General features: G+C 59.3%; 408 protein-coding genes, 9 tRNA genes, 1 other RNA gene and 38 pseudogenes (2 of these 456 cut by a window edge). 257 read left to right on the forward strand and 199 right to left on the reverse strand.

Features of this window, described 5'->3' with window-relative positions; genetic code table 11:
• The 3 genes from ligA to ffs form a co-directional block, all read left to right on the forward strand.
• Positions 1–275, forward strand: partial view of an NAD-dependent DNA ligase LigA gene (gene ligA / locus ACYZT3_RS10590; RefSeq protein ID WP_462032063.1) — the 3' end only. Its footprint begins 2,083 nt before the window's first position; 275 of the gene's 2,358 nt are visible here — the last part of the coding sequence; its start codon lies off the left edge, out of view; its stop codon occupies positions 273–275.
• 78 nt (positions 276–353) lie between these two features.
• Positions 354–1,520 carry a zinc-binding metallopeptidase family protein gene (locus tag ACYZT3_RS10595; RefSeq protein WP_462032064.1) on the forward strand — a complete coding sequence of 389 codons (1,167 nt, stop codon included), beginning with the start codon at positions 354–356 and terminating at the stop codon, positions 1,518–1,520.
• A 285-nt stretch (positions 1,521–1,805) separates the two neighbouring features.
• Positions 1,806–1,902: signal recognition particle sRNA small type (gene ffs / locus ACYZT3_RS10600), an RNA gene on the forward strand.
• 180 nt (positions 1,903–2,082) lie between these two features.
• Here ffs and ACYZT3_RS10605 read toward each other — a convergent pair.
• On the reverse strand, positions 2,083–2,397 hold the full coding sequence (locus ACYZT3_RS10605; RefSeq protein WP_282380459.1) for a helix-turn-helix domain-containing protein: 315 nt from the start codon (positions 2,395–2,397) through the stop codon (positions 2,083–2,085).
• A gap of 283 nt (positions 2,398–2,680) precedes the next feature.
• Between ACYZT3_RS10605 and ACYZT3_RS10610 the strand changes: the two genes are divergently transcribed.
• Complete coding sequence (locus tag ACYZT3_RS10610; RefSeq protein ID WP_282380457.1) at positions 2,681–4,381, forward strand: putative bifunctional diguanylate cyclase/phosphodiesterase; 1,701 nt, start codon at positions 2,681–2,683, stop codon at positions 4,379–4,381.
• Here the strand turns inward: ACYZT3_RS10610 and ACYZT3_RS10615 are convergent.
• A pseudogene (locus ACYZT3_RS10615) lies at positions 4,378–4,548 on the reverse strand (amino acid ABC transporter substrate-binding protein); the annotation flags it as partial. The gene ACYZT3_RS10610 and the pseudogene ACYZT3_RS10615 overlap by 4 nt on opposite strands.
• Before the next feature lie 95 nt (positions 4,549–4,643).
• Between ACYZT3_RS10615 and dnaX the strand changes: the two are divergent.
• The 5 genes from dnaX (at position 4,644) to ACYZT3_RS10640 (ending at position 10,271) form a co-directional block, all read left to right on the forward strand.
• Complete coding sequence (gene dnaX / locus ACYZT3_RS10620; protein WP_282380455.1) at positions 4,644–6,734, forward strand: DNA polymerase III subunit gamma/tau; 2,091 nt, start codon at positions 4,644–4,646, stop codon at positions 6,732–6,734.
• Positions 6,735–6,800: 66 nt separating this feature from the next.
• The gene (locus tag ACYZT3_RS10625) at positions 6,801–7,139 is read left to right on the forward strand and encodes a YbaB/EbfC family nucleoid-associated protein (protein WP_008028561.1); all 339 of its coding nucleotides are present in this window, start codon (positions 6,801–6,803) and stop codon (positions 7,137–7,139) included.
• A 205-nt stretch (positions 7,140–7,344) separates the two neighbouring features.
• Positions 7,345–8,379 (forward strand): NADP-dependent oxidoreductase, encoded by a 1,035-nt coding sequence (locus ACYZT3_RS10630; RefSeq protein WP_462032065.1) that lies wholly within the window; start codon positions 7,345–7,347, stop codon positions 8,377–8,379.
• A gap of 65 nt (positions 8,380–8,444) precedes the next feature.
• Positions 8,445–9,047, forward strand: a complete 603-nt coding sequence (gene recR / locus ACYZT3_RS10635) for a recombination mediator RecR (RefSeq protein ID WP_282380446.1) — start codon at positions 8,445–8,447, stop codon at positions 9,045–9,047.
• A gap of 75 nt (positions 9,048–9,122) precedes the next feature.
• Positions 9,123–10,271, forward strand: a complete 1,149-nt coding sequence (locus ACYZT3_RS10640) for an acyl-CoA dehydrogenase family protein (RefSeq protein ID WP_282380444.1) — start codon at positions 9,123–9,125, stop codon at positions 10,269–10,271.
• Between the two features lie 63 nt (positions 10,272–10,334).
• Here the strand turns inward: ACYZT3_RS10640 and ACYZT3_RS10645 are convergent, their stop codons facing one another.
• From ACYZT3_RS10645 to ccoG, 8 genes are all read right to left on the reverse strand, one after another.
• Complete coding sequence (locus ACYZT3_RS10645) at positions 10,335–10,883, reverse strand: adenine phosphoribosyltransferase (RefSeq protein WP_154852465.1); 549 nt, start codon at positions 10,881–10,883, stop codon at positions 10,335–10,337.
• 79 nt (positions 10,884–10,962) lie between these two features.
• Positions 10,963–11,697 (reverse strand): fumarate/nitrate reduction transcriptional regulator Fnr, encoded by a 735-nt coding sequence (gene fnr, locus ACYZT3_RS10650; protein WP_282380436.1) that lies wholly within the window; start codon positions 11,695–11,697, stop codon positions 10,963–10,965.
• A gap of 127 nt (positions 11,698–11,824) precedes the next feature.
• Entirely contained in the window at positions 11,825–13,207 is a 1,383-nt protein-coding gene (gene hemN / locus ACYZT3_RS10655) for an oxygen-independent coproporphyrinogen III oxidase (protein ID WP_282380502.1), read from the reverse strand.
• A 255-nt stretch (positions 13,208–13,462) separates the two neighbouring features.
• Entirely contained in the window at positions 13,463–14,146 is a 684-nt protein-coding gene (locus ACYZT3_RS10660; RefSeq protein WP_282380434.1) for a sulfite exporter TauE/SafE family protein, read from the reverse strand.
• A complete protein-coding gene (gene ccoS / locus ACYZT3_RS10665; RefSeq protein WP_007905420.1) occupies positions 14,139–14,357 on the reverse strand; it encodes a cbb3-type cytochrome oxidase assembly protein CcoS in 219 nt (72 codons plus the stop codon). The genes ACYZT3_RS10660 and ccoS overlap by 8 nt, the downstream gene beginning before the upstream one ends.
• Before the next feature lie 22 nt (positions 14,358–14,379).
• A complete protein-coding gene (locus ACYZT3_RS10670; RefSeq protein WP_282380431.1) occupies positions 14,380–16,830 on the reverse strand; it encodes a heavy metal translocating P-type ATPase in 2,451 nt (816 codons plus the stop codon).
• Positions 16,831–16,965: 135 nt separating this feature from the next.
• Complete coding sequence (locus ACYZT3_RS10675) at positions 16,966–17,505, reverse strand: FixH family protein (RefSeq protein WP_462032066.1); 540 nt, start codon at positions 17,503–17,505, stop codon at positions 16,966–16,968.
• Between the two features lie 11 nt (positions 17,506–17,516).
• Positions 17,517–18,923 carry a cytochrome c oxidase accessory protein CcoG gene (gene ccoG / locus ACYZT3_RS10680; protein ID WP_462032360.1) on the reverse strand — a complete coding sequence of 469 codons (1,407 nt, stop codon included), beginning with the start codon at positions 18,921–18,923 and terminating at the stop codon, positions 17,517–17,519.
• A gap of 476 nt (positions 18,924–19,399) precedes the next feature.
• Here ccoG and ACYZT3_RS10685 point away from each other — a divergent pair, with 476 nt between their 5' ends.
• Entirely contained in the window at positions 19,400–20,410 is a 1,011-nt protein-coding gene (locus tag ACYZT3_RS10685) for a metallophosphoesterase family protein (RefSeq protein ID WP_462032067.1), read from the forward strand.
• A 57-nt stretch (positions 20,411–20,467) separates the two neighbouring features.
• Here ACYZT3_RS10685 and ccoP (ACYZT3_RS10690) read toward each other — a convergent pair whose 3' ends face one another.
• The 8 genes from ccoP (ACYZT3_RS10690) to ccoN (ACYZT3_RS10725) all read right to left on the reverse strand — a co-directional run bounded on the left by ccoP (ACYZT3_RS10690) (position 20,468) and on the right by ccoN (ACYZT3_RS10725) (position 27,393).
• Positions 20,468–21,451 carry a cytochrome-c oxidase, cbb3-type subunit III gene (gene ccoP / locus ACYZT3_RS10690; protein ID WP_282380423.1) on the reverse strand — a complete coding sequence of 328 codons (984 nt, stop codon included), beginning with the start codon at positions 21,449–21,451 and terminating at the stop codon, positions 20,468–20,470.
• Positions 21,448–21,633, reverse strand: a complete 186-nt coding sequence (locus ACYZT3_RS10695) for a CcoQ/FixQ family Cbb3-type cytochrome c oxidase assembly chaperone (RefSeq protein WP_003175465.1) — start codon at positions 21,631–21,633, stop codon at positions 21,448–21,450. Before ACYZT3_RS10695 ends, ccoP (ACYZT3_RS10690) begins: the two co-directional genes overlap by 4 nt.
• A gap of 5 nt (positions 21,634–21,638) precedes the next feature.
• On the reverse strand, positions 21,639–22,247 hold the full coding sequence (ccoO, locus tag ACYZT3_RS10700) for a cytochrome-c oxidase, cbb3-type subunit II (protein WP_017337535.1): 609 nt from the start codon (positions 22,245–22,247) through the stop codon (positions 21,639–21,641).
• Positions 22,247–23,689: a cytochrome-c oxidase, cbb3-type subunit I gene (ccoN, locus tag ACYZT3_RS10705; protein ID WP_282380417.1), complete on the reverse strand. Its 1,443-nt coding sequence runs from the start codon at positions 23,687–23,689 to the stop codon at positions 22,247–22,249. The genes ccoO (ACYZT3_RS10700) and ccoN (ACYZT3_RS10705) overlap by 1 nt, the downstream gene beginning before the upstream one ends.
• 482 nt (positions 23,690–24,171) lie before the next feature.
• Positions 24,172–25,125, reverse strand: a complete 954-nt coding sequence (gene ccoP / locus ACYZT3_RS10710; protein ID WP_282380415.1) for a cytochrome-c oxidase, cbb3-type subunit III — start codon at positions 25,123–25,125, stop codon at positions 24,172–24,174.
• Entirely contained in the window at positions 25,122–25,346 is a 225-nt protein-coding gene (locus ACYZT3_RS10715) for a cbb3-type cytochrome oxidase subunit 3 (RefSeq protein ID WP_462032068.1), read from the reverse strand. The genes ccoP (ACYZT3_RS10710) and ACYZT3_RS10715 overlap by 4 nt, the downstream gene beginning before the upstream one ends.
• Positions 25,347–25,349: 3 nt before the next feature.
• A complete protein-coding gene (ccoO, locus tag ACYZT3_RS10720) occupies positions 25,350–25,958 on the reverse strand; it encodes a cytochrome-c oxidase, cbb3-type subunit II (RefSeq protein ID WP_282380411.1) in 609 nt (202 codons plus the stop codon).
• Positions 25,959–25,968: 10 nt separating this feature from the next.
• Entirely contained in the window at positions 25,969–27,393 is a 1,425-nt protein-coding gene (gene ccoN, locus ACYZT3_RS10725; protein WP_462032069.1) for a cytochrome-c oxidase, cbb3-type subunit I, read from the reverse strand.
• Positions 27,394–27,490: 97 nt separating this feature from the next.
• Between ccoN (ACYZT3_RS10725) and ACYZT3_RS10730 the strand changes: the two genes are divergently transcribed.
• Entirely contained in the window at positions 27,491–28,168 is a 678-nt protein-coding gene (locus tag ACYZT3_RS10730; protein ID WP_282380407.1) for an alpha/beta family hydrolase, read from the forward strand.
• Positions 28,169–28,208: 40 nt separating this feature from the next.
• Here the strand turns inward: ACYZT3_RS10730 and ACYZT3_RS10735 are convergent, their stop codons facing one another.
• The 3 genes and pseudogenes from ACYZT3_RS10735 to acnA form a co-directional block, all read right to left on the reverse strand.
• On the reverse strand, positions 28,209–29,774 hold the full coding sequence (locus tag ACYZT3_RS10735; protein ID WP_282380405.1) for a methyl-accepting chemotaxis protein: 1,566 nt from the start codon (positions 29,772–29,774) through the stop codon (positions 28,209–28,211).
• Between the two features lie 103 nt (positions 29,775–29,877).
• Positions 29,878–29,961, reverse strand: a pseudogene (locus ACYZT3_RS10740) (CPBP family intramembrane glutamate endopeptidase); the annotation flags it as partial.
• Positions 29,962–30,088: 127 nt separating this feature from the next.
• Positions 30,089–32,830: an aconitate hydratase AcnA gene (acnA, locus tag ACYZT3_RS10745; RefSeq protein ID WP_282380403.1), complete on the reverse strand. Its 2,742-nt coding sequence runs from the start codon at positions 32,828–32,830 to the stop codon at positions 30,089–30,091.
• 222 nt (positions 32,831–33,052) lie between these two features.
• Here acnA and rlmM point away from each other — a divergent pair, with 222 nt between their 5' ends.
• Both rlmM and tusA read left to right on the forward strand, forming a co-directional pair.
• Positions 33,053–34,126 (forward strand): 23S rRNA (cytidine(2498)-2'-O)-methyltransferase RlmM, encoded by a 1,074-nt coding sequence (gene rlmM, locus ACYZT3_RS10750; protein ID WP_282380401.1) that lies wholly within the window; start codon positions 33,053–33,055, stop codon positions 34,124–34,126.
• 102 nt (positions 34,127–34,228) lie between these two features.
• The gene (tusA, locus tag ACYZT3_RS10755) at positions 34,229–34,495 is read left to right on the forward strand and encodes a sulfurtransferase TusA (RefSeq protein WP_462032070.1); all 267 of its coding nucleotides are present in this window, start codon (positions 34,229–34,231) and stop codon (positions 34,493–34,495) included.
• Here the strand turns inward: tusA and ACYZT3_RS10760 are convergent.
• Positions 34,476–35,885, reverse strand: coding sequence for an MATE family efflux transporter (locus ACYZT3_RS10760; RefSeq protein WP_282380397.1), 1,410 nt, complete (start codon positions 35,883–35,885; stop codon positions 34,476–34,478). The genes tusA and ACYZT3_RS10760 overlap by 20 nt on opposite strands.
• Before the next feature lie 317 nt (positions 35,886–36,202).
• Here ACYZT3_RS10760 and pdxB point away from each other — a divergent pair, with 317 nt between their 5' ends.
• On the forward strand, positions 36,203–37,345 hold the full coding sequence (gene pdxB / locus ACYZT3_RS10765; RefSeq protein ID WP_462032071.1) for a 4-phosphoerythronate dehydrogenase PdxB: 1,143 nt from the start codon (positions 36,203–36,205) through the stop codon (positions 37,343–37,345).
• Positions 37,346–37,444: 99 nt separating this feature from the next.
• Here the strand turns inward: pdxB and ACYZT3_RS10770 are convergent, their stop codons facing one another.
• A complete protein-coding gene (locus ACYZT3_RS10770) occupies positions 37,445–37,624 on the reverse strand; it encodes a PA1571 family protein (RefSeq protein WP_282380393.1) in 180 nt (59 codons plus the stop codon).
• A 257-nt stretch (positions 37,625–37,881) separates the two neighbouring features.
• On the opposite strand from ACYZT3_RS10770, the gene ACYZT3_RS10775 reads away from it, so the two are divergent.
• The gene (locus ACYZT3_RS10775; RefSeq protein ID WP_462032072.1) at positions 37,882–39,675 is read left to right on the forward strand and encodes an ABC transporter transmembrane domain-containing protein; all 1,794 of its coding nucleotides are present in this window, start codon (positions 37,882–37,884) and stop codon (positions 39,673–39,675) included.
• A 79-nt stretch (positions 39,676–39,754) separates the two neighbouring features.
• Here ACYZT3_RS10775 and ACYZT3_RS10780 read toward each other — a convergent pair whose 3' ends face one another.
• Positions 39,755–41,683, reverse strand: coding sequence for a transglycosylase SLT domain-containing protein (locus ACYZT3_RS10780; RefSeq protein ID WP_462032073.1), 1,929 nt, complete (start codon positions 41,681–41,683; stop codon positions 39,755–39,757).
• A gap of 213 nt (positions 41,684–41,896) precedes the next feature.
• Here ACYZT3_RS10780 and ACYZT3_RS10785 point away from each other — a divergent pair, with 213 nt between their 5' ends.
• A complete protein-coding gene (locus tag ACYZT3_RS10785) occupies positions 41,897–43,813 on the forward strand; it encodes an ATP-binding cassette domain-containing protein (protein ID WP_282380387.1) in 1,917 nt (638 codons plus the stop codon).
• A gap of 63 nt (positions 43,814–43,876) precedes the next feature.
• Here ACYZT3_RS10785 and ACYZT3_RS10790 read toward each other — a convergent pair whose 3' ends face one another.
• Positions 43,877–44,314 carry a universal stress protein gene (locus ACYZT3_RS10790; RefSeq protein ID WP_462032074.1) on the reverse strand — a complete coding sequence of 146 codons (438 nt, stop codon included), beginning with the start codon at positions 44,312–44,314 and terminating at the stop codon, positions 43,877–43,879.
• Positions 44,315–44,418: 104 nt separating this feature from the next.
• Between ACYZT3_RS10790 and ACYZT3_RS10795 the strand changes: the two genes are divergently transcribed.
• The 7 genes from ACYZT3_RS10795 (at position 44,419) to ACYZT3_RS10825 (ending at position 52,879) form a co-directional block, all read left to right on the forward strand.
• On the forward strand, positions 44,419–44,856 hold the full coding sequence (locus ACYZT3_RS10795; protein WP_282380383.1) for a hypothetical protein: 438 nt from the start codon (positions 44,419–44,421) through the stop codon (positions 44,854–44,856).
• A 541-nt stretch (positions 44,857–45,397) separates the two neighbouring features.
• Positions 45,398–47,545 carry a fatty acid oxidation complex subunit alpha FadB gene (fadB, locus tag ACYZT3_RS10800; RefSeq protein WP_282380382.1) on the forward strand — a complete coding sequence of 716 codons (2,148 nt, stop codon included), beginning with the start codon at positions 45,398–45,400 and terminating at the stop codon, positions 47,543–47,545.
• 32 nt (positions 47,546–47,577) lie between these two features.
• A complete protein-coding gene (fadA, locus tag ACYZT3_RS10805; RefSeq protein WP_010456360.1) occupies positions 47,578–48,753 on the forward strand; it encodes an acetyl-CoA C-acyltransferase FadA in 1,176 nt (391 codons plus the stop codon).
• Between the two features lie 96 nt (positions 48,754–48,849).
• Complete coding sequence (locus ACYZT3_RS10810) at positions 48,850–49,086, forward strand: DUF1653 domain-containing protein (RefSeq protein ID WP_007953059.1); 237 nt, start codon at positions 48,850–48,852, stop codon at positions 49,084–49,086.
• Between the two features lie 114 nt (positions 49,087–49,200).
• Positions 49,201–51,828, forward strand: coding sequence for a type I DNA topoisomerase (gene topA / locus ACYZT3_RS10815; protein ID WP_282380377.1), 2,628 nt, complete (start codon positions 49,201–49,203; stop codon positions 51,826–51,828).
• A gap of 138 nt (positions 51,829–51,966) precedes the next feature.
• Complete coding sequence (locus ACYZT3_RS10820) at positions 51,967–52,491, forward strand: DUF6586 family protein (protein ID WP_462032075.1); 525 nt, start codon at positions 51,967–51,969, stop codon at positions 52,489–52,491.
• 154 nt (positions 52,492–52,645) lie between these two features.
• Positions 52,646–52,879 (forward strand): hypothetical protein, encoded by a 234-nt coding sequence (locus ACYZT3_RS10825; RefSeq protein WP_140893639.1) that lies wholly within the window; start codon positions 52,646–52,648, stop codon positions 52,877–52,879.
• Positions 52,880–52,973: 94 nt separating this feature from the next.
• Here the strand turns inward: ACYZT3_RS10825 and sulA are convergent, their stop codons facing one another.
• Both sulA and lexA read right to left on the reverse strand, forming a co-directional pair.
• Positions 52,974–53,447: an SOS-induced cell division inhibitor SulA gene (gene sulA, locus ACYZT3_RS10830; protein WP_282380369.1), complete on the reverse strand. Its 474-nt coding sequence runs from the start codon at positions 53,445–53,447 to the stop codon at positions 52,974–52,976.
• A gap of 10 nt (positions 53,448–53,457) precedes the next feature.
• Positions 53,458–54,066 carry a transcriptional repressor LexA gene (lexA, locus tag ACYZT3_RS10835; protein WP_007933171.1) on the reverse strand — a complete coding sequence of 203 codons (609 nt, stop codon included), beginning with the start codon at positions 54,064–54,066 and terminating at the stop codon, positions 53,458–53,460.
• A gap of 229 nt (positions 54,067–54,295) precedes the next feature.
• Between lexA and ACYZT3_RS10840 the strand changes: the two genes are divergently transcribed.
• The 3 genes from ACYZT3_RS10840 (at position 54,296) to ACYZT3_RS10850 (ending at position 56,922) form a co-directional block, all read left to right on the forward strand.
• Positions 54,296–55,003, forward strand: coding sequence for a TetR/AcrR family transcriptional regulator (locus tag ACYZT3_RS10840; protein WP_007933170.1), 708 nt, complete (start codon positions 54,296–54,298; stop codon positions 55,001–55,003).
• A 170-nt stretch (positions 55,004–55,173) separates the two neighbouring features.
• Positions 55,174–56,172: a beta-N-acetylhexosaminidase gene (nagZ, locus tag ACYZT3_RS10845; RefSeq protein WP_462032361.1), complete on the forward strand. Its 999-nt coding sequence runs from the start codon at positions 55,174–55,176 to the stop codon at positions 56,170–56,172.
• Positions 56,173–56,184: 12 nt separating this feature from the next.
• On the forward strand, positions 56,185–56,922 hold the full coding sequence (locus tag ACYZT3_RS10850; protein ID WP_282380364.1) for an S-methyl-5'-thioinosine phosphorylase: 738 nt from the start codon (positions 56,185–56,187) through the stop codon (positions 56,920–56,922).
• Between the two features lie 27 nt (positions 56,923–56,949).
• Here ACYZT3_RS10850 and ACYZT3_RS10855 read toward each other — a convergent pair whose 3' ends face one another.
• Entirely contained in the window at positions 56,950–57,222 is a 273-nt protein-coding gene (locus tag ACYZT3_RS10855; protein WP_462032445.1) for a hypothetical protein, read from the reverse strand.
• Between ACYZT3_RS10855 and ACYZT3_RS10860 the strand changes: the two are divergent.
• A pseudogene (locus ACYZT3_RS10860) lies at positions 57,205–59,930 on the forward strand (DEAD/DEAH box helicase). The gene ACYZT3_RS10855 and the pseudogene ACYZT3_RS10860 overlap by 18 nt on opposite strands.
• A gap of 143 nt (positions 59,931–60,073) precedes the next feature.
• Here the strand turns inward: ACYZT3_RS10860 and ACYZT3_RS10865 are convergent.
• Genes ACYZT3_RS10865 through mfd form a run of 3 tightly spaced genes read right to left on the reverse strand, consistent with a single transcriptional unit; the run spans position 60,074 to position 66,802 of the window.
• On the reverse strand, positions 60,074–62,764 hold the full coding sequence (locus tag ACYZT3_RS10865; protein WP_462032076.1) for a DEAD/DEAH box helicase: 2,691 nt from the start codon (positions 62,762–62,764) through the stop codon (positions 60,074–60,076).
• Between the two features lie 11 nt (positions 62,765–62,775).
• Positions 62,776–63,342, reverse strand: a complete 567-nt coding sequence (locus ACYZT3_RS10870; RefSeq protein WP_282380360.1) for a CsiV family protein — start codon at positions 63,340–63,342, stop codon at positions 62,776–62,778.
• A gap of 10 nt (positions 63,343–63,352) precedes the next feature.
• The gene (gene mfd, locus ACYZT3_RS10875) at positions 63,353–66,802 is read right to left on the reverse strand and encodes a transcription-repair coupling factor (RefSeq protein ID WP_282380358.1); all 3,450 of its coding nucleotides are present in this window, start codon (positions 66,800–66,802) and stop codon (positions 63,353–63,355) included.
• A gap of 362 nt (positions 66,803–67,164) precedes the next feature.
• On the opposite strand from mfd, the gene ACYZT3_RS10880 reads away from it, so the two are divergent.
• From ACYZT3_RS10880 to sthA, 3 genes are all read left to right on the forward strand, one after another.
• A complete protein-coding gene (locus ACYZT3_RS10880) occupies positions 67,165–68,628 on the forward strand; it encodes a glyceraldehyde-3-phosphate dehydrogenase (RefSeq protein ID WP_282380356.1) in 1,464 nt (487 codons plus the stop codon).
• Between the two features lie 168 nt (positions 68,629–68,796).
• Positions 68,797–69,777: an FAD:protein FMN transferase gene (locus ACYZT3_RS10885; protein WP_282377752.1), complete on the forward strand. Its 981-nt coding sequence runs from the start codon at positions 68,797–68,799 to the stop codon at positions 69,775–69,777.
• A 207-nt stretch (positions 69,778–69,984) separates the two neighbouring features.
• On the forward strand, positions 69,985–71,379 hold the full coding sequence (gene sthA / locus ACYZT3_RS10890) for a Si-specific NAD(P)(+) transhydrogenase (protein ID WP_046055269.1): 1,395 nt from the start codon (positions 69,985–69,987) through the stop codon (positions 71,377–71,379).
• A gap of 42 nt (positions 71,380–71,421) precedes the next feature.
• On the opposite strand, the gene ACYZT3_RS10895 is transcribed toward sthA, so the two are convergent.
• Both ACYZT3_RS10895 and ACYZT3_RS10900 read right to left on the reverse strand, forming a co-directional pair.
• A complete protein-coding gene (locus ACYZT3_RS10895) occupies positions 71,422–72,144 on the reverse strand; it encodes a glycerophosphodiester phosphodiesterase (protein ID WP_282377615.1) in 723 nt (240 codons plus the stop codon).
• Positions 72,145–72,158: 14 nt separating this feature from the next.
• On the reverse strand, positions 72,159–72,740 hold the full coding sequence (locus tag ACYZT3_RS10900) for a PilZ domain-containing protein (protein WP_462032077.1): 582 nt from the start codon (positions 72,738–72,740) through the stop codon (positions 72,159–72,161).
• A gap of 94 nt (positions 72,741–72,834) precedes the next feature.
• Here ACYZT3_RS10900 and ACYZT3_RS10905 point away from each other — a divergent pair, with 94 nt between their 5' ends.
• The 3 genes from ACYZT3_RS10905 to ACYZT3_RS10915 all read left to right on the forward strand — a co-directional run bounded on the left by ACYZT3_RS10905 (position 72,835) and on the right by ACYZT3_RS10915 (position 76,086).
• A complete protein-coding gene (locus ACYZT3_RS10905; protein WP_282377617.1) occupies positions 72,835–74,085 on the forward strand; it encodes a lipoprotein-releasing ABC transporter permease subunit in 1,251 nt (416 codons plus the stop codon).
• A gap of 7 nt (positions 74,086–74,092) precedes the next feature.
• Positions 74,093–74,776, forward strand: a complete 684-nt coding sequence (gene lolD, locus ACYZT3_RS10910; protein WP_282377618.1) for a lipoprotein-releasing ABC transporter ATP-binding protein LolD — start codon at positions 74,093–74,095, stop codon at positions 74,774–74,776.
• 65 nt (positions 74,777–74,841) lie between these two features.
• Entirely contained in the window at positions 74,842–76,086 is a 1,245-nt protein-coding gene (locus ACYZT3_RS10915; protein WP_282377619.1) for a lipoprotein-releasing ABC transporter permease subunit, read from the forward strand.
• 59 nt (positions 76,087–76,145) lie between these two features.
• Here the strand turns inward: ACYZT3_RS10915 and ACYZT3_RS10920 are convergent.
• Positions 76,146–76,403, reverse strand: a pseudogene (locus tag ACYZT3_RS10920) (hypothetical protein); the annotation flags it as partial.
• Here ACYZT3_RS10920 and ACYZT3_RS10925 point away from each other — a divergent pair.
• Together ACYZT3_RS10925 and queF are read left to right on the forward strand one after the other, a co-directional pair.
• Positions 76,390–76,500, forward strand: a pseudogene (locus tag ACYZT3_RS10925) (copper-binding protein); the annotation flags it as partial. The pseudogenes ACYZT3_RS10920 and ACYZT3_RS10925 sit on opposite strands and share 14 nt — an antisense overlap.
• 61 nt (positions 76,501–76,561) lie before the next feature.
• Complete coding sequence (gene queF / locus ACYZT3_RS10930) at positions 76,562–77,392, forward strand: NADPH-dependent 7-cyano-7-deazaguanine reductase QueF (protein ID WP_282377620.1); 831 nt, start codon at positions 76,562–76,564, stop codon at positions 77,390–77,392.
• Between the two features lie 51 nt (positions 77,393–77,443).
• On the opposite strand, the gene ACYZT3_RS10935 is transcribed toward queF, so the two are convergent.
• Complete coding sequence (locus ACYZT3_RS10935) at positions 77,444–77,707, reverse strand: DUF4404 family protein (protein WP_282377621.1); 264 nt, start codon at positions 77,705–77,707, stop codon at positions 77,444–77,446.
• Positions 77,708–77,817: 110 nt separating this feature from the next.
• Complete coding sequence (locus tag ACYZT3_RS10940) at positions 77,818–78,438, reverse strand: HAD family phosphatase (RefSeq protein WP_282377622.1); 621 nt, start codon at positions 78,436–78,438, stop codon at positions 77,818–77,820.
• Positions 78,439–78,637: 199 nt separating this feature from the next.
• Between ACYZT3_RS10940 and ACYZT3_RS10945 the strand changes: the two genes are divergently transcribed.
• From ACYZT3_RS10945 to rssC, 3 genes are all read left to right on the forward strand, one after another.
• Positions 78,638–79,327 (forward strand): MlaA family lipoprotein, encoded by a 690-nt coding sequence (locus ACYZT3_RS10945; protein ID WP_462032078.1) that lies wholly within the window; start codon positions 78,638–78,640, stop codon positions 79,325–79,327.
• 352 nt (positions 79,328–79,679) lie between these two features.
• A complete protein-coding gene (gene rssB, locus ACYZT3_RS10950; protein ID WP_282377624.1) occupies positions 79,680–80,861 on the forward strand; it encodes a two-component system response regulator RssB in 1,182 nt (393 codons plus the stop codon).
• Complete coding sequence (rssC, locus tag ACYZT3_RS10955; RefSeq protein ID WP_007935262.1) at positions 80,861–81,343, forward strand: anti-sigma factor antagonist RssC; 483 nt, start codon at positions 80,861–80,863, stop codon at positions 81,341–81,343. Before rssB ends, rssC begins: the two co-directional genes overlap by 1 nt.
• A 127-nt stretch (positions 81,344–81,470) precedes the next feature.
• Here the strand turns inward: rssC and tal are convergent, their stop codons facing one another.
• The 10 genes and pseudogenes from tal to ACYZT3_RS11005 all read right to left on the reverse strand — a co-directional run bounded on the left by tal (position 81,471) and on the right by ACYZT3_RS11005 (position 87,908).
• Positions 81,471–82,397: a transaldolase gene (gene tal, locus ACYZT3_RS10960; RefSeq protein ID WP_282377626.1), complete on the reverse strand. Its 927-nt coding sequence runs from the start codon at positions 82,395–82,397 to the stop codon at positions 81,471–81,473.
• Positions 82,398–82,575: 178 nt separating this feature from the next.
• A complete protein-coding gene (dusA, locus tag ACYZT3_RS10965; RefSeq protein ID WP_282377627.1) occupies positions 82,576–83,571 on the reverse strand; it encodes a tRNA dihydrouridine(20/20a) synthase DusA in 996 nt (331 codons plus the stop codon).
• A 233-nt stretch (positions 83,572–83,804) separates the two neighbouring features.
• Positions 83,805–84,053 carry a short-chain dehydrogenase gene (locus ACYZT3_RS10970; RefSeq protein WP_462032079.1) on the reverse strand — a complete coding sequence of 83 codons (249 nt, stop codon included), beginning with the start codon at positions 84,051–84,053 and terminating at the stop codon, positions 83,805–83,807.
• 331 nt (positions 84,054–84,384) lie between these two features.
• Complete coding sequence (locus ACYZT3_RS10975) at positions 84,385–85,170, reverse strand: transporter substrate-binding domain-containing protein (RefSeq protein ID WP_462032080.1); 786 nt, start codon at positions 85,168–85,170, stop codon at positions 84,385–84,387.
• A gap of 40 nt (positions 85,171–85,210) precedes the next feature.
• Positions 85,211–85,473: pseudogene (locus ACYZT3_RS10980) on the reverse strand (hypothetical protein).
• Between the two features lie 136 nt (positions 85,474–85,609).
• Entirely contained in the window at positions 85,610–85,882 is a 273-nt protein-coding gene (locus tag ACYZT3_RS10985; protein WP_462032081.1) for a heavy-metal-associated domain-containing protein, read from the reverse strand.
• Between the two features lie 99 nt (positions 85,883–85,981).
• Positions 85,982–86,392: a hypothetical protein gene (locus tag ACYZT3_RS10990; protein WP_462032082.1), complete on the reverse strand. Its 411-nt coding sequence runs from the start codon at positions 86,390–86,392 to the stop codon at positions 85,982–85,984.
• A gap of 102 nt (positions 86,393–86,494) precedes the next feature.
• Complete coding sequence (locus ACYZT3_RS10995) at positions 86,495–86,887, reverse strand: hypothetical protein (protein WP_282377632.1); 393 nt, start codon at positions 86,885–86,887, stop codon at positions 86,495–86,497.
• 89 nt (positions 86,888–86,976) lie between these two features.
• A pseudogene (locus tag ACYZT3_RS11000) lies at positions 86,977–87,093 on the reverse strand (copper homeostasis membrane protein CopD); the annotation flags it as partial.
• 110 nt (positions 87,094–87,203) lie between these two features.
• Positions 87,204–87,908 (reverse strand): murein L,D-transpeptidase catalytic domain family protein, encoded by a 705-nt coding sequence (locus ACYZT3_RS11005; protein WP_462032083.1) that lies wholly within the window; start codon positions 87,906–87,908, stop codon positions 87,204–87,206.
• An 81-nt stretch (positions 87,909–87,989) separates the two neighbouring features.
• Here ACYZT3_RS11005 and ACYZT3_RS11010 point away from each other — a divergent pair, with 81 nt between their 5' ends.
• Together ACYZT3_RS11010 and ACYZT3_RS11015 are read left to right on the forward strand one after the other, a co-directional pair.
• Complete coding sequence (locus ACYZT3_RS11010) at positions 87,990–89,741, forward strand: L,D-transpeptidase family protein (protein WP_462032084.1); 1,752 nt, start codon at positions 87,990–87,992, stop codon at positions 89,739–89,741.
• 199 nt (positions 89,742–89,940) lie between these two features.
• A complete protein-coding gene (locus ACYZT3_RS11015; protein WP_282377635.1) occupies positions 89,941–90,732 on the forward strand; it encodes a lipopolysaccharide biosynthesis protein in 792 nt (263 codons plus the stop codon).
• A 108-nt stretch (positions 90,733–90,840) separates the two neighbouring features.
• Here ACYZT3_RS11015 and ACYZT3_RS11020 read toward each other — a convergent pair whose 3' ends face one another.
• Positions 90,841–91,302 (reverse strand): LysR family transcriptional regulator, encoded by a 462-nt coding sequence (locus ACYZT3_RS11020; RefSeq protein WP_462032085.1) that lies wholly within the window; start codon positions 91,300–91,302, stop codon positions 90,841–90,843.
• A 206-nt stretch (positions 91,303–91,508) separates the two neighbouring features.
• On the opposite strand from ACYZT3_RS11020, the pseudogene ACYZT3_RS11025 reads away from it, so the two are divergent.
• From ACYZT3_RS11025 to ACYZT3_RS11050, 6 genes and pseudogenes are all read left to right on the forward strand, one after another.
• Positions 91,509–91,691: pseudogene (locus ACYZT3_RS11025) on the forward strand (aldolase); the annotation flags it as partial.
• A 61-nt stretch (positions 91,692–91,752) separates the two neighbouring features.
• On the forward strand, positions 91,753–93,324 hold the full coding sequence (locus ACYZT3_RS11030) for a sensor domain-containing diguanylate cyclase (protein WP_282377637.1): 1,572 nt from the start codon (positions 91,753–91,755) through the stop codon (positions 93,322–93,324).
• Positions 93,325–93,467: 143 nt separating this feature from the next.
• Positions 93,468–94,403, forward strand: a pseudogene (locus ACYZT3_RS11035) (DUF1254 domain-containing protein); the annotation flags it as partial.
• 191 nt (positions 94,404–94,594) lie between these two features.
• Entirely contained in the window at positions 94,595–97,165 is a 2,571-nt protein-coding gene (locus ACYZT3_RS11040; RefSeq protein ID WP_462032086.1) for a bifunctional diguanylate cyclase/phosphodiesterase, read from the forward strand.
• A gap of 98 nt (positions 97,166–97,263) precedes the next feature.
• A complete protein-coding gene (locus tag ACYZT3_RS11045; protein ID WP_462032087.1) occupies positions 97,264–98,058 on the forward strand; it encodes an exodeoxyribonuclease III in 795 nt (264 codons plus the stop codon).
• Between the two features lie 111 nt (positions 98,059–98,169).
• On the forward strand, positions 98,170–98,997 hold the full coding sequence (locus tag ACYZT3_RS11050; RefSeq protein WP_462032088.1) for an arylamine N-acetyltransferase family protein: 828 nt from the start codon (positions 98,170–98,172) through the stop codon (positions 98,995–98,997).
• Between the two features lie 65 nt (positions 98,998–99,062).
• Here the strand turns inward: ACYZT3_RS11050 and ACYZT3_RS11055 are convergent, their stop codons facing one another.
• The gene (locus ACYZT3_RS11055; protein WP_282377641.1) at positions 99,063–99,395 is read right to left on the reverse strand and encodes a BrnA antitoxin family protein; all 333 of its coding nucleotides are present in this window, start codon (positions 99,393–99,395) and stop codon (positions 99,063–99,065) included.
• A gap of 3 nt (positions 99,396–99,398) precedes the next feature.
• Entirely contained in the window at positions 99,399–99,680 is a 282-nt protein-coding gene (locus ACYZT3_RS11060; protein WP_282377643.1) for a BrnT family toxin, read from the reverse strand.
• 255 nt (positions 99,681–99,935) lie between these two features.
• Between ACYZT3_RS11060 and ACYZT3_RS11065 the strand changes: the two genes are divergently transcribed.
• Positions 99,936–101,453 carry a nucleobase:cation symporter-2 family protein gene (locus ACYZT3_RS11065; RefSeq protein ID WP_282377644.1) on the forward strand — a complete coding sequence of 506 codons (1,518 nt, stop codon included), beginning with the start codon at positions 99,936–99,938 and terminating at the stop codon, positions 101,451–101,453.
• A gap of 89 nt (positions 101,454–101,542) precedes the next feature.
• Here the strand turns inward: ACYZT3_RS11065 and ACYZT3_RS11070 are convergent.
• Positions 101,543–101,618: transfer RNA gene (locus tag ACYZT3_RS11070), tRNA-Asn, on the reverse strand.
• 227 nt (positions 101,619–101,845) lie between these two features.
• On the opposite strand from ACYZT3_RS11070, the gene ACYZT3_RS11075 reads away from it, so the two are divergent.
• Complete coding sequence (locus ACYZT3_RS11075) at positions 101,846–102,076, forward strand: hypothetical protein (protein WP_282377645.1); 231 nt, start codon at positions 101,846–101,848, stop codon at positions 102,074–102,076.
• On the opposite strand, the gene ACYZT3_RS11080 is transcribed toward ACYZT3_RS11075, so the two are convergent.
• Positions 102,073–102,273, reverse strand: coding sequence for a hypothetical protein (locus ACYZT3_RS11080; RefSeq protein WP_282377646.1), 201 nt, complete (start codon positions 102,271–102,273; stop codon positions 102,073–102,075). The two genes, ACYZT3_RS11075 and ACYZT3_RS11080, sit on opposite strands and share 4 nt — an antisense overlap.
• A 141-nt stretch (positions 102,274–102,414) precedes the next feature.
• Positions 102,415–103,611, reverse strand: a complete 1,197-nt coding sequence (locus tag ACYZT3_RS11085) for an amino acid aminotransferase (protein WP_282377647.1) — start codon at positions 103,609–103,611, stop codon at positions 102,415–102,417.
• Positions 103,612–103,964: 353 nt separating this feature from the next.
• Between ACYZT3_RS11085 and uvrB the strand changes: the two genes are divergently transcribed.
• A complete protein-coding gene (gene uvrB / locus ACYZT3_RS11090; protein WP_282377648.1) occupies positions 103,965–105,980 on the forward strand; it encodes an excinuclease ABC subunit UvrB in 2,016 nt (671 codons plus the stop codon).
• A gap of 145 nt (positions 105,981–106,125) precedes the next feature.
• On the opposite strand, the pseudogene ACYZT3_RS11095 reads toward uvrB, so the two are convergent.
• Together ACYZT3_RS11095 and ACYZT3_RS11100 are read right to left on the reverse strand one after the other, a co-directional pair.
• A pseudogene (locus ACYZT3_RS11095) lies at positions 106,126–107,676 on the reverse strand (MDR family MFS transporter).
• Positions 107,666–108,370, reverse strand: a pseudogene (locus ACYZT3_RS11100) (HlyD family secretion protein); the annotation flags it as partial. The pseudogenes ACYZT3_RS11100 and ACYZT3_RS11095, both read right to left, overlap by 11 nt.
• Before the next feature lie 140 nt (positions 108,371–108,510).
• Here ACYZT3_RS11100 and gltX point away from each other — a divergent pair.
• From gltX to ACYZT3_RS11145, 9 genes are all read left to right on the forward strand, one after another.
• Positions 108,511–109,992, forward strand: coding sequence for a glutamate--tRNA ligase (gene gltX / locus ACYZT3_RS11105; RefSeq protein WP_282377649.1), 1,482 nt, complete (start codon positions 108,511–108,513; stop codon positions 109,990–109,992).
• A 280-nt stretch (positions 109,993–110,272) separates the two neighbouring features.
• A tRNA-Ala gene (locus ACYZT3_RS11110) sits at positions 110,273–110,348 on the forward strand.
• Positions 110,349–110,427: 79 nt separating this feature from the next.
• Positions 110,428–110,503, forward strand: a tRNA-Glu gene (locus tag ACYZT3_RS11115).
• Positions 110,504–110,555: 52 nt separating this feature from the next.
• Positions 110,556–110,631 (forward strand) — tRNA-Ala (locus tag ACYZT3_RS11120).
• An 80-nt stretch (positions 110,632–110,711) separates the two neighbouring features.
• Positions 110,712–110,787: transfer RNA gene (locus tag ACYZT3_RS11125), tRNA-Glu, on the forward strand.
• Positions 110,788–110,969: 182 nt separating this feature from the next.
• Positions 110,970–111,509 (forward strand): TetR/AcrR family transcriptional regulator, encoded by a 540-nt coding sequence (locus ACYZT3_RS11130; protein WP_282377650.1) that lies wholly within the window; start codon positions 110,970–110,972, stop codon positions 111,507–111,509.
• A 31-nt stretch (positions 111,510–111,540) separates the two neighbouring features.
• Complete coding sequence (locus ACYZT3_RS11135; protein WP_282377651.1) at positions 111,541–112,374, forward strand: alpha/beta fold hydrolase; 834 nt, start codon at positions 111,541–111,543, stop codon at positions 112,372–112,374.
• Positions 112,375–112,422: 48 nt separating this feature from the next.
• A complete protein-coding gene (locus tag ACYZT3_RS11140) occupies positions 112,423–112,860 on the forward strand; it encodes an acyl-CoA thioesterase (protein WP_282377652.1) in 438 nt (145 codons plus the stop codon).
• Positions 112,861–112,910: 50 nt separating this feature from the next.
• Positions 112,911–113,870 (forward strand): tRNA dihydrouridine synthase, encoded by a 960-nt coding sequence (locus ACYZT3_RS11145; protein ID WP_462032089.1) that lies wholly within the window; start codon positions 112,911–112,913, stop codon positions 113,868–113,870.
• Between the two features lie 113 nt (positions 113,871–113,983).
• Here the strand turns inward: ACYZT3_RS11145 and ACYZT3_RS11150 are convergent, their stop codons facing one another.
• Both ACYZT3_RS11150 and ACYZT3_RS11155 read right to left on the reverse strand, forming a co-directional pair.
• The gene (locus ACYZT3_RS11150) at positions 113,984–117,262 is read right to left on the reverse strand and encodes a PAS domain S-box protein (protein ID WP_462032090.1); all 3,279 of its coding nucleotides are present in this window, start codon (positions 117,260–117,262) and stop codon (positions 113,984–113,986) included.
• A gap of 65 nt (positions 117,263–117,327) precedes the next feature.
• Positions 117,328–118,218 carry a LysR family transcriptional regulator gene (locus tag ACYZT3_RS11155; RefSeq protein ID WP_462032091.1) on the reverse strand — a complete coding sequence of 297 codons (891 nt, stop codon included), beginning with the start codon at positions 118,216–118,218 and terminating at the stop codon, positions 117,328–117,330.
• A 153-nt stretch (positions 118,219–118,371) separates the two neighbouring features.
• On the opposite strand from ACYZT3_RS11155, the gene leuC reads away from it, so the two are divergent.
• From leuC to ACYZT3_RS11330, 35 genes are all read left to right on the forward strand, one after another.
• Complete coding sequence (gene leuC, locus ACYZT3_RS11160; RefSeq protein ID WP_462032092.1) at positions 118,372–119,790, forward strand: 3-isopropylmalate dehydratase large subunit; 1,419 nt, start codon at positions 118,372–118,374, stop codon at positions 119,788–119,790.
• A 10-nt stretch (positions 119,791–119,800) separates the two neighbouring features.
• Positions 119,801–120,445, forward strand: coding sequence for a 3-isopropylmalate dehydratase small subunit (gene leuD / locus ACYZT3_RS11165; protein ID WP_462032093.1), 645 nt, complete (start codon positions 119,801–119,803; stop codon positions 120,443–120,445).
• Positions 120,446–120,574: 129 nt separating this feature from the next.
• Positions 120,575–121,339 (forward strand): class I SAM-dependent methyltransferase, encoded by a 765-nt coding sequence (locus ACYZT3_RS11170; RefSeq protein WP_282377658.1) that lies wholly within the window; start codon positions 120,575–120,577, stop codon positions 121,337–121,339.
• Between the two features lie 65 nt (positions 121,340–121,404).
• Positions 121,405–122,487: a 3-isopropylmalate dehydrogenase gene (gene leuB / locus ACYZT3_RS11175; RefSeq protein ID WP_282377659.1), complete on the forward strand. Its 1,083-nt coding sequence runs from the start codon at positions 121,405–121,407 to the stop codon at positions 122,485–122,487.
• A 69-nt stretch (positions 122,488–122,556) separates the two neighbouring features.
• A complete protein-coding gene (asd, locus tag ACYZT3_RS11180) occupies positions 122,557–123,669 on the forward strand; it encodes an aspartate-semialdehyde dehydrogenase (protein ID WP_462032094.1) in 1,113 nt (370 codons plus the stop codon).
• Positions 123,670–123,913: 244 nt separating this feature from the next.
• A complete protein-coding gene (locus tag ACYZT3_RS11185; RefSeq protein ID WP_462032095.1) occupies positions 123,914–124,924 on the forward strand; it encodes an aspartate-semialdehyde dehydrogenase in 1,011 nt (336 codons plus the stop codon).
• Positions 124,925–125,132: 208 nt separating this feature from the next.
• Complete coding sequence (locus tag ACYZT3_RS11190; RefSeq protein WP_462032096.1) at positions 125,133–127,769, forward strand: FimV/HubP family polar landmark protein; 2,637 nt, start codon at positions 125,133–125,135, stop codon at positions 127,767–127,769.
• A gap of 188 nt (positions 127,770–127,957) precedes the next feature.
• The gene (truA, locus tag ACYZT3_RS11195) at positions 127,958–128,782 is read left to right on the forward strand and encodes a tRNA pseudouridine(38-40) synthase TruA (protein WP_462032362.1); all 825 of its coding nucleotides are present in this window, start codon (positions 127,958–127,960) and stop codon (positions 128,780–128,782) included.
• A gap of 63 nt (positions 128,783–128,845) precedes the next feature.
• Entirely contained in the window at positions 128,846–129,475 is a 630-nt protein-coding gene (locus ACYZT3_RS11200; RefSeq protein ID WP_462032097.1) for a phosphoribosylanthranilate isomerase, read from the forward strand.
• A 185-nt stretch (positions 129,476–129,660) separates the two neighbouring features.
• Positions 129,661–130,581, forward strand: coding sequence for an acetyl-CoA carboxylase, carboxyltransferase subunit beta (gene accD / locus ACYZT3_RS11205; protein ID WP_123512527.1), 921 nt, complete (start codon positions 129,661–129,663; stop codon positions 130,579–130,581).
• Complete coding sequence (gene folC, locus ACYZT3_RS11210) at positions 130,578–131,885, forward strand: bifunctional tetrahydrofolate synthase/dihydrofolate synthase (RefSeq protein WP_462032098.1); 1,308 nt, start codon at positions 130,578–130,580, stop codon at positions 131,883–131,885. The genes accD and folC overlap by 4 nt, the downstream gene beginning before the upstream one ends.
• The gene (locus tag ACYZT3_RS11215) at positions 131,869–132,534 is read left to right on the forward strand and encodes an SPOR domain-containing protein (RefSeq protein WP_462032099.1); all 666 of its coding nucleotides are present in this window, start codon (positions 131,869–131,871) and stop codon (positions 132,532–132,534) included. Before folC ends, ACYZT3_RS11215 begins: the two co-directional genes overlap by 17 nt.
• Before the next feature lie 98 nt (positions 132,535–132,632).
• Complete coding sequence (locus ACYZT3_RS11220; RefSeq protein WP_074875247.1) at positions 132,633–133,193, forward strand: CvpA family protein; 561 nt, start codon at positions 132,633–132,635, stop codon at positions 133,191–133,193.
• Between the two features lie 41 nt (positions 133,194–133,234).
• The gene (purF, locus tag ACYZT3_RS11225; RefSeq protein WP_282377667.1) at positions 133,235–134,740 is read left to right on the forward strand and encodes an amidophosphoribosyltransferase; all 1,506 of its coding nucleotides are present in this window, start codon (positions 133,235–133,237) and stop codon (positions 134,738–134,740) included.
• Between the two features lie 78 nt (positions 134,741–134,818).
• Entirely contained in the window at positions 134,819–136,030 is a 1,212-nt protein-coding gene (locus ACYZT3_RS11230) for an O-succinylhomoserine sulfhydrylase (RefSeq protein WP_282377668.1), read from the forward strand.
• Complete coding sequence (locus ACYZT3_RS11235; RefSeq protein WP_462032100.1) at positions 136,027–136,803, forward strand: SDR family oxidoreductase; 777 nt, start codon at positions 136,027–136,029, stop codon at positions 136,801–136,803. Before ACYZT3_RS11230 ends, ACYZT3_RS11235 begins: the two co-directional genes overlap by 4 nt.
• A 159-nt stretch (positions 136,804–136,962) precedes the next feature.
• Positions 136,963–137,038 (forward strand) — tRNA-Val (locus ACYZT3_RS11240).
• A gap of 55 nt (positions 137,039–137,093) precedes the next feature.
• A tRNA-Asp gene (locus tag ACYZT3_RS11245) sits at positions 137,094–137,170 on the forward strand.
• 93 nt (positions 137,171–137,263) lie between these two features.
• Positions 137,264–137,340: transfer RNA gene (locus tag ACYZT3_RS11250), tRNA-Asp, on the forward strand.
• A gap of 394 nt (positions 137,341–137,734) precedes the next feature.
• Positions 137,735–138,244, forward strand: a complete 510-nt coding sequence (locus ACYZT3_RS11255; RefSeq protein WP_462032101.1) for a sigma-70 family RNA polymerase sigma factor — start codon at positions 137,735–137,737, stop codon at positions 138,242–138,244.
• On the forward strand, positions 138,241–139,191 hold the full coding sequence (locus ACYZT3_RS11260) for a FecR domain-containing protein (RefSeq protein WP_282377671.1): 951 nt from the start codon (positions 138,241–138,243) through the stop codon (positions 139,189–139,191). The genes ACYZT3_RS11255 and ACYZT3_RS11260 overlap by 4 nt, the downstream gene beginning before the upstream one ends.
• 67 nt (positions 139,192–139,258) lie before the next feature.
• Complete coding sequence (locus ACYZT3_RS11265; RefSeq protein WP_282377672.1) at positions 139,259–141,682, forward strand: TonB-dependent receptor; 2,424 nt, start codon at positions 139,259–139,261, stop codon at positions 141,680–141,682.
• A gap of 355 nt (positions 141,683–142,037) precedes the next feature.
• Complete coding sequence (locus ACYZT3_RS11270; protein ID WP_282377755.1) at positions 142,038–143,414, forward strand: diaminobutyrate--2-oxoglutarate transaminase; 1,377 nt, start codon at positions 142,038–142,040, stop codon at positions 143,412–143,414.
• A gap of 213 nt (positions 143,415–143,627) precedes the next feature.
• Positions 143,628–145,412, forward strand: coding sequence for an IucA/IucC family protein (locus ACYZT3_RS11275; RefSeq protein WP_462032102.1), 1,785 nt, complete (start codon positions 143,628–143,630; stop codon positions 145,410–145,412).
• The gene (locus ACYZT3_RS11280) at positions 145,405–146,616 is read left to right on the forward strand and encodes a type III PLP-dependent enzyme (RefSeq protein WP_462032103.1); all 1,212 of its coding nucleotides are present in this window, start codon (positions 145,405–145,407) and stop codon (positions 146,614–146,616) included. Before ACYZT3_RS11275 ends, ACYZT3_RS11280 begins: the two co-directional genes overlap by 8 nt.
• Complete coding sequence (locus ACYZT3_RS11285; protein ID WP_462032363.1) at positions 146,613–148,040, forward strand: DHA2 family efflux MFS transporter permease subunit; 1,428 nt, start codon at positions 146,613–146,615, stop codon at positions 148,038–148,040. The genes ACYZT3_RS11280 and ACYZT3_RS11285 overlap by 4 nt, the downstream gene beginning before the upstream one ends.
• Before the next feature lie 19 nt (positions 148,041–148,059).
• On the forward strand, positions 148,060–149,931 hold the full coding sequence (locus ACYZT3_RS11290) for an IucA/IucC family protein (protein WP_282377675.1): 1,872 nt from the start codon (positions 148,060–148,062) through the stop codon (positions 149,929–149,931).
• Positions 149,925–150,698, forward strand: coding sequence for an HpcH/HpaI aldolase family protein (locus ACYZT3_RS11295; RefSeq protein WP_462032104.1), 774 nt, complete (start codon positions 149,925–149,927; stop codon positions 150,696–150,698). Before ACYZT3_RS11290 ends, ACYZT3_RS11295 begins: the two co-directional genes overlap by 7 nt.
• A 4-nt stretch (positions 150,699–150,702) precedes the next feature.
• Positions 150,703–152,550, forward strand: a complete 1,848-nt coding sequence (locus ACYZT3_RS11300; RefSeq protein WP_282377677.1) for an IucA/IucC family protein — start codon at positions 150,703–150,705, stop codon at positions 152,548–152,550.
• Positions 152,540–153,463 (forward strand): ABC transporter substrate-binding protein, encoded by a 924-nt coding sequence (locus tag ACYZT3_RS11305; protein ID WP_462032105.1) that lies wholly within the window; start codon positions 152,540–152,542, stop codon positions 153,461–153,463. The genes ACYZT3_RS11300 and ACYZT3_RS11305 overlap by 11 nt, the downstream gene beginning before the upstream one ends.
• The gene (locus ACYZT3_RS11310) at positions 153,460–154,449 is read left to right on the forward strand and encodes a FecCD family ABC transporter permease (RefSeq protein ID WP_282377679.1); all 990 of its coding nucleotides are present in this window, start codon (positions 153,460–153,462) and stop codon (positions 154,447–154,449) included. Before ACYZT3_RS11305 ends, ACYZT3_RS11310 begins: the two co-directional genes overlap by 4 nt.
• On the forward strand, positions 154,442–155,473 hold the full coding sequence (locus tag ACYZT3_RS11315) for a FecCD family ABC transporter permease (RefSeq protein ID WP_462032106.1): 1,032 nt from the start codon (positions 154,442–154,444) through the stop codon (positions 155,471–155,473). Before ACYZT3_RS11310 ends, ACYZT3_RS11315 begins: the two co-directional genes overlap by 8 nt.
• 12 nt (positions 155,474–155,485) lie before the next feature.
• The gene (locus ACYZT3_RS11320; RefSeq protein WP_462032107.1) at positions 155,486–156,277 is read left to right on the forward strand and encodes an ABC transporter ATP-binding protein; all 792 of its coding nucleotides are present in this window, start codon (positions 155,486–155,488) and stop codon (positions 156,275–156,277) included.
• Positions 156,274–157,056 carry an IucA/IucC family C-terminal-domain containing protein gene (locus ACYZT3_RS11325; protein WP_462032108.1) on the forward strand — a complete coding sequence of 261 codons (783 nt, stop codon included), beginning with the start codon at positions 156,274–156,276 and terminating at the stop codon, positions 157,054–157,056. The genes ACYZT3_RS11320 and ACYZT3_RS11325 overlap by 4 nt, the downstream gene beginning before the upstream one ends.
• On the forward strand, positions 157,047–157,679 hold the full coding sequence (locus tag ACYZT3_RS11330) for an RraA family protein (protein ID WP_462032109.1): 633 nt from the start codon (positions 157,047–157,049) through the stop codon (positions 157,677–157,679). Before ACYZT3_RS11325 ends, ACYZT3_RS11330 begins: the two co-directional genes overlap by 10 nt.
• 60 nt (positions 157,680–157,739) lie before the next feature.
• On the opposite strand, the gene ACYZT3_RS11335 is transcribed toward ACYZT3_RS11330, so the two are convergent.
• The gene (locus ACYZT3_RS11335; RefSeq protein ID WP_282377684.1) at positions 157,740–159,023 is read right to left on the reverse strand and encodes an NAD(P)/FAD-dependent oxidoreductase; all 1,284 of its coding nucleotides are present in this window, start codon (positions 159,021–159,023) and stop codon (positions 157,740–157,742) included.
• A gap of 183 nt (positions 159,024–159,206) precedes the next feature.
• Between ACYZT3_RS11335 and ACYZT3_RS11340 the strand changes: the two genes are divergently transcribed.
• The 3 genes from ACYZT3_RS11340 to ACYZT3_RS11350 all read left to right on the forward strand — a co-directional run bounded on the left by ACYZT3_RS11340 (position 159,207) and on the right by ACYZT3_RS11350 (position 160,293).
• Positions 159,207–159,283 (forward strand) — tRNA-Val (locus ACYZT3_RS11340).
• Between the two features lie 244 nt (positions 159,284–159,527).
• The gene (locus ACYZT3_RS11345) at positions 159,528–159,722 is read left to right on the forward strand and encodes a hypothetical protein (RefSeq protein WP_282377685.1); all 195 of its coding nucleotides are present in this window, start codon (positions 159,528–159,530) and stop codon (positions 159,720–159,722) included.
• Positions 159,723–159,837: 115 nt separating this feature from the next.
• Positions 159,838–160,293 carry a DUF2214 family protein gene (locus ACYZT3_RS11350; RefSeq protein WP_282377686.1) on the forward strand — a complete coding sequence of 152 codons (456 nt, stop codon included), beginning with the start codon at positions 159,838–159,840 and terminating at the stop codon, positions 160,291–160,293.
• Positions 160,294–160,520: 227 nt separating this feature from the next.
• Here ACYZT3_RS11350 and csrA read toward each other — a convergent pair whose 3' ends face one another.
• On the reverse strand, positions 160,521–160,715 hold the full coding sequence (csrA, locus tag ACYZT3_RS11355) for a carbon storage regulator CsrA (protein WP_007938114.1): 195 nt from the start codon (positions 160,713–160,715) through the stop codon (positions 160,521–160,523).
• A gap of 250 nt (positions 160,716–160,965) precedes the next feature.
• On the opposite strand from csrA, the gene ACYZT3_RS11360 reads away from it, so the two are divergent.
• Complete coding sequence (locus tag ACYZT3_RS11360; protein WP_282377687.1) at positions 160,966–161,331, forward strand: SPOR domain-containing protein; 366 nt, start codon at positions 160,966–160,968, stop codon at positions 161,329–161,331.
• Between the two features lie 100 nt (positions 161,332–161,431).
• Positions 161,432–162,085: pseudogene (locus ACYZT3_RS11365) on the forward strand (siderophore-interacting protein); the annotation flags it as partial.
• A gap of 263 nt (positions 162,086–162,348) precedes the next feature.
• Here the strand turns inward: ACYZT3_RS11365 and nuoN are convergent.
• The 22 genes from nuoN to ACYZT3_RS11475 all read right to left on the reverse strand — a co-directional run bounded on the left by nuoN (position 162,349) and on the right by ACYZT3_RS11475 (position 188,523).
• The gene (gene nuoN, locus ACYZT3_RS11370; RefSeq protein ID WP_282377688.1) at positions 162,349–163,812 is read right to left on the reverse strand and encodes an NADH-quinone oxidoreductase subunit NuoN; all 1,464 of its coding nucleotides are present in this window, start codon (positions 163,810–163,812) and stop codon (positions 162,349–162,351) included.
• A 7-nt stretch (positions 163,813–163,819) separates the two neighbouring features.
• Complete coding sequence (gene nuoM, locus ACYZT3_RS11375) at positions 163,820–165,352, reverse strand: NADH-quinone oxidoreductase subunit M (protein ID WP_282377689.1); 1,533 nt, start codon at positions 165,350–165,352, stop codon at positions 163,820–163,822.
• Between the two features lie 39 nt (positions 165,353–165,391).
• A complete protein-coding gene (gene nuoL / locus ACYZT3_RS11380; protein WP_462032110.1) occupies positions 165,392–167,245 on the reverse strand; it encodes an NADH-quinone oxidoreductase subunit L in 1,854 nt (617 codons plus the stop codon).
• Positions 167,242–167,550: an NADH-quinone oxidoreductase subunit NuoK gene (gene nuoK / locus ACYZT3_RS11385; protein WP_007905077.1), complete on the reverse strand. Its 309-nt coding sequence runs from the start codon at positions 167,548–167,550 to the stop codon at positions 167,242–167,244. Before nuoK ends, nuoL begins: the two co-directional genes overlap by 4 nt.
• A 2-nt stretch (positions 167,551–167,552) precedes the next feature.
• A complete protein-coding gene (nuoJ, locus tag ACYZT3_RS11390) occupies positions 167,553–168,056 on the reverse strand; it encodes an NADH-quinone oxidoreductase subunit J (RefSeq protein WP_095631557.1) in 504 nt (167 codons plus the stop codon).
• 9 nt (positions 168,057–168,065) lie between these two features.
• On the reverse strand, positions 168,066–168,611 hold the full coding sequence (gene nuoI / locus ACYZT3_RS11395; protein ID WP_218192018.1) for an NADH-quinone oxidoreductase subunit NuoI: 546 nt from the start codon (positions 168,609–168,611) through the stop codon (positions 168,066–168,068).
• 12 nt (positions 168,612–168,623) lie between these two features.
• Positions 168,624–169,631, reverse strand: a complete 1,008-nt coding sequence (gene nuoH / locus ACYZT3_RS11400; RefSeq protein WP_008146046.1) for an NADH-quinone oxidoreductase subunit NuoH — start codon at positions 169,629–169,631, stop codon at positions 168,624–168,626.
• Positions 169,628–172,342, reverse strand: a complete 2,715-nt coding sequence (gene nuoG / locus ACYZT3_RS11405) for an NADH-quinone oxidoreductase subunit NuoG (RefSeq protein WP_462032111.1) — start codon at positions 172,340–172,342, stop codon at positions 169,628–169,630. The genes nuoH and nuoG overlap by 4 nt, the downstream gene beginning before the upstream one ends.
• A gap of 136 nt (positions 172,343–172,478) precedes the next feature.
• Positions 172,479–173,834: an NADH-quinone oxidoreductase subunit NuoF gene (gene nuoF, locus ACYZT3_RS11410; protein ID WP_282377692.1), complete on the reverse strand. Its 1,356-nt coding sequence runs from the start codon at positions 173,832–173,834 to the stop codon at positions 172,479–172,481.
• Entirely contained in the window at positions 173,831–174,328 is a 498-nt protein-coding gene (gene nuoE, locus ACYZT3_RS11415) for an NADH-quinone oxidoreductase subunit NuoE (protein ID WP_008146039.1), read from the reverse strand. Before nuoE ends, nuoF begins: the two co-directional genes overlap by 4 nt.
• A gap of 2 nt (positions 174,329–174,330) precedes the next feature.
• Entirely contained in the window at positions 174,331–176,115 is a 1,785-nt protein-coding gene (nuoC, locus tag ACYZT3_RS11420; RefSeq protein WP_462032112.1) for an NADH-quinone oxidoreductase subunit C/D, read from the reverse strand.
• Between the two features lie 72 nt (positions 176,116–176,187).
• A complete protein-coding gene (locus tag ACYZT3_RS11425; RefSeq protein ID WP_008146035.1) occupies positions 176,188–176,862 on the reverse strand; it encodes a NuoB/complex I 20 kDa subunit family protein in 675 nt (224 codons plus the stop codon).
• A 10-nt stretch (positions 176,863–176,872) separates the two neighbouring features.
• Positions 176,873–177,286 (reverse strand): NADH-quinone oxidoreductase subunit A, encoded by a 414-nt coding sequence (locus tag ACYZT3_RS11430; protein ID WP_003223812.1) that lies wholly within the window; start codon positions 177,284–177,286, stop codon positions 176,873–176,875.
• Between the two features lie 538 nt (positions 177,287–177,824).
• Entirely contained in the window at positions 177,825–179,150 is a 1,326-nt protein-coding gene (gene aceA / locus ACYZT3_RS11435) for an isocitrate lyase (RefSeq protein WP_282377694.1), read from the reverse strand.
• Positions 179,151–179,625: 475 nt separating this feature from the next.
• Entirely contained in the window at positions 179,626–180,387 is a 762-nt protein-coding gene (locus tag ACYZT3_RS11440; RefSeq protein WP_462032113.1) for a secretin N-terminal domain-containing protein, read from the reverse strand.
• A gap of 214 nt (positions 180,388–180,601) precedes the next feature.
• A complete protein-coding gene (locus ACYZT3_RS11445) occupies positions 180,602–181,027 on the reverse strand; it encodes a GNAT family N-acetyltransferase (protein WP_282377696.1) in 426 nt (141 codons plus the stop codon).
• Positions 181,020–182,189: a ribosomal protein uL16 3-hydroxylase gene (locus ACYZT3_RS11450; RefSeq protein ID WP_282377697.1), complete on the reverse strand. Its 1,170-nt coding sequence runs from the start codon at positions 182,187–182,189 to the stop codon at positions 181,020–181,022. Before ACYZT3_RS11450 ends, ACYZT3_RS11445 begins: the two co-directional genes overlap by 8 nt.
• Before the next feature lie 86 nt (positions 182,190–182,275).
• A complete protein-coding gene (purB, locus tag ACYZT3_RS11455; protein WP_282377698.1) occupies positions 182,276–183,646 on the reverse strand; it encodes an adenylosuccinate lyase in 1,371 nt (456 codons plus the stop codon).
• Between the two features lie 127 nt (positions 183,647–183,773).
• Positions 183,774–184,397 carry a high frequency lysogenization protein HflD gene (hflD, locus tag ACYZT3_RS11460; RefSeq protein WP_282377699.1) on the reverse strand — a complete coding sequence of 208 codons (624 nt, stop codon included), beginning with the start codon at positions 184,395–184,397 and terminating at the stop codon, positions 183,774–183,776.
• Positions 184,394–185,539 carry a tRNA 2-thiouridine(34) synthase MnmA gene (gene mnmA / locus ACYZT3_RS11465; RefSeq protein ID WP_462032114.1) on the reverse strand — a complete coding sequence of 382 codons (1,146 nt, stop codon included), beginning with the start codon at positions 185,537–185,539 and terminating at the stop codon, positions 184,394–184,396. The genes hflD and mnmA overlap by 4 nt, the downstream gene beginning before the upstream one ends.
• A 59-nt stretch (positions 185,540–185,598) precedes the next feature.
• The gene (locus ACYZT3_RS11470) at positions 185,599–186,045 is read right to left on the reverse strand and encodes an NUDIX hydrolase (RefSeq protein ID WP_462032115.1); all 447 of its coding nucleotides are present in this window, start codon (positions 186,043–186,045) and stop codon (positions 185,599–185,601) included.
• Between the two features lie 252 nt (positions 186,046–186,297).
• The gene (locus ACYZT3_RS11475; protein ID WP_462032116.1) at positions 186,298–188,523 is read right to left on the reverse strand and encodes an NADP-dependent isocitrate dehydrogenase; all 2,226 of its coding nucleotides are present in this window, start codon (positions 188,521–188,523) and stop codon (positions 186,298–186,300) included.
• A 494-nt stretch (positions 188,524–189,017) separates the two neighbouring features.
• Here ACYZT3_RS11475 and icd point away from each other — a divergent pair, with 494 nt between their 5' ends.
• Positions 189,018–190,274, forward strand: coding sequence for an NADP-dependent isocitrate dehydrogenase (icd, locus tag ACYZT3_RS11480; protein WP_282377704.1), 1,257 nt, complete (start codon positions 189,018–189,020; stop codon positions 190,272–190,274).
• A gap of 79 nt (positions 190,275–190,353) precedes the next feature.
• On the opposite strand, the gene cspD is transcribed toward icd, so the two are convergent.
• Positions 190,354–190,620, reverse strand: coding sequence for a cold shock domain-containing protein CspD (cspD, locus tag ACYZT3_RS11485; protein ID WP_282377705.1), 267 nt, complete (start codon positions 190,618–190,620; stop codon positions 190,354–190,356).
• Between the two features lie 225 nt (positions 190,621–190,845).
• Between cspD and clpS the strand changes: the two genes are divergently transcribed.
• Positions 190,846–191,229 carry an ATP-dependent Clp protease adapter ClpS gene (clpS, locus tag ACYZT3_RS11490; RefSeq protein WP_034146919.1) on the forward strand — a complete coding sequence of 128 codons (384 nt, stop codon included), beginning with the start codon at positions 190,846–190,848 and terminating at the stop codon, positions 191,227–191,229.
• Positions 191,230–191,259: 30 nt separating this feature from the next.
• Positions 191,260–193,530, forward strand: coding sequence for an ATP-dependent Clp protease ATP-binding subunit ClpA (clpA, locus tag ACYZT3_RS11495; protein WP_129436903.1), 2,271 nt, complete (start codon positions 191,260–191,262; stop codon positions 193,528–193,530).
• A gap of 859 nt (positions 193,531–194,389) precedes the next feature.
• Here clpA and infA read toward each other — a convergent pair.
• From infA to trxB, 4 genes are all read right to left on the reverse strand, one after another.
• Positions 194,390–194,608: a translation initiation factor IF-1 gene (gene infA, locus ACYZT3_RS11500; RefSeq protein ID WP_002553999.1), complete on the reverse strand. Its 219-nt coding sequence runs from the start codon at positions 194,606–194,608 to the stop codon at positions 194,390–194,392.
• Positions 194,609–194,719: 111 nt separating this feature from the next.
• Positions 194,720–195,427 carry an arginyltransferase gene (locus ACYZT3_RS11505; RefSeq protein WP_282377706.1) on the reverse strand — a complete coding sequence of 236 codons (708 nt, stop codon included), beginning with the start codon at positions 195,425–195,427 and terminating at the stop codon, positions 194,720–194,722.
• Positions 195,428–195,483: 56 nt separating this feature from the next.
• Complete coding sequence (gene aat, locus ACYZT3_RS11510; protein ID WP_462032117.1) at positions 195,484–196,164, reverse strand: leucyl/phenylalanyl-tRNA--protein transferase; 681 nt, start codon at positions 196,162–196,164, stop codon at positions 195,484–195,486.
• A 64-nt stretch (positions 196,165–196,228) separates the two neighbouring features.
• A complete protein-coding gene (gene trxB / locus ACYZT3_RS11515) occupies positions 196,229–197,188 on the reverse strand; it encodes a thioredoxin-disulfide reductase (protein ID WP_282377708.1) in 960 nt (319 codons plus the stop codon).
• A 307-nt stretch (positions 197,189–197,495) separates the two neighbouring features.
• Here trxB and ACYZT3_RS11520 point away from each other — a divergent pair, with 307 nt between their 5' ends.
• From ACYZT3_RS11520 to cysG, 6 genes are all read left to right on the forward strand, one after another.
• Positions 197,496–199,898 (forward strand): DNA translocase FtsK, encoded by a 2,403-nt coding sequence (locus ACYZT3_RS11520; RefSeq protein WP_282377710.1) that lies wholly within the window; start codon positions 197,496–197,498, stop codon positions 199,896–199,898.
• 77 nt (positions 199,899–199,975) lie between these two features.
• A complete protein-coding gene (lolA, locus tag ACYZT3_RS11525) occupies positions 199,976–200,599 on the forward strand; it encodes an outer membrane lipoprotein periplasmic chaperone LolA (RefSeq protein WP_282377711.1) in 624 nt (207 codons plus the stop codon).
• A gap of 33 nt (positions 200,600–200,632) precedes the next feature.
• Positions 200,633–201,955 carry a replication-associated recombination protein A gene (locus tag ACYZT3_RS11530; RefSeq protein WP_282377712.1) on the forward strand — a complete coding sequence of 441 codons (1,323 nt, stop codon included), beginning with the start codon at positions 200,633–200,635 and terminating at the stop codon, positions 201,953–201,955.
• Positions 201,955–202,329, forward strand: a complete 375-nt coding sequence (gene crcB / locus ACYZT3_RS11535; RefSeq protein WP_462032118.1) for a fluoride efflux transporter CrcB — start codon at positions 201,955–201,957, stop codon at positions 202,327–202,329. Before ACYZT3_RS11530 ends, crcB begins: the two co-directional genes overlap by 1 nt.
• Positions 202,330–202,344: 15 nt before the next feature.
• Entirely contained in the window at positions 202,345–203,625 is a 1,281-nt protein-coding gene (gene serS / locus ACYZT3_RS11540) for a serine--tRNA ligase (protein ID WP_282377714.1), read from the forward strand.
• Positions 203,626–205,020 carry a siroheme synthase CysG gene (gene cysG / locus ACYZT3_RS11545; protein WP_282377715.1) on the forward strand — a complete coding sequence of 465 codons (1,395 nt, stop codon included), beginning with the start codon at positions 203,626–203,628 and terminating at the stop codon, positions 205,018–205,020.
• A gap of 103 nt (positions 205,021–205,123) precedes the next feature.
• Here cysG and ACYZT3_RS11550 read toward each other — a convergent pair whose 3' ends face one another.
• The 9 genes from ACYZT3_RS11550 to ACYZT3_RS11590 all read right to left on the reverse strand — a co-directional run bounded on the left by ACYZT3_RS11550 (position 205,124) and on the right by ACYZT3_RS11590 (position 210,150).
• Positions 205,124–206,125 (reverse strand): glutathione S-transferase family protein, encoded by a 1,002-nt coding sequence (locus ACYZT3_RS11550; RefSeq protein WP_462032119.1) that lies wholly within the window; start codon positions 206,123–206,125, stop codon positions 205,124–205,126.
• 90 nt (positions 206,126–206,215) lie between these two features.
• A complete protein-coding gene (locus ACYZT3_RS11555) occupies positions 206,216–207,217 on the reverse strand; it encodes a glycosyl transferase family protein (protein ID WP_282377717.1) in 1,002 nt (333 codons plus the stop codon).
• Positions 207,214–207,549: a TusE/DsrC/DsvC family sulfur relay protein gene (locus ACYZT3_RS11560; protein ID WP_282377718.1), complete on the reverse strand. Its 336-nt coding sequence runs from the start codon at positions 207,547–207,549 to the stop codon at positions 207,214–207,216. Before ACYZT3_RS11560 ends, ACYZT3_RS11555 begins: the two co-directional genes overlap by 4 nt.
• Positions 207,546–207,839, reverse strand: coding sequence for a sulfurtransferase complex subunit TusB (gene tusB / locus ACYZT3_RS11565; RefSeq protein WP_282377719.1), 294 nt, complete (start codon positions 207,837–207,839; stop codon positions 207,546–207,548). Before tusB ends, ACYZT3_RS11560 begins: the two co-directional genes overlap by 4 nt.
• On the reverse strand, positions 207,839–208,201 hold the full coding sequence (gene tusC, locus ACYZT3_RS11570; RefSeq protein ID WP_282377722.1) for a sulfurtransferase complex subunit TusC: 363 nt from the start codon (positions 208,199–208,201) through the stop codon (positions 207,839–207,841). The genes tusB and tusC overlap by 1 nt, the downstream gene beginning before the upstream one ends.
• 1 nt (position 208,202) lies before the next feature.
• A complete protein-coding gene (tusD, locus tag ACYZT3_RS11575) occupies positions 208,203–208,595 on the reverse strand; it encodes a sulfurtransferase complex subunit TusD (RefSeq protein ID WP_282377723.1) in 393 nt (130 codons plus the stop codon).
• A 216-nt stretch (positions 208,596–208,811) separates the two neighbouring features.
• Positions 208,812–209,516, reverse strand: coding sequence for a YoaK family protein (locus ACYZT3_RS11580; RefSeq protein ID WP_462032120.1), 705 nt, complete (start codon positions 209,514–209,516; stop codon positions 208,812–208,814).
• 35 nt (positions 209,517–209,551) lie between these two features.
• Positions 209,552–209,881, reverse strand: a complete 330-nt coding sequence (locus ACYZT3_RS11585) for a DUF6388 family protein (protein ID WP_282377725.1) — start codon at positions 209,879–209,881, stop codon at positions 209,552–209,554.
• Positions 209,882–209,901: 20 nt separating this feature from the next.
• Entirely contained in the window at positions 209,902–210,150 is a 249-nt protein-coding gene (locus ACYZT3_RS11590) for a hypothetical protein (RefSeq protein WP_462032121.1), read from the reverse strand.
• A 161-nt stretch (positions 210,151–210,311) separates the two neighbouring features.
• Between ACYZT3_RS11590 and ACYZT3_RS11595 the strand changes: the two genes are divergently transcribed.
• From ACYZT3_RS11595 to ACYZT3_RS11605, 3 genes are all read left to right on the forward strand, one after another.
• Positions 210,312–210,662 (forward strand): hypothetical protein, encoded by a 351-nt coding sequence (locus ACYZT3_RS11595; RefSeq protein ID WP_282377726.1) that lies wholly within the window; start codon positions 210,312–210,314, stop codon positions 210,660–210,662.
• Between the two features lie 221 nt (positions 210,663–210,883).
• A complete protein-coding gene (locus tag ACYZT3_RS11600; protein ID WP_462032122.1) occupies positions 210,884–211,321 on the forward strand; it encodes a hemerythrin domain-containing protein in 438 nt (145 codons plus the stop codon).
• Positions 211,322–211,381: 60 nt separating this feature from the next.
• Positions 211,382–211,975 (forward strand): NUDIX domain-containing protein, encoded by a 594-nt coding sequence (locus ACYZT3_RS11605; protein ID WP_056743878.1) that lies wholly within the window; start codon positions 211,382–211,384, stop codon positions 211,973–211,975.
• Between the two features lie 156 nt (positions 211,976–212,131).
• Here ACYZT3_RS11605 and ACYZT3_RS11610 read toward each other — a convergent pair whose 3' ends face one another.
• Positions 212,132–212,647 carry a methylated-DNA--[protein]-cysteine S-methyltransferase gene (locus ACYZT3_RS11610; protein ID WP_282377728.1) on the reverse strand — a complete coding sequence of 172 codons (516 nt, stop codon included), beginning with the start codon at positions 212,645–212,647 and terminating at the stop codon, positions 212,132–212,134.
• 135 nt (positions 212,648–212,782) lie between these two features.
• Here ACYZT3_RS11610 and ggt point away from each other — a divergent pair, with 135 nt between their 5' ends.
• From ggt to ACYZT3_RS11630, 4 genes are all read left to right on the forward strand, one after another.
• A complete protein-coding gene (gene ggt / locus ACYZT3_RS11615; protein WP_282377729.1) occupies positions 212,783–214,510 on the forward strand; it encodes a gamma-glutamyltransferase in 1,728 nt (575 codons plus the stop codon).
• A gap of 69 nt (positions 214,511–214,579) precedes the next feature.
• Positions 214,580–215,113 (forward strand): cysteine hydrolase family protein, encoded by a 534-nt coding sequence (locus ACYZT3_RS11620; protein WP_282377730.1) that lies wholly within the window; start codon positions 214,580–214,582, stop codon positions 215,111–215,113.
• Between the two features lie 183 nt (positions 215,114–215,296).
• The gene (locus ACYZT3_RS11625; protein WP_282377731.1) at positions 215,297–215,917 is read left to right on the forward strand and encodes a YajG family lipoprotein; all 621 of its coding nucleotides are present in this window, start codon (positions 215,297–215,299) and stop codon (positions 215,915–215,917) included.
• Positions 215,918–216,118: 201 nt separating this feature from the next.
• A complete protein-coding gene (locus tag ACYZT3_RS11630) occupies positions 216,119–216,397 on the forward strand; it encodes a lysozyme inhibitor LprI family protein (RefSeq protein ID WP_282377732.1) in 279 nt (92 codons plus the stop codon).
• A gap of 246 nt (positions 216,398–216,643) precedes the next feature.
• On the opposite strand, the gene ACYZT3_RS11635 is transcribed toward ACYZT3_RS11630, so the two are convergent.
• Positions 216,644–217,051 (reverse strand): hypothetical protein, encoded by a 408-nt coding sequence (locus ACYZT3_RS11635; RefSeq protein WP_462032123.1) that lies wholly within the window; start codon positions 217,049–217,051, stop codon positions 216,644–216,646.
• 157 nt (positions 217,052–217,208) lie between these two features.
• Between ACYZT3_RS11635 and ACYZT3_RS11640 the strand changes: the two genes are divergently transcribed.
• The 4 genes from ACYZT3_RS11640 (at position 217,209) to ACYZT3_RS11655 (ending at position 222,436) form a co-directional block, all read left to right on the forward strand.
• On the forward strand, positions 217,209–218,231 hold the full coding sequence (locus tag ACYZT3_RS11640) for a helix-turn-helix transcriptional regulator (RefSeq protein ID WP_462032124.1): 1,023 nt from the start codon (positions 217,209–217,211) through the stop codon (positions 218,229–218,231).
• A 151-nt stretch (positions 218,232–218,382) separates the two neighbouring features.
• A complete protein-coding gene (locus tag ACYZT3_RS11645; protein ID WP_282377735.1) occupies positions 218,383–220,245 on the forward strand; it encodes an amidohydrolase in 1,863 nt (620 codons plus the stop codon).
• A gap of 253 nt (positions 220,246–220,498) precedes the next feature.
• Complete coding sequence (locus ACYZT3_RS11650) at positions 220,499–221,905, forward strand: purine-cytosine permease family protein (protein WP_462032125.1); 1,407 nt, start codon at positions 220,499–220,501, stop codon at positions 221,903–221,905.
• Between the two features lie 72 nt (positions 221,906–221,977).
• Positions 221,978–222,436: a GNAT family N-acetyltransferase gene (locus ACYZT3_RS11655; protein ID WP_282377737.1), complete on the forward strand. Its 459-nt coding sequence runs from the start codon at positions 221,978–221,980 to the stop codon at positions 222,434–222,436.
• Positions 222,437–222,451: 15 nt separating this feature from the next.
• Here the strand turns inward: ACYZT3_RS11655 and ACYZT3_RS11660 are convergent, their stop codons facing one another.
• Complete coding sequence (locus ACYZT3_RS11660) at positions 222,452–223,312, reverse strand: phosphotransferase (RefSeq protein WP_462032126.1); 861 nt, start codon at positions 223,310–223,312, stop codon at positions 222,452–222,454.
• A 343-nt stretch (positions 223,313–223,655) separates the two neighbouring features.
• On the opposite strand from ACYZT3_RS11660, the gene ACYZT3_RS11665 reads away from it, so the two are divergent.
• Together ACYZT3_RS11665 and ACYZT3_RS11670 are read left to right on the forward strand one after the other, a co-directional pair.
• A complete protein-coding gene (locus tag ACYZT3_RS11665; RefSeq protein WP_282377739.1) occupies positions 223,656–224,045 on the forward strand; it encodes a c-type cytochrome in 390 nt (129 codons plus the stop codon).
• 86 nt (positions 224,046–224,131) lie between these two features.
• The gene (locus tag ACYZT3_RS11670; protein WP_462032127.1) at positions 224,132–225,208 is read left to right on the forward strand and encodes a sterol desaturase family protein; all 1,077 of its coding nucleotides are present in this window, start codon (positions 224,132–224,134) and stop codon (positions 225,206–225,208) included.
• Here ACYZT3_RS11670 and phnE (ACYZT3_RS11675) read toward each other — a convergent pair.
• The 13 genes and pseudogenes from phnE (ACYZT3_RS11675) to ACYZT3_RS11735 form a co-directional block, all read right to left on the reverse strand.
• Complete coding sequence (gene phnE / locus ACYZT3_RS11675) at positions 225,198–225,965, reverse strand: phosphonate ABC transporter, permease protein PhnE (RefSeq protein WP_462032128.1); 768 nt, start codon at positions 225,963–225,965, stop codon at positions 225,198–225,200. The genes ACYZT3_RS11670 and phnE (ACYZT3_RS11675) overlap by 11 nt on opposite strands.
• Positions 225,962–226,789 carry a phosphonate ABC transporter, permease protein PhnE gene (gene phnE, locus ACYZT3_RS11680; protein WP_462032129.1) on the reverse strand — a complete coding sequence of 276 codons (828 nt, stop codon included), beginning with the start codon at positions 226,787–226,789 and terminating at the stop codon, positions 225,962–225,964. The genes phnE (ACYZT3_RS11675) and phnE (ACYZT3_RS11680) overlap by 4 nt, the downstream gene beginning before the upstream one ends.
• Positions 226,783–227,580, reverse strand: coding sequence for a phosphonate ABC transporter ATP-binding protein (locus tag ACYZT3_RS11685; protein WP_282377743.1), 798 nt, complete (start codon positions 227,578–227,580; stop codon positions 226,783–226,785). Before ACYZT3_RS11685 ends, phnE (ACYZT3_RS11680) begins: the two co-directional genes overlap by 7 nt.
• Positions 227,577–228,428 (reverse strand): putative selenate ABC transporter substrate-binding protein, encoded by an 852-nt coding sequence (locus ACYZT3_RS11690; protein ID WP_282377744.1) that lies wholly within the window; start codon positions 228,426–228,428, stop codon positions 227,577–227,579. Before ACYZT3_RS11690 ends, ACYZT3_RS11685 begins: the two co-directional genes overlap by 4 nt.
• 176 nt (positions 228,429–228,604) lie before the next feature.
• Complete coding sequence (locus ACYZT3_RS11695; RefSeq protein ID WP_462032130.1) at positions 228,605–230,320, reverse strand: amidase; 1,716 nt, start codon at positions 230,318–230,320, stop codon at positions 228,605–228,607.
• A gap of 144 nt (positions 230,321–230,464) precedes the next feature.
• Positions 230,465–230,893, reverse strand: a complete 429-nt coding sequence (locus ACYZT3_RS11700) for a nuclear transport factor 2 family protein (RefSeq protein ID WP_462032131.1) — start codon at positions 230,891–230,893, stop codon at positions 230,465–230,467.
• Between the two features lie 35 nt (positions 230,894–230,928).
• Complete coding sequence (locus ACYZT3_RS11705; RefSeq protein ID WP_462032132.1) at positions 230,929–231,501, reverse strand: chorismate mutase; 573 nt, start codon at positions 231,499–231,501, stop codon at positions 230,929–230,931.
• Between the two features lie 156 nt (positions 231,502–231,657).
• Positions 231,658–231,783 (reverse strand): annotated as a pseudogene (locus ACYZT3_RS11710) (phage infection protein); the annotation flags it as partial.
• A 176-nt stretch (positions 231,784–231,959) separates the two neighbouring features.
• Positions 231,960–232,223: pseudogene (locus tag ACYZT3_RS11715) on the reverse strand (GNAT family N-acetyltransferase); the annotation flags it as partial.
• 91 nt (positions 232,224–232,314) lie between these two features.
• Positions 232,315–233,721: a cardiolipin synthase gene (gene cls / locus ACYZT3_RS11720; protein ID WP_282377748.1), complete on the reverse strand. Its 1,407-nt coding sequence runs from the start codon at positions 233,719–233,721 to the stop codon at positions 232,315–232,317.
• A 222-nt stretch (positions 233,722–233,943) separates the two neighbouring features.
• On the reverse strand, positions 233,944–234,636 hold the full coding sequence (locus ACYZT3_RS11725; protein ID WP_462032133.1) for an RES family NAD+ phosphorylase: 693 nt from the start codon (positions 234,634–234,636) through the stop codon (positions 233,944–233,946).
• Entirely contained in the window at positions 234,630–235,034 is a 405-nt protein-coding gene (locus ACYZT3_RS11730; RefSeq protein WP_282377750.1) for an antitoxin Xre-like helix-turn-helix domain-containing protein, read from the reverse strand. The genes ACYZT3_RS11725 and ACYZT3_RS11730 overlap by 7 nt, the downstream gene beginning before the upstream one ends.
• A gap of 82 nt (positions 235,035–235,116) precedes the next feature.
• Positions 235,117–235,980 (reverse strand): LysR substrate-binding domain-containing protein, encoded by an 864-nt coding sequence (locus ACYZT3_RS11735; protein ID WP_282377751.1) that lies wholly within the window; start codon positions 235,978–235,980, stop codon positions 235,117–235,119.
• A gap of 136 nt (positions 235,981–236,116) precedes the next feature.
• On the opposite strand from ACYZT3_RS11735, the gene ACYZT3_RS11740 reads away from it, so the two are divergent.
• Positions 236,117–237,181 carry an agmatine deiminase family protein gene (locus tag ACYZT3_RS11740; RefSeq protein WP_462032134.1) on the forward strand — a complete coding sequence of 355 codons (1,065 nt, stop codon included), beginning with the start codon at positions 236,117–236,119 and terminating at the stop codon, positions 237,179–237,181.
• 55 nt (positions 237,182–237,236) lie between these two features.
• Positions 237,237–237,688: pseudogene (locus tag ACYZT3_RS11745) on the forward strand (type 2 periplasmic-binding domain-containing protein); the annotation flags it as partial.
• Positions 237,689–238,082: 394 nt separating this feature from the next.
• Here the strand turns inward: ACYZT3_RS11745 and ACYZT3_RS11750 are convergent.
• On the reverse strand, positions 238,083–238,388 hold the full coding sequence (locus ACYZT3_RS11750; protein WP_282377758.1) for a panthothenate synthetase: 306 nt from the start codon (positions 238,386–238,388) through the stop codon (positions 238,083–238,085).
• 328 nt (positions 238,389–238,716) lie between these two features.
• On the opposite strand from ACYZT3_RS11750, the gene ACYZT3_RS11755 reads away from it, so the two are divergent.
• Positions 238,717–239,187: an anti-virulence regulator CigR family protein gene (locus tag ACYZT3_RS11755; RefSeq protein WP_282377759.1), complete on the forward strand. Its 471-nt coding sequence runs from the start codon at positions 238,717–238,719 to the stop codon at positions 239,185–239,187.
• Positions 239,188–239,281: 94 nt separating this feature from the next.
• On the opposite strand, the gene ACYZT3_RS11760 is transcribed toward ACYZT3_RS11755, so the two are convergent.
• Complete coding sequence (locus tag ACYZT3_RS11760; RefSeq protein ID WP_282377760.1) at positions 239,282–239,716, reverse strand: GFA family protein; 435 nt, start codon at positions 239,714–239,716, stop codon at positions 239,282–239,284.
• A 72-nt stretch (positions 239,717–239,788) separates the two neighbouring features.
• Positions 239,789–240,730 (reverse strand): carbon-nitrogen hydrolase family protein, encoded by a 942-nt coding sequence (locus ACYZT3_RS11765; RefSeq protein ID WP_462032135.1) that lies wholly within the window; start codon positions 240,728–240,730, stop codon positions 239,789–239,791.
• Between the two features lie 104 nt (positions 240,731–240,834).
• Here ACYZT3_RS11765 and ACYZT3_RS11770 point away from each other — a divergent pair, with 104 nt between their 5' ends.
• Positions 240,835–241,518 (forward strand): winged helix-turn-helix transcriptional regulator, encoded by a 684-nt coding sequence (locus ACYZT3_RS11770; RefSeq protein WP_462032136.1) that lies wholly within the window; start codon positions 240,835–240,837, stop codon positions 241,516–241,518.
• An 89-nt stretch (positions 241,519–241,607) separates the two neighbouring features.
• Entirely contained in the window at positions 241,608–242,120 is a 513-nt protein-coding gene (locus ACYZT3_RS11775) for a hypothetical protein (RefSeq protein WP_462032364.1), read from the forward strand.
• Between the two features lie 417 nt (positions 242,121–242,537).
• Here the strand turns inward: ACYZT3_RS11775 and chrA are convergent, their stop codons facing one another.
• Entirely contained in the window at positions 242,538–243,896 is a 1,359-nt protein-coding gene (chrA, locus tag ACYZT3_RS11780; protein WP_282377762.1) for a chromate efflux transporter, read from the reverse strand.
• On the reverse strand, positions 243,889–244,833 hold the full coding sequence (locus tag ACYZT3_RS11785) for a chromate resistance protein ChrB domain-containing protein (RefSeq protein WP_282377763.1): 945 nt from the start codon (positions 244,831–244,833) through the stop codon (positions 243,889–243,891). Before ACYZT3_RS11785 ends, chrA begins: the two co-directional genes overlap by 8 nt.
• Before the next feature lie 509 nt (positions 244,834–245,342).
• Here ACYZT3_RS11785 and ACYZT3_RS11790 point away from each other — a divergent pair.
• The gene (locus ACYZT3_RS11790) at positions 245,343–245,822 is read left to right on the forward strand and encodes a cupin domain-containing protein (protein WP_462032137.1); all 480 of its coding nucleotides are present in this window, start codon (positions 245,343–245,345) and stop codon (positions 245,820–245,822) included.
• A 747-nt stretch (positions 245,823–246,569) separates the two neighbouring features.
• Here the strand turns inward: ACYZT3_RS11790 and ACYZT3_RS11795 are convergent.
• Positions 246,570–246,998, reverse strand: a complete 429-nt coding sequence (locus tag ACYZT3_RS11795; RefSeq protein ID WP_282377765.1) for a flagellar basal body L-ring protein FlgH — start codon at positions 246,996–246,998, stop codon at positions 246,570–246,572.
• Positions 246,999–247,312: 314 nt separating this feature from the next.
• Between ACYZT3_RS11795 and ACYZT3_RS11800 the strand changes: the two genes are divergently transcribed.
• Positions 247,313–247,447 carry a hypothetical protein gene (locus ACYZT3_RS11800; protein WP_462032138.1) on the forward strand — a complete coding sequence of 45 codons (135 nt, stop codon included), beginning with the start codon at positions 247,313–247,315 and terminating at the stop codon, positions 247,445–247,447.
• A gap of 7 nt (positions 247,448–247,454) precedes the next feature.
• A pseudogene (locus tag ACYZT3_RS11805) lies at positions 247,455–247,766 on the forward strand (methyl-accepting chemotaxis protein); the annotation flags it as partial.
• Positions 247,767–247,786: 20 nt separating this feature from the next.
• Here the strand turns inward: ACYZT3_RS11805 and ACYZT3_RS11810 are convergent.
• The 4 genes and pseudogenes from ACYZT3_RS11810 to tnpA (ACYZT3_RS11825) form a co-directional block, all read right to left on the reverse strand.
• Entirely contained in the window at positions 247,787–248,527 is a 741-nt protein-coding gene (locus ACYZT3_RS11810) for a Mut7-C RNAse domain-containing protein (RefSeq protein WP_462032139.1), read from the reverse strand.
• A 336-nt stretch (positions 248,528–248,863) separates the two neighbouring features.
• Positions 248,864–249,784, reverse strand: a pseudogene (gene tnpC / locus ACYZT3_RS11815) (IS66 family transposase); the annotation flags it as partial.
• An 81-nt stretch (positions 249,785–249,865) separates the two neighbouring features.
• A complete protein-coding gene (gene tnpB, locus ACYZT3_RS11820; RefSeq protein ID WP_462032140.1) occupies positions 249,866–250,201 on the reverse strand; it encodes an IS66 family insertion sequence element accessory protein TnpB in 336 nt (111 codons plus the stop codon).
• Positions 250,198–250,530 carry an IS66-like element accessory protein TnpA gene (gene tnpA / locus ACYZT3_RS11825; protein WP_282377767.1) on the reverse strand — a complete coding sequence of 111 codons (333 nt, stop codon included), beginning with the start codon at positions 250,528–250,530 and terminating at the stop codon, positions 250,198–250,200. The genes tnpB (ACYZT3_RS11820) and tnpA (ACYZT3_RS11825) overlap by 4 nt, the downstream gene beginning before the upstream one ends.
• 369 nt (positions 250,531–250,899) lie before the next feature.
• On the opposite strand from tnpA (ACYZT3_RS11825), the gene ACYZT3_RS11830 reads away from it, so the two are divergent.
• On the forward strand, positions 250,900–253,455 hold the full coding sequence (locus tag ACYZT3_RS11830; protein ID WP_462032141.1) for a nuclease-related domain-containing DEAD/DEAH box helicase: 2,556 nt from the start codon (positions 250,900–250,902) through the stop codon (positions 253,453–253,455).
• Between the two features lie 156 nt (positions 253,456–253,611).
• Here ACYZT3_RS11830 and ACYZT3_RS11835 read toward each other — a convergent pair whose 3' ends face one another.
• Positions 253,612–254,568 (reverse strand): LysR family transcriptional regulator, encoded by a 957-nt coding sequence (locus ACYZT3_RS11835; protein WP_462032142.1) that lies wholly within the window; start codon positions 254,566–254,568, stop codon positions 253,612–253,614.
• Between the two features lie 135 nt (positions 254,569–254,703).
• Here ACYZT3_RS11835 and ACYZT3_RS11840 point away from each other — a divergent pair, with 135 nt between their 5' ends.
• The gene (locus ACYZT3_RS11840; RefSeq protein ID WP_462032143.1) at positions 254,704–255,444 is read left to right on the forward strand and encodes an AzlC family ABC transporter permease; all 741 of its coding nucleotides are present in this window, start codon (positions 254,704–254,706) and stop codon (positions 255,442–255,444) included.
• Positions 255,441–255,767, forward strand: a complete 327-nt coding sequence (locus ACYZT3_RS11845; protein WP_282377771.1) for an AzlD domain-containing protein — start codon at positions 255,441–255,443, stop codon at positions 255,765–255,767. Before ACYZT3_RS11840 ends, ACYZT3_RS11845 begins: the two co-directional genes overlap by 4 nt.
• Positions 255,768–255,793: 26 nt before the next feature.
• Here ACYZT3_RS11845 and ACYZT3_RS11850 read toward each other — a convergent pair whose 3' ends face one another.
• Positions 255,794–256,450 carry an FMN-dependent NADH-azoreductase gene (locus ACYZT3_RS11850; protein ID WP_462032144.1) on the reverse strand — a complete coding sequence of 219 codons (657 nt, stop codon included), beginning with the start codon at positions 256,448–256,450 and terminating at the stop codon, positions 255,794–255,796.
• A gap of 106 nt (positions 256,451–256,556) precedes the next feature.
• Here ACYZT3_RS11850 and ACYZT3_RS11855 point away from each other — a divergent pair, with 106 nt between their 5' ends.
• A complete protein-coding gene (locus ACYZT3_RS11855; protein WP_462032145.1) occupies positions 256,557–257,411 on the forward strand; it encodes a LysR substrate-binding domain-containing protein in 855 nt (284 codons plus the stop codon).
• A gap of 142 nt (positions 257,412–257,553) precedes the next feature.
• Here the strand turns inward: ACYZT3_RS11855 and ACYZT3_RS11860 are convergent, their stop codons facing one another.
• The 3 genes from ACYZT3_RS11860 to ACYZT3_RS11870 all read right to left on the reverse strand — a co-directional run bounded on the left by ACYZT3_RS11860 (position 257,554) and on the right by ACYZT3_RS11870 (position 260,229).
• Positions 257,554–257,826, reverse strand: a complete 273-nt coding sequence (locus ACYZT3_RS11860) for a hypothetical protein (RefSeq protein ID WP_462032146.1) — start codon at positions 257,824–257,826, stop codon at positions 257,554–257,556.
• Positions 257,827–258,130: 304 nt separating this feature from the next.
• A complete protein-coding gene (locus tag ACYZT3_RS11865; protein ID WP_462032147.1) occupies positions 258,131–258,949 on the reverse strand; it encodes an EamA family transporter in 819 nt (272 codons plus the stop codon).
• On the reverse strand, positions 258,946–260,229 hold the full coding sequence (locus tag ACYZT3_RS11870) for an MFS transporter (RefSeq protein ID WP_462032148.1): 1,284 nt from the start codon (positions 260,227–260,229) through the stop codon (positions 258,946–258,948). The genes ACYZT3_RS11865 and ACYZT3_RS11870 overlap by 4 nt, the downstream gene beginning before the upstream one ends.
• 135 nt (positions 260,230–260,364) lie before the next feature.
• On the opposite strand from ACYZT3_RS11870, the gene ACYZT3_RS11875 reads away from it, so the two are divergent.
• Both ACYZT3_RS11875 and ACYZT3_RS11880 read left to right on the forward strand, forming a co-directional pair.
• Positions 260,365–260,823 carry a winged helix-turn-helix transcriptional regulator gene (locus tag ACYZT3_RS11875; protein WP_461978960.1) on the forward strand — a complete coding sequence of 153 codons (459 nt, stop codon included), beginning with the start codon at positions 260,365–260,367 and terminating at the stop codon, positions 260,821–260,823.
• Positions 260,824–261,027: 204 nt separating this feature from the next.
• Positions 261,028–262,386: an MATE family efflux transporter gene (locus ACYZT3_RS11880; protein ID WP_462032149.1), complete on the forward strand. Its 1,359-nt coding sequence runs from the start codon at positions 261,028–261,030 to the stop codon at positions 262,384–262,386.
• A 91-nt stretch (positions 262,387–262,477) separates the two neighbouring features.
• Here the strand turns inward: ACYZT3_RS11880 and ACYZT3_RS11885 are convergent, their stop codons facing one another.
• The 5 genes from ACYZT3_RS11885 to ACYZT3_RS11905 all read right to left on the reverse strand — a co-directional run bounded on the left by ACYZT3_RS11885 (position 262,478) and on the right by ACYZT3_RS11905 (position 267,296).
• A complete protein-coding gene (locus tag ACYZT3_RS11885) occupies positions 262,478–263,179 on the reverse strand; it encodes a VIT1/CCC1 transporter family protein (protein ID WP_282377778.1) in 702 nt (233 codons plus the stop codon).
• A 69-nt stretch (positions 263,180–263,248) separates the two neighbouring features.
• The gene (locus ACYZT3_RS11890; RefSeq protein WP_462032150.1) at positions 263,249–264,220 is read right to left on the reverse strand and encodes an FAD:protein FMN transferase; all 972 of its coding nucleotides are present in this window, start codon (positions 264,218–264,220) and stop codon (positions 263,249–263,251) included.
• Positions 264,204–266,384, reverse strand: a complete 2,181-nt coding sequence (locus ACYZT3_RS11895) for a PepSY domain-containing protein (protein ID WP_462032151.1) — start codon at positions 266,382–266,384, stop codon at positions 264,204–264,206. The genes ACYZT3_RS11890 and ACYZT3_RS11895 overlap by 17 nt, the downstream gene beginning before the upstream one ends.
• 25 nt (positions 266,385–266,409) lie before the next feature.
• Positions 266,410–266,880 carry a DUF2271 domain-containing protein gene (locus ACYZT3_RS11900; protein ID WP_282377781.1) on the reverse strand — a complete coding sequence of 157 codons (471 nt, stop codon included), beginning with the start codon at positions 266,878–266,880 and terminating at the stop codon, positions 266,410–266,412.
• A gap of 92 nt (positions 266,881–266,972) precedes the next feature.
• Positions 266,973–267,296 carry a PepSY domain-containing protein gene (locus ACYZT3_RS11905; protein WP_462032152.1) on the reverse strand — a complete coding sequence of 108 codons (324 nt, stop codon included), beginning with the start codon at positions 267,294–267,296 and terminating at the stop codon, positions 266,973–266,975.
• A 132-nt stretch (positions 267,297–267,428) separates the two neighbouring features.
• On the opposite strand from ACYZT3_RS11905, the gene ACYZT3_RS11910 reads away from it, so the two are divergent.
• From ACYZT3_RS11910 to ACYZT3_RS11920, 3 genes and pseudogenes are all read left to right on the forward strand, one after another.
• Positions 267,429–268,088, forward strand: a complete 660-nt coding sequence (locus ACYZT3_RS11910; RefSeq protein ID WP_282377783.1) for a response regulator transcription factor — start codon at positions 267,429–267,431, stop codon at positions 268,086–268,088.
• A complete protein-coding gene (locus tag ACYZT3_RS11915) occupies positions 268,085–269,428 on the forward strand; it encodes a sensor histidine kinase (protein ID WP_462032153.1) in 1,344 nt (447 codons plus the stop codon). Before ACYZT3_RS11910 ends, ACYZT3_RS11915 begins: the two co-directional genes overlap by 4 nt.
• A 251-nt stretch (positions 269,429–269,679) precedes the next feature.
• Positions 269,680–270,319: pseudogene (locus tag ACYZT3_RS11920) on the forward strand (hypothetical protein).
• 67 nt (positions 270,320–270,386) lie between these two features.
• Here ACYZT3_RS11920 and ACYZT3_RS11925 read toward each other — a convergent pair.
• Positions 270,387–271,313, reverse strand: a complete 927-nt coding sequence (locus ACYZT3_RS11925) for a universal stress protein (protein WP_282377785.1) — start codon at positions 271,311–271,313, stop codon at positions 270,387–270,389.
• Positions 271,314–271,620: 307 nt separating this feature from the next.
• Between ACYZT3_RS11925 and ACYZT3_RS11930 the strand changes: the two genes are divergently transcribed.
• On the forward strand, positions 271,621–272,544 hold the full coding sequence (locus ACYZT3_RS11930) for a universal stress protein (RefSeq protein WP_462032154.1): 924 nt from the start codon (positions 271,621–271,623) through the stop codon (positions 272,542–272,544).
• Between the two features lie 52 nt (positions 272,545–272,596).
• Here ACYZT3_RS11930 and ACYZT3_RS11935 read toward each other — a convergent pair whose 3' ends face one another.
• On the reverse strand, positions 272,597–273,160 hold the full coding sequence (locus ACYZT3_RS11935; protein WP_282377787.1) for a GNAT family N-acetyltransferase: 564 nt from the start codon (positions 273,158–273,160) through the stop codon (positions 272,597–272,599).
• A gap of 226 nt (positions 273,161–273,386) precedes the next feature.
• Between ACYZT3_RS11935 and ACYZT3_RS11940 the strand changes: the two are divergent.
• Positions 273,387–273,479: pseudogene (locus tag ACYZT3_RS11940) on the forward strand (universal stress protein); the annotation flags it as partial.
• A 54-nt stretch (positions 273,480–273,533) separates the two neighbouring features.
• Here the strand turns inward: ACYZT3_RS11940 and ACYZT3_RS11945 are convergent.
• Together ACYZT3_RS11945 and ACYZT3_RS11950 are read right to left on the reverse strand one after the other, a co-directional pair.
• A pseudogene (locus ACYZT3_RS11945) lies at positions 273,534–273,680 on the reverse strand (alcohol dehydrogenase); the annotation flags it as partial.
• 92 nt (positions 273,681–273,772) lie between these two features.
• Positions 273,773–274,281 (reverse strand): annotated as a pseudogene (locus tag ACYZT3_RS11950) (cyclic nucleotide-binding domain-containing protein); the annotation flags it as partial.
• Between the two features lie 236 nt (positions 274,282–274,517).
• On the opposite strand from ACYZT3_RS11950, the gene ACYZT3_RS11955 reads away from it, so the two are divergent.
• Both ACYZT3_RS11955 and ACYZT3_RS11960 read left to right on the forward strand, forming a co-directional pair.
• On the forward strand, positions 274,518–275,402 hold the full coding sequence (locus ACYZT3_RS11955) for a universal stress protein (protein WP_282377788.1): 885 nt from the start codon (positions 274,518–274,520) through the stop codon (positions 275,400–275,402).
• Positions 275,403–275,505: 103 nt separating this feature from the next.
• On the forward strand, positions 275,506–276,195 hold the full coding sequence (locus ACYZT3_RS11960) for a phosphoribosyltransferase (RefSeq protein WP_462032155.1): 690 nt from the start codon (positions 275,506–275,508) through the stop codon (positions 276,193–276,195).
• A gap of 15 nt (positions 276,196–276,210) precedes the next feature.
• Here the strand turns inward: ACYZT3_RS11960 and ACYZT3_RS11965 are convergent.
• A pseudogene (locus tag ACYZT3_RS11965) lies at positions 276,211–276,729 on the reverse strand (SDR family oxidoreductase); the annotation flags it as partial.
• A gap of 97 nt (positions 276,730–276,826) precedes the next feature.
• Here ACYZT3_RS11965 and ACYZT3_RS11970 point away from each other — a divergent pair.
• Both ACYZT3_RS11970 and ACYZT3_RS11975 read left to right on the forward strand, forming a co-directional pair.
• Positions 276,827–277,396 carry a YceI family protein gene (locus ACYZT3_RS11970; RefSeq protein ID WP_462032156.1) on the forward strand — a complete coding sequence of 190 codons (570 nt, stop codon included), beginning with the start codon at positions 276,827–276,829 and terminating at the stop codon, positions 277,394–277,396.
• Between the two features lie 149 nt (positions 277,397–277,545).
• Complete coding sequence (locus tag ACYZT3_RS11975; protein ID WP_462032157.1) at positions 277,546–278,268, forward strand: GNAT family N-acetyltransferase; 723 nt, start codon at positions 277,546–277,548, stop codon at positions 278,266–278,268.
• Between the two features lie 265 nt (positions 278,269–278,533).
• Here ACYZT3_RS11975 and ACYZT3_RS11980 read toward each other — a convergent pair whose 3' ends face one another.
• On the reverse strand, positions 278,534–279,202 hold the full coding sequence (locus ACYZT3_RS11980; protein ID WP_462032158.1) for a TetR/AcrR family transcriptional regulator: 669 nt from the start codon (positions 279,200–279,202) through the stop codon (positions 278,534–278,536).
• An 86-nt stretch (positions 279,203–279,288) separates the two neighbouring features.
• Between ACYZT3_RS11980 and ACYZT3_RS11985 the strand changes: the two genes are divergently transcribed.
• The gene (locus ACYZT3_RS11985; RefSeq protein WP_462032159.1) at positions 279,289–279,939 is read left to right on the forward strand and encodes an NAD(P)H-dependent oxidoreductase; all 651 of its coding nucleotides are present in this window, start codon (positions 279,289–279,291) and stop codon (positions 279,937–279,939) included.
• Here ACYZT3_RS11985 and ACYZT3_RS11990 read toward each other — a convergent pair.
• Both ACYZT3_RS11990 and ACYZT3_RS11995 read right to left on the reverse strand, forming a co-directional pair.
• Positions 279,896–281,017 carry a DmpA family aminopeptidase gene (locus tag ACYZT3_RS11990; protein WP_462032160.1) on the reverse strand — a complete coding sequence of 374 codons (1,122 nt, stop codon included), beginning with the start codon at positions 281,015–281,017 and terminating at the stop codon, positions 279,896–279,898. The genes ACYZT3_RS11985 and ACYZT3_RS11990 overlap by 44 nt on opposite strands.
• A 218-nt stretch (positions 281,018–281,235) precedes the next feature.
• A complete protein-coding gene (locus ACYZT3_RS11995) occupies positions 281,236–282,339 on the reverse strand; it encodes a polyamine ABC transporter substrate-binding protein (protein WP_462032161.1) in 1,104 nt (367 codons plus the stop codon).
• A 111-nt stretch (positions 282,340–282,450) separates the two neighbouring features.
• On the opposite strand from ACYZT3_RS11995, the gene ACYZT3_RS12000 reads away from it, so the two are divergent.
• Positions 282,451–283,227, forward strand: coding sequence for a helix-turn-helix transcriptional regulator (locus ACYZT3_RS12000; RefSeq protein ID WP_282377796.1), 777 nt, complete (start codon positions 282,451–282,453; stop codon positions 283,225–283,227).
• Here ACYZT3_RS12000 and ACYZT3_RS12005 read toward each other — a convergent pair.
• Positions 283,211–284,152, reverse strand: a complete 942-nt coding sequence (locus ACYZT3_RS12005; protein WP_462032162.1) for a class I SAM-dependent methyltransferase — start codon at positions 284,150–284,152, stop codon at positions 283,211–283,213. The two genes, ACYZT3_RS12000 and ACYZT3_RS12005, sit on opposite strands and share 17 nt — an antisense overlap.
• A gap of 169 nt (positions 284,153–284,321) precedes the next feature.
• Here ACYZT3_RS12005 and ACYZT3_RS12010 point away from each other — a divergent pair, with 169 nt between their 5' ends.
• The 7 genes from ACYZT3_RS12010 (at position 284,322) to ACYZT3_RS12040 (ending at position 290,779) form a co-directional block, all read left to right on the forward strand.
• Positions 284,322–284,942, forward strand: a complete 621-nt coding sequence (locus tag ACYZT3_RS12010; protein ID WP_282377798.1) for a cytochrome b/b6 domain-containing protein — start codon at positions 284,322–284,324, stop codon at positions 284,940–284,942.
• A complete protein-coding gene (locus ACYZT3_RS12015; protein WP_462032163.1) occupies positions 284,939–285,724 on the forward strand; it encodes a molybdopterin-dependent oxidoreductase in 786 nt (261 codons plus the stop codon). The genes ACYZT3_RS12010 and ACYZT3_RS12015 overlap by 4 nt, the downstream gene beginning before the upstream one ends.
• 71 nt (positions 285,725–285,795) lie before the next feature.
• Positions 285,796–286,077, forward strand: coding sequence for a pentapeptide MXKDX repeat protein (locus ACYZT3_RS12020; protein WP_282377800.1), 282 nt, complete (start codon positions 285,796–285,798; stop codon positions 286,075–286,077).
• Positions 286,078–286,325: 248 nt separating this feature from the next.
• Complete coding sequence (gene fae, locus ACYZT3_RS12025) at positions 286,326–286,838, forward strand: formaldehyde-activating enzyme (RefSeq protein WP_282377801.1); 513 nt, start codon at positions 286,326–286,328, stop codon at positions 286,836–286,838.
• Between the two features lie 10 nt (positions 286,839–286,848).
• Positions 286,849–287,883, forward strand: coding sequence for an aldo/keto reductase (locus ACYZT3_RS12030; RefSeq protein WP_282377802.1), 1,035 nt, complete (start codon positions 286,849–286,851; stop codon positions 287,881–287,883).
• Positions 287,880–289,313, forward strand: a complete 1,434-nt coding sequence (locus ACYZT3_RS12035) for an NAD-dependent succinate-semialdehyde dehydrogenase (RefSeq protein WP_462032164.1) — start codon at positions 287,880–287,882, stop codon at positions 289,311–289,313. Before ACYZT3_RS12030 ends, ACYZT3_RS12035 begins: the two co-directional genes overlap by 4 nt.
• 101 nt (positions 289,314–289,414) lie before the next feature.
• Positions 289,415–290,779, forward strand: a complete 1,365-nt coding sequence (locus ACYZT3_RS12040; RefSeq protein WP_462032165.1) for an MFS transporter — start codon at positions 289,415–289,417, stop codon at positions 290,777–290,779.
• 177 nt (positions 290,780–290,956) lie between these two features.
• Here the strand turns inward: ACYZT3_RS12040 and ACYZT3_RS12045 are convergent, their stop codons facing one another.
• Together ACYZT3_RS12045 and ACYZT3_RS12050 are read right to left on the reverse strand one after the other, a co-directional pair.
• Positions 290,957–291,832, reverse strand: coding sequence for a LysR substrate-binding domain-containing protein (locus tag ACYZT3_RS12045; RefSeq protein WP_462032166.1), 876 nt, complete (start codon positions 291,830–291,832; stop codon positions 290,957–290,959).
• A gap of 211 nt (positions 291,833–292,043) precedes the next feature.
• Positions 292,044–293,222 carry a hypothetical protein gene (locus tag ACYZT3_RS12050; protein ID WP_462032167.1) on the reverse strand — a complete coding sequence of 393 codons (1,179 nt, stop codon included), beginning with the start codon at positions 293,220–293,222 and terminating at the stop codon, positions 292,044–292,046.
• A 184-nt stretch (positions 293,223–293,406) separates the two neighbouring features.
• Here ACYZT3_RS12050 and ACYZT3_RS12055 point away from each other — a divergent pair, with 184 nt between their 5' ends.
• The 7 genes from ACYZT3_RS12055 (at position 293,407) to ACYZT3_RS12085 (ending at position 301,504) form a co-directional block, all read left to right on the forward strand.
• The gene (locus ACYZT3_RS12055; RefSeq protein ID WP_462032168.1) at positions 293,407–294,339 is read left to right on the forward strand and encodes a LysR substrate-binding domain-containing protein; all 933 of its coding nucleotides are present in this window, start codon (positions 293,407–293,409) and stop codon (positions 294,337–294,339) included.
• A 153-nt stretch (positions 294,340–294,492) separates the two neighbouring features.
• Positions 294,493–295,917 (forward strand): aldehyde dehydrogenase, encoded by a 1,425-nt coding sequence (gene aldA, locus ACYZT3_RS12060; protein WP_462032365.1) that lies wholly within the window; start codon positions 294,493–294,495, stop codon positions 295,915–295,917.
• Between the two features lie 84 nt (positions 295,918–296,001).
• On the forward strand, positions 296,002–297,321 hold the full coding sequence (locus ACYZT3_RS12065) for an MFS transporter (protein WP_282377809.1): 1,320 nt from the start codon (positions 296,002–296,004) through the stop codon (positions 297,319–297,321).
• A gap of 1 nt (position 297,322) precedes the next feature.
• Positions 297,323–298,540 carry a mandelate racemase/muconate lactonizing enzyme family protein gene (locus ACYZT3_RS12070; protein ID WP_265044876.1) on the forward strand — a complete coding sequence of 406 codons (1,218 nt, stop codon included), beginning with the start codon at positions 297,323–297,325 and terminating at the stop codon, positions 298,538–298,540.
• A gap of 89 nt (positions 298,541–298,629) precedes the next feature.
• On the forward strand, positions 298,630–300,237 hold the full coding sequence (locus ACYZT3_RS12075) for a GMC family oxidoreductase (protein WP_282377812.1): 1,608 nt from the start codon (positions 298,630–298,632) through the stop codon (positions 300,235–300,237).
• A 115-nt stretch (positions 300,238–300,352) separates the two neighbouring features.
• On the forward strand, positions 300,353–300,760 hold the full coding sequence (locus ACYZT3_RS12080; protein WP_462032169.1) for a response regulator: 408 nt from the start codon (positions 300,353–300,355) through the stop codon (positions 300,758–300,760).
• A gap of 75 nt (positions 300,761–300,835) precedes the next feature.
• Positions 300,836–301,504, forward strand: a complete 669-nt coding sequence (locus tag ACYZT3_RS12085) for an HAD-IA family hydrolase (protein WP_462032170.1) — start codon at positions 300,836–300,838, stop codon at positions 301,502–301,504.
• A 9-nt stretch (positions 301,505–301,513) separates the two neighbouring features.
• Here ACYZT3_RS12085 and ACYZT3_RS12090 read toward each other — a convergent pair.
• A pseudogene (locus tag ACYZT3_RS12090) lies at positions 301,514–301,582 on the reverse strand (isoprenylcysteine carboxylmethyltransferase family protein); the annotation flags it as partial.
• 65 nt (positions 301,583–301,647) lie between these two features.
• The gene (locus ACYZT3_RS12095; protein ID WP_462032171.1) at positions 301,648–302,586 is read right to left on the reverse strand and encodes a GlxA family transcriptional regulator; all 939 of its coding nucleotides are present in this window, start codon (positions 302,584–302,586) and stop codon (positions 301,648–301,650) included.
• Between the two features lie 122 nt (positions 302,587–302,708).
• Here ACYZT3_RS12095 and ACYZT3_RS12100 point away from each other — a divergent pair, with 122 nt between their 5' ends.
• Entirely contained in the window at positions 302,709–303,296 is a 588-nt protein-coding gene (locus ACYZT3_RS12100) for an SDR family NAD(P)-dependent oxidoreductase (protein ID WP_462032366.1), read from the forward strand.
• Positions 303,297–303,364: 68 nt separating this feature from the next.
• Positions 303,365–304,297, forward strand: coding sequence for a pyridoxal-phosphate dependent enzyme (locus ACYZT3_RS12105; protein WP_282377817.1), 933 nt, complete (start codon positions 303,365–303,367; stop codon positions 304,295–304,297).
• Positions 304,298–304,345: 48 nt separating this feature from the next.
• On the opposite strand, the gene ACYZT3_RS12110 is transcribed toward ACYZT3_RS12105, so the two are convergent.
• The gene (locus ACYZT3_RS12110; protein ID WP_282377819.1) at positions 304,346–304,663 is read right to left on the reverse strand and encodes a DUF2388 domain-containing protein; all 318 of its coding nucleotides are present in this window, start codon (positions 304,661–304,663) and stop codon (positions 304,346–304,348) included.
• Positions 304,664–304,867: 204 nt separating this feature from the next.
• Between ACYZT3_RS12110 and ACYZT3_RS12115 the strand changes: the two are divergent.
• Both ACYZT3_RS12115 and ACYZT3_RS12120 read left to right on the forward strand, forming a co-directional pair.
• Positions 304,868–304,987 (forward strand): annotated as a pseudogene (locus ACYZT3_RS12115) (FAD-dependent oxidoreductase); the annotation flags it as partial.
• Between the two features lie 180 nt (positions 304,988–305,167).
• Positions 305,168–305,587, forward strand: a pseudogene (locus tag ACYZT3_RS12120) (DinB family protein); the annotation flags it as partial.
• Here ACYZT3_RS12120 and ACYZT3_RS12125 read toward each other — a convergent pair.
• The 5 genes and pseudogenes from ACYZT3_RS12125 to ACYZT3_RS12145 all read right to left on the reverse strand — a co-directional run.
• Positions 305,508–305,777: pseudogene (locus ACYZT3_RS12125) on the reverse strand (type 2 periplasmic-binding domain-containing protein); the annotation flags it as partial. The pseudogenes ACYZT3_RS12120 and ACYZT3_RS12125 overlap by 80 nt on opposite strands.
• A gap of 27 nt (positions 305,778–305,804) precedes the next feature.
• Complete coding sequence (locus ACYZT3_RS12130; RefSeq protein WP_449643906.1) at positions 305,805–306,152, reverse strand: DUF6124 family protein; 348 nt, start codon at positions 306,150–306,152, stop codon at positions 305,805–305,807.
• Positions 306,153–306,499: 347 nt separating this feature from the next.
• On the reverse strand, positions 306,500–307,291 hold the full coding sequence (locus tag ACYZT3_RS12135; RefSeq protein WP_462032172.1) for a hypothetical protein: 792 nt from the start codon (positions 307,289–307,291) through the stop codon (positions 306,500–306,502).
• A 167-nt stretch (positions 307,292–307,458) separates the two neighbouring features.
• Positions 307,459–308,853, reverse strand: a complete 1,395-nt coding sequence (locus ACYZT3_RS12140) for a sensor histidine kinase (protein WP_462032173.1) — start codon at positions 308,851–308,853, stop codon at positions 307,459–307,461.
• Positions 308,831–309,514 carry a response regulator transcription factor gene (locus tag ACYZT3_RS12145; protein WP_462032174.1) on the reverse strand — a complete coding sequence of 228 codons (684 nt, stop codon included), beginning with the start codon at positions 309,512–309,514 and terminating at the stop codon, positions 308,831–308,833. The genes ACYZT3_RS12140 and ACYZT3_RS12145 overlap by 23 nt, the downstream gene beginning before the upstream one ends.
• Positions 309,515–309,793: 279 nt before the next feature.
• Here ACYZT3_RS12145 and ACYZT3_RS12150 point away from each other — a divergent pair, with 279 nt between their 5' ends.
• A complete protein-coding gene (locus ACYZT3_RS12150; protein WP_282377822.1) occupies positions 309,794–310,732 on the forward strand; it encodes a hypothetical protein in 939 nt (312 codons plus the stop codon).
• A gap of 202 nt (positions 310,733–310,934) precedes the next feature.
• Here the strand turns inward: ACYZT3_RS12150 and ACYZT3_RS12155 are convergent, their stop codons facing one another.
• Together ACYZT3_RS12155 and ACYZT3_RS12160 are read right to left on the reverse strand one after the other, a co-directional pair.
• A complete protein-coding gene (locus ACYZT3_RS12155) occupies positions 310,935–311,546 on the reverse strand; it encodes a glutathione S-transferase (protein ID WP_282377823.1) in 612 nt (203 codons plus the stop codon).
• 75 nt (positions 311,547–311,621) lie between these two features.
• On the reverse strand, positions 311,622–312,542 hold the full coding sequence (locus ACYZT3_RS12160; RefSeq protein WP_462032175.1) for a MurR/RpiR family transcriptional regulator: 921 nt from the start codon (positions 312,540–312,542) through the stop codon (positions 311,622–311,624).
• A 311-nt stretch (positions 312,543–312,853) separates the two neighbouring features.
• On the opposite strand from ACYZT3_RS12160, the gene ACYZT3_RS12165 reads away from it, so the two are divergent.
• The 13 genes from ACYZT3_RS12165 (at position 312,854) to ACYZT3_RS12225 (ending at position 329,014) form a co-directional block, all read left to right on the forward strand.
• A complete protein-coding gene (locus tag ACYZT3_RS12165) occupies positions 312,854–314,791 on the forward strand; it encodes a bifunctional 5-dehydro-2-deoxygluconokinase/5-dehydro-2-deoxyphosphogluconate aldolase (protein WP_462032176.1) in 1,938 nt (645 codons plus the stop codon).
• Between the two features lie 151 nt (positions 314,792–314,942).
• Entirely contained in the window at positions 314,943–315,833 is an 891-nt protein-coding gene (gene iolE / locus ACYZT3_RS12170; protein ID WP_462032177.1) for a myo-inosose-2 dehydratase, read from the forward strand.
• Positions 315,833–316,642 (forward strand): 5-deoxy-glucuronate isomerase, encoded by an 810-nt coding sequence (iolB, locus tag ACYZT3_RS12175; protein WP_282377827.1) that lies wholly within the window; start codon positions 315,833–315,835, stop codon positions 316,640–316,642. The genes iolE and iolB overlap by 1 nt, the downstream gene beginning before the upstream one ends.
• A 30-nt stretch (positions 316,643–316,672) precedes the next feature.
• Positions 316,673–317,494, forward strand: a complete 822-nt coding sequence (locus ACYZT3_RS12180) for a TIM barrel protein (RefSeq protein WP_462032178.1) — start codon at positions 316,673–316,675, stop codon at positions 317,492–317,494.
• An 11-nt stretch (positions 317,495–317,505) separates the two neighbouring features.
• Positions 317,506–319,437, forward strand: a complete 1,932-nt coding sequence (gene iolD, locus ACYZT3_RS12185) for a 3D-(3,5/4)-trihydroxycyclohexane-1,2-dione acylhydrolase (decyclizing) (RefSeq protein ID WP_282377829.1) — start codon at positions 317,506–317,508, stop codon at positions 319,435–319,437.
• Between the two features lie 44 nt (positions 319,438–319,481).
• Positions 319,482–320,507 carry a bifunctional inositol 2-dehydrogenase/D-chiro-inositol 1-dehydrogenase gene (gene iolG / locus ACYZT3_RS12190; protein ID WP_462032179.1) on the forward strand — a complete coding sequence of 342 codons (1,026 nt, stop codon included), beginning with the start codon at positions 319,482–319,484 and terminating at the stop codon, positions 320,505–320,507.
• A 144-nt stretch (positions 320,508–320,651) separates the two neighbouring features.
• Complete coding sequence (locus tag ACYZT3_RS12195; RefSeq protein ID WP_282377831.1) at positions 320,652–321,512, forward strand: sugar phosphate isomerase/epimerase family protein; 861 nt, start codon at positions 320,652–320,654, stop codon at positions 321,510–321,512.
• 148 nt (positions 321,513–321,660) lie between these two features.
• Positions 321,661–322,713 carry a Gfo/Idh/MocA family protein gene (locus tag ACYZT3_RS12200; RefSeq protein WP_462032180.1) on the forward strand — a complete coding sequence of 351 codons (1,053 nt, stop codon included), beginning with the start codon at positions 321,661–321,663 and terminating at the stop codon, positions 322,711–322,713.
• A gap of 148 nt (positions 322,714–322,861) precedes the next feature.
• On the forward strand, positions 322,862–323,788 hold the full coding sequence (locus ACYZT3_RS12205; protein WP_462032181.1) for a sugar ABC transporter substrate-binding protein: 927 nt from the start codon (positions 322,862–322,864) through the stop codon (positions 323,786–323,788).
• A gap of 71 nt (positions 323,789–323,859) precedes the next feature.
• Positions 323,860–325,425, forward strand: coding sequence for a sugar ABC transporter ATP-binding protein (locus tag ACYZT3_RS12210; RefSeq protein ID WP_282377834.1), 1,566 nt, complete (start codon positions 323,860–323,862; stop codon positions 325,423–325,425).
• Positions 325,426–325,454: 29 nt separating this feature from the next.
• Complete coding sequence (locus ACYZT3_RS12215) at positions 325,455–326,477, forward strand: ABC transporter permease (protein WP_462032182.1); 1,023 nt, start codon at positions 325,455–325,457, stop codon at positions 326,475–326,477.
• A 328-nt stretch (positions 326,478–326,805) separates the two neighbouring features.
• Positions 326,806–327,210: a TraR/DksA family transcriptional regulator gene (locus tag ACYZT3_RS12220; RefSeq protein WP_007907888.1), complete on the forward strand. Its 405-nt coding sequence runs from the start codon at positions 326,806–326,808 to the stop codon at positions 327,208–327,210.
• A 580-nt stretch (positions 327,211–327,790) separates the two neighbouring features.
• On the forward strand, positions 327,791–329,014 hold the full coding sequence (locus tag ACYZT3_RS12225) for a methyl-accepting chemotaxis protein (protein ID WP_462032367.1): 1,224 nt from the start codon (positions 327,791–327,793) through the stop codon (positions 329,012–329,014).
• Between the two features lie 102 nt (positions 329,015–329,116).
• On the opposite strand, the gene ACYZT3_RS12230 is transcribed toward ACYZT3_RS12225, so the two are convergent.
• The 3 genes from ACYZT3_RS12230 to ACYZT3_RS12240 all read right to left on the reverse strand — a co-directional run bounded on the left by ACYZT3_RS12230 (position 329,117) and on the right by ACYZT3_RS12240 (position 330,125).
• Complete coding sequence (locus ACYZT3_RS12230; RefSeq protein ID WP_282377837.1) at positions 329,117–329,356, reverse strand: DUF2789 domain-containing protein; 240 nt, start codon at positions 329,354–329,356, stop codon at positions 329,117–329,119.
• A gap of 131 nt (positions 329,357–329,487) precedes the next feature.
• A complete protein-coding gene (locus tag ACYZT3_RS12235; protein WP_282377838.1) occupies positions 329,488–329,718 on the reverse strand; it encodes a hypothetical protein in 231 nt (76 codons plus the stop codon).
• 158 nt (positions 329,719–329,876) lie between these two features.
• The gene (locus ACYZT3_RS12240) at positions 329,877–330,125 is read right to left on the reverse strand and encodes a hypothetical protein (protein ID WP_462032368.1); all 249 of its coding nucleotides are present in this window, start codon (positions 330,123–330,125) and stop codon (positions 329,877–329,879) included.
• Positions 330,126–330,539: 414 nt separating this feature from the next.
• On the opposite strand from ACYZT3_RS12240, the gene ACYZT3_RS12245 reads away from it, so the two are divergent.
• From ACYZT3_RS12245 to ACYZT3_RS12260, 4 genes are all read left to right on the forward strand, one after another.
• A complete protein-coding gene (locus tag ACYZT3_RS12245; RefSeq protein WP_282377839.1) occupies positions 330,540–331,010 on the forward strand; it encodes a hypothetical protein in 471 nt (156 codons plus the stop codon).
• A complete protein-coding gene (locus tag ACYZT3_RS12250) occupies positions 331,010–331,213 on the forward strand; it encodes a hypothetical protein (RefSeq protein WP_282377840.1) in 204 nt (67 codons plus the stop codon). Before ACYZT3_RS12245 ends, ACYZT3_RS12250 begins: the two co-directional genes overlap by 1 nt.
• 118 nt (positions 331,214–331,331) lie before the next feature.
• Positions 331,332–332,348 carry an ABC transporter substrate-binding protein gene (locus ACYZT3_RS12255; RefSeq protein ID WP_282377841.1) on the forward strand — a complete coding sequence of 339 codons (1,017 nt, stop codon included), beginning with the start codon at positions 331,332–331,334 and terminating at the stop codon, positions 332,346–332,348.
• 174 nt (positions 332,349–332,522) lie between these two features.
• Positions 332,523–332,960, forward strand: coding sequence for a DUF3995 domain-containing protein (locus ACYZT3_RS12260; RefSeq protein WP_282377842.1), 438 nt, complete (start codon positions 332,523–332,525; stop codon positions 332,958–332,960).
• Positions 332,961–333,077: 117 nt separating this feature from the next.
• On the opposite strand, the gene ACYZT3_RS12265 is transcribed toward ACYZT3_RS12260, so the two are convergent.
• The 7 genes from ACYZT3_RS12265 to ACYZT3_RS12295 form a co-directional block, all read right to left on the reverse strand.
• Entirely contained in the window at positions 333,078–333,440 is a 363-nt protein-coding gene (locus ACYZT3_RS12265) for a Na+/H+ antiporter subunit G (protein ID WP_282377843.1), read from the reverse strand.
• Positions 333,437–333,715, reverse strand: a complete 279-nt coding sequence (locus ACYZT3_RS12270; RefSeq protein WP_282377844.1) for a K+/H+ antiporter subunit F — start codon at positions 333,713–333,715, stop codon at positions 333,437–333,439. Before ACYZT3_RS12270 ends, ACYZT3_RS12265 begins: the two co-directional genes overlap by 4 nt.
• Positions 333,712–334,200, reverse strand: a complete 489-nt coding sequence (locus ACYZT3_RS12275; protein WP_282377846.1) for a Na+/H+ antiporter subunit E — start codon at positions 334,198–334,200, stop codon at positions 333,712–333,714. The genes ACYZT3_RS12270 and ACYZT3_RS12275 overlap by 4 nt, the downstream gene beginning before the upstream one ends.
• Complete coding sequence (locus ACYZT3_RS12280; RefSeq protein ID WP_282377847.1) at positions 334,197–335,882, reverse strand: monovalent cation/H+ antiporter subunit D; 1,686 nt, start codon at positions 335,880–335,882, stop codon at positions 334,197–334,199. Before ACYZT3_RS12280 ends, ACYZT3_RS12275 begins: the two co-directional genes overlap by 4 nt.
• Entirely contained in the window at positions 335,879–336,223 is a 345-nt protein-coding gene (locus ACYZT3_RS12285; RefSeq protein WP_007986256.1) for a Na+/H+ antiporter subunit C, read from the reverse strand. Before ACYZT3_RS12285 ends, ACYZT3_RS12280 begins: the two co-directional genes overlap by 4 nt.
• Positions 336,223–339,141 carry a monovalent cation/H+ antiporter subunit A gene (locus ACYZT3_RS12290; RefSeq protein WP_462032183.1) on the reverse strand — a complete coding sequence of 973 codons (2,919 nt, stop codon included), beginning with the start codon at positions 339,139–339,141 and terminating at the stop codon, positions 336,223–336,225. The genes ACYZT3_RS12285 and ACYZT3_RS12290 overlap by 1 nt, the downstream gene beginning before the upstream one ends.
• Positions 339,142–339,371: 230 nt before the next feature.
• On the reverse strand, positions 339,372–340,397 hold the full coding sequence (locus tag ACYZT3_RS12295) for a DMT family transporter (protein WP_282377849.1): 1,026 nt from the start codon (positions 340,395–340,397) through the stop codon (positions 339,372–339,374).
• On the opposite strand from ACYZT3_RS12295, the gene ACYZT3_RS12300 reads away from it, so the two are divergent.
• Positions 340,392–340,955, forward strand: a complete 564-nt coding sequence (locus ACYZT3_RS12300; RefSeq protein WP_282377850.1) for a helix-turn-helix domain-containing protein — start codon at positions 340,392–340,394, stop codon at positions 340,953–340,955. The two genes, ACYZT3_RS12295 and ACYZT3_RS12300, sit on opposite strands and share 6 nt — an antisense overlap.
• A gap of 194 nt (positions 340,956–341,149) precedes the next feature.
• On the forward strand, positions 341,150–342,589 hold the full coding sequence (locus ACYZT3_RS12305; RefSeq protein WP_462032184.1) for an FAD/NAD(P)-binding protein: 1,440 nt from the start codon (positions 341,150–341,152) through the stop codon (positions 342,587–342,589).
• A gap of 184 nt (positions 342,590–342,773) precedes the next feature.
• On the opposite strand, the pseudogene ACYZT3_RS12310 reads toward ACYZT3_RS12305, so the two are convergent.
• Positions 342,774–343,506 (reverse strand): annotated as a pseudogene (locus ACYZT3_RS12310) (response regulator).
• A gap of 9 nt (positions 343,507–343,515) precedes the next feature.
• Here ACYZT3_RS12310 and ACYZT3_RS12315 point away from each other — a divergent pair.
• Positions 343,516–343,722 (forward strand): annotated as a pseudogene (locus ACYZT3_RS12315) (alpha/beta hydrolase); the annotation flags it as partial.
• Between the two features lie 77 nt (positions 343,723–343,799).
• On the opposite strand, the gene ppnN reads toward ACYZT3_RS12315, so the two are convergent.
• Positions 343,800–345,173, reverse strand: a complete 1,374-nt coding sequence (ppnN, locus tag ACYZT3_RS12320; RefSeq protein ID WP_282377853.1) for a nucleotide 5'-monophosphate nucleosidase PpnN — start codon at positions 345,171–345,173, stop codon at positions 343,800–343,802.
• Positions 345,174–345,384: 211 nt separating this feature from the next.
• On the opposite strand from ppnN, the gene ACYZT3_RS12325 reads away from it, so the two are divergent.
• Complete coding sequence (locus ACYZT3_RS12325; RefSeq protein ID WP_282377854.1) at positions 345,385–345,912, forward strand: DUF3087 domain-containing protein; 528 nt, start codon at positions 345,385–345,387, stop codon at positions 345,910–345,912.
• Positions 345,913–346,130: 218 nt separating this feature from the next.
• On the forward strand, positions 346,131–347,708 hold the full coding sequence (locus tag ACYZT3_RS12330) for a sensor domain-containing diguanylate cyclase (protein WP_282377855.1): 1,578 nt from the start codon (positions 346,131–346,133) through the stop codon (positions 347,706–347,708).
• Positions 347,709–347,779: 71 nt separating this feature from the next.
• Here the strand turns inward: ACYZT3_RS12330 and ACYZT3_RS12335 are convergent, their stop codons facing one another.
• Positions 347,780–348,154, reverse strand: a complete 375-nt coding sequence (locus ACYZT3_RS12335; protein ID WP_282377856.1) for a DUF2784 domain-containing protein — start codon at positions 348,152–348,154, stop codon at positions 347,780–347,782.
• A 225-nt stretch (positions 348,155–348,379) separates the two neighbouring features.
• Between ACYZT3_RS12335 and ACYZT3_RS12340 the strand changes: the two genes are divergently transcribed.
• From ACYZT3_RS12340 to ACYZT3_RS12350, 3 genes are read left to right on the forward strand one after another with little or no spacing between them, the layout of a single operon-like run.
• Positions 348,380–349,078, forward strand: a complete 699-nt coding sequence (locus ACYZT3_RS12340) for an AzlC family ABC transporter permease (RefSeq protein WP_282377857.1) — start codon at positions 348,380–348,382, stop codon at positions 349,076–349,078.
• Positions 349,078–349,389 carry an AzlD domain-containing protein gene (locus ACYZT3_RS12345; RefSeq protein ID WP_282377912.1) on the forward strand — a complete coding sequence of 104 codons (312 nt, stop codon included), beginning with the start codon at positions 349,078–349,080 and terminating at the stop codon, positions 349,387–349,389. The genes ACYZT3_RS12340 and ACYZT3_RS12345 overlap by 1 nt, the downstream gene beginning before the upstream one ends.
• 60 nt (positions 349,390–349,449) lie before the next feature.
• Positions 349,450–349,608 (forward strand): hypothetical protein, encoded by a 159-nt coding sequence (locus ACYZT3_RS12350; RefSeq protein ID WP_282377858.1) that lies wholly within the window; start codon positions 349,450–349,452, stop codon positions 349,606–349,608.
• A gap of 121 nt (positions 349,609–349,729) precedes the next feature.
• On the opposite strand, the pseudogene ACYZT3_RS12355 reads toward ACYZT3_RS12350, so the two are convergent.
• A pseudogene (locus ACYZT3_RS12355) lies at positions 349,730–349,894 on the reverse strand (ABC transporter ATP-binding protein); the annotation flags it as partial.
• On the opposite strand from ACYZT3_RS12355, the pseudogene ACYZT3_RS12360 reads away from it, so the two are divergent.
• The 3 genes and pseudogenes from ACYZT3_RS12360 to ACYZT3_RS12370 form a co-directional block, all read left to right on the forward strand.
• A pseudogene (locus ACYZT3_RS12360) lies at positions 349,887–350,303 on the forward strand (hypothetical protein); the annotation flags it as partial. The pseudogenes ACYZT3_RS12355 and ACYZT3_RS12360 overlap by 8 nt on opposite strands.
• A 54-nt stretch (positions 350,304–350,357) precedes the next feature.
• The gene (locus ACYZT3_RS12365; RefSeq protein ID WP_282377859.1) at positions 350,358–351,257 is read left to right on the forward strand and encodes a polysaccharide deacetylase family protein; all 900 of its coding nucleotides are present in this window, start codon (positions 350,358–350,360) and stop codon (positions 351,255–351,257) included.
• Between the two features lie 119 nt (positions 351,258–351,376).
• Positions 351,377–351,619 (forward strand): DUF1652 domain-containing protein, encoded by a 243-nt coding sequence (locus ACYZT3_RS12370; protein WP_282377860.1) that lies wholly within the window; start codon positions 351,377–351,379, stop codon positions 351,617–351,619.
• On the opposite strand, the gene ACYZT3_RS12375 is transcribed toward ACYZT3_RS12370, so the two are convergent.
• Entirely contained in the window at positions 351,616–352,500 is an 885-nt protein-coding gene (locus tag ACYZT3_RS12375) for a LysR family transcriptional regulator (RefSeq protein WP_282377862.1), read from the reverse strand. The genes ACYZT3_RS12370 and ACYZT3_RS12375 overlap by 4 nt on opposite strands.
• 127 nt (positions 352,501–352,627) lie before the next feature.
• Here ACYZT3_RS12375 and ACYZT3_RS12380 point away from each other — a divergent pair, with 127 nt between their 5' ends.
• The 9 genes from ACYZT3_RS12380 to ACYZT3_RS12420 all read left to right on the forward strand — a co-directional run bounded on the left by ACYZT3_RS12380 (position 352,628) and on the right by ACYZT3_RS12420 (position 360,405).
• Positions 352,628–353,776, forward strand: coding sequence for a muconate cycloisomerase family protein (locus ACYZT3_RS12380; RefSeq protein WP_282377863.1), 1,149 nt, complete (start codon positions 352,628–352,630; stop codon positions 353,774–353,776).
• A gap of 10 nt (positions 353,777–353,786) precedes the next feature.
• Positions 353,787–354,077 carry a muconolactone Delta-isomerase gene (gene catC / locus ACYZT3_RS12385; RefSeq protein WP_282377864.1) on the forward strand — a complete coding sequence of 97 codons (291 nt, stop codon included), beginning with the start codon at positions 353,787–353,789 and terminating at the stop codon, positions 354,075–354,077.
• A gap of 55 nt (positions 354,078–354,132) precedes the next feature.
• Positions 354,133–355,062, forward strand: coding sequence for a catechol 1,2-dioxygenase (catA, locus tag ACYZT3_RS12390; protein WP_462032185.1), 930 nt, complete (start codon positions 354,133–354,135; stop codon positions 355,060–355,062).
• Positions 355,063–355,182: 120 nt separating this feature from the next.
• Positions 355,183–356,142: an AraC family transcriptional regulator gene (locus ACYZT3_RS12395; protein ID WP_462032186.1), complete on the forward strand. Its 960-nt coding sequence runs from the start codon at positions 355,183–355,185 to the stop codon at positions 356,140–356,142.
• Between the two features lie 273 nt (positions 356,143–356,415).
• Complete coding sequence (gene benA, locus ACYZT3_RS12400) at positions 356,416–357,780, forward strand: benzoate 1,2-dioxygenase large subunit (RefSeq protein ID WP_462032187.1); 1,365 nt, start codon at positions 356,416–356,418, stop codon at positions 357,778–357,780.
• Positions 357,777–358,265: a benzoate 1,2-dioxygenase small subunit gene (benB, locus tag ACYZT3_RS12405; protein WP_282377867.1), complete on the forward strand. Its 489-nt coding sequence runs from the start codon at positions 357,777–357,779 to the stop codon at positions 358,263–358,265. The genes benA and benB overlap by 4 nt, the downstream gene beginning before the upstream one ends.
• A gap of 10 nt (positions 358,266–358,275) precedes the next feature.
• Positions 358,276–359,289 carry a benzoate 1,2-dioxygenase electron transfer component BenC gene (benC, locus tag ACYZT3_RS12410; RefSeq protein WP_462032188.1) on the forward strand — a complete coding sequence of 338 codons (1,014 nt, stop codon included), beginning with the start codon at positions 358,276–358,278 and terminating at the stop codon, positions 359,287–359,289.
• A gap of 24 nt (positions 359,290–359,313) precedes the next feature.
• Positions 359,314–360,087: a 1,6-dihydroxycyclohexa-2,4-diene-1-carboxylate dehydrogenase gene (locus ACYZT3_RS12415; protein ID WP_462032189.1), complete on the forward strand. Its 774-nt coding sequence runs from the start codon at positions 359,314–359,316 to the stop codon at positions 360,085–360,087.
• 117 nt (positions 360,088–360,204) lie between these two features.
• Positions 360,205–360,405: an SPOR domain-containing protein gene (locus ACYZT3_RS12420; RefSeq protein WP_282377869.1), complete on the forward strand. Its 201-nt coding sequence runs from the start codon at positions 360,205–360,207 to the stop codon at positions 360,403–360,405.
• 58 nt (positions 360,406–360,463) lie between these two features.
• Here the strand turns inward: ACYZT3_RS12420 and osmE are convergent.
• Both osmE and ACYZT3_RS12430 read right to left on the reverse strand, forming a co-directional pair.
• A pseudogene (gene osmE / locus ACYZT3_RS12425) lies at positions 360,464–360,818 on the reverse strand (osmotically-inducible lipoprotein OsmE).
• A 13-nt stretch (positions 360,819–360,831) separates the two neighbouring features.
• Positions 360,832–361,071, reverse strand: a complete 240-nt coding sequence (locus ACYZT3_RS12430) for a hypothetical protein (protein WP_282377872.1) — start codon at positions 361,069–361,071, stop codon at positions 360,832–360,834.
• A 170-nt stretch (positions 361,072–361,241) separates the two neighbouring features.
• Between ACYZT3_RS12430 and ACYZT3_RS12435 the strand changes: the two genes are divergently transcribed.
• Entirely contained in the window at positions 361,242–361,460 is a 219-nt protein-coding gene (locus tag ACYZT3_RS12435) for a hypothetical protein (protein ID WP_282377873.1), read from the forward strand.
• Positions 361,461–361,530: 70 nt separating this feature from the next.
• Entirely contained in the window at positions 361,531–361,866 is a 336-nt protein-coding gene (locus ACYZT3_RS12440; protein WP_282377874.1) for a hypothetical protein, read from the forward strand.
• A gap of 3 nt (positions 361,867–361,869) precedes the next feature.
• On the opposite strand, the gene ACYZT3_RS12445 is transcribed toward ACYZT3_RS12440, so the two are convergent.
• A complete protein-coding gene (locus ACYZT3_RS12445) occupies positions 361,870–362,436 on the reverse strand; it encodes an RrF2 family transcriptional regulator (protein WP_282377875.1) in 567 nt (188 codons plus the stop codon).
• 282 nt (positions 362,437–362,718) lie between these two features.
• On the opposite strand from ACYZT3_RS12445, the gene ACYZT3_RS12450 reads away from it, so the two are divergent.
• The 22 genes and pseudogenes from ACYZT3_RS12450 to ACYZT3_RS12555 all read left to right on the forward strand — a co-directional run bounded on the left by ACYZT3_RS12450 (position 362,719) and on the right by ACYZT3_RS12555 (position 389,378).
• Positions 362,719–363,921, forward strand: a complete 1,203-nt coding sequence (locus tag ACYZT3_RS12450; protein WP_282377876.1) for an NAD(P)/FAD-dependent oxidoreductase — start codon at positions 362,719–362,721, stop codon at positions 363,919–363,921.
• Between the two features lie 159 nt (positions 363,922–364,080).
• Positions 364,081–365,370, forward strand: a complete 1,290-nt coding sequence (locus tag ACYZT3_RS12455; protein ID WP_282377877.1) for an NAD(P)/FAD-dependent oxidoreductase — start codon at positions 364,081–364,083, stop codon at positions 365,368–365,370.
• Positions 365,371–365,395: 25 nt separating this feature from the next.
• A complete protein-coding gene (locus tag ACYZT3_RS12460) occupies positions 365,396–365,950 on the forward strand; it encodes a helix-turn-helix domain-containing protein (protein WP_282377878.1) in 555 nt (184 codons plus the stop codon).
• 24 nt (positions 365,951–365,974) lie between these two features.
• Positions 365,975–367,321 (forward strand): glutamine synthetase family protein, encoded by a 1,347-nt coding sequence (locus ACYZT3_RS12465; RefSeq protein WP_282377879.1) that lies wholly within the window; start codon positions 365,975–365,977, stop codon positions 367,319–367,321.
• 508 nt (positions 367,322–367,829) lie between these two features.
• Positions 367,830–368,225, forward strand: a pseudogene (locus ACYZT3_RS12470) (tetratricopeptide repeat protein); the annotation flags it as partial.
• 598 nt (positions 368,226–368,823) lie between these two features.
• A complete protein-coding gene (locus ACYZT3_RS12475; RefSeq protein ID WP_282377881.1) occupies positions 368,824–370,134 on the forward strand; it encodes a nucleotide sugar dehydrogenase in 1,311 nt (436 codons plus the stop codon).
• Between the two features lie 73 nt (positions 370,135–370,207).
• A complete protein-coding gene (locus tag ACYZT3_RS12480; protein WP_282377882.1) occupies positions 370,208–371,689 on the forward strand; it encodes a glycosyltransferase family 2 protein in 1,482 nt (493 codons plus the stop codon).
• A gap of 117 nt (positions 371,690–371,806) precedes the next feature.
• Positions 371,807–373,021 (forward strand): alginate biosynthesis protein Alg44, encoded by a 1,215-nt coding sequence (locus ACYZT3_RS12485; RefSeq protein WP_462032190.1) that lies wholly within the window; start codon positions 371,807–371,809, stop codon positions 373,019–373,021.
• On the forward strand, positions 373,018–374,418 hold the full coding sequence (locus tag ACYZT3_RS12490; protein WP_462032191.1) for an alginate biosynthesis protein AlgK: 1,401 nt from the start codon (positions 373,018–373,020) through the stop codon (positions 374,416–374,418). The genes ACYZT3_RS12485 and ACYZT3_RS12490 overlap by 4 nt, the downstream gene beginning before the upstream one ends.
• 41 nt (positions 374,419–374,459) lie before the next feature.
• Positions 374,460–375,848, forward strand: coding sequence for an alginate export family protein (locus ACYZT3_RS12495; protein WP_282377913.1), 1,389 nt, complete (start codon positions 374,460–374,462; stop codon positions 375,846–375,848).
• Positions 375,849–375,934: 86 nt separating this feature from the next.
• Positions 375,935–377,452, forward strand: a complete 1,518-nt coding sequence (gene algG, locus ACYZT3_RS12500; RefSeq protein ID WP_282377885.1) for a mannuronan 5-epimerase AlgG — start codon at positions 375,935–375,937, stop codon at positions 377,450–377,452.
• A gap of 11 nt (positions 377,453–377,463) precedes the next feature.
• Positions 377,464–378,861 carry an alginate O-acetyltransferase AlgX-related protein gene (locus ACYZT3_RS12505; protein WP_282377886.1) on the forward strand — a complete coding sequence of 466 codons (1,398 nt, stop codon included), beginning with the start codon at positions 377,464–377,466 and terminating at the stop codon, positions 378,859–378,861.
• On the forward strand, positions 378,861–379,952 hold the full coding sequence (locus tag ACYZT3_RS12510; RefSeq protein ID WP_282377887.1) for a mannuronate-specific alginate lyase: 1,092 nt from the start codon (positions 378,861–378,863) through the stop codon (positions 379,950–379,952). The genes ACYZT3_RS12505 and ACYZT3_RS12510 overlap by 1 nt, the downstream gene beginning before the upstream one ends.
• A 134-nt stretch (positions 379,953–380,086) precedes the next feature.
• Positions 380,087–381,508, forward strand: coding sequence for a mannose-1-phosphate guanylyltransferase/mannose-6-phosphate isomerase (locus ACYZT3_RS12515; protein ID WP_462032192.1), 1,422 nt, complete (start codon positions 380,087–380,089; stop codon positions 381,506–381,508).
• A 374-nt stretch (positions 381,509–381,882) separates the two neighbouring features.
• Positions 381,883–382,295 (forward strand): annotated as a pseudogene (locus tag ACYZT3_RS12520) (arsenate reductase ArsC).
• Between the two features lie 8 nt (positions 382,296–382,303).
• Complete coding sequence (locus ACYZT3_RS12525) at positions 382,304–382,666, forward strand: metalloregulator ArsR/SmtB family transcription factor (protein WP_282377891.1); 363 nt, start codon at positions 382,304–382,306, stop codon at positions 382,664–382,666.
• A 36-nt stretch (positions 382,667–382,702) separates the two neighbouring features.
• Complete coding sequence (locus ACYZT3_RS12530) at positions 382,703–383,173, forward strand: arsenate reductase ArsC (protein ID WP_462032193.1); 471 nt, start codon at positions 382,703–382,705, stop codon at positions 383,171–383,173.
• Positions 383,174–383,190: 17 nt separating this feature from the next.
• Positions 383,191–384,264 (forward strand): ACR3 family arsenite efflux transporter, encoded by a 1,074-nt coding sequence (gene arsB / locus ACYZT3_RS12535; protein WP_282377893.1) that lies wholly within the window; start codon positions 383,191–383,193, stop codon positions 384,262–384,264.
• Entirely contained in the window at positions 384,257–384,973 is a 717-nt protein-coding gene (gene arsH, locus ACYZT3_RS12540) for an arsenical resistance protein ArsH (RefSeq protein ID WP_282377894.1), read from the forward strand. The genes arsB and arsH overlap by 8 nt, the downstream gene beginning before the upstream one ends.
• An 11-nt stretch (positions 384,974–384,984) precedes the next feature.
• Positions 384,985–385,989, forward strand: coding sequence for an ArsJ-associated glyceraldehyde-3-phosphate dehydrogenase (locus ACYZT3_RS12545; RefSeq protein ID WP_462032194.1), 1,005 nt, complete (start codon positions 384,985–384,987; stop codon positions 385,987–385,989).
• 9 nt (positions 385,990–385,998) lie between these two features.
• Entirely contained in the window at positions 385,999–387,219 is a 1,221-nt protein-coding gene (gene arsJ, locus ACYZT3_RS12550) for an organoarsenical effux MFS transporter ArsJ (RefSeq protein ID WP_282377896.1), read from the forward strand.
• A gap of 257 nt (positions 387,220–387,476) precedes the next feature.
• On the forward strand, positions 387,477–389,378 hold the full coding sequence (locus ACYZT3_RS12555; protein ID WP_282377897.1) for a potassium transporter Kup: 1,902 nt from the start codon (positions 387,477–387,479) through the stop codon (positions 389,376–389,378).
• Between the two features lie 64 nt (positions 389,379–389,442).
• On the opposite strand, the gene ACYZT3_RS12560 is transcribed toward ACYZT3_RS12555, so the two are convergent.
• The 6 genes and pseudogenes from ACYZT3_RS12560 to ACYZT3_RS12585 all read right to left on the reverse strand — a co-directional run.
• Positions 389,443–390,234, reverse strand: a complete 792-nt coding sequence (locus ACYZT3_RS12560) for an ABC transporter ATP-binding protein (RefSeq protein WP_282377898.1) — start codon at positions 390,232–390,234, stop codon at positions 389,443–389,445.
• Positions 390,231–390,719 (reverse strand): annotated as a pseudogene (locus tag ACYZT3_RS12565) (iron chelate uptake ABC transporter family permease subunit); the annotation flags it as partial. The pseudogene ACYZT3_RS12565 and the gene ACYZT3_RS12560, both read right to left, overlap by 4 nt.
• Positions 390,720–390,739: 20 nt before the next feature.
• Positions 390,740–391,753 carry an ABC transporter substrate-binding protein gene (locus ACYZT3_RS12570; RefSeq protein WP_282377899.1) on the reverse strand — a complete coding sequence of 338 codons (1,014 nt, stop codon included), beginning with the start codon at positions 391,751–391,753 and terminating at the stop codon, positions 390,740–390,742.
• Between the two features lie 145 nt (positions 391,754–391,898).
• Positions 391,899–392,459, reverse strand: a complete 561-nt coding sequence (locus ACYZT3_RS12575) for a lipid-binding SYLF domain-containing protein (protein WP_282377900.1) — start codon at positions 392,457–392,459, stop codon at positions 391,899–391,901.
• Positions 392,460–392,712: 253 nt separating this feature from the next.
• Positions 392,713–392,946: pseudogene (locus tag ACYZT3_RS12580) on the reverse strand (D-glutamate cyclase family protein); the annotation flags it as partial.
• Positions 392,947–392,959: 13 nt separating this feature from the next.
• Positions 392,960–393,973: pseudogene (locus ACYZT3_RS12585) on the reverse strand (RNA repair transcriptional activator RtcR family protein); the annotation flags it as partial.
• Here ACYZT3_RS12585 and ACYZT3_RS12590 point away from each other — a divergent pair.
• The 15 genes and pseudogenes from ACYZT3_RS12590 to ACYZT3_RS12660 all read left to right on the forward strand — a co-directional run.
• Positions 393,934–394,788, forward strand: a pseudogene (locus tag ACYZT3_RS12590) (RNA 3'-terminal phosphate cyclase); the annotation flags it as partial. The pseudogenes ACYZT3_RS12585 and ACYZT3_RS12590 sit on opposite strands and share 40 nt — an antisense overlap.
• A gap of 165 nt (positions 394,789–394,953) precedes the next feature.
• Positions 394,954–395,094, forward strand: coding sequence for a hypothetical protein (locus tag ACYZT3_RS12595; RefSeq protein ID WP_282377901.1), 141 nt, complete (start codon positions 394,954–394,956; stop codon positions 395,092–395,094).
• A 94-nt stretch (positions 395,095–395,188) separates the two neighbouring features.
• A complete protein-coding gene (gene nirB, locus ACYZT3_RS12600) occupies positions 395,189–397,750 on the forward strand; it encodes a nitrite reductase large subunit NirB (RefSeq protein ID WP_462032195.1) in 2,562 nt (853 codons plus the stop codon).
• The gene (gene nirD / locus ACYZT3_RS12605) at positions 397,750–398,127 is read left to right on the forward strand and encodes a nitrite reductase small subunit NirD (RefSeq protein ID WP_282377903.1); all 378 of its coding nucleotides are present in this window, start codon (positions 397,750–397,752) and stop codon (positions 398,125–398,127) included. Before nirB ends, nirD begins: the two co-directional genes overlap by 1 nt.
• 40 nt (positions 398,128–398,167) lie before the next feature.
• Positions 398,168–398,608, forward strand: a complete 441-nt coding sequence (locus tag ACYZT3_RS12610; RefSeq protein WP_129444742.1) for a CBS domain-containing protein — start codon at positions 398,168–398,170, stop codon at positions 398,606–398,608.
• Between the two features lie 396 nt (positions 398,609–399,004).
• On the forward strand, positions 399,005–399,448 hold the full coding sequence (locus ACYZT3_RS12615; protein ID WP_282377906.1) for a CopD family copper resistance protein: 444 nt from the start codon (positions 399,005–399,007) through the stop codon (positions 399,446–399,448).
• 116 nt (positions 399,449–399,564) lie between these two features.
• Positions 399,565–400,911 carry an oxygen-independent coproporphyrinogen III oxidase gene (locus ACYZT3_RS12620; RefSeq protein ID WP_282377907.1) on the forward strand — a complete coding sequence of 449 codons (1,347 nt, stop codon included), beginning with the start codon at positions 399,565–399,567 and terminating at the stop codon, positions 400,909–400,911.
• 22 nt (positions 400,912–400,933) lie between these two features.
• The gene (hemN, locus tag ACYZT3_RS12625) at positions 400,934–402,322 is read left to right on the forward strand and encodes an oxygen-independent coproporphyrinogen III oxidase (RefSeq protein ID WP_282377908.1); all 1,389 of its coding nucleotides are present in this window, start codon (positions 400,934–400,936) and stop codon (positions 402,320–402,322) included.
• Between the two features lie 104 nt (positions 402,323–402,426).
• Entirely contained in the window at positions 402,427–404,607 is a 2,181-nt protein-coding gene (nosR, locus tag ACYZT3_RS12630; RefSeq protein WP_282377909.1) for a transcriptional regulator NosR, read from the forward strand.
• Between the two features lie 56 nt (positions 404,608–404,663).
• On the forward strand, positions 404,664–406,583 hold the full coding sequence (nosZ, locus tag ACYZT3_RS12635; RefSeq protein ID WP_462032196.1) for a TAT-dependent nitrous-oxide reductase: 1,920 nt from the start codon (positions 404,664–404,666) through the stop codon (positions 406,581–406,583).
• A gap of 27 nt (positions 406,584–406,610) precedes the next feature.
• On the forward strand, positions 406,611–407,903 hold the full coding sequence (locus tag ACYZT3_RS12640; protein ID WP_282383397.1) for a nitrous oxide reductase family maturation protein NosD: 1,293 nt from the start codon (positions 406,611–406,613) through the stop codon (positions 407,901–407,903).
• The gene (locus tag ACYZT3_RS12645; protein ID WP_282383395.1) at positions 407,900–408,823 is read left to right on the forward strand and encodes an ABC transporter ATP-binding protein; all 924 of its coding nucleotides are present in this window, start codon (positions 407,900–407,902) and stop codon (positions 408,821–408,823) included. Before ACYZT3_RS12640 ends, ACYZT3_RS12645 begins: the two co-directional genes overlap by 4 nt.
• Positions 408,820–409,650: an ABC transporter permease gene (locus ACYZT3_RS12650; protein ID WP_282383393.1), complete on the forward strand. Its 831-nt coding sequence runs from the start codon at positions 408,820–408,822 to the stop codon at positions 409,648–409,650. Before ACYZT3_RS12645 ends, ACYZT3_RS12650 begins: the two co-directional genes overlap by 4 nt.
• Positions 409,651–409,683: 33 nt before the next feature.
• Entirely contained in the window at positions 409,684–410,190 is a 507-nt protein-coding gene (locus tag ACYZT3_RS12655) for a nitrous oxide reductase accessory protein NosL (RefSeq protein ID WP_282383391.1), read from the forward strand.
• Between the two features lie 110 nt (positions 410,191–410,300).
• Positions 410,301–411,044, forward strand: coding sequence for an SDR family NAD(P)-dependent oxidoreductase (locus ACYZT3_RS12660; protein ID WP_462032197.1), 744 nt, complete (start codon positions 410,301–410,303; stop codon positions 411,042–411,044).
• A gap of 355 nt (positions 411,045–411,399) precedes the next feature.
• Here the strand turns inward: ACYZT3_RS12660 and ACYZT3_RS12665 are convergent, their stop codons facing one another.
• The 13 genes from ACYZT3_RS12665 to ACYZT3_RS12725 all read right to left on the reverse strand — a co-directional run bounded on the left by ACYZT3_RS12665 (position 411,400) and on the right by ACYZT3_RS12725 (position 422,586).
• Positions 411,400–412,827, reverse strand: coding sequence for an IS1182 family transposase (locus tag ACYZT3_RS12665; RefSeq protein ID WP_282383490.1), 1,428 nt, complete (start codon positions 412,825–412,827; stop codon positions 411,400–411,402).
• 393 nt (positions 412,828–413,220) lie between these two features.
• Positions 413,221–414,726 carry a cytochrome D1 domain-containing protein gene (locus tag ACYZT3_RS12670; protein WP_462032198.1) on the reverse strand — a complete coding sequence of 502 codons (1,506 nt, stop codon included), beginning with the start codon at positions 414,724–414,726 and terminating at the stop codon, positions 413,221–413,223.
• A complete protein-coding gene (gene cobA, locus ACYZT3_RS12675; RefSeq protein WP_282383200.1) occupies positions 414,723–415,562 on the reverse strand; it encodes a uroporphyrinogen-III C-methyltransferase in 840 nt (279 codons plus the stop codon). The genes ACYZT3_RS12670 and cobA overlap by 4 nt, the downstream gene beginning before the upstream one ends.
• Before the next feature lie 70 nt (positions 415,563–415,632).
• Positions 415,633–416,811 carry a heme d1 biosynthesis radical SAM protein NirJ gene (gene nirJ / locus ACYZT3_RS12680; RefSeq protein ID WP_282383202.1) on the reverse strand — a complete coding sequence of 393 codons (1,179 nt, stop codon included), beginning with the start codon at positions 416,809–416,811 and terminating at the stop codon, positions 415,633–415,635.
• A 198-nt stretch (positions 416,812–417,009) separates the two neighbouring features.
• Positions 417,010–417,525: a siroheme decarboxylase subunit beta gene (ahbB, locus tag ACYZT3_RS12685; protein WP_282383204.1), complete on the reverse strand. Its 516-nt coding sequence runs from the start codon at positions 417,523–417,525 to the stop codon at positions 417,010–417,012.
• On the reverse strand, positions 417,500–417,943 hold the full coding sequence (locus ACYZT3_RS12690; RefSeq protein WP_282383207.1) for an Lrp/AsnC family transcriptional regulator: 444 nt from the start codon (positions 417,941–417,943) through the stop codon (positions 417,500–417,502). The genes ahbB (ACYZT3_RS12685) and ACYZT3_RS12690 overlap by 26 nt, the downstream gene beginning before the upstream one ends.
• Complete coding sequence (ahbB, locus tag ACYZT3_RS12695) at positions 417,936–418,451, reverse strand: siroheme decarboxylase subunit beta (RefSeq protein ID WP_282383210.1); 516 nt, start codon at positions 418,449–418,451, stop codon at positions 417,936–417,938. Before ahbB (ACYZT3_RS12695) ends, ACYZT3_RS12690 begins: the two co-directional genes overlap by 8 nt.
• Positions 418,448–418,906 (reverse strand): Lrp/AsnC family transcriptional regulator, encoded by a 459-nt coding sequence (locus tag ACYZT3_RS12700; protein ID WP_282383213.1) that lies wholly within the window; start codon positions 418,904–418,906, stop codon positions 418,448–418,450. Before ACYZT3_RS12700 ends, ahbB (ACYZT3_RS12695) begins: the two co-directional genes overlap by 4 nt.
• 1 nt (position 418,907) lies before the next feature.
• Entirely contained in the window at positions 418,908–420,086 is a 1,179-nt protein-coding gene (locus tag ACYZT3_RS12705; RefSeq protein WP_282383216.1) for a cytochrome D1 domain-containing protein, read from the reverse strand.
• Positions 420,083–420,409 (reverse strand): c-type cytochrome, encoded by a 327-nt coding sequence (locus ACYZT3_RS12710; protein ID WP_282383219.1) that lies wholly within the window; start codon positions 420,407–420,409, stop codon positions 420,083–420,085. Before ACYZT3_RS12710 ends, ACYZT3_RS12705 begins: the two co-directional genes overlap by 4 nt.
• Before the next feature lie 16 nt (positions 420,410–420,425).
• Entirely contained in the window at positions 420,426–420,740 is a 315-nt protein-coding gene (locus tag ACYZT3_RS12715; protein ID WP_282383221.1) for a c-type cytochrome, read from the reverse strand.
• 24 nt (positions 420,741–420,764) lie between these two features.
• A complete protein-coding gene (locus ACYZT3_RS12720) occupies positions 420,765–422,456 on the reverse strand; it encodes a cytochrome D1 domain-containing protein (RefSeq protein WP_462032199.1) in 1,692 nt (563 codons plus the stop codon).
• Positions 422,440–422,586: a hypothetical protein gene (locus ACYZT3_RS12725; protein ID WP_282383223.1), complete on the reverse strand. Its 147-nt coding sequence runs from the start codon at positions 422,584–422,586 to the stop codon at positions 422,440–422,442. Before ACYZT3_RS12725 ends, ACYZT3_RS12720 begins: the two co-directional genes overlap by 17 nt.
• Positions 422,587–422,654: 68 nt before the next feature.
• Between ACYZT3_RS12725 and ACYZT3_RS12730 the strand changes: the two genes are divergently transcribed.
• Genes ACYZT3_RS12730 through ACYZT3_RS12740 form a run of 3 tightly spaced genes read left to right on the forward strand, consistent with a single transcriptional unit; the run spans position 422,655 to position 424,297 of the window.
• Positions 422,655–423,458: a CbbQ/NirQ/NorQ/GpvN family protein gene (locus tag ACYZT3_RS12730; protein WP_282383225.1), complete on the forward strand. Its 804-nt coding sequence runs from the start codon at positions 422,655–422,657 to the stop codon at positions 423,456–423,458.
• A complete protein-coding gene (locus ACYZT3_RS12735) occupies positions 423,442–424,029 on the forward strand; it encodes a cytochrome c oxidase subunit 3 family protein (protein ID WP_462032200.1) in 588 nt (195 codons plus the stop codon). Before ACYZT3_RS12730 ends, ACYZT3_RS12735 begins: the two co-directional genes overlap by 17 nt.
• Before the next feature lie 10 nt (positions 424,030–424,039).
• Positions 424,040–424,297, forward strand: coding sequence for a cytochrome C oxidase subunit IV family protein (locus ACYZT3_RS12740; protein ID WP_282383231.1), 258 nt, complete (start codon positions 424,040–424,042; stop codon positions 424,295–424,297).
• A gap of 18 nt (positions 424,298–424,315) precedes the next feature.
• Here the strand turns inward: ACYZT3_RS12740 and ACYZT3_RS12745 are convergent, their stop codons facing one another.
• The 5 genes from ACYZT3_RS12745 to ACYZT3_RS12765 are packed head-to-tail and all read right to left on the reverse strand — an operon-like array spanning position 424,316 to position 433,274.
• Positions 424,316–425,446 carry a hypothetical protein gene (locus ACYZT3_RS12745; protein WP_462032201.1) on the reverse strand — a complete coding sequence of 377 codons (1,131 nt, stop codon included), beginning with the start codon at positions 425,444–425,446 and terminating at the stop codon, positions 424,316–424,318.
• Complete coding sequence (locus ACYZT3_RS12750; RefSeq protein WP_462032202.1) at positions 425,430–425,636, reverse strand: hypothetical protein; 207 nt, start codon at positions 425,634–425,636, stop codon at positions 425,430–425,432. The genes ACYZT3_RS12745 and ACYZT3_RS12750 overlap by 17 nt, the downstream gene beginning before the upstream one ends.
• A gap of 26 nt (positions 425,637–425,662) precedes the next feature.
• Positions 425,663–430,414: a toxin VasX gene (locus ACYZT3_RS12755; RefSeq protein WP_462032203.1), complete on the reverse strand. Its 4,752-nt coding sequence runs from the start codon at positions 430,412–430,414 to the stop codon at positions 425,663–425,665.
• Entirely contained in the window at positions 430,411–431,277 is an 867-nt protein-coding gene (locus tag ACYZT3_RS12760) for a DUF4123 domain-containing protein (RefSeq protein WP_462032204.1), read from the reverse strand. Before ACYZT3_RS12760 ends, ACYZT3_RS12755 begins: the two co-directional genes overlap by 4 nt.
• A complete protein-coding gene (locus tag ACYZT3_RS12765; protein ID WP_462032205.1) occupies positions 431,274–433,274 on the reverse strand; it encodes a type VI secretion system Vgr family protein in 2,001 nt (666 codons plus the stop codon). Before ACYZT3_RS12765 ends, ACYZT3_RS12760 begins: the two co-directional genes overlap by 4 nt.
• A gap of 259 nt (positions 433,275–433,533) precedes the next feature.
• Between ACYZT3_RS12765 and ACYZT3_RS12770 the strand changes: the two genes are divergently transcribed.
• The 3 genes from ACYZT3_RS12770 to ACYZT3_RS12780 all read left to right on the forward strand — a co-directional run bounded on the left by ACYZT3_RS12770 (position 433,534) and on the right by ACYZT3_RS12780 (position 437,333).
• Complete coding sequence (locus tag ACYZT3_RS12770; RefSeq protein WP_008156283.1) at positions 433,534–433,974, forward strand: c-type cytochrome; 441 nt, start codon at positions 433,534–433,536, stop codon at positions 433,972–433,974.
• A 3-nt stretch (positions 433,975–433,977) separates the two neighbouring features.
• Positions 433,978–435,408: a cbb3-type cytochrome c oxidase subunit I gene (locus ACYZT3_RS12775; protein ID WP_282381564.1), complete on the forward strand. Its 1,431-nt coding sequence runs from the start codon at positions 433,978–433,980 to the stop codon at positions 435,406–435,408.
• Positions 435,409–435,485: 77 nt separating this feature from the next.
• Entirely contained in the window at positions 435,486–437,333 is a 1,848-nt protein-coding gene (locus ACYZT3_RS12780) for a nitric oxide reductase activation protein NorD (RefSeq protein WP_282381561.1), read from the forward strand.
• A gap of 164 nt (positions 437,334–437,497) precedes the next feature.
• Here ACYZT3_RS12780 and ACYZT3_RS12785 read toward each other — a convergent pair whose 3' ends face one another.
• Together ACYZT3_RS12785 and ACYZT3_RS12790 are read right to left on the reverse strand one after the other, a co-directional pair.
• Complete coding sequence (locus tag ACYZT3_RS12785; RefSeq protein ID WP_282381559.1) at positions 437,498–437,698, reverse strand: protein DnrP; 201 nt, start codon at positions 437,696–437,698, stop codon at positions 437,498–437,500.
• On the reverse strand, positions 437,695–438,378 hold the full coding sequence (locus ACYZT3_RS12790) for a Crp/Fnr family transcriptional regulator (protein WP_282381557.1): 684 nt from the start codon (positions 438,376–438,378) through the stop codon (positions 437,695–437,697). The genes ACYZT3_RS12785 and ACYZT3_RS12790 overlap by 4 nt, the downstream gene beginning before the upstream one ends.
• Positions 438,379–438,861: 483 nt before the next feature.
• Here ACYZT3_RS12790 and ACYZT3_RS12795 point away from each other — a divergent pair, with 483 nt between their 5' ends.
• Entirely contained in the window at positions 438,862–440,052 is a 1,191-nt protein-coding gene (locus tag ACYZT3_RS12795; protein ID WP_462032206.1) for an NnrS family protein, read from the forward strand.
• A 28-nt stretch (positions 440,053–440,080) separates the two neighbouring features.
• Complete coding sequence (locus ACYZT3_RS12800) at positions 440,081–440,518, forward strand: CopD family copper resistance protein (protein WP_282381553.1); 438 nt, start codon at positions 440,081–440,083, stop codon at positions 440,516–440,518.
• 75 nt (positions 440,519–440,593) lie between these two features.
• On the opposite strand, the gene ytfE is transcribed toward ACYZT3_RS12800, so the two are convergent.
• The gene (gene ytfE / locus ACYZT3_RS12805; protein WP_462032207.1) at positions 440,594–441,268 is read right to left on the reverse strand and encodes an iron-sulfur cluster repair protein YtfE; all 675 of its coding nucleotides are present in this window, start codon (positions 441,266–441,268) and stop codon (positions 440,594–440,596) included.
• Between the two features lie 154 nt (positions 441,269–441,422).
• Here ytfE and norR point away from each other — a divergent pair, with 154 nt between their 5' ends.
• The 8 genes from norR to ACYZT3_RS12845 all read left to right on the forward strand — a co-directional run bounded on the left by norR (position 441,423) and on the right by ACYZT3_RS12845 (position 448,849).
• The gene (gene norR, locus ACYZT3_RS12810) at positions 441,423–442,952 is read left to right on the forward strand and encodes a nitric oxide reductase transcriptional regulator NorR (RefSeq protein ID WP_462032208.1); all 1,530 of its coding nucleotides are present in this window, start codon (positions 441,423–441,425) and stop codon (positions 442,950–442,952) included.
• An 87-nt stretch (positions 442,953–443,039) separates the two neighbouring features.
• Positions 443,040–443,687, forward strand: a complete 648-nt coding sequence (pdxH, locus tag ACYZT3_RS12815; protein ID WP_282381568.1) for a pyridoxamine 5'-phosphate oxidase — start codon at positions 443,040–443,042, stop codon at positions 443,685–443,687.
• Between the two features lie 100 nt (positions 443,688–443,787).
• A complete protein-coding gene (gene moaB, locus ACYZT3_RS12820; protein ID WP_282381547.1) occupies positions 443,788–444,342 on the forward strand; it encodes a molybdenum cofactor biosynthesis protein B in 555 nt (184 codons plus the stop codon).
• Positions 444,339–445,574 (forward strand): molybdopterin molybdotransferase MoeA, encoded by a 1,236-nt coding sequence (locus ACYZT3_RS12825; protein ID WP_462032209.1) that lies wholly within the window; start codon positions 444,339–444,341, stop codon positions 445,572–445,574. Before moaB ends, ACYZT3_RS12825 begins: the two co-directional genes overlap by 4 nt.
• 122 nt (positions 445,575–445,696) lie before the next feature.
• On the forward strand, positions 445,697–446,692 hold the full coding sequence (ubiU, locus tag ACYZT3_RS12830; RefSeq protein WP_462032210.1) for a ubiquinone anaerobic biosynthesis protein UbiU: 996 nt from the start codon (positions 445,697–445,699) through the stop codon (positions 446,690–446,692).
• 10 nt (positions 446,693–446,702) lie between these two features.
• Positions 446,703–447,593 carry a U32 family peptidase gene (locus ACYZT3_RS12835; RefSeq protein ID WP_282381541.1) on the forward strand — a complete coding sequence of 297 codons (891 nt, stop codon included), beginning with the start codon at positions 446,703–446,705 and terminating at the stop codon, positions 447,591–447,593.
• Entirely contained in the window at positions 447,587–448,057 is a 471-nt protein-coding gene (gene ubiT, locus ACYZT3_RS12840; RefSeq protein WP_282381539.1) for a ubiquinone anaerobic biosynthesis accessory factor UbiT, read from the forward strand. Before ACYZT3_RS12835 ends, ubiT begins: the two co-directional genes overlap by 7 nt.
• Positions 448,058–448,300: 243 nt before the next feature.
• Positions 448,301–448,849, forward strand: a complete 549-nt coding sequence (locus ACYZT3_RS12845) for a cupin domain-containing protein (RefSeq protein ID WP_282381537.1) — start codon at positions 448,301–448,303, stop codon at positions 448,847–448,849.
• A 385-nt stretch (positions 448,850–449,234) separates the two neighbouring features.
• Here ACYZT3_RS12845 and tnpC (ACYZT3_RS12850) read toward each other — a convergent pair.
• From tnpC (ACYZT3_RS12850) to tnpA (ACYZT3_RS12860), 3 genes and pseudogenes are all read right to left on the reverse strand, one after another.
• Positions 449,235–450,772: pseudogene (tnpC, locus tag ACYZT3_RS12850) on the reverse strand (IS66 family transposase).
• 63 nt (positions 450,773–450,835) lie between these two features.
• The gene (gene tnpB / locus ACYZT3_RS12855) at positions 450,836–451,174 is read right to left on the reverse strand and encodes an IS66 family insertion sequence element accessory protein TnpB (RefSeq protein WP_462030510.1); all 339 of its coding nucleotides are present in this window, start codon (positions 451,172–451,174) and stop codon (positions 450,836–450,838) included.
• Entirely contained in the window at positions 451,174–451,479 is a 306-nt protein-coding gene (gene tnpA, locus ACYZT3_RS12860) for an IS66 family insertion sequence element accessory protein TnpA (RefSeq protein WP_462030509.1), read from the reverse strand. Before tnpA (ACYZT3_RS12860) ends, tnpB (ACYZT3_RS12855) begins: the two co-directional genes overlap by 1 nt.
• 54 nt (positions 451,480–451,533) lie before the next feature.
• Between tnpA (ACYZT3_RS12860) and ACYZT3_RS12865 the strand changes: the two genes are divergently transcribed.
• A protein-coding gene (locus tag ACYZT3_RS12865; RefSeq protein WP_462032211.1) for a Mu transposase domain-containing protein crosses the window boundary here: on the forward strand, positions 451,534–451,765 show its 5' portion. 467 nt of this gene lie beyond the right edge of the window; only the first 232 of its 699 coding nucleotides appear in the window; its start codon is at positions 451,534–451,536; the stop codon falls past the right edge of the window.

A 451,765-nucleotide genomic window follows, 5' to 3' on the forward strand; every position in this document is an offset into this window, starting at 1 on the left:
GGCAGAGCGAAAAGAAAGTCGTCGAAGGCTTGCCGCTGGCCGGGCAGACCTGGGTGCTGACCGGTTCGCTCGAATTGATGAGCCGCGACATCGCCAAGGACAAGCTTGAAAGCCTCGGTGCCAAGGTGGCGGGCTCGGTATCGGCCAAGACACATTGCGTGGTCGCTGGGCCGGGTGCAGGTTCCAAGTTGACGAAGGCTAATGAGCTGGGATTGAAGGTTCTCGATGAAGAGGCTTTTGTCGGGTTTCTGAGTAAGCACGGAATTGCGGTTTAGTTGATCGTTCCCGCGCGCGTGGGAACGATCGTTGTCAGGGAATGATCTAGTCTTGGCAAGCCCCAGGGAGAGATCGCCATGTACCGTTTCTTCGAACAGCTCAGTTCACGCATCGCTGCGCCCTTCATTGGCGAAAGCTCGCGCAACAGTAAGGTCTGGCAGTGCCGTTGCGGGCAGTCGCTGTTTTTTCGCAACAGTCAGTGCCTGGCCTGTTCGGCGGCGTTGGGTTATCAGCCGGAGCAAAGTCGCTTGTCGTCGCTGCAGCCCGGCTTGCAGGCCGACACCTGGTTACTCGACACCGATCCCGAAGCGGGTGTCTTGCGCCGTTGCGCCAACCTCGATTCCCCGGCAGCGTGCAATTGGCTGCTCCCCGCCAATGACCACGATGCGTTATGCATTGCCTGTAGCCTGAACCACGCCATCCCCGACTTGTCGATTGCCGAAAATCACGAACGCTGGCGCAAGGTCGAAACGGCCAAGCGTCGTCTGGTCGCACAGTTGGTTAGCCTTGGTTTACAGGTGATTCCCAAAACCGTGGACGAAGAGACTGGCCTGGCTTTCGATTTCATGGGTGTTGACCTCGCAGGCAAGCCGCCGACCACCGGTCACGCCAACGGTCTGATCACCCTCGATATCAAAGAAGCAGACGACGCCCATCGCGAGCAGATTCGGGTGCAGATGCATGAACCTTATCGCACGCTGCTCGGGCATTTTCGTCATGAGGTCGGGCATTATTACTGGGATCGGCTGGTCGCCAACAGCCATTGGCTGGAACCGTTCCGCGGCCTGTTCGGCGACGAGCGCGCCAGCTATGCCGACGCCCTCGAACGGCATTACCAACAAGGCGCGCCGCTCGACTGGCAGCAACATTACGTCAGCGCCTACGCGACCATGCATCCATGGGAGGACTGGGCCGAAACCTGGGCTCACTACCTGCACATGATGGACGCGGTGGATACGGCGTTGGGATTCGGCATGAGCGCGCGGGAAATGGACTTCGACTACAAGCCATTCCCCGCCAGCACGCTCTTCGACTCGCAGCATCCCGGCGGCGCGGCGTTCCTGTCGTTCGTCAATGCGTGGATCGAACTGGCGGGCATGCTGAATGAACTGTCACGCAGCATGGGTCAGCCGGATTTCTATCCGTTTGTCCTGCCGGCAGCAGTGATCGCCAAGCTGCACTTCATCCACCTGGTGATCCAGCAGGAGGGCGGCCGGCCGGATGAGGTGTTGCAAGACCTGTAGCAGCTGTCGAGCTTGCGAGGCTGCGTTCGGTTCGGGCCGCGATCGGACGAAGCAGTCGTAAAATCAGTTGGCGCGGTTGTGCAGGTAAACCGCAAGTATCGGATTTACGACTGCTGCGCAGCCGGACGCAGGCTGCGCCAGCTGCCACAGGTCGCGATCTTTTCAAGAGATATGCATGTCCTTGAAGCAGCACATATTTTTTAATCCTCTCGAACGGTTGTAACTTCGTCTCAGATAGGTACAATGGCGCCGTTCGCCGTCAGGTGAGCGTCGTTATGGTGACCCCATCGGTCCCCCCGCAACGATTACCCGTGAACCTGGTCAGACCTGGAAGGGAGCAGCCACAGCGGGAACATTGTGTGCCGGGGTGTGGCTGGTGGGGTTGCCTCCATAACGCACCGCGAGTCCTCTCTCGCGTTATCTGTCTAAAAATACGTTCTTGTTGCTCTGCCATGGACTTTGTCCAGGGCGGTGTTTTTTCGTTTCCGATTTTTCAGAACGAACCTATAAAGGAGGCCGAGCTGTCGAATGCGACACTCGACCTCTTTTTTTATTTCTGGCACTAAGGCGTGGACAAGGCCTGGTCAACCGCTGCAATCAGCTTTCCCAGATCCTTCGGGGTGGCTTTATGTATGACACCGAACAGATACGCCCGCTGTTCTTCTTCATCGCCTAAGTCTGCGAAGAAGGCTTTCAGCTTCACGCCCAGTGCATCGGCAAGCAGGAACAAGGCTTCCACGCTGGGGGTGTAGGTGCCGGTTTCGAAGCGGCTGATGGTTTTGGGGTCAAAACCGGTTTTTTCGCCGAGTTCAGCCTGAGTAAGCCCTGCGACCTTGCGGTAGCGCCGAATGGCCGCACCCAAACTTGAAATTTGCATCGCTTAATTCCCATTTAGAATCAAGAACTTAACGATAGATTTTTGCATTAGACAACTGCATGATCCATCACCTTGCTTTGCAAAATGTGATGCATTTCGTAGAATCGCCGCTCAAAAAGGGTATTTGGGGTCTTTAAGGTTAGTTGATCTCTGCTGTCAGGAGGCCATCAATCGCTGTTCATGGAGTGATATCGTGTTGCTGCGCATTACCTATAAAAACATCTCTTCCGGGCATCCTGCACTGGTCGAGCGGTACCACCGCTAGCCACCGCGAGCCTGACTCATGGATGAGAAATACCGCAGGGCCGTGGATGCCGCCGCGATTTTTTCCGAGACCGATCTGAGCGGCCGGATCACCCACGTCAACGATCAATTCTGCGCCGTGTCCGGCTATAGCCGCGAAGAACTGCTCGGGCAAAACCATCGTCTCCTCAACTCGGGTCTGCACTCCGCTGATTTCTTCGCTGCTATGTGGCGCACCATCGCCTTGGGCAACGTCTGGAAAGGCGAGATTTGTAATCGCGCCAAGGATGGCAGCCTGTATTGGGTCGAGAGCACCATGGTGCCGGTGCTCGATGACGCCACTGGGCGAGTTGACCGTTATCTTTCGATTCGTTTCGACATCAGCGAGAAACGCCAATTGCTGCATTCACTGCAATGGCGGGTGGGGCATGACGTGCTGACCGGGCTGCCGAATCGCGCGTTTCTCTCGGATTTGCTGGATCAGGCGCTGGAGTTCTCCCGGAACGAAAACATCCCGCTGGCGGTGTGCATGCTCGACCTCGACGGCTTCAAAGCGGTCAACGATGGCTACGGGCATGCCAGTGGCGATCTGCTGTTGGTCGAGGTAGCCAAGCGTTTGCGCGACATTGTGCGCGGCGAAGATGTGGTGGCGCGGCTGGCCGGCGACGAGTTTGTGCTGGTGTTGCGTTACGTGCGTGATCTGCCGGAACTGCGTGCGGCGTTGAACCGGGTGCTCGGCGCCATTTCGGCGCCGTACTCGCTGCATGGCAAGGGCATCAATGTTTTTGCCAGTATCGGCGTCACCCTGTTCCCTCACGACAATGAAGATGCCGAAACCTTGTTGCGTCATGCCGATCAGGCCATGTACGTGGCGAAACAAAGGGGTCGCAATCGCTTTCATTTGTTCGACGTGTCCCGGGATCAGGAGGTCAAGGCCACTCACCAGACGGTCGAGCGAGTGCGCCAGGCGCTGGCTGCCGGTGAGTTTCGCGTGCATTTCCAGCCCAAGGTGAATATGCGTCGTGGTGAGGTTGTCGGCCTCGAGGCGTTGTTGCGTTGGGAGCATCCGCAACAGGGCATGGTACCGGCCCGGGAGTTTTTGCCGCTGGTGGAGGAGACGGACCTGATCATCGATATTGGTGAATGGGTGATGGATCAGGTCCTGTCGCAGTTGCACCATTGGCAGCAGGCCGGGCAGGGCTGGCCAGTCAGCATTAATATTGCGGCGCGACATTTTCAGCGCGCGGATTTCGTCGACCGGCTCAAACACGTGCTCGCCCGGCATGCCCAAGTGGCTCCGCAGATGCTCGATCTGGAAATTGTCGAGTCGGTGGCGATCGAGAACATTCAACATGTCAGTGAATGTTTACAGGCCTGTCAGGCGCTGGGGGTGCAGTTTTCACTGGGGGACTTTGGCACCGGTTATTCGTCCCTGAGCTACCTCAAGCGTTTGCAAACCCAAACCATCAAGATCGACAAGTCGTTCGTGCGCGATATCGTTAATGATCGTGATGATCTGGCCCTGACCATGGCGGTCATTGGCCTGGCTCGGGCCTTTGGTCGGCAAGTGATCGCCGAAGGGCTGGAAAGTATCGAGCACGGTGAGTTGCTGCTGCGTCTGGGCTGCGAAGTTGCTCAAGGCTATTTCATTGCCCGGCCGATGCCGCCCGCAGACGTGCCGGGCTGGGTCGCGGGGTTTGTCGCGCCGGCGCAATGGCAGATTCTGGAGCAGGCGGGCTAAGGCTTGCCATTGTGCTCGTTGGGCGGCTCCGCGCCAACATAGAGCCGGATAATGTCGTCGATTTCACCGGACAGTTTCATTCGCAGCAAGGTGCGCAAAATGCGCTGCACGGGCACCTCGGGATCGTTGCGTACATAGCAACCGACGCTGTGTTCCTGCAGCAAAGACCCTCTTAGCCAGATTAGACGAGCGCACCGGATGCAATTTTGGCCTTGCTCCGCTAGCATTAGCCGCTTATGTTCCTTCGTTGCGACGGTTTTCGATGAGTTATCAGGTTCTTGCACGTAAATGGCGTCCGCGCTCGTTCCGCGAAATGGTCGGCCAGACCCATGTGCTCAAGGCTCTGATCAATGCCTTGGACAGCCAGCGGCTGCACCACGCCTATCTGTTTACCGGTACACGCGGGGTCGGTAAGACCACCATCGCGCGGATCATCGCCAAATGCCTGAACTGTGAAACAGGTATCACTTCAACGCCTTGTGGCGAGTGCTCGGTGTGCCGTGAGATCGATGAGGGCCGCTTCGTCGACCTGATCGAGATCGACGCCGCGAGCCGGACCAAGGTCGAAGATACCCGCGAACTGCTCGACAACGTGCAGTACGCGCCGAGCCGCGGGCGCTTCAAGGTCTACCTGATCGACGAAGTGCACATGCTTTCCAGCCATTCCTTCAATGCGCTGTTGAAAACCCTTGAAGAGCCGCCGCCCTACGTCAAGTTCATCCTGGCGACCACCGATCCGCAGAAACTTCCTGCAACGATTCTTTCGCGGTGCCTGCAGTTCTCTCTGAAGAACATGACGCCGGAGCGGGTGGTCGAGCATTTGACCCACGTGCTGGGTGTCGAGAACGTGCCGTTCGAGGACGACGCGCTGTGGCTGTTGGGCCGTGCTGCTGACGGTTCGATGCGCGACGCCATGAGCCTGACCGACCAGGCGATCGCCTTCGGTGAAGGCAAAGTCATGGCTGCCGACGTACGGGCGATGCTCGGCACGCTCGATCACGGTCAGGTCTACGACGTTCTGCATGCGCTGATCGAAGGCGACGCCAAGGCCTTGCTCGAAGCCGTCCGTCATCTGGCCGAACAAGGCCCGGACTGGAACGGCGTGCTCTCGGAAATTCTCAACGTGCTGCACCGTGTCGCCATCGCCCAGGCCCTGCCTGAAGGCGTCGACAACGGTCACGGCGACCGTGATCGGGTGCTGGCGCTGGCTCAGGCGCTGCCGGCCGAAGACGTGCAGTTCTATTACCAGATGGGCCTGATCGGCCGCCGCGACTTGCCGCTGGCGCCGGACCCGCGCGGTGGTTTCGAAATGGTCTTGCTGCGAATGCTCGCGTTCCGACCGGCAGACACCGCGGACGCTCCGAGGCAACCGCTAAAGCCGGTGGGGATCAGCCAGGCCACAGTTGATTCCGCACGCTCAGTGGCTGCCGCGCCCGTTGTTGCGCCGGTAGTCGCTGCGGCAGTTGCCCCGCCAGTGGCAACAGTTGCGCCTGCGCCAGTTGCGGCGGTGGTTGCTCCAGTGCAAGCGCCTGAGCCAGTTGCGCCCGTCGTCGTGCCCGAGCCTGTGGTTGAGGCCGTAGCGGTCGAAGCAATCGTCGATCTGCCCTGGAACGACCCGATAGAACCCGAAGTCGTTCAGGAACCCGCCGTCGAGCCGGTGCTGGAAACTGCCGCCGAACAACCCGAATTGGCGCCGATGCCATTGCCGACCCCCGACAGCGTGGTGCTGGACGCTCCTGAGTGGGCCGCTGCGCCGATTCCAGAGCCGTCGGTGGCCGAAGTCGATGCCGCGACGCCGGGCATGGACCTGGACGACGAGCCGCCGCTGGACGAGGATTACATCGAGCCGGATGTGGAATCGGCCTACAGCTACCTCGACGAACTGGCCAGCGAACACACCGCCGAGCCAGCACCGGAACCGGAGCCAGAGCCGGCCGCCATGCCGGCCACCGGTCTGGCGCTGCAATGGCTGGAGCTGTTCCCGAAACTGCCGATCTCCGGCATGACCGGCAGTATCGCCGCCAACTGCACGCTGATCGCCGTCGAGGGTGACAACTGGCTGATGCACCTGGACCCGGCCCACAGCGCGTTGTTCAACGCGACTCAACAGCGTCGCTTGAACGATGCGTTGAATCAGTTTCATGGGCGTACGCTGAACCTGAGCATGGAGCTGATCAAGCCCGAGCAGGAAACCCCGGCCCAGGCTGGCTCCCGGCGCCGTGCGAACCGTCAGCGCGAGGCGGAAGAGTCGATCCACGGTGATCCGTTCATCCAGCAAATGATGCAGCAGTTCGGTGCGGTCGTCCGTAACGATACTATTGAACCTGTCGAGACCCTGGTCACTCAGGGCTAATACTGAAGACGTTCGGCCGAACGGGCCGGGCGCTGTTTTTATCCAAGTACTTTTGAGGTGATTCCCATGATGAAAGGTGGCATGGCCGGCCTGATGAAGCAGGCACAGCAGATGCAGGAAAAAATGGCCAAGATGCAGGAAGAGCTGGCCAACGCCGAAGTCACCGGTAAAGCCGGTGGCGATATGGTCACCGTGGTGATGACCGGTCGTCACGACGTCAAGCGCGTGACCATCGATCCAAGCCTGGTCGAAGGCTTGAGCGAAGACGACAAAGAGATGCTGGAGGCTGTGTTCGCCGCCGCCGTCAACGATGCCGTGCGCAAGATCGAAGCCAACAGCCAGGACAAAATGTCCGGCATGACCGCTGGCATGCAACTGCCACCGGGTATGAAACTGCCATTCTGATTCGCTAAAGCGCGTCGGAAGGGCTAAAAAAAAATGCCAGGCATCGCGCCTGGCATTTTTGTTTCTGGCTATTAGGGATAGGGGCCTGGGAGGCCGCCTTCGCGGGCAAGTCAACTCAGTCTGTGGACAGAAACATCGAACGCGAAACCGCCACAACGGTCTGCTCCCTATACCGCCGAATTCATCGATCAAAGGAGACGCTCACATGCCAGACGCATTGACCCTCAACCAACGTATTGTCCTGGCGTCCCGCCCGGTAGGCGCGCCGACGCCGGAGAATTTCCGCCTGGAGCGCGTTGCGCTGCCGGACCTGGCCGACGGTCAGGTGCTGCTCAAGACCCTTTTTCTGTCTCTCGATCCCTACATGCGCGGACGCATGAGTGACGCGCCGTCCTACGCCGCACCGGTTGAAATCGGCGAAGTGATGACCGGTGGCGCTGTCAGTCGGGTCGAGCGCTCGCTGAATCCGAAATTCCACGAAGGCGATCTGGTGGTTGGCGCCACTGGCTGGCAAAGCCACAGCATCAGCGACGGTCGCGACATTATGCCGGTGCCGCCCGGGCTGCCGAGCCCGTCGATGGCGCTGGGCGTGCTGGGCATGCCGGGCCTAACCGCTTACATGGGGCTGATGGACATCGGCCAGCCCAAGGCTGGCGAAACTCTGGTGGTTGCGGCGGCGTCCGGGGCGGTGGGTTCGGTGGTCGGTCAGGTGGCGAAGATCAAAGGCCTGCGCGTGGTCGGTGTGGCCGGTGGCGCGGACAAATGCCGTTATGTGGTTGAAGAGCTGGGCTTCGATGCCTGCATCGACCACAAGAGCCCAAACTTCGCCGATGAATTGGCCAAGGCATGCTCCGAGGGCATCGATATTTATTTCGAAAACGTCGGCGGCAAGGTGTTCGATGCAGTGCTGCCGCTGCTCAAGCCCAAGGCGCGAATTCCACTCTGCGGGCTGATCGCGTCCTACAACGCTCACGAAGCACCGACCGGCCCGGATCGACTGCCGCAATTGCAGCGCACGCTGCTGACCAAGCGCGTGCGAATCCAGGGCTTCATCGTGTTCGACGACTACGGCGACCGTCAGCCGGAGTTCGTCAGTGCCATGGCGCCGTGGGTGCGCGACGGCAAGGTAACGTTCCGCGAAGACGTGGTCGATGGCCTGGAGCAGGCGCCCGAAGCGTTCATCGGTCTGCTGGAAGGACGCAACTTCGGCAAACTGGTTGTGCGGCTCGCCCAGGACTGAGTAATTGACGCTAAACAGAGGCGCGGGTATAAACCGCGTCTCGTTGTTTTGTCGGACTTTTCCCCATGAGCTTCAGCCCTTTGATTCGCCAACTGATCGACGCCCTGCGAATTTTGCCAGGTGTGGGTCAAAAAACCGCCCAGCGCATGGCATTGCAGTTGCTCGAGCGTGATCGCAGCGGCGGCTCGCGGTTGGCCCTGGCACTGAGCCAGGCCATGGAAGGGGTGGGCCATTGCCGGTTGTGCCGCACGCTGACGGAAGATGACCTCTGCCCGCAATGCGCCGATACCCGTCGCGACGACACCGTGCTCTGCGTGGTGGAAGGACCGATGGACGTCTACGCGGTGGAGCAGACTGGTTTCCGTGGTCGCTACTTCGTGCTCAAGGGTCATCTGTCACCGCTCGACGGGCTCGGGCCGGAAGCCATCGGTATTCCGCAACTGCTGGCGCGGATCGAGGAGGCGGGCACGTTCACTGAAGTCATCCTTGCGACCAACCCGACCGTGGAAGGTGAAGCCACAGCGCATTACATTGCCCAATTGCTCAGCAACAAAGGCCTGATCGCCTCGCGCATCGCCCACGGCGTGCCATTGGGCGGCGAGCTGGAATTGGTGGATGGTGGGACGTTGGCGCATTCGTTTGCCGGGCGTAAGCCGATCGTTTTGTAGCTTCTACCGTGTCACCTCTTGAAAACCAAGCAAGCGCTCGGTTAACTTTCGCTGACCCTTCAGTGGAGCTTGCCGATGCCTGCCTTTCAGGAATACTTCGACCCCAGCCACCAATTGGTCCGCGACAGCGTCAGACGCTTCGTCGAGCGCGAGATCTTACCGGACATCGACCAGTGGGAAGAAGCCGAAAGCTTTCCCCGTGAGCTCTACCAAAAGGCCGGAGCGGCGGGGATTCTGGGGATCGGTTATCCCGAAGCCCTGGGTGGCAGCCACGAAGGCGATCTGTTCGCCAAGGTCGCCGCCAGCGAAGAGCTGATGCGCTGCGGCTCCGGCGGCTTGGTGGCGGGGCTCGGCTCGCTGGACATCGGCCTGCCGCCGATCCTCAAGTGGGCCAGGCCTGAAGTGCGCGATCGCGTTGTGCCGCAGGTGCTCGCCGGCGAGAAAATCAGCGCCCTGGCGGTTACCGAGCCCAGTGGTGGCTCTGACGTCGCCAACCTGCAAACCCGCGCTGTGCGTGACGGCGACGTCTACCGGGTCAGCGGCAGCAAAACCTTTATCACCAGTGGCGTCCGCGCGGATTTCTACACCGTCGCGGTGCGCACCGGTGCGCCGGGTTTCGGTGGCATCAGCCTGCTGTTGATCGAGAAGGGCACGCCCGGTTTCACGGTCGGCCGGCGCTTAAAGAAAATGGGCTGGTGGGCGTCGGACACCGCCGAGCTGTTCTTCGACGATTGCCGGGTCCCTGTAGGAAATCTGATCGGCGCCGAAAACATGGGCTTCCCCTGCATCATGGGCAACTTCCAGAGCGAACGCCTGGCGCTGGCGCTAATGGCCAACATGACCGCGCAACTTGCGCTGGAAGAGAGCCTGAAATGGGCTCGCCAACGCGAAGCATTCGGTAAACCCATCGGCAAGTTTCAGGTGCTCAAGCATCGCCTTGCCGAAATGGCCACGGCGCTGGAAGTGTCACGGGAATTCACCTACCGTCAAGCGGCGAAAATGGCGGCGGGGCAGAGTGTGATCAAGGAGATTTCCATGGCCAAGAATTTTGCTACCGACACGGCTGATCGCATGACTACCGATGCGGTGCAGATTCTTGGTGGTCTGGGTTATATGCGCGAGAGTCTGGTGGAGCGGCTGTACCGCGATAACCGTATTTTGTCGATCGGCGGCGGAACGCGGGAAGTGATGAACGAGATCATCAGTAAGCAGATGGGACTGTGAGTTTTACGGTGAGCTGATCGTTCCCACGCAGAGCGTGGGAACGATCAATCAAGCCCAGCTGCCTTACTTATCGTCCAGGGCAAACTGCGTCAGGCAAAACGTCGGAATCCCCATGTCTTCCAGACGCTGCGACCCGCCCAGTTCCGGCAAATCAATGATCGCCGCCGCTTCATGAACCCGGGCACCCATGCGTCGAATCAGGTTTGCTGCCGCAATCAGCGTACCGCCCGTGGCGATCAGGTCATCGAACATCACCACCGAATCGCCCTCGCACAGGCTGTCGGCGTGGACTTCGAGGAACGCTTCGCCGTACTCGGTCGCATAACCCTCGGCCAGCACGTCGGCGGGCAGCTTGCCTTGCTTGCGGAACAGCACCAGTGGCTTGTTCAGTTGATAGGCCAGGACCGAACCGATCAGAAAACCACGCGCGTCCATCGCACCGATATGGGTGAAGTCGGCCTCGACATAACGATGGGCAAAGCTGTCCATCACCAGACGCAGGGCCGTGGGGGACTGGAACAGCGGGGTAATGTCGCGAAAGATCACGCCCGGTTTGGGAAAGTCGATCACGGGGCGTATGAGGGATTTGATGTCGAAGGAGTCGAAGGCCATAGTCGAAGAATCCTGGCAGGCTGCAAACGACGCAGTATAACGGCGGCTGAACCGTTTCGCTCAGCCGCAATCGCCGAAATCAGCCTTCTAGCGAACCGCCGGCCAGGGCGCAGAGCTGGATCGGGTCGAGGATATGGATTTCCTTGCCTTCAGCGGCGATCAGTTCGTTTTGCTGGAAACGAGTGAATACCCGGGACACGGTTTCCACCGCCAGGCCCAGGTAATTACCGATTTCGTTGCGCGACATGCTCAGGCGGAACTGGTTGGCCGAGAACCCCCGGGCGCGGAAACGGGCCGACAGGTTGACCAGAAACGTGGCGATGCGCTCGTCGGCGGTTTTCTTCGACAGCAGCAACATCATTTGCTGGTCGTCGCGAATCTCGCGACTCATCACGCGCATCAACTGACGACGCAGTTGCGGCAGTTGCAGCGCCAGTTCGTCGAGGCGTTCGAAAGGGATTTCACACACCGATGTGGTTTCCATGGCTTGCGCCGAGACCGGGTGTTTTTCGGTGTCCATGCCCGACAGACCGACCAGTTCACTCGGCAGGTGGAAACCGGTGAGTTGTTCTTCGCCGCCATCGCTCAGGCTGAAGGTCTTCAGGGCGCCAGAGCGTACTGCATAAACGGAATCGAACGTGTCGCCCTGGCGGAACAGGAATTCGCCTTTTTTCAGCGGGCGGCCACGTTTAACGATTTCGTCCAGCGCATCCATGTCTTCCAGATTCAAAGAAAGTGGCAAGCAAAGGGGGGCCAGGCTGCAATCCTTGCAATGGGCCTGGTTATGAGCGCGCAGTTTTACTGGCTCGGACATTTCTTCAATCCTTGTGGGAAAACACACATAAGCCGTAAGGGTAACCCACGGGAGGACGTTCAGGCACGCGACGATTTTGTCGCAGGGTCGTAAATCAGCGTTTCGTAGACCGGCAGTGAGGTGATTGCTAGATCCCCCGTGAAAACCGCTGGCGATTTTGCTGCTCCAGGTACGCGTCGAACACCCTGCACACCGAACGCACCAGCAATCGTCCGGCGGGCTGTACAGTAATCCGTTCGTTATCAAGCTCTATCAGTCCATCGTCGGCCATTCCCTGCAACTGTGGCCAGAGTTCGCCGAAGTAGCCCTGAAAGTCGATGTTGAAGGCTTGTTCGATCTGGGCGAATTCCAGGCTGAAAGTGCAGATCAGTTGTTGGATGACCGCACGTCGCAGCCGGTCATCGGTGGTGCACAGCAGACCACGGCTGGTGGCCAGCTGCGCGCTGGCCAACGTGTTCTGGTACTGATTCAGGTCGCTGCTGTTCTGGCAATACAAGTCGCCGATCTGGCTGATGGCGGAGACGCCCAGGCCAATCAAGTCGCAATGGCCGTGGGTGGTGTAACCCTGGAAGTTGCGTTGCAGGGTCGATTCTTCCTGAGCAATCGCCAGTTCATCGTCGGGCAGCGCGAAGTGGTCCATGCCGATGTAGCGGTAACCGGCCTTGGTCAGCTGCTCGATCGTGCCCTGGAGTATTTCCAGTTTCTGCGCCGGTGTCGGCAGTTCGTCGCTGTTGATTCGTCGTTGCGGTATGAAGCGTTCTGGCAGGTGCGCGTAGTTGAACACCGAGAGGCGGTCCGGTTGCAGGTTGATGACTTCATCGACGGTGTGGGCGAAGTTCTCGGGCGTCTGTCTCGGCAAGCCGTAGATCAGGTCAATGTTGATCGAGCGAAACTGCAGCGTGCGGGCAGCGTCGATCACCGCGCGGGTTTCTTCCAGGCTTTGCAGGCGATTGACCGCCCGTTGCACCGCCGGGTCGAGGTCTTGCAGGCCGATACTGACCCGATTGAAGCCCAGTTCACGGAGCAGGCCCATGGTCGACCAGTCGGCTTCGCGAGGGTCGATTTCGATGCCGTAGTCGCCGGAATCGTCGTCCAGCAAGTTGAAGCTTTTGCGCAACTGGGCCATCAACTGGCGCAGTTCATCGTGATTGAGAAAGGTCGGGGTGCCGCCGCCGAAATGCAGTTGCTCGACTTCCTGCGCGGGGTCGAGGTGGCAGGCGATCAACTGGATTTCCTGCTCCAGACGCTGCAAATAGGGCAGGGCCCGGCCGCGATCCTTGGTGATGACTTTGTTGCAGGCGCAGTAGTAGCAAATGTTCGCGCAGAACGGCACATGCACGTACAGCGACAACGGACGCAGGGCCTTACGGCTTTCGCGCAGTGCATGGAAGAGGTCGAAGGTACCGACATGACCGTCGAATTGCGCGGCGGTCGGGTACGAGGTGTAACGCGGTCCCGCCAGGTCATAACGGCGGATCAGATCGGTATCCCAACGAATGGCGTCGAGCAACATGCGGGCATTCCCCCGGATAGGCTGGCAGTGTCAGCGAGTCTATGGGGAGGCGCGGTGGGGCATCTTGATTTGCATCAAAGTTGGTCGGGTGGGCAGCGTGAACCTGAAGCAGCTGCCGAAGGCTGCGTTCGAGGACGCAGTCCTCGCCAATACGGTGCACGCGGTTGATCCGGGGATCTGCGGTGGAGGGTTTACGACGGCTTCGCCGCCGAACGCAGCCTTCGGCAGCTGCTACAGGGGCGCGCCGCAAATTTAGTGGCCCATGAGCCAATGCTGATGCGGTCCCGGCAAGGTCCAGATGCCGAACAGAATCACCAGTAATCCGCCAGTCATGCGCACGCTACGCTTGCGCAACAACGCCGTGACCCGCTCAGCCGCCAGCCCTGTGGCGAGCAACACTGGCCAGGTGCCCAGCCCGAACGCGAGCATCAAAAGCGCACTGTCCAGCGCATTGCCCTGACTCGCCGACCACAGCAACGTGCTGTAAACCAACCCGCACGGCAACCAGCCCCAGAGCGCGCCCAGCAGCAACGCACGGGGTACACTCGACACCGGCAGCAGTTTATTGGCAACCGGCTGGATATGCCGCCACAGGCCGCGACCGAGGCTTTCGATGCGGGTCAGGCCGCTCCACCAACCGGCGAGGTACAAGCCCATGGCGACCAACAGCAATGCGGCGATGACGCGCATGAACATCGCCGCCGGGCTGTTGGCCACCGCCCAGCCGGCCAGGCCGATCAGCAGGCCGGCCGTTGCATAGCTGAGAATTCGCCCCAGGTTGTAGGCCAGCAGCAGCCGAAAGCGTCGGCTGCGTTGTTCTTTGGGAATCGCCAGGGTCAGCGCGCCCATCAAACCGCCGCACATGCCCAGGCAATGCCCGCCACCGAGCAGACCGAGAATCACCGCAGACACCAGCAGCGGCGCCAACTCAAGCATGGGGAGGGGCCTTGTCGTCCGGTTTGGCCGGATGGCCGCTGGCTTCGTCGACGGCCGCCTTGTGGTTAGGGTCCTGGTCGTCGAACAGAATGCTGTGGGCCGGGCCGTCGAGGTCATCGTACTGACCGCTGTCGACTGCCCAGAAGAAGATGTAAATAGCGATGGCCACGATCAGCAGCGCGGCCGGGATCATCACATAGAGAGCTGGCATCTGGACTCCATGCCCACGCGGCTCAGGCCGGCAGCGGGCGGGTTTCTGGCGTGGCGCTGACCGCAGGCGTCTTTGGCATGCGAGTCAGGCGCAGAGCGTTCAGCACCACGGTCAACGAACTGATGGACATGCCGACCGCGGCCCACACCGGAGTGATCCAGCCGAGGGCAGCGAACGGCAACATAAGGCCATTGTACAGCCCGGCCCACAGCAGGTTCTCGATGATTACCCGACGGGTGCGCCGCGCCAGGCTGAAGGCTTGTACCAGTGCGTCGAGGCGGTTCGACAGCAATACCGCGTCGGCGCTGGTTTTCGCCAGGTCGGTGGCCGAACCCATGGCCACGCTGATGTCGGCGGCGGCCAGCACTGGCACGTCGTTGACGCCGTCACCGAGCATCAACACCTTACGGCCTTCCTTGTGGAGCTGTTGCAGGACCTGCAATTTGTCGTCCGGACGTAAGCCGCCACGGGCTTCATCGATGCCGAGTTCCGCGGCGACACTGGCGACCATCGGCGAGCTGTCACCGGACAACAACAGCGTGCGCCAGCCGCGAGACTTGCAGGCGGCGAGTAGCGCGGGTGCGTCGGCACGCAAACGGTCGTCGAGAACAAACCATGCCAACGGCCCCTGGTTGTCGCCGAGCAACAGCCATTGACCGGCTTCATCCGGCATCAACGGCACGGCAGCGCCACTGAGTTCACAGACAAAACCCGGTTGGCCGATGCGCAGGCGTTGCTCACCGACCAACCCTTCGAGGCCTAGCCCTGGTGTGCTGTGGACTTCTTCGGCAGCGAGCGGCGCGCGGCCAAATGCGCGGGCGATCGGATGTTCAGAGCGGTTTTCCAGAGCAGCGGCCAGGCTCAGGCACTGATCGCTGTTGAGTGCGCCGAGCGGGCGGATTGAGCGCAACGCCAAGCGCCCTTCGGTGAGCGTGCCGGTCTTGTCGAAAATCACCGTGTCGATCTGGTTCAGGCCTTCCAGCACATGACCGCGAGTCAGCAGCAAACCGAGTTTGTGCAGTGTTCCGGTGGCGGCAGTGAGGGCGGTCGGCGTGGCGAGGGACAAGGCACACGGGCATGTCGCAACGAGCATTGCCAACACAATCCAGAAGGCCCGCGACGAATCCAGTTCCCACCAGATCAGGCCGATGACGGCAGCGGCAATCAGCGATAGCAGCAGGAACCATTGCGCGGCGCGGTCGGCTATTTCCGCCAGTCGCGGCTTCTCGGCCTGAGCACGGTCCAGCAGGCGGACGATGGCGGACAGTCGGGTGTCTTGCCCCAGCGCCAGGACTTCCACGGTCAATGCACCTTCGACATTCAGGGTGCCGGCGGTGACGGCATCGCCCGGTGTGCGCGGCTGTGGCAGGTATTCGCCGGTCAGCAGGGATTCGTCGATGTTCGACTGACCGTCGAGGATCTTACCGTCAGCCGGAAGGATTGCGCCGGGATGCACCAGCACTTGATCGCCGACGCGCAGTTCGCTGAGCAGGATCCGATCGCTCTGGCCGTCGGCATTCAGGCGCAGACACGAGGCGGGCAACAGGTTGACCAGTTGCGCGGTGGCGGCGGCGGTGCGTTCGCGGGCACGGCGTTCCAGATACCGTCCGGCCAGCAGGAACAGCGCGAACATGCCCACCGCATCGAAATACAGTTCTCCGACGCCGGTGATCGAAGTCCAGATCCCGGCGATATAAGCACTGCCAATCGCCAGCGAGACCGAGACGTCCATGGTCAGGTGGCGGGTGCGCAAATCGCGCATCGCGCCTTTGAAGAATGGCGCGCAGCTGTAGAACACGATCGGGGTGGTGAGAAATAACGCGACCCAGCGCAGGATAGTGTGCAGCTCGGGGCTGAGATCAATGTTGAATTCCGGCCAGGTGGCCATGGTCGCCATCATCGCCTGGAACCACAGCAGCCCGGCCACGCCGAGTTGGCGCAGGGCCAGGCGGTTTTCGCTGGCCAGTTGTTCGCTGGCGCGGTCGGCTTGATACGGGTGCGCGGCGTAACCGATGTGGCGCAATTCGCTGAGTACCTGGCTCAGCGGCAGTTGCGCATCGGCCCAGCGCACGTGCAGGCGATGGTTGGACAGGTTCAGGCGCGCTTCGGCCACCGCCGGCAAGCCGCGCAGGTGTTTCTCGATCAACCAGCCGCAAGCCGCGCAACTGATGCCTTCCATCAACAGAGTGGTTTCGGCAAGGTCGCCTTCGTGGCGGACGAAGGGTGCTTGTACATCGGCGCGGTCGTACAGCGCCAGTTCGTCCACCAACTGCACCGGCAGCGCTTCGGGGTTGGCCGATGACTCGCTGCGATGCTGGTAATAGCTTTCCAGGCCGCCAGCCACGATTGCTTCGGCCACGGCCTGGCAACCCGGGCAGCAGAACTCGCGGGCTTCACCGAGGACGGCAGCGGTGAAGCGGCTGCCGGCCGGGACGGGCAGGGCGCAGTGGTAGCAGGAAAGTTGGGTGGTCATGAGGCGTTGTCCGATGATCGTTCCCACGCTCTGCGTGGGAATGCCTCCCCGGACGCTCCGCGTCCGCTTCGGCTGGGACGCGGAGCGTCCCTGGCTGCGTTCCCACGCAGAGCGTGGGAACGATCAGGGTAAGGCTTACTTCTTCAGGTCTTCCGCACCCTGCAGCGGCTCATCACCCAGCAGCAAATCCTTGTCATGGCTGACCTGTTCTTCTTCGAACATGCGCCAGGTCTTGTCGTCCTGTACGCCCAGCAGTTCTACAAAGCGGCGACCGTCGACCTTGTCGCTCAACTGGCCAATGTAGCGGCCCTGTTCGGTTTCGCTGCGCGCCAGGGTGATCTTGCGATCCTTCTCGGGCTGGGTCGGCGAGATCAGGTTCAGCTCCAGGGTTTTGGGTTGGCTGTTGCCGCTCAGGCGCAAATCGACTTCGCCGGTCACGTCGTCCAGATGAACGCTGGCGCGCAGCAGCAGGGTCTGCGCCAGCAGTTCACGGTCGAGGGAGCGGTTGATGCCTTTGCCGGCCTCGTAATAGTTGTCGTTGACCAGGTTATCCGGGTTTTTCACCGCGATCGTCACCATGGACAAGGTCAGCGTCACGGAGCACGCCAGGATGGCGATGATGATCCACGGCCAAAGGTGCTTGTACCAGGGACTTGCGGCAGTTGGTGCGGGCATGATCACTTCTCTCAACGAACTTGTGGGCCGATGAATCGGCTCTTGGCTTCAATGTGGACGTTGTTGTCATCGGCATCCTTGAGGATGAATTTCACCTCGTTGGTGCTCGATGGCAGTTTTTCCGGAGCGATGGACAGTTCGACGGGCTGGCTGAAAATCTCACCGGCGGCGACCTTGATCTCGCGCTTGCCTTGCAGTTTGAGGTCCGGCAGGCCAGCGGCTTCGAGCAGGTAGGTGTGGTCGCGTTGATCCTTGTTCATGATCTTCAGGCTGTAGACGTTTTCGATCCGGCCTTCGGCGTTCTCACGGTACAGCACGCGGTCCTTGCTGACGTCGAAACCGACCAGCGAACGCATGAAGAACGCGGTCATCAGCAAAGCGATCATCGCCAGCAGCACCGTGGCATAGCCGATCAGGCGCGGGCGCAGTTTATGGGTTTTTTGCCCGGACAGGTTGTGCTCGGTGGTGTAACTGATCAGGCCGCGCGGGTAATCCATTTTGTCCATGATGCTGTCGCAGGCATCGATGCAGGCCGCACAGCCGATGCATTCGACTTGCAGGCCGTCGCGGATGTCGATACCGGTCGGGCAAACCTGGACGCACATGGTGCAGTCGATGCAGTCGCCCAGGCCCATGGCCTTGTAGTCGACGCCTTTCTTGCGCGGACCGCGGCTTTCACCACGACGCGGGTCGTAGGAAACGATCAGGGTGTCTTTGTCGAACATCACACTCTGGAAGCGCGCGTACGGGCACATGTAAATGCACACCTGCTCGCGCAACCAGCCGGCATTGCCGTAGGTGGCGAGGGTGAAGAAGCCGACCCAGAAATACGACCAGCCGTCGGCTTCACCGGTGAAGAAGTCGATGGTCAGTTCGCGAATGGGCGAGAAGTAACCCACGAAGGTCATGCCGGTCACGAAGCCAATCAACAGCCACATCGAGTGTTTGCTGAGTTTGCGCAAGAATTTGTTGGCGCTCATGGGCGCTTTGTCGAGCTTGATGCGCTGGTTGCGGTCGCCTTCGGTGACCTTCTCGCACCACATGAAAATCCAGGTCCAGACACTCTGTGGGCAGGTATAGCCGCACCAGACTCGCCCGGCGTACACGGTAATGAAGAACAGGCCGAAGGCGCTGACGATCAGGATCCCCGAGAGCAGGATGAAGTCCTGAGGCCAGAAGGTTGCGCCAAAGATGAAGAATTTGCGCTCCGGCAGGTTCCACCAGACGGCCTGATGGCCGCCCCAGCTCAGCCAGACCGTACCGAAATACAGCAGAAACAGCCCGGCACCGCCCATCATCCGCAGGTTGCGGAACAGACCGGTGAAGGCGCGGGTGTAGATTTTTTCTCGAGAGGCGTAGAGGTCGACGCTGTTGTTCTTGGCAGGTGTGACGTCGTGTACCGGAATCTGGTTGCTCATCATTGCATCCCACGGCAGTGGAAAAATGCCTCGGTCAGTACATGCCGACCGCGGTCAAAAAGAGGTGTTGCAGTGGCGCAATGATACGCCTGTCGCTCTGGCTCAAGGGTGCGACCTTTGGTCACGTTGGTGGAAATCTACTGACGGTGTAATGACTTGAATCAATTGACTTGTGAATTATGGACGGTTTTCCCGACTTGGGGATCAATCATTCAAAGGGTTGAGCAGCGCAACGCCACTCGCCTGGAATCCGACACGTTGCCCGTGACCACCATCCATGTCGGCATGTCCTGCTCCACAGAAACATTACAAACAATAATCGCCAGTTGTTAGTCTCAAGTATTGGGGGGCGGAAATATATTAATTTAATTGGCTTGGATGTGATGTTTGTGGTTTTTGTGTTCTTCGAATAAGTTGTGGCGAGTGCGCTGCAAAGTTGTGGTGCATCTATCAGTTATTAACGGAAACGGAATTCTATGAATATCAAGAAGCGCGCAGGTTTTCTTGCGTGTCTATGGGTGTTGTCGATGGCGCCTGCTGCGCATTCTATTGAAAACGCACCTCGTCATATGGTCTTTGCCTCTGACCCGCAATACCCTTGGACGGAGAAGTCCGACAGTGGTGAAGAGCAATCGGCATCGGACCGTGACAAGCGTTCCCAAGGGCTGATCGAAAGCCAGTTTGCCAATATCGCGGATTTCCGCGGACGGCACGCCGGTCAGGGGCCTGTGCCCTTGATGATCAATGGTGATATGACTGCCTTCGGGCATATTTCCGAGCGTTCGTATATTCGGACGGCACTGAATAAGTACTTCGGAAAAGATTTCTTGTATGGCTTGGGTAATCACGATTATAAAAATAACGTGGGTGATTGTTTTTCTGAAAGTTGTGCGGCTGGGAGCATTGTCGATTACAAGGAACATCACTGGGGCAAAGTAGATAACTTTGATTTGCGCGTGAGTGGTGGCGGTCTGGTTAATAAATATAACGGCAGCCTGGCGTATTCAACTACGGTCGGCGATGTTCATATGGTGCAACTCAACAATGAACCGACGTACGAGGTGGAAATCTCGCACTTTCTTAATCCGACCTCGTTCCGCATCACTCAGGCGCTGGACTGGCTGGAGACTGATTTGCGGCTCGCACGAGCACAGGGCTACATCATCATCGTCAACCTGCATGAGCCCGATCGCTGGGGCAACCCGCAGCAGGTCGAGCGTTTCAACCGGATCATTAATCAGTATGGCGTCACGGCTGTGTTTGCCGGTCATTACCATAGCGATGCGGGCAGCTTCAGGAGTTCGTGGTACTACGGCAAGGTTCCGGTCTTTCTCAGCGGTGGCGCGTCGCAGCAGACCTACCTGATCGCCAGCTTTTCCGAGGATCGCAAGGCCTTGCACGTCAATAGGGTCGAGAACAATGACTGGTCGAGTCGCAACACGATAGAGACGGTACCGGTCAAATCGGTCTGGTCAGGCATCCAGTAAAAAAAAAGCCCCGCCAGTTCCCTGGCGGGGCTTTTGGTATTGCATCAAGCGTTTGCCTTATTGGGCGTCCGCCACCGGCGCTTTCTCACCGTGAGACAGGCTATAAACGTAAGCCGCCAGCAAGTGAACCTTGTCGTTGCCTTGCAGCTGTTCTTGCGCAGGCATCTGGCCTTGACGGCCGTAACGGATGGTCTGCTGCAGTTGAGCGAAGCTCGAACCGTAGATGAACGCGGCCGGGTGGGTCAGGTCAGGTGCGCCCATCGCGGGGGTACCTTTACCTGCCGGGCCGTGGCACACCGCGCAGTTGGCGGCGAACAGCTTCTGGCCGGCAACCGGATCAGCCTTGGTGCCTTCCGGCAGCTTGCGGCCATCGAGGTTGGTCAGCACGTAGCCGGCAACGTCGGCAACGCCTTGCTCACCAATGACTTCGGCCCATGCCGGCATGACCGCATGACGGCCGCCCATGATGGTGGTCTTGATGGTTTCCGCTTCGCCGCCCCAGCGCCAGTCGGCGTCGGTCAGGTTAGGGAAGCCATAAGCGCCCTTGGCATCGGAACCGTGGCAGACCGAGCAGTTGGAGGCGAACAGACGGCCACCCATCTTCAGGGCTTGCGGGTCCTTGGCCACTTCTTCGATGGGCATGGAAGCGAATTTGGCGAAGATCGGGCCGAACTTGGCGTCCGACTTGGCCATTTCCTTTTCCCACTCGTGAACGCCGGTCCAGCCGCTCTGGCCGTTGGCGAACGCGGTCTGCTTGTCGTTATCGAGGTAGTTGTAACCCGGCAGCAGGCCTTTCCAGTTACCCAGGCCTGGGTACAGAACCAGGTAGCCCAGGGCGAAGATGATGGTGCCCACGAACAGCATGAACCACCATTTCGGCAGTGGGTTGTCGTACTCCTCGATCCCGTCGAAGGAGTGGCCAACCGTTTCTTCAGTGGCTTCGCTGCGCTGGCCCTTGCGGGTTGACAGCAGCAGCCAGGTCAGGGTGAAGATTGTGCCGAGGCTGAGGACTGTGACGTACAGACTCCAGAACGTAGTCATTCTTTGTTACTCCTAGAAGCTTGCTCGACGTGCTTGATGGCTTCGGGATCATCCGCGAAAGGCAGCAAGGTCGCGTCTTCAAACTCCGACTTGCGCTTGGGGCTGAACACCCACAACGCCAGACCGATGAAGGCCACCATCACAACAACGGTGCCCAGGCCACGAATCATCCCGATATCCATCTAAATCACCGTTTGCTTTTGATGATGGTGCCCAGGCCTTGCAGATAGGCCACCAGCGCGTCCATTTCGGTTTTGCCCTTCACAGCATCCTGGGCACCGGCGATGTCTTCGTCGGTGTAAGGGACGCCGAGCGTGCGCAAGACTTCCATTTTCTTGGCGGTGTCTTTGCCGTCGAGCTTGTTTTCCACGAGGAACGGGTAGGCCGGCATTTTCGACTCAGGCACCACGTTGCGCGGGTTGTACAAATGCGCACGCTGCCAGTCATCGGAGTAACGACCGCCGACACGGGCCAGGTCCGGACCGGTACGCTTGGAACCCCACAGGAACGGGTGGTCCCAGACGCTTTCACCGGCAACCGAATAGTGGCCGTATCGTTCGGTTTCAGCACGGAACGGGCGGATCATCTGCGAGTGGCAGCCGACACAACCGTTGGCGATGTAGATGTCGCGGCCTTCCAGTTCAAGGGCGGTGCGAGGCTTCATGCCTTCGACCGGCTTGTTGGTGACGTCCTGGAAAAACAGCGGAACGATCTGGGTCAAGCCGCCGATGCTGACGGCGATAACCATGAAGAAGGCCAGCAGGCCAATGTTCTTCTCGACTGCTTCATGCTTCATCAGTGAGCTCCAACTACAGCAATCTGAGCCGCGGCTTCGGCTTCAGCCGGGTTCGAGGCACGTACGGTACGCCATACGTTGTAGGCCATGAACAACATGCCGCTGGCAAAGAACGCACCGCCCAGGGCGCGAACGATGAAACCAGGATGGCTGGCTTGCAGCGCTTCGACGAACGAGTAGGTGAGGGTGCCGTCGTCGTTGATTGCACGCCACATCAGACCTTGGGTGATGCCGTTGACCCACATCGAAGCGATGTACAGAACGGTACCGATGGTCGCGAGCCAGAAGTGCGTGTTGATCAGGCCGATGCTGTGCATCTGCACACGACCGAACAGTTTCGGGATCATGTGGTAGATGGCGCCGATCGAGATCATCGCCACCCAGCCCAACGCACCGGCGTGCACGTGGCCGATGGTCCAGTCAGTGTAGTGAGACAGTGAGTTGACGGTCTTGATGGCCATCATCGGGCCTTCGAAGGTCGACATGCCGTAGAAGGCCAGCGATACAACGAGGAAGCGCAGGATCGGGTCGGTGCGCAGCTTATGCCAGGCGCCCGACAGGGTCATCATGCCGTTGATCATGCCGCCCCAGCTTGGCGCCAGCAGGATGATCGACATTGCCATACCCAGCGACTGAGCCCAGTCCGGCAGAGCGGTGTAGTGCAGGTGGTGCGGACCGGCCCAGATGTACAGGGTGATCAGCGCCCAGAAGTGCACGATCGACAGACGATAGGAGTAGATCGGACGCTCGGCCTGCTTCGGAACGAAGTAGTACATCATTCCCAGGAAGCCGGTGGTCAGGAAGAAACCCACCGCGTTGTGGCCGTACCACCACTGGATCATCGCGTCAGTCGCACCGGCGTAGGCCGAGTAGGACTTGAACAAGCTGACCGGCAGGGAAGCGTGGTTGACGATGTGCAGCATCGCCGTCACAACGATGAAGGCACCGTAGAACCAGTTACCCACATAGATGTGCTTGGTGTTGCGCTTGGTGATGGTGCCGAAGAACACCACGGCGTAGGTGATCCAGACAATGGCCAGCAAAATGGCGATAGGCCATTCCAGTTCAGCGTATTCCTTGGACGTGGTGTAGCCCAGCGGCAAGGAAATGCCTGCGCCGACGATCACCGCTTGCCAACCCCAAAAGGTGAAGGCCGCGAGACTGTCGGAAATCAGTCGCGTTTGGCAGGTTCGCTGCACGACGTAATAAGAAGTGGCAAACAGTGCACAACCACCGAAGGCGAAAATCACCAGGTTGGTGTGCAACGGGCGCAGGCGTCCAAAGCTCGTCCATTCCAGACCGAAGTTCAACTCCGGCCAGACCAGTTGCGAGGCAATGAAGACACCGAGCCCCATGCCAAGGATCCCCCAGACCACCGTCATGATGGCGAACTGGCGGACTACCTTATAGTTATAAGCAGTCGGGCTGATTGCTGTGCTCATTCTAAGGTTCCACGGTTTGGGTGTTTTATTAGGAGTAAAAATCGGCCGCAAGTATGGAGAAAGCGAGGGGTCATTGCAACGCGCCATGACCTGGGTCAATGCTTTCAAAAGCTGATTCTGCGGCCTTTCCATGCGCCGCGTAGGGACAAAATTGCCCAAGGGCAAAATGTCGCGGCAGACGAAATTGGTGAGGGGTTCAGGTCGGATGTAACGAGGTGTGTTCAAACCCAACGATCGGGTGACAGATGGCAATTGGCAGGACAGCCGGTATCTACCAGCCTTTGCGGCTTGTCATCGAGCAGATTCGTCAAACACATCGGGTTGGGTCGACCTGGAACCGGCTCACGCCAGTCCGCATCGGAGCAAGCTTAGCCCCGAATCTGGGGAACTGAAAGGAGGACTAACGGAGGGTGCGACAATGGGTCGCAAAGGGGCAGGGAACTGCCGCATCCGGGAGAATGCGGCAGCAGAGCGGTCGAGATTTATTCGTGTTTGCCTTCAGCCTGCAAACGCTCGGTGCTCAGACCCTGAGACAAGCTGTAAACGTAAGCGGCCAGCAGTTGCACCTTGTCGTTACCGAGTAGTTCGTTCTGCGCCGGCATATGGCCCTGGCGGCCATGACGAATCGTTTGTTCAAGCTGCGTCAGGCCTGTTCCATAGATAAAACCGGCTGGTTGCGTCAGATTCGGCGCGCCCATGGCTTCAGTGCCCTGGCCGTTTGCCCCATGACAGGCTACACACAGGGTACTGAACGCTTGCTGTCCGGCGTGCAGATCGGCACCGCTGTCGGCAGGCAACGGCAGGCCGGCCAGGTCATGCCGCACATACGCCGCGACATTCTTCACTCCGGCGTCACCGAGGATTTCACCCCAGGCCGGCATCGCGGCCATACGACCGCCCATGATCGTGGCTTTGATGGTGTCGGCATGACCGCCCCAGCGCCAGCTGTTGTCAGCCAGGTTCGGGAAGCCAAAGGCGCCCTTGGCATCAGAGCCGTGGCAGACCGCGCAATTGGAGGCAAACAGGCGACCGCCCATTGTCAGCGCTTGCGGATCCTTGGCCACTTCTTCCACGGGCATCGCCGCGAATTTGGCGAAGATCGGTCCGAACTTCGCATCCGACTTGGCCATTTCCTTTTCCCACTCGTGGACGCCGGTCCACCCGTCCTCGTAACCCGGCAGAACGCCTTTCCAGTTGCCCAGCCCTGGGTAAAGCACCAGATAGCCCACGGCAAACACCAGCGTGCCGGCGAACAGCATGAACCACCACTGCGGCAGCGGGTTGTCGTACTCCTCGATGCCGTCGAAGCTGTGGCCCATGGTCTGGTCGACGCTGCCCTTGGTTTCGCCCTTGCGGGTGCCGATCAGCAGCCAGGTCAGGCCGATCAGGCTGCCGATGGTCAGTACGCAGATCCACGTACTCCAGAAGGTGGTCATGGCCGGGTACTCCTTGTTGTTGCAGGTTCTTGGGTGATGACGCTGTCAGGCTGCGGCTCGTCGGCGAACGGCAGCAAACGCGCTTCGGCAAATTCCGGATTGCGCTTGCCATTGAACACCCAGAGCGTCAGGCCGACAAAGGCCACGAACACCACGACCGTGCCCAGGCCGCGGATCATTCCACTGCTCAATTCGCTACTTATTCCAAAGAACATGGCCATGACTCACCTCTTGCTCTTGATGGATGTGCCAAGCACTTGCAGGTAAGCGACCAGTGCATCCATTTCGGTCTTGCCCTTGAGCGAGGCGACTGAGCCTGCGATGTCGTCGTCGGTGTACGGCACGCCGAGGGTGCGCATCGCCTTGATCTTGCTTTCGGTGTGGCTGCTGTCGAGTTGATTGTCCACGAGCCACGGATAGCCGGGCATTTTCGATTCCGGCACCACGTTGCGCGGGTTGTACAAATGCGCGCGGTGCCAGTCTTCGGAGTAGCGACCGCCGACCCGAGCCAGGTCCGGACCGGTACGTTTCGAGCCCCACAGGAATGGGTGATCCCAGACACTTTCACCGGCCACCGAGTAGTGGCCGTAGCGTTCGGTCTCGGCGCGAAACGGGCGGATCATCTGCGAATGGCAGCCGACGCAGCCTTCGCGGATGTAGAGGTCGCGACCTTCCAGTTGCAGCGCGGTGTAGGGCTTCATGCCTTCCACCGGCTTATTGGTCACGTCCTGGAAGAACAGCGGGACGATCTGGGTCAGGCCGCCAATGCTCACGGCCAGCACCATCAACAACATCAGCAGGCCGACGTTTTTCTCGATTGTTTCGTGTTTCATGGCGGCCTCCTCAGGCGATCTGCGCGGCAGCGGCGACTTCGGCAGGCTGTGAGGCCCGCACGGTGCGCCAGGTGTTGTAGGCCATCAGCAACATGCCGCTGAAGAAGATCGCACCGCCCACCAGTCGCACGACGAAGCCTGGGTGGCTGGCCACCAGGGTTTCGACGAAGGAGTAGGTCAGCGTGCCGTCTTCATTGACTGCGCGCCACATGAGGCCCTGAGCGATGCCGTTGACCCACATCGAAGCGATGTACAGCACGGTGCCGATGGTGGCGAGCCAGAAGTGCGCGTTGATCAGGCCGATGCTGTGCATCTGCGTGCGGCCAAAGATTTTCGGGATCATGTGGTACAGCGCGCCGATGGAGATCATCGCTACCCAGCCTAGGGCGCCAGCGTGAACGTGGCCGATGGTCCAGTCGGTGTAGTGAGACAGCGCGTTGACCGTTTTGATGGCCATCATCGGCCCTTCGAAGGTCGACATGCCGTAGAACGCCAGCGAGACCACGAGGAAGCGCAGGATCGGGTCGCTGCGCAACTTATGCCAGGCGCCCGAGAGCGTCATCATGCCGTTGATCATCCCGCCCCAGCTTGGCGCGAGCAGGATCAGCGACATCACCATGCCCAGCGACTGCGCCCAGTCCGGCAGCGCGGTGTAGTGCAAGTGGTGCGGGCCGGCCCAGATGTACAGGGTGATCAGCGCCCAGAAGTGCACGATCGACAAGCGGTAGGAATACACCGGACGCTCGGCCTGTTTCGGCACGAAGTAGTACATCATCCCGAGGAAACCGGCGGTAAGGAAAAAGCCTACGGCGTTGTGCCCGTACCACCACTGAACCATGGCATCGGTCGCACCGGCATACACCGAGTAGGACTTGGTGAAACTCACCGGCAGCTCAAGGTTGTTGACGATGTGCAGAATCGCCACGGTGATGATGAATGCACCGAAGAACCAGTTGCCGACGTAGATGTGCTTGGTCTTGCGCGTCGCCAGCGTGCCGAAGAACACCACGGCGTAAGCGACCCAGACGATGGTGATCAAAATGTCGATCGGCCATTCCAGCTCGGCGTATTCCTTGGAGCTGGTGTAACCCAGCGGCAAGCTGATGGCCGCCAGCAGGATCACCACTTGCCAACCCCAGAAGCAAAACGCGGCAATTTTCGGCGCGAACAGCTGGGTCTGGCAAGTACGTTGCACCGAATAGAAAGAACTCGCAAACAAGGCGCAGCCGCCAAAAGCGAAGATCACTGCGTTGGTGTGCAGCGGGCGTAGACGCCCGAAGCTGGTCCACGGCAGATTGAAGTTAAGTTCAGGCCAGACCAATTGAGCCGCGAGAAAAACCCCGAGGCCCATGCCGACGATGCCCCACACCACCGTCATAATGGCGAATTGGCGGACCACCTTGTAGTTGTAGGCGGTACTGATAGAAGTGTTCATGGTTCCCCATCCACGGTTCAGCCGAAGTGAAAGGCGTTTGCGCAAGGCAGACGCTCCCTTCGCCTGGAGTTATAGGCAGACTAAAAGCGAGGCAAGCATGGACAAAGAGCACAAGGCCAGTATTGACGGGGGTCAATGGGCGCAGTGTGTGGCGGAACATGGCTGGCTGTGGGACGCCGCCTCGGCGCCGTCATCGACGACGCTGATTCTGGCTCACGGTGCCGGTGCACCGATGGACAGTGGCTGGATGAACGACGTGGCTGCGCGCCTTGCTGCTCAAGGCGTCAATGTGCTGCGCTTCGAGTTTCCCTACATGGCACAACGGCGCATCGATGGTGGAAAACGTCCACCGAACCCTGCGCCAAAGTTGCTGGAGTGCTGGCGTGAGGTGTATGCCGTGGTGCGACGCCATGTCGCTGGACGTCTGGCCATTGGCGGCAAGTCCATGGGCGGGCGGATGGCGAGTTTACTGGCCGATGAGTTAGGGGTGGATGGGTTGGTGTGTCTGGGTTATCCGTTTTATGCGGTGGGCAAACCGGAGAAACCTCGGGTCGAGCATCTGGCCGCGCTCAAGACACCGACGTTGATAGTGCAGGGTGAGCGGGATGCGCTGGGGAATCGTGAGGCCGTCGAGGCTTATACGTTGGCACCGAGTATCGAGGTGTTCTGGCTGGTGGCGGGGGATCATGACTTGAAGCCGTTGAAGGCTTCGGGGTTTACGCATGAGCAGCATTTGGAAGCTGCGGCGCAAAAGGTAGCTGATTTCCTTGGTTAAGCGATCGTTCCCACGCTCTGCGTGGGAACGATCAGGACGATCAGCGGTTAAACCGCTCCACCAACGAATACTGAGTATTCGCCGTCTTCGTCAGCTCTTCACTCAACAACGCCGAGTGTTGAGCCTGTTCCGACGTCTGATCCGCCAGTTGCGAGATGTTGCTGATGTTGCGGCTGATTTCTTCGGCGACAGCGCTTTGCTCTTCGGTTGCGGCGGCAATCTGGGTAGTCATGTCGGTGATGTTGGCCACCGCTTCGCTGATCCCCACCAGTGCCTGGTCCGCTTCCAGTACCCGCGCCACACCTTCTTCGGCCTGGCGATGCCCGGCTTCCATGGTTTGCACCGCGGTGCTGGCGGTTTGCTGGAGCTTGGCGATCAGCGCGTGGATCTGCCCGGTGGATTCGCTGGTGCGTTGCGCCAGTTGACGGACTTCGTCGGCAACCACCGCAAACCCACGCCCCATCTCGCCGGCACGGGCCGCTTCGATGGCGGCGTTCAAGGCCAGCAGGTTGGTCTGGTCGGCGATGCCTTTGATCACATCGACCACGCCACCGATTTCGTCGCTGTCCTTGGCCAGTTGGTTCACGGTCATACCGGTTTCACCGACCACCACCGACAGACGCTGGATGGCTTCGCGAGTTTCCCCGGCGATGTCGCGGCCGCGACCGGTGAGGCGATTGGCTTCCTGGGTGGCGTCGGCAGTGCGTTGCACGTGGCTGGCGACTTCTTGAGTGGTAGCCGCCATCTGGTTGACGGCGGTGGCCACTTGCTCGGTTTCGACGCGCTGGCGTTCCAGGCCGGTGGAGCTTTTGTGCGCCAGGGTGTCGGACTGTTTCGCTTGCTCGGTCAGGTGCTCGGCGGTGTCCTGCAGACGGGTCAGGCAGGTTTTCAGGCGGGCTTCCTGGCTGAGGATCGACATCTCCAGACGTGCTTGAGCGCCACGGCTGTCGGTGTACATCTGCGCGATCAGCGGGTCGGAGGTCGTCTGTCCGGCCAGTTGCAGCAGACGCTTGAGGCCGCGCTGTTGCCAGCTCAAACCCAGCAAGCCCAATGGCACAGAGAGACCGGCGGCCAACGCAAAACCCCATTGGGAGTTGAGCGACGCACCGATCATGAAGCTCAGTTGGCTGACCAGAATGAACGGCAGCCAGTCCTGCAGCACCGGCAGCCATTTGTCTGTTGAAGGAATCGCCGACTTGCCCTGGTTGATGCGTTGGTAGAGTGCTTCGGCACGCTGGATCTGTTCGGCGGTGGGTTTGATTCGCACCGACTCGTAACCGACCACCTGGTTGCCGTCGAAAACCGGTGTGACGTAGGCGTTAACCCAGTAGTGATCACCGGTTTTGCAGCGATTCTTGACGATGCCCATCCATGGCAAGCCTTGTTTCAGTGTGCCCCACATGTGCGCGAACACCGCGGCCGGAACGTCAGGGTGACGGACCAGGTTATGCGGCGCACGGATCAGCTCTTCACGAGAAAACCCGCTGATCTCGACGAACGCATCGTTGCAGTAGGTGATCACGCCTTTGGCATCGGTGGTGGAAATCAACCGTTGCTGAGCCGGGAAGGTCCGTTCGCGTTGTGTATTGGGTTGGTTGTTACGCATGGCAGTTTCAATCCGCAAGGCTTTGACTGGTTGTCGGCGCTGTCAGGAATTAGTTGAAATTTTTTTTCAGTAATCAGCATTGCGTCGCAAAACGGCCATTGCGTCAGCCGGCGAGCATCGGATAGGTGAACAGGCCGAAGTGCAGCAAGTTCGAGCCGAAATGGGTGGCGATGGCGGCCGCCAACCCAGCACGACAGTGATCCCGGCCCACCAGCCGAGTCGGCCGCAGATCAGTGGATGTTGCGAGGGGGGCGATTATAAGCAGCACACAAACAAAAACACCGCCCGAAGGCGGTGTCTGTGTCAGCAGGCTGTTACGAGGCAATCAACTGCCGCAACACGTAATGCAAAATCCCCCCTGATTTGAAGTACTCCACCTCGTTAAGGGTATCGATCCGGCACAGCACCTCGATTTTCTCGCGGCTGCCGTCTTCACGGGTGATCACCAGCGTCAGGTTCATCCGCGGTGTCAGCTCGACGCCTGTCAAACCCAGAATATCCAGCGTCTCCTTGCCGGTCAGGTTCAGGCTCTTGCGGTTTTGATCCAGCTTGAACTGCAAGGGCAACACGCCCATGCCCACCAGATTGGAACGGTGAATCCGTTCGAAACTTTCGGCAATGACCGCTTTCACACCCAGCAGATTGGTGCCCTTGGCCGCCCAGTCGCGGCTCGAACCGGTGCCGTATTCTTGCCCGGCAATCACCACCAGCGGCGTGCCTGAGGCTTGATAAAGCATGGCCGCGTCGTAGATCGGTATTTTCTCCCCGGTGGGCATGTAGATCGTATTGCCGCCTTCTTCGCCGCCGAGCATCTCGTTACGGATGCGGATGTTGGCAAAGGTGCCGCGCATCATCACTTCATGATTGCCGCGACGCGAGCCGTAGGAGTTGAAGTCCCGCGGTTCTACGCCTTTCTCGCGCAGGTAATGGCCCGCCGGGCTGTCAGCCTTGATGTTACCGGCCGGGGAGATGTGGTCGGTCGTCACCGAGTCGCCGAGCAGCGCGAGGACCTTTGCACCGACGACGTCTTTGACCACCGGCGCCGGGCCACCGATGTCATTGAAAAATGGCGGGTGCTGGATGTAAGTCGAATCGTCTTGCCAGACATAGGTCGCCGCTTGCGGCACTTCAATCGCCTGCCACTGCTCGTCGCCGGCAAACACTTCGGCGTATTCCTTGTGGAACATCGCGGTGTTGACCTGGTTCACCGCGTCGGCGATCTCTTGGGTGCTTGGCCAGATGTCCCGCAGAAAAACCAGATTGCCCTCTTTGTCGGTACCCAAAGGCTCGCTGCTGATGTCGATGCGCACCGTGCCGACCAGCGCGTAAGCAACGACCAGCGGTGGGGAGGCCAGCCAGTTGGTTTTCACCAGAGGATGCACGCGACCTTCGAAGTTGCGGTTGCCCGACAGCACCGAGGCGACGGTCAGGTCGGCTGCCTGAATGGCTTTCTCGATGGGCTCCGGCAAGGGGCCGGAGTTGCCGATACACGTGGTGCAGCCGTAGCCGACCAGTGCAAAACCCAGTTCATCAAGGTACTGGGTCAGGCCGGCAGCCTTGTAGTAGTCGGTGACCACTTTCGAGCCTGGGGCCAACGAACTCTTGACCCACGGTTTGCGCTTGAGGCCTTTCTCCACGGCTTTCTTCGCCACCAGGCCGGCGGCCATCATTACGCTCGGATTGGAAGTGTTGGTGCAGGAGGTGATCGCGGCGATCACCACCGCGCCGTTTTTCAGGCGATAAGTCTGACCGTCGTACTCGTAGTCCGCTTCGCCGACCAGATCGGCATTGCCCACCGCGACGCCACCGCCGCCTTCACTTTCGAGACGACCGACTTCCTTGCTGGTGGGTTTGAATTGCAGTTCGATGAAGTCACTGAACGCTTGCGCGACATTTGGCAGCGATACCCGGTCCTGGGGGCGTTTCGGCCCGGCAAGGCTGGCCTCAACACTGCCCATGTCCAGCGCCAGGCTGTCGGTGAACGCCGGTTCCTGGCCCGGCAGGCGCCACAGGCCCTGAGCTTTGCTGTAGGCCTCGACCAGTTTCACGGTTTCGCTGGGGCGACCGGATAGACGCAGATAGTCCAGGGTGATGTCGTCCACCGGGAAGAAGCCGCAGGTGGCGCCGTATTCCGGGGCCATGTTGGCGATGGTCGCACGGTCGGCCAGCGGCAGGTCGGCGAGGCCGTCGCCGTAGAACTCGACGAATTTGCCGACCACGCCTTTCTTGCGCAGCATCTGGGTGACGGTCAGCACCAGGTCAGTGGCGGTGATGCCTTCCTTGAGCTTGCCGGTGAGTTTGAAGCCGATCACTTCCGGGATCAGCATCGACACCGGTTGGCCCAGCATCGCCGCTTCCGCTTCGATCCCGCCGACACCCCAGCCGAGCACACCGAGGCCGTTGATCATGGTGGTGTGGGAGTCGGTGCCGACCAGAGTGTCCGGGAAGGCATACGTGCGGCCGTCCTCTTCCTTGGTCCAGACCGTGCGCCCCAGGTATTCCAGATTCACCTGGTGGCAGATCCCGGTGCCCGGGGGCACCACGCTGAAGTTGTCGAAGGCGCTTTGGCCCCAGCGTAGGAACGCATAACGTTCACCGTTGCGCTGCATTTCGATGTCGACGTTCTGTTCGAAGGCACTTGAACTGCCGAATTTGTCGACCATCACCGAGTGGTCGATCACCAAGTCTACCGGCGACAACGGATTGATCCGCTGTGGGTCGCCGCCGGCCTTGGCCATCGCGGCGCGCATGGCGGCGAGGTCGACCACGGCAGGCACGCCGGTAAAGTCCTGCATTAATACCCGCGCGGGACGGTATTGAATTTCGCGGTCGGAGCGACGCTCCTTGAGCCAGGCGGCAATCGCCCTGAGATCGGCGCCGGTGACGGTTTTTTCGTCTTCCCAGCGCAGCAGGTTTTCCAGCAGCACTTTCAACGACATGGGCAGCTTGTCGAGATCGCCCAGGCTTTTGGCGGCATCCGGCAAGCTGAAATAGTGATAGGTCTTGTCGTCGATTTGTAAGGTTTTAAGGGTTTTCAGGCTATCGAGGGACGGCATTGAAATAACTCCTTTGGGTCCGCACGGCTACGGACTGACGGGACAGACAGAGCCTTTAACCTAGCCCTGTTCATTCGTTAAAGCTAATAACTGGACTCTATGGCCGAGTCCAAGGTTGCGAACTCGGCTATCATGCGCCGGTTTTCGTGACAGGCTTTGCTTCAACGCAAGTCTGGGCATCGCGCAGTGGCTGAATTCTTCGCCAACTGCCCAGGAGTAAGAATGAACACCCTCTTTATGCATTGCCGGCCGGGCTTCGAAAGCGAAGTCTGTTCCGAGATTGCCGAACACGCCGCGCGGCTGAACGTGGCCGGTTATGCCAAGGCCAAGACTGCCAGCGCCTGCGCTGAATTTATCTGCACCGAAGAAGACGGCGCCCAGCGCCTGATGCGTGGTCAGCGTTTCGCCGATCTGATCTTCCCGCGCCAATGGGCTCGCGGGATCTTCATTGATCTGCCGGAAACCGACCGCATCAGCGTAATCCTCGCCCACATGGCAGACTTCCCGCTGTGCGGCAGCCTATGGCTGGAAATGGTCGACACCAATGATGGCAAGGAACTGTCGAACTTCTGCAAGAAGTTCGAAGGCCACCTGCGCAAGGCGCTGATGGCGGCTGGCAAACTGGTTGAAGATGCCCATAAACCGCGTCTGCTGCTGACTTTCAAAAGTGGCCGCGAAGTGTTCATGGGACTGGCCGAGTCGAATAACTCGGCGATGTGGCCGATGGGCATTCCGCGCCTGAAGTTTCCGCGTGAGGCGCCGAGCCGTTCGACGCTGAAACTGGAAGAGGCGTGGCACCACTTCATCCCGCGCGATCAGTGGGATGAGCGTCTGCACAGTGATATGACTGGCGTCGACCTTGGCGCCGCGCCCGGCGGCTGGACCTGGCAACTGGTCAATCGCGGCATGCTGGTGACCGCGATCGACAACGGTCCGATGGCCGAAAGCCTGATGGACACCGGTCTGGTGCAACACTTGATGGCTGACGGTTTCACCTTCAAGCCCAAGCAACCGGTGGACTGGATGGTCTGCGACATCGTCGAGAAACCGGCGCGCAACGCCGCGATGCTGGAAGAATGGATTGGCGAGGGGCATTGCCGCGAAGCGGTGGTCAACCTCAAGCTGCCAATGAAACAGCGTTACGCCGAAGTGAAGCGATTGCTGGAGCGCATTGCCGACGGGTTCAAGGAGCGCGGTATTCGGGTCGAGATCGGCTGCAAGCAGCTGTACCACGACCGTGAAGAAGTGACGTGCCACTTGCGCCGGCTCGATGTGAAGAAACCCAAGTCCCGCTGATTTTGTGCACTGATCGTTCCCACGCAGAGTGGGAGCGATCAGCTGTCAGTGACTAGACACCCGGCAATGCGCGACAATGCCGGCACGTTTCAGGAGTGACTCATGAGTGAAATGATAGATGCGCCGGTAGACGGCACCCTCGACGCCACCGGCCTCAACTGCCCGGAACCGGTGATGATGCTGCACCAGCATATCCGTGACCTGGCGCCCGGCGGTCTGCTGAAGGTAATCGCCACCGACCCGTCGACCCGTCGCGACATTCCAAAGTTTTGCGTGTTTCTCGACCACGAACTGGTCGCGCAGCACGAAGAGGCAGGCACCTACCTCTACTGGATCCGCAAGAAATCGCTTAACCTGCCGAATGACTGATACGAATCCGCTTGCGTGCGCTGCGCGTCAGGCGGATCGACAGCATCAGCGCCGCGCAACTCAAGCCGACGATCAAACCCTGCCACAGCCCGCTCGGGCCGCCCGGCGTACCAAACCAGTCGGTCAGGCCCAGCGCGTAACCCACCGGCAAACCAATCCCCCAGTAAGCGAACAGCGTCAGGATCATCGTCACCCGAGTGTCCTGATAGCCGCGCAACGCACCGGCTGCAGTCACCTGGATCGCATCGGAGAACTGGAACAGCGCCGAATACACAATCAGCATTGCCGCGACCTGAATCACCGTCGGATCAGCTGTGTAGATCGTTGCGATGTGTTCACGCAGCAACAGCATCATGCTCGCGGAAACGCACGCATAAGCCAGCGCCGTGCCCATGCCGACGCCGGCGGCGAAGCGTGCTTCACGAGGTTCACCACGGCCCAGTGCCTGGCCGACGCGCACGGTGACGGCCATTCCCAGCGAGTAAGGGATCATGAACACCAGGGAGCTGACGTTCAGCGCAATCTGGTGGCCCGCCACGACAGTCGCGCCGAGGCTGCCGATAAGGAGGGCAATCACCGCGAAGATACTCGATTCGGCGAACACCGCAATGCCGATCGGCAGGCCGATGCCCAGCAGGCGTTTGATCACCGACCATTGTGGCCAGTCGAAGCGGCTGAACAGCTCGCTTTTCTGGTAGGACGGCGCCCAGCGTGTATAGGCCATCATGCCGAGGGCCATGAACCACATCACAATCCCCGTCGCCCAGCCACAACCGGCACCGCCCATGGCGGCCACGCCCAAGTGGCCATAAATGAAGACGTAGTTCAGCGGGATGTTCAACGCCAAGGCGCACAAACCGAGGATCATCGCCGGGCGAGTGCGGCCCATGCCGTCACTGAAACAGCGCAACACATGGTAGAACGCGACCGCTGGTAAACCGGCGGCAATGCCGTGGAGGTATTGCATGCACGGGCCGATCAGCTCGGGGTCGACCTTCATGATGTGCAGGATGGGTTCGGCGGCGATGAGCATGCCGGTCGCCATCAACCCCACCACCAAGGCCAGCCACAGCGCCTGACGCACAATCGGGCCGATCTCGCTGTGGTTGCCGGCGCCGAAACGCTGGGCGACTTTGGGCGTGGTGGCCAACAGAGTGCCGGTCATCAACAGAAACACCGGCACCCAGATCGAGTTGCCCAGTGCCACGGCCGCCAGATCCCGTGGCCCGACCCGACCCGCCATCACCGCATCGACGAAGCCCATGGCAGTGGTCGCCAGTTGCGCGATCATGATCGGCAGGGCCAGGCCGAGCAGATTTTTCAGCTCCAGGCGAACCCGGGCCGGGCGGGTGAGGGAAGTAGCGGCGAGGCGGTCAGTCACGGAATTCAAGGGCGAAACGTCCAAAGATATTGATGCGCTAGGCGGCGCATTCTACGCCCTGACGCAGTGGTCAGGAAAAGAGCTGTGTTGCGGATTTGTAATCGACGTACGACGCAGTCCCTGTAGCAGCTGGCGAAGCCTGCGTTCGGCTGCGTAGCAGTCGCGAGACCTGAGCATGCGATTTTCCTGAATCACCGCAGAGCCTGATTTCACGACTGCTACGCAGCCGAACGCAGGCTTCGCCAGCTGCTACAGGACTGTGCAATGCTTGCTGGCTCACACTGGTCGTCTCCGCCTACACTGCCGATCCGCCAAAGGAGCCTGCCATGCTGATTGTTGCCGACGAAAATATCCCGCTGCTCGATGCCTTCTTTGAAGGTTTCGGTGAAATCCGCCAAGTGCCGGGACGCTCCATTGATCGCGCCACCGTCGAACAGGCCGATGTGCTGCTGGTGCGTTCGGTGACTAACGTTAACCGCGCGTTGCTCGAAGGCAGCAAGGTACGCTTTGTCGGCACCTGCACCATCGGCACTGATCACCTGGACCTGGATTACTTTCAGCGGGCCGGCATCACCTGGTCCAGCGCACCTGGCTGCAATGCCCGCGGCGTGGTCGACTACGTGCTCGCCAGTCTGCTGACCCTGGCCGAAATCGAAGGCGCTGACCTGACGCAGCGCACCTACGGCGTCGTCGGTGTCGGTGAAGTGGGCGGCCGTTTGGTCAAGGTTCTGCAAGGTCTGGGCTGGAAGGTGCTGGTCTGCGATCCGCCAAGACAGGCCGCTGAAGGTGGCGATTACGTCAGCCTCGAACAGATCATCGAGCAGTGCGATGTCATCAGTCTGCACACGCCGTTGAAGAAACACGGCGCTCAGGCGACCTGGCATCTGTTCGATAAAAACCGATTGAACCGGCTCAAATCCGGTACCTGGCTGATCAACGCCAGTCGCGGTCCGGTGGTGGACAACGCCGCCCTGCGCCAGGTGCTGCTGCAACGTGAAGACCTGCAAGCGGTGCTGGACGTTTGGGAGGGCGAGCCTGAGGTCGATGTGGCGTTGGCCGATCTCTGCGTGCTGGCGACCCCGCATATCGCCGGTTACAGCCTTGATGGCAAACAGCGCGGGACCGCGCAGATCTATGAGGCGTATTGCACATTTATCGGGCAACCGGCCCAGGTCGCCTTGAGCGATTTGCTGCCGTCGCCGTGGTTGTCGCAAGTGACCTTGAACGCTGAAAGCGATCCGGCCTGGGCGCTGGCCATGTTGTGCCGTGGCGTGTACGACCCGCGCCGCGACGATGCGGATTTCCGTCGCAGCCTTGTAGGCAGCGTGAACGAGCAGCGTGCGGCGTTTGATTCACTGCGCAAGCATTATCCGCAACGACGGGAGATTGATGGGTTGAAGGTGCAGGTTGACGGGGATTCTGCGGTATTGCGGCAGATCGTAGCAGCCTTAGGCGCAACAGCAATCTAAAGATCCTGACCGGGCCCCTGCAAAAGCTACAAAACAACCAACCAACCAACCATAAAAAACCCGGCCGTCAGGGGCCGGGTCAAGAAGAAGGTGGCTATATCACTTTTGTTCGGCAGGCTTGACCAATCGCTGCTCCAGTTCGCGGCAAGCGTCCTGGATCATGCCTTCAGTGATCGGTACTTCGTGCCCATCCTTATCGATCATTGAGCAACCCAGAGACTGGTCTGGCTGTGTGCGGATCACTTCAATCTTGTCATCACTGCTGTTTTGCAAGGACATGGCCTGTCTCCTCATCAGGTTGTGTGCTTACTGTAGAACCGCCAAGTGACCGGGCTGTGACAACTCCCTGCGATCTTTTCTGGACGGCGACATCAGTCCACCAGAAATACCGCGGTGTTGCCACCCGGACTTTAGACCAATACCGTCTAGGGCCTAGTCTTTGCGGTCATAATTAACCTGACTCATTATGATTTACAGCGTTCAATCTCATCGACCGGTGTACGCTTCGCGTCAAACCCTATTGGTTGCGCCATCGAATGATCTCCATCCTCTCATCCCGTCAACGGCGCGCCATGCGCCTGGCTTTGCGTTTCGTCGCGCCCTATCGATTGCCGGCCTTCGGTGCCTTGCTCGCATTGATCGTCACGGCGGGCATCACCTTGTCCATGGGGCAGGGGATTCGCCTGCTGGTGGATCAGGGTTTCATGACTCAGTCACCGCATTTGCTCAACCAGTCCATCGGCCTGTTTATGCTGCTGGTGGTCGGCCTTGCGATTGGCACCTTTGCGCGTTTTTACCTGGTCTCATGGATCGGCGAGCGCGTTGTCGCGGACATCCGCCGTCAGGTGTTCAACCATCTGATCTACCTGCACCCAGGATTTTACGAAGACAATCGCAGCTCCGAAATTCAGTCGCGCCTGACTGCCGATACCACGTTGCTGCAATCGGTGATCGGCTCTTCGCTGTCGCTGTTTCTGCGCAATCTGTTGATGGTGATCGGCGGGATCGTCCTGCTGTTTATCACTAACCCCAAGCTCACTAGCATCGTGGTGGTCGCGTTGCCGTTGGTGATCGCGCCGATCCTGATCTTTGGCCGTCGGGTGCGTAGCCTGTCGCGCCTGAGTCAGGATCGGATTGCCGATATTGGCAGCTATGTCTCCGAAACCCTGGGCCAGATCAAAACCGTGCAGGCCTACAACCATCAGGTCCAGGACGAACAGCGCTTTGCCGTAACGGTGGAGGACGCCTTCAGCACCGCTCGCAAGCGGATCTTCCAGCGGGCCTGGCTGATTACTCTGGTGATCGTGCTGGTGCTTGGCGCGGTCGGGGTGATGCTCTGGGTCGGCGGAATGGATGTCATCGCCGGGCGGATTTCCGCGGGCGAGCTGGCAGCGTTTGTGTTTTACAGCCTGATCGTCGGCAGCGCATTCGGCACGTTGAGCGAAGTGATCGGCGAACTGCAGCGTGCCGCCGGCGCCGCCGAGCGGATAGCCGAGTTGCTGCGCTCGGAGAACATTATCCAGCCACCGACCACTGGCCTGGTGACCTTGCCTGAACGGGTGAAGGGTGACCTGGTGCTGCAAGACGTGCGCTTTTCCTACCCCTCGCGTCCCGAGAGCTATGCCGTTGATGGTTTGAATCTGACCATCAATGCTGGCGAAACTGTTGCATTGGTAGGACCCTCCGGTGCCGGCAAGTCGACGGTGTATGACTTGCTGCTGCGCTTTTACGACCCGGTCGAAGGACGCATCCTGCTCGATGGCGTGCCGCTGACTCAACTCGACCCGTTGGACCTGCGCCGCTGCTTCGCCCTGGTCTCGCAAACGCCGGCACTGTTCTTTGGCAGCATCGAAGAGAACATCCGCTACGGCAATCCGACGGCAACCCTGGCCCAGGTTCAGGACGCGGCGAAAATCGCTTACGCCCACGACTTCATCGAGCAAATGCCCAACGGCTACCAGACCCATCTTGGCGACGGTGGCCTCGGTTTGTCCGGCGGCCAGCGCCAGCGCTTGGCCATTGCTCGGGCGCTGCTGGTCGATGCGCCGATCCTGCTGCTGGACGAAGCCACCAGCGCCCTCGACGCGCAGAGCGAACACCTGATCCAGCAAGCCCTGCCGAGCCTGATGAAAAATCGCACCACGCTGGTCATCGCCCACCGGCTGGCTACAGTGAAAAACGCTGACCGGATCGCGGTGATGGATCAGGGGAAACTGGTAGCGGTGGGCACACATCAGGAATTGATTGCGAGCAACGCGCTGTATGCGCGGTTGGCGGCGTTGCAGTTCAGTGATGGGCGCCATGCCCCAACCGACCCAGTAACCGACTAAGTAACCGACCCAGTAGAGCTCCCAAAAAAATGCCCGCATCAATCGACGCGGGCATTTTTGTCAGCGCTTCACAGCAGACTCATTGATCGTCAAAGTAGCGCTCATGCCAATCCACCAGTGGCTGCGGTGAGTTGAGCTTCTGGCCGTAGATCACCGAATACGACAGCACGTTCTGCACGTACTGGCGGGTTTCGTCGAACGGGATGCTTTCCACCCACACGTCGAAGCTCAGGTGGTCCGCACCGCGCAGCCACTGACGCACGCGGCCCGGGCCGGCGTTGTAGGCGGCGGAAGCGAGGACGCGGTTGCCGTTGAACTGACTGTGGACCTGGCTCAGGTAAGCGGCGCCGAGTTGGATGTTCTTGTCCGGGTCGAACACTTGCTGCGGCGAGGCCAGCGGGATGCTGAACTTGCGCGAGGTCTCCTTGGCGGTGCCGGGCATGAGTTGCATCAGGCCGCTGGCGCCGACACCAGAACGGGCGTCGACCATGAAAGCACTTTCCTGACGGGTGATGGCGAACACCCAGCTCGAATGCAGGCCACGAACCTTGGCTTCGCGCACCAGGGTTTCGCGGTGGGCCATCGGGAAACGGATGTCCAGGTCGTCCCAGTACTTCGCCTGACTGATGGTGCGGATTGCCGGAAAATACCATTTCAGGTCGTAAGCCAGTTTCGCCTGGGCAACCATTTCGTCGCGGCTGAAGTGGCGGCTGACGTGGTACCACTCGCGGCGACCATCGACGATCTGTCCGCGAGCGTGAAACTCAAGCGCCCGACGCACGCCTGGGGTATTGCGGACCTTGTTGATCAGCGCCTGACTGAGCACCAGCGGTTTGTTGTTCAGCGAGTAGGGCAACTGCGAGCGATCCGCCGCGAGGAACCCATAAAAATCACGTTCGCGGGCGAGGCCCTTATAAAGCGTCTGCGCTTCCGGGTTCTGCGGCTGCGCCAGTTCCAGGCTACGGGCCTGCCAATAGCGCCAGCGATTGGTGGTCGCCAGATCCGGCGGCAGGCGGCGAGTCAACTGATAGGCATCGTCCCAGCGGGCCAGGCGCAGCAACAGACGCAAGCGCCATTCGGACACCGTGTTGTCACGCAGTTCCGGGTCGTATTTAGTCATCATGTCCAGCGCGCGGCTGTCGAACCGTTTAGCCAGGGACAGGCCGATTTCCCGGGCGATCGCCACTTTTTCGTCACGGGAGAAGTGCATGCTGCTGGCATAACTATCGAGCATCTGCATCGCCCGGTCAGGATCCTGCCGCGCCAGACGGCGCAGGCCAAGGCTGACCACGTCGGACATCGGCTCGTCGGCCGGAATGAACCGTGAAGGAGCGTTGAGCAGTTCGGGTTTCTGCGCCACCTCCACCAGCAAACGACCGCGAGGGGCGAGGGTGGTCAGTCCGTTGACCAAGCTGTTGGCCAACGGATAGTTGCGTGCCTGGGCGGCAAGCTTGGCGCGCTCCCAGCGTTTCTGCTCGGTCAGTTGACCTTCGGCGGCCCAAATACCAAACAGCGCATCGCACGCGGCGGGTTGGGATTTGCCGGTCAACCAGAGTTTATTGGCGTTGGCGTAACCCTCGGATTTCTGGTTATGCCCGATCTGATACTGCGCGTTCAGGCAGTCCAGTTCGGTGAAATTGAGCTTGGGGTCGTAGTACTTGACGAAGGTCGCCCAGTCGCCGCGTTCGGCCAGCCAACGCAACCAGCGCAACTTCATCCAGTTGGCCTGGGGCAGGTCACCGTGCTCGGCGAGGAATTTCTCGATTTCGGCATTGCTCGCGGTTTTAAGGCGGGCGGTCAGTTCGTCATACGCCAGGTACGGCTCAAGCGGGTAATCGCGGAGGGCCTGGCTGTAACGGAAATAAGGACCGGTATCCCCCTTGGCGAGGGCACGCTTGGCTTCATCGTAATACTGGCGCTGGGTGGACAGGTCCACCGCCTGGGCGGTTTGAACGGCAGTGGCAGAAAGAAGAAAACAGGATAAAAGACTGAAAAGGCGACTGCGCATGAGACGTCCGGGCAGAGAAATCATGACAAGCGCGGGCAATGCCCGCGCTGAATTACCTGTAGCTTAGCCTTTTGCCAGCAGCGGGCGAAAGCTTTGCCGGCCTGTCAGCATCAGTTCGCAACATTTATCATGCAGAGTGCCACGAAGGTGAAATTGCCGGCCTTCTGAAGCCTCAAGTCAGGTAGAATGCGCGCCCGGTTTTTGGAGAAGCTCATGACCCTGCTCAAATTCAGCGATGTGTCCCTTGCTTTCGGCTCTATGCCGTTGTTGGACAAGGTGTCCTGGCAGATCGCCCGTGGAGAGCGGGTGTGCATCATCGGCCGCAATGGCACTGGCAAGTCCAGCATGATGAAGCTCGTCAAGGGCGACCAGAAGCCTGATGACGGTTCTGTTTGGCGTGCACCCGGCCTCAAAATTGGCGAATTGCCGCAAGAATTGCCGGTAGCCGACGAGCGGACTGTGTTCGACGTGGTGGCCGAAGGCCTGGACGGTGTCGGCGAGCTGCTCGCGCAGTATCACCACCTCAGCCAGAACATCGTCACCGACGCCGACCTGGACAAACTGATGCACGTCCAGCACGACCTCGAAGCCCGTGACGGCTGGCGTTTGCAGCAATTAGTCGACAGCACCTTGAGCCGTCTGCAGTTGCCGGCCGACAAGACCCTCGCCGAGTTGTCCGGCGGCTGGCGTCGTCGCGTCCTGTTGGCTCAGGCTCTGGTTTCCGAACCCGATCTGCTGCTGCTCGATGAACCGACTAACCACCTGGACATCGGAGCAATTGCCTGGCTCGAAGAAGCGCTGAAGGATTTCCAGGGCGCCGTGCTGTTCATCACGCACGACCGTTCATTCCTGCAGAACCTCGCCACCCGCATTCTCGAACTGGATCGCGGTGGCCTGATTGACTGGAACGGCGACTACGCCAGCTTCCTCGTTCACAAAGAAGCCTCTCTGGCGGCTGAAGATACGGCCAACGCGCTGTTCGACAAAAAACTGGCCCAGGAAGAAGTCTGGATCCGCCAGGGCATCAAGGCTCGTCGCACCCGTAACGAAGGCCGCGTGCGCGCCCTCAAAGCCCTGCGCAACGAGCGTAGCGAGCGTCGTGAGCGCAGCGGCAAGGCCAATATTCAGCTGGACACCGCTGACAAGTCCGGCAAGCAGGTAATGGTCCTCGACAACGTGAGCTTCGCTCACCCGGGCGGCCCGTTCCTGATCAAGGATTTCTCGATGGTCCTGCAGCGCGGCGACCGTATCGGTCTGCTCGGCGCCAACGGTACCGGCAAGACAACCTTGCTGAAACTGATGCTCAACGGGCTCCAGCCAACCAGCGGCACAGTGGAAGAGGGGACGCGTATCGACGTGGCCTACTTCGACCAGTTGCGTCATCAGCTGGACCTGGAAAAAACCGTAATCGACAACGTCGCAGAAGGTCGCGACTTCATCGATATCGATGGTCAGAGCCGTCACGTGCTGAGCTACCTCGGCGACTTCCTGTTCAGCCCGCAGCGTGCCCGCACGCCGGTCAAGGCGCTGTCCGGTGGTGAGCGCGCCCGTCTGTTGTTGGCCAAACTGTTCAGCAAGCCAGCGAACCTGTTGGTCCTCGATGAACCGACCAACGACCTCGACGTCGAAACCCTCGAGTTGCTTGAAGAGGTCTTGCTGACCTTCAACGGTACCGTGCTGATGGTCAGTCACGACCGGGCATTCCTCGACAACGTGGTCACCAGCACCCTGGTCTTCGAAGGTGAAGGCAAGGTTCGCGAATACGTCGGTGGTTATCAGGACTGGCTGCGTCAGGGCGGCTCGCCGCGCCTGCTGGGCGTGACCGAGAGCAAGTCTGGCAAAGCCGACCTGACCTCCGCGGTCGTGACAGCCGAAGCTGCGCCCGTTGCTGCGGTAGAAGCGCCGGTGGCGAAGAAGAAGCTCAGCTACAAGTTGCAGCGTGAGCTGGAAATGTTGCCGGCTCAGATCGAAGCCATGGAACAGCAGATCGCTACCGTTGAGGCGCAAATGGCCGATGCCGGTTTCTATCAGCGTCCTGCTGCCGAGACCGCTGCAGTGATCGCCCAGTTGGAGCAGTTGCAGGCTGAGCACGATGTAATGGTCGAGCGCTGGGCCGAGCTGGATGCCTGATTGATCCTGCTATAAAAAAGCCCGGCGTTCAGTGATGAGCGCCGGGCTTTTCGTAGGAGTCGTTTAGCTTCTGACCAGGCGCACCGCGAGCACATCGCATGGCGCACCGTGCAGCACGTCATTGGCGGTCGAACCCAGCAGCAATGCCAGGCCATGTCGGCCATGGCTGCCCACCACGATCAGGTCGCAGGTTTGTTCCTTGGCCAGGTGGTGGATCTCCTGGCGTGGCTGACCGTAGGTCAGATGGCTGTATTCCTTGGAGAGCTCCGGATACTTCACGATCAGTCGGTCCAGGCGTTCCTTGGCCTGATCAAACTGCTGTTGTTGCAGTTGTGACAGGTCCATGGGGACGTCGCCGCCAAAGGCCATGGCCATCGGCTCGACAATATGCACCAGGGACAATTTCGCGCCGTTGCTCAGCGACAGTTCGCGAGCGCGGTGGATGACAGGATCGCACTCTTCGGTTAGATCTACAGCGACCAGAATGTGGGTGTAGGGCATGAGGTGCTCCTCCTGAGGATTGCAATATTGGTAAGTATGGCTGGTTTCAAGCGCATTGGTTTCAAAGTGATTCAATGCGCTCATCAAAAATCGGGAGTACACATATGACGGTCTGGATAGTGGTGTCAATCCTGCTGGTGGTTCTGAGTCCGCTGGCATGGTTGCGGCCGTCACGCCACCAGAGCGGTCGCATGTCCCTGCGCATGGAGGCGCGACGCATCGGATTGGCGATGCAGCTGGCGCCCCAGGAGTGGCCGCACTGGCTGAGCCAGGAGCCGCCGAGCCCTTGCGCGCAGTACCATCGGCCGCGGCGTGGCAATCAGCCGGCGTGCTGGAGTTACTGGCAAAAAGCACCCGGTGTATGGGTCAATCAGTGGCAGGAGGTCTGCGAGGATCGAGCGCTGCTTAATCATTTCGAAAAATTACCAGCTAACGTTTACAAAATCGAAGCGGACAAGCAGATGATCACTTTGTATTGGGGTGAAAAGGGCGAAGCGACGGTTTTGCAGGATATTGATGCGCTGCTGAAAGCGCTGGCATAAATCGCGGAAATTTCGCGCCGCAATGGCGCGAAACGTCCGGCAGGCAGGCAATAAAAAGCCCGGCATAATCATCGGGCTGGAGTTGGCCAGGCAGGCCGGTAATTCGGTGTGGAGCTGATCTTACGCTGGGCACTCGCCAAAAGCGTTGATGTTTATTCCTCAAGGTCCCGCCGGCGTAGCTTGTTAAACAAAGGCTGCAGCGAATTAGGGCGACTTTTCTAACTATTGATCCTATGAATAGCCTCACATGCAGCGGCGTGTTGCAGGTCTTCGCGGTACGGAAATGACCGGAAAGTCGCTTTTCAACCAGTATTTTGGGCGATTGACAATTGTCGGAAATTCCGTGAAGGTGACATACCCAAATCAAACGGGCGTATGAATTGAGCGTTTGTATTACAGACCGCTCCTACAGAATCCCGACTATCGCGTTGGCGGGTGTGCCGGGTGGATTGGCGTTAGCATCGACGATAAACGTCTCTGCCGAGCCATTCGCCTGCGTCCGACGTGTACTGTTCAGCTTCCATATCGTGGAGATCAGTTGATGATTTACGAAGGTAAAGCCATCACGGTTAAGGCTCTTGAAAGTGGCATCGTCGAATTGAAATTCGACCTCAAGGGTGAGTCCGTCAACAAGTTCAACCGTCTAACCCTGAACGAACTGCGTCAGGCCGTAGACACTATCAAGGCAGATGCTTCGATCAAGGGTGTGATCGTCAGCAGTGGCAAGGACGTGTTCATCGTCGGCGCCGACATCACCGAATTTGTCGAAAACTTCAAGCTGCCTGATGCAGAGCTTGTTGCTGGCAATCTGGAAGCCAACAAGATTTTCAGCGATTTCGAAGACCTCAATGTCCCGACTGTCGCCGCGATCAACGGCATCGCCCTGGGTGGCGGTCTGGAAATGTGCCTGGCGGCGGACTACCGCGTCATGTCCACCAAGGCCAAGATCGGTCTGCCGGAAGTCAAACTGGGCATCTACCCGGGCTTTGGCGGTACCGTGCGCCTGCCGCGGATCATCGGTGCCGATAACGCCATCGAGTGGATTGCCGCCGGCAAGGAAAACCGCCCTGAAGATGCGCTGAGAGTCGGCGCAGTCGACGCCGTGGTCGCCCCAGAGAAATTGCACGAAGCGGCGCTGAACCTGGTCAAGGGCGCCATCTCCGGCGAATTTGACTACAAGGCCAAGCGTCAGCCGAAACTGGAAAAGCTCAAGCTCAACGCCATCGAACAAATGATGTCGTTCGAAACTGCCAAGGGTTTCGTGGCAGGGCAGGCTGGCCCGAACTACCCGGCGCCGGTTGAAGCGATCAAGACCATCCAGAAAGCGGCGAACTTCGGTCGCGACAAGGCGCTGGAAGTCGAAGCCGCCGGCTTCGTCAAACTGGCCAAGACCCCTGCCGCGCAGAGCTTGATCGGTCTGTTCCTGAACGATCAGGAACTGAAGAAAAAGGCCAAGGCCTACGACGAAATCGCCAAAGACGTGAAGCAGGCTGCCGTATTGGGCGCCGGCATCATGGGGGGCGGCATCGCTTATCAGTCGGCTTCCAAAGGGACGCCGATCCTGATGAAGGACATCAACGAGCACGGCATCGAGCAAGGTCTGGCGGAAGCCGCCAAACTGCTGGTAGGCCGCGTTGATAAAGGTCGCATGACCCCGGCGAAAATGGCTGAAGTGCTTAACGGCATTCGTCCGACCCTGTCCTACGGTGATTTCGGTCACGTCGACCTGGTGGTTGAAGCTGTCGTCGAGAACCCTAAGGTCAAGCAAGCCGTTCTGGCCGAAGTCGAAGACAAGGTCAAAGAGGACACCATCCTCGCGTCCAACACATCGACCATTTCCATCACCTTGCTGGCGAAAGCCCTCAAGCGTCCGGAAAACTTTGTCGGCATGCACTTCTTCAACCCGGTGCACATGATGCCGTTGGTAGAAGTGATCCGTGGCGAGAAGTCCAGCGAGCTGGCCGTTGCCACCACCGTTGCCTACGCCAAGAAAATGGGCAAGAACCCGATCGTCGTGAACGATTGCCCGGGCTTCCTGGTCAACCGCGTGCTGTTCCCGTACTTCGGCGGTTTCGCCAAACTGGTCAGCGCCGGTGTGGACTTTGTCCGTATCGACAAGGTCATGGAAAAATTCGGCTGGCCAATGGGCCCGGCCTACCTGATGGACGTGGTCGGCATCGACACCGGTCACCACGGTCGTGACGTGATGGCTGAAGGCTTCCCTGATCGCATGAAAGACGACCGTCGTTCGGCTATCGACGTGCTCTACGAAGCCAAGCGCCTGGGCCAGAAGAACGGCAAGGGCTTCTACGCCTACGAGACCGACAAGCGCGGCAAGCAGAAGAAAGTCGCCGACCCGTCGGTGCTGGAAGTGCTCAAGCCGATCGTTTACGAGCAGCGCGAAGTCACGGACGAAGACATCATCAACTGGATGATGATCCCGCTGTGCCTGGAAACCGTGCGCTGCCTGGAAGACGGCATTGTCGAAACCGCTGCCGAAGCCGACATGGGTCTGGTCTACGGTATTGGTTTCCCTCCATTCCGTGGCGGTGCGCTGCGCTACATCGATTCGATCGGTGTTGCAGAGTTCGTTGCCCTGGCTGACCAGTACTCTGATTTGGGCGCGCTGTACCACCCGACCGCGAAGCTGCGTGAAATGGCCAAAACCGGCCAACGGTTCTTCGGTTAAGCGTCCAAACACTTGAGCGAGAGTGAAATTTTATGAGCTTGAATCCAAGAGACGTCGTGATTGTCGACTTCGGTCGTACTCCGATGGGCCGCTCCAAGGGCGGCATGCACCGCAACACCCGCGCCGAAGACATGTCAGCGCACCTGATCAGCAAATTGCTGGAACGCAACGTCAAGGTTGATCCGAACGAAGTCGAAGACGTGATCTGGGGCTGTGTGAACCAGACCCTGGAGCAGGGCTGGAACATCGCTCGCATGGCGTCCCTGATGACTCAGATCCCGCACACCGCTGCCGGTCAGACTGTCAGCCGCCTGTGTGGCTCGTCGATGAGCGCATTGCACACTGCCGCGCAAGCGATCATGACTGGCAACGGTGACGTGTTCGTGGTGGGCGGCGTCGAGCATATGGGCCATGTGAGCATGATGCACGGTGTCGATCCGAACCCGCATATGTCGCTGTACGCGGCGAAAGCCTCGGGCATGATGGGCTTGACCGCTGAAATGCTGGGTAAAATGCACGGCATCACTCGCGAACAACAGGACGCTTTTGGCGTGCGCTCCCACCAGCTCGCTCATAAAGCGACGCTGGAGGGCAAGTTCAAAGACGAAATCATCCCGATGCAGGGCTACGACGAGAACGGTTTCCTGAAACTGTTCGATTACGACGAAACCATTCGTCCGGAAACTACCCTGGAAAGCCTGGCGGCTCTCAAGCCTGCTTTCAACCCTAAGGGCGGCACCGTGACAGCCGGTACTTCGTCGCAGATCACCGACGGTGCTTCGTGCATGATCGTGATGTCGGCACAGCGTGCACAGGACCTGGGCATCCAGCCTTTGGCGGTGATTCGTTCGATGGCGGTAGCAGGTGTGGACCCGGCAATCATGGGCTATGGTCCAGTACCGGCTACACAGAAAGCACTGAAGCGCGCAGGTCTTGGCATTAACGATATCGACTTCTTCGAGCTCAACGAAGCTTTCGCCGCACAGGCCCTGCCAGTGCTGAAAGATTTGAAAGTACTCGACAAGATGAACGAGAAGGTTAACCTGCACGGCGGCGCGATCGCCTTGGGTCACCCGTTCGGTTGCTCCGGTGCGCGTATCTCCGGCACCCTGCTGAACGTGATGAAGCAAAATGGCGGTACCTTCGGGGTAGCTACCATGTGCATTGGTCTCGGCCAAGGCATCTCCACCGTCTTCGAACGCGTTTAAGCGTTTCGTTGAAGGAAGCCGGGGCCAAGTGCCCCGGTTTTTGTTTTTCTGATTTTATTTTTTTTATTTTGAAAAGATTTGAGTGAGGGCCAAAGCATGCCGATACAACCTGGGCTCTACCAACATTACAAAGGTCCGCAGTACCGCGTGTTCAGCGTTGCACGGCATTCTGAAACCGAAGAAGAAGTGGTCTTCTACCAAGCCCTGTATGGCGATTACGGCTTTTGGGTGCGTCCCTTGAGCATGTTCCTGGAGTCGGTCGAGGTTGACGGTGAACAGGTGCCACGCTTTGCTTTGGTGCAAGCCGAACCGAGCCTTTTTTCGAAGCCATAAGCTGAGTGCGCGCAAAACCCTGCGCTTGACCTCACCTTGTAGCCACTATATATAGCGGTGCCGCGTCAGGCGCCAACCGCCTTTCACTTCTAGAATTCAGGAATTTTCTGATCCATGGGCAAATCGCTGGTCATTGTGGAATCCCCGGCTAAGGCCAAGACCATCAACAAGTATCTGGGTAACCAATACGTGGTGAAGTCGAGTATCGGCCATATCCGAGACCTGCCCACCAGCGGTTCGGCTAGCGCCAGCAAAGAGCCAGCCGCCAAGCGCGGCAAGGCCGCCGCGGGTGAGGGTCCGGTGCTCACGCCGAAAGAGAAGGCGCGCAAGCAGCTGGTCTCGCGCATGGGTGTCGATCCCGATCATGGCTGGAAAGCCAAGTACGAGATCCTCCCGGGCAAGGAAAAGGTCATCGAAGAGCTGCGCCGGCTCGCCAAAGATGCTGACACCATCTATCTCGCAACCGACTTGGATCGCGAGGGGGAAGCCATTGCCTGGCACCTGCGCGAAGCCATAGGTGGTGATGACAGCCGCTACAAGCGCGTGGTGTTCAACGAAATCACCAAGAAGGCGATTCAGGAAGCCTTCTCGAAGCCGGGCGAGCTGGATATCGATCGTGTAAACGCCCAGCAGGCGCGTCGTTTCCTCGACCGTGTGGTGGGTTACATGGTTTCGCCACTGCTGTGGGCCAAAGTGGCCCGTGGCTTGTCCGCTGGTCGCGTGCAATCGGTTGCCGTGAAGTTGGTGGTCGAGCGTGAGCGCGAAATCCGCGCGTTCAACCCGGAAGAATACTGGGAAGTTCACGCCGACCTCGGCACCGCCAAGGGCGCAACCGTGCGCTTTGACGTGGCTCGCGAGAAAGGCGAAGCCTTCAAGCCGCTCAACGAAGCCCAAGCGATGGCCGCGCTGGAGAAGCTCAAGGCTTCCAGCTACAGCATCGTCAAGCGCGAAGACAAACCGACCAGCAGCAAGCCGTCGGCGCCTTTCATCACGTCCACTCTGCAACAGGCTGCGAGTAACCGCCTCGGCTTCGGCGTGAAGAAAACCATGATGATGGCCCAGCGTCTGTACGAAGCCGGCTACATCACTTACATGCGTACAGACTCCACCAACCTCTCGGTTGATGCGGTGACGATGGCGCGTACTTATATTGAAGGCGAATTCGGCAAAAAGTACCTGCCGGAAAACCCGAACGTCTACAGCAGCAAAGAAGGCGCACAAGAGGCTCACGAAGCGATTCGTCCTTCCGACGCCAATACCGAGCCAAGCAAACTGTCGGGCATGGAGCGTGACGCAGAGCGGCTTTACGAGCTGATCTGGCGCCAGTTCCTCGCTTGCCAGATGCTGCCGGCCCAATACCTGTCGACCACGGTGACCGTGGGTGCCGGTGATTTCGAGCTGCGTGCCAAGGGCCGCATCCTGAAGTTCGACGGTTACACCCGCGTCATGCCGCAAATCGCCAAGCCTGGTGATGACGACGTGCTGCCGGACATGGCTCAGGGCGACGCGATGAAGCTGATCAAGCTTGATCCGACCCAGCACTTCACCAAGCCGCCGGCGCGTTACTCGGAAGCCAGCCTGGTTAAAGAAATGGAAAAACGCGGCATCGGTCGTCCTTCGACCTACGCAGCGATTATTTCGACCATCCAGGACCGTGGCTACGTGGCGCTGCACAACCGTCGTTTCTACTCGGAAAAGATGGGCGACATCGTTACCGAGCGTTTGGCCGAGAGCTTCTCCAACCTCATGGACTACGGCTTCACCGCCGGCATGGAAGAGAACCTCGATGACGTGGCCCAAGGCGAACGCGACTGGAAAAGCGTGCTCGACGAGTTCTATGGCGACTTCAAGAAGAAACTCGAAGTAGCCGAAAGCGCCGAAGGCGGCATGCGCGCCAACCAGCCGGTGATGACTGACATTCCGTGCGTGTTGTGCGGTCGTCCGATGCAGATTCGTACCGCATCGACCGGCGTGTTCCTCGGCTGCTCGGGCTACAGCCTGCCGCCAAAAGAACGCTGCAAGGCCACCGTCAACCTGGTGCCGGGCGACGAAATCGCGGCGGACGACGAGGGTGAATCGGAGTCGCTGGTGCTGCGTGGCAAGCACCGCTGCCCGATCTGCAGCACAGCGATGGACGCTTACCTGCTGGATGAGAAGCGCAAGCTGCACATCTGCGGTAACAACCCGGATTGCTCAGGTTACGAAATCGAAGAGGGCACTTATCGCATCAAAGGCTATGAAGGTCCGAGCCTGGAATGCGACAAGTGCGGCAGCGAGATGCAGCTCAAGACCGGCCGTTTCGGCAAGTTCTTCGGTTGCACCAATGCGACGTGCAAGAACACCCGCAAACTGCTGAAAAGCGGTGATGCAGCGCCGCCGAAGATGGATCCGGTGAAGATGCCTGAGCTGAAATGCGAGAAGGTCAACGACACCTACATCCTGCGCGACGGAGCTTCCGGCTTGTTCCTGGCGGCCAGCCAATTCCCGAAAAACCGCGAGACGCGTGCTCCGCTGGTCATGGAAATTGTGCCGCACAAGGATGAGATCGATCCGAAGTATCACTTCCTCTGTGATGCACCGAAGAAAGATCCGGACGGCCTCCCCGCTGTGATCCGTTACAGCCGCAAGACCAAAGAGCAGTACGTGCAGACTGAGGTCGACGGTAAGCCGACTGGCTGGAAGGCGTACTACGACGGCGGCAAGTGGAAGGTTGAAGACAAGCGTCCATCAGCCAAGGCTTAAAAGGCGCTGTACAAAAGGCCGCATGACAACCCTCGGGTTTTCATGCGGCCTTTTGTTTTGTGCTTGCGGTGTACTTGGGTGATCCATGACACTGTCTGACCTGCGTGAAGCAATTATTTCGTTGTGGAGGCTGCCGTCATGGCCCACGAACTCTATACCCGTACCAACCAGAAGATTTACTTCGCCGGCCTGTCGCTGGAAGCGCTCGCCACTGCAGAAGAGGGGCGTGCGATGAACTCGCTGGCGCTGATTCAGGCCGGACGCGAATCGGCGTTATTTCACTTGTACGGTGCGTTGCTGGGACTGTGCCATGAAATCGCCGGTTTCTATCGCTTGCCTCAGGCCAATGCACCTCGGGCCGAGTTGCTGCTGACTCGCGAAGTACTGGAAGCCATCGCGATTCCAGAATTGGCCGAGATGGTTGAGTTGGCACAAAATTCTGAAACCTGGCTGGCCAAACTGCTCGCGGCTCATGCTGCGCTGTTTCAGCCGCCACGGGCGCCGCATAAGCCTAAGGGTGACGTGACGCAACCGCTGATCCTGGCCGTTAACCTGGATGAAGAAGAGGCTTCGCAAGAGCTGAGCCGGGAAGAGCTGGAGAGTTGGCGTCAGAACCTCAAAGGCCTGGCGATTCGCTTTCGCGAAGGGTTGAACGAATGCTGAAGGATCGAGCGGAATAACGGATGGCCCTGTGGGTTGTTCGCTCAGGGATGAGAGCTGTCGGAAATTTCTCTTTGTAGTGGCATCTGGTCAAGATCCCGAGCGGAGCCTGGCCGATGCCTATATAATCCCCGCCTTTCGTGGAGAACAGACCTTTATGCCAACGTCCTTTCTAGAAATTGTCGAGTTACCAGACGGCCGTATCGAGCTGCGCAGGGCCGAGGACGAGGGTTCTCTGGTTACTTTGGATTTCTCCGAGGATGCCAAAGCGTTCCTGCAAGGCCAGCACGTTGAGGTCGCGAAGGCGATGCTGAGTGTCGGCGTTCAGATGGCCGGGCGCCTGGTTGAAGGCGAATTCAATACAGATGAGGGATCACGGGTTCTTCATTGATACCGCTCGTCGTTTTTTTGCTGGTATTGCTACAGGTCGGCTTCTCTATCCTTGGAGAAGCCCTGCGCTATTCAAAGCGCATATTGTTTGTCAGTTAGCCCAATCGAATATTCAGACTTTGTGCGTCCCCGATCCGGGCGGCGCTGATCAACTGTTGCCGTGAAGTTGTGCTCAATGGGTTGAGCCAACTGACCACCGTGTGGCTGCGGCCCAGGCGCAAGGCCTCGCAGGTCAACTGCTGTGCGCTCTGAGCGCCACGTGGTTGCAGCAGCAGGATGCGTTCGCGGTTAAGGCCGGCGTCCCGCAACCAGGTCTGGGTGAGGCTGGCGGGCGGGGCGATCAGCGTCAACCAGCGCGCGTCCAGTTCCTGGCTCAGTTCCCTGAGGATCGGCGCAAGAAGGTTCAGGCAGTTCCCGGCTGCACCACGCAGCGACAGCTCACTGAAGACTTCGGGCTCGGCGCTCCAGGGTGACTCGACCACGTCTTTCAGGATCGGCGCCAACGGCTGCACCATGAAAGCCTCGAACAGCGGCAGTTGGGCTTGCTGTGATGTGTGTGGGAACTGCATAAAGCCTCCTTTAGCGGCGAATGACGCCGACACTCAAGCCTTCGATCACCAGTTCCTGATCTTTCAGGTTCACTTCGATAGGGGCGAATTCAGGGTTTTCCGCAATCAACCAGACCTTGCTGCCATCGCGCTTGAAGCGCTTGACGGTCACTTCGTCGCCGATCCTCGCCACTACGATCTGGCCGTTGCGGGCTTCACGGGTGGTGTGCACTGCCAGCAGGTCACCGTCGAAAATGCCCACGTCCTTCATGCTCATGCCATGAACCCGCAGCAGATAATCGGCGCGAGGATGGAAGAACGACGGGTTGATGTTGCAGGACTCTTCGATGTGTTGCTGGGCTAGGATCGGAGCACCGGCAGCCACTCGGCCAATAATTGGCAGGGTGGACTCGTCGGCTTTGGCTTCGAAGCCGGGAATGCGAATGCCACGGGAAGCGCCGGGCGTCATCTCGATCGCACCCTTGCGAGCCAGCGCCTTGAGGTGTTCTTCCGCAGCGTTGGGTGACTTGAAACCCAGTTCCTGAGCGATTTCCGCACGGGTGGGCGGGTAGCCGTTGTCTTCGAGGCAACGTTTGATGAAGGCCAGAATCTCTGCTTGGCGTGGCGTCAGCTTTAGCATATTGATCGCTCTGTCTTTTTATACAGTGACTGGGATTATATACAGTGAAACAGTATTGGCAATGCCCCTTTTTTTGCCGACCGCCAGACGGTCGATCAGCCTGCTGATTCACGCTTGGAAGTTGTATGGTTAAATAGCTGACCGACCATTCCCAAAACGAACGGGCAGGCTTGACATTGCACAGGCTGAAACGTATGTTTCAAACAAGTGTTTGTCAGGCGGAGTAGCCATGGCCCAGTCGGAAACCGTTGAACGCATTCTTGATGCTGCCGAGCAATTGTTCGCGGAAAAAGGTTTCGCTGAAACCTCATTGCGTCTGATCACCAGCAAGGCCGGTGTCAATCTGGCGGCGGTGAACTATCACTTCGGCTCGAAGAAGGCGCTGATCCAGGCCGTTTTCTCGCGCTTTCTCGGGCCGTTCTGCTTAAGCCTTGATAAAGAGCTGGAGCGGCGTCAGGCCAAGCCAGAGAACAAGCCGACACTTGAAGAACTGCTGGAAATCCTCGTCGAGCAAGCCCTGGTGGTGCAACCACGCAGCGGTAACGATCTGTCGATTTTCATGCGTTTGCTGGGTCTGGCTTTCAGTCAGAGCCAAGGGCACTTGCGGCGTTATCTGGAAGACATGTACGGCAAGGTGTTCCGCCGCTACATGATGTTGGTCAACGAAGCGGCACCGCGTATTCCGCCGATTGAGCTGTTCTGGCGCGTGCACTTCATGCTCGGTGCCGCCGCGTTCAGCATGTCCGGTATCAAAGCCCTGCGCGCAATTGCCGAGACCGACTTTGGCGTCAACACCTCCATCGAGCAGGTCATGCGCCTGATGGTACCGTTCCTGGCTGCCGGCATGCGTGCCGAAACCGGCGTCACCGACACGGCCATGGCCACTGCGCAGTTGCGGCCGCGCAGCAAATCGACCCCGGTTGCCGCCAAGGTTTAACCGCGCACGGGTGGGCGCGGCAGCTGACATCCGCTAAGCTAGCCGCCCATGCCGACTCTCGTTCTGAACCTGTTCCCCATTTATGCCGCCGACCTGCCGGGTACAGCCCGTGGCGGTGAATTCGTGCGAGCCGGGTTTATCGTTATCAAGGAATCTCTATGACTGCTGGCCTGCAAGGCTCGTTGATGGTGGACGTCGCCGGTACCTGGCTGACGGCTGAAGATCGCCAATTATTGCGCCAACCTGAAGTGGGCGGCCTGATCATTTTCGCCCGCAATATCGAACACCCGCGCCAGGTGCGCGAGTTGAGTGCCGCAATCCGCGCCATTCGCCCTGATTTGCTGCTGGCCGTCGACCAGGAGGGTGGCCGGGTTCAGCGTTTGCGTCAGGGCTTTATAAGGCTGCCAGCCATGCGCGCCATCGCTGACAACCCGAATGCCGAATACCTCGCCGAACAGTGCGGCTGGATCATGGCGACTGAAGTGCTGGCCGTCGGCCTCGACCTGAGCTTCGCTCCGGTGCTGGACCTCGATTATCAGCGCAGTGCCGTGGTCGGCACCCGTTCATTCGAAGGTGACCCCGAGCGCGCTGCGTTGCTGGCCGGTGCATTTATTCGTGGCATGAACAGCGCCGGTATGGCCGCCACCGGCAAGCACTTCCCCGGTCACGGTTGGGCCGAAGCGGACTCCCACGTCGCAATCCCTAGTGACGAGCGCAGCCTTGACGAGATCCGCGCCAACGACCTGGTGCCGTTCGCCAAATTGAGCAAACAATTGGCTGCGGTCATGCCGGCCCACGTTATCTATCCGCAAGTCGATTCCCAGCCCGCCGGCTTCTCTCGCCGCTGGTTGCAGGAGATTCTGCGCGGTGAGCTGCAATTTGACGGCGTCATCTTCAGCGACGACCTGTCCATGGCTGGTGCCCACGTGGTCGGCGATGCTGCCAGCCGTATCGAAGCGGCGCTGACGGCCGGTTGCGACATGGGCCTGGTGTGCAACGATCGCGCGGCCGCCGAACTGGCCCTGAGCGCCGCCCAGCGTCTGAAGGTAAAACCGTCCGAGCGCATCGCGCGGATGCGCGGCCAGTCATACGCCAACATCGAATACCGTCAGAACCCGCGCTGGCTCGCAGCGGTCGGCGCGCTCAAAGAAGCTCAACTGATTGAATAAGGACTTTCCGTTATGACGGTTTACGCGATTATCGGCGGCACCGGCCTGACTCAACTCGAAGGCCTGAGCATTCGTCAGTCATTGGCGGTGGACACCCCTTACGGCGCGCCTTCGGCTGAAGTGCAGATCGGCGAGTACGCCGGCAAAGAAGTGCTGTTCCTTGCGCGCCACGGTCATCCTCACCGTTTTCCGCCGCATCAGGTGAACTACCGCGCCAACCTCTGGGCGCTGAAGCAGGCCGGTGCCGAAGCGATTCTCGCGGTCAACGCCGTGGGCGGGATTCATGCCGCGATGGGCACCGGACATTTCTGCGTCCCGCATCAGTTGATCGACTACACCAGCGGTCGCGAACACACTTATTTCGCCGATAATCTCGAACAGGTCACCCACATCGATTTCAGCTATCCCTACAGCGAAGCCCTGCGTCAGCAGCTGATCGCGGCATTGGCGGCTGAAGGCGTTGGTTTTAGCAGTCAAGGCGTGTACGCCTGCACCCAGGGGCCACGTCTGGAAACCGCAGCGGAAATTGCGAAACTGGAGCGCGACGGATGCGACATCGTCGGCATGACCGGAATGCCGGAAGCGGCATTGGCTCGCGAGCTGGAACTGGATTACGCCTGTCTGGCGTTGGTGGTGAACCCGGCAGCGGGCAAGTCCACGTCGGTGATCACCATGGCCGAGATCGAGCAAGCGTTGCATGACGGGATGGGCAAGGTGAAGTCGACGTTGGCGCGAGTGCTGAAAAGCTGAGTTGGGTACCGGTAAACTTCAGTCACTTTAAGAAGCGTTGATTTTATGCTGACAATTATTGAGCAGCTTCATGAACTGCCGTGGACGGAGGCGTTCAGTCGTCGCTCTCTGGATAAGGCTTGCGGATACGGGCAGGACAACAGGGTGCAGATCCGCAAAGTCGAGGACACTTTCATCTTCGCGACGTGCAAAGGCTCCCAAGGAAACGTCTACGAGCAAATCATTGAGCTTATCCAGGTTGTCGGTGAGTTTGAGCTGGCCTGCAGCTGCTCTTGTCCTGTGGTGGTCAATTGCAAGCACTGCGCAACCGTGCTTTACAGCTTGCAAGAACTCCCCGGGGACTCATTCAAAAGTGACGCTCCGGCCAAGCTGAATCTTGAGTTAGAGCGCTGGCTCGATGGTATTCCCCTTGAGACCGAAAATCGCGATGGGGTTGCTCAGAGTGTCGGCACGTGCTGGGTATACAAACTCAAAGCGGCGGCTTCCGGCCTCAATGGCGGAGCGACCACGCACCAGAAGAAACGGTTCTTGCACTGGAACCCTTGTACTACCTGGACCGCGAGCGGATGGAGATCGGACTGCTGCAAGGCGAGTTGGACGAGAAACTGGCTTGCCATTTGTCATTGGCGCCTGAGATTCCGGCGCGCCAGGCCATGCAGTTCAGTCATCGCATCAGTGCTGTGACTCGCGTTGTGCCCCCTCCGCATGCACTGATCGAGCGGATAGTCGATGACATCGAACCCCAAGCCTTTCTGACGCTTGCCAGTACCAACCGTTTCAGACACTGGAAGTATGAGCCCGAGCACCGCGCCGCGTTGGCGTTTACCTACAACGGCCATGTGGCGGCGGACAAGAAATCCGCGGAACTACTGATTCTGTCCGGCACCGAAACCCAACGCATTCAACGCAAACCCGCGGCTGAAAAAGCCTTACGCCTGGCCTTGCAAAAACAAGGTTTCAAAAAAGCTACCCGTAAAAGTGATGCGTTGCCCGATAGCGCGGGTGAAATGTTTGGTATGCCGGATGACTCGGCGTGGATTGCCTTCGTGCAATCCGGAGTGCCCGTGCTCAGAGAGGCTAATTGGCAGATCAGCATAACCGACGGCTTTCATTTCAATTTTCAGCCCGTGGATGAATGGTATGCCGACGTCGAGGAGTCTCCGGGGCGGGAGTGGTTCGATCTGCAGTTGGGCATCGTGGTCAATGGCGAGCGACACAGTTTGCTGCCGATCCTGCTGCAACTGTTGCGCAGGCAACCGCAGTTGATGGATCCGGGTAACCTGGCCTTGCGCGACGATGACGATCAGGTGCTGATCGATCTCAACAGTGGTCAACTCGGTGCCAAACCTGGCATCAAAGTCGCGCTGTCCCTCGGGCGGATCAAGCCGTTAATGGCTACGCTCAGCGAGTTGTATTTAAACGTGACCAGCGGTGATTCGCTGCGCTTGAGTGGCCCTGATGCGGCGCGCTTAAGTGCGCTTGAAGGCCTGCCATTAGTGTGGCAGGGCGGCGAGCGCTTGCGCGGTTTCGCAAAACGCTTGCGTGAATCGACTCAGCAAAACGTTGCTGCTCCGCAAGGCCTCAACGCCACACTACGGCCTTATCAGCTTGAAGGCCTGAACTGGATGCAAACCCTTCGTGAGCTGGAGGTCGGCGGTATCCTCGGCGACGACATGGGCTTGGGCAAGACCCCGCAAACCCTGGCTCATCTGCTGTTGGAAAAGCAGTCGGGTCGACTCGATCGGCCGGCGCTCGCGGTGATGCCGACCAGCCTGATTCCCAATTGGCTAGACGAAGCGGCACGCTTCACGCCGCAATTGAAAGTCCTGGCACTGCATGGCGCCACTCGGCAAAAGGACTTCATCAACCTTGCCGAATACGATCTGGTGCTGACCACCTATGCGTTGCTGCCGCGTGATCTTGAAGTTTTGCAACCACAGGTCTGGAGCGTGCTGATTCTCGATGAAGCGCAAAACATCAAAAATCCGCTCAGCTAGGCCGCTCAAGCTGCCCGGGATCTGGAAGCTCGGCAGCGTTTGTGCTTGTCCGGCACGCCGTTGGAAAATCACCTTGACGAGTTGTGGTCACTGTTTCACTTCTTGTTGCCCGGCTGGCTTGGCGACAGTAAAACCTTCAATCGTGACTACCGTACCCCGATCGAGAAGCACGGCAATATCGAACGGATGCAGCACCTGACGGCGCGGATAAAACCTTTTCTGCTGCGTCGCAAGAAAGAACAGGTCGCCACCGAGTTGCCGCCTAAATCCGAGATTGTGCATTGGGTCGAACTCAGCGATGGGCAGCGGGATGTCTATGAAACCGTGCGTGTGGCGATGGACAAGAAGGTGCGTGACGAAATTGCCCGAAGCGGCGTTGCGCGTAGCCAGATCATTATTCTCGATGCCTTGCTCAAGCTGCGTCAGGTGTGCTGCGATCTGCGGCTGATCAAAATGCCCCTGACGGCGAAAGCACTTCGTGCGGGCAGCGGCAAGTTGATCGGCCTGATGGAGATGCTTGAAGAGTTGCTCAGCGAAGGCGGCAAGATTTTGCTGTTCTCGCAGTTCACGTCGATGCTTGCATTGATTGAGGAAGAACTGCAGCGTCGAGGGATCGGTTATTCATTGTTGACGGGTGAAACGACGGATCGGCGCACGCCGGTCAAAGACTTTCAAGGCGGCAAGGTGCCGTTGTTCCTGATCAGCCTCAAGGCAGGCGGGACAGGACTGAACCTGACAGCGGCGGACACGGTGATCCACTTCGATCCTTGGTGGAATCCTGCCGTTGAAAACCAGGCGACGGACCGTGCTTATCGTATCGGTCAGGAGAAGCCGGTGTTCGTCTACAAGATGATTGCGCGCGGCACGGTGGAAGAAAAAATACAGGCGCTGCAGCAAGAGAAGGCGGCGTTGGCCGGGGCGGTGCTTGAGGGTGGGACGTCGGGTGGATGGAAGCTTGAGCAGAGTGATATTGAGGCGTTGTTTGCGCCATTGCCAGATGTGAAATCCTGATAAAGGGTTACTTCAGTCAGTCCGAGTTGAACCCTTCGCGGGCAAGCCTCGCTCCTACGCGTTTTGAGTTGATCGCGACATTTGTGGTCAATATAAAACTGTAGGAGCGAGGCTTGCCCGCGATAGCGATCTTACAGTCGCCGCTATTTTTCGAGTTTGTCCGGCAGCGGCGCAAACAACGCTTCAATATCATCACTCTGCAACTTCCAGTCCCCGGTCTTGCGCCCATCCAGCACGCCTGCCGCCAAGTCGGATTTTTCCTTCTGCAAGTGCTGAATCTTCTCTTCCACAGTGCCTCTGGCAATCATCTTGTAAACGAACACCGGCTTCTCCTGACCAATGCGATACGCCCGATCAGTCGCCTGATTTTCCGTCGCCGGATTCCACCACGGATCGTAATGAATCACCGTGTCGGCTTCGGTCAGGTTCAGGCCAACGCCACCTGCCTTCAGGCTGATCAGAAAGATCTGACGCTTGCCGCTTTGGAAGTCTTTTACCGGGGCGCGCCGGTCGCGGGTCTGCCCGGTCAGCAGCGCATAGTCGACTCCGCGCTTTTTCAACTCATCTTCAATCAACGACAGCATCGAAGTGAACTGCGAGAACAGCAGAATCCGCCGACCTTCATCGAACAGTTCCTCTAGCATTTCCATCAGGCTGTCGAGCTTGCCGGACGTGCTGCCGCGAGTGGGCAGGGCGGCGTCATTGACCAGGCGCAAATCGCAGCACACCTGACGCAGTTTGAGCAGCGCCTCAAGAATGATGATCTGGCTGCGCGCCACGCCCTTGCGGGTGATCTCGTCGCGGACTTTCTTGTCCATGGCCAAGCGCATGGTTTCGTACACGTCGCGCTGGGCTTCGTTGAGCTCGACCCAATGGATGATTTCGGTTTTCGGCGGCAGCTCGGTCGCCACCTGTTCCTTGGTTCGACGCAGCAGGAACGGTTTGATCCGGCCATTGAGGTGCTGGAGTCGTACTTCGCTGGCGCGCTTTTCAATCGGCACACGGTAATCGCGGTTGAAGCTTTTCACGTCACCCAGCCAGCCGGGCAGCAGGAAGTGAAACAGCGACCACAGCTCGCCCAAGTGGTTTTCCAGCGGTGTGCCGCTCAGGCACAGGCGCTGACGAGCATTCAACTCGCGGGCAGCCTGGGCGGCCTTGCTGTTGGGGTTCTTGATGTATTGCGCCTCATCCAGAACCAACACGTGCAATGGCTGCGCCGCCAGACGTTCGACGTCCTTGGGCAGCAATGCATAGGTGGTCAGGATCAGGTCGTAATCGGTCAGGTTGTCGAAATGCTTTTTGCGACTGGCACCGTACAGCGCCAACACTTTGAGTTGCGGTGTGAAATGCGCCGCTTCGTCGAGCCAGTTAGGAATCAAGCTAGTAGGCATCACCACCATGCACGGCCGATCGAGGCGTCCGGCGTTCTTCTCACTGAGAATGTGCGCAAGGGTCTGTAGGGTTTTGCCCAGTCCCATGTCGTCCGCGAGGATCCCGCCAACTTCCAGTTGCCGCAACGACTGCATCCAGCTCAGGCCTTCCAGCTGATACGGGCGCAAGGTCGCGTTCAAGCCTTCCGGCGCGGTCGCGGTGAAGTCCTTGATGTCCCGCAGGCGCTGGGCAAAGGTGCGAATTTGCTCGCCACCCTCCCAGAGCAACGGCAGGTCTTCCAGCGGATTCAATCGCGTGGCATCGGCCTTGCTCAGGCGCAGCGTCGTTTCGCCGGGCCCTTGCAGGTAGAACTCGCCGAGGGTCGCCAGCACCGGTTTCAATCGACCGAAGGGCAGGGCGACTTGCAGCGGGCCGTACTCAGAGTTCGGGCGATTGGGGATGTTCACCAGGATCAACTCGTCGTCGCGACGTCGTGCGAGGCGTTCCGGGTTGAGGATCTCGGAGTGGGAGCGCATCAGGTTCAACAGGATCGGCAGCAGACTCAACCGTTCGCCGTTGACGATGATTCCCAGTTCCAGATCGAACCAGTCACGCTCCGGCGCTTGTTCGACAGTGGCGTACCAATCATCCACGGCAGTCAAGTCGAAACCGAAGTCTTCGTCGATCTGCAGCTCCCAGCCCTGAGTGCGCAACTTCGGCAGTTCATTGAGGGTGAAGGTCAGCCAGGCGCTGTCGTTGACCATCTCGAAGAGCTCGCCAGCGCTTTCCGGCAAGGCCTTGCTTTGCCGGGTGGCAATTTTGAAGCCGAGGATTCGCAGCTGCTCCCTGTAGGTCTGTTCGACTTCCGGGTGGCGTTTTATCCGTAACGTTTGCGTCTCCTGACGAATCAGGATGTCGGCGTTCTTCTGCCCGGAAACGTATTCATCCAGATAGCTGAATGACAACGCCGCGCGATGCTGAATATAACGCTGCATCTTGCCATTGCGCGGTTCGAAGGCGCTGAACTCGATGCTCGCCAGCCACAAGCGCGGCACCGGTTGCACGTTATCCACCCGCACTTGCGGCGGCGCTTTCGGGCTCCGGTTTTCCAACACCGCCTGAAGTTTTTCCAGTAGCTCCGCGTCTTGCGCCGCAGCGGGGTAGGCGAGGGTTTCCTGCACTTTCAGTAGCACCGCCGCGCAGTGTTTGCAGTTGCTGTGGACCGGGCAGGTGCAAGTGGCGTCAATCATCAGCAAGGTGGCTTTGGCTGACTCGCGCAAGCGAATGGTCTGACGGTAAACGTTACCGCCAGAGCCTTCGCAGGCGGCGATGATCGTGGCATCGCCGGCCTCGACGATCCTGACACGGTTCTCCAGCGCGTAGCGGCGGCCACGCTCCAGGCTCTGTTCCTTGAATCGGCTGACCCAGGAAGGGGCCAGGGGTTTGCTCAGGGTCGCAGGCATAAGGACTTCAATCAGTCCGGAATTTCATCGGGGACTGGCCGAGGCGCAGGGGCGGTCAAGGACGTGATCTTGATCAGCAAGCCGAGGTGGCCGTTGTCGAGGAAGTTCAGCTGGCCGTTCTTGGTGTGGCTTTCCTGCTTCAGGCGTTCGCTGGCGGTGACCATGCCGTTGGCGTCGATCTGGTTGACCCAGAAGTCGGCGTCGACGTCGGTGAACCGTCCCAGTGTCAGGTTCAGCGTGCCCTCGATCGGGAATTGGCCGAACTGTTCTTTGCCCTCGCTGATCGCGACTTTGCTGGTCTCTTCACCGAGAGTCTGTTGCCAGGCCTTGTGCAGCAACACCGTGTATTCATTGCTGGCGGTGAGTTTTTCCACTTCGCCATTGAGGCTCGGCGTGCGCAGGCTGTCGGGGCTGATGGGCTGCGCTCCGGCCGCCCAGTCTTCCGGTGCGGCGCGGCTGACGATGGCGGGCACGGCGTTTTGGCGGACCAGAATCATTTCAATCTGATACAGGTCATCGGCAAATGCCGTAGGGGCGACCAAGGTTATCAACAAGGTCAGTGAGCGAAACAGGCGCATGCGGCGTCCTTCAAGCAGTTTTCGGAATGAGGTGCTCAAACAGCGCCTCTACAGTATTAAAGCGCTCTTCCGAGCGTTCCATCGGCACCTGGAATTTAAACATCGTGGCGCCTTCGAATTTGTAACGTTTGGGCTGGCTCTGGATCAGCTTGATCAGCGTCAGCGGGTCAACCGGGGTTTGCGCCGCGAACTCGATTCGACCCCCTTGCGGGCCGCCGTCGACTTTCTTGATGCCCAGTAGCTCGGCCTGCAATTTCAGTGCGGTGATGCGCATCAGGTTCTTGGTCGGCTCCGGCAACAGGCCGAAACGATCGATCATCTCCACTTGCAGGTCCTTGAGGCCTTCCTCATCGGTGGCCGAGGCGATGCGTTTGTAGAGAATCAGTCGAGCATGTACGTCTGGCAGGTAGTCCTCGGGAATCAACGCCGGTACTCGCAGATTGACTTCCGGGCCGCCACCCAGCGGTTGATCGAGATTAGGTTGTTCGCCCTTGCGGATCGACTTCACCGCGCGCTCGAGCATTTCCATGTACAGCGTGAAACCTACGGCCTGGATTTGCCCGCTCTGCCCGTCGCCGAGCAATTCGCCGGCGCCACGGATTTCCAGGTCGTTGGTGGCGAGCACGAAGCCCGCGCCAAGGTCCTGTGTATTGGCGATCGCTTCCAGACGTTTTTCCGCATCGGGAGTGATCTGCTGACGCGGCGGCGTCAGTAAATAAGCGTATGCCTGGTGGTGACTGCGACCGACTCGGCCGCGCAACTGGTGCAGCTGCGCCAGGCCGAACTTGTCCGCGCGCTCGATGATGATGGTGTTGGCGCTCGGCACGTCGATGCCGGTCTCGATGATGGTCGAGGCGATCAGCACGTTGAAGCGCTTGTGGTAGAAGTCGCTCATCACCTGTTCGAGATCGCGTTCGCGCATCTGCCCGTGGCCAATGCCGATCCGCGCCTCCGGCACCAGTTCGGCGAGGTCGGCGGCGCATTTCTCGATGGTCTTCACATCGTTGTGCAGGTAATAGACCTGACCGCCACGCAACAGCTCACGAAGCAAGGCCTCTTTGACCGTGCTCTTGTTCTGCTCCATGACGAACGTCCGTACCGACAGGCGACGGGCCGGTGGCGTGGCGATGATCGACAAGTCGCGCATGCCCGAAACCGCCATGTTCAGCGTGCGCGGAATCGGCGTGGCGGTCAGGGTGAGGATGTCGACTTCACTGCGCAGGGCCTTGAGCTGTTCCTTCTGACGGACACCGAAACGGTGCTCTTCGTCGATGATCACCAACCCCAGGTTTTTGATTTTTACGTCGTCTTGCAGCAGCTTGTGCGTGCCGATGACGATGTCGATCTTGCCTTCGGCCAGATCCGCGACCGCAGCATTTATTTCTTTGGTCGACTTGAATCGGCTCATCACTTCCACGCTCACCGGCCAATCGGCGAAGCGGTCGCGAAAGCTGTTGTAGTGCTGCTGCGCGAGCAGGGTGGTCGGCACCAGAATCGCCACCTGACGACCGCCGTGTACCGCAATAAACGCTGCACGCATCGCCACTTCGGTCTTGCCGAAACCGACGTCGCCGCAGACCAGGCGGTCCATCGGTTTCGGCGCGAGCATGTCGGTGCGCACCGCTTCGATGGTGGTTTGCTGGTCCGGAGTTTCTTCGAACGGGAAACCGGCGCTGAAGGTTGCGTAATCGGCTTTCGGGTCGGCGAACGCATAACCTTCGCGAGCGGCGCGGCGGGCATAGATGTCGAGCAGCTCGACGGCGACGTCGCGCACTTGTTCGGCGGCTTTGCGTTTGGCTTTCTGCCAGGTCTCGGAGCCGAGACGGTGCAGTGGGGCCAGGGCATCGTCGCTGCCGGTGTAACGGGCGATCAGGTGCAGGTTGGCCACCGGCACGTAAAGCTTGGCGTTTTCGGCGTATTCAAGGGTCAGGAATTCGGCGGCCTGATCGTCGATTTCCAGAATCGTCAGCCCGAGGTAACGCCCGACCCCATGATCGATGTGCACCACCGGCGCGCCTTCGCGCAGCTCGGTGAGGTTCTTGATCACGGCATCGTTGTTGGCGTCGGCGCGTTTCTCGCGGCGACGGCGCTGCATCACGCGCTGGCCGAACAACGGGCTTTCGGCGACCAGGGCCAGCGCCGGGTTGTCGAGCACCAGACCTTCGTCGAGCGGCGCGATGGTGATCGCCAAGCGCTCCTTGCTCGCGACGAAGTCCGGCCAGCTGTCGACGGTTTTCGGTCGCAGCTTCAGGCGTTCCAGCAATTCCAGTAGCACTTCACGACGGCCCGCGGACTCGGCGGTAAACAGCACGCGACCGGGGAACTCGTCGAGGAAACCCGCCAGCGCCGCCAACGGTTGAGTCGCCTTGGCTTCGATGGCCAGGTTCGGCAGCTCCCGGGCGGGGAAGCGCTCGCGGCCGACGCCGGTTTCAACGTCTTGTTGACTGGCGACCACGCGCGGCCAGTTCTTCAGTCGAGCGAAGCAATCTTCCACCGGCAGGAACAACTCGACTGGCGGTAGTAAAGGACGGGCCGGATCGACGCGGCGCTCTTCATAACGATTGCGTACGTCGTTCCAGAAGTTTTCCGCCGCCTGCTCGATGCCCGGCAAGGAAAACACTTGCGTGTCCTGCGGCAGGTAATCGAACAGCGTGGAGGTTTCATCGAAGAACAGCGGCAGGTAGTACTCGATACCGGCCGGTGTAATCCCGCTGCTCAAATCCTGAAAGATCGGGCAGCGACGGAAATCCACATCGAAACGCTCACGGAAGCGCGCCTTGAAGCGGGTGACCGCATCTTTCTGCAGTGGGAACTCGCGAGCTGGCAGGAGGCGAACCGTTTCCACTTTGTCGATGGAGCGCTGGTTTTCCGGATCGAATGTACGAAGGGTCTCGATTTCGTCGTCGAACAGGTCGATGCGGAAAGGTAATTTGCTGCCCATCGGGAACAGATCGATCAGCGAGCCGCGTACGGTAAATTCGCCGTGCTCGTAGACGGTATCGACGTAGCGATAGCCGCTGGCCTCAAGCCGGGTGCGCATTTGCTCGACATCGAGCTTCTGGCCGATGTCCAGCACCAGGCTGCTGCCGAGCAGGAATTTGGTCGGCGCCAGGCGATGCAGGGCCGTCGTGATAGGCACGACCAAAACGCCATGACTCAGCTCCGGCAATCGATACAGCGCGGAAATTCGCTGGGAAATAATGTCCTGGTGCGGCGAAAACAGATCGTAGGGCAGGGTTTCCCAGTCCGGGAAATGCAGCACTGGCAAATCCGGGGCGAAGAAGCTCAGCTCCTGTTCCAGCCGTTCGGCACTTTGGCTGTCGGCGGTCAGTAGCAGGGTAAAGCGCTTGGCCGCGCTGGCGGCCTCGGCGATGGCCAGGCTCAGGGCGGCACCGGGCAGATTGCCCCAGTGCTGTTTACCTGCCGCGGCAGGGAGAAGCGGTAGACGCAGAACGGGCACGGAAGGTTGAGCTCCAAGCGTTGCGACAAAGTCGGTAATTGTAGCGGTCTCAGGTGCCGGCTGTCAGTTGCAGATATGTCTATTACGCGGGTTGGGCGAAATGTAGTGGTAAAGACAAAATCCGGCCGTTTTTTAGTGAAAACTACCGATTATGTAGTGGCAAAACGAACAGGTGTTACGGATGGTTACGGATAAGGCAGCGCTGCCCCCAAAAAATTGACGGCGCTGGAGGCCCCGGTTTTAATGGGCTTTAGCGGTGTGTGGTTTTTTTGAAGAGGATTTTGTTACTGGCCGCGCGACAGGCGCGCATTGCTACGGGAGGCACTCGGCGGCATAATGTAGCCCCTTTTTTCTGCCCCTACATGTGGAAGGTTCCCGTGACTCAGAAGCCCGACCAGTGTCTTGGTGAATGGATCGACCGTGAAGCACTCGCAGAAGCGATGATTCCGCTTATCGGTCAGCTCTACCGCAACAACAGCGTGGTGAGCTCGATCTATGGCCGCAGCCTGATCAATCGTTCAGTCATTGCGATTCTCAAAGCCCACCGCTTTGCCCGCCATCGCCAGTCCGACGACAGCGAACTGTCCGTCCACGAAACATTCCCGCTGATCAAGGCCATGAGCGAGCTCAAGCTCGGCGCCGCTTCGGTAGACTTGGGCAAGCTTGCAGTCAAGTTCAAGGCCGAAGGCAATGGCCGCACTGCCGAGCAGTTCGTCCGTGAGGAAATGGCTGACGTCGTTGGTCAGCAAAACATTTCCGCCCGCAAAGGCACCGACGTTGTTCTGTACGGCTTCGGTCGTATCGGCCGTTTGCTGGCGCGCATCCTGATCGAGAAAACCGGTGGTGGCGACGGCCTGCGCCTGCGTGCCATCGTCGTCCGCAAGGGCGCCGAGAACGACCTGGTGAAACGTGCCAGCCTGCTGCGTCGCGACTCGGTTCATGGTCCGTTCGATGGCACCATCACCATTGATGAAGCCAACAACACCATCACCGCCAACGGCAACCTGATCCAGGTTATCTACGCGAAAAACCCGACCGAAGTCGACTACACCCAGTACGGTATCAAAGACGCGCTGCTGGTGGACAACACCGGTGTGTGGCGTGACGCCGAGGGCCTGGGCCAGCACTTGGCTTGCCCTGGTATCGATCGCGTTGTTCTGACCGCGCCGGGTAAAGGCAAGCTGAAGAACATTGTTCACGGCATCAACCATGGTGAAATCACCGCTGATGACAAGATCGTTTCTGCCGCTTCTTGCACCACCAACGCCATCGTGCCGGTGCTGAAAGCGGTTAACGACAAGTTCGGCATCATCAATGGACACGTCGAAACCGTTCACTCGTACACCAACGACCAGAACCTGATCGACAACTTCCATAAAGGCGATCGCCGTGGCCGTAGCGCCGCGTTGAACATGGTGATCACCGAGACAGGTGCTGCCACCGCTGCTGCCAAGGCACTGCCTGAACTGGCCGGCAAGCTGACCGGTAACGCGATCCGCGTTCCGACGCCAAACGTGTCGATGGCCATTCTCAACCTGAACCTTGAGAAAGCCGCCTCCCGTGAAGAGATGAACGAGTACCTGCGCTACATGGCGCTGCACTCCGATCTGCATAAGCAAATCGACTACGTCAATTCGCAGGAAGTGGTTTCCACCGACTTCGTTGGCTCGCGCCACGCAGGCGTGGTGGATGCTGAAGCAACCATCACCCAAGACAACCGCGTTGTTCTGTACGTTTGGTACGACAACGAATTCGGTTACAGCTGCCAGGTGGTTCGCGTGATGGAAGACATGGCCGGTGTAAACCCGCCAGCATTCCCGCGCTAAGCATTAGCTGCACATGAAAACGCCCCGACTTTGGTCGGGGCGTTTTAGTTTGTGCGGTGTTCGCTCCCACACTTCTACCGCATAATGGCGAGCCTTGGCGTTGTGTCATGGGGCTCTCCAGGGGATGCAGGATTGTTGAAATGGCGGCTGTGCGGTTTTGTGGTCCTGATGGGCGCCCTGACAGGCTGCGGAAACGGCGACTCCATGGAAAGCTTCGGCGGCCCGACCATGGGCAGCACCTATTCGATCAAGTACCTGCGCCATGCCGGTCTTCCCGCCCCGGCCGAGGTCCGTGTCCAGGTCGAAAAGATCCTTGCTGAAGTCGATCAACAAATGTCGACCTACCGCAGCGACTCGGACATCGAGCGCTTCAACGATCTACCCGCCAACCGCTGTCAGAAAATGCCCGCGCCAATCCTCAAACTGGTGCGCGTCGGTGAGCGTCTGTCGGAACAAAGCGAAGGTTCCTTCGATCTGACCGTGGAACCTCTGCTCAACCTCTGGGGTTTCGGCCCGCAGGCTCGCGAGGAAAAAATCCCCGCGGCCCAAGCGCTGGCCGAAGTGCGGCAGCGAGTCGGTTACCAGCACCTGCGTATCGATGGCGATCAACTGTGCAAGGACGCCGCCGTCGAGGTCGACTTCAATAGCATCGCCGCCGGTTACGCGGTCGATACGATTGCCGCAAAACTCGACGGGATGGGCATCCATAACTACCTCGCCGAAGCCACCGGCGAACTCAAGGCGGCCGGTAAAAAACTTGACGGCTCACCGTGGCGCATCGCCGTGGAAGAACCCCGCGACGACCAGCAAGTGGCCCAGCGCATCATCGCTGTCGACGGCTACGGCGTTTCTACCTCCGGCGACTATCGTAACTATTTCGAGCAGGACGGTCGGCGTTATTCCCACACCTTCGATGCCCGCACCGGGGCACCGGTCTTACACACCTTGGCGTCAGTCACGGTGATTCATCCTTCAGCATTGATGGCCGATGGCTTATCGACGCTGTTGCTGATTCTGGGTCCCGAAAGGGGTTGGGACTATGCCGAAACGCATGACATCGGTGCATTCTTTGTGATTCGTGCCGATACAGGTTTCGTCACACGAACCAATCAGGCTTTTGAACGCTTGAGTGGCGGAACAACCGAGTGATGACGGCGATTCAAGCATCGAAGACTGGCGTTGTAGTGCAGGCAAAAGTAGCCTACGACGCGACCAAGGGTTAATGTGCCCGGCGTTGACGCTTATATAGACTGTGTCCGGGTTCTGCACTGGCCCCAAATTGTTCCTTCACGCCGCAGATCGGCGTGATTTAGCCGCAGGTGCCGATGGCGCCGCGGCCTGTTCTGAGGAGTACGCATGGCTGTCTACAACTACGACGTGGTGGTGCTGGGTTCCGGCCCGGCGGGAGAAGGCGCGGCAATGAACGCCGCCAAAGCAGGGCGCAAGGTGGCGATGGTCGATAGCCGTCGCCAGGTCGGCGGCAACTGCACCCACCTGGGTACCATCCCGTCCAAGGCACTGCGTCACTCGGTCCGGCAGATCATGCAGTTCAACACCAACCCGATGTTCCGGGCCATTGGTGAGCCACGCTGGTTCTCGTTCCCGGACGTGTTGAAAAGCGCCGAAAAAGTCATCTCCAAACAAGTTGCTTCGCGCACCGGCTACTACGCCCGTAACCGCGTCGACGTGTTCTTCGGTACCGGCAGCTTCGCCGACGAGCAAACCATCGAAGTGGTCTGCGCCAACGGCGTGGTCGAAAAACTGGTGGCCAAGCACATCATCATCGCCACCGGTTCGCGCCCGTATCGCCCGGCGGACATCGATTTCCACCACCCGCGTATCTACGATAGCGACACCATCCTCAGCCTCGGTCACACCCCGCGCAAACTCATCGTTTACGGCGCCGGTGTGATCGGTTGCGAATACGCCTCTATCTTCAGCGGTCTGGGTGTACTGGTTGAGCTGGTGGACAACCGCGGTCAGTTGCTGAGCTTCCTCGACTCGGAAATTTCCCAGGCCCTGAGCTACCACTTCAGCAACAACAACATCACGGTTCGCCACAACGAAGACTACGACCGCGTCGAAGGCGTGGACAACGGTGTGATCCTGCACCTCAAATCCGGCAAGAAGATCAAGGCCGACGCCTTGCTCTGGTGCAACGGTCGTACCGGCAACACCGATCAGCTGGGTCTGGAAAACGTCGGCGTGAAGGTCAACAGCCGCGGCCAGATCGAAGTCGACGAGGCCTACCGTACCTGCAAGCCGAATATCTACGGCGCCGGTGACGTGATTGGTTGGCCGAGCCTGGCCAGTGCCGCTCACGACCAGGGTCGTTCGGCCGCTGGCAGCATCGTTGACAACAATAGCTGGCGCTTCGTCAACGACGTGCCGACCGGCATCTATACCATTCCGGAGATCAGCTCGATCGGCAAGAATGAGCAGGAGCTGACTCAGGCCAAGGTGCCGTACGAAGTGGGCAAGGCGTTCTTCAAGGGCATGGCGCGTGCACAGATCGCCGGCGAACCTCAGGGCATGCTGAAGATTCTGTTCCACCGCGAAACCCTGGAAGTGCTTGGCGTTCACTGCTTCGGTTATCAGGCGTCGGAGATCGTTCACATTGGTCAGGCGATCATGAACCAGCCGGGTGAACTGAACACGCTGAAGTACTTCGTCAACACGACGTTCAACTACCCGACCATGGCCGAAGCCTATCGGGTAGCGGCGTACGATGGCCTCAACCGGCTTTTTTGAGCGGCTCCGGCCGGTGGCCTGAGCCGGCCGGGGAGACCGATTTCAGCAATTCTCGAGCGTGGCGCTGGCCAAACCGGGAAAGTCTGTAATCAGGCTGTCAACGCCGAAGTCGGCGAGTCTGCGCATTAGCGCGGGCTCGTTGACTGTCCATACCGACACATGCAGCCCTTGACGCTGCGCCTTCTGCAGGCGTTCCGGCGTACACAGGGTCCAGTTCAGCGCCAGAATCTCACAGCCATAGCTTTGCGCGACCTTCAACGGATCGAGCCAGGCGTACTCGGCCACCAATCCGCGGGACACGTCCGGCACCAGGTCCAGTGCGGCTTTCAACACTTCGCGTGAACTCGAGGTGATCGTGACCTTGTCGAGCAGGCCGAAACGCTGAGCCATTTCGCGAATAGCCAGCACCGTCGTCGCGGCGCGGGTGCGTGAAGCGCTTTTGACTTCCAGCTGCCAGTGCTCGAAATCGCATTTCTCGAACAGTTCTTCCAGCGTTGGAATCGGGCAGGGCTTGATCCAGCCCGGGCCGCCCTTTCGCGCGTCGTAGGTCACCAGTTCGGCCGCCGTGTGCTCGACGACTTTGCCGCGTCGGTCGGTGGTGCGCTTGAGCGTAGGGTCGTGGATGACCATCAACTCGCCGTCCATGGCCAGGTGCAGGTCCAGTTCGCAGCGGCGCACGCCGTGCTTGAGGCATTGCTGAAAGCTGGTCAGCGTGTTTTCCGGTGCTTCGCCCTTGGCGCCGCGATGGCCGTAGATGTGAGTCACGGTTCTTCCTTAAATTAAATGCCTGATTCGTTTTGTTCGCGGGCCAGACGTCGTTCCTGAGCCTGCTTCTGCAAAATGTAGCGGGCCAGCAATTGGCGCTGGGCATCGGTCGGGTACTCGAACTCGGTACCGACGTCGTAGCCGTCGCCTTTGCGATCGCAATGGGTGACGCGAGCCCGCAGCAACAGTCCGAGGGCTTGCGGCATCAGCACCAGTTTGACCGACAGGTGTGCGCCCTCGGCAATCGGCGTCGGATGCTGAAAGTCGATCCCACCTTCGGAAATGATCACCGGCTGCGGCTCGCCGATTTGCCCGAGCACGGTGATTGCGATCACCTGGCTCAGCAAATCGATGCGTTTATTCTGAGATTTCAGGAACGCCGCGAGGTTCCGGTCGCGCTCACTGATTTGGCGCAACAAGTGCTGTGACTCGAATTCGCTCAGGTGCAGTTCGCTGAGCAAGTTGAACAGAGGAGAAGCATCCTGCAACACTTCCTGGCCTGCGGCTTCGGGAGCGGACAGGGGCCGAATTTCCAGTGCGATCGTGTCCTCGATACGGTAGTATTCGCGGCGATCTTCTTCATCTAATGTCGACATGGCGAACCCATGGTAGCGGCGGTGGTCTGAGTGTAAAGCTGGTTATCGACCCCCGCCACAAGGACGTTCCTTTTCCCTCCGAACAAGCCCCGACATGTTCAGACCTCTCTTCGTATTTATTGGCACGCGTTATACCCGTGCAAAGCGTCGCAATCATTTTGTGTCATTCATTTCCCTGACCTCGATGATCGGACTCGCCCTTGGCGTGGTCGTGATGATCGTTGTGCTGTCGGTCATGAACGGCTTCGATCATGAAATGCGCACCCGCGTGCTGGGCATGGTGCCCCACGCGACCATCGAGTCCGGTGAACCGATCAGCGACTGGCAAAGCCTGGCCGCCAAGGTCAAGCAAAACCCGCAGGTGACGGCCGTGGCGCCGTTTACCCAGATGCAGGGTTTGCTGACCAACAACGGCAAGGTCTCCAAAGTCCTGCTCAATGCCATCGACCCTGCGCTGGAACGCCAGGTCTCGATCATCGATAACTTCATGCAGCAGGGCAAACTCGACGACCTGGCGCCGGGCAGTTTCGGCATCGTCATCGGCGACAAGGCCGCGGCCAAGTTGGGGGCGGCGATCGGCGACAAGCTGACGTTTGTGGCACCTGAAGTCACCGTGACCCCGGCCGGGATGTTCCCGCGCATGAAACGCTTCACGGTGGTCGGCATCTTCCACGTCGGCGCCGGTGAACTGGACGGCTACCTGGGCATCACCAATCTGCAGGATCTGGCCAAGCTGCATCGCTGGAAGCCGGATCAGGTCCAGGGCATTCGCCTGAAGTTCGACGACCTGTTCCAGGCACCACGCGTGGCGTGGAGCATCGCCCAGCAACTCGGCGAAGACCATTTCTATGCCCGCGACTGGACGCGCAGCCACGGCAATCTGTATCAAGCGATCCGCATGGAAAAAGCCATGATCGGTTTGCTGTTGCTGCTGATCGTCGCCGTCGCTGCGTTCAACATTATTTCCACACTGGTGATGGTGGTGAACGACAAGAAGGGCGACATCGCGATTTTGCGCACCCTTGGTTCCACGCCGGGGCAGATCATGGCGATCTTCATGGTCCAGGGTACGGTCATTGGTGTGATCGGTACGCTGATCGGCGCCGTGGTCGGGATCTTCGCCGCGCTGAACGTCAGCGCCGCGATCTCGGCCCTCGAAGGCCTGATCGGGCACAAGTTCCTGAACGCCGACGTGTACTTCATCGATTACCTGCCGTCGCAAGTGCAGAGCCAGGATGTGTTGATGGTCTGCGCCGCCGCGTTGGTCCTGAGTTTCCTCGCCACCCTGTATCCAGCCTGGCGTGCCGCGCGCACCCAGCCTGCGGAGGCGCTACGTTATGAGTGAGTCGGGCATGAGTGATAAAGCAATCTTGAGCTGCCGCAACCTGGGCAAATCCTACGAGGAAGGCCCGGAGTCGGTTGAGGTTCTGGCGGGTCTGCAACTGGAACTGCATCCGGGTGAGCGCGTGGCGATTATCGGCACCTCGGGTTCGGGCAAAAGTACGTTGCTCAATCTGCTGGGCGGCCTCGATACGCCGACCAAGGGCAGCGTCTGGCTCGACGGCGAAGAACTCTCGGCACTGAGCGAGAAGAACCGTGGCCTGCTGCGTAACCGTTCCCTCGGCTTCGTGTACCAGTTCCATCACTTGCTGCCCGAGTTCACCGCACTGGAAAACGTCTGCATGCCGCTGCTGATCGGCAAAACCGCGATCCCCGAAGCACGTCAGCGTGCCACCGCGTTGCTGGAGCGGGTAGGGCTGGGCCATCGCCTGGAACACAAGCCTTCGGAACTGTCCGGTGGCGAACGCCAGCGTGTGGCCATCGCCCGCGCCCTGGTGAACAAGCCAGGCCTGGTGATGCTCGACGAACCGACCGGCAACCTCGACTCACACACCGCCCAGGGCATTCAGGATTTGATGCTGGAACTCAGCACCTCGATGCGCACGGCGTTCCTGGTGGTGACTCACGACATGAACCTGGCTCGCCAGATGGATCGCGTCCTGCATTTGCAGGAAGGTTGCCTGACGCCCATCTGATTGACCAAAACCCGGCGTGCTGAAAAGTGCGTCGGGTCTTTTATTTTTATACGGTGCCCCAGCGAATGTTCAGACCGTTATCGATCTTTATCGGCACGCGCTATACCCGCGCCAAGCGCCGCAATCGCTTTGTTTCCTTCATCTCGATGACCTCGATGATCGGCCTCGCCCTGGGCGTGCTGGCGATGATCGTGGTGCTGTCGGTGATGAACGGCTTCCAGCGCGAAATGAGCTCGCGGATCCTCGGCATGGTGCCTCACGCGACGATCGTCGGCGTCAATCCGATCGATAATTGGCAGCCCGTCGCCGCTGCGGCCATGAAGAATCCTGAAGTGACGGCCGCCGTGCCGTTCACCGAGATGGAAGGCATGCTGTCCTACAAGGGGACGATGCAGCCGATCCAGGTCAGCGGCGTTGATCCGGCGCTGGAAGGCAAGGTATCGATCGTCGCCCAGCACATTGTTCAGGGCCGTCTCGATGCCTTGAAACCCGGTGAGTTCGGCGTGGTGGTCGGCGAGATCACGGCACGCCGCTTCCGCTTGAACGTCGGCGACAAGATCACCCTGATCGTGCCGGAAATCAGCAACGCACCGGGCGGCATCACCCCGCGCATGCAGCGGTTGAACGTGGTCGGCGTGTTCAAGGTCGGCGCCGAACTGGACGGTTCCATGGCGCTGATCCACGTGGCCGATGCCGCGCAGATGCAGCACTGGGCGCCGAATCAGGTGCAAAGCGTGCGTCTGGCGGTGAAGGATTTGTACGCGGCGCCGAAGGTTTCCAGCGATATTGCTGGCGGGCTGGGCACCGCTTACAAGGCTGACGACTGGACCCACACTCAGGGCAGTCTGTTCAGCGCGATGAAAATGGAAAAAACCATGATCGGCCTGCTGTTGCTGATGATCGTCGCGGTGGCGGCGTTCAACATCATTGCAACCCTGATCATGGTGGTGAACGACAAGGGCGCGGACATCGCGATCCTGCGCACCATTGGTGCCACGCCGGGGCAAATCATGGCGATCTTCATGGTCCAGGGCACGGTGATCGGGATTGTCGGCACCTTGATCGGCGGTGTGCTCGGCGTGGTTGCGGCGCTGAATGTCAGTGAACTGGTCGGCTGGATGGAGCGGGTCAGTGGGCAGCACATCTTCAGTTCCGACGTGTACTTCGTCAGTAACTTGCCATCTGAACTGCAGGGCGGGGATGTGTTGTTGATCTGCTCGGCGGGTTTCATTCTGAGCTTCCTCGCCACCGTTTACCCGGCATGGCGTGCGGCGAAGATCGAGCCGGCTCACGCGTTGCGGTATTCGTAAGCCGTTACGCCGCTATATGATCATTCCCACGCTCTGCGTGGGAATGAGGCCTGCAGGCCTCAATCCCCCTTCGGCATTTCAATTACAAACCGCGTCCACCCGTTATCCGACTCGCAACGAATCTGCCCGGTAGAAGCGATCAAATAAACGCGGCAGCAACGCCCCGTCAATTCCGTCTCCACTGTTCTCAATCGTCACGCTCAATCCTTTGGCTTGCTTTTCCGCTTCTTCCGTCAGCTCCAGCGGTTCGCGCTGGGCATCAACAACCCGTGGTCGGCCTTGGCCAGGTACAACATGTCGTTGACCGCCGAGCTGACCTGGACCTTCACCAAGGCCACCAACCTGGAATTTTCCTGCAACATCTCCGGTCCTTACCAGACCGGGATGGTCGGCAAGTTGACTGTCAGTCAGTAAGCACTCAAAGGCGGGAGCAAAGGCTGGTAGAATCCGCTGATTCTTCAGTCAGGTTTCCGCCATGCATCCCGCAGCCGAACACTCGCCGCTGGGCAAATCCAGCGAATACATCGCCACCTACACACCGTCGTTGCTGTTCCCGATCCCGCGCACCGCGAAATGGGCCGAACTGGGCCTGACGGCTGAAACCCTGCCCTACAAAGGCGTGGATTTCTGGAACTGCTTCGAATTGTCGTGGCTATTGCCTTCGGGCAAGCCAGTGGTGGCCATTGGCGAATTCAGCATCCCGGCGGATTCACCGAATATCATCGAGTCGAAGTCGTTCAAGCTGTATCTCAACTCCCTGAACCAGACGCCGTTTGCCGACACTGCAAGCCTTGAATCGACGCTGGTCAAAGACCTGTCGGCCGCGGCCGGTAAACCGGTCGGCGTGCGGATTCGCAGGCTCAAGGACGTCGAGGCCGAAGGCGTTGTGGCGTTACCGGGTGTGTGCATTGATGATCTGGATATCAGCGTCAGCAACTATGAGCAACCGCGTCCGGAACTGCTGCGTTGCGATGAATCGCGCATTGTGGAGGAGAGCGTGCACAGTCATTTGCTCAAATCCAACTGCCCGGTCACCCGTCAGCCGGACTGGGGCAGCGTGGCGGTGGAATACCGTGGCGCGGCGCTGGATCACGCGAGTTTGCTGGAATACATCGTGAGCTTCCGTCAGCACTCCGACTTCCACGAGCAGTGCGTGGAGCGGATTTTCCTCGACCTGCAACGGTTGCTGAAACCGGAGAAATTGACGGTGTATGCGCGGTATGTGCGGCGCGGTGGGTTGGACATCAACCCGTATCGCAGCACTGAAGAAGTGCAGTTGCCGAACGATCGGCTGGTCCGCCAGTAAGAGCAAAAAAGCCCCGCTATCACTAGCGGGGCTTTTTTACATTTGGCGGGTTCAGATTCCCATATTGCCCAGCGCTTGCACGATGTTGCGCAAGGTGCCGGCAAGGGTCGGGTGTTCGATTTCGAAGCGATCGACGGCCAGGTTCACATTGTCGGCGAGGCTGGAGTCCTTGGTTTTGGTTTCGAGATCAAGCTCCAGTTCGATCTGTTGCATCAGCAAGTGCAGGTCTTCGCGCTCGGCCTCGGTCAGCGGTGGATTCTGTTCCAATTGCTCGCGCAGAGTATTGAGCTGTTGTTGCAGTTCGCGGGCAGGCATGGCGTTCTTCCTTTTATCGATAGGCACTGGCATAGACCGCAGCAGCACGCCAAAGGTCTATGGCTTGACCCTTAGATTAATCCACTTGCGTGCAACCTGCATGATCTCCATCAGGGCTTTTCGCCCTTGAGTCGGCGCAGGCTGATATCTGCCAGGCAAGTGTCAAGTTCACCGAGGTGATCGATCACCGAATGCACACCCAGACCGAACAGTTGCACCGTTGCCTTTCCGCGTTTGAATTCCCGTTCCTGCTGAGTCAGCGCCTGCCAGTCGTTGGGCGCCAGGCCGCAGAGCGAGCCGCAGGACGCCAGCCCAATCGTCCACAACCCGGCATTGAGCCCCGCTTGCAGCAATCGCGGTTCGCCGCTGACCAGTACGCAACCCTCCAGTCGTTCGACATTCAACGTCATCAAGGCTTGCCAGCAGGCGTGCGGCGCCGGCCATGGATTGTTTGTTTCGGGGTGTTGCGAGGGTTTGATCCATGAAGGCAATGCGACGGCCAGGGAATGGCTGAGGGCAGGGGGGAGCTCATCGAGCCAGGCACAGGGAATCTGCTGATGCTGCAAGCTGCGCAGGCTATCCAGCGCACCGGGCGTGGCTTCGGCGTGCACGGCAGAGTGGCTGCTTTGCGTGCGCGTGCGTGCGCCGAAATCCACCAGGCAACCACTGAGGCCGAACAGGACGGCGGTCAGGCTGGGCGCAATGTGGGGCAATGTTTCAGCGTGCGGCATATCAACATCCCTGAAATAGCCTCAAGGCTAGGGGGCGACGGTGACAGTTGAGTGACACTGATGTGAATCGCTCACAATCATCGCGAATGATCTGAAGGTTGCCTCGCACGGTGCTGCCTTAGGCGGCTTTTCCGTCTTATACTAGCCAGCTTCACGCTTGGGCCAAGCGCCCGCGACAGTACAATCCAAGGAGTTTTCTATGCGCTGGAGCAATCATCTAGCTCAGCTTTGTGTGTTTGCCAGCGTACTGCTGGTTCCGTTCGTTGCCCAGGCAGCCTCGGAAGACGACCCTTGGGAAAGCATCAACCGCCCGATCTACACGTTCAACGACGTTGTCGATACCTATGCACTGAAGCCTTTGGCGCAAGGCTATCAGTTCGTGACGCCACAGTTTCTTGAAGACGGTATTCACAACATGTTCCGCAACGTCGGTGATGTCACCAACCTTGCCAACAACATCTTGCAGGCCAAACCGGCCGCCGCTGGCGTCGACACCGCACGCTTGATCTTCAACACCACCTTCGGCCTGCTGGGCTTCATCGACGTGGGCACCAAAATGGGCCTGCAACGCAGTGACGAAGACTTCGGCCAGACACTCGGCTACTGGGGTGTGGGTAGCGGCCCGTATGTGATGTTGCCGTTGTTGGGGCCAAGCACGCTACGTGACGCGCCGTCCAAGTATGTCGACGGCTATACCGGCCCGTACCCGTATATCCACGACGTGCCCCTGCGTAACTCGATCTTCGGCCTGAACATTGTCGATACCCGTGCCAGCCTGTTGTCGGCCGAGAAGCTGATCAGTGGCGACAAGTACACCTTCATCCGCAATGCGTACTTGCAGAACCGCGAATTCAAAGTCAAAGACGGCCAGATTGAAGACGATTTTTGATCTCTACCGGTAAACCCAAGAAGGCGGCCAGTTGGCCGCCTTCTTTCGTTGGGCCTCCGGGACCGGTTTGACGCATGGGTTCTAACCTTCCATTAGGTTACGGTTTTGCCTGTTTTTATAACTCCCGGTGATTTGAAATGGAAAGACGTCAAGCGACCATCGGCGTGAGCTTGAAACGCCCCGCGGATGGGAGTACCGTCTGCGCCTTAGAAGGGCACCTCTGGTGTGCCTGTGTGTAGGGCAAACGCTCGAAAACAGTGCAGTAGAGAGGCTAGAAAGCGAATCCAGTAGTGTGAGCCGGGACAAAGCCCCTGCCTGCTACGCCAACCTAATTCTGGCGCCGTTTGCCCACATGCCAAAAACCAGTGCCACGCTGCTGATAATCGATGATGACGAAGTAGTGCGCGCGAGCCTCGCGGCCTACTTGGAAGACAGTGGTTTCAGTGTCCTGCAGGCCAGCAATGGCCAGCAGGGTCTTCAGGTATTCGAGAAAGACAAGCCCGACTTGGTCATCTGCGATCTGCGTATGCCGCAGATGGGCGGGCTCGAACTCATTCGCCAGGTCACCGAGCTGTCGCCACAAACCCCGGTGATCGTGGTTTCGGGTGCCGGCGTGATGAACGACGCGGTCGAGGCCTTGCGCTTGGGCGCGGCGGACTACCTGATCAAGCCTCTCGAAGATCTTGCCGTGCTCGAGCATTCTGTTCGCCGGGCCCTGGATCGTGCGCGCCTGCTGCTGGAAAACCAGCGCTACCGCGAGAAGCTGGAAGAGGCCAATCGTGAGCTCGCCGCCAGCCTGAACCTGCTCCAGGAAGACCAGAACGCCGGTCGCCAGGTGCAGATGAACATGCTGCCGGTCAGTCCCTGGACCATCGACGAGTTCCAGTTTGCGCACCAGATCATCCCATCGCTGTACCTGTCGGGTGATTTCGTTGACTACTTTCGGGTCGACGAGCGTCGGGTAGCCTTCTACCTGGCGGACGTTTCCGGTCATGGCGCCTCTTCAGCCTTCGTTACCGTGCTGTTGAAGTTCATGACCACGCGCTTGCTGTTCGAATCCAAGCGCAGCGGCACATTGCCGGAATTCAAGCCTTCAGAGGTCCTTGGTCATATCAACCGAGGCCTGATCAGTTGTAAGCTGGGTAAACACGTCACAATGGTCGGTGGTGTCATCGACGAGGAGACAGGTTTGTTGACCTATAGCATCGGCGGTCATTTGCCGTTGCCTGTGTTGTACACGCCAGACAGTGTTCGTTATCTGGACGGTCGTGGTCTGCCGGTGGGCCTCTTCAATGAAGCCACCTACGAAGACCACGTAATGGAATTGCCACCGACGTTCAGCCTGACGCTGATGTCTGATGGCATTCTGGACCTTTTGCCAGAACCTACACTCAAAGAGAAAGAAGCGGCGTTGCCCCAACGGGTCAAGGCTGCGGGCGGCACCCTGGATGGGCTGCGGCAGGTTTTTGGATTGGCCACGCTAGGGGAGATGCCGGATGATATCGCCCTGTTGGTGTTGAGCAGGAATCTTTAATGAGTACCGGTAGAATCCAGTTCGCCGAGCAGGATGGCACCTTCGTCCTGAAGTTCGTCGGTGAAGTTCGCCTGACCCTGTGTTCGGCGTTGGATGCGACTATTGAGCGGATCTTCACGGCGTTGAACTTCAATGCGATCGTGATCGACCTGACCGAAACCCGCAGCATCGACAGCACCACCCTTGGCCTTTTGGCCAAACTGTCGATCCTGTCGCGGCAAAAGGTCGGCTTGCTGCCGACCGTCGTCACCACTCACGAAGACATCACCCGTCTGCTGCAGTCCATGGGCTTCGAGCAGGTGTTCAACATCGTTGACCGCCCGATCCCGTGCCCTGAGTGCCTGACCGACCTGCCGGACCAGGATCAGTCCGAAGAAGTGGTGCGGATCAAAGTGCTCGAAGCACACAAGATCCTCATGGGCCTCAACGACTCCAATCGTGAAGCATTCCATGATCTGGTGAACGCCCTCGAGCGTCACTGATCCTGTGGCGAGGGAGCTTGTCGGAACGCCGCACCGTCCCGCTGGACTGCGAAGCAGACCCAAAAATGGTGCACAAAAAAGGGCGAGCCTGTGAGGGTTCGCCCTTTTTGCATTGCTATGAACTAGATCACAACTTGGCTTGCAACAACGCCTCAAGCTTTTCCTGGTCGCGAGCGAACTGACGAATACCCTCAGCCAGTTTCTCGGTCGCCATCGCGTCCTCGTTGGACAACCAACGGAACTGCGCTTCATTCAGGCTCAAACGTGTTTCACCGGCATGACCTGGCGCCAATTTGCGTTCCAGCTTGCCAGTATCCGTCGCCAGCTTATCAATCAAATCCGGGCTGATGGTCAGACGGTCACAACCCGCCAGCTGCTCGATCTGATTCAGGTTGCGGAAGCTCGCGCCCATGACCACAGTCTTGTAGTCATTGGCCTTGTAGTAGTTGTAGATCCGCGTCACCGACTGCACACCCGGATCATCCGCGCCGGTGTAGTCGTTGCCATTGGCCTTCTTGAACCAGTCGTAGATACGACCCACGAACGGCGAAATCAGGAACACCCCTGCATCAGCACACGCCGCAGCCTGAGCGAACGAGAACAGCAACGTCAGGTTGGTCTGGATGCCTTCCTTTTCCAGCGTCTCGGCGGCACGGATGCCTTCCCAGGTGGAAGCGATCTTGATCAGCACGCGGTCACGACCAATGCCGGCCTTGTCGTACAAGTCGACCAGACGGTGCGCACGCTTCAATACGGCGTCAGTGTCGAACGACAGGCGCGCATCCACTTCGGTGGAAATACGACCAGGGATCACTTTCAGAATTTCTAGCCCGACCGCAACGCCAAAACGGTCGCTGGCCAGGCCAACATCGCCCTTGCAGTCACTGACGCATGCGTTCAGCAACTCGGCATAACCGGAAATGGCCGCCGCTTTGAGCAGCAGGGAAGGGTTGGTGGTAGCGTCCACGGGTTTAACGCGAGCGATAGCTTCGAAGTCGCCGGTGTCGGCGACCACGGTGGTCATTTGTTTGAGTTGTTCCAGCTTGGAAGTCATGGGCGTGCTCTGTCCTATGGGTCTAATGACATTACCCGAGCGCTGTCAGCCACTCAAGGGTGCGTGTACGTATCGATGGCCCCAGCGGCAACAACCTGAAAACGGCTGTTTGAAAGGCGGGGCGCGGTATCGGTAAATACGATGCCAAATCAGACCACAGGTTCAACCCAAGCGACCGCTAACGGCCCTCAAGCAACTCTGCCGCCTGATCCAGCAACACCAAAGGCTCCTTGGCCTTATGAATATCCACCGACAACAACTGCCGAAACTTGCGCGCCCCCGGAAACCCGGTGCCCAGTCCCAGTACATGCCGAGTGATGTGGTGCATCGAGCCGCCCGCATCGATGTGCGCTGCTATATAAGGCCGCAACTGCGCCAGCGCCTCGGCCCGGCTGATCACCGGCGAAGTGCTGCCGAACAGTTGCTGATCCACCTCAGCCATCACATAAGGATTGTGATACGCCTCACGACCCAACATCACGCCGTCGAACGTCTGCAAATGCTCGTGACAGGCTTCCAGTGTCTTGATCCCGCCGTTGAGAATAATCTCCAGCTCCGGAAAATCCGTCTTCAACCGCGCCGCCACGTCATAGCGCAGGGGCGGAATGTCGCGATTCTCCTTCGGCGACAACCCCTCCAGAATCGCAATCCGCGCATGCACCGTAAAACTCGTGCACCCGGCATCCCGAACCGTGCCGACGAAATCACACAACTCCTCGTAACTGTCCCGCCCATTAATCCCGATCCGATGCTTCACCGTCACCGGAATCGACACCGCATCGCGCATCGCCTTCACACAATCAGCCACCAACTGCGGATGTCCCATCAGGCACGCACCGATCATATTGTTCTGCACCCGATCACTCGGGCAGCCGACATTCAGATTCACCTCGTCGTAACCGTGCTCCTGCGCCATGCGCGCGCACATCGCCAGGTCCAGCGGCACACTGCCGCCGAGTTGCAGGGCGAGCGGGTGTTCGGCTTCGTTGTGACGCAGGAAGCGGTCGTGGTCGCCGTTGAGGAGCGCGCCGGTGGTGACCATTTCAGTGTAGAGGAGCGCGTGCTTGGAGAGTAGGCGCAGGAAAAACCGGCAATGCCTATCAGTCCAATCCATCATCGGGGCGACGGAGAAGCGGCGGGAGAGCGGGGCGGGTGTGGCGGTGATTGGGGGCATTGGCGGTTCTGAGATGGGTGGGGCTGGGAGGTGGGGAGTTTAACAGGGTTGGGCTTGCAGGGCTTAGGCAAGCCTTGTTGCGATTGTTCAGGGCATCTGAGCAACGACGTAGAAGGAAATCGACTGGATCGCTACGAGTAAAACAATCTGTCCCCATTTTTTACGAAGCTTCTTTTTGTTGGCAGCTTCCATGAGTCCGAAGGGGCGTTCGAGGAGGGCGCCCCGTTGTGACGTCAGGACGGTTCAGCATCCAATACATCGCAGCCATCGCGCAAGGGTATGCAGCAAAGCAATGCGAAGTCGCTGAGGATCACCGAGTCCGTGGTGATGTCGCCGCGCATCGCGAGGTTTTCCAGGATCTGCGTTACCGCGCCAATTCGGTAGCGAGCGGTGCTAAGCAGTGAGTGCAGCGGTTGGGTGGTATTTACATACAGCGAGGGAAGGTCATCGACGTTGCTGGTTAAAGCCATACATACGTTCATGTGGAACTCCATTAATTTGAGAGAACTACAACTCAGACGTCGCCAAACGAATGGGTGGTAGCCGTACGCGGGTTGGCGAACCGGGCAATGGAGAAACCGGCAGATCCTAAGGTCTCCCGCGCACACAGTCCCAACAACGCCAACAAGTTGAGCTTCGGTGGGAGCGCAATCGGTAGCAGTTTCAGTGAGTACACCTCGGGGTTGTTGCACGACGATTGAGGTGTGACGCAACGGCTTGGGTGTTTCTGCCGTTGCGTTGTCTTTGAAGGGCGACTGCTGCGCAGCCGGACGCAGGCTTCGCCAGCTGCTACATGGATTGTGTACGTGGCGGCTATTTAGGCTCGGGCGTCGCCAACCATTGACCGAGGACTTTTTGGTAATTACCCGTCACCTTGGCCAGGTGCAACCACTGATCGACATACAATTTCCAAGTGATGTCGTCCCGGGGCAGCAAGTATGCCTTCTCGCCATACTGCATGAATTGCGTCGGGTTCACCGCGCACAAACCGGGTTTGAGTTTCTGCTGATACAGCGCTTCCGAGGCATCGGTGATCATCACGTCAGCCTTCTTGTCCAGCAGCTCCTGGAAGATGGTCACGTTGTCGTGAAGGCGCAACTGCGCCTTGGGCAGAAACGCGTGAACAAACGCCTCGTTGGTGCCACCGGCCGGTTCGACCAGGCGAACCAAAGGCTGGTTGATTTGCTCGACGGTCTGGTACAACGCCTGATCTTCGCAGCGCACCAGCGGGATTTTACCGTCGACGTCCAGTGTGGTGCTGAAGAAGGCCTTTTTCTGACGTTCCAGCGTGACCGAGATCCCGCCGACGCCGATGTCGCATTTACCTGCGAGCATGTCGGGCATCAGGGTTTTCCAGGTGGTCTGCACCCACTCGACCTTGACGCCCAGGCTGTCGGCCAGCGAGCGGGCCATGGCGATGTCGATGCCAGAGTATTTATCGTCCTCGGCTTTGTAGGTATAGGGTTTGTAGTCGCCTGTTGTGCACACGCGCAGTTGGCCTTGTTGGATGACGCTGTCCAAATGCGATTGCTCTGCCTGAGCGGCAAACGATAGAGCAAGCAGGCCACCGAGCATCATCGTGCTTTTTATGTTCTTCATTGTTATCCGGCTTCCATGATGGAGTGGGGGCTGAGGGTACTTATTTTTTACTGCGCCGCTCAACATCATCCTGGGTTTTCAGGTCGGTCTCGATCCCCAAATGGTATTTTCAGTAGTCGATAATCCACGCGCGTTGCTCTTCCGTAAGGCGTTCCACTTTTCGAGTGTCGCCGTCATTGTCGTGAATGTTGTAGAACTTGATTTGCAGGGTAGGGTGTTCTTTATGATGGGGATTGTTTCGATATCGGCGTCTTCAAAGGCTTCGCAGAACTCGGCATTGTGAGAAGAGCAAGCCCAGAGCAGGGCTCAGGGCCGACCGACTCTCAAACAGTTGCTGGATGTGTCCCTTCAGCAATAAGGTTGACACGTTCTGACCTGTTTTCAGGGCTGGACACACAAAATGCGCCCCGGCCTCAATGTCATCCTGACCGGGGCGGACTCAGTGACAGCGGCAACTTGAACCACCGCAGCCAGACTTTGTCTTTATGCCTTCTTCATGTTTGTCTTCTGCCAGTACGCTTGCTGGATACCCAGCCTCCTTCAGTGCCGATAACAGAACATCGCTCTCGGCATCCCCAGTCACCTTGACCCGGCCGGACGCCAGATCGACAGTCACTTCACCAACCCCCGCGAGCGGCTGCAACGCGGCGTTGATGTGTTTGACGCAGCTCCCGCAGCGCATGCCTTCGACTTGCAGTTCAGTGCTGTTCATTGCGTAAGCCTCTTTTATTGTGAGTGGCAGGTGGTGTGATGACGTGGATCGATGGTTGACCCTGCCATGATGGCAAGGTCAAGCGCTTCTTTAAGGACGTTAGTTGCTCATCGGCATCTTCATCATGCTCGATTGCTGATCCATCATTTTCATCATCATGTCCATCATCTGGTTTGAGCGGTCCTTGCCGTGGGACATGCCTTTGCCCATTCCCATGCCTTGGCAATGGTTGTGCATCATGCCCATGCTGTCCTTCATCGTGGCCATGCCTTCTTGCATGGCGGCCTGGCGTTCGGCCGGGGTTTTGGCGGCGATCATTTTTTCGTGGGCCGCCTGCATTTTTTGCATCTGTTCGCTCATGGCCTTGTCTTGCGTGGTAGCGGTAGCGGTGGCGGTGGCGGTGGCCGGTGCGGTTGGCGGTGTGTCCGGGTGATGTTCGTCGACGGCCAGAGCAACCAATGGGCTACTGATGAGCAGTGCGGCGACGAGTGTTTTGAAGTGCGTATGCATGGCAATCTCCAGTGAGTCAGGGACGTACAGGAACTATTGAGCCGCGCTAAAGAGGCGAAGCCAAAGGGGGCGGCCGGAATTCCGGGCGCTCGGAGGACGGTTTTAATCGTTGAAGCGAACGAAGCGCAGGCGTGCTGGCGGCCAGGGTGGCGCCGGGCGGTGTAAGGTGAGAAACGCGAACGGAGTCTGGGAACGGGCACTCAGGATCAGTGCAGGCAGCAGAAACAGGACGACCCAAAGGGTGTGTTTGAAGGTGGGCAGGAGCAGGGTGGGGCTCAGTGCTGTCGAGCTGTGTTCGCAGTATTGCAGGCAACCGCTGGCATGCAGTTCATGACTGTCGTCATGGCCGGCGCTGCGGGTGATTTCATGGGCGGCGGTCAGGTCATGAGGCGGCAGACTCAGGCATCCCTGGCTCGCCGCTACCGCAAAGGCCAACAGCCACAGTGCGAGCACTTGGCGGATCAGCAGCGGTAAGTGAGTGCGGAGCCAGAGCATATTGTGTACCCGATCCGAGGGATTATCTTGAGCTTAGTCCCGAGCAAGAGGCCGTCATTGATCCATATCAAGTGGTGCCCCTTGCGTGACTCCGCGCTCACTTCCATCTCTGGACTCAATGCCCCCAGCCAGGCCACCAACCCCACAATCAACACCGCCGCCACCTACTCCACTACCACACTGCACCGCAATGCATTTGCCGCTACAACAGGCAACAGAAAACCCAGCACCGCCGTCCCCGCCACCATCGGCCGGAACGGCAACACGACTCCCGACACCGCGATGCGACATTCATCGACGCTCTTTGTTGTAGTGTCTATTGGCGTGAACTGGGCGTTGAAGCCGCGGCTACAGTGCCGCCACGGCAGTTGATATACGAAGACGACTTCAACCAACGCTGATCCGGATAGTAAGAAAACAACAACTGCCCATCCTTCATCGAATCAATCAACTTATGCGCAATCGCCGGCCGCACTGCCGGACAACCCAGGCTTCTACCAATCCGCCCATTGGTTCGGGCAAGAACCGGACTGACATAGGGCGCCCCGTGAATAACGATCGCCCGCTCGAACGCTTTGTCGTTGAAACCCGGCTCCAGTCCTTCCATGCGCAAGGAGTAGCCGTTCTGCCCGACATAGCTCGACTGGGTGCGGTACAAGCCGAGGCTGGTGGCAAAGCTTTCATTCTGGTTGGAGAACTTGACCGCCATGTTCTCGCCGCTGTTGCGGCCATGGGCAACCAGTTCGTGGAACAGTAATTTACGTTTTTTCAGATCGAACACCCATAGCCGTTGTTCGGTCGAAGGCAGGGAGTAGTCGATGACGGCAAGCCTTTGGACAGGTGCTGTGCCTTGGGCCAAGCTGCATTGGGTGGCGCGTACGGCCAGTCCAATGACTTTGGCGTTAGCGCCTGGTGCTGCTTTGAGCAGCGCGGCTTCAAGCGAATCGGCGTAGGCTGCCGGTACCGAAACTGACGTCAGCAGCAGGGCCGTGAATAGAAAGCCAAAGCGGTCTAGCGCCATATGTAAATCTCACATTAATGTTTCGAGTCTAGCAGTGTGCAGGGTGCTAGCCGTTGAATACGGGGCGATTAAGGATTATCCATGGGGCAATTAACAAGGTTATTCGTCATAAGCCGCATCTTTTTTATGGGCTTGCTGATCAGTGGCGCAGCGATTGCAGAAACTTCGCCGATTGAGCCGGTATCTCCGGCAAACAGCAGAAATGGCGTAGCACCCGACGACTTCGTCGCCCAAACGATTCAGGCGACACTTGAGCCATTGAGTTCATCTTTTCCACCCTTACTCACCTCACCTGGCCACCAACGGATGGATCCGAGTCGTGTGGTCATGGATTTTTACATGCATCGGGGTTATCGCTCGGCCTGGGCGAGCGACAGCGATGTCATCCAGTTATTGAAAAGCCTGAGTGACACTCAGGCCGACGGGCTGGACCCCGCGGACTTTCATATTGATGAGTTGGCGAACGCCAGAGCGTCGATGCGGGCAGCAGAGCCGACGACGGCGCAAAGGGCGGCGTTCGATATCGCCGCCACCCGGACCTTTATCACGGCGCTACTGCAGTTGCGGCGCGGCAAGGTTGATCCTTCGCGGCTGGACATCCATTGGAACTTTGACCCCGTAGGTGCCGATCCTCGTGGAGACATGAATAACTTGTTCGCCGCGCTCGATGCTCATGATGTGGCACGCGCCTTCGCGCAAGCGCCACCACAAGAGGCGGTCTACGGCAGCCTGCGCGTGGGCCTGGCGCAACTGCGCAAGGTTCGAAACGCGGGTGGCTGGCCGAAAATTACCGAAGGCCAATCGCTCAAGCCAGGCATGGATGACGCCTCTGTCGCGCAGTTGCGAACACGTTTAGTGGTGGGTGGGTATCTGGCCCCATCAATGAAGCAACGCACTGATTACGACGGCAGCGTCGCCGCGGCGGTGAAAAAGTATCAAGCCGAGCAATACCTGGGGGCGGACGGCGTGGCGGGGGCCGCGACACTGGCTGCGTTGAATGTGCCCGTCGAGGCTCGGATAGACCAGGTTCGGGTGAACATGGAGCGCGCACGTTGGTTGCTGTACAAACTTCAGGGCACTTTTGTCATCGTTGATATAGCTGGTTACAAAGTTGCGCTCTATCGCGACGGTAAGGCGATTTGGCGTTCCCGGGTACAGGTCGGTAAGCCGTTTCGCAGTACGCCGGTGTTTCAATCCGAGATTACTTATGTAACGTTCAACCCCACCTGGACCGTGCCACCGACGATCCTCGTCAAAGATATGCTGCCAAAAATTCAAAGAGACCCCGGCTACCTTGCCGCCAACCGGGTAAGAGCCCTAGATCGAGAGGGGAATATGCTCGATCCGTCGACCGTCGACTGGGATAACCCGCGTGGTATCACGTTGCGACAGGATGCCGGGCCGGACAATTCGCTGGGGCAGGTGGTCATTCGGTTTCCCAATGACTATTCGATTTATCTCCACGACACGCCGCATCGCGAGTTGTTTGCTCAATCGCGCCGTGCCACCAGTTCAGGCTGTATACGGGTGGAGAATCCACTGCAGTTGGTTGAGCTGTTATTCAACGACCCGGTTCATTGGAATAGCGCCGGGATACAGGCCCGGTTGGCTAACGGCAAGACCGAAAATATCAGGCTTCCCGTCAAGGTGCCGGTGCTGTTGGCTTACTGGACAGTGGACCTGAGTAACGATGGTCGAGTGATGTTTAAACCCGATGTCTACGGGTACGATTCCGCGGTGCTGCGGGGATTGAATCTGCCTTCGGAGCTGCCCATTCTGGATGTGCGACAAGCAGGAACGTCCTCTGTAGCCACGGAGCAAAACTGGCAGTAGGCATGAAGACGGAGGGATTGATATCTGTAAGGTAAGGGCTGTCATCGATGCGCCAACGATGCAAGCGCTCTGCGTCAGCCTTTGCGCTCCGTCGCAGATTCCGGCGTTGGCAAAGCCAAAAAGTTGGCTCGCCTGTTGAAAACTATCACAATGCAAAATAGTCACCGATCATCGATGTGAAGGGATAGGGAAATTGAAGATGGATGTTGCGCAAAAAAACTCGTCACTCATCACCGGTATGCTTCATGCGCATGACCTCGATGAGTGCCGCAACATTCAAAAAGGAGCTGTGTTTATAATTGCCTCGGGGGCGTCCGCTAAAGATTTTCCGCTGGAAAAGTTTGCCGACGTTCCGATGATCACGATGAACGGCGCCATCTCTATGTTTACCGGGTCGGGTATCCGGCCGTTCTTTTATGCCTGTACGGATCAAGGCTTTTCCCGACAACAGCCCGAACTGTTTTCACAGGCCATGCGTATTAGTCAGCGGGTTGCACTGTGGGAAGAGCATATCTGGCATACGACGGTAGCGCCTGAGGGCGAGCTGTATTTACTCGGACGAGCCCCCAAGCTCTCCTGGACGGACCTGGTTTTCAGGGCTGATAAAGAACTCGTCAGAAGTCGCAAACTCGGAAATGGCCGCAATAGAACCCTCGGTTTCAGCAAGAATCTTAAGCGCGGTTTTTTTGATGCCCGCACTGTGGCGTATCTGGCTTTGCAGATTGCGTATCACGTGGGGTTTACCAAGGTGTTTTTGGTAGGCGTCGACTTGAATCAGTCTGTGAGCCGTTTTTACGAAGAGGCCGACACGTTAACGTCGCCATGCCTGCTCGATCAGCATTTTTATACGCGAATCCTGCCGTCGTTAGAGATCTTGTCGAAGTACGTCGTGGATGAAGATTTTCAGGTCTACAACCTGTCGAGTTCCTCAAGAATTCCGGGTGAACTCATTCCCCGGGTGACGTTGGATGAGATCGACAAGATGATCTAAAGGTTGTTCGTGGTACGCCCATTCTTTGTGATCATGCCTGGCCCAGCTCCTCGCACAAAAACCCCACCAACGCCCGTTGCAGCCCGGTCAGCGCACCCGCGCGGCTGATCAACGCCAACTCCATCGGCGGCAATTCGGGCAGGTCGGTGCATATGCTGTGCTCAGGTAATACCACACCAACACTTCCGGCCAGGCTACCCAGCACGGCCCGCTGTCCGGTTCGCGCTTGACCAATGCAATGTCGAGGGCGCCGGCGCTCAGTTTCTGCTTGAGATCGGTGCTCATGCCGCTGACGGTTTCCAGACGCGCTTGCGGTCTGGCCCGGTTGAAACCAGCGAGGATCAGCGCCATGCGCCGGGCATAGTGAATCAGCAGTTTGCCATGCTCGGTGACGCTGATGTTCTGCCCGGTTCGACCACGAAGCAGCAGCGAATGCCCGACCAGTTCTTCGAGTTTGCGAACCTGTTGGCCCACGGTGGATTGGGGTCGATGCACACGCTCGGCGGCGCGGGTGAAGCTGCCTTCGTCGACCACGCAGACGAACGTCTTGAACAATTCGAGGTCGAGCATGGCGGCTTCCCTTCGATTGCTACGGCACGCTGATACAGTGGGATGAAGGCTTGAAGGCCGTGGCCGCCGAGATTTTGCGCGACAAGGGCGACCACGCCGTTGATGTCGAGCGACTGATCGAGGTGTACGACCGGCATGAACACCGCCTGGAGCAGGTCCCGCTGCATCGCTCGTTTCGCCAATTGAGCACGCAGGGATTGCACCTCGCCCAGGTGCAGTTGATGGCGATGGCGACCCAGCGCGAACTCAAGCCGGTGCCCCATGAGATTGCCCTGCGGGCGTACAAGCAAATGCGCCTGGGGGATGCAGAAAGTGCCCAGGCACATTTGCAGAGTGCGATGCGGCGGCTGTCCAAAGGACATTTGCCCGTTACCCCCCCCGTAGACTAAGCTCACAAAAAATAAGGGTTTTGGGTCTTTGACCCATGCCTTGCCCTTGCAGGACGAGCTTTTGCCAATCCCTCTTCACGAGCCGCACAACGCCACGGGTGTCACCCTGAAACGGTTACCGCTGCGCAAAGCAGCGGTGCTGTTTATTGCGGTCGTCTGCCTGAGCCTGTGCGGTTTGCTTTACCTGCAACTGGAACAGTCGCGCCGGCATGACCTAGCATTGGCACAAGTGGCCTCTTCAAACCTGACGCGGGCCATGGCGCAGCAGGCCGAAGACACCTTCATGCAAGCCGATCTGGTGCTGACCAGCCTGGCGGACTGGATTCAGGCTGACGGTTTCGGCGCGCCCCAAAAGGCACGCTTGCAGAAAACGTTCGCCCGGCGGGTGCAGGCGCTGAATCAATTGCACGGGATATTTCTGTTCGACCAGAAGGGACAGTGGGTGGTTACCTCTTTCGACGATCTGCCACGCGGTCCGGGTGTGGCAGATCGCGATTATTTCAAGTTCCACCAGCAGAACGTCTCCTCCCTGGCGCACATCGGGCCGGCGATTCGCAGTCGGAAAAATGGCGAGTGGATCATTCCGATATCCAAGCGTGTGAACGACAAGAATGGCAATTTCCAGGGCGTCTTGTTGGCCGGCATCGAGATGGCGTACTTCGATCAGTTCTTCAAAAGCTTCAGCATTGATGACAACGGTTCAATGTTTTTGGGGTTGACCGACGGAACCCTGCTGGCGCGACGACCGTTTGTGGAATCGCTGATCGGCACGTCACTGGCCAAGAGCGAGATCTTTGAAAAATTGCTGCCCAATGCACCCTCCGGTAATGCGATGTTCAGTTCGCTGATCGATGGTGTTGTGCGGTTGCATGGCTACCGTCTGCTCGACACTTATCCGCTGGTAGTGTCCGCCGCCTCGTCCAGGGAATCGATTCTCAAGGATTGGTACGACACGGCGTTTCATTCAACGGTCATCGTTGCCCTGGTGGTGCTGGGCGTGGGGCTGTTCGGCTGGGTGTTCCTTCATCAGGTGCGCCTCGGCGAGCGGGTCGAGGCGGATTTGCGCAAGGCGAAGGAAGCGCTGAAGCTGATCGCGACCCATGACAGCCTGACCGGCCTGGCCAATCGCCGGTTGTTCGGAGGGGCGCTGGACATCGAGTTCGGCCGTGGCGCCCGGCAGTCGAGTTCGCTGAGCCTGATCATGCTCGATATCGATTACTTCAAACCCTACAACGATGCATACGGCCACGTGGCGGGGGACCATTGCCTGGCTGAAGTGGCGCGGGCGGTGAAGGGGTGCTGCCATCGAAAGGCCGATTTGGCCGTGCGTTACGGCGGTGAAGAGTTTGCGGTTTTGCTGCCCGACACCGACATTCACGGCGCGATGGTGATTGCCGAGCAGATCCGCCGCAGCGTCATGGACAAGAACATCATCCACAGCGGTTCACCCACGGGCTTCGTGACGGTCAGTCTTGGCTGTTATTCGTTTGTGCCGACGGGGCGGGACAGCATGGAAGTGTTTATCGAACGAGCGGACGCGGCGCTGTATCAAGCCAAGCATTCGGGGCGAAACCGCTCGGCGGTGCTGTCGATGGAGGGCGGTGTCGAGGCACTGCTGCGTTCGGATCGTTGAGGTGTAGCTCGAGGTTGTTTCACCCGCGCAACACCTCGGCCAGCCGGCTGTCCGCCTGTCAGCTCCTCTTGAATTGATCGTCTAGAGTTGCGGTAGCTTTGCCGATTCCGGCAGGTCTCCCCACCGCACGGACGATCGCCACAATGTTGATAACTCAAGCATTGACAGCCGTTGCTCTAACCGTTGCAGTCACCGCTATTTTTCCGCTCGCGAGCCACGCTCAATCGAAAGTCACAGCCGAAGAAGCTCGCGTCATCGGCGTGGATGCCTACCTTTATTTTTACCCGCTGTTGACCCTGGACATCACCCGCAAGCAATTTACCCCTATCGAACCGGGCAAGGAATTCGGTAAAGGTCCGATGAACAGGTTTGTCAGCGTGCCGCAGTATCCACCTGCAGATTTCAACGGGGTGGTGCGCTCGAGCGTCGACACCCTGTACTCCATTGCCTGGCTGGATTTGACCAAAGAACCGCTGGTGATCGCAGCGCCCGATACGGCCGGGCGTTTTTACGTGCTGCCGATGCTCGACATGTGGACCGATGTATTCGCCTCACCGGCTTGGCGCACCACGGGTGCAGAAGCCGGGCAGTTTCTGGTGACACCACCAGACTGGACCGGGACGGTGCCTGCCGGACTGAACCATCTGCCGGCACCTACACCCTTTGTCTGGGTCATTGGCCACACTAACACCGACGGTGCGGCGGACTACGCGGCCGTGCACAAAGTTCAGTCTGGCTACACCGTGACACCGTTGTCCCGGCTGGGTAAAAGCCCTGAACCTGCCAGCGTGAAAGTCGACACAACCGTGGACCTGAAGACCCCACCAAAGACCCAGGTCGACGTAATGTCGGTGGCCGACTATTTCGCCTACGCCGCCCAGTTGCTCAAAGTGCACCCTGCGCACATCACCGATCAACCGATCCTGGTGCAGATGAAGCGTATCGGTCTCGAACCCGGAAAATCGTTCAACATGGATGCGCTGGAGCCTGAAATCAAAGCAGCGCTTCAGACCGTGCCGGAAGACGCGCAGACGCTGATGACGTGGAAGGCTCCAACGCTCACTCGCATGGTCAACGGCCGAAGGGTCGGTTCAACCTGAGGCTTAGCGGCAGTTACAGCAAGAGCCAACTGAGTCGGCGATATGGCGTTATCCGGGCGCCAGAGCCCAGCATGGCTGCTATGGTCAGTGAACGTTCGGCGAGTGCCCTGGCAAAAAGGCATCTCGAGCGTCGCATCCCGATCAGGCAATCGATTGACAGGATCAAGTGCATGGATATAACTGCCGTTACCACCGTCGCCGCTCCCCGTCATACGCCGATAACCCGCAACCTGGTGATTGTCGTCGGCCTGCTGTCTGTTCTGGGTGTGTTGATCGCCCTGTTGGCCCTGTTCAACATTGCCGGGCGGCTGGACGCCCAAGACCTGGCCAAGACCACGTTCTACACCCAGCGTGCGCTGGAAAACCGCATCACCGCTTCGAAAAACTACGTCGCCAGTTATGCAAACTGGACGACCGCCTACGACCATTTGAACGGCAAGGTCGATGTGCAATGGGCCTACGTCGAGCAGAACCTGGGCAAAACCTTATTCAGTATCGATCACTACGATGGCGTCTTCGTGGTCGATCATCAGCAAACCAAATACGCCGTGGTGCGCGGGCTTCAGGTGCAAGAGGCGGCGACCACCTATCTTTCGGCATCGATGGCGACGCTGATACAGGCAGTCCAGAGTCAGGAAAGCCTCATTGATCCCGTCAGCCAGTTCACACTGTTCGAGGGCAAACCGGCATTGCTGACGGCTGCCGCAATCGTCCCCAATGACGAAAGGCCGGCGGCCGATCCCCAAAGCACCTCGGTGCTGGTATTTGTCGACCCATTAAGCCCTGACAAGCTCAGCGCCCTGAGCACCGATTACGGTTTGCATGATTTAAACCTGGCGCCTGATGACGCCCTCGCGCCCGGCAGGCCAGCCGTGGCACTGGCGGGCACCGGCTACAGCCTGGTTTCCCGACTTGAACAACCGGGTCATCAGTTGCTCTGGTCGTTGCTGCCGCCATTGGGCGGGGCGCTGTCGGTGCTGGCGTTGTTAACGGTTTATTTCTTCCGGTATGTCTTACGCACGTCTGGGCACGTGGATGCCAGCTACACCAGCCTCGATTTATCGAACCAGGCGCTGGAGGCCAGTGAAGAACGTTTTCGTGCAGTGGCTGAGGCCGCTTCCGACTGGATCTGGGACATCGACGACAAGCTTTGCATCTCTTATCTGTCAGGACGTTTCGCCACCGTTACCGGTTATTCCGATCAGCAATGGATAGGGCAGGACATCGGGCAACTGCTCAATTGCGATACGATTCCCTTGTCGCTGTGGCTGCATAAGCTCAATGAAGAACAGCCCGTCAGCCATTTGCGCTGCTCCTATCGCGATCAATCGGGGCAACAGCGTATTTGCCGGGTTTCGGCTCGACCGATCCATCGCAAGGGCGCGGTGCGGGGCTATCGCGGAACGGCCAGCGACATCACCGATGAAGTCGCCGCCCATGCCCAGATTCAGCATCTGTCGTTGCACGATGCCCTGACGGGTCTGCCGAATCGCAACAAACTGGCGCGATTCCTCGATGAGGCCCTGGCGCAGAAAGAGCATTCGGCGGCGCTGGCGCTGTTGATGATCGATCTGGATAACTTCAAGCCGATCAACGATTCCCTCGGCCACCCGGCCGGTGACGCAGTGCTGCTGGAAGTTGCCACCCGATTGCGCGAGTGCACGCGGGACATTGATCTGGTCGCTCGGCTCGGCGGTGATGAGTTTGTGCTGGTGCTCAACGGCATGGACAGCCACGCGGAAATCGACCGGTTCTGCGAGCGCTTGCTCGAGAGCCTGCACCAGCCGATTCATTACGAGCATCACACGCTGCACATCGGGGCGAGCATCGGTGTCGCCTTGAGTCGGCGTCAGGGTCACATCCCCAATGAGTTGATCCGGTGTGCCGACATTGCGCTGTATCAGGCTAAATCCGATGGCAAGAGGACCTGGAGCTATTTTGCGCCGCACATGAACGATCAGATCCAGCACCGCCGGCGACTGGAAAACGACCTGCGCCGGGCGATCAAGAACAACGAGTTTGTGATGCATTACCAGCCGCGCTACAACATGGGCGGCAAGCAGGTCGTCTCGGTGGAAGCGTTACTGCGCTGGCAGCATCCGGAACAGGGGCTGCTGAGCCCCGACGCGTTTATCCCATTGGCCGAGCAGACTGACTTGATCGTGCCTTTGGGGCGTTGGGTGTTGCGTGAAGCCTGTGAAACGGCCTTGACCTGGCCCGGTGCGTTGATGGTGTCGGTCAATTTGTCGCCTGTTCAATTTGCCCGCAGCGATGTGGTGGAGGACGTCAGGGAGGCGTTGATCCAGACCCGTTTACCGGCCAGTCGCCTGGAGCTGGAGATCACCGAAAACGTGATGCTCATCGACGTGGAGGGCGCGCTGGCGACCATGAATGCGCTCAAGGAGCTGGGTGTGCGGTTGAACATGGACGACTTCGGCACCGGCTATTCGTCCTTGGGTTACCTGCGCTCGTACCCGTTCGACGGGATCAAGATCGACAAACGTTTCATCTCGTCCATGAGCGGCGGCGGCAATGACCGCGCCGTGGTGCAGGCAATCATCAACCTGGGCAAGGCCATGGGCCTGACCGTGACGGCAGAGGGGGTCGAAACCCCGGAGCAGATGGACTTCCTGATCTCGGATCAGTGCCATGAGGTACAGGGATTCTATTTGAGTCGACCCATGGAAAAGCAAGCGTTGCTGCCACTGCTCAAGGCGTCGCAGGACGAGTTTCCAGTGTAGGGGCGTGCCTTTAGTCACCTGTCGCGCTCGCGATGGCAACTGCCGGGGCGCACCCCGGTCACAACTGGATATCGACCCGCCATTGCGAGCGTTGGAACATGAAGAGCCTGAGAATCGCGACGTTCAACGTCAACGGCATGCGCGCCCGGCTGCCGAACTTGTTGGCCTGGCTTGAGCGAGAGCAGCCGGACATTGCCTGTTTGCAGGAGCTCAAGTCGGTCGACAGTGCATTCCCCGCCGCCGAGCTTGAGGCCGCTGGCTACGGCGCGATCTGGCAAGGTCAGTCTTCGTGGAACGGGGTGGCGATTCTGGCGCGGGATGCACAGCCGCTGGAGAGTCGTCGAGGTCTGCCGGGCGATGACAGCGACACCCATAGCCGGTATCTGGAGGCCGCCGTGCACGGGATTCTGGTGGGCTGCTTGTACCTGCCCAATGGCAACCCGCAGCCGGGGCCGAAGTTTGATTACAAGCTGGCGTGGTTCGAACGGCTGATCCATCACGCGCAGACGCTGCAGACCAGTGAGCATCCCGTGGTGCTGGCCGGTGACTACAACGTGGTGCCCACCGACATGGACATCTACAACCCGCGATCCTGGCTGAAGGATGCGTTGCTGCAACCTGAAAGCCGCGAGTGTTATCAGCGCCTGTTGGCCCAGGGCTGGACCGATTCCTTGCGTCAACTGTATCCGGAGGATCGGCTCTATACCTTCTGGGATTATTTTCGCCAGCACTGGCAGAAAAACTCGGGCCTGCGCATCGATCATCTGCTGCTTAACCCGGCGCTGAGCCCTTATCTGCATGAGGCCGGAGTCGATGCCTGGGTTCGCAACGAGCCGCATGCCAGCGATCACGCGCCGACGTGGATTCGGTTGAGTTCGCGCAAGCGGCGTTGATCTTTATGTGTGCGGCGATTGGCTAAATCAATTGTCAGTCGAGCCGCTTTATCCCTTATACATGGCGCCCATCGACGGAGAAATCCGCGGCCCCTGCATAAGGACTGAGCAATGAGCGAGCCACACCTGAGCAATCTTGCGTTGTACCTGCAGCGTCTGGGCTTCGACGCGCCCCCGGCGCCGACTCTGGAAACCCTGCGCCAACTTCAACTGCGTCACACCGGCGCCTTCCCGTTCGAAAACCTCACCACGTTGTCGGGCCAGCCGGTGCTCATCGACCTGCCGTCCATCGAGCAAAAGGTCCTGCACGACGGTCGCGGCGGTTACTGCTACGAACTCAACAACCTGTTTCTGGTCTTGCTCCAGGAACTGGGCTTCGATGCTCGCGGCATCTCCGGCCGAGTGGTCATGGGCCAGCCCGAAGGCGCGAGGACCGCCCGTACGCACCGCTTGAGCCTGGTAACCCTGGACGGCGTGCGCTACATCACCGACGTCGGCTTCGGCGGCATGGTGCCCACTGCACCGCTGATGCTCGATAACCCGGCTGAACAGCTCACACCTCACGAACCTTATCGCATCGAACAACACGTGGATGGTTACACCCTGCGTGCCAACGTCGGCGGCGAATGGCGAGCGATGTACATTTTCGATTTACAGCGCCAGGAAGACATCGATTACGCCGTCGGCAACTGGTACGTCTCGACCCATCCCGAATCGTCTTTCGCCAGGCAGCTGATGGTGGCGCGCACCGGGGAAGGGTGGCGACGCACGCTGAATAACGGCAATTTTGCAATTCATCGTATCGGCAGTGAGACTGAACGGCGGCAAGTGACGGATGTGGATGAGTTGATCGGATTGCTGGAGCGTGAGTTCGGAATTCGGGTGCCGGTGCATGCCGGGTTGAAGCGGGTGTTTGAGGGGCTGATTGAATCAAGCTAGCTCAGCTTTAGTACCAAGCAGCGGCACTCGGGCGTGAATCACTCGACAGGGTTCATGAGGCAGGATCAAGACTCCATCACTCGATGGATTTCGCTGAGTACCTCTGAGAGTTTTTTCTCCAGGCTGCGCAGTTCGCAGGCTGTAATCCCTTCTTTGAAATGTCCCGCGTTCGCCACTGCGGTGCACTGATCCGACTCAGCCGTTTTGCCTTTATCGGTGAGCAAGGTCTGGCGCAAGGTGTTGTTGATTACCGTCTGATAGCCAAATCCCTCGCTCTCGGCCATAGAGCGAGCAGCCTCTATGACGACATCATCCAGCATAATGGTAATTCGGGTTTTGCCTTTGCCAGAAGCAACTGCTCCGCGCTTGGCATTGCTGAAGTCGTATTCGTCTTTCATTGATCAAACCTCCGTATAGCGCCGGCGCTCGCTTTTGGTGGCGATGCGCGCAGAAATGATTCGAACGAAATTCGGATCGCGATAGGTGTACGCGACGACCAACAAACGACCTTTGGCATCCTGCCCCATGATGATCCATCGCTGCTCATCGTGATGGTTGTCTTGCAACGAGAGGGCTCTCTCGTCATAAAACACGGCCTCGGTTTCCGCGAGGCTGATTCCTTGGTGCTTTAATTTGTTAGCTGCGTTCTTTGCCTTGTGATACTGAATGTCGAATGGCTTCATTATGCATACTTTATATGTATAAGCGAGAGGCGTCCGTGCCAACGGTCGCTTTGAACTCCCAAGACTAGCGGGCGAAGAACGAGGCAAAGAAAGGATGTATTTCAAAAGTTCTTGGAGGGGGAGGCTGCGCAGGTAAAGGACCGTGTGGACAGGTGTCCATAATCTGACTGATTAGTTGTATACAACTCTATAGACATTTGTCCTGACTCTTGCATACAGTGTGCGCACAACAAAAACCAGGGAACCCCCTACACCATGAAAACGCCCCCTGTTTCACACCTACGGCCTGAGGACGAAAATCTCGGTGTCGGCGCGAATATGGCTTACGGCCTGCAACACGTTCTGACCATGTACGGCGGCATTGTCGCGGTGCCTTTGATCATCGGCCAGGCGGCCGGGCTCTCGCCGGCGGACATTGGTTTGCTGATTGCTGCTTCATTGTTTGCGGGTGGCTTGGCGACATTACTGCAAACGCTGGGATTACCGTTTTTTGGCTGCCAATTGCCGCTGGTACAGGGCGTGTCTTTCTCTGGTGTCGCGACGATGGTGGCGATTGTCAGCAGTGGCGGGGAGGGCGGGTTTCAATCGATTCTCGGGGCGGTGATTGCCGCCTCCCTGATTGGTTTGTTGATCACGCCGGTATTCTCACGAATCACCAAGTTTTTCCCGCCGCTGGTCACGGGCATTGTGATCACCACCATCGGCCTGACGCTGATGCCGGTAGCCGCACGCTGGGCCATGGGCGGCAACAGCCACGCCCCGGATTTCGGCAGCATGGCGAACATCGGTCTGGCGGCCGTGACGCTGGTGTTGGTGCTGTTGTTGAGCAAGATCGGCAGCGCGACCATCTCTCGTTTGTCGATCTTGTTGGCCATGGTCATCGGTACGGTGATCGCAGTGTTCCTCGGCATGGCAGACTTCTCGTCCGTCACCCAGGGCCCGATGTTCGGCTTCCCGACACCCTTCCATTTCGGCATGCCGACCTTCCACTTCGCTGCGATCCTGTCGATGTGCATCGTGGTGATGGTAACCCTGGTGGAAACTTCGGCGGACATCCTCGCGGTGGGTGAAATCATCGACACCAAGGTCGACTCCAAACGCTTGGGCAACGGCCTGCGCGCCGACATGCTGTCGAGCATGATCGCGCCGATCTTCGGCTCCTTTACCCAAAGCGCCTTCGCTCAGAACGTCGGGCTGGTGGCGGTGACCGGCATCAAGAGCCGCTTCGTGGTGGCTACCGGTGGTGTGTTTCTGGTGGTCCTCGGCTTGCTACCGTTTATGGGCCGGGTCATCGCCGCGGTACCGACTTCTGTTCTCGGCGGCGCCGGTATCGTGCTGTTCGGCACCGTGGCAGCCAGCGGGATTCGTACGCTGTCCAAGGTCGACTACCGCAACAACGTCAACCTGATCATCGTCGCCACCTCCATCGGCTTCGGCATGATCCCCATCGCTGCGCCGAATTTCTACGACCACTTCCCAAGCTGGTTCGCAACGATCTTCCATTCAGGCATCAGCTCCTCGGCAATCATGGCCATCGTACTCAACCTGACCTTCAACCACCTCACCGCCGGTAATTCGGATCAGCAATCGGTGTTCGCGGCCGGTACTGAGCGTGTCCTGCGCTATCAGGATCTGGCGGCGTTGCGCGAAGGGGATTACTTCAGCGAAGGCAAACTGCGTGACTGCGACGGGAATGAGATCCCGGTGGTGGAAGCGGACCATGGACATGCAGAGCCGCGGGCGGTGCATTCGAAAAGTGGTGAGCATGTCTGACGGCTGCACTCGCTAATAGGGCTGTAGATCTGTCGCCCACAAAAAAGCCCCTGAATCTTTCGATTCAGGGGCTTTTCGATATTGCTGTATGGCTCCACGACCTGGACTCGAACCAGGGACCCAGTGATTAACAGTCACTTGCTCTACCAACTGAGCTATCGCGGAATGGCGTGTATGTTACTGATTCAAAAAGAGAAGTCAAGTACCTGTTGGCCTCTTGACGGATTCATGGGGACGGGCGGTGGTTTATCGACCGTGGGCGGTTACCAGAATCGCCTCAGAGGTCTACCATGGCCGCCCGGAAGTGGTTACACGCGCTGCCGGCCATTCGCCGAAAAGGTACGCGCCATGAATCAACCAACCACCACGCCTCGCCAGAACGGGGTGTTCGCATGAGCATCGCTCAGATCAGCCTGCCCAAAGGCGTCGGTCCTCACGCCGAAAAACTGTTCGACGCAATCACTCAGGCCAGTACCGCTGACGAATTGAACCGTGCCGGTGGCAAGGCCGAAGGTTTTGTCCTTGGCCTGGAAAGCACCAAGGCCATCAAAAGCCAGGTCGCCGAATCGCTCTACGTCGCCTATGACGACGCTGCCAGCCAACGCGCAACCGAACTGACCTAACCGCCGAAGGTGACGGTGGCGAGCATCAGTTTGGCGTACAGCATCGTCGTGATCAGTTGCACCAGCCACAAGGCCAGGCCGCCGAGAAACACGCCGGCAGCGACTTGCATCACCAGGTTATTGCTACGTTTGGCCGGAGTGCGAGGCGCGAAATGGTCCAGCTCATCGCGGTCGGCGCGTAGGTCATCGTTTTTCATGTTGGCTCTCGTAAGAATTTCGGGGTGTACATAAAACCTGTGGGTGCAGTCTAGAGCCCTCGGTCGATGCATTGAGAATTATCTGAGACAAATAAAAAACGGGAAGCCCAAGGGCTTCCCGTTTTTTTACCACTCGACGACTCAGATCACCGCAACGATGGCCTTGGTCACGACATCGATGTTGCTCTGGTTCAGCGCGGCAACGCAGATGCGGCCGGTGTCCAGGGCGTAGATGCCGAACTCGCTACGCAGGCGGGTCACTTGCTCAACCGTCAGGCCGGAGTAGGAGAACATGCCGCGCTGACGGCCGACGAAGCTGAAGTCACGCTGGGTCGCTTTCTGGGCAAGCAGGTCGACCATCTGAATGCGCATGCCGCGAATCCGCAGGCGCATTTCAGCCAGTTCTTCTTCCCATTGAGCGCGCAGTTCCGGGCTGTTCAACACGGCGGCGACGATGCTTGCACCGTGGGTCGGCGGGTTGGAGTAGTTGGTGCGGATCACGCGTTTGACTTGCGACAGCACGCGCGCGCTTTCTTCTTTCGATTCGCTGACGATCGACAGGGCGCCCACGCGCTCGCCGTACAACGAAAAGGATTTGGAGAACGAGCTGGAAACGAAGAACGTCAGGCCTGATTCAGCGAACAGACGCACCGCAGCGGCGTCTTCGTCGATCCCATCGCCAAAGCCCTGATAGGCCATGTCGAGGAACGGCACGTGACCTTTGGCTTTCAACACGTCCAGAACGTTTTTCCAGTCTGCCGGGCTCAGGTCCACGCCGGTCGGGTTGTGGCAGCACGCGTGCAGCACAACGATCGAACCGGACGGCAGGGCGTTCAGGTCTTCCAGCAAACCAGCACGGTTCACGTCGTGGGTTGCGGCGTCGTAGTAGCGATAGTTCTGAACCGGGAAGCCGGCAGTTTCGAACAGCGCACGGTGGTTTTCCCAGCTCGGGTCGCTGATCGCCACGACAGCGTTCGGCAGCAGTTGCTTGAGGAAGTCGGCACCGATTTTCAGCGCGCCAGTACCGCCAACGGCCTGGGTGGTGATGACCCGGCCTGCAGCGATCAGCGGCGAGTCGTTGCCAAACAGCAATTTTTGCACAGCCTGGTCGTAGGCGGCGATGCCGTCGATTGGCAAGTAGCCACGGGAAGCGTGTTGAGCGACGCGAATCGTCTCGGCTTCGACAACGGCGCGCAGGAGTGGAATTCGCCCCTCCTCGTTGCAGTAAACACCGACCCCCAGGTTGACCTTGTTGGTACGGGTATCGGCGTTGAATGCTTCGTTGAGGCCCAGGATTGGATCACGTGGTGCCATTTCGACAGCGGAGAACAGGCTCATTTTGCGGCGGCTCTGAATGGAGAGTGGAGGGACGTGTCGCGCTCCAGCCGAATGCACTAGAGCGGTGCACAAACGGGGAGCTAGTATAGAGGCCATCAGCGATTGATGGCGACAGACGATTCTGCTTTTACGGTAAGTTTTTCCGATTATTTTTCGACCGTTAGTCGATTGGCCGCGTCAAACGTTTTACCCGATGTAGGACGTTTGCCTTGAAAGCGCGGGCAGTCGGCACCACATTAAGCACAATCCAGTTTTTTCCTCGGGCGACATCGGTCGTTTGCGGTCTTTCTCGTTGCTGTCCGGTTTGACCGTACAAGGCGCGACTCCTGCTTCGAAAACCGAGAGGTTATTTCATGTCTGAATTCCAGCTAGTCTCCCGCTTCGAGCCCGCCGGCGATCAGCCGGAAGCCATCCGTCTGATGGTCGAGGGCATCGAAGCCGGGCTGGCGCACCAGACGTTGCTTGGTGTGACCGGCTCGGGCAAGACTTTCAGCATCGCCAATGTGATCGCCCAGGTGCAGCGTCCAACCCTGGTGCTGGCGCCGAACAAAACGCTGGCTGCACAGTTGTACGGCGAGTTCAAAGCGTTCTTCCCGAACAACGCCGTCGAGTACTTCGTTTCCTACTACGACTACTACCAGCCCGAAGCCTACGTGCCGTCGTCGGATACGTTCATCGAGAAAGACGCCTCGATCAACGATCACATCGAACAGATGCGACTGTCCGCGACCAAGGCGTTGCTGGAGCGCAAAGACGCGATCATCGTCACCACGGTGTCGTGCATCTACGGCCTGGGCAGCCCGGAAACTTATTTGAAGATGGTTCTGCACGTGGATCGCGGCGACAAGCTCGATCAGCGTGCGTTGCTGCGTCGCCTGGCAGACCTGCAATACACCCGCAACGACATGGATTTCGCCCGTGCGACCTTCCGGGTCCGCGGCGATGTGATCGATATCCACCCGGCGGAATCCGATTTTGAAGCGATCCGCATCGAGCTGTTCGATGACGAAGTCGAGAAGATTTCCGCCTTCGATCCGTTGACCGGCGAAGTGATCCGTCAGTTGCCGCGTTTCACTTTCTATCCGAAAAGCCACTACGTGACGCCACGGGAAACCCTGCTCGGCGCCATCGAAGGCATCAAGGTCGAGCTTCAGGAGCGCCTGGACTACCTGCGTTCCAACAACAAACTGGTGGAAGCGCAGCGTCTGGAGCAGCGCACCCGGTTTGACCTGGAGATGATTCTCGAGCTGGGTTACTGCAACGGTATAGAAAACTACTCGCGCTACCTGTCCGGCCGTGAATCTGGCCAGGCGCCACCGACCTTGTTTGACTACCTGCCGGCCGACGCCTTGCTGGTGATCGACGAATCCCACGTCAGCGTGCCGCAGGTCGGCGCCATGTATAAAGGCGACCGCTCCCGTAAGGAGACGCTGGTGGAATACGGTTTCCGCCTGCCGTCAGCGCTGGATAACCGGCCGATGCGTTTCGACGAGTTCGAAAACATTAGCCCGCAGACGATTTTTGTCTCGGCGACGCCGGGTAACTACGAGGCCGAACATGCCGGTCGCGTGGTCGAGCAACTGGTGCGCCCGACCGGCCTGGTGGACCCGCAAATCGAAATCCGTCCGGCGCTGACCCAGGTCGACGATTTGCTCTCGGAAATCGGCAAGCGCGTGGCGCTGGAAGAGCGGGTGCTGGTCACGACGTTGACCAAGCGTATGTCCGAAGACTTGACCGATTACCTGGCTGACCATGGCGTACGGGTGCGTTATTTGCACTCGGACATCGACACGGTTGAGCGGGTCGAAATCATCCGCGATCTGCGTCTGGGCACCTTCGATGTATTGGTGGGGATCAACTTGCTGCGTGAAGGTCTGGACATGCCGGAAGTGTCCCTGGTGGCGATTCTCGATGCGGACAAGGAAGGCTTCCTGCGTTCCGAGCGCTCGCTGATCCAGACCATCGGCCGGGCGGCGCGCAACCTCAATGGTCGGGCGATTCTCTACGCGGATCGCATTACCGGCTCGATGGAGCGGGCGATCGGCGAAACCGAGCGTCGTCGCGACAAGCAGATCGCCTTCAACCTGGCCAATGGCATCACGCCCAAAGGCGTGTTCAAGGACGTTGCCGACATCATGGAAGGCGCCACCGTGCCGGGTTCGCGCAGCAAGAAGCGCAAAGGCATGGCCAAGGCCGCCGAGGAGAACGCCAAGTACGAAGCGGAATTGCGTTCGCCGGGCGAAATCGCCAAGCGCATTCGTGCGCTGGAAGAGAAGATGTATCAGCTTGCTCGCGACCTGGAATTCGAAGCCGCGGCGCAGATGCGTGATGAGATTGGCAAGTTGCGGGAGCGGTTGATCACCGTTTGAGTTTTGCAGCACCCGAGCGGGCCTCTTCGCGGGCAAGTCGGATCGCCGCCCGCACGCTCCCACAGGTTTTGTGTCGTTTATCAATTATGCGAACGACACAAAACCTGTGGGGGCGTGGCTTGCCCGCGAAGGCCGCGCCGCGATTTCAATGTGTTTCGTCGGCCTTCAACCCCGCCGGCAACGCCTTGGTCAGCAACACCGCCAGCATGCTGATCCCCAACGCAATCCCGACAAAGTGAAAGGCATCGTTGTAAGCCATGATCGACGCTTGCTGATGCGCAATTTCACTGAGCTTGCCCAGCGCTGCCGTCTCACTGCCAAACCGATCCGTCAGCGATGCCATGCGCTCGGCTACCTGCGGGTTGGTCGGCACAATCGCTTCACGCAAGTAATCAAAGTAAGTCTTGGTCCGCGCATCCAGCAACGTAGCGAGGAGGGCGATGCCAATCGCGCCGCCGAGGTTGCGCAGGATGTTGAACAGGCTCGATGCCGACCCCGCGTCCTGCGGCAGGATGTAGGCGGTAGCGATCAATGAGATGGTCACCATGATCAGCGGTTGGCCCAGCGCCCGGATGATCTGGATCTGATTGAACTGCGGCCCGGCGAAGTCCGGGTTCAACACGCCCGATGAAAAACTCGCCAATCCAAATAGCCCGAAACCCAGCGTACACGCCCATTTCGGCGAGACGTATTTCATCAGCTTCGGCACCAGCGGAATCAGAAACAGCTGCGGCACGCCCATCCACATGATCACTTCGCCGATCTGCAAGGCGTTGTAGTTCTGGATCTGTGCCAGGTACAGCGGCAACAGGTAGATCGAGCCTTACAAACCGACCCCCATCCCGACACTGGAAATACTCGATAAACCGAAGTTGCGATTGCGCAGGATGCCGAGGTTGATCAGCGGATTGGGCTTGGACGTCTGCACGATCACAAAGGTGATCAGGCTGATCAGCGCGATGCTGCCCAGGGTCGCGATCAGGCTCGATTCCAGCCAGTCCTTGCGATGGCCTTCTTCCAGAAACACCTGCAAACAACCGAGGCCGACGCCCAGCGTGAGAATGCCCATGTAGTCGGTGCTTTTCAGCAGTTCCCAATGGGCTTGTTTTTTTTTCAGGCCGTACATCAGGCCGGCGATCATGATCAGCCCCGGCGGAATGTTGATGTAGAAGATGTATTCCCAGCCCCAATTCTCGGTCAGCCAGCCGCCCAGAGTCGGGCCGATGGAGGGTGCGAAGGTTGCGGTCATGGCGAACATGGCCATGCCTTTGGCGCGGTGGTGTTCGGGGAGTTTGATCAGCGTGAGGGTGAACGCCAGCGGAATCAGCGCACCGCCGGTAAAGCCCTGCAAGGCGCGGAAGACGATCATGCTTTCCAGGCTCCAGGCCATGGAGCAGAGCAGGGAAGCGGCGAGAAATCCAAGCGACACCCACACCGCGAGCCGACGCGCCGAGAGCAACTGCACCAGCCACGCCGTCAGCGGGATCATGATGATTTCCGCCACCAGGTACGAGGTGGAAATCCACGAACCTTCTTCCAGGGTCGCCGCCAGCGCGCCCTGAATGTCCTTGAGTGACGAGTTGGTGATCTGGATGTCGAGCACCGCCATGAAGGCGCAGAGCATCACGCTCATCACCGCAATCCAGTCCCGCCGGGTCGGTTCGCCGGCCGGGCGGATCAGTTGATCACCGGCCATCGTCAGGGGCGTCTTTGATGTTCACTTTAGCGGTGACTGACATGCCCGGACGAATCTTGCCTTGCAGCGGATTGTTCGCGGCGAAGGTCAGTTTTACCGGAATCCGTTGTACGACTTTGGTGAAGTTGCCGGTGGCATTGTCCGGCGGCAACAGGCTGAACTGTGCGCCCGAAGCGGCGAACAGGCTGTCCACCCGCGCATCGATGGGTGTATCGCTGCAGGCATCGAAGATCAGTTCGGCTTTTTGGCCGGGCTGCATGTGGCCGATCTGGGTTTCCTTGAAGTTGGCCTGAATCCAGATGTCCTGGTCCGGGACGATCGACATCAGATAAGCACCCGCCTGCACGTACTGGCCTTCACGGGCAGCGCGCTGGCCGATCAGGCCGCTGATGGGGGCGTGGATTTCACTGCGGGTCAGGTTCAGTTCGGCCTGGGCCAGGTCGGTTTTGGCGTTGGCGATCATGGCGTCGAGGCGGTTGATCTCGGCGGCCAGGGCGTTGATTTGTTGGCGCTGACTTTGTGTGTCCGCCTGGGCCTTGGTCACTTGCGAGCGGGCGATGTGGTTGTCGGCGGAGAGGGTGGTTACTCGTTCTTCCGACACGTAACCGGGTTTGCGCAGGGTCTGCGCGCGAGACAAGTCGATCTGCGAACGACCGAGGCTGGCCTGACTGGAGGCGACTTGCGCGTCACTGGCATCGGCTGATATTCGGCCATTCACCGCGGCATACGTGCGTTGTAGACGCAACCTTGGCTTAAATGCCCTGTTCACTGGAGCCGGGCGGGCAACGCCTGTTACCATTCGCCCTTTGTTATATCTTCATTTCGAGACTTGCCATGACCACCGTCCGCACTCGCATCGCGCCATCGCCCACCGGGGATCCCCACGTAGGTACCGCTTACATCGCTTTGTTCAACTACTGCTTTGCCAAGCAGCATGGCGGTGAGTTCATCCTGCGCATCGAAGACACCGACCAATTGCGTTCGACCCGCGAGTCCGAACAACAGATTTTCGACGCCCTGCGCTGGTTGGGTATTGACTGGAGCGAAGGCCCGGACGTCGGCGGCCCGCACGGTCCTTACCGTCAGAGCGAGCGCGGCGAGATCTATCAGAAGTACTGCCAGCAGCTGGTTGAAATGGGCCATGCCTTTCCTTGCTTCTGTACGGCCGAAGAGCTGGACCAGATGCGCGCCGAGCAAATGGCGCGCGGCGAAACCCCGCGTTACGACGGCCGTGCGCTGTTGCTGTCTGCGGATGAAGTCGCGCGTCGCCTGGCCGCTGGCGAGCCGCATGTCATCCGCATGAAGGTGCCAAGCGAAGGCGTCTGCGTGGTGCCGGACATGCTGCGTGGCGACGTCGAGATCCCATGGGATCGCATGGACATGCAAGTGTTAATGAAGACCGACGGCCTGCCGACGTACTTCCTGGCTAACGTGGTCGATGATCACCTGATGGGTATCACCCACGTTCTGCGCGGCGAAGAGTGGCTACCCTCGGCGCCGAAACTGATTCTGCTGTACGAGTACTTCGGCTGGGAACAACCGGAGTTGTGCTACATGCCGCTGCTGCGTAACCCGGACAAGAGCAAGCTGTCCAAGCGCAAGAACCCGACCTCGGTGACGTTCTACGAGCGCATGGGCTTCATGCCGGAAGCGATGCTCAACTACCTGGGTCGCATGGGCTGGTCGATGCCGGACGAGCGCGAGAAGTTCTCGCTGCAGGAAATGGTCGACCACTTCGACCTGAGCCGTGTTTCCCTCGGCGGGCCGATTTTCGACATCGAGAAACTGTCGTGGCTCAACGGCCAGTGGTTGCGTGACCTACCGGTGGAAGAATTCGCCAGCCGCTTGCAGACCTGGGCGCTGAATCCGGAATACATGATGAAGATCGCGCCGCACGTGCAGGGTCGGGTTGAAACCTTCAGCCAGGTCGCCCCGCTGGCCGGTTTCTTCTTCGCCGGTGGCGTGAACCCGGACGCCAAGTTGTTCGAATCCAAGAAGCTGTCGGGCGATCAGGTGCGTCAGTTGATGCAGTTGATTTTGTGGAAGCTGGAAAGCCTGCGTCAGTGGGAAAAGGACAGCATCACCGCAACGATTCAAGCAGTGGTCGAATCCCTGGAACTGAAGTTGCGTGACGCCATGCCGCTGATGTTTGCCGCGATCACTGGCCAGGCCAGTTCGGTGTCGGTGCTGGATGCGATGGAAATCCTCGGTCCGGACTTGACCCGTTTCCGTCTGCGCCAGGCGATCGACTTGCTCGGTGGCGTGTCGAAGAAGGAAAACAAGGAATGGGAAAAACTCTTGGGCAACATCGCCTGATTCACGTTGTTCCCCTGTAGCAGCTGCCGAAGGCTGCGTCGGGCTGCGAAGCGGCCCCCGATGGCTGCCATCACTGTTTGAAAGGGCGGGGCGCCCGGCTGGCGAGCGCTGCGCACTCGAACGCAGCCTGCGGCAGCTGCTACAGGGACAGATACACCCCGGATTTACGGGGGAGGATGGTAAGTGATTGTTATGGCGGCAAAAAATTTTTGAAATTGTTAAAAATAAGTTTGACAGCCTTCCGAAGCGCCATTAAGATTCGCCCCGTCCTCAGCGATGAGGGGCTATAGCTCAGCTGGGAGAGCGCTTGCATGGCATGCAAGAGGTCGACGGTTCGATCCCGTCTAGCTCCACCAATTTACACTTCAAGGTCTGGCCACACCGGTCTTGAAGCGATCGACTCTCAGGGTTGATCAGTTGTATAGAAGGGTTTACGTCCCCTTCGTCTAGTGGCCTAGGACACCGCCCTTTCACGGCGGTAACAGGGGTTCGAGTCCCCTAGGGGACGCCAGTTTTACAGAAGCAGTATCGCAAGATGCCGCTCCGCCGCCAGGCGATAAATCGGGGCTATAGCTCAGCTGGGAGAGCGCCTGCATGGCATGCAGGAGGTCAACGGTTCGATCCCGTTTAGCTCCACCAATTTTACAGTTCAAGGTCTGGCCACACCGGCCTTGAATCGATCAGCTCTCAGCGCTGATCAGTTGTATAGAAGGTTTTGCGTCCCCTTCGTCTAGTGGCCTAGGACACCGCCCTTTCACGGCGGTAACAGGGGTTCGAGTCCCCTAGGGGACGCCACGATTACCCGCTCTGCGGGATTTTATAAGGGTCATTCAATTATTGAATGGCCCTTTTGTTTGTCTGGCGTTTGCCAAATCCCCTAATTCTTTCAAACTGTTCTTCAGACCAGCGGTCACATCCACGACTTGCGAAAAATTATTATGAGAATAATATTCTAGTCGTAATATTCGGAGGCAACGATGAACGATAAAAAAGCTCAAACCCGCGAACGCATCCTCAAGGCTGCCAGTGCAGCGCTGATTCAGCGTGGCCCGGCCGAACCGAGCGTGGGCGAAGTGATGGGTGCAGCCGGCCTCACCGTCGGCGGCTTCTATGCGCACTTCGAAAGCAAGGACGCGATGATGCTGGAAGCATTCAAGCAGTTGCTCGGCCACCGCCGTGGCTTGATTGCCGACATGGATGCCCAGTTAACCGGCGAAGAGCGTCGCGCGTTGGTTGCTGCGTTCTATCTGTCACGCAAACACCGTGATTCCTCTGAGTCAGCGTGCCCGATTCCGGCTTCGGTCGGTGAACTTGGCCGGCTGCCGGACGCGTTTCGTGTGGCACTGAATGAGCATGTGGAGTTGATGGTCGCGCAGTTGGCGGCCAGCCCGGAAGAGACCGACAAAGCCTTGGCCGACATGGCCTTGATGGTCGGTGGTTTGGCTCTGGCGCGCGCGCTGGGGCCAGGAGAGTTGTCCGATCGATTGCTGCGCGCCGCCAAATCGGCGGTGCTATGACCTGAAGGCCTTGGCCTGAGGAGTGAGAGCGATGAGCACGTTGAAGTGGGTTCGTGGCGTTAATGGCACCTTGGGCTGGTTCGCACCGAAACTGGTCGCGAGCATAATGCGACTGGCATTCATGACACCGCGGGAGCTGCCGCCGCGTGATTGGGAATTGCCGCTGTTGGCGAAATCCGAGCGGATCACCTTGCGCTTTGGCCTCTCGGCACTGCGTTGGGGGCAGGGTCCGGCCGTGTTGCTGATGCACGGTTGGGAGGGTCGGCCAACGCAGTTTGCCAGCCTCATCACCGCACTGGTCGATGCCGGTTACACCGTGGTTGCTCTGGATGGCCCGGCTCACGGTCGCTCGCCGGGCAGCGAAGCGAACGTCGTGCTGTTTGCTCGAGCCATGCTTGAAGCCGCTGCCGAGTTGCCGCCGCTGCAAGCGGTTATCGGTCACTCCATGGGTGGTGCCAGTGCCATGCTCGCCGTTCAACTGGGCTTGCGCACCGAAACCCTGGTCACCATCGCCGCCCCGGCTCGGATTCTCGGCGTGTTGCGCGGTTTCGCCCGTTACGTGCGGTTGCCACCGAAAGCCCGTTCGGCGTTCATTCGCCAGGTCGAGAAAGACGTCGGGATGCGCGCTGCGGCGCTGGATGTCGCGCACTATCAACTCGACATGCCCGGCCTGATCGTCCATGCCGAAGACGACTGCTACGTTCCGGTCAAGGAATCGCAGCTGATCAACGAAGCCTGGTTTGACAGCCGTCTGTTGCGCCTGGAAGCGGGTGGTCATCAACGGGTGCTGGCGGACCCTCGGGTGATCGAAGGCGTTCTTTCGCTGCTGGCCGGTCGCAGTCTGCAATCGCGCCAATCGGCCTGAGCATCCGTTACACTGCCCCGGTCAAAAATTTCTGACCAGGAGTGGGGCATGGGCTGGGATCGGGCAACGCCATTTATCATTGATCTGGAAGTCGGCGCAGAGGACATCGATGGGCTGGGTCACGCGAACAACGCGGTGTACGTGACCTGGCTCGAACGCTGTGCCTGGCGCCACTCCCAGCGGCTGGGCCTGGATCTGGTCGAGTATCGTCGGCTGGACCGGGCGATGGCGGTAGTGCGGCACGAAATCGATTACCTGGCGGCCGCCTATGAAGGCGATGAATTGCAATTGGCGACCTGGATTGTCGATTGGGACCAGCGCCTGAAAATGACCCGGCACTTTCAGTTGAAGCGCCCCAGCGACAACACTACGTTGCTGCGGGCGCAAACCACCTTCGTCTGCATCGAACTGTCGACCGGCAAGCCCAAGCGTATGCCAACGGAATTCATCGAGGGCTACGGCCCCGCGTTGCAAGTCGCGATCTAATCGATGCTTTCGAGTAAACTGCCGCACGTTTTTCGTTGAGTGTGTTTTTCATGCAAATTGCTTTGGCGCCCATGGAGGGGTTGGTCGACAACATCCTGCGGGACGTACTGACCCGTGTGGGCGGTATCGATTGGTGCGTGACCGAGTTCATTCGGATCAACGATCAACTGCTCACGCCTGCCTATTACCACAAGTTCGGCCCTGAACTGCTGACCGATGCCCGGACCGCGTCCGGCGTGCCGCTGCGGGTGCAGCTGCTCGGTTCCGATCCGGTATGCCTGGCAGAAAACGCCGCGCTGGCCTGCGAGCTGGGGTCCGAGGTTATCGACCTGAACTTCGGCTGTCCGGCCAAGACCGTCAATAAGTCCCGTGGCGGCGCGGTGCTGCTCAAAGAGCCTGAGCTGCTGAACCAGATCGTCGAGCATGTCCGTCGTGCCGTTCCGGCGCACATTCCAGTGACCGCGAAGATGCGCCTCGGTTTCGACAGTCCGGACGGTGCGCTGGTGTGTGCCACGGCCCTGGCCGAAGGTGGCGCGGCACACATCGTCGTTCATGCTCGGACCAAGACCGATGGCTACAAACCGCCGGCCCACTGGGAATGGATTCCTCGGGTGCAGGACGTGGTCAAGGTGCCGGTGTTCGCCAATGGTGATATCTGGAGCGTCGAAGACTGGCGTCGTTGCCGCGAAATCAGCGGTGTCGAGGACATCATGCTTGGTCGCGGTCTGGTCTCGCGCCCGGACCTGGCGCGGCAAATCGCGGCAGCGCGGGCCGGTGAGGACGTCATCGAGATGACCTGGGCCGAGCTGCTGCCGCTGATTCAGGACTTCTGGCTGCAAGCCAAGGCGCAGATGACGCCACGCCAGTCGCCGGGTCGCTTGAAGCAGTGGCTGGCGATGCTGACCCGCAATTATCCCGAAGCGGTCGAGCTGTTCACCGTCCTGCGTCGCGAGACCGAACTGGATCAGGTCTCGCGTTTACTGGGTCTTCAGGTGTCTGAAGCGGCCTGAATCCAAATTAAAAAAAAACAGCACATGCAGGCAGAACTCACGACTGCTTCGTCCGAATGCGGCCCAAACCGAACGCAGCCTCGCGCTGCTCGGCAGCGGCTACAAGGTCCGCGTCATTTGAGCAGCTTTTGAAACTCCTCCACCGGCAGCGGCGGGCTGTGCAAAAACCCCTGATAAAAATGGCAGCCCAGCCCCTGTAAAAATTCCAGCTGCTCCGGTGTCTCTACCCCTTCGGCAATCACTTTCAATTCGAGGCTGAGGGCCATGGCGACGATGGCGCGGATAATCTCGGCGTCGTTGGGGTCGGTCGTGGCGTCGCGGATGAACGACTGGTCGATTTTCAGGGTGTCGACCGGCAGACGCTTGAGGTAAGTCAGCGAGGAATAACCGGTGCCGAAATCGTCCATCGCAAAACTCACGCCGAGTTTTTTCAGGCGTCGCATTTTGCTGATGGTGTCTTCCAGGTTCTGGATCACGATGCCTTCGGTGATTTCCAGTTTCAGCAGCGAGCAGGGCAGGCCATGACTGCTGAGGCTGTGTTCGATGCGTTCGACGAAGTCGTTTTGCCGGAATTGCCGCGGGCTGATATTCACGCACAGGCTGAAGTCCAGCGGGTCGACCAGGCCATTGGCGATCAGTTGTTTGAAGGCGCTGCAGGCTTCGTCGATGATCCAGGTGCCCACTTCCAGAATCAGTCCGCTGTCCTCCAGCACCTTGATGAACTCGGTGGGCGATTGCGCGCCAAGTTCCGGGTGGTTCCAGCGTACCAGCGCCTCGGCGCCGACGATGCGGTCGTTCCGGGCGTCCACCTGAGGTTGGTAGTGCACGCGGAACTCACCCCGGGAAAGGGCCAGGCGCAGGTCGGTTTCCATGCGCAGGCGTTCGCTCGCAGCCTTCTGCATGGTGTTGTGGTACATCTGCGTGGTATTGCGGCCTGAGTCCTTGGCTCGGTAGAGGGCGATGTCGGCGCGTTTGAGCAGGTCGGTCGGGGTCGAACCATGGTCGGGAATCAGCGCGATGCCGATGCTCGGGGTCACTTGCAGGCGTTGTCCGTCGAGGAACATCGGCTCCGACAGCAGTTCACGCAAGGTGTCCGCCAACTGCTGAACCTGCTCGCTGACCTCGTTGCGCGAGCCTTCGAGCCCGCTGAGCAGCACCACGAATTCGTCACCGCCCAAACGGGCGACGGTGTCCTCCATGCGCACGCTGGCTTCGAGGCGCGCGGTGATGATTTTCAGCACGGTATCGCCCACCGGATGACCGAGCGAATCATTGATGTGCTTGAAGTGATCAAGGTCGAGAAACATCAGGGCACCGCGCAGGTTGTGGCGCTTGAGCAGGGCGATCTGCTGGCTCAGGCGATCCATCAGCAGCGCGCGGTTGGGCAGGTTGGTCAGCGGGTCGTGGTAGGCCAGGTGACGGATTTGCGCTTCAGCGTTTTTCAGCAGGCTGACGTCCCGCGCAGTCAGCAGCAGGCAAGCGGTTTCGTTGAGGGTGATCGGCTCCACCGAGACCTCGACAGTCAGCAGCTCGCCGCGTTTATTGCGCCCGAGCGTTTCCTGGTGGTGCACCCGGCCCTTGATCTGTAGTTCGGCGAGCAGCGCCGAGCGTTGTTTTTCATCGGCCCAGATGCCGACCTGATACACCGTGCGACCAATCACTTCGTCGGCGCGGTAGCCGGTCAGGCGGCAGAAGCCGTCGTTGACCTCCAGATAGCGTCCGGTGTCGCGCTCGGTGATGGTGATCGCGTCGGGGCTTGAGTGGAACGCCTTGGCGAACTTCTCTTCACTGGCCTTGAGCGCCGCTTCCGAGCGTTGTTGCTGGGTAATGTCGCGCAGGGTGGTGACGATGCACGGCTGGTCGCCGACGCTGATCTGGCGGCTGGAGATCACGCAGGTCAGGGATTGCCCGTCTTTGTGCTGAACCAGGATCGCCACGTTGTTCAGGCCTTGTTCTCGGATGACCTGCTCGATCCGTCGCAGGCTTTTCGCCGAAGCGTCCCATAGACCGATTTCGTCGGCGCCGCGGCCAATCACGTCGGCGGCGCTCCAGCCGAAGGCCTGGGTGAAACTGGAGTTGATCTCGATGAATTGGCCGGTGTCCTGACGGGTCACGCAAATCGGGTCCGGGCTGACCTGGAACAGGGTGGCGAACTTCTCTTCGGACGCCACCAGCAGCTGCTCGCGCTCCACCTGATCGGTGATGTCGAGCAGCGTGCCGGCCATGCGCAACGGGGCGCCGTTGTCGTCGCGATAGAGTCGGGCGCGGCTTTCCAGGAAGCGCGAGCTGCCATCCGGCAATTGCACGCGGTAGGTCAGTTGATAATTGCCGGCCGGGCCTTCTCGCAGGCTGCGATAGGCGTCGCGCATGGTGCCGCGCTCTTCGTCGGGCACGCCTTCGAAAAACTCGTCAAAGGATTCATGGAAAGGTTTGGCCTCCATCCCGTGTAACTGGGCGGCGCGTGCCGAGCCGTACAGCATGCCGCTGGGAATGTGCCAGTCCCAGGTACCCAGTTGCGCCGAATCCAGAGCAAGGTCGAGCCGCTCCTGGCTGTCTTTCAGGGCAAGCTCGGCGGCTTTTCGTTCGGTGGTGTCCAGAAACGTACTCAGCAGATACGGCTGGCCTTCGAGCTCCACCTTTTGTGCGCTGAGAATGCCGTCATGGACTTGGCCATTGCTGGCACGAAACTGCACCTCCATGCTGACCAGTTCGCCCTTGGCCTTGGTGGCCTTGACCAGTTGTGCCCGTTGCTCCGGGTGCACCCAAAGGCCCAGTTCCAAAGTGGTACGACCAATGGCGTTTTGCACGGGCCAGCCGAACAGGCTTTCAAAATACTGGTTGGCTTCGGTAATCAGGCCGTCTTCCTGACGGGTCAGCAGGACCATGTTCGGGCACAGGTGGAACAGCGTGGCAAAGCGCTTTTCCGAGCTGCTCAACGCTTGTTCGCGCTGGCGCTGGTGGGTGATTTCGCGGATCACGCCAATCATCCGTGGCCGACCGTGTTTGTCCGGCAACAGGCTGCCGTTGATCTCCAGCCAGTGCAGGCTGCCGTCGGGCCAGCGAATGCGGTGGTGCATCGCCTGTTCCAGCGGAGCGCCGGCGATCACCGCGTGGAAAGCGCGAATGGTTTTCGCCCGATCCTCTGGCGGCAGCAAGTCGAGGTATTCCAGATCCGCCGGCAGCGGTTGCCGGGGATCGAAGCCGAACAGCGCCTGGGTACCGCGCGACCAACTGATCTGCCCGCGCTCGATGTCCCAATACCAGGCGCCCAGACGTGCACCGTTGAGGGCGGCCAACAATTGTGGGGCGCTTTCCCAGCTCTGCTCGGACCGTTTCGGGTCAAGCGCCTGTATACGCGGCATCGGCGGAACACGGTCAACAGATTTCGGCATTGGCAAGCCTTGGCTGAGTGGGGTGTTAGTGACAGTAACTCGAGGCTCTACAGAAGTAGCACAGCTTAGCCGAGAGTCCCTGGCAGATCGATTTGTGCATCCAGCAAGGCCATGAAGGCTCGCGCCGCATTCGATAGCGTCCTTTCTGTGTGCAGGATATAGCCTAGCTGGCGAGTCAGTTGTATGCCCGGTAAAGGTATTCGCGCAACCTGATCATCCAGCATGGTGCGCGGCAACACGCTCCAGGCCAGGCCAATCGAGACCATCATCTTTATGGTTTCCAGATAATTCGTGCTCATGGCGATGTTCGGCGTCAGGCCTTGAGCTTCGAACAGGCGCCGGACGATGTGGTGGGTAAAGGTGTTGCCACCAGGAAATACCGCCGGGTGCAGGGCAATGTCCGCCAGGCTGACCGGGCCGTCGCTGATCAGCGAGTGCTCCGGGGCGACCACGAAGTCCAGCGGGTCGTCCCACACCGGCGTGGCCTTGACCAGTGCGTGGGGCTCCGGTGCCAGGGTGATGACCGCCAGTTCGGCGCGGCCATGGAGTATTTCTTCGTAGGCCACCTCCGAATCGAGGAACTGAATATCCAGCGCCACCTGTGGGTAGCGTCGGGTGAATTCCCTTAATAAGGGTGGTAAACGGTGCAGGCCGATGTGGTGACTGGTGGCCAGGGTCAGACGACCGGTCACTTCGCCGGTCAGGTTGGTCAGGGCGCGGCGGGTGTCGTCCAGCACATTCAGGATCTGATAGGCCCTCGGCAGCAAAGCGCGCCCGGCCTCGGTCAGGCTGACTTCACGGCCCAGGCGATCGAACAGGCGCACCTTCAATTGCTGCTCCAGTCCGGCAATGCGCTTGCTGATCGCCGGTTGGGTCAGGTGTAGCCGTTCGCCAGCGCCGGAGAAACTCCCGGTCTCGGCAATCGCGATAAACGCGTTGAGGTTGGCCAGATCCATTGTGGTATTCCAGTTGGTTATCCAAAGCATGAAAAATATGAATTTGAGTTATTTAATGTAACCCCCTAGGATCGACCTCACAAGCCAAGGGGTTATTGAACCGTGCATGACCCAAGGCATAGAAAATAGCAGCAAGCTGATGAGGACCGTCTGATGGCCGGCAAAACGCTTTACGACAAGCTCTGGGATTCCCATGAAGTGAAACGGCGCGACGATGGGTCGTCGCTGATCTATATCGACCGCCACATCATCCATGAAGTGACTTCTCCCCAAGCTTTCGAAGGCCTGCGTCTGGCCGGGCGCAAGCCTTGGCGCGTCGACTCGATCATCGCGACCCCGGACCACAACGTACCGACCACGCCGGATCGCAAGGGCGGCATCGAAGCGATTACCGACCAGGTCTCGCGTTTGCAGGTTCAGACCCTCGATGACTACTGCGATGAATACGGCATCACCGAATTCAAAATGAATGATGTGCGTCAGGGCATCGTTCACGTGATCGGTCCGGAGCAGGGTGCCACCTTGCCGGGCATGACCGTGGTCTGCGGCGATTCGCACACCTCGACTCACGGCGCGTTTGGCGCCTTGGCCCACGGCATCGGGACTTCCGAGGTCGAGCACGTGTTCGCCACGCAGTGTCTGGTCGCCAAGAAAATGAAAAACATGCGGGTGTCGGTCGAAGGCAAATTGCCGTTCGGCGTGACGGCCAAGGACATCGTGCTCGCGGTGATCGGCAAAATCGGCACCGCCGGCGGTAACGGCCACGCCATCGAGTTCGCCGGCAGCGCCATTCGCGATTTGTCCGTTGAAGGCCGCATGACCATCTGCAACATGTCCATCGAGGCCGGCGCTCGCGTAGGTCTGGTGGCTGCCGACGAAAAAACCGTGGCTTACGTCAAGGGTCGTCCATTCGCCCCGAAAGGCGCGGAATGGGACATGGCGGTCGAATCCTGGAAAGACTTGGTGTCCGACGCTGACGCCGTATTCGACACCGTGGTCGAGCTCGACGCCACTCAGATCAAGCCTCAAGTCAGCTGGGGTACGTCGCCCGAGATGGTCTTGGCGGTTGATCAGAACGTTCCCGATCCTGCGAAGGAAATGGACCTGGTCAAACGCGGCTCCATCGAGCGCGCCTTGAAATACATGGGTTTGAGCGCCAATCAGGCGATCACCGACATTCAACTGGACCGCGTATTCATTGGTTCCTGCACCAACTCGCGGATCGAAGACTTGCGCGCTGCGGCGGTGATCGCCAAGGGCCGTAAAGTCGCTTCGACGATTAAGCAAGCCATCGTGGTGCCGGGCTCGGGCCTGGTGAAGGCACAAGCCGAGGCCGAAGGCCTGGACAAAATTTTCCTCGAAGCCGGTTTCGAGTGGCGTGAACCGGGTTGCTCGATGTGCCTGGCGATGAACCCGGACCGTTTGGAGTCGGGCGAGCATTGCGCCTCGACCTCCAACCGCAACTTCGAAGGGCGTCAGGGCGCTGGTGGTCGTACTCACCTGGTCAGCCCGGCCATGGCCGCGGCGGCTGCCGTCAACGGTCGTTTCATCGACGTTCGCGAACTGATCTGAGGAACCGCACATGAGAGCTTTTACCCAACACACCGGTTTGGTCGCACCCTTGAACCGTGCCAACGTCGACACCGACCAGATCATTCCGAAGCAGTTCTTGAAGTCGATCAAGCGCACCGGTTTTGGTCCGAACCTGTTTGACGAATGGCGCTACCTGGACGTGGGTTATGCCTACCAGGACAACTCCAAGCGTCCGCTGAACAAGGACTTTGTCCTCAACGCCGAGCGTTATCAAGGCGCCAGCGTGCTGCTGGCCCGCGAGAACTTCGGTTGCGGCTCGAGCCGCGAACACGCGCCGTGGGCGCTGGAAGAATACGGTTTTCGCAGCATCATCGCGCCGAGCTACGCCGACATCTTCTACAACAACAGCTTCAAGAACGGCTTGCTGCCGATCATCTTGAGCGACGCTGAAGTCGATGAACTGTTCCAGCAGGTCGAAGCGAATCCTGGCTACGAGTTGACGGTCGACCTGCAAGCCCAGACCGTGACCCGGCCTGATGGCAAGGTTTACAGCTTCGAGCTTGACGAGTTCCGCAAGCATTGTCTGGTCAACGGCCTGGACGACATCGGCCTGACCTTGCAGGAAGGTGAGGCGATCGCGGCGTTTGAAGCCAAACACCGTGCGAGCCAGCCCTGGTTGTTTCGCGACGCGTGATTGTTTGTAAAACGTGATGACGCCTTCGCGGGCAAGCCTAGCTCCTACGGTTGTAATGCATTCTCCTGTAGGAGCGAGGCTTGCCCGCGAAGAGGCCCGCCCAGACAACACAAATATCAGGACATTACGATGACCAGCACCGCCCACAGTCAGGTTGTACAAAAGCAATTCGGTGAACAGGCCTCGGCCTACCTGAGCAGCGCCGTTCACGCTCAAGGCACCGAATTCGCACTGCTACAGGCTGAACTGGCAGGGCAGGGCGATGCCCGAGTGCTGGACCTGGGCTGCGGCGCCGGTCACGTGAGCTTTCACGTGGCCTCGCTGGTGAAAGAAGTGGTGGCCTACGACCTGTCGCAGCAGATGCTCGACGTGGTGGCCGGTGCCGCCGTCGACCGCGGCCTGAGCAATGTGTCCACGGTGCTGGGCGCCGCCGAGCGGTTGCCGTTCGCCGATGGTGAGTTCGATTTCGTCTTCAGCCGTTATTCGGCGCACCATTGGAGCGATCTCGGCTTGGCGCTGCGGGAGGTTCGTCGGGTGCTGAAGCCGGGCGGGGTGGCGGCGTTCATCGACGTGTTGTCACCGGGCAGTCCGTTGTTCGACACTTACCTGCAAAGCGTCGAAGTGCTGCGCGACACCAGCCATGTGCGCGATTATTCCGCCGGTGAGTGGTTGCGTCAGGTCAGCGAAGCGGGGTTGCATACCCGTAGCACCACCCGTCAACGGCTGCGTCTGGAGTACACCTCCTGGGTCGAGCGCATGCGCACGCCAGAGGTAATGCGCGCGGCGATCCGCGAGTTGCAGCAGTCGATGGGTAATGAAGTACGCGAGTATTTTGAGATTGAAGCCGATGGTTCGTTCAGTACCGATGTGCTGGTGCTGATGGCTGAACGATAAGCGCCGAGCGATAGAATTTTTCCGGGTGCGCCCAAGGGCGTACCGACTGATGACATGAGGAAAGCATGAGCAAGCAGATTCTGATTCTCCCGGGTGACGGTATTGGCCCGGAAATCATGGCCGAAGCGGTCAAGGTGCTGGAGCTGGCGAACGACAAGTACAACCTGGGCTTCGAGCTGAGCCACGACGTCATCGGCGGCGCCGCCATCGACAAGCATGGCGTGCCGTTGGCCGACGAAACCCTGGATCGTGCGCGCGCCGCCGATGCTGTACTGCTCGGCGCTGTGGGCGGCCCTAAATGGGACACCATCGAACGTGACATCCGCCCTGAGCGCGGCCTGCTGAAAATCCGCGCGCAACTGGGCCTGTTCGGCAACCTGCGTCCGGCGATCCTCTACCCGCAACTGGCCGAGGCTTCGAGCCTGAAGCCAGAAATCGTTGCTGGCCTGGACATCCTGATCGTCCGTGAGCTGACCGGCGGTATCTACTTCGGCACGCCACGCGGTACCCGCACCCTGGAAAACGGCGAGCGTCAGGCTTACGACACCCTGCCGTACAGCGAAAGCGAAATCCGCCGTATCGCCCGTGTCGGTTTCGACATGGCCATGGTGCGTGGCAAGAAGCTGTGCTCGGTGGACAAAGCCAACGTACTGGCCTCCAGCCAACTGTGGCGTGAAATCGTCGAGCAAGTGGCCAAGGATTACCCTGAAGTCGAACTGAGCCACATGTACGTCGACAACGCCGCCATGCAACTGGTGCGTGCACCCAAGCAATTCGACGTGATCGTCACCGACAACCTGTTTGGCGACATTCTGTCCGACCAGGCGTCGATGCTCACCGGTTCCATCGGCATGCTGCCGTCGGCGTCGCTGGATACCCACAACAAAGGCATGTACGAGCCGTGCCACGGTTCGGCGCCGGACATCGCTGGCAAAGGCATTGCCAACCCGTTGGCGACCATTCTGTCGGTGTCGATGATGCTGCGTTACAGCTTCAATCTGCAGGATGCGGCCGATGCGATCGAGAAGGCCGTCAGTCTGGTATTGGACCAGGGCCTGCGCACTGGCGACATCTGGTCGGCGGGTTGCACTAAAGTCGGTACGCAGGAAATGGGCGACGCAGTAGTCGCCGCGCTGCGGAATCTGTAATCTCTTGGGCCCGCTGCAACTTTCACTCTTGAAAGCAGCGGCCCACTTTTTAAAGAAGGTGTAGTTGCGATGAAACGTGTAGGTCTGATCGGTTGGCGCGGTATGGTCGGTTCCGTGCTCATGCAGCGGATGCTGGAAGAGCAGGATTTCGATCTTATTGAGCCGGTGTTTTTCACCACTTCCAATGTCGGTGGCCAAGGCCCATCCGTGGGCAAGGACATTGCTCCGCTCAAGGACGCTTACAGCATTGAAGAGCTGAAAACCCTCGATGTGATTCTGACCTGCCAGGGTGGCGACTACACCAGCGAAGTCTTCCCGAAACTGCGCGAAGCCGGCTGGCAGGGTTACTGGATCGACGCCGCTTCCAGCCTGCGCATGCAGGATGACGCGGTGATCGTGCTGGACCCGGTGAACCGCAAGGTCATCGACCAGCAGCTCGATGCGGGCACCAAGAACTACATCGGCGGCAACTGCACCGTCAGCCTGATGCTGATGGGCCTCGGCGGCTTGTTCGAAGCCGGTCTGGTGGAGTGGATGAGTGCCATGACCTATCAGGCGGCCTCCGGTGCCGGCGCGCAGAACATGCGTGAACTGATCAAGCAAATGGGCGCGACCCACGCCGCTGTCGCCGATCAACTGGCCGACCCGGCCAGCGCGATCCTCGACATCGACCGCCGTGTCGCCGAAGCCATGCGCAGCGACGCGTACCCGACCGAAAACTTCGGCGTACCGCTGGCCGGCAGCCTGATCCCGTGGATCGACAAAGAACTGCCGAACGGTCAGAGCCGCGAAGAGTGGAAGGCCCAGGCCGAGACCAACAAAATCCTCGGTCGCTTCAAGAGCCCGATCCCGGTTGATGGCATCTGCGTGCGCATCGGCGCTATGCGCTGCCACAGCCAGGCGCTGACCATCAAACTGAACAAAGACGTGCCGATCGCCGACATCGAAGGGCTGATCAGCCAGCACAACCCTTGGGTCAAGCTGGTGCCGAACCAGCGTGACGTCAGCATTCAGGAACTGAGCCCGACGAAAGTCACCGGCACCCTGAACGTACCGGTTGGCCGTCTGCGCAAACTGAACATGGGCACGCAGTACCTCGGCGCGTTCACCGTCGGCGACCAGCTGCTGTGGGGCGCGGCCGAACCGCTGCGTCGCATGCTGCGGATCCTGCTTGAGCGTTGATCGATTGAAGTAATGAACGAACCCGTGCCTTGAAAGAGGTGCGGGTTTTTTTATGGGAAATGTGTCGTCAAGACGGTCCCCTTCGCGGGCAAGCCTCGCTCCTACAAGTGCAGCGCGATCCCATGTAGGAGCGAGGCTTGCCCGCGAAGGGGCCGGCGCAGGCACCACAAATCCCCGGCAGAATTGCCTGCATGCCAACCACCCGGTAAAGTGCCGCTCCCCCCGTTTCGCCAGAGGTAGAACCATGAGCCAGTCCTTTGATATTGCCGTGATCGGCGCCACCGGTACTGTCGGCGAAACGCTCGTGCAGATTCTCGAAGAACGCGACTTTCCGGTCGGCAATTTGCACCTGCTCGCCAGCAGCGAATCGGCGGGGCATTCGGTGCCGTTTCGCGGCAAGAACGTGCGGGTGCGGGAGGTCGATGAGTTCGACTTCAGTAAAGTCCAGCTGGTGTTCTTCGCTGCCGGCCCGGCGGTGACCCTGAGTTTCGCTTCGCGTGCCACGGCGGCCGGTTGCTCGCTGATCGACCTGTCCGGCGCCTTGCCGGCTGATCAGGCGCCGCAAGTAGTGCCTGAAGCCAATGCCGAAATTCTGGTCGGTTTGAAAAAGCCGTTCCAGGTCAGCAGTCCAAGCCCTTCAGCCACCACGCTGGCGGTAGTGCTCGCACCATTGCTCGGTTTGCTCGACCTGCAACGCATCAACCTGACCGCCAGCCTGGCCGTGTCCGCCCAAGGCCGCGAAGCCGTGACCGAGCTGGCCCGGCAAACCGCGGAGCTGCTCAACGTGCGTCCGCTGGAGCCGACCTTCTTCGATCGGCAGATGGCCTTCAACCTGCTGGCGCAAGTTGGCAAGCCCGATGACCGGGGGCATACGCTGCTGGAAAAACGCCTGGTACGCGAGCTGCGTCAGGTCATGGCACTGCCTTTATTAAAGATTTCCGCCACTTGCATTCAAGCCCCGGTGTTTTTTGGCGATAGCTTTAACGTGACGTTGCAGTCAGCGAGCGACATCGACCTGGCGAAAGTCAACGCCGCCCTGGAAGACGCGCCCGGTATCGAGCTGGTGGAAGCCGGTGATTACCCGACGCCGGTAGGCGATGCGGTAGGGCAGGACGTGGTCTACGTTGGTCGGGTTCGCGGCGGGATCGACGACCCGTCGGAACTTAATTTGTGGCTGACGTCAGATAACGTACGCAAAGGCGCCGCGCTCAATGCTGTGCAGGTGGCTGAATTGTTGATAAAAGACCTGCTGTAAAAGATACTTCGCAACAATTCACAGAATGATTCGGGCCGAGCGCTATGCTTGGCCAGATTGCCGAAGGCGAGCCACCCTCCGGGGCTTTGCGTGGCATGAATGAAATGATCGCGCGCGACGACTCTTCGCCGCCGCGCGCAATGCCTTACGGCAGCGGCTATCAACACCTTCTCGCTGGCCGAGGAATGTTCAAACAAAGGATTAGGCTATGGTTCAAGTTCGCAAACTGGTGTTAGCAATAGCGGCCGCCTCGGCGCTGTCCTCCGGTATGGCGCATGCCCTCGGGCTCGGGGAATTGACCCTGAAGTCGACGCTGAACCAGCCTCTGGTGGCGGAAATCGAGTTGCTCGACGTCAAGGACCTCACTGCTGCTGAAGTGCTGCCGAGCTTGGCTTCGCCCGAAGATTTTGCCAAGGCCGGTGTCGACCGCCAAGCGTTTCTGAATGACCTGACCTTTACCCCGGTGCTCAACGCCAGCGGTAAAAGCGTCCTGCGTGTGACGTCCAGCAAACCACTCTCCGAACCCATGGTGAAATTCCTGGTTCAAGTGATGTGGCCCAACGGTCGCCTGCTGCGCGATTACAGCGTGTTGCTCGATCCGTCCAAATTCTCGCCGCAAACCGCTGATGCGGCTGCGCAACCTGTACCGACGCAAACCGTCACCGCGCCAGTGACCGGCGCGACCGGGCCGACTCAATACACCACCACGCCGCGCGATACCCTGTGGGAAATCGCCGCAAAGGCGCGCAATGGCGGTTCGGTCCAGCAAACCATGCTGGCCATCCAGGCGTTGAACCCGGATGCTTTTATCGACGGCAACATCAACCGGTTGAAAACCGGTCAGGTGCTGCGTTTGCCGGATCAGGCACAGAGCACCAGCCTGCCGCAACCGAAGGCTATTGCTGAAGTCTCTGCGCAGAACACCGCGTGGCGTCAGGGTCGTCGCTACGTGGCGAAGCCCGGGACCGGACAGCAGCAGCTCGATGCCACCAAACGCGGTCGCGGTGAAGGCACTTCGTCGCAAACGGTGAAAGACAGCCTGAGCCTGGTCTCTGCCGAGTCCGGCAAGGCCGGAGGCAAAGGCGCCGCGGGTGATGCCAAGAACCTGAGCAACAAGCTGGCCGTGACCCAGGAAAGCCTCGACACGTCCCGTCGTGACAACGCCGAACTGAAAAGCCGCATGACCGATCTGCAAAGTCAGATGGACAAGCTGCAACGACTGATCGAACTGAAGAACAATCAACTGGCCAAGTTGCAGGCTGAAGGTGCCCCGGGCGCACCGGTGATGTCAGCCGAATTGGCGGCCAGCCCTGCGACAACGCCTGCGGACGCGGCTCCGGCGGCACCTGTAGCTGCTGCTGCTGCTGCTGCGCCTGAGGCCACGCCGTCTCCGGTTGAGAAGCCAATCGAGCCGACACCTGTAGCGTCCGAGGATCAAAAATTCAACGAACTGCTGACCAATCCGGTGCTGCTCGGCCTAGTGGGCGGCGGTGCGGTGGTTCTGCTGCTGTTGCTGCTGTTGCTGGCGCGTCGCCGCAAAGCCCAGCAAGAAGCCGATAAGCATTTGCGCATGGCTCGTGACTTGGCCGAGGAGCAGGACTTCTCCGCTGACCGCGACCTGCCGAAAAGCATCTTCGAAGACCTGGAAGTGCCGCCGCCGAGCGTGAAGCTCGCTACCGCGCCAACGCCACCACCTGCACCAGCCCCGGCCCCCGCATCGGTGATTGCTCCGGTTGTGGTAACCCCGCCGATCGCCGCGCCACTGGTATCGCCTGCTGCCGAGCGCGATGACGACGTACTGAGCAAGGCGCAGTCGCACATCACTGCCGGTCGTCTGAATCAGGCGGCTGCCTTGCTGGAAGACGGGATCAAGCAAGAGCCGCAACGCAGTGACCTGCGCCTCAAGCTGATGGAAGTCTACGGTCAGCAAGGTGACCGCGATGCATTCGTTGCCCAGGAACGCCAACTGGTGGCCAACGGTGACAACTTTGCTCAGGTCGAAAAACTCAAGAGCCGCTTCCCGGCCATGGCCATTGTGGCTGCCGGTGGCATCGCAGCTGCTGCGATCGCTGCCGAACTGGACGCGCAATACGTCAAGGATCTGCTGCTGGACGAGCCTGAAGTGCCGGCACCGGCAGTGCCCGATGACTTCGACAGTGCCTTCGATTTGAGTCTGGATGATCTGGAAACTGCCTCGCCGGCAGTGGTTGCACCAGAAGCAGCAGAAGCAGAGCCAGTGTCTGCGGCTGAGCTGGACGAGTTTCCGCTGGATGACGACCTGAGCTTCGAGTCGGTGTTGCAGCAGCAGACCGACATCAAGGAAAACCTCGATGACCTGTCGGACTTTGACCTGGATATGGATCTCGGTGCGGACGCCTCGCCGGCGACTCTGGCCGAAGACGACTTCCTGCTGAGCCTGGATGACGGCGTCAAGGACTTGGATTTACCTGCCGCTGAAGCGCCGGCTGTTCCCGAAGTTGCGCTGGACGATCTGGAGCTGCCAGCCGATTTCGACCTGTCGCTGGCTGACGAAATGGACGCCCCTGACGTCCCGGATGCTTTCGCAGCCGAGCTGGATGACGTCAACGCCGAACTGGATCGTCTGTCGCAGAGCATTAGCGAGCCGACCTTCACGGCGGAAGACGCTATGGCCTCCGCAGCTGACGAGCCGGAATTCGACTTCCTTTCCGGCACCGACGAAGTGGCTACCAAACTCGATCTGGCCCAGGCCTACATCGACATGGGCGACGCCGATGGCGCCCGGGACATCCTCAATGAGGTGGTGACCGAGGGTGACGACGGTCAGAAGAGCGAAGCCAAGGAAATGCTTTCGCGTCTGGCTTGACTGATCGGTAAGGTGTAAACAAAACGGCAGCCCTTGAGGCTGCCGTTTTTGTTTCTGTCCTGGGTACCGGGCAGGGTACAAAAAGCACGCGCCTCTGGCGTCCCGGTCCGGTGGCCTTATAATGCCCGCCTTTGCGTACATCAGCAGGCTGTCACTCCTTGGCAAATATAGATAATCCGGGCGCCGAAATGGCGGCCGACGGCTTATTCCGGATCGCGTTGGGCGTTGAGTACAAAGGTTCGCGCTATCGCGGCTGGCAGCGTCAGGCATGCGGCGTACTCACCGTGCAGGAGACGCTCGAAAAGGCCTTGTCCAAAGTCGCCGACTCACCCGTGTCGCTGCTCTGCGCCGGGCGTACGGATGCCGGCGTGCATGCGTGCGGTCAGGTCGTGCATTTCGATACGCCGGTCGAGCGTTCGATGAAAGCCTGGGTCATGGGCGCCAACATCAACTTGCCCCATGACGTCAGTGTCAGTTGGGCCAAGGTCATGCCGGCGCATTTTCATGCGCGGTTCAAGGCCATTGCCCGGCGCTATCGCTACGTGATCTACAACGATCAGATTCGTCCGGCGCACCTGAACGATGAAATCACCTGGAACCACCGCCCGCTGGACGTCGAACGCATGGCCGAGGCGGCCCGGTATCTGGTCGGCACCCACGACTTCAGCGCCTTCCGCGCTGGCCAGTGCCAAGCCAAGTCGCCGATCAAGGAACTGCATCACCTGCGCGTCACGCGCCACGGCAAGATGATCGTGCTGGATATCCGTGCCAGTGCCTTCCTGCACCACATGGTGCGCAACATTGCTGGCGTGCTGATGACCATCGGTGCCGGCGAGCGCCCGGTGGAGTGGATGAAAGAGGTCCTGGAGAGCCGCATTCGCCGTTCCGGTGGCGTGACGGCGCACCCGTTCGGTCTGTACCTGGTGCAGGTCGAGTACCGCGACGAGTTCCAATTGCCCGAGCGTTACATCGGGCCGCACTTCCTCACCGGCTTCTCTGAACTTGACGGCTGACGCCCTCGAACGCTTTTGTTACCATCCGGGACTTTCTCGGATATGCCTAGGGGTTCTATCGACATGTCGTCCGTTCGCAGCAAGATTTGCGGGATTACCCGCATAGAAGATGCGTTGGCAGCGGTCGAGGCCGGGGCCGATGCCATCGGGTTTGTGTTCTATGCCAAAAGCCCGCGGGCCGTGACGTTTCAGCAGGCGCGCTCGATCATCAAGGCGCTGCCGCCGTTCGTGACCACCGTGGGGTTGTTCGTCAACGCCAGCCGCTGCGAGTTGGGGGAAATCCTCGACGCCGTGCCGCTGGATCTGTTGCAGTTCCATGGCGACGAAACCGCAGCCGACTGTGAAGGCTGGCACCGCCCGTACATCAAGGCGCTGCGGGTCAAGGCCGGTGATGACATCGCGGCCGGTTGCGATGCTTATCCAACCGCCAGCGGTATTTTGCTCGACACCTTTGTTGAAGGCGTGCCCGGCGGAACCGGCGAAGCGTTCGACTGGTCATTGATACCGCAAGGCTTGAGCAAACCGATCATCCTCGCCGGCGGCCTGACTGCGGCTAACGTCGCCGAAGCGATTGCCCGGGTTCGGCCTTATGCCGTGGACGTCAGCGGTGGGGTAGAGGCGAGCAAGGGCATCAAGGATCACGCAAAGATTCAGGCATTCATCAAAGCGGTACGTGATGTGACGGCTGGCTAACTGCCGCCGTCCATAACTTCACTTGCACAAAGCAGGCACGGCTGAGGGTTTTTCGGGTTGTACGCAGGTCAGTTTTTCTGACCCGGCAATTCATCGATCATCGCCGCACACATGAATTTAGCTCAAGGGCATACGCGGGGCTGCGAACCAAAGCGTTCGGGCCGCCGGTACTGGAGAAAGAAAGCATGAGCAACTGGTTAGTAGACAAACTGATCCCTTCGATCATGCGTTCCGAGGTCAAGAAGAGCTCGGTGCCTGAAGGTCTGTGGCACAAATGCCCGTCTTGCGAGGCTGTGTTGTATCGTCCGGAGCTGGAAAAGACCCTGGACGTTTGCCCAAAGTGCAACCACCACATGCGCATCGGCGCTCGCGCTCGTATCGACATCTTCCTCGACGCTGAAGGCCGTGCCGAACTGGGCGCGGACCTGGAGCCGGTTGACCGTCTGAAGTTCCGCGACGGCAAGAAGTACAAGGATCGCCTGACCGCTGCGCAAAAGGCGACTGGCGAAAAAGACGCACTGATCTCCATGAGCGGCACTCTGCTGGGCATGCCGGTGGTGGTTTCGGCGTTTGAATTCTCCTTCATGGGCGGTTCGATGGGCGCCATTGTGGGTGAGCGTTTTGTTCGCGCTGCCAACTACGCGCTGGAAAACAAATGCCCGATGATCTGCTTCGCCGCTTCCGGTGGTGCGCGGATGCAGGAAGCCCTGATCTCCCTGATGCAAATGGCCAAGACCTCCGCGGTACTGGCGCGTCTGCGTGAAGAAGGCATTCCGTTCATCTCTGTGCTGACCGACCCGGTCTACGGTGGTGTTTCCGCCAGTCTGGCGATGCTCGGTGACGTGATTGTTGGTGAGCCAAAGGCCCTGATCGGCTTCGCCGGTCCGCGCGTGATCGAGCAAACCGTGCGTGAAAAACTGCCGGAAGGCTTCCAGCGCAGCGAGTTCCTGCTGGAACACGGTGCGATCGACATGATCATCCACCGTCAGGAACTGCGTCCGCGTCTGGGCAATCTGCTGGCACAAATGATGGGCCTGCCAACACCGAAATTCGTCGCCGCGCCAATCGAACCCATCGTGGTCCCACCGGTACCTGCCAACCTATGACCCAACGTACCCTTGGCGAGTGGCTCGCCTACCTTGAGCAGTTGCACCCTTCGGCCATCGACATGGGCCTTGAACGCTCGCAACAGGTAGCGTCCCGCATGGGACTCGGCAAGCCGGCGCCTCGGGTGATTACGGTCACCGGCACCAACGGCAAAGGTTCCACCTGCGCATTCGTGGCGTCGTTGCTGCGGGCGCAGGGCCTGAAAGTGGGTGTCTACAATTCTCCGCACCTGCTGCGTTACAACGAGCGGGTGCAGGTCAATGGCGTCGAAGCCACCGACGCCGAGCTGTGCGAAGCCTTTGCTGCAGTCGAGGCGGGGCGTGGCGACACTTCCCTGACGTACTTCGAAATGGGCACCCTGGCGGCGTTCTGGCTGTTTCAACAGGCAGGGCTAGATGCCGTGGTGCTGGAAGTCGGGCTGGGCGGGCGTCTGGATACCGTCAACGTGGTCGATGCCGACATGGCGCTGGTTACCAGCATCGGCGTCGATCATGCGGACTATCTAGGCGACACCCGTGAGTCCGTGGCTTATGAAAAGGCCGGCATCTTTCGTCAGGGCGCGCCTGCGCTGTGTGGCGATCTGAATCCTCCACAACCTCTGCTGGATAAAGCGCGCGAGCTCAATTGTCCGTTTTTCCTGCGTGGGCGCGATTTCGACCTCGGCATTACCGATCACAACTGGCAATGGCGTGGTCTTGACGCTCAAGGGCGCGTGGTCGAGTTGCATGATCTGCCGTTACTCGATCTGCCGATGGAAAACGCCGCGCTGGCATTGCAGGCTTACTTGCTGCTCGGTTTGCCTTGGGTAGATGCACAGATTATTGAAGCGCTGATAGCGACGCGGGTGGTCGGTCGCCTTGATCGCCGTCAGTTCGACTGGCAGGGCAAGCGTCTGAATCTGCTGCTGGACGTGGGGCATAACCCTCATGCGGCAGAGTATTTGGCTCGCCGCTTGGCCAGCCAACCACCGGCTGGCAAGCGTCTGGCGGTGTTCGGATTGCTGGCGGACAAGGATCTGGATGGTGTTGTCGGTGAATTGAATGCTAGTGTCCAGCATTGGGCCGTCGCGCCGCTGGATTCACCGCGAGCACGCCCGGTTGCCGATTTGCACGCGGCGTTGCAGAACCTTGGCGCCTCGGTAGCGTCCTATGGCAGCGTGGCCTCCGCCCTGGAGGGGCAATGCGCGCTGGCGACGAGCGACGACGAGATTCTGTTGTTCGGATCATTTTATTGTGTCGCCGAGGCCCTTGAATGGCTGGCCCGGCGCTCCACGGAGGAAGCGGCAAATGGCATTGCTGGATAAGGCATACAAACAGCGCATGGTTGGCGCCCTGGTTCTGGTGGCGCTGGCGGTGATTTTCCTGCCAATGCTGTTTTCCCGTCAGGATGAACAGCGTCAAGTGACGGTTGAAGCCCCGGCTGCGCCGCAAGCGCCTTCGATGCCGCAAGTGCAGGTCGAGCCGGTGGTGGTGCCTGAGCCGCAAGCGCTGCCTCAGGAGCCAGTGCCGAGTGATGATGAAATTGCTCAGCAAGAAGCGCCGTCGACAGCGATTGCCCCAAGTGTCCCGGTGGCGCCTGCGCCTGCCGCCAAGCCGGTCGCTCCGGCTCCGGCTCCTGTGCCGGTCACCAAGCCTACGACAGCGCCTAGCCAGCCGATTGCGGCCTCACCGGGCAAGCCGGACACGACTCAAAGCCGCGTCGATGCCAATGGCCTGTCGGTCAGCTGGTCGGTGCAACTGGCCAGTCTGTCTAGCCGTGCAAGTGCAGAAAGTCTGCAGAAATCCCTGCGCAGCCAGGGCTACAACGCCTACATCCGCACTGCCGACGGCAAGAATCGAGTGTTTGTCGGACCGCTGATCGAGCGCGCAGAAGCCGATCGTTTGCGTGACTTGTTGAGCCGCCAGCAGAATCTCAAGGGTTTTGTGGTGCGTTTCCAGCCTGAGCGTGGTTAAAACTATCGCCCCGATTTGAAATGCACTGACAATCGCGGCTTACCGATAAGCATGGGCTCTGCTAAAATGCGCCGCCTTATCCGTCTTTAGGCTGCACTGTGCCATTTACCTGGGTTGACTGGGCGATCGTTGCAATCGTCGCCATCTCCGCATTGATCAGTCTGAGCCGCGGCTTCGTCAAAGAAGCACTATCGCTGGTGACCTGGATCATCGCAGGAGTCGTCGCCTGGATGTTCGGTGGTTCATTGTCTGAATACCTCGCCGGATACATCCAAACGCCGTCGGCTCGTGTGATCACGGGCTGTGCCATCATGTTTGTCGCCACGTTAATCGTAGGCGCAATGATCAACTATCTTATCGGCGAGTTGGTTCGCGTCACCGGGCTATCCGGGACCGATCGATTTCTTGGCATGGCCTTCGGCGCCGCGCGGGGCGTGTTGCTGGTCGTCGTGGCGGTCGGGCTGTTGAGCCTGGGGCCGGTACAGCAGGACGGGTGGTGGCAAGAATCACAGCTCGTGCCAAAATTTCTATTGGTCGCAGACTGGTCCAAAAACCTGATCCTCGGGTGGAGCAGTCAGTGGCTTGCCAGCGGTATCAGCGTACCCGCTGAGATACCGTTCAAGGAGCACCTCTTGCCGATGGCCAAAACGCCTCAGTGAGTTGTGTTCAGTTCAGATCCATTAAGTAGGGGTTGCGTCGCATGTGTGGCATCGTCGGTATCGTCGGTAAGTCGAACGTCAATCAGGCGCTGTATGACGCGCTAACCGTCCTCCAGCACCGCGGCCAGGACGCTGCCGGTATCGTAACCAGCCATAATGGCCGGTTATTCCTGCGCAAGGACAATGGCCTGGTACGTGACGTGTTCCATCAGCGTCACATGCAGCGTCTGGTCGGCCACATGGGTATTGGCCATGTGCGTTATCCGACCGCGGGCAGCTCGACTTCGGCCGAAGCCCAACCGTTTTACGTCAACTCGCCTTACGGTATTACCTTGGCGCACAACGGTAACCTGACCAACGTTGAACAGCTGGCGAAGGAGATTTACGAATCTGACCTGCGCCACGTCAACACCAACTCCGATTCGGAAGTGCTGCTCAACGTGTTTGCACACGAACTGGCCCAGCGCGGCAAGTTGCAGCCAACCGAAGAAGACGTGTTCGCCGCCGTCACTGACGTGCACAACCGTTGCGTCGGTGGTTACGCGGTCGTGGCGATGGTGACCGGTTACGGCATCGTCGGTTTCCGCGACCCGCACGGCATCCGCCCGATTGTCTTCGGCCAGCGTCACACGGATGAAGGCGTCGAGTACATGATCGCCTCCGAAAGCGTCTCTCTGGACGTGCTCGGTTTCACCCTGATTCGCGACCTCGCGCCGGGCGAAGCGGTCTACATCACTGAAGACGGCAAGCTGCATACCCGTCAGTGCGCGACCAACCCGTCCCTGACCCCGTGCATCTTCGAACACGTTTATCTGGCGCGTCCGGATTCGATCATCGACGGCGTGTCGGTCTACAAGGCCCGCCTGCGCATGGGTGAGAAACTCGCCGAGAAGATCCTGCGCGAGCGTCCAGAACACGACATCGACGTGGTTATCCCGATTCCGGACACCAGCCGTACTGCGGCGCTGGAGCTGGCGAACCACTTGGGCGTCAAGTTCCGCGAAGGCTTCGTGAAGAACCGCTACATCGGCCGGACCTTCATCATGCCGGGCCAGGCGGCACGGAAAAAATCGGTACGCCAGAAGCTCAACGCCATTGAGCTGGAATTTCGCGGCAAGAACGTAATGCTGGTGGACGACTCGATCGTTCGCGGCACGACTTGCAAGCAGATCATCCAGATGGCTCGCGAAGCCGGCGCCAAAAACGTCTACTTCTGCTCCGCGGCACCGGCCGTTCGCTACCCGAACGTCTACGGCATCGACATGCCGAGCGCACACGAGCTGATCGCCCACAACCGTTCGACCCAGGACGTGGCTGACCTGATCGGCGCTGACTGGTTGATCTATCAGGACCTGCCTGACTTGATCGAAGCGGTCGGTGGCGGCAAGATCAAGATCGAGAAGTTCGATTGCGCAGTGTTCGACGGCCAGTACGTGACCGGCGACGTCGACGAGGCTTACCTGAACAAGATCGAGCAGGCACGTAACGATGCCTCCAAGGTCAAGACGCAGGCAGTCAGTGCGATCATCGATCTGTACAACAATTGAGTTTCTACCGGCCCTGAGGGGCCGGTTTTGTATCGACTAAAAACGCTCTAAATCAAGAGCAGGGCAAGGAGTGACAGCATGAGTCAGGATTGGGATGCCGGTCGGCTGGACAGCGACCTCGAAGGCGTAGCGTTCGATACCCTGGCCGTACGCGCCGGTCAGCACCGCACGCCGGAAGGCGAACACGGTGATCCGATGTTCTTCACCTCCAGCTACGTATTCCGTACCGCTGCGGACGCGGCGGCACGCTTTGCCGGTGAAGTGCCGGGCAACGTTTACTCGCGCTACACCAACCCGACCGTGCGCGCGTTCGAAGAGCGCATTGCCGCACTGGAAAGCGCCGAGCAAGCCGTGGCCACGGCGACCGGTATGGCCGCGATCATGGCGGTGGTGATGAGCCTCTGCAGCGCCGGCGATCACGTATTGGTGTCGCGCAGCGTGTTCGGTTCCACCATCAGCTTGTTCGAGAAGTACTTCAAGCGCTTTGGGATCGAAGTCGACTACGTGCCCCTGGCGGACTTGTCCGGCTGGGATGCAGCGATCAAGGCCAATACCAAACTGCTCTTCGTCGAATCGCCGTCCAATCCGCTGGCCGAGCTGGTGGACATCGCCGCACTGTCGCAAATCGCTCACGCCAAAGGTGCGCTGCTGGTGGTCGACAACTGCTTCTGCACCCCTGCGTTGCAGCAGCCGCTGAAGATGGGCGCGGACATCGTCGTGCATTCGGCGACCAAGTTTATCGACGGCCAGGGCCGTTGCATGGGCGGTGTTGTGGCGGGTCGTAGCGAGCAGATGAAAGAAGTCGTCGGTTTCCTGCGCACTGCCGGGCCGACGCTGAGCCCGTTCAACGCCTGGATCTTCCTCAAGGGCCTGGAAACCCTGAGCCTGCGGATGAAGGCGCATTGCGCCAGCGCTCAGCAACTGGCCGAGTGGCTGGAGCAGCAGGACGGCATCGAAAAAGTCCATTACGCCGGCCTCAAAAGCCATCCGCAGCACGCGTTGGCCCTGCGTCAGCAGAAGGGCTTCGGTGCGGTCGTGAGTTTTGAAGTCAAGGGCGGCAAAGAGGGCGCCTGGCGCTTTATCGATGCGACCCGTCTGATTTCCATCACCGCCAACCTCGGTGACACCAAGACCACCATCACTCACCCGAGCACCACCTCTCACGGCCGTCTGGCGCCGCAAGAGCGTGAGGCCGCGGGCATTCGTGACAGCCTGATCCGCATCGCGGTCGGTCTGGAAGACGTGGCAGACCTGCAAGCCGATCTGGCGCGCGGGTTGGCTGCCTTGTGATCGAGTTGTCCACACCGACCACCGGCACCAATGGCCGCGTCGCACTGGTCACGGGTGCTGCGCGGGGCATTGGTCTGGGTGTCGCGGCGTGGCTGATCAGCGAAGGCTGGCAGGTGGTACTGACCGATCTTGATCGAGTGCGCGGTTCGAAAGTGGCGAAAGTGCTCGGCGACAACGCCTGGTTCATCGTCATGGACGTCGCGAACGAAGGGCAGGTGGCGTTGGGCGTCGCCGAGGTGCTGGGGCAATTCGGGCGCCTGGATGCGCTGGTGTGCAACGCGGCGGTTGCCGATCCGCACAACGTCCCCCTTGAAAGCCTTGAGCTGGCGTACTGGAATCGGGTGCTGGCAGTCAATCTCAGTGGGCCGATGCTCTTGGCCAAGCACTGTGCGCCCTACCTGCGCGCTCACAGCGGTGCGATCGTCAACCTGGTCTCGACCCGCGCCAGGCAGTCGGAACCCGACACCGAAGCTTATGCGGCGAGCAAGGGTGGCCTGTTGGCCCTGACTCATGCCTTGGCCATCAGCCTCGGGCCGGAAATCCGTGTCAATGCGGTCAGTCCGGGCTGGATCGATGCGCGAGACCCCTCCGCGCGTCGAGCCGAACCGCTGACCGATGCCGATCATGCCCAACATCCGGCGGGCAGAGTAGGGACGGTCGAGGACGTGGCGGCGATGGTCGCTTGGCTATTGTCAAAGAACGCTGGTTTCGTCACAGGCCAGGAGTTCGTGGTCGATGGCGGCATGACCAAGAAGATGGTTTACAGCGAGTAATCCGAGCAGGGGCCGCGACAGCTGCGGCTTGAGGCTGCAGGAGGCCATTGGCAGCGCCGCGGGAAATGACATGATTTTGTCTTTTTCAGAAAAACTTCAAGCGGGGTATTGACTTAGCTTCGGTACCTGCGTAAATTTCGCGGCCTCGGAGATGCAAACGGGTGATTAGCTCAGCTGGGAGAGCGTCTGCCTTACAAGCAGAATGTCGGCGGTTCGATCCCGTCATCACCCACCACTTCCGAGAGTCTTGCGAAAGCAAGATGGAAGCTTTTAAAAGCCTCCACCGACGCGCAGCGGTAGTTCAGTCGGTTAGAATACCGGCCTGTCACGCCGGGGGTCGCGGGTTCGAGTCCCGTCCGCTGCGCCATATTTTCCGAGTCAGGTTCGCCTGCCTCGAGATTGAAAAGCCTCGAAGCTTTCCAGTCAGACGAGTTAATTGGACGCAAGTCCAAAGCGATACGCAGCGGTAGTTCAGTCGGTTAGAATACCGGCCTGTCACGCCGGGGGTCGCGGGTTCGAGTCCCGTCCGCTGCGCCATATCTGCTTCAAGGCCCACTGAACGCCTTGGCGCTACGAAGAGAGCTGCTGGTAAAGCCAGTGTCTACTTCGAGTCGATAGCAAAGACCCTGGTCGAAAGACCGGGGTTTTTTGTGTCTGCGATTTGGCTTTTCTCTCCTTATTCCCTGACCCTCAGGGATTCGCATCTGCCGGCCAAGTGCGGATGTGCAATAAGTTCTGACTCTACCTTATGATTTCCTTCAATAACGCGCAGCCTCGACTCCCCGGCGCCTGCGTGGCCGAAATGCCTGTCCGTCATTCATATATTCACGTTTTTCCTGGGTGCAAAACGCACAAAGGGCTTGGTTTGAAGTCTCAACACTAATTAGAATGAGTCGCATTTAAAATATTTCTTCGCGCAGGGTTCCTTTAGATGAGTGATGCAGCGATGCCGACGGGGCAAACCTTCCACGACCTGTACCGCGACCATCGTGGCTGGCTCGAAAGTTGGTTGAGGCGACGCATGAGCAATGGCCATGATGCGGCGGACTTGAGCCAGGATACGTTCGTGCGGGTACTCGCCAGCTCCCAGCGCATTGCCGACCTGCAAGAACCACGCGCCTATCTGGCGACAGTCGGCAAGCGGCTGCTGACCAACTTCTACAAGCGTCGCAGCCTGGAGCAGGCTTACCTCGATGCCCTGGCGCTGTTGCCGGAGGACTGCGTGCCGTCGCCCGAGCAGCGCTGGTTGCTTTTGGAAACCCTGCAGGCCCTGGATGAACTGCTCGATGGATTGGCGACAGCGGTGCGACGGGCATTTCTCTGGAGCCAGTTGGAAGGCCTGGGTTATCACGAAATTGCCGAGCGCCTGCAAGTTTCTGAGCGCACGATCAAGCGCTACATGGCCCAAGCCTACGAACATTGTCTGTTGGTGGAATTGTGATCGGTTCGGCACCTTCGGCGGAAGCACGGCAAGTCGTGCGGGCTGCCGCTCGATGGCTGGCACTCATGGAGTCAGGCGCTGCCAATGAGCGTGATTGTGCCAATCTGCAGCACTGGCGTGACAGTCATCCCGGTCACGAACAGGCCTGGCAGAAAGCTCAACTCTTGCGCCAACGATTTGCCGACCTGCCGTCGGCACTGGCCATGGCCAGTCTGGATCGTCCGCAGGCGAGTCGGCGCACGGTGCTCAAACGTGCCGTAGGGGCGGTGGCGCTGGTGCCGACCGCCTGGCTGATCAGTCGGCAGTTACCTCTGGATGTCTGGAGCGCCGACCTGCGGACCGCGACCGGGGAGGGCAAAAAAGTCCAGTTGGCCGATGGCAGCTCGTTGCAATTGAACACTGCGAGTGCCGTCGATATCGACCTGAAGAACCGGCGACTTAAACTCGTGGAAGGCGAACTAGCGCTGAATGTGCCCGGGACCTTGCCGCTGACGATTCAGACCCACTTCGGGCAAGTGGTCGTCAGTCAGAGCGAAGTGTGTGTTCGTCAGGGGCAGACGAGCTGCAAGGTCTCGGTGCTTAAGGGCACGGTGCAGTTGCAGCCATTGCACGGACCGGTCTTTTCATTGCGCGCCGGCCAGCAAGTCAGCCTTCAGGCAATGGACGCGGGAGCCGTAGAGCCTTTCGATGTGCTTGCCCCAGGCTGGCGGGACGGTGTGCTGATGGCGCAGAACCAGCCCTTGGGCGATTTTCTGCGCGAACTCAGCACCTATCGTCCGGGCGTGCTGCGCTGGGCGCCGGAACTCGAATCACTGCAAGTCACCGGCAGTTTCCGCCTGGAAGACACCGATCGCATCCTGACGTTATTGGCGGCCAGCTTGCCGCTGGAGGTGCATAGGCGAACCCGTTATTGGGTTACGTTGCTGCCGCGTAAAAATATTGTCTGAGGTGTGTCCCCTTTTTTCGCGTCGGTTGTCATTCAAGGCAAGTGAAACTAAATCAGAGAGATTCTCAATGCCCGTAGTGATGCCCTGCAGTAAGCGTCTGGGTTCTTCCAGGCTGCGCCCGTTGTTGCACTTGAGTCTGTTGTTGAGTCTGAGTGCCTGTCCGTTGTTTATCACAGCCGGTTGGGCCGAAGACGCGCCACGACGCAGTTATCAGGTGCCGGCTGGAAGCCTTAGCGCAGCACTGACCCGTTTCGCCGGGTTGGCCGGGGTCAATCTGTCAGTGGATCCGGCTCTGGTGGGTGGACGCACCAGCCCTGGTCTTTCCGGCGAATACGCGGTCGAGGAGGGCTTCGCCCGACTGTTGCAGGGCTCCGGTCTGCAACTGCAGCCGGTGGGTGAACAGGCGTACATCCTGACCCCGGCGCCAGAAGGCGGCAGCCTGCAACTGGGCGCCACCTCGATTCTCGGTGCCACTGACTCGGCTGACGGCGATCCGTATGCCGGCGGCCAGGTCGCGCGCCGCGGTTCGCAAGGTTTGCTGGGCTCGCGAGACTTTATGGAAACGCCGTTCAGCATGACCACTTACACCAGCGAGGCGGTCAAAAACCAGCAGGCTCGTACCCTGGGCGACCTGATTGCCAGCGATCCCTCGGTTCGCGCCACCAACCCGGCGGGAGGGCGCTATGAGCAGTTCACCATTCGAGGGTTGAGCCTGTTCAACAGTGATGTCGCCTACAACGGTCTCTACGGCGTCCTGCCGACCTATACGATCGACATGGAGATGGCCGACCGCGTCGACGTCATCAAAGGCCCGAGCCAGCTCATTAACGGCATCTCGCCGCGGGGCAGCGTGGGTGGCGGGATCAACGTGGTGCCCAAGCGCGCGACCGACAAGCCCATCACTTCGTTCACCGGCAGTTACGCTTCCGACAGTCAGGTCGGTGGGGCCGTGGATGTCGGCCGGCGCTTCGGTGAGGACAACAAGTTCGGTCTTCGTTTCAACGGCGTCAAGCAGTCCGGCGATACCGAATGGGATCACCAGAATGTCGACCGCGAGATGGCGGTGCTGGGCCTGGATTTTCGCGGTGAACGCCTGCGGCTCTCGACGGATATCGGGCGTACTGAGCGTGATACCGACGCCCCGCAGGAGCGCGTGCAGGTTGGCGCCAACGCGCAGGTTCCGCATGCCAGCGATGTCCGCCACAACTATGCGCAGCCTTGGAGCAAGGCGAGTACCAACGACACGTTCGGCACGGTAAACGGCGAATTCGATGTCAACGACTCCGTCATGCTGTACGGCGGAGTAGGCGCGCGCAAAAGTAACCATGACTTCCTCCGGCATGCCGTTGCGGTCACCAACGACGCTGGCGCTTTCAGCGTTCAGCCGCGTGACTTCACCCGCGACGAAAATGTCCGGACGGCCACGGCAGGGGTGCGCAACTGGTTTCATACCGGCCCGGTGAGCCATGAAGTCAACCTGGCCGCCAGCTATTTCTACATGGACTTCGAGAATGGCGGTGCCCGTTATGCCGCAGCCCGCAGCAACCTCTACGACCCCGTGGAAACACCAACGCCTGTCAGACCCACGCGACAGGATTCGCAGGTCTATACCGAGAACCGCTCCAGCGGCGTGGCGTTGTCCGACACCTTGGGTTTCTTCGATGACCGGCTGCTGTTGACCCTCGGTGCCCGCTGGCAGCGCGTGAAGGTTGACGACTGGTCCGATAATGTCAAAGGCGACACCGCCTACGATGAAGAAAAGGTCTCGCCGTCGGGCGGCATCCTGTTCAAGGCGACCGATAAGTTGTCGCTGTATGCCAACTACATGGAAGGCCTGAGCCAGGGCAAGATTGCGCCGTCGACCTCGGTCAACGAGGACGAGATCTTCCCGCCGTTCATCAGCCGCCAGGTCGAGGTCGGCGCCAAGTATGACGCGGGTGCGTTCGCCGTCACCGCCGCCGTGTTCCGGATCAAGCAGCCGGCCTACGAGACCAACGCCACGACGCGGGTCTTCGGCCCGAACGGCAAGCGTGAGAACACGGGTGTGGAACTGAGTGTGTTCGGTGAACCGCTCGATGGTTTCCGCCTGCTCGGCGGTGTCATGTACATCGACAGCGAGTTGGCCAACACCACCAACGGCACCTTCGATGGCAACCGTGCGCCTGCCACGCCGAAATACAACGTCAACCTGGGCGCCGAGTGGGATGTGCCGACCGTACAGGGCCTGACCCTGACCAGCCGCGGCATCTATTCCAGCTCGCAGTATCTGGACCAGTCCAACAACAAGGAAATCGACTCCTGGGAGCGTTTCGACGTGGGCGCACGCTACGCGTTCAAGGTCGAAGAAAAGAACATCACCCTGCGTGCCAATGTCGAGAACGTAGCGGACAAGCGCTACTGGAGTTCGGCCGGGGCCTCGGATGACAGCGAGCCTGGCTTGACGCTGTCGACCCCGCGCACCTACCTCCTTTCGGCGACTGTCGACTTCTGATTCACCTGTGTCATGCGCCCCAGGGACCGGGGCGCCGTCGTTGGGCCATGACCTGATTCGTATGGAGGAAGGACATATGCACACCCTCAATTAATGAACAATCAAGACACTTGCGTATAAGTCGCTATCTGTCGGTAGCCAATACAGAAGTTGTCAGTTGCATTGCAAGATCATGGCTAGATCATGGCACTTCCGGAATTTATACCAGGTTTATTAACTTGGTTTTTTGCGTGCCTGATTATTTTTAAAATAGTCAAAATCGCTATATGTAAATTTCCAAATAGGTTGTAAGAATTAGTTGCAACGATTTGTTAATGAGAATAAGTTGCATATCGAATTTAACGAGGGTGAAGCGATGTTGAATGATGGCGTATTGCACTCTAATCCTTTGCAAAAAACCAATGCCGACTATTTGGCTCGACAAAGCAAGTTCGAATCTAATGTGCGCAGTTATCCACGCAAGTTACCGCTGGCAATCGCCAAGGCGCACGGGCTCTGGGTCACCGACGTCGAAGGCAACATCTACCTCGACTGCCTGGCCGGCGCCGGCACGTTGGCCCTGGGGCACAATCACCCGGCCATCATGGCCAGCCTCGACAGTTTTCTCGCCTCAGGCCTGCCGATGCACACCCTGGACCTGACCACCGCGGTCAAGGACGCTTTCAGCGAAACCTTGCTCAGCCTGTTGCCGAACCAAGGCCGTGATTACTGCCTGCAATTTTGCGGGCCGTCCGGGGCGGATGCAGTGGAGGCCGCGCTGAAGCTGGCCAAGACCTACACCGGGCGCAACAACATCATCAGTTTCTCCGGGGCCTACCATGGCATGACCCACGGCGCCTTGGCCCTGACCGGCAACACCGCGCCGAAAAATGCCATCGCCAGCCTGATGCCCGGGGTGCAGTTCATGCCGTACCCCCACGAATACCGGTGCCCGCTGGGCATTGGCGGTGAGGCCGGGGTCGAGGCCTTGACCCACTATTTCACCCAGTTCATCGAAGACGTCGAAAGCGGCGTGTCACTGCCGGCGGCGGTGATCCTTGAAGCGGTGCAGGGTGAGGGCGGGGTCAACTGTGCCCCAGCGAGCTGGCTGCGGGCGATCCGCGAGGTGACGCGCAAGCACGGAATTCTGCTGATCCTCGACGAAGTGCAGACCGGTTTCGCACGCACCGGCAAGATGTTTGCCTTCGAACACGCCGACATCGAGCCGGACCTGATCGTCATGTCCAAGGCGGTCGGTGGCGGTTTGCCCATGGCGGTGCTGGGCATCCGTCGTGAATTCGACGCCTGGGAGCCAGGCAACCACGCCGGCACCTTCCGCGGCAACCAGATGGCCATGGCCGCCGGGCTGGCCACGTTGCAGGTGCTGCAACAGCAAAACTTCGCCGCCCAGGCCGAGCGCCGTGGCCAGTGGCTCAAGGACCGACTGGTCGAGTTGCAGGCGCATTATCCAGCTCTTGGCCAAGTGCGCGGTCGCGGCCTGATGCTGGGCATCGAGATCGTCGACGAGCGCCAGCCGGCTGATCGCCACGGGCATTTCCCGATGGACCCGGCGCTGGCCGTGGCCATTCAGCAACAGTGCTTCAAACAAGGCCTGTTGCTGGAACGCGGCGGGCGTAAGGGCAATGTCATTCGCTTGTTGCCGCCATTGATTATCGACGATGAGCAATGCCAGCAAGTGATCCAGCGTGTTGATAACGCCGTGGCGGCAGCTTTATTGCAATTGCGCCCTTGAATGAAACAGTCGAAGTTACGTTAACACCTCGCCGAGTTGCAGTTTTATGGCATTGGCTCAAGTAACTTTGATCGTCGTTCGATTATTTAAAAGGTTCAGCGAAGTGATGTCGTTAGGTGGGGGTCTGTCGGCTGTTAATTAGGTCGGCCAGCAACTAATTTTCTTCCGCGATATAACGTATTCAGTGACCTCACGGGCTACTGTGGAGCACCCATGAATCATCCAGATCGCAGTGTTTTATCGACTATGGTCAGTGAGTTGGCGACGACGCGTGCGTTGCTTAATTGTTTGATCAAAGAGTTCGCCTTGCCGGAAAACTGCCTCCGTTACAGTTGGCCGACGCAGATGCAAGGTATCGCCCCGGGCAGTTACCTTGAGGGCCTGGAATGGAGGGGCATTCCCCTGACCATCAACCTGCCCAACCAGCAGCAGTTCTTTGTGATGGTGGACCGTCGTGATGGCCTTGGCAGCCATCGTTATCTGTCGGACGTCTATGCCCGGCGCGGTGAGGGCGACTGGTCGTGCCTGAGGTTTGCCGAGTTCGTCGAGCAGTTGCTCACGGCTTGCGAACACATGACCCGCGCCAGCAACGACGAGTTGCTGGATCAGGTGTTGCAAAGCCAGTTACTGACCGCGGCCATCATCGCCCACAACATGGACGGCCAGCACCCGGCACCGCTCAGCGGTTACCTGGCCAGCGAGCAGGGCTTGTGGTTCGGTCATCCGAACCATCCGGCACCCAAGGCGCGCCTGTGGCCAGCTCATCTGGCCCAGGAAACCTATGCCCCGGAATTCCAGGCCCGCACGCCGTTGCACCTGTTCGAAGTGCCGCTGGAAGGATTGAACGTCGGGGCCAACGGCCTGAGCAAAGCCCAAGTGCTGGCCGGTTTTGCCGATCAAGCGCAGGCGCGGCCAGGGCACGCGGTTATCTGCATGCATCCGGTACAGGCCCAGCTGTTCATGCAGGATGGCCGGGTTCAGCGTCTATTGAAATCCGCGGCCATCGTCGACCTCGGCGCCACCGGGTTGATGGCCAACCCCACGGCGTCCATCCGTACCTGGTACATCGAGGGCCATGAGTTCTTCATCAAGGGCTCGCTGAACGTGCGCATCACCAATTGCGTCAGGAAAAACGCCTGGTACGAACTGGAAAGCGCACTGATGATCGACCGCATCTTTCGTAACCTGCAACTGACCCGGCCTGAAACTCTTGGCGGGCTCTCGGTGGTGGCCGAACCAGGCATTCTGAGCTGGGCGCCGCAACAGGCCAGCGAAGCCGATAACCATTGGTTTCGCGAACAGACCGGGGCGATCCTGCGGGAGAACTTCTGCCTCGACACCGGCACCGATTGCAGCATCATGGCCGGTACGTTGTTCGCTCGCGGCCTGCATTTACCGCCGTTGGTGCATGAGTTCCTGAGCCGGTTCAACGGCAACGACATTCACGACCAACAGCTGTTGAGCTGGTTCGACGACTATCAGGCGCTGTTGCTACGGCCGGTGCTGGCGCTGTTCTTCAACCACGGCATCGTGATGGAGCCGCATTTGCAGAATAGCGTGCTGGTGCATGACAACGGTCGTCCACAACGCTTGCTACTGCGGGATTTCGAAGGGGTCAAACTGACCGACGAACTGGGTGCTTCCCGGATCGACGCGGACGTTCATCCACGGGTGAGTGAGTCGCTGCTCTATTCCCGCCAGCAAGGTTGGGATCGCATCGTTTATTGCCTGTTCGTCAACAACTTGTCCGAGGCTGTGCTGGCCCTGAGCTGGGAGCGTCCGCACCTGGCGCCGCTGATGTGGCAACGGGTCGAGCAGCAATTGATCAGCATCCGCGCCGAATTGACCCGCGCTGCGCCGGAGCTGGATGCACTGATCGCCGGTCAGCCGATTGCCTGCAAAACCAACCTTAAGGTCCGCTTGGCGGCCAAGGCCGATCGCCAGGCCGGTTACGTCAGCCTGGTGTCCCCGTGGGGCAAGGAGGCCAAGCATGGATAAATTGCCCGCAATGGTTGTGGCCGCCATCAACCAAGCCCGCACGCAGCACGAAGATCCGTTGGCGCTGTTCATCTACGACCTGGACGCGCTTAAACAGCACGTGACGCAGGTGATGGCGGCGCTCCCCGAAGGCGTGGAGCTTTACTACGCCATCAAGGCCAACAGTGAACCGCAGATAGTGTCCGCCGTGGCGCCGTTGGTGCACGGGTTCGAGATTTCCTCCGGCGGTGAGATCGATCGACTCCAGGCCTGCCCGACGCGCAAGCCGTTCATCTTCTCCGGCCCCGGCAAACTGGATTCCGATCTGCGTTCGGCGCTGCAACATCAGGTCGAAGCGATTCACATCGAAAGTCTGAATGAAATCGTCCGTCTGCAGCGGCTGGCACTGGAAGCGGGGCGCGTGCAAGACGTATTGCTGCGGATCAACCCCGAACTGCCGTCGCCGCTGTCCAGCAAACTGGCGATGGCCGGCACGGCCACCCCGTTCGGGATCGATGAGTCGGAACTGGCCCAGGCGGTCAGCTGGGTCGATAACGCCAGCCACCTGCGGCTCAAGGGCTTCCATGTGCATGCGATGTCTCATCAGTCGCTGGTGGAACGGCATGAACAATTGCTTGATCTGTATCTGCAGCGCTGGCCGCAATGGAAGGCGTTGTCGGCCAATCCCACGGCGATCACCCACCTCAATGTGGGCGGTGGCATCGGTGTCAATTACCTCGGGGCGCAGCAATTCGACTGGCAGCGCCTGTGCGCGCATTTGGGGCAGAGCCTTGCAGCCTGTGCCGATGCGCCCATCGTGCGCTTTGAGCCCGGTCGTTTCATCAGCGCCTTCTGCGGCTACTACGCCATTGAAGTGCTGGATAAGAAAACCAGTCACGGCAAGCACTTCCTGGTCTGCCGGGGCGGCACCCATCAGTTCCGTTTGCCGGTCGCCCAGGGACATGATCACCCGGTCATTCATCTGCCCAGGCATCAAGCAACACCCGGCGCGTTGCAACAGGACTGGACCGTGGTCGGGCAACTCTGTACGCCCAAGGATGTGCTGAGTCGCGATTGCCCGCTGACGGGTGTCGAAGTCGGCGACATGCTGGTGCTGCCGCTGGCCGGTGCCTATGGCTACAACATTTCCCATGCCGATTTCCTCTGTCATCCGCGACCACCGCAGGTGTTTGTACAAGAAGCCGGAGTCGCCCCGTGGGATTGACGTTTGCCGTGCCGCGTTGGTTGGTGGTGGTCAATGTGTTGTTGGGCACGCTGACGGTCAGCCTGAACAACAGCTCGCTCAACCCGGCGTTGCCGGCATTCATGGAGGCCTTTGAGATCGGCCCGCTGTTGGCCACCTGGATTGTGGCTGCGTTCATGGTGAGCATGGGCATGACCATGCCCCTCACCAGTTTTCTCAGCCAGCGGGTGGGGCGTAAATCCCTCTATTTGTGGGGCGTGGCGTTGTTTGTCTGCGGTTCGTTGCTCGGGGCGCTGGCCAACTCCATCGCACTGGTGATTACCGCGCGCGTGGTGCAAGGCATCGCCAGCGGGCTGATGATTCCGCTGTCCCTGGCGATCATTTTTTCGGTGTACGCCAAGGGCGAGCGGGGCAGGGTCACTGGCCTATGGGGCGCGGCGGTCATGCTGGCACCGGCATTGGGACCCTTGTGCGGCAGCCTGATGCTGGAGTGGTTCAGTTGGCGCTCGCTGTTCCTGATGAATGTGCCCATTGGCCTGCTGGCGCTGATCCTGGGTGTCGGTGTGCTTCCGGCCTCTGAAGCGTCAGAGCGCAAACCTTTCGACCTGGCGGGTTACCTGTTGATCGCGACGGGCATCGGCCTGCTGATGATCGCCGTTGGCCGTCTGCGCCACGCTGAAGCCCTCACTGATCCTCTCAACCTTGGCATGCTGCTGGCGGCGATCCTGTGTCTGGTCGCGTTTGTACGACTGGAACTCAACCGGACTTCGCCATTGCTCAACCTGCGCATCTTTGCCCTGCGCGGTTATCGCTTGAGCGTGATCATCGCCGTGGTGCAGTCGGTGGGCATGTTCGAATGTCTGGTGCTGCTGCCGCTGCTGGTGCAAGTGGTGATGGGTTACAGCGCTATCTGGACCGGCTTGTCGCTGCTGTGCACGGCGATGTTCGCCAGCCTGTTCGGGCATCTCGGCGGCAAGTGGCTAGACCGCCACGGCCCGCGCGGAGTGGTGCTATGGGGGATGCTGCTGACCGGGGGCGCCACGCTGGGATTGGGCATGCTGGGGGTTGGCGCTTCAATCGGTATGGTGTTTTTTCTGATGATGGTCCGCGGCGCCGGGCTGGGCCTGTCCTATATCCCCATCACCACCGCCGGGCTTGATGCGCTGCCTGAACCGATGGTCACTCAGGGCGCGGCGATGAACAACATTTCCCGTCGTCTCGTCTCGTCACTGGCCATCGTGATTGCCTCGCTCTGGCTGGAGTTTCGCCTGGCCGACGATTCGGCGGGCGGCATTGTTTCGGTGGCAACCCCGGGGGCGATCAGCGAGGTCTTCATGGCCACCGGCATTCTCATTCTGCTGGCATTGCCCTGTGCCTGGCGTTTTCCAGTTCCCGCATCCGACGAGTCGGCCGAGGCACTTCCCTCAGCCCTCGAACACCGTTAATTCTTTCATGGACAAGGTTATGACTATGGCGACCTCTTCACAGGCAACACATCAGGCTGCGGATTCAGCGCCAGGCGTCTGGCTGGCGACGGCCGATCCGCGCCACTATCAGCACGTGGAGCAGCGCGTGGTGGGCCAACTGCTGCAAACGCTGCTGTATGAAAACGTCCTGCCGTATCGCCATTCACCCCTCGATGGCGGCCAGCACCGTTTTGTCGTCAGCGGCCTCGATGCGCAGCAACAACCGGTGGAGTACCACTGCAGTGGATTGCTCAGCACCAGCTTCGAGCTGATCCGCCTCGACTACGCCAGTATCGAGCGTGTAGATGCATTGGGCGCGCGCAGCCGGCCGCACCTTCATCGGGCATTGGCGGAGCTGTTGAGCGAACTTCAGGACAGCCCGCATCTGCCACGCTTCACCCATGAGCTTGAACAAACGCTGCTCAAGGATCTGCAATCGCGCAGTCAGGGTTATCGTGCGGCCAAGCCGTCGCATCAACTGGACGTCGATGCCCTGGAACAGCACTTCATGGACGCCCACAGCTATCACCCTTGCTACAAATCGCGCATCGGTTTCTCGCTCAAGGACAACGCCAGTTACGGGCCGGAATTTGCCGCGCCCATCGCCATTGTCTGGCTGGCCGTGGCCAAGTCCTGCGGGGCGATGAACATCTCGCGGCACCTGGATTACGACGGGTTTATCCAGCAGGAATTCGGACTTCAGCGCTGGCAGCAACTGGCTGAGAGTCTCACCGACCAAGGCAAGTCGATGGGCGATTACTGGCTAATGCCGGTGCACCCGTGGCAGTGGGAAAACGTCATCGTTCCAGTGTTCTACCCAGAACTGGTCAGCGGCGAGGTGATCTATCTGGGCACCACGGATGATCGCTATCAGGCGCAGCAATCGATCCGCACCCTGGCCAATGTCACTGAAAAAAAGCGGCCTTACGTCAAGCTCGCGCTGAGCATGACCAATACCTCCAGTACCCGAATTCTGGCCCGGCATACGGTGATGAACGGCCCGATCATCACCGACTGGTTGCAGCAGTTGATCGGCAGCGACAGCACCGCCCGTGATCTCGGTTTTGTGATTCTCGGAGAGGTGGTCGGCGTCAGTTTTGACTACGATCATCTGCCCGCCACGCGGATGTCCCAGGCCTACGGCACGATGGGCACCCTGTGGCGCGAGAGCATTCACCAGTACCTGCAAGACGATGAGCAAGCGGTGCCGTTCAATGGCTTGAGTTCCGTGGACAATCGCTACGGACCGGGGGAACAAACCCCGTTCATCGATGCCTGGATCGCTCAATACGGCCTGCACGCCTGGACCCGTCAACTGTTGCAGGTGGCGGTGTCGCCGATCATTCACATGCTCTACGCCGAAGGCATCGGCATGGAATCCCATGGGCAGAACATCGTCCTGATCGTGAAGCAGGGCTGGCCGCAACGTATTGCCCTGAAAGACTTCCACGACGGCGTGCGCTATTCACCGCAGCACTTGGGGCGCGCCGATTTGTGCCCGACCTTGGTGCCGCTGCCCGCCAGCCACGCCAAGCTCAACCGCAACTCGTTCATCCTCACCGACGACCTGGATGCAGTCCGGGATTTTTCCTGTGATTCGTTCTTTTTCATTGCCCTGGCCGAGATGGCGATCTTCCTGCATCAGCACTATCAGCTGGAAGAAGCCCTGTTCTGGCAGATGACTGCCGAGGTGATCAGCGCTTACCAAGTCGAACATCCGCAACACCGCCCGCGTTATGCAGCGTTTGATGTCTTCGCGCCTTTCTATGAAGTGGAAGAGCTGACCAAGCGCCGCCTGCTGGGCGACGGCGAACGTCGTTTCAAATCGGTGCCGAATCCGCTGCACGCGTTCCGGCCGCAATCATGCTGAGGACCAATCTGCTCAAGCAGAAGCTCAGAACAGGTGAGCCGGTCTACGGCCTGATCAGCTCGATTCCGTCGCCAGCGGCCGTCGAACTGATTGCCGAGGCCGGTTTCGATTTTGTGATCATCGATATGGAACACGTGCTGATCAATCCCGAGACCGTGGAGAACATGATTCGCACCGCCGAGAGTTACGCGATCACTCCGCTGGTGCGGGTGGCGGACCTCAACCCGAAAACCCTGCTGCGCCTGCTCGATGGCGGCGCTCAGGGCATTGTGTTGCCGATGATCGAAAGCCCTGAAGCCTTGACCGAGAGCATTCGCGCCTGCAAATACCATCCGCAGGGCACCCGCAGCCTGAATGCCGGGCGCCCCGGCGCTTTTGGCAAACACAGCCTGGCGGAATACGTCGCGCTGGCCAACGAACAAATCATGATCGTGGCGATGATTGAAAGCGCCGAAGGTGTGCGGCGGGCGACAGAGATTGCCGCGGTGCCTGGCCTGGACATGATTCTGGAAGGGGCTGCCGATTTATCGCAATCGATGGGCATGCCCTGGCAGATCGACCGGCCCGAGGTGCAGCAAGCGCTGCTCTCCAGTTGGCAGGCCGCCAGCGCCGCGGGTGTGCCGTACTGCGCGATTCCACGCCAGCCAGGCGACCACGAACGGTGGTTGGCGCGGGGCGTAAAAAGCTTTGTTTTGGGTGACGAGCGTGGCATCGCTTTTCGTGCCCTCCAGGCCAGATTGGCCGCCACTTCAGCAGAAGGAAAATAATCGGATGAACTTCACCGCAATGGCCGCCGACAGGGTGATGCAGGATCTGGTCGATTGTTTGCTGGCCGAACATTTTTTTGGTACCGAGCCGCTGAACCTGGTGGCGCCCTCGTCATCGGCCGATCAGCCGTTTACGGGGTTGAGCGCCGGGCAGCGGATCTGGGAATGGCCCAGCGAACCGCAGGGTTGCATCGTCATTGCCCTGCGTCCCGGTATTACCCAGCAATGGGAAAAAGTACCAGGCACGCCGGTATGGGCTCGACAGAATGACCAACTGACCGCGCTGTCACCCGAGACCTTCACGACCCAGGTGTTGGCAGGGATGACCGATCGCTACCCGGACAATGAAAAAGGCTTCGCCCTGTTCCTGGATGTATTGCGCACCAGCGTCAGGCAAACCGAGTTGTCCCTGACCCATCGGGTTGACAGCGAACACTTGCTGGAAAAGAGCAATGCGGGCTTTTTCCTGGCGATGGAACAGTGGGCTTCGCTGCGTGATCGTCCCTACCACCCGCTGGCCAAAGCCAAGCAGGGTTTGAGCGAAACCGAATATCAGCAGTATCAGGCGGAATTTGCTCGTCCGGTGGCGCTCAATTGGGTCGCGGTCGACCGCACGTTGCTGCAATGTGGCGACGGTGTGGCGGACCTGGCGCAGTGTTATCCCGCCCACTACCTGTTGCCGCCGCTGTTGCAGGCCAACTTGCAACAAGAGCTGCAGCAACGGGGCATTGCCCAGAGCCACGTCGCGCTGCCGGTGCACCCATGGCAGTTCGAACACGTGCTGGAGGCGCAACTCGGCGATGCCTTCGCCAAGGGTGACTGCCATCGACTGGACTTCACCGAGGGCGATTTCTTCGCCACCTCGTCGTTGCGCTCGATGACCCCGTGCTTCAACAGTGCCGATTACCTCAAGTTGCCCATGGCGATCTATTCGCTGGGCGCTTCGCGTTATCTGCCCGCCGTAAAAATGATCAACGGCGGCTTGAGCGAGGCGTTGTTGCGTCAGGCACTGAGCAAAGATCAAACGCTGCAGCAGTCGCTGCACCTGTGCGACGAAACCAAATGGTGGGCATTCATGCCGCCGGACGCGACGCTGTTCGACGAAGCGCCGCGCCACCTGTCGGCCATGGTTCGCGGCTATCCATCCGCGCTGCTGGAAGATCCGGACACCCGACTGGTGCCCATGGCCGCGTTGGGCACACCGCTGCCGGGCAGCAACCAGCACTTTTTCGATGACTGGATGGCCTACCGCCAACTGCCGGCCAACGCCGCGTCGGTGATGACGCTGTTCCGCGAGCTGTGCCACAGCTTCTTCGATATCAACCTGAGAATGTTCCGCATCGGCATGCTGGGGGAAATTCACGGGCAGAATGCAGTGCTGGTGTGGAAGGCGGGTTACGCGCAGGGCCTGCTGTTGCGCGATCACGATTCGTTGCGCATCTTTGTGCCGTGGCTGGAACGCAACGGCCTGGCCGACCCGGCTTACCGGTTGAAGAAGGGGCACGCCAACACGCTGTACCACGAGCGCCCTGAAGACCTGCTGTTCTGGTTGCAGACCCTGGGTATTCAGGTCAACGTCCGCGCCATCATCGATACGCTGGCTGAGGTCTACGCATTGCCGGCGACCGGATTGTGGAAGGCGATGGGCGAAGTGCTCAACGAGTTGATCGACACCATCGGGTTTGACGCCGAGGCGCGGATCATGATCAAGCACCAGCTGTTCGAATCGCCGCACTGGCCGCAGAAATTGCTGCTCACTCCGATGATCGAACGTGCGGGTGGCCCTGGCAGCATGCCGTTTGGCAAAGGGCAGGTGGTCAATCCGTTTCACAGGCTCGATCGTGAAACCTGAGCCACGACGTGATCCCTCCAGGCGCACGCTGTTGCGCCTGTCCCTGGGGGCGCTCGCCCTCAGGTTTTCCGCGCCGGCGTGGGCTGCGGCCGACGCCGTGCCGTTGCGGGTGATCACCCTGTTTCAGGGAGCCACCGACTGCGCCGTGGTGTTGGGCGTGACCCCGTGTGGCGTGGTTGATTCCTGGAGCGAAAAACCGACCTATCGCTATTTGCGCGCAGCACTGGGTGCTGTGCCCCATGTTGGGCTGGAAACCCAGCCCAGTCTTGAGGACATCGCGCTGCTCAAACCGGACGTGATTATTGCCTCGCGCTATCGCCATGAACGCATTGCGCCATTACTCAAGCAGATCGCCCCGCTGCTGATGCTGGATGAGGTGTTTGAGTTCAAAAAGACCCTGGCGCTGATGGGCGCCGCCTTACGCCAGCAACAGAGGGCCGACGAAATTCTGAACCGATGGCAGCAGCGCGTGGCACAGCTGGGCGAGCAACTGCAGCAGACATTTGCCGGACGCTGGCCACCCACGGTGTCGATTCTGGATATCCGCGAAGACCACATCCGTAGCTATCTGCCGGCCAGTTTCCCGGGCTCCGTGCTCAGCGAACTGGGCTTCAACTGGAGTGACAGCAGCCGGAAGGCGAGCGGGGTATCGATCAAGCTCACCAGCAAGGAGAGCCTTGCCGTGGTGAATGCCGACATCTTTTTTGTTTTCCTGCGCGGGCAGAACGCGGCGGTGCAGCGTAACTACGAGAGTCTGGTGCAACACCCGCTGTGGAAGCAGATGCGTGCCCCGCAGCAAGAGCAGGTGTGGCAGGTCGATGGCGTCGCGTGGAGTCTGTCGGGCGGGATGTTGGGGGCGAACCTGATGCTCAACGACGTTGCCCGCGTGGCTGCGGCGCAGGTGAGCTCATGAGCCCCGGTGTAAAACTGTGCGGCGCGGGTGTCGTGTTGCTGCTGAGCTGCGTGTTAAGCCTGGCGGTCGGAGCCACCTGGATTCCACTGCCACAGATTGCCGCGGCGTTTGTCCATCCCGACCCGTTGAGTATCAGTCATGTACTGGTGACCACTACGCGTCTGTCGCGCACCTTGATGGCGATTTCCGTAGGCGCCAGTCTCGCGGTCGCGGGCGCCTTGATGCAGGCACTGACGCGCAATCCATTGGCATCACCCGGACTGTTCGGGATCAGTGCCGGTGCGACCTTTTCTATCATCCTGTTTTCCTCGATCTTCTTGCTGTCATCCCCGGATGCCTGGCTAGGGTGTGCGTTCATTGGCGCTGCCGTGGCGGGTTGTCTGGTGTGGCTGATCGGTAACATGGGGCAAGGCAGTCTCAGTCCGCTGCGCATCGTGCTGGCGGGTGCGGCGATTGCCGCGTTGTTCTCCGCTTGCAGCCAGGCGCTGCTGGTGGTGAATCAGGATGGCCTGGACACGGTGCTGTTCTGGCTGGCCGGTTCGTTGACCGAACGCAACCTATCGAGCGCCGCACCCTTGTTGCTGACTGATGTGTTCGGGTTGTCGGGTGCGCTGTTGCTGGCTGGCCAGGTCAACGTACTGAACGCCGGGGAAGAGATTGCCACGGGCCTGGGGCAGCGAACCGGCCTGATCCGGCTGCTGATGAGCGTGCTGGTGATCTGTCTCGCAGGCAGCGCGGTGGCGTTGGCCGGTAGCATCGGTTTCATCGGTCTGCTGGTACCGCACATGGTGCGCAAGGGGTTATCCATTGACCATCGCTGGTTGCTGCCTGGATGTGCGCTGCTCGGCGCCATTCTGCTGCTGTTGGCGGATACGCTGTCGCGGGTATTGATCCTGCCGCAGGAGGTACCGGTGGGGGTGATGACGGCGCTGTTCGGCGCACCGTTCTTCATTATGTTGGCCCGGCGTGGAGGCCGTTATGGATAAGGTGGTGACCTGGCGCCGAGGCGGGTATTCCCGGCGGGTCAATCTCTCCACATGGTGGCGGCTGGCGGCGGCCCTGGTGCTGACGGTGCTGGTGATGCTCGGCTCGTTGTCGCTGGGGAAAGTCATCCTCTCGCCCCTCGAGGTGATGCGAATCCTGTTTTCCAGTCAGGACGCCAGCCTGACGTTGATCGTCGAGCAACTGCGTTTTCCACGCATTGTGCTGGCGGCGCTGGTGGGGGCTGCGTTGTCAGTGTCCGGGTTGATCCTGCAAAGCATTATCCGCAACCCGCTGGCATCGCCCGACCTGCTCGGCATCACCAGCGGTGCCAGCGCCGCCGCCGTGCTTTACCTGTCGTTCTTGTCCGCGACGCTGGGGCAACAGTTTCTGCCCCTGGCCGCGATGCTCGGTGCGGCTCTGGCGACGCTGGCCATTTATTTGCTGGCCTGGAAGCAGGGGACTTCACCGTTGCGGCTGGTGCTGATCGGTGTGGGCGTCTCGGCGATGTTGACGGCCGCGACCACGTTCATCCTGGTCTTCAGTCCGCTGACCACCACCCTGTCTGCCTACGTTTGGCTGACTGGCAGCGTATACGGCGCCAGTTGGCCCGAACCGCTGGCACTGGCGGGCTGGTTGTTGGGCATTTGTCCGCTGCTGGTGCTGTTGGCCCGTCAGGTGATGGTGCAACAGCTGGATGACAACTTGGCCCAGGGCATCGGCGTGCGCGTGCAATGGCTGCGGGCCGGTTTGTTGCTGGTCAGTGTGGCGTTGGCCGGTGCAGCCATTGCCTGGGGTGGGGCGATCGCGTTTGTCGGGCTAATTGCGCCGCATATTGCCAAACGTCTGGTGGCACCTGGTTTCGGTGGACAGGCCGTGATGGCGGCCCTGGTCGGGGCAAGCCTGGTCATGCTTGCGGACTTGGTCGGGCGCACGCTGTTCTTGCCCTTGGATCTACCGGCCGGCATCTTTGTCGCGGTGCTGGGCACACCCTTTTTTCTCTATTTATTGATTAAGCAGCGTCATTAAGGAATTCAACGTATGACGTCGATTGCAAGTCGCGGCCTGACCCTGAGTTATCAGCGCCAGGTGATTATTGACGCGCTGGACATGCAACTGCCCAAGGGCAAGATCTCGGTGCTGATTGGCAGTAACGGCTGCGGCAAAAGTACCTTGCTCAAATCCTTTGCCCGACTGCTGAAACCGCAGCAAGGCTCGGTGATTCTCAACGGTGTGGATATCCAGCAAAAATCCACCGCGGCGGTGGCACGTGAGTTGGCCATCCTGCCCCAGACGCCAACGGCGCCGGAAGGCATTACCGTGCGTCAGCTCGTGGCCTTGGGCCGATACCCGTATCAGAGCTGGATGCAGCAGTGGTCGGCAGAGGATGAAACCATGGTCAATCGCGCGCTGACGCAGACCAGTCTGCAGGCGCTGGCGGATCGGCCGGTGGATGCCTTGTCCGGTGGGCAGCGTCAACGTGCGTGGATCGCCATGACCCTGGCCCAGGACACCGGCGTCGTGCTGCTGGATGAGCCGACAACCTTCCTCGACCTGGCTCACCAGATTGAAGTGCTGGACCTGCTGCGCGACCTCAACCGGCTCGAGAACAAAACCATCATCATGGTGCTTCACGATCTCAACCTGGCCTGTCGCTATGCGGATCACATGGTCGCGGTGCATGACCGCGCGGCGTTTGCCCAGGGTCGGCCTGAGGACGTCTTGACTCAGGCGCTGGTCAAAACAGTATTCGACCTCAACTGCAGGATAATTCCTGACCCGTTTTTTGGTACGCCGATGTGCATCCCGTTTGGTCGGGAATTGCCGCAATGAGTCTGGCGCGCCACTTCACCGCGCAAGAATGGAACGTGCTGGGCGGTGGGTTGCGGTTGAAGGACAGCGCCGAGCGTGACCCGTTACGTTCTCTGATGGCGCGTGACCTGCTGCAAGAGGACGTGTGCGAGCGTCTGCTGGATGCATTGACGCCGATCATCGGCTCACCGTCGCGGGCGATCACTGCCTCGCTGCTGGGCAAGCGCCTGTCATTCCTGGCAACCGGCGCCTGTTTGTACGCCATGTCGGTCTACGACAAAGGCTTGCTACTGTCGCTGGACAACGCAGTGATCGAGTACGGCCACGATGAAGGGCTGTGGACGTCTTCGATGCCGCTGGCTCACTCCCCGGCGCTGACGTATGGGGCCGGTGAACGCGAGGTCTGGCGGGAAACCCTGGTGCAGGCGCTGTTTGTCGGGCTGCTGAAACCGCTGTGGCAAACCTTCAACCGTGTCAGCGGCGTTTCACGGCGCATCTTGTGGGAAAACACCGCGGTACGCGTGTATTCGTTGTATGAAAAACGAATGGCAAAAATCGAGGAACCGTCGGTGCGCGAGCGCTATGAAGCGGACTTCAGGTGGTTGCTGACCGAGGCAGAACCTGCGCTGTTCGGCCTCGATTACAACCCGCTGAGCCACTTCCGTCGTCCACCAACACCGCTCGACGAGGGGCAGCGCAGTATTCGCTTTCGACGGACCTGCTGCTTCTACTACCTGGCCTCCGAGCCCGTTGAATACTGTTCGACCTGCCCATTGCTACGCCCGGGGAAATGCCGATGAGTTATCAGATTGCCACGCGCCAACAGCTCGTCAGCCCGGAGCAGCTCCACGCTTACCGGTCGATCCCTTCGTCAACCATCGGCCATTTTTCCGATCGGGGCTTCCTGCGGGGGATCAAACCGCTGTTCAACAACATCCGAATGGTCGGCAATGTCGTCACCGTCAAAGTTTTCCCGCCGGATGGCAGTATTTTGCGTGAAGCGCTGTTGCTGAGTGAGCCGGGCGACGTGTTGGTGATCGAATGTGTGGGCGACGAGGAGTGTGGTTGCTGGGGCGAACTCCGCACGCTGGCCGGGTTGATCAAAGGGTTGGCCGGGGTGGTGGTGTCGGGTGCGGTCACGGATGTCAGCGCATTGCGTCGCCATGGTTTGCCGATTTTTTGTCGGGGCGTCAGTGCGTACACGACTCGCGGTATTGGCGCCCGTGGGGAGGTCAATCAGTCGATCAATGTGGGCGGAGTTCAGGTGCAGCCGGGGGACTTGGCCATTGGTGATGATGACGGCGTCTTCATCCTCGATGCCCAGCGTGCGGCCGAGTTGCTTCCCGAGCTCTTGGCCAAAGAGGAAATGGATCAGCAGCGCAGCGCCGAGTTCTTGCAGAGGCTCATTCAGCGAGAGAGCTGACTTCCCGAGCTGAAATGAAAAGGGCCATCTTGCAGTGGCCCCTTTTTTTGCATCTATCGGTCAGAAGCCGAATTTGTCTCGCAGTCCGTAATACCAGGCGCCCAACGCGGCAAACGGTGTGCGCAGCAGTTGTCCACCGGGGAACGGGTAGTGGGGCAGGTCGGCAAAGGCGTCGAAACGCTCGGCTTGGCCACGCAACGCTTCGGCCAGCACCTTGCCCGCCAGGTGCGTATAGGTCACGCCATGGCCGCTGCAGCCCTGGGAATAGTAGATGTTGTCGCCCAGGCGTCCGACCTGAGGAAGACGCGACAAGGTCAGTAGGAAATTGCCGGTCCAGGCGTAATCGATCTTCACGTCCTTGAGCTGCGGGAAGGCTTTGAGCATCTTCGGCCGAATAATCGCCTCGATGTTCGCCGGATCCCGCGCGCCATACACCACACCACCGCCGAAGACCAGGCGCTTGTCGCCGGTCAAACGGTAGTAGTCGAGTAGGTAGTTGCAGTCCTCGACGCAGTAATCCTGCGGCAACAGGCTCTTGGCCAATGCGTCGCCCAAGGGTTCAGTGGTGATCACCTGAGTTCCGCAGGGCATCGATTTGGCGGCCAGTTCCGGCACCAGATTACCGAGATACGCGTTACCCGCAACGATGATGAATTTAGCCCTGACCTTGCCCTGAGGTGTATGCACCACCGGATTCGCGCCGCGCTCTATGCGCACCGCCGGTGACTGCTCATAAAGGATACCGCCCAACGACTCGACGGCCGCCGCTTCGCCCAGCGCCAGGTTCAATGGATGAATGTGCCCGCCGCTCATGTCGAGCATGCCGCCGATGTATTGATCGCACGCGACCACTTCACGGATGCGACGCTGATCCATCAGTTCAAGCTGCGTGTGACCGAAACGCTCCCACAGACGCTTCTGGGATTCCAGATGACCCATGTGCTTGGCGGTAATGGCGGCAAATACACCACCGTCCTTCAAGTCGCACTGGATATTATATTTGGCCACCCGCTCACGAATGATCCGCCCACCCTCGAACGCCATTTGACCCAGCAACTGCGCTTGCTTGGGACCCACACTGCGCTCAATCACATCGATGTCGCGGCTGTAACTGTTAACGATCTGGCCACCGTTACGCCCCGACGCACCAAAACCTACCTTCGCGGCTTCAAGCACCGTGACTCGGAAACCGTTTTCCAGCAGAAACAGGGCAGAGGACAGACCGGTGTAACCGGCGCCGATCACACAGACATCAGTTTCTACGTCATCCTGCAGGGCTGGGCGCGGTGGTACCGCATTGGCCGATGCGGCGTAATAGGATTCCGGGTAGGGGGTGTTCGCCATCCTGCAGCCTCTGTTTAATATATTTTACGAGTGCATCGATCCTACCCGAGATAAAAAACGACCGCCAGCCACCGCAAAATCTTCTTTGCAGCGGCAAAATTAAATATTTTGCATATTCATAGGGTTAGCTCAAAAAAAGGTGTTGACACCCCTTCGGAATTCCGTAGAATGCCGCCTCACAGCAGGCACGTAGCTCAGTTGGTTAGAGCACCACCTTGACATGGTGGGGGTCGTTGGTTCGAGTCCAATCGCGCCTACCAAACAAAATCCGCTCTGCTGGGCGGTCTGGAAGGGCTCACCGAAAGGTGAGCCCTTTTTTGTTGTCTGCGATTTGCAAAGCTTTTGCAAAACCATTCAAAACAATGCTCTGGCCATCGCCAAGCGAGAGACGCGGTGACGGGCTCTCTTCGGATGACCGCCCAGTTTGCGGATCGTCTTCAGTGCGCGGGTTGTCTGCGGTTCAGGCGTAAGATAGCGGTGCTACCTCATCAAAAGGAGCCGCATATGATCGCCGACCAAACGAACAAACAGGCATCTGAGGACAGAGCTGTTTGGGATCAATACTTCTGCGCTGCGTTGATTGCGGAAAGCAATTTGACGGCACCGGTTGTAGGAGGGGCTACTCATGAAGACAGGCAGAACCTGTTGATTGAAAGGGCCAAAGCTCTCGCCGACAAGATGATGGAAAACAGGAAATAGCCAGAGCCCAGCCATCGTGCTGGGCTCTTCTAACTTTTTGGCATCGGGCAATTCCCGGCTTTATGGGCTACTACTGACAGGCCAATCCAAATTTCGTCCTGACAGGAGTATCTCGATGCTGGCTCACTGGTTTCTTGCGGCGATACATCTCTTGGCCTTTGCGCTGGGCTTTTGGGCTGTGCTGACTCGCGGGACTGCATTGCGTCGTCTGGCTGCCGGTGCGGGGGAGGTTCGCAGCGTTTTGGTCGCCGACAATCTATGGGGAATCTCTGCAGTCATTCTATTGGTAACGGGTGGGGTGCGAGCCTTTGGAGGGTACGAAAAAGGCACTGACTACTATCTTCACCAGCCACTGTTCCATCTCAAGATGACGTTGTTTGTCCTGATCCTGTTGCTTGAAGTTGCGCCGATGGTGACGCTGATCAGATGGCGGATTGCCTTAGGTCGTGGCATGGCTATCGATACCGGTCGGACACAGCTGTTTGCCCGAATCAGTCATATCGAAGCGTTGCTGGTGTTGCTGATAGTTGTGGCTGCCACGGGCATGGCGCGCGGCGTGACGTTTGGTTAGCCGCGATTGATCGGGCTCTTCCTCGGGGTTAATCGGAAGCGTCTGACAGCCATGACATGAAACTTGCCGGTAGTATCGGTTTCACGTTCTGGAGGGGATGGCAGCGAAGTGCCGTGACCCGTCTCGGGACTGGGGCGAGCGAGTAAGCGGATGACGATGCGGCGCTTGAATCTCTAGCCAGCCATGGTTCTGGGGCGAAACGGGCTGGCTACTGACTACAACAGGATTCAGGGGGTCTGCGGTTTGTCTGGAGCAGTGAGGCCAGCCTGAATGCGCTGATAGATTTCTTCGCGATGCACCGCAACGTCTTTCGGGGCGTTAATGCCAATCCTGACTTGCTGGCCGCTAACGCCCAGAATGGTGATCGTAATGTCATCACCAATGTTTATGCTTTCACCGACTTTGCGGGTGAGTATCAGCATGGTTTTCTCCTTGATTGCTTTGTAGGGCACCTGATTCGGACAGTGCAGAGGTCGGTGGTATGTATAGATTAGTGCGAAGTCTCACGGTTTGGGTGCCTCTTTCTGACGTGCAGATGCTGCATTAATTCCCAAGGCGTAACTATACAGAGGCCGCAATCATCATTCTCGTTGTTTTAAGCCCATTTTGCGGCACTCGGGAAGTATTCATGAATGTTAAAATCGTCGCTTTAAGCATTCAGAGGGAAGCGTTGTGGGCAAAATGGTCTTGGTAATCGCGGTACTGGCGCTGGCGGGATGCGGTGAGGGCAAGAGCGTTGACGCGCAAAAGCCGCAGCCGGCAGCTGTGGCTGCACCTTCGGTAGCATCCGCGCCACAATGGGATCTCGAAGTTCGAGGCGAAACAACTCAAGCGGTCAGCGACCTTAGCGGCTGGCTGATTGAGCACAGTTTCGTTTCCAATGTTGTCAAGGAGAATGGAAAGACCCGGATTCTGGTCGGGCCATTCAATTCGAAAGCCGAGGCCGAGGCCAAACAGGCAGAAGTGGGTGCGGCGCTCGTCCGGGCTAAGAAACAGAACATCGAATTGCTGGTTGTCGAACGTCCAGTGGCCCAGTAACGGACTTTTCCTGGGTGCTTTCGACAGAACGCCTTAAAGGGGATCCACATTGACTCGTTTCTAGACGTAGTCACTGTCGATTCCCAACAGGAATTCCCCCATGGCCTCCACCACCCCGTACAAAATATTCGACGCAGTCCTGCGGCACAAAAAGACACTGAGTCCTCATTTGATGCGCGTCACTCTGGCCGGTCCGATGCTCACCGAGATGACAACCTGGGCACCGGATCAGCGCGTGAAGCTGTTCTTTCCGGCTGTGGACGGCTCGCCTGCCAGGCTTTCTCATGACGATGGCTGGTACGCACGTTACCGCTCGATGCCGGTTGTTCAGCGCCCGGCATCCCGTTGGGCAATGCATGCAGCAGCGGGCGAGCCGATCCAGATCGTCGCACCTGATCGCCAGTTTTCGGCGCAAGACACGGGAGGTTTCGAATGGAAGCCGCCTCAACAGCTCCAGCATCTGTTACTGGTCGCCGATGCCACTGCTTTGCCCGCGGCACTCGGGATTCTGGACGAGATGGCAGCGCTTGCCGAACCACCGATAACCCAAGCGATTTTTGAAGTGGACAGTGTAGACGATGCGCTGCCGGCCCCTGACTGACCGGGCCTTTCGGTGGAGTGGCTGATTCGAGATCACGCCACCGCGACTGAAGGGGGCTCGCTGATGGTCGACGCGGTGCGTCGGGTAATTCTGCCGTCATCCTCTTCGAAAGCATTCGAAACGGTGGAACTGGCGGCAGTCGATGTGGACGAGGGCAGCAGCCAAGGCATCGAAGCCCTCTACTAATTCACAAAAAATGTCACGCTTCATCATTCGCTCTTTTCTCGATTTCTCCGTCCGGCAGTCACTCAAGATAGAACCAAGCGCTCAATATTGGATGTAGGACGAAGCGGACAATCCGGCGAGAGCTTTCTGGATTATGGGAGGCGGCGGCCACATCAATAACAAATCCTACAAACGCAAAAACGGCACCCGAAGGTGCCGTTCCTGTTTTCTACGATCTACCGCTTAAGCGATCAACCTGACAAACCGGCCTGCTGAACCAGGACCAGCAACGGCTGCGGATACAGTCCAAGGAAGAACGCCAGTGCGGCGATGGCCAGCAGCATCACGCCGCCTGCACGTTGTTCCCAGTGCAATTGCGCGTCGTGGCGACGCAGGTTCGGCTCGATCAGGAACAGGGTGACCATGACGCGCAGGTAGTAGAAAACGCCGATGGCGCTGCCCAGTACCAGGGCGCCGACCAGCCACCATTGCTGCGACTCGACACCGGTGGCGATGATGTAGAACTTGCCGATGAAGCCCGCGGTCAGCGGGATACCGGCCAGGGACAGCATCATCACGGTCAGGACGGCGGTCAGGTACGGACGGCGCCAGAACAGGCCGCGGTATTCGTACAGGGCATCCGCGTCACGGCCGTTGTACGGCGAGGACATCAGCGTGATCACGCCGAACGCGCCGAGGCTGGTGATCACGTAGGTGACCAGGTACACGCCGATGGCTTCCACGGCCAGACCCTTGCTCGCCACCAGGGCGATCAGCAGGTAACCGAAGTGAGCGATGGACGAGTAACCCAGCAGACGCTTGAGGTTGCTTTGGGTCAGTGCCAGCAGGTTACCGAACAGGATCGACGCGATGGCGATGATGGTCAGCACGTCGCTCAGCACACCGCTGCTTGCCGCCGGCGAGATCTGGAACAGACGCACCATCACTGCGAACACAGCGACTTTCGACGCGGTGGCCAGGAACGCTGCCACCGGTGCCGGAGCACCTTCGTAAACGTCCGGGGTCCAGAGGTGAAACGGTACCAGCGACAGCTTGAACGCCAGACCGATCAGCATCATGCCCAGGCCCAGTTGCGCCAGCGAACTTGGCAGGCCGGTGGCGGCCAGGGCCTGGCCGATGCCAACGAAGCTCAGGCTACCGGAGTCGGCATACAGCAGGGCCATACCAAACAACAGAAACGCGGAACCGGCGGCCGACAGCACCATGTACTTGATACCGGCTTCCAGCGAACGCTTGTTGAAGAAGGCGTAAGCCACCAGACCGTAGACCGGTACCGAGAGCAGTTCCAGACCGATGAACAACCCGGCCAGGTGCTGCGCGCTGACCAGTACCAGGCCACCGGCGGCGGCCATCAGGATCAGCAGGTAAAGTTCTTCACGGTTACCCGGGTAACCCGAACCGCCATCGCCGAGGTAGGCGTGGGCGAGGGTCACACAAGCGAGGGTGGCGACCAGGATCAGCGCCATGTACAAGCAAGCGAAGGTGTCGATCTGCAGCAACGGGGTCACGGCCAGAGGCGCGACTTTCAGGGCTGGCAGGATCGACAGCAACGCCAGGTTCAGACCCGCCACGGAAATCAGGAAGGTCTGCGAGTGGTTGCGACGCCAGGCGATTGCCAGCATCACCACGATGATCGTGGCGCTGGTGATCAACAACGGCGCAAGCGCGATAAAGTGTTGAGTCGTGAATTCCATAGCGCTCTTACCGGGCCGAAGCGAGTTGAGTGAAGGCGGTACCGAGCCATTGCTGCACGCCATGCATCGTAGCGGCAGAGGTATCGAGGAACGGTTGCGGGTACACGCCGATGTAAATCAGCAGTGCCGCCAGGCCGACCACCATGATCAGTTCGCGACCATCCATGCCATGCAGCACCGCATCCGATTTGGACGGGCCGAAGTAGGCACGGTGGATCATGATCAGCGAGTAGACCGAACCGAACACCAGACCGGACGTCGCGATGATAGTGATCCATGGGGCGCTTGGGAACGTGCCGATCAGGATCAGGAACTCACCCACAAAGTTACCGGTACCCGGCAAGCCCAATGACGCGGCTGCGAAGAACAGGCTGATGGCCGGCAGGTAAGCAATCTTCGACCACAGGCCACCCATCTCGCGCATGTCGCGGGTGTGAGTGCGCTCGTACAGCTGACCGCTGAGGATAAAGAGTGCCGCGGCCGACAGACCGTGTGCCAGCATCTGCATCACCGCACCCTGCAGCGCCAGTTGGCTGCCGGAGTAGATGCCGATCAACACGAAGCCCATGTGGGAAACGGAGGAGTAGGCGATCAGACGCTTGATGTCGGTTTGTGCGAAGGCCAGGAACGCACCATAGAAAATCCCGATCAGACCGAGGGTCATGGCGATCGGCGCAAACTCGGCCGAGGCATTCGGGAACAGCGGCAGGGCGAAACGCAGCAGACCGTAAGCAGCCGTTTTCAACAAGATACCGGCCAGGTCGACCGAACCCGCCGTCGGCGCCTGGGCGTGAGCATCAGGCAACCAGGAGTGGAACGGCACGACTGGCAACTTGACCGCGAAGGCGATGAAGAAGCCGAGCATCAGGATGTACTCGGTGGTCAGCGACATCTTGGTTTTCAACAGATCGGCGTAGTTGAACGTAATCACGCCGGTGTCGTTGAAGTTGACCAGGACCAGACCCAGGATCGCCACCAACATGATCAGGCCGGAAGCCTGAGTGAAGATGAAGAACTTGGTCGCCGCGTAGATCCGGGTTTTCTTGCCGTCCGAAGAACTGTGACCCCAGAGCGCGATGAGGAAGTACATCGGCACCAGCATCATTTCCCAGAAGAAGAAGAACATGAACAGGTCGAGGGCGAGGAACACGCCAACGACACCGCCCAGGATCCACATCAGGTTCAAGTGGAAGAAGCCAACGTGACGCTGGATCTCTTTCCACGAGCAGAGTACCGAGAGGATACCCAGCAGACCGGTCAGCAGGATCATCAACAGCGACAGGCCGTCGAGGGCCAGGTGCACGCTGATGCCGAAGCGCTCGATCCAGATGTGCTTGAACTCAAGCACCCAGGTCGGATCGGCACCCGGTGCCGGAGCAAATGAATAATTACCGTGGGCCCACAGCCAGAGGCCGAGAGCGAGTTCCAGGGTCATGGTCAACAGCGCAATCCAGCGGGGAAGGGTAGCGCCGAAGCGCTCACCCATCCAGCTCAGCAGGCCGCCGATGAAGGGGATCAGGATTAGCCAAGGCAGAATCATGACGGGCTCAATTCCTTTCGCAAGTTCGCAAGGTTCATATCAGACCGCTACCAGCACGATGGCGCCGATGACCAGCACGGAGCCAGCAGCCATGGATGCCGCGTACCAACGCAGTTGACCGGTTTCGGTACGGCTCAGGGCGCTGTGACCGCCTTTGGCCATGCGCGGGATCAGACCGATGGTCTGGTCGAGCGGGTCTTTGCGCAGTCCGTGGGTGATCGCAAGGTAGGGCTTGACGAACAGTTTGTCGTAGATCCAGTCGAAGCCCCAGGCAGCGAACCACCAGGCCGAAAGGAAGCGGCCGATGCCGCTGTTGGCGACTGCAGTGACGAAACGACGCTTGCCGAGGAACAGCAAGGCGGCCAGCAGGATACCGGCCAGGGCGATGGCGCCCGAGGCGATTTCCAGACTGTGCTTGGCTTCGCCGCCGGCATGGCCGACGCTTTCCGGCAGCACGCCGTGCAGCGGTGGAACGATCATCGCGCCAATGGCGGTAGACAATACGATCAGCACCGACAGTGGCAGCCAGTGAGCGATGCCGTGACCGGCGTGGGCTTCGGTCTTCGCTTCACCGTGGAACGCGATGAAGATCAGGCGGAAGGTGTACAGCGACGTCATGAACGCGCCGACCAGACCTGCATAGAGCAGACCGTGGTTGCCGCTGGCAAACGCTTCCCAGAGGATTTCGTCCTTGGAGTAGAAGCCCGCGGTCACCAGTGGCAGGGCAGACAACGCCGCGCCGCCGACGATGAAGCTGGCGTAGGCCAGTGGTAGTTTCTTCCACAGGCCGCCCATCTTGAAGATGTTCTGCTCGTGGTGGCAGGCGACGATCACCGCACCGGAAGCAAGGAACAGCAGCGCCTTGAAGAAGGCGTGGGTCATCAGGTGGAAGATCGCGCCATCCCAGGCGCCAACGCCCAGCGCCAGGAACATGTAGCCGATCTGGCTCATGGTCGAGTAGGCGAGGATACGTTTGATGTCGGTCTGAACCAGTGCGGCAAAACCGGCCAGCACCAGGGTCACACCGCCGACAACGCCCACCAGATGCAGGATGTCCGGCGCCAACGCAAACAGGCCGTGAGTACGGGCGATCAGGTAAACACCGGCGGTCACCATGGTCGCGGCGTGGATCAGTGCCGAAACCGGAGTAGGACCTGCCATCGCATCTGCCAGCCAGGTTTGCAGCGGCAGTTGCGCGGATTTACCGACAGCGCCGCCCAGCAGCATCAGGGTCGCCATGACGATCCAGAAGTCGCCGGACTTGAAGTGCTCCGGCGCCTTGATTAGCAGTTCCTGGATGTTCAGCGTGCCCAACTGTTGGAACAGGATGAACAGGCCGATGGCCATGAACACGTCGCCGATACGGGTCACGATGAAGGCTTTGAGTGCCGCGTTACCGTTGTTACGGTTGCTGTAGTAGAAACCGATCAACAGATACGAGCACAGGCCCACGCCTTCCCAACCGAAGTACAGGAACAACAGGTTATCGCCCAGCACCAGGAACAGCATGCTGGCGATAAACAGGTTGGTGTAGGCGAAGAAGCGCGAGTAACCGGCTTCACCGCGCATGTACCAGGACGCGAACAGGTGGATCAGGAAGCCGACGCCGACTACCACACCGAGCATGGTCAGGGACAGACCATCCAGGTACAGGGCGAAATTAGGCGTAAAGCCTTCCACCGCCATCCATTGCCACAACACTTGCGTGTAGTGACCGCCTTCAGGCGGCGCAACGTTGAACTGCCAGATCACATAAGCCGTCACGATGGCCGACAGGCCAATGGAGCCGACGCCGATCACGGCCGACAGGTTTTCCGAGAGGCGCCCGCGTGAGAACGCCAGCAGCAGGAAACCCATGAGAGGGAATACGAAAGTCAGATAGAGAAGATTCATCCGCGCATCTCGCTGGCAGCGTCGATATCGAGAGTGTGGAAGCGGCGATACAGCTGCAACAGAATCGCCAGGCCAATACTGGCCTCGGCGGCTGCCAGGCTGATCACCAGGATGAACATGATCTGTCCATCCGGCTGACCCCAGCGGCTACCGGCAACGATGAAGGCCAGTGCGGAGGCATTCATCATGACCTCCAGGCTCATCAGCACGAAGAGAATGTTGCGCCGGACCATCAGGCCGACCAGACCGAGGCAGAACAGGATGCCGGCAACGGCGAGTCCATGCTCGAGAGGGATAGCAGGCATCGTCATTGCTCCTTGGCTTCGTTGCGGCCCAAGTGGAACGCCGTGACGGCTGCAGCAAGCAGCAGCATCGAGGCGAGTTCGACCACCAGCAGATAAGGACCGAACAGGCTGATGCCCACGGCCTTGGCGTCTACGGTGGTGTGGCCGATGGCCTGACCGCTGGCGTCGCTGAACAACACGTACAGCAGTTCAACCAGCAGCAGGGCGCCGAGTGCGACCGGGCCGAGCCAGATGCCGGGCTTGAGCCAGACGCGCTCTTGCTGAACCGAGGCCGGGCCCAGGTTCAGCATCATCACCACAAACACGAACAGCACCATAATGGCGCCAGCGTAGGCGATCACTTCCAGCACGCCGGCGAACGGCGCGCCGAGGGCGAAAAAGGTCATCGCCACGGCAATCAGCGAAATGATCAGGTAGAGCAGGGCGTGCACAGGGTTGGTGTTGGTGATCACGCGAAGCGTGGACACAACAGCGATACCCGATGCGAAATAGAAAGCGAATTCCATCTTTCTTCCTTAAGGCAGCAAGCTCTTCACGTTGATCGGTTCGGCTTCATTTTGCGCGGCGCCTTTTGGCTTACCGGCAATCGCCATACCTGCAACACGATAGAAGTTGTAATCAGGGTTTTTGCCGGGGCCGGAGATCAACAGATCTTCTTTCTCGTACACCAGGTCCTGACGTTTGAACTCGGCCATTTCGAAATCCGGTGTCAGCTGGATTGCGGTGGTCGGGCAGGCTTCCTCGCAGAGGCCGCAGAAAATGCAGCGCGAGAAGTTGATACGGAAAAACTCCGGGTACCAGCGACCGTCTTCGGTTTCAGCTTTCTGCAGCGAGATGCAACCGACCGGGCACGCCACGGCGCACAGGTTGCAGGCTACACAACGCTCTTCGCCATCAGGGTCGCGAGTCAGGACGATACGTCCACGAAAGCGCGGCGGCAGGTACACAGCTTCTTCCGGGTACTGCAGCGTGTCGCGCTTGCGGAAGGCATGGCCGAAGATCATCACCAGGCTGCGAAGCTGGGTAAAGAAGCCATGCACGATGTCAAAAATGTACTTCATGATTCTCTATCCTCACTGAGCCGCGACGGCGGGCGTGTTGAGCAACACGATCGCAGCGGTCACCAGCATGTTGACGAGGGTCAGCGGCAGGCAGAACTTCCAGCTGAAATCCATCACTTGGTCATACCGTGGGCGCGGAATCGAAGCGCGCAGCAGGATGAAGAACATGATGAAGAACGCGGTTTTCAGTGCGAACCAGATGAACGGGATCTGCGGCAGAATACCGAACGGACCGTGCCAGCCACCGAAGAACAAGGTCACCAGAAGCGCCGAAATCAACACGATGCCGATGTACTCGCCGACGAAGAACATGCCCCATTTCATGCCGGCGTATTCAATGTGGTAACCGTCGGCCAGTTCCTGTTCCGCTTCCGGCTGGTCGAACGGGTGACGGTGAGTCACGGCGACGCCAGCGATGAAGAAGGTCAGGAAACCGAAGATCTGCGGAATGACGAACCACAGGTTCTGCGCTTGATACTCAACGATGTCGCGCATGTTGAACGAGCCGACCTGGATCACGATGCCCATCAGCGACAGGCCCATGAACACTTCGTACGACACGGTTTGCGCCGAGGCCCGCAAGCTGCCCAACAGGGCGAACTTGTTGTTACTCGACCAACCGGCGAACAACACCGCATAGACCGACAGACCGGCCATGGCGAAGAAGAACAGGATGCCGATGTTGATATCCGCCACGCCCCAGGTCGGGGTGATCGGGATGATCGCGAAGGCAATCAGCAAGGCGCTCATGGCCACGACCGGTGCCAAGGTGAAGATCACTTTGTCGGCGAACGGTGGGGTCCAGTCTTCCTTGAAGAACATCTTGATCATGTCGGCCGCAATCTGGAACGCGCCGAACGGGCCGACGCGGTTCGGACCGTAGCGGTCCTGCCAGAGGGCGAGCAAACGACGCTCGACCCAGCTCAGCAGCGCGCCGCACACCACGACGGCGAGCAGAATCACGATGGCCTTGAGGACCGCGATGATCACGTCAATCACTTCAGGCGTGAACCAGGTCATTGAGCTGCCTCCTGCAGACCGTCAACGGATTTGCCAAAGATCGCCGGCGGAATGCCAGCGATACCGGCCGGCAATGCGACCAGACCGGCACCCAGCTCTTCGTTGATGCGCAGCGGCAGACGCAGGGTCTGGCCAGCCACGTTCAAGCTCAGCATGGTGCCATCCTTGACACCCAGGCGGTCGGCTTCGGATTTGGCCAGCGACACGTACGCGGCCGGGATGCGCTCTTGAACCGGCGCGGCTTTGGAAGAGTTCTCTTCGCTGCCGAGCAAGTGGAAGAACGGTACAACCTGCCAGGTACCTGGAGCCGGGTTGAACGCGCGAGGAACACTGGCGAACCAGTTCAGCGAATCACCGGTGCTTTCGATCAGGCGGGTGCCCGGGTCGCCAGCGCGGATGTGACCACCGACTTCGTCCTGGAACTTGTTCCAGGCTTGCGGTGAGTTCCAGCCCGGAGACCAGGCGAATGGCACTTGCTGACGCGGTTCGACCGAGCCCGAGTAACCTTCCATGGAGAACGAGAACGCGGTGTCGTTATCCTGGGAAGTACGCGGTTCGTGCACGCTGATGTCGGCGCGCATGGCGGTGCGACCGGAGTAACGCAGCGGTTCGCGCGCCAGTTTCAGGCCTTTGATACGGAACGCGGCGGACGGCGCGGCGCTGACGATGCCGGCCAGTTGCGCAGTGCTTGCAGCACACGCAGCGGTGACGTGGTCCAGTTGAGTCCAGTCGATTGGCTGGTTCAACAGGGTCGCGCGCAGGGCATGCAGCCAGCGCCAGCCTTCGTGAACGAGGATGCTCGCGTCGAGGTAAGTCGGGTCGAAGACCTGGAAGAAACGCTGGGCGCGGCCTTCCTGGCTGACCAACGTACCGTCGCCTTCAGCAAAGCTGGCGGCTGGCAGAACCAGGTGCGCGCGATCGCTGGTAGCGGTTTTCTGATGGTCCGCCACGATCACCACTTTCGCGGCGTTCAGGGCTGCATCGACACGGGCTTTGTCGGTACGGGTGAACAGATCGTTTTCCAGCACGACGATGGCGTCGGCTTTGCCGTCAATCACGGCTTGCAGGGCCGCGTCGACCGATTCGCCACCGAGCATGGCCAGGCCGAGGCTGTTGGCCTCTGGCACGATCAGGCTGATGGAACCGTTCTTCTCGCGCAGCTTCAGCGCTTTGGCGATGTTCGCCGCCGCTTCGATCAGCGCCTTGGAACCCAACGAGGTACCGGCAATGATCAGCGGACGCTTGGCTGCGAGCAGGGCATCGGCGATACGCTTGGCCAGCGCCAGCGCTTCAGCGTCCAGGCCTTCAACGGCAGGCGCGCTGGCGTCGAGGGCGTGAGCCACGGCGAAACCGATGCGGGCCAGGTCGTCTGGCGCCGCGTGAACGCATTCTTCAGCGATGTCGTCGAGCTTGGTTTCAGCCAGGCTGGCGATGAACAGCGGGCTCAGAGCGTTCTGACCGATGTTCTTCACCGCAGCGTCGAGCCAAGGCTGAACGCGCATGGCGTCGGCCATGTCTTCGGCTTTGCCTTTGACCGATTGACGCAGGGACAGGGCCATGCGCGCAGCAGTCTGGGTCAAGTCTTCACCGAGGACGAAGATGGCGTCGTGGTCTTCGATGTCGCGCATGTTCGGGATCGGCAGCGGGCTGTCTTTCAGCACCTGCATGACCAGACGAATGCGTTCCAGCTCAGCGGCTTCGATACCGGAGTAGAAGTGCTCGGCGCCGACCAGTTCGCGCAACGCGTAGTTGCTTTCGAGGCTGGCACGTGGCGAACCGATACCGACGATGTTGCGACCGCGCAGCAGGTCGGCGGCTTTATCCAGCGCTTCGTCGAGCGTCAGCTTGGCGCCGTTGGCCAGCTTTGGCTGACGCGGGCGGTCTTCGCGGTTGACGTAGCCGTAGCCGAAGCGGCCACGGTCGCACAGGAAGTACTGGTTTACCGAACCGTTGAAACGGTTTTCGATACGACGCAGTTCACCGTAGCGCTCGCCCGGGGAGATGTTGCAACCGCTGGAGCAGCCATGGCAGATGCTCGGCGAGAACTGCATGTCCCACTTGCGGTTGTAGCGCTCGGAGTGAGTCTTGTCGGTGAACACACCGGTCGGGCAGACCTCGGTGAGGTTGCCGGAGAACTCGCTTTCCAGGGTGCCGTCTTCAACGCGACCGAAGTACACGTTGTCGTGGGCGCCGAACACACCGAGGTCAGTGCCGCCGGCGTAGTCCTTATAGAAGCGCACGCAGCGGTAGCAAGCGATGCAGCGGTTCATTTCGTGGGAAATGAACGGGCCCAGTTGCTGGTTCTGGTGGGTACGCTTGGTGAAGCGATAACGGCGCTCGTTGTGGCCGGTCATCACGGTCATGTCTTGCAGGTGGCAGTGACCGCCTTCTTCACAGACCGGGCAGTCGTGAGGGTGGTTAGTCATCAGCCATTCAACGACGCTGGCGCGAAACACTTTCGCTTCTTCGTCGTCGATGGAAATCCAGCTGCCGTCGGTAGCTGGCGTCATGCACGACATGACGATCCGACCACGCTTGTCGTTCTCGTCGGTGTACTGCTTGACCGCGCACTGGCGGCAAGCGCCAACGCTGCCTAGGGCGGGGTGCCAGCAGAAATAGGGGATATCGAGGCCTAGCGACAGACATGCCTGTAACAGGTTGTCTGCCCCGTCGACTTCGAGCTCTTTGCCGTCTACGTGGATAGTGGCCATGGTTCAAAGTTCTTCGTTGGCCCGGTGTCAGCGGGCGTGGCTAATGGAATCTTGTTATCCGCGCGAATCAAAACAGCCGTTAAAGGCGTCATCGTGCGAAAAGCGAACGGCACGGACCGTTCGCTTTTTTAAAGCGTTAAGCGCCGACTACGATCGGCCTTGCCAGAGGCGGGACGACGGCGCTGGTAGGCGCGATGCCGGCTTCGAACTCATGGCGGAAGTATTTGATTGCGCTGCCCAACGGCTCCACGGCGCCCGGTGCGTGAGCACAGAAGGTCTTGCCCGGGCCGAGGAAGCCGACCAGACCCAGCAGGGTCTCGATATCGCCGGCTTGCCCTTCACCGTTCTCGATGGCGCGCAGAAGCTTGACGCTCCACGGCAAACCGTCACGGCACGGGGTGCAGAAGCCGCAAGATTCACGGGAGAAGAACTCCTCCATGTTGCGCAGCAGGGACACCATGTTGACGCTGTCGTCCACCGCCATGGCCAGGCCGGTACCCATACGGGTGCCCACCTTGGCGATGCCGCCGGCGTACATTTGTGCGTCCAGGTGTTCCGGCAACAGGAAACCGGTACCGGCGCCGCCTGGCTGCCAGCACTTGAGCGTGTAACCGTCGCGCATGCCGCCAGCGTAGTCTTCGAACAACTCGCGACCAGTGACGCCGAACGGCAATTCCCACAGGCCGGGGTTCTTGACCTTGCCGGAGAAGCCCATGAGCTTGGTGCCCATGTCTTCACTGCCTTCGCGCGCCAACGATTTGTACCAGTCCACGCCGTCGGTAATGATCGCCGGCACGTTGCACAGGGTTTCAACGTTGTTCACGCACGTCGGCTTGCCCCACACGCCAACGGCGGCCGGGAAGGGTGGCTTGGAGCGTGGATTGGCGCGGCGGCCTTCGAGGGAGTTGATCAGAGCGGTTTCTTCACCGCAGATGTAACGCCCGGCGCCGGTGTGGACGAACAGCTCGAAATCGAAGCCGCTGCCCAGGATGTTTTTACCCAGCAGGCCGGCTGCCTTGGCTTCTTCCACAGCACGGTTGAGGTGCTTGGCGGCGGTGGTGTATTCGCCACGCAGGAAGATGTAGCCACGGTAGGTTTTCAGTGCGCGAGCACTGATCAGCATGCCTTCGATCAGCAGATGGGGCAGTTGCTCCATCAGCATGCGGTCTTTCCAGGTGTTCGGTTCCATTTCATCCGCGTTGCACAGCAGGTAGCGGATATTGATGGATTCGTCTTTCGGCATCAGGCCCCACTTGACGCCCGTGGGGAAGCCTGCACCGCCGCGACCTTTAAGGCCCGAGTCTTTCACAGTCTGGACGATGTCGTCCTGAGCCATGTCGGCGAAGGCTTTGCGCGCAGCCGCGTAACCGTTCTTGGCCTGGTACTCGTCGAGCCAGACAGCTTCGCCGTCGTCACGCAGACGCCAGGTGAGCGGGTGAGTCTCGGCCGACCGCTTGATGCGGTTGGCAGGACCGAAGGAAGTCAGGGTCATACGTAGCCCTCGAGCAATTTGGCAACGCCGGCAGGCTGCACATCACCGAAAGTGTCGTCGTCGATCATCAACGCCGGCGCCTTGTCGCAGTTGCCGAGGCAGCAGACCGGCAGCAGGGTGAAACGACCGTCGGCGGTGGTCTGACCCAGGCCGATGCCCAGATTGCTCTGGATTTCGCTGACAACGGATTCGTGGCCACCGATGTAGCAGACCATGCTGTCGCAAACGCGGATGATGTGACGGCCCACTGGCTGACGGAAGATCTGGCTATAGAACGTCGCCACCCCTTCAACGTCGCTCGCCGGGATGCCAAGGATCTCGCCGATGGCGTAGAGCGCGCCGTCAGGCACCCAACCACGTTCCTTCTGGACGATCTTCAGGGCTTCGATCGACGCCGCGCGCGGGTCTTCGTAGTGATGCAGCTCGTGCTCGATGGCCGAGCGCTCGGTTTCGCTCAGGGCGAAACGGTCTGTCTGGATAAGCGTGCTGTTCATGCTTAGCGGTCCACGTCGGCCATAACGAAATCGATACTACCCAGGTACGCAATCAAGTCCGCGACCATGCTGCCTTTGATCACCGAAGGGATCTGCTGCAGGTGCGGGAAGCTTGGGGTGCGAATCCGGGTGCGGTAGCTCATGGTGCCGCCATCGCTCGTCAGGTAATAACTGTTGATGCCCTTGGTCGCTTCGATCATCTGGAAGGATTCGTTGGCCGGCATGACCGGGCCCCACGAAACTTGCAGGAAGTGCGTGATCAGGGTCTCGATGTGCTGCAGGGTGCGCTCTTTCGGCGGCGGCGTGGTCAGCGGGTGATCCGCCTTGTACGGGCCTTCCGGCATGTTGCGCATGCACTGCTCAATGATCTTCAGGCTCTGGCGCATTTCTTCGACACGCACGATGCAACGGTCATAGGCATCGCCATTGGCCGCCAGCGGTACTTCGAATTCGAAGTTCTCGTAGCCGGAGTACGGACGAGCCTTGCGCAGGTCGAAATCGCAACCGGTCGAACGCAGGCCAGAACCGGTGACGCCCCATTCCAGGGCTTCCTTGGTGTTGTAGGCCGCGACGCCGATGGTCCGGCCTTTGAGGATGCTGTTGTCCAGGGCGGCTTTCTGGTATTCGTCCAGACGCTTTGGCATCCACTCGATGAAGTCCTTCACCAGTTTTTCCCAGCCGCGCGGCAGGTCGTGAGCGACGCCACCGATGCGGTACCAGGCCGGGTGCAGACGGAAACCGGTGATGGCTTCGATCACCGTGTACGCCTTCTGACGGTCGGTGAACGTGAAGAACACCGGGGTCATGGCGCCGACGTCCTGGATGTAAGTCCCCAGGAACAGCAGGTGGCTGGTGATCCGGAAGAACTCGGCCATCATGATGCGGATGACGTCGACCTTCTCAGGCACCTTGATGCCGGCCAGCTTCTCGACCGAGAGCACGTACGGCAGGTTGTTCATCACGCCGCCGAGGTAATCGATACGGTCGGTGTACGGGATGAAGCTGTGCCAGGACTGACGCTCGGCCATCTTCTCGGCACCACGGTGGTGGTAACCGACGTCCGGCACACAGTCGACGATCTCTTCACCATCCAGCTGCAGAATGATGCGGAACGCACCGTGCGCGGAAGGGTGGTTAGGGCCGAGGTTGAGGAACATGTAGTCCTCGTTCGCACCGGAACGCTTCATGCCCCAGTCTTCAGGCTTGAAGCGCGCGGCTTCTTCCTCAAGCTGTTGCTTGGCCAACGTCAGGCTGAACGGGTCGAACTCGGTGGCACGGGCCGGGAAGTCCTTGCGCAGCGGGTGACCTTCCCAGGTTGGCGGCATCATGATGCGGGTCAGGTGCGGGTGACCGGCAAAGTTGATGCCGTACATGTCCCACACTTCACGCTCGTACCAGTTGGCGTTCGGCCAGATACCGGTCACGGTCGGCACGCTAAGGTCGCTCTCGGACAAGGCGACCTTGATCATTACGTCACTATTACGTTCGATCGACATCAAGTGATAGAACACGGTGAAGTCGACGCCGTTCGGCAGCCCTTGACGCTTGGTGCGCAGACGCTCGTCCACGCCGTGCAGGTCATAGAGCATGACGTACGGCTTGGGCAGGTTGCGCAGGAAGGTCAGGACTTCGACGAGTTTGGCACGGGCAACCCAAAGCACCGGCATGCCGGTGCGGGTAGGCTGGGCGGTGAACGCCTCCGGGCCAAATCGGTTATTCAGTTCGACGACCACATCCTGGTCGTCTGCCTTATAAGGCGGGATGTACAGAGCACTGCCTGTAGTCATGGTTATTTATCGCTTTCGGTCAACGTAAAGAATGAAACCAGTGTCTCGTTCTATAAAAGAAGCAGAGCTGGATCAGACTTCGTCGGGGCTGCGCAGGTTGGTGACTGCGATTCGCTGTTCGCGGCGCTGTTCCTTTTGCGAAGGCATCTCAGCGCGGTACACGCCTTGATCGCCGACGACCCAGGAAAGCGGACGACGCTCCTGTCCAATCGACTCTTGCAAGAGCATCAAGCCTTGCAGAAAAGCTTCAGGGCGGGGCGGGCAGCCAGGCACGTAGACGTCCACGGGCAGGAACTTGTCCACCCCTTGAACGACGGAGTAGATGTCGTACATGCCACCGGAGTTGGCGCACGAACCCATGGAGATAACCCATTTAGGTTCGAGCATTTGCTCGTAGAGACGCTGAATGATCGGCGCCATCTTGATAAAGCAGGTACCGGCGATAACCATGAAATCGGCCTGACGCGGCGATGCCCGGATAACCTCGGCGCCAAAGCGCGCAATGTCGTGGGGCGCCGTGAAGGCGGTGGTCATTTCCACGTAGCAGCACGAAAGGCCGAAGTTATACGGCCACAGGGAGTTCTTGCGCCCCCAGTTGATCGTGCCGTTAAGCACGTCTTCGAGCTTGCCCATGAAAATGTTTTTGTGAACTTGATCTTCTAACGGATCGGAAACGGTTTCCCGTTCGCCAATCGGATACTGCTCGTTAGGAGCATCGGGGTCGATCCTGGTGAGATTGTATTGCATTGCCAAAGCCTCATTGTTTCAGCTTCGCCTGCCGCTTGCGACGAGCTTCCGGAGCCCAATCAAGGGCGCCCACTCGGAACAGGTAGACAAGACCTGCCAACAGAATTGCTATGAAAACGAGAGCTTCGACGAATCCGGTCCAGCCGCTTTCGCGGACGGACACAGACCAGGCAAAGAGAAAAAGGGCTTCGATATCGAAGATCACGAAGAGCATCGCGACCAGATAGAATTTGGCTGAGAGCCGCAAGCGGGCACCACCTGTAGGTAGCATGCCGGACTCGAACGGTTCGTTTTTGCTGCGGCCCCAGGCTTTTGACCCGAGGAGGCTGGAGACGCCGAGCATGAAGGCGCAAAGGCCGACGACGCCCAAAAGGAAAATGGCAAAGCCCCAGTTGTGGGCCATGAGTCCTGTCGCTTCGGGCATGCTGGTAATCCTTAACAGAGAGCAAAGGTCTCTGAGCTTGAAAAGAAACAAAGCAGTGACGATATGTCGCAGCAATCAATCCCGCTGATTTTATGGCACATCACCGTGCAAGTAAAATTCCTATAGCGAAATTATTTATAGGAATAAGGACATAGCGCACCTCCAAAGCCCCGCAGCCCATGCGTTGCGGGCATTAGCCGGGATTTCATCAATATTGTTTTGTTGGGAATGTAACGCACATAGTTGCGGATGAATGATAATCAATACTGTTCGGGTCTGTTTTTAAACTGTTTAACGGGTGGGTGGCCGGGAAGTTGTCATATAGGCGCGTTACTGCAAGTAGCACACGGGGTAGTTTTACCTTCTTTTCCAGATCGAAAAACTGCTCTGGATCAATGATTTTCAGTGCTTTTTGTGGGAGCGTGCGTGTGAAATCGCGGGCAAAAAAACGCCCCGAACCAGTCGGGGCGTCAGTTGTGCGACGTTGCGGTTAGCTTTCTATCCGATCCGCAACGGCCGTTTGCTCAGGCGAATCAGATCAGTGGAACTGCTCTTCTTCAGTCGAACCGGTCAGTGCGGTTACCGACGACGAGCCACCTTGAATCACAGTGGTCATGTCGTCGAAGTAGCCGGTGCCCACTTCCTGCTGGTGAGCCACGAAGGTGTAACCCTTGGCAGCGTCAGCGAACTCTTGCTCTTGCAGCTTCACGTAGGCAGTCATGTCGTTACGGGCGTAGTCGTGCGCCAGGTTGAACATGCTGTGCCACATGTTGTGAATGCCGGCCAGGGTGATGAACTGGTGCTTGTAACCCATGGCGGACAGTTCGCGCTGGAACTTGGCGATGGTCGCGTCGTCCAGGTTTTTCTTCCAGTTGAAGGAAGGCGAGCAGTTGTACGACAGCAGTTGGTCCGGGTATTCCTTTTTGATCGCTTCGGCGAAGCGACGAGCCTCGTCCAGGTCTGGCTTGGCGGTTTCGCACCAGATCAGGTCGGCGTATGGCGCGTAGGCCAGGCCGCGGGAGATTGCCTGGTCGAGACCAGCGCGCACTTTGTAGAAACCTTCCTGAGTACGTTCGCCAGTCACGAACTCTTTGTCGTACGGGTCGCAATCGGAAGTCAGCAGGTCAGCCGCGTTAGCGTCGGTACGGGCCAGAATGATGGTCGGAGTACCGGCAACGTCAGCCGCCAGGCGAGCAGCGGTCAGCTTTTGTACAGCTTCCTGGGTAGGAACCAGTACCTTGCCGCCCATGTGGCCGCATTTTTTCACGGAAGCCAGTTGGTCTTCGAAGTGAACGCCGGCGGCGCCTGCTTCGATCATGCTCTTCATCAGCTCGTAAGCGTTCAGTACGCCGCCGAAACCGGCTTCGGCGTCAGCCACGATCGGAGCGAAGTAGTCGATGTAACCTTCGTCGCCCGGGCCTTTGCCGGCTTTCCACTGGATCTGGTCAGCACGACGGAACGAGTTGTTGATGCGCTTGACCACGGTTGGAACCGAGTCCACCGGGTACAGCGACTGGTCCGGGTACATCGATTCGGCGGAGTTGTTGTCCGCAGCAACCTGCCAGCCCGACAGGTAGATCGCCTGGATACCGGCTTTAACTTGTTGCACAGCCTGGCCGCCGGTCAGGGCGCCCATGCAGTTGACGAAATCTTTCTCAGGACGGAAGGACGGCTTGGCGCCTTGGGTCACCAGGTTCCAAAGCTTCTCGGCGCCCAATTTTGCAAAGGTGTGCTCAGGTTGAACCGAGCCACGCAGGCGGACGACGTCAGCAGCGGAGTAAGCGCGTGTCACGCCTTTCCAGCGTGGGTTTTCAGCCCAATCTTTTTCGAGGGCTGCAATTTGCTGTTCGCGTGTCAGTGCCATGGAGATAAACCTCGTCGCGTCTTTTACGGAAAGTTGTTCTGCGGTGGAAAATTCATGCACTCGCTGACCAGAAGCTTAGGTGGTCAAGTCGGATTCGGCGGGGATGGCGACGGGATGAACGATGGGCTCGAGGGGAAGTGAGCAGGTAAGGGCGAACTGGCGAGCGCATTCGGGCGTCGTGGGCCTTGGTACGAACTTCAGTGTGGAGCCGGGTTACCTAATTACGCTTCCGTCCCTCGGGACAACTTCGTTCCAGTCGGCAACCTCGTCAAACACACCTTGTGGGCGGTACAGACACGAAGCGGCTCGCGGGGTAGGTGCGAACGGCGCCTCGAAGGCCCTTGCCAGGGCCCCTGATTAGCGGGAGCGAGGCCATCATGCCTTCGCTTTTTTGTATCGTCAAACGTTTTGTAGTGCTTTTTTTCGAGCACTACATCTTTGGTCTAATACGACTAATCAGTCAGTTTTCGGTGGTTTAGTCCAAAGTATCGACTTTCACCCGCAGGGTCATGTCGTCCCGTCCCTGAGTCGAGTAGCTGCGGGTCTGGCCCTGTTTGTCGGCCTGAGTCTGGCGGTTTACGCCAGCCAGGGTGATCCATTCGCCCAGTCGGCCCGTGACAGTTGTGTCGGTACTTTGCACATTCACTACATCGGGACGTTCCTGGCTCATGCGGTCACGATTGGTGCTGATCGCCAGGTGAACGATGTCGCCGGTGACGCTGGCGGTAACGTAGAAACCCTGGGTGACGTTACGGTATTCGGTCTGGCTTCGCAGGTCGCCGTAGGCGTCGGTTTGAGTGCTGGTGAGCGGCACGCTCTGTCCGACCTGGATCAGAGCCGGTGCGCCTTCGCTGGCCTGAATCTGTTGGATCCCGCCATCACGGCTGTCGGTGCTGCGATTGATGATGCGGGTCTGACTCGGTTTGGCACCGTTCACCGAATAACCCTGATCGCCCTGGAAGTTGTTTTCGTTGGTGTCGACGGTGATCAGCAGGCGTTTCGGCTGGGTGTCGAGTTGCGCAATCAGGGCTTTAAGTTCGTCGATCTTGCGTTGATCGGCATTAACGATCAGTTGGTTACCGTAGGCGCTGACCTGGCCATCTTTACCGATGAAATCCTGTGCCATCGGCAACATGTCGGCGCTGGTGTGGTAGTTCAGGGGCACGATCTCGGTGGCTGCCATGACCGAGCAACTGCAGGTCAGCAGCAGCGTGGTGAGCAGGGTGCGTAGGGACATATCCGTTATCTCCGACATCTTGAAGTGTTGATACTGCCAGTTTGTCGGCCCGGCGGGGGGCAAGTTGAATCGTAGACAGCAAAACGCCCCGGCATCCGAGGATGGCGGGGCGTTTTGTAGTGTCCTTGAGTACGCCTTCGCGGGCAAGCCTCGCTCCTACAATACGCGGATAACGGTAGGAGCGAGGCTTGCCCGCGAAGGTGGCGACTCGGTCTTACGCCGAATGACGCACCATGTCCACATGCGGAATCCCTGCTTCCAGGAACTCCTCACTGACCAGGCTGAAGCCCAGGCGCTCATAGAATGCTATGGCTTGTACCTGTGCGCTCAGCCTCTGCTGCTTCAGTCCGCGCTTCTCGGCTTCACCGATCACCGCTTGCATCAGCGCATCGCCGACTTTCAAGCCGCGCCAGTCTTTCAGCACCGACACCCGGCCAACGTGGCCATCGGGCAGCAGGCGAGCGGTGCCAATCGGAAAGTCGCCTTCGAAGGCCAGAAAATGCACCGCAGTTGCGTCATCAGCATCCCATTCCAGCTCGGGCGGAACGGATTGCTCGGCGATGAACACCGTCTCACGAATGCGCCGGATCTCGGCGTTGTCCTTTTGCCAGTCTGCGACACGTACGTGAATTTTATTCATCAGCAAACCCCAGGCTTCCTTGCTTGATCAGTTCACACAGCAGGCCGCGACCGTCTTCGTCGCTCAGCCAGTCGCCGAGGTTGTCGGTGTGCAGCGCGTCTGCGGCGCAAATCAACTTCAGCAGATCGCGCAGTTTGCCCGGCAGGTAACGGCTCTGGCCGCTGGCGAACAGCAGGAGGTCGTCATCGACTTCGGACCAGGCCATGCGCGCGCTCGGGTTGCGGATCAGTACTGCGCCTTGCTCAAGGCTGGCGAGCAGGTCGTCTTCTTCGATCTCTTCCGGTCCCACTACCAGCTCCGGGTAGCGCGGCTCGGTCATGAACTGGCCGAACCAGGTCAGCAGCAGACGTTCGTCGCTCATGTGCTCGGCAAGCAGGCCTTTCAAGCGATCAAGGGCGTCGTGCTGGATCTGATGTGGATCGACCGCAGGCAGGGCGTCGGCGTCGGTGTAACGCTCTTCGTCCGGCAGGAACTGGCTGAGGAAGTCAGTGAAGTGGGTCAGCACCTCAGCGGCGCTCGGTGCGCGGAAACCTACTGAGTAGGTCAGGCAATCATCAACGGCAACGCCGCAATGGGCCAGGCGTGGGGGCAGGTAGAGCATGTCGCCCGGTTCCAGAACCCATTCGTCGGTGGCCTCGAAGTCGGCGAGGATGCGCAGGTCGGCGTGTTGCAGCAGCTTGCTCTCGGAATCGCACATTTGGCCGATTTTCCAGTTGCGCTTGCCGTGACCTTGCAGCAGGAATACGTCGTAGTTGTCGAAGTGAGGGCCGACGCTACCACCTGGGGTGGCGAAGCTGATCATCACATCGTCGATGCGCCAGCTCGGCAGGAAGCGGAAGTTTTCCAGCAGCTCAGCGACTTCCGGTACGAATTGGTCGACCGCTTGAACCAGCAGCGTCCAGTCGCGTTCCGGCAATTTGCTGAATTCGTCTTCGGCGAACGGGCCGCGGCGCAATTCCCAAGGGCGCTCGCCGTGCTCGATCACCAGGCGCGATTCGACTTCTTCTTCCAGCGCCAGGCCGGCCAGTTCGTCGGCGTCGATTGGGCTTTCGAATTCAGGAATCGCCTGGCGGATCAGCAGGGGTTTTTTCTGCCAGTAGTCGCGCAGGAACTCGCGCGCCGTGATGCCGCCCAGAAGTTGAAGAGGAATGTCAGGATTCATGTGTAACCTATTGAAAAAAAGCACTTTTCAGGCGGGAATAAAAACGCCCGGCGCTGCCGGGCGTCTCAAACGGGTAGAGCGGTCAATCAGATGCGCTTGGCTTGCTCCACAGCGTTACCGATGTAGTTCGCCGGGGTGAGCAGCTTCAGCTCGGCCTTGGCCGCGGCTGGCATGTCCAGACCGTCGATGAAAGTTTGCAGCGCTTCAGGGCTGATACCCTTTCCACGGGTCAACTCTTTCAGTTTTTCGTACGGGTTTTCGATGTTGTAGCGACGCATGACGGTCTGGATCGGCTCGGCCAATACTTCCCAGCACGCGTCCAGGTCAGCAGCGATTTTCTGAGCGTTGAGCTCCAGTTTGCTGATGCCTTTGAGGCTTGCTTCGTACGCGATCACGCTGTGGGCGAAGCCGACACCGAGGTTGCGCAGTACGGTGGAGTCGGTCAGGTCACGCTGCCAGCGGGAAATCGGCAACTTGCTCGCCAGGTGCTGGAACAGCGCGTTGGCGATACCCAGGTTGCCTTCGGAGTTTTCGAAGTCGATCGGGTTGACCTTGTGCGGCATGGTCGACGAACCGATTTCGCCAGCGATGGTGCGCTGTTTGAAATAACCCAGGGAGATGTAGCCCCAGATGTCGCGGTCGAAGTCGATCAGGATGGTGTTGAAGCGCGCGATCGCGTCGAACAGCTCAGCGATGTAGTCGTGCGGTTCGATCTGCGTGGTGTACGGGTTGAAGCCCAGGCCCAGCTCGTCTTCGATGAAGGCGCGGGCGTTTTCTTCCCAATCGATTTCAGGGTACGCCGAGAGGTGGGCGTTGTAGTTGCCGACAGCGCCGTTGATCTTGCCCAGCAGCGGAACGGCAGCGACCTGGGCGATTTGGCGCTCCAGACGGTAAACCACGTTCGCCAGCTCTTTGCCCAGGGTGGTCGGCGAAGCCGGTTGACCGTGGGTGCGCGACAGCATCGGCACGTCAGCGAAACGGATGGCCAGTTCGCGGATGGCTTCGGCAGTCTGGCGCATCAGCGGCAGCATCACGTCATCACGGCCTTCGCGCAGCATCAGGGCGTGGGACAGGTTGTTGATGTCCTCGCTGGTGCAGGCAAAGTGGATGAATTCGCTGACAGCGGCCAACTCAGGCAGCTTGGCCGCTTGCTCTTTGAGCAGGTACTCAATGGCTTTTACGTCGTGGTTGGTGGTGCGCTCGATCTCTTTGACACGCTCGGCGTGCTCCAGAGCGAAATCTTCCGCCAAGGTATTCAGCACAGCGTTGGCTTCGGCGGAGAACGCCGGCACTTCGCTGATGGCAGGATGGGCGGCCAGGCGCTGGAGCCAGCGCACTTCAACCAGAACGCGAGCACGGATCAAGCCGTATTCGCTGAAAATTGGGCGCAGGGCCTGGGTTTTGCCGGCGTAGCGGCCGTCAACAGGGGAAACCGCAGTGAGCGAAGAAAGCTGCATGGGGTGTTCTCGGACAGTCGGGCAACGAAATGGGGCGCGTACTATACATGAAAAAATCCGCCGGTCCGTTGCCAACTGACCAGCGTCTTACGCGTTACAAATTACAAAAGGTCTTGCGGGGGCGGTTTCAGCTGCTGCGCATCAGCGGGTAAAGCTCTTTCAGCAACTTGCGACGGCTGATCACCAACTGCCAGCGATGACCGCCCAACTGCCGCCACAGGCGCGCCGATCGAATCCCGGCCAGCAACAGGGCGCGGATTTTCGAAGCATTGCTCGGTTGCTGCAGGTTGCGCATGTCGCCATGCACCTGAATGCGTTGGCGCAAGGTGCTCAAGGTGTCCTGGTACAGCGCACCGCAGGCCGCAATCACGTTTTCGTGAGCCGGGCCGAAGTGCTCGACCTGGGACTGAATCTGCGGCAAGCGCTTGCCGATCTCATCCAGCATATCGTTGCGCTTGGCCAGTTGACGCTCCAGACCGAGCATCGCCAGGGCGTAACGCAGCGGTTCGCGCTGAAGGGTGCTCGGGTCGCGCTCCAGGGCGCCGATCAATGCGCGATAGCCTTCACGCAGATTGAGGTCGTCGCCGCCGTAGACTTCCAGGGTGTCCTTGGGGTCGCGAATCAGCAGGCTACCGAGCATGCAGGTCAGGCCGGCTTCGGTGGTCTGGCCGGTCTTGGCGATCTTGTCGACCAGCACGGCGGCGAGGAATACGCCGCCCAGTGCCGTCAGTTGCTCCTGAGTCGGGCTCATTGCTGATCGCCTTGAGGAGTGCCCTTGCTCGTCCACGGTTCCGCAATTTCGATCACACCGCCGCCGAGGCAGATTTCACCGTCGTAGAACACCACGGACTGGCCCGGGGTGACCGCGCGTTGCGGGTCATCGAAGGTGGCGCGGTAGCCAGTGGCGGTCTTTTCCAGCGTGCAGGGTTGATCGCTCTGGCGATAACGGACTTTGGCCGTCAACTTGCGCGGCTCGGTCAGATCAATCGGGTTGACCCAATAGATGTCCGAGGCAAGCAGGGCGCGGGAGAACAGATACGGATGATCATTGCCCTGGCCAACGATCAGTTCGTTGTTCTCAAGGTCTTTGATCAGTACGTACCACGGCTCGTCACCCGCGTCTTTCAAGCCGCCGATGCCAAGGCCCTGGCGCTGACCGATGGTGTGATACATCAAGCCGTGGTGACGGCCGATGACTTCACCTTCGGTGGTCTTGATCTCGCCTGGCTGGGCCGGCAGGTATTGCTTGAGGAAGTCGCTGAAACGGCGTTCGCCGATAAAGCAGATCCCGGTGGAATCCTTTTTCTTCGCGGTGGCCAGATCATGTTTCTCGGCAATCGCGCGCACTTCGGGTTTTTCCAGTTCGCCGACCGGGAACAGTGTCTTGGCGATCTGTTCACCGCCGACGGCGTGCAGGAAGTAGCTCTGGTCCTTGTTCGGGTCCAGGCCCTTGAGCAGTTCGGTGCGACCCTCGATATCACGGCGGCGCACGTAGTGACCGGTGGCGATCAGGTCGGCGCCGAGCATCATGGCGTAGTCGAGGAACGCCTTGAACTTGATCTCGCGGTTGCAGAGGATGTCCGGGTTCGGCGTGCGACCGGCCTTGTATTCGGCCAGGAAGTGCTCGAACACGTTGTCCCAGTACTCGGCGGCGAAGTTGGCGGTGTGCAGCTTGATGCCAATCTTGTCGCACACAGCCTGAGCGTCCGCCAGGTCATCCATGGCGGTGCAGTATTCCGTTCCATCGTCTTCTTCCCAGTTCTTCATGAACAGGCCTTCCACCTCATAACCCTGCTCGATCAGCAGGAGAGCGGAAACGGAAGAGTCCACGCCGCCGGACATGCCGACAATGACGCGCTTCTTTTGTGTGTCAGAAGGGGCTGGATCACGCATAGGGATTCAATGAGTGTCTTGAAAAAGGACGCGATTCTAACAGGCCCAAGCCTGCAAGGCTAAAGAGAAGGGCGGATCAGTTCGAGACCGAAGTGTTGGCCGTCCAGATAATCATCAATACAGCGGATGATCAGCTCACTGCGCCAGTTTGCGCGCTGTGCCAGCAGTTCGTCACGCGTCAGCCACTTTGCGCCGACGATGCCGTCGTCCAGTGGGTAATCGGGGTGGTGTCTGATCGGTTTTGCGGTGAAACAGACCCGCTGATACGTCACGCCGTTACTCGGGGCGGTGTAGAGGTAAATGCCCACCACGCCCGTCGGCTCGACGTCCCAGCCGGTTTCTTCGAGGGTTTCGCGCACGGCGGCGTCGATCAGGGTTTCGTCCGGGTCGAGGTGGCCGGCGGGCTGGTTGAGTACCGTTCGTCCGCCCTTGGATTCTTCGACCATCAGGAAGCGACCGTTGTCTTCGACGATGGTGGCGACGGTGATGTGGGGTAGCCAATCCATGAAAATACCTCGGTGTTGTGTGGTGTGTAGCAGCTGCCGAGCCTGCGAGGCTGCGTTCGGCTGCACAGCAGTCGTAAAACAGATATGCACAGTGTTCCAGGAAGACCACATTGCCTCATTTGCGGCCGCTGCGTCCGAACGCGGCCCGAGCCGAACGCAGCCTCGCGGTGCTCGGCAGCTGCTACAAAGGTTGTGAATGCCACAAACAGAAACCCCGGCACTGGGCCGGGGCTTCTTTGCATCCTTACAACCTTAAACCAACGCAGCGATCGCGGCGTTGAAAGTGTTGCTTGGGCGCATGGCCTTGCTGATCAGCTCGGCATTGGCGTGGTAGTAACCGCCGATGTCCACTGGCTTGCCCTGAGCGGCGTTGAGCTCGGCGACGATGGTCGCTTCGTTCTCGGCCAAGGTCTTGGCCAACTGACCGAACTGCGCTTGCAGTGCAGTGTCTTCGGTCTGGGCAGCCAGGGCTTGAGCCCAGTACAGCGCCAGGTAGAAGTGGCTGCCGCGATTGTCGATGTTGCCGACTTTACGCGATGGCGACTTGTTGTTGTCCAGGAACTGGCCGGTGGCCTGATCCAGGGTCTTGGCCAGCACCAGCGCCTTAGGGTTGTTGTACGTCACACCCAGGTGCTCGAGGGACGCGGCCAGGGCCAGGAACTCGCCCAGGGAATCCCAGCGCAGGAAGTTCTCTTCCAGCAGCTGCTGAACGTGCTTCGGGGCCGAACCGCCAGCGCCGGTTTCGAACAGGCCACCGCCGTTCATCAGCGGAACGATCGACAGCATCTTGGCGCTGGTGCCCAGTTCCATGATCGGGAACAGGTCAGTCAGGTAGTCGCGCAGTACGTTACCGGTCACCGAGATGGTGTCCTTGCCTTCGCGGGTACGGCCCAGGGTGAAGGCCATCGCGTCGACGGGCGACATGATGCGGATGTCCAGGCCTGCGGTGTCGTGATCCTTCAGGTAAGCCTGAACTTTCTCGATGACCACACCGTCGTGGGCGCGCATCGGGTCCAGCCAGAAAATCGCTGGCGTGCTGCTGGCGCGAGCACGGTTGACGGCCAGTTTGACCCAGTCCTGGATCGGCGCGTCTTTGGTCTGGCACATGCGGAAGATGTCGCCGGCTTCAACCGACTGTTCCAGCAGCGTACGGCCAGCGCCGTCGGAAACCCGAACTACGCCATTTGCCTTGACCTGGAAAGTCTTGTCGTGCGAGCCGTACTCTTCAGCTTTTTTCGCCATCAGACCAACGTTTGGCACACTGCCCATGGTGGTTGGGTCGAAGGCGCCGTGCAGCTTGCAGTCTTCGATCACCGCCTGGTAGATGGTGGCGTAGCAGCGATCCGGGATCACCGCCTTGGTGTCGTGCAGCTGACCGTCAGTGCCCCACATTTTGCCGGAGTCACGGATCATTGCTGGCATCGAGGCGTCGACAATAACGTCGCTCGGTACGTGCAGGTTGGTGATGCCTTTGTCGGAGTTGACCATGGCCAACGACGGACGAGCGGCGTAGACCGCCTGGATGTCCGCTTCAATCGCAGCTTGCTGCTCAGCTGGCAGGGCTTTGATGCGAGCGTACAGGTCGCCGATGCCGTTGTTCAGGTTGAAGCCGATCTGTGCCAGCACGTCAGCGTGCTTGGCCAGTGCATCTTTATAGAACTCGGCAACGATCTGGCCGAACATGATCGGGTCGGAGACCTTCATCATGGTGGCTTTGAGGTGAACCGACAGCAGCACGCCTTTTTGCTTGGCGTCTTCGATCTCGGCAGCGATGAAGCTGCGCAGAGCGTTTTTGCTCATGACCGCGCAATCGAGGATCTCACCGGCTTGCACGGTGGTTTTTTCTTTCAGGACGGTGGTGGTGCCGTCTTGAGCGATCAGTTCGATTTTGACGGCGTCAGAGGCGTCGATCAGGGCGGCTTTTTCGCTGCCGTAGAAATCGCCGGTGCTCATGTGCGCTACGTGGGACTTGGAGTCCGCAGCCCAGGCGCCCATTTTGTGCGGGTGCTTGCGCGCGTAGTTCTTGACCGACAGCGGTGCGCGACGATCGGAGTTGCCTTCGCGCAGAACCGGGTTCACGGCGCTGCCCTTGATCTTGTCGTAACGCGACTTGGCGAGCTTGTCGGCGTCGCTGGTCACGGTTTCCGGGTAGTCAGGCAGTGCGAAGCCCTGGGCTTGCAATTCCTTGATCGCGGCTTGCAGTTGCGGAACCGAGGCACTGATGTTCGGCAACTTGATGATATTGGCTTCAGGCGTAACGGCCAGGTCGCCCAGTTCGGCGAGGTGATCGGCTACGGCTTTGTCACCCAATTGCTCGGGGAAGCTGGCCAGAATACGCCCTGCAAGAGAGATATCGCGAGTTTCCACGGCGATATCAGCGGAGGCGGTGAAGGCCTCTACGATAGGCAGCAGTGAATAGGTGGCGAGGGCGGGAGCTTCGTCGGTGAAGGTATAGATGATCTTCGAGCGGGTGGGCATATTCGGATTAACTCTCTCTTCTTTGCTAAGCGTGCGCAGAAACTCGAGGGGCGCCGTGTGAGCGCGTTCGTTCAAAGTCATCCATGAGCCGAATGTCGAGGTTTCTTCGCGGTGATGTTGGGTGCATCAGTCGAGCGTCAAGCGGGTGGACTGCGGTAACAGTCCGGCTTTTTCGGGCCTGGAGCCTCGTAGTAGAGAGGTTTGGCCGTCGTGACTCTGTGGTCAGCGGGCGGCATTATACATAGGTAGCTGGCAATCTGCCGATGGTTCATAGGCAGCGAATATCGTCCATTGGTCTAAAGGTCGCAGGGGCGAGCGGGGCGTAGAGTCTTGCACCGTGCTTGAGTTTGGCGCTTTTCCCTTTGCTTTCAGGCTTGTAGGCCGCGAACTGTGCGGCTTTGCGGCAGATGGATGGAACATAGGGTTTGCGTGCCGATTTAACTGGGGTACGCTCGAACGAAGCCAGATGTTCAATCCAAACAATGGAGTTCAGCATGGGATACAAGAAGATTCAGGTTCCAGCAGTCGGCGACAAAATCACCGTCAACGCGGACCATTCTCTCAATGTTCCTAACAACCCGATCATCCCCTTCATCGAAGGTGATGGTATTGGCGTTGATATCAGCCCGGTCATGATCAAGGTTGTCGATGCTGCGGTTAAGAAGGCTTACGGCGGCGAGCGCAAAATTTCCTGGATGGAAGTCTATGCCGGGGAGAAAGCGACTCAGGTTTACGATCAGGACACCTGGCTACCTCAGGAAACCCTGGATGCAGTCAAAGATTACGTTGTTTCCATCAAGGGCCCGCTGACCACACCGGTCGGCGGCGGCATTCGCTCCCTGAACGTGGCACTGCGTCAGCAACTCGACCTTTATGTCTGCCTGCGCCCTGTGCGCTGGTTCGAAGGCGTGCCTAGCCCGGTCAAGAGGCCAGGCGACGTCGACATGACGATCTTCCGCGAAAACTCGGAAGACATTTATGCGGGTATCGAGTGGAAAGCCGGTTCGCCGGAAGCGACCAAGGTCATCAAGTTCCTTAAAGATGAAATGGGCGTCACCAAGATCCGTTTCGACGAAAACTGCGGTATCGGCATCAAGCCGGTTTCGCTGCAAGGCACCAAGCGTCTGGCGCGCAAGGCGTTGCAGTATGTGGTCGACAACGACCGCGACTCGCTGACCATCGTGCACAAAGGCAACATCATGAAGTTCACCGAAGGTGCCTTCAAGGAATGGGCCTACGAAGTGGCGGCTGAAGAATTCGGCGCGACCCTGCTCGATGGCGGTCCGTGGATGCAGTTCAAAAACCCGAAAACCGGCAAAAACGTTATCGTCAAAGATGCCATCGCCGACGCCATGCTCCAGCAGATCCTGCTGCGCCCGGCCGAATACGATGTGATCGCGACCCTGAACCTGAACGGCGACTACCTCTCCGACGCCCTCGCGGCGGAAGTGGGTGGTATCGGTATCGCACCGGGTGCCAACCTGTCTGACACCATTGCGATGTTCGAAGCGACCCACGGTACTGCACCGAAGTACGCTGGCAAAGACCAGGTCAACCCGGGTTCCCTGATCCTGTCCGCCGAGATGATGCTGCGTCACATGGGCTGGACCGAAGCGGCTGATCTGGTCATCAAAGGCACCAACGGCGCGATTTCGGCCAAGACCGTGACCTATGACTTCCACCGTTTGATGGAAGGCGCGAAACTGCTGTCTTCTTCAGCGTTTGGTGATGCGCTGATTTCGCATATGTAAGCGAACAGGTAATAAAAAACCGCTCGACTCAAGTGATTGAGTCGGGCGGTTTTTTTATGACTGGATGGTTGCTGCGAATTTAAGCCGTGACGGTTTGTTGTCCGGTAGGAGCGGCTACATTCTGAGTGACCTGAGGCGCGCCGATATTGATGGCGTGCAGGCCTTTGGGTCCCTGGATGATCTCAAAGACGACAGCCTGTCCGGCCTTCAGGGTTTTATAACCGCCCATCTGGATGGCCGAGTAGTGGGCGAACAGATCTTCGCTCTTGCCTTCCTCGTTGATGAAGCCGTAACCCTTGGCATTGTTGAACCATTTGACCTTGCCGCTGACCTTGACACCTGACATACCCATATCCCTCTGCAACAGACTCCATCACTGGAGTATCATCCAGTACATCCGCAGTCAGTTCTTAGAAATAAGATTGACTCCGCGGACCTTTTTTACCCACTGTGGGCTCTATTGGTTGTAACACCGTTTTGCCGATAGTCAAGGTGACCAGGCAGTCGGAGTTGAAATCGACGATGGTCGCCCCCACCACTGTATTTGCACAACTGACGAACCTTTCTTTCCATGCATGCAATCAGCCAGATTCGACTAACATTCAATCAGGATCGCCCGACTCTCCAAAAAGATCATCCGGAGGAACACGACGACGATTCCGCAGGCATTGCTGTTCAGGAGGCCAAGCCTGCTTTACAGGCGCCGCCGATGTACAAGGTGGTTTTGTTCAATGATGACTACACACCGATGGATTTCGTCGTCGAAGTACTCGAGGTGTTTTTTAACCTGAATCGAGAGCTGGCGACCAAGGTCATGCTGGCCGTCCACACAGAAGGACGGGCAGTATGTGGAGTGTTTACCCGCGACATCGCCGAGACTAAGGCCATGCAGGTCAACCAGTACGCCAGGGAAAGCCAGCATCCGCTACTCTGTGAAATCGAGAAGGACGGTTAATCGCCGACCACTTGGGTATGAGGTGAAGCTATGTTAAACCGCGAGCTCGAAGTCACCCTCAATCTTGCCTTCAAGGAGGCCCGATCGAAGCGTCATGAGTTTATGACCGTCGAACACCTCCTGCTGGCCCTATTGGACAATGAGGCTGCCGCCACCGTTTTGCGTGCCTGCGGCGCAAACCTCGACAAACTCAAGCACGATCTGCAGGAGTTCATCGACTCCACCACGCCATTGATCCCCGTGCATGACGAGGATCGTGAAACCCAGCCAACCCTGGGCTTCCAGCGTGTTTTGCAACGTGCTGTCTTTCACGTACAGAGCTCGGGCAAACGCGAAGTGACTGGCGCCAACGTACTGGTCGCGATCTTCAGTGAGCAAGAGAGTCAGGCAGTGTTCCTGCTGAAACAGCAGAGCGTTGCGCGTATCGATGTCGTCAACTACATCGCACACGGCATTTCCAAAGTGCCGGGGCATGGCGATCACTCTGAAGGTGAGCAAGATATGCAGGACGACGAGGGCGGTGAGTCTTCATCTTCAGGCAATCCTCTGGATGCTTATGCCAGCAACCTCAACGAACTCGCGCGCCAGGGTCGTATCGATCCATTGGTAGGCCGTGAGCTGGAAGTCGAGCGCGTCGCACAGATCCTGGCGCGTCGTCGCAAAAACAATCCGCTGTTGGTGGGCGAGGCAGGCGTGGGTAAAACCGCGATTGCCGAGGGCTTGGCCAAACGCATTGTCGACAACCAGGTGCCGGACTTGCTGGCCAACAGCGTGGTGTATTCCCTCGATCTGGGCGCCCTGCTGGCCGGGACCAAATACCGCGGCGATTTCGAGAAACGCTTTAAGGCGCTACTCAATGAGCTGAAAAAACGTCCGCAGGCGATTCTGTTCATCGACGAAATCCACACCATTATCGGTGCGGGTGCCGCATCGGGTGGCGTCATGGATGCCTCGAACCTGCTCAAGCCGCTGTTGTCGTCGGGTGATATCCGCTGCATCGGCTCGACCACGTTCCAGGAATTCCGTGGGATCTTCGAGAAGGACCGAGCCTTGGCACGACGCTTCCAGAAGGTCGATGTGTCGGAGCCTTCGGTAGAAGACACCATCAGCATCCTGCGCGGCCTGAAAGGGCGTTTCGAAACGCACCACGGCATTGAATACAGCGATGAAGCCCTGCGTGCGGCGGCTGAGCTGGCCTCACGCTACATCAATGACCGGCACATGCCGGACAAGGCCATTGACGTCATCGACGAGGCGGGTGCCTACCAGCGTCTGCAACCGATCGAGAAACGCGTGAAACGCATCGAAGTGCCTCAGGTCGAGGACATCGTTGCGAAAATCGCGCGGATTCCGCCTAAGCACGTCAACAGCTCCGACAGAGAGCTGCTGCGTAACCTTGAGCGTGACCTGAAACTGACAGTGTTTGGCCAGGATGCCGCGATCGACTCGCTGTCGACCGCGATCAAACTGTCCCGTGCCGGCCTCAAGTCGCCTGACAAGCCCGTCGGTTCGTTCCTGTTCGCAGGGCCTACCGGCGTCGGTAAAACCGAAGCGGCGCGTCAGCTGGCCAAAGCGTTGGGTATCGAACTGGTTCGCTTCGACATGTCCGAGTACATGGAGCGCCACACCGTATCGCGTCTGATCGGTGCGCCTCCGGGCTACGTCGGGTTCGATCAGGGCGGTCTGCTGACTGAAGCGATCACCAAGCAACCTCACTGCGTGCTGTTGCTCGATGAGATCGAGAAGGCGCATCCGGAAGTCTTTAACCTGCTGCTGCAGGTCATGGATCACGGTACGCTCACCGATAACAACGGGCGCAAAGCGGATTTCCGAAACGTGATCGTCATCATGACGACCAACGCCGGCGCCGAAACCGCAGCTCGCGCTTCGATCGGTTTCACCCATCAGGACCACTCGTCCGATGCGATGGAAGTGATCAAGAAGAGCTTCACGCCGGAGTTCCGCAACCGTCTGGACACCATTATTCAGTTTGGTCGCCTCAGTCATGAGGTTATCAAAAGCGTGGTGGACAAGTTCCTTACCGAGCTTCAGGCGCAGTTGGAAGACAAACGCGTGCAGTTGGAAGTGACGGATGCCGCACGCAGCTGGTTGGCAGCGGGTGGCTACGACACGGCAATGGGTGCTCGACCAATGGCGCGCTTGATTCAGGACAAGATCAAGCGTCCGCTGGCCGAAGAGATCCTCTTTGGCGAATTGGCCGATCATGGTGGGGTGGTTCACATCGATCTCAAGGACGGCGAGCTGACCTTTGACTTCGAGACCACGGCAGAGATGGCCTGACGGTTGTTGCTGTAAAGCAAAAGGCGCCGAAAGGCGCCTTTTTTAGTTTGGGTGTATATCCATTTCTGCGGTAACGGCTACTTAGGGTTTCGCCCTTACGGCAACTCACTTTTTTTTCAAACGCCAAAAAAAAGTAAGCAAAAAAAGGCTCGCCCCGAGCGTCCGGCCCCTCGCTTAGGCTCGGCGTTCCTTCGCTCCGGCATTCATCTGGGGGCATCGCCTCCGGTTGGCTTCGCTTCAACCTCCTCTCGATGTGTTCAACCTCCTCTCGATGTGTTCGACTTCGTCGAACGGCGCTGCGCGCCTGCCCCCCAGATGAACACCTCCGCTCAGCCTCCCGAAGGGGCGGGTGGATCAAAATCAAAAGCTGCAGGCGAGCTAACGCTCGGCCTGTTGAGTGGTGAAGGGCGGGTTTACACCCATGGCCATGTAGCAGCTGCCGAAGCTTCGGGCCGCGTTCGGACGATCTTTTGATCTGGCTGTGGCTGTGGCTTTTGAAGTTGATCTTGATCTTTCGCCCCTTCGGCAGGCCGAGCGGAGGTGTTCATCAGGGGGTTAGGCGCGCAGCGCCGTTCGGCGAAGCCGAACACATCGAGAGGAGGTCGTCGCGAAGCAGACCGGAGGCGATGCCCCCTGATGGACACCGTAGCGAGGGAACGCGGAGCTTTAGCGAGGCGCCGTACGCCGGGGCGAAGCCTTTTGCTTACTTTTCGGCGTCTGGAAAAGTGAGTCGCTGTAAAAGCGAAACCATAATCAGCCATCACCGCAGCAACGGATATACACCCAAAACCCAAGAACCCACCAAATCGCAGACAAACAAAAACGCCCGGCATAAACCGGGCGTTTTGTATTGACTTGATTAGCGAGCGCGGTAAGTGATGCGCCCTTTGCTCAAGTCATAGGGCGTCAGCTCGACGCGCACCTTGTCACCGGTAAGAATACGAATGTAGTTCTTGCGCATCTTGCCGGAAATATGCGCGGTTACGACGTGCCCATTTTCCAACTCCACACGAAACATGGTGTTGGGCAGGGTGTCGACGACAGTGCCTTCCATTTCGAAGCTGTCTTCTTTCGACATGCAGTAAAGCCCTCGGTGTCCAATGAATGGCCCGGTGCAACTGCGCCAGGCAAAAGCGGCGTGCATTGTGCCCGAAAAATGGGGTTTAAGCCAAGGGGTTTACGGCTTGCTCTAGTTCAGGATGACCCAGCGCTGATTAATCAGCAGTTCGATAGGACGATATTGCGTCTTGTAACTCATCTTTTTGCAGTTTTTTATCCAATAGCCCAGATAGACGGCTTCCAGCCCCAGACGCTGAGCCTCGGTGATTTGCCAGAGAATCGCATAACGCCCCAGGCTGCGGCGTTCTTCAGCGGGCTCGTAGAAGGTATAAACCGCCGACAGACCGTTCGGCAGTAAGTCGGTGACGGCGACTGCCACCAGTCGTCCTTCGAGGCGAAATTCGTAGAACCGGGAAAACGGCAAGTCACGTACCAGGAACGTCGCAAACTGATCGCGACTCGGCGGGTACATATCGCCATCGGCGTGACGCTGTTCGATATAGCGCTGATAAAGGTTGAAATACTCTTCGCTGAACCCTGGCCTGGCGGGACGTATCTGCAAGTCGGCATTGCGCTTGAAGATGCGTTTCTGCTGACGGTTGGGCTCAAATTGCGCCACAGGGATTCGCGCCGGCACGCACGCGTTGCAATTCTGGCAATGGGGCCGGTAAAGATGATCGCCGCTGCGACGGAAACCCATTTCAGACAGGTCTGCGTAGACATGCACATCCATGGGCTGACTAGGGTCGAGAAACAGGGTTGTGGCCTGTTCCTCGGGCAGATAACTGCAAGAGTGGGGCTGAGTGGCATAGAACTTCAAGCGCGCCAACTCGGTCATGATCAACCCTCGGGATAGCTTTTGAATTAAGTGTAAGCCACGCGCGCAAAAGTCGCTCAGCAAACCCAGGTTGCACGGCTGGGTTGATCCAGATGCTGCGCAAGGTAGTCGGCAAAATCGCTGCGTGGAATCGCTCGGGCGCCGAGGCTGTGCAGATGATCGGTAGGCATCTGGCAGTCGATCAGCACAAAGCCTGAGCCTTTCAGATGTCGGACCAGTGAGGCAAAGCCATATTTCGAGGCGTTGTCGGCGCGGCTGAACATGGATTCGCCGAAAAACAGCTGACCCATCGCCAGGCCATAGAGCCCGCCGACCAGTTCATCCCGGTCCCAGACTTCCACCGAATGGGCGTACCCGCGCTTGTGCAGCTCGAGGTAGGCGTTCTGCATCGCCTCTGTGATCCAGGTCCCGTCGGCGTAATCCCGTGGCGCGGCGCAGGCGCGGATGACCGCGGCAAAATCCTGATCAAAGGTCACTTGATAGCGTTGCTGGCGCAACAGTTTGTTCAGACTGCGCGAGACATGCAGTTCGTCGGGAAACAGTACAGTGCGTGGATCCGGCGACCACCAGAGAATCGGCTGGCCTTCCGAGAACCACGGAAAACAGCCGTGGCGATAGGCCTGAATCAGACGATCGGCGGACAGATCGCCGCCCGCGGCCAACAGCCCGTTGGGATCGCGCATGGCTTTTTCCAGGGGCGGGAAGGTCAGGGTATTGCGTTGTAACCAAGTCAGCATGGCATCCGGGCTTGCAGAAGGGGAGGGCAGGGGCGGGCTGATGCGCCCGCCGTAAAGTGTGCCGTCAAACGGTGGGAATGTCGTCGAGATACTTCTCGGCGTCCAGCGCGGCCATGCAGCCGGCCCCGGCGGAGGTCACGGCCTGGCGATAAACGTGGTCGGCGACGTCGCCGGCGGCAAACACCCCTTTGATTTCGGTGCTGGTAGCATCGCCTTCGCTGCCGCCCTTGACCAGTAGATAGCCGTCACGCATTTTCAGCTGGCCTTCGAACAAGTCGGTGTTGGGCTTGTGGCCGATAGCAATGAACACGCCGGCCAGCGACAATTCACTGGTTTCGCCAGTGTGGCTGTCCCGCAGGCGGGCACCGGTCACGCCGCTGGCATCGCCCAGCACTTCATCCAGATTCTGGTTCCAGTGCAGGCGGATATTGCCGTTGGCGGCTTTTTCGAAGAGCTTGTCCTGGAGGATCTTCTCCGAGCGCAACTTGTCGCGCCGGTGAATCAGGTGAACTTCCTTGGCGATGTTCGACAGGTACAATGCTTCTTCAACCGCCGTATTGCCGCCGCCAACGACCGCGACCACCTGATTACGGTAAAAGAAACCGTCGCACGTCGCGCAGGCCGACACCCCTTTGCCGGCAAATGCCTCTTCCGAGGGCAACCCGAGGTATTGCGCCGAGGCGCCGGTGGCGATAATCAGCGCGTCACAGGTGTAAGTGTCGCTGTCGCCGATGAGTTCGAACGGGCGCTGTTGCAACTTGGCGGTGTGGATGTGGTCGTAAACGATCTCTGTATGAAAGCGCTCGGCGTGTTTTTGCATGCGATCCATCAGCACCGGGCCGGTGAGGCCTTCGACATCACCGGGCCAATTGTCGACTTCGACGGTGGTGGTGAGCTGGCCACCTGCCTGTATCCCGGTAATGACAACGGGTTTGAGGTTGGCGCGGGCGGCATAAACGGCTGCGCTGTAACCCGCAGGGCCGGAACCCAGAATGATCAGGCGGGAATGCTTCGCTTCGCTCATAAAAACACCTCATAAGCCTTTGTCACAAAAGAGAATGCATGCTCAAATTGAGCCGCGAGTCATGTGCTGTTGGCTATGCTACACCTTGGGTTTCAAGCATGGCATCGGACGAACAAACCCGTACAATGCCTGCCTGTTACAGTGTTTGTAATAAAATAAGCGGTGCGCGCCGTGTTTATAAAAACCGGAGCGTAGTGTTAAAAGTAGTCTCCGTTACGCCTGTTAACTTTTTTACCTGCCTGGATTAGGCAGTTTTTTTAAGTCATTTAACAGATGGACGCGCCATGGGCGCAGGAAAAGAAGCGTTTTGAAGAAATCCACCGCAGCACCAAAAACAGTCGTTCCGCTCTGGCGCCAGCAGTTGCACTACCGGCTCAAGGAAGGTGCATTGATCGCCATCGGCGGCTTGTGCCTGTTCCTGATGATGGCCTTGTTGACCTATGGCAAGGACGATCCGGGCTGGAGCCATAACAGCAAGATCGACGATGTGCAGAACTTCGGTGGACCGGTCGGCTCCTACAGCGCCGATATCCTGTTCATGGTGTTGGGTTACTTCGCCTACATCTTCCCGCTGTTGCTGGCGATCAAGGCTTATCAGATCTTCCGTCAACGCCACGAGCAGTGGGAGTGGAGCGGCTGGCTGTTCTCCTGGCGCCTGATCGGCCTGGTGTTTCTGGTGTTGTCGGGCGCCGCCCTGGCCCATATCCATTTCCACGCCGCTACCGGCCTGCCGGCCGGTGCTGGCGGCGCTTTAGGTGAAAGCCTCGGCGACCTGGCCAGGAACGCCCTGAATATTCAGGGCAGTACGCTGTTGCTCATCGCGTTGTTCCTGTTTGGCCTGACGGTGTTCACCGACCTGTCGTGGTTCAAGGTGATGGACCTCACCGGCAAGATCACCCTCGACCTGTTTGAATTGTTCCAGGGTGCGGCCAATCGCTGGTGGGCCGCCCGCACCGAACGTAAGCAACTGGTCGCTCAATTGCGTGAAGTCGACGACCGCGTCCATGACGTGGTGGCGCCGACCGTCACCGACAAGCGCGAGCAGGCCAAGGTCAAGGAACGCTTGATCGAGCGTGAGCAAGCGCTGAGCAAGCACATGTCCGACCGCGAGAAGCAGGTGCCGCCGGTCATTGCGCCAGCTCCGCCCAAACCAGCGGCTCCCAGCAATCGCGTGGAAAAAGAGAAACAGGCGCCGCTGTTCGTAGACAGCGCCGTCGAAGGCACCTTGCCGCCGATCTCGATTCTCGACCCTGCAGAAAAGAAACAACTCAATTATTCGCCTGAATCCCTGGCGGCGGTTGGCCACTTGCTGGAAATCAAGCTCAAGGAATTCGGCGTCGAAGTCTCGGTGGATTCGATTCACCCAGGCCCGGTCATTACCCGTTACGAAATCCAGCCAGCGGCAGGCGTCAAGGTCAGCCGCATCTCCAATCTGGCGAAAGACCTGGCACGTTCCCTGGCCGTGACCAGCGTGCGTGTGGTCGAAGTTATTCCGGGCAAGACCACCGTGGGTATCGAAATTCCTAACGAAGATCGTCAGATCGTGCGCTTCTCCGAAGTGCTGTCGACCCCTGAATACGATAACTTCAAGTCGCCGGTCACGTTGGCCTTGGGCCACGACATTGGTGGCAAGCCGGTCATCACCGATCTGGCGAAAATGCCCCATTTGCTGGTAGCCGGTACGACGGGTTCCGGTAAATCGGTAGGTGTGAACGCGATGATCCTGTCGATCCTGTTCAAGTCCGGCCCGGAAGACGCCAAGCTGATCATGATCGACCCGAAAATGCTTGAGCTGTCGATCTACGAAGGCATTCCGCACCTGCTGTGCCCGGTCGTGACCGACATGAAGGACGCGGCCAACGCCCTGCGCTGGAGCGTGGCGGAGATGGAGCGTCGCTACAAACTGATGGCGAAGATGGGCGTGCGTAACCTGTCGGGCTTCAATGCCAAGGTCAAGGAAGCCCAGGACGCCGGCACGCCGTTGACCGATCCGCTGTACAAGCGCGAAAGCATTCACGACGAAGCGCCGCTGCTGACCAAGCTGCCGACCATTGTCGTGGTGGTGGACGAATTCGCCGACATGATGATGATCGTCGGCAAGAAGGTTGAAGAATTGATCGCCCGTATCGCCCAGAAGGCCCGTGCTGCCGGTATCCACTTGATCCTTGCGACCCAGCGTCCGTCGGTTGATGTGATCACTGGTCTGATCAAGGCCAACATTCCGACCCGCATGGCGTTCCAGGTATCGAGCAAGATCGATTCGCGAACCATCATCGACCAGGGCGGCGCCGAACAACTGTTGGGCCACGGTGACATGCTCTACATGCCGCCGGGCACCAGTCTGCCGATCCGTGTCCACGGTGCCTTCGTGTCCGATGACGAGGTTCACCGGGTGGTTGAGGCCTGGAAGCTGCGTGGCGCGCCGGAATACAACGACGAGATCCTTGCGGGTGTCGAAGAACCCGGTAGCGGCTTTGAAGGCGGCAGCGGCGGCGATGACGACAGTGAATCCGATGCGCTCTACGACGAAGCGGTGCAGTTCGTACTGGAAAGCCGTCGTGCGTCCATCTCAGCGGTTCAGCGCAAGCTGAAAATCGGCTACAACCGCGCCGCGCGCATGATCGAAGCCATGGAAATGGCCGGGGTCGTGACGTCCATGAACACCAACGGTTCGCGTGAAGTCCTGGCCCCTGCCCCGGTGCGCGACTGATTTGACTGATCTGAACTGAAAAAGCGGTGGCGCACTGATGTGCCGCCGCACTCCCCACGAATGTTATGAGGACTCCCATGCGTCTTATCCGCATGCTGTTGCTGCCGGTACTGGCTTTGACCACGCTTTCGGCCCACGCCGATGACAAGGACGTGGCGCGTCTGACCCAATTGCTGGAAAAATCCCAGACCCTGACCGCGCGTTTCTCGCAGCTGACCCTTGACGGCAGTGGCACCCGGTTGCAGGAAACGGCCGGTCAAATGTCCCTGCAGCGTCCTGGCCTGTTCTACTGGCACACCGACGCACCGCAAGAGCAGTTGATGGTCTCCGACGGCAAGAAAGTTTCCCTGTGGGACCCGGACCTGGAGCAGGTCACCATCAAGAACCTCGACCAGCGCCTGACCCAGACCCCGGCGCTGCTGCTGTCCGGTGATGTGTCCAAGATCAGCCAGAGCTTCGATATCAGCGCCAAGGAAGCCGGTGGCGTGATCGACTTCACGCTGAAGCCGAAAACCAAAGACACCCTGTTCGACAGCCTGCGTCTGTCGTTCCGCAATGGCTTGGTCAATGACATGCAACTGATCGACAGCGTCGGTCAGCGCACCAATATCCTGTTCACCGGTGTGAAGGCCAACGAGCCGATTCCGGCGTCCAAGTTCAAGTTCGTCATCCCGAAGGGTGCCGATGTGATCCAGGAATAAGACGCAGCACCCAGTGAGGTTTCATAAGTAGTGATGGACCTGTTTCGCAGTGCCCCGATTGCTCAACCTTTGGCCGCCCGTTTGCGGGCAGCCAATCTGGACGAGTACGTCGGTCAGGAACACCTGCTCGCTCGCGGCAAGCCTTTGCGCGAAGCGCTGGAGCAGGGTGCCTTGCACTCGATGATTTTCTGGGGCCCGCCGGGTGTGGGCAAAACCACCCTGGCGCGGCTGCTGGCGGAAGTCTCGGACGCGCACTTCGAAACGGTCTCGGCGGTACTGGCCGGCGTGAAGGAAATCCGTCAGGCGGTGGAAATCGCCAAGCAGCAGGCCGGGCAGTACGGCAAGCGAACCATCCTGTTTGTCGATGAAGTGCACCGTTTCAACAAGTCCCAGCAGGATGCGTTCCTGCCGTACGTTGAAGACGGCACGCTGATTTTCATTGGCGCGACCACTGAAAACCCCTCGTTTGAACTCAACAACGCGCTACTCTCACGGGCCCGCGTCTACGTGCTCAAAAGCCTCGACGAAGCGGCCCTGCGTAAGCTGGTGCATCGAGCCCTCACCGAAGAGCGTGGTTTGGGAGCGCGGCAACTGACCCTCAGCGATGAAGGCTTCCAGATGCTGCTGTCGGCTGCCGATGGCGATGGCCGGCGTCTGCTGAACTTGCTGGAAAACGCCTCGGACCTGGCTGAAGACAACAGCGAGATCGGCGTCGACCTGCTGCAAAGTCTGCTCGGTGATACCCGTCGGCGTTTCGACAAGGGCGGCGAAGCGTTCTACGACCAGATCTCTGCGCTGCATAAGTCGGTGCGCGGCTCTAATCCCGACGGCGCGCTGTACTGGTTCGCCCGGATGATCGATGGCGGTTGCGATCCGCTGTACCTGGCCCGGCGCGTGGTGCGCATGGCCAGCGAAGACATCGGCAACGCCGACCCCCGCGCCCTGAGCCTGTGCCTGGCGGCGTGGGAAGTGCAGGAGCGCCTCGGCAGCCCTGAAGGCGAATTGGCGGTGGCTCAGGCCATCACCTATCTGGCTTGCGCGCCGAAAAGCAATGCGGTGTACATGGGTTTCAAAGCCGCCATGCGCAGCGCCACCGAACACGGTTCGCTGGAAGTGCCGCTGCACCTGCGCAACGCGCCGACCAAATTGATGAAGCAACTGGGTTATGGCGACGAATACCGTTACGCGCACGATGAGCCGGACGCCTACGCGGCCGGCGAAGATTACTTTCCGGAAGAACTTGAGCCACAACCGTTCTATCAACCGGTGCCCCGCGGGCTGGAGCTGAAGATCGGCGAGAAGCTCAATCACCTCGCGCAACTTGACCGTCTCAGCCCACGGCAGCGGAGAAAATAGTGATTCCTTTGATCGTTGCCGTTTGTGTGGGCGGTATCTCCGGAACGCTTTTGCGCTTTGCCACCGGTAACTGGATCAACGCTAATTGGCCGCGGCACTTCTATACCGCGACGCTGGCCGTTAATATCGTCGGCTGTTTGCTGATCGGCGTTCTATACGGTCTGTTTTTGATCCGCCCGGAGGTGCCGATTGAGGTGCGCGCCGGGTTGATGGTTGGCTTCCTGGGGGGGCTGACAACTTTTTCATCCTTTTCACTGGATACGGTGCGCCTGCTGGAAACCGGGCAAATGCCGCTGGCCCTAGGCTATGCTGCCATCAGCGTATTCGGCGGGCTGCTCGCTACCTGGGCTGGCCTGTCCTTGACCAAACTTTGATAACGAGAGACCGACATGCTCGATTCCAAACTGTTACGTAGCAACCTTCAGGACGTAGCGGACCGCCTGGCATCCCGTGGCTATACGCTGGATGTTGCGCGCATCGAAGCGCTGGAAGAACAGCGCAAGACCGTCCAGACCCGCACCGAAGCACTGCAGGCTGAACGTAATGCGCGCTCCAAATCCATCGGTCAGGCCAAGCAGCGTGGCGAAGACATCGCGCCGCTGATGGCCGACGTCGAGCGCATGGCGAACGAATTGAGCGCCGGTAAAGTCGAGCTGGACGGGATCCAGACCGATCTGGATTCGATCCTGCTCGGCATCCCGAACCTGCCGCACGAATCCGTGCCGATCGGCGATGACGAAGACGGCAACGTCGAAGTGCGCCGCTGGGGCACCCCGACCGCGTTCGATTTCCCCGTTCAAGACCACGTCGCCCTGGGCGAGAAGTTCGGCTGGCTGGACTTCGAAACCGCCGCCAAGCTGTCCGGCGCCCGTTTCGCCCTGCTGCGTGGCCCGATCGCTCGTATGCACCGCGCCCTGGCGCAATTCATGATCAACCTGCACACCAGCGAACACGGTTACGAAGAGGCCTACACGCCTTATCTGGTTCAAGCGCCGGCGCTGCAAGGCACGGGTCAGCTGCCGAAATTCGAAGAAGACCTGTTCAAGATCACTCGCGAAGGCGAAGCCGATCTGTACCTGATCCCGACTGCTGAAGTGTCGCTGACCAACATCGTCGCGGGCGAAATCGTCGATTCGAAACTGCTGCCAATCAAGTTCGTTGCGCACACACCGTGCTTCCGCAGCGAAGCCGGTGCGTCGGGTCGCGATACTCGCGGCATGATCCGTCAACACCAATTCGACAAGGTTGAAATGGTCCAGATCGTTGAGCCATCGACTTCGATGGAAGCGCTCGAAGGCCTGACCGCCAACGCCGAGAAAGTCCTGCAACTGCTGGAACTGCCTTATCGCACCCTGGCGCTGTGTACCGGCGACATGGGTTTCAGCGCGGTCAAGACCTACGACCTGGAAGTGTGGATCCCGAGCCAGGACAAATACCGCGAGATTTCGTCGTGCTCCAACTGCGGCGACTTCCAGGCCCGTCGTATGCAAGCGCGCTTCCGCAACCCGGAAACCGGCAAGCCTGAACTGGTTCACACCCTGAACGGTTCCGGCCTGGCGGTCGGTCGTACGCTGGTGGCGGTGCTGGAAAACTACCAGCAAGCCGACGGCTCGATCCGTGTGCCGGACGTGCTGAAACCGTACATGGGTGGCCTTGAGGTCATCGGCTAAATGGACTATCTGCCGCTGTTTCATAACCTTCGCGGCAGTCGTGTGTTGGTCGTCGGCGGGGGGGAGATTGCCTTGCGCAAATCCCGCCTGCTGGCCGACGCCGGTGCGCTGCTGCGGGTGGTTGCACCTGAAATCGAGCCGCAACTGCGTGAACTGGTTATCGGCAGCGGTGGCGAGTGTTGGGTGCGTGGCTACGTCGAAGCGGACCTGGACGGTTGCGGGCTGATCATTGCCGCCACCGACGACGAACCGCTGAACGCGCAAGTCTCCGCCGATGCCCATCGGCGTTGCGTGCCGGTCAACGTGGTGGATGCGCCGGCCTTGTGCAGCGTGATCTTCCCAGCGATCGTCGACCGTTCCCCTTTGATCATTGCGGTATCGAGTGGCGGCGACGCGCCGGTGCTGGCGCGGTTGATCCGTGCCAAACTGGAAACCTGGATTCCTTCCACCTACGGTCAATTGGCCGGTCTGGCAGCGCGATTCCGCAGCCAGGTCAAACGCCTGTTCCCGGATGTGCAGCAGCGTCGGGCGTTCTGGGAAGACGTGTTCCAGGGCCCGATTGCCGATCGACAACTGGCCGGGCAGGGCGCCGAAGCCGAGCGCTTGATGCTGGCGAAGATCAATGGTGAAGCACCTGTGGCCACCGGCGAAGTTTATCTGGTGGGCGCAGGGCCGGGTGATCCGGACCTGCTGACCTTCCGCGCGTTGCGTTTGATGCAGCAAGCCGATGTGGTGCTGTATGACCGCTTGGTGGCGCCCGCGATTCTGGATTTGTGCCGTCGCGATGCCGAACGGGTTTACGTCGGCAAGCGTCGCGCCGATCACGCTGTGCCGCAGGATCAGATCAACCAGCAATTGGTGGATTTGGCCAAGCAAGGCAAGCGGGTCGTGCGGTTGAAGGGTGGTGATCCGTTCATCTTCGGACGCGGCGGTGAAGAGATCGAAGAGCTGGCAGCCCATGGCATTCCGTTCCAGGTGGTGCCGGGTATCACGGCGGCCAGCGGTTGCGCGGCGTATGCCGGGATTCCGCTGACGCACCGCGATTACGCGCAGTCGGTGCGTTTTGTCACTGGGCACCTGAAGGACGGCTCCACCGATTTGCCGTGGGCCGACCTGGTTGCGCCGGCGCAAACCCTGGTGTTTTACATGGGGTTGGTGGGCTTGCCGATCATCTGCGAGCAATTGATCAAGCATGGTCGCGCAGCGGATACGCCGGCGGCGTTGATCCAGCAGGGCACCACCGTCAATCAGCGGGTGTTTACCGGCACCTTGGCGAATTTGCCGCAGCTGGTGGCGGAGCATGAAGTGCATGCGCCGACGCTGGTGATCGTTGGGGAAGTGGTGCAGTTGCGCGAGAAACTGGCGTGGTTCGAAGGGGCTCAGGCGCAGGTCTGAAGACCGAGTCGCCTCCTTCGCGGGCAAGCCTCGCTCCTACGGTCGGTGAGATCTGTAGGAGCGAGGCTTGCCCGCGAAGGGGCCCTCAAAAGCTGCACACACCTTAGGCCCTGCGCCAAACCCCTTTCCCGCTCAGCCGCTCCCGATCATGCGGTGCCGTGAAATCCTGCGCCGGCCCTTTCGGTACAACCCCCGTTGGGTTGATGGTCTTGTGGCTGCCGTAGTAGTGAGGCTTTATGTGCTCGAAATCCACCGTCTCGGCAATCCCCGGCCACTGGTAAATCTCCCGTAGCCAGTTCGACAGGTTCGGATAGTCGGCAATTCGCCGCAGGTTGCACTTGAAGTGCCCGTAGTACACCGCGTCGAAGCGAATCAGTGTGGTGAACAGCCGAATGTCCGCTTCTGTCAGGTATTCACCGACTAAGTAACGATTCTCGCCTAACAGCAGCTCCAGCCGATCCAGCTCGGCAAACACATCATCGAACGCCTCTTCATAGGCTTTCTGCGACGTGGCAAACCCGGCGCGGTACACACCATTGTTCACCGCCGGATAAATCCGTTCGTTCAGCGCGTCGATCTCGCCCCGCAGCGGCGCCGGGTAGAAATCCAGGTCATTACCCGTCAAATCATCGAAGGCGCCATTGAACATGCGGATGATCTCCGCCGATTCATTGTTAACGATGCGATTCTGCTGTTTGTCCCAGAGCAATGGCACCGTGACGCGGCCGGTGTAGTCGGCAGTATCGGCGGTATAGCGCTGGTGCATGAAGTCGAAGTGATCGAGCTTGTCGCCGGTCGATCCGAGGTTCTGGTCGAAGGTCCAGCCGTTTTCCAGCATTAGCCAACTGACCACTGACACATCGATAAAGCTATCGAGACCTTTGAGTTTGCGCAGGATCAGCGTGCGGTGCGCCCACGGACAGGCGAGGGACACATAGAGATGATAGCGCCCGGCCTCGGCCGCAAAACCACCGACACCGGTCGGGCCGGGTTTGCCGTCGGCGGTCAGCCAGTGGCGACGCTGCGCCTGTTCACGCTGGAACGCGCCGTCCTTGCTGCTTTCATACCACTGGTCATGCCAGCGACCTTCAACCAACAAACCCATGTTCTAGACTCCTCAACCAGTAAGCATTGGAGAGAAGTCTATTCGCATAGGTTCGATAAAAAAGCGCAAAGGTTTGGCGCTTATGATCGGTTAAATCGATCTGTCCCGAGCATCCCAGTACTGCTGGGCGGTTTCGAAGGCGCTTTCGCGGGTTTGACCGAGGCCCCGCAAGGCCAGGGCCATGGTCGAGATCAGCGCCATTTGCGGGTAGCTGTCGACCACGTCGCCACGCCACACGGCTTTCAGGTGTCCGGGATCGAGCGCGGCCGGTTTGACGTGGCGCTGGCTCGACAGTTGCGGCCATTCCTCATCCCAGCTTTCGCCGCCCGTGGTGCCGTACAGATGACTGTCGGCGTCCGGGTTGATCTCGATTTCGCCGCCGTCGCCTTTCACCACGATCGCGGTATCGCCGAGCAAGCCGCTGGCATCGCGATGCACAGCCTGGTAACCGGGGTGGAAAATGCTTTGCAGGCCACAGCGAGCACCCAACGGATTGAGAATCCGCGCCAGGGAGTGGATCGGCGAACGCAGGCCCAGGGTGTTGCGCAGGTCGATCATGCGCTGAAGTTGCGGCGCCCAATCCACCAGCGGCATGAAGGCCAGTCCGCCGTTATCCAGCGCCACACCCACCTGCTGCCAGTCGCGGCACAACGGAATCTTCAACTCATCCAGCAGCTGTTCGCTATACAGCCGACCCGCCGTGTGCGCGCCGCCGCCGTGCATGAAGATGCGCAGACCATTTTGCGCCAGGCACTTGGCCGCCAGCAGATACCACGGCAGATGACGTTTCTTGCCGGCATACGTCGGCCAGTCCAGATCAACTGCCAGTGCTGGAGAATTGAGACGTTCGCGCAACGCTTCGGTAAAGCCCGCCATCTCCTCGGCGCTTTCTTCCTTGTGCCGCAACAGCATCAGGAAGGCGCCGAGCTGGGTGTCTTCGACTTTGTGGTCGAGCACCATGCCCATCGCTTCGCGGGCTTCCTCGCGGGTCAAGTCGCGAGCCCCGCGTTTGCCTTTGCCGAGGATCCGCACGAACGGGGCGAACGGATGTTCGGCGGGTGTTTCGAGGGTCAGCGCTGGGTAATCGGTCATAAGCAATTCGTCGGTTTGGGCAGGCCCGCCAGTTTTGCGGCGAGTTTGGCAGGGGTGCCTTTGAACAGTCGGTTCAGGTGCAGGCTGTTGCCCTTGTCCGGGCCCAGCTTCAATGCGGTGTACTTGATCAGCGGGCGGGTGGCCGGCGACAACTGGAATTCGTCGTAAAAATTGCGCAGCAGTTCGAGAATTTCCCAGTGTTCAGGGCTCAACTCGATGTCTTCGGCGGCGGCCAGGGCGCTGGCCACCTCAAAGGACCAGTCGCTCAGTTCTACCAGGAAACCGTCCTTGTCCAACTCGATGGCGCGTGCGCCGACCGTCAGGGAGTTCATAGCCAACTGTTGACCTTGTCGTAGTGAATCGACAGCTCGACGAAGGCCGGGTAATCGATGGCTGTGGCCCAATCCGGAGTAACCAGCGCCCGGGCCTGAGCGTCTTCGGCCAACACGAACAGTTTCAGACTGCGGGCGCTCAGCGTGCTGAAAGGTGCGGTGCCCGGTTGTAAGGCATACGCCGCATCGCCAGACAGCAGCAGCGCATCGCCAGCGCCAATCACGCGCAAGCAACTGGTCAGGCGATCGTCGCCGAACGGGGAATGAGACAACACATGCAAAGTCGACATCAGAGGGTAATCACCTGGTCGTAACGGTCAATAAGTGCGGTGATTTCGTGTGCGGCCAGCACTTGAGCGTCTTCCAGCGCTAAACCGGCCGGGTCCAGACCCCGTTCTGCAGCACTGGCGCCACAGACGAAAAGGTCTTCGACACCGAACATCGGCAAGGCTTGCAGGTTGGCGCTCAGGTCCTTCTGCTGGAGGGCCTTGGCATCCTGTTGCGCGGCGAGCTGAAACACCCCGTCATCGAGAAACAGCAGGCCGATCGGCAGGTCGAACGCACCGCCGGCCAGCACGATGTCCAGCGCTTCCCGCGCACTCGGTCCGGACCATGGCGCCTGTCGGCTGATAATCAGCAAGGATTTAGGCATCTCACGCGCCTCCGAAACAGATCAGACGGTCAGCGTCCTGCACCGCATCATGCAACTGGCCGAGTCCGGACAATTCCCACGGCGCGCCTACAGCAACGGCTTCACGCTGATAGCGTCCGGCTTCTTCTTCGTTCAACACACCACGGCGCAGGGCCGCGGCGATGCACACGACACCGTCCAGTTGATGCTCGGTGACGAAGTTGCGCCATTGCTTGGGCAAGTCCAGCTCATCCTGCGGCGTGACTACGCTTGCGGAGGCGTTGTAGACGCCGTCCTGATAGAAAAACAGCCGGACAATCTCATGCCCGCCGGCCAGCGCGGCTTGGGCGAACAGCAAGGCGCGGCGCGAGGAGGGCGCATGGGCGGCGGAAAACAGCGCGATGGCGAACTTCATGACGGACTCGATCAGCAAAACTGCGGCCATGATAATGCTTTATCGCCGGGGCGGCGAAGGGCGTTTTCCTCGAGACCCATCGCTGCACCCACTGAATTCACTGATCGTTCCCACGCTCCGCGTGGGAATGCCTCATTGGACGCTCTGCGTCCGCTTGGGACGCAGAGCGTCCCGGGCAGCATTCCCACGCAGAGCGTGGGAACGATCATGTCAAGATCAGCGCGGCATATACCCCAACTGCCAACGCCGCGGAATTTTCAGCGACAGCAGCCCGATGGCGCCGGCCAGCAGACCGCTGACAAACAAGGCGCTGAGCCCCAAGTGATGTTCCAGCACGGCGCCGATGACCGCGCCAGCAAACATCCCGGTCCAGGGGATCAGTTGCACGCGCCAACCGTTGCGACGTTCGCCGAGCATCCAGCGTCCCAGCCCACGGCCGAAGCGCGACAGGGCGCCGGTGACGTAGGTCAGGCCGACCGGCAGGCCGTTCACTTCTTCGACGGCGGCATTGAGCATGCCCATGGCGATGATCGCCGCCAGCAACGCCGGCAATTGTTCCTCATAAGGCCAGGCCGCAGCCCCACACAGCAGCGTGGCGATGCACAGCAGCAAGGGCAGCGCCCGACGGCCGCCGAGGCGGCTGACGACGATACCCAAGGCGTTGCCGACGACGAAGGTGCCAACGAGTATCATCAGGCGCAAGGTCAGGCCCAGGTCGCCATCGCTGATGGCGACGGCGAGGCGGGTGGTGTTGCCGCTCATGAACGAGACGAAATCGCCGCTGGCCATGAAGCCGATGGCGTCAGTCATGCCAGCGAGCACCGAGAGGCTGGCCACCAGCGACATGCCGATGCGTCCCCGCCATTTCCGGGTATGCAGATGGCCTGGGCTGGCGCGGTCAGTTGAAAGGGATGGCAACATCAGCGAAGGTCGTCCTCAGGCAGCGACCGCGATGGTCACTTACTCAATCCATATAACTCGCAATACTCCAGCCAGTCCATGCCGGCCATCTCGGCCACTTCCTTGTGCACTTCCAGGCGTTGTACCTGATAGTCCTCGGGCGTCGCCGCGGTCAGTTGCAGCGTCAGCTCCCAGGCAAACAATCCCAGGTGCTCGGCCTCGGTTTCAAACGCTTCGTTCAAGCGCTCCTCGCGGTACTGCGCCGCGGTCTCGCCCTTGGCCTGAGCCAACAGAGGGTTGAGATTGTCGAGTTCGACGCGCAGTTCAGGGCGCACATCGAGAAACTTCTTCAGCGCTTGCTCGTGTTGCTGTTCGGTTGCCGCCATGGTCGCTCCTTGAGGCCGGGTTACGAAGATTGCTTCTTGCTGGCCTTGGCCGCTGCTGCCAGGCCCTCAAGGGCAAACTGCTCGGGATACGTCATTTGAATCGGCGTGGTTTCACCTTTGACGGTTCTTTCGCCGTCAAGGATGTAACGAATCCGCTTGTCGGTGACGCCAATTCGCTTGGCAATCCAGGACGGCGTCTGACCGATCTGGCTGATCAGCTTGTCGGCATATTCAGCGGTCGGTTTGTAATATTCGGCGTTGGGTGTCATGGCCTTTCCAAAAAATGAGCCCGGAAATATGGGCGATGCGGCGTTGATGGCGCGACAGGGTGCGCGAATCGTCACTCGGTGTCGCGGTATAAATGAAGTAAAGCAGAACGATACGCCGTGCCGCGGTGATACAGTCCGCTTTTTCTTGATGAGCGAACGCAATGCGAATTCTGATGGTGGCGCTGGCCGTAACGTTGCTGGCGGGATGCGCCGGCTCGGCGATGAACGATGCCCGCACTGGAACCCCGTACAAAACCCTGACGTCGGACAAGCCGGAAAAAGTCGTCGCCCAGTGTGTGCAGTTTTCCTGGCAGGACGAGGCGGTGTTCGGGGTCGATGCGGGCGCGTATTTGCAGCCTGGCAAAAAGGGTGGTTCCACCGTTTACACGCGGTCGGCCGAGTCCTTTGTGGACGTGACGACTGACGCTTCCGCAACCGTGCTGAATTATTACGCGCAACGTGACGACTTTGTGGCCAAGCGCCGACTCGCGGCGCTGGCGACCTGCCTCTGATCCTTTGGACTGACGCATATCCCTGTAGGAGCGAGCGATGCGGCGGTCCGACTTGCCCGCGATGGCGTATTTACTGACACACCGCGTTATCGTTCATCGCGAGCAAGCTTTGCTCCTACGAGGCCTTGTTCTATTCCCTGAGAACGAGTGGAACCGTCGTCCTCCCCCGGATGTCTAGCCTAAACAGCGTCATTCCAGAACGCGGCCTATGAGGACAATCCGTGAATATTTTTGAAGCCTTGCGCGAAAGCCATGACCGCCAACGCGCCTACGCCGATGCGCTGATCCAGACCAACGGCGATACCCCGGAGCGGGTCGAGGCTTACCAGCGGTTCAAGTCCGAACTTCAGGCCCACGAAACCGCTGAAGAGCGCCATTTCTACATCCCGCTGATGGAGTTTGACAACGGCGTCGACCTCAGTCGCCATGCGATTGCCGAACACCACGAGATGGACGAAATGATGGAAACGCTGGACGAGACCGAGATGTCCAGTCCGGCTTGGCTGGCCGTCGCGAAGAAGCTCGCCGAGAAGGTCAATCACCACATGGAAGAGGAAGAGCAGAAGTTCTTCCAGATGGCCGGCAAGCTACTCGACGACAAACAGAAAGAGACGCTGGCGGGGCAATATGTGAAGGAATACAAGGCCCAGCTTTCTTAGCGCCAGGCTTTCGTTTTCGCCTAACATGTGCGCCTTCCGACGAAAAAGGGATGCGTTGTCATGTCGAACACAGCCGAGCGGGTCAACCTCATCGAGTCCCAGGTGTTGTCCCACGACTGGTACCTGCTCAAGAAAATCACCTTCGATTACCTGCGCAACAACGGCGAATGGCAGCGCCAGACCCGCGAGGTCTACGACCGGGGCAACGGCGCGGCGATTCTGCTGTTCAACCGCGAAAAGAAAACCGTCGTGCTGACCCGGCAATTCAGATTGCCAGTGTTTGTCAACGGCCACGATGGCTTGCTGATCGAAGTGGCGGCGGGGCTGCTCGAAGGTGCGGCGCCTGAAGAGCGCATCCGCGAAGAAGCGGAGGAAGAAACCGGTTATCGCGTGCACCATGTGCACAAGGTGTTCGAGGCCTACATGAGCCCTGGTTCGGTGACTGAAAAACTGCACTTCTTCATCGCTGAGTACGATGCCGCGTCTAAGGTCAGCGATGGCGGCGGACTGGAAGAGGAGACCGAGGAACTGGAAGTGCTGGAGTGGAAATTCGACGACGCACTTGAGGCGTTTTATCGCGGGGAAATCTGCGATGCGAAGACCATCATGCTGTTGCAGTATGCGGCGATGAAAAATATTTTCACGGCGGGCTAATCAATGTAGCAGCTGTCGAGCCTGCGAGGCTGCGTCCGACTGCGCAGCAGTCGCAAACTCAGGCACCACGGTTTACCCGGAACAGCTTTATGACTGCTTCGCAGCCGGACGCAGCCTCGCGGGCTCGACAGCTGCTACAGGTCGCGTTACGGCTGATCAGAACAAATCGCCAGTCCTGCCGGCTCCTGACCACTCGCAACCCTCCAGCGTCAGCAGCCGTTCCTTCGCCTCTAGTCCACCGGCAAACCCCGTCAACTTCCCCGAAGCGCCAATCACCCGATGACACGGCGCAACAATCGAAAGCGGATTCTTGCCATTCGCCGCACCTACCGCTCGCACCGCGCTGGGATTGCCGATTTGCCGGGCAATCTCGCTGTAGCTACGGGTCTCGCCAAAAGGGATGCTCAGTAGTGCTTCCCACACCTGTTTCTGAAATTCCGTCCCTGAAAAATCCAGTTCGAGATCAAAACGGTTCCGCGTACCGGCGAAGTACTCCTGCAATTGCTGAGTGGTGCGCACAAGGATCGGATTGTCCGGCGCTTCTGTCATCGGCCCAAGCCTTACCCGACCCGGTTTGTCGTTTTCCCAGAGGATGGCTGCCAGTCGCGAGCCGTTCGCGACCAGCTTTAACTCGCCGACCGGAGACGCCAAGGTGGTGAAGGTGTAACTCATACCGGCGGACTCCGCAAAAGGTTGAACAGCGGCCAAGCATACTGCCTCGACCGGGAGGCGCAATACGTAATCCGGGCCATACTGCGTACTGCTCTTGAAGCGTTTTCCTACTTAAAAACAAGAAGAGACCGACTCATGAAGTTCGAACCTTTTGCCAAATCGCTGATTGCGACCTCGTTGGCGCTCAGCTGCCTCAGTGCTTACGCGGCCTCCGTGGCGCCGGTCGCGGCCGAAAACGGCATGGTTGTCACCGCGCAGCATCTGGCCAGTCAGGTGGGCGTCGATGTGCTCAAGAACGGCGGCAACGCCGTCGATGCCGCAGTCGCGGTCGGTTACGCGCTGGCGGTGGTTTATCCCGCGGCGGGCAACCTGGGCGGCGGCGGTTTCATGACCATTCAGTTGGCGGACGGGCGCAAGACCTTCCTCGACTTCCGCGAAAAAGCACCGCTGGCCGCCACCGCAGACATGTACCTCGACAAGGAGGGCAATGTCGTCCCTGACCTGAGCACCCGTGGCCATCTGGCCGTTGGCGTGCCCGGCACCGTGTCGGGCATGGAACTGGCGCTGGAGAAATACGGCACCAAACCCCGCAAGGAAGTCATCGCCCCGGCCATCAAGCTCGCCGAAGACGGATTTGAGCTGGAGCAGGGCGATGTCGAGTTGCTGGAGTACGCCACCGACGTCTTCAAAAAGGACATGCGCGATTCCGGCTCGATCTTCCTGAGCAACGGCGAGCCGATGCAGGTCGGCCAGAAACTGGTGCAAAAAGACCTCGGCAAAACCCTGCGGGAAATTTCCGAGAAGGGTGCCGACGGTTTCTATAAAGGTTGGGTGGCCGACGCCATCGTCACCTCCAGTCAGGCCAACAAGGGCATCATCACTCAGGCCGACCTCGACAAATACAAGACCCGCGAACTGGCCCCGATCGAATGCGATTACCGCGGTTACCATGTGGTCTCGGCACCGCCGCCAAGTTCCGGCGGCGTTGTGATTTGCGAGATCATGAACATCCTCGAAGGCTATCCGATGAAAGACCTGGGCTATCATTCGGCCCAGAGCATGCACTACCAGATTGAAGCGATGCGTCATGCCTACGTGGACCGCAACAGCTACCTGGGCGACCCGGATTTTGTGAAGAACCCGATCGCTCATCTGCTGGATAAAAACTACGCCACCAAACTCCGCACCGCCATCGATCCGCAAAAGGCCGGCGTGTCCCGCGAGCTCAAACCCGGCGTAGCGCCACATGAAGGCAGCAACACCACCCATTATTCCATCGTCGACAAGTGGGGCAACGCGGTCTCGGTGACTTACACCCTGAACGACTGGTTCGGCGCCGGCGTCATGGCCAGCAAAACCGGGGTCATTCTCAACGACGAGATGGATGACTTCACCTCGAAAATCGGCGTGCCGAACATGTACGGCCTGGTGCAAGGGGAGGCCAATGTCATCGCTCCCGGCAAGGCACCGCTGTCGTCCATGAGCCCGACCATCGTCACCAAGGACGGCAAAGTCGTGATGGTCGTCGGCACTCCCGGTGGCAGTCGCATCATCACCGCGACCTTGCTGACGATGCTCAACGTGATCGATTACGGCATGAACATCCAGGAAGCGGTTGATGCACCGCGTTTCCACCAGCAGTGGTTGCCGGAAGAGACCAACCTGGAGACCTTCACCACCAGTCCGGATACGGTGAAGATGCTCGAAAGTTGGGGGCACAAGTTTGCCGGGCCACAGGACGCCAACCATGTGGCGGCGATTCTGGTCGGCGCGCCTTCGCTGGAAGGCAAACCGGTCGGCAAGAACCGTTTCTATGGGGCGAACGACCCACGTCGTAATACCGGGTTGTCGCTCGGTTATTGAGGGTTGTTTTTCAAAGGGGACGGATCTATTTTTCGTCCCCTGATCCACTGACTTTTCAAGGAAGGGACCATGGCTACCGCACTGCTGATCATCGACGTCCAGCACGCCTTGTGCACTGGCGAGTACGAGTGTTTTGAGATCAAGCGCGTTATCGAGAACATCAACGACCTCAGTACCAGAGCCCGAGATGCCAATATCCCGGTTATCCTCATCCAGCACGAAGAAAAGGGCGAGCTGCTGCAACATGGTTCTGAAGGCTGGCAGTTGGCTGAGGGGCTGGAAACGTCATCCCATGACTTGCGCGTACGCAAAACCACCCCGGATTCGTTCTACCAGACCAACCTGCTGCAATTGCTGAAACATAAGGACGTTGACCGCCTGATCATCTGCGGCCTGCAAACCGACTATTGCGTCAATGCCACCGTCCGTCAGGCCCTGACCCAGGGCTATGACGTGGTGCTCGCCGCCGATGCACATTCCACCGTCGACAACGGCAACCTCGCCGCCGAAGACATCATCGCCGAGCACAACGCAGACTTGGCGCACTTGACGGGGCCCGTGGCGCGGATCGACGTAGTCCCGGTCAGCGACATCCGCGTTTAAAACCGGCTTCGTCCTTTTAAACAAAAATCGTGTCCCCTCGCTCACGATTTCCGCCGCGCTGCCGATTCACTTAATGCCTTCGCAAGCCCCGGTTTTTACATCGGGGCTCGACAGCGAGGGCGCGCGAAACCTGCTTGCCTTCCTGAATCGAAAAATGGACTGATCACAATGACCGGAGTCGTCATGAAATACCTGAAACTCGCCTGCTTGTTGTTGGCTACGACCGCCTTGTTCGGGTGCGTGACCAGTCGTTCGGTAGTCGGCGTAGACGCACCTCAAGCCGCGAACGGCAATGGCCAGAAAGTCGCTATCACGGTGCTCGACGAGCGCCGCTTCGAACTCAAACCTGAAATTCCCGAGATTCCGTCCCTCAAGGATGGCGAGATCACCGACAAAACCATCACCGAGCGTGCTATCGCCCGTAAACGCAACGGCTACGGCATGGCGCTGGGTGATGTGTTGTTGCCAGAAGGCACCAAGCTCAGCGACCTGATCGCCAAGAGCATTGCCGCGGCCTATGGCCAAGCGGGCTATCGCGTTGTCCAGAGCGGTGAAAAGACTGCCGATACCCAAGCCGTCACCGTGCATGTCATTGAGTTCTGGTCGTGGATGTCGCCAGGTTTCCTCACAGCAGGCGTGAACAACAAGCTTCACCTGAAAGTGGAAACAGGCAACGCGTCCCCGGCTGTCGAAATCGTGAGGCAGAACCGCGAAGGCGTGCAGGTCGTCACCGAAAACGACTGGAAGGAGAGCACCCAACAAGGTTTAAAAGCCATCACCGAGACGATGGCAAAAAATCTCTAAGCATTGAAAATACAACCGGCGCCCGCAAGGCGCCGGTTTTAATTCAATCTGTCTGCAACCGCCGCACGACCACCTGAAAACGCTCACCACGTGTGTGGTGAGCGAGCGCCGGGTTGCAAAGCACCACCGATCCATCGTTTTCAAATGCCCGCGCTCATGGACTTGGGCATACTGGCGCCGCCCATAGAATGGAATCTGTCGATGCCCTCAACGTTTTCTCGTTTCAAGACCCCTTACGCTTTCCTGTTGATGCCTGTCTTCTTGTCCGCAGCTGCCCACGCCAGCAGCTTCAACTTCGACAGCGCCGCCAACGTCAGCGAAAAAGCCATCTGTGCGGACCCCTACACCTCGGATCTTGACCGAAAACTGGGCGCACTCTGGAGTTCGACGCTGCCTGAGGTCGCCGATCCCAAGGCGCTGAAGGCGGATCAACGCCAGTGGCTGAAACAACGCAATCAATGCGCTGACAACATCAGCTGAAAGGGCTCGTTACTACACCAACGTACCGGGCTGGCAAGGTCGCTTGCCTGAGTCATTGAAGCGTTGGTACGACGAGCGAGCGAAAGACGAGACGTTACCGCTGGACTTGATGCCTTGAGCCGATAATTGTGGGGGGCTCGCGCCGGTTAACGCTTACGCTGCCCCGAAAATCTCGATCAGCTCAGTCAAAAAAGCGCTCACCACATCACGTAGAGTTGCCAGCACTTTATCGGCACTGGTTCTGCGCTACGCGTCAGGTTGGTTCTTTACGCGCTTAATAGCTGTCGTCACATGAGGCACCGCATACGTTTTGTACCAATGATTCATCCCTTCAATGGCTTTCTTGGCGGGAGCAACGTCGTAAGCCCCGACCAACTCTGCGCCAGCCTGCGCCATGGCAACCAGAATACGAGCTGCTTCCGGTACGTAAGGGAGGTTACTCCCGGCCTCATGCCGCTCACGAATAATCTGATAGCGAATGTTCTCAGGCAGTGTCCAGGCACTGATCAAGAACTCCTGAACGGAGTAATCGACGCCTTTGATAGCCACGGTCGCGGCGCGATGTTCTTCGCAGTAACCTGCCGCTTCGATCTGCTCACAGCTGTCGATGACAGTGTTCATCATTTCTCGAATTTGCTGCCAATCCGTTTTCATTCGAACTCCTTTTCAATGGGGATTCAGAGGCTACCAAGCATACTCAGTTCTCAATCCGGCGAAGGTTTTATCTGGATAGCTGTATCGCGCTGGACGCCATAACCGAGCCTATGGCATCGTCAAATTAATACGCCACGTAGCAATCAGGATCACATCAATGGAGGAGGGTGACGAAGTTGGCGGCAATACGTCGATGGCAACGCTGAAAGCATTCAATCTGTGCGTGCTCCAGCTGGGTCGTCTTGCCCGAGATCGCGGCGCCTCCCAATTCATCGCTGACGGCCTGCAAGCCTTCCATCAGTTGGTGCCCTTCGCGTCAGCCTGGTGGGGCGAGATGTCCGCATCAGGCGCCGATGCTCCGCCCAAAAGCTGGATGCACGGGCGAATCAATCTGCCGGAGTCGTTTGCCGCCGAATGGCACAAGAGTGCGGGCAGCGACAAATTCTCCCATGACACCTTGAGCCAACCCGGCGAGGTCGTGCGCGACAGCGGGTTCACCGACCCGGATGAAAACGTGGATGCGTTCGCTCGGCGCCACGACCTCTACCACCTGATGTGCATCACCTTCGAGTTGCCCGAAAGCGGCTTGATGTTCTTTGTCTGTCTCTACCGTGGCAGTGATGCTGCGGCGTTCAATGACAGCGAAGCCGGGTTGTTTTCGGCGTTCTGCGACCATCTGTTGCAGCTGTGGCGCTTTCAGGTGCAGGACATGATCCGCTTCGATACGGGCAACGGGGCGACTGACTTCGGGGTCGCGCGTATGGACGGCAGTTTGCTGTACGTGGGAGCAAGGCTGTGCGCCACCATTCAGCGCGAGTTGCCTGGGTGGAGTGGTTCAATGCTTCCCTTTGATGTGATCGCGCAGCTGCAAAAGGCACCTTGCGTCATGCGCCTGGGTCGCTGCGCACTGACACTGATCCCTAACGCCGAGCATGTCGTTCTGTCGCTCGAAACACAGTCGCGCGGGGCGGTGCTGGCGCCTCGCGAGCGCACTGCCGCGAGGCTGTTCGCGGCGGGCCATTCCTATAAGGAAATTGCCAAGATCCTTGCCTTGAGCCCTGCGACAGTGCGCACTTATCTGCGCAATTGCTACTTGCTGCTCGGTGTGAAGAGCAAGGTGGAACTGGGTTCTGTCCTGCGTTCTTCGACCTCGCTTGCGGACGCAACGCGCCGCGATTAACCCGCGGTATTTCCAACTAATCGCCTTACCCCTCCTCATTTGTGGAGGTCTATCCGAGCGCCGTGCTCTATAGGGTATGCCCTGCATATCAGGGGTTTGCACGGCAGTCTGTTCGGGCACTTCTAAAACTATAAAAACAGAGGTGAGGCATTTGAAATTTTCCAGGCTATTTATCGCCGTTGGCGTGACAACGGCATTTTCCTGCATGGCACTGGTGGGGTGTCAGACGCAGGGTTCGACACCCGCTGACAGGGTGATGCGCAACGGCTATGTCTACACCGTCGACGGCCAGAATTCCGTGCAGCAGGCGATCGCCGTCTCGGGCGGGAAGATCGTGTATGTCGGCAGCGATGAAGGCGTTTCTTCGTACATCGGCAAGCAGACGCAGCTGATCGATCTGGCGGGACGCATGGTGATGCCGGGCTTCATCGATGCACACATGCATCCGGGGGACGGCGGCCGCGCCATGACGCTGTGCGACCTGAAATATCAGACGATGACCCGCAAGGTTTTCCAGGAAACCATTCAGGCGTGCCTGGATGCCGACAAGGGCAAAGGCCCCGATGTCTGGCTGGAAGTGGGCAGTTGGGATCGCATGGGCATGGACGGACTTGACGGCGACCCGGACAAATCGACGCTGGATGCGCTCAAGACCGATCGACCGATTCAGGTTCGGTCCACTGATTTCCATACCGTGCTGACCAACTCTCGCGGCCTGGAAGTGGCTGGCATCAGCAAGCACACGGCCAATCCCGGTGATGGCAAGTATGTGCGCGACAGCGCCGGCAACCCGACCGGCATTTGCGAAGACGGCGCTGCCGATGCCATGGCCTCGGTGGTTCCGCCAGCCACCGACGCAGAAAAACTCAAGCAGACCCGTGCGGCGCTCGACGCCCTGCGCCAGCAAGGCATCACCAGTTTCTTCGATGCCCTGTCGGGGCCTGAAAATGGCAAAGCTTTCACCGCCTTGCAGCAGTCGGGCGAGCTGACCGCCCGGGCCTTGCTGGCGATCAAACTGGACCCTGCCGCCGCGGCTGCAGACCCGGCGAAAACCATCGCCGAGGCCAAGGCGTTGGCCACGACTTACGACCAGGGCGATGCGAAACCCGCGCCGGGCGTGAGCATGCGTCACGTCAAATTATTCATGGATGGCATCATCAACGCGCCGGCGGACACGGGTGCGATGTTGACGCCGTACCTGCGCAATGCCGGAACCGATGCAGCGCCCAAATGGACGTCAGGCAAGAATGTCGGTGAGCTGTATTTCCCGCCGCAAGTGCTCAACTCTCTGCTGCTGAAGGCCGTCCAGGCCGGCCTCGATCCGCACCTTCATGCCACCGGAGACCGAGCGGTGCGTGACTCACTGAACGGCATCGAATACGTGCGCCAGCAACTGCCGGGCAATGGCTTCCGCCCAGCCATTACGCACAACGAGTCGGTGGACCCCGCCGACTATGCGCGCTTCAAGGCGCTCGACGTGACCGCCAACATGTCCTTCCAGTGGGCGCAGCAGGCGCCGTCCACGGTCGACGGCACCAGCGATCATCTCGGGCCTGCGCGCTTTGCCCGTATGGAGCCATCCGGCAGCATCGCTCGTGCCGGCGGGCGTGTTGCGTATGGCAGCGACTGGCCCGTCGACCCGCTCGACGAATTCCTCGCACTGAAGGTCGGGGTCACCCGCTCAGGCGATCCACTGAACCCGCACAGCTACGGTCCCAAGTATGCGGGCAGGCTGAATGCCGACCCGGCGCTGTCGCGCACTGAAGTGCTGCGCACCATCACCATGAACGCGGCCGAGCAGTTGAAACTGGACGCTGTTGTCGGTTCGGTCGAGGTCGGCAAGTTCGCCGACGTGATCGTCCTGGACAAGAACTTCATGCAAGTGCCCGAGGATGAGCTGGCACGCAACGAGGTGCTGATGACCGTGGTCGGCGGCAAGGTCGTGTGGGCCAAGGCGCCGTTCGTGGGTCTTGATCAGCGGCCGGCTCAAGTCGCCGTGACTGAACAACAATAAAAGCAACAGTCAGCCCCAATGCCCGTCAGTTAAGCCGTAATGCGATCTGTAGCAGCTGGCGCAGCCTGCGTTCGGCTGCGGAGCAGTCGTCGATCCGATATATGCGGTCTACCTGACATATCGCGTGTTCTGATTTTACGACTGCTTCGCAGCCGAACGCAGGCTGCGCCAGCTGCTACAAAGAGTGAGTCGTCGCTCAAATCAATTCACTGATTGGCATTTAGCGCCTACCCATAAGAAGAGAACACCGTAAATGACCAAGGTCAGCGATAGTCAGCAGCGAAGTCCCCTGATCGAGACACGTTCGATCGATTACATTCCCGAGGCCGAGCGTCATGGCAGCCTCTACAGCCAGTTCACCCTGTGGCTCGGCGCCAACCTGCAAATCACGGCGATCGTCACCGGCGCCCTGGCCGTGGTGCTGGGCGGTGATGTGTTCTGGTCACTCATTGGCTTGCTGATCGGCCAGGTGCTCGGCGGTGCGGTGGTTGCCCTGCACGCGGCACAAGGGCCGAAGCTCGGGCTGCCGCAGATGATCTCCAGTCGTGTGCAGTTCGGGGTCTATGGGGCGGCCATCCCGATTGTGCTGGTGTGCCTGATGTACCTCGGTTTCAGCGCCACCGGCGCGGTACTGTCAGGGCAGGCCATTGCCCAGTTGATCCCTGTCAGCGACAGCGCCGGCATCCTGATTTTTGCCACCTGCATCGCGTTTCTGACGATCTTCGGTTACCGGGTTATCCACCTGGTCGGCAGGGTGGCCAGCGTGCTGGGCATCATTGCCTTCGTCTATCTGTTTACCCGGTTGATGACGCTCAACGATATCGGCCTGTTGCTGGAGAACCGCCACTTCGGCTGGAGCACTTTCCTGCTGGCAGTATCCCTTTCCGCGTCCTGGCAGATCGCCTTTGGCCCTTATGTGGCTGACTACTCACGCTACCTGCCGAGCAAGACCTCGTCCTGGAAGACGTTTGCTGCCGTTGGCCTTGGAACGGTGCTGGGCGCCCAGGCGTCCATGGTGCTGGGGGTATTCGCGGCGGCATTGGCCGGTGCGAATTTCCGCGGTCACGAAGTGGCGACTATCGTCGGGTTGGGCAGCACCGGTGTGATGGCGTCCCTGCTGTACTTGAGCGTGGTGTTCGGCAAGGTCACGGTGTCCACGCTCAACGCTTATGGCAGCTTCATGTGCGTGGCCACGATCATCAGTGGCTTTCGCAGTCGTCTCGAGATCTCCGCCAGGCAGCGCATGGTGTTTGTGTTGGTGATTGTCGCGGCGTCCACCACGCTCGCGCTGCTGGGCCAGCACTCGTTTCTCAACGCCTTCAAGTATTTCATTCTGTTTTTGCTGACCTTCTTCACGCCGTGGAGCGCGATCAATCTGGTGGATTACTACTTCATCAACAAGGAGCGCTATGACATTGCGGCACTGTCTGACCCGGCGGGTCGTTATGGCCGCTGGAACATGCGCGGGATCAGCGTGTATGTCCTCGGTGTATTGATCCAGTTGCCCTTCGTCGATACTCACTTCTACTCCGGGCCGATGGTCGCGCAACTCGGCGGTGTCGATATTTCGTGGATTGTGGGTCTGGTGGTGCCGGGCATCCTCTACTACCTGCTGGCCAGGACTTCAGCGCTTGCTGTCCAGTCAGTCCGGGACAATTGAATACCCGGTGCTAGACTTCCAGGCTGATCAGCCTCAGGCGCTTTCGACAGCTTTCGTACGGAGACGACATCCATGGACATCCAGGCCCTACGCGCCGACGCATCCCACATCGATAAAATCACCAGCCTCTTCGACGCCTATCGAGGCTTCTACGGCCAGCCACCGAACCTGGCGCAGTCTCGCGCGTTTATCGCCGAGCGCATCGCCCGGGACGAATCCGCGATCTTCTTCGCCCAGGCTCCCAGCGGCGAGGCGCTGGGTTTCGTCCAGTTGTTCCCGACGTTCTCCTCCATCGACGCACACCGCACCTGGCTGCTCGGCGACCTCTTCACAACACCTGCCGCCCGAGGGCAAGGGGTAGGCAGGTTGCTGATGAACACCGCGCGAGCCTTTGCGCTGTTGACCGGCGCCAAAGGTATGGTGCTGGAAACGGCCACGGACAACGTCGGCGCGCAACGCTTGTACGAATCCTTGGGCTATGTGCGCGATACGGGTTACTACACCTACTGCCTCGATTTGAAGCAAGGCTGAGTCAACCGCTGCCGGTTACCTCAGCGCGTGCAGGAATGCAGCTTGGGCCTTGGGGCACGTGAGGATGCGGTAACGCGTGCTCCGTGACACATCACGGTCGCGAAAGCGCGCATACACCGCCTGGAAAACTTCCCGGTTCAATGGCGGGTGCTGATCCTTCAGGTAGCGTTCACAGCACTCGTTGTAGTGTTCAACCGAAATGAACGTGTTGAACCAGAAACGATAGAAGTAACCCAGCAGAAACCCCAGGCTGAAGTCGTGATCCAGCACCGAATGCGCACAGCATTCGAAATCGATCAGGCGCAGCCTGCCATCCGGGCCAATCAGGATGTTCTTGGGGTGCGGGTCCATGTGAACAAACCCCTCGACCAGCGTCTGCCCAAACAATTGGAAGATGTCCAACAGCAGCGTTTGCGCCTGTTCGGGTTGGGCGATCAGCCGGTCATCGACACTGCAATGGTTGTCGAAAAAGCTGACCAGCAAATACTCTTCTTTGAGAAACGGAAATCGTCCGACATGGCCGAATGCGGCCACTCTCGGCGACGATTCTGACTTGGCGGACACCACCGACAGATTGATGAATTCGTTGGTCAGGTCATGCAGCCCGAACACACGCTTGAGGCCCAGGAAATTCTGCAGTTGCTTTTTCCAGTGGATCAGGCGGTTGTGTTTCAACACCCATTTGCGCTCACCTTCGAGCAGGAACACGCTGCGGGTTTCCTCGGGAATATCCAGCAAGGCATGTTGATCCGGCTTGGCAAAAAAACGCTGAAGCACAGTCACCAGTTCGTTCTGGTCAGACGGATCGAAATGGAAGGTGACGCCAGCGATCTTTTGCTGATTCAGAGGGGAAGTAAGGTGTCTGAGGTGGCGCATGTAAAGTCCCTGCTAAGGCTTTCGGGTCCATAAAACGGCGGCAAACGAGCGTGACGCCTTGTCGTTATCGGCAGGACCTTGCAGACCCTTACTCACAGAGGCGATTATTTTACCGTTCGGTTGGCTCGACGTACGCCGTCACCCGCGGCCTATCCCCATGATCTGGGTGAAGCATGCCGAGAATTTCGACCTGGACATGTTCGCCAGCCCTGAAGACGGCAATTCGTTCCGTAGACTTTTCCGGCAGCGAGTGGGTTTGCTGCCGGCGGCTGACAGGAAGAAGTTTCAACCGAGCGCGAGTTGATTCACTCGCGCCAAGCCACACATGAATGGGAGCAGAAACATGCAGAAAGCGGCTGTACTCACCTTCGCCCTGGTACTCAGTACGGGGCTATTCAGCACGCAAGCACCAGCGGCCGGCGATGCCGAAGCGGGTGCGACACTGTTCAAGCGGATATGCGGTGGCTGCCATCAAGTCGGGGAGTCGGCACGGGGTTCTTTTGGTCCGCAGCTCAACGGCATTTTTGGACGCGCTTCGGGCAGCACCAAGGATTACCACTATTCCGATGCCATGAAATCAGCCGGCATTGTCTGGACCCGCGAAACGCTGACCGCGTACCTCGAAGATCCCAAAGCAGTGATACCCGGCACTCGCATGATTTTCTGGGGGCTAAGCGATTCGGAAAAGATCGAAAATCTGTTGGCGTACCTTCAGACGTTTCAGTCGCAGTAGGACTTTGCGACATTCGTCAGGCGCGGAACACGCGGTGGTTCCGATCTGATTTACAATCCCCCCCCTTTTACAGAGGGCAGCCGTTCATGGATGTTTTCGCGCTTCTATATGACTACCTGATCAAGTGGGTGATCGGGCCTGTCACGGACCAGTTTTTTGGCATTTTCGATCTGAACGGCCGCTTCGGCATCGTGTTTCTCTGCTTGTCCTACAGCATCGCCTACGGCCTTTACCGATTCAGACAGTCTCGCGGGCTGACCGACGCACGTTCTTTCGGGCAGTTCATCGGCGGACGCCGGGTTCATTTTCATCGCTCGGCGTTGCTGGATTACCGGTACTACTTCGTGCGGGCCATCCTGAAAGTCGCGCTGGTGCTGCCGATTGTTGGCCTGGTTGACCCGTACGTCCTGCGCTCCGGCGACTATATCTCGTTTTTCACCCATCTTTGGGGTGCCCGCGTGCAGGTGGGGGAGAACCTTTCACTCTCCCTGCTCTACGGGCTGGGCGTGTTTCTGGTGCAAGACTTCATCCATTACTGGGTCCACCGCGCCTTTCATTCCCGGTATCTGTGGGCGTTCCACAAAGTCCATCATTCCGCGCCCGTCCTGGTACCGGCGACGGCAAGCCGGATTCACTTTGTGGAAAAAATTGTCGAAAAACTGATAGACACTGTCTGCCTCGGCGCCTATGCCGGGGTCTTTTGGTACGCCTGTGGCGGAGAGATCAGCCGGTATACCTTGTTTGGCGTGACCTATATGGTCTTCATCCTCAATGCATTGGCGGCCAACCTGCGTCACAGCCATGTCTGGCTCTCATTTGGGCCCGTGGTCGAGCATGTGCTGAACAGCCCCGCGCAACATCAGATTCACCACAGTGACGCGCCCCGACACTTCAACAGGAACTTCGGTACCAACCTGTCAGTCTGGGACTGGATGTTCGGTACGCTCTACGTCACACACTCGACGCCCGAGCCCATTCAGTTCGGCACCGGCGAACAGGATCACGACCGTTACCTGACGCTCTATAGCCTGATCGTCACCCCCTTTGTGGACATAGCCCGCAAGATTCCCACCAGACGCGCCAGGGAATGGGCGTCGCGTCTCTCCGAAAGATTCCCTTCGACGCTTTTCCGTCGGCGTTGGCGTTCAATCCTCAGGCCTTGACCCAGCGTTGGCGGCTCCAGCTGCTCAGCGTATCGACGACCAACACCAATAACAGCATGGCCAAAATAATAGTGCTGGCTTGAGCTTCCTGGAACAGGCTGAGGCTGACATAGAGCATCTGCCCCAAACCACCTGCGCCGACGAAGCCGAGCACGCTGGCCATGCGGATGTTGTTCTCCCAGCGGTACAGGATGTAGGCCAGTAGTTGTGGCAATAGATTGGGCAATGTGCCGTAACAGAAAGCCCACACGGCATTGGCGCCCTGCAGGCGGATAGCTTCGGCCGGTTCGGGTGGGGTGTTTTCCAGCGCTTCGGCGAACAGGCGGCCGAGCACGCCGGTAGTGTGCAGGGCTAATGCCAGGGTGCCGGCATTCGGGCCGAGCCCGGCGGCAAGGACCATCAACGCGGCCCACACCAGTTCCGGAATCGCGCGCAGGGCATTGAGCACGAGGCGCGACGCGCTCTGCAGCGGCCAGCCGAATCGGCCGGCCGCGGGCAGTGCCAGCAGCAGACCGAGCACCGCTGCGAGCAGGGTGCCAAGGGCGGACATGGCGATGGTTTCCAGGGCGCCATGGCCGATGGCTTGCAGATGCGCCGTGCTCAGGTCCGGACTGAGAAAACGCTGCGCATAGGCACCCATCTGGTTCAAATTGCCGGTGTCACCCAGTTCGGTGAGGTCGATGCCCAGATAGGTGAACGAGGCGGCGACCGCTGCGCCGATGCACAGGACCAGTACCAGGTTGAGCAGGCGATTCATGCCAGCCTCCAGCGCAGCAGGCGGCTGAGTTGATCGGCGAGCAGCACCAGCACGAGAAACGTCAGTAACAGACTGGCCACTTCATCGCCGGCAAACATGCGCAGCGACAAATCCATTTGCTGGCCCAGACCGCCGGCGCCGACGAAGCCCATCACCACTGAGGCGCGGATGGCGCATTCCCAGCGGTACACCGTGTACGACAGCAGCTCCGCAGCGACATTGGGCAGGATCCCGTAGCAAAACGCCCCGAGCCGACCACTGCCGGCCTGCAGCAGCGCGTGGACCGGGCGCTGATCAACCGACTCGAAAATTTCTGCGTAGACCTTGCCCAGCATGCCGCTGTAGGTAATGGCAATCGCCAGGACCCCGGCAGTCGGGCCGAGCCCGACGGCACGCACGAACAGCAGGGCCCAGACGATTTCCGGCACGCTGCGCAGGAAGATCAGTAAACCGCGTACCGGCCAACGCAGCAGCTGGCCCCAATAGCTCGGATGGCCGGCACGGGACGCAGCCGACAGCGACAGAGCCCGGCTGGCCAACAGGCTGGCGGGGACTGCCAAGAGCAACGCCAGGGCCATGCCGGCCGTGGCGATGGCCAGGGTCTGCAGGGTGGCTTGCAACAACAGCTCAATGAACGCCTCGTCATGGGCCGGTGGCCAGAAGGCTGATACAAACTTGCCGATCTCGCTCTGACTGTCACTTGCTACCAGTACGCTCAGGTCCAACTCGCTGAAGCGGATGCCCGGCCACAGCAGGGCAAGGGCCAGCAGAATGAGCAGCAGACGGGGGCGGGTGGCGGGGTCTCGGGTATCGCGCGTCAGCATCGGGGAATCTGCACACTCATGGGTGCCGGAGGAATGGGCGAGGCTTGCAGCTGTTCGTTGGCGTAGAGCTTGTCGAGCAGCTCGCGGTCGACAGCGCCGGCCGGCAGGTCGAACAGGATCTGTCCATCACGCAGGCCGATGATCCGCGAAAAATGCACCAGGGCCAGTTCCACCGCATGCAGGCTGGCGACCAGGGTGACGTTCTGCTCCCGGGCATGGCGGCAGAGCACCGAAAGCGTGTGCTCGGCGAGCACCGGGTCCATGGCCGATACCGGCTCATCGGCCAGCAACACTTCGGGGGCTTGATACAACACGCGGGCAATGCCCACGCGCTGTAGCTGTCCACCGGACAGCTGCTGGCATTGCGCGAACAACTTGTCACTCAGGTCCAGCCTGGCCAATGCCGCGCGTGCGCCCGGAATATCCAATGGATGCAGCAGGTTCAGCAGGCTCTTGCCAAGACCCCACTGGCCAAGCTTTCCGGCCAGAACCGCGGTGACCACGCGCAGGCGCGGTGGCAAGGGGGGCGACTGATGGATCAGACCGATGCGAGCGCGCAGACGCTGACGCTGACGGGCAGAAAGCTGCCAGGCTCGTTCGCCGAGCACCTGCAGCTGGCCGTTGTCCGGTCGCAGGGCGGTGGCCAGCAGGTTGAGCAGGCTCGACTTACCCGCGCCTGACGGGCCGATGATGGCGACCTGTTCGCTTTCACCGATGTGCAGGTCCACGCCACGCAGCGCCTGGACGCCGTTGGCGTGGGTAAGGTTGACCTGGGTCAGACGCAACGTCATTTGAGCAGGTCGGCGGCGCGTGCGGCTTCCTCGATACCCTTGTAGTTTTCAGGCTTGGTTTCGATGAAGCGGCTGGCGGCCTGCAGATCCAGAATCTCCTTGTCCTTCGGGTTCGCCGGATCGAGCGCAAGAAAGGCGGCCTTTATCTTGGCCGCCAGCGCCGGGTCGAGGGTCCCGCGCACCGTCCAGTTGTAGTCGTAGTAGGCCGGGGTGGTCGCAAACACTCTGACCTTGGTGGTGTCGACCTTGCCGGCGGCGACCAGTTTTTCCCACACGCTGGCGTTCAGCACCCCGGCGTCCACCTTACCGGCCTGGACCCAGGCGACGGTGGCGTCATGGGCACCGGAGTAGCCCACGCGACTAAAGTACGTTTCCGGTTTGATGCCGTCCTTCAGCATGAAATAGCGCGGCATGAGACTGCCTGAAGTGGATGACACCGAACCGAAGGCGAAGGTCTTGCCCTTGAGATCGGCGAGGGACTTGATGGTTGGGTCGGCGGTGATGAACTTGCTGGTGAACTGGGCGTCTTGTTCGCGCTGTACCAACGGAATGGCATTGCCGGTTTTCAGGCGTGTCTGCACGAACGTGAAGCCGCCCAGCCAGGCAAGGTCGATTCGGTCGGTGGCCAGCGCCTCTACCACGGCCGGATAGTCGGTCACTGGCACGAACTCGACCTTCATGCCTGTTTGTTGTTCCAGATAAGCGCCAAGGGGCTTGAACTTGCGGAGCAGTTCGGTAGGCGCTTCATCAGGAATGGCGCTGACTTTCAGGGTGTCGGCGGCCTGCGTCAGCAGGGTACAACAAGACAGGGTTAAGCCGATGGCCAATGCCAGGGTACGCTTGAGCATGTAAGTTCTCCGTTTCATTAGCGCAAAAATGTCGCTGCGCTAGGCACACGCTGATTGCTGAAGGGCGCTTTGTGAGGGTAGACGAAACGCAGTGACTATATGAACTCCTGCGTCGTTGGCCTGCTTTGCCGTTAGTGGGCGGGATTAGAGCGTGTAATGCCCCAGTCCCGCCATGGCTATTTTTTACCACCCGGCAATGGTGGGGTGAGAGGCGGGATTAATCGTTTTGTCCCAACTGACTCGAACGCCGACGCCAAGCGCAGCAGCGCCGAATCGTCATAGGCACGACCGGCAAAGGTCAGCCCGACGGGCATGCCGATGTCCGGCATGACGCCCATCGGCACGGTGACCGTGGGAACACCCAGGTGCCGGATGGCGAGATTGCCGTTGGCGACCCATACGCCGTTGCTCCACGCGATATCCGCAGACTTCGGGTCGACATCGGCATTCGCTGGCCCAACATCGGCCACGGTCGGGAATATCACCGCATCGAGCCCCAGCCGATCCATCCAGTCTTCCAGATCGATTCGACGTGTCTTTTCAAGTCCGCGCAGCCCGTCAGGCAATGTGGCGATCTGGTCCCACGGTGTAATGCCGCGTTCGGCCATCTTCACGTACTCGTCCATGCCAGCGGCAAGGTCGTCCTCCCGGTTGGGGAGAGTGCCCGGATCGTGCGGGAAAATCAGCGGTCCGTCGACATCGGCCAGACGGTTCAACGTGGGATCTCCATTGGCCCGCAGAAAATCATCGAACGCCCAGGCCGACAGGTCCCACAACTCATGGTGAAGGAACTCTTTGGACACCAGGCCTCGAGTAAACACGGTCGGCGCACCGGGGCGATCACCTTCGCAATTGGAGACCAACGGGAAATCGACTTCGACGACTTCGGCACCCAAGGTTTCGAGTGCCTTGCGAGCGGCCTCCCAGAGCCCGATCACGGAAGGACGAGTGATGATTCGCTGCCCCGTCGGACCACCGATGCCAGGCGCATCGCTCGTACCGGCATCCGGATCCGCGTTGATGTACATGCGGGGAACGCCAAATCGCTTTCCGGCGAGCGCATCAGTATCCGCGGCAAGCGACCCATAGGAGGCGGGACGCACCGAGGCGACACTCGGAATCGGCACCCAGGGTTGCATCCGCCACAGGTCGCCCCGTGTGTCGGGATCATCCGCCACCACCACGTCGAGCACCTCGAGGAGGTCGGCCATGGTTCTGGCATACGGCACGACAACGTCCATCGTCGGCGTCAACGGCCAGTTCCCGCGCACCGAGATCACCCCGCGCGAAGGCGTATAGGCGCACAAACCATTGTTCGAGGCAGGACCGCGACCGCTCGACCAAGTTTCTTCCGCGAGGCCGAATGCCGCAAAACTGGCGGCGGTGGCAGTACCGGCGCCGTTCGATGAGCCTGATGCGAAAGGAGCGGTGAGATAGTCACCGTTGTATGGGCTTTCCGCACGGCCGTAGACCCCGCGCTGCATGCCGCCGTTTGCCATGGGCGGCATATTGGTCTTGCCCAGGCAGATCGCGCCAGCGGCGCGAAGCCGTTCGATCGTGAACGCATCGCGATAAGCAATCAGGTTCGCGAACGCGGGACTTCCAGAGGCGGCGGTGAGCCCCTTGACCAGATAACTGTCCTTGGCCGTGTAGGGAATGCCATCGAGCGGACTCAGCGTCTCGCCCTTGGCCCGACGGGCATCGGACGCCTGCGCCTCGTTGAGTGCCTCGGTGTTTCGAACCACCACCGCGTTGAGGGCGGTGGGCGTGTCGGGTCCGTCGTAGGCATCGATCCTGGCGAGGTAGGCCTGGACAAGCTCAACCGCAGTGGTTCGGCCAGACTCGAGCGCGGCACGCAGTTCGGCAATGGAAACCTCGGTGACCTCGATCATGCTGTTACCACCGGCGGCTGATGGGGGAGGGGGTGAATGTTTCCATCGCACTGGGTCTTGGACTCAGGGGCATCACTTGTCTCAAAATGGGTATTCATCGGTGTTCTCGTTGCGCGGCTTTACGCGTTCTATCAGCCGGGGTCATCAGGCTTTGCTGGCCGCCAGGTAAGCGCCAAGGCGTTGTCCCATTTGCTCGCCCAAGGCTTGCAGGCCACTCAAGGGACGGACCATCACCTCAAACTCAATGATTTTTCCTTGTTCGTTGAAGCGGATCATGTCGATGCCCTTCAGCTCTTTTCCGCCGACTTTGGCGCTGAATTCCAGGACGACGTTCAACCCGTCGGCCGTCGACAGCTCCCGGTGGTAGACAAAATCCTCAAATACCTCGATGACCGTGTTGAGAATCATCGATACCACGGCCGCTCCCGGGTAAGGCGTGTGAGCCATCGGCGAGCGGAATATCGCCTGTGGGTCCAACAAACCGGGCAAGGCGCTCAAGTCACGCTTGCTGATCATTTCATGCCATTGGTTCAGGGATTCTGCAGCGTTGGGATGCAGTTTCAGTTCAGACATTTTCAACTCCTGTATTTTTGTTGTTTTGCAAACACTCATAGATCGGCGACGCACAACTCCCCGGTGGCGCGTATCAGTGCCTGACCATGCAGACTATCCTTGATCAGGCCGGATCGTTCTTTGGCCAGCCAGTTCGCGCATTCCGGGTCATGGCGATAAGGCGCGAAGTCAGCGTATTGCTGCAACAGACGGTTTTGCAACGCATCCAGCTGGGGCCGGATTTGATTGGCGAGGTCCGGCCTTGGCGTGTCAGGCGCTTTGCCAGCCGCTCGCCAATGAGCGATCAGTCCGTACTGCACCAGCTTGCTGGCTTCTATCTGTGCCGCGATCAATTCGGCCACTTCGTCCGGGTCCAGTTTGCGGTCAACGGCCATCTTCCTGGCGTTGGCGATGACTTGCGTTTCCCGGGCACTGTCCTGGATCGGTCTGCCACTGTCCCACTTGGTCAGCGCCACGAGATCGCCCATGCTCAGGCGCTCGTTCAACGTCACCAGCAACGGTTGCAAGCTATCGGGCGCCGGGGAGGGCGCGCTGGCTCGTGCGCTGCAGGCGAGTAAACCGAGGACGGCGCAGGTCAGCAGTTGCGGTAAGCGTGGGGAACGGGGCATCGGCAAACCTCATTGGGTACGGGACTCACAATCAGGTGTTATGTATCACAGGTGCGGCAGAGGCATTAAGTGGGGATTGATTTATTTTACGCACGAAAAAGCCCGGCTGTTCAGGCCGGGCTTTTCGTTGCGTACTGCGGTCACGCTATTCATTTATGCAGCGCGGTTTTCGATCAGACGATCCGAGCCGCCTTCAGCGACAACCGGGTGAGCAGAGGTAGCGGCGAAAGCGTTAACTGCAAAAACCGAGAAAGCGATGCTGAGGAGGATTTGGCGTTTCATGAGGGTGTGCTCCGGGGTGTAGTTGTTGGGTATGGAGCCGATGAAGGGCAGCAATGGGGCGCAACGGTGACCGAGCAGTGTTTTGTACGACCCGGCCAAGCCGCTGCGCAAACTTGAGCCGGTATCAAGCGGTTAAAGCCATTGGTGCGTTTCGTATTGGCCAATCATTCACTCATCTAAATCGAAAGGCCAAACCGATATTCGTGCTCTGTCCCTTCTTGCCGAGATATATGTTCGATCAAGAAGCCACACCGTTTGAGTATTTTTGCCGAGCCGATATTTCCAGCGTATACGTTGGCAACCCGTTGTTTAAGGTTCCAATGCAACTGCGCCTCCTGGATCAGATGCCTCACCGCTAGCGTTGCCAGTCCCCGTCCGCAAGCACTTTGAGCAATCCGATAGCCGACTTCTGCCGACCGCTCGGACCTGTCGATGCCCTGAAAACCACTTTGTCGAGTCCGGTAGCCAAGTTAACTGACACAACCTGTGGTCCAGGGCGACATTGCGAGTTTTCAAGGCGCACCACTTGACTTATAGCCAGTATTCCCAGAGTCGCGCCATCTGCTCTTTGGCTCTCACAGCGAGCGAGCGACGCTGCCACTTTTCCAGCTTGATTTCGTTCGACTTGGCCAGATCAGCCATGAATGCCGCCTGCATCTTTTTTCCAAACCCGGTGCCCAGCACAACGACGTTAACTTCATCGTTGTGCAGGAAGCTGCGCCAGTCGAAGTTGGTGGAGCCGACACTCGACCACACGCCATCGATTACTGCAGTCTTGACGTGGAGTAGCGCGTCACGGCGTTCGTAAATCTTGACGTTGGCCTTCAGCAACTCGCTGTAGTAGGCGCGTCCGGCATGGAGCACCAGCCACGAATCGGTGCTGCTAGGCAGCACCAGCTTGACGTCGACTCCACGCGCTGCCGCCTCCTTGAGTGCCGCCAGCAACTGAGGATCGGGCACAAAGTAGGCGTTAGTCAGCCATATCTCGGTCTGCGCGCTATGCAACGCCGAAATCAGCGTGGCATAGATCAGGCTAAACGGCTCATCTGGTGAGCTGCCGATGGCGCGCACCACCTCGCTGCCTTTGCGCTCAGGTGGCGGAAAGTAGTGGCGAGCCGCGAGTGGTTCACCTTTCTGGGTAGTCCAGGTTCCGATGAACAGCTTCTGCAGTTCCGCAACCACGGGCCCCTCGACGCGCAAGTCGGTATCGCGCCAAGTCAAATCACCATTTGGGCGAGTCTTCGAGTGAGAGCTGAACGAGCCCCCCGAATAGACGCTGCTGATGTTGATCCCGCCGAGAAAGGCAATACGGCCATCCACTATCAGCAGCTTTCGGTGGTCGCGCTGGTTCACGTCCCAGCCCACTTTGGCCGTCACCGGATTGATTGGGTTGTACTCCAGCACCTTGATGCCCGCGTCGGTCAATCGAGAAAAAAACGCTGATGGTGTTCCAAGGGTTCCGACGCTGTCACGGATCAGATTGACCTGTACGCCTTTTTGTTGCTGAGCGATCAATGCGGCGGCGAAGCGCTGGCCGACTTCATCATCGTCGAGGATGTAGGTCTCCATATTGATGTGGTCGCGCGCAGCCTCCACGGCTTTGATCATCGACTGGTAGGTGGTGGGGCCGTCCTGCAGCAAGTCGACTTTGTTTCCTTCCGTTAGCGGGCTACCGGTGATGGATTCTTCGATTGCGAGGTGCACATCGAAGATGTTGGTTTCTGCGCCGGTGGACTTAAGTCGGTCGAGAATGGCTTTGCTGCGCTCGGCTGACAGAGGTCCATGTACTCCGTCGAGTTGCACGGGCGCAGAGGGCGCGCGAGCCATGTCGGGCACAATCCTCGGCAATGTACTGCAGGAAATCACAAAGGCCAGGAGCACAGCCACGCACAGCACCAGAGGAATAAAAACACCCTTGCATGTGGTTAGAATCTTCATTAGGCCTCCTCTTGGCGAGGACGGTGATAGCGCTCAAGAATCTAAAAACTTCCTTTCGAACCAGGAGGTATCGATCCTGGACATACCTTGGTCATCCTCAAAAATGTGAACCAAATCTTTCATTCATGCAACGCTACTTTCAATCAGACGATCCGAGCCGCCTTCAGCGACAACCGGGTGAGCAGTGGTGGGGGCGAAAGCGTTAACTGCAAAAACCGACGATCAGGCTTCGCTGATCTTACTGACACTGGTCACCTGCCCATTCCAGATCATCTCGTAATGCGCTGCTTGAATGATTGATAAAACCGGTCTCGGTGTCATCAGCGCCCAGCAGTAACTACCTTGCATGCGCACGGAGTTGTAACGAATGCCGGGACAACCCGCTTTTTTGATGGATTTCCCCAGGTGACGGGAGTGCGTGTAATCGTCAGGCGCGTAGACAGGATCAGTCATCGCAATGGCTGCAGCATCTTTCATCGCCACGTCCACGAAGGAGCAGGACAGTCCCCGAAAAACGAACCGCTCATAGTTCAGGCTGGGGACATTCGACCAATACAAACTCTGGTGATGCCGCACCTCGGCCAGCGCCGTTTCCATGGAATCCGCCAGGTACAACACCCCAAAACTGCCATCGCTGAACCGCGAACCTGCCGGGTTGACGTGGGTAAAAGGCGCTGTCGCGTAAGAGCAGCCAGGAATGCCGAAAGGGATCTGATCACGGGGAATCAACTCAAGATGACTCACTTCATTTTTCAGCCTGGGATTTGTCAGCGCCTGTATCTGATACAGCACCTCAAACTCATCCGCGTCCGCAACGTCATCAAACATCGCGATCGGTGGAAACTTTGAGTTGACCAGTCGATAGGCCTGTAACTGCTCTCCGGCACGTTCTGCCAGTTCGTTCACCTTTACCATTGCGCACCACGCAGCACGTCAATGCGCCGAAAGGTTTCATACAAAGAAATCATATCGCCCTGAGACATGATCTCGAGCGGGCTACGCCCATTGAAAAACTCGTTGTCGTTGGTCATCGACGGGAAGCCGTAGACGTTCTCCGGGTTATCGAAAACCAGGCGCAGCGCGGCGTGGATGTTGAGCACAAAACTGATGCGCTGCATCTGGTCCGAGTCCAGAGTCACAGCCCAGTCGGGATCACGCTGCCGGGCGCGGGTGTAGGTGCTGCGTGAAATGCGCAGGATGCGGCAGGCCTGATCGCTGGACGCACCCCATTTTTCGAGGATGCCGACAGCGGCGCGCAGGCCCGTCACACACTGGCTCTTGGTAAAGGCTTGTTCCTGAAGGGCAACGGCCATGTTCAATACCTCATCGTGAATCCATAGACTCAAAGATAGTCATGTTGAATCTACAGATCAAGACTGCCTCGACCAGCGGACGTTACAGGCGATCTTCCAGGTTACTCAGCAGCCACGCACTGAAGCTTCGCGCCAGCGCATTATTCTCACTGTCACGATGGGTCAGCATGGCCCAGTTCGGACCACGAATGGTTTGCTCCACCAAGGGTTGCAACACGCCATTGGCGCGTGCCTGTCGACTCAATAATTGGCTGACCAGAGCGATACCGAGCCCTGCGCACGCGGCGTCCAGCAGAAGGCCGGGGTCGGAAAAATTCAGCCCCTGATCTTTCTGACCGACATCAATGCCAGCCTCCACCGCCCAGTGACTCCAGTCCATTTCCCGCTCGCCGTGAAGGGTTGTTCGCTGTTCGCGTGGCAACGCCAACAGGTTCGGGTGACACGCCGGATAGAGGCGGTCGGCGTGCAGCACCTTGAAGCTGCACTCGGCTTGGGAACTGATGTCATCGCGCACCGCGAGGTCGATAGTCTGGGTGGTCATGTCCGGGACTTCATCGGTACTGAAAATCCATAGATCAACGTCCGGATGCTCGCGGCGAAAATCCCCCAAACGCGGCAGAAGCCAGTGACGGGCGAACGCCGGTGTGGTGTTGAGGACCAGTTGGTTGGGTTTTTGGTACTGCCCCAGGCGGCGAATGCCGACGGCAAGTTGTTGCAGCATCGCCTGGGTGGTGCTGAGCAAATCGTGACCGGCATCGGTCAGGCTGACGCTGCGTCCACTGCGAAAGAACAAGGGTTGTTCAAGGTACGCCTCAAGGCTGCGGATCTGCTGACTGATCGCCGATTGGGTGAGGTGCAACTCGGCGGCCGCCTTGTGGAAGCTGCCCAGCCGGGCGGCGGCTTCAAAGCCGCGAAGGGTGCTGAGTGGCGGCCAATGCTTGAGCATATCGATAAGTTCCTCTAATCATTTGTCTGCAAAATCCATCGTTTGTTTGCCTGTATTTACGGCCGTAGCATTCATGCCAGGACCACCCAAGCAGTTTTCATTGAACACAATGACTTAACTTAAAGGGCTTTTTATCATGCAGCATGTCATACAGCAGACTGCAGTTCGAAACAGTGGTTGGATGATGCCGGCCGAGTGGGTGAGGCATGTCGCCACCTGGATGGTCTGGCCACACAACAAAGCACTCTGGGAGTCCGATTGGGGCGTGACGTTGCCACTGGTGCAAGAGGACTTCGCTCGCGTGGCCAACGCCATCGCCCGTTTCGAACCGGTGAAACTGGTCGTCGATCCTTCTGCTGTTGTCAGCGCCAAAGCGTTATGTGGGCCGAACATCGAATTGATCGAGCTGGCGGTGAACGACAGCTGGTGCCGGGACTCGGGTCCGAGCTTCGTCTGCCATCCGCAACAAGGCCTGGCAGGGGTGAGCTGGCGCTTCAATGCGTGGGGCGGCAAGTCGGCCCACCACCTGGACGAAAGCCTGGCGCGTCGAGCACTCACTCACTTGGGCGTGGAGTGCTTTGGTACCGCGCTGCGTAATGAAGGCGGGGCCATCCATGTGGACGGCGAAGGCACGCTGATCACCACCGAATCGGTATTGCTCAACCCCAATCGCAACCCGGGCATGAATAAGGCTGAAATAGAGGAAATCTTCACGCGTCTGCTGGGTGTGAAAAAGACGATCTGGCTGCCAGGCGATCCGGACTATGTGACCGGCGATATGACTGACGGCCATGTCGATGGCGTGTGCGCATTCGCCCGTCCTGGGGTTTTGCTGGTAGACGCCACCCACGACCAGCAATCGGTGTATGCCGAAGTGGCCCGCGAAAACCGTCGTGCGCTGGAGCTGGCCACCGATGCCCAGGGTCGACGGTTCGAGCTGATCGAATTGTATGAAGCCACCGATGCCGTGGACACCGAGGCTGAAGTGTTCTGCGCCTCGTACACCAATTTCTACATCGCCAACGACGCGATCATCATGCCGGCCTACGGCATTGCGGCCGACGAAAAGGCTGCCGCCGTATTGGCCAAGGCGTTTGCCGGGCGCGAAGTGGTGCCGGTTCGAATCAATCACTTGGCGCATGGCGGTGGCGGAGTGCATTGCATCACCCAGCAACAGCCCGCCTGGCCGGTGGAGGGCTGATGCCATGACGCTTCTGACCATCGCTACAACCCAGATGCCCTGCACCTGGGACTTGCCACACAACCTCGATCAGGCCGAGCAACTGGTGCGTGAGGCGGCTGCGAAGGGCGCCCGGCCGTACATTCGCAAGTTCCAGTCGCAGCCGGTGACTGACCTGCTGAACGGCAACCTGTGCCTGTCGCTCGGTTACAGCGGGGATATGACTCAGGCGCAACGGACGGCGGATTCCGCAGGCAAGAACACCACGTTCCAGTACCGCATCCCCCGTGAAGGCACCACGGTGTGGATGGATACCATGGCGATTCCTGTCGACGCTAAACATCCGGATTACGCCTATGCGATGCCAAGGCACGTCCGAGCGTCGATACGACAATGCGCGACAACCCGGACATTTACATCGATGAGGCTACTTACGCACGGCTGATTCCTGGCAAGGACATTCCCCAGTCCGACATGCGGGCGCGCATGCGAACCTGGACCAAGTTCAAGACGGCCACCGCGAAATGAGAGCGACCGGTCAATCACCGTTGGCTTAGTCCAGATCAAGCATTACTGATGAAACGTGCGACCCAGCGCATCCAGGCGAATTATCTTTTAACTGACCTGCAGAGCCCGGGATTTAAATGGTTTGTCGGCATAATCGAGGCATATTTGAGAAATCGAAAAGTCAGAAATAGAGGCAAGTAATGCTGAAGTGACGCGGCCAAGGTCTGCACCTGTACCGGCTAGGGTCAATTGCTGGCGTCGCGACGCACGAAAAAGCCCGGCTTGTAAGGCCGGGCTTTTCGTTGAGTACCGCGGTAAAGCTACTCATTCATGCAGCGCGGTTTTCGATCAGACGATCCGAACCACCTTCAGCCACACGATGAAGGTGACTATCGACGCCCGCAATGGAGGCGCCTCACGCCCAGGTTTGCCCGAGCGTCGCCAGATCGGCCTTTTGCAGATCCTGCGCGCTCAGCACAATACGGAACTTGCAGTTGGCGTTGAAGTTGAGAAAAAAGGGCTCTGCAAAAGCGGGTATGTCGGATGGGTCTTTTACGTCGACCAGAAAGATCCCGCCGCGCATGCCATCCTGCTCAGTAAAGTACGCCGCCTCCGGCTTGATGCTGACCAGAATGCGCTCAATGACCTCGCCCACTTTTCCGGCTTTGACAAGGGAATTGAAGGGTTCATTAGGGCACTCGACCATCAGTAACATCTTCATCATTCAATCCTCTGCTCAACTTGTAACCCTGTAGCCAGACCTTTGCGTCTGGCGCTCATGCCGCAGGCCATTCATTCAACAGTCCTCGCGGTTTGTGTCATGAAGAATAGCGAAGCGTGAGCCAGCCCTCGTGCACGGGTTACGGGCGGTCATGAAGCCTTATTTCAAGGATTGAGAAAGTCCTGATAGTTGCGGATGCGGTAGTCGGTCATGGCTTGGCAGGGGACATCGAGGGGGGGCTTGGGTGTTGATGGGAAGAAATGGAACCAACATCGTCAATAGCGTCTAAATTTCATTGAGATATCCCTCCACGCTGAAGGAACGACTCATGCTCAGATCTCGCTCGTTGATTGCAGCTGTTACATGCCTTGCGCTGGTCTGCGGCTCAGCAACTGCGTTAGCCGATCCCGGTAATGGAAAGGGTCAAGGAAACGCCAAGGGAAATCCGCAAAACAGCCAAGTTCATGGCAGTCAGGGTGGACAGGGAAGCAAAGGCAAAAATTCCGGGGGCGGCGATTGGGATAATGGCCCAATCATCAGTCGCGCAAGCGTACTTGGGATTGTTGGTGGGTATCGAGACTACTGGAGCCCCGGACCTGCATTGCCACCCGGCATTCAAAAGAACCTCGCGCGAGGTAAGCCGCTTCCACCAGGGATTGCCAAAAAACTGGACGGTCGGTTAATCGGCAGGCTGCCTCATTATGATGGATATGAATGGCAGCAAGCTGGCACCGACTTGATATTGGTTGCGCTGGCAACCGGGCTCATCTACGAAGTGCTCAACGGTGCTTTTGATTAATGCTTGAGTGGCGCGGGCAATGGGCATGATCCGTATGCCCATTTGAAGGGTGTTCTGAGGCGGTTGCCTATGACATTGCCGTTACCTTGCTACGCTATTCGTCCACGCTGATGCCCGATCCCCCTAATTCGTTGGGGACATCCTTTAGCTTGGGCAATCCATCCTTGATGCGCAGCACAGTCTCCTGATAGTGCACGTGAACGCCTGGCGAGTATGCGAGATCCGGGATGACCGCGGCATACACGTCGATGAGCCCCATCCCCGGGTGTTCAGTAAAGATGTGTCCGCCGCACGTCTTGCACCACTTGCGGTAACTGCGCGGTGTCTTGTTGTAGGTGCCGATGTTGTCAGCACCCCGAGTCACTTGCACCGCCTCGGGTTTCCACAGCGTGAAGGCATTGACCGGTCCTGCTGACCAATGCCGACACGACTCGCAATGGCAATAGCCCATTCCGACCGGCTCGCCGCTGACTGTGAACTCGACTGCGCCGCAAAAACAATTGCCCTTGTAAGACCGTTCAATGCTCATGGCATGACTCCTTGATTAATTGCCAGGCGATACCGCCGGACATGGCATGGATCGCCTGAACGTTGCCTGCCTTCACCCGTCGATGTAGCGCACCGCTGTGGCCGGCGTGCGCCGCACCTGCAGTTCGAAAATGTCAGGGCGCGCGTAATGCCCGGTGACGTCGAGCGCACGCCGCGCTGGCGCCACGAGTGAGACGTCGATGTCCGCATACAAAATGCCTGCCTCTCGGTGTAATGGACCGGCCACGATCCGGCCTTGAGGGTTGACCACCACCGAGTCGCCGTCGTTGATCCATTCGTCCGGATCGGGAAACAGTTGCGTACGCGCCGGGAAGTCATCGGGGATATCGCTGCCGCGCAGCGCGGTGCCACTGCCGAGCACCCAGCAGCGGCCTTCAAGTGCAATGTGACGCATCGTGCTGATCCAGCCCTCGCCAGTGTCGTACGTGGGGGCGACGTAGATTTCCACCCCTTGGGCATACAGTGAATAGCGTGCCAGCGGCATGTAGTTTTCCCAGCAGATGAGCGCACCCACGCGGCCGACCGGTGTATCGACCGTGCGCAACCCGGAGGCATCACCGAAGCCATGCACCATACGCTCGGGATTGGTTGGCATCAGCTTGCGGTGTCGGTTGAGCACTGCGCCGTTCGCGCCGATAACGACTACGCTGTTATAGAGCGTGCCGCCACCATTGCACCGGTCGCATTCATTGATGCCGCACACGATCGTCACGGCGTGAACCCTGGCGGCCTCGCACAATTGGCTCAGGTCACCGTTAGTAATATCGACGGCGTTGGCCAGCAGCCGCGTGTGCAACTGACCGATTACAGCCCCGTCCTTTCCCGCCGCCAGCCGCCAGATCCACGACGGGTAACCGGGAATGTACGATTCGGGCAAAACGATCAGCGAGGCTCCCGCCGTCGCGGCCTCAGCGACCGATTGCACGGCCCGGGCGATCGTCGCGCTGCGATCGAGCAGCACGGGCGGGCGCTGAATGATGGCTACCTTGGTCATGGCGTTCTCCTTTGGCTTTTGGCTTTCGAAGGCTTGAGCGTGCGCGTGGCGAAGTCGCGGGGCTAGTTCAGAATCTGAAGCGTTGTAATCGCGGAGCCCAGGCAATGGACGAAAGCTACGGTCAGTTCTGCACGGTCGCACGCGGTGCTGAAGCGCTGTGCGAGCGCTGGACACCTTTAGTCGTGCGCGAGTTGCTGTGCGGCAGTAAACGCTTCAATGAACTGCACCGCGGCGTACCACGGATGTCCACCAACCTGCTGACACAGCGGCTGCGCCATCTGGAAGAAATCGGCGTCGTGCACCGCACGGCCGCAGGCAAAGTCTGGGAGTACAGCCTGACCGAGGCGGGCGAGGAATTGCGCCCCATCATCATGGCGCTAGGTCATTGGGGCGCGCGCTGGATCGGCAGTCGCCTGCGCGATGACGAACTCGACGCGGGCTTGCTGATGTGGGACGTGCGCCGGTTCGTGCGCATCGAAACGTTCCCGTCCCGACCGGTGGTCATCCAGTTCACGTTCCGCGACGCGCGGCCCGGCGAGCAAGCGTGGTGGCTCGTGGTCGAACAGGGCGTGGCAGACCTGTGCCGCGACGACCCCGGACGCGAACTGACGCTCGTCGTGGACTCCAGCGTGCGCGCGTTGACCGAGGTGTGGACGGGCGACCGCACACCGCGGGAGGTTCTTCAGTCGCGAGAGCTGCGTGTGGCTGGCGCGGTGAAGGATGCGGAAAGCTTGTGGCGCTGGCTTGGCACGAGTGCGTTTGCGAGTACCCGGAGCGCGGCACGCTAGCGCTGGCAGCATCCGTCGGTCGCAGGACTTTGAACTGTCTGGGGCTTACAGCGTCATAAGATTCGCGATATCAACCTATGGAAGCCATCATGCTTTTAAAGAATAAGAGTCTCGTTGCTGTAATGTCCTGCGCCCTGATGCTGGCGGCCGCCCCATTACTCCCTGCTGACCTGTCCCTCATGAACTCCGCCTATGCGAAAGACGGTGGTGGTGGTGGTGGTGGCGGTGGTGGTGGTGGTGGTGGTGGTGGTGGTGGTGGGGGCGGCAACGGAGGTGGTAATGGCGGTGGCCACGGCGGCGGTATAGGCGGCGGTCACAGCGGTTCAGGTCACTCCGGCAACTCTGACAGCAACGGCCGCGGTAATGGGCTGTCCAGCGATCATGCCGGCAAGGCTGTTCGCGACCGTGGCGAAAGCGGAAACCACTACGGCAGTGTTCGCAATAGTGATAGCGGTCATGGCCAAACGACTTCAGGCATCGCCAACTCCAAAGATACTCGCGGCTTGGACAAAGCCAGAGCAGTCTCGACCACGACACCAGGCGATCACAACACGAAAGGGTTGAGCAAAGCCGGGACTTCGGTATCGAAAAAATCGCACTGATCAGCCATAAGGGTTGATGGGAAAGTCCAACAGACTCAACTGCAAAGTCTGCCGCACGCTTGAGCTCAATTGGACTTCTTCGGTGGGTAGTTACCGCGCAATCCCCCGGACTGGGTGCCTGTTTTGCAGGGCAGGGCAGGCACTACCGGGCGGGATCTGGGTTGGGGGTTGGAGCGGCTCCGGGGTTGAGGTTGTTTGCTCATTGTTTGCCTCCTGACTTTTCAGGGTTTCGCGAAGGCCTCCTGATAAAACTTAGCTGCTTGCTGCGATGGGCTGCATCGTTCGGCAGTGGGTGAATAGCTGCAAGTGACCAAAACCCGCAGCACGCAACCCTAAACAAAGCGGGCGCCCGACAAGGCGCCCGTTTTCGATTGTTCCGCTGCTTGAGTCCGTAAGCGTCGACCGATCACATCCTCTCTAGCGCAGCAGATGCACCGCCAAGCCGACAATCGCGCAAGCCATCAGCACCTGAATGACACCCCGTTTGAAGCGGAACAAGGCAATTGCCGCCAAAATGGCGATCAGTGCAGAGGGCCAGTCGAGGTTGCCGCTGAAGCCTTGCGGCCACAGCACGTGATAGCCGAAAAAACATGCCAGATTGAGGATCACTCCAACCACCGCCGCTGTGATTGCGGTAAGCGGTGCAGTGAACTTGAGTTCGTTGTGGGTCGATTCCACCAGCGGGCCACCGGCGAGGATGAACAGGAACGAGGGCAGGAAGGTGAACCATGTCACCAGGGTGGCCGCGACAGCCCCGGCCAGAAACACCTGATCGGCGCCGAACACTTGTGAGACGTACGCTCCAACAAAGCCGACGAAGGCCACCACCATGATCAGCGGCCCCGGTGTGGTTTCCCCCAGTGCCAAACCGTCGATCATCTGAGTCGGGGTAAGCCAGCCGTAGTGACCGACCGCACCTTGATAGACATACGGGAGGACTGCATAGGCCCCGCCAAAAGTCAGCAACGCGGCCTTGGTAAAGAACCAGCCCATCTGGGTCAAGGTGCCTTCCCAGCCAAAGAGGGCGATCAAAATACCCATCGGCAAAGCCCACAGCGCTGCGCCGATGAGGGCCAGCAGCGCCAGTTTCATCCAGCTGAACCGGGCATGTTCCGGGGACGGGGTGTCGTCATCAATCAAGGCCGGGCCGAAGGATTTTTTGGCAGCACTATGGCCCCCGGCTCTGAACTTCTCAGGCGCCAACCGCCCTCCGACATAGCCGATTAACGCTGCCCCCAATACGATCAACGGGAAAGGAACATTGAACGCGAAGATCGCGGTAAATGAAGCTGCTGCTATCGCCCACAGCCAATTATTCTTCAGCGCCCGAGTGCCAATCCTATGTGCCGCCTGCACCACGATGGCCGTCACGGCAGGCTTGATCCCATAGAAGAGGCCGGCCACCACAGGCACTTCGCCGAACGCGATGTACATCCACGACAAAGCGATGAGGATGAACAGTGAGGGCAGCACAAACAACACTCCGGCGATCACTCCGCCCCAGGTTCGATGCATCAGCCAGCCAATGTAAGTCGCCAATTGCTGAGCCTCTGGCCCAGGCAGCAACATGCAATAGTTGAGCGCATGGAGAAAGCGACGTTCGGAGATCCAGCGCCGACGTTCCACCAGTTCCTGGTGCATGATCGAAATCTGTCCTGCTGGCCCGCCAAAACTGATGAAGCCGAGCTTCAACCAGAACCAGAATGCCTCACACAAGCTGATCGCCTTCGGCCTCGATAGATCCTCTTCAGCCGTTGATGCCAACACCTTACTCATTGGGTTGTTCCTCTTTCACAAACTCGGCGAGCAGGCCGTCGAAGATGGCGCTGGCAGCAGCCAGCAAGTGGTCGTCATGGGTAATGGTTTTGCGCAGTCCTGCCAGCACGCGCTCGATACCGGCAGCCTCCAAAGGCTGAATACCGCCGATATCGAGGTAGTGCACCAAGGTCGCGATGCGGTTCAGGCCGGGCTCTTGAAGCTCAAAACTGGCTTGCAGGGTTTCGAAGGTCACGCGATTGCCGACATGACTGAAGGTCGCACCATCGAAGTCGAAGCCCAGCGCGTCTGCCGGACAGTCATGTGGAGTACTCAGCCAGAGGATCTGAGCTTGTGGATCAATGAAGCGCCGAATCAACCAGGCACAAGCCAGACGGTCAACCCACGGACGCTTACGTGTTGCCCAGACACGACTTTGATAGTCACCACGGTTGAGTGCCATTATGGGCTCGTCGCGGCTATGGGGTTCATCCGCGGACAACGCTCTGCTGGCAGCCGTCTCAAGCTCCTGCAAGGCTGAATCAATCTGCTCCTTGGGCTTACCTGGGAAATAATCGATGTGGGTGAGCTGATCGTAGTTTTTGCGCAGCTTGCGAATTTGTTTGGTGGTGGCCAATGCGTTTTCAGGATTGAGCTGCCCACGGCACTCTTCAATCTCTGCGCGTAGCTTGATGTAGTCATCGCTACGGTCGAACAACTCGACAAAGCGCTCACCCTTCGGATCGACCACGGGCAGGATGTAAACAGTGCCATTGATAGAAAGGATGTCGCGCTCGACAGACGCCAGAGCTTCACGACAGACACCGGTATCAGGCAACAGATACGCACCATCGCGCAGAACCGCCGCACCTGAGGCTTTCAGCGCACGCCAGGCTCGCATGCGCTCGGTGGAATTCGCGGTGGGTAAAGCGAGAATCAGTGTCAGCCAGTTGTTCATGTAGAGAACGCTATTTATTTTGTAGTTGTTATTACATTAACTGTGGTTTTGGCGTTTGGAAAGCCATCCTTAAAATCTGCATTAAATGGGGATTGATTTTGAGGTGAAGGCCGGCAGTCCGATGGATGCTGGCGCACCTCTTTGTTTGCGGACACAAAAAAACGGGCGCCTTCACGGCGCCCGTTTTTGTTTATTCCGCTGCTCGAGCCCGTAAGCGTCAGCCGATCATATCCATCAAGTCGCAACCGATCTCGGCGCGCAAGGCAATGTTTCCCGCACCTGCGCAAGGCCGTTGATTACTGGTCAGCAACGGGCTGCAATCGACCCAAAGTTGACGCGGGTGACAGGCAGAAAACGACACATAGCTGCCGTAGATGGCCGGATGCGTCCCCCGACGTCCCTAACGGTCGCGGCTTTAACAATAGGCCGCCTTGCTTATGGCTCCAGGGTAGCTTTAATCAATGGTGACAGCCTTGGGCAACATTTGTTCCGCTCGAAAGGAGCAGGAAATGTACAGATTAAGAGTCTTTGTGGTGTGCGCGTTCACACTCGCCGCATTCATGACGTTACCCGTGTCGAGCGCTGAGCAACCGATGGCGGGCCACATATCAGTTCTACCCTCCGATCTCAAATGGTCTGATGCGCCATCGGTCGCACCCGGCGCCCAAATCGTAGTTATTGAAGGCGACCTGAAAACTGTAGATCCGTTTACCTTTCGGCTCAAGCTACCTGCCAACTCTAAAATAGGTGTCCATACTCACCCGGCAGTGGAACGTGTCACCGTAATTTCCGGAACTTTTCACCTAGGAGTCGGCGACAAATTTGACCCCGCCAAAGCCAGGGCCTACACGCCGGGCGGTATCACGATCATGCCTGTTGGTATGCCGATGTATGTATTTACCCAAGAAGAAACTGTCGTGCAGATCCATGGGACCGGCCCGTGGGGTATCAATTTTCTAAATCCCGCGGATGACCCCAGGAAGAAGTGACCTTATCTACCTGGTATTCCGACCATCACGCAGGCGTATGGGCGAGCACACGCGTCTGCCCCTGCGACCAGTCCCTGATTGTGCGCATTGAATGAAATCAATGCTGCTTCTCTTGAGTTCGGTTGCAACACGAAACGATCGGAGCTCTTCGACCCAGACTGACTGTCGCTCCCGGAGCTTGGGCGGTGAGCAGACGTTCCCGGGTATACGCTAATGGCCGATAGCGGACACCCAAACGGCAGGCGAGAGTGAGCAAAATCGCGCCTCCCGCTCTTCCGCCAAGCCTGACCAGGTAGCAACCGGAGAAAATTGGCGCCGAAAGGACTAGCACCGGTGCCAACGTGTAACCGACTTACCCGTACATGTATAAAAGGCCGTCGATCCGTTCCAGTTCCTGTTGCGTGAATTGCACGTTGTTAAATCGCCTAATGTCTTCGAGCATGCCTCTGATGGGAACTTGCAGCGATGGATCCTGAACGATTTCGATCAGACGTTCGTAATCGGGATCTCTTCCCTTGAGGTATTTTTCGATTAGTTCTTTGAGTGATAAACGAGCCTGCTGGTCTGTTAGCACTTTTTATTTCTCCGGCAAAATAGTGACTTCATCCGCCGTAATGACAGAGGAATTGCCCGGTTTTTGGATGAGTTGTTGCGAGCCACCCGTTCCGTATTCAGGGTGCGCTTTGGTGTTTGCGATCACTCACTATAGGTGGTGTGGCGTGCGAAACAGGCCGGAACTGTCTGGGCTCAACGTCCATATTCAACGTAGGGGCCCAAGTAGAAACCTTGCGTATCCCAGTTGATTCGATAAATCACTTCTTTCCCTGGCTTGATGTTGGCCGCGACAGTTTTGATCGCAACACCAGCACATAATCCAGACTCGGCGAGCCCGGTACCGAGGTTCACTTCACCGGCAGGCAAAACGAAAGATGCCTTCTGACCGGGACCTATCTTGGCTGCGCGCTGACCATCAATGTAGAACATGAGGTCACATCCCGCACCGACAAACCCGTCATCACGGAGAATGGTCAGGCGTCCCGGATCTTTCGTACCCTGGCTTTTGAACGCGTACATCTCATTGGCCGGCACTGGCCGCGCGTCAGAAACCCGCATAGGTGATGTTGCGCAACCGCCCAAGGCCAGCAAGAGCGCCCCCGTTGCGATAATCCTTCGCATAATTTTTCCCTCCTGAAAAAGGGCAAATGTATCAGAGCTACATACTTCCAACGACCCAAGCGGGCAGCCGTTAGCGATAGAAGTTGGCCAAAAGCAGGCGCCTCTCGTGCGCACAGCGCGGGCTTGGGAGCCGTGCCGGTCAAACGGGGCAGGCTCCCTGCGGATACTCAGCCGAGCAGTATCCGGCCAGGCGGTTCGCCTTGCCCGAATTCATCGATTGCACTCACCCCCGCTCGGCCACCAACAGCAACGACTGCGGCACAGGACTTTACGGGTGCTGCGGCTCCTGCAGGCCGGCCAAGCGAAAGCTGGCCATGTCCAAAGCATTGCAGGGCGTTCATGGCAGCGAGCAGAGGGATGATGTCCTGGTGCAGCAGGATCGCCATCCACGCCTCGATCATTTCGTCCTCAAGGGCCCGCTCGACCAGCATCTTGGTGAGCTGATCTGAGCTGATAAAGGAAGTTTCGCAGAAGATGGAAAGTTGCCTGGACCTGTCGCGAGCCAGTGTGTCCTCGATCGAGAGCGCATGTGACAGCTTTGAAGGCATCCAGTTGTCGGTCAATAAAATCAGGGATCAGAACCTGCAGATATCGGCGGCGGCGGAAGAGCAGCACAGTGTGGCCGAAGAGATCAATCGGCATATCCAGCAGATCTACGACGAGGCGCGGCTGGTCGAAAGCCTGGCCGGCTCTGCGCAAGAAGACTCAGGCCGGCTTTCGCACCTCTCGAATGAACTGAACGGACTGGTGGGGCGCTTCAAGTCGTAGAGGCGGCCCGATGCGCTCGGCTATCGGTACAGCAGAGGTGCCAGCAGTGCACACATGCCGCGCCAGTGCGAACCCTCCCAGTAGACTCGCTGGCAGGCGTCGCAGCGCAGGAAGTGCGAATAGAGGGCGCCAACGAGTGGCGGCACCTGCGACCGGGCCAGTTCCGGGCTGATCTCGTGCAGCGGCAGGTTGCAATGAATGCACAGGCTGAATGGCCGCGCGCTACGCGCCAGGTCGAGGCGCTCGTACAACTCGCGCAGCTGCAGCGACGGTTTCAGGGCATGCACGTAACAGCCGTGGCTGATGATCCGTCGCTTGAGCAGTTCGCGGTCACGGGTTAGCACGATGCGTCCTTGCTGCGCAGCGATCTCGGCGATCTCGCCATCCTCGAAGCCATTGTCGTAGAGAGTGTCGAAGCCGCTCATGCGCAGCAGGTTGGCCAGCCCGCCAAGGTGCGCATCAGCGACGAAGCGCAGCACCCGTAAAGGTTGCGCACGAACCTTGAGCAGCGGGCTGATGTCCAGCGCTTCGAACTTGGGATACACCGCCAGTCGGTCACCGTCGAAAATCACCCGCTCGAAGCCCACCGACTCGCCGTTGAGCAGCACCAACTCGACCTCGGTGTGCGGTATCCCGAGCGCCTCGATCATGTGCTTGACCGTCGCCGCTCGCGCGCACTCGCAGGTGAAGGACTGCCGCCGCCGTTCGGCCGGCAGGAAATCGTTGAGCTCCTCGTAGAAGCGGAAGGTTGCACTGGTCATGTTGAACAGTATGGCAGGGCTGCAAGGATGAGCGAGTCTAGTCCGGACATCTTCTCCGGCAGGCACCAAACTACGATTTGCCAACCGATTTTACTACCTGCACCCCGAACGTCTACGCTCCGTTTCTATCGGTGCACCACGTAACCTTGAGGCCTATGACATACGTGTTCAGCAAGACATTGTTCCCAACACTGCCCACGCCGGAATATCGGTCGTGCCCTACGTCCAGGATTTTCTATTGCAACTAGGCGATTGAATCAAAACGCCGTCGAGGCCACATGAATTTATGAGCACTAATTACCAGCAAACCTTTTATGAATCCACGGCCGACATCACCACGAAGTTGCGGGCGTGCTCTCCGGCGCGGCTGGGGCTGAAGTCGTAAACGACCGCCGCCAAGTCCGAGAACTGGCTGGTCGCATACGCCCAGACATAGGCGCGATGGGTTTTCTTCGCGCCCGGCATGAGCATCTGCACCGGTGTTTCATCGGCGTGGATTACGCCATGTTCGAGGCCAGCATCGCGCAAGGCATCGACCAGCGGGTGCAACTGCACACCACAGTTGCCGACCCATTGCGCCAAGGTTGAGCGGGCGATGGCCAACCCAGCTCGACCGAAAATCGATTCCTGGCGATAGAGCGGCAAATGGTCGGCAAACTTCGCGATCATGACATGGGTCAGCAGCCCTGCGGTCGGGATGACCTTGTCGATGACCTGAGCCGGAACCGGTGCCTGGATCAGGGTTTCGCACTGATCGCAGACCCGTTTGCCACGGATGTGCCGTTCAACGGTGAACACGCCCGGCGTGTAGTCGAGTTTCTCGCTGACGTCCTCGCCGATACGCTTGAGAGCACAGCCGCACTGGCAGTGGCTGCTATCGGGTTCGTGGTGGATCAGAGTGCGCGGAAACTGCGGTGGCAAGGCGGTGCGTTTAGGTTTTTGCCGAACCTCAGTCGAAGCGGGAGCAAGTTTCAGCGCTTCAAGTTCAGCTTCGATGGCTGCAATGTCGGTGTCGATCAGGTCATCAAGAAGACTGGCTTGATCCGGACTTAATTGCTCACTGCGCTTGGCAAACTTGAAGCGCTTGAGCTGCGCAATCTCGTGGGTCAGCTTTTCGATAACCGTTTGGTCGCGGTGGATCTTCTTGCCCATTGTCTCGACTTTCTGATCGAGACTCTCGACACGCTGCATCAACTGCGCCGGCAGAGCGCGCAGTTGTTCAGGATTTAGTTGGTCGAGATTGGGCAGCGAAGTCATGCCGCCGATTTTGCCAGAGCCGGCGAAAACCGACGATAGGCTCATCGGACAATTGCACGGCCTGGGTGGTCATGGCAGGCGTTAAACGATGGAAATCGCGCTGCCAGGCCCGACTCTTTGCCATGGCAAACCCAGCACCAGGGCATGTAGTTGTTCGGCACCCAATTCCATCTGAGAGCCGTGTCGAGAACCCGGCCAGAAGAACTTGCCTTGGTGCAGGCGGCGCGCCGCCAGCCAGATACCCAACCCGTCGTGCACCAGCACTTTCATCCGATTGGCGCGGCGGTTGGCAAACAGATAAGCACAGTGCGGCTGCGCCGCACCGAACACCGCCACCACCCGCGCCATTGCTGTGTCGGTGCCGGTACGCATGTCCATGGGCTCGGTGGCGAGCCAGATGGCGTCGATGCGGATCATCGCAACAGGTCTCGAAGAAAGGTGGCGCAGGCAGCCGCGCTTTCGGTCGGCCAGTTCACTTTGACGGTGCCGCGCGGGTGTGGGATTTCGACGCAGATAGTCGATGACGCGGCTTGCGAATTTGCTCCGGCTAGCTGCAAGGGCAGCGGAATGAAAGCAGGTTGCAGCGCCATGGCTTTCTGTGTTTGTCCCCGAATCCATTTATGGACGAGGTTCGCGTTGAGGCTGTGGCTCAGCGCAACGCTGGCAATCGAGGCCCCGGGCTGGGCGCACTCTTGAATGACCTGGGCCTTGAAGGATTTGGAGTAGGAACGGCGTTGTGGATGCATGAAAGACCCGCTTAAAAGGCTAGAACTGGTGTCCACTAAAATTTAAGTGCACACCATGTCTTGGCTTTGCAGAACGGGCTAGATAACTTGGCCGGACGGATACAAATGACTGGGTTTTTTTGCGTTGCTTGGTAGCATGGCGCTAAGTGAATCGCCCACTTTTTGGTAGGTACTCTGACTGGCGGCTTTGGGGCGATACCCTCAGATTGGTCGAAGGAGTGGGGCCAGCTTGTCGAGTGAAGACAGGTTCTGTTAACAACACCTCTAACGCCCAAAAGTGAAAGGTCCAGGCAAGCAAACACTCATTGCGGCGCTCGGCTTGGTCATTGAAAATATGCCTAACCGTAGAAGCAGAAGGCGTTGCAGCAGATGGCAAGGATGATTCCGGATCACGGTCCTCACGAAACAGACAGCAGAGGCGAGCGAGATCTCTATTGGGTTTTGAAAACAACCCTACCTGACGATTACACCGTGATTCACAGCCTACCGTGGCTCTGTGCTGCTGTGAATGAAGTCGGCTTGAACGCCGCGCCTACCGGTGAGATTGATTTACTTGTGATTCATCCGGAAAACGGTGTGCTGGCTTTAGAGGTTAAGAGCGGCAAGTATCACATTGAGAATTCAAGATTTTTCCACGACAGCCGGAAATTCACCATCGACCCGGTCACCCAGGCGAGAAAAAATGTCCATGGCTTGGCACGCTGGCTAGGAAACAAGCCCTCGTTGCGCCTGAAAATTGGTTACGGATTTGTATTCCCCGACTCTGACTTCCGGGATCTGCCGGCTTCGCCAGGAATGTACGACACGTCCAGCAATCCACCACAGCCGATTTACATCGATTACCTCGGCATGCCAGATATTGCCCAACACATCATCGCCCTGATGATGTATTGGAAAGGCGCACTACTAAACTTCAGGCTGGGAACAGCCCGAGTCCAGGAACTCATCGATTTTCTCACGCCAACCATCGACGGGCAGCCTCAATGGGGGAATCGGATACTTTACGACAACAAGGTGTGGCTTAAGCTTACCGACGAACAAAGCGCGGTGGTGCGCAACGTTTTAAGAAATGAAACGTCGCTGATCACAGGATGGCCAGGGACAGGCAAAACTCTGATCGCTATCGAGTCCGCCCGAAAGCTGGCGGTCGACGGTAGACGTATTCTTGTAATTTCTTTCAACATAAATCTAACCGATTTCATTCGTAACCAGCTCGCTGATTACAGTTCATGCACAGTACTGACGTGGCATGGTCTCTGTAGACAAGCCGCGAAAGTTCTCGGGCACGCCCATGACGCGGACGGATGGTATAAGACGACTTGCGTCGAGGACTTGAGCAAGGCGCTAAGCCAAGACCTAATGGGCAGTTACGATGCGCTAGTGGTGGACGAATCTCAGGCGCTTAGCCCAACGTGGTGCGAGGCTCTGGCGACATGGTTCCGAGACAAGCCGAAAGCCTTCTTCTGCGATGAAACCCAAGTTTTCTCTTTCGAGCGGGAAAGCGTTTCGCTAGAGGTGCTGAGTGAAATATTGGGCGTAAAGCCGTTCCCCCTGACCATTATTCTAAGAATGCCCAAGGCGGTTACGGACATACTTGCGGAAGTCGTGCCCCCTAAGCTGCAACACTCCTCGCCTAGAATACTGGAGTTAGATACTGCGGTTGAAATTATAGCCCTCAACCCTTGCGAAGACTTGGTGAAAATAAAGCAGACTCTACTAGATGAGGGTGTTAATGATGACGATATTGTTGTATTGACAGGGTCAGTTATCGGGAAATTATATTATGACTTCTTGGCATCCTCTAAAGTTTCGAGCAAAAACATAGCAAAGTTTCGCGGAATGGAAGCCTCGATCATTCTCGTCCTTGGGGCCGAACAACTCAGTGCTGCGGAATTATTTAGCGCATACTCGCGCGCCACATCCAAGTGCATCGTGATATATAATGCCCATAACCGTTATTGGAGAAGCAAACAAGGGTTTCAATCGCGACTTCAAAACAACCCAGAGACCTTTGCGATACTGAAGAAAGAGCAGATAGCACTCCGAATTAAGAACTTAATTTCAACCAGCACCTCTGCTACTTCACTTAACCTGAAAAGCCTTAATATTGCATGGGCTATCGACTGGAAAGCCTGGTTGATAGAGATCGACGCTCACGAGACTCAGGTAATGCTGTGGCTCGAACATCTCTGCAAAAAATTGGCACATCCAATTTTTTTCTGGCACAAAGATACACTCACCAAATTTTACCAAGCTGATGCCTACAACTTCGACGACCGCGAATCGGTTGCTCAGTACTCTGTTATCCTTGAGCACTGCAACGCCTGCAACCGCTTAACACCGCATACGGACAAAAGCGTGAGTGAATGCACTCTGTGTGCGGCCAGCGATAGCAAGGGTTTGTTACGCGATTTGGAAACCATTGAAGAGTTGCGACTACTTGATGCGATCATAACATCTCAACTGTCCAAGGATCGTACAATTGAGCTTCAGCCTACACTTCCGATTTGCATCGCAGCCGCTGCCGCACTCTTGCGAGCGAGTCGAAAGAATTTTCGGAACAATGTACTGCTAGTTCCATTGCCGTCAGGCCGAAGCCTATACCTAGCGGCTTTCGCATTTACACAATCTAGGATAGCTATGCATCCTCGCAATAGCACTATGTCCGTGAGCAGTCTGGCAGATGAAGTTTACGGACGGTTTAAATCTCTAGATCACATAACCCTCCTTGAATGGAGAAAGATATTTGCGAATGCGATGGGCACCTTCTACCAGAAAGGTTATGTGACAAAAGCTGGGAAAGGCCTGTATAGGCCCGTTGAAGACGCCGAGGCACCGGTCCCAGAGCGTCCAACACAAATTGGCGGCAACCTCGACGAAGAAAGATTAGAGTTGGTTGCGGTTGACGACTCCGAGGCGATTTGATTCCAATTTGAACCGTCACCTCAACTGTACGTGTGTTTAGTCCTGAAACAGGTTTACACCCACCTCACCACACGCCCGATGTATTTCATCGGGCGTTTTGTATTTCATAGACAGCTGCGGACGCTCGCTATTCACTTCACTTCACTTCACTTCACTTCACTTGAACTGAGCAACCAGCCAATCCTTCAAACGCCCACACGCCGGATCCTCTGCCTTCTTCTCATTGATCATCAAATACTGAACCGCTTCCCTGAGCGTCAGCTCCTCCGTTACCGGCCGAACCAGGCGCCCCTGCTGTTGTACCAGATGTCTCACCAAATGATCCCGGCCCAAGGCGAGCCCTTGATCATCCAGCGCCATTTGCACGAGAAGGCTGTAGTCATTGCTGCTGAAGTAGTGCGGGCTTTCCGAGGCCGGGATCTGTAGATCATGGGACTGAAAAGCGAACCACACATTCCAGTCGACCTGTTCTGACAGCTGGGAACGGCCATAAGGGTTCAGGTCCAGCAGTACGCTGTTGCGCATGCCCTCCAGGGTGCTCCGTTCTGGGTGAGCCTCCAGATAACGAGGTGCGCACACGGGATAGACGACTTCATGGAACAAGGGTATTCGCAGATAGCCGGGGCGCAGATCACTGTTCTTGGTGATAAAAATATCCGGATTTATCCCGGGCTCCATCACCAGAAAATGCTGGGTGGTGATGACATTCAGGTCGACATCGGGATTGGCGCTGAAGAAGTCTTTCAGTCTGTGGGACAGCCAAAGCGCCGACAAGGCGGGTGAACAGCAAAGGGTCAGGGTGCGCTTATCACTTTTTTCCCGGCGGATTCTTTCAGTCGCTTGAAAGATGTTGAGCAGGGACAGCTGTGCAGCATCGAAGAGTGCGGTGCCTGACGCTGTCAGCCTGACTTCCCTCCCTGTACGGGTGAACAACTCCGTCCCCAAGTAGAGCTCAAGCTCGCGAATCTGACGGCTGATGGCCGCCTGGGTAACGCACAACGCCTCGGCGGCCCGGGTAAAGTTCCGATACTTGGCGGCGGCCACGAAAGATCTCATGGCCTTGAAGGACGGCATTGAGAGCAGGGCCTGATCAGGCTGGGAGCTTCTAGCCATAACAAAAACTACCTGTTTTCTCGAAAAAAAAGTCGGTTCTGCCCATCGGGCTCCGGGTCCACACTCTACCGCACGATGGGCTGAGGACCACGGTCAATCGAACCCGCGCCGCGAACACAAAAACAAGGAGACGACATGCCGTACCAATCAGGAAGGGAAGCGTTCATGCAAGGTGTCCGGGCGCTCATTCCATTGAGTCCCGGTGTCATTCCTTTCGGCTTGTTGACGGGGGTCATGGCGATCAACATGGGCATGTCGCCCGGCACGACCATGGGCATGACGCTGCTGTTCTACTCTGGGTCCGCTCAGATGGTTGCACTGCAACTGCTCCATACGGGCGTTGTGCCGCTGGCGATCGTGGTGACCGCCCTGGTCATCAATTTGCGCTTCATCATGTACAGCGCGTCGCTGGCCCCCTATCTGCACCACTTGCTCCGACGCTGGACGTGGCCGCTGTCCTACATGCTTTCTGACCAGTCCTACGCGCTGTGCAGTCTCAAGCTTTCCTCTGGCGAGCTGGGTCAATTCGCACACCACTACTATGCCGGCACCGCCGCTGCCATGTGGCTGTCCTGGCAATTGTCGGTATTGGCGGGCATCTACCTGGGAGCAAGCATCCCCGAGACCTGGTCATTGAGCTTTGCCATACCGCTTTCGTTTCTGGCGCTTCTGGTTCCCGGCATACGCAGCGCGGCGAGCCTGGCCGCCGCCTCGGTCGGCGGGCTGATCGCCGTGTTGGCGGTCAATATGCCCTATAACCTTGGGCTAATAACCGCTTCCATCGGCGGTGTCATGGCGGGTCTGTTGATTGAGAGTGTTCGCAAGCGCCCATTGAGCGATGTGCTGACCCATGACGTCGAGAGGGAGACACCATGAGTGATTTAGCCTTGTGGGGGATGTTCCTGGCGGTCGGCCTGGGAACGTTCGCGATGCGTCTTACCTTTGTCGAACTGTATGGCCGGTTGCGCATCCCGTCAGTGCTGAGTCGGGCCTTGCTTTATGTACCGGCGAGTGTTCTGGCGGCCCTTGTGCTGCCTGCCGTGGTGTACCCCAATGGGCAGGGTGAATTCGTGTTGAATAACCCCCAGATACCCGCCGCCATAATTGCGGCCTGGGTCGCCTGGCAGACTCGCAATACGGTCCTGACGCTGGCGGTTGGTATGGGAGGGTTGTGGCTATTCAAGTTTTTCGGTTTGTAATGAATCGATGAGCAGCCGGGACGGTCTCAACAGCAGGGGGCCGTCAGCGACAAACTGTCTGCCAGGCTCCTGGCCTGCTGAGTCGCGTCCTCACGCGCGCGCAGATCAACGTCTTCCCCCAGGATGGTTTTCTCCACAATCACCGAATGCACATCCGTGACGCCGATAAATTTCAGCCAGGCTTCCACGTAGGGCTTCTGGAAGTCGAAGCGCTCCGCCGGTGTGATCGAGTGCGCCGAAAAATCCAGGCCGCGGGCGTACATCACCACGGCGAGTTTGTTGTGCAGCATGCCTTCCAGACCGCGTTCCGGGTCAACGCTGAACAGGATGTCTTTCTGCGATACCAGGTCGATGAAGTGCTTGAGTTTGTACGGGATGCTGAAATTCCACAGCGGTACGGACATCACGAGTACATCCGCGCGGTGCAGGTGACTTGCCAACTCTTTTAACGTGTTCCAGGCGTCTTGTTGTGCGGGGGTCAACGGCGTGCCATTGAGCCCGGCGTATTTGGCCTCCATGGCCAGATCATCGAATTCCGGCAGCGTCATGTTCCAGAGGTCGAGGGTGATGATTTCGGTGTCCGGGGTGTTTGCTTGATAACGCGCAATGAAGCTGCGCGCGACTTCAAGGGAAGCCGAACGCTGCTTGCGTGGAGAACATTGAATATGGAGAAGAGTCGTCATGGCACACCTTGAATGATGGGAAGGCAGGGCAGGTGTGAGCATTGCAACATAGTTGTATTTGAAATATAAATCGTAAATTAGTACTCAATTGATCACGTATAAAACTATGTTCGATGCTCTGCTGCTCAAGACATTTGTCACTGTCGTCGATGAAGACGGCTTCAGCCGTGCAGCCCAGAAGCTGCACCTTACTCAGTCTGCGGTCAGTGGCCATGTGCGGCGATTGGAAGAACAGATTGGTAAACCCCTGTTGACGCGTACCACCCGTTCCCAGCAACTGACTGCCGATGGCGAGCGCCTGGTCTCTTATGCGCGCACGATCCTCGCGCTGAACCGTGATGCCTGGACAGACCTGACACGCACACCGTTTCACGGGCGGCTGCGGATCGGGGTGTCCGAAGATTTTGTCGAGTCTCGATTACTGCGCACTGTTCAGGATTTCGCAGCGCAGTACCCCGGCATGGAGATCGAGGTGCAGGTGAACATTCCGGGTACGTTACTGGCGCTTATGAAGCAAGGGCATCTGGAAGTGGTCATCGGTTCGCTGTGCGAAACCAGCGAAGCGGGGCTGTTGCTATGGCAAGAACCGCTGGTGTGGGCCTGGTCGGCGCAACCCGTCGCCCGATTACCCACGCCGTTGCCGCTGGCCCTGTTCCCCGAGCCGTGCCCTTATCGCGAGGCCGCGCTGACGAGGCTGGCGCAGGCGGGGATCGCCCAACGCACGGCGATGTTGTGCAGCAGCACCGCCGGGTTGCGGGCGGCGGCCCTGGCAGGCTTCGCGGTAGCGCCCATGCCACTCAGTCAGTTGGGGCAAGGATTGGCGGTTATTGGGGTAGAACAAGGGTTGCCGGATTTGCCAGATGCGCAATGTCGGCTGTTCACCTCGCCTGAAGCGGATCAGGCGATTGTGGCAGCGGTCACTCAGCTCATTGTGGAGTACTGCTCTAAGCGCAGGGCTTGATTGTCATTTCAAGGGCCTGCTTGAACGTCTCGGGTACGCGGTCTTTGCCTTCCTGAGGGAAGGTCAGCCGTCTGTTGGATGCTGGTGAGCCACGTTGATCATGGACACAAAAAACGGGCGCCTTGATGGCGCCCGTTTTTACTTACTCCTTCGCCTGCGCTCGTAAGCGTCGACCGATCACGTCCATCAAGTCACAGCCGTCGCGTAACGGAATGACTAACAGCTGAGAAAAGTCTTTCAACACCACCGTGTCGCAACCGAGTTCGGCGCGGTAGGCGATGTTTTCCAGCACCTGCGTGACCGAACGAATGCGGTAATCGGCCATGGCTTGCAGGACGTCGAGTGGGGCTTGGGTGTCGATGAGCAGGGAAGCCGGGATCAGGTCGATTCCGGTGAGGGGCATGTATCTTTCCATAGGTGAAACTCCGAATCAGATTTATGGGGACTGATCCGATCTGCAGGTCGCCAAACCTGGTCGCGTTGTGGGCGACGGGTGACAGTAGATTTTTTCTATCAATGGGCGATAGGAGCAATTTCCGACGTTGCTGTAGGAGTGGTATGGAAAGCAAGTGCGAAGCTGTGAATTTATGTGAACCAGTGTCGTGGGTCTGTTTTTGACCCATAGCTACCAGTCATCCGTATCGAATGCTAAAGCTTGAGCGCGGAAGTCCCCCTAGGCTTCAGCAGTGTTCAGAAGGTCTCCAGTTCGTGCTGTTACATCACGATGGGCATCGGTCAGAACGCTTGAGCACCGCACTGAGGACGCGCTGTCCGTATAAGCCGACACCAAGACCCGACACGATGAGAACGACCGCAACGATTTTGTTGAGTGACAGGCTCTCATTGAAAATTATGACTGAACCGAGCAGTCCGAATACGGGCACCAATAACGACAATGGCGCGACGGTAGACACTGGATATCGTTTCAGAAGTGAGTTCCACACCCAGTAGCCGAACAGTGTATTGGGGACAGCGTAATCAAGCGCGAAAAGAGGGATGGGCGAAAATGCGCTGGACCAGACCAGAAAAGCGAAAACCTGAGTGGTCTTGGCTTTTTTGTTGATCACGTTGGCCGCGCTCCAGGCGACAGCTCCCATCAGCACCCAGAACAGCCCGGCCGTCGTTACTGTCCCATCAACAATTAAGATGATGCTCAACAAGCCACAGGAGGCAATACCTATACCCGCAAGTTGGTAGCGGGAAATCGCTTCCTTGAATATCCATGAACCCAGCAGGATGGTGAAAAACGCGCTGAACTGAAGCACCAACGAAGCGATGCCTGCGGAAAGACCAGACTTGATACCAAGGTTAACAACACCCCAAAGTCCGATACCGAAAACCAGGCCGTAACCAATGATGTAGCGCCACTGCACATCAGGTTTCGGAATGAAAAAGATCGCCGGGAGCGCGCAAAGCGTGAAGCGAATGCCGGCAAGAATGAATGGGTCAACGGTGGTGAGGCCCAGTTTGATAACCGAGAAATTCACACCCCATATGGCAGTAATCGAGAGGGCGAGTAGTAGGTGCCCGGCTTTCATACTGATCTTCCTTGAATGGACGTCGAGAAATGATTCGTAAGAACCCACAGCGCCAAAGCTATAGCGCTGATCAAGGCGCCCAGCAGGCTTACTGCCATCCAGCCCCAGAGCGCATAAACCTGGGTCGCGGCTGCCGCCCCCAGCGCGCTACCGACCGAGTAGAAGCACATGTATGCGCCGACCATGCGACTTTGGGCGTCGGGTCGTGCAGCAAAAATGAGGCTCTGGTTGGTGACGTGTATTGCTTGCACCGCGAAGTCGAGCAAGACCACTCCGCAGACCAGCGCGATCAGGGACGTCTCGGCAAAAGTGATGGGCAACCAGGAAAGCGTCAGGAGCCCCAGTGAAATGCCGGTAACTCGTTGTCCAAAACCTTGATCGGCCCAGCGACCGGCTCTACTGGCAGCAAGGGCACCGGCGACGCCGGCCAAGCCAAACATGCCGATGGCAGTGTGTGAAAGCGACAGCGGCGGAGCGCTCAACGGCAGCACCATGGATGTCCATAGCACGGAAAAAGCGGCAAAGATCAGTAAGGCCAGCAGGCCCCTGATCCGCAAAACCGGTTCGGTCATGAACAGCTTGAAGAGCGATCGGATAAGAGCTTGGTAGGAGGGTTGATTGCGTGGCGACACTGCGGCAGGAACCACTTTCCAGAACACCGCCGCGATGGTCAGCATCAACCCTGAGGAAACGAAATAAACGGCGCGCCAGCCCGCTAGATCTGCGATCAGTCCAGAGGTAAACCGCGCCAGAAGAATGCCCAGGACAATTCCGCTGGTTACGGTTCCCACTGCCTGCCCACGTTGTGATGGCGTTGCCAGCACGGCGGCATAGGCCACAAGCACCTGAACGACCACTGCCAGTAAGCCCATCACGATCATGGCTCCCAGCAGGGCCAGCCATTGCTGTGATGCGCCGACTGCCGCCAGCGCAATTGCAGACAGCATCACTTGGGTCAAAATCAGCCGTTTACGGTTGACCATATCGCCCAGCGGTACGATGAACAGCAACCCCAGCGCGTATCCAACCTGAGTGGCCGTCACCACGACCCCGATCAATCCTGAGGTGACGCCCAGGCTCTCAGCCATTGAGGCGAGCAAGGGTTGGGCGAAGTAAACATTGGCTACTGCAAGTGCGCAGGTGACGGAAAACAATAACGTGAGCGACGGAGAAAGCCCCGGAGACCGGTCGGTCTTGCTGCTTTCTCCGGTATCCGTATGGGGCAATCCCGAAGGCTGCCTGGAGAAACGTTTGGTGGCTGAGTCGGCATCTGCTGTCATGCACACCTCCATGGCGTTAAACTGGTTTCAATTAAAAACTTGTTTCAATTATTGTTGAATCAGGTTTCAAATTGCAACCATGTTGCTCCAGATTGATCGATAAACTTGGCAATCCTTATCCAAAAGGTAAATACGATGGTCGAAGGCGCTTCACCGCAAAGCAGCGAATGCCCGGTAGCAAGAACACTGGAGGCAATTGGGGATCGCTGGTCGCTCATGATCATCCGCGACGCATTTGACGACATTCGCCGATTCAGCGAATTTCAAAAGAGCTTGGGCGTGGCCAAAAATATTCTGGCATCGCGACTGAAAACGTTGGTTGAGGTCGGTGTATTCGACGTTCGACCGGCGTCAGATGGAAGCGCCTACAAGGAGTACGTCCTTACGGACAAAGGACGGGAGATCTTTCCGGTTGTGGTCAGTATGAGGCAGTGGGGCGAACGTTTCCTGTTCAAGCCGCAAGAGACGCGTTCTGTGCTGTTGGACAACGAGTCCGGACAGTCTCTGATGCCGATTGATGTTCGCTCATCAAGCGGTCAAAAACTTGGACCGTCTGACTGCCACAGAGTGAGACTTGTTGCCGGCGAGTCGTGAATCGACAGCAGACTTCCTCTCACGCCAGAACGACCCTAGGGAAATTCAAGCCAGTATGCTAGGCGCAGTTGACAAGAGCATGTCCGCTTTTGGCCGATAGTTGACACCGCCATGCTCTCTAAATCCTCAAAATGAGAAGGCATTGGTATCAGTCCCCTAGCGTAGAATTTCCAAAACACGAGCCCACCCCGAGACGGACCCTCAATGCAAACCCCCACCACCCACCACCCGCTCTGGAAAACCTACCTCCTTTTCCTGGCCCCCATGGTCCTCTCCAATTTCCTCCAATCCATGTCGGGCACCATCAACAGCATCTACATCGGCCAAATGCTTGGCACCCAAGCCCTGGCTGCCGTCTCCGGCATGTTCCCCATCGTCTTCTTCTTCATCGCCCTGGTCATCGGCCTCGGCGCAGGCGCGGGCGTGCTCATCGGCCAAGCCTGGGGCGCGCGCGAACCGCATCTGGTGAAAACCATCGCCGGCACAACCTTGTTGTTAGGCGCAATGATCGGCCTGACAGCAGCGGTACTCGGCAGCGTATTCGCAAGACCAGCGTTGCAGGGTTTGGGGACCCCGGCAGACGTACTCGACGACGCAGTGTCTTACGCGCACGTAATGATGTGGATCATGCCGTCGCTGTTGGTCTACGTGCTGTTCACCCAGCTGCTGCGCGGAGTGAGCGATACGGTGTCGCCGCTGGTGGCGTTGGTGGTGTCGACGTGTATCGGGTTGGCGCTGACGCCGGCGTTGATTCGCGGTTGGTTCGGGCTGCCGATGATGGGGATTCAGAGTGCGGCGTATGCCGGGTTGGCGGGTAATTTGTCGGCGATGGGGTGGCTGGCGTGGCGGTTGATTCGCAAGGGGCATCCGTTGGCGCCGGATCGGGAGATGTTTGCGGCGATGCGGTTGGACTTGGTGATTCTCGGCAAGGTGTTGCGTATCGGGTTGCCGACCGGGTTGCAGATGGTGGTGTTGTCGGTGTCGGAGCTGGTGATTCTGGCGCTGGTGAATCAGCACGGTTCGCAAGCGACGGCGGCGTACGGGGCGGTGACGCAGATCGTCAATTACGTGCAGTTTCCGGCGCTGTCGATTGCGATCACGGCGTCGATCCTCGGCGCTCAGGCGATCGGGGCAGGGCGCCTTGAGCGCATGGCGCCGATTCTGCGCACGGGGCTGTTGATCAATGTGTGCCTGACCGGTGGGTTGGTGGTGTTGGGTTATCTGTTGTCGCACTGGTTGCTGGGGTTGTTCCTCACGGATGATTCCACCCGGGCGATGGCGGAACACCTGTTGCACATCATGCTCTGGAGCCTGCTGGTGTTCGGCTTCCAGGCGATCGTCGGCGGCATCATGCGCGCCAGCGGCTCGGTGCTGGTGCCGATGGCGATTTCGATTGTTTGCGTGGTGCTGGTGCAATTGCCGGTGGCGTATGCGTTGGATGCGCGGTTTGGATTGCAAGGTGTGTGGATGGCGTTTCCGGTGGCGTATCTGGGGATGCTGGCATTGCAGACGGCGTATTACAAAATGGTCTGGCAGCATCAGAAGATTGAGCGGTTGGTGTAGGCGGGCAGGAGGAGTGCTGAACATGCAGCAGTTCGCAAACCGGTAACAACACTTTGACTCGCGGGCGCCCTTTTTATGGAAGGTGCGCCAGCTAAACCACTGCGCCAAACAAGTGCCCCACCAGTGCCGTAATACCCATGGCCAGAGCCCCCCAGAATGTCACCCGCCAGGCGCCGGTGATGACCTTGGCGCCGCCGGCCCTGGCAGCAATGGCGCCGAGTGTCCCGAGAAACACCAATGACATGCCCGATATCCAGGGCACCGCGCTGTGCTCCGGTGCGACAAACGTCACCGCCAGAGGCAATGCGGCGCCCACCACAAAACTGGCGGCGGAGGCCAGGGCGGCCTGCAAGGGTTTGGCGGTGAGGGTGTCGCTGATGCCCAGTTCGTCCCTGGCATGGGAGCCCAGCGCGTCGTGGGCCATCAATTGGTCGGCCACCTGATGCGCCAGTTCCGGCGAGACGCCGCGATGCATGTAGATGTTGGCGAGTTCAAGGTGTTCGGCTTTCGGGTCGCTCGCCAATTCTGCCCGTTCCCGAGACAGGTCGGCCTGCTCGGTATCGGCCTGGGAGTGAACGGAAATGTACTCGCCTGCGGCCATGGACATGGCACCGGCCATCAGCCCTGCCATTCCGGTGACTAGCAACGTGGCGTGGCTGGCGTTGGCTGCCGCGACGCCGATCAGCAGACTGGCGGTGGAGACAATCCCGTCGTTGGCCCCCAGGACGGCGGCGCGGAGCCAGCCGATACGATCACTTCGGTGGGACTCGGTGTGCCTGCGCATGAATTTCATTGTTTAACGAGACTCACTGTCATTAGGTGTTTCAAATCGGACGGGTTCCGAGCGGCTCGGCAATCGGCGTCAGCGCGTTTCAATCTGCGCCTGCAACTGGCCGCCGACAATGGATATTTCTTTGAACTGTTCACCCTCGCGCAGCACGAATAACGCGTCCATCCCGCGCTCCTGAGCCAGACGTGGGCCTTCGGTTTCGCCCAATACCATCAGCGCCGTGGCCCAGGCATCGGCTAGCATGCACGAGGCCGCCACCACGGTGACGGCGGCGAGCGGGTTGCACAGCGGTGCGCCGGTAGCCGGGTTCATGGTATGGGCATAGGATTGACCGGCCACGTCGACCCAGTGTCGATAGTCCCCGGATGTCGCAATAGCGGCATCGCTGAGTTCCATCACGCCCATGACTTCACGCACGCCCCGGTTGGGCTTTTCCAGGGCCACGGCCCAGCACTGGCCGTCAGGTTTGACGCCCCGGGCGCGCATCTCGCCATCGATGCCGACCAGGTAGCAGGTAATGCCCAAACCCTCCAGGCAACGAGCCAGTTCATCAACGCCAAAACCTTTGGCGATGCCACTCAAATCAAGGTTCAACGGCACGCGCTTGCGCACCTGATTGCGTTGCGGGTCAACCACCAACGCTGCGCTGGCTAACAGCCGGGGGCGCGGCGGAATCGTGCCCGGCGTCTGCTCTGTGACCGTCTGTTCCCCGGGGCCGAACCCCCAGGCGTTAACCAGATCACCGACAGCGATGTCAAAGGCGCCGCCGGATTGCTGACTGACACGCAGCGCGACAGACAGCACCGTGGCCAGTTCCTTGGGCACTGACACCCATCCCTGTTCTGGGGCGGCGTTGAGACGGTTGAGGTCAGAGTCGGGTTTCCATGCGGACATTTGCTGGTCCACCCGGACCACGGCGCGCGCCAGACGGTGGTCGATTTCGTCGGTGTCGATCCCGGTGCCTGCATAGAACAGGGCGGTGTAGCGGGTGCCCATGGTTTCGCCGTTCAGGCTATAGCGCTGCAACTCAGTAGACGTCTTCACGGTAGCGTCCTTGTGCCTTGAGGGTCAGCACACTCAGGTTGAGAGGTGCCAACACTTCATCGAGGGCCTGCATCACCCCTTTGGCCATTTCGCGACTGCCACACACCAGCACCTGGGCACCTTTTTCAATCAGTCGGCGCAAGGCCAGGGCATCGCCGATCAGCCGGTCTTGCACGTAGCTGCGGTCCTGAACCTGAGAGAAGGCGGCGCGCAATGCCGTGAGGCGTCGGTCCGACAAGTACTGGTTGAGCTCCGGTTCATAGAGAAAATCCGAGGCCGGGTTGCGCCCGCCCCAATACAAGTGCATCGGGTGTCGGGCCTTGTTGTTGCGGATAAAACCGGCCAGAGGACCGATGCCGGTACCCGCGCCGATCAGGATCACCGGGTGCGTGCCCGATGCGGGACGAAATTGCGGGTTGGGCTGGATAAAAGCTTCGATCTGCGCACCGATATCCAGGCCATGAAGAAATTCCGAGCACATGCCACCTTTGTGTTTACGTACACAGATCTCCAGTACGCCGTCCTGCGAACCACTGGCCAGCGAGTAGAAACGTGGGATCGGGCTGCCCGGGGGCAGAATCCCGACTAGGTCACCGGCCAGAAAGCCCGGCAGTTCGCCGGGTGCTTTGAAGCGGAGTACGTGGGTCGGCGCGTTCACCTGTTCGCCATAGGCAATGCGCTCCGTCAGCTCCAATTGATGGGTCGGCGGCTGCTGCGGGGTGTGAACCAGCATCAGGTCATGCCCCAACACTTCACCCAAGGTGTGGCCCCAGCGCGCAAATTCCTGAGAGGACTGGCGGTTGACGGTTTCCAGCCCCAGTAACGGCGAGCCACCGGCTTGCAACATCGCATCCTGCACCTGTTGGGCGTACTGACAGAACTGCGCGAACTGGCGGTCGCCCAAGCCCAGCACGGCAAATGGCATGCCGGGGTTGAGGCCGGTTTTGGCCAGCCGTGCCAGGAACTGCGAAGCCGAGGCCGGCGCATCGCCGTCACCGTGGGTCGCGGTGAGGATGAACACGCGTTGGGCGCTGCCGTAGTCGTTGGCGTATTGATTCATCGCCGCGCTATGCACCCGGTGTCCGCCCTGGTGCAAGGCTTCATGCAAGGTGTTGGCAAAGCCCCAGGTGCTGTTGTTTTCACTGCCCACCAGAATCACGCTGTCGGCGGATTGAGCAGGGCTGTTGTGGCGAATGTTCGGGCCAGCCTTGCGGCGGCGCCACCACAACAGGATGCCGGTCACGCTCATCAACGGCACGCAGAGGGCGCAGAGCCCAAGCGGCAGGCCCAGCCACCAGAGGCCTTCGCCGGTGTGCATCTGATAGATCCATTCGTAGAGGTTGTGCATCGAGTCGTGGGCTTGATAGGACAACAAGGCGCCGCTGGCCTGATCCACGTAGCCGTCGCCCTGGACCGTGCGCAGGGAAAACACGTCTTGAGGGTTGCCGGGGCTCGGGTAGACCAGCTCGCGCAGGTCATTCAGGTCGGTGGCCTGCAAGGCTCGCAGGCTCGCCACCGGTAAGGCCGGGCCGACGCTGACGTGGGCGGGGAAGGCGGGTTCACTCTGACTGCCGTCGGCGATCAAACCGAAGGTGGTGGCGGACATGTAGAGCCCGCTCAATGCCGACAGCAGCAGCCCGAGCAATGCCAGTCGCCCGACTTCCGCATGCCAGCGCTGGCTGAAGCTGCCCCGCAGTGGCCGCAACAGGTTGCGCCAACCGCCCAGACGCCGGGCCAGCAACAGCGCGCCGGACGCCGACAGCATCAGCATCAACAGCGCGCCAACCCCCGACACTCCGTGTCCAGGCGCGCCAAGGAACAGCGAGCGGTGCAGGTCTTTCACCCAACGTGAGAACGCGGATGGCTCGTAGGGTGCGAGGCCTTGGCCGGTCAGTGGGTCGATTTTTTCGGCGCCGGCCTGACCGTTCTGGTTGTAGTAGACGATAACTGTCCCGGACGCTGTGCGCTGGATCTGCTCCACGCCCGGGAAGTGGCTGGTAACACGCCCGGCCAGTTGGCCGACGCTGAGTTGTCCTGCAGTGGTGGACGTGCTGTGCAGGCGTTCCAGGGCCGGGTCGACAGACAGGATCGCGCCGCTGATGGCCAACAGCATGACCAATAGGGCGGCGATCAGGCCAGGTAGGGAATGGAACTGGCGAAGCATGTTCAGCCTCCAGAAATGGCAGGTGCTACAGATCGTAAGTAAAGGACTCGACGTAGGTACTGCCGGTCGCCGGCTTACCTGCGCCCTTGGACGTCAGGGGCACGCTGACATCGGCGCGGGCGTCACGTTTGTCCTCAACGGCGCTGTCGATGCGGATCTGATACCCGGCATCGATCAGGGTGTCTGCCAGTTCGACGCTGACTTTGAGCGTACGTCCACTGCCGACACTGGCGCCGCTGATTCCGTCAAACTCGCTCGGTTTCAGCCCGCTGCCACGGGCCCAGTCGCCCAGGTGCTTGTAGTACTTGGTCTTCTTGCCCGCCACCCAGAGGGTTTTCTGGTATTGGCCATTGGCGTCGGTGACGTAGATCGCCAGGTAGGCATCATTTGCGCTGTAGTCCTTGAGCTGGGTGGTCAAGGTCACTTCACGGGCCTGGGCCAGCCCTGGCAGGGCAATGGCGCCAGCGAGGCAGGTTGCTGCGATGATCTTTTTCATGGGGGTGTCCTTTTGATCGTTAGGTCGAGAGCCTGGACCTGCTGGCTGACAGCAACCTGAATGGCAGGAAAAACTCATCGACAGGTGAGGCGTCATTCGGTGAGCGGGCTGCCGAGGTATTCCCTGGCGTCGCCGTTGTCCCGGAAATGGATCTCCAGTGTGCGCAGGCGCAGCGATGCCGGTGAGTAACTGGCTTCAATGGTGTTGCCTTTGCGGTCCAACCCCTTGAGCTCGTAACAACCGTCGTCGACCTTGATGCGCTGCACGCTCCAGCCGTATTGCTGCTCTACCTGCTGACGCAAGGTTTCGCGCGGTTGCCAGTCGCTCACCGAGTCGCTGCAGTCGTCATCCGCCAGGGCGTAACCGCTAACCAGCAGGCTCAACAGCGCGGCATTGGCAAAAAAACCTGATTTCATGATCTGTCTCCTGCCGAGGGCGGCGTCTGTGGCATACCCTAAGGTGCATTCCTGACAACCAGCTGAATCTTCAGATTCACGTCAGGTAAGGCGATTAAGGTGCTGCACGAGAACCATCACAGGAGGTGCCAGATGCGGGTTTTATTGGTCGAAGATGCACCGGGGTTGGGGGAGGCGGTGCGCGAACAGATTGCCGATGACGGCCACGCCGTGGATTGGGTGCAGCGCCTGGACCATGCGCGCAACAGCGTGCGCACCACGCCTTACGACCTGATCCTGCTCGACCTGATGTTGCCGGACGGTCGCGGGCTGGATTTTTTGCGTCAGCAACGCTCGGCAGGGGAGGTGACCCCGGTGATTATCCTGACCGCCCAGGATCAGATTTCCGATCGTATCGCTGGCCTCAACGCCGGCGCAGACGACTACTTGGTCAAACCGTTCGATTTGTTTGAGCTATCGGCCCGTGTGGCGGCGGTGGCCCGGCGCTACAGCGGCAACCCCAATCCGCAGATCAAGCTCGGTGATTTGCAGGTCGACATGAGTGCCCGTACGGTGCTGCGGGCCGGAGCGACTGTGGACCTGACAGCGCGGGAGTGGGCGCTGTTCGAGGCGTTTGTGCAGCGCCCCAGCGCGCTGCTGTCCAAGTCGCAGCTTGAAGAACGGCTGTATGCCTTCGGCGCGGAAATTGAGAGCAATACCATCGAGGTCTATATCAGCCGTCTGCGTAAGAAACTTGGGCGTGACTTGATTGAAACCGTGCGGGGCATGGGGTACCGGTTGATGTCCGTATGAAGCCGTCGTCAAGCCTGCAAAAACGACTTGGCCTGGGGTTGACGTTGGGCACGACCTTACTTTGGCTGGCGGCGACCGTCGGCGCCTGGCTGGTGGTGCAACATGAGTTGAACGAGGCGTTCGACAGTGCGCTGGAAGAGACCGCGCAGCGCATCCTGCCCTTGGCCGTGTTGGAAATCAGCAACCGGGAAAACCGCCGTGGGGCACAGCACGTCGCCACCTTGAAAATGCACAAGGAATACCTGACGTATCTGGTGCGCGATACTAAGGGCGAAATCCTGATGCAGTCCCACGACGCCAACCCGAAGATCTTCAACCAACAACCTACCGAAGGCTTTTCAACCACGAAAAAATACCGTCTGTACGGCGCCAGTGCGCTGCGTGAGACGGTGTTCATCGAAATCGCCGAACCTCTGGAGCATCGCCGTGAAGCCGCGCGGGAAGCTTTGCTTGCCTTGTTGTTGCCGTTATTGGCGCTGATTCCCATCAGCCTGTTTGGCACCTGGATATTTGTGCGCATCAGCCTGCGCAGTGTATTGGCCTATCATCGTGCCGTAGAGGCCCGCGGCGTGGGTGATCTGTCGCCGATCAAAGTGGCGCGATTGCCGGCGGAAATCGCCCCGCTGGCCGAGGCGGTCAATCATCTGCTGGAGCGCTTGCGCAAGGCCTTGGAGGCCGAACGCAGCTTTACTGCCAACAGCGCCCATGAACTGCGCACGCCACTGGCCGCGACCCTGGCGCAGATCCAGCGTTTGCGTCACGAAGCGCCCGAAGGCCCGTTGCGGTTACGTGCGGCTAAAATCGAAAGCTCGTTACGCGAGCTGACGCGGCTCTCGGAAAAACTCATGCAGCTGGCCAAGGCCGAGGGCGGTGGGCTGTTGTCCGAAACGCCCCAGGACCTCATTCCGTTGCTGGCCCATGTAGTCGATGAGTGGAACCACAGCCGTGGGCACCGGATCGAGTTGCAACTGCCAACCCAAGCCAGCGTGTACTCGGCGATTGATCCGGACGCCTTCGCAATCCTGTTGCGCAACCTGGTCGAGAATGCGCTCAAGTATGGCGCCGCGGATCAACCGGTCGAAGTCAGCCTCACCGACCAGGCGCTGCTGCGGGTGGTCAATGGTGGCCCGGCGGTGCCCGAGCCGGTGTTGCAGCGCCTCACCGAGCGCTTTGTGCGGGGCAACAGTGAAACCAGCGGTTCAGGGTTGGGGTTGGCGATTGCCAAAACCATTGTGCAGGGAGTCAACGCGAGAATACGGCTGGTATCGCCGGCTACAGGTCGAACGGAAGGATTCGAAGTCTGCGTCTGGTTTCCGCTCGCGTCGACTGTCGAAGGCTGAGGGCTGTGCCAAATACTGACGTTATCAACGTTAACGTGCTGTCCGTACGCTCGATAAAGTTAGTGTGTTTTTTAAAGTTAAAAGTATGACTATTATAGTGGGTGTCAGTCCTAAATGAGAGCGGGTGCTATTGCACTCATCGTGAGCGTGGCCAATAACCACCGTTTGTCGGTAGTGTGATCAAAAAATGAACATTCCGGGACCGGGGGCCTCTGATCCCGCAGCGCGTCACCCAAGACCTGGAAAGTACCGTGGCGATAAATACAATTATGAGCCTGCTCGAAAATAAAGAGTTTATGGAGTTTTTTTGCGATTGGGCGTGATTTACGTTCATTTAGTGTCGTGTTGTGTGGCCATCGGCTTGGTATTGACCAGCGATATTGCGATGGTTAGAGATCTGTTAAAGCGAAAAGCATTCACTGAGCATGATAGTGCTCACATGGAAAGTCTTCAGACGTCTGTCATCGTTGCATTGATAGCGTTGTGGGTGACCGGTATCGCCGTTATCGGTATTGATTACCTGGATAAAGGTATGAATTACTTTATGAACCCAAAACTTCAAGCCAAAGTCATTATTGTCATGTTGTTGAGTTACAACGGCATCTTGTTGCATCGCCTGGTATTGCCCGCACTGCAAAAGGCGGGCGCCTTGCTCAACTCGGATTCAGCGCACGGATGCTGGCGCTGTTCTGCGGCTCGCTGTCAGCCGTGTCCTGGATGTATGCGGCCATGCTCGGGGTCGGGCGCCCGTTGGCCTGGAAATACTCCCTTTGCGAACTGTTGATGGCGTATCCGCTACTGATTGCACTGGGTTTCCTGACGATGCTGGCATTGACTCAGCCGATGGCGGAGCACCTGTTGCACATCATGCTCTGGAGTCTGCTGGTGTAGGCAACCAAACAATGGGCTGCCGTTAACACGGCGGCCCATTGGCTTTCTGGATTGAATCGATTTGCGATCAACCCGCGAGTTCTTCCGGCGACACCACCCAAACGCTGCAGGGCATTTTGTACAGCAGGTGTTCCACCGTGCTGCCGATCAGCCGCTCCAGGCCGTTATGACCGACCCGTCCCATGACAATCACGTCGACGTTATAGGCATCGGCATAACTGGCCAGAACCTTGGCCGGATTGCCCATGACCATGTGGCGTCGCTCCGGTGGGATGCCATTGCGCTCGGCCAACTCATTGAAGACTTCGCCCTGTGCATCGAACAGGGTCTTGGCGTTGCTCGAGGAAAAGAAGGCAGAAGCGTTGTCGAAGCCGAATTCATCGGCGCCGATAGAAGACAGGTCATAGGCGTAGAGGACGTCGATCTGGGCGTTGCACGCCGTGGCCAACTTCACCGCCTCATGCAGGATTCGGTCATTGAAGCCTTTGTATTGACCGTCGCGATGGAAGGGATCGACCGCCGCGACGATCCTGCGCGGCAAGGCATGCTGAACATGGCTGACAAAATGCAGCGGTACCGGGCATTCGCGCAGTAAGTGGATATCCAGGGGCGTAAACAGCATCCGCGACAGCAGCGACGGGTGTTCCAGCGCTTTGATCAGCAAGGCCATCGGCTGCTCTTTGAGGTGGATCAGGATTTCCTGCAAAGGTTTTTCAACCCAGACCACTTCCGTGGTGACAGTCACGCCGATTTTGCGCAAGGGGCGAGCCTGTTCTTCCAGCCATTGACGATGGCGCTCGACATACCCAAGGCGCATCTGTTCCAGGGCCTGTTCATTAACCATGCCGGCGGTCGCCAGGCCTTCCAGGTAATCGAAGGCCACGATGTGCAGCGCTGCACCTTCAGCCTTGGCCAGCGCGGCGGCGCGGTCGAAAGCTGGGCTGTTTTCCATCAGGGGCGAGGCGACCAGCATGAAACGTGATTGTTCGGACATGATAAATCTCCCTTAAATCATTGCGCAGACGCTGGCCCGAAATGGCCGCGGGTTAGTTGGATGGGCAACTGATGCCGATGCTGCCGCTGGCCGAGGTTTGGGGGTTGATCTGCATCAAACAGACGCGTGACGGAGCGGGCTGTCCGACGTGTGGTCACCCGGTATTGCTGAGATTGACGGTGTGGGCGGGCATCCTGATGCATTAAGTGTACGCGTGGTGTAGCTGACAAAGATCAAGTCGTCCGAACCTGAAACGCTCAATCTGCAGTTCTTACTCCAGGCAGATGGCCGCGTGCCGAGGTGCCCCATGTCGCAGACTCAACGTTTACTGTTAATTGCCCCGCCAGCCATGACCCGCACACCGGCGTTCGACCGTGCCGCCGCATTGGCACTCGCCATGCAAATGCCGTTGCACATCGTGGCGTTCGATTATTTGCAGGCGCTGGCGGTGGCCGGCCTGTTCGCCCCTGAACAAATCAACCTGGCCCGGGACGGTTATTTGCACACCCATCGGCATTGGCTCGCGGAGCAAGCCGGGTTAATGAGCAAACACGGTGTCGAGGTCACCAGCGAAGTGGTGTGGGTACAGCATCCTTACGAGGAGATCTTGCACTTCGTCAACGAGATGCCGCTGGCGCTGATCATCAAGGATGCCGAGGAAGAATCAGCGTTGAAACGGGTGTTTTTCACACCGCTGGATTGGCAGCTGCTGCGCGATTGTCCGGTGCCGGTGCATCTGGTGACCAACGCCCTCAATCCACGACCACGCAACGTGCTGGCCATCGTCGATGTCTTGCGCAGCGAAGAGCAGGACCAAGTGTTCAACGACCAGATTATTGACGCCGCGGCGAAGTTGGCCGCGCTGTGTGATGCCCGGCTTGAGCTGCTGCATGCCTATGACTGGACGGCCGTGTATGCCCAGGACATGGGCTTTGGCGCACTGCCGCTGGCCACGGGGATTTATGAAGTCTTGGGATCGGTTCAGCACGAGGCATTTGCCGCCCTGGCCGAACGCCATGGCGTGCCACCGGAATGTCGCCACTTCATCGAGGGCGTGCCGCTGTCGAGTATTTGTGAGTTTGCCGCAGACCACCGCACCGATGTCATTGTGATGGGGACGGTGCAGCACAAGGGGTTGAACACGTTATTGGGAACCACGGCCGAACAACTCTTGCATCGGGCGCCTTGCAGTGTGCTGGCGATCAAACCCGGCAGGATGCTGCAATCCTGAGTGCTGGATCGCCCCGCGATGAACCGTTGGCCGGAACATCGCGGGGAAATTTTTAAAGGTACAGACGATGGATGACCTGACGGCTGTCATCGGGATCATTGTGCGTCTCAAAACCCAGGGCTTTGGCCAGGTCGCGCATGGGGGCGTTGCTGGAGGCATCAACCGAATACATCTGACGAAAACCATTCTTGCGAGCAGCCTTGATCAAATGCTCCATCAGTAGCTGACCCAGGCCCAGATGCTTCCAGTCATCGGCGACGGTCACGGCGCATTCACATTCATGCTCGCCCGTGGCAGCGTAGCGGCTGACGCCGATCTCGATCAGTTGGCCGTTTTCATGGACCAGCGCGATGTAAGCCAGCCGCTGATTGTTATCGGTGTCCATCAACTGATTGAGCAAGGCGGTGCCGGGTTCGTTGATCTGCGCGAGAAAGCGCATATGCCGGGACTCGGCGGACAGACGCTTGATAAAGGCGTATTCACGCTCGCGGTCTTTTTCCGCCAGCGGCCGGATCAGTATATGGCGGCCATCCTTGAGCGCTTCAATCCAGTATTGTCCGGTGACTGTCGCGTAGGCGGCCGCAACCCGATCATTGTGGTCTTTGACATTGAGCATGGGGTGATCCTCCATCCGGTTTGAAAGGCTGTCGCGCGGTGTCGAACCACGCGGTTCATTCCTTTTTACGCCGCTGGCGGCGCTTGAATCTGATCTGGATCAGAGAGTCGTGACAGAAGGTGTTCATGTACTCATGTTTGATGTAAATCAACCTGGGGGAGGGGGCAACGAGCGCAGTCTTAGACCTTGCCGGCGCTTGAGGGCCGGCGTCGAGCCGAGGTGTGTGATGGGTCAATATCAACGTTTGTTGCTGATCGCCGATCAAACCCTGCATCAGTCTCCAGCCTTGTTCCGGGCTGTCGCGCTGGCCAGGGCAGCATTCTGGCGGTCAGGCCGAACGTCAGGGGGTGAGCACGATCGCGCCGCTGAACTGACCTGCCCATTCGGCACCCAGTGATCGGGCATAGGCCTGGCCTTCGCTGTCATCCGGTCGGGTGAAGGCATACACCTGCTGCCCGCGGCCGCGCGCCGCTTGTATGGCCAAATGTGCTGCCGCACCGAAGCCATAGAGGCGCGCATGATGATTCTCCAGACGTGCGGTATTAGCGAAGGTGGCGATGACAGCCCACAACCAGCTGCTTGAGTCCTTCCATGTTGTGGATTTTGACGTCGCAGAAAAGCGGCCAGGCGCTCATCCGAGTTCATGTTGCCCAGCATCATCAGCATGTCGTGATCGCGCACGATTTCCCGACTCAGTACTTTGTTCAGGTTGTGCTGCAGCGACGGCAGTTCCCGGGTGAGTTTTTCCAGATGAGCAAAGTGGGGGGCAGACTTCGCTGTCCTCCAGAGCAAACGCATTGCAGGCATGCAGGTCCGTGCTGATGGCATCCAGGCCGAGCATCTCGCCAGGCATCTGGAAGCCGGTGACCTGCTCCCGACCATCGACCAAGAGCACACGGGTCTTGAACAAGCCGATACGGACTGCGTACAGGGAGCGCAACGGATCGCCTGCGCGGTAAAGTGCAACGCTTTTTTTTAACCTTGAAGCGTTGCACGATCAGGGTGTCCAGGCGCTCGACTTCCTGACCGGTCAGGCCAATTGGCAGGCACCACTCCAGTACGCTGCAGTTGGAGCAGGCAGCCTTTAGGTAATGAGCTTGAAGGGGGCGAACTTCAGGCATGTCAATGACGCCATTCCATGGACGTATCAAGCATAGAGGGTAGGCCGTTTCGGACACCCGGAATCGACGGATGTCTATGCTTCACACAGGGATCTGATATAGATCAACGGCAGGGGAGTGCTGGAGGAGGAATCTGGATTAACGCGGGTGCTCGATCCTGCGGGGACGCAACGGCTGGCCTCGGCAACGGTCGATGGACAGCGAGCGTCAAAGACCCACCTGACTGGAGGTAGATCATGAGCCAGTATCAACGGTTGTTACTGATAATCAACCCGGCCCTGCGCCATTCCCAGGCAATAAACCATGCTGCAGCGCTGAGCATGGCCAGCGGCGCGAGTTTGCATATCGCCGCCTTGATTCCATCATTGGATCTGTTGTCGCTGCTCGAAGAAGGTGACCGGGAAAAGGCTCGGGAGCGCTACCTGCAGGATCATTGCGACTGGCTAAAGGCTCAGGCAAAAAGTCTGCGAGGCAGGGGCATCGGCGTCACCACAGAGGTGGCATGGGCCGATGATATGCGCGAAGCAATCCTTGATCACGTCATGGAAATGCAGCCCGACCTGTTGATCAAGGAAGTTCAGCATGAATCAGCGCTTAAACGCGCTTTTTTCACGCCACTGGATTGGCACTTGCTGCGCCACTGTCCGATACCGCTTTATCTGGTGGGCGGGAGCGGCTACGTGTTACCACGCAAGGTCGTTGCAGCGGTGGAAGTGTCGGATGCCGCGTCTCCCGACAACGAGCTGAATGACCGGATCATCCAGCAAGCGTGCGGCCTCGCCATGCAGTGTGATGCCGAGTTGCATTTGCTGTACGCCTGCAATATTTCGGCCGCGTTCCTGGCGGACATGGGCGGTCTGACGCTGGCTGAACTCACTAAAGCGCTGCGCAGAGACCTGGAAAAATCATTCCTCAAGTTGGCCGGTCGGTTCGGTGTGCCCTCTGATCGTCGACATTTCATTGAGGGGCAACCCGTCACGGCGCTGAGCGAGTTCGCCAACGCGCATCAAGTGGATGTGATTGTGATGGGCAGAGTCCAGTCCCATGGGGTGGACAAGCTTCTGGGCAGCACGACCGAACATATTCTGTATCAGGTGTCTTGCAGCGTTCTGGCGGTCTAGAGGGCGTCGAGGCTGAACTTGATGTCAGCCACCGTCACACCGACAATCCTGGGTGGCCGTGTGATGCGAACCAACAGGCGTGATCGCCCGAGGAGGTTTTCAAATGAGTCCCTCATCGCCAACCATCCTGCAGGACCGGGCCGCGGCCGGTCGACGTCTGGTGGAGCCGTTACTCAAATACGCGCATCGACCCGATGTCATCGTCCTTGCCTTGCCCCGTGGTGGTGTGCCGGTCGCCTATGAAGTGGCCACTGCCCTGGAGGTTCGCCTCGACCTGATGCTGGTGCGCAAGCTCGGGGTTCCGTCCCATCAGGAGCTCGCCATGGGCGCCATCGCCAGCGGCGGCATCCAAGTCCTCAATGAACACGCGCTGCGGACCCATCCGATTGATAAGGCCACGTTCGATACCGTGGTCGAACGGGAAACCCGGGAGCTGTTGCGCCGCGAGCAGGTTTACCGGGGAACGCGCGGGCCTGTGCAACTCAAGGATCAAGTGGTGATTCTGATCGACGACGGCCTGGCGACAGGCGCCTCGATGATGGCGGCGATACACGCGGTGCGTGTGCAGGCGCCGTCGCGTATCGTCGTTGCCGTGCCGGTGGCGCCGATTGAGACGGCGGAGGCGCTGCGCAGCGAGGTGGATGAGCTGATATGCCCGCTCATTCCCGACTGGCTCATGTCGATCGGCCGTTGGTACATGGACTTTACCCAGACCTCGGATGCCGAGGTCATCAAGCTGTTGCGGCGGGCCTGGCAGCGAGAGTCCAGCGCCGCTGATCATTATCGTCAATAGCGACTCAGAGGGATGCGAGGCCTCTAGCCAGTCTTCAAACCGGGTCGCTCCGACAATGGGCTTATCGCCTGGCGTGAGGGATTTGTCATCGATCGGCGCGCCGAAGTAAGGAACCGTGTCGTCCGAAACCGCCTCGCGCGGGTCCTTGGTGTGTTTGAGGTACTCGCTCACGAACTCGACAATCGGTCGGCGATCAGGCCCGGCTACTTCCACTGTCTGATTGATCGGCGCTTTTTGAGCGAGATCCGTCAGTGCGGCTGCGACATCGACCGAGGCCACCGGTTGCAACGCGGCAGACGTTAAATGGATGGTGTTACCGTCCTCGCGACCCGAGTAAGCAATGGCACCAATGAACTCGAAGAATTGCGTGGCGCGCAGGATGGTGTAGGGAACGCCTGACGCTTTGATGAGTTTTTCCTGGGCCATCTTGGCCCGAAAATAACCACTGCCGAGCATACGTTCGGTGCCGACGACTGACAGGGCAACATGGTGTTTGGTGCCGGCTACCTTTTCGGCAGCGAACAGGAGAGCGCCAGGTGGAATAAACGGCGTTTCTTTGCTTTAGTCCACCTGTCGCTGGCTAACGTGTGCGGCGCCTCAGCTCATGACGGGAGCCCCGACCGGAGAACCCATGAAACATCGATTCCTGACCTGCGCGGTGCTGGTTGCCGCCTTTGCATTCGGCGCGTTGCCTTGTGTCCAAGCGGTCGAGTACACGCAGGTGAATGAAACCGCCAGCACGATCTCCTTCACGTATAAACAGTTCTCCTCGCGGGTATACGGCACGTTCGGCAAGTTCGAGGCCACGCTTGATTTCGACACGGCGAACCCGTCAGCAGCCCACACCGCGCTCACCATCCAGCTCGACAGCATCGATGCCGGAAGCAGCGACGCCAACAGCGAACTGCAAAAGCCAGCCTGGTTCGACTCGGCATCGTTTCCAGTGGCGACGTTTGAATCGACCGGCGTGAAGGTGTTGAGCGACAACCACTACTCGATCACCGGAAAACTCACGCTCAGGGGGATAACGCGTGAAGTGGATGTGCCGGTCCTCCTGAAGTCCGAGAACGCCATCGGGATTTTCGATGGCCAGTTAACGCTCAAACGCAGCGACTTCAAAGTCGGTGAAGGTGAATGGGCCGACGGTGTCGTCTCTGACAAGATCAATATCCGGTTTCGCATGGTTGCGCCGGAGCAGTAACGTGCGTCTGGTACTCCACGTTGTTTGCCCCTCGCCACAGGGACTTGTCCATACCGGCGAGTACTTTGTAAGCCGCGCTGCTCCAGCACGTTATGATAGGCACGCCCGCGAACACATTCTTCACGTCCGCCCCAGAGTCAGAGCCACGAATGCCCCAGATCACCCATTTCAAGACCCCGTGCCCCGAGCACATCAATAGCCAGATCCTGCAGATGGTGGTCGATTACCTGACCGACATCAGCATGATCGCTATCGCGCCGAGCAACCTGTTGTACAACGTGTACCAGTACGCGATCGGCTACGAGGTTCACCTCTATCTGGAGGCGTTGAACGGGGCGAAAGGGATTGCCGTGGAGTTGCTCGTCGCGACCGACGAAGACGACCCCGAGAAGGTTGTCGGCTTTCTGTTGTACCTGCCGGTCAAGGACGATCCCGATGCGTGCGGCGTGGCTTATATGGCGGTGCAGGCCAGCCATCGGCGTCAGGGTGTCGCCCGAAAGATGCTGCAGGAAATGGTTGCCCGTTACCCTCATGCTGAACTGACATGCGCTGTGACCAAGGTTCCGTATTTTGAGGCAATGGGCTTTAAGCTAGTGGGCGTGCGCGGTACTCAGGTGCTGATGAACACCCGTGACCATGGCACCGACGGCTTGATGGCCCTGCTGGACGTGGCGTCGATCTACAGCTCGTTGGAGGTGCGGCAGATTCATACCTATCTGCTGCAAAAACACGGCAAACGGGCGATGCTCGATGCGGAAAAGCAGCGTGACCGGCATCTGGACCAGATGACGCGCAAGGCGAATGAGTGTGTCCGCGAGCGACTGGGTGAAGGTGCCGTGCCAGCCCATTCCCCTCGACTGCGGTTGGTCTAAGTCACCTTCGACGCAATGCAAAAAAAGCCCTTGGTGCGGACAACGCGCCAAGGGCTTTCTGGTGTCTGGAATTCATGCAGATAAAAAAAGAGCCTCAAAGCTCTTTGATGGGGAGGAAGTAGAGCCCTCGAGGCTCAAGATGCGCATGAAACAAGTGGTGAGCTTGGTAGGGGTTCATTTCACCCACCACTTACGCAACGGCTTGAGCAAACAAGCGGCTGCGTAAAATCATCTTAGAAAGATGGGGGTTCGCACTCAAGTACCGCTAGTCGCATGCTGTTTCAGGCGTCACCCCGGCGATCTCTCCAGCGTCTCCACGCGCACTCCTTTCAACCATCCCCACGATGGTTTCAAACAATTCGTCCTGTGCCTGCACGGCAGTGACTTCTCCATTTGCCGCGGCGTGGGACAAGGCTTCCGCTGCACCGAGCATCGCCCGCAATCCCGCTGCCTTGATATCACCCGAGCCAGCAAAAGGGGCGAGGGCGGTCCGGCACTTGTTGAGGAAAATCGCTTCGTACTCGCGCTTGATCTTCTCCAGTTCCGGGGAGCTGGCCAATGCCGCGATGACGCCGGGGATTTCGTTGCCCTGAAGCAGCACGCAGTCGACGTACGACGAAGCGATCACCCTGGCGGTGCCGGGCAAAGTCGGTTCGTTGTCCTGAAGCGCAGCATCCATCAGTGCAGTCTGTCGGGCATCGAAGTCCTGGTAGAGCGCCGCCAACAACCCGGATCGCGTGGTGAAGTGATCGTAAACCACCGGTTTGGTCACCCCGGCTTGCTCGGCGAGCCGACCCAATGTCAGCGCGTCCGTGCCTTCTTCCCGAACGAGTTGCCAGGCAACGTCCAGCAACTGGCGTTGGCGGTCCCCCCGGGACATTCGTCGTCGCGGTGGCGGGGTGGAATCTTGCGCGTCTGTTTCGGTGGTTGACATGACTATGTACCAAAAGTAACTTAATGATCATAACTTACCAAGAGTATATAAATTCCGCCTTGTGCTCTCAATCAGGAGTTTCCAGCATGCACGCGCTTATCGTTGTGGCTCATCACGATCCTCGTTCGTTGACGCAAAGCCTGGCTGCGCAAGTCGCTCAGGGCATCACCCTGGACGATCCCGGTCATACCATTGAAATCGCCGATCTCTCGGCCGAAGGGTTCGACCCGAGGTTCAGCGCCGCTGATCTGGCAGTGCATCACCGGGAGGCGCCGCCCCCTGCTGATGTGGTTGCCGAGCAAGCGCGGATAGACCGCGCCGATGCGCTGGTGCTGGTTTATCCCGTCTACTGGTGGTCGATGCCGGCGCTGCTCAAGGGCTGGATTGATCGGGTGTTTGCCAACGGCTGGGCGTTCGATTTCGGTGCAGATGCCAAGCTGGAGAAGAAGCTTGGTCATCTGCGGGTTCACCTGATCGGCGTGGGCGGTGCCGACGCTGCAACCTACGCCCGGCACGGTTATGCCGAGGCCATGAAGACGCAGATTGACCATGGAATTTTCGATTATTGCGGTGCGCAGGTGGTGACGTCCGAACGGCTGCTCGAATCGGAAATTCAGGATCCGGCGGTTCATTTGGCTGCCGCACGGGCCTTGGGGCGCGAGCTTTTTGCGGCATCCAGCCCCATCAACTCTGCTAGACCTGTTCGCCTGGCCAACCGGCCAGACGCAACGCGTTGAGCAGCGTTCCGGCATCCAGTCCCGGCACCGCATGGCCATTGCCTTCGGCAGTATCGGAGGCCAGCAAGGCGTTGATGATCGCTTCCTCCACCGCTTCGGTGGCGGCCAGGAACAACTCGCTGATGTGGTCGTTGTTGACCATGCTCAGGTTGTCGCAGGTCGGTGCGCCTTTGCCTTCATAAGCGGCGGGTGGCACGTGTTGGTTGCCGGTGGCGAAAGCGATGAAGATGTCACCGCTGTGGTCTTCATTGCCGCCGCCGGTGCGGGCGAGGCCGAGGCTGGCGCGCTGCGCGAGGCGCGTGCACTGGTGTGGCAGCAACGGCGCATCGGTGGCCAGGCAAACGACGATCGAACCCATGCCAGGATGCGGCAAGGACGCCTTGAGGAACGGCGAGTCGGCCTTTTCCATGTAGCGCCCGACCGGGTAACCGTCGACGCGCAATTCGTTGCGGATGCCGTGGTTGGCCTGGACGATAGCGCCGACGGTCCAGCCGCCCTGAGCACTGTTCAGACGTCGCGAAGCAGTGCCGATCCCGCCCTTGAATTCGTGACAGATCATGCCGCTGCCGCCGCCGACGGCGCCTTCACTGACTGGGCCATCCACCGCCGTGCGCAGGGCTTCGGCGACATGTTCCGGCTTCACGTGGAAACCGTTGATGTCGTTGAGCAGACCGTCGAAGGTCTCCAGCACCACGGGCATGTTCCAGTAGAGGCGCCCGTCATCGGGCTGGTTCTGGCGATCCAGCGTCACCAGCGCATCGCGCACCACACCCAGGCTGTGGGTGTTGGTGAAGGCGATCGGACTGGTTAACAGGCCTGCCTCGCGAATCCATTCAAGCCCCGTGGCATCACCGTTGCCGTTGAGCACATGGACGCCGGCAAAGCACGGTTGCTGGTTGGTGGAACCGGCACGCGGCTCGATCACGGTGACGCCGGTCAAGATGTCGCGGCCGTTTGCGGTGCGTCCTCGCACATTGCTGTGGCCGACCCGGACGCCGGGCACATCGGTAATGGCGTTGAGCGGGCCGGGTTGCAGTTGGCCGAAGTGGATGTTCAGGTCGCGGGCACGTGGTTTCATCGTTTCTCTCTTATTCAAAATAGTTATTGGCTAACGCAATCCCTGTAGCAGCTGGCGAAGCCTGCGTTCGGCTGCGAAGCAGTCGTGAATTCGGGGATTGCGGTGTTTCAGGTGGACCGAAATTTCAGGATTTACGACTGCTTCGTCCGAACGCGGCCCGAGCCGAACGCAGCCTCGCAAAGCTCGGCAGCTGCTACAGATTTCGCTATGGCTTAGGTTTATTGACCGTTCTTCACTTTGCTCCAGATCCGCGTGCGCACGCGCTCGGTGGCGGGCGGCAGAGGCTGAAGGGTGAATAACGTGGCCATGGCTTCGGCCGACGGATACACGGCCGGGTTGTTGCGGGTGGCTTCGGCCATCAGGGGTGTCGCGCTGCGGTTGCCATTGGGGTAGGAGAGGTGATCGCTGATGGGGGCGATGACTTCGGGGCGCATCAGATAGTCGATGAAAGCCTGGCCCTGTTCCGGATGCGGCGCGTCCTTGAGCAACACCAGCGTGTCGAACCACACCGGAGCGCCTTCCTTTGGCAAGCTGTAGGCGATCTTCACGCCGTTGTTCACCTGTTCGGCATTGGTCTTGGCTTCCAGCATCGCGCCGGACCAACCCACCGCCACGCAGATGTTGCCGTTGGCCAGGTCGCTGATGAACTTGGACGAGTTGAAGTAGGCAATGTGCGGACGCAGCTTGAGCAGCAGCGCTTCGGCCTTCTTGTAGTCCTCGGGGTTGGTACTGTTAGGTGGCAGACCGAGGTAGTGCAGGGCGACCGGCAACATCTCGGCCGGCGAGTCGAGCATGGCCACGCCGCACTGGCCGAGCCTGGCCAGGTTCTCTTCGTTGAACACCAGGTCCCAAGAGTCCACCGGCGCCTTGTCGCCCAGCGCAGCGCGGACCTTGTCGATGTTGTAGCCGATGCCATTGGTGCCCCACAGATACGGCACGGCGTACTGGTTGCCCGGATCATTGTTGGCCAGCTTCGCCAACAGATCAGCGTCCATGTTTTTGAAATCAGGCATCTGAGCGTGCGGCAGCGGTGCAAGGGCACCGGCCTTGATCAGGGTCGGCAGACTGAAATTACTGGCCACCACCACGTCGTATCCACTGCGGCTGGTGAGCAATTTGCCCTCCAGGACTTCGGCGCTGTCGAAGGTGTCGTAGACCGGCGAAATTCCAGTGTCACGCTTGAAATCCTGCAGGGTCGTGGGACCAATGTAGTCATACCAGTTGTACACGTGCACGGTGGGCCCGTCGGCGGCAATCGCCGATAGCGAGACCGACAGACAGGCGCCCAGTCCAAGATTGATATACGCGCGGTGACGACTCATGATGCGGCACTCCTGGCCTGCTGCAGGCCGGTGATGATCAGGTGCCTGCAGCGTATCGGCCGGGAGTGGACTCACCCATTCCCACCATGGGTTACTCGAAAGGGGTAGTGCGTGGACGCGTTGTTGAAAGAATTACCGGTGCACCAAGGGCTGGCAAGGGTATTTGGTGCCGTGGGGCAGGACGGGTTCTGGCGTGCGCTGGTCGACACACTGCGCCTGCTGGTGCCGCTGGATAATGCGTTGGTCGCGGTGATGCGGGCCGGGCGGGTGCCGCGTCTGCTGATTGATTTCGACGCTAAAGGTGGCGCGGACGAGCATGAAGAACTGGCGGATTACAGCGCCGGCATGTACCTGCTCGATCCGTTTTATCAGGCCGCCTGCGCCGGCATTGCCGACGGCTTGCACAGCCTCGATTCGGTCGCTCCTGACCAGTTCCAGCAGAGCGAGTACTACCTGAGCTACTTCCGTACCGTGGTGGGCGGTGACGAGTTGCAGTTCATGGTCAACGTCGATGGCGCCGTGCTCGGTTTGTCCCTCGGCCGCTCGACGCGGTTCAGCCCTGAAGAGCAGGGCCGCCTGCTCTGCGTCCGTGATTGGGTGCTGGCGGCGATGCGCCGTCACCTGCAATTGATGCCGCCGGAAGGTCCAGCCGCCGAAGCGGTGGCCGGGGATCTGGCGACCTTGCTGGATCGCTTCGACGCGCGACTGTCGGTGCGGGAAATCGAAACGGCGCGACTGATTCTCCAGGGCTTCTCAAGCAAGGCCATCGCCCAACAGATGGGCATTTCCCCAGAGACGGTGAAGGTGCACCGGCGCAACCTCTATCACAAGCTCAATGTGAATGGACATGGTGAGTTGTTTGCGTTGGTGCTCAATCCTCCAGCCTGAACACCAACGCCTTCAACCCGCATTCAACATCGGCGTCCGCAAACTCCGGCGGATTGTCCAGCCGTTGCTCGAAACGCAGGCTCGGTGCTTCGCGGGTGACGCCGTCGATGAGGAAGTCCGGACCGAACGCCGGATCGTTCATGCACGCCAGAACCGTGCCCTGGGGGCCGAGCAATTCCGGCAGCCGGCGCAGCACGCGCTGGTAGTCCTTGGTCAGCAGAAAGCTGCCTTTCTGAAAGGACGGCGGGTCGATGATCACCAGGTCGTAAGGGCCCTTGCCGATCACCTTGCCCCAGGACTTGAACAGGTCATGACCGAGGAAAGTCACCTTGCTCAAGTCGTGGCCGTTGAGCCGGTGATTGTCGCGGCCACGGCTCAGTGCCGGGCTCGACATGTCCAGATTGACCACGTGCGTTGCACCACCCTCGATGGCCGCCACCGAGAATCCGCAGGTGTAGGCGAACAGATTCAGCACGCGCTTGCCCTGGGTGTTGGCCCGCACCCAGTCGCGGCCGTAACGCATGTCGAGGAACAGGCCGGTGTTCTGTTTGCGGCCCAGGTCCACCCGGTAATGCAGACCGCCCTCGGTGATCGTCATCTCGTCGATCGCGTCCCCCAACAGCCACTCGGTCGTGCTTTGCAGCAGGTAGCGATGTTGCAGCAACAGCGTGTGCGCGCCGGATTGCGTCCACGCAGGCGATTGCGTGACGTCCATCAGCTTCTGTTTCAACGCGTCCAGTTGCAATGCTTCGGGTTCCTTGAACAGCGACACCAGCACCACACCCTGCAGCCAATCGACGGTCAGTTGCTCCAGCCCCGGCCAGCACCGGCCACGGCCGTGGAACAGCCGACGGGTTTCGGCGGGGGCCGCTGCCAGGGCCGTCAGTAAATGGTCGTGGAGGGTGGAGAGGGCGTCTGAGTTCATCGGGCAGCGTCGGCAATGAGAAGGGGCGGCATTTTAAACACAATTGAGCAAACTCGCTCCCACAGGTTATTGGGGGGTAGTTATCACGTTTAATTTAACTTTACGTGAGGATTTAGCGATCTATCGGCTCACATAATCGGCTCCAACGATCAACCGCCGGGAGCCCATCATGTCGCCGTTACCTGCTTCACCCACGGTCAGCACCCATCCCCGCTGGCTACGGCTGACCCATTGGCTGAACGCCCTGGCGGTGCTGGTCATGGTCACCAGCGGTTGGCGAATCTATAACGCTTCCCCGCTGTACGACTTCAGTTTCCCCAAAACGATCACCTTGGGTGGCTGGCTCGGCGGGGCGTTGCAATGGCATTTCGCGGCGATGTGGCTTCTGGCCGTCAACGGTCTTGTCTACCTGATCATCAACCTCGTCAGTGGTCGTCTGAAGCGGCGCTTTTTCCCGGTTTCGCCGAACGGTGTCCTGCATGACCTGTGGGCGGGGTTGCGAGGGCGGTTGGGGCATGCCGATCTGAGTCATTACAACCAGGTGCAACGGGTGGCGTACCTGTTCGTGATGGTCGACATCACACTGCTGGTGATTTCCGGGCTGGTGTTGTGGCAGTCCGTCCAGTTTCCGCTGTTGCGTGAACTGCTGGGCGGTTACGAAGGCGCACGGCACGTGCACTTCATCACGATGTCGCTGTTGGTGGCCTTTGTCGCGGTTCATCTGGTGATGGTCGCGCTGGTTCCAAAAACGTTGTGGGCGATGATTGTCGGTCGCAAGGAGCCCGTATGAAAAAGCGCATCGAAGGCTCAGGGCTGGACGAGTCGTCCATCCTGACAGACGCCAGAAAGATCCTTGCACCACAGATCGAAGACCGCTCACGACGCTCGTTCCTGATGCGCGGCCTGACCCTCGGCGGCGTGGCCATCTTGTCCGGTTGCAACCTCACCGACAACAAAAGCGTCGAAACCGCGTTGTCCTCCATGTCCCGATTCAACGACCGGGTGCAGGGCTGGTTGTTCAACCCCAATACACTGGCGCCGACCTATCCCGAGTCGATGATCACCCGGCCGTTTCCCTTCAATGCCTTTTACGGCATTGACGAGGCACCTGTCGTCGAGGAAACCGATTATCGACTGGAAGTGACCGGGCTGGTCGCGGACAAGCGCAGTTGGCGGCTCGAAGAGCTGCGAGCCATGGCGCAGACCGAACAGATTACCCGGCACATTTGCGTCGAAGGCTGGAGCGCGATCGGGCGTTGGGGCGGCGTACGGTTCAGCGACTTCCTGACGCGGGTCGGTGCCGACACGGATGCCAAATATATCGGCTTCAAATGCGCGGACGACTACTACACCAGCATCGACATGGCCACCGCACTGCATTCGCAAACCTTGTTGACGCTGACCTATGACGGCGTGGTGCTGCCTCGCCAGTATGGCTTCCCGATGAAGCTGCGCATGCCCACCAAGCTGGGCTACAAGAATCCCAAACACATTCAGGCGATGTTCGTCACCAACACCTATCCGGGTGGCTACTGGGAAGACCAGGGCTACAACTGGTTCGGTGGCAGCTGACGGTGCCTGGGTACTTCACCGCGCAGCGCTCGCTGCGCTCAGCCGCAACCTGTGCTTCAAGGAGTTTCATCATGAAAAAGTTAGCGACCACCGTACTGTCCATGTGCCTGGCATTTGGCGCTGCCAGCGTGTTTGCCGCCGATGCAACAACCCATAACGGCATGAGCAACGACAGCATGAGCAAGGATTCAATGTCTAAAGACGCCATGCAGAAAGACACGATGAAAAAGGACGCCATGCCCAAGGATTCCATGAGCAAGGACACGATGAAGAACGACACCCTGTCCAAGGACGGAGTGAAGAAGGACGCGATGTCCAAGGACACCATGAAAAAAGACGCTCCGTCGTACTGATCCGAACACCGTCAAATGGGGGTATGACTTGAAGTCATGCCCTCATGACTTTTAATGGTTACAGCCCCGCAAACCCCCAGTGTTAAAAAATCGCAAACACAGCTCATCAACAACAAAAAAGAGCGTTTGCACCCATGACTAATCCTCACTGCCACGCCCCGCGCTCTTCGAACCCCGACATTTGTCACGCGACCTCCACGGTTCGCGTGCACTTCTGATCAACCTAAATCCCTGAAGAGTAATGACTCATGAAAGAACTCGACCTGTACATCGGTGAAGGCTTCGAAGGCCCTGGCGTGAATGCCGCGCACATCAACATTCTGATCGGTCCGCGCAACGGCCCGGCAGGGCAGGCGTTTGCCAATAGCCTGGCATCGCCAAGCCAAGGGCATTGCCCGTTCATGGTGATCGCCCAGCCGAACATTCCGGTCAAGCCGATGACCCTTTACGTCAACAAAACCCCCATCAGCAGTGACCTGCACGGCAACGCCACGTGGGGCGCGTCGCAGGCCGGGATCGCCAAGGCTGTGCTTGAAGCGCTGCTGGACGGCACCTTGCCGCCGGAAGCCGAAGACGAGTGGGCCATCGTGACCGCGAACTGGGTCAACCCGGCCTGCGACGACCTGGATGCGGTCTACCTGAATAACTACAACGCCTGCCGCACGGCGATTCGTGCGGCGCTGACCGGCCAGCCGGAAACGGCGCAACTGGCGGATGTGGTCAATCACATCAGCAACCCTTTCTACACCCCAAAAGCCTGAGGTCCGCGCCATGCAATACATTCGTTTGGGTCACTCCGGCCTGCAAGTCTCTCGCCTGTGCCTGGGCACCATGAACATGGGCACCCCGGACTGGAAACCGTGGATCTTCGATGAGAAGAAAAGCGAGCCAATCGTCGCGCATGCGCTGGACAACGGTGTGAATTTCATCGACCTCGCGGACTTCTACTCCGCCGGTGTCGGCGAGGAAGTGGTGGGCCGCATCGTCAAGCGCCTGGCCTGTCGCGAAGACCTGGTGATCACCACCAAGGTCGGTTACGGCACTCGCACCGGGATCAACGCCAGCGGTCATTCGCGCAAGCACATCATGGACGGCATCGATGCGTCGCTGAAGCGTCTGAACATGGATTACGTCGATGTGTTCATGCTGCATTACTTCGACGTGAATACCCCGGTCGAAGAAACCATGAGCGCCATGAACGACATCGTGCGTTCCGGCAAGGCGCGATACATCGGCGTCTCGACCATGCTCACCGGGCAACTGGCGAAAATTCTCATGGCCTGCGAGCGCAATGGCTGGGTCAAACCGATCAACATGCAGCTGCAACTGAACTGCGCCTACCGCGAAGAAGAACGCGAGATGATCCCGTTCTGCCGTGATCAGGGTTTGGGCGTGTCGGTGTTCAGCCCGTTGGCTCGCGGGTTGTTGACCAGTGATGTGCAATCCACTCGCAACCAGACCGACTTTTTCACTCAGCAGATGTACAGCGACGAAGCTTCGTTCGAAATCGCCCATTCGGTGCAGCGTGTGGCCCGTGCTCGCGGCGTGTCCAACGCACAGATCGCGCAGGCCTGGGTCGCCAATCATCCGGGCGTGGATTGCATGCTCGTGGGCGCCGACACCACAGAGCAGTTCGACAGTGCCTTGGCAGCGCTGGAGACCAAACTCGACGCAGATGAGCGGTATGAACTGGAACGCAATTACACCCCGTGCGACGTGATCAACGATTACACCGCCGGCAAACGTATCTTGCGTTCGGCCCGTCCGGGTCTGGAGCGCTTCAACCTGACTGAGGCTGTGGCATGAGCGCGCTGATCCGCAACGGCAACTTCATCGACGGCCAATGGTTCAGCGGTGGTTCGACCTACTCGGTTTTCAATCCGGCCAATGGCGAGTTGATTACCGACGTACAAAAGGCCGGCTCTGAAGAAACCAACCGAGCCATCGACGCCGCCAACCGCGCTTTGCCGGCCTGGCGCAAGTTGACCGCCAAGGACCGCAGCCAGAAGCTCAAGCGCTGGAGCGAATTGATGCTGAGCAATCAAAAGGATCTGGCGACCCTGCTCAGCCGCGAACAAGGCAAACCGCTGGCCGAAGCCATGGGTGAAGTGGTCTATGCCGCGAGCTTTCTGGAGTGGTTCGCTGAAGAAGCCAAACGCGCTTACGGCGACGTGATTCCAAGCCACAAGGCCGATGCGCGGATCATCGTGGTCAAGGAAGCCATCGGTGTAGTCGCTGCGATTACCCCGTGGAACTTCCCGCTGGCCATGGTCACCCGCAAGGTTGGCCCGGCACTGGCGGCAGGTTGCACGATGATTCTCAAACCATCGGAAGAGACGCCTTTGTCGGCTTTCGCCTTGGCGGTATTGGCTGAACAGGCAGGCATTCCGGCCGGTGTGTTCAACATCGTTTCCGGCGACGCCGTGGCCATCGGTGGTGCACTGCAAGCCTCCAGCATCGTGCGCAAACTTTCGTTCACCGGTTCCACCCGCACTGGCAAATTGCTGATGCGTCAGGCCGCCGACACATTGAAAAAAGTCTCGCTGGAACTGGGCGGCAACGCGCCGTTCATTGTCTTCGACGATGCTGATCTGGAGGCTGCCGTGAAAGGCGCAATGGCCTCGAAATTCCGCAACACCGGGCAAACCTGCGTCTGCGTGAACCGCTTCTTCATTCAGGATGGCGTCTATGAAGCCTTCACCGGAAAACTCGCGCAAGCCGTTGCGGCGATGCGGGTGGGTAGCGCGCTGGAGGGTGAAACCGAGCAAGGTCCGCTGATCAACGCAGCGGCGCTGGCCAAGGTCGAGCTGCATGTGGGCGATGCGCTGGAGAAAGGCGCCAAGTTGCTATGCGGCGGTAGCCGTCACGCACTGGGCGGCACTTTTTATGAGCCGACCATCCTCACCGAAGCCAACAGCGACATGCTGATCGCTCAGGACGAAACGTTCGGTCCGGTGGCTGCGTGCTTCCGCTTCAAGGACGAGGCTGAGGTGCTGCAACGGGCCAACGACACGCCGTACGGTTTGTCGGCTTACTTCTATAGCCGCGACATCGGCCGGGTCTGGCGCATGGCCGATGGCCTGGAAGCCGGCATGGTCGGGATCAACGAAGGGATCATTTCCACAGAGGTGGCGCCATTCGGTGGCATCAAGGAATCGGGCCTCGGACGCGAGGGTTCGAAATACGGTCTGGATGACTACCTGGAAATCAAATACCTGTTGATGGGCGGCCTGTAACGGCGCCAACACCCCCCCTGTGGGAGCGAGCCTGCTCGCTCCCACAGGAACAAAAGCTTTCAGTTTCATTTCTCCTTCAATAACAACAACTGGAGACGAACATGTCCGCTCAATCGATAAAAATCGACGACCTGCCCATCGGGCGCTTCCACATCAAAATCGCCGGCCTGACGTTTGGCGCGCATTTCACCGATGGCTACATTCTCGGTCTGATCGGTATCGCGTTTACGCTTCTGAGTCCGCAGATGCAGCTGGATGCGTTCTGGCAGGGATTGATTGGGGCTTCGGCGCTGATCGGTTTGTTTCTCGGCAGTCTGTTTTTTGGCTGGATTTCCGACAAAGTCGGTCGGCAGAAAATCTTCCTGGTCAGCTTCGTGTTGATCACCATTGCTTCGGTGATGCAGTTCTACGCTGAAACGGCCATGGGTCTGTTTTTCTGTCGGGTGCTGATCGGCATCGGGTTGGGGGGGGACTTCAGCGTCGGCCACGCCATGCTGGCCGAGTTTTCGCCGAAGAAACATCGCGGTGTGCTGCTCGGTTCGTTCAGTGTGATCTGGACGTTCGGTTACGTCGCCGCGACCTTCGTCGGCACCGCCATGCTCAGTCTCGGAGACGATGCCTGGCGCTGGATGCTGGCCTCGTCGGCGATTCCGGCGGCATTGATTCTGATCGCCCGTATCGGCACGCCGGAGTCGCCGCGCTGGCTGGTGAATCAGGGCCGGATTAGCGAGGCTCGGGCTATCGTGAAGAAACACTTGGGTGACAACGTCGAACTCGACGAAACACAGTCCACCGAAACCCGCTCCGGCTACGCGGTGCTGTTCAGCCGTGAATACCGCAAGCGCACAGCGTTCAATTGCCTGTTCTTCGTTTGCATCGTCATGCCGTACTTTGCGATCTACACCTTCCTGCCGTCGATTCTGCAGAAGATGGGCTTGGCGGAGGGCTTTGGCACCGAGGTGATGTTGAACATGCTGCTGATCCTCGGCGCATTGATCGGGATCTGGTGCACGATCAAATTCTCTCGCCGGGGTTTTTTGATCAACTCGTTCATCATTCTCGCAGTGGCGTTGTTCCTGCTGGCTGTGCTGCCGGGCAGTGCGGCGTTTTTAATGGTGTTGGTGTTTGGACTGTTCACGCTGGTGCTTTCAGCCGTGAGTAACCTGGTGGGCGTGTTCCCGGCGGAGAGCTTTCCGACTGAAGTGCGGGCCAGCGGGATTGGCCTGGCCACGGCGGTGAGTCGCTTGGGTTCGGCGGTCAGCACCTTCCTGTTGCCGGTGAGCGTGGCGGGGATTGGCTTGAGCCCGACCATGGGCATACTGGCGGCGATTCTGGCGTTGGGCGCGATCATTTCCTGGGCTTGGGCACCGGAGACTAAATCGCTGACACTGAGCCAGGCGTGCAAGGCGCAGAGCCCGGTGGAGGGTGGTGCAGCGGTGGCGGTGAAAGTGGCTGCCCCAATTTAATCGAGACTCACAACCATAGATGTAGCAGCTGTCGAGCCTGCGAGGCTGCGTCCGGCTGCGAAGCAGTCGTAAACCAGAATCCGCGGTCCTTCAGGATGACCGGGTCGCCTGGAATGCGACTGCTTCGCAGCCGGACGCAGCCTCGCAGGCTCGACAGCTGCTACGGGTATGGGGGTGTCAGGGGTTGCTCACCAACCCTAACCAATCCGTAAACAACCGCACCTTCGACAACCCCTGTTTGTCGTTCGCCACATCCAGCCAATAGCCGTACGGCCCGATCACTTCCACCGGGGTGATCGGCAACAGGCTGCCATTCGCCAGTTCCTTCTCGATCATCTGCCGATCAATCACCGCCAGCCCACCTCCGGCCAACGCGGTATGGATTACCTGATCCAGCGTGCTGAATTCCAGTCCTTGCCCGGCATCAACATCGTCCCGGCCCATCGCCGCCAACCAGTTCTCCCACACCTTCAAACGCTTGCCGTCGTGCAGGATGTGCAGCAATGGAAACTGGCGCAGATCCGGCGGTTGGCCATTGATAAACAACTCCGGACTGGCCACCGCCATGTGCCGTTCCATCACCAGCAACTGACTGCTGCAGTGGCTGGCCGCTTCGAGGCCGAAACGAATGTGGCAGTCGATTTCCGCAAGGTTGTCGTGGCCGGTTTGGTTGGTCACGCTCAGGCTTATGTCGGGGTAGCGTTGGCAGAATGCGCGCAACTGAGCCGATAACCAACGCGTGGCCCAGGTCGGTGGCGCGACGATGCGCAGGCGTTGGCGCAGGTTGGGTACGCGCACCGCTTGCAGTGCGCGTTCGACGTGGTCGAAGGCATCGCTCAGTTGCGGGGAGAGGGCGAGACCGGTTTCGGTCAGCGACAGGCCCTGCGGCGTGCGGATGAACAGCGCCACACCGAGATAATCTTCGAGCTGCTTGATCTGACGGCTGACCGCGCCTTGGGTGACGTTTAACCCCAGGGCCGCCTGGCTGAAACTGCGATGCCGCGCAACTTCTTCAAAGACGCGCAGCATGTTGAGCGAGGGCAGTTGACGCATGAAAGGGTGACTCCGGACCTGACGCCGACGCCGGGAAACGTGGGCAGGTTTATTGTTTTTGGTGAATGTTCTGTAGGGCGTATCTGACTCCTCTGTGATGGGCTGATGCAAGTGTTGTTCTCCTACGGATTGGCGGTGGCGCCTCCACCGCATACCTGTAGGAGCAAGGCTTGCCCGCGAAGGCGCCCTCAAAGACGCCAAATAAACTGGATCAGAAGTAATACCCAATGTTCATGTACAACTGATTCTCCCACTGGTTACTACCCCCAGCCCCCAGACTCTGTGTATAGCTGCTGCCACCGATGTACGGATCATTCTTGCCATACAACCACTCAGTCGCGATCCACAGTTTGCTGAAGGAAAACGAGGTGCCCAGGATCAACCGCTGCGACGTCTTGAACTCATCGGCGGATTTGTCGAAGGCGCTGTAGTTGGCGTACAGCTTCACGCCGCTGATCTGGTCGAACAGGTACTTGCCGCCGACGTCGTAGCTCAGGTCTGCCACGTACAAATTGCCGCGACTGGCGACGTTGTAAGTGCCGTCGTAACCGCCGAGGGTGACCACTTCATCGGTGCCGGCGTTGCGCGGCGACATTTGTTGCCGCGCCGCTTGCAGTTGCACGCCCCACGGGCCGTTTTTGCCGAGGTAGTGCACGGCCACGGCGTTGCGGCGGCCGTCGTTGTCGGTGTCCTTGTTCTCCAGGGTCGAGGTCAGGCCGGAGATCCCGATTTCGGACTTCCACGGCCCCAGGTCCAGGGCCTTGGCCACCCGCAGCACCACGGTGTTGCGTTCCTGGTTGTCGCTGCCATCGCCAATGTAGCTGTCGGCCCCGGACACTACGCTTGAGTAAGTGACGCCTTTGCTGGTGCCTTTGCCTTGCCACGCCGGGCGCAAGTAGTAGCCGGCCTGGATATTCCAGTCGCCACTTTGCTGGATGTACTTGGCGCCGACCTGTTGCACATCTTCCAGGCCGATGACGTTGCCCAGGGTTTCGTAAAAGGTGCTGCCGAAGTACGGCTGCAAACCGAACGGCACCGTGTTCAGGCCGACCTGCACTTGCTGGTCGGGGTTGAACTTGTAGCCGGCCCACGCGAACTTGGCGAATTGGATATCGCCGTAGTTCTTGGTGTACTGGTAAGGGTAGGAGCGTCCGTAGAAACGGTACTGGGCCTCACCGATCCAGGTGTCGGAGTTGTACTTGGCGCTGAGGAACACCGTGTCCAGGCCAAACTTCTGGATGTCGCGGTCCGGGTCATAGTCCCAACGCGCCCGAATGGCGCCGCCAAGGTCGAGGTTGTCGGTGACCTGCACCGCCATGGCCGGTGCTGCGAAGGTGCAGAGCAGAGCGAGGTACGACGGACTAAGGCGCAGAGAAGCAGGGAAGGGCATCGGGTGGCTCTCGGTTTTTTTTATTAGAGATGCCGGCAAGTCTTGCTATGAGCGAGGTGATGAACAAACGATAAAAAATGCGAGTAAACCTTCGCCAGATGCATGTTACTGAGAAAATCCTGTAGGACAATGCACAGCGAGCGTGGGATGCTTTGCGTCTTGTCACTCATCCCGAGAGCCCTCCATGAAACGAAAAATGCCCGGCCTCAACGCGCTGAAAGCCTTTGAAGTCGCTGGTAGCACGGGCAGCTTCACCCGTGCCGCCGAGTTGCTGAACGTGACGCAAAGCGCCGTCAGCCGGCAGGTGCGTCAGCTGGAAGAACAGCTCGAAGAAACGCTGCTGGAGCGCCGACACCACCACCTCGAGCTGACCAGCGCCGGTCGGATTCTGCTGCGGGCATTGCATCAGTCCTTCGACAAGATCGAACTGACGGTGCGCAGCATTCAGCAGAAGACCCATTCCAATCGCCTGCACATCAACGCGCCGCCAACCTTCACCAGTCGCTGGTTGATGCCGCGTCTGGGGCGGCTGCGGGAGAAGCACCCGGAGCTGGAACTGAGCATCACCACTCGCTTGCAGGACAGCCTGGCGCAAACCAGTACCCTGGACTGTGCGATCCGTTTTGGCGATGGCGAATGGGATGGGCTGGACAGCTCGCTGCTGATCCAGGAGCGGCATATCGCGGTGTGTGCGCCGTCGTTGTATGCCCGGGAATGGAGCGAGGGCGGCATTGACCTCAATCGCCTGACCCTGCTGCATGTGCTGGCCCGGGAAGACCAGCGCTACCTGACCTGGAAGCACTGGCTCGACGCGGCGAAAATCAGCGGCGTCGACACCCAGGGCGGTTATGAATTCGACCTGCTGGACCTGGCGATCCGCGCGGCCACCGACGGTTTGGGCATCACCATTGCCGACTGGCACATGGTCGCCCCGGAGCTGGCCAGCGGGCAGTTGACCCAGGTGCTGAACGTGCACGTGGAAGGGCATCAATCCTACTGGCTGGTGACCCGGCCGGAGCAGACGTTGATGCCGCAATTGCAGGTGTTCAGCCAGTGGTTGCAGGAGGAAATCTGGTTGGCACAACGCCAGCTCGAACCCTCCACCGCCGCCAGCTAATCCCCCCAAAACCCATGTGGGACAGGGAATTTGATGTCGTTCGCGGGTAACCTGCCTTTTTCGAATGTTCCCCCGCTCAATAAATCGTTTGTTCAACCCGCCCAGGATGCCAAGACTGGGGGAACTGGATAAAAACAACGATGGGCGATGCACATGCGACTCGAGCGAAACTTTGTAAACGGTCACTTCATTGAGCCAGCCAGCGATGCGCTGATTGCAGTCTACAACCCGGCGACCGAAGCCTTGGTCGGCCAGGTTTCAGCGGCCACCACCGCTGAAGCAGCCGCAGCTGTCGATGCCGCCGCTGCTGCCCAGAAGGTCTGGGGCAATCTGACAAGCATCGAACGCGCCGAACACCTGCGCTCATTCGCCGACGCCCTTGAAGCCTGCGCCGAAAATATCGGTGCAGCGCTGGCCGCCGAATCCGGCAAGAGCGCAAGCGACGCCAGCAACGAAGCCCGTTACGCCGCGCAGATCACCCGTTACCATGCCGAGTGGGCGCGCCGGATCGAAGGCGAGATCATTCCAAGCGACACCCCGAACGAAAACCTTTTCCTGCACCGCGAGCCGATTGGCGTGGTCGCTTGCCTGATACCGTTCAACTATCCGGTCTACACCTTGCTGCGCAAAATCGCCCCGGCACTGATTGCCGGCAACACCGTGGTGGTGCGCCCGAGCAACAACACCCCCACCTCGGCATTTGAAATCGCCAAGGCTGTGCAGCAATCCGGTTTGCCGGCGGGTGTCGTGAATATCCTGACCATGGACCACGCCACGGCCGCAGCGGTTTGCACCCACAAGGCCGTCGGTTTGATCACCCTGACCGGCAGCGTCAACGCCGGGCGCATCGTGCTCGACTATTGCAAGGCCAACATCGCCAAGCCATCGCTGGAGCTGGGCGGTAAAACCCCGGCGATCATTGAAGCTGACGCCGACCTTGAAGCCGCCGCCAGCGCAATCGTGGCCTCCAAGACCACCCATTGCGGCCAGTTGTGCACGGCGGTGGAGCGGGTCTATGTGCAGGAAAGCGTCTACGAGCAATTCCTCGCGCTGCTTAAAGCCAAGATCAGCGCAGTGAAATTCGGCGACCGCGCCACCGACGCCAGCTTGATGGGCCCGTTGGTCAACGCCAGTTCGCAGCAGAACATCCACGCCATGGTCGAGCGCGCCGTCGCCGACGGTGCTGTACTGGAAACAGGCGGTTTTATCCCGCAAGGCAACGGTCATTTTTACCCACCGACGCTGCTCAGCAACTGCCGCCAGGACATGGAAATCATCCAGGAAGAAATCTTCGGTCCGGTACTGCCGGTGCTCAAGTACCGCGATATCGACGAAGCGCTGGCCATGGCCAACGATCATCAGTTCGGTCTGTCGTCGGTGCTGTACACCGAGAATTACCGCACCACCATGAAAGTCGCCAACGCCATCGAGGCCGGCGAGTTGTACGTCAATCGCACCCCGGCCGACCCGTATCAGGGCTTTCACGCCGGCTGGAAACGTTCCGGTCTGGGCGGCGATGACGGCAAGCACGGCATGCTCGAATTTACCCAGACCCGTCTGGTCGTCATGAAGTATTGATCCACCCGCAACGCGCCTCACGCCACACCCATAAAAACAATTATTTGGGGCACCCGGACCACCGGGCTGCCCGAGGTCCCACAGATGTCCAAGCCTGCAACCACTGTTGCCGCTGTTCAGGGTTCGAACGCGGGTGCAAAAAGCCACAGTGACAAGGGAAGTCGCTATGTCCAGTTGATGTTATTGGTGCTGGCCGCCGGGGCGATCTACCCGATCCTGTACCTGCGTCAGGTCTACCAGACCACCATGCTCGAAGTGTTCCAGATCAACCACAGCGAGCTGGGTTATCTGTACTCGATGCTGGGGACGATTTTCCTGCTCAGCTACTTGCCGAGCGGCTGGCTGGCGGACCGGATTGCGCCACGGTTCCTGATTTTCTTCTCGCTGGTCGCCACCGGAGCCCTGGGGCTTTGGTATTCCACGGCGCCGTCGATGACCGGTTTGATGATCATCTTCGGTTGCTGGGGGCTGACCACTGGCCTGACGTTCTGGGCTTCGGTGCTCAAGCGGGTGAAGATGATTGCCCATCACACTGAACAGGGCCGGTTTTTCGGCATCCTCGACGGCGGTCGCGGCCTGGTGGAAGCCCTGCTGGCGACGGTTGCTCTCGGTCTTTTCGCCTTCGCCACCGAAACCCGTGGCGAGTCGGCCGCCGAAGGCTTCAAGCACGTGGTCTACCTGTATGCCTTCACCTGTATCGCCATCGGCTGCGTGCTGGTGCTGATCAAAGACCCGAAGTCGATGGAAGACACGGCGGCGGTGGAGAAGGGCAAATACAGCTTGCTCAGCGACCTGACTACGTTGGTGAAAATTCCTGAGCTGTGGCTGGTAACGGCCATCGTGTTCTGCGGCTATCACATCTTCTGGGCCACCTACAGCTTCTCCGATTACCTGCAAGGCGGCGGCATGACGGCGGTCATGGCCGGGACCATCACCACCATCAAATTGTGGATGCGCCCGATCGGCGGTATCGGCGGTGGCTGGCTGGGTGACAAGTTCTCGAACATTTCGGTGCTGATCGTGGCGCTGTTTTTGGCGACATTGGCGATGGTCGGCCTGATCGTGTTCCCTGCACTCAACAGCATGGGCCTGCTGATTGGCACGGTGATTTTCATCGGTTTGATGACCTACGCCATTCGCGGCTTGTACTGGGCGATCCTCGACACCTGCAATATTCCGCTGCGCATCACCGGCCTGGCCATCGGCATTGTCTCGGTAGTCGGGTACCTGCCGGATGCTTTCATTCCCTTGATCAACGGCTACCTCACCGAACATTTCCCCGGTGCCTTTGGTTACAAGCTGTATTTCGGCTACATCGCCTTCGTCGGCCTGCTCGGGACCCTCGCGGCCCTGATCTTGCGCGCGCGTATCAATCGTAAATCTATGAAGCAGACAGGTGCCTGAGATGAAAATCGTCGCCCTTGAAACCCATATCGTTGCCGTACCGCCACCGCACATCGGCGGCATGTACTGGCTGTTCGTCAAGCTCAAGACCGATTGCGGCATCGAAGGCGTGGGCGAAATCTACGCCGCAACCTTCGGCCCCAAAGCCATGCTGCCGATCATCGAAGACGTGTTTGAACGCTACCTGCTCAATCACGATCCTCACCACATCGAACGCTTCTTCCGTCAGGCCTATTCGAGCGGTTTCACCCAGCGTCCGGACCTGACCATGATGGGCGTGGTCAGTGGTCTGGAGATGGCGTGCTGGGACATCATTGGCAAAGCGGCGAACAAGCCGGTGTATGAACTGCTGGGCGGCAAGGTCAATGAACGCCTGCGTTCCTACACCTACCTGTACCCGGTCAACAGCAAAGGCGAGTACGACTACGACGACCCGGACCTGGCCGCCGAATGCGCCATCGAGAACATGAACAAAGGCTTCACCGCCGTGAAGTTTGACCCGGCGGGGCCCTACACCGCGTACTCCGGGCACCAGATCTCGCTGGAAGTGCTGGAGCGCTGCGAAACCTTCTGCCGCAAGATCCGCGAAGCGGTGGGCGACAAGTGCGATTTGCTGTTTGGCACCCACGGGCAAATGGTGCCGTCCTCGGCGATCCGCCTGGCCAAGCGCCTGGAGAAATACGATCCGCTGTGGTTCGAAGAACCGGTGCCGCCGGGTCAGGAAGAGGCCATGGCGCAAGTCGCGGCCAAAACCAGCATCCCGATTGCCACCGGCGAACGGCTGACCACCAAGTACGAGTTCTTCAAGCTGTTGCAGGCTGGCGGTGCGTCGATTTTGCAGATGAACGTGGCCCGCTGTGGCGGTCTGCTGGAAGCCAAGAAAATCGCCAGCATGGCCGAAGCCTATTACGCGCAGATCGCCCCGCACCTCTACAACGGGCCGATTGGCGCAGCGGCGAGTTTCCAATTGGCCACGTGTACGCCGAACTTCCTGATCCAGGAAAGCATCATGACCTGGGGCGGTTTCCATGCCGAAGTCCTGACCAAACCGTTGCAATGGGAGGACGGCTACATCATCCCGTCCACCGAGCCGGGCCTGGGGGTGGAGCTGAACATGGATGTGGTGCGCAGGCATTCGCCGTACACCGGTGAGCGTTTGCACCTGCAAATGGCGCCAACCCCGGCTGACGTCAAAGACACATCGCCAGCCAGAGGCTGACGGGATTTGCCGCTCCCACAGGGACTGCACTTGGCTGACGGGCATGACCTGGCGGTTTTTTTGTACAACGACTTACGCGGTAACCGTGCATGACTTACGACTACATCATCGCTGGCGCAGGCGCCGCAGGTTGCATCCTTGCCAATCGGCTCTCGGCATCGGGCAAACACTCGGTGCTGCTGCTGGAAGCGGGCGGCAAGGACAGTTCCTTGTGGTTCAAGATCCCGGTCGGCTTCGCCAAAATGTATTACAACCCGACTTTCAACTGGATGTACTACAGCCAGCCGCAAAAGCAGCTTAACAACCGCGAAATCTATGCCCCGAGGGGCAAGGTGCAGGGTGGTTCGGGCTCGATCAACGCGATGATCTACGTCCGTGGCCAGGCCCATGACTTCGACGACTGGGCGGCCAACGGCAACGACGGTTGGGGCTTCAAGGAGGTGCTGCCGTACTTCCGCAAACTGGAAAACCATCCGTTGGGCGACAGCGAGTACCACGGCGGCAGCGGCCCGATCAGCATCACGCCAATGAAGGGCCAGACCCATCCGATTTGTGACGTGTTCCTCAAGGGTTGCGATGAACTGGGTTATCCCCATAGCGACGACTTCAACGGCCCGAAATTTGAAGGCTCGGGCATTTACGACGTCAACACCCGCAACGGTCAGCGTTGCTCCAGCAGTTTTGCGCATCTGCATCCAGCACTGAGCCGGCCAAACCTGACGGTCGAGCATTACGCGCTGGTGGACCGGGTGTTGTTCGATAACGGTCGGGCGACCGGGATTTCCATCGCCCAGCACGGCGTAGTGCGCACCTTTACCGCCAACAAGGAAGTCATTCTTTGCGCCGGTGCCGTGGACACACCGAAGATCCTGCAATTGTCCGGTGTCGCGGATCAGGCGTTGCTGGCCAAACACAACATCCCGGTGGTCAAACACTTGCCGGCGGTGGGGCAGAACCTGCAAGACCACCTGTGCGCCAGTTACTACTACAAGGCCAACATCCCGACGCTCAACGATCAACTGAGCTCGCTGTTCGGTCAATTCAAACTGGGTTTGAAGTACCTGTTCACCCGCAAGGGCGCACTGGCGATGAGCGTCAATCAGGCCGGCGGATTCTTCCGTGGCAACGAACTGCAGGCTAATCCGAACCTGCAGTTGTACTTCAATCCGCTGTCGTACCAGATCCCGAAAAACAACAAGGCCAGCCTCAAGCCCGAACCTTATTCAGGCTTCCTGTTGTGCTTCAATCCCTGCCGCCCGACCAGTCGAGGGCACATCGAGATAGCCTCGAAAAATCCGCGGGACGCGGCGCTGATCGACCCGAATTACCTGAGCACGCAAAAGGACATCGACGAGGTGATCCAGGGCAGCCGCTTGATGCGCAAAATCATGCTGGCGCCTGCGCTCAAGGGCATCACCGTTGAGGAAGTATTGCCGGGGCCGGTCGTCGAAACGGATGAACAGATGCTGCAGTATTTCCGCGAAAACAGTGGTTCGATTTACCACCTGTGCGGCTCATGCGCCATGGGGGCGGACGAGCAGAAATCGGTAGTCGACAAACGCTTAAAAGTGCACGGTCTGGAAGGTCTGCGTATCGTCGACGCGTCGATTTTCCCCAACGTTACCTCAGGCAATACCCATGCCGCAGTGCTGATGGTGGCGGAGAAGGGCGCCGACCTGATTTTGCAGGACGCCTGATTTCATCGCTTGCCTGTATCAAAAATGAATTTTCCGCCGAGTCCGCTGCTCATACCTGATAGACAGCGGATTTGAGCCCGCGAAATCATTTAGGCAATCAGGGAGTGGCACAGTCATGAGTCCAGTATCGACGGCGGGCGAGCACCTTCCTGGCGGGTTGATTCTTGTGGTTGAGGACGACCCGCTGATCCTGGAGTTTCTCTGCGAAGTTCTTCAGGAGGAAGGCTTTTTGGTTCAACCGCAGGCCAGCGCAGACGCCGCATCGCAATACCTGGAACTGCATGCACAAAAGGTGAGCTTGTTGCTCACGGACATCACCATGCCGGGCAAACTCAATGGCGCAGACTTGGCCAATCTGTTTGGCGACCGCTGGCCGGACAAACCGATCATGATCATGTCTGGCTTCGAAACACCGGAAAGCGCCGGGGTCAGGCATTCGGTTTCGTTTATCAAGAAACCGTGGGCGCTTGGAAAGTTGCTGGACTGTGTGGACGGTGCCTTGAAGTCGAAACGTACCCTGTAGAACCTGCGGCAACTTCTACCTCGCCAATGCTACATTGCTCGGCGAACCCGCCTGGCATTTGCGAGGAAGCCCCCCTTGTCTGCTCACGACTCCATCTTCAACACCCCGTACCGCGCTTTTCTGTTCGATATGGATGGCACCGTCCTCAATTCCATCGCCGCTGCCGAGCGGATCTGGGCAGCCTGGGCCTTGCGCCACGGCGTCGATGTCGACACCTTCCTGCCAACCATCCATGGCGTTCGCGCCATCGACACCATCAATCGTCTGGCGTTGGCCGGGGTGGATGCCGAGGCTGAAGCAGCGTTCATCACTGAGGCAGAAATCGAGGATGTCGAGGGGATCATTGAGGTGCCTGGCGCGGCAGACTTTCTGAAGTCGCTGCCCGCCAACCAATGGGCGATCGTCACCTCGGCGCCGAAGGCATTGGCGCTGCGCCGGATGGCCGCGGCGGGCATTGCGCAACCTTTGGTGATGGTCACTGCCGAAGACGTCAGTGCCGGCAAACCCGATCCCGCGGGCTATCGACTGGCGGCTGAGCGGTTGGGTGTTGAACCGGCCGATTGCCTGATTTTCGAAGACGCCACCGTGGGTATTCTCGCGGCCGAGGCGGCGGGCGCGGACCTGATCGTGGTGACCTCGACCCACGACCATCCGCTCCAGACCCCGCACGCCACACTCGCCAGCTATGAGGCAGTCGTCGCCCATGTGGATGACGGCGACCATATCCGCCTACACACAATCTAATGTGGATGGCTAATAAACCCCGGGAATCAACCGCCAACTGCGGGCGCAGTAAGCCTCGTATTCGCTGCCGAACTGCGCGAAAAACGCCAGGTTGGCCGAGATTTTCATCTTTATCTCCACACGTGGGCCCGACACGTTTCATCCTACGCCGAACGGGCGTTGCGTCGAATCACCTGCGGCGGCTGCCCGAACGCTCGAAGGAAGGCTTCGCGCATGCGGCGACAGTCGCTGAAGCCCGACTCCTCGGCGATTTGATCGAGGGTCAGTCGCCCGCGCTCCAGCATTTGACGCGCCGTTTCCAGACGCAGGTTTTCGATGGCCTTGGCCGGCGATTGACCGGTTTCCGCCCGGAAGGCCCGGCTGAATTGCCGAGGGCTGAGGCGCGCGACGTCCGCCAGTTGCTCCACCGACAACGTCTTGGTGAGGTGTTCTCGCGCATAGCCGAGGGCGGTTTGAATGCGGTCGGATTTCGCTTCCAGTTCCAGCAGCGCCGAGTGCTGCGACTGGCCTCCCGCGCGGCGGTGGTACATCACCAGTTTCTGCGCCACGGAACGGGCCAGTGCGGCGCCGTGATCCTTTTCAACCATGGCCAGCGCCAGGTCGATGCCGGCGGTCATCCCGGCGGAAGTCCAGATCGAACCGTCGACGACGTAGATGCGGTCTTCTTCCACTTTGATCGATGGAAACCGCGCTTGCAGCTCCCGTGCATAAGCCCAATGGGTGGTGGCCCGCCGTCCGTCGAGCAAACCCGCCTGGGCCAGGACGAATGCTCCGGAGCAGATCGACGCCGTTCGTCGTGCGGATTTAACGTTTGCACGCAGGTAAGTCAGCACACCCTCGGGGGCCTGCTCGAGGATCGCATCGCCGCCAACCACGATCACCGTGTCGAACACCTGCTCACCAAAGGCCTGCGTGCCGACACTCAAACCGCCGGAGGCACGCAACGTGCGGCCGTCTTCGGACACCACGCTCACTTCATAGAGCGTCTCGCCAGCGCTGAAGTTGGCGTACTCGAACACTGGCATGGCCGCCAGCGCCATGGACTGGAACCCTTCAAACACTACAAACGCTACGGAAGTCATTGAGGTGTCCTCAAAATCTTATGTCCTAAAAACGTACTTTAAACGTCATCTGAGACGAGCATGAGTCAATCTATAACGGTTCACACCGGCGAAGATATCGCCTCACTGTGAAGGAAATCGACATCGCCCTCTCATCCAAAGGCACCGCACTGATCACTGGCGCCTCTTCGGGCATCGGCGCGGTGTATGCCGACCGACTCGCCCGACAGGGTTACGACCTGATTCTGGTCGCCCGCAGCCAGGCGAAACTGAACGCCTTGGCCAACCATCTGAGTAACGAAACCGGCCGCGTCGTGGAAGTGGTCGCCGCCGACTTAAAAGACAAGGCCGACGTGCTGCGGGTCGAAGCGATTCTGCGCTCCGACGCCCGTATCACCCTGTTGGTCAACAATGCCGGGGTCGGCGCTGTCATGCCGCTGCTCGCCAGCCCCGTGGACGACATGGAAGGCATTCGCATCCAGGCCGTTTTGCCAGGCGCCACCGCCACTGACTTCTGGAGTGAGGCCGGCAACCCGGTGGAAAACCTGCCGCAAGAGATCGTAATGTCTGCCGAGGACATGGTCGATGCCGCACTGGTGGGCTTGGCGAGTGGCGAAGTGGTGACCCTTCCGGGCTTGCACGATGGCGATCAGTGGGACGCCTACGAAGTCCAGCGCCAGGCGCTTTCACGCTTGTTCGGTAATTCCACGGCGGCACCGCGTTATCGCTGAGACGGTCACCGCCGGGGCAGGGTGAACTAAGCTTGGATTAGGGCCGTTCACCCTTAAGGAATTCCACCATGCTTCACATCAGAACACCGTTGATTCTGCACCCGGGCCTGTCGACGCCGGCCCGGCGGATCTGGCTCAAACTGGAAAACCTGCAACCCAGCGGCTCGTTCAAATTGCGCGGCATGGGCCTTTTGTGCAGTCAGGCAAAGGCGCAGGGCAAACGCAAAGTCGTCTGTCCTTCCGGCGGCAATGCCGGGTTTGCTACCGCAGTGGCTGCCGCCAGCCTGGGTTTGAAAGCCTGCATTGTGGTGCCGCACACCACACCGGAAACCACCCGCGCACGGATCAGGAAAACCGGTGCCGAGGTGATTGTCCACGGCAAGCTCTGGGACGACGCGAATCAACGGGCGAAGGAACTCTCACAGCACGCGGACACCGAATACGTGCCGGCCTTCGATCACCCGGTGTTGTGGGAAGGGCACAGCACGATAGTCGATGAAATCCTCGAAGACTGCCCTCAGGTCGATGCCGTGGTGACGTCGGTAGGGGGCGGTGGTTTGCTGGCGGGGATCCTCACCGGGCTGATTCGCCATGACCGCATGGACTGCCGGATCATTGCTTGCGAAACCCGGGGGGCGGCTTCTTTTGCGACCGCGGTTGCTGCCGGGCATCCGGTCAGACTGCCGCGGATCGACACCGTTGCCACTTCGCTTGGTGCTGCTCAGGTAGCCGCCTGGCCGGTGCAGCACATCCTCGACTTCCCCCACGAGTGCGTGGTGCTCAGCGATGACGAGGCGATCATGGGCGTGGTCCGTTACGCCAACGACTTGCGTCAGTTGGTCGAGCCTGCGTGTGGTGTTTCGTTGGCGATTGGATACCTGGACCATCCGGCGATTGCCGATGCCCATGATGCAGTGATTGTGGTGTGCGGCGGCGTGAGCATCAGCGCGCAATTGGTGGCGGGGTGGGCGCGTTTATTCACAGGCGCTGAAGCAAGGTAGGGCTGCAAACGCTATCCGTTGCGAGCCCCACCCCTATTTTTTCAGCCTTCATTGACCCGCAGCAATGCCATCCTGGACGAGAATCGCTCTGGCCAGGTCTTCGTCGCTGGCGTTGAGACCGGGATTGTCCTGACGAATCTGTTTTAAGACCGACTCCAGATAAACCCCACGAATCGCACCGCCACTGGCAACGAAGCTGGAGGCGTCATCTCGGGCAGGAATCATGAGTTTGTCGTCCTTGAACGTCGAGTACAACGATGCGGAAACCCCGGCTGACGTGGCGACATCGCCTGTATCCACTTTGGCCATAGCGGAGCCGAAGGGTAAACACAGCAGAAGGGAAGAAGTAATTATCAGACGGCGCATGACGGTGTCCTCTAAAAACGTGAAGCAAAAAAGGAAGTACCTCATCTATTAGGATGCGTGGCAGTCGTCAGGAGTTCCCTGTCGATGCGTGATCAGTCCAAAGACTGCCTCTGAAATAGCTCAGGCCCTCGCCGCACACACGATGATCTCCACCAATAACGCGGGGTCAGCCAGCTTTGCTTCGCCACAGGCGCGCTGGAGCGTAGTGGCCCGCCCGAGCATGGTGTGCCTGGGCTGGTGAACCTGTTCAGGATCGAATCACCGGGTTTGACCAGTTGCCTGGCGCTGGCTGATCGGGTGGTGCAGCGGCTTTCCCCAATTTAATTCGCTACGCGATCCTCGTAGCAGCTGCCGAGCCTGCGAGGCTGCGTTCGGCTGCGCAGCAGTCGTCAATTCAGGTACTGCGGTCTATCAGGTAAAACGCGTGCGCAGGTTATACGACTGCTGCGCAGTCGAACGCAGGCTTCGCCAGCTGCTACACAGATCGCGTCGCGGCGAAGTGACCGGGCCCACCTCGAAGGCCGAGGGCACGGCTTCAAGACGTCACACGATCTGCTGCATCCCGATCTCGCCGAGCTGCGCATGGCGCAAAAGGACATCGATCGCTGGTACTGCGACTGGAACGCCCGGCAGACCGATGTCTCGCTGGATAAACCGGTCGAGTTCACCTTTGTCTCGGGGGAGAGCGGTACCATGAGCGCCGGCGCGATGCTGATGCATGTGGTCAATCACGCCAGTTATCACCGGGGTTGGGTGATCCAGATGTATTTCGACATTCCGGCCATGCCGCCGATGACGGACATGCCGATATACCTGCGCGAGACCGATCCGGATTTCAACGCGCTCAGAGCACCGGCAGTTCGGCCGACATGTGTTGGGCAATACGCGAGCGCAACCAACGTTCTGCCGGATCGTTATCGTTGACGCCGTTCCAGACCATGGATAGTTCGGACAGTACGATGTCAAACGGCGGGTCGTCGGCACGCAACTGGCTGCTGCCGTCGATTAGCGCGCACGCTGCGTAATCCGGCACTGTGGCGAGCATTTCGGTGCCCGCCAGCAAGGCCCGCAGGCCTGAGAACTGCGGGACCGCCAGCACCACTCGCCGCGAGCGACGGTAGTCGCCCCACAAGAATTTTGGCTATGTTGGCGGGTCTATGCGATCCAGTGCCCGGTTCACAGCGAGTTCGCCGAGCATGATGACTTGGGCTATGCCCAGCAGGGTATTGCGGCTCGACCCATGCGTGCGATCTGCCAGATCCATGGTCATGACATGGGCGGAGGCCAGCGATTCGCATGCGTTACCCAACAGGTCTTCGGTGTTGATGTGCGGATCGATGACGTACATCGTGGTGAGTCTGCGCGGGGTAGCTCGGATGTCGGCATAGGACGGGATGCGGTCCGAGGTTTCGTCGGGTTTTTCTGGGTCGAAATTTTCGGAGGGGGATGTCGGATCGGTTTCCGGCGGGTTGGGCGTTACCTTAGGCATAGATGGAACTCCAGTACTTTCTAAAATGGAGCCATCACTATCGCTACCAAACGAAGGGTGGTGGCCATGCACAGGTTGGTAGACCGGAGTACTGGAACCGGCGCCTCCGAAAAGGCCCTGCGCACGACCACCATAAAAGCCACGACCTGAACGGGCGTCAGCAAAATGCGGCGTTGTACGCAGTACTCCAGGCTACCAAACCCCATCGCTGTTATTCAGCGACCGGAAAACGATAAAGCCCAGGTCCAAAGCGCACAAGCCGGCGGATTCTGGCGTAACCGTAGGCAATGACGCAAGACGCTGTAGCTCTCGGGAAGTTACTTGGAAGGCTTTTAAACACGGGATGTTTAACTGTACGAATCGATATCCAGCGTGTGCGGTGCCCCGATGGTATGCCCATAGGTCGAAGACATCAGCGCATCGCCATCCGGGTCCACCGGCGCCATGGCTAACGGGTCCTTGACCTTGCTTTCAGGATGCGCCAGCCAACGATCGACGTTTTTCGTCAGCTCCTCGGGCTGTTCTGACAGCGATCCGTAAAGGTCTTGTGTGCTAATCCTCTCAGGACGAATCTTTTTCAGTCGGTTGACTGTGGTCTCAATCTTGCTCCGTTCAAGCCTCAGTGCGCGGATGTCGTTCTCTCGGGTGCGAGCGTAGGCATCCGAACGCCCCGGCAAATTATCTTCTTCATCCCTGAGCTGCCGGGTGATTCGTGCCAGCGCCCCGACGACCCAATTGAACTCGAGATCTGTAACCCGCGACCTTTTCGATTCGTGCGCTTCCTTCCACCGCAGCAGAACGGCCCAACACGCCGGAATGTACCCGCCGGTCATCAAATGATTTCCAGCCTGGAAGATCTGCGCCAGCAATGGCGGCCGATGCGGCAGCCCGTTTTTCTGCTGAATCGCCAAGGAGCACGCCGCATGTTGGGTGATGGTGTCGCAGCCAGGGTCCCACAGGATCGCGGATATTTTCCCACGAGCAAATTCCACCGGCATGAAGTGCCGCAACGAGCCATGGTGATCGTACGGCTCGCCTGTCCAGTTAGTGATGCCCGCAAAGAACACCGACAAACCAGCCGGCACGTTGACAAACGTCAAGGCTAACCCCGCCCCGAACACACCGGCCTTGGTGTCCATCCAGCTGCCGGGCACGCTCGGCACCGGGTCGTTGTGGTTGACGATGCGGTGATGGATCAGGTCCTTCGCACCGGCGACAAAGTTGGCGTCGCCAGCGCGGGGCGCGCCTACTGGACCAGTTCAAGCCCGCTCCCACAGGGGAGATGTGGCGGTTCAGGGTATTTGGGTCAGGTCTGTGGAATCAAATTCTGTCGACAATCCAGCACCAACCGCGCCCCTCCAAGCTCACTGGCGCCCACCTCTAACGTAAACCCATGCAAGCTCACAATCGCCGCAACGATCGACAGCCCCAACCCAAACCCGCTTTTCTGATTACCACCCTCTGCACGATAAAAGCGTTGAAACACCGCCTCTCGCTCTGTCTCAGCAATACCAGGCCCCGAATCGAGCACTTCGATTCGCGTACGCCCGCCTTCATTGAGCCCACGCAAAATCACCTCGCCACCGGGCGGTGTGAATTTGATCGAGTTGCTCAGCAGGTTTGCCACCGCCTCAAACAACAACGCTCGATCACCGTTCAGTGCAGGCAACGACTCCGGCAATTGCAGCTGGAAAACCAGCTCACCTTCCTCCGCCAAGGGTAGGTAAAAGTCGTGCAACTCTTGCAGCAACGGCACCGGATCCAGCTGTACAAAACCCGAACGGCGCTGGCGATCTTCCAGTTCGGAAATCCGCAGCAACCCGCGAAAACGCGCCATCAAGGTATCCGCCTCGCCGAGCACTGAATCCAGTTGCACGGCCAGCGTCGAACCGTCGTCAGCCTGCTGCTGAATCCGGTACAGCTGCGCCCGCAGGCGGGTCAGCGGCGTGCGCAAGTCATGGGCGATGTTGTCGCAGACGCCCTTGACCTCGTTCATCAAGCGCTCGATACGTTCGAGCATGGCGTTGACGATAGCGGCGAGCATGTCCAGCTCATCGCGGCGATTGGACAGTGGCAGTCGCCGGGTCAGGTCGCCGGCAACGATGGCCTCGGCGCTGGCCTGAATTGCGCGTATTCGCCGCAGTGGCCGGCGGCGCAACAAGTGCCAACCGGCGATGCCCGGAAGGATCGTCAACGTCACGCCCCAGAGCAACGCATGAAGGATGATCCGGGTGACGGCGAACAACGAACCGTTGTCCCGCACCAGCACCAGCCAGCGTCCGTCCTTTGTCTGGGTCGCCACCGCGTCGCAGCTGTCGGCGGGCAGGGTCGGGTCGTCGGAATCGGCGCAGTCGCTGAGCATGTGAATCTTGCCGTCCAGTGGCAGCCCTTCGGGAATGTGCTGCAGAGCGCCGCTGAGGTAGCGATGCTGGTCATCGAACAGGCCATAGGCGTCGATGCCGCGAATGTCGAAGGTCATGCTGACGGCGAGGGCTTCTACCAGTTGTTCGCCCGAAAAGCGTGAAAACAAGTGCTGACGTTGCATCAGCGAGTGTTTGGCCAGGTTGTCCAGGTAATCGGAAACCTCGTAGTACATGACCCCCATGAGGATCCCGCTCCAGAGCACGAACAGCGAACTGTAGAGCGCCAGCAAACGGCTGCTGGAAGAGCGCCAGCCGTTAGAGGGGTTCAGCAATGACATAACCCGAGCCTCGCACGGTTCGAATCAGTTGGACATTGCCTGGCGGGTCGATTTTCTTGCGCAGCCGGCCGATGTGCACGTCGATCAGGTTGGTGCCGGGGTCGAAGTGGTAACCCCAGACCTCTTCGAAAATCATCATCCGCGACAGAATCTGCCCGGTGTTACGCATCAGGAATTCCAGCAATTTGTACTCGGTGGGCAACAGCGTCAGCAGCTGACCGTCGCGACTGGCTTCATGGCTGATCAGGTTCAGCTCCAGATCCGCCACCCGCAACGTGGTGGCCTGGGCGGTCACGGTGTTCTGTCGGCGCAGCAGGACTTCGACCCGGGCGGCCATTTCATCAGTGGCGAACGGTTTGGTCAGGTAATCGTCACCACCAGCGCGCAAGCCGCGCACACGCTCATCGACGTCGGAGAGGGCGCTGATCATCAGGATCGGCGTGGCCACGCCCATGGTCCGCAACGTGGTGACAATCGCCAGACCATCGAGCTCGGGCAGCATGCGATCAAGGGTGATCAAATCGTAGTGGCCGCTGACCGCCCGCGCGAGACCCTCGCGGCCGTTGTCGACCCAATCCACGTCGAGACCGTGGCTGCTCAATTCGGCGACGATTTCCCGGGCAGTCACGGCGTCGTCTTCGATGGTCAAGATGCGGGTCATAGGGCGGGCCTGATTAAGAGTTCACAACGTTGCGCGGCATTTTGCCAAGAAATGAGCGCAGGCTTTCTAAATAAAACTTCATGCAGGCACCTATTTGGTCAATGCATAAAACCCGCTGCAATTGGCAGTTCCTTGCAAATTGCATGGTCATGGGAAGTAAAAAATTTTATAACTTATTGAAATACTGCGATTTATTGAAAGTTGGCAACTGGCACGGTGACTGCATTTCTTCCATTGAAGAGTTGTAACACCATCTTTCCTGCCTGGAGCGATATAACAATGAATAGATCCTCTGATGGTTTCTCTCCTGCCTTCGAAGAAGCGAGCACGCTTTCTGGCGTGTCCTGGGGGGCGATATTCGCAGGGGCCGCGGCGGCGGCGGCGTTGTCGCTGATCCTTCTGTTGCTCGGCTTTGGCTTGGGTTTTTCGGCGGTATCGCCTTGGGCCCATGAAGGCGTGAGCGCCAAGGGCCTGGGGATTTCAACGATCGTCTGGCTGGCCGCGACCCAAATCGCGGCGTCCGGGCTTGGCGGTTATATCGCCGGTCGACTGCGGGTGAAGTGGGCGAACATGCATGGTGATGAGGTTTATTTCCGTGACACGGCCCATGGTTTTCTGGCCTGGTGCGTGGCGACGTTGGTGACCGCGACATTGGTCGTTGGCTCGGTCAGCAGTATTGTCAGCGGTGGTGTGCAGGCTGGGGCAAGTGTCGTCGGTGGTGCGGCGAATGCGGCGACTCAGGCTGCTGGCACCGCGGTCGGCAAAACCGACAGTGACCAATATGGTTACTTTATCGACAGCCTGTTCCGCGATGATCGTCCGACTGCGGTCAGTGATGACGCCGTTTATGGCACCGTGACGCGCATCTTCGTGCGCAGCCTGAGCAGCGATGGTCAGCTGGCTGCCGAAGATCGCACCTACCTGGCGCAACTGGTCGCCCAACGGACCAACCTCACTCAAGCGGACGCTGAACGTCGCGTCGATGAAGTGTATGCCCGCACCCAGAAGGCCGTAGCCGACGCCAAACTGGCTGCCCAACAAGCTGCTGATAAGGCTGCGAAGGTGGCTGCAATGACCTCGCTGTGGATGTTCATTGCACTGCTCATTGGCGCGTTTTTCGCCAGCCTTGCTGCAACTTTCGGTGGTCGTCGTCGGGATGCGGTCGAGTACCTCGAAACCGACGCTTATGTATCCACCACTTCCGTACCTGTTCGTTAACCCAGGAGAACGCTCATGCGCTCACTACTGCTGTTCTTTCTTGGCATACCCATCCCGATCATCATCCTGATCGCTCTATTTACCTGATACGCCATATCGCGAGCGAGTTCGCTTCCACAGGGGCGCGCGGTCAACTGTGGGTGCGACGGTGCGACGATTCGACTTGCTCGCGATGGGGCCAGATCAGGCACAACAAATCGATCTACTCGATCGGCGTACTCACAAACACCTCAAGCCCCTCGGCATACGCGGTAAACGCGCTGATCAGCGGAAACTGCGCAGCCTCCACCTGATCCGGCACCACCAGATTGGTAAAACTCCAGGCCACCGCCAAGGTAATTCCGTCCTGAGCAATCGAACCGTCAGTCTTAAGCGGCTGCTTTTCCAGCTCCCGCTCCAGCGCCGAATACGCCGCCGACAATTGCCCTTCCACCCGTTCCACCCACGGTTCAAATTGAATGTGCGCCGGACGCAGGCTGCGTTCGTAATAAATCTGCACGGACTTCTCGCACGCCGCCAACCCCAGGCCAATCAGGCGCAATGCGCGCAGTCGTTGATCGAGATCAGCCGGCATCAAACGCTTGCCGGGACTGGCCAGCGCTTCCAGGTAATCGATGATCAGCGTCGAGTCCATCAACACTTCACCGTCATCCAGCACCAGGGTAGGGGCCTTGACCACCGGGTTGATCTGCTGGAATTGCTCGAAGTGCCGAAACACCGAAACCGATTGATGTTCCAGCGAGATGCCAAGGCGTTTGGCAGAGATGGCGACGCGCCGCACGTAGGGCGAATCCAGCATGCCGATTAACTTCATTGAACCGCTCCTTCAGATGTCCATTCGGGATGGACTACCTTAGCTGAGGTTCCGCGCGCTGCAACCGGCGACGCGCTAATCCTCGAAGCCCACCTGTTCGTGAATCTCATCGACCTTCAATTCCAGCCGATAGGCCACGGCGATAAACAGCGCCTGGCACAGGCACAGCGTCGCACTCAACGAACGGAAGGCAAACGAACTGCCTTCATTGACCAGCAGCACGGTGTCGGCGCGCTTGGCCAGGGGCGAGAGGTTGCTGTCGGTGATGATCAGGGTTTTTGCCTGATTATGCTGGGCGATGCGCAGGCAATGCTGGGTTTCCTTGCCGTAGGGCGTGAAGCTGATGGCGATCACCAGGTCATTGGCGCGCACGCTGCGCATCTGCTCGCGGTAGCTGCCGCCGAGGCCGGAGACCAAATGAATGCGCTTGTTGGTGTGCTGCAGGTTGTAGACCAGGTAGTCGGCCACTGCGAACGAGCGCCGCACCCCGACCACGTAGATATTGTCGGCATTCACCACCAGGTCGACAGCTTTGTCGAAGGCCTGGTCATCCAGTTCCAGTCCCAGTCGTTCGATGCCCGAGAGGGTCGCATTGATGCACTCGCGCGCCAGGTCGCCGCCGCTGGCCTTCTGCGACTTGTTGGCGATCATGCTGCGAATGCGCTGTTGGTAGTTCTGAACCGGCGTGGTCTTGTGGGTATAGGCCTCGCGGAACAACGCCTGCATTTCGCTGAAGCCGCTGAACCCGAAGCGCTGGGAAAACCGCACGATCGCCGAGGGGTGCACTTCGCACTCACGGGCGATGTCGCTGATGCGGTCAACCATGATCCGGTCGCTCTGCTGGCTCATGTAACTGGCGATGCGCTTGAGCTGGCGCGGCAGGCTTTCGTATTCGTGGGTGATCAGCTGCAGCAGACGCTCGGCATTGATCGGGGGGCTGGCGAGATCGCTGTCGAGCGTGCTCTCGCTCGTCGCCGGCTGATCGGTGCGGGTCATAAGGAATCCTTCTGGCTTGTTCTTATAGGGACGACAGAGAGCGTCATCCCGTGACAATAGGTTGGCTGTGCGCAGTCTACAGGGTAGGCCGGAATAAAATCTTGAGCGTGCAGTCAGTACGCGGTGTGCTGAAACGATGCACTGCCTCGGGAACGCTTGCACTAAAGCTTATTGGAAAAAATATTCCATGTAAAAAGTATTTGGAATAATTATTGATTTTTCGGTCCCGAACGTTTTAGTCTGCATCCACCCAGCGTGTTCGGCGCGGCCATCGCCCCGAACGCAGGCTGATAAAAATAACAGGAGCCAACATGGGCCAGACTCGTTTTGCCAGTGGGCGTCAATTGGATCTGATTTGCCTGGGGCGCCTTGGCGTCGACCTCTATGCGCAGCAAGTCGGAGCGCGGTTGGAAGATGTTTCAAGCTTCGCCAAATACCTCGGTGGATCGTCCGCCAACATCGCTTTCGGCACGGCTCGACTGGGTCTGAAATCGGCGATGCTGAGCCGGGTAGGGGACGACCACATGGGCCGCTTCCTCGTTGAATCCCTGGCCCGCGAAGGTTGCGAGGTCAGCGGCATCAAGGTCGATCCGGAACGCCTGACCGCCATGGTCCTGTTGGGCCTCAAGGATCGCGAAACCTTTCCTTTGGTCTTCTACCGCGAAAACTGCGCCGACATGGCGCTGCGGGCCGAAGACATCAGCGAAGCCTTCATGGCTTCCAGCAAAGCCTTGCTGATCACCGGCACCCATTTCTCCACCGACGGCGTCTACAAGGCGAGCATCCAGGCGCTGGATTACGCCGAGAAGCACAACGTCAAACGCGTACTGGATATCGACTATCGCCCGGTGCTCTGGGGCCTGGCCGGCAAGGCGGACGGTGAAACCCGCTTTGTCGCCGACCAGAACGTCAGCCAGCATGTGCAGAAAATTCTCCCGCGTTTCGACCTGATCGTCGGCACCGAGGAAGAGTTTCTGATTGCCGGCGGTTCCGAGGATTTGCTCACTGCGCTGCGTAATGTGCGGCGCCTGAGCGCGGCGACCCTGGTGGTCAAGCTCGGCCCGCAGGGATGCACGGTGATTCATGGGGTGATTCCGGTGCGTCTGGAAGACGGCGCCATTTATCCTGGAGTTCGGGTAGAAGTGCTCAACGTATTGGGTGCCGGCGATGCCTTTATGTCGGGCTTCCTCGCGGGTTGGCTGGAAGACGCCAGCGACGAGCGCTGCTGCCAGTTGGCCAATGCCTGCGGTGGTCTGGTGGTGTCGCGTCACGCCTGCGCCCCGGCCATGCCGACCCGCGCCGAACTCGACTATCTGTTCAACAGCCCGGTGCCGATTACCCGGCCGGATCAGGACGCGGTGTTGCAGCGTCTGCATCAGGTCAGCGTGCCGCGCAAACAGTGGAAACAGCTGTTCATTTTTGCCTTCGACCATCGCGGGCAACTGGTGGAACTGGCCCAAAAGGGCGGTCGCGACCTGAACGCTATCGGCGAACTCAAGCAGCTTTTTATCAAGGCTGTGGAACGGGTCGAAGCCGATTTGCGCGAGCAGGGCATCGAGGCCGATGTCGGGCTGCTGGCCGATCAACGCTTCGGTCAGGACGCGTTGAACGCCGCCACCGGTCGCGGCTGGTGGGTGGCGCGGCCGGTGGAAGTGCAGGGTTCGCGGCCATTGGCGTTCGAACATGGGCGCTCCATCGGCAGCAACTTGATCGCCTGGCCGCAGGAACAAATCATCAAGTGCCTGGTGCAATTCCACCCCGACGACGAGCCGCTGCTGCGACTTGAACAGGAAGCGCAGATCAAGGGTTTGTATCAGGCCTCCCAGGTCAGCGGTCACGAGCTGCTGCTGGAAATCATCCCGCCCAAGGATCACCCGTCGCCGCATCCGGACGTGCTGTATCGCGCCCTGAAACGCCTCTACAACCTGGGCATTTACCCAGCGTGGTGGAAGATCGAAGCGCAGAGCGCCGAGGAGTGGAAACAACTCGACGAGCTGATTCAGGCGCGTGATCCGTACTGCCGTGGCGTGGTGTTGCTGGGGCTGAATGCACCGGCAGCGGCACTGGCCGAAGGGTTTCAACAGGCCAGCCAGAGCCAGACCTGCCGTGGTTTCGCCGTGGGCCGGACGATTTTCCAGGAGCCGAGCCGAGCGTGGCTGGCCGGTGAAATCGATGACGAAGCGCTGATCCATCAGGTGCAGGGCACGTTCGTCGAACTGATCGATGCCTGGCGCACGGCGCGGGCCTGACGCGACACCGCGTTATCGTTCTTCGCGGGCAAGTCGGATCGCCGCACCGCTCGCTCCTACAGATCACCGCAGCTTCCCGTAGGAGCGAGGCTTGCCCGCGAAGGCGGCCTTAGACTCAACGGAAATTTAGAAAACAATAAAAGGTGCAGCCATGCCCGCTATTCGAATTGGCATCAACCCGATCTCCTGGAGCAACGACGACCTGCCGTCCCTCGGTGGGGAGACGCCGCTGAGCACCGCCCTGAGCGAAGGCAAGGACATCGGCTACGAAGGTTTCGAACTCAATGGCAAATTCCCCAAGGACGCCAAAGGCGTCGGTGACGTGCTGCGGCCATACGACTTGGCCTTGGTGTCAGGCTGGTATTCCAGTCGTCTGGCCTGCCGCTCGGTGGCCGAAGAAATCGATGCCATCGGCAGCCATGTCGAGCTGTTGGCGAAGAACGGCGCCAAGGTGCTGGTGTACGGCGAAGTCGCCGACTCCATTCAAGGCCAGCGCATTCCGCTGGTTGAACGCCCGCGTTTCCACACCGAACACGCTTGGCAGGAATATGCCGACAAGCTCACTGAGCTGGCACGCTTCACCTTGTCCCAAGGCGTGCGCCTGGCGTATCACCACCATATGGGTGCCTACGTCGAATCCCCGGCGGACATCGACACGTTGATGGCGTTGACCGGCAGTGAAGTCGGCCTGTTGTTCGATTCGGGCCATTGCTATATGGGTGGCGGCGAACCGTTGCAGGTGCTGCGCAAACACATAGAACGCGTCTGCCACGTGCATTTCAAGGACGTGCGCAAACCGGTGGTGCAACTCGCACGCAACAATCTGTGGAGCTTCCCGGACTGCATCATCAACGGCACGTTCACCGTGCCCGGCGACGGCGATATCGACTTCGGCGCCTTGCTCGACGAGCTGCTGGCGGCCGATTACCTCGGCTGGCTGGTGGTCGAAGCCGAGCAGGACCCGGCGGTGGCGCCGAGTTACGTCTATGCCAAAAAAGGCTACGACACCCTGCGCACGCTGCTCGATGAGAGGACTAAGTGATGAACCTGCTGGTCAAAAGCAATGCCCATGGCCGGACCATGGTCGAGCTGGGTAAAGGTGAGCTTGAGTACGTCGGCTTCGCCGCTTACCGCTTGAGCCTGGGCGAAACCCTGCCGGTGTCGGCCGGTGATAAAGAACTGTGCCTGGTGCTGCTCTGCGGTCGGGTCAGCCTCAAGGGCGAAGCGCCGGGGCAGGGCGCGTTCGACTGGGACAACATCGGCGATCGTCAGTCGGTGTTCGAAGACAAATCCCCGTTCGCGGCGTACTTGCCGCCGGGCAGTCAGGCGCAAGTGGTGGCGCTCAGCGACGTGCAGATCGCTGTGTGCGCCGCACCTGGTTCGACGAGCAACGGCCTCGGCCCACGGCTGATCAAACCCGACACCATGAAACGCAGCGTGCGCGGCAAGGGCGCCAACACCCGTTACGTCTGCGACATTCTGCCGGACACCGAACCGGCCCATTCGCTGCTGGTGGTGGAAGTGCGCACGCCATCGGGTCACTCGTCGAGCTACCCGCCGCACAAACACGACACCGACGATTTGCCGCACCAGAGCTTTCTTGAAGAAACCTATTACCACCAGATCAACCCGCCCCAGGGCTTCGTGTTCCAGCGGGTGTACACCGACGATCGCAGCATCGATCAGGCCATGGCCGTGGAAAACAGCGACCTCGTGGTCGTGCCCAAGGGCTACCACCCGGTCAGCGTGCCGTACGGTTACGAGTCGTATTACTTGAACGTGATGGCCGGCCCGAAACGTGTCTGGCAGTTCCACAACGATCCGCAGCACAGCTGGCTGATGGATCTCTGAATTACAACGTCTGCACGGAGAACAACAATAATGAGCACACCCCTGCGTTTCGCCCTGAACCGTATGGTCGCCCCACGGTTGTCCCTGCCCGCGTTCATTGAGCTGGCGGTGACCCTCAAGGCCGACGCGATCGAAATTCGCAACGACCTTAAAGACGTCGAGATCGAAGACGGCACCGCGCCCGAGCGCGTCCGTGAGTTGTGTGACGCCAACGGCATCACCGTGCTGTCGATCAACGCGCTGTATCCGTTTGATGTGTGGAATGACGAGCGCCGCGCACACGCCTTGAAACTCGCCGCTTATGCCCGTGATTGCGGCGCTCAAGGGTTGGTCATGTGTCCGCTCAACGACCGTGCCGACCCGCGTGACGAGGCCGAACGTGCTTCAGGTCTGCGCACGGCGTTGAGTGAACTGGCGCCGATCCTGCGCGAACACGGCATTCTCGGTTTCATCGAGCCGCTGGGTTTTGAAGAGTGTTCGCTGCGCCGTAAACGCACGGCGGTGGAGGCGATCAAGGCCATCGGCGGGCTGGATGTGTTCCGTCTGGTTCACGACACCTTTCACCATCACCTGGCCTGCGAGCATGAGTTCTTCCCCGAGCTGACCGGGTTGGTGCACATCTCCGGTGTCGAGGATGCCGAGGCACCGTTGGCGACCCTACGCGACGGCCATCGGGTGCTGGTGGGCGAGGGCGACATCCTCGGCAACGCGGCGCAAATCGACACCTTGCTCAGCAGCGGTTACAGCGGCTATCTGTCGTTCGAACCGTTTGCCGACAGTGTCCACGACCTGGCGGATATCCAGCAGGCGATCGGCGCGAGCATGGATCACCTGAAGAACTCTTTGGCCTGAAAGGTGCGGTTATGACCACAACAAGACTGACCATGGCCCAGGCCCTGGTGAAATTCCTCGATAACCAGTACATCGAGGTCGATGGGGTTCAAAGCAAATTCGTCGCCGGGATCTTTACCATTTTCGGTCACGGCAACGTGCTGGGCCTGGGCCAGGCACTGGAGCAGGACAGTGGCGACCTGATCGTCCATCAGGGCCGCAACGAGCAAGGCATGGCCCATGCGGCCATCGGTTTCGCCAAGCAACACCTGCGGCGCAAGATCTACGCCTGCTCTTCATCGGTCGGGCCGGGCGCGGCGAACATGCTGACCGCCGCCGCGACGGCGACCGCCAACCGCATTCCCTTGCTGCTGTTGCCCGGCGACGTTTACGCCTGCCGCCAGCCGGACCCGGTGTTGCAACAGATCGAGCAGTTCCACGACCTGAGCATCAGCACCAACGATGCGTTCAAGGCCGTGAGCAAATACTGGGACCGCATCAACCGTCCCGAGCAACTCATGACGGCGGCGATCCACGCCATGCGTGTGCTCACCGACCCTGCAGAAACCGGCGCGGTGACCCTGGCCTTGCCACAAGATGTGCAAGCCGAGGCCTACGACTACCCCGATTATTTCCTGCAAAAACGCGTGCACCGCATCGAGCGTCGTCCGGCTACCGAAGCGATGCTCGGCGATGCCTTGGCGCTGTTCAAAGGCAAGCGCAAACCGCTGATCATTTGCGGTGGCGGGGTCAAATACTCCGGCGCCAATGCCGCCTTGCAGGCGTTCGCCGAGCGCTTCGATATTCCCTTCGCCGAAACCCAGGCCGGCAAGAGCGCGGTGGTGTCCAGTCACCCATTGAATGTTGGCGGGATTGGTGAAACCGGCTGTCTGGCGGCGAATCTGTTGGCCAAGGATGCGGACCTGATCATCGGTGTCGGCACCCGCTACAGCGATTTCACCACCGCGTCGAAATCCCTGTTTCAGCATCCTGAGGTGCAATTTCTCAACCTGAACATCAGCCCCTGCGATGCCCTGAAGCTCGACGGCGTGCAACTGCTGGCGGACGCCAACGTCGGGTTACAAGCCTTGGCTGATGCCTTGGGCGAGTACCGTTCTGCGTGGGGCGATCAACCGCGTCAGGCCAAGGCGCAACTGGACGAGGAAGTCGACCGCCTCTATCAGGTCGACTACCAGAGCAAAGACTTCATCCCGGAAATCAACGACCCCATGGACCCGGCGGTGCTGCGCGAATTCATTGAGCTGACCGGTTCTTGCCTGACCCAGAGCCGAGTGCTCGGTGTGCTCAATGAAGTTCTCGCCGATGACGCAGTGATCGTCGCCGCCGCCGGCAGCCTGCCCGGTGACTTGCAGCGCAGCTGGCGCAGCAAGGGGGTGAACACCTATCACGTCGAGTACGGCTATTCCTGCATGGGTTACGAGGTGAACGCCGCGTTGGGTGTGAAGCTCGCCGAGCCTGAGCGCGAGGTCTATGCGCTGGTCGGTGACGGCTCTTACATGATGCTGCATTCCGAGCTGGCGACCTCGATTCAGGAGCGACGCAAAATCAACGTGGTGTTGCTGGACAATATGACGTTCGGTTGCATCAACAACTTGCAGATGGAACACGGGATGGACAGCTTCGGCACCGAGTTCCGTTTTCGCAACCCGGAAACCGGCAAGCTGGACGGCGGTTTCGTGCCAGTGGATTTCGCCATGAGCGCGGCGGCCTATGGCTGCAAAACCTACACAGTGAACACGGTCGAAGAACTGAAAGCGGCATTGGCCGATGCGCTATTGCAGACGGTATCGACGCTGATCGACATCAAGGTCCTGCCCAAAACCATGATTCACAAATACTTGTCGTGGTGGCGGGTTGGCGTGGCGCAAGTCTCCACCAGCGCCCGCACCGATGCGGTGGCCAAGACCCTGAATGAGCGACTGGCCAAGGCCCGTCAGTACTGATTGCTCTGAAACGAACAACAATAAGTCTTCACAGGAGAGTCTTCATGTCTTTGCTTTCGAATCCATTGCGGCTGGGCGTCATCGGCACCGGGGCCATCGGCCAGGATCACATCCGTCGTTGCAGCCAGACCTTGCTCAACAGCCAGGTGGTCGCTGTCACTGACATCAACTTGCAACAAGCAGCGAAGGTGGTTTCTGACCTGAAGCTGACCGCCGAGGTCTATCCCGACGGCCATGCGCTGATCAAGGCGCCGGAAGTCGACGCCATTTTGGTCACCTCCTGGGGGCCTAGCCACGAAGCGTTCGTGCTGGCTGCGATTGCTGCCGGCAAACCGGTGTTTTGCGAGAAGCCGCTGGCGGTCACCGCTGAAGGTTGCCGCAAGATCGTCGAAGCCGAAGTGGCCCACGGCAAGCGCCTGGTGCAGGTCGGCTTCATGCGTCCGTATGACGAAGGTTATCGGGCACTTAAAGCCGTGATCGACAGCGGTCAGATTGGTGAGCCGTTGATGTTGCACTGCGCGCACCGCAACCCGACCGTCGGTGAAAACTACAAGACCGACATGGCGATCACCGACACGCTGATCCATGAACTGGACGTGTTGCGCTGGTTGCTCGACGACGATTACGTGTCGGTGCAAGTGGTGTTCCCGCGCAAGAGCAGCAAGGCGCTCGCGCATTTGAAAGACCCGCAGATCGTGCTGCTGGAAACCGCCAAGGGCACGCGCATCGACGTCGAAGTGTTCGTTAACTGCCAATACGGCTACGACATCCAGTGCGAAGTCGTGGGGGAGACCGGCATTGCCAAACTGCCTGAGCCGTCGCAGGTTCAATTGCGCAGCGGGGCGAAATTGTCCAACGCGATTCTGATGGACTGGAAGGATCGGTTTATTGCCGCGTACGACGTCGAGTTGCAGGCGTTTATCGATGGTGTGCGGGCAGGGCAGGTGGGTGGGCCTTCGGCATGGGATGGGTTCGCTGCCGCCGTCGCCGCAGACGCATGCATCGAAGCCCAAAACAACGGCCAGATCGTCAAAGTCGGCCTGCCAGAACGCCCACACTTCTACGGCTAACCCCCCGTAATGATCGTTCCCACGCTCCGCGTGGGAATGCAGCCCGGGACGCTCCGCGTCCCAAAAGCGGACGCAGAGCGTCCATTGATGCGTTACCACGCAGAGCGTGGGAACGATCGGCGTCAGGTGATGGAGAACAAAAACATGCGCATCGCACTAGACCCCTACATGTACCGCACCCTGTCCCTGGGCAAGATGGTCGATAAGGTCGCCGAGCTCGGTTACGAACACATCGAACTCTCGCCCCGGGAAGATTTCCTGCCGTTCTACAAAGCCCCGCGAGTCGACAAGGCGCGGATCAAGGAATTTCGCAAAGCCCTGAGCGACACCGCGGTCAAGCTCTCTTCCTTATTACCGATGTACCACTGGGCCGCTGCCGACGAAGGCCTGCGAGTGGCCGCCGTACGCAACTGGAAGCGGGCGATCCAGATTGCCGTGGAGATGGACTGCAAACTGGTCAACACCGAATTCACCGGCCAGTCGGACAACCCGCTGGTCTGCGAGAACCAGTTCATGCGCTCGATGGACGAGCTGATCCCGGAGTTCGAGCGCGAAGGCATCAAGCTTGATATCCAGGCCCACCCTTACGACTTCTGCGAGCGTAACAACGAGTCGGTGGACATCATTCGCGGTCTGGATCGCGAGTGGATCAACTACCTCTACGCGGCGCCGCACACCTTCTTCTATGACGATGGCAAAGGCGATATCGCTTCGATGCTCAAGTACGCTGGCTCCAAACTGAGCCACCTGATCATCGCCGATACCTACAACCACAAGGCGTCTTCAGGGTTGCGCTACATCGTCAACCCGCCGGGTGTAGTCGCCACCGTGCACCAGCATCTGGACATCGGTCAGGGCGAAGTCGATTGGGACGCGTTTTTCGGCACCTTGCGCGAGATCCAGTTCGACGGTATTGCGACAGTGTCGGTGTTTGCCTGGGAAGACCGGCCGGATGAGTCCAGCCGGATGATGCTTGAGCGCGTGACCCGCGAACTGTGCCAATAACCTCGAAACCGATCGTTCCCACGTCGAGGCGTCGAACCGTCCGCGTGGGAATGCATCCCGTGACGCTCCGCGTCACATAACGGCGGACGCAGAGCGTCCATGGCGGCATTCCCACGCAGACCGTGGGAACGATCATCAGGAGAACAACATGCGTATCGGACTTGTCGGTTACGGCCATGGCGGCCGGTTTTTCCATGCTCCGCTGATCAGCAGTTTGCCGGCGGCGACGTTCGTGGGTGTGGTCACTCGTTCACCTGAGCGCCGACAGTTGCTGGCGGCCGAGCATCCAGGGGTGCCCGCGTTTGACAGCATCGGCCAGTTGGTGGAAGCCGGGATCGATGTGCTGGTGGTGTCCACTCCGCTGAAGGGCCGTCCGGCGCTGGTGCTCGACGGCATCGAGCACGGTGTGGCGGTGGTCAGCGACAAACCGTTCGCCGCTGACGCGCAGCAGGCGCAAACCCTGATCACCATGGCCGAGCGCCAGGGCGTACGGCTCAGCGTCTACCAGAACCGTCGCTGGGACTCGGATTTCCTTACCGTGCGCAAACTCATCGAATCCGGTGCGCTGGGCCAGGTCACCCGTTTCGAATCGCGGATCGAGCGTTACTCACCGCAAGCGGTGAACAACGGCAGTGGCGGTGGCTTCCTGCGTGATCTCGGTAGTCATCTGGTGGATCAGGCGTTGCTTTTATTCGGTCCGGTGACACGGGTCTACGCCGAACTGGATTACCTGGAAAAAGACCAGGTCTTCGATAACGGCTTCTTTATGGCCCTGACCCATGCCAGTGGCGTCACCTCCCACCTGGGCGGCAGTTGCCTGCAAAACACCCCCGGCCCGCGCTTTCGGGTGACCGGCACCCAAGGCTGTTACAGCGTCGATGGCCTGGACGGGCAGGAAGCATTGGCGCTCGCCGGGCTCTCGCCCAAATCCGAAGGTGAACGCTGGGGCGTTGAAGAGCATCGCCGATGGGGCTGGTTCGAACAGGGCGAAGTGCGCGAACGGGTGCCCTCCGAGCGCGGTTGCTGGAATCAGTTCTATTTACAGCTGCAAGCCGCGTTGCAGAGCGGTGGCCCACTGCCCGTGGACGCCCGTGATGCACTGGCGACCACCCGCGTGCTAGACGCTGCGCGACTGAGTTTCGAGCGCCATCAAGTGGTGGAGTTGAGTCCGTTCGAAAGCCATGGAACAAAATTAGAATAAAATTCTAAAATGAGTTGATATAGAAATTATATTCTAATAGAGTCATTTCCAGCGACCTGCCTCGCGACGCGTTTTCACTCTTTTGCCGCTTACTGAAATCGTCACGCCTCATCCATAAAACCAACAAGAATGTGGAGAAAGACTTTTCATGAAGACCAAGATCCGTTTCGCCTCACTTGCCTTGTCCCTGATGTTCGCCAGCGGCGCTGTACTCGCCGATATGAAGATCGGCGTCAGCATGTCGCAGTTCGATGACACCTGGCTGACCTACCTGCGCGAATCCATGGACCAGAAAGCCAAGTCCTATCCCGATGGCGTCCAGCTGCAATTCGAAGACGCCCGCAGCGACGTGGTCAAGCAGTTGAGCCAGGTCGAAAACTTCATCAGCCAGAAAGTCGATGCCATCGTGGTCAATCCGGTGGATACCGCCGCCACCAAAAAAATCACCGAAGCCGCCGTCAAGGCCGGCACTCCGCTGGTCTATGTCAACCGCCGCCCCGATGACCTGAAGTTGCCCAAAGGCGTGGTCACAGTAGCCTCCAACGATCTGGAGGCCGGTGAAATGCAGATGCAGTACCTGGCCGACAAAATGGGCGGCAAGGGCGATATCGTGATTCTGCTGGGCGACCTCGCGAACAACTCCACCACCAACCGCACCAAGGGCGTCAAAGACGTGCTGGCCAAATATCCGAACATCAAGATCGAGCAAGAGCAGACCGGCACCTGGTTGCGGGACAAGGGCATGACCCTGGTCAACGACTGGCTGACCCAGGGCCGCAAGTTCGACGCGATCGTAGCCAACAACGATGAAATGGCTATTGGTGCTGCGATGGCCCTGCAACAGGCCGGCGTCGACAAGGGCAGTGTGCTGATCGCCGGTGTCGACGGTACGCCGGACGGCTTGAACGCGATCAAGAAAGGCAACATGACGGTGTCGGTGTTCCAGGACGCCAAGGGTCAGGCGGACGGTTCGATCGACACGGCAGTGAAGATGGCCAAGAACGAGCCTGTTGAACAGGCCGTGTGGGTGCCATACCGCTTGATCACCCCGCAAAACGTCGACACGTTCAAATAGCCCGTCCGTTCAAATAACAACAATAAATACGCAAGGTGGCGACCGCGACCTTGCTGATGGAGTACCTGATCATGTTCGCTTCAGCGACTGCTTCGAGCACCCCGTTGGTGGGTATCCAGCCAACTGCAACACCTGTCGATGAGCCGTACCTGCTGGAGATCATCAACGTCAGCAAGGGATTTCCCGGTGTGGTGGCCTTGTCCGATGTGCAGCTTCGGGTACGCCCCGGTTCCGTGCTGGCCCTGATGGGCGAAAACGGCGCCGGCAAATCCACCCTGATGAAAATCATTGCCGGCATCTATCAGCCGGACGCCGGTGAACTGCGCCTGCGGGGCAAGCCGGTGGTCTTCGAAACGCCACTGGCAGCGCTCCAGGCCGGGATCGCGATGATCCACCAGGAACTCAACCTGATGCCGCACATGAGCATCGCCGAGAACATCTGGATCGGCCGTGAGCAGCTCAATGGCCTGCACATGATCGATCACCGCGAAATGCACCGTTGCACGGCGCAACTGCTGGAACGCCTGCGGATCAACCTCGATCCGGAGGAGCAGGTCGGCAACCTGAGCATCGCCGAACGGCAGATGGTCGAGATAGCCAAAGCGGTGTCCTACGACTCCGACATCCTGATCATGGACGAACCGACCTCGGCCATTACCGACAAGGAAGTCGCGCATCTGTTCTCGATCATTGCCGACCTCAAGCGTCAGGGCAAAGGCATCATCTACATCACGCACAAAATGAACGAGGTGTTCAGCATCGCCGATGAAGTGGCGGTGTTCCGTGACGGTGCCTACATCGGCCTGCAGCGGGCCGACAGCATGGACGGCGACAGCCTGATTTCGATGATGGTCGGCCGCGAGCTGAGCCAGTTGTTCCCTGTGCGTGAAAAGCCGATCGGCGATCTGCTGCTGTCGGTGCGCGACCTTAAACTGGACGGCATTTTCAAGGATGTTTCCTTCGACCTGCACGCCGGCGAGATCCTCGGCATCGCCGGGTTGATGGGCTCGGGGAGGACCAACGTCGCCGAAGCGATTTTCGGCATCACGCCGAGCGACGGTGGCGAGATTCGTCTCGACGGCGAAGTGGTGCGCATCAGCGATCCGCACATGGCGATCGACAAGGGCTTCGCGTTGCTGACCGAGGATCGCAAGCTCAGCGGCCTGTTCCCGTGCCTGTCGGTGCTGGAGAACATGGAAATGGCGGTGTTGCCGCATTACGCCGGTCACGGTTTCATCCAGCAAAAAGCCCTGCGCACCTTGTGCGAGGACATGTGCAAGAAGCTGCGGGTCAAAACCCCGTCGCTGGAGCAGTGCATCGATACCTTGTCCGGCGGTAATCAGCAAAAGGCGTTGTTGGCGCGCTGGCTGATGACCAATCCACGGATCCTGATTCTCGACGAGCCGACTCGCGGTATCGACGTCGGCGCCAAGGCCGAGATCTACCGGCTCATTTCCTACCTCGCCAGCGAAGGCATGGCGGTGATCATGATTTCCTCGGAACTGCCGGAAGTGCTCGGCATGAGCGACCGGGTGATGGTCATGCACGAGGGCGACCTGATGGGCACCCTCGACCGCAGCGAAGCGACCCAGGAACGAGTGATGCAATTGGCTTCGGGCATGTCCGCGGTTCACTAATCGGCGACGCGATAGAAGGGTGAGTGTTTATGAACGCGATACTGGAAAACAAGCCAGCAACGGCACCGGTCAAGAGTCGCCGGCGCTTTCCGACCGAGTTGAGTATTTTCCTGGTGCTGATTGGCATCGGCCTGGTCTTTGAAGTGTTTGGCTGGATCGTGCGCGACCAGAGCTTCCTGATGAACTCCCAGCGTCTGGTGCTGATGATCCTGCAGGTGTCGATCATCGGCCTGCTGGCCATCGGCGTGACCCAGATCATCATCACCACGGGTATCGACCTGTCTTCCGGCTCGGTGCTGGCGCTGTCGGCGATGATCGCTGCCAGTCTGGCCCAGACGTCGGACTTCGCCCGGGCGGTGTTCCCGTCGCTGACTGACTTGCCGGTATGGATTCCGGTGATTACCGGGCTTGGGGTGGGACTGCTGGCGGGGGCCATCAACGGCAGCATCATTGCTATAACCGGTATCCCACCGTTCATTGCCACCCTCGGCATGATGGTCTCGGCGCGTGGCCTCGCGCGTTACTACACCGAAGGCCAGCCGGTGAGCATGCTCTCGGATTCCTACACGGCTATCGGACACGGCGCGATGCCGGTGATCATTTTCCTGGTGGTCGCGGTGATCTTTCACATCGCCCTGCGTTACACCAAGTACGGCAAGTACACCTACGCCATCGGCGGCAACATGCAGGCGGCGCGTACCTCGGGGATCAACGTCAAGCGGCATCTGGTGATCGTCTACAGCATCGCCGGGTTGCTGGCAGGCCTGGCGGGTGTGGTGGCTTCGGCACGGGCCGCGACCGGGCAGGCCGGGATGGGCATGTCTTATGAACTGGACGCGATTGCCGCGGCAGTGATCGGCGGCACCAGCCTGGCCGGTGGCGTAGGACGCATTACCGGCACGGTCATCGGCGCACTGATCCTCGGGGTCATGGCCAGCGGTTTCACCTTTGTTGGCGTCGATGCTTACATTCAGGACATCATCAAAGGCCTGATCATCGTGGTGGCAGTGGTCATCGATCAGTACCGCAACAAGCGCAAACTCAAGCGCTGAGCCACCGATAAAACAGCCAATGCGCCACGCCTGACCCGCGTGGCGCAGCCGTTTATCTTCTATATACAGCCGCTCGATTGAATTTCTTGCTATAAACGCACTCCGATAATCATCGCAAAGGTTGCCATAGAGCACTTTCTGGGCTTTGTCGGACAAATCCGCTGTCTTTTCAGTTGCTGAGGCCTCAAGTCGGCCTTAGACTGCCGCCCCTCGTAAATTGAGTGCCGGGTGGCGCTTGGAATTAGACGGCGTCTTTCCGATGACCAACGCAGGTCCGCCGGAACGCTCCCTTATTCGCCTTAATGCACGTTTTTTTATAGAGATATCAATGACAAAGGACAAGTTGCTGGCCATGCCGGCAGATGACTACATGAATGCCGAGCAACATGCTTTTTTCTCTGAGCTGTTGCAGAACATGAAAGTCGAAACCCATGAGCGCATCGAACAGAACCGCATCGCCATCGAAAGCCTGGACACCCCGGCCGATCCGGCTGACGCTGCTTCTGTTGAAGAAGAGCGCACCTGGCTGGTGAACGCGATCGATCGCGACCAGCGCATGTTGCCTCAGTTGGAACAGGCTCTGGAACGTATCAAGGAAGACAGCTTTGGCTGGTGCGACGACAGCGGCGAGGCCATTGGCCTGAAGCGCCTGCTGATCAGCCCGACCACCAAGTACTGCATCGAAGCTCAAGAGCGTCACGAACAGATCGACAAGCACCAGCGTCAGGCCTGATTTCGTAACGCCCGCATCGCGGGCAAGCCTCACTCCTGTAGGAGCAAGGCTTGCGAGCGATGCTTTTTCTCGTCTGCAGAAAACTCCCGCACTTCTATTGATCTGCTGCAACGCCCACTACTAATGGACCATAGATAATGGCCTTGTAGTGGCGTTTAATGCCGATACAACAATTAGAATGATGGGTGGGGTGACGAAGATGACGCGAGACGGATCGCTGGTTGCGGCAGTGCCTGCACCCGTGCCTTTGCCAAAAAACCTTTGGCTGACGCCGACCCTGCAAAGCGTCGCGCTGATGCTTTTGTTGTGCGGTATGACGCTGGGCGGCTGGTCGCTTTACCTTGGCCTGCCATTGGCCGTGCTGGTGATCTGGCTACCTCGCTTGCGCTCGCGCGCCATCCCGCAGGCATTCCCCGCCGACAGCGCCAGCGCGATTGCCGAGTTGACTCGCGATCTTTCCTATACAACCAGTCATAACGCTTTGTCTGCCGCCGGTGTGGCCTTTTCGGTCAAGCAACTGGCCGACAAACTGCAATCACAGCTCGGTGCCGCGGCGCAGATCGTCAACAACGCCGAAGTGATGATCGCCACCGAACAAGCCACCTCGACACTCAGCCGGGAAGCCCTCAGTGCGGCCAGCGAGGCTCATCAAAGCAGCGCGGCAGGGCGTACGGAGTTGATCGAGTCCATCGCTCGTATGCATCAACTCAGTCAGCGCGCCAGTAACAGCCGTGAACTGATCGAAGCCCTGAGCCTGCGCAGTGACGATATCCAACGGGTCACCCTGGTCATCCAGTCCATCGCCAGCCAGACCAATCTGCTGGCATTGAACGCTGCTATCGAGGCGGCGCGGGCCGGGGAGCATGGTCGCGGATTTGCAGTGGTGGCCGATGAGGTTCGCGGTCTGGCCGCGCGTACGGCGACGGCTACCGGCGAAGTGGGGGAAATGGTCGCTGATATTCAGCAACGCACCGCGCAGGTGGTGGAGCAGATCCGTCAACTGTCCGGCGACCTCGATACCGGTGTCAAGCAGGTCGAACACACCGGTCAGCACCTGGAGAACATTGCACGTCTAGCCGCTGGCGTCGAAAGACAGGTCGGGGAAATCGCCAGGGGCGCTGACACCAACCGCGAACAACTCGATAGCCTGTTTCACGCCATCGAGCAGATGCGCAGCGACCTGGCAATCAGTGATCAACAGACCCAGCGCCTGGCCCAGGCCGCGGTGCAAATGGAAGGTCAGGCCGAAACCATCAGCGAACGCCTCGCGGAAGTCGGACTGGATGACTATCACCAGCGGGTTTATGACCTGGCCCGCGAAGGCGCGAGTCAGATCGCGGCGCGCTTTGAAGCGGATATCGACGAGGGCCGCGTCAGCCTCGATGACCTGTTTGATCGCAATTACCAGGCCATTCCCAACACCAACCCGGCCAAGTACCAGACTCGCTTTGATCGCTACGCCGATCAGGTCTTGCCGGCGATCCAGGAACCGTTGTTGCCGCGCCATGAAGGCCTGGTGTTCGCCATCGCCTGCACGCAGCAGGGCTATGTGCCGACCCACAACAAAGTCTTCAGCCAACCTCTGACCGGTGATGCGCAAGTTGATACCTTGCAAAACCGTACCAAACGCAAATTCGCCGACCGCACCGGGATCCGCTGTGGCAGCCATCAGCAGGCCGTACTGCTGCAAACCTACACCCGCGACACCGGTGAGCTGATGCACGACCTCTCGGTGCCGATCATGCTTAAGGGCCGGCATTGGGGGGGGTTGCGATTGGGTTACAAGCCGGAAAATCCTCATTGAGAGGACGGGATTCTCAAGTCACGAAGAGGCGCAGGAGTGCAGGGCTGCCTGGTTGGCGCAACTGAACGCCGAAATACCCGACAGCCTGCCTTTAATTACAGGCTAGTGGACCTGATGCATACGCAGGTTCAGGTCGTCGACCACCCGTGCCCAATCGGCGTCTTCGCGCAATTGTTCTTTCAGGAAGCCGGCTTGCTGCGGGGTCCAGAACTCGGCATCGATGAGTTTCTTGTCGTCGGCCAGCGGGGAATGACGGGCAATAAAATCGTCGATGGCCTTCTCGCTGGAGTCCAGACCGAGTTGGTCGAACAAGCCTTTCAAGTCGTGTGTCGGTGAATCCATGTTCATCTCCTTGCGGGGCGCGTCGAGTGCGAGTTCTGAGGGGCAGCTTCAATACATCTGAGGGAGCCGCGCTTCAGGAGTTCGATGGCGATGTTCGAAAGCAGAAGTGAGCATAGACTGCAAACCGACTATCAGGCTTTCAATGCCCCTTCATCGACCGCAACCTTCAGCGCCTTGGCGGCTTCCTGGGCGGCAATGGCGGCGACGTCCGAGGTCTTGAACCAGCGATCCTTCTCGACCTGGTGATACGTCACGGTGGTCAGCGGTGGTTTGGCGCGCATGACAATGACTGCCTGGAATTCGCCTTCGACCTCTCTGACTTCGCCCCGGATAAAAAATTCGCCGATATCAAATTCCGTCACGTTGCAGCCTTCCCTTGGAAATATTCTGTTGTTTTGAACGCCGCCCGCCCTGGGGACGGGTTTCATTGGTCGGGCAGTATGGCAGTAGTTGCAGGCCGGCGGCTGAGATAAGTCTGCGGGATGACGAAGCGTCTATAGAAATGAATGCGGCGGGGCCGTCAACTGCGTAACTCAAGAGAGAGGGCAAGGGCGCAGGCTTCGTTATGATTGCTGCGGAAACCTCTGACACGACCGGTGGAAATTTCCTTGATATGGAAGAAGGCATTGCCGGCCAAAACCACCTGAAAGCGTGGCCAGGCAAGCTCTTCAGGGTGGTATTCATGCGGTTGAAATATCACCGAGTGCAGGGTCGGCGAGCTGTTTGTGTAAGGTGTCGGGGGGTGAGCGAAGTGTGTCAGCGTGCACATAGGAAGTCCTTTTCGTTGTTTTACCGACGTGTGTTCGTCGTTTTGGGTAGTCTCGGTGAGCATCGCTGCTCTAGAATCACCACCACTGGTTGGCGATTGATGCTCATCTAAAGCAATTTTCTGCGGGCGATATGTAGGAAAAGTGCTTTTATTAAAGAGTTTGTTCCCTAAGGTTGGTAGTCCGGTTTTATCTGGCCGTTAGAAGGGCGTTTTCCTTCAACCTCTGACGAATGCCAGGCAAGACGACGTGAGTGACGTTCCAGTAGTCTTCATAAACCTCGCGATGAATGAGCGCTCTGCTCGTTTCAGGATTTCAACCCGGGTCATTTGGCTACACCTTCGGCATTGCCGCTTTTTTCTGCTGTGCGCTATTTTCCTGCGTGCAGCATCATTTTCAGATGTGGGGATGTTTCCTTGGCAGTAAGTAATCTCGATATGCATGCTTTGTTCGTGCTGGGTGATTTGCGCGCAAAGCTGGTTAAACAGTTCCAGTCCCGTTTTGTTTACATCACCGAACAGAACGCTGAAGGCATTTATATTGCCGAAATCGACACCGAAGAGGCGCTGGTGGTTGATGACAAACCTGGGCTTAAACTCAAGGTCGGCGATCATTTCAGCGCCTCTGTATTGCCCAGCCGCGAAGGCGGCAAGCTGGACATCAAGTTCCGCGACATCAAACTCACGGTTTACGGCCTGGGTGATTACGCGTTCGTCACCACCGCTGATGGCCACGGGATCGTGTTCAAGGAAGGTCATAGCGTGGTGATGGTGTTCGCTGCTCACCAACAGTTGCAGGAGGGCCTGACCAAAACCCTCAAAGCCGTTACCGCCAAGGCTGCCAAGTGGCGCAAAGGTGAACTGGTCACCTTCAAGGCCAGCGAGTAATGACCCCGACCCGCGCCGATTTCCACGTACAGAACCAGGCCAGTGCGCAAGTCGAGGCCCAGCGATTGTTCGACCAGAAGGCTGTTTTGCAAGGTGCATGGCTGGGTTGGGTGGCGTCACAGATCTATACGTTGCGTCCGGCGGAGTACGCCAGCATGGTACGAAGAGAGCTGGCGCGCTTGCAGGAAACTTCCGAAAATTAGTTGACACCCCTCGAAAGCAGGAACCTCTACTACAGTCAGTTGACTGAGTATTCAGAGGCTTCGCGGTCTTCTGCCAGGCCACCCTGCTATTGCTGTGAACAGCACGAGGTGCAAAAGCATGAACGGATTTCGACGGTTGCTGGCCGCTACCCTGGCCACTTTCGGTTTGCTGGCTTCACCCGTTCCGGTGTTCGCTGCCCAGGCGCCGATCCACTTCGCCGACCTGAACTGGGAAAGCGGCAGTCTGATCACCGATATCCTGCGGATCATCGTCGAGAAGGGCTACGGGCTGCCGACCGATACCTTGCCGGGGACGACCATCACCCTGGAGACCGCACTGGCCAACAATGACATTCAGGTGATTGGCGAAGAGTGGGCCGGTCGCAGTCCGGTCTGGGTCAAGGCTGAGGCCGAAGGCAAAGTCGTGAGCCTCGGCGATACGGTCAAGGGCGCGACCGAAGGCTGGTGGGTGCCCGAATATGTGATCAAGGGTGATCCGGCGAAAGGCATCAAGCCGCTGGCACCGGACCTGCGCAGTGTCAGCGACCTGCCGCGCTACAAGGATGTATTCAGCGATCCGGAAACCCCGGGCAAGGGGCGCTTCCTCAACAGCCCGATCGGCTGGACGTCGGAAGTGGTCAATAAACAGAAGCTCAAGGCGTATGGGCTGGACGACAGCTATGTGAACTTTCGCAGTGGTTCGGGGGCGGCACTGGATGCGGAGATCAGTTCTTCGATTCGTCGCGGCAAACCGGTGTTGTTCTATTACTGGTCGCCTACGCCATTGCTCGGACGCTTCAAACTGATTCAGCTCGAAGAACCGCCGTTCGACGCCGAAGCCTGGAAAACCTTGACCGACGCCGACAACCCGAATCCGAAACCGACGCGCTCACTGGCCTCGAAGTTGTCCATCGGCGTGTCCACGCCATTCCAGAAACAGTATCCGCAGATTGCCGAGTTCTTCAGCAAGGTCGACTTGCCAATCGGTCCGCTGAACAAGGCGCTGGCCGAGATGAGCGAAAAACACACCCCGCCACGGCAGGCGGCAGAGGCGTTCATGAAGGCGCACCCGGACGTGTGGCAGGCCTGGGTGCCCAAGGATGTGGCGGATAAGGTGTCTGCCGAGTTGAAATGATGCGGTGAGTTTGATGGCCCCTTCGCGAGCAAGTCGGATCGCCGCACCGCCGCGTGCGATCAGTTCGGGCGAGCTTCATGGGGTGGCACTTTATCGTTGCCGATGACGAATACCCTTACAAAATCGTTCAAGGAAGTTCATCCTGCTGCGACATTTCACGCTGGAAGTCTGAACATGAGCCTATTGATCGCGCAATGGATGGCTGCCATCTTCCTGTTGATCAGCCTGATCCACCTGTACTGGGCGGCGGGTGGCAAGTTGGGGCGCGAGGCGGCGGTCCCGCGAATATCCGCGGAGGGCGGCGGGGAATCCAGACCGGCCTTCAAACCTTCAGGCTTTGCCACGTTATTGGTGGCGGTCGGGTTGCTGCTGATTGCGATGCTGGTGTGCTTGCGGGTCGGCCTGTATTTGCCGACGGTGCATCACTCGTCGCTGCAATGGGTCATCAGCGCCATTGCGATGCTGATGTTCGCCAGGGCAATCGGCGATTCGAATCTGATTGGGTTCTTCAAACAGGTGAAGGATTCGAAGTTTGCGCGGCTCGACACCTGGGCGTATTCGCCGTTGTGTGTGGTGCTGGGGGCGGGGTTGTTGGCCGTTGCCTGGATTTGATCTGAGGTAATGCAAGATCAAAAGCTCGCAGCCTCGTTTCACTCGACAGCTCCTACAGCGGAATGCAAAGCCCATGTAGCAGCTGTCGAGTGAAACGAGGCTGCGAGCTTTTGGCGTCTAACGCCCGCTCTCGGTGCGCCGACTACTCACTTCAGCCGGCACATCATCCCCCGCCATGCGCTTGCGAAACAGCGCCGCCCGCGCCAGCAACAGCGTGGTCACGGGCACCGTAATCGACAACAGGATCGGAATCAGCCAGGCATGCAACACCGGCCCGGACTTGAGCGCCGAAAAGTAAACGATCGAGGCCAGTGCCACGCACCAGGCACCCAATGTCGACGCCAGCGCCGGCGGGTGCATGCGCTGGAAGTAATCTTTCATCCGCACCAGGCCAACGGCGCCGATCAGTGTAAACAGACTGCTGAGCACCAGCAGGACCGCCACCGGAATTTCCACCCACAGAGACAGTTCAGCGCTCATTCGATCACCTCGCCACGTAACAGGAATTTCGCCAGGGCAAACGAGCCGACGAAACCGAACAGCGCAATCAGCAGCGCTGCCTCGAAGTAAGTGTCGCTGGAGTAACGAATGCCCAGCGCCAGCATCATCAGCATCGCGATGATGTACAGGTAATCCAGCGCCAGAACCCGGTCCTGGGCCGACGGCCCCTTGAACAGCCGGATCAGGGTCAGAATCATCGCCAGCGAAAAGATGAACAGGCTCAGCAGGATTGCGTTCGACAGCAAGGCGCTCATTCGAAGATCTCCATCAAGGGGCGCTCATAGGTCGCCTTGAAGTGCTGGATGAACAGCGCTTCGTCCTCCAGATCGAAGACGTGCAGCAACAGAATGCTGCGGTCCAGCGCCAGTTCCGACCACACGGTGCCGGGAATCACCGTGCAGATCATCGACAGTGCCGCGAGGCCGTTGGCATCACGCAGGTCCAGCGGCACTTTGATGAAGCGCGAGCGCGGCGGGCGGCGACCGGCGTTGAGCACGCCCCAGGCCACGGCGAGGTTAGACACCACCACATCGCGGCCGACCAGAAAGAACAAACGCACCATCACGCCCGGCCGATGAATGCGGATCGGCAGCGGTCGCAGCTTGCGCATCATCAACGGCGCGCAGAACCCCAGCACCGCGCCCAGCAGCAGATTGCCGGGGCTCATCGACAGGTTCAGCACCAACCACAACAACCACAGCGCCAGCGACAACCACGGTGCAGGAAACAGACGCTTCATAGCTGCACCTCCGCCACGGCAGCTTTGGCTTCCGGACTCGGCACCGCGCGCGTGCCGAGCACCGCCATCACGTATTGCTGCGGGTTGTTCAAGGCTTGGGCGGCCGCCTGGGTGTAGAGCAGCAGCGGTTCAGCCTTGAAGGTCAGCGCAATGCTCAAGCCCAGCAGCGCGATGATCGGCACGCATTCGAAACGTCGCAGCAATGGCGACGGCCGCTCCTCGGGTGTCCAGAAGCGCTGGATGCCCAAGCGCGAGAAGGCGATCAACGACGCCAGCCCGGAGAGGATCAACAACGCGAGCAAGCCCCACGCCGCGTTCGAAACTGGCTCATCGCTGCCATTGCCCAGACCCAACGGATTGAGCAGGGCGCTGAGCAGGCCGAGTTTGCCAATGAATCCCGAGAGCGGCGGCATGCCGATGATCAGCAGCGCGCAGGCAATGAAGCTCAACCCGAGGAACGCCATGGTCCAGGGAATCACTTGGCCGACCACGGCTTTCTGCTCGTCATCGAGGTTGATGCCTTTGGGCGGCTGCAAGGATTCCATCGGTCGAGGAAGCAGATCGCCGTCATCGAACAATGGTATTTCATTGGCCGAACGCGAACGCTCGATCAGCTCGGCCAACAGGAACAACGCGCTCAACGCCAGGGTCGAGCTGACCAGATAGAACAATGCCGCGCCGATCAGGTTCGGCTGGGCGAAACCGATGGCCGACAGCAGAATCCCGGCCGACACCAGAATGCTCAAACTGGCCAGACGCTCCAGTCGTTGTGCGGCGAGAATCGCCACGGCGGCGCAGACGATGGTCGCCATGCCGCCGTAGATCAGCCAGTCGCCGCCAAAATACGCCGAGGCGCCGGCCTGGCCGGAGAACAGCAGGGTCCACAAGCGCAGCAAGGTGTAGACGCCGACCTTGGTCATGATCGCGAACATCGCCGCCACCGGCGCGCTCGCCGCGGAATACGCCGGCACCAGCCAGAAGTTCAGCGGCCACATCCCGGCCTTGGCCAGGAACGCCACGGCCAGAATTCCCGCGCCGGCATGCAGCAGGCCGCGATCGGCCTCCGGCACCAGCGGGATCTTCAGCGCCAGATCGGCCATGTTCAGGGTGCCGGTGACGCCGTAGATCAGCGCCGCGCCGATCAAGAACAGTGACGAGGCCAGCAGGTTGATCGAGATGTAATGCAGCCCCGACGACACCCGCGACCGACCCGACCCGTGAAGCATCAGGCCGTAAGAGGCTGCCAGCAGCACTTCAAAAAAAACGAACAGGTTGAACAGGTCCGCCGTCAGGAACGCGCCGTAAAGCCCCATCATCTGGATCTGGAACAGCGCGTGGAAACTTGATCCGGCGCCGTCCCAACGGGCCATGGCGAACAGCAGGGCGCAGACGCCGATGATCCCGGTCAGCACCAGCATCAGCGCCGACAGGCGATCGACCACCAGCACGATGCCGAACGGCACCTGCCAGTTGCCTGGCAGGTACACGCCGATGGAGCCGGGGACGCCAGTCTCCTGAGTCCATTGCAGCAACAGCACGGCAATGCCCAAGCCCACCAGGCTGGAGAGCAGGTTGATCCTGGCTTTTAACGGCCGGTGTTTCTCGCCCAGCATCAGCATCACGGCGGCGGTCAGCAGCGGCAGTAGAATCGGTGCAGCGATCAGGTGCGGCATCAGATTCATTCTTTAGGCTCCCGGCCATCCACATGGTCGGTACCGGTCAGGCCCCGGGAGGCCAGCAGCACCACCAGAAACAGCGCGGTCATGGCAAAGCTGATGACGATCGCGGTCAACACCAGCGCTTGCGGTAGCGGATCGGTGTAGTGCAACAGGTCTTGCGGCACGCCGTCCTTGATGATCGGCTCCTTGCCGATAAACAGGCTGCCCATGCTGAAGATGAACAGGTTGACGCCGTAGGACAGCAGGCACAGGCCCATCACCACCTGAAACGTCCGTGGCCGCAGGATCAGCCAGACCCCGGACGCCGCCAATACGCCGATGGCGATTGCGATGACTTCTTCCATCAGACGGCTCCTTTGGTGGCGACGGATCTAGGCAGGGCAGCGGTCTTGTGACCGCGTACCGATTGGTGAGCGAGGGCGGTGAGGATCAACAGAGTCGAACCGACCACCACGGCGTACACGCCGATGTCGAAGAACAGCGCACTGGCGATGTGAATATCGCCCAACACCGGCAGGTCCAGATGCCAGGTATGGGTGGTCAGGAACGGATAACCAACCGCCATCGCCCCAAGCCCGGTGACTGTGGCGAACAGCAACCCGGTGCCCATCCAGCGTAGTGGCCGCAGGCTCATTTGCGCCTCGACCCATTGGGTGCCGGCGACCATGTATTGCAGGATGAACGCCACCGACATCACCAACCCTGCGACAAAGCCGCCGCCCGGTTGATTGTGGCCGCGCATGAACAGGTAGACCGATACCACAAACGCAATCGGCAACAGCAGGCGCACCAGCACTGCGGGCACCATCATGAAGCCGAGTGCGGTGTCGCTGGCCTGCCGCGGGTTGACCAGATCGGTGACCACGTCGGGCGCCAGCAGACGTTGCTGGGCGGGCAATTGCAGGCTTTCTTTCGGCGGGCGGAAGCGTCGGAGCAGGGCGAATACGGTCAGGGCCACAGCCACCAGCACGGTAATTTCACCGAGGGTGTCGAAGCCGCGGAAGTCCACCAGCATCACGTTGACCACGTTGCTGCCGCCGCCTTCGGGCAGGGCACGGCTGAGGTAGAACGAAGAAATGTGGTTCGGTGTCTGGCGCGTCAGCATCGCGTAGGCCAGCAACGCCATGCCGCCGCCGACCACGGTCGACAACAGCAAGTCGCGGATACGACGGATACGTGCCTTGCGCAGGGTGCTCGGCAGCGGCGACACCTCTTCAATCCGGCGCGGCAACCAGCGCAGACCAAGGAGGATCAGCACCGTGGTCACCACTTCGACCGCCAGTTGCGTCAGCGCAAGATCGGGCGCCGAGAACCAGACGAAGGTCACGCACGTCATCAGGCCGCAGACGCTGACCATGGTCAGGGCCGCGAGCCGGTGATACTTGGCCTGCCACGCCGCGCCGAGGGCACAGGCAATCGCCAGCAGCCAGAGGGTCACGAACACGATCGAGCCGGGAATCTTCGGCCGGTCGCCCCAGCTCAGGCTGCTGTGGAGCATCGGGATCAACCCGGCCAGCACCGCCGCCAGTACCACCAGGAACAATTGGGTTTGCAGGTGCTTGGTGCTGATCCGCCGCTCGAGACGACGGGCCAGGCGCATCATGATTACCAGGCAGCGTTCGAACAGGCGCTTGCCGTTGAACCGGCCAATGATCGGCGGGTACTTGAAACGCCCGCGCTTGAGTTGATTCCGTAGCAGCAGATAAAGCACGATGCCGCAGGACATGGCGATCAGGCTCATGATCATCGGTGCGCTCCAGCCGTGCCAGATCGCCAGGCTGTATTCAGGCAAGGTTCCGCCCACCACCGGCAGGGCAGCAGCGGCCAGCAACGGGCCGACCACCTGCGCCGGGAAAATCCCCACGACCAGGCAGACGAACACCAGCAGTTCCACCGGTGCGCGCATCCAGCGTGGCGGTTCGTGCGGGGTGTGCGGCAGGTCGGTGGCGGTCGGGCCGAAGAACACGTCGACGGTAAAGCGCAGCGAGTAGGCGACGCTGAAAGTCCCGGCGATGGTCGCGACGATCGGCAGGGTCATCTCGATCCACGCTGTCGCGTTGATGAACACCGTTTCGGCGAAGAACATCTCTTTCGACAGGAAGCCATTGAGCAGCGGCACACCGGCCATCGAGGCGCTGGCGACCATGGCCAGGGTGGCGGTGAACGGGATCAGCTTGATCAGGCCGCTGAGCTTGCGGATGTCTCGGGTGCCGCTTTCGTGGTCGATGATCCCGGCGGCCATGAACAGCGAGGCCTTGAAGGTCGCGTGGTTGAGAATGTGGAACACCGCGGCCACGGCGGCCAGCGGACTGTTCAGGCCCAACAGCAGAGTGATCAGGCCCAGGTGACTGATGGTCGAGTAGGCCAGCAGACCCTTGAGGTCATTCTGGAACATTGCGCAGTACGCGCCAAGCAACAGGGTGCAGGCGCCGGCGCCGCTGACAATGTAGAACCATTCTTCACTGCCGGACAGCGACGGCCACAGTCGTGCGAGTAGAAACACTCCGGCCTTGACCATGGTCGCCGAGTGCAGATAGGCCGAAACCGGTGTTGGCGCCGCCATCGCGTGGGGCAGCCAGAAGTGGAAGGGGAATTGTGCGCTTTTGCTCAGGGCGCCGATCAGGATCAGGGGGAGCAGAATAGGGTAGAGGGCGTGCGTGCGAATCAGATCGCCGGCGGCCAGGACCTTGTCCAGATCATAGCTGCCGACCACATGGCCGAGCAGCATGACCCCCGCCAGCAGACACAAACCGCCTGCGCCGGTGACCATCAGCGCCATATAAGCACCGCGTCGCGCATCAGCGCGGTGGTGCCAGTAGCCGATCAGCAGGAACGAGAAGAGGCTGGTCAGCTCCCAGAAAAACACGACCTGAATCAGGTTGCCGGAGATCACCAGCCCGAGCATGGCGCCCATGAACGCCAGGAAAAACGCAAAGAACCGCGGTACTGGATCGTCCGGTGACATGTAGTAGCGGGCGTACAACGAAACCAGCGTGCCGATGCCCAGCACCAGCATCGAGAACAGCCAGGCGAACCCGTCCATGCGCAGGACGAAGTTCAAGCCCAGGCTGGGCAACCAGAAAAATTCTTCGCGGATCACGCCGCCATGGGCGATTTGCGGGTACAAGAGGGCGACCTGAACGGTCCCAATCAAGGCAACCAGGCCAGCCAGCAGAGATTCGGTATTACGCGCGTGGTGCGGCAGCAAGGCTGCCAGACAGCTGCCGATAAAAGGCAGAAGCAGTAGAACTATCAGGGACATAGTCTTCTAATCTGCGGAAGTTTGTGAAGCATCATACGTGCCAGCTCCCGGATCGCAAAACGCCAAGCTGTCGCAGAATCCTACACGGTAGACAGAAAAAACCTGATTCACATTGTTTCCAGGGACCGGTTTCAACCGTTCCGGCCCCTTCGCGAGCAGGCTCGCTCCCACAGGGGTAACGCGTTCCAACGGTGGGAGCGCTATCTATCAAGCGCCGCAATCACTGCGGCTTAACCTTGTGTCTCCCGTTCCAACTCATCTGCAGGCGCAACAGCCTTACCCTTGGTCTTCAACTCACTGACGATCACCGCCGCCACAATCAACCCCGCGCCGACCAGCGCAATGGCCGGCAACCGCTCCCCGGCGATCCGCCCGACAATCCCGGCCCACACTGGCTCACCGGCATAGATCAACGTCGCCCGGGTCGGCGAAACGCTCTTTTGCGCCCAGTTCATCGCCACTTGAATCGCGGCACTGGCCGCGCCCAGGCCCAGGGCGCTGCACAACAACAGCCACGAGAAGTCGGGAATCACTTCCTGAGTCGGCACCACCATCAAAAATGCCAGCGCCGAAGTGACCGCCAATTGCACCACCGTCACCCGTCGCACATCGACCTGGCCGGCATAGGTGCTGATCAGAATGATCTCCGCCGCAATCGCCACCGCGCTGATCAGCGTGGCGATTTCACCGGGGCTGAAATTGAACGAAGCGCCGGCCGGTCCCGACAGCAACATCAACCCGGTAAACGCCAGCATGATCCCGATGCTCGGCATCAGCCCCGGACGCCGACCCAGCACCAGCCATTGCAGCAACGGCACGAAGGGTACGTACAACGCGGTAATAAACGCCGACTGACTGCTGGGAATGCTCTGTAACCCGACGGTCTGCAAACCATAACCGAGCATGATCGCCACACCGATAAAGGCCCCGGCCTTCAATTCGAACAACGTCAGTTCACGCAGGTGACGCCAGGAGAACAGCGCAACAATGAGCGCCGCCGCGGCAAAACGCAGGCCGACGAAAAACATCGGCCCGCTGACGGTCATCGCGTGCTGCACTAGCAAGAAGGTGCCGCCCCAGACCATGGTGATCAGCACCAGCACGCACTCGGCCTTGCTGAATCGCGAGAAGCGGGGGGAAGTGTGAGAGGAATTCACCGACGTCATGACCTTGCGCGCTACCTGAGGGGGACGCACAATGCGCCGAATGTTGCGCAGTATACTGCCCAATCCCACCCAGTGAGCAATATAGTGCACAAAGATTCCACGCAGCGGGCTTCGGTCCTCCAGCACGTCAGTCAGAACGTTCGACGCTTGCGCCACGCCGCCGACATGAGCCAAACCGCGCTGGCCGAAAAGTCCGGGGTCAGCCGTCGGATGCTGGTGGCCATCGAGGCCGGCGAGAAGAACGTCAGCCTCACCACCCTCGACCGTGTGGCCGAAGCGCTGGACGTGGCGTTCAGCGACCTGATCCAGGCGCCGGATGCCCGCGATCCAAGCCGTATCAACGAACTGGCGTGGGCCGGGACGATTCCTGGCAGCAAAGCCGTTTTATTGTCCAAAGCCACCGCCACCCGTGAGGTTGAACAATGGGAGTGGTGCCTGCAGCCGGGGGAAATTTACCCGTCGCAACCGGACGCCGAGGGCTGGAGTGAACAAATCTACGTCTTTGAAGGCTGCCTGACGTTGATGCTGGGCGACACGCCGCAGGACATTGGCGCCGGCGAGTTCTACATGTTTGCGAGCAGTCAGCCGCATTGCTATCGCAACGATGGGCCGGTGGCGGCGCGGTTTGTGCGAAATGTGGTGATCTAAGTGTTGGCCGATCAACACTGGATAGACACTTTGCTGTTTTGAAGCTGCGAGTCTTTCTCGGATATTTCTTTAACCCATTGAAAATAAAGTTATTTCATCAGGTTTATCTGAAACTTCCTGATAGCCTTGCAAAACATTAATGTGGACGATCTGCACGCCTTCTATTTAGGTAAACACTGATCAGTGAGAACGGCATGAGTGAAATCCAAAGCGGCCAGGCGACCGACGGCCTCCGCCACGCAGACATCCTGATCGTCGGCGGTGGCCTCAGCGGCGCAATGCTGGCGGCGCAGTTGCTACGCCTGCCGGGCAAACGCCAGGTGCTGGTGATCGAACCCCGCGCCGAACTGGGACGGGGCGAGGCGTACAGCGCGGTCGAGTTGGGTCACACGCTCAACGGCAATGCGGCGCGGATGAGCGTCGACCCGGACAACGCCGACGACCTGACCCAATGGCTGACCGAGTACATCGCGGCCGGCGGCTGGCCGGAGTCTGACGAGCAACAGGTGCCGGTCAGCGAATTGTTCCCGCCCCGGGGGATGTTCGGTCTGTACGTGCAGCAGCGCCTGTCTGAAGCGCAAGCGGTGGGCGCCGTGAACAAGTCAACCGTCGAGCATGTCCGGGCCGAGGTGGTTGACCTGCAAACCCGGGACGATTCGGTGCTGCTGACGTTGAGTGACGGGCAACGCTTGCAGGGCGTTTATGCGGTGTTGGCGACCGGGATGTTCCCCGCTGCGCGCACGCCACAGACCGAGTCCAGCGGCTTGAACGGCGCTGCGCTTGATCCGTGGGATGTCGCCGCCATGCAACAACTCGATCCGCAGTCGACCGTGCTGATCATCGGATCGGGCCTGACCATGGTCGATGCCGTGGTGTCGCTGGAACAGGCCGGGCATTGCGGGCCAATCGACGTGTTTTCCCGTCATGGCTTGCTGCCCCACGTGCGTCGACAGCCACCGGCCTGGGCAGATTTTCTCGCCGAGGATCAGAGCATTCGTACGCCGCGTCAACTGATGCGCGAACTGCGTCGGCATTGCCGGGACGCCATCGCTCAAGGCATCGACTGGCAGGCGCCGCTCGACACCGTGCGGGCGCACATCGGCCGCTTGTGGAATCAGGCGACGGACGTGCAGCGTCGGCAGTTTGTGCGGCATGTGCGGCCCTGGTGGGAAAGTCACCACCACCGTTCGCCGCCATTGAGTGCAGAGTTGGTGGAACGCTTGCGCAAGGAAGGGCGGTTGCGGATTCAAGCGGCGTCGTTCAAAGGGCTGGCGCCTTCAGTGGACGGAGCAGTGAGCCTGCGCATTCGGCGTCGTGGTGAATCAGAAACCACCGTTGTCAGCGGCGCGGCGTTGATCAATTCCAGCGGCATCGAATATGACTGGCGGCGAGTGGCTCGACCGCTGCCACAACAACTGCTGGCGCGCGGACTTGTACGGCCGGGGCCGTTAGCGCTGGGGATTGCAGCGGCGTTGGATGGCGCGGTGTTGGGCGCCGATGAACACGTCGCTAGCCGTCTGTTTGCCATGGGTCCACCGCTACGCGGCATGTGGTGGGAAAGCACCGCAGTGACCGACGTGGCGAGCCAGGCAAAAGCCCTCGCAGCACGACTGGCAACAACGCCGCCCCTGTAGATACCGTCTTGAACCTCACCGGGCAAGCGCAAGTTTCGGGTCATAGGGTTGACCCGACTTGAGCACGCCGTAAACAAAGTGCAGCAGCTTGCGCATCGCTGCGCAGTTGTACTGTCGCGGGTGCTTATACAGAGGGACACAAAACCCTATGAAAAACGCTCCTCAGGTACTGCTGGGGAAAGCTTCATGATTCTGCGCCGAGCAATTCCACTGGGTAGGAGAACACGTAGCCTTCGTTGCGCACGGTTTTGATGTAAGTGGATTCCCGCGAGTCATCCATCAATCGTTGGCGCAGACGACTGACCAGCAAGTCGATGGAGCGGTCGAACAGGTCGGCGTCGCGGCCTTGGGTCAGATTGAGCAACTGGTCACGGCTGAGCACCCGTCGCGGGTGATCAAGGAACACGCGCAGTAAACGGTACTCGGCACCACTGAGGGCAACCATCGTACCGTCTTCGTCGAGTAAATGGCGGGCGGTGGTGTCCAGGGCGCCAGCGACCGAAACCCAGCAATCGGCAGCTTTCGGTGATCAGCAGGTTGGGTGGCAGCATCCGCGTACGGCGCAATACGGCGTTGATCCGCGCCAGCAACTCGCGGGCGGCGAAGGGTTTGGTCAGGTAGTCGTCGGCGCCCATTTCCAGGCCGAGGATGCGATCGGTTTCGTCATTGCGTGCGGTGAGCATCAGGATCGGCGTGGCTTTGTGCTTGCCCGAACGCAGTTCGCGGCACAGCAGCAGGCCGTCATCGCCGGGCATCATGATGTCCAGCACGATCAGGTCCACCTGATTGGTTTCCAGAGAACTGCGCATCTGCCGGCCATCGGCGACCACAGTGGTGCGCAGCCCGTTCTTTTTCAGGTAATTGCCGACCAGCTCGCGAATCTCCCGGTCGTCGTCGACGATGAGGATGTGGTTCACATGTTTACGCTGAAGTCGGCCCCGGTCATTACGGTGCCGACCATCAGGATGGAAGGAGACGCCAACGGGGCGCCGCATCCGGCTGCCGAGGATTATGCCAAGCGCTTCACCGGCAAATATGAGTACCGACTCATCAATGGCGGCATCGGCCACAACTTGCCGCAGGAAGATACGCAGGCCTTTGCCAGGGCAGTGATCGATGCGGATCACCTCTAAGCATTAGTGCCGCGAGCTTGAGGCATTAATTTGCTGATCGTTCCCACGCGGGAGCGTGGGAATGATCTTTCGCCGAGCTACGCAACCACCTGATAACACGGCACATACGCCGCGCCACCGGGCAGTTTCATTCGGTGCTGGGCGACGAAGGCTTTGAGCAGTTGATCCAGCGGTTGCATGACCGCCGCATCGCCACGGATCTGGTACGGCCCATGCTCTTCGATCAGGCGGATGCCCTTGTCCTTGACGTTGCCGGCGACGATGCCGGAGAACGCACGGCGCAGGTTGGCGGCCAGTTCGTGGGCCGGCAGGTTGCGGCTCAGTTTCAGGTTGGCCATGTTTTCGTGGGTCGGATCGAACGGGCGCTGGAAGCCTTCGTCGATCTTCAGCAGCCAGTTGAAATGGAATGCGTCGTTGCGCTCGCGGCGGAACTGTTTGACCGCTTTGAGGCCTTGAGTCATTTGACGCGCGACTTCAACCGGGTCGTCGATGATGATCTCGTAATGTTGTTTTGCCGCTTCACCCAACGTGGCGCCGACAAACGCGTCCAGTTGCTCCAGATACGGCGCGGCATGTTTCGGTCCGGTGAGGACCACGGGGAAGGGCACGCCTGCATTGTCCGGGTGCATCAGGATGCCGAGCAGGTACAGGAACTCTTCGGCCGTGCCGGCGCCGCCCGGGAAAATGATGATGCCATGGCCGACGCGGACGAAGGCTTCCAGACGTTTTTCGATGTCCGGCAGGATCACCAGTTCGTTGACGATCGGGTTTGGCGCTTCGGCGGCGATGATGCCTGGCTCGGTCAAGCCGAGGTAGCGGCCGCCGTGGATACGCTGCTTGGCGTGGGCGATGGTCGCGCCTTTCATCGGGCCTTTCATCACGCCAGGACCGCAACCGGTGCAGATGTCGAGGCTGCGCAGGCCCAGTTCGTGGCCGACTTTCTTGGTGTATTTGTATTCTTCGGTGTTGATCGAGTGGCCGCCCCAGCACACCACGATCTTCGGCTCGACGCCGGGGCGCAGGGTGCGGGCATTGCGCAGCAGGTGAAACACGTAGTCGCTGATGCCCTGGGAGGTGCTCAGGTCGATGCGTTGGGCGTCGAGTTCGTTTTCGGTGTAGACGATGTCGCGCAGGGCGCTGAAGAGCATTTCGCGGGTGCTGGCGATCATTTCGCCATCGACGAAGGCGTCGGCCGGGGCGTTCAGCAGTTCGAGACGTACGCCGCGGTCCTGCTGGTGAATGCGGATTTCGAAATCTTTGTAGGCTTCGAGGATGGTTTTGGCGTTATCAACATGGGCGCCGGTATTGAGGATGGCCAGGGCGCACTGGCGAAATAAGGTGTAAGTGCTGCCGGATCCGGCTTCGCTCAGTTGCTGTACTTCACGTTGAGAGAGGGTTTCCAGGCTGCCTTTAGGGCTGACCGAGGCGTTGATTACTTGTCGTTGGGTCATTCAATGATCCTTAAAACGATGCCATTCATACAGGCAACTGGCATCCGAATGGTATGTATCCATGAAAGAAGATGGCACGAACTGCGCTGTATCGCCATTTCCCCGTTTGACGATGAAAAGTTGAAAAGGAGCCTCAGCATAGCTAAATCCCCTGCAGAGGCGATAATGCCCCGCAGTCTTTTTACCCATGCCCTCAAGGAAACCCGTCGCGATGTTCGAAATACAGCCGCAGAACCCCGAACACTATCGAAGCCAGACGCGACGCAGCACAGTGATCATAGCCCTGATTTTCCTGGCCCTGGCGATGGTGCTCTCCACCGTGGCGGTGGCGCTGTTCGGTGAGCCCGACGGCGACAATCTGCGATTTAACGTCGGTGGCGTGTTTGTGGCGGTACTGCTGATGGCAGCGCTGATGCGTGGCACGTTCTGGACCCGGCAATGGATGGCCCCGGCAGTTTACGGCTGGCAGCTCAAGCGCAGTTTGATGAGCATCACCAACGTCATGCATCAGGTGACGGCGGCGGTGGAGAAGGAGGATCCGAGCGCCATGAAGCTGCTGCGTTTCTATCATCTGGGGTTGAGCCAGATGCACGAGTTGGACGGCAACTCCAGTGATCACAGCCAATTGACCCGAGAGATGGATCAGCACAAGGCACGGATGGAAGCGCTGGGCATCGAGACGGATCAAACGCAATTGAATCCGGCCTGGATCGAGGCCGTCAAGCAGGTGCCTCGGTAGGACCTCTGGTGTGGGCAGAAACCGCTCAGTTAGGTCTAATGCCAATCAGCTAAGTCATTTCAGCTGCTACGGATCGCGGTTAAACTGACTGGCATTACGCACCCTATCGGGTGTTTGATGATGCATAGTCGCCTTGCACCAGGCGGCTCATACCCGCCAGGGGTCATAAAAAGGCCGAACGGGAAGTTTCGCCATGGGGTCAGAATTCAAGGAGCGTCATGGGTCATCCGTCCGTTAAAGATCGAATTGAACAAGCCCGTCACGGCATTCCCTTGATAGCCGAGCAGGTCGGGGTAACGCTCAAGGTTCGCTCTGCAGTGTTTCTGCTGGTCGCGGTGTGCCTGTCCATGACGGCTATCGTGATGTGGGAAGCCTGGAACTCGCGCCAGTACCATCTGCATGACAAGGCAGTGGCGATGTCCAACCTTGCGCAGACCCTGGCCTCGCAGGCGCAGGCGTCGATCAAGCAAGCCGATACGCTGCTGTTTACCCTGGTGGATCGCCTCGAAAACGACGGTTTCGACCAGGCCAGGATGCCCGGGCTGGAGCGATTGCTCAGGGCCCAGCGCAGCGAGTTGGGCCAGCTCCATGGCTTGTTCGTGTATGACGAAAAAGGTCGCTGGGTTGTCAATTCCAATGGTGCCGTCGTGCCCGATGCGAACAATGCCGACCGTGAATACTTCATCTTCCATCGTGATCATCCTGATCGAGGGCCCCACATTGGCCCGTCGATCAAGAGCCGTTCGAGCGGTGAATGGATCATGACGGTTTCCCGCCGGATCAATCATCCGGATGGCAGCTTTGCCGGCGTGGCGCTGGCAAGCCTCTATCTCAGCCACTTCCTTGCGCTCTACAACAGCATCGACATGGGCGGTAACGGCGTGATCAACCTGATCGCCGATGACGCCACCATCGTTGTTCGCCGGCCGTTCAAAGAAGCTGAAATCGGCACCAGCGTCGCCAAGGGGCTGCTGTTTACGCAACTGTTGCCCAAGGGCGATTCGGGCACGGCAACGGTTCCGTCCTATGTGGATGGGGTCGAGCGTGTGGTCGGGTTTCGCAGGGTCGCCGGTTATCCGCTGATCATCTTTGCAGCGTTGAATAAAGAAGAAGTCCTGGCAGCCTGGCGTAAGGAGGTACTGCTGAGTGCCGGGATCGTCTCGTTGTTCCTGGGATTTCTGGGTGTACTCGGTTATCGCCTCATACGCCTCATGACGCAGCAGAATCACGTGCAGAGCGTATTGCTGGATGCGCAGGAAAAGCTGATCGAGGTCAACCGCAGTCTTGAGTTGCTAGCCCTGGAGGATGCACTGACCGGGCTTTCCAACCGGCGTCAGTTCGATCATTTCATCCTTGCTGAAATGGGCCGCGCCAGGCGCAACCAGACCCATCTTGCGCTGCTGATGATCGATGTCGATCACTTCAAGAGCTTTAATGATCTTTACGGCCATGTGGCCGGCGATGAGTGTTTGCGCAACATCAGCACGATCATCAGGGACAACATGAAGCGCCCCGGCGACCTGGCTGCGCGCTATGGCGGCGAAGAGTTTGCGGTAGTTCTGCCCGGGACCGATTACGTGGGGGCGTTTATGATGGCGGAAAAAATCCGGCGCGCGGTTCAGCAGGCAGGCATCGAGCACAGTGCAGGTGCTGAAGGCACGGTGACGGTCAGCCTCGGCGTCGCCGCTTACGATCCGACGTCCCAGGCCCAGCCAGATGACTTGGTGGGTGCCGCCGACAAGGCGCTTTACGTGGCCAAGGCCAGCGGCCGGAACATGAGCGTTATTGCCAACTGAATTCAAACAAACCGGTCACAGGGGAATCCTTGAGCGGAAAAGATCAAAAGATTGTCCGACCGCGGCGGCAGCTACGCGCCCGTTGGGCGCTGCCACAGCCTGATCACCCGAAGATAGACCAGCACGTTGATCGCCAGCACCACGCTGCCCAGTCCCAGCTGAATCGCTGGCGTCAGGCCCGCCGGGTAAATGACCGGCCACACGTAATGTTCGATGAAACCGCCGCCATAGCCGGTTTGCCCGGCCGCGTGACGCATGAGATTTTCCCACTCGGTCAGCGGGCAGGCCAGGTGGAAGACTTCCACCGATACGCCCCACGCAGCCACGGGCAGGTGCCACCAGATCAGGGGGCGCCATTTGAGCACCAGCAGCCCGCCGAACAGCACGAACAGAATGAACAACAGATGAAACAGCACCAGCCCGTCGGCCGCGATTCGGTACAGCATGTCGACTCCCTGACGCGTTATGGGAATCGCTCCATGGTACTCGGGCGGGTTGCTCGTGCTCTATCGATTGTTTGCGGCTGCGCAGCACGCATCCTTGCGGTGAGCTTGGCGAATCAAGCGTGCAGTCGATGAATGGCACAAGTTCGCAGCAGTGCGCAAGATTGTTCAAGCCATCGGCCGCAACTGCTGGCACAGTCTGAGGTCTTTCCCTGGTTGAAGAGCGTTATGTCCAATTCACTCATGCCGCGCAGTGCCTTTCTTCGCGGCGCTGCGGCGATCATGCCGTTGTCCCTGGCGACCGCGCCCTGGGGACTGCTGGCCGGCTCCATGGCCATCGAGGCCAATCTCACGCCCCTGCAAGGCCAGGGTTTATCGAGCATCGTGTTTGCCGGGGCTGCGCAACTTGTGGCTATTGGCATGCTCAAGGGCGGTGCCGGGATCTTTTCGATTCTGTTGACCACGTTGTTGCTGACCTCCCAGCATTTGCTGTACGGCATGAGTATGCGTCCGGTGATTTCGCCGTTGCCGGGTCGCTGGCGTGTGGGGTTGGGCTTTTTGCTCACCGACGAGCTGTTCGCCCTGACCAGTCAGCATGACAAACAGCAGTTCAACCGTTGGTACGCCCTTGGCGTGGGCCTGACGTTTTACATCGCCTGGAACCTCTTTACCCTGGCCGGCATCGTGCTGGGCAGTAGCATTCCGGGGCTGGAACATCTGGGGCTGGACTTCTCCATCGCGGCGACTTTTATCGCCTTGATCACCCCGGTGGTGCGAAGCGTGCCGACCGTGGTGTGCGTGGCGGTGTCGCTGTTGTGTTCGGTGCTGTTCAGCTACTGGCAGTGGGGTTCGGCGCTGGTGGTGTCGGGGTTGGCGGGCATGACCGCCGGCTTTATCTGCAACAAATTCTACGGTGGACGCACATGATGGTCTGGGCGGTTATTGTCGGTATGGGGATACTGGTTTTCCTGAACCGCTATGTGTTTCTGGAGCCTCGGCTGCCCGTGCGCTTGAGCAGTAATGCGCGACAGTTCCTGGGTTTTGCGGTACCGGGCATGCTGACCGCGATCTGCGGGCCGATCGTGTTCATGCCGGACAAGCAGCTGAATTTACAGTGGGACAACCCGTATCTGATCAGTTCGCTGGTGGCAGTGGGGCTGGTGCTGTACACCCGCAATACCTTGCTCAGCATGGTGTTGAGCATGGGGTTTTTCTTTTTGCTGCGCTGGTGGCTCTAAATCGTTCCCGTCGAAACTGTTCTACGCTTAAAGGAGATCCCTTCAGGAAGAGAGGTGAGCATGGCAAATGATCCAAAGCGTCCGAACCCGGATGAAGAGCTGGATGAACCCACGGAAGAGGAGCTCAAGCGACAGCGGCGTTCGACGCCGGACTGGAAGCACCCCGACGACGGTAAAGAGCTGTCAGATCGCGACCAGGAGCGTCCGCTGAAGCCTTGACCGATTTGCACATACAACAAGCCCCGCTATCAAACGGGGCTTTTCTTTCGACGATTATTTAATTCAGATCGCTTCGTTCCAGCGAATGTGTGTAATGCCCAATTGCTGCGCTTCGATACGCGCGGTTACGGGGATGGACCAGTTGCGCCGCCAGCTCCTGACGAATGCTGCTGGGGCGATTGTCCATTACCAGCCCCGATCACTGAGGTACAGCGCTTCATCCACGTCGTGGGTCACCAACAGCCGCGCTGAAGGGTTCGTCGAGCAACAGCACTGGCGGTCGCGAGTCGATCCTCACCGCCAAGAACCTGATGCCCGGCGTGAGCGCCATCGCCGCGTCGACGCCTTCGATCGACAGCAAGCGCGAAGCCCTTGCCGACTTTCTGGTGCGCCTGAAAAAGGCCCGGGCCTGGGTCGACGACCACACCGACGAGTACGCCGATCTCTGGGCGAAGAAAGCCAACCTTGACCCGAACGTTTCGCGCCATTGGTTGCGCCAGGCCCACATGACTGTCGGTCCGGTGGATGCGTAGGCAGCAAAGGATCTGCAAAGCACCGCGGACTTCCTGTTCAAGGTAAAAGCGCTGCCGGCTGCGCCGACGACGGCGCCGATTATCGACAGCTCGTTTCAGCAGGCGTTTACCCAGTCACCCACGATGCCGGGCAGCACTGGAACCAAACACTGTGTACCCTGATCGAACCTACGCCCGCAGAGATGTGCGGGCTCAACGGTCCGGCCAAGGCAAAACATGAAACAGCTGTTCAAGGTTCTCTCTGCACTCATCATCGCCACAGGGTTGGTTGGGTGCATCGCTTCTCCCATCGAAATGACACCGCAGACCGAACAGCGTCTGAGTGGGCAACCACCGATCCGTTTTCTGCTGACCTTTGACGACGGTCCCAGCGCATCGAGTTTCTGGAATCCGACGATGACGGTGCTCGACAGTCTGGCCACTAACCCGGTGCAGCCGAACCTCAAAGCGGTGTTTTTCGTGCAGACCCGCGCCTCACGAGCCGGCGGCAGTGAAACAGGGCGCCAGGTCATGCACCGCGAACAGGCCGAAGGTCAGATCCTGGGCTTTCACACGGCCACGCCCGGGCACACCAACCATCGCTCGCTGGACCCGCAAGCACTGGAGCAGTCCCTCACCCACGGCAGCGCCGACATCGCCGCGATCACCGGCGCGCCGCCGACGCTGGTGCGTCCGCCATTCTGGAGCTACGACAAACGCACCTTCGCGGCCTATCAGCAACATGGGATGCATGTGCTGCTGACCGATTTAAGCGCCAATGACGGCAAGATCTGGGGTTTCAACGCCAGCCCCCGGCGGCGCGCCCACATGCTGCGCTCCATGTCCGAAGTGCGCGAGCGCATCGCCCTTGGAGAGTTACCGGTGGTGGATGGGGTGATTCCGGTAGTGGTGACCTTCCACGACCTCAATCGATACACCGCCCGGCACACGCGGGAGTACCTGCAAATCCTCCTCGACAGCGCACAGGCTACCGGTGTGAAAACCGCAGAAAAGCCGTTTTACGACGACACGGCAGCGCTGCAACGGGCCGCCATGGCGCGTACTGTTCGCGACAGTTCACAGCCGGTTAAATTGCCGGGGTTCTGGAGCTGGATCTGGGGTGGGGATTCTCACTGAAAAGGCTTCAAAGTGAGAAACAGCTAACACTTATTTTGATCAATGGCGGGCGCAGGATGGGAAATGTGCATCTATGCTGAGTAAGTTGGATCCGATTAACTGCCACGGAGGCGCCAGTCATGGTTACAGTTCCTGAACTTTGCCGCATTGTTGAGTCCGGTTTTCAACCGCTGTCCTGTGCTTGCACGGTGAATCCCGACGCAACGTTACGGATAAAGGTCTACGAACCCGCCACCGGGCGAACTGATCTGTTGATTACCGGTGTATCACCCGAACGGCTGACCAGCATTCGCGATATCTCCAATCTGATTGGCGAGTTGCGCATCGAGATGCGCGCCGGTCGTCGGGCGTTTGCCGGCTAGTCCCGCGGCAGCAGCTCATCAATCATCTGCAAGCAATGATTCAACCCCGGCGATACGTCGCCCACGCGCCGGCTGAGAATAATCGGCGAGGTCGCGTTGTCTTCCAGCAGCGGCGTGAAACCAATGTCGTCGCGGTGCAGCAATTGCACCGAGGCCGGCACCAGCGTGACGCCAATTCCCGCGCCTACCAGGCCGATGGCTGTTTGCAGCTCGTTGGTCCATTGCGCCACATGGATGCTCACGCCATAGGATTCGAACAACGCGATCACATGGTCGGCGTAGCTGGGGCGCGGGTTGCCGGGGTACAGCACAAAAGGTTCTTTCGCCAGGTCGCGAAGGCTGATCGGCCCGGCCAGTAATGGGTGACCAGCGGGCAGGGCGGCGACCAGCCGATCTTCGGTCAACACCGTCTGGATGATGGCCGGGTCGTCGATGCGGATCCGGCCGAAACCGATATCGATACGCCCGGCCTTGAGCGCCTGAACTTGCTGCAACGTGGTCATTTCCGAGAGCCCCAGTTCAAGTTCCAGGGGCTCGCCGCTGCGCAAACGGCGAATCAGTTCCGGTAGCACGCCGTAAAGCGTCGACGGTGCAAAGCCGATGCCCAGCCAGGTCTTTTCTCCCAGACCGATCCGTCGCGTGTTGTCGCACACCTTGCTCAGTTGCTCGAGCAGCGCGGTGGAGTGTTCATGAAAAAACCGACCGGCGTCAGTCAGCTTCAGCGGTCGCCCGCGTTCCAGCAACAACACCCCGAGTTCATCCTCCAGTTGCTGCATCTGCCGGCTCAGGGGTGGTTGAGCAATGTGCAGGAGCTCGGCGGCACGGGTGAAATTGAGGGTTTGAGCCAACACCTGAAAATAACGCAGGTGACGCAGTTCCATGGAACCTCCAGACACAAGTCGGTTGCATACCTTAAAGGTATCAAGTCAGACCAATTCTATATTGGCTTCACGAAAAAAGACGCACCAGAATCGGTTCCAGAACTTTAAGAACCTGACGGGTATCGACATGCTTGCAACAGCCATTGAATCGATCGAGACGATCATCGTCGATCTGCCGACCATCCGCCCGCACAAGCTGGCGATGCACACCATGCAGAACCAAACGCTGGTGATCATTCGTGTGCGCTGTGCCGATGGCATCGAGGGCATTGGTGAGTCCACTACTATCGGCGGACTGGCTTATGGCAACGAAAGCCCTGACAGCATCAAGACCAACATCGACAGACACTTTGCGCCGCTGCTGTTTGGCCAGGACAGCGCCAATGTGAATGCCGCGATGTTGCGCCTTGAGCGCAGCATCCGTGGCAACACCTTCGCTAAATCAGGTATCGAAACCGCCTTGCTCGACGCTCAGGGCAAACGCCTTGGGTTGCCGGTCAGCGAGCTGCTGGGCGGCCGCGTTCGCGATGCCTTGCCGGTGGCGTGGACCCTGGCCAGTGGCGACACCGACAAGGACATCGCCGAAGCGGAAAAAATGCTCGACCTGCGCCGCCATCGGATCTTCAAACTGAAAATTGGTGCGGGTGAGGTCAACCGCGACCTGGCCCATGTCATCGCGATCAAAAAAGCCCTGGGCGATCGCGCCAGCGTTCGGGTGGATGTCAATCAGGCCTGGGATGAAGCGGTCGCACTGCGCGCCTGCCGGATCCTGGGAACCAACGGCATCGACCTGATCGAACAGCCGATCTCGCGCAACAACCGCGCCGGCATGGCGCGCCTAAACGCGATGAGCCCGGCGCCGATCATGGCCGATGAATCCATCGAATGCGCGGAAGATGCCTTCAACCTGGCGCGGGAAGGCGCGGCCTCGGTGTTCGCCCTGAAAATCGCCAAGAACGGCGGCCCGCGCGCCGTGCTGCGAACCGCTGCCATCGCCGAAGCCGCCGGTATTGGCCTGTATGGCGGCACCATGCTTGAAGGTGGAATCGGAACACTGGCCTCGGCCCATGCCTTTATCACGCTGAATAAATTGGCGTGGGACACCGAGCTGTTCGGCCCATTGCTGCTGACTGAAGACATTCTCAGCGAGCCGCTGGTCTATCGCGATTTTGAGCTGCACGTTCCGAAAACACCGGGCCTGGGTTTGAGCCTGGATGAAGAGCGCCTGGCGTTTTTCCGTCGCGACAAGCCATCCACTTCCGTTCATCAAGCCTGAGGAGAGCATCATGCTATTCCACGTAAAAATGACCGTGGATCTGCCAGTCGACATGAATCCGGAAACGGCCACGCAGCTGAAGACCGACGAGAAAGCCCTGGCCCAGCGCCTGCAAGAGCAAGGCAAGTGGCGTCACCTGTGGCGCATCGCCGGGCACTATGCCAATTACAGCGTTTTCGACGTCGACAGCGTTCAGGAACTGCACGACCTGCTGATGCAATTGCCGCTGTTTCCGTACATGGCGATCAAGGTCGACGCGATGTGCCGGCATCCTTCTTCCATTCGCGAGGATGACCGCTGAATCCAGCCTGTTCAGTTCGCTACGCTAATAATTACAAGATGAGGAACCCACCAAAATGAACGTCAAGATTTCCCACACTGCCAGTGTCCAGAAGTTTCTCGAGGAGGCCAGCGGCCTGCACAACGAGGCTGGGGACCCGCGGGTCAAGGCCCTGGTTTACCGCATCCTGCGTGATTTGGTGAACATCATTGAAGACCTGGCCGTGACCCCGGAAGAGTTCTGGAAAGCCGTCAACTACCTCAACGTGCTGGGTGCGCGTCAAGAGGCCGGGTTGGTGGTGGCCGGGCTCGGCCTGGAACATTACCTCGACCTGCTGATGGACGCCGAGGACGAGCAAGCCGGCAAGGCTGGCGGCACGCCACGGACGATCGAGGGCCCGCTGTATGTGGCGGGTGCGCCGTTGTCGGAGGGTGAGGCGCGACTGGATGACGGTGTCGATCCAGGTGTGGTGCTGTTCATGCAGGGCCAGGTCAAGAACGCCGCCGGCGAACCGTTGGCCGGCGCGGTGGTGGATGTCTGGCACGCCAACACGGGCGGCACTTACTCCTACTTTGATACCACCCAGTCGGAATTCAACCTGCGTCGTCGTATCGTCACCGATGCCGAAGGCCGCTATCGCTTTCGCAGCATCGTCCCGTCGGGCTATGGCTGCCCGCCGGAGGGTCCGACCCAGCAACTGCTGGATCAACTGGGCCGTCATGGTCAACGGCCGGCGCACGTTCACTTCTTTATTTCCGCGCCAGATCATCGTCACCTGACCACCCAGATCAACCTCGACGGCGATCAATACCTGCACGACGATTTCGCTTATGCCACACGGGATGAGCTGATCGCGAAAATCACCTTCTGCGACGATCAAGCGCGTGCGGCGGCCCATGGTGTGAGCGGTCGCTTTGCCGAAATCGACTTCGATTTCACCTTGCAGGTCTCCGCGCAACCCGACGAGCAGCAACGTCACGAACGGGTCCGCGCACTCGAGGACTGATATCTTCGAACAGCGGAACCGGGCCACGAGAAACCGACCGTTTATCTCGTGGCCTTCTGCGTTTCGATCATTGCCCTGGTATGGCCCGACGCAACCGATAACAACAATGAGAGTGACCCGATGATGCAAGCGCAACTGTTGAGTCAGCGCAGCACCGTATTCGACCACGCCGATCCTTACGCGGTGTCGGGCTACGTCAATCAGCATGTCGGTAACCATTGCATTCTGATGCCCCGGGCCGGGCGACCGCTGGCCAGCCTCAATCACCGCAAGTTTGCCAGCCTCGACCTGTGCCGCATCAGCTATGGCGGCAGCGTACGGGTCACCTCCGGTGCCCTGGAAAGCATCTATCACCTGCAAGTATTGCTGCGCGGCCACTGCCTGTGGCGCGGCCACGGCCAGGAACACTACTTCGCGCCCGGCGAATTGCTGCTGATCAATCCCGACGATCCGGTGGACCTGACCTACTCCGACGATTGCGAAAAATTCATCCTCAAAATCCCCACCCCGTTGCTGGAGTCCGTGTGCGATGAGCAGCGCTGGCGGTATCCGGGGCAGGGCGTGCGGTTTCTGGAGAACCGCTATCAGCTCGATGACCTGGAAGGCTTTGTCGGTCTGTTGGCGATGATTTGCCAGGAGGCCGAGGCCACCGAGCAGATTCCCAAGGTCCAGGAGCATTACGCACAGATCATCGTCAGCAAGATGCTCAGCCTGATGAAGACCAATGTCAGCCGAATCAGTCTCGGCTCACAGACGGCTACGTTCGAGGTGATTGCCGACTACATCGCAGGCCACCTCAAACAGGACATCGACAGCGAAGAACTGGCACGCCAGGCGCGGATGAGCCTGCGCTCGTTGTATGGATTGTTCGAACGCAATGCCGGCACCACGCCGAAAAGCTACATCCGACAAAAACGCCTTGAGCGTATCAACGCCTGCCTGAGCGACCCGACCTGCAACGTGCGCAACGTCACGGAAGTGGCGATGGATTACGGCTTCCTGCACCTGGGCCGGTTCTCCGACAGCTACCGCAAACAGTTCGGCGAATTACCGTCCGACACCCTCAAACGCCGGCACTGAAACACCGCAAATCACCTGTAGCAGCTGCCGAGCCTGCGAGGCTGCGTTCGAGTGCGAAGCGCTCGCAAAATGGCTCGCACGGTATTTCTGGCAGACCGCATTGATCCTTGGCGAGCGCTACGCACTCGAACGCAGCCTCGCAGGCTCGGCAGCTGCTACAGGTAGTGGGCCGTTTGCAGTAAACGGATACAGGTCTGCACCCATCGGATAGTCCGCCACATCCCCCCGTCCTAGCATGGCCCTGCCTGAATAAAAACAATGGAGGCGGCGGCCATGACCCTGCGACCCGAATACCTTCACTCCCTGCTCGAAGATGACAAAGAACAGGGCATCTATCGCTGCAAGCGCGAGATGTTCACCGACCCGCGGCTGTTCGATCTCGAGATGCAGCACATCTTCGAAGGCAACTGGCTGTACCTGGCCCACGAAAGCCAGATCCCCAACAAAAACGACTTCTACACCACCACCATGGGGCGCCAGTCGATCTTCATTGCGCGCAACAAGGACGGTGAACTCAATGCGTTCCTCAACGCCTGCAGCCATCGTGGCGCGACGCTGTGCCGGCACAAGTCCGGCAACAAAAGCTCGTACACCTGCCCATTCCACGGCTGGACTTTCAACAACTCCGGCAAGCTGCTCAAGGTCAAGGATCCGGCCGAAGCGGGCTACCCGGCGAGCTTCAACTGCGAAGGCTCCCACGACCTGACCAAAGTTGCGCGTTTCGAATCCTATCGTGGCTTCCTGTTTGGCAGCCTGAAGGCTGATGTTGTGCCGCTGGTTGAACACCTGGGCGAGTCGGCAAAGATCATCGACATGATCGTCGACCAGTCCGCCGATGGCCTGGAAGTGCTGCGCGGTTCCTCCAGCTACATCTACGAAGGCAACTGGAAACTCACCGCCGAAAACGGCGCCGACGGCTATCACGTCAGCTCCGTGCACTGGAACTACGCGGCTACCCAGAACCAACGCAAGCAGCGCGAGGCCGGCGATTGCAATCCGACCATGAGCGCCGGGTCCTGGGCCAAGCAGGGCGGGGGCTTCTATTCGTTTGACAAGGGCCACATGCTGCTCTGGACCCGCTGGTCCAACCCCGAGGATCGTCCGCTGTACGAGCGTCGCGATGAATTGGCTCAGGATTTTGGCAAGGCTCGCGCCGACTGGATGATCGAGAACTCGCGCAACCTGTGCCTGTACCCGAACGTGTACCTCATGGACCAGTTCAGCTCGCAGATCCGTATCGCTCGGCCGATCTCGGTCGACCGCACGGAAATCACCATTTACTGCATCGCCCCCAAAGGCGAAAGCGACACCGCACGTTCGAGCCGGATTCGTCAGTACGAAGACTTCTTCAACGTCAGCGGCATGGCCACGCCGGACGATCTGGAAGAGTTTCGTTCCTGCCAGACCAGTTACCAGGGCAGCGTGACCGCCTGGAACGACATGTCCCGTGGCGCCGAACACTGGGTTGAGGGCGCCGATGAGGCGGCCAAAGAAATCGACCTGCATCCATTACTCAGCGGCGTGCGCACCGAAGACGAAGGCCTGTTCGTGCTGCAACACAAGTATTGGCAGCAGACCATGCTCAAGGCCTTGGCCGCCGAGCAGTCCGAACTGATTCCTGTGGAGGCCGTGCAATGACCATCACTTATGACGCCGTGCGCGATTTTCTCTACCGCGAAGCGCGCTACCTCGATGACCGGCAATGGGACGACTGGCTGGAGTTGTACGCCGCCGATGCGACGTTCTGGATGCCGTCCTGGGACGACAACGACGAGCTGACCGAAGACCCACAACGGGAAATCTCGCTGATCTGGTACGGCAACCGCACCGGTCTGGAAGACCGCGTCTTTCGCATCAAGACCGAACGCTCCAGTGCAAGCATTCCGGACACCCGCACCTCGCACAACATCAGCAACATCGAACTGCTCGAACAGGCCGACGGACTGTGCAAGGTGCGCTTCAACTGGCACACCCTGAGCTTTCGCTACAAGACCGTCGACAGCTATTTCGGCAGCAGTTTCTACACCCTCGATGTGCGCGGTGAGAACCCGCTGATCAAGGCCAAGAAAGTGATCCTGAAGAACGATTACGTTCGCCAGGTCATCGATGTCTACCACCTCTGAGGCAGCGGTCATGACGCATTCCATTGCATTCAATTTCGAAGACGGCGTCACCCGATTCATCGACGCCAACGCCGGCGAAACCGTGGCCGATGCCGCGTACCGCCAGGGCATTAATATTCCGCTGGATTGCCGCGATGGCGCCTGCGGTACCTGCAAATGCTTCGCCGAGGCCGGCCGATATGATTTGGGCGAGGAGTACATCGAAGACGCCCTCAGCCCGGAAGAAGCCGAGCAAGGTTTCGTCCTGACCTGCCAGATGCGCGCCCAGAGCGATTGCGTGATTCGCGTGCCGACCTCCTCGCAGGTTTGCCGTACCCGTCAAGCCAGCTATGACGCCACCATCAGCGCCGTGCGCCAGTTGTCCGACAGCACCATCGCGCTGTCGATCAAGGGCGAGGCGCTGAGCAAACTGGCGTTCCTGCCGGGGCAATACGTGAACCTCGGGATTCCCGGCAGCGAGCAGACCCGCGCTTATTCGTTCAGCTCGTTGCAGCGTGACGGCGAGGTCAGTTTCCTGATCCGCAACGTGCCGGGCGGCTTGATGAGCAGCTTCCTTACCCACATGGCCAAGGCGGGTGACAGCATGAGCCTGGCTGGGCCGTTGGGCAGTTTCTATCTGCGCGATATCCATCGTCCGTTGTTGCTGCTGGCCGGTGGTACGGGGCTGGCACCGTTCACGGCGATGCTGGAAAAAATCGCCGAGCAGGGCAGTGAACATCCGCTGCATTTGATCTACGGCGTGACCAACGATTTCGACCTGGTGGAACTCGATCGACTCGAAGCCTTTGCCGCACGAATCCCGAACTTCAGCTTCAGTGCGTGCGTGGCCAACCCAGACAGTCAGCACCCGCTCAAGGGCTACGTGACCCAACACATCGAGCCGCAGCATTTGAACGAAGGCGACGTCGATGTCTACCTGTGCGGCCCGCCGCCGATGGTCGAAGCGGTTAGCCAGTTCATCCGTGAGAAAGGCATCGCGCCGACAAACTTTTACTACGAGAAATTTGCCGCCAGCGCGGCCTGAGCCGCGCTGTTGTGGGAGAGAGACATGAACAGATTTCACGAAAAAGTCGCGCTGATTACCGGCGCCGCCCAAGGCATCGGTCGGCGCGTTGCTGAACGCATGGCGGCAGAAGGTGCGCGGTTGATTCTGGTCGACCGCTCCGAGCTGGTATTCGAGGTGCAGAAGGAATTGGGGGTGGTGAGCCAGGTGCTGGCGTTGACCGCTGATCTTGAGCAATACAGCGAATGCAGCCGCGTAATGCAAACCACTATCGAGCGTTTCGATCGTCTCGACATTCTGATCAATAATGTCGGCGGGACGATCTGGGCCAAGCCCTTCGAGCACTACGACGCGCAGCAGATCGAGGCTGAAGTCCGCCGTTCGCTGTTCCCGACGCTGTGGTGCTGTCATGCCGCGCTGCCGTTCATGCTTGAACAGGGCAGCGGCGCCATCGTCAACGTTTCGTCCATCGCCACTCGCAGTGTCAATCGCGTGCCGTACGGTGCGGCAAAGGGTGGGGTCAACGCGCTGACTGCTTGCCTGGCATTCGAAACCGCCGGTCGTGGGATTCGGGTCAATGCCACTGCGCCTGGTGGCACCGAAGCACCGCCGCGGGTCATTCCGCGCAACAGCGCTGAACAGAGCGCGCAAGAGAAGGTCTGGTATCAGCAGATTGTCGACCAGACGCTCGACAGCAGTTTGATGAAGCGCTACGGCACGCTGGATGAACAGGCGAGCGCTATTCTGTTTCTGGCCAGCGACGAAGCGTCCTATATCACCGGCATGATCATGCCGGTCGGTGGCGGCGACCAGGGTTGACACGCAATCAACCCTACGGACACCATCCGGCGCGACGTCTGGTCGGCACTTCAATGAAGGTCGGGTGTAAGGTATTCAGGTGAATCCAGGATCATCACTGCCGAGATGGAGGTGACTATGAGCGTTCCGATGCTGACCAAAATGCACATGAACGGTTATGACGTACTCAGCGTGAACAATGGCCCGTGGCGGGTGTGCACCAAAGGTGACCGGCTTGGAGCCTTCGGCAGCAGAGAGGAAGCACTGGCCTTTGCGGCCTCTCTTCCCGGCTACAAGGCCAGATCAAGCCGGCCTGCACGCAGCCAGAAGTCAGATTGATAGTGCGCTTGCAGCCCCGGTTCGCCGGGGCTTTTTCGCATGGCGTTAAGGTCTGGGGCTAATAACCGCCACCACCGGAGCTGCGGGAAGGCTCTCGGGCTTTTTGCTGCATGCGACTCCATTCCGCGCAGGTCATGAAGCTTTTTTGGTCGACCTTGCCCATGCCATCGAAACTGACGTTGTACGTTTCCTGATGGCCGGCCTGCGTCAGCTTGTAGTCAAAGCACGTGCCTGGCTCAACAGTGCGATCCGTTATCGATAAAGGCTGGCCGCCGATCTGCTGGACTTGATCCTTGCTCATGCCGGTCTCCACCTTTGCGGACCAACGGCTGATCCCGATAGATGCGCGACTCAGTGCTGCAGCCACTCGACGCTGCCAGTACGACGACCAGCGCGCCTATTGGCTTGTTCATGGCAGCGCTCCTGCTAATGAGATTTCGTTCGAGTGATGAACTTGGCTTTCACTTCCTCGGCATAACCCTTCAGTCGTTCTTCATCTCCCTGAAACAACTCGCACAGCTTTTGGGCTGCTTGCGCATCCACATCATTGCCGAGCTGGCGTAGCTGCTCTGCGATGCGCAATAGCTCTACCGCTGACCATCTCAAGTCCGACGCAACGCCTTGCAGGTCACGCCGAAGTTCGTTTTCAGATTCGTTAAGCCACATGATGACCTCCTGAGAATCTCTGCTACGAAATTTTAGCCCCATTTCCCACTTCATGGCGTTTTGTTCGTCAGGGCCGTTGGCGTTGCCTTTTGTCGGGAAAATGAACGCGAACGAGCAGATCTGATGTCGTAGTGAGGTAGTGAACTTTCGCGAGGGCGAGGCAACTTCCAATGACGACCACCGATGACTTTCGATCTCATGCCCATGAGCTGATCGTTGACCTGGACGCGGCTACCACGGAGATGATGAAGCTGATTTCCGCACATCAGCTCAGCGGCCCGGAATGGGAGCGGGTCACTCAATGGCAGCATGAAGCGTACGAAAGATGGATGACCTATCTCAACGAGAGGTCATACCCGGGTCCGGGCGATAACAACGCGCCTCGCTGAGTGCATTTCAGCGGATGGATGTCTGGGCAGCGACGCGCTACATTCCTCTTTTTCGGGATAAGGAAGCGTCATGCGCAAGTTGATTGGGGGAGCAGGGTTGGCGTTGCTGGCGGGCTGTTCGTTGCCCGCGTCCTTGGTGCCGGGTGAGCCCAATGTCAGCAAGTACAGCAACAAGGCGCCAAAAGACTATGCCGCGTGCGTTCTGCCGGCGTGGCAGCAGGAAATACCCAATACAACCCAATCGGCGATTTCCAACGGCTACCGGCTCACGGCGCCGAGCATCATCACGGTCGACGAGATCGTGGATATCGTGAAATCGAAGGAGGGCAGTCACGTATCGCTTTATCAGGGGCCGCCGTGGGCGAAATCAGGGGCGCTGCGCAAGACAGTGCGTGATTGCCTGTAAGGTTTAGCCGGTGATATCGGTCACCTGGATGATGTCGTCGATTGCCTGAGTGCTCGCACTGGTTTTCTTTTCCCGACGTTCGTTCATCCAGTCGTCCACCTGAGCATTGAATTGCGCCGGCGCTTTTCGTCCGACCTTCCTGGCGAGATCAAGAATGGTCTGCTGGGCGAGGGCGTCTTCCATACGTTTCTGCGCGATCATCATGGCGGCATGGACTGAGCAGTGATCAGCCACCGCCCACGCCGGCGCGGAACCTTCGAACAAGGCGCAACGCCCCCGAATCTCTCGGCAATCGAAGATGAGCTTCTGGCCGTCGATGGCATTGACGATATCCAGAAGGCTGATTTCGTCAGAAGGCCGGGCCAGCTTGAACCCCCCGCGCACGCCTTCAGTGGCGACCACCAGTTTTGCCTTGGCCAGTTTGGTGAAGATTTTTGCCAGATAGTCCTGAGGGACGCCTTGCAGTTCAGCAAGGTCGCGCACGCTCGCCTCACGGGTGTCGCCGCAATTTCCCACCAAAAAAATCAGGCAATGAATGCCGTACTCAACGCCCGCGCTGTAAAGAGACATATCGATCTCCGACTAAAGTAGTCGTAAATGTTAGCAGTGGAAAGTGAGCTGAGCAATGAATCGATCCCGTATTCACTGCGTCTGCTCAAACTTCATACGCTGGTTGGACGATTTATTGCTCCTCCTGAGGACAAATCAAACTTTTCGATGGTAACCATCAGTAATTTCGTTTGTGCTAAGCAACTGGGATCAATATAGTCGTAGTTATCAGGTCGGCAGCCGCTACCGAAGAGCGTGACCTTTAACGAATTCATCACTTGGTCTTCTCCCCCGGAGTTAAAAATGAAACAGCACATCTTGGTTATCGGCGCAGGTTTCGGTGGCATGTGGACGGCTTTGAGCGCCACGCGCCTGTTCGACATTCATGGTCACAACGACGTTGAAGTGACTGTTCTGGCCCCTCAGGCCGAGTTGCGTGTACGTCCGCGCTTCTACGAGCCGAATGCGCACCAACTGGCCGCGCCGATTGGCGAACTGTTTGATGCGGTCGGCGTGAAGTTCATCAAGGGCGCTGCAGAGAGCATCGACGTCGCGCAAAAACGCGTCGGTTACGTCGATGCATCGGGCAATCAGCAAGTGTGCAGCTACGACAAACTCGTTCTGGCGACCGGCAGCCGTCTGGCACTGCCGAACACTCCAGGTGTGGTGGAACACGCCTTCGACGTCGACCAGATCGAACAGGCCGTACGCCTGGAAAATCACCTCAAATCCCTGGTAAACCTGCCAGAAAGCAAAGCCCGCAACACCGTAGTAGTTGCCGGGGGTGGCTTCACCGGGATTGAAACGGCGACTGAAATGCCTGGGCGTCTGCGTGCCATCCTGGGTGATCGTGCCGGCATCGAAGTGATCATCGTTGATCGTGGCGAGAAAGTTGGCGGGTCCATGGGTGACGAGATTGCCAAGTCGATCGCTGAAGCCAGTATTGAAACCGGCGTGAAATGGCGCTTGAAATCGTCGGTGGTCGCCGTCGACGATAGCGGCGTGACCCTGGCCGATGGTCAGCGCATCGATGCCAAAACCGTGATTTGGACCACCGGTGTGCGCGCCAGCTCGCTGACCGAGCAGATTCCGGCCGAACGCGATCACCTCGGTCGTCTGCACGTCGACGCGCACCTGAAAGTCATTGGTCAGGAAGACATTTTCGCCACCGGCGACGTCGCCTGCGCCGCCAGCGATGACATCGGTAACTTCGCGTTGATGACCTGTCAGCACGCCATCTCGCTGGGTCGTCATGCCGGCAACAACGTTGCCGCACAGATCCTGGGTGTGGATCCGACTCCGTATAGCCAGCCTAAATACGTGACCTGTCTGGATCTAGGCGCCTGGGGAGCGGTCTACACCGAGGGTTGGGACCGTCAGGTGAAGTTGATCAAGGCGGAAGCCAAGGCGCTGAAAACCCAGATCAACACGACGTGGATTTACCCACCTGCGGCTGACCGTGTCACTGCGCTGGCTTCAGCGGATCCGATGATTCCTGTTGCCTGAAGCGTCGGCAGCGTTGCGTCGATAACGCTGTCGGCTTGAAAAAAATCCCGCCCGGGTTCTCTTGCGCGGGATTTTTTTTGCGCCTTGAACGGTTGCGGTCGTGAAAATTAACGTGTATTTTTTCATGAAATTATAAGTATAGAAGTTCACGAGGCCCGCATGTTTCAGCAATCTGCCCAGCACGTCGCCAGCTATTACGCTCACTCCTGTGCGGATCGTCTGTTGGATCGAGCCCCTTTGCAGGGCGAGCAGGACACCGAGGTGTTGATCATCGGGGCTGGCTTCAGTGGATTGCATACGGCGTTGCGTCTGGCCCTGGCTGGCAAACGCGTGACGTTGCTGGAAGCCAGTCGGGTGGCTTGGGCAGCCTCGGGCCGCAATGGTGGTCAGGCCATTCTCGGTTGGTCGTGTGACATGCCGCCATTGGAGGCGGCGCTGGGTTATGAGCGCGCGCGCCGGTTATGGGACGGCATGCGCTGGGCTGCACGAGAGTTGCGAGCGTTGCCTGCACGCCATGATTTCGATTGCGACTATCGGCCCGGCCACCTCTGGACATCGGTGATGCCGCGACGGGTGAGTCTGCTGACAGAATGGCAACACGAGGCCAGCCACAAGTGGGGTCACGATGGTTTGCAGTTCATTGAGCGCGAGGCGTTGCCGGAATGGGTCGCCAGTGAGCGCTACCAGGCGGGCCTGTTTGATCCTGAAGGCGGGCATTTGAATCCGCTGAAACTGGCGCTCGGGCTGGCTGCCGCGATTGAACGTGCCGGTGGATGCATTCATGAACACAGCAAGGCGCTGAGTTATCGCGAAGAAGGCGATCGTTACGTGGTCACCACTGAGCGCGGTCGCATTCAGGCGGACGTGTTGGTGCTGGCGTGCAACGCCTATCTGGATCGGCTTGATCCGAAACTGTCGAGTTGTGTGTTACCGGTCGGCACCTATCAGGTGGCCACCGCGGCACTTTCAGAGGAACAGGCAACCGCATTGCTACCGAGCAATGTGTGCGTCACCGACAATCAGTTTGTCCTCGATTATTTTCGTCGTACGCCGGACAACCGCCTGCTGTTCGGCGGTGGATGCACCTATCTGGGTGGCATGCCGAAGGACATCGCGGCCGCGACGCGGCCTTATCTGGAGCGCGTATTTCCCCAGCTAAAGGACGTCGAGCTGGATTTTGCCTGGGGAGGGCACATCGACCTCACCCTCAAGCGCACGCCAGACATCGGTCGACGTGGCGATCTCTACTGGCTGCAGGGTTACTCAGGCCACGGCGTGCTGCCGACATTGGCCGGGGCCCGCGCCGTGTCCGACGCGATACTTGGCCAGCCGGATGAGTTGGCGTTGTACCAGGGTTTGATCAACGGTAGTTTTCCCGGTGGTAAGTATTTGGCAGCACCGCTGGAAGCCATCGGCAAGGCCTGGTATCGGCTGCGCGACAGTCTTTGAAGCATCAATTTCTGGAAGCCTTTAGATGGACATGCAAGAAGAAATATCGGCGCTGGCGATCCTGATCCAGGACCTGCGCAAGCACAAAAAATACACGCTGAAAGACCTGGCAGACAAAATCGGTCGTTCGGTCGGCTTTCTCTCGCAAGTCGAGCGGGGGCTGTCACGTCCCACGGTGGCGGACTTGACCGCCATCAGCGAAACCCTTGGCGTGCCGACCACTTATTTCTACAGCTTGCCCAAACCCATGGCATTGCCTTGGGTGACCCGACCGGATGAGCGACGCACGCTGTATTACGCCGACGGGATTACCGACATCCTCGTCTCCCCGAAGATGAGGGCGTCCTTTTCAATGCTTGAAAGCCAACTGATGCCCGGCGCCAGCAGTGGTGATCGGCACATGAATGACAGTTCGGAGCAGGGTGGCTATGTCCTCGAAGGGGAGTTGACGCTGTGGCTGGATGACGATCAACCGGTGACATTACGTACCGGCGACAGTTTTCAACTGGCCAGTCACACGCATTGTCGCTACGGCAACCTCACGGATCAGCTCACCCGAGTGCTTTGGGTTTACACCTGATAAAAACAACAAGGAACACTAACGATGGATGCTGTCTGCTCTGATCTGGTTGCTGAGGTTCGCGCGTTTCGTCAGCGCTTCCCGCAGGTACGTTACGTTGACCTGATTTCCCTGGATATTCCCGGGCATTTTTACGGTAAGCGCTACCCGATAGAAATGCTCGAGAAGGTCGCCGCCGGCAGCGTGCTCAAGCTGCCGCAAAACTGTGTGTTGCTGGGCACGCAGGGCGGTCTGTTCAAAATCGGCGACTACTGTTTTAACGACGGTGATCCGGATGCTCCCCGCCGACTGGTGCCCGGTACGCTCAAGCCAGTGAGCTGGGAAAAACAACCGCTGGGGCAGATGCTGATTACCTCAAGCGGTACTGAAAAACCTATCGTCTTCGAGCCGCGAGAAGTGTTGGCGCAGGTGCTCGAGCGCCTTGGCCGAAAAGGGATTTTTCCCGTGGTCGCGTTCGAGTTGGAGTTCTATCTGTTCGATCGCCAACTGCGTGACGGCTTGCCACAGTTCCCTCGCGATCAGATGACGGACGATGCCGATGATCAGCCGAATATGCACATCGAACGGCTGTCGAGATTTTCACCGGTACTCGATGAAATGGTCGAGACCGCGCGGGCGCAAGGCATCGACGCAACGGTGATCACTGCAGAGCTGGGCCCAGGCCAGTTCGAGATCAATTTTGGTCACCTTGACGACGGCCTGCGCGCGGCCGACTGGGCGGCCCTGTTTTGCCGCAGCACACGGGGGGTGGCCCTCAAGCACAACCACCGCGCCAGCTTCATGGCCAAACCCTACTTGCAGCACCCCGGTAGCGGCATGCATGTGCATGTGAGCCTTTACGACAAGTCGGGGAATAACCTGTTGGCGGCTAACGATCAGCAGGCGCTGCGCCATGCGGTGGCCGGCTGCCTTGAAGTGTTGCCGCATTGCATGCCGATCTTTGCACCAAATCACAACGCAATGCGTCGCTTGAGCGGCACAGTGAACGTCGCGACGCGCGCCAGTTGGGGGTTTGAAGATCGTGACGCCTGCCTGCGGGTGCCTGAGTCGGACGCTAAAAATCTGCGCATCGAACATCGCCTGGCGGGCGCGGATGCCAACCCTTATCTCGTGTTGGCGGCGATTCTGGTAGGGCTGGAGCAAGGGCTGGAAATCGGTCGTGAACCGATTGCATCCCTCAACGAAGATCGTGGCAGCGGTATCGACTTCCCGCTGGAGATGCTGGAGGCCGTGCGTTCGATGCAAAACAATGCGCAGTTGCGCGAAGGTTTGGGGTCGGAATTTGTGGATGTCTACTGCGAAAACAAGCGCCAGGACCATTTGGCATTCCTGCAGGACATCAGTGCGCGGGAGTATCGCTGGTACCTCTAAATTAGGCCTTGTCGACGCTCATCCGTTAAAATTGTGTGGGTATTTAATGGGTTAGACGTTTTAGTAACTCGATAGTGAATCAAAGTATCTTGTTACAGGCAGAAGTATTAAGTAATATTCGCCCCGCGTTCACCACCACGGTTTATGCATTTTGAGTCCCAGGCTTCCATCAGCTGCCTGGGATTTTTTTTGCCTGAAATTCGGCACTTGCTCAATCTAAGTGGACCGCTCGCCGCGCAGGTAAGCCTGCTCGGCGCCCCAGGGAAGGGCAAGTGATGGGAGACGACCGTTCAGCATTGGAATCGACCCTACACGTCAACGGATCACGCTTAAATGATGGGGTGGTAAAAAATGAGACTGGTTGTGGTGGTCTGCGGATTCCACGCCATCCGCAGTGGCCGTTGCAGCGGGAATTTGGTCAATAGGGGCCCTGTATCGGAGATGCCGAGCAGCGCTGGTGGCCTGTTTTACGGCAGTGCCGTCCGAGATCAGCCGAGTCCGCCCCCTGATGCCAACCAAGAATTTTCTGCCGGGTCTCATCCTGGCGTTCTGCGCCGTCGCGTCGCTTTGCTCGGTTGCTGCCGAGCGCAGAGCGCCCTCGCAAAGTAACAGCGCTTCAACCACCCTAATCGAAACCGCCTCGCGGCAGTATGAAGATGGCCAGTTGGACCCAGCCGCTGCCACGCTGGAGCGTGCCCTGCCTATCCAGCCGAACAATCCCGCTACGCTGCATTACCTCGGAGTGTTGCGTCTTCAGCAGGGGCAATACCAGCAGGCTGAAACGTTGGCGGTGCGCTCGAACATGCGGGTTGGTCGTGACGTCGAGTTACGCAACCGCAACTTGCAATTGATCCAGGCAGCGCAGCAGGCCAAGCGCTACAGTCCCTCAGCAAAACTCCCATTGAACATGCACTCGATACTTTGAACGACTATCAAGTACTTGGATGGACTAATAAGGCCCGCACCTCTGACGTCCGTTTTTAAAGGTATTAACTGTTGCGTGTAGTGCCGGCGCCAATAAATAGTTAATAAAAAATTGACATGTTTCATTCGCTTTACACTCTGCGATGAATTTAATGGCTGCGCTTACAATGTTGTAGCGTTGGCGTTGCACCGTGTCAGGGTTTTAGGCATGTCTGTGCAGCAAGTACCGTAAGCGCCTGCTTATTTTTGGTGCGTGGATATATTTTTTGTTCAAGTTGCCAGTCTCGATAACTTTTATATCTGGCTGATTTTAGTAGTGATTTTTCTAAACGTTAACGTGTTGTCGATTTTGGCACTCGCTTTGCTGATCTCACTGCACATGTTGTCGGCGCGAAGTGTTCGAAATATTTTTAAAAAATGACAGTGTCAAAGTGATGTTTGTCTACACTCAAGTTCTTCGAGTGTGGTCAAGAATCAAGTTGTACCTAACTGCCGGCTAGTTGGCGCGGTAGAGCGACTGTCGGTCTGCGTGGCATGCCGATGGCCTTCCTGAATCAGGGTAACGGGGGTATTCACCGATGCGTATCAGCATTTTTGGTTTGGGGTACGTGGGCGCTGTATGTGCGGGCTGTCTCTGTGCTCGCGGACATGACGTAATCGGGGTGGATGTCTCGCAAGTCAAGGTCGACCTGATCAACCAGGGTAAGTCGCCCATCGTTGAGCCGGGCCTGGAGACGCTGCTCGAGCAAGGGGTAAATTTTGGGCGGCTGCGGGGTGGCGGTGATGTGAAGGCCGCAGTGATGGGCACGGATATGTCGTTCATCGCCGTCGGTACGCCCAGCAAGAAGAATGGCGATCTGGATTTGGTCTACATAGAGTCGGTCTGCCGCGAGATCGGCGAAGCCCTGCACGACAAGGACAGTTGGCATACGGTCGTGGTGCGTAGCACGGTGCTGCCGGGCACCGTGAAGAACGTGGTGATCCCGATACTTGAAGACTGTTCCGGCAAGAAGGCCGGGGTCGACTTCGGCGTGGCGATCAACCCGGAGTTCCTGCGCGAAAGTACCGCGATCAAGGATTATAACTGTCCGCCCATGACGGTGATCGGTGAACTCGACCAGCGCAGCGGTGACATGCTCGCCGCGCTCTATCAAGAGCTGGACGCGCCGCTCCTGCGCAGGAGCATCGAAGTGGCGGAGATGATCAAGTACACCTGCAACGTCTGGCACGCGACCAAAGTGACCTTCGCCAATGAGATCGGCAATATCGCAAAGGCCGCCGGCGTCGACGGTCGCGATGTGATGGACGTGATCTGCCAGGACACCAAACTCAACCTGTCGCGTTATTACATGCGCCCCGGCTTCGCGTTCGGCGGTTCCTGCCTGCCCAAGGATGTGCGTGCGCTGAACTATCGCGCCGGGCAAATGGACGTCGAGCACCCGCTGCTCGCCTCGATCATGCGCAGCAATGCGGTGCAGGTACAGAGAGCCTTCGACATTATCAGCAGTTATGGCAAGCGGCGTGTCGCGCTACTCGGCCTGAGCTTTAAGGCGGGCACCGATGACCTGCGCGAAAGCCCGCTGGTGGAGTTGGCCGAGATGTTGATCGGCAAGGGCTACGACCTGCATATCTTCGACCGCAACGTTGAGTACGCGCGTATCTACGGGGCCAACAAGGAATACATCGAGTCGAAGATTCCACACCTCGCTTCGCTGTTATGCGCTGACCTTGCGAAGGTGATCGAGCAGGCGGACGTGATCGTGCTGGGTAACAGTGACGAGTCCTTCGAAGCCATTGCGCTTCAAGTGCCCGAGGGCAAGCAAGTGGTCGACCTGGTGGGCTTCATGCCGCACGCCAGTGGCGATCGGCTTGAGGGTATCTGCTGGTAAGCGAGGCGCGCGAGCGGGGCGCGGAGCTGGTGCGCCCCGAGCAACATGGGTTTATCGAACAGGGCTCACATCTATGGCTGATTCCAGGGTTTACTTGCGCGAAGCGGCGGGCTGGCTGTTCTACGTCACCGCGCTGATGGGGCTTGCACTGTTGCTGCCGCGCACAGTGCTCGATCCCGAATCCAGGGACTTTCTCCTGTTGCTGGGGGCGGTCGGTATCTGGCGTTATTCGATGGGCGCGATCCATTACCTGCGGGGGGTGCTGTTCCTTTATCTGGTATTCCCTTATTACAGACGCAAAGTCACCAGGCTGGGCAGAAGTGCCGATCCGTCGCAAGTGTTTTTGCTGGTCACCAGTTTTCGTATCGATGCGTTGACCACGGCGCAGGTCTACCGCTCGGTGATCGAAGAGGCCATTGGTTGTGGCTACCCGACCACGGTGGTCTGTTCCATCGTCGAGCTGGCCGATGAACTGCTGATCAAAGCGCTCTGGGACAGCTATACCCCGCCGGAGCAGGTCAAGCTGAGCTTCGTGCGGATTCCCGGCACCGGTAAGCGCGATGGCCTGGCCCATGGTTTTCGGGCGATCTCCCGGCATTTGCCGGATGCCGATGCGGTGGTGGCGGTGGTCGATGGCGACACCGTGCTTTCGCCCGGGCTCGTGCGTCAGACCGTGCCCTGGTTCAAGCTGTTCCCGAAAGTCGGCGGGCTGACCACCAATGAGTTCTGCGAGGTGCGCGGAAGCTACCTGATGAGCCAATGGCACAAGCTGCGGTTCGCCCAGCGGCACATCAATATGTGTTCGATGGCACTGGGCAAGCGAGTGCTGACAATGACCGGGCGGATGTCGGTGTTCCGCGCCCAGGTGGTGACCGACCCCGGCTTTATTCAAGACGTTGAGAGCGATTATCTGCAGCACTGGCGCCTGGGGCGTTTCCGCTTCCTGACCGGTGATGACAAGTCCAGTTGGTACAGTCTGATGCGGCTGGGCTACGACACCTTTTATGTGCCCGATGCGGCGATCAACACGGTTGAGCACCCACCGGAAAAGAGCTTCTTCAAGGCCAGCCGCAAGCTGATGTTCCGCTGGTATGGCAATAACCTGCGGCAGAACTCGCGGGCCCTGCACCTGGGCGTGCAGCGGTTGGGCTGGTTCACCTCGCTGGTGCTGTTCGACCAACGCGTATCGATGTGGGCCAGCCTGCTCGGGCCGTCAATAGCGATCATTGCCAGCCTCAAATACAGCGTGGCCTACCTGCTGATCTATGTGCTCTGGATCGGCGTGACGCGCTTGATCCTGAGTCTGCTGTTGCTGGCTTCGGGGCACCCGGTCGGGCCGGCTTATCCACTGATTATCTATTACAACCAGTTGGTCGGCGCCATGGTGAAGATCTATGTGTTCTTCCGCCTCGACCGGCAATCGTGGACGCGCCAGAAAACCAGACTCGACCGCGGGCTGGCCAGCTATCAGCGCTGGTTCAATACCTGGTCGTCGCGGGCCATGACCTTTTCGGCCGGCAGTGTGTTTTGCGCGCTGCTGATGTGGGTGGTGTAACGCGGGTATCAGGGTAGTCGGCGTGCCGTGTCGGTCTGCTCGACGGTAAAAAATAGAGGTGAGCACCGGCACTGACCTGCCGGATCGGTCTGAATCGTGGATGGGAAGGGACGCGTTATGAACACAGCCGTTTTTGCTGTTGATGACAATGTCGTGCATGAGTCAGAGGTGCAGCGTCAGCATGCGCGGCTGAATCTACCGGCACGGATCAAGTTTAATGGGCCGGACCGGGAGAAGTTCGATTGCGAACTGATCGACTTGTCGGCCGGTGGCTTCAGCCTGAGTCAGCCGGACACTCCACTGATCGCGGGCCGCCATCACAAAGGCAAACTGGTGTTCCAGGTCGATGCGCTGGGGTTTGCCATCGACGTGGAATTTGTCGTGCGCTCGGTCAGCAGCGAGGGACTGCGGGTGGGTTGCGAGTTCCACAACCTGCCTCCGCGCGCGATCTCCGCATTGCGTTATCTGATCACCTCCTACCTCTCGGGAGGGGTGATCAGCCTGGGTGACATGCTCGCGACCCAACAACGCGACAACTTCACCAAGCCGCGAAAGCACGAAAGCGGCAATGGCATGGGCTTTTTCGCACGATTGCGGGCGACCACGGTGAGCCTGCTGATGTTTCTGGTGGGACTGGTTGCCTTTGGTTATGTGCTGAACCAGTTGTATGGCATTTATTTCGTCACTCACGCCGAATCGGCGCGGGTCAATGTGCCCGGTCAGTTGATCGGCCTGCCGCGCGACGGCAGCGTCAATTCGTTGGTCAAGGTGGGCGCGGTGGTGTCCAAGGGAGCCCCACTGGCGACCTTTTCTGCCTCGCTGCTGGATGTGATGAAAGGCAATCTGCCGCCCGGGCAGGCGACCCCGGAAAACCTTGAGCGCCTGTTCAGCCGCACCCTGCAAGGTTCGCTGACCAGCCCTTGCGATTGCCGGGTGGTGGCGCAGTTGGTGCCGGACGGGCAGGTCGTCGGCAAGGGCACCACGGTGTACGAGTTGATGCCGATCGACGGTGTGGCAACCATCGAAGCGCGCTTCCCCTATAAGAATTTTGCCAAGATCCAGCCTGGCAAGTCAGTGAGCTTTCAACTGATCGGAGAAGAACAGCCACGCACGGGCAAAATCGCCGCCGTGGCGCTGGACAACGGTGGCCTGGCCTCCGACCTGCGGGTGACCATTGAGCCTGACAGCCCGTTGCGGACCGAACTGGGCGGGCGTCCGGTGGAGGTCAGTGTCGAAGATCTGCAGGACAATGTCTGGGTGCAGAATGCCGTGGCGGCCAACACCTGGGTGAAGAACGCCTGGGAGAATAAAGTCATGGCGGCCGGAAAATGAACGGCGTATGGCGATCGGGGCTGCGGTTTTCTGCGCTGGCCGCTGCTCTGACGATGAGTCATGGGTGTGGCACCCTGCCGGATCAGGGGGTGGCGCGCGAGGCCATGTTGCGCAGCGATTATGAAACAGCACGCAAGCACTACGCGGCGCTGGCGGAAGACGGCTATGCCGATGCCCAGGCCGGGATGGGCGACTTGACGGCGTCGGCGGGTGACCCGACAAGCCTGAAAGAGGCGGAAGTCTTGTACCGGCAGGCCGCGCCGGAATCGGTCAAGGCGCAGTCACGTCTGGGCCGTCTGTTGCTGCGTCAGAGCCCGAGTGATCCCCAGCAAGTGCACGAGGCCCGGCAATTGTTGGAAGGCGCGCTGGATAAAGGCGAGTTCACTGCGGTGGTGCCGCTGACGTTGTTGTACCTGGGCTACCCGCGAATGGCGCCTGTGGTGGAACCGCAGCAGAAGGTCGACAGTTGGCGCGCCCAGGGCATTGTCGAGGCGGACCTGGCGCAGATTCTGATATACCGCAATCAGGGCACTTATAAGGCTCACCTGCCGCAGATCGAGCAGATGTGCCGGGCGCGGCTGGCGGTACTCGATGCCTGTTATGTGGAGCTGGCCACCATCAACCGAATGCGCGCCCAGCCCAAGGCGCAAGCGGACTTGCTGGCGCAGTTGCGCCAGGGTTGGCGCGAGGGACGAGTAGCGCCCTTGCGGGTCGAGTCGGTGGCGCGCGTTCTGTCCTCGCCAGCCCTCGAAGGCCCGGCCGACCCGCAAAGCGCCCAGCGCCTGCTCGAGGAACTGGCACCGGTCTATGCGCCGGCCTGGACCAGCCTCGCACGGTTGATCAACGACTATCCCGTGCAAGGCGATGCGCCGCAATTGCTTTCGGCCTTGCAACGCGGACGCGAGGCGGGCGACCCACGGGCGGAACTGCTGACCGGGCGGCTGTATTACCTCGGCAAATGGTTGCCACAGGATCCGCGCCTGGCTGAAGAGCATTTGCTCAAGGCGACCGCGGCCGGTGAAGTCGGGGCGCATTACTACCTGGGCCAGTTGTACCGGCGCGGTTATCTGGGCCAGGTCGAACCACAGAAAGCGCTGCTACATTTGTTGCTGGCCGCCCGCAACGGCTCAACCAACGCCGACCTGGCTCTGGCCCACATGTTTTCCGACTCTCGTGGGATCAAGGTCAATCGGGTCAATGCTTTTGTCTTTGCGCAACTCGCGCAACGCCAGGGCGTGGTAAATGCAGAGCCAGTACTGTCGGCCCTGCAGTCGGGGCTGACCCCGGCAGAAAGGAAAATCGCGCAGCCCTTGCTTGAGGAAGAAGCCCAGGCCCGTCTGACGGGCGCGGCTTTAGCCAGGTTGCAAACTCCGGAAAATGGACAGGACTTACTATGAAGCAAGCATTGTTGGCAGGATGTGGTCTTGGGGTTTCGCTGATGTGCAGCGTCGGTCTGGTGCTGGCGGCGGAAGTGGCACCGAAGAACTTCGGTCTGGATGTGAAGATTACCGCTGAGTCGCAGGAGGACCGTGACCTGGGCACCGCGTCCGGTGGCACGGTCAACGGTATCGGCATCGACGTGCGCCCTTGGGCCTTTGGCCAGTGGGGAAACTGGAGTGCCTATGCGATGGGGCAGGCGGTAGCCGCGACCGATACCATCGATACCGATACGATCAACAACGGTGTCGACGCCACTAACGCCCGTGAGACGGATGACAGCTACCTCGCGATGCGCGAGTTCTGGGTCGATTATGCGGGCATCACCGCTTATCCGGGCGAGCATCTGCGTCTGGGGCGCCAGCGTCTGCGTGAGGACAGTGGCGAGTGGATGGACACCAACATCGAAGCGCTCAACTGGACCTTCGAAACCACTCTGCTGCGCTCCCACCTTGGCGCTGCTCAACGCTTTTCCGACTACCGCACCGATGTGGACGACCTGTCGCCCGAAGACGAAGATCGTTCCCATGCCTTCGCCGACATCTCTACGCAATGGACGCCCAATAATTGGGTAGGCCTGCGGGTACATCACTCAGAGGACAGCGGCAATCTGCCCGACGCCGGCGAGCAGATCGATGCACTTGACAAGACCAACACCGGCAGCCTGACCTGGGTCGGCCTCGAAGCGAACGGTGACGGCTACAACTATCGCTCGACGATGCCGGTCAATTACTGGCTCAACGCAACCTGGCTGACCGGCGATCGCGACACCCTCACCACCGTGGTGGGCCCTGACGGCGATCGGGTCGCGACGGGCCACACCAGTGGCGACGTCAACGCCTGGGCCGCAGACTTGGGTTTGCGCTGGAACATCGATGAGAGCTGGCGCCTCGGTGCGGCCGCGGCCCGCGGCGACGGCGGTGGTCGCGACCAGGAGAATCAGTTCCAGCAAACCGGCCTGCAGAGCAACCGCTCGAACTACACCGGCACGCGTTCGCGCGTACACCGCTTCGGTGAAGCCTTTCGCGGTGAACTGAGCAACCTCCAGGTGGCTACCGTGTTCGGCTCCTGGCAGTTGCGCGAGGACTACGACGCCAGCCTCGTCTACCACCGCTTCTGGCGGGTCGACGACCAGCAGGACACTGGCGACGACGGGATCATCAATGCGGCTCTGGTGGACGGTGAGAAGGACTTGGGCCAGGAAGTCGACCTGGTCATGACCAAGTACTTCAAGCAGGGTCTGTTGCCCGCGAGCATGGTGGATTGGGTTGACGAACCCTCGGCACTGGTCCGCTTGCGCCTCGGCGTGTTCTTCACGGGCGACGCTTACGCCAGCGACACCGATTCGAGCATGCACCGGGCGTTCATTGATTTCGTTTGGAAAATCTAGGTCCGGGTTGTTGCCCGCAGTGATGCCATTGTGGGCAACAACGCCTTGATCACACCAGATTGCATTTATTTTGATGGGTGAGACTTATGGACAGTGTCGTCAAGATCACGCTGTTGCTCGCCGGACTGCTGTTGGTGCAGGCCGCGGGTGTCAGCGCGGCGGGTCTCGTCGAACCGCCGCGCTATACCATCAGCGAGGCTCCGGGAAAGCCTTTGCTGATCAGCGAGCCGAAGATCCCCGACCTGTCCGGCTATACGGCCGAGGCAGCCATGGCGAAGATTTCCTACAAGCCCGCCGGCCGTGCCTTGATCCAGCCGATGCTCAAGGAAAACTCGCTCGACGAGTTCATCGGCGGCAAGGAGCGACTCAAGGAGTGGGTGGTGCGCCAGCAGCGAATGCCGGTGGCGATCTTCATCGACCGTGGCTACATGAGCCTGACGCAACTGGCGCGCAGCCTGCCACCGACGGCCTTGCGCGAAACTGCGCCGGGGGTGTTTCTGGCACGCTTGCCAATCGTCATACGTCCCGGCGGGACCCTGCATATCGACAAGTCGGTCAAGGAATTGCGATTGTCCCAGGAGGGCGGTTCCTTCCTGGTCAATGACGGCAAGCTGTTTATCACCGACACCAAGGTCAGCGCCTGGAGCGAGAAGAACAACAGCCCGGCCTGGTACAAGAAAGAGGGCGAGTTCCGACCCTTCCTGGTGTCTTGGGGTGGCACCGAGACCTACATCGTCAACAGCACCATCGCCAGCTTCGGCTACACCGCGAGCAAAAGTTATGGGGTGAGTATTTCCCAGTACAGCCCGAGCATGGCGCCGAAGATGAAACGTAAACGACCGACCGGCTGGCTGCTCAATTCGGAGTTCGTCGACAACTGGTACGGCTTCTATTGCTATGAGGCCGACGACGTGGTGATTCTCGGCAATGCCTATCGCGACAACATCGTCTATGGCATCGACCCGCACGATCGTTCGCGCCGGTTGATCATTGCCCACAACGATGCCTTCGGTACCCGCAAGAAGCACGGCATTATCCTCTCGCGCGAGGTCAATGACAGTTGGATCATCTACAACCGCGCCTACAACAATCACCTGTCGGGCATTGTCCTGGACCGTTCCAGCGTCAATAACCTGCTGGCCTACAACGAATCCTACAAAAACCACTCCGACGGCATAACCCTGTATGAGAGCGGCAATAACCTGCTCTGGCGCAACCGCGCAATCGACAATAACCGCCATGGGATTCGGGTGCGTAACAGTACCGGTGTGCGGCTGTATGAAAACGAGCTGATGGCCAATGCCCTGACCGGCATCTACGGCCACATCAAGGATTTGCGCGGCACCGACCGCGATCTCAAGGAAGACCCCTTCGACGCCAAGCTGTCGCTCACCGTGGTCGGCGGCAAGCTGATCGGCAACGGTTCCAGTCCTATCACGGTGTTTTCACCCTCGCGTCTGGAACTCTACGACTTGACCTTTCTGGCGCCGCAGAAACAGGACGGCCTTGCCTTCACCGGTTTGTTGGGGGAAGTGCAGGGCGACTTGATGGACATTCTCCTGCGCCGCCGTGAAGCCGCATTGATTCTGCCGGTGAAACTTTGAGGAGCCTGCTGATGAAGACAATCCATGGGTATGCCGCGCTATGCATGCTGTCTGTGCCGGCGTGGGTCCAGGCGCAGCCGGAGTACACGGCCGAGGCCTGCTGCAAACTGTGCCCGCAAGCGGCGCAGGCGGCACTTTACGAGCAGCCGACGCTGAAAAACTACGCGACCCTGGTGGAGGCCAAGGACCAGTGGCTCTTTCGCACCCAAAGCGATTTCCGCACTGACTTCGGCCTCGATGAGAGCGGTTACAAGGCCCTCAAGCGCTTGCGCGACGGGCTGGCCCAGCGCGGGGTCGAGCTGGTGCTGGTGATGCCACCCAGCCGCGGCTTGCTGCATGCCGACCGCCTGACGCCGCAGGAACTGGCCAGATTCGATCAGGCCAAGGCCCGGCAGAACTACGTGCAAACGCTGGTCCGGGTGCGTGACTTGGGCGTTCAGGTCCCCGACTTTACCAACCTGCTGAGTGCGCCACAGCCAGCGGGGCAGCCCTTCTACTTCAAGGGCGATCACAATTGGACGCCCTATGGCGCCGAACGCAGCGCACAGTTGGTGGCCCAGGCGCTCAGGGGCAACGATGTGCTCAAGGCATTGCCGCATCAGGTCTTTGCCAGCCAGCCAGCCGGCCTGCTGGGACGCTCTGGCACGTTGCAAAAAGTCGCCGCACAGATCTGCGGCAACGGTTATGCGGCGCAGTTTGTCACCCGTTATCAAACCCGGGCCCAAGGCGATTCCAAGCTTCCCGCCAAAGTCGCATTGATCGGTACCAGCGCCAGCGGCGAGGCGTTCAACTTTGCCGGTTTCCTCGAACAGTATCTACAGACGCCGGTCAGCAACTTCAGTGTTCCGGGCGGTGGCTACGATGATTCGTTGATCGCCTACCTGCTCGGCGACGACTTTCAGAAGCGCCCGCCGACGGTGCTGGTGTGGGAAACCGATAATCTCGACAGCATCCAGAAATCCAGCTTCTACCGGCAGGCGATGGCGGCGCTGAGCGATGGCTGCGACAACCAGGCGCCGCTGCTCAAAAGTCATTCGACCTTGCACAGCGGGCGCAATCAAGTGTTGTTCAACGGCGGTGGCGGCACGGTGTATCCGATCAAGGGCAATCGCTATCAGGTCGACCTTCAGTTCGCCGATCCTGGCGTGCACCTGATGAGCGCGACCCTGACCTACATGAACGGTCGCCAGGAAAACATCAGCTTGAGCCGTGCGCCGACGGTCAATACCCAGGGCCGCTTCGCCTTTGAGCTGCGAGCCGATGCAGACTGGGACGAACTGACTTTTCTTTCAATGGATGTGCAGCCACCGCCTGGAACGGCCTCCATGGAACTCTCGGCCCGCTTGTGTGCCAAGCCAGTCATCTCTGCGGCACCATCCCTGCGCACCGCGCAGATGGAGGGGCACTGATGCGTCAGGCGCACTGGGCCGCCGTTGGCGTGGCCTTCATTTTGATGGGGCCGATCGTGCAGGCGGCGGCCGCTCAACTCCGCCCGCCGCAGGGCTATTACGCGCCGGCCGTGGACAAAGATGGCGACGCTCCGAGCTGTCCGGCGGCACCCAAACCTTATACCGGTGACCTGTTGATCCCCAGCAAGTACGAGGGCTCTGGCAAGGCACGTGATCAGTTCAACGCGCAATCCAACCAACGCTACAAGCAAATGTCAGCCGATATCAACGAACTGGAGAAGGGCGTCAACAAACACGTCGCAGCCTATTTACGGCTCGGCCGCGCAGGCCATGTGGAATGCACCCTGAGCTGGCTGGGCGAATGGGCCAAGACGCAGGCGCTGCTGAGTACCACCTACACCCATACCGGCAAGTCGATGCGCAAATGGGCGCTGGGCAGTATTTCTTCAGCCTATCTGCGGCTCAAGTATTCGCGTTCGCAGCCATTGAAGGGCCGCGAGGCGCAGACCCGGCCGATCGAGGCCTGGATCGGCCAAGTGGCCGATCAGGTGGTACGGGACTGGCGCGACCAGCCGCTGGACCGGCTGAACAATCACCAGTATTGGGCGGCCTGGGCCGTCATGGCGGCCTCGGTGGTGGTCGACCGGCGCGATCTGCTCGATTGGTCGGTAGCGCAGTTCCGCATCGGCGCTTCCCAGGTCGATGCAGACGGTTATCTGCCCAACGAACTGAGCCGCGAAACCCGCGCACTGGCTTACCACAACTACGCGATGGGGCCGCTGATGATGATCGCTGCCTTTGCCCGAGCCAATGACATCGACCTGCGCGAAGAAAACCACGGCGCCATGCGGCGTCTGGCGGCGCGGGTGGAGGAAGGGATCAAGGATCCACGCTCGTTTGAACGCAAGACCGGCTACAAGCAAGAACTCGAGGACCTCAACGAGGACGGCAAGTTTGCCTGGCTGGAACCTTACTGCGCGCTGTACGACTGCTCGGTGCAAACCAACCGCTGGCGCCAATCGATCGAACCGATGAAAACCTATCGCCTGGGCGGCGATATCACCCAGCTATTTGCTGGTCAGAAAGAATAAATGCAACAGCCAATACGCACTGGATACCCGGTGGGGCCATTCGTAAATGGGCTTGTGTTGCAAAAGGGAAGGCAATCCTTCGCTGTTCGAAGAGCCTTCATGTCGAGTGATGAAGGTGCGGGAGGAAAGTGAAAATGATTCCAGTCATTCTGTCCGGTGGCACTGGTTCGCGGTTGTGGCCGTTGTCGCGCAAATTGTATCCCAAGCAATTCCTGAGTCTGGCAGGCGAGGGGTCGCTGTTTCAGCAGACCCTGCAGCGCCTGGCGTTCGAGGGTGTCGCCAAGCCGATAGTGGTTTGTAATCAGGAGCATCGCTTTATCGTCAATGAACAACTCGCCGCCATCGGCTGTACGCCTCAGGCGATACTGCTCGAACCCTTCGGCCGCAATACCGCACCGGCGGTGGCGCTGGCGGCCCTCAAGCTGATCGCCGAGGGTCGCGATGAGCTGCTGCTAGTGCTTCCGGCTGACCATGTGATCAGTGACGTGCCCGCCTTGCGCGCCACGCTGTCACATGCGCAGGAAGAGGCGCTCAAAGGCAATATGGTGCTGTTCGGCATTCCAGCGACGCGTCCGGAAACCGGCTTTGGGTATATCAAGGCCGCCTGCGGTGATGCTGGCGCCGGCGCCTTCAAGGTCGAGAAGTTTATCGAGAAACCCGACCAGCAAACCGCCACCGAACTTGTCCGGTCCGGCGAGTACTTCTGGAACAGCGGCATGTTCCTGTTCCGTGCCAGCCGCTATCTCGACGAGTTGCGCACTCACGAACCCGACATGTACGACACCTGCGTGCTGGCCCTGGAGCGCAGCCGCAGCAGTGAAGGCGTGACCAGTATCGATCGGGTCACCTTTGAATGCTGCCCGGACAACTCCATCGACTATGCGGTGATGGAGCGCACCAGCCGCGCCTGCGTCGTTCCGCTAAGCGCTGGCTGGAGTGATGTCGGTTGCTGGTCTTCGCTGTGGGATGTGCATGACAAGGACGCCGAGGGCAATGTACTCAAGGGCGATGTAGTCAGCTATAACAGCCGTAATTGCTTCGTGCATGGCAGTAGCAAGCTGGTGACCCTGTTAGGGCTGGACGATTTGGTTGTGATAGAAACCAAGGATGCATTGATGGTCGCGCACCGCGATGCCGTGCAGGACGTGAAAAAACTGGTCAATGCGCTCGATGCCAAAGGCCGCTCGGAAACCCAGAGCCATTGCGCGGTGTATCGCCCCTGGGGCAGTTACGATTCGGTGGACAGCGGCACCCGTCACCAGGTCAAGCACATCACCGTGAAACCTGGCGCGCAGCTTTCCCTGCAAATGCATCACCACCGCGCCGAACACTGGATCGTGGTGTCCGGCACCGCCCAGGTGACGTGCAACGAAAAGGTCTTCCTGCTCACTGAAAACCAGTCCACCTACATCCCGATCGCTTCGGTGCATCGCCTGTCCAACCCCGGCAAGATCCCGCTGGAAATCATCGAGGTGCAGTCCGGCAGTTACCTGGGTGAGGACGATATCGAGCGCCTGGAAGATGTCTACGGCAGGAACCAACAGGTCAAGAGTTGAGCCCGTCGCACCTCGTACCTCGCCGGGTTGTTGAAAAGCCTAGTGAGCAGCCACCGAATCCGCCCTCTACGACCGGGGGCGGGTTAGGGCTGACTGCTTATTTCTTATGCACGTCCAGGTAGTCCCTGTGCCAGGAGAGTGGCCTATTTCTGCGTGAATGACATATTTATTACAAAAACCATATATGCCTCCCCTCAAATATTATGAAGCGCCCCCCCCCCAAGCAATTTACGTATATCACGCCATTGCGCGTGGCTTTAAGTGCAGGCGAATGGCGGCGTCCTATCGCTTCAATGGATTAATTTACCGCTGAGTGTTTATCTTGCATGCGGAAAAACATATATTCGTTAAACCGCATGAGCTGAGATTTCACTATGACCAGCAAAGCCCGTGTCCTGTTTGTCTGTACCGCCAATGCTGCACGCTCCCAGTTGGCCCAAGCGTTGCTGCGGCATACCGATTCGGAGCATTTCGAGGCGTTCAGCGCCGGCACCGTTCCGACTCAGGTAGATCCGCGCACCTTTGAGGCGCTTTCACACATCGGTGTGAGCACCGAAGGATTACGTAGCAAGTCGATAGACGAGTTCCGTGGTGAGCGTTTTGATTACGTCATCACCTTGTGTGATAAATCCGCAGCGCAATGCCTGTCTTTACCTGGAGCCGGTGAGGCCTTGGCCTGGAGTTTTGAAGACCCGGTGACCAGCATCAAACCGATGCCTTCCGTCACACCCTTCACGAAATTCATGAGCGCATCAAGATGTTCGTCTTGGTCAAAAACAAACACTGAGAACCGATATGGCTGACCACCTGACACCGACCACTGTTTTCAAATGCCTGGCCGACGACACTCGGGTCCGCACGATGATGCTTATCACCCGTGAAGGAGAGCTTTGTGTTTGCGAGCTGACCTGCGCGTTGAATGAGAGTCAGCCAAAAATATCCAGGCACCTCGCGCAGCTGCGCGGTTGCGGTTTGCTGTCGGACCGTCGGCAAGGCCAATGGGTGTATTACCGACTGCACCCGAATCTCCCTGATTGGGTTCATCAAGTACTGACCACCGTGCTCGAAAGCAACAAGCACTGGTTAAGCCCTGATGCCAAACGGCTAGATGAGATGGGTGACCGTCCCGAGCGGGCACTCGCCTGCTGTGAAAGCTAAATCGCCTGATTCCGCCTTCGACTACGAGATCGCTCGATGAAAATCCTGTTCCTCTGCACTGCCAATAGCTGCCGCAGCATCCTTTGTGAAGCAGTCTTCAATCACTTGGCACCGGAAGGCATGAAAGCCTACAGCGCTGGCAGTCAACCCAAAGGCGAAGTGCATCCGTTGAGTCTCAAGACTTTGGAAAGCGCTGGTGTTTCGACGCTTGGGCTGTTCAGTAAGTCCAGCGATGCCCATGTGAATTTGGCACCTGATTTCGTCATCACGGTATGCGACAAGGCTGCCGGTGAGGCCTGTCCGGTATTTTTCGGGCCGGCCACCAAGGCCCACTGGGGACTGGCTGACCCTTCGGAATACCACGGTACTCAAGAAGAAATCGAGGCGGCTTTTGAAGCCACTTTGGAGCAGATCAAAATCCGTATTGAAGCCTTCCTGGCTTTACCGCTATCCCAACTGAGTGCCGAACAGCTCAAGGCAGAGCTGGCCCTGATTGGCACGCTGTAATCACAGGAGCAATGATCATGAGTAAAAGCCGCCTTTCCTTCCTGGACCGTTACCTGACCCTGTGGATTTTTTTCGCCATGGCCTTGGGCATCGGTTTGGGGAGCCTGTTCGAAGGCTGGCCGCAGTGGCTCAACAGTCTTTCTGTGGGCACAACCAACATCCCCATCGCTATCGGCTTGATCGTGATGATGTATCCGCCTCTGGCCAAGGTTCGTTATGAGGAGCTGCCGGAAGTCTTCAAGGACAAGCGCATCCTTGTTTTGTCTTTGGTGCAGAACTGGGTAATCGGACCGGTATTAATGTTCGCGCTGGCGATCATCTTCTTGCGGGACCAGCCGGAATACATGACGGGCCTGATCCTGATTGGCTTGGCTCGTTGCATCGCGATGGTGCTGGTCTGGAATCAGATCGCGGGTGGCAACAATCAGTACGTCGCCGGGCTGGTGGCATTCAACAGCATCTTCCAGATCCTGTTTTTCAGCGTGTATGCCTGGATCTTTCTGGGGCTGTTACCGCCGCTGTTCGGGCTGGAAGGCAGTGTGATTGAAACCAGCTTCGTCAGCATTGCCGAGTCGGTCCTGATCTACCTGGGTGTGCCGTTCCTGGCGGGCTTCCTGACCCGCAAGATCCTCATCGCCCGTAAAGGTGAAGCTTGGTTTCAGGAGCGCTTCATTCCAAAGATCAGCCCGCTGACGCTGGTGGCACTGCTGTTGACCATCGTGGCCATGTTCAGCCTCAAGGGTGACGTGGTGCTGCAATTGCCATTGGATGTATTGCGCATCGCGATCCCTCTGACGATCTACTTCGTGGTGATGTTCTTCATCAGCTTCTGGATGGGCAAGCTGCTCAAGGCTGACTATCCGCGCACCACCGCACTGGCTTTTACAGCCGCAAGCAACAACTTCGAACTGGCGATTGCCGTGGCCATTGCCACCTTCGGCCTGGCTTCTCCGGTCGCTTTCGCCACGGTGATTGGCCCGTTGGTAGAAGTGCCGGTACTGATTTCTCTGGTCGGTGTGGCCCTCTGGTTGAAACGCCGCTGGTTCGATGAATCCAATAGCGCCGTTGCGCAGGACAAAGACTATGTTTGATGACCCTATCCCCCAACTCGATACTGAACTGGTTGATCTCCCATCGACAGACAAACTCGGTATCGAAAAGACCTCCATCCATAAGCCGCGCATTTTGCTGCTGTACGGATCGACCCGTGAGCGCTCCTTCAGTCGCCTGATGGTCGAGGAGGCCGCTCGACTGCTGGAACACTTCGGCGCCGAGGCGCGGATTTTCAATCCGTCAGGTTTGCCGCTACCCGATGACGCTCCCGACGATCATCCACGTGTGAAGGAACTGCGCGAGCTGATGCTGTGGTCCGAGGGGCAGGTTTGGTGTTCTCCAGAACGTCACGGCTCCATGAGCGCAGTGTTCAAAGCGCAGATCGACTGGGTGCCACTGGCCATGGGCGCGGTACGTCCGACCCAGGGCAAAACCCTCGCCGTCATGCAGGTGTGCGGTGGCTCGCAGTCGTTCAACGTGGTCAATCAGCTGCGAGTGCTGGGACGGTGGATGCGCATGTTCACCATCCCCAACCAATCCTCCGTACCGAAGGCCTACATGGAATTCGATGACAACGGCCGAATGAAACCTTCTCCGTTCTACGACCGTGTAGTGGATGTGATGGAAGAGTTGGTGAAATTCACGCTGCTGCTTCGCGACCGTCAGGACTATCTGGTGGATCGTTATTCCGAGCGCAAGGAATCGGCCGAAGAACTCATGAAACGTGTCAATCAGCGCTCCATTTGAAAGGGGGAAACATGACTATCAAAGTTGGCATCAATGGTTTCGGTCGGATCGGTCGCCTCGCGCTGCGAGCAGCCTGGAGCTGGCCAGAGTTCGAATTCGTGCAGATCAATGATCCGGCAGGTGACGCGGCGACTCATGCGCACCTGCTGAACTTCGACTCGGTGCATGGCCGTTGGAATTACCAGGCCGACTCCGAAGCCGACAGCATCGTCATCGACGGCAAACGAATCAAGGTAACGACCAACAAGGCGATTGCCGACACCGATTGGTCGGGCTGCGACCTGGTGATTGAAGCCAGCGGCAAGATGAAGACCGTCGCTGTGCTTCAGGCTTACCTCGACCAAGGTGTGAAACGTGTGGTGGTCAGCGCCCCGGTAAAGGAAAAAGGCGCGCTGAACATCGTCATGGGCGTCAACCATCAGCTGTTCAAGCCGGCTGAGCATCGAATCGTCACTGCCGCTTCGTGCACCACTAACTGTCTGGCGCCCGTGGTGAAAGTCATCCACGAGAAACTGGGCATTCGCCACGGATCGATCACCACTATCCATGACCTGACCAACACCCAAAGCATTCTCGATCAACCGCACAAGGATCTGCGGCGTGCGCGTGCTTCAGGCATGAGCCTGATTCCAACCAGTACCGGCTCGGCCACCGCCATTGCCGAAATTTTCCCGGAGCTGCGTGGGCGCCTGAATGGTCACGCCGTACGCGTGCCGCTGGCCAACGCTTCGCTGACGGACTGCGTCTTCGAAGTCGAGCGTGCCACCACTGTCGAAGAGGTGAATCAACTCCTCAAGGACGCTTCCGAGAACGAGCTAAAGGACATCCTCGGTTTCGAGACGCGTCCACTGGTGTCCATCGACTACCGTACCGACCCGCGCTCATCGATCATCGATGCGCTGTCGACCATGGTCATCAACGGCACTCAGGTTAAACTCTATGCCTGGTACGACAACGAATGGGGCTATGCCAACCGCACCGTCGAACTGGCCAAAATGGTCGGTCTTGCTGTCTAAGGAGCGGTCATGAAAGCGTTGTCAGCCCTCGCTCCGGAAGTGCGGCAGTACCTGCTCGTGACGGGCAACTACTGGGCCTTCACCCTTACCGACGGCGCCTTGCGCATGTTGGTGGTGCTGCACTTTCACGCGTTGGGCTACAGCCCACTTCAAATCGCGGCGTTGTTTCTGTTCTACGAACTCTTCGGCGTTATCACCAACCTGGTGGGTGGCTACCTCGGCGCCCGGCTGGGTCTGAACCGGACCATGAACATCGGGCTGGGCATCCAGGTCGCGGCGCTGCTGATGTTGACGGTTCCGATAGCTTGGCTGACCATTCCATGGGTGATGGGCGCTCAGGCACTGTCGGGGATTGCCAAAGACCTGAACAAGATGAGTGCCAAAAGCTCCATCAAGCTTCTGGTCCCCGATGGGCAGCAGGGCAAGCTCTACCAGTGGGTGGCCATCCTCACCGGCTCGAAGAACGCCCTCAAGGGTGTTGGCTTCTTTCTCGGTGGAGCCTTGCTGGCATTGATCGGCTTCAAAGGTGCATTGCTGGCCATGGCGGGTGTTCTGGCGCTGATCTGGATCAGCAGCTTGATCCTGTTGAAGAAGGACCTGGGTAAAGCGAAAGCCAAGCCAAAGTTTCGAGACATCTTGTCCAAGAGTCGGGCAATCAACATCCTTTCAGCGGCGCGGATGTTCCTCTTCGGTGCCCGCGACGTCTGGTTTGTGGTGGCCTTGCCGGTCTACCTCAGCAGCGTGTTCGGTTGGGACTTCTGGAAGGTTGGCGGCTTCCTTGCGGCCTGGGTGATTGGCTACGGCATCGTACAGTCCTTCGCACCCAACATCACCGGAAAGAAACGTGGGCACGTACCGGATGGTCGAGCGGCGTTTCTGTGGGCACTTGCACTGGCGGGTCTGCCGGCGGCAATCGCTCTCGGGCTCAACACCGAATTGTCACAGCAGGTGGTACTGCTCGGGGGATTGATGGTCTTTGGTGCGCTGTTCGCGGTGAACTCCTCGCTGCACAGCTACCTGATCGTGTCCTACGCCAAGGAAGATGGCGTGTCATTGGATGTGGGGTTTTATTACATGTCCAACGCCATGGGACGGTTGATAGGCACGGTGCTCTCCGGCTGGGTTTATCAGGTGTATGGGCTGGGGGCGTGTTTATGGATATCGAGCGCCTTCGTGCTGCTCGCAGCACTGATTTCCATCGGGTTGCCGAGGCATACCGAGACGATGTGAAGTCACACTGAAAGTGGTTTGCAGCCCATCGCTCTCAGCAGTCAGGCAATTGATGTAAGGCAGGCAGTGTGGGAGGCAAGTTGTAAGTCCGCCGTAATTTTTTTACGCTTTCTTTACGGTAGGTGTTTTTGCCCGCAACGATACTGGCCGCGATTTTTTTTAGATCGTCCATGCGCCTCGCTTTTCCGTGGCCCTGGAAAAATGTATTGCCCAAGGATGGCGTGCAGTTACTTCCCGCTAATTGAGAGAAGCGCCCCTTGAGTGAGAAAGCGACCGTTGCAAACGAAGACTCCCAATCCAAAACCTCAGGAGTAGGCTTGCTCGTCGCTGCCGTCGGGGTGGTTTACGGGGACATTGGCACCAGCCCCCTCTACACACTGAAAGAAGTATTTTCCGGCCATTACGGCGTTCAAGTAAATCACGACGGCGTGCTGGGCATTCTGTCGTTGATCTTCTGGTCACTGATCTGGGTAGTTTCGATCAAATACGTGCTGTTCATCCTGCGTGCCAACAACCAGGGCGAAGGCGGCATCATGGCGTTGACGGCGTTAGCCCGCCGCGCAGCAGCACCTTATCCGCACATGAGCAAGGTACTGGTGCTGCTCGGCCTGTTCGGTGCGGCACTTTTTTACGGGGACAGCATGATCACCCCGGCCATTTCGGTGCTCTCTGCGGTTGAAGGATTACAGCTGGCGTTTGACGGAATAGAGCACTGGGTGGTGCCCTTGTCAGTGATCGTGCTGGTGGCGCTGTTCTTGATACAGAAACATGGCACGGCTCGAATCGGCATCCTGTTTGGCCCGGTCATGGTGCTGTGGTTTGTGGTGTTGGGTGCCCTTGGGATCTACGGTATTTTGCAGCGTCCCGAAGTGCTGCAAGCGCTTAACCCTGCTTGGGCAGTGCAGTTCTTTGTGGTTCATCCGGGAATGGGTGTAGCGATTTTGGGCGCTGTCGTGTTGGCATTGACTGGTGCTGAAGCACTGTATGCCGACATGGGCCACTTTGGTCGCAAACCGATTTCTCGTGCATGGTTCATTTTGGTGTTGCCGGGGCTGGTACTCAATTATTTTGGCCAGGGTGCCTTGATCCTGGAGAACCCGGAGGCTGTGCGTAATCCGTTCTATCTGCTTGCGCCGAGCTGGGCACTGCTGCCGATGGTCGCGCTCTCCACCCTGGCCACCATCATCGCCTCTCAAGCGGTGATCTCCGGTGCTTTCTCCCTGACTCGCCAGGCCATTCAGCTGGGTTACGTTCCTCGCATGTTTATCCAGCACACCTCCAGCCAGGAGCAGGGGCAGATCTACATCGGCACGGTTAACTGGGCGTTGATGGTCGGTGTCGTGCTGCTGGTGATCGGTTTCGAGTCATCCAGTGCCTTGGCCGCCGCTTATGGAGTCGCGGTGACGGGAACCATGTTGGTCACGACAATCTTATCCTCGGCCGTCGTCCTGCTCCTTTGGAAAACCCCGCGCTGGCTGGCCATCCCGATGCTGCTAGGATTTTTGCTGGTGGACGGTCTGTATTTCGCGGCCAATGCGCCGAAGATTTTTCAGGGCGGTGCGTTCCCGGTGATCGCTGGCATTGGTCTGTTCATCTTGATGACGACCTGGAAGCGGGGCAGGAAGATTATTGTTGAGCGGCTGGATGAAACCGCGCTTCCACTACCGCTATTCATCGCCAGCATCCGTACGCAGCCTCCCCATCGCGTACAAGGCACGGCGGTTTTTCTGACGGCCAGGGCAGATGCTGTTCCGCATGCACTACTGCACAATCTCCTGCATAACCAGGTTTTGCATGAGCAAGTGGTACTGCTCACCGTGGTGTCCGAAGACAGTCCTCGCGTGAGTGCTGACCGGCGGTTTGAGGTTGAAGCCTATGGGGAAGGCTTCTTCCGGGTCAGTCTGCACTTTGGTTTTATCGAGGAGCCCGATGTACCCCAAGCGTTGAGTCTCTGTCACTTGTCTGAGCTGGATTTCAGTCCGATGCGCACGACCTATTTCCTGAGCCGAGAGACGGTGATCCCAACCAAGCGCATTGGTATGGCACGCTGGCGGGAGAGTCTTTTCGCGTTTCTGCTGAAGAACGCCAACAGCAACCTGAAGTATTTCAAATTGCCACTGAACAGGGTGATTGAGCTGGGGACTCAGGTGGAGATGTAAGGATGAGCAAGGACGCCTCTGCCAGTCGCCTGAGGTTCGGCATATCCGAATACCCCAGAGCAAGTCAAACAGAGCGAAATCGCAGAATCTGCGCGCCGTCGAAAGGATCGACAAGGTAATGCCCGTGTACGCCGAACGTATCCTGCAAGCATTGCGGGGTCAGCACCTCAAGTGGTTTGCCGAGGGCCACTAATCGCCCCCGATCCAGTACCGCCAAACGATCACAGATCAGCGCCTGATTCAAGTCATGCAGGGCTATCAATGTCGTCACCGACAGAGCCTGTACAACTTTTAGAATGGCGAGTTGATGCTGGATATCCAAGTGATTGGTCGGTCCGTCCAGCAACAGAATCTGCGGGCGCTGGGCCAAAGCGCGAGCGATGTGGACACGCTGACGTTCACCGCCGGACAGACTGTGCCAGTTTCGGTTTTTCAGGTGCGCCACATCGACGTCGCGCAGCGCCTGCAGGACGATGGCATCGTCCTCGCTCGACCACGGGCTCAAGGCCGACAGCCACGGCGCTCGACCCAGGGCTACGGCGTCAAACACACTGATGGCATCCAAGGTGTCGGCCTGTTGCTCTACCACCGCCAGGGTTTGCGCGATGGTTCGCCGTGACAGCGCCTTGAGGCACTGGCCGTTGAGGTGGATGTCTCCCCGGCTGGGGACGCGCACGCCGGCCAGCAGTTTGAGCAGCGTGGATTTTCCTGAACCGTTGGGTCCGACGAGGCCCAGGGTTTCACCACGACGGATGTCCAGGTGGATGCCGTGCAGCAACTCAGCGTCGCGGACATGGAACCCGAGGCCGGAGCAACGCAGTACGGAGTCGCCGATAACAGGCGAGGCAGCATTCATCGGGCATTCCTCCGACCGATCAGGATCAACGCGAACACCGGCGCGCCAACCAGTGCGGTGATGACGTCGACCGGGATCACCTGGCCTTTGATCAGCGTTCGGGAGAGCACATCGGCGGCGATCAGAAACACAAAAATGAAGGCATCCAGCGCCCGACGGTGCCACAGGCACACCGCGAGACCGGTCAATGCCACGGGCACCGACAGCCACACCGATGGCCAGCGCACGCCGCTGAGATTACCCAGCAACCAGAACATGATGCCGCGGGCTTGTTCGGAACTGGCCGACTTGGTGATCAGAAACGCGGTGAACGCATTGAACAATTGCGAACCGGCAATCCCCGCGAGGATGATCTGCCCGGTACCGCCGATTGAACCACTGGCGCGGGCCAGCAGAACAACCACGGCGAAGGCGGCAACGGCGCCGACAAACGCCCCGGCCGACAGCGAAATCAGCCCCGCCCCGAGGGCCAGCAATGCCAGCAGCGTACGAATCAGCGTCGTGGTCATTTCGGCAGGTCGTAGCCGCTGATGGCTGATGCCAGGGCTTCAAGGCCGTCGAACATTCTCACGCTGGCCTGCATGGCCATGGCGTCGAGGATGATGATGCGGTTGTATTTCACGGCGTCCATGTTGCGGGTCACCGGGTCGCTGCGCAGGAACTCCAGTTTCTTTTGATCGTCGTCAGCCGGGAAGCGACGGCGATCCATGCGTGCGATGACCAGGAAGGTCGGGTTGGCCTTGGCGATGGTTTCCCAGCCGACGGTTGGCCATTCTTCGTCGGACTCCACAACGTTACGCACGCCCAAGGTGTTGAGCATGAAGTCGGGAATGCCCTTGTGCCCGGCGACATAGGGGTCGATATCCAGACTGGCGCTGGAGAACCAGAACAGCGCACTGGTGTGCTTCAGATCCTTGTGCTGTACGGTGGCAATGGACTTGGCCAGACTGGCCTTGAGTTGGGCGTTCAACTGCTGGCCACGTTCCTGCACATCGAAGATTTCAGCCAATTGGCTGATGCTTTTGTAGAGGCTGTCGATGCGAAACGCCTCCAGACGTGTGCCGTCGGCACCGACCAGGTTGTCCTTGGCTTCGCAGTCGGTCGGCATCAAGTAGGTCGGGATTTTCAGTTCGTGAAACTGGTCGCGAGTACCGACCGCGCCTTGCGGACCGACCATCCACTCCAGCTCCACGGCCACCAGCTGTGGACGCTTGCCGATCACCGCCTCGAAACTTGGCTCGTTATCGGCCAGGCGTTCAATCGTGTCGTTCTCTGTCCTGTACTTGGCCAGCACCTCGTTGAACCACAGCGAAGTGCCGACCAGCGTGTTGCCAAGGCCCATGGCGTAAAGCATTTCGGTGCCCGCCTGGCCGATGGTCACGGCACGGCTGGGTGCCTGCTGAAAGGTCAACGTGCTGCCACAGTTCTCGACAGTCAGGGGGTAGTGGGTCGGGGCCGCATGGGCGAGGGTGGACAGACCCAGGGTGGTGACGAGGGTGGCAAGGCGGGACAGCAGCATGACGCAATCTCCATTTGACCGTACAAGAGCCGGGGTACGGACTGGAAACACATCATCGAACGCTGCCATTAAAGCAGTGAAGTGCCGACTATCGCCACTGACCGACACTTTGTGTCTGGCGCATCCGTGCGCCAAACGGTCGGCTTTAGCGCTTGATCAGGGAAATCTTGGTTCCTTCGATGCTGACCCCGGCCATTAACCCCTGCTGGTCGAAAATGAACGCGTAGGCATCGTCCTTCAGCGTCGAGCTGGACAAATTCTTCGACACCCCTTCATCAACCACAACAACAGTGGGTCCTACGCCGATTTCCCAGCCCTTGGTTTCGCGTACATAGTTCACGGCTTTGTCGGTCATCAGGAAAACCACATAGCCATACGACTGGGCGCCTGCCTGTAGCCCCCATGACCCGGTTACGGAGTTGTAATAACCCTCTACTGTCTTGCCCTTCATCAATACGCCTTCGCCATAGCTGCCGCCAAACACAAGGCCCGCCTTGATGATTTTGGGGAAGACAAGTATCGCTTTGGCGTTGTGCGAAATGGTTTCGGCAAAGGGCGTGGCCTTGTAGAGAGACTGCAACGCTTGTCGAGAGTCGACATCCAGATCCTCGGCGGTTGCTGCACCTGCAGTGTTCAAGAAGCTCGCCGATGCCAGTGAGGCTGTCGCAAGGATGATCGATAGGAAGAACCGCATTGACTGAGTCATTTTCGAACTCCGATACGGGAGCATTGGATGTGAGCAGCAGTCAGCGCCTGCCCCTGGCAGAGTCCGAGCCTACTGAAATTATCCGGCGCACCCTAAAGTGTGTGAACCACTGGCTTCGCCCTTGGATGAAACAGGCCAGAGGCAGTTGATCATTGGCGATGCCATCACCTGCTTTGACCTCTGCGCAGAGGCCGGGTTCGTCGTCAGAGACCTCAGTTTTACTGACGGACTCGGTCAAGCTACCAAAACCTGCAGCTTCGACGGGTACGGCATCGCCGTAGTCCGGGGAGTTGAGTGCGCGGATACCGATCAGCGACGGATCGCCGATGTGCTCGGGGGCGCCGTGAACGTTGGGCATGTGTGCGGTGATTAGAATGGCCTGGATGGCCGCCGCCGCTTTCATCGGTCGCATGCTGACCACCAGTTTGCCACTCAGTCGAGCGGTGGGGCGCGTGTCTATGCTGGTCTGGTACATCCCGAGATTGCGTAAGTACGGATCACCCCGCATCGGACAGGCTGTCCGCCTGCCGGCATACGTCGAGTACGGCTTTGAGTTGCAGGCGATCGAACAGGTCCATCACGAGGTTTTCACCGAGCAACCTGTTCAGGCCGTCGTCTGGCTGAGCCAGGCCCCAGGCATAGCGCAGGCGGTCAATTTCCTCCTCGACCTGAGCTTCATCGATCCGCCCGCTGTCGGCCAATGTCGCCATGCGGGTGATGGAGGCCGACAGCTCTCGAAAGTTGCCCAGCCAGGCCGCTTCACTTGAGCTGGCGAATGCCAGATAACGACGCCGCGCTTCGAGGTTGAAACGCACCATTTGACCGTGTTCCCGGGCATGGCGCTCGAGTTCGAAATCGATATTCGGCTCGATGTCTTCGCGTCGACCGACCAGACCGGGAAGGTCGAACGTCCACAGATTGATTCGCGCATACAAATCTTCGCGAAACAGCCCTTCGGCCACGCGGCTGCGCAGGTCGCGGTGGGTGCCGGCGATGATCAGGAAGTCGCTTTCCACTTCCTTGTCCGACCCCAGTGGAAAGAAGCGTTTTTCCTCAATGGCTTTGAGCAGCATGGCTTGCTCATCCGCGCCCAACTCACCTATTTCATCGAGAAACAGCATGCCTCCATCGGCCGCTCGCAACAGGCCGTCGCGGGCGTTCTGCGCGCCGGTGAAAGCACCCTTGATGTGGCCGAAGAGGGTCGACATGGCGCCATCACCCCGCAACGTGGCGCAGTTCACTTCGACAAAGCGACCCTGCATCTGATGCCGACTGCGCTTGAGTTCATAGATGCGCCGGGCCAGAAAGGATTTGCCGGCACCGGTCGGGCCGATCAGCAGCATGGGCGCTTGTGAACGCACCGCCACGCGCTCGATCTGCTCGATGGAGCGGTTAAGCGCTGCGTTTCGAGTGGCAATCCCGGACTTGAGAAAGGCCAGGCCTTCCAGGCGTTTATGGGCGAACCGCGTGGCGATGCGGTCGTAGCGCGACAGGTCAAGATCGATCAGGGCATGGGTGCCGATGGCGCGCTCTTGCTCCTCAAGCCGGCGGGGAGTTCAGCTTTGCTATTGGCACCGCTGGAAGCTGCACGCTGGTGTTACAGACGCTGTTGCCTGCCTTGCTGTTGGCACCTGAAGCCAGTCGCGTGCGGATTTCGGGTGGTACTCATAATTCGATGGCGCCGCCCACTGACTTTCTGCAACTGGCCTGGTTGCCCCAACTGCGGCGCATGGGCGCGAAGGTTGAATTGCAGCTGGTGCGCCATGGGTTTGTGCCGGCCGGGGGCGGCGAGATCGAGGCGTTTATTCAGCCGTCGACCCTGACTCCGTTGCACCTGCTGGAGCGTGGTGCCTTGCTCTCGAAACGCGCTTGTGCGCTGATCGTGGGCATTGCGCCCAATGTGGCCGAGCGTGAATTGAGTCAGGTGGCCAAACGGTTGGAGATGGCGCAGGACGAATTGCAGTGTGTCGCCCTCGATCAGGACCGTGGCCCCGGTAACGTCCTGCTGCTGGAATATGCTTTTGAACACGTCACTGAAATGTTCAGCGCATTCGGTCAGGCGGCCCTTCGCGCAGAACAGGTCGCCGATGGCGCAATCAATCAGGCGGCGGCCTGGCTGAACAGCGAGGCAGCCGTGGCCGAACACCTTGCCGATCAATTGCTGTTGCCCATGGCGCTGGCGGGAGGCGGAAGCTTTACCACACCGCGAATGACTGAGCATCTGCAAAGCAATATCGCGGTGATTGAACGCTTCCTGCCAATGACAATCGATTGCCAGGAAGAGGGGGCAAACAGGATCAGGCTTGAGTGCAAGCGCTCTACGCCATGATCCACTTTATTCAGATTCGATCACGAGGCCTTCGAGCTTCCTGCGCTGTATTTAGCCTTCGTGCACTTTTATAAGGCCGCGCAACACGCCTCTGCACTATGCGAAGGCAAATATCGGGCATTCATGGGCCCCCGTGGTCAACGTTTACTGGCGCAAGGACTGCCAATGGCAGACTGGCACAAAGTCTGCAAGACACTGTTCAGGCCCACTGTGAACGCAGTCGAGTGGGCAGCCCCCTCGGTCAACGACGATCGATTGGCCGAACAGGTCGTGGGCAACATCGGTGGATCCGGCATAGATGCCTGACTTAGCACCGTAAATGAACAGGCAAAGACGCCTGGAACCGCAAGGTTTCAGGCGTTTTTTTTGCTTTTTGAACAGCTATAGACGGGTGTCTCTTATGAATTCCAATGTTGCCACTTTGAACAAGCTGCAATCGCTGATCGTGATCGGCAATGGCATGGTCGGACATCATTGTGTCGAACAGCTGATCGAACGCGGTGCCCTTGATCACTATCAGCTGCACGTCTTCAGCGAGGAGCCGATGCGTGCCTACGACCGCGTGCACCTGTCCGAGTACTTCTCCGGTCGCGATGCCGAGTCGCTGGCCCTCGGTGCAGCCTCGCTGTACCAGACCCCGGGCGTCACCCTGCATTTGGGTGTGCCGGTATTGGAAATCGACCGCGTCCGTCGCCAAGTGATCACCGCGCAAGGGTGTGTCCCATTCGACAAATTGGTGCTGGCCACCGGATCCTATCCGTTTGTGCCGCCAATCGACGGCGCCGAAGGCGATTCGCGCCTGGTGTATCGCACCCTTGAAGACCTCGACGCCATCCGTGCCGCGGCGACCAATGCCCGACGCGGTGTGGTGGTCGGCGGTGGCTTGCTGGGCCTGGAAGCCGCCAACGCCCTGAAAACCCTGGGGCTGGAAGCTCATGTGGTGGAATTCGCCCCACGCCTGATGCCGGTGCAGCTGGACGAGTACGGTGGCCTGGCGCTCAAGGCGCAGATCGAACGGCTCGGCGTTGGTGTACACCTGTCGCGCGGAACGCAATCGATCAGCGCAGGCGAGGACTACCGCTACCGGATGAACTTCGCCAATGACGAATTTCTTGAAGCCGACCTGATCGTGTTCTCCGCCGGTATCCGCGCGCAAGACGCACTGGCCCGTCAATGCTCGCTGGAAGTCGGCCCGCGCGGCGGCGTCGTGATTGACGACCAATGCCTGAGCAGCGATCCGAACATCTATGCCATCGGCGAGTGTGCCGCCTGGAATGGCAGCATTTTTGGTCTGGTTGCCCCGGGTTATCAGATGGCGCGCGGTGTCGCTGCACTGTTGTGCAACGAGGCTGCCGAGCCGTTCATGGGCGCGGACATGTCGACCAAGCTCAAGCTGCTGGGTGTCGATGTCGGTTCCATCGGCGACGCGCACGGCAGCACGCCGGGCGCGCGCAGTTATCAGTTCATCGACGAAACCACGGCCAGTTACCGACGCTTGGTGGTGGATGCCACGGGCAAGCACGTACTCGGTGCGGTGCTGGTCGGTGACAACAGCTATTACGACACGCTGCTGCAATACATGCAGAACGCGATTGCGCTGCCGGCGGAACCCGCCAGCCTGATTCTGCCGTCGTCCGAAGGCGCGCCGACCCTGGGCCCGGGCGCCTTGCCCGAGTCGGCAACGGTCTGCTCGTGCCACAACGTCACCAAGGGTTCCATTTGTTCGGCCATTGACGGTGGCTGCACTGACCTCGGCCTGCTCAAATCGCAGACCAAAGCCTGCACCGGTTGCGGCGGTTGTGCCGGGCTGCTCAAGCAGGTCTTCGAGCATGAGTTGATTGCCCGTGGCGTCAGCGTCGATAAAAGCCTGTGCGAACACTTTGCCTATACCCGTCAGGAGCTCTATGCGCTGGTGCGGGTAGAAGGGGTGATCACCTTCGAAGAACTGCTGGCCAAGCATGGCCGTGGCCACACCGGTTGCGACGTGTGCAAACCGGCGGTGGGCTCGATCCTCGCGTCGTGCTGGAATCAGCCGATCATGGACGCGTCGCTGGTGCCGCTGCAGGACACCAACGACACCTTCATGGCCAACATGCAGAAAAACGGCACCTATTCGGTGGTGCCACGCATCCCCGGTGGCGAGATCACCGCCGACAAACTGATTGCGATCGGTGTGGTGGCGAAGAAATACGACCTCTACACCAAAATCACCGGCGGCCAGCGTATCGACCTGTTTGGCGCGCAGTTGCATGAATTGCCGGACATCTGGGCCGAGCTGATCGAAGCCGGTTTTGAAACCGGGCACGCCTACGGTAAATCCACCCGCACGGTGAAGTCCTGTGTCGGCAGTACCTGGTGCCGTTATGGCGTGCAGGACAGCGTGCAAATGGCCCTGACCATCGAGGAACGCTACAAAGGCCTGCGCTCGCCGCACAAACTCAAGTTCGCGGTGTCCGGTTGCACCCGCGAGTGCGCCGAAGCACAGAGCAAAGACGTGGGCGTGATCGCCACCGAGAAGGGCTGGAACCTTTACATCGCCGGCAACGGCGGCATGCGACCGCGCCATGCCGAGCTGTTCGCTACCGACCTCGACGATGAAACCCTGATTCGCTACATCGACCGCTTCCTGATGTTCTACATCCGCACCGCCGACAAATTGCAGCGTACATCGGTCTGGCGCGAAAGCCTGGAGGGCGGCCTCGATTACCTCAAAGAAGTGGTCATCAACGACAGCCTCGGGCTGGGTGAAGAGCTCGAGTCGCAGATGCAGTTGGTGGTCAACCGCTATGAGTGCGAGTGGGCCAACGCCCTCAAAGACCCGGAAAAACTCAAGCGCTTCCGTACCTTCGTCAACGATAAACGCCCGGATCCGGACATCCACTTTGTCCAGGAACGTGGCCAGCGGCGCCCAATCATGGCCGCCGAACTCAACCTTATCCCCGTCACCGAGGAGATTGCCTGATGAGCCAGTCCAATACCCAACGCATCGATTCCCTGGAAAACACCGATGCCTGGCAAACGGTGTGTGACCAACAGGATCTGGTCAGCAACTCCGGCGTCGTCGTCTGGCTTGACGGCGCGCAAGTGGCGCTGTTCTACCTGCCGGATGCCGAGGGTCGGACCCTCTACGCCATCGATAACCATGACCCGCAATCCGGTGCGAATGTCATCGGTCGCGGTTTGGTCGGCAGCATCAAGGGTGATCTGGTCGTTGCATCGCCGATTTACAAACAGCATTTCCGTCTTGAGGACGGTAGCTGCCTGGAGTACCCGCAACAGCGTCTGCGTGTCTGGCCCGTGCGGTTGAACAGCGGCGTGGTGGAAGTCGGGGTGGCTTGAGCCTGTTCAACAGCATCGCGTATCCGCATCGGAGGCATTTATGAAAACAGCCGCACAATTGCTGAAACTCAAGGTCGTGCAAAACCGCCAGGTGCATAGCATCGCGCCCGATGAGATGGTGCTTGAAGCTCTGAGGATCATGGCCGAAAAGAACGTGGGCGCGCTTCCGGTGATCGAGGCCGGGCAGGTGGTCGGCGTGATCAGCGAGCGCGACTATGCGCGCAAGGTCGTTCTGCAGGGGCGTTCCTCGGTCGGTACGCCAGTGCGCGACATCATGAGCGCGCCCGTGGTGACCGCCGACAGTCAGCAGAGTATCGAGCGTTGCATGGCAGTGATGACCGACAGCCATCTGCGTCACCTGCCGGTGGTGGACGGTGGCGAACTGATTGGTCTGTTATCGATTGGGGATCTGGTCAAGGAAGCCATCGTCGAACAGGCTGATCTGATTCGGCAGCTGGAGCATTACATTCGCGGGCACTGAACAGGTCGGCGCCTCGGTGAGTGGTAATGCTGTTCACTTAAGGTTGGGGTACCTATCCGTTTCTGCGGTAACGGCGGCTTAGGGTTCCGCCCTTACGGCGGGTCACTTGGAAAAGCGCCAAGTAACTCGCTGTAAAAGCGAAACCAATAGCGGCCATTACCACATAAACGGATATGCACACGATCAACAAAGCACAGGTCGGCCGCTCTTGATCCACCGCCCCCTCGCTACGCATGTGTGTGCCTGGAAACACCAAGCTTGGGGGTTTTGCGGCTTTCTTGATCGGTGTCAACCGCATGGATCGGCGGGCTCTGTAGTCTCCAGAGACCGACAGCCAGTGCGCTCACCCCAATGTTCGCCGTAGCGCGGGTTGCCTTGACTCAAGGCGAAAACTCCATGATCTATCCGCTGATTCTGACCTTGCATCTGTTTGCCGCGCTGATCTTCATCGGCACGGTGTTCTTCGAAGTCCTGTTCCTGGAAAGCATCCGCAAACAGTTACCCGGCAAAGTGATGCTACTGGTCGAGCAGGGCATCGGCCGCCGAGCCCGCTCGCTGATGCCGTGGGTGCTGCTGGTGTTGTTCGGTGCGGGACTGGGCATGGTCTGGTTGCGTTACTTGCCAGCCCTTGCCTCACCATTGGCCTCATCGTTCGGCACATTGCTGGCGTTGAAAATCGCGGTGGCCGTGAGTGTGCTGCTGCATTTTCTGGGCGCTATGTTTTTGTTCAAAAGCGGCCGAATGAGCCCGCGCTACCTGCACTTCATCCATGGCAGCCTGTTTTGCCACATGGTCGTTATCGTGCTGCTGGCCAAGGGAATGTTTTACTTGACGTGGTAATCGGGGCTGACCGGTGGTCCGTTGTGCAGACACTTCGCTTGCGCTTGATGCAAATCAAGGCGCATTGATGGTCAGCCCCGCAGACTGAAAATCCGCAGCCAGTCTCGGAGACCGTCATGCCCGATTTATTTCACAACCCAGGCGAGTTGATCGCTCGGTGCGATCAAGGCGTGCTTGACCCCAACTGTCATGCCGACACGCAAAAATTTCATGACGGTATTGGCTCTCTGGATCTGCTTCGTGCACTGCGCGTCAGCCGCCAGAAGTGCCATCCGCTGTCCCTGAACGTGCAGCTGCCTTCCAGCCTCAAGCCGTCTTCCTGTGCCCCGCGCGATATCGCCGGCGAGCACAGCGGTATCGAGCAGTACCTTCAGCGCCTGGAGCGTGAAATCGACCTCGTCGGTTGTCACCTGGGTGCGGAGCAACGGATCGAGCAGTTTCATTTGGGGGGCGGAACGCCCATGGCTGCGCATTTGGAGCGGCTGATGAATCATCTGCGTGGCCGGTTCAACTTTCTTGAACATGAGTGCGGCGACTACAGCGTCGAGGTGGACCTTCACCATACCGACTGGTCAACCATGGGCTTGCTGCGCGACCAGGGGTTCAATCATGTGAGCATTGGCGTTCCGGACATCGACTCCGACTGTGATATGTCGGTGGCCTGCTACCAGAACCCGGCACCGATCCACTCGCTCATGGATGCCGCGCGCACCTTTGGCTTTCGATCAATCAACGTCGATCTGGGTTTTGGCCATGCCTGGCAGACACCCGGCAGTTTTGCGCTGAAACTGGCGACCATTATCGAGCTGGAGCCGGACAGGCTGTTGGTGTTCGACTATGCCCGGCCACCACGCCGCTATCGGCCGGTACTCGGTGACAACATCAGAGAGCTGTGCAGCCAGGACGATAAAGGCGCGATGCGCCAGATCTGCTTTGAGCAACTGATGTGCGCGGGTTATCACTACATTGGTCTGGGGCAGTTTGTCCGGCCTGATGATGATCTGGCGGTCGCCCAGGAGCGAGGCCGGTTACGCCGTACCTGTGAGGGTTTCTCCCGTCACGGCTATTGCGATCATGTCGGATTCGGTTTGGGTGCCATCAGCCAGATCGACGATTTGTACACGCAAAACACCGATGAGATTGAACGTTATCAGCAGCAGCTGGACATAAGACAATTGCCGACGTGTCGAGGCTGGCGCTTCGAGGCAGGGGATCAGATCAGGCAAATGGTCATGGAGCGTCTGGCCTGTGATCAGGAACTGGATATCCGCGCCATCGAGAGGCGCTATGGGCTGGTTTTTTCAAAGTACTTCTGCGCTGTCTGGCCGTTGCTGGAGCAATTGAGCCGGGATGGGTTGATTGAGTTGTCAGACCGTTTCATCAGCATTCTTCCCGCCGGTCGGCCGGAAGTGGATGCCATCTGCAGCCTGTTCGAAAAGGATTTGGCCGGTGCAAGGCATTAACCCACCTGCGAGTTGATTGATCATGAAACCTTCATTCGATTTCAATCGAACCCTGGTCGAAAAGTATGACCGCCCCGGGCCGCGCTATACCTCTTACCCCACGGCGCCGCAGTTTCATCAGGCGTTTGCCGTCGACGACTATCAGCGTGCCGCCCGCGACAGCAATCAGGTGGCCGCGCCAAAACCGCTGTCGGTGTACATCCACATTCCGTTCTGCAAAAGCCTTTGTTACTACTGCGCCTGCAACAAAATCATTACCCAGAAAACCCATCGCGCCGTTGAGTACCTGAAGTATCTCAAGCGCGAAATCGCGATGCAGGCGGCCTTGTTCGACAACACGCGCAAACTCACTCAGTTGCACCTGGGTGGCGGCACACCGACCTATTTGACCAGCGAACAGCTGGCGGACCTGATGGACTGCCTGCACCAGGCGTTCAACATGGATGACAGCGATGACCATGAGTTTTCCATCGAGGTCGACCCGCGCACCATCAGTACCGAACAGATCCAGTCGTTGCGCCAACTGGGCTTCAATCGCCTGAGCTTTGGCGTGCAGGATTTCGACCCCGACGTGCAGGCAGCGGTCAATCGCCAGCAAAGTGAAGAGCAGATTTATCGGCTGGTGGCGGCGGCGCGCGAGGCGCAATTCAAGTCGATCAGCGTCGACCTTATCTACGGTCTGCCACTGCAAACCGTGCAGAGTTTCGACGTCACCCTCAGCAAGATCATCGCGCTGCGCCCGGACCGGATTGCCGCCTACAGCTACGCGCATTTGCCGGAGCTGGTGCGCGCGCAGCGGCTGATTCGACCCGCCGACATGCCGCCACCGGAGCGCAAGCTGGAACTGCTCGAGCTGACCATTCGCCGACTGACCGAGGCCGGTTACGTCTATATCGGCATGGATCATTTCGCCTTGCCGGATGACGAGCTGGCGCTGGCCCGGGCCAATGGCACCCTGCAGCGCAATTTTCAGGGCTACTCCACCCATGCCGACTGCGATTTGATCGGCCTTGGGGTGTCGTCGATCGGCAAGGTCGGCGACAGCTATAGCCAGAGCGTCAAGGAGCTTTCGCAGTATTACAGCCGTATCGATCAAGGGATGTTGCCGGTGCATCGGGGTTACCGCTTGAATGCTGACGACCTGCTGCGCCGCGAGGTGATCAGCGACCTGATGTGCCATGGCCGTATCGAGTTCGACAAGTATGAAGTGCGTCATGGCATTCGCTTCACCGAGTATTTTGCCGAGGCGCTGGCGCAGCTGGACGAGCACGTGCGCGATGGATTGCTGCAGATTCATCGCGACGAATTGGTGCTGTTGCCACAAGGGCATTTGATGATGCGCAGTGCCGCGATGGCGTTTGACGCCTATCTGGGTGGTGAACAAAAAGGGCAGTTTTCCCGCACCGTCTGAGACATTGGAGCGTGTCCTCTAATGACTTTTGTTGATTTCAATCAAGGGCCGGGGGCGCAACGCTCCCTAACATGACCGCAAGCCCTTTTGAAATCAGCGAGCCCATGACAATCCATCAGCCTTCGATACACGGCAACCTGCGCGTCTGGGGCGTCGGGCTGGTGGTCCTGCTGATGCTGATGCTCGCCACCTTTGAGGTCGTTCAGGCCAAGCAATACGGTGACATCGAGCAGCAGCGCATCGAAAAAACCTTCCCTCAGACTGACTCGGTTTCCGCCCCCGAAGGCCCGTTCAAGGTGCGCACGCTGTCCGCCGCCGGCAAGGTGCTCGGCTATGTGTTCCAGAGCCTGGACGTGGTGGATATTCCGGCCTACTCGGGCAAACCGATCAACACCCAGGTGATCCTCGACACCGCCGGCATGATTCAGGATGCCTATGTGCTGGAGCACCACGAGCCGATTTTGCTGATTGGCATCCCTGAGGCAAAACTTCACGGCTTCAGCGCCAAATACAAAGGCATCAAGGTCAGTCAGCGGGTCGTCGTCGGCCATTCCAGTGACCCGAACGCGGTCACCGTCGATGCGATTGCAGGGGCCACCGTTACGGCGATGGTGGTCAACGAGGTCATCATGCGCGCCGCCCATGAGGTGGCCGTATCGCTCAAGCTGGTCGAGGACACGGGCGCTGTGGCGCGCAAGCCCGCCACCGTGCGCCAGGACTTTTTCGAGCCCGCGACCTGGGAACAACTGACCGGCAACGGCGCTATCCGCCGGTTGAACCTGACCCGTGGCCAGGTCGACACCGCCTTCAAGGGCACCGAAGCCGAAGGCGTCGACAACGCCAGCGCCGATCAGGTTGATGAGACCTTTATCGAGCTGTACACCGCCGACTTGAACCCGCCGACCATTGGCCGCGCGCTGTTGGGCGACAATCAATATCGCTTCCTCATGCAAGACCTCAAGCCTGGCGAGCAGGCCATCGCGGTGCTGGGTCGTGGGCTGTTTTCCTATAAAGGCTCGGGGTATGTGCGCGGCGGTATTTTCGATCGGGTGCAACTGCGTCAGTTCGGCAACGTCATCAGTTTTCGCGACATGGACCACCAGCGGCTCTCGGATGTGTTTGCCAAAGGCATGCCCGAGTTCACTGAGATGTCGATTTTCATTGTGCGCGAACCGGTCCGGTTCGATCCGGGATCGCCCTGGTCCCTGGAACTGCTGGTGCGTCGCCAGACCGGTCCGGTCAGTGGCACCTTCAGCAGCTTCGAATTGCCTTATCAACTGCCCGAGCCGTACCTTGAACGGCCACTGCCCAGCGCCGAAGAACTGGCCGCCCTCGAGGAAGCCAGTCGGCCGATGTGGTTGACCCTCTGGTACCAGAAACACTTCCAGATCGCTGTACTCGGGACCGCGTTGCTACTGCTGACGGCGATCCTGTTTTTGCAGGACACATTCACTCGCCGGCCACATTTTCTGCACTGGCTGCGTCGGGGTTACCTGATCTTTACCGTGGTGTTTCTCGGCTGGTATGCGCTGGGGCAGCTGTCGGTAGTCAACGTCCTGACGTTTGTGCATGCGCTGTTCGAGCACTTTCGCTGGGAGTTGTTTCTCACCGATCCGCTGATCTTCATGCTCTGGGTCTTCGCCGCCGCCAGCATTTTGCTGTGGGGCCGTGGCGTGTTCTGCGGCTGGCTGTGCCCATTCGGCGCTTTGCAAGAGTTGATCAACGAAGCCGCGCGCAAGCTGAAAATCCCCCAGTACGAACTGCCGTTCGCGGTCCATGAACGGCTGTGGGCGATCAAGTACATCATTTTGCTGCTGCTGTTCGGTATCTCCCTGGAGTCGATGTCCACCGCCGAGCTGTTCGCCGAGGTGGAACCGTTCAAGACCGCTATCACCCTCAGGTTCGACCGCCAGTGGTGGTTCGTGGCCTATGCGGTGGCGCTGCTGGTCATCAATATCTTCACGCGCAAAGTTTATTGCCGCTACATCTGCCCCTTGGGCGCGGCGCTGGCGATTCCGACCAAGTTGCGCCTGTTCGACTGGCTCAAACGCCGCAAGGATTGCGGCACGCCCTGCCAACTGTGCGCCAAGGAATGCGAGATCCAGGCGATTCATCCCGATGGCCGGATCAATGCCAACGAGTGCCACTACTGCCTCGATTGCCAGATGACTTACCAGAACGAGAACAAATGTCCGCCGCTGATCAACAAACGCAAGAAGCGCGGCAAACCGGCACCCGCCGCGGTGCAACTGATACCTGTCGTGGAAGTCACCGCTCTGGAATGAACCCCGCGAGCGCCTGTGCGCAGCGACCGTTTTTATCCCTTCAAGGAACACACCTCATGAACGACACAGAATCCAAAAAAACCACTGAAGTGCCGGAGTCGACCGGCCTCAGTCGTCGCGGCTTCCTGGGCACCAGCGCGGTGACCGGCGCGGTACTGGCTGGTGCCACGGCCATCGGTGGCGCGGTCTTCACCCGTGAGACATGGGCGGCAGCGGCCAAGGACGCGCAACTGAAAACCCACGTCGGGCCGGGCGAACTGGATCAGTACTACGGTTTCTGGAGTGGCGGCCATCAGGGCGAAGTGCGGATCATGGGCATTCCGTCGATGCGCGAGTTGTTGCGTGTTCCGGTGTTCAACGTCGATTCCGCCACCGGCTGGGGCCTGACCAACGAAAGCAAACGGATCATGGGCGACAGCGCCCACTTCCAGAATGGCGATTGCCACCACCCGCATTTGTCCATGACCGACGGCAAGTACGACGGCAAGTACTTGTTCATCAATGACAAGGCCAACAGCCGGGTTGCGCGTATCCGTCTGGACATCATGAAGTGCGACAAGATGCTCACCGTGCCCAATGTTCAGGCCGTTCACGGGCTGCGCCTGCAGAAAGTGCCGCACACAAAATACGTGTTCGCCAATGCCGAATTCGTCATTCCACACCCCAATGACGGCAGCACCTTCGACCTGCAGGACAAGAACAGCTACACGATGTTCAACGCCATTGATGCCGAGAAGATGGAGATGGCCTTCCAGGTCATCGTCGACGGCAACCTCGATAACACCGACGCCGACTACACCGGCAAGTACGCGGCTTCGACCTGCTACAACTCGGAGAAGGCCTACGACCTGGGCGGCATGATGCGCAACGAACGCGACTGGGTGGTGGTGTTCAACATCCCGCGCATCGAAGCGGCGATCAAGGCGGGCAAGTTCATCACCCTGGACGGCTCGAAAGTGCCGGTGGTCGACGGTCGTAAAAACGAAGGCAAGGACAGCGCGTTCACGCGTTACATCCCGGTGCCGAAAAACCCTCACGGTCTCAATACTTCGCCCGATGGCAAGTACTTCATTGCCAACGGCAAGCTCTCGCCGACCTGCACGATCATTGCTATCGCCAAGCTGGATGATCTGTTCGACGACAAGTTCAAGGATCCGCGCGACGTAGTGGTCGGTGAGCCAGAGTTGGGTCTTGGCCCGCTTCACACCACCTACGACGGTCGCGGTAATGCCTACACCACGCTGTTTATCGACAGCCAGGTGGTGAAGTGGAACGTCGAGGAGGCGATTCGCGCGTACACCGGCGAGAAGGTCAATTACATCAAGCAGAAACTCGACGTGCATTACCAGCCGGGCCACAACCATGCGTCGCTGACCGAAACCAGCGAGGCCGACGGCCAATGGCTGATGGTCCTCAGCAAGTTTTCCAAGGACCGCTTCCTGCCGACCGGCCCGCTGCACCCGGAAAACGACCAGTTGATCGATATTTCCGGCGAGGAGATGAAACTGGTACACGACGGCCCGGCCTTCGCCGAGCCCCACGATTGCGTCATGGCCCGTCGCGACCAGATCAAGACCAAAAAAATCTGGGACCGCAACGACCCGTTTTTCGCCGAAACCGTGGTGATCGCCGCAAAAGACGGGATCAAGCTGGAGACCGACAACAAGGTCATCCGCGACGGTAACAAAGTCCGCGTCTACATGACCTCGATGGCTCCGGCTTACGGCCTGCCGGAATTCACCGTCAAACAGGGCAACGAGGTCACCGTAATCATCACCAACATCGACCAGATTGAAGACGTGACCCATGGCTTTGTGATGACCAACCATGGCGTGAGCATGGAGATCAGCCCGCAGCAGACGTCATCGATCACCTTCATCGCCGACAAGGCCGGCCTGCACTGGTACTACTGCAGCTGGTTCTGCCATGCGCTGCACATGGAAATGGTCGGCCGCATGAAGGTCGAGAAGGCCTGACCGTTGCCCATCGACAGGAGCGGGCCAATGACCGATTTCAAGCAAACCCCCGTGAAGGTCATTGCGCTGGCGCTCCTGTCGCTTGGCGGCAGCGCGCTGGCGGCGGTACAACCCGTCACTAGCTTGCCGTTGAAGGTGGACGCCGATCAACGCTGGCACCTGCCGGCGGGGGAATACCGCGGCTCGTTCAGCGTCGATCAACCGATGCAGATTGTCTGCGAGCCGGGCGCGGTGTTCCAGGGAGAGGGGCAGGGCAACGGTTTGATCATCAGTGCGCCGGATGTCGGCATTGAGGGCTGCACCTTTCTGGATTGGGGCCACGATCTCACCGCTATGAACGCGGCGCTGTTCATCCAGCCAAAGGCCTATGGCGCGATGATTAAAGGCAATCGCCTGCAAGGTCGGGGCTTCGGTATCTGGGTCGATGGTACTCGGGATGTGAGCCTGATCGACAACCGCATTCAAGGTGATGCGACGATGCGCTCGCAGGATCGCGGCAACGGCATTCATCTGTATGCCGTGCATGGCGCCAAGGTCATTGGCAATCAGGTCCGCGACACCCGCGATGGCATTTACATCGACACTTCCAACGGCAACTTGCTGCAGGGCAATACCCTGGAAGACCTGCGCTACGGCGTGCATTACATGTTCGCCAACGATAACCAGCTGATCGGCAACACCACTCGCCGCACCCGCACCGGCTACGCCTTGATGCAAAGCCGCAAGCTCACGGTGATCGGCAATCGCTCCGAACAGGATCAGAACTACGGGATCCTGATGAACTACATCACTTATTCGACTTTGCGTGACAACTTCGTCACTGACGTGCGCGACGGTTCGACCGGCGACAGCATGATCAGCGGTGCCGAGGGCAAGGCGCTGTTCATCTACAACTCGCTGTTCAACAGCATCGAACACAATCACTTCCAGCACAGCGCCGTGGGCATCCATCTCACCGCAGGCTCGGAAGATAACCGCATCGCCGACAACGCTTTTGTCGGCAATCAACGGCAGGTCAAGTACGTCGCCACCCGCTTGCAGGAATGGTCGGCGGATGGCCGGGGCAATTACTGGAGCGATTACCTGGGCTGGGACCGCAACAACGATGGCCTCGGCGATATCGCTTACGAACCCAATGACAACGTCGACCGTCTGCTGTGGTTGTACCCGCAGGTGCGGCTGTTGATGAACAGCCCCGGTATCGAGTTGCTGCGCTGGGTGCAACGGGCCTTTCCGGTGATGAAGTCGCCGGGTGTGCTCGACAGTCATCCGCTGATGAAGTCATCCACTCAAACCCTGACCCAGGAGCCCACCTCATGAACGTCATCGACCTCCAAGGCGTGAGCCAGCGCTATGGGCATGCCACCGTGTTGCATCAGCTCAACCTCAGCCTGGCGGAAGGTGAAGTGCTGGGTTTGTTCGGGCACAACGGCGCGGGCAAGACCACCAGCATGAAACTGGTGCTTGGCCTGCTCCAGCCCAGCGAAGGCCAGGTCAGGGTGTTCGGCCGTTTGCCCAGTGATCCCCACGTGCGGCGCCTGCTCGGTTATCTGCCGGAGAACGTGACTTTTTACCCGCAGCTGAGCGGTCTTGAGACGTTGCGCCATTTCGCGCGACTCAAAGGCGCCGCGTCCGCTCAGGTGGACGTGCTGCTGGAGGAAGTCGGCCTGGCCGGTGCGGCACATCGACGGGTCAAGACCTACTCCAAAGGCATGCGTCAACGCCTGGGGCTGGCGCAAGCGTTGCTCGGTGAGCCGCGTTTGTTGCTGCTCGACGAGCCGACCGTCGGCCTCGATCCCATCGCTACCCAGGACCTTTATCGCTTGCTCGATCGCCTGCGCAGCCAAGGCACCAGCATCATTCTTTGTTCCCACGTATTGCCCGGCGTCGAGGCGCACATCAACCGCGCAGCGATTCTGACCCAGGGCCGCCTGCTGGCCCTCGGCAGTCTGCACAGTTTGCGTGAGGAAGCCGGGTTGCCAACGCTGATTCGCGCCAACGGCCTCAAGCACGCCGGGCCCTTGCAACAACGTTGGAACGACGCCGGGCACGTCACCGAGCGCTGGGGCGTCGAAGGTCTTGAAGTGGCCGCGCTCAATGGCAGCAAGCTCGGGCTGTTGCGCCAACTGCTCAATGAAGACGAACCGGTCGACGTGGAAATCCATCAGCCGTCCCTGGAAGATATTTACCGCTACTACATGAGCCGGGCCGGTGCGGCGTCGATCGGGGAGGCCGTATGAACGCTGTCTGGAACATGGCCCGCAAGGAATTCAGTGACGGTTTGCGCAATCGCTGGTTGTTGGCGATCAGTGTGTTGTTCGCGGTGCTGGCCATCGGCATCGCCTGGCTGGGCGCGGCGGCTTCCGGGCAATTGGGTTTCACTTCGGTGCCGGCCACCATCGCCAGCCTCGCCAGTCTGGCAACGTTTTTGATGCCGTTGATTGCGTTGCTGTTGGCCTATGACGCCATCGTCGGCGAGGACGAGAGCGGCACATTGCTGCTGTTGCTGACCTACCCGTTGGGTCGCGGGCAGATTCTGCTCGGCAAGTTTGTCGGCCACGGGCTGATCCTGGCGCTGGCGACACTGATCGGTTTCGGCTGCGCGATGCTGGCGATTGCTGTGTTGGTGGACGATGTCGAACTGAGCCTGTTGCTCTGGGCCTTTGGCCGTTTCATGGCGTCGTCGACGTTACTGGGCTGGGGTTTTCTGGGGCTGGCCTATGTGCTGAGCAGTGTGTCTGCCGAGAAATCCACGGCGGCCGGGTTGGCGCTGGGCGTCTGGTTCTTCTTCGTGCTGGTGTTCGACCTGGCACTGCTGGCGCTGCTGGTGCTTAGCGAAGGGCAGTTCAACCCGAAAGTGCTGCCCTGGTTGCTGTTGCTCAATCCCGCCGACATCTATCGCCTGATCAACCTTTCCGGTTTTGAACCCGGCGCCCATGCCGCTGGAGTACTGACCCTGGGCAGCGATTTGCCGATGCCAGGCTCGATGCTCTGGCTGTGCCTGTCGCTGTGGGTGGCGGCGCCATTGGGCTCGGCCTGGCTGTTGTTCCGTCGCCGGGCGACATGAGTTTCCCCTTTGATAGTGTTGGAGTAGTTGACGATGAGTAGGTTTTATCTGACGACGGTGCGCGCAGTGACGGTTCTGATGATGTGTCTGTTACTGACGGCCTGTGACAATCCGGCGCAAGCCACCTACAGCGACGCCGCGGCAGCCTTTCATCCCAGTGATGAATGCCATGTCTGCGGGATGATCATCAACGGATTCCCCGGGCCCAAGGGCGAAGTGGTCGAGCCGGCCGGGATCAAGAAATTCTGTTCCACGGCGGAAATGATCGGTTGGTGGTTGCAGCCGGAAAATCATCATGGCGATTCAAAACTGTATGTCCACGACATGGGCCGCAGCCCGTGGAACGCGCCGGATGACGCCCACCTGATCGATGCCAAAGATGCATTTTACGTGGTCGGCACCCAACTCAAAGGCGCCATGGGCGTGGTGCTGGCGTCGTTCTCCGGTCGCGAGGCCGCTGAAAAGCTTGCCGCAGAACAGGGTGGTCGTTTGCTGCGATTCAGCGAGATCACTCCTGCGCTGCTGCAGCAGCAACACTAACGTCGTCGCGAAAATCTGATCGCCGTCAAGTCGGTATTTCTTCACCTGCTCAAAGATAGGCGTTCGCTACGTCCCCAGTGCTAGGCATCCGTGATGTCCAGGAGTAAATGATGAAAACCGAGTTTCAGGATCGTTTGGCGGTGGTCACGGGGGCCAGCTCCGGGATTGGCCTGGCGCTATGCGCCGCGCTGTTACCGCGCGGCGTCAAGGTGCTGGCGATGTCACGGACCCTGGGTGAACTGCCGGCCTTGCAGCAGATCTACGGCGAACGGTTGCAGTGGTTTGCCGGGGACGTCACGAATCAGCAAGACCTGCGCGAGCTGACCGAGCGCGCTGCGGCGATAGGCCCCGTGGACTATCTGGTGCCCAACGCGGGGATCGCCGAAATGGCCGACAGCCTGGATATGTCGGCCTTCCAGCGCCAGTGGGCGGTCAACGGCGCCGGAGCGTTGAACACCCTGGCGGCGTTGCGCGGTGAATTGGCGAGTCCGGCGTCGGTGGTGTTTGTCGGGAGTTTCCTGACCGGTTCGAGCTTCCCCGGGCTGGCCGCCTGCATTGCCAGCAAGGCCGCGCTCGCGGCTCAGGCACGCACGCTGGCGGTGGAATTCGCGAGCTTTGATGTGCGCATCAATCTGGTCTCCCCGGGACCGACTGCGACCTCGATGTGGGACAACTTGGGGTTGAGCGAAGATCAGCTTGAAGACACCGCTACCCACCTCACCAAACGCCTGCTGCCCGGTCATTTTCTCGACGCGGCGGCGGTGGCCAATGTGATTGTCTTTCAGCTGTCGCAGGGTGCGCGGGGTGTTTACGGTCAGGACTGGAAGGTCGACAACGGTTACACCTTGGGCTGAAGGGTAAATGTTTACGCTCGGAGTACATATCCGTTGTTGCGGTAACGGCCACTTAGGGTTCCGCCCTTATGGCGGGTCACTTGGAAAAGCGCCAAGTAACCAAACGCTCTTGCCCCTGACGTACGGTGCCTCGCCTAGGCTCGGCATGCCCTCGCTCCGGTCCTGCTCCGTGGGCCCGCCGCCCTCGGCCATCCATGGCCCAGAGTGTGTAAAAACAGGCTCAAGCATCGTCGGCGCGTAGCGCCGACGAGTGTTGGCTGACTCATTGAGCCTAAAGCGTTCTTCGTCGCTCCAGCCCCTTCTCAAGGCCGCTAACAACGCGTTACAGCCCGTCAATTGGGCAAAAAGGGCCTTTTCAGGCCGACAGCGCTTTCATTAGATTCTGCGCACCGAGGATTTTCATCACCCGCTTCAAGTTATAAGCGAGCACGTTCAAACTCATTTCGGCGCTCACCCCGGCTAATCGTCGCGTCAGGAAATGGGTTGCACCCATCCATTGTTTCAGCGTCCCGAAGGGATGCTCGACCGTTCGCTTGCGGATGCTCATCATCTGCGGCGCATTGTCCAGGCGAACCTGCATCTCCTCCAGCACCGCCTCATGCTCCCAGCGACGAACCTTTCGCTCTCTGGCCGGCGTGCATTGCGCTTTTATCGAGCAGGCCCGGCAGTTGGAACTCCAGTAACTGTCCAGCTTCTTGCCTTTATCAACGTAAGAGGAGCGCCAAATCAGCACTTCCTTGGCGGGGCAGATGTACACATTTTTGTCTGCGTCGTAGACGAAAACATCATTGTTGAAGCGTCCATTGAATTTGGCGCGCGAGCTCAGCGTCTTCGGCACATAAGCGGTAATTCCTGCCTCGTGACAGGCTAGGATTTCCCCGCTTTTGAAGTACCCTCGGTCAGCCACCACCGACAACGATTCGAGTTTCATCGCCTCACGGGCCTGCTGGGCCATCGAGCTGAGCTGATCACGGTCGTGACCCACATTGGTCACCTCGTGCGCGACGATCAGATGGTGCTTGGTATCGACCGCCGTCTGCACGTTGTAACCCACGATTCCATTACCGCTCGTCATCATGGAGCGGGCGTCCGGGTCGGTCAGCGAGATCTGTTTGTCCGGCGATGCTTCAAGCTGTATTTCAATCTCCTGAAGCGCCTTCATCTGCTCCTTCAGTTTGGCGATTTTCTCTTCCAAGCCGCCTTTAGGCCCAGAGGGCTTGGGCTCTTCCCGATCAGCCGCATCCAGCGCCGTTAGATAACGGGCAATGCTCGATTCGATTTCTTCCATCCGCCGCTTCAGTTTGGCGCTGGTGAAATTGCGGTCGCGGTGGTTCACCGCCTTGAATTTACTGCCGTCGATGGCGACGAAATTTTCCGAGAAAAGCCCCAACTGCTGACACAGCACAACAAACTGACGGCAGACGCCTCGAATGGCCTTGCCGTTGTCTTTGCGGAAGTTGGCGATGGTCTTGAAATCCGGCATCAAGCGACCGGTAAGCCACATCAGCTCGACGTTACGCTGCGCCTCACGTTCAAGGCGCCGGCTCGACTGGATGCGGTTTAGATAGCCGTAGATGTAGATCTTCAGCATGACTGCGGGGTGGTAAGCGGGTCGGCCAGTTTCAGCAGGGATAGCGCTTTCAAAACCCAAGGTGATCAGGTCGAGCTCGTCGACGAAGACATCGACTACACGCACCGGATTGGTGTCGCTGACGTAATCGTCCAGGCTCTCGGGGAGCAAGGTACTTTGACCTCGGTGTTCGCCTTGGATGAAGCGTTTCATGGGCAACCCTTGCGATGAAATCCTGGGGAATCATAGCAAGGGTTTGCTTGGGTGTTTTGACACACTCTGGGCCGGGTGCGGCTACCGCGGCATCCTTGCCGCGGTGCCCACTGCGCAGAACCTGCGCTCGGCCTTCCGACGGGGCAGATCAAGATCAAAAACCAAAGCAAAGCAACAGGAACCGTTCCGACACTGATCGTTCCCACGCATGGGAACGATCAGAAGCGCTACGCGGTCCGTAGCAGCTGCCGAAGGCTGCGTTCGGCTGCGAAGCAGTCGTAAAATCAGTCGCTGCGGTGTGTCAGGTTTACCGAGGAGGTAGGATTTACGACTGCTACGCAGCCGAACGCAGCCTTCGGCAGCTGCTACAGGGAGTGCGTAGGGGTACAAGAGCTAGTGCGACGTCCCCTCGGCAAACTCGATCTTGTTGCCGACGTTGTACTTGCCCGAGGGTTTGTTCATCGGAATGCGTTTGATCTCCTTGAGGGTGTTGCTGTCGTACACGATCAGCGCGCCGTCGGTGGCCCAGATGCTCAGCAGCAGGTAACGGCCGTCACGAGTGAACTCGACGTGAGCGGCGGTCTTGCCAGGCATCGGGCGCAAGGTATGGGCGATCTCCAGGGTCTGTTTGTCGATCAGGTGGATCGCATCGTTGTCGGGCCCGAAGAAAACGTCGCTCCAGGCATACCGTGAGTTGACGTGACTGCGCATGAAGAAACCCGGCCCCAGGGTCGGAATTTCCTTGATCAGTTTCCAGGTCTTGAAGTCGATGACCGAGATTAGCCCCTTGCTGATATTCGGCGTGGCGAACACCCACTCACCGTTACGTTTCCAATAGGTCCCCGACCCCAAATGCGGCATCCCCGGCAGCGGGATGTCGGTGACTACCTTGCCGCTGTCGAGGTCGATCACCTGACCGCCCTGGGCCTTGCGCGAGGTGGCTAGCAGTTGTTTGTAGTCCGGGGAAAAGGAGAAGTCGTCCAGCACATCCTCGGCGCGGATTCGTCGTGGTACGAAATCTGGAGTGCCGGCCCAGGACAGTTCCCAGACTTCCTTGACGTCCTTGAGCGCCACGATAAAGCTGTCGCGCTGCGGGGCGGAGTAGACCGCGCTGACCCGTGACGCGGTGCCGTCCTGACCGATCGTGGGAATGGTTTTGACCAGCGACAGGTCGCGGGCATCGAGCACCACCAGGTTGCCGGGCAAATAGTTGCCCACCAGCACCCAGCGTCCATCCTTGCTCACCGCCAGGTTGCGGGTGTTGAGCCCGGCGCGAACCTCGGCGATCAGTTTCAGGTTGTGCAAGTCATACAGGCTGATCCAGCCGTCACGGGAGGCGAAGTAGACGAATCGCCCGTCCGGCGAGAATTTCGGTCCGCCATGCACGGCAAAGTGCGACGCAAACCGCGCCAGCACCTCAAAGCGGTCACCGTCGAGGATGTCGATGTGATGGTCACCGGCTTCCACCACCACGAACAGGTTCAGCGGGTCGGCGCCATGCTGGGGCGTGGTGGGCAGTTTGCTGATATCCGCGAGCAGCGAATGACTGCCGAGAATGTCGTCATTGCTCCAGGTGGGCGGGATGGCGGGCGGTTGTTGAAGGTAGTCCACCAGCGCGTCGATCTGCGCGGGGCTGAATACATTGGCATAGCCGGCCATCTGGCTTGCGGGGCGGCCGTTCTGGATCACGCGGCGAATTTCATCCGGTTTGATTCGGCTGAGACTCTCCGGCAACAACGCCGGCCCCGCACCGCCGAGACGGTTAATGCCGTGACAGCTCTGACAATGCTGCTGATAGTTTTGCGCGGCCTGTTCAAGTGCCGCGCCCGGGAGTGGAACCGCTGCGCTGGCATGCGCCGCACTGACCCATAGCACCTGGGCAAGGACCCTGCGCCTCATGTCGCCACCTTGGCATGGCGTTGCAGTGCTTGAGCCGGGTAAAGCCGCGCCGGGTATTCCAGTTGTTCTGCGGCAAACAGATCGACCACGGTGCCGATCACCGTCAGTGTCGGAATGCCCGGTGGACAATCCAGCGCCAGGGTCGGCAATTGGTGCAGCTTGCCACGGGCGACGTGCTGGTCGGGACGCGTGCCGTTGCTGATCAGCGCCGCCGGTGTATCGGCCGACAGCCCGGCTTCGATCAAGCGTTGAGCGATGAGCCCCAGGTTCGACAACCCCATGTAAAACACCAGCGTCTGACTACTGTCGGCGAGGCTGCTCCAGGGCAGCGACAACTCACCATCACGTTGCAAATGGCCGGTGATGAATCGGCAGGAATTGACCAGGTCGCGGTGGGTCAACGGTATGCCCGCGTAAGCGCTGCAGCCGGAAGCGGCGGTAATCCCCGGCACGACCTGGCAGTCAACACCGCGTTGCAGCAGGTACTCCAGTTCCTCGGCGCCACGGCCAAAGATAAACGGGTCGCCGCCCTTGAGCCGGACCACGCGCTGTCCTTGATCGGCGAGGTCGGCAAGCAGTTCGTTGATTTGTTCCTGGGGCAGGCTGTGACAGCCGCTGGCCTTGCCGACGTAATGCCGGGCGCAGGTGAGGGGAATCAACGTCAGCAGCTCGGGGCTGATCAGCCGGTCATAGACCACGGCGTCGGCCTGCATCAACAGACTCCAGGCGCGCAAGGTCAGCAGGCGTGGATCGCCGGGGCCAGCGCCGACCAGGGCAACTTCGCCCGGTCTGAACGGGGACTGAAGGGTGGCCGGTAGAGCAATCGATGGAGGCATGGGACGTCCTTGGTGCTTCATCAGGTTGGCCGGCCCCAGCCTTTGTCAGGTGGTTGGCCGGACGGGCTATTCAGTGGGTGATGCAAGGAATGGTCGTTGACGGAGGCACACCGATTTCGTCATCGCTGAGGTGGCAGCCAGGGTCCTGGCCCCAGAGGTCACCCTCGGCCCAGGCGCGCGTGCGGGTATTGCCGTTGCAGATGTGCAACCAGCGGCATTGGGCGCAGCGGCCGCCGACGGCGCGGGGATGCTCACGCAAGCGCAACAGCAGGGCATCCGGCTGGTCCAGCCACAGCGTGCGGAAGGGTGTGCGCCGGACATTGCCCACCGAGTGCTGCCACCAGTAGGTGTCCGGGTGCACTTCGCCGGTGTTGTCGATGTTGGCAATGCCGCTGCCGGAGGCGTTGCCGCCCCAGGCACGGAGCATGTTTTCCAGACGGGGGTAATGCTCGGGAAGACGAAGGCCGGCCCATTGCAGCAGGAGAATGGCGTCGGCATCGTTGTTGCCGCTGACAAAATCGCTGTCGCGACCCTGTTGGATGTCTGCCCAGGCGCGCTCGAAGATCAGCGTCATGGCCTCGCGGCTCATCTGCTGTTGCGCGTCGAGTTTGCGACTGCGTTTGCCGCGACCGCTGTAGTTGAGGTGCGACAGGTAAAACTTTTGCACGTCGTACTCGCGCATCAGCGCCAGTAACTGGGGCAGCTGCGCATGGTTCTCCTGGGTCAGGGTGGTGCGCAGGCCGACGCGAATGCCCTGTTCGCGACAGAGCCGGATCGCCTGCATGGAACGGGCGAAGCTGCCCTTGAGTTGGCGGAAGGCGTCATGGGTGGCTTCCAGGCCATCGATGCTGATCCCGACGTAGTCGAAATTCGCCGCGCTGATCTGCGCGATGTTCTGCTCATCGATCAGCGTGCCGTTGGTGGATAAGGCCACAAAGAAACCCTTGGCTCGGGCGTAGGCACTGAGCACAAACAGATCCTCGCGCAGCAGCGGTTCGCCACCCGAAAGGATCAATACCTTCACCCCGGCATCGTGCAGGTCGTCGATCACGGTCAGCGCGGCGGCCGTATCCAGTTCGTCGCGAAAGACACTGTCGGCGGAGGTGGCGTAGCAATGTTTACAGGTCAGGTTGCAGCGCCTGAGCAGGTTCCAGATCACCACTGGCGGGCGGTTGCTGCCCGGTGGACGGGTTCTGGGCGCAGGCGCCTGGCCGGCCAGCGCCCGCAGGTATTGGCTGATCCTCAACATGCAACTCTCCTTGAGTCAGGGTGTGTTCAGCGCAAAGCGATAGGCAAACGCAAGCCTAATGCCCGTAGCAGCTGTCGAGCTTGCGAGGCTGCGTTCGGCTGCGCAGCAGTCGTGAAATCAGGCGATGCGGTGTTTCAGATAAACCTCGCACACAGGTTTCACGACTGCTTCGCAGCCGAACGCAGGCTTCGCCAGCTGCTACAAGGTCTGCGTTGAGCTGACTGGCGTTAAACGCAAGCCGGTTTTTTTCAGGATACGGCTGCTCACCAGCATCTCGTCGGCGGCACAGGCGTCGCCCAGCAAGTAGCGCAGGTGCTCGCGGTAGCTGTTGATTTCATCGCTGCTGCGGCCATGAACCATGGCGAACAGGTTGTAACGCCAGTCGGTTCGGCGCGGGCGGCGATAGCAGTGGCTGACGAAGGGTTGCGCGCCGATCAGCGCGCCGAGGCGCGGCATGTCGGTGTCGCGCACATCCCAGACCGTCATGCCGTTGTGGCGATAGCCCAGTCGGTAGTGATTGGGCACGGCGGCGATCCGCCGAATCGCGCCCTCGGCCTGCAATCGCTTGAGCAGATCCAGGGTGGATTCGATGCTTAGTTCCAGCTGTTCGGCGAGCCAGGCCCAAGGGTCGTCCAGCAACGGCAGACCGGCCTGGGTCAACGCGATCAGCCGCTGGGCGAGGGTGTCTTCAGACCGGGAAATACAGACCGACATGGTAAGTCTCCTCTTTGGGCAGGTTGAGCAGCGGCAGGCCGGTCAGGGTTTCGATGCGCTGCAGCGTCTCGGCGATGGCATGTTCGGTCGCGCAGCCGAGCACGAACCACATGTTCCAGGCGTGCTCGCGTCGGTAGTTGTGCGCCACTTCGGGCATGCCATGCAGTTGCTCGGCGACGTCGTCGAAACGTTCTTCCGGCACCGCCAGCGCGGCGAGGGTGAAGGCGCCGCCCAGCCGTTCGATGTCAAACATTGGGCCGAAGCGTGTGAGCACGCCGTCATCGAGCAGGGCATGCAGTCGGTCGAGCAGTTCAGTGCTGCTGCTCTCCAGTTCGAGAGCCAATGCCTGCCAGGGGTGGCGCACCAGCGGCAGGCCCAATTGCAAGCGGTTGATCAGACGACGGTCGAGGTCATCCATGGGTCGGTGCTCCTGTGCGCGAGGGCGCAAAGCGGCCGCCGCACTGTTTGAAGACCTGAGTGCTGAACAGCAGTTGATGGGGCAGGTCGCTCAGCAGATGGTCTTCCAGCAACGCCTGAATCTGCGCCTCCACCTGTTCACGTTGACGCCCGTGCACCATGCAAAACAGGTTGTACCGCCACTGCGGCAAGCGCCGGGGCCGCTGATAGCAAAGGTTAATGCCGGGCGCTCGCCCCAGGCGCTGGCCGACTTCGTCGATCAGCGCATCGGGAATGTCCAGCACCAGCATGGCGTTGGCGGTAAAGCCCAGCGCGCGATGGTGCAGCACCAGGCCGACACGGCGAAACAGCCCTTGCTCGCTCCACTGGCGCATTTGCTCGAGCACGTGGTTTTCGTCGGTGTTTATCCGTTCGGCGAGAGCCTGATAGGGGCGCGCTACCAACGGCAACCCGCCTTCGAGGTGCCGACGCAGCGCCAGCGCTTGTTTGGGGCTCAATCTAGATGTCATGAGTTTTCTCCCAGGGCAAAGCCCAGGTCGATGCGGTAGGCGGTCAACATCGGCAGGTCCAGCGGCATGAGGCCGGTGTCGTGCTCAAGTTCTTTGAGCACCCGGTCGATGTGTTGGCGATCAGGGCCGGTCAGCACAAACCACAGGTTGTAGAAGTGCTCCCGTGCGTAGTTGTGATTGACCTCGGGGTACTGACTGACGCGATCGGCCACCTGTTGCAGGCGTTCGGCGGGCACGGCGAGGGCGGCGAGGGTGCTGGCCCCGGCGCGGCTGTGTTCGAACACCGGGCCGATCCGTGAGAGGGTGCCGGCCTGATCCATTTCTTCCAGGCAGGCCATGACTTGCGATTCGCGGCAACCGAGGATCCGCGCCATCTCCTTGTACGGTGCCGGGCACAGCGGCATGCCGTGCTGGAAGCGGTCGATGAGTTGGCGACTGAGCAGCTCAAGGTTCATTTCAATACCCCATTTTCTGCGCGCGACTGCTGAAGAAGATGCCGCTCGGCGCGGAGGCCGGCAGGGTGTTTAGCAGCTTCAGGCTGTACGGATCCCAGACCTGAACCTGATCGCCGTCGCGTAACGACAGCCACAGTTGGTCACCGCGCGCGGTGAATTCCATGTGCAGTACCGCCGGCCCCGGCTTCAGATCCGCGACTACGGCATGGGTTTCGGTGTCGATGACCTGAACCCGATCGTTGTCCGGGTAGGCGAAATTGACCCATAGCTGTCGACCGTCCGGGCGCGACGTGACGAACACCGGCTGACCGGCGACCGGAATCACAGCGGTCTGCTGCCAAGTGCGCGCATCCATCACCAACACTTGATGACGGCCAACGGCGGGCACGAAGGCCTGGTGATCGGCGACGGCCCAGCCTTCCAGGTGCGGCATCTTGTAAACGGGGAGTTTCGCCTGGCCGCGTCCGTAATCGCCGAGTACCCGCTGCACACCGCGCTCTGGATGCCAGAGGTCGAGTTGGGCCATGCCGTCTTCACCGAACAGGCCGGCCATGTAGTAGCGCCCATCGGGGGTAATCAGGGCGTCGTAGGGTTGCTGGCCGATGTTGGTGAAACGGCTGATCTGCGGTGTGCTGACCTGACTGAAATCGGCGGTCCAGATCTCGCCGGTATCGAACAGGCTGAAGACAAAACGTTGCCCCGGCGCGTCGACCAGGCCCACCACCCGGGAGCGCTTGCTGCCATCGGCCAGGGGTGTGGCCGGAATATCGGCCACCAACTGCAGGGTTTCGGCATCGAAGACCTTGACCCCGCCGGGCACGTAGTTGGACACCGCGATCAACTTGCCGTCCTGACTGATGGCGCCGCCAATGCTGTTGCCGCCCTGGATCACACGATGGTCGATACGCCGGGTCAGCAAATCGATTTTGCTCAACCCTCCGTCGCGGCCGAACACATAGGCATAGCGCTGGTCGCGGGAGAACACCACTGACGCATGGGACAGGTCGCCGAAACCCTTGAGTCGGGCCAGCGCGGTGTGGGTGTCGCTTTCGATGATTTGTACGCTACCGGTGGCGCGCTCCACGACCACGCCCAGATCGCCGGTGCCACGCAACGGTGGCTGAACGCAAGCGGACAACAACAGCCCGGTCGCCGCTGACAGCAGGATTGAACGGATCATGGTGCGGGGTATCCCTGGAGAAGAAGATCGACCAGCCACCGGATGTCGCCGGGGCTGAGCAACGGGGCCCAACCGGGCATCGCGGTGCCGGGCCGACCTTGGGTGACGGTGGCAATCAGGCTGTCCCTGGACTTGCCGGCCAGCGCTGCGCGCGTCAGTTCGGGACCCAGCCCACCGGTCAGGTGCAACCCATGGCAGGCCCCGCAGTCCTGGGTCAGCAAGTGTTCGAGTTGTGCCTGACGCTGGGCGTCCGGCGCCGCAACCGCAGTTGCGCAAATGAGGAGGAGGGCCGCCAGAATCACAGCGTGTCGATAAACCATCATGACGCCCTCCAGGCGGTTATTTGAGTGTCAGTACCCAGGTCGCGAGAATTTTTGCTTCTTCATCCGTTACCGGGTTGGCCGGCATTGGCATCGGCCCCCAATTACCTTGTGTGCCGTTCTTGATGCGGCCAGCCAGGGTGTCCACGGCCCCGGGTACGCCAGCGTTCTTGGCCGCGACATCCTTGAGTGCAGGGCCGACGACCTTGGCGTCGATGGAATGGCAGGCGGCGCAGGGTTTGCTCTTGAACAACGCCAGCCCGTCCTCGGCCATGGCCGGCTGCACGCTCAGCGCAGCGGTCAGGGCGAACAGTGAAAACAGAGTATTTTTCATGGTGGTTCCTTGCATTGATGGAGCTCAATAGATGTCGTGTTGGGTGTTGTAGACGTTGAACTTCCCGGTGGGTGTGATCAGTCGTTTGTCCTTGATGACTGACTTGAGCTTCAGTGTTTTGTCGTCGATCACCACCAGCGCCGACTCGTCTGCCTGGCCGCTCCAGACGGAGAACCAGACTTCATCGCCGGCCTTGTTGTATTCCGGTTGCACGACACGCATGGCGCCTTGCTTGATGCCCGCGTATTCAGCGATGGGCAGCACGGTGTAGCCGGCGTCGAGCTTGTCGAGGTTGAACACCGCCACCGACTGACTCAGCTTGGTGTCAGGGTTGAGGGTGGTGTCGACGTACAGGTGACGGGATTTGGGGTGGGTTTTGATGAACAGCGAACCGCCGCCCTGGCCCTTGAGTGAGGCGACCTGTTTCCAGGCGTATTGCGGGTGTTTGGTCGGGTCGGTGCCGATCAACGAGATGCCGTCATCACCCAAGTGGCTGGTGGCCCAGACCGGGCCGTAGGTCGGGTGGTTGAAGTTGGCGCCGCGACCTGGGTGAGGGGTTTTGCCGACGTCCACCAGCGCGGTCAATTTGCGCTCCTTGGAGTCGATCACGGCGACCTTGTTGGAGTTGTTGGCGGCGGTCATGAAGTAGCGGTGCGTGCTGTCCCAGCCGCCGTCATGCAGGAAAGGCGCGGCATCGATGTAGGTGACGGTGAGGTTTTTGATGTCCTGGTAATTGACCAGCATGACCTTGCCGGTTTCCTTGACGTTGACGATGAACTCCGGCCATTCGTGGGAGGCGATGATCGCCGCGACCCGGGGTTCCGGGTGATATTCCTGCTTGTCGACGGTCATGCCGCGGGTCGAAACGATCTGTTTCGGCTCCAGGGTTTCGCCATCCATGATGGTGAATTGCGGCGGCCAATAAGAGCCGGCGATGGTGTATTTGTCTTCGTAGCCCTTGAACTTGGAGGTCTCGACCGAGCGCGCCTCGATGCCCACTTTGACCTCGGCGACCTTGGTCGGCTCGACTGGCCACAGGTCAATCATGTCGATCCGCGCGTCCCGGCCAATCACCAGCAGGTAGCGACCCGAGGCGGAGATTCGAGAGATGTGCACCGCGTAGCCGGTCTCGATCAGCTTGACGATCTTTTTGCTGTCACCGTCGATCAGGGCGATCTTGCCGTCATCGCGCAGCGTCACCGAAAACAGGTTCGGCAGGTTGAGTTTGCTCAGCTGCTTCTTCGGACGATCCTCGGGTTTGACCAACACTTTCCAGGTCTTCAGCGTCTCGGCCATGCCCCATTCCGGTGGCGTCGGCGGCGCGTGCTGAATGAACTTGGCCATTGACGTTATCTGATCCTTGGTCAGCGCATTGGACGTTCCCCAGTTCGGCATGCCTGCCGGTGAACCATAGGTAATCAGCGCCTCCAGGAACGGTTGTCCGCGGTTCTGGGTAATGTCCGGTGTCAGCGGTTTGCCGGTGGCGCCTTTGCGCAGAACACCGTGGCAGCCTGCGCAGCGCTGGAAGTAGATTTCCTTTGATGAGTCGAACTCGGCCTGGCTCATGTCGGGAGCACCAGCGGTTTTGACCATGGGCGGGGTGGCCGCAGCAGCGGCGGGCTCCTCGGCGCTGGCGGCAGGACTCACCGCCAGAGCCAGTGCCGAACACAGCGTGGTAAGGGTCAGAGCAAACGTTTTTCTATTGCTGATCAGCATTCCATTTCTCCTCAGGCAAGACCTTTGCGATGTGCTGAAACGGCAGCGCAGAACGCAGGTTCTTAGTGCCGTGCAAGGCTATGCCGAGCAGGCCAATGCTCGCTTGACGGCGATCAAGTTTGCCGGCCATCTCCCTTGCCAGGTTGTCGCAGGGGCCCGTAGCGTGTTGCTTGAATCCGCTTTTGGAACAGGCAGCCCATGGACCGAATCCAGTCTTGCGAACACCCGATCGAACCCTTTTATCAACCGCTCAATAATGAGGAGGCGCTGTTCGAGCAAGCCTGGCGACACGGCATGCCGGTGCTGATCAAAGGCCCGACGGGATGCGGCAAGACCCGTTTCGTCCAGCACATGGCCCATCGACTGAAACTGCCGCTGTACACCGTGGCTTGCCACGATGACCTGAGCGCGGCTGACCTGATCGGTCGCCATCTGATCGGAGCACAGGGCACTTGGTGGCAGGACGGACCGCTGACCCGCGCGGTGCGTGAAGGCGGCATCTGTTACCTCGACGAAGTGGTCGAGGCGCGCCAGGACACCGTGGTGGTGCTACATCCCCTGGCCGATGATCGTCGGGAGCTGTTCCTGGAACGCACCGGCGAAGTGCTGAAGGCGCCGCCGTCATTTATGCTCGTGGTGTCTTACAACCCCGGCTACCAGAACCTGCTCAAAGGCATGAAACCCAGCACCCGGCAACGCTTCGTGGCGATGCGCTTCGGCTATCCGCCGGTGGCCGATGAGGAACGCATCGTTGCCCGGGAGGCTCAGGTGGACAACGCGCTGGCGGCGCAAGTGGTCAGGCTGGGCCAGGCGCTGCGGCGGCTCGATCAACATGATCTGGAGGAGGTCGCCTCAACGCGACTGCTGATTTTCACGGCGCGTATGATTCGTTCCGGCATGAGCCCGCGTGAGGCCTGCATGGCCTGTCTGGCCGAGCCGCTGAGCGATGATCCGCTCACCGTTGCCGCGCTGATGGACGTGGTTGATGTCCACTTCGGTTGAGTCCTCGGGCGTCTCGCGTCGCCACTTGCCGGGCGATCTGGCGATGTGGTTTTTCATTCTGGCCGAGCTGTCGGTGTTCGCCATCCTGATCCTGACGTTCGCCGTAACCCAGGCACTCAAGCCGCAGATGTTCAGTGAAAGCCGTCTATTGCTGAACACCTCAACCGGGCTGGCGATGACCCTGAGCCTGCTCACCGCGGGGCTGTTCGCCGCGCTGGCTCAAGAGCAAGTCAGGCGCTCACGGTCCCGGCGCGGCGCCGTCTTCCTGCTGATGGCGTTGCTCGCCGCCAGTGTCTACGTGGTGCTGAAACTTACGGAATACCGGCACTTGCTGACCTCGGGGCTGGGCATTGAGCACAACACGTTTTTCACCCTCTACTGGATCCTTACCGGGTTTCATTTTCTCCACGTAGTGCTCGGCATGGTCATTCTAGGATGGCTGGCCGAGCGCTCTCGCCGTGGCCTGTACGACGCCAACACGCGCAGTGGATTTGAATCCGGCGTGCTCTATTGGCACATGGTCGATCTGATCTGGGTCATGCTTTTCCCGCTGGTCTATGTTCTGAATTGACGAGGTTCTCATGTCTGTTTCCAGGTTTTTGCTCGTCTGTTGGGCCGCGCTCGCGACGTTAAGCGTCTGCACCGTGGTGCTGGCGCAGGCCGGGGCGACGTGGTTGCTGTCGATTGCCATCTTGCTGGTGGCGGTCGGCAAGGCGTGGCTGATCACCGACGGCTTCATGGAGATGCGCCACGCACCGCGCCTGTGGCGCAGCTTGATGTTGAGCTGGGCGCTGGTGTTGGCGACCGTTGTGGGGCTGACGCTGGTGTTAATCGGTTAGCCAACTTGAAAAAACAATTCAAGCGCGACGTTTGTCGGTCGGACTTAAACGCTGTACCTCGGCAAAAATCTCGGTGATCGGGCGTCGCGGCTGACGTTTGTGCAGGGCGCGAACCTGTGCGCTTAGGCGCAGAAGTTCTTCGCTCGGCTTCGCCCATTGTTCCTTCGATAACGGCTCGGACCATTGGCGCATCGCCTCGGGCAACGCCTGGTTGCCCTTTTTCTGGAGGCGGCGGATTTCCCATTCGGTCAGGTGGTTGGGAATCGTCCACAACGTCATGACGTGGTACAGGTACCAGAAGAAGCCGGACACTCGACCATGCTGACCGTCGCGGACTTGCTGGTGCAGGCGCGCACGGGCGTTGTGGAAGGTGTGCAAACCCTCGTGCGGCGGGTCGTCGGGGACTTGCAGGTCTAGCGGGTCCTGAATGGATTTGAGATCGTGGATTTCGTATTCCATGTAGCCGCGGATCGCTTCCCAGTGGCTGATGGCCAGGGACAGACCGAAGCAGGGAAATTCGACGCTGGTCAGCGTCTCTCCGTGCTGGAAACCGGTGCCCATGCCGTACTGGCGGTGGATGCCGTATTGGGTGGCGCCTTGGGCTTCGATGACCCAGGCCGAGAGGGATTCCCAAGGGACGAAAAGAGGTTCGGTGGCGTCTTCGGGCATGAAGCAGACTTCGCGGCGTTGGCGGTTGAAGCGGGTGGGGATGATGTGGAGGCGCTTTTTGTGGTTGTGGTGCCAGACGCCGAGGCCGATGAGTAGGGTCCAAAAGCCAGTTTGTATGGCTAGCGGGTAGGACGCATGGAAGATCCCTTGTATGGCATGAGAAATATCGTCCCAACCCATCCCGAATAAAAAAAACATGAAGCCGCCAATCAGGGGAAACAGGAATGCAATCATAAATGCGCCGCTGAATGGCCCGCCCAATGTTATCTGCCACATAAAGACTTGCGGTGATCCCAACCCGAAGTCCATGTACACATCATTTAATTCCCCGATGTGAGGACCATGCGGCGGCAGCGGCGTCGGCAATGGCAACGGCGCGAGATAGGTGATTCTCCCACTGGGAAACGGTTCGACATCGCCGGCTTTGCGGGATTGCTCAAGGTGCGGGGAAGGCAGAGGCATTTCAATCTTGGTGGGCATGGTCGGCCAGCTCCAGCAGATGGGTTTCAACCAGCAACAACGGTGGATGCTCGGTAACGGATTGACGGGGCAACGAAGGGAAATGGCCCTTACTGCGCGGGTTGAGGTGAATAACGTCAGTCAACGATTCCCACACCCCCTTGGCGTTCAAGGTCTGGATGCAGACGGCCAGCTCCAGTGTTTCGGACATCGGAGCAAATACATTGAAAAAACAACTCATGCGCGACGTTTGTCGGTCGGATTCGTGCGCTGTACCTCGGCAAAAATCTCGGTGATCGGTCGGCGCGGCTGACGTTTGTGCAGGGAGCGAACGTGCGCGCTCAGGCGCAGCAGTTCTTCGCTCGGCTTCGCCCATTGTCCCTTCGGAAGCGGTTCCGACCATTGGCGCATCGCCTCGGGCAACGCCTGTTGGCCCATTTTCTGGAGACGGCGGATTTCCCATTCGGTCAGGTGGTTGGGAATAGTCCACAGGGTCATGACGTGGTACAGGTACCAGAAGAAGCCGGACACTCGACCACGTTGGCCGTCGCGGATTTGCTGATGCATACGCGCGCGGGCGTTGCGGAAGGTGTGCAGGCCTTCGTGGGGTGGATCGTCGGGGCCTTGCAGGTCTAGCGGGTCCTGAATGGATTTGAGATCGTGGATTTCGTATTCCATGTAACCGCGGATGGCTTCCCAGTGGCTGATGGCCAGGGAGAGGCCGAAGCAGGGGAATTCGACGCTGGTCAGGGTCTCGCCGTGCTGGAAGCCGATGCCCATGCCGTATTGGCGGTGGATGCCGTACTGGGTGGCGCCTTGGGCTTCGATGACCCAGGCCGAGAGGGATTCCCAGGGGACGAAGAGCGGTTCGGTGGCGTCTTCGGGCATGAAGCAGACTTCGCGGCGTTGGCGGTTGAAGCGGGTGGGGATGATGGCGGCGCGTTTGTTGTGGTTATGGTTCCAGACGCCGAGGCCGATGAGCAGGGTTAAACAACTGGTTTGGATTCCGAGCTCAGAAGCGGGAAGGAAAACATCCTCCGCAAATTCCCAGGAATACAGCCAGTCATATCCCAAAACGAGACCGAAAAAAAAACTAAACAATGGGAACAAAAAAACAAACATGCAAGCCAGCGTGAACGGGCCTCCCAGTGTCATTTTCCACATAAATACTTGGGGAGATCCCACCCCGAAATCCATAAACACCTCATTTAACTCACCGATATGCGGACCATGCGGTGGCAACGCTGTCGGCAATGGTAGAGGCGCAAGGTAAGTGATCCTCCCACTGGGAAACGGCTGCACATCTCCCGCTTTTCGGGGTTGTTCCAGGTGCGGTGCAGGCATCGGCTTATCAAGGTTGTGCGGCATGGTCGGCCAGCTCCAGCAGATGGGTTTCAACCAGCAACAACGGTGGATGCTCGGTAACGGATGGAGGGGCCAACGCCGGAAGCGGCCGTCACCCCAAGGGTTCAGGCGAATGACCCGAATGTGAGAAACCCACGCGCCGTTGGCGTTCAAGGTTTGGATACAGACCGCCAGCTCCAGCGTTTCGGAGGCAGGGGTAAATTCGGCATCAGGATCCGATGGATATTGCAGGCATAACACCAGCCGGTCAGGTCCTGCTTGCACGATGCGCAGGCTGTTTGCGACTTCTTCACTGATGACGTCCTTGCGCTCGCGCGGTACACCACGACTGTGGAGAGGAACGGAAAGACGGTGGGCGCCGATCCCCAGGCGATGAGCCGGTTGACCGCTCAGGGGCGGCTGAAAATCATTGAGCTTGAGCCCTGGCAGCACCAGATGGATGTCTTTGGGCTTGGACTTTAACAGTAGGTCTTTCAGCCAGGAGTCATGCTTGTTCGGACCCAGTTGTGCATACGAGGCGTGAAGCAAATAGGCCAGATAGCGTTGGTATTCATCCAGGGTATGGTCGCCGCGATGATCGGTGTCCAGACTCCATGGCGTGGTTTTCAGCCACTTATCGTGGGCGCTGAGGTTGTAACGGTTGAACAGCCAGGTGCCACCCAGTTCCAGCACGGTGAACAGGGCTCCCGCGAGGTTGAAGCGGAAGAATACGGTGGAGAGGCGTGTGCCCGCCGCGGCCCAGGCGGCGGTCCTTGCGGCAGTGTTTTTTGCCATCAGCACGGTGGATCCCGCGTGTAAGGTATGACCAAAGCCATAGGCATTGACGGTCGTCATGCCGGCTGCCCCTGCCGTGGCGAGCGCTGCACTACTCTGAGCTGCGCTATTTCCGCTTCGCGTCGCTTGTTGCCAATTTTTGTGTTGGGTATTGAGGCTGGTCATTGAAGATGCGAGACCAAAGCCGTAGGTAAAGATACCCAAACCGACATGCATTTTCCCCATCTGCACATGCACATTTAGTAACGCATGGCGTTGAAGTCCTGCAACAAGTTCGCTGCTACGTGATTTAAGGGCTGTATCCAAAAGGCTTTGTGCCGCTGTGAATCCAGCAGATCCAGTGGCAGCCGCCGCCGCAAGCAATGGGCCTATAGCTCTCTCGTTTCTAGACTGTTTGAAAGTCTCCTTGAACACTCCCACCAAATTCACCCCCTGCACCAAAAACACCAACAACCCCATCCCCTCGCTCCGAATCAACTTCGCATTCGGCACACTCTGAACCCCCAGCCGAATATCCTTCAACAAACTCCGCACCTCCAACTGCTGCGCCGGCGGAAACACCACCGTCACCCCCGCCCGAGCCTGCGTTGCGCCGTACAGGCGCGCCGACTGATCCGGCAGCTCCGCAATCGGGCTCAGCGCCCCAGCCAACCGGCCTTCAAGTTGCGTCAACTGCCCGCGTACTCGCACGATCTCGCCCTGCAACTCCACCGCCCGTGGCGTCTTGTGCCCCGCCCGGTTTTTGTTGTGGGTGAGCTGGTTGCGTTCGCGGGTCAGGGTTTTCAGATAGTCGCGCTCCCTGAGCAGTTCCTTGAGGTTGGTTTGCAGCGCCGCATGTTCCGCCGGGCTGGCGACAGTAAAGGTCACGCCGGTGGTTTTTGCCGCATCGAGTATCCGCCCCGACAAGGCTTTGGGCAGACGACTGAACAGCTCGTCTAGGTCGGGGATTTTCTCTGCCGACAGGTCGAACCCTTCCAGCGCCCGGCTCAGGCCCAGGTTCAGCGCCGGGCTGAGGCTGTGCTGCGCCGCGTCCGCGACAGCGCGGGTATGCTCGGGCAGGTCGTCGAGGGCCGGCAGGTGCGCTTGTTCGATTTTCTGCAGCTCGCCCAACCAGTGCGGCAGGTTGTTGAACACCCCCATGCCGGCGTTGAACAACGTGGCGTATTGCGCGGCCCGTTCTGGCTGAAGACGCAGGGGCAAGGTGTAGAACAGTGGCCGGGTCAGTTCGGGGTGTTTCTCCAGATAACCGAGGAGGATTTCGCTCGCGTGGTCACTGCGGCAGATGTCCTTGAGGCAGGCGTATTCGGCGGTGAAGGCCTGGTGGAGTTGCTGTCGATCCTGCGCGTCGTAGTACCAGGCCGAGCGATGGAAGCGACCGGCACATACCATCATCGTACGGTCAGCGGTGATGCGTTCGAGCAAGCGGTTCCAGCGACCAAGGTCGTCACGATGCTGAAACAGCGCCGCGTCCATGGCCGGGCGGTCGATGAAATCATTGACCCCGCGCTTACCACTGAAGCTGGAGCCTTCGAGCACATCCACGATGCGTTTGTTTTGCTCTTGGCCGAGCTTGATCAAGGTATCGAGGTGACGTTCGACGAAATCGTCGGGGGCGACCTTGAAATGTTGGCGCGTGTAGTAACGGCGGTCTGCATCGTCACTGGCGCGACTGTGGGCGGTGAAGTCGGGTGTGGCGCCCTGGTACTTGGCGAATTTGAACGCTTCGGCATGCGCTTCTTTACGCGCCTGCTCCAGTGCCGGGGGCACGGGAGCGTCCAGCGATTCGACCTTGCCGCCCTTGTTCAGGTAATCCAGCAAGGCTTTGCGGGTGTGCTCCCGATCCGGTTCGGGCAACTGTTCCAGATCGTCAAAAAGCGCCTGGACTCGCGGATCGTTGCTGGCCTCGGCCAGGTTGCCGATATCGGCCGGACTGAGCTGGCTCAGGGACTCGATAAAACAGGCCAACAGGTAATCGCGTTCGTTATGGTCGGCATTGCTCCAGTTGTCGACCCAGCCGACCACGGTGTCCTGATACTCGGCCAGGTCGCGCAGCACGCCGAGGTCGTCGTGCACCACAAGGAACAGGGTGTCGTCCTGATAAGCCGGGCGCACCCGCCCGAGAAACTCGCCAATGTGCGCCTCGCGAAAGCGCCGCGGTTGTTCCCATAAGTAGGGTTCACGTTCGTGCTCGGGGGCATCGCTGACGTGCACCGTCGGCATTAGAACGGCGTCCGACGGCGACTCGGTGTCCTGTTCCGCGCGGTCTTGCGCGGCTTGCGCCTGCCGGGCCGGATCGGTCGCAATCTCCGCCAGCCACTGTTTGCCTTGCGCGACCGTCAGCAGATGCTCGCCACCGGTTTGGCAATGCACCGGGCCGAGATCGACGGCCTGCATGAAGTGTTCGCGTTCCTCGCGGCTGTCAGTGACTTGAGCGCATTTGGCCACCGTCCACTGCACTTCGGCGAAGGTCACATGCAGCGTGCTGCGTCTTGAAAACACCAGAGCAGGACGCTCTTCGATGGGCGTGCGCTGATCGTCGGCAACCTTGGCGCCCTTGTGCAGCAAGGCGCTGACCAGTCCGTTAAGTACTTGATACTCGTGCAGATGGCCGGTCACGCTGTCGATGACGTACAACCAGCCATCGCGCAGCATGCGAATGCCCAGCGGGCGGGTCGTCAGGGTATACGGCAGCTTCAGTTCGGCACTCGGGTCGAGGGGCTTTTCCACCAGTCCGTAACGCAAGGGCAACAACTGCACGTGGGTTTGGCGCAAGGGGCAGGCACCGGGTGAGCCGATGGCGGTTTTGGAGGCGGCGGCCGCCGCGAGGTCGGCAGGGTGTGGCTTGTTCATGGACGACCTCGTTCATTTGCCCATTGGCGGGCCAGGTCAGCGGCCAGTACGATGCGCTCGCCGATGGGTTGCAGGGAGGGGTTATGCAGCAATCGATTGATTTCGGGATGCTGGCCTAGGGGAGATCCGTCCAGCCGGGCCATGACATTGGCGTAATAGAGCAGCCCGGACGGGGCATCCAGGCCCAGGGCGCTGGCTTCGGCCTCCAGTTGTTCGAGCATTGGCCAACGTTCAGACACGCTTTCGCCGCGAAGGAGTTCGGGGAAGTGCCTGAGCAGATGAGCGTCGAGTTCGAGCAATACGCGACGCCGATCAGCATGGTCCAGCGCCGAATTCTGTTCTGCGCTCAGGCGATAGGGCGTTAGCAATTCAGGGCACTCGGCCAGCCGGGGTTGGTGCTGTTGCCAATTAACCTCGACACCGTCGGCGGTTACCACACAGGACAGAGGCCCAAACAATCGCTGATCGCCGCTGCCAAACAGTGCCTGCGCCACTGCCGCATCGGCCAGGCGCAGGACCACCGGCAGACCTTCGGGCAATTCAACGGTCAGCAGTTTGCGTAAGTGTTGGGCGACGTCATGCGCAGGAGCGGTGCTGAACAGCATCACGCCCCACTCTTCGTGCGCCTGTTGCAGATAGAACTGAAAAATCGGTTCGTCAGGTTGTTCGATCGCCACCAGCAGCGGTGAGATATCCCGCAGCGCAGTGAACGGCGCACAGTCATACAGCGCGACGGTGGTGGCGCCGGGACTCAGTTGTTTCAAGCGCTCCGGCAAATCACTCAAGGTCGCACCGTCCAGCAACAGGAAAGCCTGTTGCTCGCTCCAGGGCAGGTCTTCAGGCAATGAGGTCAAAAGCTTCATGCTTGAGCGGCCTCGCATATCAGGCAGCGAGAAGCGCGGGTTGAAATCAACGCATGGCGTTGCTGGATCGCATCGAACGTCACTTTCAGCAGGGGCAAGGCTCCCGGCATCAGAGGCTCGGCGGGTAGACCCACGGTCGGGGCGCCGCCCACTAGAATCGGCACACTGCTGAAAATGCCTTCCGGCCCCAGCGTCAGCCAGTGACCGCCAGCCTGGACTGACAGGCGCGCTCCGCCATCGATGACGACTTGCTGCCCGGCGCCCAGGTGAATTTGGTGGGTGGCATTGAGCAGGTGATTGGTGGTTCGGACGTGGCGGTCGCCGTGAACCAACAGATGATCGTCCTGTTTGAGTTCCGTCAGGCGGTTGCCGTGGGTCAGGTGCTGTTCTTCGCCACGCAGGTCATGGCTGGCGATACCGCCGACCACCACGGTGCGTTGGTTATCGACTTGAATGCGTTCATCATTGAGCACGAGTTGGACGAAATCGCGCTGGGCACGCAGGGCTATTTCCTCTGAGCCTGCTCTGTCCTCGATGCGCAGTTCGTTGTATCCACCACCGCCGGGGCTGCTCTGGCTACGGAAAATGCTGCGAGTGTGCTCGGCGGGCAAATCCAGTGGCACGGGGGTTGAGGCGTTGGGCATACAGCCAAGGACGAAGGGTTTGTCGGGGTCGCCGTCGGTGAATCCCACCAGCACTTCCATGCCAACCCGAGGGATCAGCACGCTGCCATAGCGGTCATGGGCCCAACCGGTAGCGACCCGAAGCCAGCAGCTCGATTGTTCGCTGTGCTGACCCTCTCGGTCCCACGGCAGTTGAACCTTTACCCGACCGTATTCATCGCAGTAGATCTCTTCACCGGGCGGGCCGGTGACGACCGCCTGCTGGTTGCCCGTCATTTTGGGTTTGGGGTGTTCAAGGGCCGGTCGGAATATCACGTCCCAAGGAGTGGCGACGAAGTGGTTACGGTAGCCCTGACTGAAACCATCCTGCGGACTACTGTCGGTGATTGACTCCTCAAGCACTTGGGGTTGCAGGCCAACATGTTCGACTTCAGTCAGAAGCCACAGGCCATTGCGGTCAGCGCGTGGGTGTTCGGTCATCTCGACAAAATGGCCGCTGCGCAGGGCGCACTGATCGCTACGCCCTTCGGCTTGCTGGTAATCGGCACGGTGGCGTTCCAGCGCCAGATTGGCCAGATGTTTACCGCGCTCACGATGGGTGAACTGACCTGGGAATCCATAATCCTCAAGGTGCGGCAGCAGCGGGTTTTTAGTCTCGCTGTCGAGTTGCAGGCGCGGTTTCTCGAAGTCGTAATCACGACGGCTGACGTGGGTCGGGCGGGTTTCCAGTCGCAGCTTGAAACGGTCGATCACCGGCGCTCCGGCGACCATGCCACTGCCTGGCCTGTACGCGGTTGACTGGGAGGGTTTCGAGAAGCTGGTTTGATCGTCGCCGAACACCAGCACATGCCCATCGGCGCTGTGCTCAAAATGAAAGTGCAGGCCTTCTTCCTCACACAACCTTTGCAGGAAATGCAGTCCGGTTTCGTACTGCACGCAATACAGCCGTGGCCGGTACTCGGCGCTGAGTTGGAAGCGCCAGGCATCGGACTGCATTCCTTGGTCTTTCAGTACTTTTGCAATGATCTGCGGCACGGTCAGGTGCTGGAAAATACGCTGATTGTGGCAGTGGGTGAGGTAGGCGAGTTGGGGCACCAGGGTCATCTGATAGCGGGTCAGGCGTTTGCCTGAATCGCCTTGGGCGGCTCCAAAGATCTGCCCGTGAATGCCGGCGCCGTCAGGACCGAAGCTCAGAAAAGCCGAGCGATGCAGCAGAGAATCGAGGTCCAGGTCGGGGCGTTCGCTGACCAATTCGAGTTTGACTTCGTAGGGCTGGTTAAGCGCTTCCTTGGCGCGGAATTTGAGTACCTGAAGGTCGTGGGAAAAACCGTCAATGTCGAGTTTGAAAGCGACCTGCTTGGCATCGCTGAGCATCCACATGTCCCTGTGTCTATTTGTAAGCACGGGACTTTGCGTGGATCTACCAATCGGCGCAGTCAGACGAATCGATATTTAGCGTAGGACGCTTCCGGTAATCCGGATCGAGGGGAACACGTTCCTTAGCCACAGGTAAGGCGCCCGGCTTCTTGAAACGAAGACCCGACCAGAACCATCTGGCTTTCTTGATCGCCATCAAGCAGGTTTCAACCCTTCGCTTCCTATCATGGACACGCCTAGCAAAGAGGAAGCGACCATGTCAGACACCTTCACCAAAGGCATGGCCAGGAATATTTACTTTGGGGGAAGCATCTTCTTCTTCCTGATATTCCTGGCTTTGACCTATCACACGGAACAGACCTTTCCAGAGCGCAGCAATGAAGCGCTGTTAACCGAATCAGTGGAGCGGGGCAAGTTGGTCTGGGAGCAAAACAACTGCATCGGCTGCCACACGTTGTTGGGTGAGGGCGCCTACTTCGCGCCTGAGCTGGGCAACGTGTTCCAGCGGCGCGGCGGGGAGGCGGGCTTCAAACCCTTCCTGCATGCCTGGATGAAAATGCAGCCACTGGGCGTACCGGGCCGGCGCGCGATGCCTCAGTTCAAATTGAGTGACCAGGAGGTGGATGACATCGCCGAGTTCCTCAAATGGAGCTCGAAAATCAACACCAATGGCTGGCCGCCAAACAAGGAGGGCTAAGCGATGAGCATTGCTAATCCGCATCTGAAATTCGCCTCGCAAGCCGTGGCCAAACCGTACTTCGTGTTTGCCCTGATCCTGTTTCTCGGTCAGATACTGTTCGGTTTGATCATGGGCCTGCAATACGTGATCGGAGACTTTCTCTTTCCGATCATCCCCTTCAACGTGGCGCGGATGGTGCACACCAACCTGCTGATCGTCTGGATATTGTTCGGCTTTATGGGGGCTGCCTACTACCTGATTCCGGAAGAGGCCGACCGCGAATTGCACAGTCCGAAGCTGGCGATCATCCTGTTCTGGGTGTTCGCCGCCGCGGGTGTGCTGACGATTCTCGGTTACCTGCTGGTGCCGTATGCCGGCCTGGCGAAGCTGACCCACAACGAGCTGCTGCCGACCATGGGTCGAGAGTTCCTCGAACAGCCGACCATTTCCAAGATGGGCATTGTGGTGGTGTGCCTGGGCTTCCTCTACAACATCGGCATGACCTTGCTCAAAGGGCGCAAGACCACCGTCAGCATGGTGATGATGACCGGGTTGATCGGGCTTGCGGTGTTCTTCCTGTTCTCCTTCTACAACCCCGGCAACCTCGCCCGCGACAAGTTCTACTGGTGGTGGGTGGTGCATCTTTGGGTAGAAGGCGTGTGGGAACTGATCATGGGGTCGATGCTGGCCTTTGTGCTGATCAAGATCACCGGTGTAGACCGGGAGGTCGTGGAAAAATGGCTCTACGTGATCATCGCCATGGCGCTGATAACGGGGATCATCGGTACCGGTCACCACTTCTTCTGGATCGGTGCGCCTGAGGTTTGGTTGTGGGTCGGTTCAATCTTCTCGGCACTCGAGCCGCTACCCTTCCTGGCGATGGTGATTTTCGCCTTCAGCATGGTCAAGAACCGGCGCCGGGACCACCCGAACCGCGCTGCCACGCTGTGGGCCAAGGGCACCACGGTCACCGCGTTCTTCGGTGCCGGCGTCTGGGGTTTCCTGCACACCCTGGCTCCGGTCAACTTCTACACCCATGGTTCGCAACTGACGGCGGCTCACGGTCACCTGGCCTTCTACGGTGCTTACGCGATGATCGTGATGACCTTGATCAGCTACGCCATGCCGAAACTGCGCGGGCTTGGCGAGGCAGCGGACGAGCGTTCGCAGCAACTCGAGATCTGGGGTTTCTGGCTGATGACTCTGTCGATGGTGATGATCACGCTGTTACTCACCGCTGCCGGTGTCGTGCAGATCTACCTGCAACGCTGGCCGGTGGATGGCGTCGCGTTACCGTTCATGGCCACTGTCGATCATTTGCAAGTGCTGTTCTGGGCTCGTCTGGGCGCCGGTCTCGGTTTCTTCGCAGGGCTGCTCTGCTACCTGTTCAGCTTCAAGCGACGGGTGCCAGTGGGGATCACTGCGACTGCCGCCTCCGCTGTTCGTTCGTGAGTCAATAACATCCCGGAGGAGGACGGCCCGGCTGGTACAGCGGGCCGTTTCACATTGGTTTTCAGAGGGGAAAAACCATGGCCTTTACCGTCGAACTGGAAGAGTGGGTCGGCAGTGTCTGGCATCGCTTCATCACCCGCCGCGCCAGCCCGGACTTTCCCGAGGCCCGCGTCGAACTGATCAACCAGCAGCGACCGCTGGCGCTGCTGTTTCGCGCCATGGGCGGCGCCAGTGGCATCGGTGTCGAAGCCGCCAGCGACCGCGATCTGCTGTTGCGGCGCAACGTGCTGCAGCAGATCGCCGGCACCTGCAAACAAGTGCCATTGGCGTGGTGCGACGAGACGAACCTTCGCCTGCCGTCGAGCCTCGCGGTGTACCCGGATGCCGCGTTGAATCAAGAGCTGTATCGCTGGCTGGCGCTGCTGGCGGCCCAGGCCGGGCAGATGCGCCACTGGGGGCGAGATAATCAACGCTGGACACAAATCCTTTTACAACGTTACCCGGCGTTGCGTTCGCGCTACGAACGGCTGGTCGATGCTCATCTGCAATTGCGCCCGGATCCCGCCTCGTTGAAGGGCGGCGAAGCGGCGCTGGAGCGGGCCTTGCGCCAGGCACTGTGCGACCCCGGCAGTGTCGAACATTTTCCCCGCAGCGAACGGGCGGCCTGGCCGCTGCCGCTGTGGTTGTATCCGCCGCTGCACCTCGCAAGCCCCCAAGCGGGGGATCTCGAAGAATCGCAAGACGCGGAAGATCATCTGGCCACCCCTCCCGGCGAACAGAAAAGCGGACGCAAGCGCGCCACGCGGATCGATGAAAGCACCAGCAAAGGAGGGCTGCTGGTAGTGCGTCTGGAAAACCTCTTCAGTTGGAGCGAACACGTCGATCTGGATCGCTGGTCGGACGACAGCGAAGACCCGGACGCCGCCAGGGTCGCCGACGACCTGGACGAATTGACGCTGTCGCGCACCCGTCTGCGCAAGGGCGGCGGTCTCAAGCTGCACCTGGATTTGCCGCCCGCCGATGTCGACGATATTCCCCTGGGCGAGGGCATCAAGTTGCCGGAGTGGGACTATCGCAAACAGCAGATGCAGGACGGCTTCGTCAATCTGCAAATGATGGTGCCCCGCGACAGTGAGGCACAACCATTGCCGCCACGACTGAAGGCTTCGGCGCTCCGTCTGCGCCGCCAGTTCGAGCATTTGCGCAATGACCGTCAATGGTTACGCCAGCAACCTCAAGGGTCTGAACTGGACATGCAGGCCTGGCTGGACTTTCACGTTGAACGCGAGCATGGCCAGTGTGCGGAACGAGGTTTGTTCATGGAACAACGACAGACACGCCGCGACCTGGCGTGCCTGTTGCTGGCCGACGTATCGATGTCCACCGACGCCCACTTGAACGATGAGCACCGGGTGATTGATGTGATTCGCGACAGCTTGCTGCTGTTCGGCGAAACCCTGTCGGTGCTGGGCGATGATTTCGCCCTGTACGGGTTTTCCTCGCTGCGTCGTCAGCAAGTGCGCATGCAGGAACTCAAGTCCTTCACCCAGCGATATGACGACAACACCCGAGGTCGCGTTCAAGGGCTTAAACCGGGTTATTACACGCGCATGGGCGCCGCCATTCGCCAGGCCACCCAACTGTTGGGCAAGAGCAAACGACGCAGCAAACTGTTGCTGCTGCTGACGGATGGCAAACCGAATGATCTGGATCTGTATGAGGGACGCTACGGTGTTGAAGACACCCGCGAGGCGGTGCTGGAGGCGCGGCGTCAGGGGTTGACGCCGTTCTGTATCACGATTGATCGCGAAGCCGGGGATTACCTGCCGTACATGTTCGGCGCCAATGGCTACACCTTGATCCGCCAGCCCGAGCAATTACCCCTGCGCTTGCCACAGTTGTATCGCCAGTTGACGCAACCTTGAGGCAGACTTCCCCTGTAGCAGCTGCCGAAGGCTGCGTTCGGCTGCGAAGCAGTCGTAAAAACCATTCACCGCGGTGTTTCAGGAATACCGTGGGCTCAGGATTTACGACTGCTACGCAGCCGAACGCAGGCTGCGCCAGCTGCTACAGGGGATTTGTGCAGTCTTCAGGAGATGCTGCGTGGCAGCCAGAAAAACATCGTCACGCAGAAGATCGTCAAACCGATGCAGAACCCCATGAATCGGCGCAGTCGACGCTGCGCCGCATGTGCGGCCAATACCGGCAGGGGCATGCCACATTGGCTGCATTCGGATTCCTGTGGTGGGTTGGCGTGTTGGCAATACAAACAGACGGGCATGGCGCTCACTCGAACTGTTCCAGGCGCAGACGATCAAGAATGGCGATCTGGCGACCGTCCTGCGTGATGATGTTTTCATCGATCAGGCGACGGATGATCCGCGAAAAGGTTTCCGGCTGGATCGACAGATGCCCGGCAATCAGTTGCTTGGCCATCGGCAGTTCGAATTGGCTGTCAACGGTTTGCTGGCGCACTAATTGAGTCAACAGATAGCGCACGACCCGGTGGGTAGCGTTTTTCAGTGACAGGGTTTCGATTTCGTTGACCCGCTGATGCAAGCGAACACAGAGCTTGCCGAGCAGTGCAAAGGTCAGTCGGCTATTGCTCTGCAGGAGGCGCATGTAGGTGTTGTTGGATAACCGGTAGAGCTGAGTGGGGCAGATCGCCTCGGCCGAGGCCACATAGTTCGGGGTGTCCATCAGCATCATCGCCTCGGCGAAGGTTTGCCGATCGCTGATGACCTCAAACACTTTTTCCTGCCCATCCGGTGTCAGTCGGTAGATTTTCACCGCCCCGGCAATTATGAAATAAAACGAGTCAGCCGGCTCACCCTGGCGGAACAACGGCTCGCCTTTGTCGATACTCAGCAAGTGGCTGGTACTCATTAATTCATCCAGCTGTTCTTCGTTCAACGGCTCGAACAAATGATGACTGCGCAGAATCTGGTGATGGACGCGATGAAGCACCATAAGAATTCATCCTAAAGGTTGAGAAGGGGGCGGCTATCAAGTCAAACGAGGCCTAGAGAGACGCCGCTGGCCAACGCCAGGACCGAGGTCAGCACCACAAACCAGGCCAGTGGCTGGATGACTTTTTTCATGATGACTCCTAAGGATCGAGAGGGAGCAAGGTTTCTTTGATTCCCGTAGCTTGAGCAAAACGCGGGCCATGCCTGGAAGTCCTTGTTTAGTGGGGTTGTTAAACAGAAGGGTAAAAAAGACCATGAGCGTTAGGGTTCAAATGACCACTAAATGGTCATTTGAACCCTGAGTGGATGACCACTACGGGGGATGAGAGCCTGCCCCGGCGCAGAGCGTCAGCGGGGCACGCCCCTTGCACACTTGATCTGCGACAAAGGCAATTGATCGCTGATACCCGATGATTGACCCACGTATTGACCTCGGCGCTTGCGGGTGAGCGCCAGGTCAGCAGCAAGGTAAAGGAGTGGCTTTATGCAAGTGCTTGACCGCCGTAAAGCGATGGCAATCGCGCCGCTGTTACGTCTGGCCTTTCGGCCGTTCTTCCTCGCGGGCTGCCTCTTGGCCGTGCTGGCCATTCCGCTTTGGCTGGCCGCCTTCAGTGGTGCGCTTTCCGGCTGGCAGCCGGCGGGTGGGTGGCTGGGCTGGCATCGACACGAATTGCTGTTCGGATTCGGTTTGGCGATTATTGCGGGCTTTCTGCTGACGGCCGTGCAGACCTGGACCGGTCGCCCCGGCATCAGCGGGCAACCGCTGGCCGCGCTGGCGTTGCTGTGGTTGTTGGCGCGTGTAGCCTGGTTGGTCAATGCACCGTGGCCGGTGCTTGCGGTGCTGGAATTGGCGTTTCCGCTGGCGGTGGCCGCGCTCATGGGGTTCACCTTGTGGAAGGTGCGGCAGACACGTAACTACCCGATTGCAGTGGTGTTGCTGTTGTTAGCGGCGGCCGACGGATTGTCCCTGTACGGCCTGGTCGAAGGTCATGAAGGCTGGCAGCGTCAAGGCGTGCTCACCGGTCTCTGGCTGGTGGCGGCGATGATGGGGTTGATCGGTGGGCGGGTCATTCCGTTCTTCATCCAGCGCGGCCTCGGCAAGGTCGAGGGCGTTGCTCCTTGGCCCTGGCTGGATTGGCTGCTGCTGGTTGGTTCACCCCTCGTGGCCTTGTTATATGCCGCCGGACCTGCGCTTGAGCCCACTCTCTGGGTGGGCCTGTTGTTCGCCGTGTTGGCCGCAGCGCATCTAGTGCGTCTGGTGCGCTGGCATGATCGCGCACTCTGGCGCGTGCCGTTGCTGTGGTCGTTGTACCTGGCTTATGGCTGGTTGGCGGTGGCCTGTCTCGGGATGGCGCTGTGGCATTTCGGCGTGCCGATGAACCCGAGTCTGGCGGTGCATTGCCTGACGATCGGTGCCATGGGCGGACTGGTGTTGGCGATGATCGCGCGGGTTAGCCTGGGGCATACCGGCCGAGCGCTGGAGCCGCCGTCGGGCATGACCCTGGCGTTCATTCTGCTCAACCTGGCGTGCCTGAGCCGGGTCGTGTTGATCTTGTTCTTTCCCTTGCCTGCGTTGTGGCTGGCCGGTCTGTGCTGGGCGCTGGCGTTTGCGCTGTACGCCTGGCGCTACGGGCCGATGCTGCTGCAGGCCCGGGTGGACGGTCATCCGGGATAAGCACGCGAACTGATGGAGGCTGCCGGTGATGTATCCCTTTTTACTGGTCACCCACTTGCTGGCGGCGATTGCCTTCATCGGCACGCTGTTTTTCGAGGTGGTGATCTGGCACCACGCCCGCCAGCCGTTGGCGGCTACCGCGCAAACGACGGCGGATCAGGCAATCGCAGTGCGTTCGCGCAAGGTGCTGCATGGCGTGGTGTTGCTGTTGTATGGCGCCGGCATCAGCCTGGCGTGGCAGCACCGTGGCGTATTGAGTCAGCCGCTGGCCAGCAGCTTCGGCACGTTGCTGAGCCTGAAGATCGTCTTGGCCCTGAGCATCATCGGCCATTACTTCCTGCTGGCGTATTGGCTGAAAAGCGCACGATTGACCTCGACCCGCGCCCGCTGGATTCGCCGCAGCATCCTCGGGCACATGGTGTTGATCGTGATCCTGGCCAAGGCCATGTTTTATTGGCACGTTTGATCGCACGCCGTCCCTGACAGACAAAACCCGCGTCAACCGGTTGGCTGGCGCGGGTTGGGTGTGACCGGCAATCGATCAATGGCGAGGGTTCAGGGCGTTAATGAACAACACGTTGTTTTCCAGATGGATGTGTTGCATCAGGTCATCTCGAAACTCCAGCAGCCCACGATAAAGGGCACGCCAGGTGTTACAGGCATCGGCAGGCGGGGTGATGTTGTGGGTCAGCGCGAGCAGCCTCTCCAGCGCTTCGCCATGTTGATCATGTTCAAAACGCAGCACCTGGATCGGCGGAGCGGCCTGAGGGCCGATGCCCTGCTGCAGCATCGGGAAGAGCACTTGTTCTTCCTTGAGCATGTGGCCTTCGAGTTCTTGCTGAATGTCCGTCAGGAGGTCGGCCAGTCCGTTGGGGCAGCTGCTGCGCGCACCATGGACCTGCTCGACACGACGGGCCAGGCGGATCAGTTCCGGTAGCTGCTCGCGGTGGCGGGCGTGGTAGCGCGCCAGAAGGTGGGCGATCAACAGCTCCGACGGTTCGTTGCGCCAGTCGTGTTGCGTTTCGCCAGTGTCTTGCAGCCTGTGCAGCGCATCGGCAATCAGCACCGGATCGAGCGCTTTGCCAAGGGCCGCTTCACGCAGGCTTTTATGCCCGCCACAACAGAAGTCCAGTTTGAAGGTGTGGAAAATCCGGGTGGCGCCGGGAATGTCGCAGGCCAGTTGGCCAAGACTTTGTTCCAGTAGGGTCAGGCTCATCAGGGTTCCTTGTTTGGATTTCAACGGTTCCCCAGGCTTATTGCATCCGGCATGCCATATTTAACGTATTGAAAAATATCGATTAATTTTTAGTTGTGGTGATAGACACCCTGACGCTTTAGGGTGAATCCAACCATAGAGGGTAATTACTACCATGCTGCGTGAAAGCCTGGCGGCCGACCTGATTGTCGAGTTGCCCAATGCTGTGCGGTTGCAACGACTGGTCCAGACCCTGCGCGAGTACTTCAACAGTGGCGCCGTGGGATTGCTGCGTCTGGATGACGACAGCCTGAGGCCGGTCGCGACGGTGGGGCTGGTGCATGAAGCGTTGGGGCGCCGGTTCGTCATCGCCCAGCATCCGCGGCTGGCGGCGATCATGGCGTCGCGCGAACCCACTTGGTTCGAGCCCGACAGTCGCCTGCCGGACCCCTATGACGGCTTGCTCGACAACCACGTCGGCGAACCGCTGCCGGTGCATGACTGCATGGGCGTGAGCCTGTATGTGGAGGGTCGGATCTGGGGCGCTATCACCCTCGATGCGCTGCATGCCGGGACCTTCGACAGCCGTGCGCGGGAAGAGCTCAAGCGCTGTACCTTGCAGATCGAAGCCGCCGTGCGGGTGACCCGGCTTGAGCAGGAAAACCGCAGCCTGCGCTTGTCCCGCAGTGACCAGCAAGACCTGCGGATGCCCATCGATGAAGGTGAGATCCTGGGGCAGAGTGAAGTGTTGCGGCAGTTACTCAATGAGCTGGACGTATTGGGCGACTCCGATTTGCCGGTGTTGCTGTTGGGCGAGACGGGCGTCGGCAAAGAGCTGTTCGCCCGGCGCTTGCATCGTCTTTCACGTCGCAGCCACAAGCCGCTGATTCAAGTCAATTGCGCTGCCTTGCCGGAGTCTCTGGCAGAGAGTGAATTGTTCGGCCATGTCAAAGGCGCCTTTTCCGGCGCCACCAGTGACCGTGCCGGACGTTTCGATGCCGCCAACGGTGGCACGCTGTTTCTCGATGAAGTCGGTGAATTGCCATTGGCCGTGCAAGCGAAACTGCTGCGCACCCTGCAGAACGGCGAGATCCAGCGCCTCGGCGCCGACAAGCCGTTGCATGTCGATGTGCGAATTATTGCAGCGACCAACCGGCACCTGCCGGACAGCATCCGCGACGGCTTGTTTCGGGCCGATCTGTATCACCGGCTCTCGGTGTATCCGGTGCCGATTCCGCCCCTGCGCGAGCGGGGCAACGATGTGTTGATGCTGGCCGGGCATTTCCTTGAGCTCAATCGGGCGCGGCTCGGCCTGCGCGGCTTGCGTCTGTCGCCGTCGGCTGAGCGCTCGCTGCTGGCTTATAGCTGGCCCGGCAACGTGCGAGAGCTGGAACATGTGATCAGTCGAGCCGCGTTGAAGCAGCTCAGTCGCGGCACGAGTCGTACCCTGATCATGACGCTGGAACCCGAGATTATGGATCTCGACAGTGCCATGGGCGGGCAGGGCGCTGAGGTCGAAAGTCCCCTGGAGGATACGGCTGATACGCCGTTCCAGCCCTTGGGCGAAGCGGTTGACGATTACCAGCGCAAGAAAATTCTTCAGGCCTTGAGCCTGTCCGGGGAAAACTGGGCCAGCGCCGCGCGGTTGCTGGAAATCGATCCCAGCAACCTGCACAAACTGGCTCGGCGTCTGCGTCTCAAATAAAGGTGGGCATGCTCAGTGTTGATGGTGGTCAAGGTGGTGTTGCGCAGTGCCTTGCACACTGTGCAGAACCTTCTGGAGATCACCGTTATGCCCCTTTCCCTGGCACAAATGCGCCGCAACTACACCCTTTTTGGCCTGCAAGACGAGTCTGCGCTGAACGACCCGCTGGCGATGTTCCGGCAGTGGATGCAACTGGCCCGCGACCTCGAGTGCCCGCCTGTCGAAGCCAACAGCATGGTGTTGGCGACGGTCGACAGTGAAGGGCGCCCGCACTGCCGGGTCCTGCTGCTCAAGGGCTTTAGCGATGAAGGCTTTACCTTTTTCGGCAATTACCAAAGTGACAAGGGCCAGCAGCTGGCCGCTAACCCGAATGCCGCCATGACCTTTTTCTGGCCGGGGCTGGAGCGTCAGGTGCGTATTGAAGGCCAGGTGTCCAGGCTCGCCCCGACGCTGTCGGATGCGTACTTCGACTCCCGTTCGCTGGACAGTCGTTTGGGCGCCTGGGCTTCACCGCAGAGCCAGCCGTTGGCCAATCGGGCCGCGCTTGGATCGCTGTTGAGGGAAACCACCCAACGCTTCGCCGGCAAGACCGTCCCGCGGCCCGAACATTGGGGCGGTTATTGTCTGCAGCCCGACCGTTTGGAGTTCTGGCAGGGCCGTGCCGACCGCTTGCATGACCGTCTCGATTACCGTTTGCGCGATGGCGTATGGCAACGCAACCGCTTGGCGCCTTGAGGGATACTGCCCCGACGAGGTACCTCCTTGGAGGAATAGGCTCGCTCGCCATTCCGGTTCAGGCTTTGGGCCATACCCTCATCTACGGGAAGGCTTGGATATGGCCCATTTGGCGCAACGCACGTTTGAACCCCTGAACATTGCCGTGCTGACCATCAGCGATACGCGCACCTTTGACACCGACACCTCGGGGCAGACCCTGACAGATTTGCTGCAAACGGCCGGGCATGTGTTGATCGACCGTGATCTGGTCAAGGACGACATTTATCAGATTCGCGCGAAGGTCTCCCACTGGATTGCCGACCCCAAGGTGCAAGTGGTGTTGATGACCGGCGGCACCGGTTTCACCGCTCGCGACAACACGCCACAAGCGGTCCTGCCGTTGCTGGACAAACACGTGGAAGGCTTCGGCGAACTGTTCCGTCAGGTATCCCTGGCGGAAATCGGCATGTCCAGTCTGCAGTCACGAGCATTGGCCGGGATGAGCAACGGCGTGCTGGTGTGCTGCGTGCCCGGTTCGCCGGGAGCGTGTCGAACCGCCTGGAACCAGATCCTGCTCGAACAACTGGACAGTCGCACCGGCCCGTGCAACTTCGCCCCGCATTTGAAACCGCAGGAGCAGCGGGTCGTTGACGCCTGCGAGACACGCTCATGACCGGGCGGGTGTGCGACCTCGGCCATTTGATGCCCGTGGACGAGGCCATCAGCCGTCTGCTGGAGCAGGCACCGCCGCCGCCCCTGATGCAAAAGATCGGTCTGGATCAAGCCTTGGGGAGGGTTCTGGCGGCGGACATTCATTCCCCGGTGAACTTGCCGGCCTGGGACAACAGTGCCATGGACGGTTATGCCCTCAGGGCCGCTGAGCTGTCACCGGAAGGTGGCTATTTGTCGATTGGCGGACGAATTGCGGCAGGAGATTCGGCGTACTCGCCCTTGCTCGCGCAGCAGGCGGTGCGGATTTTTACCGGCGCACCATTGCCACCGGGTGCCGACACGGTGGTGCCGCAAGAGCGTTGCCGAATCGAGGCCGAGCGTGTTTGGTTCCCGCCCGTAAACGCTGGCGATCACGTGCGCAAGGAAGGCGAGGAAGTTCGTCGAGGCGATCTATTGCTCAAGGCCGGCAAGCGGCTGCGCGCGCAGGAAGTGGGGTTGCTGGCCGGCGCAGGCATTGCGCGGATCGAGGTCTATCGACCGTTGCAGGTGTGCTTGCTCAGCAGCGGCAATGAACTGCGTGAACCGGGCGATCCGTTGGCGCCCGGACAAATTTACAACAGCAATCGTTACTGCCTCGCGGCGTTGTTGAGCGGTTGGGGCGTCGAGGTGCATGACTATGGCGTCATGGCCGATGAGCTGGCGGCCAGCCGGCATGCCTTGAGCCTGGCGTCTTCGGAGTGCGACCTGCTGTTGAGTTCCGGTGGCGTCTCGGTCGGTGAGGAAGATCACCTCAAACAGGCCATTGAGGAACTCGGCAGCCTGAATTTTTGGCGACTGGCCATTCAGCCGGGTAAACCGCTGGCCTTTGGCGAAGTGGCCGGCAAACCCTGGATCGGTATGCCGGGCAATCCTTCGGCGGCGCTGATTACCGCGTTGGTGGTGGTGCGTCCGTTCCTGCTTAGGGCTCAAGGCGTGAAAGACGTGTTGCCGGTGCCAATGGCCGTGTCCGCCGGGTTCGACTGGTTGCAGCGCAACAAGCGCCGGCAGTACCTGCGGGCAAGGCTCACTCCTGACGCTAACGGCCAGTTAAGCGTGGAGCTGCACCCTCAGCAAAGCTCCGCCATGCTGAGCGCTGCGTGTTGGGCTGACGGGCTGGCGGTGATCGAGTGCGAGCAGCAAGTGCTCAAGCACGACAAGGTCATGTTCCTGTCCTTCGCCGACCTGATGCATTGATGGCAATTGATTGCCGTCAAGGCTGGGCCTGCCGGTCTCGCTAGACTGGCAGCGCCTTTTTCGATCGCTGCGCCACAGGCATCGATTGATGGTCGAGACGCGTTTTTCCATGAGGATTACCCATGCAACTGGTTTGCCCGGCAGGGAACCTGCCTGCGCTAAAAGCGGCGGTGCGCGAAGGCGCCGATGCCGTCTATGTCGGTTTTCGCGATGACACCAATGCCCGGCATTTCGCCGGGCTGAACATGGACGACAAACAGTTCGACGCCGCGGTCTCCCACATCCGCCAGCATCAACGCAAACTCTACGTCGCGGTCAACACATACCCGCAACCCAAGGGCTGGGAGCGCTGGCAACGCGCGGTCGATCGGGCCGCCGATTTCGGCGTGGATGCGCTGATTGCCGCTGATCCTGGGGTGCTCAACTACGCCAGCCAGCGGCATCCGCAACTCGCGTTGCACCTGTCGGTGCAGGGCTCGGCAACCCATGCCGCGGCGCTGGAGTTCTATGCGCAGCGCTACGGGATTCGTCGCGCGGTGCTGCCACGGGTGTTGTCGTTGGCGCAGGTGCGCCAGGTCGCCGCGAGTAGCCCGGTGCCCATCGAAGTCTTTGGCTTCGGCAGCTTGTGCATCATGGCTGAAGGGCGTTGCCATCTGTCTTCCTACATCACCGGCGAGTCGCCGAACCTGTGCGGTGTGTGTTCGCCAGCCAAGGCGGTGCGCTGGAGTGATGACGCTGATGGCTTGAGCGCACGGCTCAGTGAAGTGCTGATCGACCGCTACACCCCTGACGAACCCGCGGGTTACCCAACCCTGTGCAAAGGCCGCTTCCTGGTCGGCGGCAAACGCTTTCATGCGCTGGAAGAACCCACCAGCCTCGACACGCTGGACTTGCTGCCGGAACTGACGGCCATCGGCGTCGAAGCGGTAAAAATCGAGGGCCGCCAACGCAGTCCGGCCTACGTCGAACAAGTCACCCGTGTCTGGCGCGCGGCACTGGATGCCCATCGTGGCTCGCCGGACAGTTTTCGGGTCAAGGAGGAATGGCGGCGGGTGCTGGCCGGTTTGTCCGAAGGCAGCCAGACCACCCTGGGTGCTTATCATCGATCATGGCAATGAGGGAGGCGACATGAAGCTCAGCCTTGGACCGGTCCTGTTTTATTGGGACAAAGAGCAACTCAGTCACTTTTACGCCGAGATGTCGGCCTTGCCCCTGGATGTGATTTATCTGGGGGAAACCGTGTGCTCGAAACGCCGGGCATTTTCACTGGATCAATGGCTAGGGCTGGGGCGCGAGTTACAGGAATGCAGCCAGGCACAGTTGGTGCTCTCCAGCTTGACGTTGATCGAAGCGGCGTCCGAACTCTCCAGCCTACGTCGGCTCTGCGACAACGGCCAGTTGCTGGTGGAAGCCAACGACATGGGCGCGGTGCAGTTTATGGCCGAGCGCAAGTTGCCTTTCGTGGGTGGTCCTGCTCTTAATCTGTACAACGGTCATACGCTGGCGCAGCTGCTGGACTGCGGGATGACGCGATGGGTGCCGCCCGTGGAATGTTCGGCGGCGCTGATTGGCGATGTACTCGAACAGGTGCGCGAACTGGGCCGTGAGGTTCCGGAAGTCGAGATCTTTGCCTATGGGCATTTGCCCTTGGCCTATTCCGCACGCTGCTTTACGGCCCGGGCGGAAAACCTGCCCAAGGACGACTGCCGGTTTTGCTGCCTCAACTACCCCGACGGCCTGGCACTGACCAGTCAGGAAGGGCAGGCGCTGTTCACCATTAACGGTATTCAAACGATGTCGGCCGAGGTGACCAATCTGCTGGCGGATTACGCCGGGTTGGTAGCTTGCGGTGCCGACGTGTTGCGTCTGAGCCCCCGCGCTCAGGGCATGGCCGAGGTCATTGCCGCCTATCAGCGGGTTCGACTGGGCGAGACACCGCCGTTGTTCGTCGACGGTTGCAATGGCTACTGGCATGGCCAGGCCGGCATGTTGCGCGTCGAGGAGGTCGGCCTGTGTTGAACCGAAAAAAGTGGCTGTTGAAGGGCGCCGACCGGTTACTGCCGTTGGTACGCCGGGTGCCCTTTGCGGTGCAGCGCCTGGCGTTGCAGCAGGCGCTCAATCGCTGCCTCGCCGAGCCGTTGCGCGATGGCGAATTTGAAGTGTTGCGCGGGCGCTGGTTATGCCTGCGGATCCCGGATCTCGGCTTGTCCTGGTACTTGACCCTGAGCCGTGAGGGGTTGCGAATTGCCGAGCACGCCACGGCGCACGTGACCATCAGCGGCAACTGGCGAGAGTTTTTATTGCTGGCCAGCCGTCAGGAAGACCCGGACACGCTGTTCTTTCGCAGACGCCTGGTGATCGAGGGCGATACGGAGTTGGGGTTGGCGCTGAAGAACCTGATCGACAGCCTTGATCCTGATGTCTTGCCTGTGTGGCTGTGGCGCAATCTGGAGCGGGCGGGGAAGGGCTTGGCGGCAGGATGACCAACACTGATCAACTAATGAAATGGGCGATCTGCGAGGCGGCGACTCGCCCAACGATGCGCTTATTTCAGCTCCAAAAAACCTTTTCACTCACCCACTCATCGAACCTGCTGAGCAACACCACCAAACGTGATTTAATACCCGCCTTTCACATTTGCGGGACAGGGAAGCGGTACTTTCACGGCCAAAAGTCGCCCGCCATCCACCCCCATAACCCTTAAGTATTCTTCGCATAAGGCTGTCATGGACACGGGCTCACGACTCAAATTAGTACGCGAAAGCTACAAACTGTCCCAGCGCGAGCTGGCCCGGCGTAGCGGCGTCACCAATGCCACCATCTCTCTGATCGAACAGAATCGCGTCAGTCCCTCCGTCAGCTCCCTCAAAAAACTGCTCGAAGGCATCCCCATGTCCTTGGCAGACTTCTTCACCTTCGACCAACCGCCCCGCGAGCATCAATACGTGTTCCGCGCCAATGAACAGCCGGATCTCGGCCGTCATGGGCTGCGGTTGCTGCTGATTGGCGCTTCGGTGCCGAGTCGGCAGATGCGGCTTTTGCGCGAGCAATACGCGCCTGGGGCGAGTTCGGGGGAAGAGCCGATTGTGCACTCGGAAGGGGAGGAGTGTGGGCTCGTCACCCGTGGCACGGTTGAGCTGACGGTTGATGGGCAGATTAGTGTGCTGAATGCTGGGGATGGGTATTACTTTCCGACGACGCTGCCGCATCGGTTTCGGAATATTGGGGCGGATGAGGCGGAAATCATCAGCTCCAACACCCCGGCTAACTTCTGATCTCAACAACGGACGCCAACCTGTAGCAGATGCCGAAGGCTGCGTCCGCGGCCAACACCAATTCCCAATGGAAACCGCGGCACAGGTTTTTTTCAAAGTAAATAGACTTCACTTCATGACTGGACCCTGCATCCGGCCCCTCGAATGGCTGCCAAGGGTCGATTACTGCCTGTCATGACGGGCAGTAATCGACCCTTAGCTGCCGCTCATGAAGTCGTGTCCCAATAGAAATGGATGTACTCGTCTTCATACTCCGCGAACAGCGAAACGATGAACTCCGTCTTCATTGAGTACATCAATAACGCTCCGACGAAACCGGTCGACTCATGCAGCGGTTGTTTGAGCGGAGCGATCAATTCAAAGTAAGCCTCCAGCCCAGCCACCTTTACTCGGCAGCTGATCTCAACGGCAGCAACTCATCCAGCCGGCTATTCGGCCAGGTCGGTAACTTCTCCAGCGTGTCTTTCAACCACGCACTCGGCTCGATACCGTTCAATTTGGCTGTCGCCAGTAAACTCTGGATCGCCGCCGCCCGTCGACCCGCGCGCTCTGACCCGGTAAACAACCAATTTTTCTTACCGACAGCGATCGGCCGAATGACGTTCTCGACGGGATTATTATCAATGGGCAAGTCACCGCTCAGTGCGTAGCGCGACAGTGCCGGCCAGCGCTTGAGGCTGTAATCCATGGCTTTGGCCAGGCTGCCGCCGTTGGCCACGCCTTGGCGAGTCGACTGCAACCAGTCGTGCAGCGATTGCAACTTGAGGTCTGTTTCTTGAGCGCGCAGTTGTTGCCGCTGTTCTGCGTCGAGTTTCCTGCCGCGCCCTTCAATCTCGTAAAGCTCGGCGATCCTTCGCAATGCCTCTGCGGCCACCGGACTCTGATTGCTCGCATGCAACTCGAAGAATTTGCGCCGCGCATGGGCCATGCAGCCCACTTCCGTAATGCCAAGACCAAACAACGCTTTGTAACCGGCATAGTCGTCGACCACCAGATGACCTTTCCAGCCCTCCAGGAACGCACGCACATACGCACCGCTGCGTCCGGGCTGATAGTCGAACACGGCAAGGCCTGGCCCCTCATCCAGGTCGTTGCTGCGATAGCACCACAGATAGGCGCGTTGGGTTTTTCCTTTGCCGGGATCCAGTTGCTGCACCGGGGTTTCGTCGGCATGCAAAATCAGGCGTTGATGCAGTAACTCACGCAATCGATCGGCCAAGGGCTGCAGGGCAAAACCATAGCGGCCTACCCACTCCGACAAGGTTGAGCGGGCCAGCGTGACGCCGTCACGCTGGGCGATCTGCTCCAGCCGATACAGCGGCAAATGATCGAGATACTTGCTGATCAAGATCCAGGCAATCAAGCCGGGGGCCGCCATACCACCGTCGATGACAGCCGGAGCAACGTCGGCTGAGACAATACTTTCGCAAGGGCGGCAGGCGTACTTGCTGCGAATATGGCGTGGACGAAGAACTTCGCAGGTTCGACATCGAGCTGCTCGGTGATGTCTTCACCGATTTTCACCAAGGCACCACCACACTGGCCGCACGTGCACACTTCGGGTTCGTGATGATGTTCGATGCGCGGCAGATGTTCCGGCAGTGCCTGACGCCCGGCCCGCGGACGCTGAGCCCGCAGTTCAGGCACTTGCACCTCGACTTCAGCCTCAATGGCCGCGCAGTCGGCCTCCATGGTTTCGTGAAACAGATCGCGCTGCTCAGGCGACAGGGCTTCGTTCTTGACGCCGAAACGGATGCGCTTGTAGTGCGCCAGTTCAAGCGTCAGAGCCTGGATTTTCAAGGCGTCGTGTTGAGCCTGGGCACGTAACTTATCGACATCGGCCTTATGTAGAAGCGCAGCCATGATCTGCTCCCGCAGTGCGGGATCAAGGTTCAGGGCGGCGATTTCGTCGGCGATAGGCATCCGTGGATTTTACTGAAAAAGTGAACACTATCGTTATCCGCGAACGGTAATGAAGGTTATTTTCTACACTTTCCAGTGACTCATGGGGCGAGCTTCCAAGCGCTGCCAGTCAACGCCGGTGATCAGCCAGCGCCATTGAGCCTGGGTCAGTGTGAAGGCTTTATCGCCTTCGTCTGGCCAGACAAAAGCACCATCATGCAAACGTCGCTGGCTTAGCCAGACGCCGGTTCCATCCGACTGTAAAAGTTTGAGGCGGTTACCTCGGCGATTACGAAAGGCATAGGCGGTGCCGTCGCACGGCGAGTTCCCCAGCGCGTGTTGAACACGTGCCGAAAGGCCATCAATGCCAAGGCGCATGTCCATGGGTTCAAGTATCAACCAGACCTGTGTCGGCAGCAGCATCAGAGCATCTCCTGAAACAAGTGAGCCAACCACGCCGGCTCCACCTCGCGGGGCAATACCAATTCCCAGCCGCTTGGGTGGCGTAGCAGCAAGTCACTTGTTTGGGCAGGTTCATGCACAGCTATGGGTACCAGCGTCAGCGTCTCGTTTCCCAGCTCGCGACTTCGAAACCAATAGCCAAAAGACTTGGTGTTGAGTTGGTGCTGCTCACAGTAGGCGACTTGCGTGAGCCCACTGCTGCGCCATGCCTGGACATGTTCAGCCCAGAATGTGCGCCGGGCAGTGAGTGTGGTGGGTGGTTTCATGTGTGCTCCTTTTTTGGAGAGCACAGCGTGGCGAGTGGAGGTAGGGAATTACAGGTGGCTGGGCTGGAGGCTTACAACAATCGAATCACACGGACGTACCCAAAGAGCAGAACCAATCGCTTCCTTGAGCTTGATTATCCGGCCCTCAATCCGCTCCCAGAGCAGCGTTATGGCTATAGCCAATGGGTCTATCAGGTTCGGGTGGGCAGCGACTATCACGTCGAGTTTGAAGAGCACAGCTACTCGGTGCCCTATCATTTTGCGAACCTTCTCGTAGATTTACGAG

Source organism: Pseudomonas sp. MDT1-16 (assembly GCF_054898115.1).

What these genes read in the sequence shown, in the direction of transcription:
- ACYZT3_RS10595 (WP_462032064.1), top strand. Translation starts at nt 354, where the DNA reads ATGTACCGTTTCTTCGAACAGCTCAGTTCACGCATCGCTGCGCCCTTC.
- ACYZT3_RS10605 (WP_282380459.1), bottom strand. Translation starts at nt 2,397, where the DNA reads ATGCAAATTTCAAGTTTGGGTGCGGCCATTCGGCGCTACCGCAAGGTC.
- ACYZT3_RS10610 (WP_282380457.1), top strand. Translation starts at nt 2,681, where the DNA reads ATGGATGAGAAATACCGCAGGGCCGTGGATGCCGCCGCGATTTTTTCC.
- dnaX (WP_282380455.1), top strand. Translation starts at nt 4,644, where the DNA reads ATGAGTTATCAGGTTCTTGCACGTAAATGGCGTCCGCGCTCGTTCCGC.
- ACYZT3_RS10625 (WP_008028561.1), top strand. Translation starts at nt 6,801, where the DNA reads ATGATGAAAGGTGGCATGGCCGGCCTGATGAAGCAGGCACAGCAGATG.
- ACYZT3_RS10630 (WP_462032065.1), top strand. Translation starts at nt 7,345, where the DNA reads ATGCCAGACGCATTGACCCTCAACCAACGTATTGTCCTGGCGTCCCGC.
- recR (WP_282380446.1), top strand. Translation starts at nt 8,445, where the DNA reads ATGAGCTTCAGCCCTTTGATTCGCCAACTGATCGACGCCCTGCGAATT.
- ACYZT3_RS10640 (WP_282380444.1), top strand. Translation starts at nt 9,123, where the DNA reads ATGCCTGCCTTTCAGGAATACTTCGACCCCAGCCACCAATTGGTCCGC.
- ACYZT3_RS10645 (WP_154852465.1), bottom strand. Translation starts at nt 10,883, where the DNA reads ATGGCCTTCGACTCCTTCGACATCAAATCCCTCATACGCCCCGTGATC.
- fnr (WP_282380436.1), bottom strand. Translation starts at nt 11,697, where the DNA reads ATGTCCGAGCCAGTAAAACTGCGCGCTCATAACCAGGCCCATTGCAAG.
- ACYZT3_RS10660 (WP_282380434.1), bottom strand. Translation starts at nt 14,146, where the DNA reads ATGCTTGAGTTGGCGCCGCTGCTGGTGTCTGCGGTGATTCTCGGTCTG.
- ccoS (WP_007905420.1), bottom strand. Translation starts at nt 14,357, where the DNA reads ATGCCAGCTCTCTATGTGATGATCCCGGCCGCGCTGCTGATCGTGGCC.
- ACYZT3_RS10670 (WP_282380431.1), bottom strand. Translation starts at nt 16,830, where the DNA reads ATGACCACCCAACTTTCCTGCTACCACTGCGCCCTGCCCGTCCCGGCC.
- ACYZT3_RS10675 (WP_462032066.1), bottom strand. Translation starts at nt 17,505, where the DNA reads ATGCCCGCACCAACTGCCGCAAGTCCCTGGTACAAGCACCTTTGGCCG.
- ccoG (WP_462032360.1), bottom strand. Translation starts at nt 18,923, where the DNA reads ATGAGCAACCAGATTCCGGTACACGACGTCACACCTGCCAAGAACAAC.
- ACYZT3_RS10685 (WP_462032067.1), top strand. Translation starts at nt 19,400, where the DNA reads ATGAATATCAAGAAGCGCGCAGGTTTTCTTGCGTGTCTATGGGTGTTG.
- ccoP (WP_282380423.1), bottom strand. Translation starts at nt 21,451, where the DNA reads ATGACTACGTTCTGGAGTCTGTACGTCACAGTCCTCAGCCTCGGCACA.
- ACYZT3_RS10695 (WP_003175465.1), bottom strand. Translation starts at nt 21,633, where the DNA reads ATGGATATCGGGATGATTCGTGGCCTGGGCACCGTTGTTGTGATGGTG.
- ccoO (WP_017337535.1), bottom strand. Translation starts at nt 22,247, where the DNA reads ATGAAGCATGAAGCAGTCGAGAAGAACATTGGCCTGCTGGCCTTCTTC.
- ccoN (WP_282380417.1), bottom strand. Translation starts at nt 23,689, where the DNA reads ATGAGCACAGCAATCAGCCCGACTGCTTATAACTATAAGGTAGTCCGC.
- ccoP (WP_282380415.1), bottom strand. Translation starts at nt 25,125, where the DNA reads ATGACCACCTTCTGGAGTACGTGGATCTGCGTACTGACCATCGGCAGC.
- ACYZT3_RS10715 (WP_462032068.1), bottom strand. Translation starts at nt 25,346, where the DNA reads ATGGCCATGTTCTTTGGAATAAGTAGCGAATTGAGCAGTGGAATGATC.
- ccoO (WP_282380411.1), bottom strand. Translation starts at nt 25,958, where the DNA reads ATGAAACACGAAACAATCGAGAAAAACGTCGGCCTGCTGATGTTGTTG.
- ccoN (WP_462032069.1), bottom strand. Translation starts at nt 27,393, where the DNA reads ATGAACACTTCTATCAGTACCGCCTACAACTACAAGGTGGTCCGCCAA.
- ACYZT3_RS10730 (WP_282380407.1), top strand. Translation starts at nt 27,491, where the DNA reads ATGGACAAAGAGCACAAGGCCAGTATTGACGGGGGTCAATGGGCGCAG.
- ACYZT3_RS10735 (WP_282380405.1), bottom strand. Translation starts at nt 29,774, where the DNA reads ATGCGTAACAACCAACCCAATACACAACGCGAACGGACCTTCCCGGCT.
- acnA (WP_282380403.1), bottom strand. Translation starts at nt 32,830, where the DNA reads ATGCCGTCCCTCGATAGCCTGAAAACCCTTAAAACCTTACAAATCGAC.
- rlmM (WP_282380401.1), top strand. Translation starts at nt 33,053, where the DNA reads ATGAACACCCTCTTTATGCATTGCCGGCCGGGCTTCGAAAGCGAAGTC.
- tusA (WP_462032070.1), top strand. Translation starts at nt 34,229, where the DNA reads ATGAGTGAAATGATAGATGCGCCGGTAGACGGCACCCTCGACGCCACC.
- pdxB (WP_462032071.1), top strand. Translation starts at nt 36,203, where the DNA reads ATGCTGATTGTTGCCGACGAAAATATCCCGCTGCTCGATGCCTTCTTT.
- ACYZT3_RS10770 (WP_282380393.1), bottom strand. Translation starts at nt 37,624, where the DNA reads ATGTCCTTGCAAAACAGCAGTGATGACAAGATTGAAGTGATCCGCACA.
- ACYZT3_RS10775 (WP_462032072.1), top strand. Translation starts at nt 37,882, where the DNA reads ATGATCTCCATCCTCTCATCCCGTCAACGGCGCGCCATGCGCCTGGCT.
- ACYZT3_RS10780 (WP_462032073.1), bottom strand. Translation starts at nt 41,683, where the DNA reads ATGCGCAGTCGCCTTTTCAGTCTTTTATCCTGTTTTCTTCTTTCTGCC.
- ACYZT3_RS10785 (WP_282380387.1), top strand. Translation starts at nt 41,897, where the DNA reads ATGACCCTGCTCAAATTCAGCGATGTGTCCCTTGCTTTCGGCTCTATG.
- ACYZT3_RS10790 (WP_462032074.1), bottom strand. Translation starts at nt 44,314, where the DNA reads ATGCCCTACACCCACATTCTGGTCGCTGTAGATCTAACCGAAGAGTGC.
- ACYZT3_RS10795 (WP_282380383.1), top strand. Translation starts at nt 44,419, where the DNA reads ATGACGGTCTGGATAGTGGTGTCAATCCTGCTGGTGGTTCTGAGTCCG.
- fadB (WP_282380382.1), top strand. Translation starts at nt 45,398, where the DNA reads ATGATTTACGAAGGTAAAGCCATCACGGTTAAGGCTCTTGAAAGTGGC.
- fadA (WP_010456360.1), top strand. Translation starts at nt 47,578, where the DNA reads ATGAGCTTGAATCCAAGAGACGTCGTGATTGTCGACTTCGGTCGTACT.
- ACYZT3_RS10810 (WP_007953059.1), top strand. Translation starts at nt 48,850, where the DNA reads ATGCCGATACAACCTGGGCTCTACCAACATTACAAAGGTCCGCAGTAC.
- topA (WP_282380377.1), top strand. Translation starts at nt 49,201, where the DNA reads ATGGGCAAATCGCTGGTCATTGTGGAATCCCCGGCTAAGGCCAAGACC.
- ACYZT3_RS10820 (WP_462032075.1), top strand. Translation starts at nt 51,967, where the DNA reads ATGGCCCACGAACTCTATACCCGTACCAACCAGAAGATTTACTTCGCC.
- ACYZT3_RS10825 (WP_140893639.1), top strand. Translation starts at nt 52,646, where the DNA reads ATGCCAACGTCCTTTCTAGAAATTGTCGAGTTACCAGACGGCCGTATC.
- sulA (WP_282380369.1), bottom strand. Translation starts at nt 53,447, where the DNA reads ATGCAGTTCCCACACACATCACAGCAAGCCCAACTGCCGCTGTTCGAG.
- lexA (WP_007933171.1), bottom strand. Translation starts at nt 54,066, where the DNA reads ATGCTAAAGCTGACGCCACGCCAAGCAGAGATTCTGGCCTTCATCAAA.
- ACYZT3_RS10840 (WP_007933170.1), top strand. Translation starts at nt 54,296, where the DNA reads ATGGCCCAGTCGGAAACCGTTGAACGCATTCTTGATGCTGCCGAGCAA.
- ACYZT3_RS10850 (WP_282380364.1), top strand. Translation starts at nt 56,185, where the DNA reads ATGACGGTTTACGCGATTATCGGCGGCACCGGCCTGACTCAACTCGAA.
- ACYZT3_RS10865 (WP_462032076.1), bottom strand. Translation starts at nt 62,764, where the DNA reads ATGCCTGCGACCCTGAGCAAACCCCTGGCCCCTTCCTGGGTCAGCCGA.
- ACYZT3_RS10870 (WP_282380360.1), bottom strand. Translation starts at nt 63,342, where the DNA reads ATGCGCCTGTTTCGCTCACTGACCTTGTTGATAACCTTGGTCGCCCCT.
- ACYZT3_RS10880 (WP_282380356.1), top strand. Translation starts at nt 67,165, where the DNA reads ATGTGGAAGGTTCCCGTGACTCAGAAGCCCGACCAGTGTCTTGGTGAA.
- ACYZT3_RS10885 (WP_282377752.1), top strand. Translation starts at nt 68,797, where the DNA reads ATGGGCGCCCTGACAGGCTGCGGAAACGGCGACTCCATGGAAAGCTTC.
- sthA (WP_046055269.1), top strand. Translation starts at nt 69,985, where the DNA reads ATGGCTGTCTACAACTACGACGTGGTGGTGCTGGGTTCCGGCCCGGCG.
- ACYZT3_RS10900 (WP_462032077.1), bottom strand. Translation starts at nt 72,740, where the DNA reads ATGTCGACATTAGATGAAGAAGATCGCCGCGAATACTACCGTATCGAG.
- ACYZT3_RS10905 (WP_282377617.1), top strand. Translation starts at nt 72,835, where the DNA reads ATGTTCAGACCTCTCTTCGTATTTATTGGCACGCGTTATACCCGTGCA.
- lolD (WP_282377618.1), top strand. Translation starts at nt 74,093, where the DNA reads ATGAGTGATAAAGCAATCTTGAGCTGCCGCAACCTGGGCAAATCCTAC.
- ACYZT3_RS10915 (WP_282377619.1), top strand. Translation starts at nt 74,842, where the DNA reads ATGTTCAGACCGTTATCGATCTTTATCGGCACGCGCTATACCCGCGCC.
- queF (WP_282377620.1), top strand. Translation starts at nt 76,562, where the DNA reads ATGCATCCCGCAGCCGAACACTCGCCGCTGGGCAAATCCAGCGAATAC.
- ACYZT3_RS10935 (WP_282377621.1), bottom strand. Translation starts at nt 77,707, where the DNA reads ATGCCTGCCCGCGAACTGCAACAACAGCTCAATACTCTGCGCGAGCAA.
- ACYZT3_RS10940 (WP_282377622.1), bottom strand. Translation starts at nt 78,438, where the DNA reads ATGCCGCACGCTGAAACATTGCCCCACATTGCGCCCAGCCTGACCGCC.
- ACYZT3_RS10945 (WP_462032078.1), top strand. Translation starts at nt 78,638, where the DNA reads ATGCGCTGGAGCAATCATCTAGCTCAGCTTTGTGTGTTTGCCAGCGTA.
- rssB (WP_282377624.1), top strand. Translation starts at nt 79,680, where the DNA reads ATGCCAAAAACCAGTGCCACGCTGCTGATAATCGATGATGACGAAGTA.
- rssC (WP_007935262.1), top strand. Translation starts at nt 80,861, where the DNA reads ATGAGTACCGGTAGAATCCAGTTCGCCGAGCAGGATGGCACCTTCGTC.
- tal (WP_282377626.1), bottom strand. Translation starts at nt 82,397, where the DNA reads ATGACTTCCAAGCTGGAACAACTCAAACAAATGACCACCGTGGTCGCC.
- dusA (WP_282377627.1), bottom strand. Translation starts at nt 83,571, where the DNA reads ATGCCCCCAATCACCGCCACACCCGCCCCGCTCTCCCGCCGCTTCTCC.
- ACYZT3_RS10970 (WP_462032079.1), bottom strand. Translation starts at nt 84,053, where the DNA reads ATGAACGTATGTATGGCTTTAACCAGCAACGTCGATGACCTTCCCTCG.
- ACYZT3_RS10975 (WP_462032080.1), bottom strand. Translation starts at nt 85,170, where the DNA reads ATGAAGAACATAAAAAGCACGATGATGCTCGGTGGCCTGCTTGCTCTA.
- ACYZT3_RS10985 (WP_462032081.1), bottom strand. Translation starts at nt 85,882, where the DNA reads ATGAACAGCACTGAACTGCAAGTCGAAGGCATGCGCTGCGGGAGCTGC.
- ACYZT3_RS10990 (WP_462032082.1), bottom strand. Translation starts at nt 86,392, where the DNA reads ATGCATACGCACTTCAAAACACTCGTCGCCGCACTGCTCATCAGTAGC.
- ACYZT3_RS10995 (WP_282377632.1), bottom strand. Translation starts at nt 86,887, where the DNA reads ATGCTCTGGCTCCGCACTCACTTACCGCTGCTGATCCGCCAAGTGCTC.
- ACYZT3_RS11005 (WP_462032083.1), bottom strand. Translation starts at nt 87,908, where the DNA reads ATGGCGCTAGACCGCTTTGGCTTTCTATTCACGGCCCTGCTGCTGACG.
- ACYZT3_RS11010 (WP_462032084.1), top strand. Translation starts at nt 87,990, where the DNA reads ATGGGGCAATTAACAAGGTTATTCGTCATAAGCCGCATCTTTTTTATG.
- ACYZT3_RS11015 (WP_282377635.1), top strand. Translation starts at nt 89,941, where the DNA reads ATGGATGTTGCGCAAAAAAACTCGTCACTCATCACCGGTATGCTTCAT.
- ACYZT3_RS11020 (WP_462032085.1), bottom strand. Translation starts at nt 91,302, where the DNA reads ATGCTCGACCTCGAATTGTTCAAGACGTTCGTCTGCGTGGTCGACGAA.
- ACYZT3_RS11040 (WP_462032086.1), top strand. Translation starts at nt 94,595, where the DNA reads ATGGATATAACTGCCGTTACCACCGTCGCCGCTCCCCGTCATACGCCG.
- ACYZT3_RS11045 (WP_462032087.1), top strand. Translation starts at nt 97,264, where the DNA reads ATGAAGAGCCTGAGAATCGCGACGTTCAACGTCAACGGCATGCGCGCC.
- ACYZT3_RS11050 (WP_462032088.1), top strand. Translation starts at nt 98,170, where the DNA reads ATGAGCGAGCCACACCTGAGCAATCTTGCGTTGTACCTGCAGCGTCTG.
- ACYZT3_RS11055 (WP_282377641.1), bottom strand. Translation starts at nt 99,395, where the DNA reads ATGAAAGACGAATACGACTTCAGCAATGCCAAGCGCGGAGCAGTTGCT.
- ACYZT3_RS11060 (WP_282377643.1), bottom strand. Translation starts at nt 99,680, where the DNA reads ATGAAGCCATTCGACATTCAGTATCACAAGGCAAAGAACGCAGCTAAC.
- ACYZT3_RS11065 (WP_282377644.1), top strand. Translation starts at nt 99,936, where the DNA reads ATGAAAACGCCCCCTGTTTCACACCTACGGCCTGAGGACGAAAATCTC.
- ACYZT3_RS11075 (WP_282377645.1), top strand. Translation starts at nt 101,846, where the DNA reads ATGAGCATCGCTCAGATCAGCCTGCCCAAAGGCGTCGGTCCTCACGCC.
- ACYZT3_RS11080 (WP_282377646.1), bottom strand. Translation starts at nt 102,273, where the DNA reads ATGAAAAACGATGACCTACGCGCCGACCGCGATGAGCTGGACCATTTC.
- ACYZT3_RS11085 (WP_282377647.1), bottom strand. Translation starts at nt 103,611, where the DNA reads ATGAGCCTGTTCTCCGCTGTCGAAATGGCACCACGTGATCCAATCCTG.
- uvrB (WP_282377648.1), top strand. Translation starts at nt 103,965, where the DNA reads ATGTCTGAATTCCAGCTAGTCTCCCGCTTCGAGCCCGCCGGCGATCAG.
- gltX (WP_282377649.1), top strand. Translation starts at nt 108,511, where the DNA reads ATGACCACCGTCCGCACTCGCATCGCGCCATCGCCCACCGGGGATCCC.
- ACYZT3_RS11130 (WP_282377650.1), top strand. Translation starts at nt 110,970, where the DNA reads ATGAACGATAAAAAAGCTCAAACCCGCGAACGCATCCTCAAGGCTGCC.
- ACYZT3_RS11135 (WP_282377651.1), top strand. Translation starts at nt 111,541, where the DNA reads ATGAGCACGTTGAAGTGGGTTCGTGGCGTTAATGGCACCTTGGGCTGG.
- ACYZT3_RS11140 (WP_282377652.1), top strand. Translation starts at nt 112,423, where the DNA reads ATGGGCTGGGATCGGGCAACGCCATTTATCATTGATCTGGAAGTCGGC.
- ACYZT3_RS11145 (WP_462032089.1), top strand. Translation starts at nt 112,911, where the DNA reads ATGCAAATTGCTTTGGCGCCCATGGAGGGGTTGGTCGACAACATCCTG.
- ACYZT3_RS11150 (WP_462032090.1), bottom strand. Translation starts at nt 117,262, where the DNA reads ATGCCGAAATCTGTTGACCGTGTTCCGCCGATGCCGCGTATACAGGCG.
- ACYZT3_RS11155 (WP_462032091.1), bottom strand. Translation starts at nt 118,218, where the DNA reads ATGGATCTGGCCAACCTCAACGCGTTTATCGCGATTGCCGAGACCGGG.
- leuC (WP_462032092.1), top strand. Translation starts at nt 118,372, where the DNA reads ATGGCCGGCAAAACGCTTTACGACAAGCTCTGGGATTCCCATGAAGTG.
- leuD (WP_462032093.1), top strand. Translation starts at nt 119,801, where the DNA reads ATGAGAGCTTTTACCCAACACACCGGTTTGGTCGCACCCTTGAACCGT.
- ACYZT3_RS11170 (WP_282377658.1), top strand. Translation starts at nt 120,575, where the DNA reads ATGACCAGCACCGCCCACAGTCAGGTTGTACAAAAGCAATTCGGTGAA.
- leuB (WP_282377659.1), top strand. Translation starts at nt 121,405, where the DNA reads ATGAGCAAGCAGATTCTGATTCTCCCGGGTGACGGTATTGGCCCGGAA.
- asd (WP_462032094.1), top strand. Translation starts at nt 122,557, where the DNA reads ATGAAACGTGTAGGTCTGATCGGTTGGCGCGGTATGGTCGGTTCCGTG.
- ACYZT3_RS11185 (WP_462032095.1), top strand. Translation starts at nt 123,914, where the DNA reads ATGAGCCAGTCCTTTGATATTGCCGTGATCGGCGCCACCGGTACTGTC.
- ACYZT3_RS11190 (WP_462032096.1), top strand. Translation starts at nt 125,133, where the DNA reads ATGGTTCAAGTTCGCAAACTGGTGTTAGCAATAGCGGCCGCCTCGGCG.
- truA (WP_462032362.1), top strand. Translation starts at nt 127,958, where the DNA reads ATGGCGGCCGACGGCTTATTCCGGATCGCGTTGGGCGTTGAGTACAAA.
- ACYZT3_RS11200 (WP_462032097.1), top strand. Translation starts at nt 128,846, where the DNA reads ATGTCGTCCGTTCGCAGCAAGATTTGCGGGATTACCCGCATAGAAGAT.
- accD (WP_123512527.1), top strand. Translation starts at nt 129,661, where the DNA reads ATGAGCAACTGGTTAGTAGACAAACTGATCCCTTCGATCATGCGTTCC.
- folC (WP_462032098.1), top strand. Translation starts at nt 130,578, where the DNA reads ATGACCCAACGTACCCTTGGCGAGTGGCTCGCCTACCTTGAGCAGTTG.
- ACYZT3_RS11215 (WP_462032099.1), top strand. Translation starts at nt 131,869, where the DNA reads ATGGCATTGCTGGATAAGGCATACAAACAGCGCATGGTTGGCGCCCTG.
- purF (WP_282377667.1), top strand. Translation starts at nt 133,235, where the DNA reads ATGTGTGGCATCGTCGGTATCGTCGGTAAGTCGAACGTCAATCAGGCG.
- ACYZT3_RS11230 (WP_282377668.1), top strand. Translation starts at nt 134,819, where the DNA reads ATGAGTCAGGATTGGGATGCCGGTCGGCTGGACAGCGACCTCGAAGGC.
- ACYZT3_RS11255 (WP_462032101.1), top strand. Translation starts at nt 137,735, where the DNA reads ATGAGTGATGCAGCGATGCCGACGGGGCAAACCTTCCACGACCTGTAC.
- ACYZT3_RS11265 (WP_282377672.1), top strand. Translation starts at nt 139,259, where the DNA reads ATGCCCGTAGTGATGCCCTGCAGTAAGCGTCTGGGTTCTTCCAGGCTG.
- ACYZT3_RS11270 (WP_282377755.1), top strand. Translation starts at nt 142,038, where the DNA reads ATGTTGAATGATGGCGTATTGCACTCTAATCCTTTGCAAAAAACCAAT.
- ACYZT3_RS11275 (WP_462032102.1), top strand. Translation starts at nt 143,628, where the DNA reads ATGAATCATCCAGATCGCAGTGTTTTATCGACTATGGTCAGTGAGTTG.
- ACYZT3_RS11280 (WP_462032103.1), top strand. Translation starts at nt 145,405, where the DNA reads ATGGATAAATTGCCCGCAATGGTTGTGGCCGCCATCAACCAAGCCCGC.
- ACYZT3_RS11290 (WP_282377675.1), top strand. Translation starts at nt 148,060, where the DNA reads ATGACTATGGCGACCTCTTCACAGGCAACACATCAGGCTGCGGATTCA.
- ACYZT3_RS11295 (WP_462032104.1), top strand. Translation starts at nt 149,925, where the DNA reads ATGCTGAGGACCAATCTGCTCAAGCAGAAGCTCAGAACAGGTGAGCCG.
- ACYZT3_RS11300 (WP_282377677.1), top strand. Translation starts at nt 150,703, where the DNA reads ATGAACTTCACCGCAATGGCCGCCGACAGGGTGATGCAGGATCTGGTC.
- ACYZT3_RS11310 (WP_282377679.1), top strand. Translation starts at nt 153,460, where the DNA reads ATGAGCCCCGGTGTAAAACTGTGCGGCGCGGGTGTCGTGTTGCTGCTG.
- ACYZT3_RS11315 (WP_462032106.1), top strand. Translation starts at nt 154,442, where the DNA reads ATGGATAAGGTGGTGACCTGGCGCCGAGGCGGGTATTCCCGGCGGGTC.
- ACYZT3_RS11320 (WP_462032107.1), top strand. Translation starts at nt 155,486, where the DNA reads ATGACGTCGATTGCAAGTCGCGGCCTGACCCTGAGTTATCAGCGCCAG.
- ACYZT3_RS11325 (WP_462032108.1), top strand. Translation starts at nt 156,274, where the DNA reads ATGAGTCTGGCGCGCCACTTCACCGCGCAAGAATGGAACGTGCTGGGC.
- ACYZT3_RS11330 (WP_462032109.1), top strand. Translation starts at nt 157,047, where the DNA reads ATGCCGATGAGTTATCAGATTGCCACGCGCCAACAGCTCGTCAGCCCG.
- ACYZT3_RS11335 (WP_282377684.1), bottom strand. Translation starts at nt 159,023, where the DNA reads ATGGCGAACACCCCCTACCCGGAATCCTATTACGCCGCATCGGCCAAT.
- ACYZT3_RS11345 (WP_282377685.1), top strand. Translation starts at nt 159,528, where the DNA reads ATGATCGCCGACCAAACGAACAAACAGGCATCTGAGGACAGAGCTGTT.
- ACYZT3_RS11350 (WP_282377686.1), top strand. Translation starts at nt 159,838, where the DNA reads ATGCTGGCTCACTGGTTTCTTGCGGCGATACATCTCTTGGCCTTTGCG.
- csrA (WP_007938114.1), bottom strand. Translation starts at nt 160,715, where the DNA reads ATGCTGATACTCACCCGCAAAGTCGGTGAAAGCATAAACATTGGTGAT.
- nuoN (WP_282377688.1), bottom strand. Translation starts at nt 163,812, where the DNA reads ATGGAATTCACGACTCAACACTTTATCGCGCTTGCGCCGTTGTTGATC.
- nuoM (WP_282377689.1), bottom strand. Translation starts at nt 165,352, where the DNA reads ATGATTCTGCCTTGGCTAATCCTGATCCCCTTCATCGGCGGCCTGCTG.
- nuoL (WP_462032110.1), bottom strand. Translation starts at nt 167,245, where the DNA reads ATGAATCTTCTCTATCTGACTTTCGTATTCCCTCTCATGGGTTTCCTG.
- nuoK (WP_007905077.1), bottom strand. Translation starts at nt 167,550, where the DNA reads ATGCCTGCTATCCCTCTCGAGCATGGACTCGCCGTTGCCGGCATCCTG.
- nuoJ (WP_095631557.1), bottom strand. Translation starts at nt 168,056, where the DNA reads ATGGAATTCGCTTTCTATTTCGCATCGGGTATCGCTGTTGTGTCCACG.
- nuoI (WP_218192018.1), bottom strand. Translation starts at nt 168,611, where the DNA reads ATGAAGTACATTTTTGACATCGTGCATGGCTTCTTTACCCAGCTTCGC.
- nuoH (WP_008146046.1), bottom strand. Translation starts at nt 169,631, where the DNA reads ATGACCTGGTTCACGCCTGAAGTGATTGACGTGATCATCGCGGTCCTC.
- nuoG (WP_462032111.1), bottom strand. Translation starts at nt 172,342, where the DNA reads ATGGCCACTATCCACGTAGACGGCAAAGAGCTCGAAGTCGACGGGGCA.
- nuoF (WP_282377692.1), bottom strand. Translation starts at nt 173,834, where the DNA reads ATGACCCTGACTTCCTTCGGTCCTGCCAACCGCATCAAGCGGTCGGCC.
- nuoE (WP_008146039.1), bottom strand. Translation starts at nt 174,328, where the DNA reads ATGAACAGCACGCTTATCCAGACAGACCGTTTCGCCCTGAGCGAAACC.
- nuoC (WP_462032112.1), bottom strand. Translation starts at nt 176,115, where the DNA reads ATGACTACAGGCAGTGCTCTGTACATCCCGCCTTATAAGGCAGACGAC.
- ACYZT3_RS11425 (WP_008146035.1), bottom strand. Translation starts at nt 176,862, where the DNA reads ATGCAATACAATCTCACCAGGATCGACCCCGATGCTCCTAACGAGCAG.
- ACYZT3_RS11430 (WP_003223812.1), bottom strand. Translation starts at nt 177,286, where the DNA reads ATGCCCGAAGCGACAGGACTCATGGCCCACAACTGGGGCTTTGCCATT.
- aceA (WP_282377694.1), bottom strand. Translation starts at nt 179,150, where the DNA reads ATGGCACTGACACGCGAACAGCAAATTGCAGCCCTCGAAAAAGATTGG.
- ACYZT3_RS11440 (WP_462032113.1), bottom strand. Translation starts at nt 180,387, where the DNA reads ATGTCCCTACGCACCCTGCTCACCACGCTGCTGCTGACCTGCAGTTGC.
- ACYZT3_RS11445 (WP_282377696.1), bottom strand. Translation starts at nt 181,027, where the DNA reads ATGAATAAAATTCACGTACGTGTCGCAGACTGGCAAAAGGACAACGCC.
- ACYZT3_RS11450 (WP_282377697.1), bottom strand. Translation starts at nt 182,189, where the DNA reads ATGAATCCTGACATTCCTCTTCAACTTCTGGGCGGCATCACGGCGCGC.
- purB (WP_282377698.1), bottom strand. Translation starts at nt 183,646, where the DNA reads ATGCAGCTTTCTTCGCTCACTGCGGTTTCCCCTGTTGACGGCCGCTAC.
- hflD (WP_282377699.1), bottom strand. Translation starts at nt 184,397, where the DNA reads ATGAGCCCGACTCAGGAGCAACTGACGGCACTGGGCGGCGTATTCCTC.
- mnmA (WP_462032114.1), bottom strand. Translation starts at nt 185,539, where the DNA reads ATGCGTGATCCAGCCCCTTCTGACACACAAAAGAAGCGCGTCATTGTC.
- ACYZT3_RS11470 (WP_462032115.1), bottom strand. Translation starts at nt 186,045, where the DNA reads ATGGATTGGCTACCCCACATCACCGTCGCCACCATCGTCGAAGACAAC.
- ACYZT3_RS11475 (WP_462032116.1), bottom strand. Translation starts at nt 188,523, where the DNA reads ATGCCCACCCGCTCGAAGATCATCTATACCTTCACCGACGAAGCTCCC.
- icd (WP_282377704.1), top strand. Translation starts at nt 189,018, where the DNA reads ATGGGATACAAGAAGATTCAGGTTCCAGCAGTCGGCGACAAAATCACC.
- cspD (WP_282377705.1), bottom strand. Translation starts at nt 190,620, where the DNA reads ATGTCAGGTGTCAAGGTCAGCGGCAAGGTCAAATGGTTCAACAATGCC.
- clpS (WP_034146919.1), top strand. Translation starts at nt 190,846, where the DNA reads ATGCATGCAATCAGCCAGATTCGACTAACATTCAATCAGGATCGCCCG.
- clpA (WP_129436903.1), top strand. Translation starts at nt 191,260, where the DNA reads ATGTTAAACCGCGAGCTCGAAGTCACCCTCAATCTTGCCTTCAAGGAG.
- infA (WP_002553999.1), bottom strand. Translation starts at nt 194,608, where the DNA reads ATGTCGAAAGAAGACAGCTTCGAAATGGAAGGCACTGTCGTCGACACC.
- ACYZT3_RS11505 (WP_282377706.1), bottom strand. Translation starts at nt 195,427, where the DNA reads ATGACCGAGTTGGCGCGCTTGAAGTTCTATGCCACTCAGCCCCACTCT.
- aat (WP_462032117.1), bottom strand. Translation starts at nt 196,164, where the DNA reads ATGCTGACTTGGTTACAACGCAATACCCTGACCTTCCCGCCCCTGGAA.
- trxB (WP_282377708.1), bottom strand. Translation starts at nt 197,188, where the DNA reads ATGAGCGAAGCGAAGCATTCCCGCCTGATCATTCTGGGTTCCGGCCCT.
- lolA (WP_282377711.1), top strand. Translation starts at nt 199,976, where the DNA reads ATGCGTCTTATCCGCATGCTGTTGCTGCCGGTACTGGCTTTGACCACG.
- ACYZT3_RS11530 (WP_282377712.1), top strand. Translation starts at nt 200,633, where the DNA reads ATGGACCTGTTTCGCAGTGCCCCGATTGCTCAACCTTTGGCCGCCCGT.
- serS (WP_282377714.1), top strand. Translation starts at nt 202,345, where the DNA reads ATGCTCGATTCCAAACTGTTACGTAGCAACCTTCAGGACGTAGCGGAC.
- cysG (WP_282377715.1), top strand. Translation starts at nt 203,626, where the DNA reads ATGGACTATCTGCCGCTGTTTCATAACCTTCGCGGCAGTCGTGTGTTG.
- ACYZT3_RS11550 (WP_462032119.1), bottom strand. Translation starts at nt 206,125, where the DNA reads ATGGGTTTGTTGGTTGAAGGTCGCTGGCATGACCAGTGGTATGAAAGC.
- ACYZT3_RS11555 (WP_282377717.1), bottom strand. Translation starts at nt 207,217, where the DNA reads ATGACCGATTACCCAGCGCTGACCCTCGAAACACCCGCCGAACATCCG.
- ACYZT3_RS11560 (WP_282377718.1), bottom strand. Translation starts at nt 207,549, where the DNA reads ATGAACTCCCTGACGGTCGGCGCACGCGCCATCGAGTTGGACAAGGAC.
- tusB (WP_282377719.1), bottom strand. Translation starts at nt 207,839, where the DNA reads ATGTCGACTTTGCATGTGTTGTCTCATTCCCCGTTCGGCGACGATCGC.
- tusC (WP_282377722.1), bottom strand. Translation starts at nt 208,201, where the DNA reads ATGCCTAAATCCTTGCTGATTATCAGCCGACAGGCGCCATGGTCCGGA.
- tusD (WP_282377723.1), bottom strand. Translation starts at nt 208,595, where the DNA reads ATGAAGTTCGCCATCGCGCTGTTTTCCGCCGCCCATGCGCCCTCCTCG.
- ACYZT3_RS11580 (WP_462032120.1), bottom strand. Translation starts at nt 209,516, where the DNA reads ATGTTGCCATCCCTTTCAACTGACCGCGCCAGCCCAGGCCATCTGCAT.
- ACYZT3_RS11585 (WP_282377725.1), bottom strand. Translation starts at nt 209,881, where the DNA reads ATGGCGGCAACCGAACAGCAACACGAGCAAGCGCTGAAGAAGTTTCTC.
- ACYZT3_RS11590 (WP_462032121.1), bottom strand. Translation starts at nt 210,150, where the DNA reads ATGACACCCAACGCCGAATATTACAAACCGACCGCTGAATATGCCGAC.
- ACYZT3_RS11595 (WP_282377726.1), top strand. Translation starts at nt 210,312, where the DNA reads ATGCGAATTCTGATGGTGGCGCTGGCCGTAACGTTGCTGGCGGGATGC.
- ACYZT3_RS11605 (WP_056743878.1), top strand. Translation starts at nt 211,382, where the DNA reads ATGTCGAACACAGCCGAGCGGGTCAACCTCATCGAGTCCCAGGTGTTG.
- ACYZT3_RS11610 (WP_282377728.1), bottom strand. Translation starts at nt 212,647, where the DNA reads ATGAGTTACACCTTCACCACCTTGGCGTCTCCGGTCGGCGAGTTAAAG.
- ggt (WP_282377729.1), top strand. Translation starts at nt 212,783, where the DNA reads ATGAAGTTCGAACCTTTTGCCAAATCGCTGATTGCGACCTCGTTGGCG.
- ACYZT3_RS11620 (WP_282377730.1), top strand. Translation starts at nt 214,580, where the DNA reads ATGGCTACCGCACTGCTGATCATCGACGTCCAGCACGCCTTGTGCACT.
- ACYZT3_RS11625 (WP_282377731.1), top strand. Translation starts at nt 215,297, where the DNA reads ATGAAATACCTGAAACTCGCCTGCTTGTTGTTGGCTACGACCGCCTTG.
- ACYZT3_RS11630 (WP_282377732.1), top strand. Translation starts at nt 216,119, where the DNA reads ATGCCCTCAACGTTTTCTCGTTTCAAGACCCCTTACGCTTTCCTGTTG.
- ACYZT3_RS11635 (WP_462032123.1), bottom strand. Translation starts at nt 217,051, where the DNA reads ATGAAAACGGATTGGCAGCAAATTCGAGAAATGATGAACACTGTCATC.
- ACYZT3_RS11640 (WP_462032124.1), top strand. Translation starts at nt 217,209, where the DNA reads ATGGAGGAGGGTGACGAAGTTGGCGGCAATACGTCGATGGCAACGCTG.
- ACYZT3_RS11650 (WP_462032125.1), top strand. Translation starts at nt 220,499, where the DNA reads ATGACCAAGGTCAGCGATAGTCAGCAGCGAAGTCCCCTGATCGAGACA.
- ACYZT3_RS11655 (WP_282377737.1), top strand. Translation starts at nt 221,978, where the DNA reads ATGGACATCCAGGCCCTACGCGCCGACGCATCCCACATCGATAAAATC.
- ACYZT3_RS11660 (WP_462032126.1), bottom strand. Translation starts at nt 223,312, where the DNA reads ATGCGCCACCTCAGACACCTTACTTCCCCTCTGAATCAGCAAAAGATC.
- ACYZT3_RS11665 (WP_282377739.1), top strand. Translation starts at nt 223,656, where the DNA reads ATGCAGAAAGCGGCTGTACTCACCTTCGCCCTGGTACTCAGTACGGGG.
- ACYZT3_RS11670 (WP_462032127.1), top strand. Translation starts at nt 224,132, where the DNA reads ATGGATGTTTTCGCGCTTCTATATGACTACCTGATCAAGTGGGTGATC.
- phnE (WP_462032128.1), bottom strand. Translation starts at nt 225,965, where the DNA reads ATGAATCGCCTGCTCAACCTGGTACTGGTCCTGTGCATCGGCGCAGCG.
- phnE (WP_462032129.1), bottom strand. Translation starts at nt 226,789, where the DNA reads ATGCTGACGCGCGATACCCGAGACCCCGCCACCCGCCCCCGTCTGCTG.
- ACYZT3_RS11685 (WP_282377743.1), bottom strand. Translation starts at nt 227,580, where the DNA reads ATGACGTTGCGTCTGACCCAGGTCAACCTTACCCACGCCAACGGCGTC.
- ACYZT3_RS11690 (WP_282377744.1), bottom strand. Translation starts at nt 228,428, where the DNA reads ATGCTCAAGCGTACCCTGGCATTGGCCATCGGCTTAACCCTGTCTTGT.
- ACYZT3_RS11695 (WP_462032130.1), bottom strand. Translation starts at nt 230,320, where the DNA reads ATGATCGAGGTCACCGAGGTTTCCATTGCCGAACTGCGTGCCGCGCTC.
- ACYZT3_RS11700 (WP_462032131.1), bottom strand. Translation starts at nt 230,893, where the DNA reads ATGTCTGAACTGAAACTGCATCCCAACGCTGCAGAATCCCTGAACCAA.
- ACYZT3_RS11705 (WP_462032132.1), bottom strand. Translation starts at nt 231,501, where the DNA reads ATGCCCCGTTCCCCACGCTTACCGCAACTGCTGACCTGCGCCGTCCTC.
- cls (WP_282377748.1), bottom strand. Translation starts at nt 233,721, where the DNA reads ATGAAGATTCTAACCACATGCAAGGGTGTTTTTATTCCTCTGGTGCTG.
- ACYZT3_RS11725 (WP_462032133.1), bottom strand. Translation starts at nt 234,636, where the DNA reads ATGGTAAAGGTGAACGAACTGGCAGAACGTGCCGGAGAGCAGTTACAG.
- ACYZT3_RS11730 (WP_282377750.1), bottom strand. Translation starts at nt 235,034, where the DNA reads ATGGCCGTTGCCCTTCAGGAACAAGCCTTTACCAAGAGCCAGTGTGTG.
- ACYZT3_RS11735 (WP_282377751.1), bottom strand. Translation starts at nt 235,980, where the DNA reads ATGCTCAAGCATTGGCCGCCACTCAGCACCCTTCGCGGCTTTGAAGCC.
- ACYZT3_RS11740 (WP_462032134.1), top strand. Translation starts at nt 236,117, where the DNA reads ATGCAGCATGTCATACAGCAGACTGCAGTTCGAAACAGTGGTTGGATG.
- ACYZT3_RS11750 (WP_282377758.1), bottom strand. Translation starts at nt 238,388, where the DNA reads ATGAAGATGTTACTGATGGTCGAGTGCCCTAATGAACCCTTCAATTCC.
- ACYZT3_RS11755 (WP_282377759.1), top strand. Translation starts at nt 238,717, where the DNA reads ATGCTCAGATCTCGCTCGTTGATTGCAGCTGTTACATGCCTTGCGCTG.
- ACYZT3_RS11760 (WP_282377760.1), bottom strand. Translation starts at nt 239,716, where the DNA reads ATGAGCATTGAACGGTCTTACAAGGGCAATTGTTTTTGCGGCGCAGTC.
- ACYZT3_RS11765 (WP_462032135.1), bottom strand. Translation starts at nt 240,730, where the DNA reads ATGACCAAGGTAGCCATCATTCAGCGCCCGCCCGTGCTGCTCGATCGC.
- ACYZT3_RS11770 (WP_462032136.1), top strand. Translation starts at nt 240,835, where the DNA reads ATGGACGAAAGCTACGGTCAGTTCTGCACGGTCGCACGCGGTGCTGAA.
- ACYZT3_RS11775 (WP_462032364.1), top strand. Translation starts at nt 241,608, where the DNA reads ATGCTTTTAAAGAATAAGAGTCTCGTTGCTGTAATGTCCTGCGCCCTG.
- chrA (WP_282377762.1), bottom strand. Translation starts at nt 243,896, where the DNA reads ATGAGTAAGGTGTTGGCATCAACGGCTGAAGAGGATCTATCGAGGCCG.
- ACYZT3_RS11785 (WP_282377763.1), bottom strand. Translation starts at nt 244,833, where the DNA reads ATGAACAACTGGCTGACACTGATTCTCGCTTTACCCACCGCGAATTCC.
- ACYZT3_RS11790 (WP_462032137.1), top strand. Translation starts at nt 245,343, where the DNA reads ATGTACAGATTAAGAGTCTTTGTGGTGTGCGCGTTCACACTCGCCGCA.
- ACYZT3_RS11795 (WP_282377765.1), bottom strand. Translation starts at nt 246,998, where the DNA reads ATGCGAAGGATTATCGCAACGGGGGCGCTCTTGCTGGCCTTGGGCGGT.
- ACYZT3_RS11800 (WP_462032138.1), top strand. Translation starts at nt 247,313, where the DNA reads ATGTCCAAAGCATTGCAGGGCGTTCATGGCAGCGAGCAGAGGGATGAT.
- ACYZT3_RS11810 (WP_462032139.1), bottom strand. Translation starts at nt 248,527, where the DNA reads ATGACCAGTGCAACCTTCCGCTTCTACGAGGAGCTCAACGATTTCCTG.
- tnpB (WP_462032140.1), bottom strand. Translation starts at nt 250,201, where the DNA reads ATGATCCGCATCGACGCCATCTGGCTCGCCACCGAGCCCATGGACATG.
- tnpA (WP_282377767.1), bottom strand. Translation starts at nt 250,530, where the DNA reads ATGCATCCACAACGCCGTTCCTACTCCAAATCCTTCAAGGCCCAGGTC.
- ACYZT3_RS11830 (WP_462032141.1), top strand. Translation starts at nt 250,900, where the DNA reads ATGGCAAGGATGATTCCGGATCACGGTCCTCACGAAACAGACAGCAGA.
- ACYZT3_RS11835 (WP_462032142.1), bottom strand. Translation starts at nt 254,568, where the DNA reads ATGGCTAGAAGCTCCCAGCCTGATCAGGCCCTGCTCTCAATGCCGTCC.
- ACYZT3_RS11840 (WP_462032143.1), top strand. Translation starts at nt 254,704, where the DNA reads ATGCCGTACCAATCAGGAAGGGAAGCGTTCATGCAAGGTGTCCGGGCG.
- ACYZT3_RS11845 (WP_282377771.1), top strand. Translation starts at nt 255,441, where the DNA reads ATGAGTGATTTAGCCTTGTGGGGGATGTTCCTGGCGGTCGGCCTGGGA.
- ACYZT3_RS11850 (WP_462032144.1), bottom strand. Translation starts at nt 256,450, where the DNA reads ATGACGACTCTTCTCCATATTCAATGTTCTCCACGCAAGCAGCGTTCG.
- ACYZT3_RS11855 (WP_462032145.1), top strand. Translation starts at nt 256,557, where the DNA reads ATGTTCGATGCTCTGCTGCTCAAGACATTTGTCACTGTCGTCGATGAA.
- ACYZT3_RS11860 (WP_462032146.1), bottom strand. Translation starts at nt 257,826, where the DNA reads ATGGAAAGATACATGCCCCTCACCGGAATCGACCTGATCCCGGCTTCC.
- ACYZT3_RS11865 (WP_462032147.1), bottom strand. Translation starts at nt 258,949, where the DNA reads ATGAAAGCCGGGCACCTACTACTCGCCCTCTCGATTACTGCCATATGG.
- ACYZT3_RS11870 (WP_462032148.1), bottom strand. Translation starts at nt 260,229, where the DNA reads ATGACAGCAGATGCCGACTCAGCCACCAAACGTTTCTCCAGGCAGCCT.
- ACYZT3_RS11875 (WP_461978960.1), top strand. Translation starts at nt 260,365, where the DNA reads ATGGTCGAAGGCGCTTCACCGCAAAGCAGCGAATGCCCGGTAGCAAGA.
- ACYZT3_RS11880 (WP_462032149.1), top strand. Translation starts at nt 261,028, where the DNA reads ATGCAAACCCCCACCACCCACCACCCGCTCTGGAAAACCTACCTCCTT.
- ACYZT3_RS11885 (WP_282377778.1), bottom strand. Translation starts at nt 263,179, where the DNA reads ATGAAATTCATGCGCAGGCACACCGAGTCCCACCGAAGTGATCGTATC.
- ACYZT3_RS11895 (WP_462032151.1), bottom strand. Translation starts at nt 266,384, where the DNA reads ATGCTTCGCCAGTTCCATTCCCTACCTGGCCTGATCGCCGCCCTATTG.
- ACYZT3_RS11900 (WP_282377781.1), bottom strand. Translation starts at nt 266,880, where the DNA reads ATGAAAAAGATCATCGCAGCAACCTGCCTCGCTGGCGCCATTGCCCTG.
- ACYZT3_RS11905 (WP_462032152.1), bottom strand. Translation starts at nt 267,296, where the DNA reads ATGAAATCAGGTTTTTTTGCCAATGCCGCGCTGTTGAGCCTGCTGGTT.
- ACYZT3_RS11910 (WP_282377783.1), top strand. Translation starts at nt 267,429, where the DNA reads ATGCGGGTTTTATTGGTCGAAGATGCACCGGGGTTGGGGGAGGCGGTG.
- ACYZT3_RS11915 (WP_462032153.1), top strand. Translation starts at nt 268,085, where the DNA reads ATGAAGCCGTCGTCAAGCCTGCAAAAACGACTTGGCCTGGGGTTGACG.
- ACYZT3_RS11925 (WP_282377785.1), bottom strand. Translation starts at nt 271,313, where the DNA reads ATGTCCGAACAATCACGTTTCATGCTGGTCGCCTCGCCCCTGATGGAA.
- ACYZT3_RS11930 (WP_462032154.1), top strand. Translation starts at nt 271,621, where the DNA reads ATGTCGCAGACTCAACGTTTACTGTTAATTGCCCCGCCAGCCATGACC.
- ACYZT3_RS11935 (WP_282377787.1), bottom strand. Translation starts at nt 273,160, where the DNA reads ATGCTCAATGTCAAAGACCACAATGATCGGGTTGCGGCCGCCTACGCG.
- ACYZT3_RS11955 (WP_282377788.1), top strand. Translation starts at nt 274,518, where the DNA reads ATGAGCCAGTATCAACGGTTGTTACTGATAATCAACCCGGCCCTGCGC.
- ACYZT3_RS11960 (WP_462032155.1), top strand. Translation starts at nt 275,506, where the DNA reads ATGAGTCCCTCATCGCCAACCATCCTGCAGGACCGGGCCGCGGCCGGT.
- ACYZT3_RS11970 (WP_462032156.1), top strand. Translation starts at nt 276,827, where the DNA reads ATGAAACATCGATTCCTGACCTGCGCGGTGCTGGTTGCCGCCTTTGCA.
- ACYZT3_RS11975 (WP_462032157.1), top strand. Translation starts at nt 277,546, where the DNA reads ATGCCCCAGATCACCCATTTCAAGACCCCGTGCCCCGAGCACATCAAT.
- ACYZT3_RS11980 (WP_462032158.1), bottom strand. Translation starts at nt 279,202, where the DNA reads ATGTCAACCACCGAAACAGACGCGCAAGATTCCACCCCGCCACCGCGA.
- ACYZT3_RS11985 (WP_462032159.1), top strand. Translation starts at nt 279,289, where the DNA reads ATGCACGCGCTTATCGTTGTGGCTCATCACGATCCTCGTTCGTTGACG.
- ACYZT3_RS11990 (WP_462032160.1), bottom strand. Translation starts at nt 281,017, where the DNA reads ATGAAACCACGTGCCCGCGACCTGAACATCCACTTCGGCCAACTGCAA.
- ACYZT3_RS11995 (WP_462032161.1), bottom strand. Translation starts at nt 282,339, where the DNA reads ATGAGTCGTCACCGCGCGTATATCAATCTTGGACTGGGCGCCTGTCTG.
- ACYZT3_RS12005 (WP_462032162.1), bottom strand. Translation starts at nt 284,152, where the DNA reads ATGAACTCAGACGCCCTCTCCACCCTCCACGACCATTTACTGACGGCC.
- ACYZT3_RS12010 (WP_282377798.1), top strand. Translation starts at nt 284,322, where the DNA reads ATGTCGCCGTTACCTGCTTCACCCACGGTCAGCACCCATCCCCGCTGG.
- ACYZT3_RS12015 (WP_462032163.1), top strand. Translation starts at nt 284,939, where the DNA reads ATGAAAAAGCGCATCGAAGGCTCAGGGCTGGACGAGTCGTCCATCCTG.
- ACYZT3_RS12020 (WP_282377800.1), top strand. Translation starts at nt 285,796, where the DNA reads ATGAAAAAGTTAGCGACCACCGTACTGTCCATGTGCCTGGCATTTGGC.
- fae (WP_282377801.1), top strand. Translation starts at nt 286,326, where the DNA reads ATGAAAGAACTCGACCTGTACATCGGTGAAGGCTTCGAAGGCCCTGGC.
- ACYZT3_RS12030 (WP_282377802.1), top strand. Translation starts at nt 286,849, where the DNA reads ATGCAATACATTCGTTTGGGTCACTCCGGCCTGCAAGTCTCTCGCCTG.
- ACYZT3_RS12035 (WP_462032164.1), top strand. Translation starts at nt 287,880, where the DNA reads ATGAGCGCGCTGATCCGCAACGGCAACTTCATCGACGGCCAATGGTTC.
- ACYZT3_RS12040 (WP_462032165.1), top strand. Translation starts at nt 289,415, where the DNA reads ATGTCCGCTCAATCGATAAAAATCGACGACCTGCCCATCGGGCGCTTC.
- ACYZT3_RS12045 (WP_462032166.1), bottom strand. Translation starts at nt 291,832, where the DNA reads ATGCGTCAACTGCCCTCGCTCAACATGCTGCGCGTCTTTGAAGAAGTT.
- ACYZT3_RS12050 (WP_462032167.1), bottom strand. Translation starts at nt 293,222, where the DNA reads ATGCCCTTCCCTGCTTCTCTGCGCCTTAGTCCGTCGTACCTCGCTCTG.
- ACYZT3_RS12055 (WP_462032168.1), top strand. Translation starts at nt 293,407, where the DNA reads ATGAAACGAAAAATGCCCGGCCTCAACGCGCTGAAAGCCTTTGAAGTC.
- aldA (WP_462032365.1), top strand. Translation starts at nt 294,493, where the DNA reads ATGCGACTCGAGCGAAACTTTGTAAACGGTCACTTCATTGAGCCAGCC.
- ACYZT3_RS12065 (WP_282377809.1), top strand. Translation starts at nt 296,002, where the DNA reads ATGTCCAAGCCTGCAACCACTGTTGCCGCTGTTCAGGGTTCGAACGCG.
- ACYZT3_RS12070 (WP_265044876.1), top strand. Translation starts at nt 297,323, where the DNA reads ATGAAAATCGTCGCCCTTGAAACCCATATCGTTGCCGTACCGCCACCG.
- ACYZT3_RS12075 (WP_282377812.1), top strand. Translation starts at nt 298,630, where the DNA reads ATGACTTACGACTACATCATCGCTGGCGCAGGCGCCGCAGGTTGCATC.
- ACYZT3_RS12080 (WP_462032169.1), top strand. Translation starts at nt 300,353, where the DNA reads ATGAGTCCAGTATCGACGGCGGGCGAGCACCTTCCTGGCGGGTTGATT.
- ACYZT3_RS12095 (WP_462032171.1), bottom strand. Translation starts at nt 302,586, where the DNA reads ATGACTTCCGTAGCGTTTGTAGTGTTTGAAGGGTTCCAGTCCATGGCG.
- ACYZT3_RS12105 (WP_282377817.1), top strand. Translation starts at nt 303,365, where the DNA reads ATGCTTCACATCAGAACACCGTTGATTCTGCACCCGGGCCTGTCGACG.
- ACYZT3_RS12110 (WP_282377819.1), bottom strand. Translation starts at nt 304,663, where the DNA reads ATGCGCCGTCTGATAATTACTTCTTCCCTTCTGCTGTGTTTACCCTTC.
- ACYZT3_RS12130 (WP_449643906.1), bottom strand. Translation starts at nt 306,152, where the DNA reads ATGCCTAAGGTAACGCCCAACCCGCCGGAAACCGATCCGACATCCCCC.
- ACYZT3_RS12135 (WP_462032172.1), bottom strand. Translation starts at nt 307,291, where the DNA reads ATGGACACCAAGGCCGGTGTGTTCGGGGCGGGGTTAGCCTTGACGTTT.
- ACYZT3_RS12140 (WP_462032173.1), bottom strand. Translation starts at nt 308,853, where the DNA reads ATGTCATTGCTGAACCCCTCTAACGGCTGGCGCTCTTCCAGCAGCCGT.
- ACYZT3_RS12145 (WP_462032174.1), bottom strand. Translation starts at nt 309,514, where the DNA reads ATGACCCGCATCTTGACCATCGAAGACGACGCCGTGACTGCCCGGGAA.
- ACYZT3_RS12150 (WP_282377822.1), top strand. Translation starts at nt 309,794, where the DNA reads ATGAATAGATCCTCTGATGGTTTCTCTCCTGCCTTCGAAGAAGCGAGC.
- ACYZT3_RS12155 (WP_282377823.1), bottom strand. Translation starts at nt 311,546, where the DNA reads ATGAAGTTAATCGGCATGCTGGATTCGCCCTACGTGCGGCGCGTCGCC.
- ACYZT3_RS12160 (WP_462032175.1), bottom strand. Translation starts at nt 312,542, where the DNA reads ATGACCCGCACCGATCAGCCGGCGACGAGCGAGAGCACGCTCGACAGC.
- ACYZT3_RS12165 (WP_462032176.1), top strand. Translation starts at nt 312,854, where the DNA reads ATGGGCCAGACTCGTTTTGCCAGTGGGCGTCAATTGGATCTGATTTGC.
- iolE (WP_462032177.1), top strand. Translation starts at nt 314,943, where the DNA reads ATGCCCGCTATTCGAATTGGCATCAACCCGATCTCCTGGAGCAACGAC.
- iolB (WP_282377827.1), top strand. Translation starts at nt 315,833, where the DNA reads ATGAACCTGCTGGTCAAAAGCAATGCCCATGGCCGGACCATGGTCGAG.
- ACYZT3_RS12180 (WP_462032178.1), top strand. Translation starts at nt 316,673, where the DNA reads ATGAGCACACCCCTGCGTTTCGCCCTGAACCGTATGGTCGCCCCACGG.
- iolD (WP_282377829.1), top strand. Translation starts at nt 317,506, where the DNA reads ATGACCACAACAAGACTGACCATGGCCCAGGCCCTGGTGAAATTCCTC.
- iolG (WP_462032179.1), top strand. Translation starts at nt 319,482, where the DNA reads ATGTCTTTGCTTTCGAATCCATTGCGGCTGGGCGTCATCGGCACCGGG.
- ACYZT3_RS12195 (WP_282377831.1), top strand. Translation starts at nt 320,652, where the DNA reads ATGCGCATCGCACTAGACCCCTACATGTACCGCACCCTGTCCCTGGGC.
- ACYZT3_RS12200 (WP_462032180.1), top strand. Translation starts at nt 321,661, where the DNA reads ATGCGTATCGGACTTGTCGGTTACGGCCATGGCGGCCGGTTTTTCCAT.
- ACYZT3_RS12205 (WP_462032181.1), top strand. Translation starts at nt 322,862, where the DNA reads ATGAAGACCAAGATCCGTTTCGCCTCACTTGCCTTGTCCCTGATGTTC.
- ACYZT3_RS12210 (WP_282377834.1), top strand. Translation starts at nt 323,860, where the DNA reads ATGTTCGCTTCAGCGACTGCTTCGAGCACCCCGTTGGTGGGTATCCAG.
- ACYZT3_RS12215 (WP_462032182.1), top strand. Translation starts at nt 325,455, where the DNA reads ATGAACGCGATACTGGAAAACAAGCCAGCAACGGCACCGGTCAAGAGT.
- ACYZT3_RS12220 (WP_007907888.1), top strand. Translation starts at nt 326,806, where the DNA reads ATGACAAAGGACAAGTTGCTGGCCATGCCGGCAGATGACTACATGAAT.
- ACYZT3_RS12225 (WP_462032367.1), top strand. Translation starts at nt 327,791, where the DNA reads ATGATCGCCACCGAACAAGCCACCTCGACACTCAGCCGGGAAGCCCTC.
- ACYZT3_RS12230 (WP_282377837.1), bottom strand. Translation starts at nt 329,356, where the DNA reads ATGGATTCACCGACACACGACTTGAAAGGCTTGTTCGACCAACTCGGT.
- ACYZT3_RS12240 (WP_462032368.1), bottom strand. Translation starts at nt 330,125, where the DNA reads ATGTGCACGCTGACACACTTCGCTCACCCCCCGACACCTTACACAAAC.
- ACYZT3_RS12250 (WP_282377840.1), top strand. Translation starts at nt 331,010, where the DNA reads ATGACCCCGACCCGCGCCGATTTCCACGTACAGAACCAGGCCAGTGCG.
- ACYZT3_RS12255 (WP_282377841.1), top strand. Translation starts at nt 331,332, where the DNA reads ATGAACGGATTTCGACGGTTGCTGGCCGCTACCCTGGCCACTTTCGGT.
- ACYZT3_RS12260 (WP_282377842.1), top strand. Translation starts at nt 332,523, where the DNA reads ATGAGCCTATTGATCGCGCAATGGATGGCTGCCATCTTCCTGTTGATC.
- ACYZT3_RS12265 (WP_282377843.1), bottom strand. Translation starts at nt 333,440, where the DNA reads ATGAGCGCTGAACTGTCTCTGTGGGTGGAAATTCCGGTGGCGGTCCTG.
- ACYZT3_RS12270 (WP_282377844.1), bottom strand. Translation starts at nt 333,715, where the DNA reads ATGAGCGCCTTGCTGTCGAACGCAATCCTGCTGAGCCTGTTCATCTTT.
- ACYZT3_RS12275 (WP_282377846.1), bottom strand. Translation starts at nt 334,200, where the DNA reads ATGAAGCGTCTGTTTCCTGCACCGTGGTTGTCGCTGGCGCTGTGGTTG.
- ACYZT3_RS12280 (WP_282377847.1), bottom strand. Translation starts at nt 335,882, where the DNA reads ATGAATCTGATGCCGCACCTGATCGCTGCACCGATTCTACTGCCGCTG.
- ACYZT3_RS12285 (WP_007986256.1), bottom strand. Translation starts at nt 336,223, where the DNA reads ATGGAAGAAGTCATCGCAATCGCCATCGGCGTATTGGCGGCGTCCGGG.
- ACYZT3_RS12290 (WP_462032183.1), bottom strand. Translation starts at nt 339,141, where the DNA reads ATGTCCCTGATAGTTCTACTGCTTCTGCCTTTTATCGGCAGCTGTCTG.
- ACYZT3_RS12305 (WP_462032184.1), top strand. Translation starts at nt 341,150, where the DNA reads ATGAGTGAAATCCAAAGCGGCCAGGCGACCGACGGCCTCCGCCACGCA.
- ppnN (WP_282377853.1), bottom strand. Translation starts at nt 345,173, where the DNA reads ATGACCCAACGACAAGTAATCAACGCCTCGGTCAGCCCTAAAGGCAGC.
- ACYZT3_RS12325 (WP_282377854.1), top strand. Translation starts at nt 345,385, where the DNA reads ATGTTCGAAATACAGCCGCAGAACCCCGAACACTATCGAAGCCAGACG.
- ACYZT3_RS12330 (WP_282377855.1), top strand. Translation starts at nt 346,131, where the DNA reads ATGGGTCATCCGTCCGTTAAAGATCGAATTGAACAAGCCCGTCACGGC.
- ACYZT3_RS12335 (WP_282377856.1), bottom strand. Translation starts at nt 348,154, where the DNA reads ATGCTGTACCGAATCGCGGCCGACGGGCTGGTGCTGTTTCATCTGTTG.
- ACYZT3_RS12340 (WP_282377857.1), top strand. Translation starts at nt 348,380, where the DNA reads ATGTCCAATTCACTCATGCCGCGCAGTGCCTTTCTTCGCGGCGCTGCG.
- ACYZT3_RS12345 (WP_282377912.1), top strand. Translation starts at nt 349,078, where the DNA reads ATGGTCTGGGCGGTTATTGTCGGTATGGGGATACTGGTTTTCCTGAAC.
- ACYZT3_RS12350 (WP_282377858.1), top strand. Translation starts at nt 349,450, where the DNA reads ATGGCAAATGATCCAAAGCGTCCGAACCCGGATGAAGAGCTGGATGAA.
- ACYZT3_RS12365 (WP_282377859.1), top strand. Translation starts at nt 350,358, where the DNA reads ATGAAACAGCTGTTCAAGGTTCTCTCTGCACTCATCATCGCCACAGGG.
- ACYZT3_RS12370 (WP_282377860.1), top strand. Translation starts at nt 351,377, where the DNA reads ATGGTTACAGTTCCTGAACTTTGCCGCATTGTTGAGTCCGGTTTTCAA.
- ACYZT3_RS12375 (WP_282377862.1), bottom strand. Translation starts at nt 352,500, where the DNA reads ATGGAACTGCGTCACCTGCGTTATTTTCAGGTGTTGGCTCAAACCCTC.
- ACYZT3_RS12380 (WP_282377863.1), top strand. Translation starts at nt 352,628, where the DNA reads ATGCTTGCAACAGCCATTGAATCGATCGAGACGATCATCGTCGATCTG.
- catC (WP_282377864.1), top strand. Translation starts at nt 353,787, where the DNA reads ATGCTATTCCACGTAAAAATGACCGTGGATCTGCCAGTCGACATGAAT.
- catA (WP_462032185.1), top strand. Translation starts at nt 354,133, where the DNA reads ATGAACGTCAAGATTTCCCACACTGCCAGTGTCCAGAAGTTTCTCGAG.
- ACYZT3_RS12395 (WP_462032186.1), top strand. Translation starts at nt 355,183, where the DNA reads ATGATGCAAGCGCAACTGTTGAGTCAGCGCAGCACCGTATTCGACCAC.
- benA (WP_462032187.1), top strand. Translation starts at nt 356,416, where the DNA reads ATGACCCTGCGACCCGAATACCTTCACTCCCTGCTCGAAGATGACAAA.
- benB (WP_282377867.1), top strand. Translation starts at nt 357,777, where the DNA reads ATGACCATCACTTATGACGCCGTGCGCGATTTTCTCTACCGCGAAGCG.
- benC (WP_462032188.1), top strand. Translation starts at nt 358,276, where the DNA reads ATGACGCATTCCATTGCATTCAATTTCGAAGACGGCGTCACCCGATTC.
- ACYZT3_RS12415 (WP_462032189.1), top strand. Translation starts at nt 359,314, where the DNA reads ATGAACAGATTTCACGAAAAAGTCGCGCTGATTACCGGCGCCGCCCAA.
- ACYZT3_RS12420 (WP_282377869.1), top strand. Translation starts at nt 360,205, where the DNA reads ATGAGCGTTCCGATGCTGACCAAAATGCACATGAACGGTTATGACGTA.
- ACYZT3_RS12430 (WP_282377872.1), bottom strand. Translation starts at nt 361,071, where the DNA reads ATGTGGCTTAACGAATCTGAAAACGAACTTCGGCGTGACCTGCAAGGC.
- ACYZT3_RS12435 (WP_282377873.1), top strand. Translation starts at nt 361,242, where the DNA reads ATGACGACCACCGATGACTTTCGATCTCATGCCCATGAGCTGATCGTT.
- ACYZT3_RS12440 (WP_282377874.1), top strand. Translation starts at nt 361,531, where the DNA reads ATGCGCAAGTTGATTGGGGGAGCAGGGTTGGCGTTGCTGGCGGGCTGT.
- ACYZT3_RS12445 (WP_282377875.1), bottom strand. Translation starts at nt 362,436, where the DNA reads ATGTCTCTTTACAGCGCGGGCGTTGAGTACGGCATTCATTGCCTGATT.
- ACYZT3_RS12450 (WP_282377876.1), top strand. Translation starts at nt 362,719, where the DNA reads ATGAAACAGCACATCTTGGTTATCGGCGCAGGTTTCGGTGGCATGTGG.
- ACYZT3_RS12455 (WP_282377877.1), top strand. Translation starts at nt 364,081, where the DNA reads ATGTTTCAGCAATCTGCCCAGCACGTCGCCAGCTATTACGCTCACTCC.
- ACYZT3_RS12460 (WP_282377878.1), top strand. Translation starts at nt 365,396, where the DNA reads ATGGACATGCAAGAAGAAATATCGGCGCTGGCGATCCTGATCCAGGAC.
- ACYZT3_RS12465 (WP_282377879.1), top strand. Translation starts at nt 365,975, where the DNA reads ATGGATGCTGTCTGCTCTGATCTGGTTGCTGAGGTTCGCGCGTTTCGT.
- ACYZT3_RS12475 (WP_282377881.1), top strand. Translation starts at nt 368,824, where the DNA reads ATGCGTATCAGCATTTTTGGTTTGGGGTACGTGGGCGCTGTATGTGCG.
- ACYZT3_RS12480 (WP_282377882.1), top strand. Translation starts at nt 370,208, where the DNA reads ATGGCTGATTCCAGGGTTTACTTGCGCGAAGCGGCGGGCTGGCTGTTC.
- ACYZT3_RS12485 (WP_462032190.1), top strand. Translation starts at nt 371,807, where the DNA reads ATGAACACAGCCGTTTTTGCTGTTGATGACAATGTCGTGCATGAGTCA.
- ACYZT3_RS12490 (WP_462032191.1), top strand. Translation starts at nt 373,018, where the DNA reads ATGAACGGCGTATGGCGATCGGGGCTGCGGTTTTCTGCGCTGGCCGCT.
- ACYZT3_RS12495 (WP_282377913.1), top strand. Translation starts at nt 374,460, where the DNA reads ATGTGCAGCGTCGGTCTGGTGCTGGCGGCGGAAGTGGCACCGAAGAAC.
- algG (WP_282377885.1), top strand. Translation starts at nt 375,935, where the DNA reads ATGGACAGTGTCGTCAAGATCACGCTGTTGCTCGCCGGACTGCTGTTG.
- ACYZT3_RS12505 (WP_282377886.1), top strand. Translation starts at nt 377,464, where the DNA reads ATGAAGACAATCCATGGGTATGCCGCGCTATGCATGCTGTCTGTGCCG.
- ACYZT3_RS12510 (WP_282377887.1), top strand. Translation starts at nt 378,861, where the DNA reads ATGCGTCAGGCGCACTGGGCCGCCGTTGGCGTGGCCTTCATTTTGATG.
- ACYZT3_RS12515 (WP_462032192.1), top strand. Translation starts at nt 380,087, where the DNA reads ATGATTCCAGTCATTCTGTCCGGTGGCACTGGTTCGCGGTTGTGGCCG.
- ACYZT3_RS12525 (WP_282377891.1), top strand. Translation starts at nt 382,304, where the DNA reads ATGGCTGACCACCTGACACCGACCACTGTTTTCAAATGCCTGGCCGAC.
- ACYZT3_RS12530 (WP_462032193.1), top strand. Translation starts at nt 382,703, where the DNA reads ATGAAAATCCTGTTCCTCTGCACTGCCAATAGCTGCCGCAGCATCCTT.
- arsB (WP_282377893.1), top strand. Translation starts at nt 383,191, where the DNA reads ATGAGTAAAAGCCGCCTTTCCTTCCTGGACCGTTACCTGACCCTGTGG.
- arsH (WP_282377894.1), top strand. Translation starts at nt 384,257, where the DNA reads ATGTTTGATGACCCTATCCCCCAACTCGATACTGAACTGGTTGATCTC.
- ACYZT3_RS12545 (WP_462032194.1), top strand. Translation starts at nt 384,985, where the DNA reads ATGACTATCAAAGTTGGCATCAATGGTTTCGGTCGGATCGGTCGCCTC.
- arsJ (WP_282377896.1), top strand. Translation starts at nt 385,999, where the DNA reads ATGAAAGCGTTGTCAGCCCTCGCTCCGGAAGTGCGGCAGTACCTGCTC.
- ACYZT3_RS12560 (WP_282377898.1), bottom strand. Translation starts at nt 390,234, where the DNA reads ATGAATGCTGCCTCGCCTGTTATCGGCGACTCCGTACTGCGTTGCTCC.
- ACYZT3_RS12570 (WP_282377899.1), bottom strand. Translation starts at nt 391,753, where the DNA reads ATGCTGCTGTCCCGCCTTGCCACCCTCGTCACCACCCTGGGTCTGTCC.
- ACYZT3_RS12575 (WP_282377900.1), bottom strand. Translation starts at nt 392,459, where the DNA reads ATGACTCAGTCAATGCGGTTCTTCCTATCGATCATCCTTGCGACAGCC.
- ACYZT3_RS12595 (WP_282377901.1), top strand. Translation starts at nt 394,954, where the DNA reads ATGGCAGACTGGCACAAAGTCTGCAAGACACTGTTCAGGCCCACTGTG.
- nirB (WP_462032195.1), top strand. Translation starts at nt 395,189, where the DNA reads ATGAATTCCAATGTTGCCACTTTGAACAAGCTGCAATCGCTGATCGTG.
- nirD (WP_282377903.1), top strand. Translation starts at nt 397,750, where the DNA reads ATGAGCCAGTCCAATACCCAACGCATCGATTCCCTGGAAAACACCGAT.
- ACYZT3_RS12610 (WP_129444742.1), top strand. Translation starts at nt 398,168, where the DNA reads ATGAAAACAGCCGCACAATTGCTGAAACTCAAGGTCGTGCAAAACCGC.
- ACYZT3_RS12615 (WP_282377906.1), top strand. Translation starts at nt 399,005, where the DNA reads ATGATCTATCCGCTGATTCTGACCTTGCATCTGTTTGCCGCGCTGATC.
- ACYZT3_RS12620 (WP_282377907.1), top strand. Translation starts at nt 399,565, where the DNA reads ATGCCCGATTTATTTCACAACCCAGGCGAGTTGATCGCTCGGTGCGAT.
- hemN (WP_282377908.1), top strand. Translation starts at nt 400,934, where the DNA reads ATGAAACCTTCATTCGATTTCAATCGAACCCTGGTCGAAAAGTATGAC.
- nosR (WP_282377909.1), top strand. Translation starts at nt 402,427, where the DNA reads ATGACAATCCATCAGCCTTCGATACACGGCAACCTGCGCGTCTGGGGC.
- nosZ (WP_462032196.1), top strand. Translation starts at nt 404,664, where the DNA reads ATGAACGACACAGAATCCAAAAAAACCACTGAAGTGCCGGAGTCGACC.
- ACYZT3_RS12640 (WP_282383397.1), top strand. Translation starts at nt 406,611, where the DNA reads ATGACCGATTTCAAGCAAACCCCCGTGAAGGTCATTGCGCTGGCGCTC.
- ACYZT3_RS12645 (WP_282383395.1), top strand. Translation starts at nt 407,900, where the DNA reads ATGAACGTCATCGACCTCCAAGGCGTGAGCCAGCGCTATGGGCATGCC.
- ACYZT3_RS12650 (WP_282383393.1), top strand. Translation starts at nt 408,820, where the DNA reads ATGAACGCTGTCTGGAACATGGCCCGCAAGGAATTCAGTGACGGTTTG.
- ACYZT3_RS12655 (WP_282383391.1), top strand. Translation starts at nt 409,684, where the DNA reads ATGAGTAGGTTTTATCTGACGACGGTGCGCGCAGTGACGGTTCTGATG.
- ACYZT3_RS12660 (WP_462032197.1), top strand. Translation starts at nt 410,301, where the DNA reads ATGAAAACCGAGTTTCAGGATCGTTTGGCGGTGGTCACGGGGGCCAGC.
- ACYZT3_RS12665 (WP_282383490.1), bottom strand. Translation starts at nt 412,827, where the DNA reads ATGAAACGCTTCATCCAAGGCGAACACCGAGGTCAAAGTACCTTGCTC.
- ACYZT3_RS12670 (WP_462032198.1), bottom strand. Translation starts at nt 414,726, where the DNA reads ATGAGGCGCAGGGTCCTTGCCCAGGTGCTATGGGTCAGTGCGGCGCAT.
- cobA (WP_282383200.1), bottom strand. Translation starts at nt 415,562, where the DNA reads ATGCCTCCATCGATTGCTCTACCGGCCACCCTTCAGTCCCCGTTCAGA.
- nirJ (WP_282383202.1), bottom strand. Translation starts at nt 416,811, where the DNA reads ATGTTGAGGATCAGCCAATACCTGCGGGCGCTGGCCGGCCAGGCGCCT.
- ahbB (WP_282383204.1), bottom strand. Translation starts at nt 417,525, where the DNA reads ATGTCGGTCTGTATTTCCCGGTCTGAAGACACCCTCGCCCAGCGGCTG.
- ACYZT3_RS12690 (WP_282383207.1), bottom strand. Translation starts at nt 417,943, where the DNA reads ATGGATGACCTCGACCGTCGTCTGATCAACCGCTTGCAATTGGGCCTG.
- ahbB (WP_282383210.1), bottom strand. Translation starts at nt 418,451, where the DNA reads ATGACATCTAGATTGAGCCCCAAACAAGCGCTGGCGCTGCGTCGGCAC.
- ACYZT3_RS12700 (WP_282383213.1), bottom strand. Translation starts at nt 418,906, where the DNA reads ATGAACCTTGAGCTGCTCAGTCGCCAACTCATCGACCGCTTCCAGCAC.
- ACYZT3_RS12705 (WP_282383216.1), bottom strand. Translation starts at nt 420,086, where the DNA reads ATGATCCGTTCAATCCTGCTGTCAGCGGCGACCGGGCTGTTGTTGTCC.
- ACYZT3_RS12710 (WP_282383219.1), bottom strand. Translation starts at nt 420,409, where the DNA reads ATGATGGTTTATCGACACGCTGTGATTCTGGCGGCCCTCCTCCTCATT.
- ACYZT3_RS12715 (WP_282383221.1), bottom strand. Translation starts at nt 420,740, where the DNA reads ATGAAAAATACTCTGTTTTCACTGTTCGCCCTGACCGCTGCGCTGAGC.
- ACYZT3_RS12720 (WP_462032199.1), bottom strand. Translation starts at nt 422,456, where the DNA reads ATGCTGATCAGCAATAGAAAAACGTTTGCTCTGACCCTTACCACGCTG.
- ACYZT3_RS12725 (WP_282383223.1), bottom strand. Translation starts at nt 422,586, where the DNA reads ATGGCCGGCAAACTTGATCGCCGTCAAGCGAGCATTGGCCTGCTCGGC.
- ACYZT3_RS12730 (WP_282383225.1), top strand. Translation starts at nt 422,655, where the DNA reads ATGGACCGAATCCAGTCTTGCGAACACCCGATCGAACCCTTTTATCAA.
- ACYZT3_RS12735 (WP_462032200.1), top strand. Translation starts at nt 423,442, where the DNA reads ATGTCCACTTCGGTTGAGTCCTCGGGCGTCTCGCGTCGCCACTTGCCG.
- ACYZT3_RS12740 (WP_282383231.1), top strand. Translation starts at nt 424,040, where the DNA reads ATGTCTGTTTCCAGGTTTTTGCTCGTCTGTTGGGCCGCGCTCGCGACG.
- ACYZT3_RS12745 (WP_462032201.1), bottom strand. Translation starts at nt 425,446, where the DNA reads ATGCCCACCAAGATTGAAATGCCTCTGCCTTCCCCGCACCTTGAGCAA.
- ACYZT3_RS12750 (WP_462032202.1), bottom strand. Translation starts at nt 425,636, where the DNA reads ATGTCCGAAACACTGGAGCTGGCCGTCTGCATCCAGACCTTGAACGCC.
- ACYZT3_RS12755 (WP_462032203.1), bottom strand. Translation starts at nt 430,414, where the DNA reads ATGAACAAGCCACACCCTGCCGACCTCGCGGCGGCCGCCGCCTCCAAA.
- ACYZT3_RS12760 (WP_462032204.1), bottom strand. Translation starts at nt 431,277, where the DNA reads ATGAAGCTTTTGACCTCATTGCCTGAAGACCTGCCCTGGAGCGAGCAA.
- ACYZT3_RS12765 (WP_462032205.1), bottom strand. Translation starts at nt 433,274, where the DNA reads ATGCTCAGCGATGCCAAGCAGGTCGCTTTCAAACTCGACATTGACGGT.
- ACYZT3_RS12770 (WP_008156283.1), top strand. Translation starts at nt 433,534, where the DNA reads ATGTCAGACACCTTCACCAAAGGCATGGCCAGGAATATTTACTTTGGG.
- ACYZT3_RS12775 (WP_282381564.1), top strand. Translation starts at nt 433,978, where the DNA reads ATGAGCATTGCTAATCCGCATCTGAAATTCGCCTCGCAAGCCGTGGCC.
- ACYZT3_RS12780 (WP_282381561.1), top strand. Translation starts at nt 435,486, where the DNA reads ATGGCCTTTACCGTCGAACTGGAAGAGTGGGTCGGCAGTGTCTGGCAT.
- ACYZT3_RS12790 (WP_282381557.1), bottom strand. Translation starts at nt 438,378, where the DNA reads ATGGTGCTTCATCGCGTCCATCACCAGATTCTGCGCAGTCATCATTTG.
- ACYZT3_RS12795 (WP_462032206.1), top strand. Translation starts at nt 438,862, where the DNA reads ATGCAAGTGCTTGACCGCCGTAAAGCGATGGCAATCGCGCCGCTGTTA.
- ACYZT3_RS12800 (WP_282381553.1), top strand. Translation starts at nt 440,081, where the DNA reads ATGTATCCCTTTTTACTGGTCACCCACTTGCTGGCGGCGATTGCCTTC.
- ytfE (WP_462032207.1), bottom strand. Translation starts at nt 441,268, where the DNA reads ATGAGCCTGACCCTACTGGAACAAAGTCTTGGCCAACTGGCCTGCGAC.
- norR (WP_462032208.1), top strand. Translation starts at nt 441,423, where the DNA reads ATGCTGCGTGAAAGCCTGGCGGCCGACCTGATTGTCGAGTTGCCCAAT.
- pdxH (WP_282381568.1), top strand. Translation starts at nt 443,040, where the DNA reads ATGCCCCTTTCCCTGGCACAAATGCGCCGCAACTACACCCTTTTTGGC.
- moaB (WP_282381547.1), top strand. Translation starts at nt 443,788, where the DNA reads ATGGCCCATTTGGCGCAACGCACGTTTGAACCCCTGAACATTGCCGTG.
- ACYZT3_RS12825 (WP_462032209.1), top strand. Translation starts at nt 444,339, where the DNA reads ATGACCGGGCGGGTGTGCGACCTCGGCCATTTGATGCCCGTGGACGAG.
- ubiU (WP_462032210.1), top strand. Translation starts at nt 445,697, where the DNA reads ATGCAACTGGTTTGCCCGGCAGGGAACCTGCCTGCGCTAAAAGCGGCG.
- ACYZT3_RS12835 (WP_282381541.1), top strand. Translation starts at nt 446,703, where the DNA reads ATGAAGCTCAGCCTTGGACCGGTCCTGTTTTATTGGGACAAAGAGCAA.
- ACYZT3_RS12845 (WP_282381537.1), top strand. Translation starts at nt 448,301, where the DNA reads ATGGACACGGGCTCACGACTCAAATTAGTACGCGAAAGCTACAAACTG.
- tnpB (WP_462030510.1), bottom strand. Translation starts at nt 451,174, where the DNA reads ATGCTGCTGCCGACACAGGTCTGGTTGATACTTGAACCCATGGACATG.
- tnpA (WP_462030509.1), bottom strand. Translation starts at nt 451,479, where the DNA reads ATGAAACCACCCACCACACTCACTGCCCGGCGCACATTCTGGGCTGAA.